We start from the raw sequence: 368,394 nt of genomic DNA, 5'->3' as shown, positions 1-368,394 counted from the left end.
AACTCATCATCAAACCACTGTTTGACGAGGTGTTGCATGAGATACTTCATGCACTGGCTTTTAACACACTGTTGAGTTCTCAAGAAACGGACGCGTTTTCCGGCGTTCGTTCGTTTTTCGTTGTGCCGTAATTCTTTCAGCCGTTCCCCACCGTGTCAAATTGACACTTGCGGGCTGACCTGCGGGAATTTCGACCGCCCCGTTTCCGGGGCAACCCCTCTAACTTACTCCGACTTCCGGAGCTTGTCGAATCGGGCCGCCTCGCCGGGCGTGCCGATCTTGGCCGTTCCCGTGGGACTGGTGAACTCTATGTACGTCTCTCGGAACCGTCAAATCGGCGAATCCGCCTGTGATGTAAGGATGATCCGGGTACGTACGCAGATGTGAGCGAGCGGTCGACACCCCGTGCGGTAATCGTGTTGCTCGGCATCGCGTGCGCGCTGATCGTGTTGTTCGGTGTGCGCGAGGTCGCCTCGATCGCCGGGCCGGTATCCCTCGCGCTGGTCCTGGTCATCGCGGTCGCCCCGGTCCGCTCCCGCCTGGCCGCGCGCGGCGCCCCGCACTGGCTGCAGGTGGCGGTGCCGTTCACCATCGTCGTCGTGGTCGTGCTGGCCATGGTCGCGGTGCTGACCGTCTCGGTCACGCAGCTGGCCGGGCTGCTGCCCGCCTACACCACCCAGTTCCAGGACCTGCTCAGCCAGGCCCAGCGCATCGCCGCCGAGTACGGCTTCGGCAACGAGCAGCTCGCCAAGGCACTCCAGAGCATCGACCCCGGCAGCCTCCTCGGCGTTGCCCAAGCCCTGCTGTCGGGCCTGATGAGCGTGATGTCGAGCTTGTTCCTGATCGTGGTGCTGCTGCTGTCGATGTCCCTCGACGCCCCGATCACCGCGAAGATCCTCGGCTCGATCCGCGCCGATCACCCGGACCTCGTGACGGCGCTCGGCACCTTCTCGCACAAGACGCGGCGCTATCTGATCGTCTCCACCGTCTTCGGCATCATCTGCTCGACCTTTGATGTGATCGCCCTCTACTTCCTGGGCGTCCCGCTTCCTCTGCTCTGGGGAGTGCTCGCGCTCATCACCACGTACATCCCGAACGTCGGCTTCGTGCTCGGCCTCATCCCACCGGCCACGCTCGCCCTCCTGAACGGCGGGCCGCGGCAGATGCTCCTGGTCATCGCCGCCTACTGCGTGATCAACGTGATCTTCCAGGGACTGGTGCTGCCGAAGTACCTGGGCGACGCGGTGGGCCTGTCCACCACGATGACGTTCCTGTCGCTCATCGGGTGGACGTTCGTCCTGGGCCCGCTCGGAGCGCTCCTGGCCATCCCGCTCAGCCTGCTCACCAAGGCTCTCATGATCGACAGCGACCCGCGTGCCAAATGGGTGGGCGACCTCATATCCGGCCGACAACGAAAAGCCTGAAGAGGTCCATCAGTCAGGGGTACGGCCCCGCCGTACAAAAAAAGCCAATCCTGCCATGCGGAGAAGCCGTACACCTGCCGGCCTGCGCTGCCCACGACGTCTTCGACGTCCCCGCACACGGACAGCACCGCGCCCGGGCGGGGCTATTTACGGGAGACCGAGCCGTCCCGCTTGAGCAGCGCGGCCCGCCATCCCTGTTTGAAGCCCAGGCCGTGAGCGGCCTCGACGGGGCCGGTGTCCTCGACCCGCCGCGCGACCCGTTCGAAGCGGGCCACAAGGGTGAGGACGATGGCCGCCGCGACCAGCAGCAAGAACAGCCTGTCGAGTAACGGCTGCGCGTCGGCCAGGGCGCCCATCAAGGTCAGCAGCACGATCCCGCCCGCGAGCGACCAACTGGTCACCGCCGCGGCGGTGAGGGCGCTGCGCCGAACCTTCTCCACGGTTCTCCTCCCAAGAAGGAATACACCACCCCCAACGGGTGATCGGGAAGATCAAAGTATGTTATTTCCTGACTTTTCGGGGCCAATGGGAGAACCGCTTACAAATACCCAACGAGTTAATCGTGGCGGGCGATCTCGATGGCGGTCTTGATGTGCTCCATCTGGCCGTGGAACACCGACATCACCGACCGGATCAGCGACCGTTCGAGGGCCTTCTTCTGCTCCTCGCTCAGCGCGGGCGCCCGGCGGATCTCGTCCAGGCCCTGGAGGATCATCTGAAGCAGCGCCTCGGAGGTCGCCCCCGAGTCCAGGTCGGCCATGGCGGGCTCGTCGGCCGCCCGCTGCCGCACATCGCCTCTCAGCAGCCGCGCCGCGTCCCCACGGCCGAGCGCGTCGAGCTCGCCGGGCGTCACCCCCACCTCGCGAGCCATCAGCGCGATCTTGTCGGCCGGCCCGACGTACCGCCCGTTCTCGATGTGCCGCCACGCGGCCTCGCTCATGGCGGCACGAGCGGCCGCCTTCCTGATCGACATCCTGGGCAGCATCTGCTCACGTCGCTCACGGATCAGGGCCGCCTCCGGCGGGAGGCCCGGGTGCTCCGTCATGGAAGCCCTCCAGCTACAAGTCGCGTGCGTATATACGCGGACTGTAGCGGACTCTCGCGTATCAGGGCCTCCATTTCCCGGCCACACCACTGAAACTGCAGCTCAAGCCCAAGCCAAGAAATACGCGTAAGACTTGCGCAAGACGCGTAGAAGTGCGTATCGTCTGCGACATGCCTCAGCGAACCGCACCAGATGAGGGGCCTCTGATTCACACGATTCCGGAGGTCATGCATCTGCTCCGGCTGAGCCGACGGACGGTGGAGGAGATGATCCGCACCGGCGAACTGGAGTCCGTCAAGATCCGCGGTCTGCGACGGGTGCACCGCCAGTCGGTGCTGGCCCTTCTGGATCCGGGCAGCAGCCGTTCCGCATGAAGGAATCACCACCGTGAAGGGATAACCATGAACAGCTGGAGGGCCGTGTGAACTCCGTCTACGTCGACCAGGCCAGGCTCACCGCCGACCGGATCTACCACCGGGTGAGCGGCACCGAGGCCGTCCTCACCATCGGCAACCAGCGGCTGCCGGTCTCCAGGAACGACGTCACCGCGGTTCGCGAGGCCATCATCGTCGCCGAGCGGCTCGCCACCGCGGCCGTCTTCTGGAAGTCCGACCTCGAAGCCATCCACGGACAGCTCGAGCACCAGGCCCGCGAGCGCCAGAACGCCCACGGCCACGACCTCTTACGAACCGAGGCCGGCGAGACCACGATCTGGCAGGCCGGCTCGGTCCACCTGATCAACCCGCCGAAGGCCGGTTCCCGATGACCCGATGCAAGCGGGCGTTGCTCGACGACTGCGAGCGCACCCTCTCCGGCGTCGACGACACCTTCCCGGCCAGGATGCTCAGCCTGCTCATCACCTTGATCGTCACCACGTTCGCCGTCGCCTTCCTCGACGGTTCGATGCGACTTCTCTGAATCCCGAACGTCCGCTCCCATCCCTGGGCACTTCCGATACCGCGCCGGTCGGAAGGCGGATGTGGAGGCGGACCGCGTGTCCCCGGTCGATGCTGGGGGGCCATCCGAGGGACACGCGCTTGCCGTCCCGCCCGCTGAGAAGCTCTCACTCGCGGGCGGGACGGTCTTCCCTGGTGCCGCCCGCGATGCGATCTACCTCCGTGACGCGGGACGGCACCGACGGTTGCGCCACCCCGCCCGGGACCAGGTCACTCCCGGGCGGGGTGGTCGCGCACCTAGAAAGCGCACCTGGAAAGCGCACCTAGAAGGCGCACCTAGAAGGCGCACCTAGAAGGCGCACGTAGAAGGCGCACCTAGAAAGGGGAAGACAGCATGCGAGAGGAATGTTGAGAAAAAGACCATGTACCAAGAAACAGCCCCGCGTCCCGAGCTGGCCGGTCGCGTCTCCTGGCTGTGGGAGCAGGTGGCGGAGAAGGACGGCACCCAGCTCGTGGTCCCTGACGCCGCCGTCGACCTGATCTGGGGCCCGGACGGCCTGCACGTGGCCGGCCCCGACACCGGCCCGATGCCCACGGCGATGCGCGCCGGCGACGTCTACGTGGGCGTCCGCTTCCACCCGGGCGCCGCGGGCCTGACGTTCGGCGTGTCCCTGGAGGCATTGCGCGACCAGCGGGTCCCGGTCGCCCAGCTCGACGGCCCCCTGCGCGAGCTGCAGGACGGCCTGGAAAGGCGCCCGGGGATCGCCGAGCTGACCCCGGAAGCGGCCGCACGCCGCGACGCCGTACGGCAGGCCATGCTGAAGGCGGTGGTGCGGAGGTGGCGTGAGACGCCCGAGCCCGACACCGCGGCCCCGGCGATCGCCACCGCGCTGCGAGCGGGCAGGTCTGTCGGCGAGGTCGCCTGGGACCTGGGGTTCAGCGAGCGGCAGCTACACCGGCGCAGTATGGCCAGCTTCGGCTACTCCCCCAAGATCCTCCAGCGCATCGTCCGCTTCCAGCGTGCCCTGAGGCTGGCCCGCGCGGGCCGCCCGCTGGCGGAGGTGGCCGCCGAGAGCGGGTACGCGGACCAGGCGCACCTGGCCAACGACGTCAAGCGGCTGAGCGGCGTGACGATGAGCGTCCTCATCCGCTAGCTCAGAGACGGCCGTATGCCCGCAACGTCAGGAGGCGGGCGACGGTGAGGTAGCCGCCCCATTCGTGCTCGACCACCGGCGTCCAGGTCGTCCAGTTGATGCCCCAGCCGCCGTCGGGAAGCCGCCGGCCGGCAAGCGCGTCCAGGTGCCGCTCGATGACCGGGGTCTCGAACCACGGCAGCCGCGACGGCGACGGCGCGAAGTCCAGCGGGAAGTGGGCGTCCCCCGCCGCGTCCGGATCGAGCGAGACGTTGGCCAGAATGACGTCCTTCAGCCGGTCGTACTCCGCCTCCGCGCGCTCCTGATCCGGCACCAGTTCGAGGAAGGCCACCACGGCCCGCGCCGTGTAGGGGGCGGTCTCGTCCTTGATGCGGGCGATGGCCTCCCAGGTGAAGGCGGTGGCCGGGCCCAGCCAAGGATGCTCGACGCCGTGCTTGTGCAGCAGCCCGGCGATCGAGGCGGTGGGCACCAGGTTGCCGGGCGGGTTGTCGGGCGTCTCCCACCACGGCGCCCTGGGCGTCTCCCGCACGGAGGGCAGCACGAACGGCACGCCGCCGTCCTCGGTGGTCACGGTGACGAGGTAGTCGCAGGCGGCCGTGACCATCGGGTCGGAGAAGGCGTCGAGTTCGTCCAGGATGTGGAAGGCGACCTCGACGGGCTCCGGCTGGCTCCCCGCGCCTCGCAGGTCGGGCTCGAGGGCGTTGCCGAAGCCGCCGTCGGCGTTCTGGTAGGTGCGCAACACGTCCAGCACCCGCTGCCGGTCGCCGCCTCGGAAGAGCGCCTCGAACCGGTACCGGTCGAGAAGGCGGGCGTGGAGCCGCAGATACGTCTCGGCATCGCGGAGAATGTCCATGTCAAGCACACTATCGGGGCGCTTCGCCGTACCTCTTGAAGGAATCGGACGCCCTACGGCGCGGCCAGTGCTTCCGTCGGCGACATGCGGGCGGCCCGCACGGCGGGATAGAACCCGGCGATGCCGCCGATGACCAGCGTGGCCACGAAGCCGCCGAGCATCGCCCACAGGGGCACGATCGACGGCCAGCCCTGGAACGTGGCGTAGAGGGACGTGACGCCGATGCCGAGCACGACGCCGCCGACGCCCCCGATGGCCGACAGCAGCAGCGACTCGGCGAGGAACTGCAGCCGGATCTGCCCGCGCGTGGCCCCCAGGGAACGGCGCAGGCCGATCTCCGCCCGGCGTTCCAGCACCGAGATGACCATGGTGTTGGCCACGCCGACGCCGCCGACGATCAGGGCGACGCCGCCGAGGCCCAGCAGCAGGGCGTTGAGCGTGGCGTCCGTGGCCTGCTTGGCGGCCAGCGCGTCCGAGGGCCGGGAGACCTCGACCTCGTCGGGGTGCGCGGGGTTGGCGGTGGCGGCCAGCACGTCGCGGACGGCGGTGACGGACTCCTCGCGGGCCCGCGCGAACACGGTCGTGGGATAGCCGTCGAAGCCCAGGCGCTGCTCGGCGACCGGCCAGCCGACGAGGGCGGCGGTGTCCACCTCAGGGGCCAGCGGCGCGGGGCCGAGCACGCCGACGACGGTGAACCACTGCCCGCCGAGCCACACCCGCTGGTCGGGCCCGGCCGCGACGACGCCGAGCCGGTCGGCGGCCTTGGCGCCGAGGACGACGGCCGGGTACCGCTCGGTGGCGGCGTTGAGCCAGGAGCCACTGACGAGCGCGGCGCCGACGTCCTGGATGAGGTCGAGGCGGGTGGCGGTGACCGCGATGCTGCCGGTCTGGCCTTCGGGGATGCGCTCGTTGCGGTAGACGTGCGCGGAGGTGGTGCCGATGGCCGTCACGGCGGTGACGGGGCTGATCTGCCCGATCATGCCTTCGGCCTCGGCCGGCAGGTGGGAGCTCTCGCCGAACATCGTCTGGCCCGGCGAGACCTTGAGCAGGTTGGTGCCGAGCGCGGCGAGCTGCCGGTTGAGGTCTTCCCGGCTGGAGGCGGAGATGCCGACGACGCCGAGCATGGCGGCGATGCCGATCGCGATGCCGAGGGCCGACAGGAACACGCGCAGCGGCCTGGACCGCAGGCCGGCGCCGCCGACCCGGACGACGTCGCGCGAGCGCATGCGCGTGGGGGCCGGGATGCTCATGCGATCACCTTGCCGTCGAGCATCTCGACCTGCCGGGGCAGGGAGGCGGCGATGTCGCGGTCGTGGGTGATGACGATCACGGTGGTGCCGCCGGCGTTGAGCTCGCGCAGCAGGTCCATGACGCCGGCGCCGGAGCGGGAGTCGAGGTTGCCGGTGGGCTCGTCGGCCAGCAGCAGCGCCGGGTCGCCGACGACGGCGCGGGCGATGGCCACCCGCTGGCGTTCGCCGCCGGACAACTGGTGGGGGCGGTGGTCGAGCCGGTGGCCGAGGCCGACGCGCTCCAGTGCGCTCCGTGCCCTCGAGCGCCGTTCGCGCAGGGCGGGGCCGGAGTAGAGCAGGCCGTCGGCGACGTTGTCCAGCGCGGGCACCCCGGCGGCCAGGTGGAACTGCTGGAAGACGAAGCCGATGGTCTGGGCCCGCAGCGCCGACAGCGCGCGGTCGCCGAGCTGGGAGACGTCGTGCCCGGCGATGCGGACGGTGCCGCCCGAGGGCCGGTCCAGGGTGCCGATCATGTTGAGCATGGTCGACTTGCCGGAGCCGGACGGGCCGACGATGCCGAGCAGTTCTCCGTGCCGGATGCCGAGGGTGACGCCGCGCAGCGCCTGCACCTCGCCGTAGTCCTTGCTGACCTCGTGCAGTTCCGCGATCACTTGGGCACCGCCACGGTGGTGCCCTCGTCCACGCCGGTGATCTCGACCTTGCCGTCGGCGAACATGCCGGCCTCGACGGCCGCGTAACGGGTCGAGGAGCCTTCCACGACCTGCACGCCGTACCCGCCCTCCGCGAGGGCGAACAGCGCGCCGACCGGTACGGCCAGCACGTCGGCGCGTTCGCCGGCCACGATCGTGACCTTCACCGGACCGGTGTCGAAGCCCTTCACCCCGGTGACCGCGACCGTGACCTCGACGGTCGTACTGGCGTCCTGGCCCTCGCCGGTCGTGGCCGCGGTCTTGCCGACGCTGGAGATCTTGCCCTTGGCTTCGGAGCCGTCGGGCAGCTCGACCGTGGTCTTCATGCCCTTCTTGACCAGATGCCGGTCGGCCACGTCCAGATCGACGAGGACCTCGCGGGTGGTGCCCGTCGTGGTGAGCACCGGGCCGCCCGCGGCGGCGCCCAGCGTGGCCTTGAGCTCGTTGACGCGCAGAGGGCCGTCGGCGACGACCACGTCCGCGGGCTCGACCGTGCCGGTGACGGGGACGCCGATGTCGTCCTGCCAGTCCTCGACCGCCTCACGGGTGGCCCAGGTGTACTCGCCGTCCACGTCGAAGCCCTTGTAGCCGAGCTTGGCCAGGTTGCGCTCCAGCAGTTCGACGTCCATGCCCTCGACGCCGTCCTGGAGCGTGCGGTAGAGCGGCATCGAGCCGTACAGCAGCGGCACCCGGTCGGCGTCCACGCTGTAGACGGCCCTGCCGCGGGTGATGGTGTCGCCCTCCTTGGGCAGCCAGGTGATGGTGCCCTGGCCGCGGGAGGTGACGGCCTCGGTCGCCCCGTAGCCGAGCGAACCGTCGACGGTCTTGGTCTCGGTCAGCGTGGCGCGGGTGACCTTCGCGGTGGCCGGCGGGGTCCGGGCGGCCACCGCCGTACCGGATCCGCCGCCGCCGAAGCCGACCGCGGCCGCGGCGACCGCGGCGGCCAGCAGAGCGGCGCCGCCCGTCCAGGCGACCGCGCGCAGCGCCTTCACTTGCGGACCCCGAGCTGCGGGAACTTGGCGCGACAGGCTTCGACCGCCTTCTTGAAGGCGGGGTCGTCGGGCTTGACGTCCGGGCGCTTGCCGCCGAAGCCGCCGCCGGGGTCGGGGTCGGGCATGTCGACGCCGTTCTCGCGCATGCAGGCGGCGTAGTCGCGCAACCGCTCCAGGTCCTCCGGCTTCATGTCGGCGCGGTCGCGGAAGGGCCGGTACTGCTTGCACGCTTCGGCGGCCTTCTTGAACTGCGCCTTGTTGACGTCCTTCGGGTTGAGCACCATCATCCCCTTGCCCTCTCCCGGCTCGGGGTCGGGCAGGTCGATGCCGTTGTCGCGCATGCACTGCGCGAACTTCCTGCCCTGCTCCTGCGGGTCGACGGAGCCGGTGGGCGAAGGCGAGGCGCTCGAGCTGGGTTTGGCCGAGGCCACGGAGGCCACCCCGGCCACCGTCGCCTGCGTCCCGCACCCGGCCAGCGCGACCAGCGCGCCGGCGGCGAGGAGGATTCGTGTCATGCCACCGACCCTGGCCAGGCTTGCTCAGAGCCGGCTGGGAGCCGCCTCGGAGGCCGGTAGGAATACGCGGAAGCGCGAGCCCTCGCCGGGCGCGGTGTCGAGCGTCACCTTGCCGTCGTGCGCGTGCACGATCGCCGCCACGATCGCCAGGCCCAGCCCCGCGCCGCCGTCGGCCCGCGAGCGCCCCTGCCCGACCCGGTAGAGCCGGTCGAAGAGGTACGGCACATGCCGCGCGTCGATGCCCGGCCCGGTGTCGGCCACCTCCAGCACGGCCTGACCGGCGGCGCGGCCCACCCGGACGGTCACCGCGGCCTCGGCCGGGGTGTGGGCCAGCGCGTTGGCGACCAGGTTGGCGGCGACCTGCCGGAGCCTGGCCTCGTCGCCGACGAGCGAGACCGGCGCCAGCGTCTCATCGAGCCCGGCCAGCCTGACCTGCCGTCCCGGCACCCGGGCCCGCGCGTCGCGGATGGTGTCGGCCGCCACCTCCAGCAGGTCCACCTTGCCGCGGTCGAGCTGGCGTTCCTCGTCGAGCTGGGCCAGCGTGAGCAGGTCGTTGACGAGCACGCCCATGCGGGTGGCGGCGTCCTCGATGCGGCGCATGGTCTCGTCGGTGTCGCCGCCGCCGCGCCGGTGCAGCTCGGCGAAGCCGCGGACCGAGGTCAGCGGGGTGCGCAGCTCGTGGGAGGCGTCGGCCAGGAAGCGGCGCATCCTGGTCTCGGAGGCGGTCCTGGCGGCGATCTCGTGGGTGACGCGGTCGAGCATGACGTTCATGGCCAGGCCGAGGCGGCCGGACTCGGTGTGCGGGTCGGGGTCGGGGACCCGGCGGGCGAAGTCGCCGTCGGCGATGTGGGCGGCGGTCCTCTCCATGCGGGTCAGGGGGCGCAGGCCGAGCCGTACCAGCCAGTCGGCGGCCATGCCGAGCAGGACCAGCACCGCGATGCTGACGGTGGCGGCGATGGCGATCAGGGCGGTGCTGGTCTGCTCCACCTCGTCCAGGGAGGTGCCGACGACCACGGTCTCGCCGCCGGGCAGCGGGGCGGCGTGCACGCGCCAGCCCGCGCCCTCGGTGCCGGGCACGGTGTAGGGGCCGTCGTAGCGCAGCGCGGTGATGTCGGGGCTCGGGCCCTGGGTCGGCGGGATCATGGCTCTGAGGCGGCCGGACGGCGAGAAGACCATGATGCGGGAGACCTCGGCCATGCGTTTGACGAGCACCTTGTCCAGGCCGGTGGGGGCGGTGAACAGCTGCGGGTCGCCCGGCGGCGGCTGCGCGATCCGGGTCTGGATCGCGGTGCTGCCGGCGCTGAGCTGCTCGTCCACGCGGCGCATGAGCATGCCCTGCAGGAGCGCGACGCCGATGACGTTGGCCAGGACCAGCGCGATCGTGGTCAGGGCCAGGATCGAGACGACGAGCCGGGTGCGCAGCGTCCAGCGGTCGGGCCTCACCGCGGGCTCCTGAGCGTGTAGCCGACGCCGCGGACGGTCTGGATCAGGCCGGGGATCTTCTTGCGCAGGTAGTAGACGTAGGACTCGACGATGCTGGAGTCTCCGTCGAAGTCGTAGCGCCAGACGCTGTCGAGGATCTGCGCCTTGCTGACCACCCGGCCGGCGTTGGTCAGCAGGTACTCCAGCAGGTTGAACTCCGTGGGCGACAGGTCGATCAGCGTGCCGTCCCGGCGCACCTCGTGGGCGGCGCTGTCCAGCTCCAGGTCGGCGTAGGCCAGCACCTCCTTGGCCGGCCCGCCGCTCCGGCTGCGGCGCAGGATGGCGCGGATGCGCAGCACGACCTCCTCCAGGCTGAACGGCTTGGCCACGTAGTCGTCGGCGCCCAGCGTGAGACCCTGCACCCGGTCCTCCACGGTGTCGCGGGCCGTCAGGAACAACACCGGGATGCGCTCGCCCAGCCGCCTGGCCACCTCGAAGCCGTCGAAGTCCTCGAGCATGACGTCGAGCACCACGATGTCGGGGGCGAAGTCGCGCGCGGCGGTGATCGCCTCCGCGCCGGTCTCGGCGGTCCGCACCTCGAAGGAGACCAGCCGGAGCGTCTGCGACAACAGCGCGCGGATGTTCGGCTCGTCGTCCACCACGAGCACTTTGGCGGGTCTCTCCATGGGCCAAGCATTACCTGGACAACCTCAAAGCAGCATCAAAGCCCGGCGGATTTAATCCGTTGCGACCAGCTACGACGCCCTCGTAGGGTCGTCGGCATGTGTTGCACGTGCTTCTACTCCATCCGCATCCGCAGCGGCCGGGCTCTGGCTCGCTAGCGGACACGGAGAACATCTCAGCGCGTCCGTGAAGCGCGCCCAGGGCCCTTCGAGATCCCATTTCGTCTCGAGGACCCGAAAGGGCTGCAGCTGTGGCGCAGAACTTCGCACACGGTAACTATTCCCACACTCAGCAGAAGGCCAGGAACAGCGGCGGCGGCTCGCGCACGCCCAGAGACAGGGCGCGGCGCACGCTGTCGCAGAACTTCCTGGTCGACAGCCATGCCGTCGATCTGATGATCAAGGCCGCGCGGCCGCACGGCCTGATTCTCGAACCCGGCGCCGGTGAAGGAGCGCTGACGACCGTCCTGGCCGCCGTGGAGGGCGTCGAGGTCGTCGGCTACGAAATCGACCCGCTGCTGGCCGCCAAGCTCAGGGCCAGGACCGGGTTGAAGATCATCAAGGGCGACTTCACCCTCGTCAAGCCGCCGCGGGAGCCGTTCGCGGTGGTCGGCAACATCCCGTACTCGATCACGTCGAAGATCGTCGACTGGTGTCTGCGGGCCCCGTCGATGACCTCGGCGACCCTGCTCACGCAGCTGGAGTACGCCCGCAAGCGCTCGGGCGACTTCGGCCGGTGGAGCCTGGTCACGGTCGAGAGCTGGCCGTGGTTCCACTGGGAGTTGCTCGGCCGGGTCGGCCGGGAGAGTTTCCGGCCGGTGCCCGCGGTCGACTCGGGCATCCTGCGCATCGAGCGGCGGCCGGAGCCGCTGCTCGCGGACGGCAGGGCCTGGCGGGAACTGGTGGAGCTGGGCTTCACCGGGGTGGGGGGCTCCTTGCGCGCCTCGCTCAGGACCCGCTACCAGGGCGTGGACGGCGCCCTGGCACGGGCGGGCGTGGCCCGCGACACGGTGGTCGGCTACGTCCATCCGGACCAGTGGATCACCGTCTACCGGGAGCTACACCGCTGATTTCACCCGCTGCTCCGCGGGGGCGGGCACGGGGGTGGCGAGTTCTGGGGCCGTCGGATGGCGGCGGCCCCAGGGCATGGCCATGACGAGGATCGGCAGCAGCACGATCGAGGCCAGCGCCCACTGCGAGTGCAGCGCCCACCAGGTGTTGGTGTCGAACTGCGTCATGTACAGGTAGCCGTAGCCCGCCCAGACGGAGACGCCGATGATCGCGGGCCAGGCGAAGCGGGTGGGCCTGGCGACCAGGAACGGCATGAACCACATGAGGTACTGGGCGCCCAGGCGCGGCGTGACGACCATGAAGGCGATGAGCATGGCGATGGTCATGTCGATCGGGTCGGCCCGACGCCACCAGAACACGCAGAAGACCATGGTCGCGTAGATCAGGTAGGTGCCGGGGACGACCAGGTCGGGCCGCAGCTGCCACTCGCCGCCGCTGAACTGCGCCGCCCAGCCCCAGTCGCCGACGATCGGCCGGATGTCTCCCATGACGGACATCGCCTCGAGGATCTGGGCGAACGAGCTGCCCACCACCAGCGGCAACGAGGCCAGGAACAACACCGGCACCAACCCGGTGAAGAACAGCGAGACGATCCGGGAGCGCAGGTTGGGCAGCAGCAGCAACATGCCGGGGATCAGCCAGATGGGCCAGCTCTTGGCGCACAGCGCGAGGCCCATGAGCGCTCCGGCCAGCATGCCCCGCCGCAGGTCGCGCCGGTCGTCGCCGGTCGGCATGAACGCGCGGTGCAGCAGGCCGCCGGGGCGGATCACCCGGGCCAGCGCGGTGCGCCAGCCGTAGGCGGCCACGCCGCGGCGCAGCCGTACGCCGACGTGGGTCGTGATGCCCGCGCGGTACGGCGAGCCGGGGCCGCGGGCCACCACGAACGCGGCGACGCCGAAGGCCAGCGCGACCGGCTCGACCTGGCCGTGAATGGCCGCCACCAGCATGGCGAGGGGGTTGAGCGCGTACTGCAGGGCGCGCAGGTTGGCCTTGGGACCGCCGGCCAGCTTGGCCACGAGCGGGATCAGCGCGATGTCGGCCAGCACCGTGACCAGGCGGCCCGCGAACTCCCACGGAATGCCCAGCCAGAGCAGGAAGCCGTACATGTAGGGGATCGTCGGCAGGAAGTGCCAGCCGCCTTCGCTGGCCAGGACCGGATCCTTGCCATGGAGCACCGCCTCGCCGGCGGGTTTGAAGCTTTCCATGTAGTCGACCGGCTGCCACTGGGTGTCGATCGCCGATGTGTACCAGAGCAACGCTCGTACGGCGACGCCCACGAGGATCACGATCAGGAGATGTGGTCTCCAGTCGCGCCATTGGGCGACAAGGGCAAGCAGGACACCGGCGACGAGGACTATCCCCGTGAGGACTGCGTATTCCATGGCGGCCTCTAGCCTGCCGTACCCGGGAGGGTGCTGCCACCTGGGCAGCGCAAGAGCTGATCAGACATGAGCTCTGGAAAGCGTGCTTATCAACGCCATTTGCGCACTCCTTTTACCGTCGAGAACGGGCCCATCTGAGCCGGAAATTCACAGGAAACTCACAGATGCCCCGAAGGAGTGCGGTCATGCGGGAGGAGCGGGATGAGGCGCCTTGGGGGAGGCAACCCGGAAACCTCTCCCAAGGAGCCTCAGCCCCGCTCCTCCCGGGTCTCAGCCGAGCGCGTTCAGGTACGCCCGGTGGTTGCGGGAGAACTCGAAGGAGTTGTACTTGTCCCAGTTGATGGACCAGGTCATCAGGCCGCGCAGGTTCGGGTAGACGCCGCGTGGCCTATATGGGCCGCAATTGGCGCCCTTGGCCAGGCAGTCGAAAGCCTTCTGGACCTCGGCCACCGTGGTGAAGCCGTTGCCCGCCCAGGGCGCCGCGGGCAGGCCGATCGCGACCTGGTCCTGGCGCAGCGGTGGGAAGACGTTGGCGGTGTTGCCCATGATGGGGAAGCCCGCGAGCAGCATGTCGGTCATGGCGACGTGGAAGTCGTGGGTGCCCATCGTGTGGTACTGGTCGTCCAGGCCCTTGATCGGGCCGGAGTTGTAGTCCTGGACGTGCAGCAGGGTCAGGTCGTTGCGCATGGCGTGGATGACCGGCAGGTAGGAGGCGCTGCGCCGGTCGGCCGCCCCGCTCGGGCCCGGTCCGTAGAACTGGTAGCCGAGCTGGACGAAGAAGGTCTCGGGCGCCATGGTCAGCACGAAGCGGGAGCCGTACTTGGCCTTGAGGGTCTTCAGCGCCGAGATCAGGTTGACGATGACCGGGGTGGTCGGGTTGGCGAGGTTGGTGTCGCCGGCGTTCAGGTAGAGCGAGTGGCCCTCGAAGTCGATGTCGAGGCCGTCGAGGCCGTAGCGGTCGATGATGGCGCTCACCGAGGAGACAAACGTGTCGCGGGCCGCCGTGGTGGTGAGCTGGACCTGGCCGTTCTGGCCGCCGATGGAGATCAGGACCTTCTTGCCCGCCGCCTGCTTGGCGCGGATGGCGGCGATGAAATCGGCCTCGGGCTCGACGTTCGGGCACTCGGCCGCCGGGCAGAGCCGGAAGCGGATGTCGCCCGAGGTCACCGAGGTGGGTTCGCCGAAGGCGAGGTTGATGACGTCCCACTCGTTCGGGACGTCGGCCATCCGGATGTAGCCGGAGCCGTTGGCGAAGGAGGCGTGCAGGTAACCGACCAGGACCCGTTTGGGCAGTTGCCCGCCGCCTCCGCCGCCCTCGGTGGTGGTACCGGGGACTTCGGGGGTGTAGGCGGAGCAGTTGCCGGAGCCGTCGCAGGCGCGCACCTTGAAGCGGTAGGTGGTCTGCGGGGTCAGGCCGCCCACAGTGACGGAGGTGCCGGTGACCGGGGTGGGCGTGCCGCCGTCGCGCGCGAGCTCGTAGCGGGCGACCGTACCGGAGTCGTCGGTGGAGGCCGACCAGCTCACCGCGAGGGTGCTGGAGGTGGCTCCGCTCACGCTCAGGTTGCCGGGGACGGTCGGCGGGGTGGTGTCACCGGGCTGCGGGTTTCCCGGCGGCCCGTCGAGCACCAGGTCGTCGGCCTGGTAGGCGCCCTGGCCGTACCAGCCGTTGACGTAGACGGTGACGCTGGTCGTGTTCGCCCCGGTGGTGAACGACGTGCTCACCTGGCGGTAGGCCGAGGCCGAGGACGTCCAGGTGCTGACGTCGGTGGTGCCGGTGCCGGAGGCGCCGAGGAAGACGTAGCCGCCGCGCAGCCAGCCGGACAGCGTGTAGGCGGAGGACGGCTTGACGCTGATCACCTGCTGGCACCGGGCGGTGTCACTGCCGGCCGGGGTGGCCTGCAGCGCCTTGGCTCCGGAGTGGACCGGCGTGGTGACCGCCTGGCCTGCGGACGAGGCGGTGCACGTCCAGTTCGCCAGGTCGGTCTCGAAGCCGGGGTTGCTCAGGATGTTGGCCGCGAGGGCGGGCGTGGCGGAGACCGCCGTGAGGCCGAGGGCCAGCACGGCGGCCGCCGCAATATGACGAAGGCGCATCGCCTAGAACCCCGCGGTGATCCGGGTGAACTCCCAGTCGGCCTGGGAGATGCCACTGCAGTCGGAGCGCACGCCGCCGCCGGGGCACGGCCGGTCGCGGTTGACCGCCCAGTACGCCAGCCTGGTCAGGCCCTTGGACTTGGCCCAGTCGCGGATCTGGGTCCAGGTGGCGGGCGAGGTGAGCTCCTGCTGGTCGGACAGACCGTTCATGCCCGAGATGCCCATGCGGGCGTACGCCTGCGCGTCGGTGTAGCCGTAGGCGTTCTTGAGCGCGGTCTTCAGGCCCTCGGAGGCGTTGACGTTGTCCTGGTACATGTTCGAGCCGCCGAAGTCGAACGGCATGATCGTGAAGTTGTCGATCGGCACGTTGAGCGCCTTGGCCTGGTTGATCAGCCGGATGCCGTGCGAGTTCGGGCCGGTCCTGGTGGTGCCGAAGGTGACGACGATCTTCACGTTCGGGTTGTTCTGCCTGACGATCTTGAGGCCGTTGAGGATGCGGTCCTGGACCGTGTAGTTCTCGAACTCGTCGGTGTTCTCGATGTCGAAGTCCACGACGGCCGGGCCGACGGCGTTGATAACCTGCTGCACGGCGCCGGCGAAGGCCGCCGGGGTCGAGCAGGCGGGACCGAGCTTGTTGCCCGACCAGCCGCCGAAGGAGATCTGCACGCTGCCGCCCGCCGCCTTGATGGCCGAGATCGCCTGGGCGTCCGCGCCGCCGGTCAGCGGGCGCTGCCCGTCCCAGGCCGGGTTGCAGCCGCCGCTGGCCAGGATGAAGGCCATGGTGAAGGACTTCACGCCGGTCGCGTTCATGACGGTCGCGGGCGCGGGCGGGTTGCCCCAGCCCATGTAGAGGTACGGCGCGCCGGCCATCTTGCCCGGCGGGTCCGGGTTCTGGCAGCCGGAGGTCGTGGCCGCGGCGTCACGTCCGGTCGACTCGCCGACGTTGTTGTACGCCTTGACGGTGTAGGAGTGCGACTCACACGTGCCGAGGCCGGAGATGGTCGCGCTGGTGGCGGTCACCGTGGTCTTGAGCGTGGTGCCCTCGTAGACGCGGTAGCCGGTCACGGTCCCCGACGAGGCGCCCCAGCTCAACGAGATCGAGTTGTTGGTGACCGTGGTGGTGACGTTGCCCGGCTGGCCGGGCACGCCGGGCTGCGGGTTGCTGCCGCCGGCCCGCCACAGCGCGGGCACGCGCGGGGGCTCCCACCCGGGCAGCGAGGTGTGGGCCTGGATCGCGGTGTAGGTGGCTCCTTCGTAGGTCACGACGGCGCCCACGGCGTACGGGGTGTAGGGGGCCCAGTCGGCCATGACGACGACCGACCTGGCGGCGGTGGCCGGCGCCGAGGTGGCCAGGCCGGTGACGAGCAGGGCCAGCGCGGAGATCAGCGCGACGAGGAGGCGTCTCATGGCATTCCCTGAAGGTGCGGCTTGACGGTCTTGGAGAAGTTCCAGTTGTGGCTGGCGTCCCAGTTGATGGACCAGGTCATGGCGCCCCGGATGTCCGGCCACGCCTGCGGGGGCACGAAGCTGCCGCAACTGGTGCGCTTGGCCAGGCAGTCGAGCGCCTGGTTGACCAGCGACGGGTTGACGACCCCGCCGCCGGCGGCGCCGGGTCCCGCGGGCAGGCCGAGCGCGACCTGGTCGGGGCGCAGCCCGTTCTGGATCTGGATGCAGGCCAGGGCGGTCATGAAGTTGACCGTCCCCTGCGAGTACGCCTGCGCCTGGTCGCAGCCGAGCATGCTGCCGGAGTTGTAGTACTGCATGTGGACGACCGTGAGGATGTCCTTGATGTTCAGGGCGAGCTTGAAGTACTCCATCCCGGTCGACTGCATGTCGATGGTCTGGGGGGCCATGGTGATGACGAGGCTGGAGCCCACCCGGGAGCGCAGGTCCCTGAGCGCCTGGCCCATGTAGGTGGCGTTGAGCCCGTTCTCCAGGTCGATGTCGACGCCGTCGAAGCCGTAGCTCTGCATGATGCCGTACATGCTGCTGGCGAACTGGGTGGCCGCGGCCGAGCTGTTCACCTGGACGCGGCCGGCCTCGCCGCCGACGCTCAGGATGACCTTCTTGCCGCGCTGGTGCAGGGCCTGCACGTCGGCCCGGAACTGGGCGTCGGTGTAGCCGCCGACCGCGGTGGCCAGGGCCGGGTCGAGAGCGAAGGTGACCTGGCCGGGGGTGCTGGTGGCCTCGGCGAAGGCGATCGCGACCACGTCGTACTCGTTGGGCACCTGCGACAGCTTCAGTTCCGTGGCCGGGTTGACGAAGTTGTGCCAGTAGCCGGTGAGGAAGTGCTTGGGCAGGTCGCCGCCGCCGGTGCAGCCGGTCGTGCTGCCGGAGGCGTCACGTCCGGGCGATTCGCCGGTGCTGTTGTACGCCTTGATCGTGTAGGTGTGCGGCTCGCACGTGCCCAGACCCGAGATCGTCGCGCTGGTGCCGGTCACCGTCGTCTTCAGCGTGGCGCCCTCGTAGACGCGGTACCCCGTCACGGTCCCTGACGACGCGCCCCACGACAGCGAGATCGAGGTGTTGGTCGCGGTCACCGTGGCCGTGCCCGGCTGGCCTGGCACGCCCTGGCAGCCGGTCGTGGTGCCGGAGGCGTCGCGGCCGGTCGACTCGCCGACGGTGTTGTACGCCTTGATCGTGTAGGTGTGCGGCTCGCACGTGCCCAGACCCGAGATCGTCGCGCTGGTGCCGGTCACGGTCGTCTTCAGCGTGGCGCCCTCGTAGACGCGGTACCCCGTCACGGTCCCTGACGACGCGCCCCAGCTCAACGAGATCGAGGTGCTCGTCGAGGTCACCGTGGCGGCGCCTGGCTGGCCGGGCACGGTGGGCTGCGGGTCGCCGGTGACGGTCTTCCAGAGGGCGGGCACGTTGGGCGGCTCCCACCCGGGCTGGGAGGTGTGCGACTGCCGGGCTTCGAAGTCGACCGCGTTGTGGGTGACGCGGGTTCCGGTGGTGTAGGAGGTCCAGGGCGCCCACGCGGGGTAGGCGGCAGCCTGAACGGGGGGTGCGACCAGGCCGAACATGAGCACAACGACCAGGACGACTAACGCACGGACATTCATATGGTCTCCGGTGTGAGGGACGTACGGCTTGCGCCCCTGGGGGGCTAGGGCGCAAGCCGTACGGGCCCGTGTGGGGGGTGGTTCGGTTATCAGCGCAGGCCGTTGCTGAGTGCGGTGGTGAGGGAACCGTCGTCACCCGACATCTCCCAGACCATCGCGCCCAGCAGGTTCTTGGCCTTGATGTACTCGGTCTTCTTCTGGATCGACCACGGGTCGTCGAACGTCCACCACTGGCCACCCGGGCCGGTGTAGCAGTAGGCGGAGATCGACTGCTCGTCGTGCCGGACCGTGCAGCCCGGCACCCGTGCGGCGATGTTCTTGTATCCGCGGGTCCCGGCTTCCTCGGGGAAGTCGCCGGGCGCGGCGCCGTTGGCCGACTGCCATTCGCCGTTCTTGCCGCCGTCGGCCACCTGCTGCCAGCCGCGGCCGTAGTAGGCCAGGCCGAAGGTCAGCTTGCGCGGGTTCACGCCCGCGTCCAGGTACACCTGGATGGCCTTGTCGACGCTGAAGTCCGGGTTGTACGGCGAGTCGGTGTCGAGGTTGAGGTTGCCCTGGTGGCCCGTGCGGAACGGCTCCCAGGAGTTGTCGCTGCCGGCGCCGTGGAAGTCGTAGCCCTGGACGTTGGCGAAGTCGAGGTAGTCGAAGATCTTCGACAGGTCCCATCCGGCGTTGATCTTCACGGGGTCGGCGGGGGTGAAGGCGGTCAGGAGGTAGCGCTTGCCGGTGGTGGCCGTCAGCGCGTCGAGCTGGGTGCGGAACTCCTGGAGCAGGAGCGTGAGGTTGTTCTTGTCGTTCGGGCTGACGTGGTTGCCGGCGTGTCCTTCGGCGCCGGGCCACTCCCAGTCGACGTCGATGCCGTCGAAGACGCCCGCGGCCACGCCGGCGCCGCCGCGGCCCTGGTAGACCGGCAGGTCGCCCTTGATGTACATGTCGATGCAGGACTTCACGAACGCCTGGCGCTTGGCGGGGGTGGAGGCGGCGTCGGAGAAGTACTTGGAGTAGGTCCAGCCGCCCAGCGAGATCAGCGCTTTCAGGTGCGGGTGCTTGGCCTTCAGCTTCTTGAGCTGGTTGTAGTTGCCGGCCAGCTTCTGGTCCCAGGTGTCGCCCACGCCGTCCACCGACTCGCCGGCGCCGAAGCCCTTGACGTAGTCGGCCCACGCGTCGCCCGCGCCGTCGCCCTGGTTGGGGTCCTGCGGGCCGGGGGTGGTGGCCTTGTCCACGCCGTTCATGCAGGTGTGCCGGGTCGGGTGGATGTTGGAGAAGGCGTAGTTGACGTGGGTGAGTTTGGCGGCCTGCGCGTCCAGGCTCTTCATGGTGTACGCGCGGCCGTAGATGCCCCACTGCACGAAGTAGGCGACCTTGTTGTAGCTGCCGCCCGGGGTCTCCGGCTGGGTTCTCGCGGTGACCGGGGCGCTCTTGTCCGACTCGTTGTTCGAGGGGTCCACGGCGCTGACGGTGAAGGAGTAGTTCGTGTCGGGGGCCAGACCGGTGACGGTGGCGCCGGTGGTCGTGGAGGTGGTCTTGAGGGTGGTGCCCTGGTAGACGCGGTACTCCTTGATCGACCCCGAGTTGTCCGTGGCCGCGTCCCAGGCCAGGGTGATCGTGGAGTTGGTCTGGGACGGCGAGCGCGGGTTGCCGGGCGGGCTGGGTTCGACCGTGTCCGGGGTGCCCGTGGTGGTGGCGGTGACCGGGGTGCTCTTGTCCGACTCGTTGTTCGACGGATCCACGGCGGTGACCGTGTAGGTGTGGGCGGATCCGGGCGGCAGGCCGGTGATCTGCGTGCTCGTGGCCGTGGCGGTCTTGACGACGGTGGTTCCCTCGTAGACCCGGTACTCCTTGATCGTGCCCGAGTTGTCCGTGGAGGCGTTCCACGCCAGGTCGATCGTGGTGTCGGCCTGGGCGGGTGAACGCAGGCCCCCGGGCACGGCCGGTTTGACCGTGTCGGTGGGGACGCCGTCACAGGGGTTGGCGTTGAGCTTGCAGTTCTGGGGTACGGCCTGCGCGCCTCCGGGGTTGCCCATGAAGCCGAAGCTCGTGGTGGCGTTCGGGGCCAGGGTGCCGTTCCATGCGAGGTTGCTGAACGTGTAGTGCTGGCCGCTGCGGGTCATGGTGGCGTCCCAGAAGGAGCCGACCGTGTGGCCCGCGGGCATATCGAACTCGACCTTCCAGCCCGTGATGGTGCTGGAGGTGCCGTTGGTGATGGTGTAGCGGCCCTGCCAGCCGCTTCCCCAGTCCGAGGTCTTGGTGAATACCGCGGTGGCGGTGGCGGCCTGGGCCGGGCCAGGCACGAGTAGGGCAAGGACGAGGCTTGCCAGCGCGGTCAGGGACAGTAAGGGAAGGCTGCGCCGCATGGTCGCTCCCGTGGGTGGGGAACTGTGGGGGGTGACGTGGCCAGCGGGGTGTCAGGCCACAGCTGTGAGCGGCAATCTGTAGATGTTCTGGCTGGTCGTGGGGGGTGGGGGGCGAGCCATGATGCCTCTGGGTTCAGATCTTCTCTTAGGAAAGTTTCCTAAGAGTTACGCCGATCGTAGGCTTGACACCCATGCCTTACAAGACCTAATTCCATCTTCAATCGCCGGGCGGCTCCGCCGTACCCGGAAAAGCGAGCGCGCCCCCGCTGGAGGCGAGGGCGCGCGATGCCGGGAACTCAGGGCTGCTGGGTGATCTTGACGTCGTCGACGCCCGCCTCGACCAGCGAGGCGCCTCCGGCGTCCGCGGCCTCGATGAGGATGCGGACCGTCTGCCCCGCGAACGGGGTCAGGTTGGCGTTGGCCACCGCCCACGAGCCGTTGCGGTTGCTGGCCGCGCCGAGTTGCTCGAACACCTGCGTCGTGGTGTTCCCGACCACCTTCACCCGGAAGTAGTCGGTGTTGGCCGCGTTCGAGCCGTGCGCCAGGTACCACGACAGCGAGAGCGACAGCGTGCCCGTGGCGGGCAGCGTGATCTGCGGCGACTGGATCGAGGTCAGGCCGCCGTCGATGTCGTGGTCACCCGCCGCGGCGCCCGCCAGCCTGCCGGTCACCAGGTCGTTCGCGCCGCTGACCGTGGTGCCGAGCTGCTTGGCGCCGCTGGAGTCGGTGTCCTCCGGGTTGCCCCGCTCCCACAGGCCCGTGGTCGCCGTGCCGGGGATCGCGCTCCAGCCCTTGTCGGTCTCGAAGTCGTCCGACCACACGGTCGTGCCCGGTGTGCCGGTGCCGCAGTACTGCTGCTCCTTGCCGATGATCCGGTAGACGCAGTCGGAGTACTCGAGGAAGCGCAGAGTCGCCTCCCGGTTGCGGGTGGTCTGCGGCACGATCTGCTCGTCGGGCGGGTAGAAGCCGGGGCTGGCCGTCCGCGGGTACATCTCGAAGGTGTAGCTGAAGATCTTGTGGACGCCCCACATCCAGTCGCCGATGGTGCCGTCGGTGATGTAGAGGTCGCTGGACTGCTCGGGGATGTAGTTGTTGGTCGCGGCCATGTTCTGGCCGAGCACGGCGTGGGCGTCGCGGTCGTCCTGGGTCAGGCCGGGCGCCGTGTCGTTGAAGGTGAAGCCGTAGGGCCACAACACCAGCTCGCTGTAGGTGTGCCAGTCCAGGTGCGCCCGGATCTGCTGCCGGCCGCCGACCACGCGGCCGCGCACCCAGTCGGCCGTCGCCTTGACCTCGACCGCCGACTCGGCGGCCGAGCCGCGGTAGGTCTCGCTGGAGGTCGAGCCGGAGGAGCCGCCGCAGCAGCCCCAGTTGTAGTTCCAGTTGCGGTTCATGTCGGTGCCGACCGCGGTGGAACCCGAGTTCGGCTGGCGGTTCTTGCGCCAGGAGCGGTAGCTGCCGGTCGCGATGTCGTACTCGCCGCCGTCGGGGTTGAGGTCGGGCAGGATCCAGATCTCGCGGGTGTTCACCAGGTTCGTGATCCGGGTGTCGGTGCCGTAGTTGTCGGCCAGCAGGTGCATGATGTACAGCGCCATCTCGACCGTGAGGTGCTCACGCGCGTGCTGGTGCGCGGTGAACAGCACCTCGGTCTCGTTCTCGTCGGTGGCGACGTTGTCGCTGATCTTCACGCCGACGAGCTGCCTGCCCTGGTACGACGTGCCGTAGACGAACTTGCTGGCGATGTTCGGCTTGGCCGCGACGAGCGCGTTGATGTTCGCGTTCATCTCGGCGTAGTTGTGGAAGCCCGAGTCGGCCGGCGGGAAGTCAAACGCTCCTGCGCCGGACGGGGATAACGGGCGCGGCACCTCCGTGACCCGGTAGCCGAGCTTCCTGATCGCCGCCACCTCGGCCGGCGTCGCGGTCACCAGGACCGAGTCGCCCGTGACCTCTTCGATGGCGGCGCCGGTGCCGGAGACCGCGCTGCGTTGCCGGGAGTCGGCCGGGCCCTGTACGCGATACTGCTTGTTCGCGGGTGGTTCCGCACCCGCGGTCACCTCGGTGATGCCGGTCAGGCTCAAAAGACCGAGGATGGCCAGCAGGATCGTTAATCGGCGTCTCACCTTCAACCCTCCTCGGCGCGCGAATGGGGGGTGTTTTGACGCGCGCCTGCACTGAGAGTGGAGACTTCCGGCCAGCCCGAGAAGGCCCAATTCAGCGGTAGTGCACCATGGCTTGCTCTAGTGGCTTCCTGGTTAGGTCGGGTACCTCCGCGTCGTCGCCGGCATAGCCCACGGGGAACAGGATGTAGGGGCGCTCGTTGGCGGGGCGCTCGCAGATCTCGGTCAGGAAGGCCATCGGGTTCGGCGTGTGGGTCAGCGTGGACAGGCCCATCCGGTGCAGGGCGGCGATGAACAGGCCGCAGGCGATGCCGACGCTCTCGTTGACGTAGTAGTGCTTGACCTTCCTGCCGTCGGGCCGCACGCCGTACTTCTCCGCGAAGCACACCACCAGCCAGGGGGCCGCTTCCAGGTAGCGCTTGTCGGAGGTGGTCTCCAGCGGGGCCAGCGCCTCGCGCCACTCGGCCGGCAGCCGTCCGCCCTCGTAGTTCTGCCGCTCCTCGACCTCGGCGGCCTCCCTGATGCGCTTCTTGGTGTCCAGGTCGCCGACCACGACGAACTTCCACGGCTGCTGGTGGGCGCCGGACGGCGCGGTGTTGGCCGCCAGCACGGCCAGTTCGACGCAGCGGAGCGGGACCGGCTCGTCGCTGAAGAAGCGGACGCTGCGGCGCTGGTCGAGGAAGTCGTAGAACTCGGTGCCGCGGGCGATCATCTCGTCCGGCTCGAACCGCTCCGGCTTGTAGGGACGGAACGGGAAGGTGTGCTCCATGAAGACGAAGTCTGCGGACATATGGCTGAGGTGACAACCGACGGCCTACCATACTGACGATTCGACACGAAATATCGCGCTATTGGAGTCAATATGGCAGCGAAGCGCGCCGGCCTGGACGAGCTGGACCTCAAGATCCTGCGGCTGGTGTCCGAGCACCCCCGCAGCGGCCTGCTCGAGTTCGCCCGGCTGCTGGGCGTGGCCCGCGGCACCGTCCAGGCCCGCCTGGACCGCATGGTCGCCGACGGCGTGATCACCGACTTCGGCCCCGGCCTGTCCCCCGCCGCGCTCGGCCACCCCGTCCAGGCGTTCACCACGCTCGAAGTGCAGCAGGCATCCCGCGAGCACATCGCCCGCGCCCTGTCGGCCGTCCCCGAACTCATCGAGGCGTACATCGTCACCGGACCCGGCGACGTGTGGTGCCGCATCGCCGGCCGCGACCACGAGCACATCCAGGAGATCATCGACCACATGCTGACGATCGACGGAGTACGGCGCAGCACCACGGTCATCACATTGTCCACCGTCGTCCCCCACCGGGTGCTGCCCCTGGCCGCACGGGCCACCAGGTAGCTGCCAGCCCTCTGCCAGCCCGCTACCAGCGGCGTCCGGCACGGTCGAGGGCATGGACTACGCGATCGAAGCCGAAGGGCTGGTCAAGACATACGGCGACAAGGCTGCCCTGGACGGAGTCGATCTCCGGGCACGGGCCGGGACCGTGCTGGGCGTGCTCGGCCCCAACGGCGCGGGGAAGACCACGGCAGTGCGCATCCTGGCGACGCTGCTGCGGCCGGACTCCGGTCACGCCCGCGTCCACGGGCACGACGTGGCCGCACAGCCCGCCGAGGTGCGCAAACTGATCGGGCTGACCGGCCAGTACGCCTCCGTGGACGAGAAGCTGACCGGCACCCAGAACCTCGTCATGATGGGCCGCCTGCTCGGCGCGAACCGGGCGGCGGCCAGGGCGCGCGCCGCCGAGCTGCTGGAGCGCTTCGGGCTCACCGACGCCGCCGGCCGGGCCGCGTCGGGGTACTCGGGAGGCATGCGGCGCCGCCTCGACCTGGCCGTCAGCCTCGTCAGCAGGCCCCGCGTGCTCTTCCTCGACGAGCCGACCACCGGCCTCGACCCGCACGCCCGCGGCGAGCTGTGGGAGGTGGTCAGGGATCTGGTCGCCGACGGCGTCACCGTGCTGCTGACCACGCAGTACCTGGAGGAGGCCGACCAGCTCGCCGACGACATCCTGCTCATCGACGCCGGCCGGGCCGCCGCCCAGGGCACTCCCGACGAGCTCAAGGCCATGGCCGGCGGGCACCGGCTGGACGTCAGGCCGCTGCGTCCGGAGGACGTCGAGAAGACCAAGGCCATCCTGGGCTCCGACGAGCTCAGCATCCCGATCCACGACCTGGCGGCGGCGCCGGCCGTACTCAGGAAGCTGGACGACGCCGGGGTCGTGCTGTCCGAGCACGCGCTGCGGCTGCCCTCCCTCGACGACGTCTTCCTCACCCTCACCGGAGCCCGCAAATGATCTCTCAGAGCCTCACCCTCACCTGGCGCAGCCTGATCCCCCTGAAGAACAGCCCCGGCCAGCTGCTGGCGATGCTGCTCCAGCCGGTCTTCATGATCGTCGTCTTCGTGTACCTGTTCGGGGGCGCTGCCGGAGGCGACCGGAGCCAGGCCGTGCTCTACATGCTGCCGGGCGTGCTGGTGCAGGTGGCGCTCATGGCCACCATCGCCACCGGCATGAACCTGGCCACCGACATCGGCAACGGCGTCTTCGACAGGTTCCGGACCATGCCGATCGCCCGCCTCGCGCCGCTGGCCGGGCGGATCCTGGCCGACCTGGTCACGATGCTGATCACGGTGACGATCTCGGTGCTGATCGGGTACGTCGTGGGGTTCCGGGTGCAGACCTCGCCGCTGGAGGCGCTGGCGGGGCTGGGGCTGGTGCTGCTGTTCACGATGGCGCTGAGCTGGGGGTCGGCCTGGATCGGGCTGGCGGCCAAGTCGGTGACCTCGATGCAGGGCATGGCCACGGCGGTGCTGCTCCCGCTCACCTTCGGCAGCAGCGCGTTCATCCCCGCCACGGACCTGCCCGGCTGGCTGACCGCCTGGATGTCGATCAACCCGGTCTCGCATCTGGCCGCCGCGCTGCGCGGCTTCATGGTCGGGGGACTGCGGGCCGCGGACGTGTGGATCACGTTCGGCTGGACGGCCGCGCTGCTGGCGTTGTTCGTCCCGCTCGCGCTGCGCGCCTACAACCGGCGGGTGCGCTGAGTCCCCGGCTACGTGATGTCCGCCACCAGGGCGTAGACCTCCTCGCGGGTCAGGGCGGCGCCCTCCGCGCGCAGGGCCGCGTACCGGTCCTCGCCCAGGGCGCGGCGGGCGGCGGCGGTCCCGGCCGCGACATCGGGGCCGGACTCGTCCGCCGCGGCGCCGAACAGCACCGCCGCCCGCTCCGGGTCGCCGCCCGCCAGCGCGGCCAGGGCGAAGCCACAGAAGACGGACGCCAGCACCGGCAGATCGGGGGCGGTCCTGACGACCTCCAGGGCCTGCCGGTGCTGGGCCAGCCCCTCCCGCCGGTCGCCCGAGGCCACCAGCGCCCTGCCGTACTGGGTGCGGACCGAGGCCGTGAGCTGCGGGATCGGCATGACCTCCCGCACCCCCTCGATCGCCTTCTCGAACGCCGCCAGCGCGGCAGGGTGGTCGCCGCGCTGGTAGGCGACCAGGGCCTCGCCGAACTGGAGCTGGAGCAGCACGTCCGGGTTGATCTCGGCGCTCACCCCAAGCCTGGCCCGCACCAGGTCGGCCGCCGCGCCCTCCAGGTCGCCGCCGCGCGCCCGGATCAGCGCCAGCCTGGTCAGCGTCGAGACCGACTCGTTCGCGCTGATCCAGGCGCTGGTCAGCGAGCGCACCTCGGTGAACAGCTCCCCCGCGGGCCGGCCCGCGATGGCGCGCATCGCCCCCAGGGACAGCAGCGCCTCGCTCAGCCCCCACCGGTCGCCGATCTTCCTGAACCCGGCCACCGCCCGCTCCAGCGACTCCTCCGTCGCCCTCGGGCCGCGGATCATGAGCGCCGAGCTGGCCAGCCACAGGTCCTCGCCCTTGGCGTAGGAGTCCAGCAGTGCATAGGCGTCCTCCTCGCGCCCGGCCAGCAGCGCCATGACCGCCCGCGCGATCCGCAGCATCGGATGGAGCGGCCCCTCGGCCGCGGCCAGGTCCACGAGCCTGTCCATGTCGGCCGACAGCTTCTCCATGAGCGGCCGGTCCACCATGACCCGGCCGAACATCGTCACGCCCACCGCGAACCTGCACGCCGCATACGCCCCCGCCAGCCCCGGCGGCGGGGTCGGGCCCGCGAGCGCCAGCGCCTGCTCGGCCCACTGCGCCGACTCCGTCCGGTAACCGCACATCCACCAGTACCAGTTGAGCGCCCCGCACAGCCGCAGCGCCAGGTCGGCGTCCCCGGCCTCCAGCGACCACCGCAACGCCGCCGCGCAGTTGTCCCGCTCGGCACCGAGCCGCTCGATCCACTCGATCTGCGCCGAGGTCCGCAGCCACGGCACCGCCGCCTCCGCCAGGTCACGCAGATGTACGGCCAGCCGCCGGCGATATTCCTCGACCTCTCCCGCCTCGGCCAGCCGCTCCAGCGCGTAGGCGCGGATGGTTTCCAGCATCCGGTAGCGCCCGTCGTCCCCGAGCTGCACCAGCGACTTGTCGGCCAGCGCCCCCAGCACCCCGGCGTCACCGCCGCAGACCGCCTCGACCGCCTCCAGCGTCGCGCCCCCGGCGAACACCGCCAGCCGCCCGGCCAGCGCGCGCTCCTCGCCGGTCAGCAGGTCCCAGCTCCACTCGACGAGCGCCCGCAGCGTCTGCTGGCGTGGCAGGGCCGTACGGCTGCCGCCCGTCAGCAGCCGGAACCGGTCGTCCAGCCGTTCGGCCAGCTGGCGGACGGTCATCGTGCGCAGCCGGGCCGCGGCCAGCTCGATCGCCAGCGGCATGCCGTCGAGCCTGCGGCACACGGCCGCGACGTCGGCGGCGTTGCCCTCGTCCAGCCGGAACGACGGCCGCGCCGCGACCGCTCTCTCCACCAGCAGCCGGACCGCCGCGTACCCGGCCGCACCGGCGGCGTCCACGCCCTCCGGGGGCAGTGCCAGGGGCGGAAGGGGCAGCACGTGCTCGCCCGGCAGGTTGAGCGGCTCCCGGCTGGTGGCCAGCACCCGCAGCCCCGGGCAGGCCGCGAGCAACCGCTCGGCCAGCCACGCGGCCGCTTCGACCAGGTGCTCGCAGTTGTCCAGCACGATCAGCGCCGGACCCCGGCCCAGCCGCTCCGCCACCCGCTGCACCGGCCCCTCAGCCGCACTGCCGCCCTTCTCACCGGGCAGCGCGATTCCGGGCAGGTCGTCACGCAGGCCCAGCGCGTCGAGCAGGGCGCCGGGCACGTCGGCGGGGTCGGTGACCGGGGCCAGCTCGACCATCCAGGTCTCGCCGCCCAGCAGCTCGCCGGAGCGCAGGGCGGCCTCGGTGGCCAGGCGGGTCTTGCCCGCGCCGCCCGGGCCGGCGATCGTGGCCAGCCTGACCTCGCCGAGCAGGGTCAGCAGCCGGGCCAGCTCGGCGTCCCTGCCCACGAACCCGGTCAGCGGCGGGCGCACGTTGCCTCTGGCGCGGGCGGCCGGCCGTACCGGAGTCTCGCCCTTGAGGACGGCCAGGTGCGCGGCGCGCAGGCCGGGGCCGGGGTCCACGCCGAGTTCGCCGGCCAGGGCGGACCGCACCCGCTCGAACAGCGTGAGCGCGTCGGCCTGCCGGCCGGCGGCGGCCAGGGAGCGCATCGCCAGCGCGGCCAGCCGCTCGCGCAGCGGGTGCGCGGCCGCCTCCGCCGACAACGAAGCGGCCAACTCGGCGAGGTCACCCCCGCCAGCGTCCAGGACGGCTTCGGCGTGGGCCTCGACGGCGAGCAGGCGCTCTTCCTCCAGGCCGGTGGCGACGGCGGCCAGGTGCGGCACCGCCAGCAGGTCGGCCAGGGCAGGGCCGCGCCACATCGCCAGCCCCTCGGCGGGATTCCCGTCGCGGACGGCGGCGGTGAAGGCGTGGGCGTCCACCGACTCCCGGGGAAGGGGCAGCAGGTAGCCGCCGGGCCGGCCGGTCACGTCCAGGTGCGGGCGCAGTGCGGTGCGCAGGCGCTTGACCAGCGTCTGCAGGGCGTTGGCCGCGTTGGCCGGAGGCTGCTCCGGCCACAGGGCGTCGATGAGGCGTTCGGCGGTCACCACCTGGCCCGCCTCCAGCGCGAGCAGGGCCAGCAACGCGCGCACCCGGGCGCCGCCCACCGGCACCGGCGCGCCCTCGTTCTCGACCTCCAGGGGTCCCAGGATGGAAATCCGCACGGCCTCCATCCTGCCCCCTGCCGCGACAGCGGTGCCGCCGGTGCCCGTCTGGCGGGACGCCGCCCCGGCCCCCTTCCCGCCTGGGACCTCATGGGGGAAGGGCGGCTCCTTCTGCGCACCGGCCTGATCGGCTCTACCGCATGCAGCTCTGGCCCGTCACGGAGTCTTGAGCGCGACCGCCACCTCCATGCCGACCGGCTGTCCCTCCTCCAGGACGCCGATCTGGCGGAGCTGGGCCAGGGACACCTCGGCTCCCTTCTCCTCGGCCGCGGCGAGCAGGGCCAGCACGGCGGGGTGGGTGGCGCCCTCGACCATGGGCACGTCCTGGTCCCAGCGCCAGCGCACCACCATCTCCTGTCCCGGCTCGATCGTGCCGCGCTCGACGCCCGCCCAGTCCTCCGGCGGCAGGGCGGCGACCGGCCAGCAGCACACCACCTGAACCTCGGTCTCACTGCCGGGCTTGGCCCTGATCGTGGTCCAGAAGGCGCCGGTCGGGCGGTTGCCCGCCGCGTCGAGGCGGCGCCACAACCCGGCGAACAACTCGTTGGCCTGCTCGTCGCTGGTGATGTCCGGGGGCAGGACGACGCCGGCCCAGGGCTGCGCCTCGGCCTGCCGTACCTCGGTCTGCCAGGTGACGGGGCCGGCGAGCAGGCGCTCCAGGGCGTCGAGGGCGGCGTCCTGGCGCTCGCGGTCGGCGGCCAGCCGGGCGCGGTGCTCGGCCAGCGTGGCGGCCGCGGCGCCGGCGTCCCCGAGGAGCTTGGGCGCGTCGGCCAGGGGCAGGTCGGCGGAGCGGGCGGCCTTGAGCCTGAGCGCGGCGCCGAACTGCGCGGCGGTGTAGCGCCGGTGCCGCGACCACGGGTCCACCGAGGCGGGCGGCAGCAGGTCCTGCTCGTCGTACAGGCGCAGGGCCTTCAGGCTCAGGCCGGTGAGCTCCGCGAATTCGCCGATGTTCATCATGGGAACCAGTGTGGAACCTGCCCCAGGGGCAGGTTCCACTCGGTGGGTGTGGGCGCCGCGCGCGGGCTCCCCCTCACGCACGGCGCCCACGCCGGTCAGAAGTCGTCAGGCAGCCGGACCCGATCGCGGATCCACTTGCCCGCCTCCTTCAAGCGGGTGGTGCCGGTGAACGGGCCGTTCGGGCAGGTGCCGGTGGTGAATACGGCGCCGGAGCGATGGTCGTCGGAGTAGTTCCAGTTGACCCAGCTGATCTTCTTCTGCGCCATCAGATCGAGGTAGCGCTGCGACATCGCGAAGTCGTTGGCGCCCTCGCCCAGATAGTTCTGGGTGCCGAACTCGGTGACGAACACCGGGATGCGGTCGGCCGCGCGCGACAGGGTGTCGAGGTACTCGGTGCCGTGCGAGGCGGCGTAGAAGTGGAAGGTGTACATGATGTTGGTCGCGTTGACCGGGTTGTTGATGATCTCGGTCTCGTTGGAGCTCTCGGAGACCCCCAGGGAGGACCAGCCGCGGGTGCCGACCAGGATCGGGGTGTCGGGGTCGTTGGCCCTGATCGTCGGGATGATCTGGTGGGCGTAGTCCCGGATGCGCGACCAGGGGACGCCACTGGGCTCGTTCATGATCTCGTAGAGCAGGTTCTTCTTGTTGTTGTGCCGCTGGGCGATCTCCGTGAAGAACGTCTTGGCCTTGGTGAGCATGTCACGGGCGAACGGGTCGCCGGGGTCGAGCATGTGCCAGTCGACGATGGCGTACATGCCGCGTGAGGTGGCCTGCTCGATCAGGTTGTGCACCCGGTCGGTGAACTGCCGCGGGTTGGACTCGTAGCCGCCGTCCTGGATGTACATGGAGATCCGCAGGACGTCGGCCTTCCAGTCGGTGGCCAGGGCGTTCAGCGAGGCGGTGTTGAGGCACTGGTTGTACCACTGGATGCCGTGCGAGCTCATGCCGCGCAGCTGGATCTGCTTGCCGTTCTCGTTGCAGAGTTTCAGCCCGCAGACCCGGAGCTGGCCGTTGGCCTCGACCGGGGTGCCGCCGCCGGTCGGCGGCAGCGTGGTGGCGGTGACGGCGGCGCTGCGGTCGGACTCGTTGTCCGAGGGGTCGCGCGCGGTCACGGTGTAGGTGTGGGTGGAGGATGCGGCCAGGCCGGTGACGGTGGCCGTGGTGCCGGTGACGGTGGCGACGACGGTGTCGCCCTCGCGGACCCGGTAGTCCTTGATGGAGCCGCTGTTGTCGGTCGAGGCGTCCCAGGCCAGCGTGATCGAGTTCGACGTGGTGGCGGTCGAGCGCGGGCTGCCGGGGACGGTGGGCTTCACGGTGTCGGGCGGGCCCGCGACGCCGACGGTGAGGCGGTCGAGGTTCGGGCCGCCGTTGGCGGTGGTGGCAGCGGCCCTGACGGTGTTGGCGCCGGCGTTGAGCGCGGCGGTCACGGAGGCTTCCTGCCAGGTCGTCCAGGCGCCGGTGCCGGGGAAGTCCTTGGCCTGGGCGGCGCTGCCGTTCACGCTGATGGACAGCGGGCGGTTGACGGTGGTGCCGTTTGCGTAGCGGAAGGTCAGCGTCGCGTTCCCGGCGGTGGCCGCGTTGACGGTGAACTCCACGGCGGAGCCGGTGACGTTGTCGTAGTTGACGAAGCCGCGGCCGGTGAACCCGGCGTGGTTCGACTCGACCACGCCCTGGGTGATCGTGGCGTCCTCGGCCTGGTAGTCGTTGCCGCCCGGCGTGGTGGCGACCTCGGCGTCGAGGTAGTCCCAGTTGGGGTTGCCGCCGGAGCCGGCGGAGGTGGCGCGGATCGTGTTGGGCCCGGCCACGACGGGCGCGGTCAGTGTGCTGGTGGCCCAGGTGCTCCAGGCGCCGGTGGGATTGAAGGCGCGGTCGTCGGCGACCAGGACGCCGTTGACGGAGATGTCGCTGGGGCGGTTGGCGGTGGTGCCGTTGGCGTAGCCCAGGGTGAGGGTCGCGCTTCCGGCGGCGGGGGCGTTGAAGGTCCATTCCACGTAGGAGCCGGCGAGGTTGTCGCCGTTGACGAAGCCGGCGCCGGAGTATCCGGCGTGGTTCGACTCGACCACACCCTGGGAGATCGTGGCGTTCTCCGCCTCGAGGCGGGAGGGCGCGGCGGCGGCGGGCAGTGCTGTTACCGCTGGTAAGAGGGCGAGACAGGCGGCGGCCAAGGTGATCAGCCGCGTCGAACGATGCATGGGGTCCGCTCCTACTCGTTCATTAGGAAACTTAACTAACGAGCAATCGGAGGATAGGTCCGACCTCTGATCGGAACAAGACCCAAATTGACAGCGATCTCTACAGCCGTGACAGCAGCGGAGCCAGTTGTTCCTCCTCGTAGTCCAGGTGGGCGAGCAGTTCCGCGGCCAGCCGGTCGAGTTCCGGGCGGAAATCGGCGGCCTGTTCGATGGCCGAAAGGATCTCGGCGACCTTGGCGTGCTCGCGCTCCAGGCGGTCGATGACCTCAGCGGACTCGGGGAACCTGGCACGCAGCGTGGTGAACAGGTAGTGGCTCTCGACCGTGTGGTGCATCTCCACGTGGTGGCAGTAGTACGCGCAGCGCACCCGAAGATCACGGGTGAGCTCCGGGGCGCCGCGCAACTCCTTCAGCTCGCGGCGCAGCCCGTCGTGGACGGCGATCAGCTCACGCACCATGGCGTGCTCACGGGACATCGGGGGACCCCTTCACGGTTCCTTCTGGTAACTAACCCCATCGTGGATTACCGTCATGCTCGAGGGCCAGATCGCACTTTTCCCTGCCTTAGTTACCTGGAGAGAACCGTGGACTACCTGACGGAGACCGAGGCCAACTGCCGCGCCCGCGAGGTCCTCGACCGGGTCGGCGACAAATGGTCCGTGGTCGTGCTCTACAACCTCGGCACCGGCACCCACCGCTTCACCGAGCTGCGGCGGGCCATCCCCGGCATCAGCCAGCGCATGCTCACCGTCACCCTGCGCACCCTGGAGCGCGACGGCCTGATCCGGCGCACGGTGCACCCCGTGATCCCCCCGCACGTGGACTACGACCTCACCCCGCTGGGCTGCACGCTGCGGGAGATCGTGGGCGCCCTGGTGAACTGGGCCCACGACCACCTGGAGGAGATCGACGAGGCCAGGACCGCCTACGACAAGGTGTAGACGGGTGCCCGCATTGATGGTCAAGTCAGGGGATGACGGTACAAGGCACCTCCGACCCCCGGTTCTCCCTGGTACGGGAGGAGTTCGAGCGCAACCTCGCCGAGCGCGGTGAGGTGGGCGCGTCGGTCTGCGTGATCGTCGACGGCGAGGTCGTGGCCGACCTCTGGGGCGGCGAGGCCGCGCCGGGCGCCCCGTGGCGCGAGGACACCATCGGCCACGTCTGGTCCTGCACGAAGGGCGCCACCGCCCTCTGCGCCCACCTGCTCGCCGACCGCGGCGAACTCGACCTCGACGCGCCGGTCGTGCGCTACTGGCCCGAGTACGGCGCGGCCGGCAAGGGCGGGACGCTCATCCGGCACCTGCTGGCCCACCAGGCCGGCCTGCCGGTGCTGCGTGAGCCGCTGCCGCCGGGCGCCTTCCTCGACTGGAAACTCATGGCCGAGCGGCTGGCCGTGGCCGAGCCGTTCTGGGAGCCGGGCACCCGGCACGGCTACCACGCGCTGACCTTCGGCTTCCTGGTCGGCGAGGTGGTCAGGCGGGTCGGCGGGCGCTCGCTGGGCACGTTCTTCCGCGAGGAGGTGGCCGAGCCGCTCGGGCTGGAGTTCTGGCTGGGCCTGCCGGAGGAGCACGAGAGCCGGGTGGCGCCGACGATCCCGGCGGACCTGCCGCCGGAGCCGCCCTCGTTCTACGTCAAGGCGTTCTCCGACCCGGAGTCGCTGCCGGCGCTGCTGCTCGGCAACAACGGCGGCTTCATGCTCGCCTCCGACAGCCGGGAGGCGCACGCCGGCGAGTTCGGCTCGGTCGGGGCGATCACCAACGCCCGCGGGCTGGCCAGGATGTACCGGCCGCTGTCGCTGGGCGGGCTGGTCTCGGCCGGTCAGCGCTCGATCATGGGGCGGGTGGAGTCGGCCGGGACGGACGCGGTGCTCGGGGTGCCGACCCGCTGGTCGGCGGGGTTCATGGTGTCCACCGACAACCGGCATCTGCCGCCGGCCGACAGCGAGGGCGCGCTGATGTCGGAGACGGCCTTCGGCCACGCGGGCATGGGCGGCTCGGTCGGCTTCTGCGACCCGGAGGCACGCCTGGCCTTCGGCTACACGATGAACAAGCAGGGCAGCGGCCTGGGCATCAACCCTCGCGGACAGGCGCTGACAGACGCCGCCTATCGGGCACTCGGTTACGATCAAGCGAATGGAGGGATCTGGTATCGGCCTTGAGTGAGCGCTTCATCGTCCTGACCGGCGGGCCGGGATCGGGCAAGAGCACCCTGATCGACCGGCTGGAGGCGGCGGGCTACGCCGGGAGCGAGGAAGCCGGCCGGGCGATCATCCGGGACCAGAGCGCGATCGGCGGCCGGGCGCTGCCGTGGGCGGACAAGGACCTGTTCGCCGAGCTGATGCTGGCCTGGGAACTCCGCTCCCACCGGGCCGCGCCGGCGGGCGACGGCCCGGTCTTCTTCGACCGGGGCGTGGTGGACGTCATCGGGTACCTGCGGCTGGAGGGCCGTCCGGTGCCCCCGCACGTCCACGAGGCGGCGCTGCGGTTCCGCTATCACCGGCGGGTCTTCGCGGCGCCGCCCTGGCCGGAGATCTACCGCAACGACGCCGAGCGCAAGCAGTCTCCCGAGGAGGCCGAGCGCACCTACGCGGCGGTGACGGGCGCCTACGCCGACTACGGGTATGAGCTGGTGACGCTGCCGAAGGCTTCCCTTGAGGACAGATTGGCCTTCCTTCTGGGCAACATCCCCCTATCCTGAAATATCCCGAATTTCAGGAGCTTGTGGCCATGCTTTTTGGCATCACCGATATCTGGACCTTTGCGCTCGGTGCACTGTTCATCATCCTGCTGCCCGGCCCCAATTCGCTGTACGTGCTCAGCCTCGCCGCCCAGCGCGGCGTCAGGCAGGGCTACCGCGCCGCCGCGGGCGTCTTCGCCGGCGACTCCATCCTCATGCTGCTGGCCGCCATCGGCGCCGCCTCCCTGCTGAAGTCCAACCCGGTCCTGTTCGCCGTCGTCAAGTACGCGGGGGCCGGGTACCTGGCGTGGATCGGCTTCCAGATGCTGCGCGGCGCCTGGCGAGCCTGGCGGGCCCCCGCCGAGATGGTGACCCGGCCGCAGGAGGTCGATCGGGTCAGCCCTTTCCGCAAGGCGCTCGTCGTCAGCCTGCTGAACCCGAAGGCGATCCTGTTCTTCGTCTCGTTCTTCATCCAGTTCGTCGACCCCGGCTACACCGCCCCGGCGTTCTCGTTCCTCATCCTCGGCGCCATCGTCCAGCTCTTCAGCGTCCTCTACCTGACCATGCTGATCTTCGGCGGGACGTTCCTGGCCAACCAGTTCCGTGCCCGGCGCAAGCTGTCGGCCGGTCTCACCAGCGGCGTCGGGGCGTTGTTCCTGGGCTTCGGGGCCAAACTCGCCACCACGTCGCTGGGGTAAGGCCGGCCTGCCCGGCAGGTGAGGCGTATGTAACCCGCGCGTGGAACGTGCAAAAAGTGGCAGTCGCACCGGCCCGGGTCAGGTACGGTTGGCCACCGGCGCGCGGTCCAGCGCGCCGAGGTGTCCGTGCCGTTACACCGACCCATCCGTACGGCCAGCCCGGTTCGCCGCCGCCCGGGTAGTCGTATGGACTCGGCCTACCTGCGGAGCAGCCTTGAACCACCCTCCCATCACCCTGCCACGCCTGACCATCCTCGCCCGCGACGCGGCCCCCAAGCTGCTGGAGGCAGTGGTGGCGCCGCTGGTCATCGTGTACACGAGCGTGGCGGTCCTGGGCACGCAGGGGGCGCTGTTCGCCGGCCTGGCGTGGTTGTTCGGCGGGCTGGCCTGGCGGGTGGCGCGGCGGGCCAAGATCCCGGCCACGATGTGGATGGCGGCGCTGGCCCTGACCTTCCGCACCGCGGTCTCGTTCTGGACCGGCGACTGGCACTACTGGGCGATCCAGCCGGAGCTCGGCACCATCTGCATCAGCGTGGTCTTCCTGGCCTCGGTCCGGCTGAACAAGCCGCTCGTGCAGAAGCTCACCCTCGACTACGTCCATCTGCCCTCCGTGGTGCTCAAGCACGAGCGGATGCGCAGGTTCTTCGCCCGGATCACGCTGCTGTGGGGCTTCGTGCTGCTGGCCAACTCGACCGTGAGCATCTGGCTGGCGCTCAACGAGTCACAGCTCCAGGGCTACATGCTGGTGCGCACCGGCGTGGTCGCGCTGATCAGCGGCTCGGCGATCGCCTTCTCGATCGTCGCCTTCAAGCGGGTCCTGCGCCGCATGCACGTGGCCCACGCCTGAGCGTCCCGCCCGCTCCACCAGGACCATCGCCCCGCACACCGCCATCACCAGGCCGGTCAGCATGACGAACAGCTCCACCAGGTCCGGCACCGGGGTGGGCACACCGGCGCCCAGCGGGCCCGCGCTCAGCGTGACGACCATGCCGTAGAGGCCCCAGCCGAACATCGAGCCGGTGCCGACCCAGGCCGTGGCCAGCAAGAGGGCCGGACGCCTGCCGTACCCCTTGACCATGGCCAGGAGCGCGACCCCGGCGGCCACGATGAGCGCGCCCTTCACGCCGTGCTGCAGCAGCGCGACGTTCGTCGAGGCCGCGACGATCTCGGGGGGCAGGCCGAGCGTGCCGCCGAAGCCCCAGAAGAGCCTGATGCCGCCGAGCGCCACCGCCATGACCAGCGCGCCGCGGGCCATGACGAGCTGAAGGGGCAGGGTGCGGCCGACGCGCGGCGCCGAGGTGAAGGCGTGCGGCCAGCGGGCGCGGGCGTAGAGGGTGAAGGCGACGATGAGCCCGATCGCCTGGCCGATGAAACCGCCGTACACCGCCGTGTACACCCACGACGCGATCGGCCCGCCCACCTGGAAGATCGACGCCCCCTGGAGCGCGAACCCCGCCGGCGCGGTCACCAGGATGATCGACAGCAGGCCGATGCCCACCCACATGGGCAGCAGCACGAGCCAGGCGGGCAGCCGCATCCCCCACCGCATGGTGAACGACAGCGCCAGCACCAGCCCGACGAGGTCCATGCCGAAGGTCACCGCGTTCATGGCGACCATGACGGTGTTGTCGAGGAAGCCGGGGTCGGAGACGCCGATCGGGTTGCCCGACAGCCAGATGATCTTGATGGTGAGGTAGGGCAGCATGGCCGCCATCGCGACCGCCGCCGCGGTGATGCGGCCTATTCCGGCTCGTTCACTGGTCATGCTCCGATCGTGGCGTGGCGGCCGGCGCGGGCCCTCCCACCGGGCGGGGATCCGCCTCCCCCGCACGGGGGAGCTCGACGGCCAGCTCGTACCCATAACCGTGCGGACCGGCGGTCAGGGTGCCCCCGGCCAGCCGTACCCGCTCGCGCAGCGCGGCCAGGCCGGTGCCGCCGCCGATCGCGGTGGCGCGCCCGCGCGCCGCGCCGTTCGCCACGCTCACCCGCCACGGACCGGCCGTCACCGTGACCGGTGCCCCCGGCGCGTGCTTGGCGGCGTTGGTCAGCCCCTCCTGGACCACGCGATGGGCCAGCGGGGACGGCTCACCCGTCTGGTTCAAGGTGATGTCCATGCCGGAGGCGCGGGCCCGTTCGACCAGCTCGGCCACGCCTTCTCCCACGGGTTCCAGCGGCGCGCCCTGCCCCTGGTCGCGCAGGAACCCGACGATCTGGCGCAGCCGCTCGGTGGCCTCGGCCGCCGCCTCGCGCAGCTCGCCGGCCGCCGTGACCTGCGCGGGCGTGAGCCCCGGCGACACCTCCAGCCCGGCCGCGCGCACCGCGATGAGCGCCAGGTCGTGGCCGAGCGAGTCGTGCATGTCGTGCGCGATCCTGGTGCGCTCGCGCAGGCGCGCCTGGGCCTCGGCCGCGGCCTGCGCACGTGCCCGCTGGAAGCCCAGCCGCCGCCTGAGCACCCCCAGCAGGTACGGCGCCGCGTACGTGGCCACCAGCGCGGTGCTCACCCCGATCCAGTCCTCGGGCCGCCCGCCGGAGACGAGCACGAGCCCGGACCCCGCCCCGGCCACGCCCAGGAAGACGGCCAGCGGCAGGCGGAGTTCCTCGATCCGGCGCCCGGCCAGGTAGGCGTACCAGACGATCGCGGGCGTCAGCGAGGTGATCGGCACGACCTTCGTGACGCCGAGTCCCGGCCACCAGCTCAGGTCCATGGTGGCGAAGCCGACGCCGAGATCCCAGGGCGCGACCAGGGTGATCAGCGCCACGGCGGCCCACGGCCAGGGGCGGCCCAGGAGCACGGCGGCCGTCAGGATGAGCACGCGCCCGCCGGTGACGAGGAGGAAGGCGCCGGGCTCGGCCATCGGGTCGGGCCCCGTCGCGGCGGCGAGAATCGTCAGGACCGCCCAAAGGAGCACGTCAGAGGTGGTCTGGCGGCGGGTGGCGCGCCGGAGGTGGTTCACGCCTCGACGGTAGCGGGCGCCGGGGACCGCCCGGACCTGCCGAAGGTGGTGTGAGATCCCCTGCCGGAAGTAGGGCTAGCCCCACCCCCAACTCGGATACCTGCACTCCTGTTTCTCTGGTTTACCCAGGCTTGGATAGGAGGTGTCAGCCGGAGGTCGTACCGCGACCCTGACGAAAGTCGGGGGTGGTACGTACCGAACGTCCGATGTGCCGTGAACTGCGGACTTCTTACCTTCGAGGTGGCCTGACCCCGAGAACGACTCAGGGGTCAGCCGGTGACCTTAGGGGGTAATCCCCCGATGCCTCGCCGACCCCTCCGCCGAGATGGTGGTGGGGCCAATGAAGATTCGGAGTGCACGACATGTCTCACGCGATTCTCGACCTGCTCCAGCAGGTCATGTCCTCGCCGTGGCTGTACGTCGCGCTGTTCGCACTCGCGGTGCTCGACGGGTTCTTCCCCATCGTGCCCGCGGAGACCTCGGTGATCACCGCGGCGGTGTTCGCGGCCAGCGGGCAGACCAACCTGGTGCTGATCATCGTGGTGGCCGCGCTCGGCGCCTTCGCCGGCGACCACATCTCGTACCTCATCGGCCGCAAGTTCGGCGGGCGGCTCCGCGAGCGCAAAGCCTTCGTGTGGGCGCGCAACGCGCTGGCCGAGCGGGGCGGTCTGGTGCTGGTGGTGGCGAGGTACATTCCCGGCGGACGCACGGCCACGACCTTGACGATGGGCGCGGTGCGCTACCCGCTGCGCTCGTTCACGTTCTTCGACGCGATCGCGGCCGCCTCGTGGGCCATTTATTCCGCCGTCATCGGGTATTTCGGCGGTATGGCTTTCGAGAACGACCCCATCATGGGCCTTCTTCTCGGTCTCGGGATCGCGGTGACGATCACCGGCGTTGTAGAGGTAGTGCGCTTTATCAGAAAGAAGCGACGCGCTACTCAGGATTCGGCGGAACGTCTTCCTGTGGACACGTCGGTTTGACCCTATCTGGCGACGATTCATATGAAAGGAGCGTTTCATGACTGTGCTGGCCGCGGCGATCGCCCTGATCGGCTCGCTGTTCTTCGCGCTCGGCGCGGCACTCCAGCAGTACGAAGCAGTCGGCTCCAGCAAGCCCCGCCTTCTGACCCTGCTCAGGAAGCCCCGATGGGCGATCGGCGGAGTCTCCATCCTGATCGGCGGCGGCCTGCACATCTTCGCGCTGAGCGCCGGACCGCTGACGATCGTGCAGCCGATGGGGGTGGCCAGCCTGCTGTTCGCCCTGCCCATCGCGGCGGCGCTGCACAAGCGCAAGCCCACCCGCATGGAGCTGATGTCGGCGGGTGTCGTCGCCATCGGCCTGATCGGCCTGGTGCTCCTGGTTCCCCCACATGACGGCCCGACCTACCTCAGCCCCCAGGGGTTGGCGACCCTGTTCGCCGTCTCCGGGGTCGCCGCGGTGGCGCTCTGGGCCGGCTCCAGGATCGCCTCCCCCGCCGGTCGCGCCGCCCTGCTCGCCACCAGCTCCGGAGTGCTCTACGGCGCCACGGCCACCCTCGTGAGGGTGCTCGTGGACGGCGGCTGGAACTGGTGGTACCTGCTCGCCCTGCCCGTCCCCGCGCTGGCCGCCCTGGCGGTGCTGCAGCGCGCCTACGCCGTAGGCCACTTCGGCGTGTCCTTCGCCTCGCTGCAGATCGCCGACCCGCTCACCGCGGTCGCCTTCGGCGCCCTGCTGCTCGGCGAACCTCTGCCCACCGGCGTTGCCCCCATCGCCGCCGCCGCGCTCGCCGCGGCCGGAACCGTGGCACTAGCCCGCACGACCCCCTTGGAAAGGAACGCCTGACATGGCCATGCCCCTGCCGACCGGCGCCAACGAGCTCCAGCCCGCGACTGACCGGCCCAGGCGCATCCTGATCTCCACCGACACCTATCCGCCGGACGTCAACGGCACCGCCGTGTTCACCTACCGGCTGGCCACCGGCCTGGCCGAACGCGGCAACGAGGTCCACGTGATCTGCCAGTCCGACGAAGGCCCGGCCAAGGCGGAGGTCGTCGACGGCGTGATCATGCACAGGCTGCGCTCGGCCCCCCTGTTCGTCCACCCCACGATGCGGGTGGCCGTGCCCACCAGGCTCGACCGGCTCGTCGAGGCCATCGACCCCGACGTGCTGCACTGCCAGGGCCACTTCGTGGTCGGCCGGTCCGCCATCGCCGCCTGCCGGCGCCGCGGCGTGCCCATCGTGGCCACCAACCACTTCATGCCCGACAACCTCTTCCAGTTCGGGCACATCCCTGAGCGGCTGCGCGCCAAGGCCGCCCAGCTCGCCTGGCGCGACTTCCGCCGCATCTTCAACCGCACCCAGCGGGTGACCACTCCCACCCCGCTGGCCGCCAAGCTCCTGGCCGACCAGGGCTTCACCCGCGAGGTCGAGCCCGTCTCCTGCGGCATCGACCTGACCCGCTTCCACCCGCACACCGAGCCCAAGCAGTGGGCGCGCAAGATGTTCGACCTGCCCGACCGCCCGACCATCCTGTTCGTCGGCCGCCTGGACGAGGAGAAGCGCCTGGACGACCTCGTCCGCGCGCTGCCGTACGTCCTCAACGACACCGACGCCCAGATCGCGTTCGTCGGCCGGGGCAACCAGCGCGAGATCCTGGAGAAGCTGGCCAGGCGGATCGGCGTGGCCGAGCGGGTGTTCTTCCTCGGCTTCGTGCCCGACGAGCAGATGCCGCAGGCATTCGCCGCCGCCGACATCTTCGCCATGCCGAGCATCGCCGAGCTCCAGAGCATCGCCACGCTCGAGGCCATGGCCTCAGGACTGCCCGTCGTCGTGGCCGACGCCATGGCGCTGCCCCACCTCGTGGACGACAACGGCTTCCTGTTCCCGCCCGGTGACGTCATGGCGCTGGCCAAGAACCTCACCGCGCTGCTGTCCGACGAGGGACTGCGCATGGTCATGGGCAAGGCCAGCCGCGAGCTCGCCCTCACCCACGACCACCAGAACTCCCTGGCCCGTTTCGAGGCGATCTACGATGAGGTGATGAGATGATCTGGGGCGCCGTGGGCGGCGCGCTGGTCGCGATAGCCGCGCTGGGCTACGCCCAGGTCGCGCTGCCCGAACAGCCGCTGCTCAGCGACTACGTACTGGTCTCCGGTGGTCTGGTGCCAGTCGTGGTCGGCATGCTCGGGATGGCCGCCACCTGCGTCTTCCTCGCGTACGGCCTGGCCGTGCGCGAGGCCGGCCGCAGCGCGGCCACCCGGGTGCTGCTGCTGGCAGGGGCCGCGGGGCTGATGCTCAGCGCCGTGTTCCCCACCGACCCGCACGGTGTCGCCATCAAGTCACTGGCCGGCGAGATCCACCGCTGGTCGGCGGCCGTGGTCTTCACCACGTTGCCCGTCGCCGGCTGGATGCTGGCCCGCGCCCGCAGCGCCCTTCCCCGGTGGAACGCCGTCCGCGCGCTCGCCGTGACCTCCACCTTCGCCCTGGTCATCTACCTGGCCTCGCACCCGGCCTCCTTCATCTCGCCGCTGATCGGCGGCGTCGCCTACTACGGCCTGCTGGAGCGCGCCCTGGTGCTGGCCGAGATCGCCCTGCTGGTGCAGATGAGCTTCGCCATCCTGCGTGAGCACCGCCGCCCGGTCACCATCCCCACGGCGCCCACCTGCTCCTCCCCCGCGCCGCCGCCGACCACGGCCGCCGGGCCACAGGAGCACCTGGCCGCCTGACGTGAGCCCGGGCGGCCACCCTTCGACCGGCGTCGAAGGGAAACCGCCCTAGGCTCGTGGCATGGTCATCACCCGATACGCGCAGGCCACGGCGGCGCTGGAGGACAGCCGCCTGGTGCCGCCCCCGGTCCCCCAGGACGCCGAACCCGGCACCCTGGCCTGGCTGCGGGCGCAGGTGTCGCGCTTCGCCTCCGGTCCCGTCCACGCCCGGCGCCGCGAAGAGGTCGTCGCGCTCCTGGCCGCGTTCGACCCGGCCGAGCTCAGGGCCAGGGCCAGAGGGATGGCGGGCCTGCCGTACGACGAGGTGTCCACCAGGGCGTTCGGGGTGGAGCAGGTCGAGGCGGTGGCGCGGGCGGCCGCCGGATATTTGTCCGGCGAGGAGAGCCCCGAAGCCGACGCGGCGGTCAAGGAACTGCTGCCCCTGGGCATCCCCATGATCACGATCCTTCTCCAGGCGCACGCCTCCACCGCCGGGCTCATCCGGAACGCGCTGGCCCACGACGACGGCCGCATCCCGGTCAAGGACCTGCTGCACGAGACCCTGCGCCACGATCCGCCGCTGACGGTCACCCGCCGCGTGGGCGTGGAGATCGACCTGGTCGCCGCCAACCGCGACCCCGAGGTCTTCCCGGATCCCGATCGGTTCGACCCCGCGCGCGGCCGTACGCCGCATCTGACGTTCGGCCACGGCGTGCGGCCGTGCCCGGCCTCCGCGCACGCCCTGGCCATCGCGGCCGGCTACCTCGAAGGGAAGCGTTCATGAACTTCCGCGACCTGCACGTCCCCGGCGACCCGCTGCTGCTGCCGAACGCCTGGGACTACGGCTCGGCCGCCATGCTGGCCGACGCCGGGTACCAGGCGATCGGGACGACCAGCCTCGGCGTGGCCGCCGTGCACGGCAGGCCGGACGCCGCCGGCGCCACCAAGAACGAGACGATCGCCCTGGCCAAGGCGATGACCGGGCTCGGCGTCCTGGTCACCGTGGACATCGAGGGCGGCTTCAGCGACGACCCGGCCGAGGTCGCCGCGCTGGTCGCCGAGCTGGGCCGGGCGGGCGTGGCGGGCGTGAACCTCGAGGACGGGCGCCCCGACGGCACCCTGCGGGAGATCGCCCACCACCAGGAGATCATCGAGGCCGCGCTCGGCCACGGCGTCTTCGTCAACGCCCGCACCGACGTCCACTGGCTGAAGACGGGCGACGACGCCGCCGAGCGGATCCACGCCTACGAGAAGGCCGACGGCATCTTCGTCCCCGGCCTGACCGACGTGGCCGCGATCGCCGAGGTGGTCAGGAGCACGCCCCTGCCGGTCAACGTGCTCTACGGGCCCCCGATGGCGGAGCTGGCCGCGGCGGGCGTGGCCCGCGTGAGCACCGGCTCGCTGCTGTATCGCGCCTCGCTCAGAGGGATGCTCGCGGTGCTCCAGGACGAGCAGCCGCCGCTGCCCGCCTACGATGAAATCACCGCGATCCTCCCGCAACCCCGATAATCGAGGCATGCGCTTCGAGATCCTCGGCCCCGCGCGCGTGCGGGACGACGACGGGCGGGAGGTCCCGCTCGGCGGTCCGCGGGTGCGGGCGCTGCTGGTGCTGCTCGCCCTGCAGGCCGGGCGCATCGTCCCCACCGAGCAACTCGTCGACGAGTTGTACGGCACGCAGCCGCCCGAGGGCGTGGCCAACGCGCTGCAGTCCCAGGTGTCCAGGCTGCGCCGGTCGCTGGGCAGGGACCTCGTCGAGTTCCACCCCGCCGGATACCGGCTGGCGGCCGACCCGCTGCACGTGGACGCGCACCGCTTCGAACGCCTGGCCGCCGACGGCAGGAAGGCGCTCGGCGCCGGCGACCCCCGCGGCGCCGCGGCCCTGCTGCGCCAGGCGCTCGAGCTCTGGCGCGGCCTGCCGCTGAGCGACGCCCCGCTGGCCGAGGCCGCCGTCACCCGCCTGGAAGAGCTGCGCCTGGCCGCCGTGGAGGACCGCGTCCAGGCCGACCTGGACCTCGGCCGCCACCGCGACCTGGTCGCCGAACTGCGCGAGCTCATCGCCGCCCACCCGCTGCGCGAACGGCTGCGCGCCCAGCTCATGCGCGCCCTGTACGGCAGCGGCCGCCAGGCCGAGGCGCTGACCGCCTACGAAGAGGGCCGCCGCATCCTCGACGAGGAACTGGGCGTGGAACCCGGCGCCGAGATGGCCGCCGCCCACCTCGCGGTCCTGCGTGCCGACCCCAGCCTGGGCACCGCCGGCGAAGGCGTGCTCAGGCAGGGCCTGCGGGCCCAGCTGACCAGCTTCGTCGGCCGGGCCGGCGACCTGTCCCGGCTCGGCGAGCTGCTGGAGTCCGCCCGGCTGGTGACGCTGATCGGCCCCGGCGGCGCCGGCAAGACCCGGCTGGCGATCGAGGCGGTCGAGCGCACGCCGGGCGACGTCTGCTTCGTCGAGCTGGCCCCGGTGACCGGCGGCGCCGACCTGCCGGGGGCGGTCCTGGCCGCGCTCGGCATCCGCGACGCCCCGCTGACCGGCCCCGAGCGCAACCAGCCGCAGCCGCGGCCACGCGAACGGCTGGTTGCCGCGCTGGCCGACCGCAAACTGCTGATCGTCCTGGACAACTGCGAGCATCTGGTGGCCGCCGCCGCCGAACTGGCCGACGAGTTGCTGGCCGCCTGCCCGGCGCTGCGGGTGCTGGCCACGAGCCGGGAGGCGCTCGGGATCATCGGCGAGTCGATCGTGCCGGTCTCGCCGCTGCGCCTGCCGCCGCCGGACGCCGGGAACCCGCTGGAGTACCCGTCGGTCCGGCTGTTCGCCGAGCGGGCGGCAGCCGTACGCCAGGACTTCACCATGGAGGGCCGGGCCCTGGAGCGGGTGGCCGGGATCTGCCGGGCGCTGGACGGGCTGCCGCTGGCCATCGAGCTGGCGGCGGCCCGGCTGCGCACGCTGACGCTGGACGAGGTGGCCGACCGGCTCGACGACCGCTTCCGGCTGCTGACCCGCGGCAGCCGTACCGCGTTGCCCCGGCACCAGACCCTGCGCGCGGTCGTCGACTGGAGCTGGGAGCTGCTGGACGCCGACGAGCAGCGGCTGGCGCGGCGGCTGACCGTGTTCGTCGGCGGCGGGCGGGCCGAGGCGGCCGAGCGGATGTACGGCGGCGCCGGCGGCGAGGACGTGCTGACCTCGCTGGCGGAGAAGTCGCTGGTCGAGCTGGCCGGCGGGCGGTTTCGCATGCTGGAGACGATCCGGGCCTACGGCGCCGAGCGGCTGGCCGAGGCGGGCGAGCTGGACGAGACGCTGGCCGCGCACGCCGCCTACTGCCTGGACCTGGCGAGCCGGGCCGACGCCCATCTGCGCACCCGCGAGCAGCTTTCGTGGCTGGCCAGGATGGACGAGGAGAGCGACGACCTGCACGCGGCGATCCGCTGGGCCACCGACACCGGCCGGGTGGAGGAGGGACTGCTGCTGGTCTCGCGGATGGCCTGCTACTGGTGGATGCGCGGGCACCGGGTGATCAGCGCGAAGCTGTCCGGGGCGCTGCTGGACACGATGGGCGAGGACGCTCCGGAGGGGATGGCGGACGAGTACGCGATGTGCGTGCTGTCCGCCATGGCCGACGGGCGGGCGGGCGCCGCGCTGCTGCGCCGGCACGAGCGGCTGATCGCGGAGATGGCCGACATGAGGCTGCCGTTCCGCGTGGAGTTCCTGACCATGCTGCTGCCGCTGTTCAGCGGGCCGCCGCGGGGATACCGGCCGAGCGACGTCGAGCCCCCGCCGGACGTGCCGCTGACGCCGTGGACGCGGGCGCTGATTCTCCTGGGCACCGGCTTCGTGCACCACAGCCAGAACGAGCTGGCGGAGGCCGCGGAGCGGTTCACGAACGCGCTGAGGGCCTTCCAGAAGATCGGCGAGCGGTGGGGGTGCATGCTGGCCCTCGGCGGGCTGCAGGATCTCGCCTTCGAACAGGGCGACTACGAGCTGGCGATGACGCTGGCCGGCCAGACGGCTTCGCTGGCCGAGGAGCTGGGCGCCAGCGCCGACGCCGCCGAGAACCTGTGCCGGCGCTCCGACAGCGTCCTGCGGCTGGGTGACCTGGACGAGGCCGAGGCGGGCTACCGGCGCGCGGCCGAGCAGACCCGGCGGATCAGCGCGGTGGACACCATGGCCTGGGCGCACCTCGGCCTGGGCGAGGTGGCCGTGCTGCGCGGCAAGGGCGACGAGGCCCGCGGCTACCTGGAGCTGGCGCTGGCGGAGGTTCCCGAGGGCTGGTACTCGGTCGTGGACACCAGGACGCGCATCCTGCTCGCGCTCGGCCACCTCGACCTGGCCGACGGCCTGGAGCAGTCGGCATGGGAACGGTTCCGCGCCGCCCTCGACGCGGCGCAGGGCACGTTCAAGCAGCTGTCGGGGCTGGCCATCGAGGGGCTGGCCGAGACGGCCCGGCGCCGCGGCGAGAACGGCACCGCCACGCTGCTGGGCACGCTCGCGCCGCGAGAGGCGCTGGAGCTGGCCGCCCGGCGGTCAGCCGCCGGTCAGTAGGCCGTCAGCACCTGCTCTCACAGTGTGCCGCATGCGTACGAAGTGGGCCTGCCTGGCGATCGCGTGCCTGGCCACGCTGTTGCTCTCCCTCGATCTGACCGTCCTCCATCTCGCCCTGCCGCGCCTGGTCGCCGACCTGGGCGCCACCTCGACCCAGCTGCTCTGGATCGGCGACATCTACGGCTTCGCCCTGGCCGGCCTGCTGGTCACCATGGGCAACGTCGGCGACCGGATCGGCCGCAAGCGGCTGCTGCTCATCGGCGCGGTGGCCTTCAGCGCCGCCTCCGTCATCACCGCCTACGCCCCCAGCGCCGAGCTGCTGATCGCGGCGCGGGCGCTGCTGGGCGTCGCGGGCGCCACCATCATGCCGTCCACCCTGTCGATCATCCGCAACGTGTTCACCGAACCCGGCGAGCGCACGATGGCGATCGGCATCTGGAGCTCCATGAGCGCGGCGGGGTTCGCGGTCGGCCCGGTCGTCGGCGGCCTGCTCCTGGACCACTTCTGGTGGGGGTCGGTCTTCCTCATCAACCTGCCGATCATGGCGGTGGTGCTCGCCGGCGGCGCCATCGCCCTGCCGGAGTCCCGCAACCCGGACGCGGGCGGCATCGACCCGCTCAGCGTGGCGCTCTCCTTCGCCGGGGTCGTGGCCGTCATCTACGCGATCAAGGAGCTGGCCCACGACGGGCTCGCCACCGGCCCCGCCGCCGCCGGAGCGCTCGGCCTGGCCGCGCTGGCCTGGTTCGGCGTACGGCAGAGCCGGCTGGCCGAACCGCTCATCGACGTGCGGCTGTTCGCCAAGCGGGCCTTCAGCGCCTCCATCGGCACGAACCTCCTGGCCATCTTCACCATGATGGCGATGTCGCTGATGTTCGCCTGGTACCTGCAGCTGGTCATCGGCTGGTCGCCGCTGCAGGCGGGCCTGGCCGGGCTGCCCGGCGGCCTGTCCGGCGCGATCGGCGGCATCCTGGCCGCGCCGCTCATCCGGGTCCTGGGCAGGAACGGCGTGGTCGCGCTCGGGCTGGCCATGAACGCGGTCGCCTTCGGGTGGTACGCCACGCTCGGCACCGAGCTCACCTACCTCTACCTGCTGGTGCCCATGGTGATCGGCGGCATCGGGATCGGGCTGACGTTCACCGTGAACAACGACAACGTGCTGGCCACGGCGCCCAAGCAGCGGGCCGGGGCGGCGGCGGCCATCTCCGAGACCGCCTTCGAACTCGGCGGCGCGCTCGGCATCGCCGTCCTCGGCACGGTGCTGACCAGCACCTACCGGGCCAACATGACCCATCCGGACCCGGTCGCCCGCGAGTCGATCACCGACGCGCTCAACCTGGCCGCCACGCTCCCTTCCGACCAGGCGGGCGAGCTGGTCGCCGCCGCCCAGCGGGCGTTCGTCGCCGGCATGCAGACGACCTCGCTGGTCACCGCGGGCATCCTGGTCGTCGTCGCCGTGCTGGCGCTGGCCGGGCTGCGCGGGGTGCCCAAGGTCATCGCCGAGGAGCCTGGAGCGCCGGTTCACCCGTGAGCGCGTCCTGCGGCAGCGGGCGCAGGCTGCGCAGCCGTACCAGGACCAGCAGGGCGGCCAGGCCCGTGGTCAGCGGGGGCACCACGAAGGCCAGCGACGGGCCCAGGTGGTCCACGAGCTGCCCGGCCACCGAAGCGCCGGTCGCGATGCCGAGGCCGATGGCGCCGTTGAGCCAGGTGAACGACTCGGTGCGCACGTCCGCCGGGACCAGGCTCTCGATGAGGGTGTAGCCGGTGATCACCACGGGGGCGATCACCAGGCCCGCCAGGGCGGCGGCGCCGTACATCAGGGGGATGGAACCGGCGGCCGTCAGCGCGGTGGTCGCGGCGGCCAGCAGCGCCAGGCCGATGACCAGCCGGGTGCGGGCGGCGAGGTTCCAGCGGACCGCACCGTAGAGCACGCCGCCCGCCACGCTGGCCGCCGAGAACGTGCCGTAGATCGGACCGGCGAGCGCGGGCGAGCCGAGAGCGGCGGTCAGCGACGTGATGCCGACCTGAAGCGAACCGAAGACCGTGCCCATCGCGAGGAAGGCGGCGGCCAGCGGCACCACGCCGCGCAGCCGCAGCACGCCGCCGGTGGCACGCACCCGGACCGGCATCGGCTCGGGCAGCGCGGTCCGCACGCCGGCGAAGACCACGGTCCCGGCCACGATGAGCACCAGCGCGCCCAGCAGCGCCACGACCGGCGAGAACCCCGTGGACAGCCCCACCAGCAGCACCGGGGCCAGCGTGAACGTCAGCTCGTCGGTGATCGACTCGACCGCGAAGGCGGTGTTGAGCTTGGCCGAACTGCCCAGCCGGTGCGCCCAGCGCGCCCGCACCATGGCGCCGACCTGCGGCACCGAGGCACCGGCCAGCGCCGCGGTGACCACCAGGTACGGCACGGCCGCCTGCGTGGCCGCCAGCGCCAGCAGCGCCGCCAGGGACACGCCGTGGATGGCGATCTGGGGCAGCAGCACCTTGCGCTGGCCGTAACGATCGGCCAGGCGGCCGGTCTGCGGGCCCGCCAGCGCCTGCGCGACCGCGGCCGCCGCGGCGGCGATCCCGGCCGCGCCGTAGGAGCCGGTGGACCACTGCACGAGCAGCAGCACGCCCATCTGCACCATCGCGTACGGCAGGCGGGCCACCAGCGCGGGCAGCAGGAACCGCCAGGCGCCCGGCGTGGCCAGCACGTTCAGGTAGGACCTCATCTGGTCTCCGTCCAGGTCAAGACGGAGCCGCCCCGGGAGCGCCACCGTCGTGGTGGGCTTCGACCGGGGTGATACCGACACTTTGGGGGCCGGCCGCCGAGCGGTCTAACAAAGGCGGATAACGCAGGGTGTTCCGGATTTATTGCGTGACGTGATGAAGGTCATGCTCGGATGGGCTGAGGCCCCATGGCGGGCGCGGCTGGCGGGAACAGGCTGATCAGGTGATGGCGGTGGCCGGGCAGGGGCGGGTGAAGGTGGGGGTGAGGGTGTCCAGGCGGTGGCCGATGAGCTTGGCCAGGCCCTCGATGGCCTGGATGCCCGTGCCTTCCCCCGGCTGCTGGTCGGTCTGGACGGCCAGCAGCAGGTCCCTCCCCGGTCCGGAAATACGGCCATAACTGGTGACCGCCCAGGTGTTGCGGACGAACGGCCGGGGTGTCCAGCCGTTCTTCAAGGCCACCCGGTCACCGGGGCGGGCCGCGGCGGAGACGCCCCACGCCTGGTCGCGCTGGACCCGGCTCATCAGCCCGAGGATGTGACGCCGGTGGGCCGGCGCCAGCCCGGATCCGCCCTGCACGAGCAGGCGCAGGAGGCGGATGCGGTCGGCGGGGCTGGTGCTGGTGCCGCCCCAGTACCTGCTCGGGCCGGGGGTGGTCTCGCTCAGGCCCGCCCGGCGGTAGAAGCGGCCCATGCCGTAACCGGCGCCGACCCGCCACCACAGGGCGTCGGCCGCGTGGTTGTCGCTCTCGCGGATCATGCGGGAGGCCAGGTCGTGCTCGCTCTCGCTGAGGCGGCTGCGGCTGAGCATGAGGGCGGTGAGGATGTCGACCTTGCTGCCGCTGGCGGTGATCATGCCGTTCTCGTGCTCGCCGTGGCCCAGGCGGATGCCGGTGACCAGGTCGTGGGCGGCGTAGACGATGCGGCCCGGCCGCCGGGCCAGGTAGCGGGCGACGTCGCGCTGAAGCCGGGCGTGGGCGGCCTTCCCGGCGACCGGGTCCGGAAATTTCAGGGTGCAGGTGGGATTGGCCACGTGGGTGTGCGGCACCATCGGCACCACGGCGGGCCGGGACCCGCAACCGGCCACCGTCACCAGCCCGCCCAGCAGCCCGCTCAGAAGCATCGCCCAGGCTCGCATGCCCGCACCCCCGAACACGACCTCGCCTCGGGGGTGGCGATCTTCTCATGACTGGATAATCCCTGCCCGCGTCCTCAACGGGTCACACCCGAAGATGTCCGGATTTCGGGCGCGATGGGGGTCAGGGCACCAGCACGAGCTTGCCGACCGTGCGCCGTTCGGCCAGGTCCTTCAGCGCGGTCGCCGCGTCCGACAACGCGTACTCCCCGCCGACCTGCGGCTTCAGCTTCCCGGCCGCCGTCAGCTCGAACAGCTCGCCCAGCGGACGCTCGACGCCCGTCCCCATGATCTGCCGCAGCCAGAAGCCGCCCACACTGACGTTGCGCTCGGCCAGCGCCCATGCGTCGATCGGCGGCGTCTCCTCGCCCGACGAGCCGCCGTACATGATCAGCCGCCCGAAGGGTGCCAGGACATCCTGTGCCGCCGTGAACACCCGCCCGCCGACGGCGTCGAGGACGATGTCCACCGCCCGGCCCCGGTTGGCCTCAAGGATCCGCTCCCCATACCCGTCGGCCGCGCCGTCGACGGCGACGTCGGCCCCCAGCGAGAGCGCGAGCTCCCGCTTCTCCTGCGACGAGGCCGTCCCGATCACCCGCCCCGCGCCGAACTCCTTGGCCAGCTGAACGGTGAGAATCCCGACGCCCCCGGCCGCCGAGTGGACCACCACGCTCTCCCCGGGCTGGAGCCGGGCCGACGAACGCAGCAGATGCCAGGCGGTCAGTCCTGCACGAGCAGGGCGAGCGCCTGCCCCGCCCCGAGCGTCTCCGGCACCGGGATGGCCGCCTTCTCGGGCAGCAGCGCCTTGGAGACGTACCCCCGCGGGGCGAACCCCATGACCCGGCGCCCGTCGGCCGTCCTGCCGATCACCTCGGAGCCGGGCACGTGCGGCAGGCTGCCCGGCGGCGCGTACACCCCGGCCACCTGCCGGACGTCGGCGAAGTTGACCCCGGCCGCCTCGACGTCGATCAGCAGTTCCCCCGGGCCGGGCTCGGGATCGGGCAGCTCGACTTCTTCCAGCACCTCTGGCCCGCCGAACCGGGCGAACTCCATCGCACGCATGTCCACCAGCGTAAACAACCTGCTTCACCACGCTCCCGGAGAAACGCCGCGAGCTGTGATCAATTCTGTCGGTGCGCTCTGCCACGATCTGCCCTGTTCATCCCAGAGACCTGTTCATCGCAGAGAAAGGAATCCCGTGAGCCCATTAGCTCCGGCGGGACGCCGGGCAGCAGGCATCGTGGCCATCGCCGCCCTGCTCATCGGCGTTCTCGCCACGGGCGCCCAGGCGGCGCCCACCATCACGGTCGGACTCGAGGCGCCCGTCCCCGGCCAGGGGCAGGCCGAGCCCGGGCAGGACCTGGTCAAGAAGGCCACCATCGCCTTCGAGCGGACGGACGCGGCGAAGTGCCCGCTGACCTTCAAGGTCCACGGGTTCTTCGAGGGGCTCCCGCAAGGAGCGCAGACCTTCCAATACCGCGTGGTCGGCACCGCTGAGTGGAAGACCGTCACCGTCCCCGCCGACCACGGCCCGGTCCACTCGGCCGTGCTGGAGACCCTGAGCTGGGACTGGGAGACGGAGGAGCGGTCCGTCCGCATCGAGATCAACCAGCCGGACGGCCTGCGGTCCAACATCTTCTACTACTTCAAGTGCGGCCCGGCCAAGGGCAGCGACGTGGCGGGCAGCGCCGCCGAGGAGATCCCGGTCACCACTATGGGTGGACCGCTGGCCGAGCTCATCGCCGACGCCCAGTTGGAGGCCGTCCAGACGCTGTCCGGCGCCGAAGTGGCCCTCGTCAGCAAGCGCAACATCCGCAAGGGCATGAACGCCGGGCCGGTCACGTTCGAGAACCTGATGTCCTGGCAGCCCAACGGCCACGTCGTGGACGTCCATTCCATGACCGGTGCGCAGCTCAAGTCGATCCTGGCCCATGCGAATCCGACCATCGGCGCCCTGACCCCCTCGGCCTCGATGCGTTACACGCTGGACCAGGGCAGGGTCACCGAGATCACGCTGAACGGCGCCCCGGTGACCGACACCCAGCGCATAAAGATCGCCGCGAACTGGATCCTCATGAGCGGCTGGGAGGGCTTCCCCCAGTGGACGGGCAGCCAGAGCGTCTTCAAACGCGGCCCTGACGACACCGCCGCGCTGGCGAGCTACCTGACCAACCACTCTCCGGTCCGCGCGCCGGCCGGTGACCGCGTCACGATCAAGTGACGCCGGGTGCGGCCGTGGGGGCAGGACCACGGCCGCACGCCGGGTGGATCAGGAGTCGAACCCGAGGCCCATCTTGTCGAGCGTGCGCAGCCACAGGTTGCGCTTGCCCTGGTGCAGGTCGGCCTGGGCGATCGACCAGCGGGTGAACTGGATCACCCCCGACCGCACCGGCTCGGGCGGGAACGGCACCGGCTTCTCCTTGACCATGCGCAGCTCGGTCCGTTCGGTCCGTTCGCCCGACAGCAGGTCGAGCATGACGTTCGCGCCGAACCTGGTGGCGCCCACGCCCATGCCCGTGTAGCCGACCGCGTACGCGAGCCGGCCGCCGTGGGCCTGGCCGAAGAAGGCCGAGAAGCGGCTGCAGGTGTCGATGACCCCGCCCCACCGGTGGGTGAAGCGCAGCTCGGACAACTGCGGGAACGTGTCGTAGAAGTGCCCGGCGAGCTTGACGAAGGTCTCGTCGCGCTGGTCGTACTCGGGCTTGAGCTGGCCGCCGTTGTAGTAGACGGCGTCGTAGCCGCCCCACAGGATGCGGTTGTCGTCGGTCAGCCGGTAGTAGTGGAACTGGTTGGCCGAGTCGCCCACGCCCTGCCGGTTCTTCCAGCCGACGGAGGCGAGCTGCGCGGCCGACATCGGCTCGGTCATGAGCGCGTAGTCGTAGACCGGCACCACGAAGTGCCTGAGCCGGCGCAGCAGCGGCGGGAAGACGCCGGTGCCGAGCGCGACCTTGGGCGCGGCGGCGCTGCCGTGCGGGGTGCGCAGGGTCATGAGGGCGCCGTCGTCGTCGAGCGAGCGCACCGGCGAGCGCTCGTAGATGCGCACGCCGAGCTTGAGGCAGGCTTCCCGCAGCCCGAACGCGAGCCGGGCCGGGTCGAGCATGGCGCAGCCGCTGCGTTCCCAGAGCCCGCCCAGGTAGGTGGGCGAGTCGACCTCGGTCCGCACCTGCTCCTGGTCCAGGGGCACGTAGTCGAGCCCCAGGTCGCGGATGAGGCCGAGGTGCTCGTTGAGGTCGTCGAGCTGCCACGGCTCGGTGGCCACGTGCAGTTCGCCGGTGCGTTCGAACGAGCAGTCGATGTCGTAGCGGCGCAGGGTCCGCTCGATCTCGTCGAGGTTCTCCACGCCCATGTGCTCGAGCCGGTCGATGTCCTCGGGCCAGCGTTCCAGCCCGTTGGCCAGCCCGTGGGTGAGGGTCGCCATGCAGAATCCGCCGTTGCGGCCGGTGGCCGCCCAGCCGATCCTGCGGCCTTCCAGCAGGACGACGTCCTGGGAGGGGTCGCGTTCCTTGGCCATCAGGGCGGTCCACAGCCCCGAGAAGCCGCCGCCGACGACGACCAGGTCGGCGGTGGTGTGTCCGAAGAGCCGCGCCTGCGGCTCCGGTCTGGCCGGGGTGTCCAGCCAGTACGGCTTGCGCTCCGCATCAGCAAGCGCCTTCAGCGGATCCACAAATCCCACTTCCTTACGAAGAGTTAGAGAGAATTCGAGAAATTGCGGGATCTCATAAAGTGATCGCGCGCGGGTTCCCCCCGCCGAAATCCGATCTCGCCTCCCTGTTCTTGGTCGTCGTATGCCAAAACCCCCCGCCGGTCGGCGGGGGGAAGCCTTGGTGTTCTCAGGTACGGCGGCGCCGCGCCGAGACCGCGTTGGCCACGGCGATCAGCACCCCGATCCCGAAGATCAGCGTACCCATGACGTTAACCTGCGGCGGAATGCCGGTCTTCACCGACCCGACGATCCACAGCGGGAACGTGATGGTGGAGCCGTTGACGAAGCTGGTGACCACGTAGTCGTCGACGGACAGCGCGAAGGCCAGCATCGCCCCGGCGGCCACGCCCGGCATGATCGCGGGCAGCGTCACCTGCCTGAAGGTGCCCCACGGGGTCGCCCCGAGGTCGCGTGCCGCCTCCTCCAGCGACGGGTCCAGCGTGACCACTCTGGCCCGCACGGTCACCGTGACGAAGGACAGGGAGAACAGCACGTGCGCGATGATGATCGTCAGGGAGTCGCGCGGCATGTTCGCCGAGACGAACAACGACAGCAGCGACGAGCCCATGACCAGTTCTGGCGTGGAGATGGCGGCGAAGACCAGGAAGTTGGTCACGCCCTTGCCGCGGAAGCGGAAGCGCCCGAGCGCCAGGCCCAGCATGGTGCCGATGACCGCGGTCAACGCCGTGCTGACGACCGCGATGACCAGCGAGTTGATCAGTGCAGTGGACAGGTCCGAGATCGAGAAGAGCTCTTGGTACCAGCGGAACGTGAAGCCCTGCCAGCTGGTGTTGGACTTGCTCTTCTTGTTGTTGAACCCGAACAGGATCATGACGGCGATCGGCGCGGACAGCCAGACGATGATCACCCAGGTGTAGACGTGGAGCAGGCGGTCGCCGAGTCGGTTCCTGGTCATCGGTTGGCCGCCGCTTCCAGGACGTTCTCGGTGCCGAGCGCCTTGGCGTAGATGAAGATGCCCACGAGCAGCACCGCCATGAGCGTGAACGACAGCGCCGAGGCCGACGGGTAGTTCAGGTTCGTGAGGTACTCGGTCTGGATCACGTTGCCGATCATCGTGTTGGCCGTGCCGCCGAGGATCTGCGCGTTGACCGGGTCGGCCGTCGCCGGGACGAAGGTCATGAGCACCCCGGCGAAGACGCCGGGCAGCGACAGCGGCAGCACGACCCGGCGGAAGGCGGCCACGCGGGTGGCGTACAGGTCCTGGGCGGCCTCGATCACCCGCGGATCCACGCGCTCCAGCGCGACGTAGATCGGCAGGATCATGAACGGCAGCCAGTTGTAGGTCAGCCCGGCGACCACCGCGAACGTGGTCGCCAGCACGTGGAACCCGGCGGGCAGCAGCCCCCAGCCCTTCAGCGTGCCGAACAGGATCCCGTCGTCGGCCAGCAGGAAGCCCCACGAGATCGTGCGCAGCACGAACGAGACGAAGAACGGCAGCAGCAGCAGGAACAGGTACATCGACTTGCGGTTGCCGCCCTTGAAGGCGATGAAGTAGGCGACCGGGTAGCCGATGACCAGCATGGCCACGGTCGCCAGCGCGCCGTACAGGAACGAGCGGCCCAGCTGGGCGCTGTAGCGCCCGATCGCGTCGGTGTAGTTGGAGAAGGCGAAGGACTGCACGAAGCCGTCGATGTTGTTGCCGGTCGTGGTCGAGACCGACAACATCGCCGCCAACGGCACCACCAGGAAGATTCCCAGCCACAGCCAGCTCGGCAGGGCGAGCAGGTAGGGGGTAAGCCGGCCTTTCATGGGCTATGCCTGGGTGACGGTCTGGAAGATGCGGTTGAACACCTGCTCGGTCTTGGTGGTGAGCGGGGTGTAGCCGCGCAGCTTGGCGTAGTCGCCCTCGGAGGGGAAGATGAGCGGGCTGTTGACCAGCGTCTCCAGCGTCGTCTTCGCCTCGCCCGTCAGCGTGGCCGCCTTCTGCTTGAGGATGTCGTGCGCGGCCGGGACCGGGGTGACGTACTGGATGAACTCCTCCAGTTCGGCGGCGATCTGGGGCTGGTAGAGGAAGTCCATCAGCGTGATCGCGTCCACCGGGTTGGCGGCGCCCTTCGGGATGAGCATGTTGTCGGTCCAGATCGTGCCGCCCTCCTCCGGGACCACGAACTTGACCGGCTCGCCCGCGAGCTGGCGCTGGAACACATCGCCCGACCAGGCCATCGTCAGCCACACGTCACCCTTGGAGACGGCGTCGATGTAGTCCTGGTCGTAGTACTTGCGCACCAGCCCGGCGTCGCGCTGCTCCTTGAGCTTGGCGCCGGCCTTCTCCCAGTCGGCCTGCGTCGACTTCTCCGGGTCGATGCCCAGCGCGAACATGCCGAAGTTGCCGATCTCCTGGGCGTCGCGCATCATGCCGACGCGGCCCTTGTACTTGGCGTCGAACAACGCGCTGATGCTGGTGATGTCATCCTTGACGTACTTGGTGTTGTACGCGATCCCCGTGATGCCCGAGGTGTAGGGCACGGTGTAGACGTTGCCCGGGTCGTAGGAGCGCTCCTTGTACTTGGCGCCCGCGTTGGCGTTGAAGTTCGGCAGCTTCGACTGGTCGAGCGGCACCACGTAACCCAGCTCGATCATGTGCTGGAGCTGGATGCCGTTGGTCATGACCACGATGTCGTAGCCGAGCGACTGGCCGGCGCGCAGCACCGGGTCGGCCTTGCCGAAGAAGGAGGCGTTCTCCTCGATGACCTCCTTGTACTCGTAGGAGATCCCGGTCGCCTTCTTGAACTCCTCCAGCGGCTTCTTGTCCTCGGGCATGTACTCGGGCCAGTTGGCGAAGACGACCTTGCCGTGCTTCGTCTGCTTGGCCCAGTAGTCCTTGACCGCGTCCGGCTTGGCCGGCGCCTTCTTCTGGCCCTGCACGCCGCAGGCGGCCAGGGTCAGGCCGGCGGCCGACAGCCCAGCGATCTTGAATGCCTCACGCCGGGTGCGGGACTGCGTCATGCCCCGCAGCAGGGCGAGCTTGTTCACGGGGTCCATGGCCGATCAACTTCCAATCGCATATGAGTGCTGCGGCTGCCACGACAGCCACACCGAGTCACCCCGCTCGGCCGTTGTCGAGGAGTCGAGTGCGTTCTGCTGAAACACCGTGATGATCGTTTCGCCGCGGGCGGCGAGGCACACGGAGTAACTGTTGTACGTGCCCAGGTAGACGACCTCGACAACCGTGCCCGGCAGGGCGCTGACCTCGCCGTTCGGCTCCACGGTGCCGATGGTGATCTTTTCCGGCCGGACGGTCACCGTAACCTCGCCGTCCTTGCCGGGGACGAGCACGCGGCCCCCGCCGATGGGCAGGATGCCGGCGGAAGCCGTACCGGCCAGGAGGTTGGAGGTGCCGATGAAGCCGGCCACGAACTCCGTGGCGGGCCGTTCGTAGATCTCGCGCGGGCCGGCGAGCTGCTCGACCAGGCCGTCGTTCATGACGGCGATGCGGTCGCTCATCGTCAGCGCCTCGCTCTGGTCGTGCGTCACGTAGACGAACGTGATGCCGACCTCCCGCTGGATGCGCTTGAGCTCGATCTGCATGGCCTGGCGCAGCTTCAGGTCGAGCGCGCCGAGCGGCTCGTCGAGCAGGAGCGCGCGCGGGCGGTTGACCAGGGCCCTGGCCAGCGCCACCCGCTGTTGCTGGCCGCCCGACATCTCCCGGGGGCGGCGCTTCTCGCGGCCGGTCAGGTCGACGATCTCCAGCATCTCGCTCACCCGCTGCCGGATCTCGGCCTGGGCGACGCCCTTCTGCTTGAGTCCGAAGGCCACGTTGTCCCACACGTTCATGTGCGGGAACAGCGCGTAGGACTGGAAGACCATGTTCACATCGCGCTTGTTGGGCGGGACGTTGGTGACGTCCTGCCCGTGCAGCTTGACCACGCCTCGCGACGGCTCCTCGAAGCCGGCGATCATGCGCATGGTGGTGGTCTTGCCGCAACCGGAGGGGCCGAGGAGGGAGAAGAACTCCCCCTCGGCGATCTCCAGCGTGACGCCCTTCACAGCCTGGACGACCTCGCCGTGCGACAGGTACTCCTTGACGACGTCGTCAAGCTGGATCGCGTGCATCTAGTCTCCGATGTAGTGCATGACGTGCTTGACGCGCGTGTAGTCGTGAAGACCGAAGACCGAAAGGTCCTTGCCGTAGCCGGAGTGCTTGAAGCCGCCGTGCGGCATCTCGCTGACGAACGGGATGTGGGTGTTGACCCAGACCACGCCGAAGTCGAGCCTGTTCGACATCCGCATGGCGCGGCCGTGGTCGCTGGTCCACACCGAGCCGGACAGGCCGTACTGCACGTCGTTGGCCTTGGTCAGCGCGTCCGCCTCGTCGGTGAACGTCTGGACGGTGATGACCGGGCCGAAGACCTCGTTCTGCACCATCTCGTCGTCCTGCTTGAGACCGTCGACGATGGTAGGAGCGAAGAAGTAGCCCTTGTCGCCGACCCGGTGCCCACCGGTCAGGACCTTGGCGTGCGCCGGGGCGCGGTCGATGAAGCCCTGCACCCTGGTCAGCTGGTTCTCGTTGTTGAGCGGGCCGTACAACGCGTCCTCGTTGGACAGGTCGCCGGTGACGGTGCCCGCCGCGGCGGCGGCGAGGGCGGCCACGAACTCGTCGTGCACGTTCTCGTGCACCAGCACGCGGCAGGCGGCGGTGCAGTCCTGGCCGGCGTTGTAGAGGCCGGCGGTGGCGATCGACTCGGCGGCGGCCTTGAGGTCCTTGACGTCGTCGAAGACCACGACCGGCGCCTTGCCGCCGAGCTCCAGGTGGACGCGCTTGAGGTCGTCGGCGGCGGTCTTGGCGACGGCCATGCCGGCGCCGACCGAGCCGGTGATCGCGACCATCGAGGCGGTCTTGTGGCCGACGACCAGCGCGCCGGTCTCGCGGTCGCCGGTGACGACGTTGAAGACGCCGGGCGGCAGGACGCTGCCGAGGATCTCGGCGAGCTTGATCGTGGAGACGGGCGTGGTGTCCGACGGCTTGAGCACGATCGTGTTGCCGGCGGCCAGCGCCGGGGCGATCTTCCAGACGGCCATCATCATCGGGTAGTTCCAGGGCGTGACCTGGCCGATGACGCCGATCGGCTCGTGCCTGATGACACTGGTGTGCTCGGCCAGGAACTCCCCGGCCGTGGGGCCTTCGAGCGTGCGCGCGGCGCCGGCGAAGAATCGGAAGTGATCGGCGGCGACCGGCGTCTCATCCTCGGCCATGCGGGCCCGCGGCTTGCCGGTGTTCAGGCACTCCGCCTCGTTGATCTCGTCGGCCCGCGCCTCGATCGCATCGGCGACCTTCAGCAGCAGGTTGGCCCGCTCCCCCGGCGTGGTCTGTCCCCACGACTCGAACGCGGCAGCCGCGGCGGCGTAGGCGGCATCGACATCCTCTGGACCGGAGATCGGAGCCTGAAGATAGGCTTCACCGGTGCAGGGATCGATGACATCGGAGAATCGGCCGCTCTTGGCGTCCACGAACTCACCGTTGATGAAGTTCTGCAGACGGCTGGTCACATGACCTCCTGGTGAGGTGGCTGAGATGCCGCGACTCTGACAGAGGAAGGGCATCCGGACAAGGGATTCCGCAGCAAAGGATACCGAATTGCTACGAATTCGCTTGACAGAGGCGGGGAAACTGACAACATGTCGCACCAGGACGGCAACGCAGCAGGAATGCGCCCGTAACGCTGGACCGGTAAGGGAGGATTCCCTGGGATGACGACGCCGCCCCGCGTGCGCCGAAGCAACGACGCCGCTTCCGGACCGGTCGTACTCGACGAACTGTCCAAGCAGATCATCGAGCAACTGCAGAATGACGGCCGCATGCCGTACGCCGCGATCGGAAAAGCCGTGGGCCTGTCCGAAGCAGCCGTCCGTCAGCGGGTGCAACGCCTGCAGGATGCCGGCGTGATGCAGATCGTCGCCGTAACCGACCCCCTCACTCTTGGCTTCCCGCGCCAAGCCATGATCGGCGTCAACTGCGAGGGCGACCTGGAAATGGTCGCCGACGAGCTGGCCGCGATCGACGAGATCGACTACGTGGTGCTGACGGCCGGATCCTTCGACGTGATCGTCGAGGTGGTCTGCGAGGGCGACTCGCACCTCCTGGAGATTCTCAGCAAGATCCGGGCGATCCCGGCCGTCCGGGCCACCGAGTCCTTCGTCTATTTGAAGCTACGCAAACAGACCTACTCCTGGGGAACCCGCTAGGTCCACCACCTTTACCGACAAAGAGCCTGTGCTTGGCCGTCAGCGGAACTGGATCGTGGCGATCTCCCAGGGAGCGAGGGGCAGGTCGAGGCGGCCATCGGTGACGGCCAGCGGGTCGCCGGGGCGTCCGCGCAGGTCCGCGCGGCGGGCTTCGGCGAAGGAACCCTCGATCGCGGCCGTGGCGGGCTCGTTCGCGTAGGAGACCACGCGCAGTTCCTTCCAGTCGTCGCGGCGGCGCAGCGAGGTCATCACCACGCCCGGCCCGCTCACCGACAGGCCGGTGCCCGGTTCCGGCAGCTCGCCGTCCCCGGTGCCGGGCACGGCGAGCAGGTCGTGGCGGAAGGTCTCGGCCGCGGGCGGCACGGCGCTCCAGTCTCCTGTGTACGGCATGAGCGCCAGGCTCACCGAGCGCAGCCCCCTGGACTGCGCGGCCGGCGTCGGGATCTGGGGCCCGGCCGGTTCCGGGCGCAGGCCGTTGCGGTTGCGCGACAGGAAGCCGACCGAGCGCAGCAGCGTGAGCGCGAGCTCCTCGGCGGCGACCTCGTATTCGGTCACGTGCTCCAGCAGCGCGGCCACGCCTCCGGCCGCCACCCAGCCCGAGGCCGGGAAGGTGGGCAGCGGGTACTCGCCGCAGCCGCCCTCCGCGCTCAGGCCGCGCTCGACCACCGCGAACTGCCCTTCCGCGTACGACGTGGTCGCCTCCGCCGGCAGGGGCACGTGCAGGCGCACCCGGTGATCGCCGGCGCGGTTGTCGAACTCCACCCGCAACCGTACGAACGGCTCCCCGGCCCGCAACTCGACCCGGGTCTCCACCACGGTCTCGGCCTCGGCCTGGCCTCGGCCCGGGTCGGGGGCGGCGATCTGGGGGACGCGGGCGTGGTCGGGCCCGGTCATGACCTCGCTCTCCGTGGCGGGCCAGAGGTAGGTGCGGCGGATGTCGAGGGCGGCGACGAGCGGTCCCGACCAGACCGGCGAGACCTCCACGACGAGGGGCTCGCAGACGAGCCGGTCCGGGGCGGGCGGGGCGTGGTTGTAGGTGTCGCCCACGTCGCCGCCGTCCACGATGCGCCCGGCGCCGGTGACGGTCACGCCGCCGGGGCCGGTCAGCGTCAGGGTGCCGTCGTCGGCCACCTCGACGCGGAGCAGGCCGTTGTCCAGGACCTGGCCGTCGGCGCGGGCGGGCGCCACCCCGGCGGCCGGCGACCTGCCCGGCCGCCAGGGGACGGGACGCAGGCTGGTGTGGCCCAGCGCGGGCACCTCGACCAGGGCGGCGACCGTGCGCCGGGGTTCGGCCAGGATGCGGACCCGGTGCGCGCCCCGGGCGGCGGCGGCGATCTCGTCCGGGTCGAAGACCTCGGTGGCGGTCCTGGCGACGGTGAAGGTGAGCACGCCGCCCTCGACCGACCAGCCGGTGATGTGCTGGCCGTACAGCTCGGGGCCGTGGATGAAGGAGAGGGCCAGCTCGGGTTCCATCTCCTCGTCGAGCAGCAGCGTGGGGGCGTACTCCAGCGTCTGGACCGGCACGAGCCCGGACGGCCCGGTGAGCGGGTCCTGCCCGGCGACCTCGGTGAGCACGACGCCGCGCCGTACCGAGGGGGTGGGGTTGACGACGAGCACTCCGTCGGAGGGGACGCTCGCGGCCAGGCGGGCGGTGACCATGTCGCGGACGGCCTGGCCGAGGTGTTCGGCCTCGGCGATGCGGGCGGCGACCTGCTGGGCGGTCTCGTCGACGCCGCAGCCGGTGACGGAGTCGTGGCCGCTGGCGTCGATCAGCCGCCACCAGGCCATGTCGAGGAAGCGGCCGGGCCATTCCGCGCCCCAGAGGGCGGCCAGCGGTTCGGCGTAGCGCTCGACCATGCGCTCGGCGCGGGCCATGGCCTGCTTGACGTGGACGCGGACGGAGATGACGCCGGGCAGGATGTTGGCGCGAGCGTGCGAGCGCAGCTCGCCTTCGATGCGGGGCAGGGTGTCGAGGGCCGGATCAAGGGTCGCGATATATCCGGACAAGGTGTCCATGCGGGAGCCCATCGCGGCCACCAGGTCCGGCAGTCCGGCCACCGGGGCCGAGTGGTCCGTGCCGTACATCGCCAGCAGCGGCCCCTCGGACCACGGCCGCATCCGGGCCGTGAACGCCGCCGCCCGCTCCTCCAGCGTCCCGGCGCCGTGGATGAGGTCCACGCCGTTGCCGTAGCCGCCTTCGGGCAGGTACTGCGTGCGGATGGCGGTGCCGTCGGGCGCCACCCAGGCGAAGGCGGCGCTCGTCACCTCGGCGGGCACGCCCCGGTAGACGCAGGCGTGCTGCAGCCCGGCCCGTCGCAGGATCTGCGGCATCTGAGCCGTGTGCCCGAACATGTCCGGGAGATAGCCGACGCCCATGGCCCCGCCGAGCTTGTCGGCCCGCGAGAGTCCGAGCTCCAGGTTGCGCACGATGTTCTCGCCCGAGCACAGGAACTCGTCGAGGAGGATCTGCCACGGCCCCACGGCCAGCCGCCCGGAGCGCACCAGCGCCGCGATCCGCTCGCGGTTCTCCGGCCGCACCTCCAGGTAGTCGTCCACGCAGGCGAGCTGGCCGTCCAGGGTGAAGTGGTAGCCGGGCTCGCGTTCCATGGTCTGGATCACTTCGTCCAGCAGCGCCACCAGCCGCAGCCGGAAGCGCTGGAACGGCTCGTACCACTCCCGGTCCCAGTGCGTATGCGGAACCAGGACAATCTCAGCGGTCACCGGCTTCTCCCCCAAGGGCAAGATCATGCTGTACGGCGTAGCGGGCGGCGATGCGCTGGGCGGTCACGATGTCCTCCAGGGCTCCGGCGGCGTCGGTGAGCGGCGGCTTGCCGGAGGTGACGAAGGCGTGGAAGGCCAGCAGCTGGGTCTCGAACGCCTCGGTGACCTCGCGGTACTCGGCCCGGGTCTCGGCGCCGGAGACGGCGGTGAGCACGGTGGGCGCGTTCATCAGGTAAGGCGCCGGGAAGACCAGCTCCAGCGAGCCCGAGGCGTGGTGAACGACGACGGTCTCCCGGTAGGCCGGATAGTCCTCGAGGTAATGCCATCGAATGGAATATCGCCCGGCAACCGGCAAAGGCCCAGAAATCTCGATCGATCCCGGCAGACCGCCCCATGTCTCGACGTGGTCAACCTTGACCGGCGAGCCGGTGAAACGCCGCAGCAGCGAGAGGTCATGGCAGATCGAGCCCAGCGCCACGCTGTACACCGACCGCACCTCCGGCCCGGCCTCCGCGCCCAGCGCCCGATCCAGGACGGCGTTCTCCGCCGCCCGCAGCGGCGCCACGTCCACGTCCCGCGCCTGGGACAGGTTGGCGAAGCCCAGTTGCGCCTCGGCGCTCGGGTGCAGCACGGTCACCTCGACCGACCGGATCACTGCGGCCCCGCCCAGCTCGGCCAGCATCTCCTCGGCCCGCCGCACCGCCGGGTCGTACTGCTTCATGTACCCGACCATCAGCCGCCCCTCGGGCAGCGCCGCCACCTCGGCCTCGGTCAACGCCAGCGGCTTCTCGCACAACACCGCGTACCCGGCCGCCAGCGCCTGCCGTACCGGCTCGCCGTGGGAGCCGGAGGCGAGCATGAGCACGGCGTCGAACCCGCCCTCGGCCAGCATCTCACCCAGATCGGTGTGGCGGCGGGCCACCCCGAGCCGGTCGCCCACGGCGCCGGCGAGCGTGGCCGACAGATCACAGACGGCGGCGACCTCGAACAACTCCCGCCGCCGCGACAACAACGGCACGTAAACGGCCTGCGTGACCGCCCCGCACCCCACCAGAGCGACCTTCACAGCCCCAGCTCCTTCAGCTTGGCGAGGTTGGCCGCCTGGTCGGCGATGACGTCGGCCAGCGGGCGGCGGCCGGGCAGCGTGTCCTGCTCGACCACGATCCAGCCCTGGTAGTCGATCTCGTCCAGGGCGGCCACCACGCCGGGCAGGTCGAGCACGCCGCGGCCCAGCGCGCTGAAACCGCCCCTGCCCATGATCTCCCGCAGGTCGGCGCCGTCCTCCAGCGCCGCGGCGAGGATGTCCGGATCGCCGTCCTTGATATGCACATGCCCGATCCGCTCACGCCAGTCGCGCAGCGCCCGGACCGGGTCGCCGCCGGCCAGCAGCAGGTGCCCGGTGTCCAGGCAGAGGTCGACGTCGGTCAGCTCCAGCAGGCGTTCGACCTCGGCCGGCGTCTCCACGAAGGTGCCGAGGTGGTGATGGAAGACCGGCTCGTACCCGTGGGCCCGGCACCGCTGCGCGGCCTCCTGCACCCGCTTGGCGTATCCGGACCATTCGTCGCCCGCCAGGCCGGGAGCGTTCCCGCCGGGCCTGGCGAACCGCGCGGGCGACCCGGAACACCCCAGCGTGGGCCGCGGCGCGAACGTCCCCTCCGCCGCCACGAACAACCGCGCCTCGGCGTACGGCGGCGCCGCGTCGAAGACCTCCAGCGTGGCCTCCAGCGCGGGCAGCCCGGCGGCGAACGCGGCCGCGTCGGAGTAGGCCAGATCGGCCCACCCGCCGGCCAGCAGGAAACCCGCGCCGGAAAGGCGCCGGGTGAGCTCCTCCCCCACCCCCAGGAACCCGATCGGCCCCAGGTCGATGCCCGTGTAGCCGGCGTCGGCCAGCGCCCGGACCATCTCGTCGGCGGTCAGCGGCGCCGGCCCGTCGCTCAGCTCGAACACGCCGAAGCTCACAGGGGCGTTGGCGATCCGTGTCACGCGCATGCGCGCCTCTCCCTCTCTCACTCCGTCACGAACATAGGGCCATCACTTCGTTCTCGTGGGTCTCCAGCCGATGCGGCCCGGCCATGCCGGCCACGAGCATCCGCTCCCCCCGCACCACCTGGCGCCTTCCGTCCGGGCGGACCAGCACCAGCCCGCCGGCGTCCAGCGCCAGCAGTTCGTCACCCAGCCTGAGCAGCAGCGGCGCGTCCGGTCCCGCCGAGATCGCGGTACGGCCGGCCGCGACGGCGTCCAGGGCGAGGCTGGGATCCTCGGCCAGCACCCACGTGGTGGGCTCGCCGGGCAGGCCGTCGCTGCCGGGTTTGTGGAAGTCGCTGCCGCCGATGGCGATCACGTCGTCCCGCCAGGCGTCGGCCCAGGCCAGCGGGGCGCCCCAGCGGCGGTCCCACCAGCCGGAGCTCCACACCTCGGCCACCCGGGGCCGGCGCTCGATGGGCAGCAGCCAGGCGCAGTCGCCGCCGAGCGGGTGGTTGATCGAGATCAGGCCGCCCCGGGCCTCGGCGTGCCGGACCCACGCGTCGGCGGGCTGCCGGAAGTCGACCCAGCCGACGTCGCCGAAGACGTTGGCGTGGCCGCGGTCGGTGGTGACCTCCTGGCCGGGGATGAGCGTGATCCCCCTGGCCGCCTTGGCCAGCCAGGGGTGGTGGCTGACGGTGTTGTGGTCGGTGACGGCCAGGAAGTCCAGGCCGCGGGCGGCGGCCAGCTCGGCCAGCTCGGGGATGGTCAGGGTGCCGTCGCTGTGGACGGTGTGGGCATGGAAGTCACCGGCGTACCACCGCATACCGGATATTTCCGGTATCTCCCGGCGGGGTGGCCGCTCCCCGACCGGCGGCTCGGCCACGACCGGCGGGGTGCGCGGGCCATGGTCGACCTCCAGCACGAAGTCGAGCCCCTGAGGCGGGATCCGGTGCAGCCGCAGCCACACGTGCCACGTACCGGACTCCAGCACACCACCGGCGCCCCCGGCGCCGGAGCCGGAGACGATCCCGCCGAGCTCGCCGCCGGGGCCGGAGGCGAGCCGGCCGGGCTCGCCGCTGGGGCCGGAGGCGAGCCCGCCGGGCTCGCCGGAGAGCCCGGGGACCGTCTCGCCCGGGAGGTAGCCGGGGGTGGCCCAGTCCGCGGTGATCGTGTACTCGTCGCGGGCCCCGCCCGACCAGCCGCGGAACCCGGACGGCGAGGCGCACCCCAGGTCGATCACCCCCAGCGACCGGTCGTAGGACAGCCGCACCGTCACCGAACGCGCCCCCACGGGCACCTCGAACGGCACCTCCCGCAGCATGCGCTCCAGCCGGTCGTCCAGCGACCAGTGCCCCCGGATCACCGGCTCACCAGGTCGCCGTCGCGGTAGACCAGCGCCCGGTCGGCCCTGGGCAGCGCGTACCCGTCGTCGCCCATGGCGGGCTCGTGCCCTTCCGCCACCACCGTCTGCACCACAGAATCCCCCACCTCCAGCGTCACCAGATGGGACGCCCCCAGGTTCTCCACGATCGACACCTTCCCGCCCAGCGCCCCGTCGGCGGGCTCGGCGGAGTACGCCATGTACTCGGGACGCACGCCGTACACGATCTCCTCCCCGTCGGTGAGCAGTCCGGCGGCCGAGGACGGGACGGCCACCTTGCACCCCGATACCTCAAGACTGTCGCCCCGGACGATCGCGTCAAGCAGGTTCATGGGCGTGGAGCCGATGAAGGAGGCCACGAAGGTGCTGGCGGGCCGCTGGAAGACCTCGGCGGGCGTGCCGATCTGCCGGATGTGGCCCGCCTCCATGACAGCCATCCGGTCGGCCATGGCCAGGGCCTCGGCCTGGTCGTGGGTGACGAAGACGGTGGTGACGCCGAGTTCGCGCTGCAGTTTCTTGAGGAAGGTGCGGGCCTCCAGGCGCAGGCGGGCGTCGAGGTTGGACAGCGGCTCGTCGAACAGGAACGCCTGCGCCTGCGTGGCCATCACGCGGGCGAGCGCCACCCGCTGCTGCTGGCCGCCGGAGAGCTGGCCGGGGCGGCGGTCCATGAGCTGGGCGAGGCCGAGGCGCTCGCCGACCTCGCGGGCCTTGGCGGCGCGGGCCCCTTTGGCGACCTTCTTGATGCGCAGCGGGTAGGCGATGTTGTCGGTGACGTCCATGTGCGGGAAGAGCGCGTAGTCCTGGAAGACCATCGCCAGGTCGCGGGCGCCGGGCTGCAGGGAGGTGACGTCGCGCCCGCCGACGGCGACGGAGCCGGAGGTGGCGGTCTCCAGCCCGGCGATCGTGCGCAGGAGCGTGGTCTTGCCGCAGCCGGAGGGCCCGAGCAGGGCGAAGAACTCGCCGTCGGCGATGGCGAGGTCCACGGCGTCCAGGGCGCGGACACCACCGGGGTAGACCTTGGTCAGGCCGGTAAGCGAGATCATGCCTTGATCCCTCCGTGGAAGCGGAAGCCGTACTTCTTGCTGACGAACAGGTACATGAGCACGACCGGCACCGAGTAAAGCAACCCGAACGTGGACAGGAGCTGAAGGTTGGCCTGGCCGCCCTCGGTGTAGAGCGTGTAGATGATCACCGAGGCGGGCTGGTTCTCCGGATCGCTGCTGAACAGCAGGTACGGCATGAGGAAGTTGCCCCACACGTTGGCGATCGCCCACACGGCGATGGTCGCCAGCCCGGGCCGTACCAGCGGGATCACCACGTGCCGCACGATCTGCAGCGGCGAGGCGCCGAAGACGCGGGCCGATTCCTCATAGGACTTGGGCGTGGTGTCCATGAAGTCCTTGAGCATGAAGATGGCCGCGGGCAGCAGGCCGCCGGTGAGGATGAGGATCACGCCGAGGTGGGTGTCGATGAGGTTCAGCTCGACCGCGAGCTGGTAGATCGGCACCATCGCGGCGGTCCCGGTGATGATCGACGACAGCAGCAGGAGCGTGTACAGCAGCGCGTCGCGCCCGGGGATGCGCACCCGGCTGAGCGCGTAGGCGGCCAGCGCCGCGCACGCCACCACGAGTACGGCGGTGCCGACCGACAGGATCAGCGAGTTGTAGAGCGAGCCCAGCGCGTAGGGGTGCTCCAGGATGGCCTGGAAGTTGGCGAGCGTGAAGTCGGGCAGCGACACCTGGTAGGTGGGGTCGGTGGAGAACGGCGCGGTGGCCAGCCACAGCAGCGGCACGCTGAAGAAGGCGAGCAGGACGGCGATCAGGACGGAGAAGCCGATGCGGCCGAGCACCTGCCTGGGACTCATGACTTCCTCCTGAGCAGCCGCAGGTAGAACACGGCGACGACCAGGTTGATCAGCAGGATCACCGCCGAGATGGCGGCGCCGACGCCGAGATTGCCGCCGATCAGCGCCTCTTTGTAGACGTAGACGGCCAGGACCTCGGTCTTGCCGTCGGGGCCGCCCGCGGTGAGCATGAACGGGGTGAAGTCGTTGAACGTCCACAGGCTGATCAGCAGCAGGTTGGTCAGGATGTGGCCGCGGATGTGCGGGAAGACGACGTCGCGCAGTTGCTGCCAGCCGGAGGCTCCGGCCAGGCGGGCGCTCTCCAGGTGCGAGGGCGGCACGTTGCCGAGGGCCGCGCCGTACAACATCATCGAGAAGGCGGTGCCGCGCCAGATGTTGAAGACGATGATGGAGAGCATCGGGTAGTCGAGCAGCCAGGCGAAGCCGGGGATGCCGAGCAGCATGTTGAGCGTGCCGCCGTCGCGGTCGAGCAGCGCCACCCACAGGAACGACACCACGGCGCCCGGCAGGATCCAGGCCAGGATGACCAGCCCTTCGACCAGGCGTTTGAGCGGGCCGATGCGGTCGCGCAGGAGCCAGGCGATGGTGAAGCCGAGCACGACCTGGCCGATGACCGCCGAGCCGAGCACGAACTCGACGGTCAGCCAGGTGGAGGTCCAGAACTTGCCGCTGGTGAGCGCGTTGATGAAGTTGTCCAGGCCGACGACCTGCGGGTCGCGGGCCTCGACGCCGCTGAGGCGGTAGTTGGTGATGCTGAGGTAGAGCACCCAGAGCGCGGGGAAGACCAGGAAGATCGCGATGAGCAGGAGCGCCGGGGCGGCGAAGAGCGAGGCCCTGACGCGGCCGAGTCCCGCCGCGTCAGAGCTGTAGCCGCGCTCCGCCCGGGTTCCGGGAGGCGTTTCAGGAGGCGAGGTTGCCAGCGCCACCGGCGATTCCCTCGACCTTCTTCTGGTACTCCGCGGCCGCCTCGTCGGGCGAGGTGCCGCTCACGACCGCTGCGGTGGCCTCCTGCAGGGCCGTGGAGACCTGCGGGTAGGCGGCGACCGGCGGGCGGTAGGCGGTCAGCGGGAGGACCTTCTCCGAGATGTAGGTGAGCAGCGGGTCCCCGGCCAGGATCTCCTTGTTGACGTCGGCGCGCGGGGTGATGCGCACGTTGTCCTTGCCGGTCTCCGCCCTCAGGCCGTCGGCCGAGAGGGTGAAGGCGAGCAGTTCGAAGGCTTCCTTGGGGTGCTTGGCGGCGGGGTTGAGCGTGCGCAGCGAGCCGCCGGACATGCTGACGAAGTCCTGGCCGCGCAGGCCCTTGCCGGGCTCCATCGCCGGGATCATGGCGTAGCCGACGGTCTGGTCGCGGTCGGCCATCTTGGCGACGCCGTCCTTGGGGTTGATGACGCCGCGCCAGAAGTAGTCGCCCTCCATGAGGATGCCGATCTTGCCTTCGGCGAACTGGGCGAAGGACTTGTCGCGGCCCTTGGCCTCCTGCTGGAGCTTGGGGTCGCCCAGGCCCTGGGAGTAGATCTTCTGGTAGAGGCCGAGCGCGTCCTTGAGCGGCTGGCCGGCGCCGGTCCACTTGCCGTCCTTCTGCACCTCGCCGCCCGCGCCGGCCATCAGCGGCAGGACGCCCTGCATGGAGGTGGCCTCGCCCATGGCGGTGCCGGCGTTGATCTGGATCGGCACGGGTACCCCGGCGGCCTTCAGCTTCGCGCCGGCGTCGAGGATCTCCTGCCAGCTCTTCGGCTGCCAGTCGGCGGGCAGGCCGGCCTTGGTCATGAGGGTCTTGTTGAAGTAGAGCACGCGGCCGTCGGTGCCGACGGGCAGCGCGTACTTCTTGCCGTTGTAGGTGGCCAGGCCCTGGACCGCCTCGGGGATCTGGCTCCAGCCCTCCCACGCGTCGCTGTCGGCGGGCAGGGGCTTCAGGTAGCCGGCCTCGACGAACTCGCCCATCCAGATGCCGTCGATGTCGAGGACGTCCGCACCCTTGCCGGACTTCAGGTCCAGGGAGAGCTTGGTCTTGTACTGCTCGTCGTCGACGCCGCTCGGGATGAACTTGACCTTGACGTTCTTCCCCTTGGCCTTCTGAGCCTCTTCGAACTTAGGGATGACCCATTTGGTGATGTATTCGGCACTCTTGGCGTTCTTGCCGCCGGCGATCGCGTTCTGGGTGATCGTCAGCTCGATGGTGTCACCGCCACCGCTGCTCGACTGGCCACATGCGGCGACGGACAGCGCCAGGACGGCGACGACCGAAACTTTTCGCAATCCCATGCGAACCCTCCAGAACGTCCTAAATGGGGGCAAGAGTGGGTTTCGGGCAGGACGTAATCTGCAACATAGCGGACATCAGAATGTCATGACAATATGCCATGCAGGTATTAGCCTTGGGAGGTGTGTTGTTCGATCTGATCACGATCGGCCGCTGCGGTGTCGACGTCTATCCTCTGCAGACGGGCGTGGGATTGGCCCAGGTCGAAAGCTTCGGCAAGTTCCTCGGCGGCAGCCCGACCAACGTCGCGGTCGCGGCGGCGCGGCACGGGCTGCGCTCGGCGGTGATCACCGGAGTCGGCGCCGACCCCTTCGGTGACTACGTGCGTGCCGCGATCGCGGGCTTCGGCGTGGACAACCGCTACGTCGCCACCTTCCCCGAGGCGCCCACGCCGGTGACCTTCTGCGAGATCTTCCCGCCCGACCACTTCCCGATCTACTTCTACCGTGGCGACCATCCGCCGGATCTGCGCGTCACGCCCGAGTCCCTCGACCTCGACGCCGTCCGCGCGGCCAAGGTCTTCTGGTTCAGCGCCACGGGCCTGAGCATGGAGCCCAGCCGCGCCGCGCACGCCGCCGCCCTGGCCGCGCGCACCGAGGGCTGGACCGTCTTCGACCTCGACTACCGGCCCACCCTCTGGAAGGGCCCGGCCGAAGAGAGCGTGCGGCAGGCGCTCCCCCACGCCAACGTGGCCGTCGGCAACCTGGACGAGGTCGAGGTGGCCGTCGGCGTCCGCGACCCGGAGGCCGCCGCCCAGGCGCTGCTGGACGCGGGCGTGGAGGTGGCGATCGTGAAGATGGGCCCCAAGGGCGTCTACGCGCGCAGCCGTACCGAGACCGCCCATGCGGCGCCGGTCCCGATCGAGGTCGTCAACGGCATCGGCGCCGGCGACGCCTTCGGCGGCGCGATCTGCCTGGGGCTGCTGCGCGGCTGGCCGCTGGAGCGCACGATCCGCTTCGCCAACGCCGCGGGCGCGTTCGTCGCCGCCCGCCTGGCCTGCGCCGACGCCATGCCCACGACCGACGAGGTGACCCAGCTGATGGATGGCCACGCATGAGAGAAGGGCACGCATGACCGACACCGCGCTGACCGGGGCCGACCGCTACGAGATGCTCACCAGGATCCGGGCGACCCGGCCCGAGGAGATAGCGCACGCCGCTGCCAGGCGAAGGCGGCGCGAGCTGGTGGCCGACGGCGAACGGCTCCTGATCATCGCCGCCGACCACGCGGCCCGCGCCACGATCGGCGTGCGCGACCGGCCGTTCGCCATGGCCGACCGCCGCGACCTGCTCGACCGCATCCAGGTCGCGCTGGCGCGTCCCGGCGTGGACGGCATCCTGGCCTCCCCCGACGTGCTGGAGGACCTGCTGCTGCTCGGCGCGCTGGAGGGCAAGCTGGCCTTCGGCTCCATGAACCGCGGCGGCATCCCGGGCGCCGTCTTCGAGGTGGACGACCGCTTCACCGCCTACGACGCCGCCACCATCGAGGCCATGCGCCTGGACGGCGGCAAGATGCTCTGCCGCATCGACCCGTCCGACCCCGCCACCGTGACGACGCTGGAGTCGTGCGCGCACGCCGTCTCCGACCTGGCGCGCAGAAGGCTGGTGGCGATGGTCGAGCCGTTCTGGTCCGGCCGTCCCGTGGCCGGCGGCCCGCTCCGCAACGACCTGTCGCCCGAGGCGATCATCCGCTCCATCAGCGTCGGCCAGGCGCTCGGCACCACCTCCGCCTACACCTGGCTGAAGATCCCCGCGATCCCCGACATGGAGCGCGTCATGGCCGCCACCACGCTGCCCGCGCTGCTCCTGGGCGGCGACCCGCCCGACCTCGACGCCGCCTACGCCGACTGGGCCCGCGCCATGGACCTGCCCGGCGTGCGCGGCCTGGTCGTCGGCCGCGCGCTGCTCTACCCGCAGGGCGACGACGTCGCCACCGCCGTGGACAACGCCGCCACGCTGGTCGGGAAGTCCGCGCGATGACCCACATCCCGTACGGCAAGGCCGCCTCGGGACCCTGGGCCGTCGAGATCACCCCCGGCCTGGCCGGCTGGACCTACTCCGGCCTGCGCGTCGCCGACCTGGCCGCCGACCCGATCGCCTTCACCACCGGCGAGGAGGAGGCGCTGGTCCTGCCGCTGTCCGGATCCTGCTCGGTCACCTTCGGCGACATGGTCGAGGGCGGCACGACCACCTTCCACCTGGCCGGCCGCGCGTCGGTCTTCTCCGGCCCCACCGACTTCGCCTACCTGCCGATCGGCACCGACGTGATCCTGCGCGGCACCGGCCGGGTGGCGCTGCCGTCTGCCCGCGCCACCCGGCGGCTGCCGGCCCGCCACGTCCCGGCCGAGCAGGTCCCGATCGAGATCAGGGGCGCGGGCCAGGCCAGCCGGCAGGTGAACAACTTCTGCGCGCCCGGCGTCTTCGACTGCGACAAGCTCGTCGCCGTCGAAGTGCTCACGCCGGGCGGCAACTGGTCGTCCTATCCCCCGCACAAGCACGACACCCCGAACCCGGGCGAGGCCGTGCTGGAGGAGATCTACTACTTCGAGGGCGGCCCCGGCTACCAGCGCGTCTACACCTCCGAACGCGGCCACATCGACACCCTGGCCGAGGTCGCCCCCGGTGACGTCGTCCTGGTCCCCTACGGCTACCACGGCCCGTCGATGGCCGCCCCCGGTTACGACCTGTACTACCTGAACGTGCTGGCCGGTCCCGCCGGGCAACGCTCCATGGCCTTCTGCGACGACCCCCGTCACGCGTGGATCCGCGGCACGTGGGACGGTCAGGAGGTCGATCCACGCCTGCCGTTCGGGAGGACCTCATGACCCGGCTGACCGTCGCCCAGGCCACCCTGCGCTTCCTGGCCCGGCAGTACACCGAGCGCGACGGCGCCGAGCATCAGCTGTTCGGCGGCGTCTTCGGCATCTTCGGGCACGGCAACGTGGCCGGTCTGGGGCAGGCGCTGGCCACCGAGGCGGCGCTGCCGTACCTCTTGAGCCGCAACGAGCAGGCCATGGTGCACGCGGCGGCCGGGTACGCGCGGGCGAGCAACCGGTTGCGCACGCTGGCCTGCACGTCGTCGGTCGGTCCCGGCGCGACCAACATGATCACGGCGGCGGCGGGGGCGACCATCAACCGGCTGCCGGTGCTGCTGCTGCCCGGTGACGTCTTCGCCACCCGGGTGGCCAATCCGGTGCTGCAGGAGCTGGAGGACCCCCGGTCGTACGACATGTCGGTCAACGATGCGTTCAAGCCGGTCTCCCGGTACTGGGATCGCGTCAACCGGCCCGAGCAGTTGCCGTCGGCGCTGCTGGCGGCCATGCGGGTGCTCACCGATCCGGCCGAGACCGGGGCGGTGACGCTGGCGCTGCCGCAGGACGTGCAGGCCGAGGCGTGGGAGTGGCCGGAAGAGCTGTTCGAGCGGCGGGTGTGGCACGTGCCGCGGCCCCGTCCCGAGCCCGCCGCGCTCGCCCGCGCCGCGGCCCTGATCAAGGAGTCGGCCCGGCCTCTCATCGTGGCGGGCGGCGGGGTGGTCTACAGCGAGGCCACCGCCGAGCTGTGCGCCTTCGCCGAGCGGTACGGCGTGCCGGTCGCCGAGACGCAGGCCGGCAAGGGCGCCCTGCCCTACGGTCACCCGCTGGCCGCGGGCGCGATCGGCGCGACCGGCACGACGGCGGCCAACGCGCTGGCCCGCGAGGCCGACCTGATCATCGGCGTCGGGACCCGCTACAGCGACTTCACCACCGCGTCCCGGTCGCTGTTCGACCCGGACGCCCGCGTGGTGAACCTCAACATCACCGGCTTCGACGCGGCCAAGCTGTCGGGGCTGCAACTGGTGGCCGACGCCCGTGCCGGTCTGGCCGACCTCGCCGAGGCGTGCGAGGGCTGGGGTACGGCCGGCGTCTACCGTGCCATGGTCGCCGAGCTGTCGCGCTCCTGGGACGCCCGGGTGGACGCGGCCCGCGCGCTGTCCGGCTCGCCGCTGCCGCAGCCCGCGATCATCGGGGCGGTCAACGACGCCGCCGGGCAGGACGGCGTCGTGGTGTGCGCGGCCGGGTCGATGCCCGGTGACCTGCACAAGATGTGGCGCCCGTCGGGGCCGGGGTCGTATCACGTGGAGTACGGGTACTCGTGCATGGGGTACGAGATCGCGGGCGGGCTGGGGGTGAAGCTGGCTGCGCCGGAGCGCGAGGTGTTCGTGCTGGTCGGGGATGGTTCGTACCTGATGATGGCGCAGGAGCTCGTCACCGCGGTGGCCGAGGGCGTGAAGCTGGTCGTGGTGCTGGTGGACAATTCCGGCTTCGCCTCCATCGGGCGGCTGTCGGAGAGCGTCGGCGCCCAGCGGCTCGGCACGGCCTACCGGTATCGCGGGGCCGGGCCGTACGACGGGGGGCCGTTGCCCGTGGATCTGGCCGCCAACGCCGCCAGCCTGGGCGCTTCGGTGACCCGCGCCGATTCGGTGACCGACCTGCGCAAGGCCCTGGACGCGGCCCGGGCGGCCGACGTCGCCACCGTCGTCTACGTGAAGGCCGATCCGCAGGTGGAGGCGCCGGACTCGGCGGCCTGGTGGGACGTGCCGGTGGCCGAGGTCGGGAGCCCGGCGCGGGCCGCGTACGAGGAGGCGAAACGGGCCCAGCACTGATTACCCGGTGACGTTGACGGGAACGCCCTGATCATGAATCCTTGGCGGCTGCTCGGGTGGATCGCCCTGATCGCGGTGATCCTCTACGGCGTCTGGTTCGTCCGGACGGTCACGATCTCCGTGATCATCGGCGTGTTCATCACCGCCCTGCTGCTGCCGCCGTTCACCTGGCTGCGCGGCAGGGGGCTGAACCGGGGCCTGGCCACGACCGTGGTGTGCCTGGCCGCGCTGCTGGTCGGCGGGGTGTTCTTCTGGCTGCTCGTCCCGGCCACCGTGGACGGGCTCGGCCAGTTGCGCGACAGCCTCGGCAAGGCGGTGACCGACCTGCACAACCTGGCCCGTTCGCTGGGGCTGGACGACCAGCGGCTGTCGCAGCTGTCCCAGCAGGTCCAGGCGTACCTGTCCGAGCAGGCGCGCTCCATCGCCACCGGCGCGCTCGCCGGGGTGCGCACCGCCGGTGAGATCGTGATCGGCGCGATCCTCGCGCTCATCCTGGCCATCTACTTCGTCCACGGCGGCGACCGACTGTTCGCCTGGCTGATCGACCTGACGCCGGTCCGCGTGCGGCCCCACCTGCGCCAGGCCGGGGACGTCGCGTTCGGCGTGGTCGGCCGCTACATCCGCGGCATCGCCATGGTCGGCCTGGTGGACGGCTTCTTCATCGGGCTGGCGCTGTGGATCCTCGGGGTGCCGATCGCGCTGCCGCTGGCCGTACTGACCTTCGTGGGGGCGTTCCTGCCGGTCGTGGGCGCGTTCCTGGCCGGGTTGTTCGCCGCGGTGGTGGCGTTCGTGGCCAAGGGCTGGCTGGTGGCGCTGATCGTGATCGGGGTGACGATCCTGGTGCAGCAACTGGAGGGGCACGTGCTGGCGCCGCAGATCTACGGCAGGGCGCTCGACCTGCCCGGCGCGGTGATCCTGCTGGCGATCGCGGTGGGCAGCGTGGTGGCCGGGATCACCGGCGCGTTCCTGGCCGCGCCGGTGGCCTCGGTGATCGTGGCGTTGATCAGGAATCGAGAGGAAGCTCCAGCTCCAGTTCATGCCTGATCGGGATGCCGTCCTCCGACAGCAGCGGGATGCCCGGTTTGAGGTCCCGCGCCCGGGTGACGGCGTCGCGGTGAAGGGCGACCAGGTCGAAGCCGTAGCGCTGGTAGAAGCGCAGCGCCCTGGTGTTGTCGTTGGTGGTGATCAGCGTGAGCCTGGGCATGCCGCGTTCCCTGGCCACCTCGCGCACCGCGTCCAGCAGCGCCCGCCCGATCCCCGCGCCCTGGACCAGGGCGTCGATCGTGACGATCTCCACGGCGCCCGCGCGCTCGGCGTACGTGATGAGCCCGGCGATCTCGCCGTCGGCGACCGCCACGAACCCGGGCAGCGCGCTCGCGTCGACCACCTCCCCCCACGCCAGCATGACGACCTGGGTTCCGCCCCAGGAGCCGGTCAGAATCTCGACGACCCGGTCGACGTCGCCGGGCGTTACAGGTCGCACGGTAAGGGACATAAGATCATTATGGGTCTTATGCGATGGGTGACCTTCGACTGTTTCGGCACACTGATCGACTGGCGCCATGGCATCGCCACCAGCGCCGAACTGCTCTTCCCCGGGTACGGCGGGCGCCTCCTGGACGGGTACAACCGGCACGAACCCCAGGTGCAGGCGGCCTCGCCCATTCCGCGCTACCGCACCGTCCTCACCGAGGCGTTCCGCCGCGCCTGCGCCGACGAAGGACTGGAGCTCGGCCCCGACGACGCCGACGTGCTCGCCACCACCTTCCCCTACTGGCCCGTCTTCCCCGAGGTGGGCGCGGAACTGTCCGCGCTGCGCTCGGCCGGGTGGCGGCTGGCCCTGCTCACCAACTGCGACCGCGACCTCGTCTCCCACACCCGCCGCCGCCTGCCGGTCGTCTTCGACGCGGTGGTCACCGCCGAGGATTCCCTGGGCTACAAGCCGTCCCATGCGCACTTCGACCACTTCCGGGCCGTTCACGAGCCGGCGACGTGGGTGCACGTGGCGCAGAGCTACGTGCATGACATGGTGCCCGCGCACGCGCTCGGGCTGCCGCGCGTATGGATCAACCGGCTGTCGCAGCAGCCCGCCGACCCGTCGATCCTGCAGGCGGTCCTGCCCGACCTGCGGGGCCTCCTGGCCGCCGTGGAGTCGGCCGCCTAGCGTCGCTGGTCCAGAACGTCGGCTATGCCCGCCAGGAAGGAGTCCACGTCCGCGATGAGGTAGCCGGGGCGGAGCAGGACGGTGGAGAACTTCGCCTCCCGCACGTCCTGGCCGGCCAGCGGATTGTCCGTGGTGCCGCGCAGAGTGGCCACGACGCGGTCGAGGAAGGCGTCGACCTCGTCCTCGTTGTAGCCGGTGCCCATGCGGCCAGGGCGGAAGGCCACCCGCTCCACGCGCGCGGCCTGGGTCTCGAACCACTCCTCGCGCAGCATCTCCCCGGTCGGCTCGGTCAGGGCCAGCGGCACCGGCGTCTTGGTCCGCGTCTCCAGCGCCACCACGAACGCCTCCAGCGCGAAGTCCACGGCCGTCTCGTTGTAGCCGCCGCGCCGCGCGCGGAAGGTGGCCCGGCGGACCTCATCGGCGGTCACCGGATCCAGGTCGCGCCCACCCCGGCCGAGGGTGGACTCGATACGACTGATCAGCGCGTCGACGTCAACGGGGTCGTAGCCTGAACGCATACCCATGACGCGTGGAAAGCGGTTCAAGCGCTGTCCTCCTGAGAAGTGCCGAGGGGTGCCTCTATTGTGGTCCCCTTTATGCCGGCTATGCGACCAAGTCCATTACCGTTGGATCACTATGCACCTGTCGAACGTCTCGTTCCGCTACCGGCGGCGCGCCCCCGACGTGATCAGGGCCGCCGACGCCACCCTGACCCCCGGCGACGTGGTCGAACTGACCGGCGGCAACGGCGCCGGCAAGTCCACTCTCCTGCGCCTGCTGGCCGGCCTCACCCGCCCCACCCGGGGCTCCGTGACCGGCCGCCCGGCCTCGGTGGGCTTCGCGCCCGACCGCTTTCCCGCCGCCCAGCCGTTCACGGTGGCCGCCTACCTCACCCACATGGCCAGGGTCCGCGGCCACTCCTGGCACGCGTGGTCCGACCGCGTCGGCCTCACCCCGCTGGTACGGCTACCGCTGCGCGAACTGTCCAAGGGCAGCGCCCACAAGGTCGGCCTGGTGCAGGCGCTCATGGGTGAGCCCGGCCTCCTGATCCTCGACGAGCCGTTCGCCGGCCTGGACGCCGACACGCGTGAGGCGCTGCCCGCGATCGTGGGGGAACTGGCGGGCAAGGGGAGCATCGTGGTGGTGGCCGACCATCAGGCGGGGCTGCGCGACGTACCCGGGGTGCGGCAGTGGCAGTTGCTGGACGGGGTGCTGAAGGAGGCCGAAGGCGGCTCGCCTGGTGGTGACCGGGTCGTGGTGGAGGTGGACGTGCTGCCCGGTGAGGTGGCGGAGTTTCTGGCCCGGATGCGCCGGGACGGATACGAGGCCAGGGAGGTGGAGCGGTGATCGCGCTCGGTGGAGCGGTGATTGCGCTCACCTATTTCCGGATATCTGCCTATATCCTCTCCCACCGGATCTACCAGGCGATCGTGCCGATTCTCATCCTCCAGGCGATCCTCTACGCCAGCCGGGCGCCGCAGGGCTCCGAGGCGGCCGTGCTGACCGATTCGGCGGCGCTGATCATCCCGATGCTCGCCTGGTCCACCCGCTCCCTGCTCGACACCGAGCCCGACGAGCAGCGGATCGTCTCGGCCACGACCGTCGGCGGACGCGGGCGCGAACTGGCCGCCGGACTCCTCGCCGCCCTGACCGTGAATCTGATCTTCGCCGCCCTAGCCCTGGCCTGCGGCCTGACCATGGGCATCTCGGCCGCCCCCGCCCCGGACGTGCTGGCCGCCGCGATCGCCCTGCACATCCTGGCCACGCTGGCCGGACTCGCCCTGGGCGCCCTGACCAGCCGGGCGATCCTGCCCTCCCCCGCCCTGTCGATCATGGCCCTGCTGTTCGGGTACCTGGCCATGCTGCTGATCAGCGTCACCCCGGCCTTCTGGCTGACCGTGCCGGTGACGGCGTGGATGAAGGCGGCGGGAGCGGGGGCCCTGGTGAGTGACCTGCCGGTGCTGGCGGGGGCGTCGGCGCTCTGGTGCGCGCTCGGCCTGGCCGGGTACGCGTGGCTGCGCCGTACCCGGCCTTAGAGCTTTGGGGCTGCGCCCGCCGTACCCGGCCCTTAGAGCCTTGGGGCTGCGCCCGCCGTACCCGGCCTTGAGGCTTTTGAGGCTGCGCCGTACGTGAGGCTATTCGGCGGCGGCGAGTTGGCCGCAGGCGCCGTCGATCTCGCGGCCGCGGGTGTCGCGGACCGTCACCGGCACCCCGTGGAACTGCAGGCGGCGCACGAACGCCCGCTCGTCCTCCGGACGGGAGGCCGTCCACTTGGACCCGGGCGTTGGGTTGAGCGGGATCAGGTTGACGTGCACGAGTTTGTTCTTGACCAGTTTCCCCAGCAGGTCGGCCCGCCACTCCTGGTCGTTGATGTCCTTGATCAGCGCGTACTCGATCGAGATCCGGCGCTTGGTCTTGGCCGCGTAGGCCCAGGCGGCGTCCAGGACCTCGGCCACCTTCCAGCGCGTGTTGATCGGCACGAGCGTGTCGCGCAGTTCGTCGTCGGGCGCGTGCAGCGACAGGGCCAGCGTCACGGGCAGGCCCTCGTCGGCCAGCTTGCCGATCGCCGGGACCAGCCCGACGGTCGAGACCGTGACGCCCCGCGCCGAGATGCCCAGCCCGTCCGGGGCGGGCTCGACGAAGCGGCGGACCGCGCCGATCACCTGCTTGTAGTTGGCCAGCGGCTCGCCCATGCCCATGAACACGATGTTGCTGACCCGCCCGGGACCGCCGGGGACCGCGCCCGCGGCCAGCGCGCGCGCCCCCGAGACCACCTGCTCGACGATCTCGGCGGTCGACATGTTGCGCGTCAGCCCGGCCTGACCGGTGGCGCAGAAGGGACAGTTCATGCCGCAACCCGCCTGCGACGACACGCACATCGTCACCCGGTCGGGATAGCGCATCAGCACCGACTCGACGAGGGCCCCGTCGAACAGCCGCCACAGCGTCTTGCGGGTGGTGCCCTGGTCGGTGCTGAGCTCGCGGACGGAGGTCAGCAGCGGCGGCAGCAGCGCGGACAGCTTCTCGCGGGCGGCGGCGGGCAGATCCGACATCGCCGCGACGTCGGCGGTCAGGTGCGAGAAGTAGTGACGCGAGAGCTGGTCGGCACGGAACGGCTTCTCACCGAGTTCGGCGACGGCGGCGCGGCGCTCGGCCATCGTGAGATCCGCCAGATGCCGCGCAGGCTTCGCCCGGCGGGGCGCGACGAAGGTGAGCTGGCCTGGCTGCTGGGACACGTTCCTGCCTCATCTCGAAGGGTTACCGAACCAGGGTAATGAACGTCTGGTCGCGCATTGTCATTCCGGCGGAGTCTCGCCTGGGAGAGATGGTCAATCTAAAGTCATCTCATATGGCGATTGTTCGGGGCGACTAATCAGACAGCTGGATGAGACCTCTTGATGAGACAGAGCTCGATGAGACAGGACGCGATCCAGCACGGCCAGGCCGAGGTCGTTCTCACGGCAGGCAACCCCTACGGCAGCCGCACGCTGGTGGTGGAACGCGACGACGACTCCTCGGTCGCCTACCTGTGTTCGCCGGACGGCACCGTCCACGGCGCCGTCTGGCTGGCCAACCACCGGCAGGCCCCCGCCGCCATCGACCTGGGGCGGCTCAACACCGGCCTGCCGCCGATCATGCCGTACGCCAACACCCTCCACCCGGCCGGCCGCCGCCCGCTCGGGCAGCTGAGCGCGCTGTGGTTCGAGGAGGGGGACGGCGTCGCCCTCTACGAGAACGAGGAGCTGCTGGCCGTCATCCCCGGCTGGGCCGACATGTCCAGGGGCATGCCCGGCTACGCCCGTGACGCCGTCGGCGAGACGCCGTTCGCCTGGGCGCTGTCCGAAGCGCTCGAAGGGCTCATGCCCCGCATCGCCAACGCCCGCTCCTACTGGCGCTGGCGGCACCGCGAGGGGTCCTGGCCGTCGTTCCAGCAGTTCGTCATGGGCCACCTCGACCGCACGCTCGGCCCGGCCGGCCGCTATTGGGACGCCAGCGGCGAACGGTTACCGACCATCGGGATCACCGAGCGGCCGCCGTTCGGGGAGCGCGAGTTCACCGTGTTGTCCACCGTGGGGATGAGCTGCCAGCGCATGCCCACCGTCGAGCAGTGGATCGACCGGCCGCACGCCTACTCGCGGATCGAGCTGGCCGTCGCCACCCGCGACGATCCCCGGGAGGTGGCGCTGGTGCTGGTGTGGCTGGCTCAGTACCCGTGGCACTCGGTCACCTGGCTCGGCCACGGGCACACGGCGCAGTGGTACCACGAGCCGGCGACGTTCCCGATGGGGCCGGACTACTCGGGGGTGCTCATGCTCGCCGACACCCCAAACTTCCCGGATATGTCGGGATTTGCGTTTGGTGGTGAGGCGGTGCGCTGGCTCTGGCTCGTCCCCGTCACCAACGCCGCGCTCGACGAGCAGCGCGGCTAGAACCAGAGCCCCAGCAGCACCCAGACCGGCACCAGCGTGGCCACCAGCGAGTCGAGACGGTCCATGATCCCGCCGTGGCCCGGCATGATCGAGCCGAGGTCCTTGATGCCCAGGTCGCGCTTGATCATCGACTCGACCAGGTCGCCGATCGTGGCCAGCGCCGCGGTCAGCACGCCGATGACCGCCCCCTGCCAGATCTCGCCGTCCATCCGCCAGACGACCAGCCACGCGCCGACCGCCACACACGCCAGCACCGACCCGGCGAAACCCTCCCAGGTCTTCTTCGGGCTGATGGACGACATCTTGTGCCTGCCGAACAGCACACCGGCGAAGTAGCCGCCGATGTCACTGGCCACGGTCACCGCGACGAAGATCAGCACGCGGTCGGCGCCGTCGTCCTGGGCCAGCATGAGCGCCACGAACCCGGCCAGCAGCGACGGATACACCAGGGTGAAGACCGAAGCCGTGGCATCGCGCACGTAACCGTCGGTGCCGCCGTCGAACATGCGCCAGATCAGCATCACGAACACGAACACCGCGAACACGCCGAGCAGCCAGCCGTCGCCGCCCCAATAGGCCCCGGCCTGCATCGCCACCGTGGCCGCGACCGCGGGGACCAGCGGTACGGCGATGGCCCGCGTACCGAACGCCTTGACCAGCTCGACCACGCCGATGCCGACCGCCGCCACCACGACCAGGAGGAAGATCTCCTTGATCGTGTAGAGCGAGACGATGACCGCGCCGCCCAGCGCCACGCCGGACACGATCGCCGCAGGCAGGTTCCTTCCGGTACGGCTGCCGCCGCTCGGGCTGGTGCCAGCCGTACGTTCTTCCACAGACTCTCCCAAACCTGGAATGCCCCCAGCCCCGGAGCGGGGATGGGGGCATCACGGCCGGCCTAGACCTCGAGCAGCTCGGCTTCCTTGTGCTTGAGCAACTCGTCGATCTTGGCCACGTGCTTCTGCGTGAGGTCGTCGAGCTCCTTTTCGGCGCGGCGCACCTCGTCCTCGCCGGCGTCGCCGTCCTTGATCATCTTGTCAAGGGTCTCCTTGGCGGAGCGGCGGATGTTGCGCACCGCGACCTTGGCGTGCTCGCCCTTGTTCCGCGCCACCTTGATGTACTCCTTGCGGCGCTCCTCCGACAGCTCGGGGAAGTTCACGCGGATCACCTGGCCGTCGTTACTCGGGTTCACGCCCAGGTCGGAGTCGCGGATCGCCTTCTCGATCGCGGCCATCGAACCCTTGTCGAAGGGCTGGATGATGACCATGCGGGCCTCGGGCACGTGGAACGAGGCCAGCTGCTGGATCGGAGTCGGCGTACCGTAGTACTCGGCGTTGATCTTGTTGAACATCGACGGCGTGACTCGGCCCGTGCGGATGCCCGCGAAGTCCTCCTTCGCGACCGAGACAGCCTTGTCCATCTTTTCCTCGGCTTCGAGGAGGGTTTCGTCGATCACAGCGGCTCCCTGCTGTTTGGGTCGCCCACCCTTTCACCGGGCGGGCTCCCGTTCTACTTGCCTGCCGGACTCACCAGCGTGCCGATCTTCTCACCGCGGACCGCCCGCAGGATGTTGCCCTCACCCATGAGGTCGAAGACCACGATGGGCAGGTCGTTCTCCTTGCACAGGCTGATCGCGGTCTGATCCATGACCGTGAGGTCACGCACCAGGACCTCGGCGTAGTCCAGGTGGTCGAACCGGACGGCGTCCGGGTTCTTGCGCGGGTCGGAGTCGTAGACCCCGTCCACCTGAGTGCCCTTGAGCAGCGCCTCGGCGCCGATCTCCAGCGCGCGCTGCGCCGCGCACGTGTCGGTGGAGAAGTACGGCGTGCCGAGCCCGGCGCCGAAGATGACCACCCGGCCCTTCTCCAGGTGCCGGATCGCACGGCGCGGCAGGAACGGCTCGGCCACCTGCTGCATCGTGATCGCGGTCTGCACACGGGTCTCGACCCCGCGCTTCTCCAGGAAGTCCTGCAAGGCCAGGCAGTTGATGACCGTGCCGAGCATGCCCATGTAGTCGGCCCTGGCGCGATCCATCCCGCCCTGCGACAAGGTGGCGCCGCGGAACATGTTGCCGCCGCCCACCACGACCGCGACCTGAACGCCCTCGCGCACCGCCTCGGCGATCGAGTCGGCCAGGTGACCGACCACGACCGGATCGATGCCGAGCGGCTCACCCCCGGCGAACGCCTCGCCGGACAGCTTCAGCATGACCCGTCTATACGAAGAAGCCGCCGACGTAGCTGGCTCCTGGTTCTCCTGCACGCGGCGGCCTCCTCGGTAGGTGGTTCTGAATGGGCTTGAGGGCTCGACTAAGCCTAAGCCTGGCCCACCTTGAAGCGTACGAAGCCGAGCACCTCGACGCCGTTCTCCTCGGCGTACTTGGCGATCGACTTCTTGTTGTCCTTCACGAACGCCTGCTGCAGCAGGGTGAAGTCCTTGTACCAGCCGTTGACGCGGCCATCGACGATCTTCGCGATCGCGGCCTCGGGCTTGCCCTCGTCGCGGGTCATCTCCTCGAAGAGCGCGCGCTCCTTCTCGATGACGTCGGCGGGGACGTCCGCGGCCTTGAGGTACTTCGGCGCCATCGCCGCAGCGTGCTGCGCGATGTCCTTGGCGACCTCGGCGTTGGGCTTGTCGAGCTGGACGAGCACGCCGACCGCCGGCGGGAGCTGCGGGTCGGTCTTGTGCATGTACGCGCCGACGTAGCCACCCTCGAGGACGGCGAAGCGGCGGATCTCGATCTTCTCACCGAGCGCGGCGTTGGCCTCGTCCAGGTGGTTCTGGACGCTCTTGCCCGCGTACTCGGAGGCCAGCAGCGCCGGCACGTCGCCCGGCTTGGTGGCCAGGATGTGCGCGACGACCTCGGCGGCCAGCTCCTGGAAGCGCTCGCCCTTGGCCACGAAGTCGGTCTCGCAGTTGAGCTCGAGCAGCGCGGCGGCGTTGTCACCGTCCTGCTTGAGCGCGACCAGGCCGTTGGAGGCGGTGCGCGACTCGCGCTTGCCGACGTCCTTGGCGCCCTTCAGGCGCAGGAGCTCGACGGCGCGGTCGAAGTCGCCGTCGGACTCCTCCAGCGCCTTCTTGCAGTCCATCATGCCCGCGGCGGTCAGCTCGCGAAGCCGCTTGACGTCGGCCATGTTCACGGAAGCCATGTGCTTTTCCTCGTGAGATCTTCGTCGTGGATCGGGTGGGCGCCGGGATCCGGCACCCACCCTGTGAAGCCTTCTTGGTCGGTACGGCCAGGCCGTACCGGGAGCCTGCGGGCCCTTGCACGGACCCGCGGCGACCCTTCGCTCGGGCGCCGCGGTCCATTGGCGCGGACCCGCGGCGGCCTTTCGCTCCTGCCCCGCGGTCCCGGCGCGAAGACCGGTTCCGCGGGTGCCGCCCGACTGCCCTTGTGCCGGGCCGTCAGGCGGCGCTCGGCCAGGTCATGCCTGCTCGGTCTCGCCCTCGACGCCGGCCTGCTCCTCGGCGGGAGCGGCCTCGGCCTCGGCGGCCACCTCGGCGTTGTCCTCGGCCACGGCCTCGGCGGCGACGTCGGCGTCCTCGACGGCGCGCTCGCTGACGACCTCGGCGGCCTCAGCGGCCGGAGCGGCCTCAGCGGCCGGAGCGGCCTCGGCAGCCGGAGCGGCCTCGGCGGCGGCGCCCTGCTCGATGAGCTCGCGCTCCCACTCGGCCAGCGGCTCGGCGGCGGCCGGCTTCTCGTCGCCGCGGGCGGCGCCGGAGCGGGCCATGAGGCCGGCGGCGACACCGTCGGCGACGACGCGGGTCAGCAGACCGACCGCGCGGATGGCGTCGTCGTTGCCCGGGATCGGGTAGTCGACCTCGTCCGGGTCGCAGTTGGTGTCGAGGATCGCGACGACCGGGATGCCGAGCTTCTTGGCCTCGGAGATCGCGATGTGCTCCTTCTTGGTGTCGACGATCCACACCGCGGAGGGCACGCGGCCCATGTCACGGATACCGCCGAGCGTGCGCTCCAGCTTCTCCTTCTCGCGGCGGCGCATGAGGAGCTCCTTCTTGGTGAGCCCCGACGCGGCGACGTTGTCGAAGTCGAGCTCCTCGAGCTCCTTCAGCCGCTGCAGACGCTTGTGCACGGTGGAGAAGTTGGTCAGCATGCCACCCAGCCAGCGCTGGTTGACGTACGGCATGCCGACGCGGGCGGCCTGCTCGGCGATGGCCTCCTGGGCCTGCTTCTTGGTGCCGATGAACAGGATGGTGCCGCCGTGGGCCACGGTCTCCTTGACGAAGTCGTAGGCGCGGTCGATGAACGACAGCGACTTCTGCAGGTCGATGATGTAGATGCCGTTGCGCTCGGTGAAGATGAAGCGCTTCATCTTCGGGTTCCAGCGGCGGGTCTGGTGACCGAAGTGAACGCCGCTCTCGAGCAGCTGTCGCATAGTGACGACGGGGGCCATGTGCTGGTCCTCCAGGTTGGCGCGCTTGTGGGCGCGATTCTCGGTTGTGCCGCGGCAGCCGGGTACTGCCGCCCTGATGCCCCTGAGCAGTTCCTGCCGGGCCTTGCGGACCGGACCGAGGGATCGGCTCGCGGTGGGGCATGCGAAGTCGGCCTGTCACTGACAGGCCACCGGAAAGTGTACCTCCCGCGCTGACCTCACGGGTCAGACAGCGTCGTGGTCCTCGGTGGGCAGCCCGGGCACGCGCCGCTCAGGATGCAGGTAGAGGGTGAACAGCCCGACCGCCGAACGGGCCCCCTCCGGCGCCTCCTCCCGCTTCGCGGCCCGGTAGGGCTCCAGGAGGCTCACCATCTGCCTGCCGATCTCCCTCATCTCCTCGGCGGTGAGCCTGAGGTAGATCCGCTGCCAGGTCGAGGCGTCCCGCCACTCCGCCGACTCGCGCTCGACCTGGGCCATCGCCCGTCTCAGCTCTTTGTGCGCGTCGTCGTAGACGGCGTCGATCAGCAGTTCCTTGGCCGCGCGCAGCTCCGGCGGGTCCTCGGGGGCCGCCGCGTTCACGCGCAGTCCCCGGTCGATCCAGCGCCAGACGCGCTCCCTGCCGTCCCCGCGGGGCGGGGCGTCCTCGACGAAGCCGTATTTCGCCAGCATGCGCAGGTGGTAGCTGGCCGCGCTCGGGGTGACGCCAGCGACCTCCGCGATCTCGGTCGCGGTCGCCGGCCCCTCGATCTGGAGCCGGTTCAGCATCTCGAGGCGAGCGGGGTGGGCCAGTGCGCGCATCGCCTTGGGATCGCTGAGCAGAGGCTTCGGCTCGGTCATGCGCAAACGGTACCCGGATCAGATGTGAAGTATTGCCTTCACAGTTCTGAAGGATTACCTTCATAACTGTGAAGCGTTCCCTTCACAGTTTTGGAGACTCCCTCATGACCACGCCCCTGCGCAGGCAACCCGGCTATCGGCTCCTGTGGGCCTCCCGGACGATCTCCCTCACCGGGTCCGAGGTGTCCAAACTGGCCGTCCCTCTGGCCGGGGTCACTCTGCTGGCGGCCACGCCGTACCAGATGGGCCTGCTCACGGCCGCGGCCTTCATCCCCGCCCTCTTGTTCGGCCTGCAGGCCGGCGCCATCGCCGACCGCCTGCGCCGCCACCGGCCCCTGATGATCGCCTGCGAACTGGCCGCAGGGGCGGCCGCGCTCCTGGTCCCCGTCGCGTGGCTGCTGGGCGTCCTGTCCGTGCCCCTCCTCATCGCCGCCGCCTTCGCCATCGGCACCGCCGGCGTCGTCTTCCGCGCCGCCAGCTTCCCCCACCTGGCCGCCGTCGTCCCCCCGGCGCAACGCACCGAGGCCATGGCCGGGCTCCAGGCGTCCTACTCCGTGGCCTCGGTGGCCGGTCCCGGGCTCGGCGGGCTCCTGGTCCAGGTACTGACGGCGCCGCTGGCCGTACTCGTGGAAGGGTTGTCCTTCCTCCTGTCAGCCGTGCTGATGAGCCGCATCAGGACCCCGGAGCACAACGCCCCCGCCCCCTCCAGGGGCATGCTCCGCGACGTGGCCGACGGCCTGCGCGCCTGCCTGGCCCACCCGTCCCTGCGCGCCCTGCTGGGCGCCGGCGTGACCATCAACTTCTTCGCCATGGCCTACATCGCCGTGCACATGCTCTACATGGTCAACGTGCTGGAGATCCCCAAGGGCCTGATCGGCTACCTGGCGGCCCTGTCCGGCCTCGGCGGCCTGGCCGGCGCCTGGCTGACCGCCCGCCTGAGCCGATCGGCCGGGACGGACCGGCTGCTGCAGTGGTCCGTGGTGCTGTTCCCCGTCGACATCCTGACCGTGGGACTCATCGGGGGGCCGCTCTGGTGGAAGATCACCGCGATGTCACTCACCGCACTCGCCGTCGGGACGCTGGTGGTCATGTTCGCCACCTGCATGGGGGCGGTCCAACTCCGCGAGGCGCCACCAGGGCTGCGGGGCAGGGTGAACAGCACGTTCACCTTCGCCGTCCAGGGCGTCCTGGCGCTGGGCGGCGTGACCGGCGGCGCACTGGCCGAACTGGTGGGCCTCCGCCCCGTGGTCCTGCTGTGCGCCGCGGGGATGGCGCTGAGCGGAATCTGGATCTGGACCTCCCCCCTGCGCACCCGCACCCCTCCCCGCCACATCCCGCCCCCCGTCCCCGGCGAGTCCCTGTCCCTCCACCACCGCCGAACACCACACGCGAACATGACCCTTCCCAGCGCCATGTACGAACTCACCCTGGTAAAGATGCGCTCCCTCCTGTAGCCGATAAGGCCCCTCACCCAGACCACAGACCGCACCCGTGACCTGGACGGACCCACCCCCTCCAACCACCACAGACCGCACCCCGTGCCGACGGCCCGCACTCCCCGACAACGGAGCCCCATCCACAGCACGCGACCACGACAGCCCGTCATCCACAGAACCCGGTTCGCCCCCTCCAAAGCCCCGCCCAGTCCCGCATCCTTTCCGCCATGCCCCACCCCGCCCTCGCCCTCCTCCTGGCCCTGACCACGGTCCTGGCGCCACCCGTCCCACCCGCCACACCAACCTGGACCTGGCCAACCCCCGACAGCTCGCACATCCTGCGCCGCTTCACCCCACCCCCGGCCCCCTGGCTGTCCGGCCATCGCGGCGTAGACCTGGCCGCCAGCCCGGGCACAACCATCCACGCGGCAGGCGAAGGCACCATCGGCTACGCGGCCCCGCTGGCCGGCAGAGGCGTGGTCACCATCCACCACCCCAACGGCCTCCGCACCACCTACCTCCCCGTCCACCCATCGGTACGGCGCGGCCAGCAGGTCACTACCGGCACCCCCATAGGCACCCTCCAGTCCCTGCCCACCCCGCACTGCCAGAGCCACTGCCTGCACTGGGGCCTACTCCGCGACCGCCGCTACCTGGACCCCCTCCTCCTGACCGGCACCGGCCTGATCCGCCTACTCCCACACTGGCCCGCAAACCCCCCAGAACCCCGCCCAGAGAACCACCCGCCGCCACCAGCCCCGACGATGAGCAAGAAGTGGCAGATCGGGGCAGAGTAAGACCATGCCGACTGGTACCCGTTCACCCGAACCCAGCCACCTCACCCCGGAGGTGGCGGAGATCGTCACCGCCTTCGAACGGCACCTCCGGCTTGAACGCGACCTCTCCCCCCACACGATCCGCGCCTACGTCTCCGACATAACCGCCCTCCTAGACCACCTGAAAACCCTCACCCACAAGCAACCCCACCCTCACACCGACACCGCCGACACCGACACCGACACCGACACCGACACCGACACCGACACCGACACCGACACATCAAGCACCATCCCCACCCCCACCCGCCCAGGAAGCAAGGCCAACCACCACCCCACATACACCACCCCGGCCCCAAGCACCGTGGGCCGGAACACCCCTGGCCAAAGCACACACGACCAGAACACCCTGGGCCGGAACACACGCGACCAGAACACCCCAGGCCGGAACACCCCGGGCCGGAGCAACCTGGACCGAAGCACGCTGGAGCAGAACGCGCTCGAGCGGAACGCGCCGAACCAGCACGGAGCCCCGACCCCCAACGCCCAGGACCAGAACGCAACCCCGGTGCGAAGCGCCGCCGGGAATGACCCCATGCCCGAGGTCGTCGCTTGGCTGGATGCCCTCGACATCGCCGTGCTCCGCCACTGGTTGGCCGCCCAGCACGCGGAGGGGTTGTCCCGTGCGACCCTCGCCCGCCGTACCGCCTGCGCGAGGACCTTCACCACGTTCTGCCACCGGCAGGGCTGGCTCCCCACCGACCCCGGACTTCTGCTGGCCAGCGCCAAGGCCCAGAAGACCCTCCCCGCAGTCCTGGACCAGCCCCAAGCCCAGACGGCCCTGACCCCACCCGAGGACCCCACCCCAAGATCCCTGAGAGACCACGCGATCCTCGAACTCCTCTACGCGACCGGCATCCGCGTGAGCGAACTCTGCGCCCTGGACGTGGACGACGTCGACCGGGACCGTCACGTCATCCGTGTCCTGGGCAAGGGCCGTAAGGAACGCACCGTCCCCTTCGGCCTCCCGTCCCTGCGTGCCTTGGACGCGTGGTGCATCAACGCCCGCCCCCTCTGGACCACCCCGCACTCCGGGGCGGCGCTTTTCCTGGGCGTACGAGGTGGCCGGATAGACGCCGGCACCGTCCGCCGCATCGTCCACGCCCGCCTGCGCCAGGTGGACGGCGCCCCCGACCTCAGCCCCCACGGCCTGCGCCACACCGCCGCCACCCACCTCCTGGAGGGCGGCGCCGACCTCCGCAGCGTCCAGGAACTCCTCGGCCACGCCTCCCTGAACACCACCCAGATCTACACCCACGTCTCCATAGACCGCCTCCGCGCCGCCTACCGCCAAGCCCACCCCCGCGCCTGACCCAACCCCTCCACCGCCGCAGGAGCCGAGAGCGGCGTTCGGCTGGCAGTTCACTTCGCTGGTGTGGTTACACATAAGACGCCCCTCGCATGACCGCGAACACGTCGGCGTGCCAGTGAGCGTGGAAGGAAGGCCGGCTTCCGCGCGGTAGCAGGCGGTAGCAGGCGGGCAGGCGGGCAGGCGGGCAGGCGGGCAGGCGGGCAGGCGGGCAGGCGGGCAGGCGGAGCGTAGAGGGGAGTCCGTCCCCGCGTCGAGGCGAGCATGAACACAACCCGCCGAATGGGGCCACCCCGCACCCGCGACAGCCATGAACACGAACCGCAGAAGAAGGCCACCCCAAGCCGTAATAACCATGAACACGAACCGCGGGAGGGGAGCCGGCCCGTCCGGTGGCAAGCGTGAGCGCGGAACGTTGGAGCGCCAAAGGGAACCCGTTCGCCGCCGTGGTGAGCCTGAACGCGGAGCGCAAGGCGAACCCCTCCCGCGCCGTGACGAACCCCTCCCGCGCCGTGACGAACCCCTCCCGCGCCGTGACGAACCCCTCCCGCGCCGTGACGAACCCCTCCCGCGCCGTGACGAACCCTTCGCGCAGGCCCCCTGGCGAGCAGGGGCCAGTGAGCTAGCACGGGGTCACGGTTCGTGGTTTGAGGCGCCAGCCACGAGGCGTCCGGAGTACGTACCCGGCCGCCGCGAGGCTGCCCAGAGCGCTCAGGGTCGCGGAAAGGTCTGTGCCCGCGGCTACCGCGATACTGGCGGGCCCCGCACCACCGGTGCCCGGTACCGCGTCCAGAACCCTCCTAGCCGTCTCTGAGAGCGCGTCACGGGCCACCACAGGACCCCTCTGGGCCGGGGCCAGGTCGTCGCCGATCCTGCCGACCAGATCGATGAGTTCCTCGGGACTGGTCACGCAGACCGCGTCGCGCTCGCGCAGCAGGCGGTGGCAGCCGGCCGACAGCTCGGAGGTGATGGGGCCCGGGACGGCGGCCAGGTGGCGGGACAGGGATTGGGCGTGGACGGCGGTGTTGGCGGCACCGCTGCGCAGGGCGGCCTCGACGACGAGCGTGCCCGGGGAGAGGGCGGCGATCAGGCGGTTTCTGATCAGGAAGCGGGATCGGGTGGGATGGACGCCCGGCGGGCACTCGCTGACCACCGCCCCCTCCTCGCGGATCTGAGCCAGCAGGTCGTGGTGGGCGGCGGGGTAGGAGACGTCGGTCCCGCAGGCGAGGACGGCGATCGTGGGACCGCCGGCGGCCAGGGCTCCGCGGTGCGCGGCGGCGTCGATGCCCAGGGCGGCGCCGGAGATGACGCTCCAGCCGGAGTCGGCCAGCGTGGCGGCGAAGTGCGCGGCCACATGCAGACCGTACGGCGTGGCCGCCCGGGCGCCGACGATCGCCACCGAACGCAGGCAGGAGTAGCGAAGGTCGGCGGTGCCGTGCACCCACAGGCCCAGCGGGCGGCGGTCACCCAGGTGGTCGAGCTGGGTGGGCCATTGCGGGGTGCCCGGCACGACCAGGTGGGCACCGGTCCGCTCGCCGGCCGCCAGATCGGCCTCGGGGTCGGCGGCGGCCAGGCGGGCTCGCCAGGTTCGCAGCCTGCCGGTCAGCTGGGCCCGCGCGTCCTCCTCGACGTCCAGGAGGCGGCCGGTGCGGATCAGGTCCAGGGTCTTCAGGGGGCCGTGGCGGGCCACGACGCCGCCCATCAGCGGGTCGCCCGCGTCCGCCGCCCGCATCAGAGCGGCCCGGGCCACGATGTCGGACCCACGGCACCCCGTCAACGCCCCAGCACCGCCACGAGAGGTCACCTCCCCACCGCCACGGGAGGTCGTCTCCCCACCGCCGAGGGAGGTCGTCTCCCCACCGCCGAGGGAGGTCGTCTCCCCACCGCCGAGGGAGGTCACCGCCCCGCCGGCGCGAGGCGCCGGCTCCCCTCCACCTTGCGGCCTCCCGGCCTCACCCTCCCCGGTCATCAGACCCCCATCCACAGGGCATAGGCGGTGGCGACCTCTTCCGCCTCGGGGCGGTCCTTCCCCGTCAGGTCGGCCAGCGTCCAGGAGACGCGCATGATGCGATCCAGCCCCCGATTGCTCAGCGAACCCGTCTCCAGCCCGCTGGAAAGCGGCTTCATGGCATCCTCCGACGGCCGGAAGTCCGCGTGCAGGGTGGTGGACGGGATCTCGGCGTTGGTCCGCCACGGTGTTCCGGCCAGCCGTTTGGCGGCGCGTTCGCGGGCCATGCGCACCCGGTCGGCCACCACGGCGCTGGACTCCACGAACTGGCGGTCGGCCAGGAGCTCCCTCTTGGACGAGCGGGCCACCATGACCTTCATGTCGACGCGATCCAGCAACGGGCCGGACAGTTTGCCGAGGTAGCGGCGCTTGATCGTCGGAGTGCAGCGGCAGCTTTCCGACGGGTCCTGCGGCTGGGCGCACGGGCAGGGGTTGGCGGCGAGGACCAGCATGAAGCGGGCCGGGAAGGTGACCGAGCCGGCGGCCCGTGACACCGTGACGTATCCGGCCTCCAGGGGCTGGCGGAGCGAGTCCAGGACCGGCCGGGGGAACTCCGGGGCCTCGTCCAGGAACAGCACGCCCCTGTGGGCCAGCGAGGCCGCGCCCGGGCGGACGACGGTGCTGCCGCCGCCCACTATCGCGGCCGCCGTGGCCGTGTGGTGGGGGCTGACGAACGGCGGGCGGCTCATCATCGGGCTGTCCGGAGGCAGCACCCCGGCCACCGAGTGGATGGCCGTCACCTCCAGGGCGTGGTCCGGCTCCAGGTCGGGCAGGAGCGTCGGCAGCCGCTCGGCCAGCAGGGTCTTGCCGGTGCCCGGCGGCCCGAGCATCCACAGGTTGTGGCCGCCTGCCGCGCACACCTCCAGGGCCCGCCGGCCCAGCGGCTGACCGACCACGTCGGCCAGGTCGACGCCGGGGTGCGTCGTGGTCGTGGCCGCGGCGGGCGGTTCGGCGGCGGGGGCCTGCGGCGGCGGGGCGCCTTTGCGCAGCCACTCCGCCAGCTGGCGCAGGTCGTGGACGGGCACGACCTTCACCCCCGGGACCAGGGCCGCCTCGGCCGCGTTGGCCGCCGGCACCACCACGGTCGCGCCGTCTTCACCGGCCGTGCTCAGGACGGCGGGCAGGATGCCGCGCACCGCCCGCAGCCGCCCGTCGAGGCCGAGCTCGCCCAGGAAGAAGTACGACACCAGGCGCTCACCCGGAACCACCCCGGCCGCCCCCAGGATGGCCACCGCGATCGCCAGGTCGAACTGGCTGCCCCGCTTGGGCAGGCCGGCCGGGAACAGGCTGACCGTGATGCGCGCGTCGGGCCACGGGTAGCTGCTGTTGACCAGCGCCGAGCGAACGCGTTCCCTGGCCTCGCTGAGCGTGGTGTCGGGCAGGCCGATCAGCGAGATGCCCGCCAGGCCGTTGCCGACGTCGGCCTCGACCTCGACGGCATGGCCGGTGACGCCGATCAGGGTGACGCTGCGCGTGCGGGCCACGGCCATTCAGATCGCCCCCCGCACGTGCCGGATGGCGAAGTCGCCGGCGAAGCGCTCCAGGGCGATGACGTCCACGCGGACGGTGCGGAAGGAGTGCGGCTGCTCGGCCAGCCAGAGCGCGGCCAGCCTGCGCAGGCGGCGCAGCTTGGCCGGCCGTACCGACTCCAGGGCGCTGCCGTGGGAGCGGCTGGAGCGGGTCTTGACCTCCACCACCACCAGGCGGGAGCCGTCGCGAGCGAGGATGTCGATCTCGCCGTGGCGGCAGCGCCAGTTGCGCTCGATGATCTCCATGCCCTCGGACTCGAGGTACTCGACGGCAAGCTGCTCGCCTCGCCTGCCGAGGTCTTGTTTCGCGGCCATGGCGAAGACTGTCGCGCAGGCGGCGCTCCGGGAAATCGCCGAGCGTGATTCTGGGGACAGCCGGGCGTCAAGGCGCCGGGCTGTGGACAACTCCTACTTGGAGAAACCCTCCTTGGGCATCTCGAGGTCGGATTTGGCCAGTTCCTCCACGTTCACATCCTTGAACGTGACCACACGGACGTTCTTCACAAACCGCGCAGGGCGATACATATCCCACACCCAGGCGTCCTGCATCTTCACGTCGAAGAACACATCGCCGTTGCCGGCCGTCTTCACGTCCAGGTCGACCGAGTTCGTGAGGTAAAAGCGCCGCTCGGTCTCCACGACGTAGGTGAACAGGCCCACGACATCCCGGTACTCGCGGTAAAGCTGCAGCTCCATCTCGGTTTCGTACTTTTCGAGATCTTCTGCGCTCATCGCGTCCCTCCTGTCGTTCCGAGGTCAGGCAACCCCGGCCCCCATTTCATTGTCGCCCATCTCCCTGGCCACCGTGACGAACGAGAACCTGTGGTGCGAGCACGGACCTTGGGCCTCGAGCGCCAGCCGGTGCCGAGCGGTGGTGTACCCCTTGTGCTCGGCGAAGCCGTACGCCGGAAAGTCCACGTCCAGCGAGACCATCATGCGGTCCCTCGTCACCTTCGCCACGATGGACGCCGCCGCCACGCACGCGGCGACCTGATCTCCCTTCCACACCGCCAGCGACGGCGCCGGGAGCCCCGGCACGGGAAAGCCGTCGGTCAGGATGTACTCCGGGTCTGTGGTCAACCGCGCGACCGCCCGCCGCATTCCCTCGACATTGCAGCGGTGCAGGCCACGGGCGTCGATCTCCCCCGGTGGGATGACCACCACGCCGACGTCGGCGTGCTTGGTCACCTGTGTGTAGAGGCGTTCGCGGGTGGCGGCCGTGAGCAGCTTGGAGTCCCCCAGCCCGGGAATCTCCTTGCGCAGGATGACCGCCGCCACCACCAGCGGGCCGGCGCAGGCGCCCCTGCCGGCCTCGTCGACCCCCGCGATCGGAGTGAGCCCCCGGCGCGCGAGCGCTCTCTCGTAGGCGTACAGTCCGGAGTCGCGCCGGACAACGCTCGGGCGGGGGCGGAACGCAACTGTCATGACTAACGCAGCGTACGCCCCAAGAGCCGCAAACCGCGACCGGAAAGGGCTTACTTCACCTTGTCGAAGATCTCCGGCCGCTGGAAGATCTCCCCGCGGCCGAGCGGCCAGTAGCGCACGACGGCCTTGCCGATCACGTCCTCTTCCGAGATCCAGCCGGCGTCGCCGCCGTTCTTGATCTGGGAACGGGAGTCCTGCGAGGCCGAGCGGTGATCGCCCATCAGGAACAACTTGCCCGGCGGCACGGTGTACTTGAACTCGTCGCCGGACGGCTCGTCGTCGGGGTGGAGGTAGGACTTCTCCTCCAGCGGGACGCCGTTGACCGTGACCCTGCCCTTGTTGCAGCACTGCACCTTGTCGCCGCCGACGCCGATGACGCGCTTGATGGTGTCCTCGCCGTTCCAGCCCTTGAAGACCACGATGTCACCGCGCTCCGGCTTGCCCGCGAGCTTGTTGACGAACACCCGGTCGTTGATCTGCAGGGTGTTCTCCATCGACTCCGACGGGATGTAGAAGGAGCCGACCACGAACGCCTGCAGCAGCAACGCCACGCCGACGCCCAGCACCAGGAGGAGGATGGTCTCGCGGAAGCCGCCGCCCTTTTTCTTCTTCGCGGGCTCCGCCTTCTTGGTGACGGCCATCAACGCTTCCTCCTCAGCACCCACCGCCGGCGGATCAGCACCAGCGGCACCGCGAACGCGAACCCGGCCAGCAGAGGCGTGGCCCCGGCCATCGCCTGCAGGGCAGGCTGGGCGAAGGTGTCGGGAATGGGCAGCACCCCCGCCCGCGAGAACGGCCAGACGATCACGAACGCCCGCCCGATGACCTGGCTCTCCGGGATGGAACCGCCTCCGGGATCGCCCTGATGCGCCCGCGAGTCGAGGGAGACCATGCGATGGTCGCCCATCACCCACAGCCGCCCCTCGGGAACCGTGATCTCGAACGGCTCGCGCGAGGGCACGTTGCCCGGGTAGAGGTAGCTCTCCTCGTCCAGGGCGACGCCGTTGACGGTGATGCGTCCCTTGGCGTCGCAGCACTTGACGTGGTCGCCGCCGACGCCGATGACCCGCTTGATGTAGTCCTTCTCGCCCGGCACCACGCCGAAGGCGGTGCCGACCCAGCGGAAGAAGGCCGCGATCGGGTTGGACGGCTCCTCCAGGACGAACTCGCCGTCCCAGGAGTCGACGCCCGAGAAGACCACGACGTCACCGCGCTCGATGTCACGCGTGTGGTAGACCAGCTTGTTCACGAGCACCCTGTCGTTCTTGAGCAGGGTGTTCTCCATCGACTCAGACGGAATGTAGAACGCCTGGATCACGAACGTCTTGATGATCAAGGCCAAAACGAGGGCCACGACGACCAGGACGGGGAGTTCCTTCCAGAACGACCCCTTTTTGTCCTTCTTCTTGCCGTCCTTAGCCTTCTGAGTCTCTTCGGCGACCACGTCCACCTCGTCCTTGACAGGGCGGCGCACAGCGCCGTGCTCCTGGCTGTCGCTAGTCATCGCTGACGAGCCTAGATGATGGATCGGCTCGACAAGCCTCGACCGACGGTACACCGGCCTGCGAGTCGCTCCATATAAAGAAATGCCCGGTACGGCAAAGCAGTACCGGGCTCTTTTGACTCGCCTTACTTGGCGGGCACGCTCTCGCGCTTCTCGCGGATGCGCGCGGCCTTGCCGCGCAGGTCGCGCATGTAGTAGAGCTTGGCGCGGCGGACGTCACCGCGGGTGACCAGCACGATCTTCTCGATGACCGGGCTGTGGACCGGGAAGGTGCGCTCGACGCCGACGCCGTAGCTCACCTTGCGGACGGTGAAGGTCTCGCGGGCGCCGGCGCCCTGGCGGCGCAGCACGAAGCCCTTGAACACCTGGATACGCGAGCGGTTGCCTTCGACGACGCGCACGTGCACCTCGAGCGTGTCACCGGGACGGAAGCCCGGTACGTCGCTGCGCAGGGTCGCCTTCTCGAGCTCCTGGATCTTCGTGTGCATGAGAGCTGTTACCTCAAAGTCTTCGCGAGCACGCGGAGGTCCACCCGGCCGCGGCTCGCGGCGGACACGCCTGCTTCATGGGTGAACCCGGGGCGTTCCCCGGGCACGACGAACCAACCACATGACGGGTTGGCAGCGCTTCAGTTTGCCACATCTTCCGGCCCGACGCGAAACGACAGCTCGCCGAGCAGCGCCCGGTCGTGCTTGTCGAGCGTCGCGGGGTCCAGCCCGGCCGCGAGTTCCGGCCGGTTGGCGATGGTACGGCGCAGCGCCTGGTCACGCCGCCACCGGGCCACCTTCCCGTGATGCCCGCTGAGCAGGACGGCAGGCACCTCGTGCCCCCGCCACACCGGCGGCTTGGTGTAAACCGGGCCCTCCAGCAGATTCCGCATCGCCCCGGGCGCGAACGAGTCGTCCACGGCCGAGCACGCGTTGCCCAGCACGCCGGGCAGCAGCCTGCCGATGGCCTCCACCATGACCAGCACCGCGACCTCGCCGCCGGCCAGCACGTAGTCGCCGATGCTGACCTCGTCCACGCGCAGGCGGGAGCCGTACTCGGTCATGACGCGCGAGTCGATGCCCTCGTAGCGCCCGCAGCAGAACAGCAGCCACGGCTCGCGGGCGAGTTCCTGGGCGAGTTCCTGCGTGAACGGACGGCCGCTGGGCGTGGGGACGATCATGCGCGGCGTCCCGTCGCCGATCACGTCGTCGATGGCCTCGCCCCAGACCTCGGGCTTCATGACCATGCCGGGGCCGCCGCCGTAGGGGGTGTCGTCCACGGTCTTGTGCACGTCGCGCGTCCAGTCGCGCAGCTGGTGGAGGCGGACGTCGAGGGTGCCGCGCTCGCGCGCCTTGCCGATCAGCGAGACGTCCAGCGGGGTGAAGTACTCGGGGAAGATCGAGACGATGTCGAGGCGCATCATGGTTCGAGCAGCCCCTCGGGCGGATCCACGACCAGCTTGCCCGCCTCCAGGTCGACCTCGGGCACCAGTGCCTTCACGAACGGGATCAGCGCGTCGTCCCTGCCCTTGCCCCGCCGTACCACCAGCAGGTCCTGCCCGTGGTGGAGCACGTCGGACACCTCGCCCACGGGCGCGCCGTCGGCGGTGACGACGGCCAGCCCGATGAGCTGGTGGTCGTGGAACTCGTCGGGATCGTCGGAAGGCACCACGTCGGCCGAGTCGATGACGAGCATGGTGCCGCGCAGTTCCTCGGCCGCGTCACGGCCGGCGACCCCGGCGAAGCGCACCAGCAGGGCGCCCTTGTGCCAGCGCAGGGTCTCCACCTGCAGCGGCCCGCGCGCGGCGGGCTCGGTCGCGATCGCGACGCCGGGCGCGAACCGCAGCTCGGGCTCGTCGGTGCGCACCTCGACGGTGACCTCGCCCCGCACGCCGTGTGGCCGTCCCACCCGCCCCACCACTAGCTGCACGATCTCTTCCCCTTCGTTCCTGTTACGGCGGAGCCGCAGCCACCGCCACCCGCCGCCGCGCGCGGGCGCCGATCGTAGGGTCGCTTCTCACGTCGGACGTGGTCCCCGCCGCAACGGTCCTCGTGACCCACCCGGCGCTGAACCCCGGCCAAACGCGAGCGCCCCCACCGGGTGAACCGATGAGGGCGCGTGACTCCTGCGGGCTAACGGACCGCTTCGTGCAGGTCGAGCAGGTCGACCCGGACGTACTTGCCGTCAGCCAGAGCGTTTACGACGGTGCGCAGCGCCTTGGCGGTGCGCCCACCGCGGCCGATGACCTTGCCGAGGTCGTCGGGGTGCACCCGGACCTCGAGAACGCGCCCGCTGCGGATGCGGCGTGCGCGGACCCGGACGTCGTCGGGATGTTCGACGATGCCCTTAACGAGGTGCTCGAGGGCCTCCTCGAGCACGTCAGCCCTCGCCCTCGGCCGGGGTCTCGGCCGGGGTCTCGGCGGCGGCCTCGGCCGGAGCCTCGTCCTTCTTGGGCTTCGCCTTCTTCGGCGTGGTGGCGGAGGTGCCGGTGTCGCCACCGGAGAGGGCCTCCTTGGCGGCGGCCTCGTAGGCGGCGTGCCGGTCGGAGGGGGCCTCGGCGACCTTCAGCGGGGCCGGGGCCGGCTCGCCCTTGAACTTCTGCCAGTCACCGGTGAGCTTGAGCAGCTTGAGCACGGGCTCGGTCGGCTGCGCGCCCACACCCAGCCAGTACGCGGCGCGCTCGGCGTCGATCTGGATGAGCGAAGGGTTCTGCTTCGGGTGGTACAGGCCGATCTCCTCGATCGCCCGGCCGTCACGCTTGGTGCGGCTGTCGGCGACGACGATGCGGTACTGCGGGTTGCGGATCATGCCGAGCCGCTTGAGCTTGATCTTGACTGCCACGGGTGTGGTCTCTCCTGCAATCGAGCGTGGGTGAACGGTTTGCCGTCGAGTGGGGCACGATGGCGGGCCGCTCGAGGGACAGACGCGGCCTGCGGGAGGTGAGAGGGCACCCGCCTGGTCACGGTGTTCCAACATGCCATTGTGCCAGACCGCGGACACTGCCAGCGACAGGCACACGGGTACGGCGGCGCCCCGCCGTACCCGTGAAGCCGGAAAGCGGCGCTACTTCTTGTCGTCGCCCGGGAACTGGAACTTCGACGGGTCGAATCCGGGCGGGAGCTGCATGCCGGGCGGCAGCTTGGGCCCGCCGCCGAGGTTGCCGAGCAGGCCGCCCTTCTTGGGGGGCTGGGGCGCGTCCTCGTCGGCGGACTGCGCCTTGCCCAGCGCCTGCTTGCGCGGGTCGCCGCTGACCCGGCGGCCCTTCTTGTTCTTCTTCTGCTGCTTGGCCACCTTGCCCCGGCCGCCGGGCATGCCGGGGATGCCCATGCCGCCGGCCATCCGCTTCATCATCTTCTGGGCCTCGAAGAAGCGGGTGACGAGGTTGCTGACCGCGGTGACCGTGACGCCGGAGCCGGCGGCGATGCGGGCCCGGCGGGAGCCGTTGATGATCTTCGGGTCGGAGCGCTCGCCCGGGGTCATCGAGCGGATGATCGCGGCGATGCGGTCGAGGTCGCGGTCGTCGATGGAGTTGAGCTGGTCGCGCATCTGCCCCATGCCGGGCATCATGCCGAGCAGGTTCTTGATGGGGCCCATCTTCTGGACCATCATCATCTGCTCGAGGAAGTCCTCCAGCGTGAAGTTCTCGCCCGAGGTGAGCTTGCCCGCCATCTTGGCGGCCTGCTCCTCGTCGAAGGTCTTCTGGGCCTGCTCGATCAGGGTGAGGATGTCACCCATGTCGAGGATGCGGGAGGCCATCCGGTCGGGGTGGAAGGCGTCGAAGTCTTCCAGCTTCTCGCCCGTGGAGGCGAACATGATGGGCCGGCCGGTGATGTGCCGCACCGACAGCGCGGCGCCGCCGCGGGCGTCGCCGTCGAGCTTGGTGAGCACCACGCCGTCGAAGCCGACGCCGTCCATGAACGCCTGCGCCGTCGTGACCGCGTCCTGGCCGATCATGGCGTCGACCACGAACAGGACCTCGTCCGGCGTGACCGCGTCGCGGATGTCGGCGGCCTGCTTCATCATCTCCTGGTCGATGCCCAGGCGGCCGGCGGTGTCGATGATGACGACGTCGTGCTGCTTCTGGCGAGCGACGTCGATCGACTCGCGGGCGACCGCCACGGGGTCGCCGACGCCGTTGCCGGGCTGGGGCGCGTAGGTGACGACCCCGGCGCGCTCGCCCACGACCTGGAGCTGGTTGACCGCGTTGGGGCGCTGCAGGTCGGCGGCGACCAGCAGCGGCGCGTGACCCTGCTCGCGCAGCCAGCGGGCCAGCTTGCCGGCGAGCGTGGTCTTGCCGGCGCCCTGGAGGCCGGCGAGCATGATGACCGTCGGCGGGGTCTTGGCGTAGCGCAGCCTGCGGGTCTCGCCGCCGAGGATGGCGATCAGCTCGTCGTTGACGATCTTGACGACCTGCTGCGCAGGGTTGAGCGCCCCGGAGACCTCCGTGCCCCGGGCACGCTCCTTGACCTGGGCGACGAACGCCTTGACCACGGGCAGCGCGACATCGGCCTCGAGCAGCGCGATGCGGATCTCGCGGGTGGTGGCGTCGATGTCGGCGTCGGACAGCCGACCCTTGGATCGGAGGGAGGAGAAGACCGATGTCAGCCGGTCGGAAAGCGTCTCGAACACGTGGTTGGCCAGTCCTCGATGCGGTTATGCGTGGTCTGGACCCAGCCTAGTCGCTCATTCAGCCGTTCCAGCCGGGCACGGCCATCCGCACCGTCAGCGCGTGCTCGACCAGATGGATGAGCGCGCTCTTGACCGAGTCCTTGGACCTGGCGTCCAGCCGTACCAGCGGGATGTGCGGCGCCAGGGTGAGCGCGTCGCGCACCTCGGCGTCGCTGTGCGGGTACTGCCCGTCCCAGCCGTTGACGCCCACGATGAAGGGCAGCTGCGCCTCTTCGAAGTAGTCGATGGCCGGGAAGCTGTCGGCCAGGCGGCGCGTGTCCACCAGGACCACGGCCCCGATGGCGCCGCGGACCAGGTCGTCCCACATGAACCAGAACCGGTGCTGTCCGGGCGTGCCGAACAGGTACAGGATCAGGTCGCGATCCAGCGACACGCGGCCGAAGTCCATCGCCACGGTGGTGGTGGACTTCAGGGGCGTCATCCCGAGGTCGTCGATGCCCGCGGAGGCGTCGGTCATGACCGCCTCCGTGGTCAGCGGCATGATCTCCGACACCGCGCCGACGAACGTCGTCTTACCGACACCGAAACCTCCGGCCACCACGATCTTCGTCGAGGTGAGGCCGGGGCTAGAGCCTGCGAAGTCCACTGAGCACCCTTTCGAGCAAAGACACGTCCGGCCTTCCGGCTTCCAGCGCTGGCTGGTGCACTCGGACCAGACCTTCGGCCGCCATGTCGGCGATCAGGACCCGCACCACGCCCAGCGGTATCCGCAGCAGCGCGGAGACCTCGGCGACCGACCGCACCTGACGGCACAGCTGGGAGATCGCCTGGTACTCGGGGGTGATGTGCGAGAACTCCCGGTGCTCGGCCGTGGCCGAGGACACCAGGGCCTCCATCGCCAGCTTGACCCTGGGCGCGGTGCGCCCTCCCGTCACCGCGTAGGGGCGCACGGGTGACGCGGGATCGTTGTGGGGCGGTGGCGGGGGTTCCCAGCCGCCGCCGCTGTTCCAGCTAGTATGGCCGTTCACGAGCCGGACACCTCGCAGCGATGGTCACTCACGGGGATCACCTGGTCTGGCTGGCGCGCAGCTCTGCACGCACCGCAGGGGTCAGCACCTGCCCGGCACGGTCCACCATCAGGGTCATCTGGTAGGCGACCAGCCCCATGTCGCAGTCAGGGGCGGCCAGGACCGCCAGGCATGATCCATCGCTGATCGACATGATCAGCATGAGGCCTCGTTCCATTTCCACGATCGTCTGGTTGACGATCCCGCCCTCGAACACCCGGGCGGCGCCCTGGGTCAGGCTGATCAGTCCAGATGCGATCGCGGCGAGCTGATCGGCCCGGTCCGTCGGAAAGCCGGCGGAGGCCGCGAGCGGTAACCCGTCGGAAGAGACCACTACAGCATGGGCGACCCCGGGAACGGTGCTGACGAAATCAGTGATCAGCCAGTCGACCCCGCGCGCCGCGTGGCTCAGGTCGTTCATTCGCCCTCCTCCCTGCTTTCAACGTTTCTGGAGCCAGGGGGATACGCCCTGCCTTCGCTGATGTCATCACGCGCTGCTCGGAAGCCCTGCTGGAAGCTGGACAACCTGCTGCGCACCCGATCCGGTGAGACGTTGCGCACCGGCGCCACGCCCTTCGGGGCACTGGCCGTGTCGGCCGAGCCCGGGACGAGGTTGGCCTTGGGCACCCGCTTGGGCAGTCCCGCCGCCGTGGGCGCGTCCCGCACCGGCTCTCGTACGGCTTCCGCCGCGCTCCAGCCGGCGTCGGCCTTGGCCGAGCCCCAGTTCTGGTTGCCGTTCTCGTGGTTGTGCTCGAACCAGGCCGACTCCACCGAGGCGAAGATCGGCAGGAACTCGTCGCCCTGGTTCACGGCGGGGATGGGGCCGGTGGCGGCCGACTCGGTCTCCGGGAAGTCGTAGCGGTTGGGTGGCCGTTGTTGTTGATCGCGGTTGTACGACCAGCTGGTCACCTCTTCGGAGGGCGGGGCGGACGGCGGCTGCCGCTTGGGCAGCGGAGGCTCGTTGCCGAAGCCGCCGGCGCCGCGGGAGGGGACCCACACGTCCGAGGTGTCGGGCCCGCTGCGCGGGTCGGACGGCCAGCCGCCGTTGTCGGAGGAGGGCCACTGGGGCATGGACGGCCAGGATCCGGTCCCGGCCGGGTTGGACGGGAAGGACGGGTGGCCGCCGGGCATCTGCTGGCCCCACTGCATGGGGGTGCCGTTGAACGGCTCGATGACGGGCTGCTGCGGCGGCGGAGGGGGCGGCGCGCTGACGGGCTGGCCGCCGGCTCCGGCCATGGAGGGCGCCTGGGCGCCGAGCAGCGCCTCGGGCAGCAGCACCATGGCGGTCAGGCCGCCGGAGCCGTGGGGGCGCAGCTGCACGCGGATGCCGTGGCGGTGTGCCAGGCGGGCGACCACGAACAGGCCCATGCGGCGGGAGACGGAGACGTCCACGGTGGGGGCGTCGGTGAGGCGGTCGTTGGCCTGGGCGAGTTCTTCCGCGGTCATGCCGATGCCGGAGTCGGTGATCGAGAGCATGACGCCGCCGCCGTCGATGCGGCTGCCGGACAGGGTGACGCGGGTCTCGCGCGGGGAGAACGACAGCGCGTTCTCGACGAGCTCGGCCAGCAGGTGGATGACGTCGTTGACGGCCTGTCCCGCGACGGCGACGCCGTCGGGAACCTGGAGGACGACGCGCTCGTAGTTCTCGACCTCCGACAGGGAGGCGCGGGCGACGTCGACCAGCTTGACCGGCTGGCTCCAGCGCCGCGGCGGGTCCTGGCCGGCGAGGACCAGGAGGTTCTCGCTGTTGCGGCGCATGCGGGTGGCGAGGTGGTCGAGCTTGAACAGGTTGGCCAGCCGGCTCTCGTCCTGCTCGCCCTGCTCCAGGCCGTCGATGAGGGTGATCTGGCGTTCGACCAGGGTCTGGGAGCGGCGCGAGAGGTTGACGAACATGGCGTTGACGTTGCTGCGCAGCCGGGATTCCTCGCCCGCCAGCCGTACCGCCTCGCGGTGGACCTCGTCGAAGGCGCGGGCCACTTCACCGATCTCGTCGTCGGAGGAGACGCCGATGGGCGGCACGGCGGGTGTGGCGGCGTCGGTGGTCTCGCGCATGGTGCGCACGGTGTCGGGCAGGCGCTGGCCGGCGATCTGGAGGGCCTCGCTGCGCAGCCGGCGCAGGGGGCTGACCAGCGAGCGCGCCATCAAGGTGGTGACGATCAGGACCAGGATGAGCAGCAGGCCGGAGCCGACGGCGGCAAAGAGCGCGGAGGTCTGGGCGGAGTCCTTGAGGCCCCGGCTCTGCACGTTGATCGACTGGGAGAGGCGCTTCTCCACGGTGCGCATGCTGTCGATGGAGCCGGTGATGGACTCGAACCAGCGGTCGGCGTCCTCGTTGCCGCCGGGGACGAGGTCGATGGGCGAGCCTTCCACGGCCTGCGAGAGCGCGCGCATCCGGTACATCGCGGCGCGGTCCACGTCGGCGCCGGTGACGGTGTCCTCGTAGAACTGCAGTTCGTCGATGGAGGCGATCGAGCGGAAGGCGGCGATCTCGCTCTCCTGCTGGGCGCGGGCGTCGACGAAGGCGCCCTGCTCGCCGGTCTGGAAGGCGCCGGTCGTGGCGGCGCCCGTCAGGAGGCCGCGCTGCTGGGAGGCGGCGTCCTTGGCGCGGGTCAGCGCGCTGAAGGCACGGACGCTGTTGCTGAGGGTTTCGTCGACGTCGCCCTGGCCGATCTCGTCGTGGAATTTCTGCAGGACGTCGATGATCTGGGAGTACTTGCGCTGGGTCGGCAGCGCGGGAAGTTGCGTCGTCATCACGGTGTCGCGGGCGAAGGAGATCTCCGCCAGGCGGCCCTGCATCTGCTGGACCATGAGGCGCACGCTCTCGCCATGCGCTTCGTTGATGACGACGGCCGCCTTCTGCTTGAACTTGCCGGCGGCGACGTCGACGGGGCCGAAGGCGGCTTGTAATTCCGCTTCCGCGGCCTTGCGCCGACCTGCGGCGACGTAGCCGACGGCGCGGTCACGTTCCAGGGCGAGCTCGTGAACGAGCTCCGTGATGGAATCCCCCAATTCCGCCTTTTCCAGGACACGCTGGTACGCATTAGCCCGGTTGATGGAGTCGACGATCTGCAGGCCGCCGATCCAGACGCCGACGGCCGTCGGAACCGCGATGAGCGCGATGAGCCGCCATCGCACGCGCCAGTTGCGGAGTCGGAACCTACCGCCACCGGCCTTGGAGTGTGCCTGCGTGGGCACCGGACTGTGCGTGCCACGCTGGTTCGCGCCGGATCGTTTCCTCACGTGACTCGCACTTTCTCGCGGGGTCCACGGGGTGGGTTGAGGGATAGACGGGACAACCCTCGGAACAAGGAGCTATTTGAGCACATCCTCCTAACTCAGGCCAACACTCCGCTATCACCGGACTCATCAAGCATGTCAAATCACCCACTCCATGCCATATCACATCTTCATTATCACCTCAAAGATCATTATTTCGGACATAGTGGTCAGCATGCGGTATTTCGGACAACACAAATCGGTAGATTTCATGGCAATTGTGATCGATGGTCCGGTACGATCTCCGCCTGTTCCCGGGGCTCCCACCTTTCACTTTGGGCGCGTGCGGAACCCTTGCACCACCCCGTCGAGGAGACTCATGACATTCGGGCCTACCCTCCGCGCGTCCGTAATCGGGCTCGTCGTGGCCGTTTCCCTAGCCGCCTGCAGCGGCGGTTCCAGCTCATCGTCCGGCGGCTCCGCAGGTGGGGGCCTTGAGAAGACGACGCTCACGATCGGCGTCTCCCCCGTGCCGTCGTCCGCGCCGGTCTTCATCGCCCAGAAACGGGGCTTCTTCAAGGAGGAGGGCCTCACCGTCAAGACGGAGATGATCCAGGCGCCGCAGACGGTCATGCCCAAGATCGCCAACGGCAGCATGGATGTCTTCAAAGGCAGTTACGTGTCCTTCCTAAACCTTCAGGACAGTGGCCAGAAGATCAAGATCCTGTCCGATACCCTCCAGGGGGCTCCGGGGATCGCCGCGGTTGTGGTACCGAAGGACTCCAGGCTGCAGAGCCCCAAGGACCTGAAGGGCAAGACCATCGCCGTGAACTCGCTCAAGAACCTCGGCGAGCTCTCCGTCAGCGCCCACCTGCAGATCAACGAGCTCACGCCGAAGGACGTGAAGTTCGTCGTGATCGACTTCCAGGCGCAGATCGCCGCGCTGAAGACCGGCACCGTGGACGCGGCCTGGCTGGTCGAGCCCTTCCTGTCGGCCGCCCAGCAGAGCGGCGCCCGCATCCTGCTCGACACCAACACCGGCCCCACCGAGTCGCTGCCCATCGACGGCTGGGGCAGCACCGACGCCTGGGTGGCCAAGCATCCCAAGACCGCCGCCGCCTTCCAGCGCGCGGTCTCCAAGGCCCAGCGCCTGGCCGCCACCGACCGCGCGGCGCTGGCCGAGGTCGTGCCGACCTACACCCAGATCCCCAAGGAAGCGGTCATGACCATGGCCATGGGGACCTTCCCGACCTCGCTCAACGCGACGCGCATCCAGCGCGTGGCCGACCTCATGCACGAGTTCGGCTACCTCAAGAACAAAATCGACGTCCCGACCATGGTCTTCAACGGACCCGAGCAGTAGCAGGAGCGCAGACATGAGATTAACGCGGGTCATCACCGTCACCTGCGCGACCGTTCTCGCCCTCGCTGCGTGCGGCAGCGGCGGCGGGACCACCACCACGAAGACGACCGGCTCCGCCGCCCCGTCCTCCGGAGGCGGGCTGGAGAAGTCCACGATCACCGTCGGCGTGGTGCCCGTGCCTTCGTCCTCGCCGCTGTACATCGCCGAGAAGCGGGGCTTCTTCAAGGAGGAGGGCCTCACGGTCAAGACGGAGATCATCCAGGCGCCGCAGGCGGTCATGCCGAAGATCCTCAACGGCAGCATGGACGCCTTCCTCACCAGCTACGTCTCGCTGATGGCGATCCAGGACTCCGGCGCGGCCAAGCTCAAGCTCTTCCAGCACGTGCAGACCGGCGCCCCCGGCATCGCCGGCGTGGTGGTCCCCAAGGGCTCGCCGGTCAAGGCCGCCGCCGACCTCAAGGGCAAGACCGTCGCGGTCAACGTGCTCAAGGCCCTCGGCCAGACCACGACCAACGCCCACCTGCAGGAGGCCGGGCTCAAGCCGGAGGACGTCAAGTTCGTCGCGATCCAGTTCGCCGAGCAGCTCGGCGCGCTGGCCACCAAGAAGGTCGACGCCGCCTGGCTGGTCGAGCCCTTCCTGTCGGCCGCGGTCAAGGAGGGCGCCACCCAGATCATCGACACCACCAGCGGCCCGACCGCGGGCATCCCGATCGACGGCTGGGGCGTGTCGGAGAAGTGGCTGGCCGACAACCCGAAGACCGCCGCGGCCTTCCACCGGGCGCTGGCCAAGGCGCAGAAGATCGCCGGTGAGGACCGCAACGCCATCAACGAGGTGGTCCCGACCTACACGCAGATCCCCGCGCCGGCGGTGGCCGCGATGAAGCTCGGCACCTTCGGCATGGAGCCGGACATGGCCGCCTTCCAGAAGCTGGCCGACCTGCTCCACGGCTACGGCTACCTCAAGGCGAAGATGGACGTCTCAACACTCATCGCCTCCAAGGTCGAATGAACACCCTCCGCAACCGACGAGGAATCCTGGGAGCCGCCGGCGTCCTGGGGTTCCTCGTTCTCGTAGAGGCCCTGGGACGCCTCGGGGTCATCGACCCCGGGGTGCTCCCGCTGGTCTCGGCCGTGCTGGTCACCACGGTCCAGATCGCCTTCGAGCCCGCGTTCCTGGCCGAGGTCGCCAACACGCTGCTGGCCTGCCTGGCCGGGCTGGCGATCGCCGTCGCGACCGCGGTGCCCGTGGGACTGCTGCTGGGCACCGTCCCCGTGGTGGAGCGCTCGGTCCGGCCGCTGGTGGAGTTCCTGCGGCCGATCCCCTCGGTCTCGCTGATCCCGCTGGCGATGTTCCTGTTCACCGAGAGCCAGGACGCCAAGATCGCGCTGATCGTCTATACCTGCTCCTGGCCGCTGCTCATCAACACGATGTACGGCTTGAGCGACGTCGACCCGCTGGCCAAGCAGACCCTGCGCAGCTTCGGATTCCGCGGCCTGTCGGTCGTCCTGCGGGTGAGCCTACCCAGCGCGGCGCCCTTCATCTTCACCGGCATCCGCATCGCGTTGTCGGTCACGCTGATCGTCGCGGTGAGCGTCGAGCTCATCGCCGGCGGCGGGGGCGGCATCGGCAACTTCCTCTCCCTCGCCAGCGGCGCCAACCGCATCGACAGGATGCTGGCCGGAACCATTTGGGCCGGGCTGATCGGCCTGGCGGCCAACGCGTTGTTCATGGCCGGCGAGCGCCGCTTGTTCCACTGGCACCAGGGGTCGACGTCATGATCATTCGCAGGCTGGCGTGGTACTGGCTGTTGCCGGTGGCCGTCCTCGCATGGGAGCTGGTGACCCAGAGCGCCCAGGCGACCTACTTCCCTCCCCCGAGCCGGATCGTGGTCCGGCTGCACGAGATGTGGTTCTCCGGGCCGCTGTCCCGGGTCTTCCTCACCGAGGAGGCTGTGGCGGACCTGGTCCCGAGCCTGGCCCGGCTGCTGGCCGGCTGGTCGATGGCCGCGGCGGCCGGCGTGGCGATAGGACTCCTGCTGGGCCGCTCGCGCTGGCTGTCGGCGCTGGCCGACCCGCTGATCCACTTCGGCCGGTCGGTGCCGCCCTCGACGTTGCTGCCGGTCTTCCTCCTCCTGTTCAAGATCGGCACGCCGATGCAGCTGGCCTCGATCGTCTACGGCGTCGTGTGGCCCGTGCTGATCAACTCCGCCGACGGCGCCCGGTTCGTCGACAAGCAGTACGTCGAGACCGGCACGGTCTTCCGGCTGAGCCGGGTGCAGCGGGTCTTCCGCATCATCCTGCCCGCCGCCGCCCCGAAGATCTTCGCCGGGCTGCGGCTGAGCGTCTCGCTGGCGCTGATCATGATGGTCGTCTCCGAGCTGGTCGGCAGCAGCGAGGGCATCGGCCACCGCATGCTGGAGGCGCAGAGCGAGTTCGACATCCCGGCCATGTGGGCGGGCATCGTGCTCCTCGGCGTTCTGGGCATCCTGCTCAACGCCCTCTTCATCGGCGTGGAGCGGGCGCTGCTGGGCTGGCACCGCGCCAGCCGTACCGGCGCACGCTGAAGGGCCCCCTTTTCGGGGGCCCTTTTGCCGGGCCGTACGGCTCAGCCGTAAAGACGGAAGATGCCGTACGGCTCAGCCGTAAAGACGGGAGATGACATCCTTCTGGCGGGCCACGAACCAGGCGCGGCCGGGTTCGGCGCCGGCCAGGCCGTCGGGGCGCTCCACGTCGTGGCGGGCGTACTCCTCGGCCCACAGCGCGGGCTTGACGCGGGAGAGCAGGTTGCCCATCCCCGGCCGGGTGCGGAAGCGGCGCAGCCCGTCCAGGTCCAGCTCGGCGGAGGCGATCACCGACTCGCCCGGGCCCGCGGCGGCCAGGACCCTGCCCTCGAAGTCGAGCACCTCCGAACCGCCGTTGGTGGAGTCGCCGGGGATGGCGATGCCGGTCAGGCGGCCGCTGTTGGCGGAGACCACGTAGGCCATGTTCTCGATCGCGCGGGCGCGGCGGCCGATCGCCTTCGGGGTCAGGGCGGGCGCGCTGGCCTCCGAGGTGGGGTGGCAGAAGACCTCGGCGCCGCGCAGCGCCAGCGACCTGGCCAGCTCCGGGTAGAGGATCTCCTCCGAGGCCATGGCGGCCAGGTTGCCGATCGCGGTCCTGGCCACCGGCAGCACCGCGTCGATGCCGTAGACGTCGAGGTAGCGTTCCCACACGTCGTAGGGACTGGGCGAGTACATCGAGTGCAGCCGGCGGTAGCGCAGCACGGCCTCGCCGTCCGGCGAGAGGATCACGCACGCCTGGAAGAACAGCTCGGGGAAGTGCTCGTCGCTCTCGTAGGCGTTGACGCACAGGTAGACGCCGTGGCGGCCGGCCATCTCGGCCAGCTCCTTGTACTCCTCGCCGTCGGGGGCGATCGCGGCTTTGTCCCGCCATTCGGCGACGCCCTCGCGCATGGGGAAGCCGGTCAGCACGTACTCGGGCAGCACGACGAGCCGCAGGTCGGGACCGATCCAGGACTTGGAGCCGCCGAGGCCGACGTCGACGCGGGCGATGGCGGCCCTGATCTCGGCGCGGGGGTCGGCCAGCCCGGTGACCGCCCGGGTCTCCAGCTGCAGGGCCAGCGCCCGGTAGGCGGTCACCGGTGCCACCACGGGTCGGCGCCTGCGGAGCGGTTGACCAGGTGGGCGCGCTTGCGCACGAACCGGCTGATCGACGCCTTGCCCATGCGCGAGCCGCCGAGGCCGGAGAGTTTGAAGGAGTTCTTCTCGCCCTCGTGCACGAGGGCGGTCAGGGAGGCGTCGTTGACGCTGACCGCGCCCACCTGCATGCGCCGGGCCACCGCGCGGGCGGCCTCCTCGGTGGGGGCGAACACCGCGCCGGACAGCCCGTACGCGGAGTCGTTGGCCAGGCGGACCGCCTCGTCGGCGTCGTCCACGGCCATGACCGGCAGGATCGGGCCGAACGTCTCCTCGGTCATGAGCGCCATGGTGTGGTCCACGCCGGACACGACCGTCGGGCGGCACCACAGGCCGCCGCCGTGGCGCTCGATCTGGCCGCCGGTGTGGACGAACGCCCCGCGCTCGACCGCGTCGGCGAGCTGCCGGGTGATCACCTCGGCCTGGCGGGCCGCGATGAGCGGGCCGATCGGGCCGCCTTCGCAGGTCAGCGTGACCTTGGCCGCCTTGTCGGCCAGCAGCGCCAGGAACTCCTCGTGTACGGCACGCTCCACGTAGACCCGCTCGATGGACTGGCAGGACTGCCCGGCGTTGGCGGTGCCGCCCCACAGGATGGCGGCGGCGGCCCGGTCGAGGTCGCTGCCGGCCAGCACGATGGCCGGGTCCTTGCCCCCGAGCTCCAGGAAGGCGGGGATGAACGCGCGGGCCGCGGCCTCGCCCACCTTGCGGCCGGTGGGCACACTCCCGGTGAAGACGACCGTGTCCACGAGGCCGACGAGCTCGGTCCCGGTCTCCGCGCCGCCCTCGACGACCCGCAGCGGCAGGTCGCCGGGGACCAGGCGCATGAGCGGCTCGATGAAGCGCGGCGTCACCTCGCTCGGCTTGACCAGCACCGCGCATCCGGCGGCCAGCGCGGGGATGGCGTCGATGAGGCCGAGCAGCAGCGGGAAGTTCCACGGGCTGATCACCCCGACCAGCTCGTACGGCACCGCCTCACCGCCCACGACGATGCCGGGCAGGCCGGCGGGCTGCTCCTCGGGCGGGGCCAGGAGGTCCGGCGCCTGCCGTACCCATCGCTCGATCATGCCCGCCACGATCTGCCGCTCGAGGACGGACTCGCCGGTGCGGCCGGTGTCGGCCACGAGGGCGGCGAGCAGGTCGTCGTCGGCGGCCAGCGCGGCGCCGAAGCGGGAGAGCACGGCCGCGCGGTCCGCCTCGCGCCAGGCGGGCGCCGCCGCGCGCAGTCCGGCGGCCGTGGCCGACAGCTGCGCGGGCGACGGTGGTGCGAGCAGGCGGTCGGTTTCCCCGGTGAGCGGGTTCCTGACCTGCGTCATGATGACCTTCCGTTGGTGGTGCACCACTGGGCCCAGGTGGTGGCACCCCGGCCCAGCTGCTTGTTGTAGAACGACGTCCAGGAGTTCTCGCTGGGGCCGGGGTCGGTCGGGGCGGCCTGGTAGAGCGGGTACTGAAGGTCGACGACGGCCCGGATCCACGGTTCGACCTCAGCGTAGGAGTTGAGCGCCCAGCTTCGGGCGTGGTAGGTCAGCTGGCCTTGGACGCTCTCCTCGGGCAGGCACATGAAGGGCGCCCACGGGCTGGTGCGGCTCCAGCTGATCTTGGTCTTCATGGCGCCGGTGGGCAGGGTGCCGTCGACGGTGCGGACCGAGCGCTCGTAGCTGTCGACGTAGAAGTCGAACATCTCCATGGCGCTGTAGACGCCGTTCTTGAGGCCGAAGCGCTCGCCGAGGGTGGTGCCGAAGTTGGCGTTGACCGGGATGTCGCTGGTCCAGGCGGTCTCCTCGTGCCGCTGCTGCAGAGGCGGGCCGACGAAGGAGGGCGTGACGTTGAACGGGCCGAAGGCCACCCTGTCGTTGTTGATCGGGACGACCGGGTAGGTCTTGCCGTCGACGGGGTTGGCCCACTGGGTGAGGATCTGCTGCGGGTTGGCAGGGCTGGTGTAGAAGACGATCTCGCGGGAGAGCTGGTGGAGCTGGGTGGTGCCGGGCACGCGGTAGAGCCGGCGGATGTTGAAGCCCTCGATGTTGAACAGCTTCTGGCCGTGGCGGATCTGGGGGTCGAGGGCGTTGCCCTCGACGTTGGCGTAGACCGAGCCGGAGATGCGGAAGACCATGTCCTGGCCGTCGGGGCGGCCCATCGACTGCAGCTGGAGCTGGCCGGCGTCGTCGGTGACCGTGCGGTAGACGGGTCCGGGCGCGTAGGGGTCGTCGATGTCCGCGTTGGCGGTTGCGGCGCCGGGCGCGAGGCCGGTCAGCAGGAGAGCGGATAAGGCGATAGCGAAGGAGGGACCGCGGCGCTTCAACATCGTGTCTCCGGAGGTGGGGCGGCGATAGCGGGGGCTATATGATCATCAACGGAGAGACGCTGTCAACGCGCCACTCTACTCCGCGTCAGAGCCGGGTGACCGTCCGCGACGGCGGACGGCCGGAGGCGGCTCAGGCGACGCGGCGCTCGTCGATCAGCGTGCGCTTGACGCAGACACCGCCCTTGATCCACTGCCACACCCGGCTCTTGCTCTTGCCGTCCTCGCTCAGCACGATCAGCTCGAACAACCTGAGGTCCGCGCCGGCGGCCTTGTAGACCCAGCTCAGGTAGATCGTGGACTCGTCCAGCTCCCAGAACTCGCCTTTGATGCGCTCGGTGTCGAAGCCGCAGCGCCCGCCGCCCAGGTAGGCGCCGGGGAACTGGATCTCCTCGGTCCGGCCGTCGTCCCAGGTGTAGCGGTTGACCTGGTGGTAGGTCGTGTCGTCCACGATCGTGCAGGTCAGGTGCGAACGGTGGCGGTCGAGCAGGTTGCCGTCCGCGTCCAGATGCGTATATGTGCCTTCCCACTCGCCCTCGTGGCGGGCGAGCAGCGGCATGTCTTCACGAAGCCCCATGGGGAAACACCTCTTGCGGATGGGTTCAGGGTTTGCGGCCGACACCGGCGACCGCGAGTCGCAGGACGGGGTGGTCGTCCTGGAAGTGCTGCTCGGGATCCGGGCGCCAGTCGGGCACCCCTACCAGTCCTGGCTCGACCATTTCCAGCCCCACGAAGAAGCGGGCGATCTCGTCCTTGGTCCGGTAGCGGGTGGTCCGTGCCTCCAGCAGGTTGCGGCTCTGCTCGTCGCCCAGATTGAGGAGGTGGTGGATGAAGACGTAGCTGCCCGAGGGAAGGGCGGCCACCAGTTGCTTCGTGATGTGCCAGGGATCGTCCTCGTCCTGAATGTGGTGGAGGATCCCGCAGAGGATCAGGCCGACCGGTCGCTTGAGGTCGACGTGCGCGCTCAGCTCCCGATCGGCCAGCAGGACCGCGGGCTCGCGCAGGTCGGCGCGGACGGCGAGCGTGTTGACGTTTCTGGCCAGAAGCGCTCGCGCGTGCACCAGGACATGCGGGTCGTTGTCCACATAGGCCACACGCACCTCTGGGTCAACAGAGTGGGCGACCTGGTGGACGTTTTCGGCTGTCGGTAACCCCGTGCCGATATCGATGAGTTGCCGGAGCCCGACTTCTCCGACCAAGAACCTGACAACCCTGCCCAGCACCGCGCGCTGCGCGCGGACTCCGATCTCGACTCCTGGCATGAGGGCGCGGATGCGCTCTCCCTCTGCCCGGTCGACAGCGAAGTTGTCCTTGCCCCCGAGCAGGTAGTCGTACACACGAGCAGGGCTGGCCTCCGACAGATTCAATCCGTAGGGAGCCTCACCATCGACGTCTGCCACGACACCCCTTACACCGTCACGTAGTGATAGCACCCCGACCTTATCCGGAAAGCCACCTCGCTATCCACACGACATACACCCACAAATCGCCATATATCCGGACAAACCACGCGGGCCAATTTAAATCCGGCAGACAAAAGGCTAAAACTGACATATCCACTATATCTCCTTTAAATCGCTCCTCGTGCGTTACAGTGCGTGTCATCGTCGCTCACACCCCCCGGTACAAAAGGAGACACGGGATGCAGTTACGTGCTCTAGGGCGTATAGCCTTGATCGGCCTGGCGACAACCCTGGTCATTACAGGGTGTTCGAACGCCGGGTCGAGCCAGAAACCGGGGGGTTCCACCAACGCCTCGGGCCTTGAGAAGACCAGCCTCCTGATCGGGCAGTACCCGGGTGCGGACTCGGCGCCGCTGTTCATCGCCATGGAGCGCGGCTTCTTCAAGGAGGAGGGCCTGGACGTCAAGCAGGAGCCCATCCAGGCACCCCAGATGGTGTTGCCCAAGCTCAGCAACGGGCAGATGGACGTCGTGCTCGGCAGCTACGCCACGATCCTGACCATTCAGGAAGGCGGCCAGGAGAAGTTCAAGTACATCGCCGACTCCTATCAAGGCGCCACCGGGGCGTTCGGCGTGATGGTCGCCAAGAATTCACCGGTCAAGAAAATCATCGATCTCAAGGGCAAGAAGATCGGCGTCAACTCCCTCAAGGGACTCGGCGTCCTCACCATGAACCCCCACTTGAAGATCAACGGTGTGGACCCCGCCAAGGACGTCACCTACGTCGAAATCCCGACCACCAACTGGCTGTCGTCGCTGGACAAGGGCGACGTCGACGCCGTGTGGATGACCGACCCGTACGTCAGCCAGGCCGAGAGCGAACTCGGCGCCACCATGCTGATCGACACGATGTCCGGGCCCACCGAGAGCCTGCCCATCACGGGCTGGGCGGCCACCGAGAAGTGGATCGCCGCCAACCCGAAGACCCTCGCCGCCTTCCAGCGCGCGATGGCCAAGGCGCAGAACATCGCCGCCACCGACCGTGACGCGGTCACCAAGATCCTGCCCACGTTCACCAAGATCCCCGCGGAGACCGCCGCGACAATCAACCTCGGCAACTACCCGACCACGCTGAACGCCCAGCGCATCCAGCGCGTCGCCGACCTGATGGCCGAATACGGCTTCCTGAAGGCGAAGATGGACGTGAGCTCGATGATCGTCAACCCTCAAGGATGACGACAGCGGACAACGGAACGCGGCGCGAGCGCGACCCGCTCGCCCGCGTCCCCCTGGCAAAGCTCGTCCGCCACGTCGTCGGCGTGGCGGCTTTTCTGCTTCTGTGGGAAGCCGTCGGCCGCGCCGGGCTGGTCGACTGGATGCCGAACGCCTCCGACTCCTTGATCAGGTTCGCCACCATGGCCATCGATCCGATCTTCCTGGGCGATCTGGCCGCCACGCTGGTCGCCGCGATCATCGGGCTCCTGCTCGCGGTGCTGCTGGCCGTACCGATCGGGCTGCTGCTCGGGACGGTGCCCGCGGTGGAGGAGAGCACGCGCGCCATCGTGGAGTTCCTGCGGCCCATCCCGTCCGTCGCGCTGATCCCGCTGGCCTTGTTCTTCTTCACCCCGGAGATCAACGCCAAGATCGCGCTGATCGTCTACGCGGCCTCGTGGCCGATCCTCATCAACACGCTGTACGGCGTGCGGGACGTCGACCCGGTCGCCACCGAGACCCTGCGCTCGTTCGGCTTCGGCGCGAGCGCCGTGGTGTGGCGGGTGGCGCTGCCGAGCGCGGCGCCGTTCATCTTCACCGGGGTACGGCTGGCCGCCTCCATCACGCTCATCCTCGCGATCAGCGTCGAGTACTTCGTCGGGGGCGCCTCCGGCATCGGCAGGTTCCTCATCGAGGCCAGCACCGGCATCGGCGCGTCGGCCATGCTCGACGTGATCGCCACGCTGATCTGGGCCGGCCTGGTCGGGCTCGTGGTCAACGCGGTGCTGCTGCGCGCCGAGCGGCGGCTGTTCAGGTGGCGAGCCACATGATCAAGATCCTGGTCAAGCGGCTCTGGCTGATCCCCGTCGTCTTGGTCGGCTGGGAGCTGGCCACGCTGGCGATCGCCAGCCCCTACGTCCCCTCCCCCTCACGCATCCTGACGCGCCTGTACGAGATGTTCATCGCCGAGGAGGCGATCGGGCACGTCTGGCCGAGCCTGGCCAGAGTGGTCGGCTCCTGGGCCGTGGCCGTGCTGGTCGGTGTCCTGCTGGGCGTGGCGATCGGGCGCACGCTGTGGCTGGCCGACTACATCGACCCGTTGGTGGAGTTCGGCCGGGCGGTGCCGCCGCCGGTCATGCTGCCCGTCTTCCTCGTCCTGTTCAGCATGGGCACCGAGGTCCAGGTCGCCACCATCGTCTTCGGCATCATCTGGCCGATCCTGCTCAACTCCATCGACGGCGCCCGGCACGTCGAACCCCTGCAACTGGAGACCGCGGCCGTGTTCGGCCTCCCCGTCCACCTGCGGCTCCTGCGCGTGATCCTGCCCGCGGCCGCCCCGAAGATCTTCGCCGGGCTGCGGCTGAGCGTCTCGCTGGCGCTCATCCTCATGGTCGTCTCCGAGCTCAAGGGCAGCACGGAGGGCATCGGCTATCTGCTCAGCCTCGCCACCAGCAACGCCGACATGGCCGCCCTGTGGGCCGGCGTCGTGCTCCTGGGCGTCCTGGGCTTCCTTCTCAACTCCCTGTTCCTCATGGGCGAGCGCCGCATCCTCGCCTGGCACCACCATCGGAGGCGTCCATGACAGACCTTCTGATCAAGAACGTGCGGGTCGTCACCCCCGAGCGTGACGAGCCCGTCGCCGCGGACATCGCCGTCCGGCACGGCCAGATCACCGAGGTGGCCCCCGGCCTGCCACCCGGCGCCGACGTCATCGACGGCCAGGGCAAGCTGGCCTTCCCCGGTGTCGTCGACGCCCACCAGCACTGGGGCATCTACAACCCGCTGCCCGACGACGCCGCGACCGAGAGCCGGGCCGCCGCCCAGGGCGGCGTCACCACCGCCCTCACCTACATGCGGACCGGGCAGTACTACCTCAACAAGGGCGGGCCCTACTCCGACTTCTACCCCGAGGTGCTGGCCCAGGCCGACGGCCGGGCCTACGTGGACTACGGCTTCCACCTGGCGCCCATGTCGAGCGCGCACATCGCGGAACTGCCCGAGCTGATCGAGAAGTACGGCGTGGCCAGCTTCAAGATCTTCATGTTCTACGGCGGGCACGGCCTGCACGGGCGCTCCAACGACCAGAGCCGTTTCCTCATGCTCCCCGACGGCGAACGCTACGACTACGCCCACTTCGAGTTCGTCATGCGCGGCGTCCAGGCGGCCCGCGAGCGCTTCCCCGACCTGGCCGACGAGATCTCGCTGTCGCTGCACTGCGAGACCGCGGAGATCATGACCGCCTACACCAAGCTGGTCGAGGACTCCGGCGAGCTCAGCGGCCTGGCCGCCTACAGCGCCTCCCGGCCGCCGCACTCCGAGGGCCTGGCCGTCTTCATCGCCTCCTACCTGGCCCACGAGACCGGCCTGGCCAACATCAACCTGCTCCACCTGTCCTCTCGCAAGGCGCTGGACGCCGCCGTGCGCATGGCCGCCGCCTTCCCGCACATCGACTTCCGCCGCGAGGTCACCATCGGGCACCTGCTGGCCTCGGTGGAGACCGCCAGCGGCCTGGGCGCCAAGGTCAACCCGCCCATCCGGCCGCAGGAGGACGTCGAGGCGCTGTGGGAGTACGTGCTCGACGGCACCGTGGACTGGGTGGTCAGCGACCACGCCTGCTGCCGCGAGGAGCTGAAGTTCGGCGAGCCCCGGGACGACGTGTTCGTGGCCAAGGCGGGCTTCGGCGGCGCCGAATACCTGCTGCCCGGGCTCGTCTCCGAAGGGCGCCGGCGCGGCCTGCCGTACGGGAGGATCGCCGCGCTCACCGCGTGGAACCCCGCGCGCAGGTACGGCCTGCGGTCCAAGGGCATGATCGCGCCCGGGTACGACGCCGACATCGCGCTCGTGGACCCGGACCGGACCTGGACGGTGCGCGCGGCCGAGTCGGAGTCCGCACAGGAGTACACCCCGTTCGAGGGGTTCGAGCTGACCGCCCGGGTCACCGACACCTTCGTGCGCGGCCACCACGTCCTGGACGCCGGCAAGCTCGCCGGCCGTCCGATCGGCTCCTACATCGCGAGGCCCGGTGTTCACTGACCGCGAGCTCGCCTACCTGCGCGACCACACGCTCGGCCGGCTGGCCAGCGCCGGCGCCGACGGGCTTCCGCACGTGGTGCCGGTGCGGTTCCGGCTGTCGGAGAAGGCGACGTCCCTGGAGATCGGCGCCCGCGACCTGCCCGGGCGCGGGCAGCGGCGCGTCTACAAGGACAACGCCACGGAGAATCCGCACCTGGCGATCGTGGTCGACGACTACACCGAGGAGGGCACCCCGCGCGGGCTGCTCATCCGCGGCACCGCGCAGTTCCACGACACCGGCGGCGAGCACGTGGTGCGCGGCGGCGGGCCGAAATGGCTGGAGCTGACGCCGTCCTCGGTCTCCTCGTGGGGCATCGAATCCGCGGGCTACGCGCCCGCGATCCGGCGCCCCTTCTAGTCGTCTCCTCAGGCGCGCTGCCAGCCCAGCAGGCGCCGCTCGACCAGCACGAACAGGGAGTTCACCAGGTAACCGAGCAGACCGAGCAACGCGATGGCCGCCCACACCGCCGGGGTGTCGAAGCTCCGCTGCGCCTGGAGCAGCTGGTACCCGATGCCGTCGGTGCCGGCGAACAGCTCCGAGATGACCATCATGATCAGCGCCAGCGACAGGCTCAGCCGGAGCCCGGCCAGGACCTTGGGCGCGGCGGCCGGCAGGATCACGCGCACGATCTGCTCGGCCCGGGAGAGCCCGAACACCCTGGCCGTCTCGATCTGCAGCACCTCGACCGAGCGGGCGCCGTCGATGGAGTTGAGCAGCACCGGCCAGACGACGCCGAAGACGATCCCGGCCAGTTGCGTGGCCAGGCTGCCCTGGAGCAGGACGAAGAAGAACGGCAGCAGCAGGGGCGGCGGCACCGAGCGGCCGAACTGGATCAGCGGCGCGACGTACTCCAGGGCGGTCCTGGAGCGGCCGATCAGGATCCCGGCCAGCACGCCCGCCGCCGCGGCCAGCGTCCAGCCGGTGAACATGCGGGTCAGGCTCGGCAGCAGGTTCGCCATCGCGGCGTCCGTCAGGAACAGCCGGGCGGCCGGGCCGGAGAACCACAGCTCGTGCATGCGGGCGACGATCGTGCTGGGCGGCGGGAAGTCGAGGTCGTCCTGGAGCCTGGTGAGCGCCTCCCACACCGCCACCACCAGCGGGACGAACCAGAACCGGTTCACGTCCTGGCCTCGTGCCAGTGGAAGAGCCTGCGCTCCGCGGCCTGCAGCAGCGTGTTGGCCAGCAGCCCGGCGGCGCCCGCCCAGAGCGTGGCGGCCAGCATGAGGTCGGTCCGGTTTCCGCTGCCGGCCTTGATGACGTAGACGCCGATGCCCGCGCTGCCGCCCGCCAGCAGCTCGGCGCTGACCGCGAGGATGAGGGCCACGCCGGCGGCGATCCGCACCCCGGTGGCCACGAACGGGGCGGCGCTGGGCAGGCTGACCCGCCACAGCACCGCCAGGCGGCCGAAGCCGAAGCTGCGCAGGGAGTCCTTGGCCAGCGGGTCCACCTCGCGCATGCCGTACACCGTGTTGATGAGGACCGGCCAGACGGAGGCGTAGACGATGACCGCGGCCTTCATCACGGTGTCCACGGGGATGAGCAGGATCGCCAGCGGGATGATCGCGACGGACGGGATCGGCCGCATGAACTCCAGCAGCGGGCGGGTGGCCCGCTCGGCGGCGGGCAGCGTGCCGAGCGCCACGCCCGCGGGCACCGCCACGGCCACGGCGACCAGCAGGCCCAGTGCCCAGTTGAGCAGCGTGGCGGCCACCCCGGCCAGGAACTCGGGGTCGGCCAGCAGGAACGCCGCCTCGCGCAGCACCGTCGAAGGCGGCGGGAAGACCACGCCCTCGGCCAGCGCGAACCGGACGGCCAGCTCGACCGCCGCCAGGAACGCCGCGACACCGGCGGCGCCCCGGATGAGAGGCGTGGTGGTCATCCGGTGAGCAGCGTCTTCACGTCCAGCGGCTGCTTGAGGTAGCCGAACTCCAGCATCAGGTCGGCCACCCGCTGCACCCTGGCCGCGTCGAGGCTGGTCGGGAACGTCCCCAGCGTGATCTTCGACACCGCGGCCTTGTCGATCTTCGAGTACGTCGGGACGACCGCCTCGACCTCCTTGCGGTCACCGGCGGCCATCTGCTGCGCCTTGCCGATGGCCCGCTGGAAGGCGGCGAGCGTCCTGGGGTTCTCCTTGACCCACTCGTCGGTGGTCATCCAGGCGGCGATCGGCAGGCTGGCGGTCGGCCCGGTCATGGTGTCGGCCAGCACCCGCAGGCCGGGCTGGGTGGTGGTGATGAACGGCTCGGTCAGCCACCCGGCGTCGGCCTGCCCGGCGGCCAGCGCGTTGGCCATGTCGGGGAAGGGCTTCTCCACGAACTTCACCTCGGTGGCGTTCACGCCCACGCCCTTGAGCGTGGCCGCGATGGCCAGGGCGCCGACGCTGTTGAGGCCGTTGACCAGGATGGTCTTGCCCCGGAGGTCGGCGGCGGACTTGAGCGGGGAGTCCTTGGTGACCATGAGGTTGAAGGTGCCGGGGGCCGCGCCGTACAGGTCGCCGACGACCTTGATCTTCTCTCCCCTGCTGGCGGCCAGGAACGTGGAGACGTAGTTGGTGTGGGAGATGTCGAGGGCGCCGCTCTTGACCTGGGGTAAGGCGGCGGCGCCGCCCTGGATGGTGACGGGCTCGACGGTCAGGCCCTCCGCCTTGAACAGGCCCTTGGCCTGGGCGATGTAGAGGGCCGCGGCGTCGGGGATGGGCAGCGCGCCGACCTTGATGACGGGTTTCTCCAGCCCGCCGGGGCTCACCGGTTCGCTGCTGGGGCCACAGCCGCCGAGGGCCAGCGTGGCTACCACGGCGAGGACGGAGATCGTACGTCTCATGGTGCGCTCCGGTGGGTGGGGAGGCTCTACCGCAAGTGACCATATTTCATGACTCGTGGTTTTTTCCGCCCGCACTTTCGCTGAGTGAAATCTCCAATTCGGACTTAACGGCACAAAGTCACGGTGATCACTCCCAAATCCGCTATGGCCTCACAATTCGGGCCTCCGATAGAGTCGGAGTGTCACTCGCGCCCCCCAAGGAATACAGCCTTGCTCGAGATAGCCAACCTCAGCCACACCTACGGCAGCGGGCCCACCGCCCACCACGCCATCGAAGGTCTCTCCCTGACGGTCGCCGACGGCGAACTGCTGTGCGTCGTCGGCCCCTCCGGCGCCGGCAAGTCCACGCTGCTGCGCAGCATCGCCGGCCTCATCACCCCCACCGGCGGGGAGATCAAGGTCGACGGCCAGGTGGTCACGCACACCCCCGACAACCTCGCCGTGGTCTTCCAGGACTACAGCCGCTCGTTGTTCCCGTGGATGTCCGTGGCCGAGAACGTCGCCCTGCCGCTCCGGCGCAAGGGCATGAACAAGACCGAGCGCAAGGCCGCCGCCGGCGAAGCCCTGGAATCCGTGGGCCTGGCCGACGCCGGCAAGAAGTACCCCTTCCAGCTCTCCGGCGGCATGCAGCAACGCGTGGCCATCGCCCGCGCGCTGGCCTACAGGCCCACCCTCATGCTCATGGACGAGCCCTTCGGCTCCGTCGACGCCCAGACCCGCGAGGACCTCGAAGACCTGGTCCTGCAGGTGCGGGGGCATCACCAGATGACGATCGTGCTGATCACGCATGACATCGACGAGAGCGTGTACGTGGGCGACCGCGTCGTGGTCCTGTCCAAGGCCCCGGCCAACGTGGTCGGCGACCTGACCGTGGACCTGCCGTCCCCTCGCGACCAGATCACGACCCGCGAGCACCCGGACTTCGTCCATCTCCGCGCGGAGGTGGGCCGCCTGGTCCGTGGCCTGGATTCCAAGGCTCCCGCCTGAGGGATCCGGGTTCTACTGCTGCCCGCCCGTGGCACGGTCGATCGCCTTGGTCAGCCGTGCCCGCTCCCGGCCGATCCACGAACCGTCCGCGTAGTTGCGCAGAAAGGTCTCGGCGAACTCCAGCGGATCCTGTCCGACGACGTCGCGGATGGGAGTCCCGTCCGCCGCGCTCTGCTCGAACAGATCGGCCAGGTCCTCCAGCATTTTCAGCAGGCTTTCCGCGTCGCCCGGCGCGAAGTGCTGCATGTAGCGATCCAGCGCCTCAACCGCGGCGCGATAGTCGGCCGGAAGCCCCGCCACCCGCGCGCGGTAGCGCCGGTAGCGCTTCTTGTCCCCGAGCGGCCCGGTGACCACCCCCAGGAACCGCCAGCCCTTCTTCACCTCTGCGGCCATGGCTACTTCCCTCCCTCACGGAGTTGTTCGAGCCGTCCGGCCAGGAAGCTCCAGGTTCTCCAGAACTCCTCCAGTTGCTCGCGCCCCTGAGCGTTCAGCGAGAACACCTTGCGCGGCGGCCCCTTCTCCGACGGCACCTTCTCCACGTCGACCAGGCCACGCTGCTCGATCCGCACCAGTAGCGCATAGATGGTGCCCTCGGCGATGTCGGAGAAGCCCTGATCGCGCAGCCACGCGGTGATCTCGTAACCGTAGGCGGGCCGACCGGCCAAGATCGCCAGCACGATGCCCTCCAGCGTGCCTTTGAGCATCTCCGTGATCTGCTTGCGCATCGCACACCCCCTTCCAGTACCCAACATTACTAGCTACCAGAGGGAGAAGGGCCCCCGCCGCGAGAGGTGCGCGGCGGGGGCTCAGGCGGGGGCGATCTGCCGGGTGAGGGCGTGCTCCACCAAGGTGATCAGCGTGCTCTTGACCGACTCGCGGTTGCGGGCGTCAAGGCGGACGAGCGGAGTGCTGTCGCCCACGGTGAGGGCTTCGCGCAGTTCCTGCTCGTTGTGGAGGAAGTGGCCGTCCCAGCCGTTGACGCCGACGACGAAGGGCAGCTTGGCCTCTTCGAAGTAGTCGATGGCGGGGAAGCTGTCGGCCAGGCGGCGCGTGTCCACCAGGACGACCGCGCCGATGGCGCCGCGGACCAGGTCGTCCCACATGAACCAGAACCGGTGCTGCCCGGGCGTGCCGAACAGGTACAGGATCAGGTCGCGGTCGAGGGAGACGCGGCCGAAGTCCATGGCCACCGTCGTGGTGGTCTTGGTCGGCGTGAGCGACACGTCGTCGACGCCGGCCGACGCGTCGGTCATGACGGCTTCCGTGGTGAGCGGCAGGATCTCCGAGACCGCTCCCACGAACGTCGTCTTGCCCACGCCGAAGCCCCCCGCAACGACGATCTTCGTCGAGGTGAGGCCGGGGCTAGAGCCTGCGAAGTCCACTGAGAACCCTTTCGAGCAAGTTGAGGTCCGGCTTCCCCGCGTCCAGCGCAGGCTGGTGCACGCGGATCAGGCCCTCCGACGCCATGTCGGCGATCAGCACCCGGACCACCCCGAGAGGCTGCCGTAAAAGAGCGGAGATCTCCGCAACCGACCGCACATTTCTCGTCAGCTGGATGATCGCCTGATACTCCGGACTCAAGAGTGAAATGTCTTGGTATTCCGACGTCACGGAGGAAACCAAAGCCTCCATGGCAAACTTCATCCGCGGAGCCGTCCGCCCTCCGGTCACGGCATAGGGCCGCACCAGAGAGCTCGGTTTCTGCGGACGGGACGCCGACGGATGCGGCGGAGTGCTATCACCAGCCCAACCCTGACCTGACACCATGATCTCCTGTCACCGCCCGGCTAGCGGGGGCGGGCCGCCTGCAGCTCCGCTCGTACGGCGGGCGTCAGCACCTGGCCGGCCCGCTCGACGAGCAGCGTCATCTGATAGGCCACCAGGCCCATGTCGCAGTCGGGCGACGCCAGCACCGCCAGACACGAGCCGTCACTGATCGACATGATCATCAAAAGGCCGCGCTGCATCTCGATGACGGTCTGGGTGACCATACCGCCCTCGAACACGCGCGCCGCGCCCTGGGTCAAACTGATCACACCGGAGGCGACCGCGGCGAGCTGGTCGGCCCGGTCCTTGGGGAACCCCTCGGAGAAGGCCAGCGGCAGGCCGTCGGACGACACCACGACAGTGTGGGCGACACCGGGCACGTTGTTGACGAAATCGGTGATCAGCCAGCTGATGCCACGCGCTCCCTGGCTCAGTTCTCTCATTCCTTCTCCTTCAGATCCTCACGGCCCTGCCGTACACCCTGCTGGAAGCTGGAGAGCCTGCTGCGCAGGCGCTCGGGCGAGATCGGCGGGGCCGGTGACGTCGCGGGGGGCTGCTCGGTGGCGCCCGCAGTACCCGGCACGAGGTTGGCCTTGGGCACACGCCGCGGCAGGCCGGAGGCGGTGGTACCGCCCCTGACCGGCTCGGCGGCGGCCTGCGCGGCCTTGAAACCGCTGTCGGCGGGCGAGGACCACGAGGCGCCGGCGCCCGACTGACCCGGGGTGCGCTGCGGCAGCGCGGAACGGCCTCCGGCGAGGCCCTGGCCCTGAGGACCGGGACCCTGAGCGCCGGGAGTGCCCGGACCCTGTGCAGAGCCGCCGATCCCGGGGGGCGGCGGGCCGTCGGCGGGGATGACCGGGTGCGGCATGGTCGCCGGGGCGTCGGCCTCGAGGGCGTCCTCGAAGCCGCGGGCGGGACCGAGCCCGCTGAAGGCGCCCGTGCCCGGGCCGCTGAAGGAGTCCTCGGCGAAACCACCCGCGCCGAAGGCGCCGGAACCGGCGGGCGCGCCCGCACCGGCGCCGCCGAACGCCCCGCTGCCCGGACCGTCGAACGCCCCGCTGCCCGCACCGTCGAAGGTGCCGGCGCCGCCGAACGTCCCGGCGCCCTCCCCGGCGCCGCCGAACGTCCCGGTGCCCTCCCCGGCGCCGCCGAACGCCGCGCGGCCGAAGCCGTCCTGGCCGACCGCGCCGAACGAGCCGGTGGACGGGCCGGGCAGCTCGGGCTCGGACGGCGGCTGCTTGGCCTTGAGCGGGTCGGGGTCGGGCCGGCGGAACCAGTCCGAGCCCACCGACGAGAAGATCGGCAGGAAGTCGTCGCCCTCGGAGTCCATCGGCGAGCTGCCGACGACCGGCAGCGGCCCGGTCAGGTCCTGCGAGGCGTAGTCGCTGTTGTAGGAGGGCGTGAACAGCCCGCCGGCGGAGCCGTTGCCGTTGCTGGAGGGCTCCACCGACGGCCAGTTCGAGTCCTCGCCGAACGAGGGCCAGTGGCGCTGCCCCGGCTCGTCGTCCATCCGGCGCGGCGGCTCGGCGAAGGAGGGCCAGCGCTGCTCGATCTCCAGCGGCGGCGGCTGCTCGGCGAACGACGGCCAGCTCGGCATGTCGCTCGAGGGCGCGGCGGCCGAGGGGGCGGCGGGCTGCTCCCCGAACGACGGCTGCTCGCCGTACACAGGCTGCTCGCCGTATGCGGGCTGGTCACCGAACGCGGGCTGATCGCCGAAGGACGGCTGGTCGGTGAACGGCGCCCGCTCCCCGAAGGACGGCTGGTCCGTGAAAGACGCCCGCTCGCCGAAGGACGGCTCCCCGAACGAGGGCTCGCCGAACGACGGCTCCTTGTACGGCGGCTGCTCGCCGAACGCGGGCTGCCCGCCGAAGACAGGCTGCTCGCCGGAGGGCGGCGCCTCGCCGTAGGGATTCCAGCCGCCGTTGTCCGGCACCGGCATCGAGCCCGGCCACTGGGTGTCGGCCAGCGACTCGTTCGTGCGCACCTCGGGGGTGTCGGCGTACGGCGGCGCCCCCAGCATGGCCGGGTCGAAGTTGGTGAAGCTCTCGTACTGACCACGCGGCGACGGGACCATCCCCGCGGCGGCGGCGATGAGCATGTCGGGCAGGATGACCAGCGCGCTGAGCCCGCCGGGCTCCCGCATGCGGAGCTGGACCCGGATGCCGTGGCGCAGGGCCAGGCGGCCGACCACGAACAGGCCCATGCGCCGGGAGACGGAGACGTCGACGACGGGCGGGTTGGCCAGGCGCCAGTTGGCCTCGGCGAGCTCGTCGGCGGTCATGCCGATGCCGAGGTCGCTGATGGTGACCATGATGCCGCCCTCGGCGGGCGAGCTGGTGACGCTGACGCGGCTCTCGCGGGGCGAGAAGGAGATGGCGTTCTCGATCAGCTCGGCGAGCAGGTGCACGGCGTCGGTGACGGCGGGGCCGACGATCTGGATGTCGGACGGGATCTGGATCTGGACCCGCTCGTAGTTCTCGACCTCGGACAGCGACGCGCGGGCGATGTCCACGAGGGGGACGGGCTCGCTCCACTTGCGGGCGGCTTCCTGGCCGGCGAGGACCAAGAGGTTTTCCGAGTTGCGCCGCATGCGGGTGGCGAGGTGGTCGAGGCGGAAGAGGTTGGCGAGCCGGTTCTCGTCCTCCTCGCCCTGCTCCAATCCTTCGATGAGCTGGAGCTGGCGTTCGACCAGCGTCTGCGAGCGGCGCGAGAGGTTGACGAACATGGAGTTGACGTTGGCGCGCAGCTTGGCCTCGTCACCGGCCAGCCGGATCGCCTCGCGGTGGACCTCGTCGAAGGCCCGGGCCACTTCCCCGATCTCGTCGCGGGTGTTGACGCCGACCGAGGGCACCTCCGGCGCGGCCGCGGCGTCACCGGACTCGCGCAGCACGCGGACGGTCTCGGGCAGCCGGGTGGTGGCGACCTGCAGGGCTTCGGCGCGCAGGCGGCGCAGCGGGCGGACCAGTGAACCGGCCACGCGGGTGGTGATGACCAGGACGAGAAGCAGCAGGACGAGGATGAGCGCGCCGGAGATGATGGCGTTGCGCTGCTCGGTGTCGCTGAGCTCGCGGGTCTTGGTCACGACGGCGGTGGCGAGGTTGTCCTCCACCTTGCGCATGGCGTTGGCGGCCAGCGTGGTGCTGTCGTACCAGTACTGCAGCTCGCGCCGCGGGCTGACGGTGACGTCGAGGTCCCTGATCTCCTTGTACTCGCGCAGCTGGGCCAGTGCGCGCTGGCGCATGGCGTCGGCGCGGTCGATCTCCGGGCCCTTCACGGTGTCGGCGTAGAGTTTGGCGTACTTGGGGTCGGCTTCCTGCTCGAAGACGGCCAGCTCGGCCTGCTGGGCGTTCCAGGAGCCCAGGAAGTCCGAGAGGTCGTCGTAGTCGAGCTTCCGCTCGAGCAGGGCGACGTAGAGGATGGCCTGCTGCCGGGAGACCTCTTCCTTGCCGCGCTGGAGGGCGCCGAGGGAGGTCACGTCCTTGATCAGGTTGTCGTCGTCGCCGACCTTGTCGAGCTCGTCCTGGAGGTTCTCCAGCACGTCGATCAGGGTCGAGTACGTGCGGATGGCGGCTCGGGAGGGGACGCTGTCGCCGAGGATCGACTCGCGCAGCCCGTCGAGGCCGATGAGCCAGCGGCGCATGGTCTCGACCTCGGCGCGCACGCGGGGCGAGTGCGCGTCGTCGATGGCGGCGGTGCTGTCGAGCACCTTGGTCTTGGCCGTGTCGACGACGGCGCGCTGCGTGCGCAGCAGGGCCATCCGGCTGGGGCGTCGCTGGTCGGCGATGTACGACGAGGTGAGGGCACGTTCCTTGCCCAGCTCGTGGGAGAGCGCGCCGATGCGCTGCACCAGCTCGGCCACCTGGGTGAGCCGCCGGTACTCGGTGCTGGTGGCGATGGCGTCGGCCAACTGGATACCGGCGAGGAGCACACCGACGACGGTGGGGATGAGGATCAGGGCCACCAACCGCGAGCGCACACGCCAGTTAGCCAGCCGGAACCTTCCGCCTGTGTACTCCCCTGGCGTCGCGTGCCTGGGGTTTTCGGTCCTCACTGACTCTCGCAACCTCTCGCGCTACGTGCTCGAAAATCTGACACGCGTGCGGCGCATGGGATTCCGCGGGCGTGGGTAATTGGAACACAACCCTGACCAGATCGGCCAACCGTGCATTTCCCATCAAACACGACCAAACGTGTCATTTCGGTCGGTTTCGCCACTAGCTTTCAGGCCGGCCGGAACGAATCACGCTCGGCCGGGGCGGCATGTTTGATCATCAGATGGCGGGTCACCGAGTACTCCTGAACCGCCTCCTGGCTCATGTCCTTGCCGAAGCCGCTGCCCTTGACGCCGCCGTGCGGCGCCTCACTGGCGATGGGCAGGTGGTCGTTTACCCAGGTCACGCCCACATCCAGGCGATGAGACACCCGCATGGCCCGCGCCACGTCCCTCGACCAGACCGAGGAGGCCAGGCCGTACCTGGTGTCGTTGGCCAGCCGTACCGCCTCCTCTTCGTCCTCAAACGGAAGGACAACTAGGACCGGACCGAAAAGTTCACCCTGCACGATTTCGCTGTCCTGCGCCACACCCGTCACGAGCGTCGGCGGGTAGTAGAAGCCCGGGCCGTCGATCGGGGCGCCGCCGTGCACGACCGTGCCGCCCGCCCTGGTGACGAAGCCGTGCACCCGCTCGCGATGGGCGGCCGAGACCAGCGGCCCGATGTCCGTGCCCGCGTCCCAGGGGTCGCCTACGGTGATCTTGGCGAGGGTCGCCCGCAGGGCCTCCACCGCGTCGTCGAAGGCCGTCCTGGCGACGTACACGCGCGTGGCGGCGGTGCAGTCCTGGCCGGTGTTGTACGTGGCGCCCATGGCCACCCCGTGCGCCGCCGCCTCCAGGTCGGCGTCCTCGAACACCAGCGCCGGCGCCTTGCCGCCCAGCTCCAGGTGCACGCGCTTCAGCGTCCTGGCCGCGCCGGTCATCACCGCTCTGCCGGTCTCGGTGGAGCCGGTCACGCTGACCATGTCCACGCCCGGGTCGGTGACCAGCGCCTCGCCCACGGCCGCGTCGCCCAGCACGACCTGCACCAGCCCCTCCGGCGCGCCCGCCGCGGCGAACAACTCTGCCAGGCGCAGCGTGGAGCGGGGGGTGTGCGGCGCGGGCTTGATGACGACCGCGTTGCCCGCCGCCACCGCGGGCCCGACCTTCCAGACGGCCATGATGAACGGGAAGTTCCACGGCGCGATCGACCCGACCACCCCGACCGGGCGGCGCAGCATCACCGAGGTGTAGCCGGCGCTGAAGACGCCCGCCCCCGAGCCGTCCAGCGAGCGCGCGGCGCCGGCGAAGAAGCGCAGGTTGTCGACGGCGAAGGGCAGCTCACCGTCGCGGAAGACCGCGGCCGGCTTGCCCGTCTCCTCGACCTCCAGCCGCGTCAGCTCCTCGGCGTCGGCCTCCACCAGGTCGGCCAGGCGCAGCAGCAGCCGCGCCCGCTCGGCCGGCGTGGTCTGCGACCACTCCGCGAAGGCCGCCCTGGCCCTGCGTACGGCTGCCGCCACCGCCTCCACCGGAGTGTCGGGGAGGTCGGCGAAGGGTTGCCCGGTGGCCGGGTTGATCAGTTGGCGCATGGGGTTCTTTCCTCGAACGATCCGGTACGGCAGGCCGTACCGGGACTTACTTCAGGCCGAGCTGCTCGATCAGGTCGGCGGCCTTGCGCAGGCCGTCGCGCTGGCGGATCTCCTCACCGGTGGCGGCGAGCTCGGCCCGCAGCTCCGTGTCGCCGAGCAGGCGCTCGACGGCGCCCTTCAGCTCCTCGTCGGTGAAGGTGTAGGTGGACAGGCGCACGCCGTAGCCGAGCTCGTCCACGCGCTGGGCGTTGTCGTACTGGTCCCAGAACAGCGGCAGCACGATCATCGGCTTGCCGAAGTGCATCGACTCGACCGTGGTGTTGTTGCCGCCGTGGGTGATGACCAGGTCGCAGAGCGGAATGATCTGCGTCTGGGGCAGGAACTCCGCGCCGTACATGTTGCCGGCCAGCTTGATCTCCTCGTGCAGCGGGCCCTTGGAGACGATGTACTGGTGCGGGGTGGTGCCCAGCACGTCGATGACGCGCTGCATGAGCGCGACGTCGGAGGAGCCGAGCGAGCCCAGCGAGAAGTAGATCAGCGAACCCTCGCCGCGCTCGAAGGGCAGTTCGAAGGCGTCCTCGGTCTCACGCACCGAGGAGTCCAGGCGGTGCCAGGTGGGGCCGAGCGGGCGGGCGTTGGTGTAGTCCAGCACCTCGGGGTAGACGTAGAGGTTCAGGTCGCCCTCGTGGATGAAGTCGAGGTCGGGCAGCGGACGGGTGCCCTGCTCGACGCTCCACTCGTTGAAGGCGGCCCAGATCTCCCGGTGGGTGCGGTCGTACTCGGCGCGGAAGGCGTCCCACTCGGCGCGGTCGTCGGCGGGCAGGCCGGAGAAGACCGGGGCGATGTCCGCGCCGCGCGCCTCCAGCGGGTTGCACGAGACGATGCGGACGAACTTCTTGCCGCTGGTCAGCAGAGCCGGGAAGGTGATCACGTTGTCCTCGACGATGACGTCGGGATTCACGCGCTCGATGATGGCCTTGAGCTGCGGCTCGCAGTACTTGACGCCGTCGATCAGGGAGTCCCAGATCGGCTTGATGACGGTCTCGAGCTGCGCGAGAGTGGTCTTGCGGTACTCCGGCGCGGTGTCGCGGATGAAGTCCTTCCAGAACTGGCCTGGATCCTGCTCCTCGGCGTCGTCGGCCGGAGGCGCGAGGTCCACCAGGTCCTCCTCGAAGCCGAGCGCCTCGAGCTTGCCCTTCCAGGACGCCTCGGCGGCGAAGACGACCCGGTGGCCGCGGCGGCGGAGAATGTCGCCGATGCCGATGCTGTTGTTCGTCGGCCCGTACGCGCTCTCGGGCATGAACAGGATGGTGAGAGCCATGTGGTCACTCCGGGGACATCAAAACTGAATGGGAATTCAAAACTTATCTAGCGCGAAGGTCAACTTCACGGCAATATGGTGACGAATTTCCTGAACTGTCGCGTAACGGGGGTGGGCGTGGCCCAGCGAAAGAGCCGCACGGACCGAAGACTCGATCTGATCGAGGCGGCGCGCAGAGCCATCATCCGGCATGGCGTCGACGGAGTGCAGCTCTCGCACGTGGCGGAGGAGGCCGGTCTGACCTCCGGAGCCGTGCTCTACCACTACCCCGACCTGGCCGAACTGCTCGTCGAGGCCCAGCACGCGGGCATGGAGCGCTTCTACGAACAGCGCCTGCGGCAGATCGCCACCGTCACCGACCCGGTCGAGAAACTGGTCATGACGATCCGCTCCGGGCTGCCGACCGGGCCGCTCGACCCGGACGTGCGCCTGCTCAACGAGCTCGGCGGGGCCGCCGGGCGCAACCGCATGTACGGCGTCCTGCTGACCTCGCTGTACGACCGCCAGGTGTCGATGTACCAGTCGATCCTGGACACCGGGGCCGCGCTCGGCGTGTTCAGGCTGACCGCGGACGCGCTGACGATCTCCCGCAACCTGGTGGCGCTGGAGGACGCCTACGGCTACCGCATCACCGCCCGCCATCCGGTGATCGGACCGGCGGAGGCGGTGGAGCTGATCCTGTCCTACGCCCGCTCGGCGACGGGCAACGACCTCACTCATTGACCTATGGGGAGCAGGACGGCGTCCCGCTCCCCCCACTGGAGGCCGACCTTGGCGCCCGCGCTCACCGTGCCGGCGCCCTGGACGGCCACGAGCACCGGCTTGGCCAGACCGGGCACCTCGACCGAGATGTGGGAGACGCCGCCGTAGAAGCTGACGTCCAGCACGCTCCCGGTCAGAGTGCCCTCCTCGGTCAGGCCGACCTTCTCGGGCCGTACCGCCAGCAGCGCCCTGGTCCCCTCCGGCAGCTCCGCCACGGCGGTGCCGCGCAGGGTGCCGAAGTTCTCGGTGCGCAGGTCTCCGGAGGCGCCGGCCGTACCCTCGAACAGGTTGTTGGCGCCGACGAAGTCGGCCACGAAGCGGGACCGGGGCCGCTCGTAGAGCTCGACCGGGCGGTCCACCTGGCGGACCTGGCCGCTGTCGAAGACCGCGATGCGGTCGGCCAGCGACATGGCCTCCTCCTGGTCGTGGGTGACGACCACGAAGGTGATGCCGACCTCGTGCTGGAGCCTCTTGAGCTCCAGCTGCATGTCCGCGCGGACCTTCTTGTCCAGGGCCGACAGCGGCTCGTCGAGCAGCAGCAGGCGGGGCCGCTTGACGATCGCCCTGGCCAGGGCGACGCGCTGGCGCTGGCCGCCGGACAGCTGCTGCGGCCTCCTGCCGGCCTGCGCCGAAAGCCCGACCGTCTCCAGCACCTCGCCGACGCGCTCCTTGACCTCGGCGCGCGGCAGCTTCTCCCGCTCCAGGCCGTAGGCGACGTTCTTGGCGACGGTCATGTGCGGGAACAGCGCGTACGACTGGAACATCAGGTTGATGGGCCGCTTGTTCGGCGCCAGCGAGAGCAGGTCCTTGCCGTCCAGCGTGACCGAGCCCGCGTCCGGCGCCTCGAACCCGGCCAGGATGCGCAACAGCGTCGTCTTGCCGCAGCCGGACGGGCCGAGCAGCGCGAAGAACTCGCCCTGGCCGATCTCCAGTGAGACCTTGTCCAGCGCGGTCACCTCGCCGAACCTGCGGGTGACGCCGTCAATCTTGAGCACGGGCTTCCCCGATCTTGGTCAGACGCTGCCCGGCGATCACCGCGGTGAAGCTCACCAGCAGCAGGATCGAGGCCAGCGCGTTGATCTCCGGGGTCACCCCGAATCGGATCATTGAGTAGATGACGATCGGCAGCGTCGGGTCGGCGTTGCCGATCGTGAAGAAGGCGATGACGAACTCGTCCAGCGAGAGCGTGAACGCCAGCAGGGCGCCGGCGATGATGCCCGGCGTGAGCTGCGGCAGCGTGACCTTCATGAACGTGGTCAGAGGGCCCGCGCCGAGATCCCGGCTGGCCTCCTCCAGCGAGGTGTCGGCGCCGGTCAGGCGGGTGCGCACGACCGCGGCCACGAACGCCATCGAGAAGACCGCGTGCGACAGGATCACCGAGTGGATGCCGAGCGTCTGCCTGAGCGTGAGGAAGAGCATCAGCAGGCCGATCGCGAGCACCAGGTCCGGCAGTACGGCGGGCATCAGGGCCACCGCGTCCAGGATCCTGGAGCGCGTGTGGCGGGCCAGGCCGACGGCCAGCAGGGTGCCGAGCACGGTGGCGATCGCGGTCGAGCCCAGGGCCACGATCAACGTGTTGACCAGGCCGTTCAGGACCCGCTCGTCGCCAGCGAGCGCGCCGTACCACTTGAGGCTGAAGCCCTCGAAGGTGTAGGCGGACTCGCCGGAGTTGAACGACATCGCGACCAGCACGGCGATGGGCAGGTACAGGAAGACGATCGTCGCCCAGAACGGGATGTGCAGCAGCTTCGACCTACGCACGGCGGGCCGCCCAGGACTGGATCATCAGCAGCACGATGAGCACCGCGATCAGGGCCAGCGCCAGCGTCGAGCCGAAGGGCCAGTCGCGCGCCTTGAGGAACTCGGTGCGGATCAGGTTGCCGACCATGATGGACTTGCCGCCGCCGAGCATCTCCGGGATGACGAAGTTGCCGAAGCTGGGCACGAACACGAACATGCAGCCGGTCAGCACGCCGGGGACGGTCAGCGGGAGCGTCACCTTGCGGAAGGTGGTGAAGGCGGAGGCGCCCAGGTTGGCCGACGCCTCGCGCAGCTGCGGGTCCAGCCTCTCGATCGTCGCGTACAGCGGCAGCACCATCAGCGGCAGGTAGGAGTAGAGCAGCCCGGTCACCACCGTGCCGTCCTTGTAGAGCAGTTCCAGCTCGGTGCCGAGGACGGAGTTCACGATGCCGGGGCCGCTGAGCAGCATGATCCAGGCGTAGACGCGGATGATGAAGTTCGTCCAGAACGGCAGCACGATCGCCACCAGCGCGATCGTCTTCCAGGTGCGGGGCAGCTGGGCGATGAAGTACGCCGTGGGGTAGCCGATCAGCAGCGCGATCAGCGTGGTGATACCGGCGATCTTGAGGGAGTTGAGCACGACGCCCAGGTAGAGCGGGTCGATCAGCCGGACGAAGTTCTCGGTGGTGAACTCGTAGACGATGCCGCCGAACCGCCCACGCTGGAAGACCGTGAAGCTGAGCACCAGCGCGAGCGGGACCAGCAGCAGGACGATCAGGTACGCCAGCCCCGGGGACAAAAAGGCGAAAGCGAGTCCAATGGAGCGCCCGCTTCGGCCTCCGTTGACTCGTTCCTCGCTCTCTCCGGCCGAGCTCCTGCGCGCGAAGAACCGGCGCCCTTTCACGGGCGCCGGCCGGGCTTTGGTCTGGCTCTTCACGTGCCTACTTCGCCGTGACCTCGGTCGACAGGCGGGTGAACTTGGTGGACGCCTCACCAAGGTCGCGGATCGACTCGCCGTTGAGCAGCTCGGCGGGCTTGATGCCGAGGAGGGAGCCCTCCGGCACCTTCACCTTGTCCATGGCGGCCTTGTTCGGAACCTTGTAGTTGATGTTCTCGGCGGCCCAGCTGTGGATCTCGGGGTCGAGGATGTAGTTGATCAGGGCGTGCGCGGCCTCCTTGTTCTTGGAGGACTTCATGATCACCATGGTGTCCACCCAGAGGTCGCTGCCCTCCTTCGGCACGACGAACTTGATGTTCTTCTTCTCGCTGGTGGTGGGGCACCAGCCGTCCCACGCCTCGACCATGAGGGCCTCGCCCGAGGTGAGCTTGTCGCCGAACGTGGTGTCGTCGTAGCCGAGCAGCTGCGGCTTGGCGGCCATCAGCAGCTCCTTGACCTTGGTGATCTCCTCGTCCTTGTCGGTGTTGACCGAGAACCCGAGGGCCTTGAGCGCGGGCAGGGCCAGCCAGCGCTCGGTGGTCATCATGGTGACCTTCTTCTGCGCCCAGTCGGCCGGCTTGAGGATGTCGTACCAGCTCGTCGGCGGCGTCTTCACCAGGTCGGTGCGGTAGCAGATGCCCGTGGTGCCCCAGGTGTAGGGCACGGAGTACTTGTTGCCCTTGTCGTAGGAGAGCTGGGTGGCCTCGGGGTAGAGGTTGCTCAGGTTCGGGATCAGCTCGGGGTGGATGGGCTCCAGCAGCCCCTGCTCCCACAGCGCCTGGGCGTACTGTCCCGACACGAACGCCACGTCGATGCCGCTGTCGCCACCGCCGGGGGGCGCGAGCTTGCCCATCGCCGTCTCGTTGGTGTCGTGCAGGTTGATCTTGATGTTGGAGATCTTGAGCTTTTCCTTGGCCTTCTCCGGCAGCTCCTTGGGCGTGTAACCGTCCCAGACCGTCACCTGCAGCGACTGCTTGGACAGGTCGGCGTTGGCGTTGAGCTGAGCCGCGCTGGCAGTGGGCGCAGCCTGGGCGCTGGTGCTGGTCGACCCACCACCGCCGCACGCCGCTGCGGCGAGCGCGAGGCCGGCAACCGCGACGGTGGCCGGAAGACGACGGGTGAACCGGGTACGGAACACGGTCGCAACTCCTTCAGGAATTCGGGGGACAGGTCGCGCGACCATCCAGGCACGGCAGACCAGGAGAGGAGTGTTGCAGTAGAAATCAACATGAGCAAGACTTTTCCGGACATTGTCACCTGGAAGTTTGGTCTGGCTGTTGAACTCGGATTCAATATGGGAGCGCTTGCTCTCTGTGGGTGAGAATCCCCTTACCGAACGGGACCGCGGTCTCACCGCCGCGCTCGTGCCCGCACTGGCCTCCGAGCCGCCCGCACCCTTCCGCGTGCGCCGCTTCCAACCGCTGCCCACTCTCTCGTACGGCGAGGCCGATCAGCACATCGGGGGGCCGGTAGAGCGCGGGTTCGGCGACCACGTGGACCAGACGAACCACTCCGTCGTGGTGGCCGAGAAGGTGGTCGTGAAGTGGATGACACCACCCGTGCCCCTGCCGCATCCGACGCCCACGATCTTCGCTCACCTCGTTGATGCCGGATTCAACGACACCGCTCCTCCTTACGCCGCCCTGACACGCTCCGACGGCGAGTCGGAGCTCCTACTTGCGCTGGTCACGGGGTATTTGCCCGATGCCACGGACGGGTGGGAGTGGTGTGTGGACGCGTGTTCGAATGGCGACATCACCTTCGCCGCCGCCCTCGGCCGCCTGGCGGCCAACCTCCACAAGGCCCTCGCCACCCTCCCCCCCGAACCACCCCAGACCACCCCGCCCCCCAGCCAGGCGCCCCTCCCGCCCGGCCACACCTCTGGCCAGGGCGGCTCTTCATCCGGGCCGGCGGCAGGTTCGGGCGGGCTGCTGGAGCGGGCGCGGGCCGCGCTGGAGGAGGCACTGGACCTGACCGGCGGCGCCGACGGGGCCTGGCTGGCCTCCCGGGCCGGCCGGATGCGGGACGAGCTGGCGCCGCTGGCCGGGGCTGCCGCGGGGCCGCGCATCCGGATCCACGGCGACCTCCACGTGGGCCAGATCCTGCGGTGGCGCGACGGTTACGCGGTCATCGACTTCGACGGCAACCCCACGGTCGCCGACGCCACGCCGTACCAGCCGCCCGCCCGCGACGTCGCCCAGCTCACCACGAGCCTGGAGCACGTCGCCCAGGTGGCGATCAGGCGCCGTGGCACCCCGCCCGCCGACGCCGCCGCCTGGGCCGCCAGAGCGCGAGCCGAGATGCTCGACGCCTACACCGGCGCCTGCGACCTGCTCGACGCGAGCCTGATCCGCCCCTTCGAGGTGGAGCAGGAGTGCCGCGAGCTCATCTACGCCGCCCGCCACCTGCCGCGCTGGCGCTACGCCCCCATGGGCGTCCTGCACACCTGGTACGAGAAAGACGAGGACCCGACGTGAACCCCGAGCTGTTCCTGGCCGACCTGGAGGCCAAGCCGCAGGCGCTGGCCGAGCTGGCGGAGTCGCTGGCCGACGACCCGTTCGCGGCCGTGCCCGACGACGTGCGGCGGGTGGTGTTCCTGGGCATGGGCAGTTCCCGGTACGCCGCGGGTGTGGCGGCGCTGCGGCTGCGGGCGGCCGGGGTGGACGCGGTGGCCGAGTACGCCTCGGCCCGGGCGTCGTACCCGGCGGCGCCGGGGACGCTGGTGGTGCCCATCTCGGCCACCGGCGGCAGCCGCGAGACCCTGGACGCCGTCGAGCGGTACCGGGGCAGGTCCGGGTTCGTGGCGGCGCTGACGAACGTGCCGGGGTCCAAGGTGACCGAGGGCGCGGACCTGGTCGTCGACATGCTCGCGGGCGAGGAGCGGGGCGGCGTGGCCTGCCGTACCTTCCAGCACACGCTCGCGCTCCTGCTGGCGCTGGAGGCGCGGCTGAGCGGCGGGCACCGCGGCGTGGCCCAGCTGGTCTGGCAGGCGGCCGAGGCCACCGCCGACCTGCTGGACCGCCGCGAGCAGTGGCTGCCCCGCGCCATCGAGCTCCTGGACGGGCCGCACGGCGTCTACACGATCGCCCCGGCCGAGCATCTGTCGTCGGCCGAGCAGTCGGCGCTGATGTTCCGCGAAGGCCCGCGGCGGCCCGCCGACGCCTGTGAGACCGGCGACTGGTCGCACGTGGACGTGTACCTGACCAAGACGCTCGACTACCGCGCCATCCTGTTCCCGGGCTCGGCCTACGACGCCCAGGCGATGGACTGGGCCGGGCAGCGCGGCTCCACGATCCTCGCGGTCGGCGCGGACCTTCCGGGGGCGGCGGGGACGATCCGGTACGCCCACGACGACCGGCCCGACGTCGCCCTCCTCACGGAGACGCTGGTCGCCGAGCTGGTCGCCGCCCACTGGTGGTCGGCTACCGCTGCCTGAACCGGCGGCGGTGCAGCTCCCTGACCTCCTCGGTGAGCTCGGGCGCGGGGCCGTCCACCACGGCCCCCGGCACCACCGCCCGGATGGACAGCGGGGCCACGGCCGAGGCGGGCACCCCCAGCTCGGTCAACCACGCGCTCAGCTGCTCGGACGAGGCGGCGTACACGATCCGCCCCAGCCCCACCCAGCCGTGCGCGGCGGCGCACATCGGGCAGTGCTCGCCCGAGGTGTACACGGTGGCCGCCGCCCGCTCCCCCGGCGTCAGGTTGGCCGCCGCCCAGCGGGCGATCTCGAACTCCGGATGCCGCGTCCCGTCACCGCCGGCCACGTGGTTGTGATCCTCGAACACCACCTCCCCCGCGGCCGACACCAGCACGGACCCGAAGGGTTCATCCCCCTTCTCCAGCGCCTCGGCCGCCAACTCCACACATCGCCGCAGGTAGGTCAGATCCTTGTCATCCATCCCCCCACCCTGCCACCCTTCCGAGCCCGCCTCGGGGAACCCGGTCCCCTCGGGACGGACGCCTGAGGTGCCCCGGGGGCTCCGGGCAGCCCCTGACCACCCCTCCCGAGGCGGGTCAGGGGGTGTGCCGGTAGAACGGGGTGGGGATCGGGTCCAGGGGGGTGTTGCCGAGGATCAGGTCGGCCGACTTCTCGGCCAGCATCATGACCGGCGCGTAGATGTTGCCGTTCGTCACGTACGGCATGGCCGAGGCGTCCACCACGCGCAGCCCGTCGAGCCCGTGCACGCGCATGGTCTCCGGATCCAGGACCGACAGGTCGTCCGTCCCCATCCGGGCGGTGCACGAGGGATGGAGGGCGGTCTCGCCGTCCTTGCGGACCCAGTCGAGGATCTGCTCGTCGGTCTCCACCGACGGCCCGGGTGAGATCTCGCCGCCGTCGAGCCCGTCCCAGGCGGGCTGGGCCAGGATGGCGCGGGCGTGGCGGATGGCCTCGACCCATTCGCGGCGGTCCTGCTCGGTGGAGAGGTAGTTGAAGCGCAGCTCCGGCTTGATCCGGGCGTCGGGCGAGGAGATGCGCACCGAGCCGCGGGCGTCGGAGTACATGGGCCCGATGTGCACCTGGTAGCCGTGCCCGCCCGCCGGCGCGGAGCCGTCGTAGCGGACGGCGATCGGCAGGAAGTGGAACATCAGGTTGGGGTAGGCCACGTCGTCGTTGGAGCGGATGAAGCCGCCGGCCTCGAAGTGGTTGGTGGCGCCGGGTCCGCCGCGCAGGAACAGCCAATTGGCGCCGATGAACGGGCGGCGCCACATGGCCAGCGACGGCTGCTGGGAGACCGGTCGCAGGCAGGCGTGCTGCACGTAGACCTCCAGGTGGTCCTGGAGGTTGGCGCCGACGCCGGGCAGGTCGTGCACGACGGGTACGCCGACGCGCTCCAGCAGGTCCTTCGGGCCGACGCCGGAGACCTGGAGCAGCTGCGGGGTGTTGATCGCGCCGCCGCACAGGATGACCTCCTTGGCGTCCACGCGCCTGCCGTCGCAGATCACCCCGACGGCCCTGGTGCCCTCGAAGACGACCTTCTCGACGAAGGCCCGGGTGCGCACGGTCAGGTTGGGGCGGTGCCGTACCGGATGGAGGTAGGCGCGGGCGGCGCTGAGGCGGCGGCCGCGGTGGAGGTTGCGGTCGAAGGCGGCGAAGCCTTCCTGCCGGTAGCCGTTGACGTCGTCGGTGAGCGGGTGGCCGGCCTGCTGGACCGCGGCGAAGAACGCCTCGAACAGCGGCCCCCGGGCCGGGCCGCGTTCGAGCGTGAGGGGGCCGTGGCCGCCGCGCCACTCGTCCTCGGGGGCGGCCAGGCAGGTCTCCATCTTCTTGAAGTACGGCAGGCAGTGGGCGTAGTCCCAGGACTTCATGCCGGGGTCGGCGGCCCAGCGCTCGTAGTCCAGCGGGTTGCCACGCTGGAAGATCATGCCGTTGATGCTGCTGGAGCCGCCGAGCACCTTGCCGCGGGCGTGGTAGACGCGCCGGTCGTTCATGTGGGGCTCGGGCTCGGACTCGTACTTCCAGTCGTAGAAGCGGCTGCCGATGGGGAACATGAGCGCCGCCGGCATGTGGATGAACACGTCCCACGGATAGTCGGGGCGCCCGGCCTCGAGCACCAGCACCCGGGTCGACGGGTCCGCGCTCAGCCGGTTGGCCAGCGCGCACCCCGCCGATCCGCCACCCACGATGACGTAGTCGTAGCTCACCTGGGGATCCAGTCCTTCCACACGATCTTGTTCTCGTCCACCCACTTCTTGGCGGCCTGCTCGGCGGTCATCCCCTCGTTGACCATGTCGCTGGCGACCTTGTTCTGGTGGTCGTTGGTCCAGTTGAAGTTGCGGACCAGCTCGTAGGCCCGGCCGCCGGTCTTGGCGAACTGGGCGCCGACGATCTTGTCGAGCAGGTACGGCGGGTAGTCGCAGGCCACCGCCTTGGTGTCGGTGTCACATCCGATGGCGTACGCGGGGAGGTTGATCTTGACGAGCTTGATCTTGGTGAACAGCCACTGGGGTTCGTAGAAATACATCAGCAGCGGCTTCTTCTTGACGGTCGCCTCCTGGGCGGCCTTGATGAGCGCGTCCTCACTGCCGGAGTAGACGACCTTGAAATTCAGGCCGAGGTTGCTGATGATCGCCTCGTCGTTGGTGACGAACGTGGGATCACCCGCCAGGAACTGTCCGACATTTCCAGACTTGGCGGTCTTGAAGAGCGCGGCATACTTGTTCAGATTTCGATAGTTCGTGATGTCTGGATATTTCCTGACCATCCACTCAGGGACATACCATCCGATCACCCCTTTGTTCCCCGTCAAACCCGCGGGAAGCGCCGCCTTCTTCTCCTCGATCCACTCCTTCTTCTCCGCCGGATGGCCCCAATTCTCGACGATCACGTCCACCTTGCCGGCGGCGAAATCGGGCCACGACTTGTCTTCGGTGATCTTGCGCGTCTGCACCTTGTAACCGAGCTCGTTCTCCAGCAGGTACGCCATCACGGCCGCGGTCGCCTCGTAGCCGACCCAGCCGTGAACGTCGATCTTGACGGTGCCCTGCGAGCCCGGCGCGGCCTTGGGCTCCTCGGCGGTGCAGGCGGACAGCAGCAGGACCGCGACCAGCAGCCCCGCGATCGGTTTGACAGTCATCACAGGTCCTCGTGGCCGCGACCCCGGAAGGGCCGCGGCCTGACGGGGGTCACTTGGGAATCCAGGCCTGCCACTTGGCGCTGTTGGCCACGATCCACTTCTTGGCCGCCTCCTCACCCGACATGCCGTTGTTGGTCATGTCGTCGGCGACGGCGTTCTGGTCCTCGTTCGTCCAGGTGAAGTTCTTGACCAGCTCGTATGCCTTGCCGCCGCTCGTCGCGAACTTCGTGCTGACGATCTTGTCGAGGTCCATCTCGGCGTAGTCGCAGGCCACCTTCTTGGCGTCGGCGTCGCAGCCCTCGGTGTACGCGGGCAGGTTCACCCGGGCCAGCTCGGTCTTGCTGAAGAGCCAGTGCGGGTCCCAGAAGTAGAACAGCAGCGGCTTCTTCTGCTCCTGCGCCTGCTGCGCGCCCTTGATCAGCGCCGCCTCGGAGCCGCCGGTGACGACCTTGAGGTTGAGCTTGAGGTTCTTGATCAGGGCGTCCTCGTTGGAGACGTACGACGGGTCGCCGAACAGCAGCTGGCCCTTGTCACCCGACTCGGAGGTCTTGAACAGGCCGGCGTACTTGTTCAGGTTCTTGTAGTCGGTGATGCCCGGGTACTTGTCCACCATCCACTTGGGGATGTACCAGCCGATGACGCCCTTGTTGCCGGTCGAGCCGGCGGCCTGGGCCACCTTCTTCTCGTCGATGTACTGCTTCTTGAGGTCCGGGTGGCCCCAGTTCTCGATGATGACGTCGACGTCGCCGGTCTCGAAGCCCTCCCAGGCGAGCTGCTCCTTGATCTCGGGCATCTCCACGGTGTAGCCGAGCTCGTTCTTCAGCAGGTAGGCCACCACGTTGGCGCTGGCCTCGTAGCCCACCCACGGATTGATCGCGATCTTCACGGTGCCGCCGCCGGACGCGGGCGCGGCGGCGCTCTCCGAGCCTTTCGGCGCAGCGACCTTGCCGGTCGTGTCTTCCACCTTGGCGCCCCCGCAGCCCGCGGCGGCCATGCCAAGCACGAGAAGGCCTGCGAGCAGGCGAATCTTCATGTCAGCTTCCTCTGTTGGGGGGACGGGCGCCTGTCCGCGCCCTGCGTGATCCGGTCGAGCATGATGCCGAGCAGCACGATGGCCACGCCCGCGGCGAAGCCCATGCCGAAGTCCGTGCGCTGGGAGAATCCGGAGACGACGTCGTAGCCGAGCGCGCCACCCCCGACCATGGCGCCGAGCACCACCATGGCCAGCGTCATCACGATGCCCTGGTTGGCGGCGAGAAGGATGGACCTGCGCGCCATCGGCAGCTGGACCTTGCGCAGGAGCTGCCCGGGCGTGGAGCCGGCCGACAGCGCCGCCTCCACCGCGGTCGGTGCCACCCCGCGCAGCCCCTCCTCCACCAGCCGCACCACCGGCGGCACCGCGTAGATCACCGAGGCGAAGATCGCGGTGAAGCGGGTGGCGCCGAACAGCGCCAGCGCCGGGAGCAGGTAGACGAAGGAGGGCATCGTCTGGGCGGCGTCGAGCAGCGGGCGCTGGACGGCGGAGTACCGGTCGGAGCGGGCGGCGGCGATGCCCAGCAGCAGGCCGAGGGCCAGGGTGACGGCCACCGCGACGACGACCATGGTCAGCGTCTGCATGCTGTGCTCCCACAGGCCCAGAAGGGCGACCGCCAGCAGGCAGCCGAGGGCCGTCAGCGCCGGCCGTACGCCGCTCGACCACCAGGCGAGGGCGAGCACGGCGGCGGCGACCAGCCACCAGGGGGCGGTGGTGAGCAGGCCGTCGAGCGGGTTCAGCAGCAGGACGGTGGTGAGCTCCTTGAGGGCGTCGGTCACCGGGTACCAGGTGCGCTCGGCCCAGCGGACCGCCGCGTTCACCGGGCCGCCGATCTGCAGTACCAGCCCGGCGGGGAAGGCGGGCGGCAGCACGAACGTCAGCACGAGGCCCGCGGCGGCCAGGACGGCGGCGGCGGCCAGCCGGAGCCGGTCGAACCCGGCGTGCAGGCGGCGCCGGGCGGCGGCCATCGTGGTGCGGTCGAGCACGACGGCCATGACCACGATGGCCAGGCCCGCCGGGAGCATGATGCCGACGTTCTCCCTGGACAGGCCCTTGATGATGGCGGAGCCGAGTCCGGGGGCGGCGATCAGGTTGGCGATGACGACCATCGACAGGGCCATCATGATCGTCTGGTTGACCGCGAGGGTCATGGTCGAGCGCGCCAGCGGCAGCCGTACCTTGAGCAGGGTCTGCCAGCGGGTGGCGCCGAGGGAGTCCGACGCCTCGACGGCGGTGGGCGAGACCTGCTCGATCGCCAGCGCGGTGATGCGGATCGCGGGCGGGATGGCGTAGATGATCGTGGCCGCGGCGCCCGCCGGGGCGCCGATCTGGAAGAACAGCACCATCGGCGCCAGGTAGGCGAACGTCGGCATGATCTGCATGTAGTCCAGCACCGGCGTGATCGCCTTGCGCACCCGCGGGGAGCGGCCCGCCCAGATGCCCAGCGGGAGCCCGATCAGCAGCGACAGCAGCACGGCCGTGGCGACCAGCGCGAGGGTGGAGACGCTGAGGTCCCACACGCCGAGCACGCCGAAGGAGGCGAAGCCCAGCACGCCGAGCAGCCCGATCCGCCAGCCGCCCGCCAGCCAGCCGAGCGCGCCCGTGACGCCGATCAGCCCGGGCCAGCCGAGCGCGCGCAGCACGGTGTCGAAGCTCTGGAAGACGCCGTCGATGAACAGCCGGATGTAGTTGACGAAGTAGAGGAAGACCGGGCTGGCGTTCTTGTTGTCGTCCACCCACTCGCGCGCCTCGGTGAGCGCGGTGAACGGCGCGGCCTCGTCGTCGTGCGGGAGCGTTCCCACTCCGCGGAAGACCATATAGCCGGCGGCGAACGCGACCACCGCCGCGGCGGGAACGGCCCACCTGGGCACCTTCAGGCGGGGCGGGGTCCTGACCGCGGTCGCGCTCATGTCCCGGCCCGTACGGCAGGCGCGTCGTGCCCGGCCAGGAACGTGAGCAGGTCCACCCGGTCCACGACGCCGGCCAGTTCCTCGCCGTCCACGACCCGGATCGGGCGGGCCGAGCTGGAGGCGACCTCGATCGCGTCCTTGACCAGGGTCGTGGCGGGCAGGGCCGGGCCGTCCAGGGCCTCGCCCGGCTCGGGCGGTCTGCAGATCCAGCGCAGGGTGAGCACGTGGCTGCGCGGCACGTCGCGCACGAAGTCGGCCACGTAGTCGTCGGCCGGGGCGCCCACGAGCTCCTCCGGCGTGCCGAGCTGCACGATCGAGCCGGAGCGCATGATGGCGATGCGCTCGCCCAGCTTGAGCGCCTCGGACAGGTCGTGGGTGATGAAGACCATGGTCTTGCCGACCTCGCGGTGGAGCCTGATCACCTCGGCCTGCATGTCGCGGCGGATGAGCGGGTCCAGGGCGCTGAAGGGCTCGTCGAAGAGCATGACCTCGGGGTCGACGGCGAGGGCGCGGGCCAGGCCGACGCGCTGCTGCATGCCGCCGGAGAGCTGGTCGGGGTAGGCGTCGGCGTAGCCGTCGAGGCCGACGAGGGAGAGGATCTCGCGGGCCCGCGCGTGCCTGGCGGCCTTGGCGGCGCCCTGGATCTCCAGGCCGTAGGCGACGTTGTCGATGACGCGGCGGTGGGGCAGGAGGCCGAAGTGCTGGAAGACCATGCTGACGCGGTGGCGGCGGATCTCCCGCAGGCGGACGGGGCCGGCGGAGCCGATGTCCTCGCCGCCGATGGAGATCTCGCCCTGGCTGGGTTCGATGAGCCGGGTCAGGCAGCGCACGAGCGTGGATTTGCCGCTTCCCGAAAGGCCCATCACCACGAAGACCTCGCCTGGCCGCACCTCGAAGCTCACGTCCCGCACGGCGGCGGTGCAGCCGGTCTTCTCCCGGAGGGCGGGCGCTTCCAGATGCTTGTCTTCACTGTTCAGCACCTTTTTCGCGGCCGATCCGAAGATCTTCCAGAGTCCGTTGACCCGGATGGCCGCGCTCTCGGGAGCAAGCCCCATTTTGCCTCCCGTAGGTAGCTAGGACGGGGGCCAACATATGGGGTTAATAGCGCAAATCACAACGCCGTGACCGTCCAGATACCGGGGCGCTTCCCCGGCGTTACTACCTTGGAACGCGACAAACGCCCTTATCCGGACAAGCTCCCCCTTAAGTTGATATTCCAGGCCGAAAGATGGAGCCCCAGCTTCTCGCCGCGCAAGCCCCAAGACTCGAAACTTCGCGCGTAATGTTCGATTGGCCGCAGTAGTCGGGGTGTGTTCCAATTACCCCCACTTGCTGGATTTCCCCAAGGGCCACACGGTCTTCCAAAATACGCCGATATGGGCGGCGAGAGGTTGAGCTCGGTGAGCACACAGTTGGCTGAAAGGCAGGCAAGAGCCGCCGACGAGGGAGGATGGCGGCTTCGCAACTGGCGGGTCCGGGCGCGGCTGATCTCTTTGATCCTGATCCCGACCGCCGCCGCCGTGCTGCTCGGCGGCATCCAGATGTTCACCTCCACGGGCGCCGCGGCCGACTACGAGCGCACCAACCAGCTCGCCCGGCTGTCCGAGCAACTCGGTGAGCTCACCCATCAGATCGCCCGCGAACGCGCCGTCGCCGCCTGGTTCATCGCCCGCGGCCGCCCGGAGAACGGCGTGGCCGCGCTCAAGAAGCAGATCACCGAGGTCGACAGCGCCGCCGCCACCGTCAGGAACAGCGCCACGGAACTGTCCGGCGAGCTCACCGGGCGCACCGCCGACGCGCTCGGGGCCACCCTCGCCCGGCTCGACGACCTGACCGGCCTGCGCGAACAGACCACCGGGGGCGACCTGCTGGCCGGCCCCGCCATCGACCTCTACACCACGGTCATCGGCGACCTGATCTCCGTCCACGGCGAACTCAGCAAGGGCACCAACGACGACGAGCTGTTCCGCCAGTCCCAGCTGCTGGTCTCCCTCGCCCGCGCCAAGGAAGCCGTCTCACGGCAGCAGGCGCTGATCACCATTGCCCTGCAGGCCGGCCGCTTCGAACAGGAACAGCTCAAGGCCGTCTTCGGCGAGCAGGCCCGCGAGACCAACGAACGCCGGGCCTTCTCCGCCGAGGCCACCGCCGGCGAACGCCGCCTCTTCGACGAGAACGTCAACGGCGCCGGCACCGAGCGCATGTTGTTCCTGCGCGAGCTCGTGCTCAGCCGCGCCGCCAACAACCAGCCGCTCAAGGGCCTCGACCTGGCCAAGAACGACGACGCCCGCGAATGGTTCGAGGCCGGCGGCACGATGGTCGACGCCATGCGCGCCGTCGAACGCCGCCTGGCCGCCGACATCGTCACCCGCTCCGACCAGCTCACCGCCGCCGAGCAGCAACGCGCCTACATCATCGCCGGCGCCGTGCTCGCCCTGCTCATCGCCGTCCTGCTCATCACCACCGGCGTCGCCCGCTCGCTGGTCCGCCCGCTGCGCAGGCTGCGCGGCGAGGCCCTGGAGATCGCCGGGCGCCGCCTGCCCGAGTTCGTCCAGCGGCTGCGCGAGTCCCGCGACGGCGGCGCCGCCGTCGAAGTACCGCCCATCGGCATCTTCTCCAAGGACGAGGTGGGCGAGGTCGCGCGGGCCTTCGACGAGGTACACCGCGAGGCCGTACGGCTGGCCGGCGACGAGGCCCGGCTGCGCTCCAACGTCAACGCCATGTTCGTCAACCTCTCGCGCAGGTCCCAGACGCTCGTCGAACGGCAGCTCACCCTCATCGAACGCCTGGAGCGCGGCGAGCGCGACGACACCCGGCTCGGGGACCTGTTCAAACTCGACCACCTCGCCACCCGCATGCGGCGCAACTCCGAGAACCTCCTGGTCCTGGCCGGACAGGAGGCCGCCCGCAAGTGGAGCGAGCCGGTCGAACTGCTCGACATCGTCCGGGCCGCGCTGGGCGAGGTCGAAAGCTACGACCGCGTCAGCCTCCAGGTGGAGTCGGCCGCGGCCGTCGCCGGGCAGGCGGTCAGCGACGTCGTGCACCTGCTGGCCGAGCTGGTGGAGAACGCCGTCTCGTTCTCCTCGCGGGACACCCAGGTGATCATCAGCAGCAGCCGGATCGACGGCGGCGGGCTCATGGTCTCGGTCACCGACCAGGGCATCGGCATGAGTCAGGAAGAGCTGTCGCAGGCCAACTGGCGCCTGGCCAACCCGCCCGTGGTCGACGTGTCGGTCTCACGGCGCATGGGACTGTTCGTGGTCGGGCGGCTGGCGTTGCGGCACAACATCCGGGTGCAGCTCCGGCGTCAGGACGTCGGCGGGCTGACGGCCATGGTGCTGATCCCCGAAGGGCTGTTGTCGGCCGTGTCCGAGCAGGTGCTGGAGCCGACCGCCGGGCAGTCGTTCGACTCCTTCGACGCCGTGCCGCACGCCTTCGGCTCCGCGGCGCCGTCCTACGGGTCGTCCTTCGACACCGGGGGGAGCACGCCGAACTTCGACGGCGCCGGCCTGCCCGGCTTCGACGGCGGGGCGGGCAGCATGCCGAGCTTCGACGCGGTCCCGGCCGCGTACGACCAGCCGCCGTACAACTCCTCACCGCTCAACCAGCCGCCGTACAACTCCTCACCGCTCGACCAGCCGCCCTTCAACCCGACGCCGCTCGACCAGCCGCCGTCGCCGTACGCCCCGTCATCGCTCGACCAGCCGCCGTCGCCGTACGCCCCGTCATCGCTCGACCAGCCGCCCTTCAACCAGCCGCCGTTCAGCCCGCCGGCCTACGACCCGCCCGCTGAGCAGCCCTCCCCCGCGGCCGGGCCGCCCGCCGTACCAGCTCAGCAGGCGCCGCTCGACGCGCCCGAGGCCGCGCCGCGCTCCTGGTTCGCCGCGGCCACCCCCTCGGCCGAGTTGACCAGCCCCATTCCCAAGGTCGGCGGCGACGAATATCTGCCCATCTTCGCCGCCGTCGAGAGCGAGTCGAGCTGGTTCACCAAGACCGCGCCCACCCCCGACCACCGGGCCGAATGGCAGTCGCCCGCCGACCCCGCGTGGCAGGCGGCCCGCGCGACCGGCGAACCCGAGCACAGCGGCACCACGTCCTCGGGATTGCCGAAACGCACCCCACGCGCGAACCTGGTTCCGGGCTCCGCTGCCCCGGCGGCACCCCCGCCGCCGGCGCCGCCGATCGACTCCGACCGGTTGCGCAGCAGGCTCTCCAGCTACCAGCAGGGCGTCCAAAAGGGACGCAGCGAGCTTGAGGAGAACCCATGAAAAATCTCAGCCAGGCCGCCAGGGATGTGAACTGGCTGGTCAGCGGCTTCGTCGAACAAGTGCCCGGCGTCGCGCACGCGGTGGTCGTCTCCGCCGACGGGCTGCCGATGGCGTTCTCGCGAGGCTTCCCGCAAGACCGCGCCGACCAGCTCGCCGCCATCGCGGCCGGGCTGATCAGCCTCACCGCGGGCGCGGCCCGCGTCTTCGAAGGCGGCGCGGTGAACCAGACGCTGATCGAGATGGACCGCGGGGTCCTGCTCGTCATGGCGATCAGCGACGGGTCGAGCCTGGCCGTGCTGGCCGCGCCCGACTGTGACATGGGCCTTGTCGCCTATCAAATGACCATCTTGGTGGAGCGCGCGGGGCAGGTTCTGACGCCTGCCGTACGAGCGGAGCTCTCCTCTGCGCGCCCCTGGTGATCGGAGTCGACTGTGGCATCGTGGCATGACGGCCCGCCGGAGGCGGAGCGGAGTTCGCTGGTGCGGATGTACGCCGTCACCGGCGGGCGGACCGCCCCGCGCACCGGCCTGGCGATGGAGGCGCTGGTCTCCTCGGCGACCTCCGCGACGCTGGGCACGGCGTACACACGGGAGTACCGTGCCATCAGCGAACTGTGCCGCCAGGTCAGGTCGGTGGCGGAGGTCTCTGCTTTGTTGAACATCCCCCTCGGCGTGGCCCGCGTACTGATCGCGGACATGGAGGCGGAAGGGCTGGTGCGGATCTACCAGCCGCAGTTGGACGCGGGCTTGCCGGACAGGAGCCTGCTGGAAAGGGTGCTCAGTGGACTACGCAGGCTCTAGCTCGGGCCTCACCTCGACCAAGATCGTGGTCGCCGGCGGTTTCGGCGTCGGGAAGACCACGTTCGTCGGTTCGGTATCGGAAATCATGCCTTTGACGACGGAAGCGGTGATGACGGATGCCTCCGAGGGCATCGACGACCTGGGGCTGATCCCGGGCAAGTCGACCACCACGGTGGCCATGGACTTCGGCCGGCTCTCGTTAGACCGGGAGCTGATCCTTTACCTGTTCGGCACGCCGGGCCAGCACCGGTTCTGGTTCATGTGGGACGACCTGGTGAAGGGGGCGATCGGCGCGGTCGTGCTGGTGGACAGCCGCCGCCTGGCCGACAGCTTCCCGGCGGTCGACTACTTCGAGAACGCCGAAATACCCTTCGTGATCGGGCTGAACGGCTGGAACGGGCAGTTCCCGCACGTCGAGCACGAGGTGCGGGAGGCGCTGACGCTGTCGCCGCACGTGCCGATCGTGCGCACCGACGCGCGCGTCCGCGACGCGGTCAAGGCGACGCTCATCGCCCTCGTCGAACACGCCCTCCGCACCACGACCGCCGCGTAGTCTCCCCCGTCGGTGGGGATCTCCCCAGCTCATACGGCAGGCCACCCCCACGCCACCCGCCGACGCCCGCGGGCGCAGGTCGTGGGGGTCGCTTCTCACGTCGGACACACGACCCGCCGTCACGGCGATGCGCCGGCCGATCACCGGGACCCCGATGACCCGTACGGTGTACCGTACGAGTTGTGACCATCGAGTACACCGGCAAGGGAGACCCCGCCCGCAGCCTCGCCCTGCTCTGGCGGACCAGCGAGCGGGTCAGCCGCAAGGGCAAACCCGACCTCAGCGTGACCCGGATCGTGTGGGCGGCGATCGAGGTGGCCGACTCCGAAGGGCTTCCGGCGTTGTCGATGCGCCGGGTGGCCGAGAAGCTGGGCGTCGGGACCATGTCGCTGTACACGTACGTGCCGGGCAAGCCGGAGCTGCTCGACGTCATGCTCGACACGGTCTACGGCGAGACCGAGCGCCCCGAGGACCCGCCCGGCGGCTGGCGGGAGCGGCTGGCCCAGATCGCCCGGGAGAACTGGCGGCTCTACCTCCGCCACCCCTGGCTGCTCCAGGTGGCCACCTCCCGCCCGGTGCTCGGCCCCAACCTGACCGCCAAGTACGACTACGAGCTGCGCGCCATGGACGGCATCGGGCTGACGGACGTCGAGATGGACGCCGTGCTCACGCTCGTCACCGGCTTCGTCCACGGGACGGCCAGGGGCGCCGTGGAGGCCGCCCAGGCCGAGTCGCGGACCGGGCTGACGGATGAGGAATGGTGGGCGGCGCACGCGCCCTTCCTGGCCCGCATCGCCGACCCGGCCCGCTTCCCGGTGGCCGCCCGGGTGGGCCAGGCCACCGGCGAGGCCCACGGCTCCGCCTACAGCCCGGAGCACGCCTTCGAGTTCGGCCTGGAACGCGTGCTCGACGGCATCGAGGCCCTGATCACCCACCGCACCGGCTAGGCGTCGCGCTTCACCCGCCGCCGCTTCACCCGGCGCGGCTTCACCCGGCGCGGCTTCACCCGCCGCCGCCACATCCGCCGCCCCCGCATCCGCCGCCCCCGCCACTTCCCCCGCCACTGCCCCCGTCGCCGCCTCCCCCATGGCTGCTTCCCCCATGGCTGCTTCCCCCGCCGCCGCCTCCCCCGCAGCCACCCGCCGAGCCGCCTGTGTTGGCCGGGTACAAGTGCCCGTCGGGCCGCGAGCGCCGGGTCAGTTCCCGCACGAGGGCGGGATCCCCCAGGTGGCTCAGCCCGTAGAGGGCGATCGACATGGCCACGTCCGCCCCGATCTCCCCATGCGGATGGGTGAGCCGCAGCCGGTCGAGCAGGCCCCTTCCCGCCCTGCTCAGCGTGAGCGGCCGGTCCTCGGCGTAGAACGACTCCGTCTGCCTGGCCATCAGGTAGCACGCGCCGAACCCGGCCGGCGAGGCCAGCGCCAGCGGCGGTGAGCCCATGACGATCAGCACGACCACGTTGGCCGCCACGCCGCCGAGCGTGAGCTTGACCAGGTGGCGCAACAACTGCCGGCACATGCCGAAGCCCGGCCCTGAGAAGGGGTTGACCAGCAGGCCCAGCCGGCCAGCCGTACCTTGATCTCGGCGGTCGCGGGAGCGGCGGCCACGTGGGCCCTGACGTCACGGACCGCATGGCCGGATTTCGGAGTCTCGGCCAGGAGCGCGAGCACCTTGTCCTCGGCCGGGAAGCCGGAGGAGACGGCCGTGCGCACGTGGCGGAGTAGGCCGCCCCGGCTGACGCGGACCTCGCCGGCCCCCGCCAGCAGTCCGATCGCGGTGTCGGCCACCCGGGCGGGGCCGCCGGCGAGGTAGGCGACCTCGTAGTGGTGGAGCTCGGCCTCCCGGATACCGCTGGTCCCGAGGCGGGCTCGGGCGCGGGCCGGCTCGGCGGTCCCGGCGCCCTGGTTCCGCCTCCGGGTTACGACACGCTCCTGCCCCGCCTTAGGGCAGGCCCCAATCCCATATGTCCGCTTGATGTATTTATCCTGACTTTATAGGGAAGCCTGATCTTTGCTATTCCGCAGGCAGGATCGTCCTGTTTACGATCACGCGGCATCGATGATCGCCTCCGCCAGAGAGGCTCGTGATCGGAGACAAGAGTGGCATTAGGCCGTTCCCGCGTCGGCCGGTTCCAGCCGGTCGCACGCAGGGTCGCCGCGGCGTTAGCCGTCGTCATGGCAGTCACTGCCATCGAGGACCTGCCCGCCCACGCGACACCCACCCCACCTCCTTCCTCCCCCGCCGCCCAGGAAGCGGCTCCGGCGGACCCCTCGGCCGCCGCCCTGAGCACCGCCCCCACCGCACCGGACGAGCCGTCGGCCAAGCTGACCGCCCGCCTCAAGCGCGTCCGCGTCGAGATCGAGCAGGCCCGCACGGAGACCACCTCGACCTACGCCAACCCTGACGGCTCGCTCACGGTGGAAACGTTTTCCGGGCCGATCAGGTACCGCGAGAACGGCGCCTGGGTCCCGGTGGACACCACGCTCACCGCGCTCACCGACGGCAGCGTGAGCGCCCGCTCCCACCAGAAGGACCTGCGCATCGGCGGCCGGTCCCGTGCCGCCGCGACCGACCTGATCACCCTCGGCCCGGTGACCCTGCAGTGGCTGGGCGCGCTCCCGGCGCCGCAGGTCCAGGACGACACCGTCACCTACCCCGAGGCGCTGCCCAAGGCCGACCTCGTGGTGACCGCCACCCGGACGGGCGCCGAGCAGTTCCTCCTGCTCAAGGAGCGCCCCGCCGCCCCGGTCTCCTACCGCCTGCGGCTCAGCGCGCCCGGCTACAAGGCCCGCCAGAGCGCCGGCGGCATCGAGCTGGTCGACAAGAAGGGCAAGGTCGCGGTCACCGTGCCCGCGCCGGTCATGTGGGACGCCAAGGTGGACCAGGGCTCCGGCGAGCACCTGAACCGCGGCGCCGTCACCATGCGCCTGCGCGGCCAGGACCTGATCGTCACCCCCGACCCGGCCTTCCTCGCCGACCCGGCGACCGCCTACCCGGTCACCGTGGACCCGTCGGTCAACATCGGCCAGATCTTCGACACGTTCGTGCAGCAGGGCTACGGCACCGACCAGTCCGGCGCCACCGAGCTCAAGCTGGGCAACAACGGCAGCGGCCAGATCGCCCGCTCGTTCATCACGTGGAAGACGCCCGGCATCGCCGGCAAGAAGATCCTCGGCGCCACGCTGAACCTGTGGAACTTCCACTCCTGGTCGTGCTCGGCCCGCAACTGGGAGGTCTGGACCGCCAACCAGGCCACGACCGCCAGCAGGTGGCCCGGCCCGGCGCTGGCGGCCAAGTACGCCACCTCCGGCCAGACCAAGGGGTTCGGCACCGGCTGCGCCGACGGCTGGGTGAGCGCCAACGTCACCGGCCTCCTGCAGCACTGGGCCGACAAGGGCTGGTCGGAGTCCGGGATGGGGCTGCGCGCCACGGACGAGGGCGACTCCTACGGCTGGAAGCGGTTCAACTCCGGCAACGCCACCAGCCACGTGCCCTACATCTCGGTCACCTACAACAGCTACCCGACGGCGCCGCAGTCCACGTGGCCGTCGCCGCTCAGCGAGCACGGCTCGGCGGTGTGGAGCAACAGCGCCACCCCGCAGTTGCGGGCACACGTCGGTGACGCCGACGGCGGCAACGTGCGCGGCCTGTTCGACGTCTACGACGGCAGCACGCTGGTGCTCGACGACGTCGCCGGCGGCTACGTCGGCAGCGGCGGCTTCTCGGCCACCGGCAACCTGCCCGCGGGCAAGCTCGTCAACGGCCGGACCTACCAGATCAGGGCCTGGTCGAACGACGGCTCGCTGTCGTCGAAGACGTATACGACGCGCACCTTCACCGTGGACACCGCGGCGCCCGCCGCACCCTCGGTGAGCAGCAGCAGCCACCCCGACGCCGGCTGGCAGGGTGACGCGGGCAAGCCCGCCACCTTCACCGTGACCCCCGCCTCCGGCGACGCAGGCTGGATCTCCTACCGGCTCGACGACGGCGTCACCGCCAAGGTGGAGAGCGGCGGCGAGGCCAAGACGTTCAGCGTCACGCCCGCCCAGCCGGGCCCGCACACGCTGACCGTGACCACGATCGACAAGGCCGGCAACGCCTCGCCCGAGGTGGCCAGGACGTTCAACGTGGGCGCCGGCACCGTCTCCGCCCCCGAGGACGCCCACCGTACGGCCCGCCGTACCGAACTCGGGGCGACCGGACGCGGCGAGTACGACCGCGTGACCTTCCAGTGGCGGCGCGCCGAGACCGACGCGTGGGCCGACATCCCGCTCGCCCACGTGCTCGGCGCCGACGGCAGGCAGCTGCCCGCCTGGCCGGTCCAGGCCAGTGTGAACGGCGGCACCGCGACCGTGTCCGGCCTGACCTGGAACCTCGTGGACCAGCTCGGCGGCGACGGCGCCGTGCAGGTGCGGGCGGTCTTCGGCAACGCCTCGGGCGCGACCTCCGCGACCTCGGCCACCGACGTGGTCGCCGACCGGGCGGCCAGCGGCGCGGCCACCGAGGAGCTCGGCTCCGGCACGCTCAACCTGCTGACCGGCGACTTCCGGCTGAACGGCAGCGAAGCCGAGCTGTTCGGCCTGTCGCTGTCCCGCACCGCCTCCTCGCGCGACACCAAACTCGGCGCCAAGATCGCCGGGCAGGTCTCGCCGTTCGGCCCCGAGTGGTCGGCGGGCGGCGTGTCCGAGGTGGCCGCGTCGGAGTACGCCACGCTGCGCGAGACCTCGGCCAGCTCCATCGAGCTGACCATGGTCGACGGCACGCCGATCCAGTTCACCAAGACCTCCTCCGGCTGGAAGGCCGAGGAGGGCGCCGAGGAGCTGACGCTCACCGGGACCTACACGCTCAAGGACGCCGACGGCGTGGTGACCACGTTCGTCAAGAGCGGCACCACGTTCCTGCCGGCGACCACCAGCCCGCCGGGTGAGAACAACGTCACCCGCTACGTCTACGAGACCAACCGGCTGAAGGCGATCATCGCGCCGACCGGCGCCGTGGCCGACCCGGCCGCCGACTGCGCGCTGCCCGCGCCCAAGGCCGGCTGCCGGGTGCTGGAGCTGGTCTACTCGGGCGACCGGGTCGGCCAGGTGCGCTTCCACGACTCGGGCACGCCCGTGGCCGTGGCGCAGTACTCCTACGACGCCAACGGCCGCCTGTCCGCGGCGTGGGACCCCCGCGTCTCGCCACCGCTGAAGACCGTCTACGGCTACGACGCCGCCGGCCGCATCACCTCGCTCACCCCGCCCGGCGAGCTGCCCTGGACCTACGCCTACGACGCCGAGGGCCGCCTGCTGAGCGCCTCGCGTCCCGGGCTGAAGCCGGGCACCGCCGACCAGGTGGAAGGCGAGGCCAAGACCTCGATCGTCTACGACGTGCCGCTGGACAGGGCCGGAGGCGGCCCCGCCGACCTCAAGCCCCAGCACACCAGGGCGTGGGGGCAGAGCGACAACCCGACCGACGCCACCGCCGTCTTCCCCGCCGACCAGCTGCCGGGCAGCGGCTGGGCACGGGCCACGGTGACCTACCTCGACGCCTCCGGGCGCGAGGTCAACACCCTGACCCCTGGCGGCCACGTCACCACGACCGAGCACGACAAGTTCGGCAACGCCGTACGCGAGCTGACCGCGGACAACCGCGAGCTGGCGCTCGGGACCTCCGCCCGCCTGGCCGAGCTCGGCGTCTCCGGCCTCGGTACGGCAGAGCGCGCCGAACTGCTGTCCACCAGGTCGCTCTACAGCGAGGACGGCCAGCGGGAGACCGAGGAGTTCGGCCCCCTGCACGTCGCCGACGAGGGCGTGGTCAGGAAGCACACCGTCAACGCCTACGACGAGGGCCGGCCGGCCGACGCGCCGACCAAGAACCTCGTCACCAAGGTGAGCGTCGGCGCCCGCCCGCTCAACGCCGGCGCCGACACCGGCGTCAGGACCACGACCACCGAGTACGACTGGAAGCTGGGCCTGGCCACGAAGACGGTCAAGGACCCCGGCGGCCTGAACCTGGTCACCACCACCGCCTACGACGCCGAAGGAAGGGCGACCAGGTCGACGCTGCCGAAGGGCAACGACGCGGCCACCGTGGTGACCGCCTACTACACCGCGACGGGCGCCGCGCCCTGTGGCGGCAAGCCGGCCTGGTCCGGCCTGGTCTGCCGGGTGGCGCCGGCCGGCAAGGTCGTCGGCGGGGGCGCGAACCCCGACGAGATGCCGGCCAAGCTCACCACGTACACCCGTTTCGGCAACCCGGCCACGGTGGCCGAGACGGCCAACGGCGTGACCAAGACCACCCACACCGCCTACGACGCGGCCGACCGGCCGCTCACCTCGTGGTTCACCGGCGGGCTCGGCAAGCCGCTGCAGACGAGCAACCTGTACTACGCGCCGGACAGCGGCGACGTGCAGGAGAAGCAGCGTCTCGACGCCGCGGGCGCCGTCACCGAGCGCGTCGTGGAGGTGCACGACAAGCTGGGCCGGACGATCTCCTACACCGACGCCGACGGCGGCGTGACCAGGACGGAGTACGACCTGCTCGGCCGTACCGTCAAGGTCTCCGACTCGGCGCCGTCCAGCCGCGTCTACGCCTACGACCACGCCGCGGAGCCCCGGGGCCTGGCCGTCTCGGTGACCGACTCGGCGGCCGGCACGTTCACCGCCGCCTACGACGCCGACGGCCAGTTCGCCGCCGGCGGCCTGCCCGGCGGGCTGCGCGTGACCGCGATCGACGACGAGACCGGTGCGGACGTCTCCCGCGTCTACACCAAGGACGGCGTCGCCGAGCCGATCATGAGCGAGCAGGTCGTGGAGTCGGTGCACGGGGCGTGGATCACGCACACGCGCAGCGACGCCGGCTACGAGCGCGTCTACGGCTACGACCAGGCCGGCCGGTTGACCTCGGCCAAGGAGACGCTGGGCGAGCGGTGCGAGCTGCGCGCCTACGGCTTCGACGCCAACACCAACCGGACCAGGAAGTCGGTGCGCGAGTGCGCGGCCGACGAGTCCTCGGCCACGGTCACCACCTGGGGCTATGACTCCGGCGACCGGCTGACCGGCCCGTCGTACGACCAGCTCGGCCGCACGACGTCGCTGCCCGGCGGCGCCGCGTTCGAGTACCACGTCAACGACCTGGTCGCCAAGCAGAGCCTCGGCGGCAAGGAGATGACCTGGACGCTCGACCCCGCCGACCGCTTCCGCGCGGCCACCGGCGAGGCGGGCACGTCCGTCAACCACTACGACGCCGAAGGGGACACCCCGTCCTGGATCAGCGGGCCGAACGGGCAGCTCTCCAGGAACGTCAACGGCGTCGACGGCGACCTGGCCGCCGTCACCGCCGGCCCCGGGCAGGTGCGCCTCCAGCTCACCACCCTGCACGGGGACGTGGCCGCCGAGCTCGCGCTCGACACCGGCGCGGCGACCGTGCTGGACGCCGACGAGTTCGGCGTCTCGCGCTCGCAGGCCCGCCGCTACAACTGGCTCGGCGGCAAGCAGCGCTCGGCCGAGACGCTGGACGGCGTGATCCTCATGGGCGTCCGGCTCTACTCGCCGGAGCTGGGCCGGTTCCTGCAGATCGACCCGGTCGCCGGCGGCAGCGCCAACGCCTACGAGTACTGCCTCGGGGACCCGGTCAACTGCACCGACCTCGACGGCCAGTGGGCCTTCCTGGTGCGCATCGGCATCCAGGCGTGCATCCGCTGGTGCGCCAGGGGCGGGCGCGCGGCCTGGGGCGCGGCCAGGAAGTGGGGCCCGCGCGCCTGGAGCTGGGGCAAGCGGTGGGGCCGCCGGGGCTACCGGGCCGGCTACCGCGTCAGCCACTACGGCCGCGTGGCGGCCAGCCGGGGCAGCTACTTCGGCGCCATGGCCGGCGCCGGGTACGGCGGCTACTGCGGCTGGCGGACCCGGTCGTGGAGGTGCGCGTACGGCGCGGCGGCCTGGGGCGGCGGAGCGGTGCTCGGCGCCGTGGGCGGCACCGGGTACGGCGTCTACCGTGGCTGGAAGTACGGCCGCAAGATCTGGAAGCGCTGGCGGGGCATCTTCCGCTGATCCGGATTGACGAAGGAGCGGCCCTCTCCCCGATCGGGAGAGGGCCGCTCCGCCGTACCGGCAGGTGTCAGACGTGCGCGGCCCGGATGCGGACCACGTGCTCGACCAGGGCGATCAGCGTGGCCTTGACCGACTCGCGGTGACGCGCGTCGGTCTGCACGATCGGGACGTGCGCGGGCAGCGCCAGCGCCTCGCGCACCTCCTCCTCCCCGTGCGGGAACTGGCCGTCCCAGCCGTTGACGCCCACGACGAAGGGCAGCTTGGCCTCCTCGAAGTAGTCGATCGCGGGGAAGCTGTCGGCCAGGCGGCGCGTGTCCAGCAGCACGACGGCGCCGATCGCGCCGCGGACCAGGTCATCCCACATGAACCAGAAGCGGTGCTGACCGGGCGTGCCGAACAGGTACAGGATGAGGTCCCGGTCGAGCGAGAGCCGGCCGAAGTCCATCGCCACCGTGGTGGTCTGCTTGTTCGGAGTCATGCCGAGGTCGTCGATGCCCGCGGACGCGTCTGTCATGACCGCTTCCGTGGTGAGCGGGAGGATCTCGGACACCGCCCCCACGAACGTCGTCTTGCCCACGCCGAAGCCCCCGGCCACGACGATCTTCGTCGAGGTGAGGCCGGCGCTAGAGCCTGCGAAGTCCACTGAGCACCCTTTCGAGCATGTTGAGGTCTGGCTGTCCCTGGGCGAGACGCGGCTGGTGGAGGCGGACGAGTCCTTCGTCGGACATGTCCGCCACCAGCACACGCGCCACGCCGAGCGGCACCCGGAGCAGCGCCGAGATCTCGGCGACCGACCGGAAGGTGCGGCAGAGCTGCATGATGGCATCCTGCTCGGGGGTGAGCAGGGACAGCTCGTCATCAGGGACCGACATGGACGACACCAGCGTCTCCATGGCCAGGTGATAGCGCGGTTCTGACCGACCGCCGGTTACCGCGTATGGGCGGAACAGGGGCTCGTCGTCCCCGTCACTGCCATACACGGGCCTGTCCCATCAGTCTCATGGCATCACCGCGTCCTGGCGGCCTGGAGCTCCGCACGCAGGGCGGGCGTGAGGGCCTGGCCGGCACGGTCGACGAGCAGCGTCATCTGGTAGGCCACCAGCCCCATGTCGCAGTCGGGGGCGGCCAGCACGGTGAGCACGGAGCCGTCGCTGATCGCCATGACCAGCAGCAGGCCGCGCTGCATCTCCACGACCGTCTGGGTGACGGCGCCGCCCTCGAAGACCCGGGAGGCGCCGACCGTCAGGCTGAGCAGCCCGGCGGAGACGGCGGCGAGCTGGTCGGCGCGGTCCGGGGGGAAACCCTCGGAACTGGCCAGGCACAACCCATCGGCGGAGACGACGACGGCGTGGGCGACCCCGGGAGTGTTCCTCACGAAGTCGGTGATCAGCCAGTCGAACCGGTGCGCCTCGTGGCTAAGGGTAGTCACGCTACCTCCCTAGCGGCAGGACGCTCGCTCACTCTTGTTCCTCCTGTTCACGTACCACTTCCGCGCGACCACGGCGCACGCCTTGCTGGAAGCTGGCCATCCGGCTGCGGACCCGGTCCGCGGAGACCGGCGGCATCGGGGAGAGCGACTGGGCCGGTTGGCCCGCCGTACCCGGCACCAGGTTGGCCTTGGGCGTGCGTTTGGGCAGCCCGGCGGAGGTGAGGCCGCCGAGGCTGGGGTCGCTGGCGGCAGCCGCCGCGCGCCAACCGGCGTCGGCGGGAGTTCGCCACGTTTCCTCCCCAGAGGGTACGTCCTGCGGGGGCGCGCCCTCATCCCGCCTGGGCAACTCCGCGGCTTCGGGCTGCTCGTCGGCCGCGGGCTTGCGGAACCAGGCGGACTCGACGGCGGCGAAGATCGGCAGGAACTCCTCCTGCTCCGGCTCCATCGGGGAGACGTCCACCGACGGCACGTCGTTGCGCCACTGCTCGCGGCCGCGCGACTCGCCCGTGGTGTACGGCTGGCCGACGGGCGGCCGGGTGGCCGGGGGCGTCGGGTAGCCGCCGTTGGGCCGCGGCTGGGCGGCTTGGAAGGATCCAGTGGAGGCCGCGGGGAAGGCCCCGGTGCCGTTGCGCGTGGGGAAGGCGCCGGTGCCGGGGGCGGGCGGCTGCTCGGTGGGGGGGCGCGCGTCCAGGCTCGGGTAGGCGGACTGCTCCGCACCCGGGTAGGCGGACTGCTCCACACTCGGGTAGGCGGGCTGGTCCGCACCCGGGTAGCCGGACTGCTCCACGCCCGGGAACGCCGGCTGCTCCGCACCCGGGAACGCGCCGTGGGCGGGCTGCTGGTCCACGCCGGGATAGGCGGACTGCTCCACGCCGGGATAGGCGGGCTGCTCGAGGCTCGGGAACGACGGGTGCTGCTGGGCCGGCTGACGGCGCGGCAGCGGGTCGGCCGGCGCCGGGGCGCTGGGGAAGGACGGGTTGCTCGGGAACGAAGGGAACGTGCCGCTGTCCTGCCGGAAGGCGCCGCCGTCGGTGTCGGCGGTGAAGCCGGTCAACCGGCCGCGTTGGGCGGTCAGTTCCTGGGATTCGTAGCTGCTGCTGCCGAAGGAGTTGAAGGTCTGCGCGGCGGCCCCGAAGGCGGGCTGCGCGGGGACGGTGCCGCCGCCGAAGGCGGGCCGCTGCGCGGCGGGCTGCGGCTGCGAGCCGTCCGGGATGAGCGTGGGCGGCAGCAGCACCATGGCGATCAGCCCGGCGCCCTCGCCCTTGCGGAGCTGGACCCGGATGCCGTGGCGCAGCGCCAGGCGGCCGACCACGAACAGGCCCATACGCCGGGAGACCGACACGTCCACGACCGGCGGCTCGGCCAGGCGGCGGTTGGCCTCGCCCAGTTCGTCCTCGGTCATGCTGATGCCGGCGTCGCTCACCGACAGCAGGGCGCCGCCGCCTTCGATGATGCTGCTGGAGACGCCGACCTGGCTGTTCTTCGGGGAGAACTGGATGGCGTTCTCGACCAGCTCGGCGACGAGGTGCACGAGGTCGTTGGCGGCGCTGCCGAGCACGGAGGTGGACCGGTGCACCTTGACCTGGACGCGCTCGTAGTCCTCGACCTCCGACAGCGCGGCGCGCACGACGTCGACGAGCTTGGCCGGCTGGCTGCGCCGCCGGGTGGGTTCGTGGCCGGCGAGGACCAGGAGGTTCTCGGAGTTGCGCCGCATGCGGGTGGCCAGGTGGTCGAGCTTGAACAGGTCGGCCAGCCGGGTGCCGTCCTGCTCGCCCTTCTCCAGGCCGTCGATCAGCGAGATCTGCCGCTCGACCAGCGTCTGGGTGCGGCGCGAGAGGTTGACGAACATCGCGCTGATGTTGCTGCGGAGCTCGGCCTCCTCGCCGGCCAGCCGTACGGCCTGGCGGTGGACCTCGTCGAACGCCTTGGCGACCTCGCCGATCTCGTCCTGGCCCTCGATGTCGATGGGCCGCACCTCACCGGCGGAGGTGTCGCCGGTGATGCGCAGCTTGCGCACCACGTCGGGCAGCCGGAAGCCGGCGATGTCGAGCGCCTCGGTGCGCAGGCGGCGCAGCGGGCTGACCATCGAGCGGGCGATCAGGACGGTGAGCAGCAGGACCAGCACCAGCAGCACGAGGATGGCGACACCGGCGATGACCGCGCTGCCGATCTCGCCATTGCGCAGGTCGGCCACGCGCTTGGCGAGGCGCTCCGCGGCCAGGACCTCGATGCCGCCGAGGGCGTCGATGACCTTGCTGTTCTGCTCGAACCAGACGTTGGGGTCCTCGATGAGGTGGTTGCTGAAGACCGCCCCGGCTTCCTTGTTGCCGGCCAGCACGATCGCGCGGGCCTTGGTCAGCTCGCTGTTGTAGTAGTCGCTGCTGCTGAGCGCGTTGCGCAGCTTCATGCCCAGGTCGACGCCGGCTTCGGCGCCGAACAGGGCCTGGGCGTCGAGCTGGCGGGAGTGAGAGGCGATGAAGCGCTGCGCCTCCTGGGCGTCCACCGAGCGGTAGCGGTAGTAGCCGACGAGGAGCTGGTAGCGCTGCTGGGAGATCTCCTCCTTGGCCCGCGCGAGCGCGCTCAGGCCGCGCTGGTAGCCGATGGTGGCGGCGTCCTGGGTGAGCAGGCTCAGCTCGTCGTGCAGGCCCAGAAGGGCGTCGGTGAGCCCGCGGTAGGCGGTCGGGGTCTTGTCGGCGCGGATCTTGGCCACGTTGGACGAGGTGCGCACCATCATGACCGCGTGCTCGACGCGGGGCCCGTAGCCGGCCATGGTGGCCAGGTCGTCCTGGACGCTCTTGAGCAGGTCGTTGACCTCGCGCTGGCGGGCGGTGAGGTTGCCCTTGAGCTCCTTGCCCGCGGCGCCGGCGATGTACATCCACGTGGCCGTGTCACGCTCCAGGCCGATCATCTGGAGGAGGTCGCGGATGCGTCCGCTCTGCTCGGCGGCGGTCTGGGCGCGCTCGTAGACGGTGACGCTCTCGACGGAGGTGACCACGCGGGCGCCGCCGAGGACGACGCCGGCCACGGTGGGCACGAGGATGAGCGCCGTCAGGCGCCAGCGCACGCGCCAGTTGCGCAGGCTGAACTTGGGCAGCGACCGCTTCCCCCGGTCCCGCCTGGCGGCATGGCCGCTGTCGTGGTTCCCCGTAGTCACCGCTGTGCAACCCCTCAATCATCCCGTTCACCAACGGGTATTAAAGCCGTCCACAAGCTATCCGCAGCAACTCACGTACCAGGTCAAAACGGACACAATCGTTACAAACGTGACCGCAGAATGTGTGTTGTTGGTTACCGCAGTGCTGCAAGCACTAGGTCGCGGACTTGCGTCCTCTGCGCGCCGTCGCTGAGGGGGCGCCCGGCACGGTCAACCACGTAGAAGACATCCACCGCCTCCGCGCCGAGAGTCTCCACTCGGGCGGCGCGTACGTCAAGCCCACACTCTCCGAAAGCGCGGCCAATTCGCCACAGAAGCCCCGGCCTGTCATGGGCTCTGACTTCCACCACCGTGGCGGTCGCGGAAGCATCGTCCACCAACGTCACACGGGGTGGCGCCACCGGCACCCGGACCGGTCGCAGCGATCGCGTACGGCGGGCCAAACGCTGCTCGATGTCAAGACGGCCAGCAAGGACCAGACGAAGATCGGCTTCCAGCGTGGCCGGGTCCGGCGGCGTGCCGTACTCGGGGACGACCACGAACTCGATCACCGCCGTGGACCCGGCGGCGGCCGAGGACGCCGAGCGCACCACGAGCCGATGCGCGGCCAGCACCCCCGCCGCGCTCCACAGCAGCCCCGGCCGGTCCGGCGCGACCACCGTGACCGCGCCCCCGTTCACCCGTACGGCCCCGCCACCGTGCCGGGCCAGCGCCACCTGCGCCTCCGACAGGGTCGGCGCCCTGGGCGGCGGCGAGCCGGACAGCGCCGACCGCACCCGCCGGACCAGTTCGGTGACCAGCCCCGCCTTCCAGGCGTTCCACGCCGCCGGGCCGGTGGCATGGCCGTCGGCCGACGCCAGCGCGGCCAGCAGTTCCAGCACCTCGCGCGAGCCGACCGTGCCGGCCACCTTCTCGATCGTCACCGGGTCGTCCAGGTCCCGGCGGGTGGCCGTCTCCGGCAGCAGCAGGTGATGCCGCACGACCGTCGCCAGGATCTCCACGTCCGGCGGCGTCAGCCCGATCCGCGCGCCGATGTCGCGGACCACGACCTCGCCCGTCGCCGAATGGTCGCCCGGCCAGCCCTTGCCGATGTCGTGCAGCAGCGCCGAGATCAGCAACAGGTCCGGGCGGGACACCTCGCGCGTGTGCGCGGCGGCGTTCGCCGCGGCCTCGATCAGGTGCCGGTCCACGGTGAAACGGTGGATCGGATTGCGCTGCGGCCGGTGCCGTACCCGCTCCCAGTCAGGGAGCAGCTTGACAATGATCCCCGCCTGGTCGAGCTCCTCCCAGACCGGCACCGCGGCCCGCCCCGCGCCCAGCACCGCCACCAGCGCGTCACGCGCCTCCTCCGGCCACGGCACCGGCAGCGGAGCCGACTGAGCAGCCAGGACGGAGACCGTCGCGGGCGCCAGCGGCAGCCCGGACCCGGCCGCGGCCGCCGCCGCGCGCAACACCAGCACCGGGTCCTTGCGCGGATCGGCGCCCCGCGCCAGCACCACCTCACCCGCCTGCTCGACCACCCCGTCGGCCAGGGGCCGCCGCCCCCGCGGGCTCGGCCCTGACACCAGCCTGTCAACCGCCCGCCAGGTCACGTCGAACGCGTGTGCGATCGTCCGGCCCGCCTCGGCCAGCCGCCGCATCAGCGCCTCCGCGTCCAGCAGGCCCAGCGCCCCGGCGACCGCGTCCTGCTCCTGCAGCACCAGCCGGTCCGCGCCCCGGCCGGTCACCATGTGCAGCGCGTGCCGCACGTCCAGGACGAGCTCGTACGCCTCGCGGGCCCGCGGGCCCGGCGCCGAGGCCACCCATGCCGCCGCGACCGCCTGCATCGCCTGCAGGTCCCGCAGCCCGCCGCGGCCGTCACGCAGGTCCGGCTCCAGCAGGAAGGCCACCTCGCCGCTGCCCTCCGCCCGCCGGTCGGACATCTCCCGCAACTCCGCCAGCCGGCGGCGCGAATCGGCCCGCCACCCGGCCAGCACCGCCTCCCTCGCCTTGCGGGTCAGCTCCGGGTCCCCGGCCACGTGGCGGGCCTGGATGAGGCCCAGCACCGCCTTCAGGTCCTCCCGCGCCACCTCGACGGCCTCGTCCACGGTGCGCACCGAATGGTCCAGGCCCACGGCCGAGTCCCAGATCGGATACCAGATCCGGTCGGCGACCGCCCCGATGTCCGCCCGGCCCTCGTGCAGCAGGACGAGGTCCAGGTCGCTGCCCGGGGCCAGCTCGCGCCGGCCCAGGCTGCCCACCGCCACCAACGCCGCGCCCGTGCCGTCGCCGGCCGTGCGGAAGAGGTCCTTGAGCCAGCGGTCGGTGTCGGCGGCCCGCGAGGCGCGGGCCGCGGCGAAGGATCTCATCGACTCCTCCCGCAGGCTCACAGCGCCTCGGGGCCACGCTCTCCGGTACGCACGCGGATGACCGTGTCCACCGGGACCGACCAGACCTTGCCGTCACCGATCTTGCCGGTCTGCGCGGCCTTGACGATGACGTCGATCACGTCCTCGGCGTCGTCCTCCTCGGCCAGCACCTCCACGCGGACCTTGGGGACCAGGTCCACTTGGTACTCGGCGCCCCGGTAGACCTCCGTGTGGCCGCGCTGCCGGCCGTACCCGCTGGCCTCGCTGACCGTCATGCCCTTGATGCCGAACTGCTCCAGCGCCGCCTTCACGTCATCGAGCTTGAACGGCTTGATGACCGCGGTGATGAGCCTCATGCGTCCACCTTCTTCGCAACTGTGACGGGGCCCTTGGCCGAGACCACACCGGAGGCGTGGACGCTGCCCAGGTCGTAGCCGGTCTCGGCGTGGGTCGTGACGTCGACGCCGGCCACCTCGGCCTCCTCGGAGATCCGGAAGCCCATGGTCTTGTCGATGACCTTGCCGATGATCCACGACAGGACGAAAGAGTAGAGGCCGACGACGACCGGGCCCAGCACCTGCAGGCCGAGCTGGCTGAGCTGCCCGCCCTCGATGAGGATGCCCTTGTTCTGGCCCGGCAGGAACGGGTAGGCGGCCACGAAGCCCAGCGCCACCGCGCCGATCACGCCGCCGACCAGGTGCACGCCCACGACGTCGAGCGAGTCGTCGAAGCCGAGCTTGTACTTGAGGCCCACGGCGTAGCAGCAGCCGACGCCCGCGAGAAGGCCGATCACCACGGCCGCCCAGGGGTCCACGAACCCGCAGGCCGGGGTGATCGCCACCAGGCCCGCGACCGCGCCGGACGCCGCGCCCAGCGTGGTGGCGTGCCCGTCGCGCAGCTTCTCCACCAGCAGCCAGGCGCCCGCGGCCACGGCGGTGGCCACCTGCGTGTTCATGAACGCCAGCCCGGCGGTCTGGTCGGGCGCCAGCTCGGAGCCGGCGTTGAACCCGAACCATCCGAACCACAGCAGACCGGTGCCGAGCAGGACCAGGGTGAGGTTGTGCGGCCGCATCGGCTCCTTGCGCCAGCCCGCCCGCTTGCCCAGCACCAACGCCAGTGCCAGCGCCGCGGCGCCCGCGTTGATGTGCACCACGGTGCCGCCCGCGAAGTCCTCGATGCCCAGCTGCCCGAGCCAGCCGCCGCCCCATACCCAGTGCGCGACGGGGAAGTACACCACGGTCGCCCAGACCAGCGAGAACAGCACCCACGCCCCGAACTTCGCCCGGTCGGCGATGGCGCCGCTGATCAGCGCGACCGTGATGATCGCGAAGGTGAGCTGGAAGGCGGAGAACACCATCAACGGGAAGTTGTCCACGGCCGCCGCCTCGGCGCTCACCTTGTCGCCGGCCACGATCAGGTTCTCGTAGACCGCGTTGTAGACGCCGGTCAGCCCGACGTAGTCGAGCCCGCCGATGATCTTGTTGAGGAAACCGGTGCCGTCACCGGCGGTGTCGAAGGCCAGCGAGTAGCCGTACAGCACCCAGGCGACGGTCACCACCACGATGCTGACGAACGACATCATCATCATGTTCAGGACGCTCTTGGCCCTGGTCATGCCCCCGTAGAAGAACGCGAGGCCCGGAGTCATGAGCAGCACCAGAGCGGTGCACACCAGCATCCAGGCGGTAGTGCCGCTATCGATCATCGACGCGACCCTCCTTACAGATTGGCGAGTGCCGTGGTTCACGTGTCGCACTGACGTATGACCGGAACTGTCGCCCTGCGTGGTTTCGCGGCTCGACCGGGGGTGTTTCACATGCGTGAATCTCAGGGTGGTGGTGTTTCGTCCTTGTTTCGGATACTGCACAACCCGAATTTCGCGCTTCAGGCCCGGCGGAGGATGCGGTGGAGGAAGTCCTCCACGGCCCGCTCGGCCGCCGCGTGGTCGCCGCCCCTGGCCACCAGCAGGATGCTCTCGTTGATGGCCGCCAGCAGCATGTGCGCGTGGATGTCCAGCGACTCCTCCGGCACCGCTCCGGTGGCGCCCAGGGCGGCCTTCAGCATGCCGAACGCGTAGCGCTCCTCCATGGCCCGCCACCGCTCCCAGCCCAGGACGGCGGGCGCGTCGATGACCACGATGCGCTGCACGGCCGGGTCGCGGGCCAGCCGCAGCCACTCCAGGGATCCCGTGATCAGCGCCTCGGCCGGGTCGGACAGGCCGCGGACGCTCTTGCGGATCTGGTGGGCCACCGTGGCCTCCACCTGCTCCAGGACCGCCTCGAAGAGGGCGTCCTTGCCCGAGTAGTGGTGGTACAGGGCGCCCCGGCTGAGGCCGGTCTCCTGGAGGACGAGCTCGATGGAGGTGCCCTCGTAGCCGTGGCCGGCGAACAACCGGCGGGCCACGGCGAGCACCCGGTCGCGTGTGGCGGCCCCGCGCTCGGCCTTGAGGTTCATCCTCCAACTCTAGACATACCGACCACCAGTCGGTTATTTTCCAGACCGACAGTCGGTTTGTAATCCAGGAGGTTCCATGCTCGCCCATGTAGACCAGGGAAGCGGCCCGGCCACGCTGTTCGTGCACGGCGTCGGGACCAGCTCCTACCTGTGGCGCAACGTCATCGCCGAGCTCCAGGCCGAGCGCCGGTGCATCGCGCCCGACCTGCCCGGGCACGGCGGCAGCCCGGTCCAGGACGACGTCTCGCTCCCCGCGCTGGCCGAGACGCTGGCCGGGTTCTGCGACGAACTCGGCCTCGGCCAGGTGGACATGGTGGCCAACGACACCGGCGGCGCCATCGCCCAGCTCTTCGCGGTGCGGCACCCGGACAAGCTGCGCTCGCTCACGCTGACCAACTGCGACGTGCACGAGAACACGCCGCCCCCGGGGTTCCTGCCCACGGTCGAACTGGCCGCCAAGGGCGAGCTGCTCCCGCTCTTCGAGGTGCTGGCCCAGCGGCCCGACCTGATCAGAAGCAGCGTGTACGGCGACGGCTACGAGCGCATCGACGACCCCCAGGCCCTTGTGGACGCCTACGTGAAGCCGATCCTGGCCAAGCCGGGCGGCGGGCGCGCGTTCGAGCGGTTCCTGGCCGGGATCGAGTCCAAGGTCATGGTCGCCATCGAGTCGCAGCTGACCGTGCTTGCCGTGCCCACGCTCGTGGTGTGGGGTACGGGTGACGCCTTCTTCGGCGTGGAATGGGCGCGATGGTTGCGCGACACCATTCCGGGCGTGCGGGAGGTCGTCGAGATCGACGGCGGCCGGCTGTTCTTCCCCGACGAGCGGGCCGGCGAGCTCGTGCCCCATCTGCGGCGATTCTGGGGGTGACCCGATGCGGACCTCGGCGGCGGCGGCCGGGACCTCGCTGTTCTTCGTGCTCGCGCCGGGCGTGGTGGCCGGGCTGGTGCCCTGGTGGCTCACCGGGTGGCAGTTCGAGCCCTTCTGGCCCGCGCTACGGGTTCTCGGGGTGATGCTGGTGCTCGCCGGGGCGACGGTGATCGTCCCGGCGTTCGTCCGGTTCGTCCGGGAAGGGCGGGGCACGCCGGCGCCGGCTGCCCCGCCTGTCCGCCTCGTGGTGGGCGGCTTCTACAAGTACGTCCGCAATCCCATGTACGTGGCCGTCGTCCTGGCGATCGCCGGGCAGGCACTGCTGTTCGGCCAGCTCGGCCTGCTCGGGTACGCGGCGCTGGTGGCCCTCGTGACCTGGCTGTTCGCCCGGTTCTACGAGGAGCCGGCGCTGCGGCGGACCTTCGGGAAGGAGTACGACGACTACCGGCGGGCGGTGCCCGGCTGGATCCCGCGCCTCAGGCGGGGGTGATCTGGAAGACCTTGGCCTTCCACGCGCCGTCCCGGCGGACCATGGTGGTCGTCGCGTGGTAGCGCACGGTCTGCTTGTCGGTGCCGCCCACGAGGACGTCGATCTCGACCACGCTGGTGTGGACGAGGCTGTCGTCCGTCAGCCGGACGATCCGGTGGCCGGACTGGTCGGTGCGGGTGTAGGGGTTCTGGTTCTCGGCGAAGCCCTTGAGGATCGCCGCCCGGTCGGTCACCGCACCCCACGGCGAGACGCTGAGGACCTCCTCGTCGAGGTAGTCGTCGTAGAAGGCGGCATCGCCGTTCCTGTTGGCCTCCCACGCGCGCTCGGTCAGCTCGATGATCTCTTCCATCACGTCTCCTCAGTGACACCGGTTTAACTGGTGTCAAGTGTTACACTGCTCGTGTGGAGATCGCAAGCACGATGGTGCTGACCGGCGGCGACGGGCAGCGGTTCAGATTCGACGCGGGCACGCTGTGCCTGGAGTTCCTGCTCACGGGCGCCGTGGAGCCGTGGGAACTGCTTCACGAGCCGGGCGATCTGACCGCGTGGATCCCGCGGTCGCGGCTCGGCGTGCAAGGTCCGGTCGAGGTGGGCGAGGCGGAGTTCCTGGGCGCCAAACGCCTGCGCGGGGCCGTCCTGAGGCTCGCCCTGGATGCGGCGCGCTCCCCCGGCAACGAGGAGAAGGTCGTGGCCGCCCGCGCCGCCGGGATCGACGAGAGTACGGCGGCGCCGTACGCGACACTGAACGAGTTCGCGGCGGCGCCGCCCCCGATCCCGGTCATCGGCGACGACCGGTCACGGGGCTGGGCGGCTCCGGTGACCGGGTCGCAGTTCCTGTCGGCGGTGGCCAGAGACGCGATCGAGTTGTTCGCCGGCGATCGGCTCGATCGGGTGCGCATGTGCGGCGGGGAGCGCTGCTGGCTGCTGTTTCTCGACGTTTCGCGGCCCGGGGCGCGCCGGTGGTGCTCGATGGATCGGTGCGGAAACCGGCAGAAGCTCCGCGCACGCCGTAAGATCATGAAATGAGTGATCTTGTCGGTGTTGTGGGGGCATTGCGACGCTACGAGTGATGCTCGGGGAAGACCTCGACACCGGCGAGATCACCGAGAGCTCATGCCAGCGGCGTGAGGTACTTGTCCAGGTCGTCCAGGATGCCGTTGGCCGCCTTGACGCCGATGCCGAGCATCCAGACCTCGTCGTCCACCGCGTGCGCCCTGCCGGAGGTCACCGCCCCGAGCTTCTTCCACAGCGGGCCCGCGGTGACCTGGGCCTGCGACGTGGCTGCGACCTCGCCGTACGCGCTGTAGAAGAGGGCGTCACCGTCGGCCTGGGCGATGTTCTCCTGGCTCAGCTTGCCGAACCGCTTGTCTTCCTGGGCGGCGAGCAACTGGGCCGCGGGCCGCTGGATGCCGGCGTCGCCGACCACGATCCCGCTGAAGGACTCGGGCCCGTACATCCGGATCTCGGTGGGCATGAAACGGACGATGCTCACCTTGAGCGCGCTGAAACGCCCGCCCACGGTCTTGGCCCGGGTCTCGTAGTCGGACATGAGCTTGGCCGCCTCGGCCGGCTTGCCGAGCGCCTCGGCGTCGAGTTGGAAGTTCTCCTTCCAGGTGACGCCGACCTTCTCGGTGAAGACCGTGGGCGCGATCTTGCTGAGCTTGTCGTAGAAGGCGGCCTGGCGAAACTTCGTGCCCAGGATGAGGTCGGGCTTGAGCGCCATGATGGCCTCGAGGTTGGGCTGCTGAAGGGTGCCGACGGGCTTGGTGTCCTTGAGCGCGTCCCCCAGGTAGGCGGGCCACTTCTGGCTCTCGGTGGCCTGCGCGGCGCCGATCGGGGCCAGGCCGAGGGAGACCATGGTGTCCAGCTTGTCGGTGTCGAGGACGACCACGCGCTTGGGCGTCTCCGGGACCTTCGTCTCGCCCATCGCATGCTTGACGGTCCGCGTGGGGCCGCCACCCTGGGCGGAGGTGGAGGCGCCGCAGGCGGCGACGGCGAGCACGGGCAACACGGCCAGAGTGGCCAGGCGGAGACGCATGAGGCTTGCTTCCTTGATCAATTAGGTTAGGCAAGCCTAAGTCTATGGGCCGCCCCGCCCTCCAGGTGATTCCCCCCCACCTGCGGGACGAGGCGACCCATCCCCCACTCCTCGAAGAAAGCCTCAGGCGGCCGCCATCTTCCGCAGCCTGGCCAGCGCGTCGCGCTCGATGCGCCGGGCGCGGTCGCGGCCGATACCGTAGCGCTCGCCCACCTCGGTCAGCGTGTGCTCGCGGCCGTCCACCAGCCCGTAGCGCCAGCGAAGCATCTCGGAGGTGTCGCCCTCGAGCCCGGTGAGCCACTGGTCGAGCCGCTCACGCTCCAGGATCTCGATCGCCTGCTGCTCCGGGTCGGCCCAGGTCTCGTCCGCGATCATGTCGCCGAGCTCGGTCTCGTCCTCGTCGCCCACGCCGAGCTGCAGCGAGACCGGGTCGGAGGCCCAGCGGCGCAGCTCGCGCACCCGCTCGATGGGCAGCTCCAGGATCTCGGCGAGATCGTCGTCGGTGGGCTCGGCGTCGAACTCGGCCAGCATGTCCCGCCGCACCCGCATCAGCCGGGTCATCTGCTCACCCGCGTGCGTGGGCAGGCGCACCGGGCGCGCCTGCTCGTGGATGGCCCGGCCGACCGACTGCCGGATCCACCACGTGGCGTAGGTGGAGAATTTGTACCCCCGCTGGTAGTCGAACTTCTCCACCGCCCGCACCAGGCCCAGGTTCCCCTCCTGGACCAGGTCGATCAGCGGCATCCCCCGCCCGGAGTACTTCCGGGCCACCGCGACGACCAGCCTCAGGTTGGCCTGGATGAACTCGTCCTTGGCCCGCTGGCCGGAGATCGCCAGGCGCTCCAGCTCCTCGTCCGCCACATCCCCGATGCGCGGCTCGGAGCCGCCGCTGTCGAGCAGTTGCTCGGCGAAAAGTCCCGCCTCGATACGCTTGGCGAGCTCAACCTCCTCCTCGGCGGTGAGCAGCGGGACCCGGCCTATCTCCGCCAGATAGGTACCGAGCAGGTCGCGCTCGGCGACCTCCTGCGTGCGACTCCCCGTAGGCCTTGCCATCCCCAGGCACCTCGTTCCCGCAGCTGCGTTCTATACCCGGCCAACGTGTGGTCCGAAGCAAAGATTCCCTCAACAGATACGCCGCTGGGATGGTTCTGGATGTCCTCCTTCAGGAGGAGACGCGTGTAACCAAAGGTACGCCCGGGCGGTATGCGAGGTGCACGTACGACGGCGCGTCGAGCACCACGTAGTCGGCCCGTGACCCAGGGCGAAGAACGCCGACGTCGTCGCGCCGCAACGCCCTGGCGCCGCCGTACGTCGCGGCCCTGACGGCCTCCAGCGGGGTCATCCGCATCTCGCGCACGGCCAGCGCGATGCAGAACGGCATCGAGGAGGTGAACGAGGAGCCCGGATTGCAGTCGGTCGCGATGGCCACGGTCGCGCCGGCGTCGATGAGGCGGCGCGCGTCCGGGTAGGGCGAGCGCGTGGAGAACTCCGCCCCAGGGAGGAGAGTGGCCACGGTGCCGGATGAGGCCAGCGCGTCCACGTCGGCGTCCGACAGGTGCGTGCAGTGGTCGGCGGAGGCGGCGCCGAGTTCCACGGCGATCCGCACGCCGGGGCCCTCGGTCAGCTGGTTGGCGTGCACGCGCGGCTGCAGCCCCGCCTTGATGCCGGCCTGAAGGATCTCGCGCGTCTGGTCGCCGTCGAAGGCGCCGCGCTCGCAGAAGACGTCCACCCATTTGGCGTACGGCGCGCAGGCCGCGAGCATCTCGCCGGTCACGAGGCGCACGTAGTCGTCGGCGTCGGTCCCGGCGGGGACCACGTGGGCGCCCAGATAGGTGGTGTCGTCCACGAGGCCGGAGGCGATCTCCAGGGAGCGTCGCTCGTCCTCCACGGTCAGGCCGTAGCCGCTCTTGATCTCCACGGTGGTCGTGCCCTGGCGGCGCATCTCCGCGATCAGCGCGGCGGCGCGGGTGGCCAGCTCGGCGTCCCCCGCGGCCCGGGTGGCCGCGACGGTGGTGCGGATGCCGCCCGCGGTGTACGGCTGGCCGGACATGCGGGCGTCGAACTCGGGGGTGCGGTCACCGGCGAAGACGAGGTGGGCGTGGCTGTCCACGAACCCGGGGATGACGCAGCGCCCGCCGGCGTCCTCGCGCTCGTCGGCGTCCGGGGCCTCGGCCGCGGGGCCGGTCCAGACGACCCGGCCGTCCTCGACGACCATGGCGGCGTGCTCGATCTCCTCCGCGCCCGCAGGGTCGCCGGTGTACAGGAGGCCGATCCCGTCAATCAGCTTGGCCGTCACCGCAGGGCTCCAATCGCCTGAGTCAGCATTTCACCGACATTTCCCGAAATATGGTGACCGTCGGTCACCACCCGGCGGCCCGAGGAGACCACCGTGTGCACATCCGCCGCCGTCGCCGCGTAGACCACCGCCTCGGCTCCCGTGGCGCCGGCCGTACGGACCGAATCCAGGCGGACCGCGACGAGGTCGGCCCACGCGCCGGGGGCGATCACCCCCGCGTCCGGGAAGCCCAGCGAGGCGTGACCGGCGTCCGTCGCGGCCGACAGCAGCTCGGCGGCGCGCCAGTGGCCGCGCTTCTCGCTGGCCAGGCGCTCGTTCAGCTCGACCGCCCGCGCCTCCTCGAACAGGTCGATCACCGCGTGGCTGTCGGAGCCGAGCGTGATCGGCGCGCCGTGCTCGAAGAGCGTCCTGGCCGGGCCGATGCCGTCGGCCAGGTCGCGCTCGGTGGTCGGGCACATGCACACGTGCGTGGCCGAGCGCCCGAGCACCTCGACGTCCACGTCGGTCAGGTGGGTGGCGTGCACCGCGGTCGAACGCGGGCCCAGCGCGCCGTGCTCGTGCAGCACCTGCACCGGCGTGGCGGCGTACCGCTCGACGCAGGCGGCGTTCTCCTTCTGCTGCTCGGAGACGTGCATGTGCAGCGGCGCGGTGTGCTTGTGCGCGAACTCCGCGATGACCGGCATCTGCTCCGGCGGCACCGCGCGCACCGAGTGAATGGCCGCGCCGGTCACCACGTCGGCCTGCCCGGCGTAGGAGGCCGCCAGTTCCTCCGCCCGAAGCGCCCACCGCACGGCGTCGCCGTCCCCGAACCTGACCTGCGCGCCCTCGAGCGGCGTGCCGATGCCACCGGTCAGATAGCAGGTGTCCAGCAGCGCGATGCGCACCCCCGCCTCGCGCGCCGCCTGCACCAGGGCGTGCCCCATCGCGTTGGGATCGGTGTACGGCCGGCCTCCCGGCGCGTGGTGCAGGTAGTGGAACTCGCCCACACCCGTGATCCCGGCCATCGCCATCTCGGCGTAGACCGCGCGCGCCAGGGTCAGATAGGAGTCGGGGTCCAGCCGGGCGGCCGTCTCGTACATCTGCTCGCGCCAGGTCCAGAAGTCACCCCTGCCGGCCTGGGTGGCCCCCCGCAACGCCCGGTGAAAGGCGTGGGAGTGCGCGTTGGCCAGCCCCGGCACGGTGATGCCCGGCAGCCGCTCCGCACCGGGCGGCGGCGGTCCCTGGGTGACCGCGGCGATCCGCTCGCCGTCCACCTCGACGATCACGTTCTCGGCCGGCCCGCCCGGCAGCCACGCCTGCTCACACCAGTAGGTCAGCAGCACAGGTCCTCCAGAACGCGAGCCAGCGCCTCGACACCCGCGGCGCAGTCGTCCTCTTCGGCGTGCTCGGCCGGCGAGTGGGAAACGCCGGTCGGATTCCGCACGAACACCATCGCGGAAGGCACTCCCGCCGACGCCAGGATCCCCGCGTCGTGCCCGGCCCCGGTCGCCAGCACCGGCACTCCCCCGGCCGCACCGGCCACCCGGTCCCTGAGCCCGGCCTCGAAGTCGACCACCGGAGTCCACGACTCCTCGCCGACCTCCTCACCCGCGCCCAGCTCGGCCACCAGCGCACGCACCGCGTCCTCACCGGGCCCGCGCGCATCCAGCCAGCCGGACACCAGCCCCGGGATCGCATTGGCGTTGTTCGGCGACACCCGGACCTTCCCGAAGGTCGCCACCACCCCGTGCCGGACGGCCGCCTCCCGCGCCGCCAGCACCTTGTCGGCGAACGCCAGCATCGGATCGACGCGATCCTCCAGCCGCGTGGTCCCCGCGTGGTTGGCCTGCCCGCGGAAATCGAACCGCCACCGCCCGTGCGGCCAGATGGCGCTCGCCACACCGACCGCCGACCCGAGCTCCACCAGCCCCCGCCCCTGCTCGACGTGCAGCTCGACGAACGTCCCGACGTGCGCCAGCGTCTCGTCGTCCCGCCCCAGCAGGTACGGCTTGCGCCCGGCCGAGGCCAGCACCTCCTCCAGGGTGCGCCCGTCGTCGTCGGTCAGCCCTCGGGCACGCTCGGGATCGAGCACGCCGGTCAGCAGGCGCGACCCCATGCACGGCACCCCGAACCGCGCGCCTTCCTCGTCGGTGAAGCACGCCACCCCGAGCGGCCTGCCGGGCTCGAACCCCTGCTCACGAAGCCGGTCCAGCGCCAGGAAGGCCGACACCACACCCAGCGGCCCGTCGAACGCGCCGCCCTGCCGTACCGAGTCGAGATGGCTGCCCGTGACCACCCCGGGCGTGCGGGACGGGTCACCCCACCAGGCCCAGAGGTTCCCGTTGCGATCCTCACGCAGCCCGAGCCCCCGTCGCTCCGCCTCCCCGGCGAACCATTCCCGCAACTCCAGGTCAGCAGCCGACCAGGCGTCACGGACGTAGCCGTTGGTCGCGGGGTCACGCCCGATGTGCGCAAGTTCTCCAAGCATGAGGGCCACTCTAGTGAATGAACCCATTCACCGGACAGGCGATGGGCCCGAGGAGATGCTGGCATACATTAGCTCCGATCGTCGTCGACGCTGGACCTTTGTACGCGTATGTGGACGCCGACGACAAGCATCACGCCGCATGCGCCACCCTCCTCGAGTCGCATCCAGGACCGTTCATCGTCCCTGCCCTGGTCGTCGCCGAGGCCGCCTACCTCATCGCCGTCCGGCTCGGACCCGACGCGGAGGTGAGGTTCCTGGGCGACTTCGCCAACGGCGCATTTGCCGTCCAGCCGATTCACCCATCGGATTGGTTGCGCATGGCCGACCTCGTCTCAACTTACCGGGACCTGCCGCTCGGCACAGCCGACGCATCGGTCCTGGCCTGCGCCGAGCGCCTCAGGATTACCGACATCGCGACCACAGACCGTCGGCACTTCACCGTCGTCCGCCCCCGTCACACCCGGGCGCTCAACCTGCTGCCCTGATCAGGTGACCGGGCCGCCCCGAGGGCGGAGGGTGAGGTCGGTGAGGTGGGCGTCGGGGCCGGCGTGGATGGCGGCGGTGATGGCGCGGGCCACCGACTCGGCGGCCAGGTATTTGTCCGGCTCGAAGGGGCCGCCTTCGCTCGCGCGGACCCCGCGTTGCATGTCGGTGGCGATGCGGCCCGGGTAGACCGTGGTGACGCGGAGGGCGGGCTCCTCCTGGCGCAGGGCGTCGGCGAAGGCGCGCAGGGCGAACTTGCTGGCCGCGTAGGACGCCCAGCCGGGGTTGGCGCGCAGGCCGGAGCCGGAGTTCACGCAGATCACGTGGCCTGAGGCGGCGCGCAGGGCGGGCAGGAGCCGGCGGGTGAGTTCGGCCACGGCCACGACGTTGATCTCGTAGGTGCGGCGCCAGACGTCGGCCGGGGTGCCGGCGATGGTGCCGAGTTCCGCGATGCCCGCGCTGTGCACGAGGACGTCGAGGCGGTCCAGGGCGGGGGGCTCCGTCGGCTCGGTCAGGTCCGCCGGCCAGGTTTCGGCTTCCGGCAGGCCGGCCGCGACCCCGGCCAGCGCCGCCGCGTCGCGGCCGCCCAGGATCAGGCGGTGGGTCGGCGCCAGGGCCCGCGCCAGGGCCGCACCGACGCCGCGGGAGGCGCCTGTGACCAGCGCGATCGGTCGTTCACTCATGCGGTCACAGTAGTCCCGCTTGACACATACTCAAATTTGAACTCAAACTTGAGCATGTCTTCGACCCGCGTCCTCATCCTCGGCACCCTGCTCGACGGCCCGCTGAACGGTTACCAAGTTCGGCGGCAACTGGAGATGATGGGCGCGGACACGTGGGCCAATGTGGCCTATGGGTCGATCTACCACGGTCTGTCGAAAATGGCCGACGAGGGCCTGCTGGACGTGGTGGAGAGCGGCAAGGGCGGCAAGGTCGTCTACGCGCTCAACGACGACGGCCGCTTCGAGTTCCACCGGCTGCTCATGACGTTCTGGTTCGACATCAAGCCCATCGTGGACCCGTTCCAGGTGGCGATGACGTTCATGGACCGGCTCGCCAAGGCCGACCTGCTCAGCGCGCTCCGTGCCCGCCAGGAGCAGCTCAAGAACTCCATATCGATGATGGAGCGGGCCATCGGCTCCAAGCAGAGGTACGGCGTGCCCCGGCACATCGACGAGAACCTCAAGCTCAGCACGGGCATGCTCCAGGCCCAGCTCGCCTGGTGCCAGGAGGCCCTGAAGAAGGTGGAAGACGACGATCTTCCCTGAGGAGAAAAGTGATCATCGAAGCCACTGACTTAAGAAAGACCTTCACCACACGAAGCCGCAAGGGCCCGCAGACCGTCGAAGCGGTCAGAGGCGTGGACCTCGCGGTGAAGAAGGGCGAGATCTTCGGGGTGCTCGGCCCCAACGGGGCAGGCAAGACGACGACGATCAGGATGCTGGCCACGCTGATCGTGCCCGACTCCGGTCACGCGGTCGTCGCCGGCCACGACCTGCTCAAGGACCCCGCCGGCGTCCGGCGCAACCTGGGGTACGTCTCCCAGGCCGGCGGGGTGGAGGAATGGCGGACACCCCGGGCCCAGGTCGTCTTCGCGGCCAAGATCTACGGCGTCGACGCCCCCGGCCAGGCGGCCGAGGAGGTTCTGCGCCGGTTCGACCTGCTGGAGCTGGCCGATCGGCCGGGCCGTACCCTGTCGGGCGGGCAGAAGCGGCGGGTGGCCATCGCGCTCGGCCTGGTGCACGCGCCCCCGCTGATCTTCCTGGACGAGCCCACCACCGGCCTCGACCCCCAGAACCGGGCCAACCTGTGGGACCGCATCAGGGAACTGCGCGAGCAGGGCACCAGCGTGCTGCTCAGCACCCACTACCTCGACGAGGCCGACGCCCTGTGCGACCGGCTGGCGATCGTGGACCACGGCGTGGTCGTGGCCGAGGGGACGCCGTCCGACCTCAAGCGCGAGGTCTCCGGCGACGTCGTCACCCTGCGCCTGGACGAGCCGGGCCGGGCGGCCGAGACCCTGGGCTCGCTGGCCCGCGGCGTCCGCGTCGACGACGATGTGCTCCGCGTCTATCTGGACGACGGCGAGCACATGCTGCCCTCCCTGCTCAGAAGGCTCGAGGAGGAACGCCTGGACCTGCGCTCGATCGCGCTGGACCGCTCGACGCTGGACGACGTCTTCCTGGCCAAGACCGGGCGCTCGCTCAGGGACACGGGGGCCGCCGCATGATCCGCGACGTCTCGCTGTTCTTCTCCTACGAGGTCAGGAACACCCTGCGCAACCCGATCTGGCCGTTGTTCGGCATCGCGCAGCCGGTGATGTATCTGCTGTTGTTCGGCCCGCTGTTCGCCGGCACCCGCTTCGACGGCCGCCTGGGCGAGGCCCTGACCAGTTTCGCCCCCGGCATGCTGGTGATCACCGCCCTGTTCGGCACCATGAGCGTCGCCTACGGCACGATCTACGAACTGCGCAGCGGCGTGCTGGAGCGGATCGCGGTCAGCCCGGTCAGGCGCCCGGCGATCGTCCTCGGCCGGATGCTGCGCGACGTGCTCGTGCTGATCATCCAGTCGAGCATCGTCATGCTCATGGCGGTGGTCATGGGGATGCGGGTGAGCCCCGCCGGCCTGCTGCTCACGCTGGCCCTGCTGGCCGTCACCGGCCTGTTCTCCGCCGGCGTGGCCTACGGCCTGGCGCTGAGCCTGCGCGACGAGAACGCCATGGGGCAGATCATGCAGTTCTTCGCGCTGCCGCTGATGTTGCTGTCGGGCGCGCTGCTGCCGATGGCCTTCGGCCCTTCCTGGCTGGAGAGGGTCGCCTGGTTCACGCCCTTCTACCACCCGGTGGAGGCGGGCCGCGCCCTGTTCGCGGGCCACTTCACCGACCTGTCGGTGCCGCTGGCCTTCGCCATTATGGCGGCGCTGGCCGCCCTCACCGTCACCTGGTCGGTGCGGTCGCTACGGCGTCTGGCCGGCTGAGAACGTGCCCGTCTCCTCGGTCATCTTCTCGTACTCCTCCAGCCGCGCCTGCGTGCGCAGCGGCGCCGCGTCGGCCATGGCCTCGACCAGGGCCATGGCCAGCGCGAGCGGCGCGGCGTGGGAGTCGAAGACCAGCCGCTCCCCGACCGGGGCGTCGAGCACGACCTCGGCGGGGAACCCGGGCCGGTCGGTGATGACCGCCGTGCGCAGCCCGGCCTTCTCCGCATATTCCAGGGCCTGTACGGCTTCCGCCGGATACCTGGGCAGCACCACGCCCAGCACCCACCCGGCACCCGCCCGGCGCGCGGCGTGCAGCCCGTCGATCAGCTCGGAGCCGCCGTGCACCAGCAGCCGCACGTCGGGATGGATGCGCCGGGCGTAGTAGGCGAAGGTCGTGGCCAGCCCGGAGGAGACCCGCAACCCCAGCACCGGCAGCGGCTCGGTGGCGGCCAGCGCCTCGCCCAGCTCCTTGATCGGCAGGCTGCCGAGGCGCTCGCGGACCATGGTGAGGTTGCGGATCTCGTCGTCGATCGCGGTACGCAGCAGGGTGTCCTCCTGCGACCTCCCGCCGCCCAGCACCAGGGGCCGCAACGCCTGCCTGAGCTCCGGATACCCGGCGAACCCGAGCACCATCGCGAACCGGGTCACCGACGGCTGGCTGACCCCGGCCCGCTCGGCCAGTTCGACGCTGGACAGGAAGATCGCATCGTCGAGGTGCTCGGACAGGTAGAGGGCGATCCGCCGTTGCACAGGCGACAGGCGCCGCCCGTCGAGCAGCGCCTCCAGCCCGGAATGCCTCACTCCACCTCCAACCCCATCCGTCCCGGATCTCATCCCGCGTATCCCAGCATGTGGACCGGAGTTCAGGACTCCCGCATCGGGATGCGCACGCCCCGCTCCTGGGCCACGGCCGCCGCCTCGTCGTATCCGGCGTCCACGTGCCGCATCACGCCGGTGCCCGGGTCGTTGGTGAGCACGCGGCTGACCTTCTCGCGGGCCAGCGCGGTGCCGTCGGCGACGGTGACCTGCCCGGCGTGGATGGAGCGGCCGATCCCGACGCCGCCGCCGTGGTGGATCGAGACCCAGGCCGCGCCGGAGGCGGTGTTGAGCATGGCGTTGAGCAGCGGCCAGTCGGCGATGGCGTCCGAGCCGTCCGCCATGGCCTCGGTCTCGCGGTACGGCGAGGCCACCGAGCCGCTGTCGAGATGGTCACGCCCGATGACGATGGGCGCCTCCAGCTCCCCGCTGGCCACCATGTCGTTGAACCGTTCGCCGGCCAGGTTCCGCTCGCCGTACCCGAGCCAGCAGATGCGCGCGGGCAGGCCCTGGAAGTGGACCTTCTCCCCGGCCGTGCGGATCCAGCGGGCCAGCGCCTCGTTCTCGGGGAACAGCTCCAGGATGGCCTTGTCGGTCTTGTGGATGTCGGCGGGCGAGCCGGACAGCGCCGCCCAGCGGAAGGGGCCCTTGCCCTCGCAGAACAGCGGCCGGATGTAGGCGGGCACGAAGCCGGGGAAGTCGAAGGCCCTGCCGTACCCGGCGAGCTGGGCCTCGCCGCGGATGGAGTTGCCGTAGTCGAAGACCTCGGCGCCGGCGTCCTTGAAGCCGACCATGGCCTCGACGTGCGTGGCCATGGACTGGCGGGCGCGGTCGGTGAAGCCGGCGGGGTCCTTGTCGCGGGCGGCGGCCATGTCCTCGAAGGCGATGCCGACCGGCAGGTACATCAGGGGGTCGTGGGCGGAGGTCTGGTCGGTGACGATGTCGATCTCGGCGCCGCGGGCCAGCAGGTCGGGTACGGCTTCCGCGGCGTTGGCGACGACGCCGATGGACAGCGGGCGGCGCTCGTCGCGGGCCTGGTAGGCCAGGCGCAGGGCCTCGTCCAGGGAGTCGGCCTTGACGTCGAGGTAGCGGTGCTCGATTCTGCGGTCGACGGAGCGGGGGTCGCAGTCGATGCAGATGGCGACGCCGCCGTTCATGGTGACGGCCAGCGGCTGGGCGCCGCCCATGCCGCCGAGCCCGGCCGTCAGCGTGATCGTCCCGGCGAGCGTGCCGCCGAAGCGCTTGGCGGCGACGGCGGCGAACGTCTCGTAGGTGCCCTGGAGGATGCCCTGGGTGCCGATGTAGATCCAGGAACCGGCGGTCATCTGGCCGTACATCGTCAGCCCCGCGGCCTCCAGGCGGCGGAACTCCTCCCAGTTGGCCCAGTCGGGCACCAGGTTGGAGTTGGCGATGAGCACCCGGGGCGCCCACTCGTGCGTGCGGAACACGCCGACCGGACGCCCGGACTGCACCAGCAGCGTCTCGTCGCCGTCGAGCGTGGTGAGCGTGCGGACCATGGCGTCGAACGAGGGCCAGTCGCGGGCGGCCCGGCCGGAGCCGCCGTAGACGACGAGCTGCTCGGGGTGTTCGGCGACCTCCGGGTCCAGATTGTTCTGGAGCATCCGGAGCGCCGCCTCCTGCGGCCACCCCTTGGCGGTGAGCGTGCTACCCCTCGGCGCGCGGACAACCCGGCTCATGAAGACTCCTCTGAATGAACATATTCACCTATGTCACTCGAAGAGTACAGCTCGGACCGGCTAGCTCACCAGGAACTGGGTGGCGGCCAGTTCGCGGTAGAGCTCGTCGGCGCCGACGAGCTCGTCATGTGTGCCGACCGCGCGCACCTCGCCCGCCTCCATCACCACGATCCTGTCGGCGTTGGTGACGGTGGAGAGGCGGTGCGCGATGACCAGCACGGTCGTCTCCGTGGCCACCTCGGCGATGACCTCGCGCAGGCGCAGCTCGTTGACCGCGTCCAGCTGCGAGGTGGCCTCGTCGAGCAGCAGCAGCCGGGGCTTGCGCAGCAGCGCGCGGGCGATCGCCACCCGCTGCCGCTCGCCGCCGGACAGCAGCACGCCGCGGTGCCCGACCGCGGTCTCCAGGCCCTCGGGGAGCCGGGAGACGAGGTCGTCGAGGCGGGTACGGCGGATGGCCCGCCACAGTTCCTCCTCGGAGGCGTCCTGGGCGGCGAACAGCAGGTTCTCCCGCAGGGTGCCGGCCAGCACCGGGGCGTCCTGCTCGACGTAGCCGAGCGCGGCGCGCAGGTCGCCGAGCGGCCAGTCGCGGATCTCCCGGCCACCGACCGTGATCGTCCCGCCCTGGTGGTCGTAGAAGCGCTCCAGCAGCGCGAAGACCGTGGACTTGCCGGCGCCCGAGGGTCCCACGAGCGCGGTCAGGCCGCCCGGCGGGACCTCGAAGGTGACGTCCTTGTGCACCGTCTCGCGGTCCTCGCCGTACTGGAAGACCACGCTCTCGAAGCTCACCCCGACCGGCTCGCCCCGCTGTTCGGTCAACGGGGTGTCGGGCTCGCCGGGCAGGTCCTCGATCTCCCGGATGCGCTTGAGCGCGGCCAGGCCGTTCTGCAGTTGCACGGCGCCCTCGACCAGTTGCCCGATCGGCGCGACCAGGTAGAACAGGTAGAGCAGGAAGGCGATCAGCGAGGAGACCTCCAACGCGCCCGAGGCCACGCGGGCGCCGCCGACGGCGAGCACGCACAGGAAGGCGATCTGCACCGTCATCCACGTCGCCACGCCCGCCAGCGAGGTCCACCCGGCCACCTGCAGGCCGCGATCGCGCGCCCGCCGCGCGGCCTCGCCGACGACCTCCACCTCACGGCCCTCCGCGCCGCTGGCCTTGACCGTGCGGTACGCCTGCAGCGCCCGGTCAAGCACGGCGCCCATCTCGCCGACTGCCTCCTGCGCCTGGTGCTGGGCCCGCTGGATCTTCGGCATGATCAGTGCGACCAGGCCGCCGATGACCACCACGACCAGCAGCGTGACCAGCAGCAGGATGCCGTCCATGGCGGCCATCATCACGATGGCGCCGACGAGCATGAAGACCGAGCCGATGGAGTCGACGATGCCGTTGGTGAGCACCGAGCGCAGCAGCGTCGTGTCACCGGTCACCCGCGACAGCAGGTCGCCGGGCTTGAGCCGGTCCACGTCGGCCACGCGCAGCCGCAGCAGGCGGTCGACGAGCCTGCGCCGCGCGCCGAGGACGATGCCCTCGCCGGTGCGCTCCATGAGGTAGCTGCCGCCGGCGGAGACGACCGCGCCGACGACGACGGCCACGGTCAGCCCGATCAGCGGCGCGGCCATGGACTGCTTGGCGCCGAAGGCGTCCACCACGTATTTGGCCAGCAGCGGCATGGCCAGGCCCGCCGCCGAGCCGACCAGGCTGAGCACGCCGCCCAGCACCAGGATCCACCGATGCGGGCGGAGGTACCCGATCAGCACCCGCATCGGTGCCTTTCCCCCAGCGTCGTCGTCCATCTTTCCCCTTCCAGATATTTCCGATTCGTCCAACGATCCAGCGGCGACAATCCGCACCCGTCAACCTAAATTGACGACCTAAGTATGTCAACTTTCATTGACTTCTCATCCCCGGGGAGTAGTCGCGCGAATAGGCCGTCGAGGAACCCGGCCGGAACCTCGACCAGGACCGACTCTGAAAGGACCGAACATGGAGCTCCGGATCAACCGGCGCGCCCTTGTCGGGCTAGGCGTAGCGGCGGCGTTGACCGCTTCCTCGTTCGCCGTGCTCCGTACCGAACCCGGCATGACGTCCTCGCACCGCGAGGCCCCGGCCATCTCGGGCGACCCGCGTAACGACAACACCGACGTCTACGCGTTCGTCAGCCCGGACAAGCCCGACACCGTGACCCTGCTGTCCAACTGGATCCCCTTCGAGGAGCCCCAGGGCGGCCCGAACTTCTACACGTTCGACACCAGGTCGCGATACAACATCAAGATCGACAACGACGGTGACGCCAAGCCGGACATCGTCTACCAGTGGACCTTCCGCGACGACGACAAGCGCGGCAACACCACCTTCCTCTACAACAACGGGCCCGTCACCTCCCTCGACGACCCGAACCTCCTCTACCGCCAGCGCTACACGCTCAAGCGGATCACCCCCGGCGGCAGCCGTACCCTCGTCGCCAACGGCATCGCCGCGCCGAGCAACGTCGGCCCCGCCTCGATGCCCGACTACGGCACGCTGCGCTCGCAGGCCATCACCGGCCTGCCCGGCGGCGGCAAGACCTTCGCCGGCCAGTCCGACGAGGCGTTCTTCCTCGCGCTGGAGGTCTTCGACCTGCTCTACGGCCGCGACCTGTCCAAGGTCGGCAACGACACCCTCAGGGGCTACAACGTCCACACGCTGGGTCTCCAGATCCCGGCCGCGGACCTGGCGCTCAAGGGTGACGCCAAGCGCAACCCGGTCGTCGGCGTCTGGTCCACCACGGACAAGCAGACGCCGGGCGGCGGCTGGGCCCAGGTGTCGCGGCTCGGCAACCCGCTGGTCAACGAGCTCGTTCCGGGCGCCGGGATGAAGGACGCCTTCAACGCCCTGCCCCCGGAGAAGGACGCCGACGTGGCCGGCCTCGTCAAGCGGGTCACCGACCCCGAGCTCGCCAGGCTCCTGGAGTCCTTCTACGGGATCAAGGCGCCGGCCACGCCCCGCAACGACCTGGTCCAGATCTTCCTCACCGGCATCGCCAAGGGCAACGGCCCGATCATGGCCGACCTGAACTCGCAGACCCTCAACAAGGACGCCGGCAAGCTGCGTCCCGCCGAGATGCTGCGGCTCAACATGTCCATCCCGCCCACCAAGGACCCGAACCGGCTCGGCGTGCTCGCCGGCGACCTCCAGGGCTTCCCGAACGGGCGCCGCCTGTCCGACGACGTCGTGGACATCGAACTGCAGGCCATTGCCGGAGCCGCCGTCTCCGGCAAGCTCATCCCGGCCCTGACCGACAAGGTCGACAAGAACGACAAGACGTTCGGCGCCACGTTCCCGTACATCCCGTTGCCCAGCAACGTCGCGGTGAACACGCGCTGACCTTCCCGGCCGGTCGCTCTCCGCTCTCCGGGGGCGGCCGGTCCTTCCCGGCGGGCGCGGCCTCCCGAGCGCTCGCCGTACGACCGGCTGGCCGCCCACCCCGTCGCGGCCAGCCGGTCCCAGCTTGGACCTCCTCGAACGGAGCCGCTCGTCATGCGTTGGATCGTCGCGCTCGCCCTGGCCGGAGCCCTGGCCCTGACCGGCTACGCGGTGTTCGCCCCGCCCGCCCCCGCCCCCGAGCCGGCCGCCGCGCCCGTCAGGGAGACGCTGCAGGCCCGCCTGGCCAGGGTGCCCGGCGACTACCACGCGTGGGCCCAGCTCGGCATGACCTACATCGACCAGGCCCGCGTCACCGGCGACCCCGCCTACTACCCGAAGGCCGAGGGCGCCCTGGCCACGGCCACCCGGCTCGCGCCCGCCGACGACGCCGTCCTCACCGGCCGCGCCGCCCTGGCCGCCGGCCGCCACGAGTTCAAGCAGGCGGTACGGCTGGCCGAGCAGGCCATCACCGCCAACCCGTACGGCGCCACCGCCTACGGCATCCTGGCCGACGCCCGCACCCAACTGGGCGAGCTGGCAGCGGCGGGCAAGGCCGTGGACAAGATGCTCAGCCTGCGCCCGGGCGTCCCTTCCCTGACCCGCGCCTCCTACGCCGCCGAACTGACCGGTGACCACGCGGGGGCGGTTCGCCTCATGACCACCGCCCACGCCGAGGCGTTCCTGCCCGCCGACCTCGCCTACACCCGCTACTACCTGGGCGAACTGGCCCTGCGCTCCGGCGACCTGACCGGGGCGGAGTCGTGGTACCGGAGGTCCCGCGAGGCGATGCCCGCCTACGTGCCCGCGATGGCGGGCAGCGCCCGGGTCGCCGCCCTGTCCGGCCGCCTCCAGGAGGCGCTGGACCTGTACCAGAGCGTGGTGAACCGGCTGCCGCTCCCCCAATACCTCCTGGAACAGGGCGAGACCCGCATCAAGGCCGGGATGCCCGCCGACTGGACGCTCCTGCGGGCCCAGCGGCACCTCTACGCCGAGGCCGGGGTCCGCGACGACCTCACCTGGGCCGAGTTCGAAGCCGATCACGGCTCACCCGAGGCCGCCGTCCGCTTCGCCCGGGCCGAGTACGGCCGCAACCCCAACCCGGTCGCCGCCGACGCCCTCGCCTGGGCCCTGCACCGGGCCGGGCGGTCGCGCGAGGCACTGCCGTACGCGAAGGAGGCGACCGCCACCGGCTGGCGCAACGCCATCTTGTTCCACCACCGCGCCGAGGTCGAACGCGCTCTCGGCCGGCGTCCGACCTCGACGGCCGGGCGGCTCAACCCGGCCTTCGACCCCGAGCTTCCCGCCCTTGCGAGGTTCTCATGACACTGCGCCGGATCCTGGCGGTGCTGGCCGTCGCGCTCTGCTCCCTTCCGGGCCTCCTTCTGATCGCCCGGCCCGCCGCGGCCGCCGCGGCCCACCCGCTGGGGAACTTCACCGTGAACCACTACAACGGGCTGCGGGTCCACCCCGACCGGGTGGAGAACACGGCCGTGGTCGACCTGGCCGAGCTGCCCACCCTCCAGGCCGGTGCGCCGGTGGACGCCGCCGCGCGGTGCGCGGCGCTGGCCGCCGCCCAGCGGCTGGCCGTCAGGGGTACGGCGGCGCCGTGGTCGGTGACGTCCGCGTCGTTCGCCTTCCAACCGGGGCAGGGCGGGCTGCGGACCAGCCGGTTGACGTGTGAGCTGCGCTTCAGCGGCGACATTTCCGGAAAAATCGCTTTTGAGGATGGTTTTGAGCAGGAGCGGATCGGCTGGCGGGAGATCACCGCCATCGGGCAGGGGGTCGCCCTGACCGGCTCGACCGCGCCGGCGGCCAGCATCAGCGACGAACTGCGCGCCTACCCGGAGGACCTGCTCAGCAACCCCCTCAACCAGCGCACCGCCGCCTTCACCGCCACCCCGGGATCCGCCGGCCCGATCGCCGCCTCGCCCGCGCTGGGCGGCGCCCCGGCCGGCGGCCCGATCGGCGAGGCCCTGGCCTTCCTGGACCGGACCTTCACCGACCTGATCGGCACCGACGACCTCACGCTTCCGGTGGGCCTGCTGGCGCTCGCCCTGGCCGTGGTCCTCGGCGCCGGGCACGCGCTCATCCCGGGCCACGGCAAGACCATCATGGCCGCCTACCTGGCCGGCCGCCGCGGCCGCCCGCGCGACGCCCTCACCGTCGGCGCCACGGTGACGGCCACGCACACGGCCGCCGTCCTCGTGGTGGGGCTGGTGCTGAGCGGATTCACCGCGCTGGCCGGCGAATCCCTGCTCGCGTGGCTGGGCGTGGCCAGCGGCCTGCTGATCGCGGCCATCGGCGTCCGCCTGCTCACCACCGCCCGAACCTCGGCCCGCACCCAGAGCCACGGACATGGCCACGGGCATGGCCACGGCCACGGGCATGGGCACGGGCACGAGCGTGAGGAGGGTTCCCACCGAGGGGGTCTGGTGGGATTGGGGGTGGCCGGAGGGCTGGTGCCGAGCCCGTCGGCGTTGATCGTGCTCCTGGGCGCGATCGGGCTGGGCCGTACCTGGTTCGGGGTCGCGCTCGTGGCCGCCTACGGCCTGGGCATGGCCGCCACCCTCACCGCCACCGGCCTGCTCCTGGTCAAGCTGGCCGACCGCCTGGAACGCCGGGCGGCGGCGGGACGCAGGCTCGCGGCCCGGCTGTCCGGCCTGGCGCCGCTGGGCACCGCCGCGATGGTGGTCCTCCTGGGCGCCGGCCTGGCCCTGCGGTCGGCGGCGGGCGTGCTTTAGTCCACCGGCGGCAGATCGGGGACGTCGAGATCGATGTCCCCTTCGTCGGCCCGGCGCAGCTTGATGTCCTCCACCCACGCGTAGGCGAACCGCCGGATCTCTCGCACGCGCTCCTCGGTGATGCCATAGGCGATGAAATCCTGATCATCCATGGCGTCGACGAACTCGAGGCGCATGAGCAGCTCGGTGACCGAGAACTCGTCGTTGTGCAGGCGGGCCAGCCGCTCAAGCTGCCTGAATCCGTAGAGGTGGGATACCGCGGCCACGTCGATGACGTCTCGGGGCAGGCTTCTCTCGTGCAGGGCGCGCAGTTTGAGGCCGATGGCGTCGTCCAGCCCCACGACCCGGATCTGGCCACAGGTGACCGCCGGAACCTGGAGCGCCTCCCGAAGCAGGTCGAATGCGCAGGAGTCCCCTGTCAGCGGCTCGGTCACCAGCAGGCGCCCCATCCGTGGGGTCAGCTCGACGACACGCGTCTCCAGGCCGGCGGACTGGAAGGCGTCGGCGACCGCGTAGGCCACGTCCTGCAGGGGGATTTCGGCGGCGGTCGCGAAGTCGAGATCCATGCTCGGCCGGTCGGTGAACCCGTGGGCCCGCATCGCGTAACCGCCCGCGAGCACCAGCCCGTACCGCTCGCACACGGGTTGAACGGCGTCCACGAGCCTCTCCTGGAACGCGGGAAACCGGATCAACCGTGCTCCCCGAGCAGCATGTGTTTGTTCTCCCAGGCCCGCCGATAATGCGGCCCCAGCCCCCTGCGCAGCGTGGGCCAGTCGGCTGCGAGCGTGGCGGCGTTGAGGTAGGCCACGGCGTCGGCCCAGCCGCCACTCGTGATCACCGTGCGGTACAGCGACATCCGCAGCCGCGGGTTCGCCAGGTCGAACTCCCGCAGCCCCGACCACGCCAGATGCAGCGGCAGCGCCACCGTGCCCTCGGCCGGGCCGCGCAGGTCGTCGAGGGAGTCGGGAACCCGGTCCTCGATCCCCTCCCAGCGGGACGGCAGCGTGCTCATGGGTCAAGTATGCCCGCGCCGCTTGCGCGTGGAAGGCAGGTCGTGGCGGCCGGAGACGAACTCCTGGAAGGCGATCTTGGCCCGGATCACCGGGCGCCGCCAGCGTTCCTCGCGGTGGATGGCCCTGGCCAGCTTGCGCGGGTTGCGCCCGGCGAAGAACCAGTGCGCCCACGGGGAGCCCGGCCTGGCCAGCCGTACCGCGCTCACCACTAGCAGGAACGGCACGAACAGCCCCACGAGCCCGGTCCAGATCTTGCCCTTGAGCAGGGTGACGACGGCCAGCACCAGGTTGAGGACGATGACCAGCGAGCTGTCCACCAGGCCGCCGAAGTCCACGACCAGGGGTTTCAGGCCGATCAGCAGCAGCCCGGTCACGGCGACCGCGACGAAGACGGCGTCGACCGAGGTGCGGCCCTCCTCCTCCCAGTACACGTCGTGCAGGTGGAGGATGAGCGCGAACTCGTCCAGGACCAGCGCGGACCCCACGCCGAACACGGAGGCCGCGACCGCGAACCACGCCTGCGACGCCGCCCCCACGATCAGCCCGGTCACCCCGCCGATCAGCATGAGGACGACGCCGAACACCACGTGGTGGATGTGCATCTCGCCCACGCTGACGTTGCGGAACCAGCCGATCTTGGCCCGGATGAGGCGCACGTTGATGCGCGTGCAGACGAAGGCGCCGATGAGCGCGACGAAGAAACAGAACAGCGGCAGCCGCCCCGCCCCCACAATGCTGTGCTCGAACCAGTAGCTCATGACCTGAAACCGATGGTACGAGCAGTTCACCCCTTGTGTGGCCGCGGCCGGTCACGATCGTGCGGTTTACGGCGGCGCCTGGCCGACCTCGGCGGCCCTGACCCGCCGGTCCAGTTCCAGGGTGATCTCGCGCTCGGCCAGCGACAGCCGTACCCGCTGCTCGGCCGCGGCGAAGGACGGCGTCTCACCCGAGGCCCGCTCCACCAGCTCCGCATAGTGCGCGCGGACCCGCTCGGCGGGCAGGTCGAGCCGGTCGGCCAGCGCCTTCCTGAGCTCCGCCGCCCGCAGCCCGGCGAAGGTGTGGACGTCGTAGGACGGAACCCCGGGCAGCGGACGGCCTGAGGCGCGGGCCTGCTCGCGGCGGCGGTTCTCGGCGGCCAGGTCCGCGGCGAACGCCGCCTCACCCACGTCCTCGATCAGCCCCTCCTCACGCGCCCACAACCGCAGCACCTTCTCGCGTACGGCCAGCGCCAGCCCTTCGGCTCTCAGCCGGTCGGCCGGGATGGCGCCGCCGTTGGCCGCGGCCACCCCGGCGCGGGCGGTGTTCATGGCCCGCTCCAGCTCGGCCCGCACGATCGGCGCCCCGTTCACGGTCGCCACCACCTCCCGGCCGGTCCCGGGGTCGGCGGCGCAGGCGGTGAGGAAGGCGGCCAGGCCCAGCGCCGCGATCCCGCACACCATGCGCATCCTCACCGCCCGCGTCCTCACTGCCCGTCGCTCGCGATCTTCATGTCGAACACGTGCAACCCGGCGTCGGCGAGGGGACTCCCCTGGGGCAGGGTGACCGACTCCAGCGTTCTGGCCGGGTCGAGGGGGACCGCGTACCCGAACACCGCCACGCCCGATTCCCTGGTCTGCCCGGAGGCCGGGTTCTTGTAGCTGGTCTGGGTGATGTTGTGGTAGTCGGTGCGGGCCACCACGACGCCTCCGGCAGGCGCGGCAGCGTCCCAGAAGTCACCGAATCGCACCGTCCTGTCCTCGGTGCTCCCGTCCGTGTAGGTGAGCCGGACCACGCCCTCCCTGACCTTGAAGACGCCGGTGCCCAGCAGGACGAGCTTCGTGCCCCGCCCCTGGACGCGGATGGTCTGCCCGGCGGCCTTCACGTTGTCGACCCACCCGTACGGCCGCGGGTGCCAGGTGAAGGCGGCGCCGAGCACGGTCACGGCCCGGCCCGGAGCCAGCCCGGCCTTCTCCAGGCCCTGGCCCGGGTAGCTGCGTCCGCTGGTGGACAGGCCGCCGGTGTTCGGGTTGAGGTCGGAGCTGACGCCGACGTTGTTGTAGGCGTCCTCGATCGTGGCGTACGGCTGCGCCGCGACGGCCGGGCCCGAGTAGGCGCCCCGGTTCAGGGTGGTGAGCGGGTTGCCGAAGTAGTCGCGCTCGCCCAGGTCCGCCACCTGCGTGCCGGTGCCCAGGGCGGGTGAGCCGGCCAGGAGCCGGTAGCCCGCGGTGTCGCCGGCGCCGGTCGCGGTGCCGGGTGCGGCGAGCAGCGGGTCGGCGGTGACGGCCTTGGCGTCGCCGGCGGGCGGGGTGATGCCGCCGTGGTAGACGTTGGCGTCGTAGGTGACGCCGGCGCCGGTCGGGAAGGTGCCCTGGGCGGCCAGGAAGATGTTGTTGACGAGGCGGGTGTCCTGGTTGAGCCGCATGTCGATCTTCTGGCTGGCGCAGAAGAACGTGTTGTTGTACACGCGGAAGGGCGCGTTGTCGGTGTTGGCGATGCGGCAGTCGTCCTGGGCGATGTTGAAGCGCAGGATCGCGGTGGCCTTGTAGTTGGGGAACTCGGTGCAGCCCTGGCAGCCGAGGAAGAAGCCGCCGGCGTTGTCGTGCGAGTAGTTGTACTGGTAGAGGCAGGTGCCCTTGATGCCGCCGTCGCAGTCCCAGGCGGTGGAGTCGTAGATGGTGGGCCGCTGGCGGGCGACCTCGTTGTACTGAAAGACCGGGTCAACGGAGTTGATGGGCCACATGCCCGCGAAATTTCCGTCGATGTACGGATATTTCCCGGCACCGCCCTCGTCGAACAGGTTGTACTCCACCAGCGGCCGGTCCGAGGCGTGGACCACGATCCCGTCACCGCCGACCGCCCGGATCGTGTTGCGGGCGATGTGGACGTTGCGGTGGTAGTCGTTGCCCTTCCGGCTGATCTTGATCCCGCCGCCGCCGGTGTCGTGGATGTAGGTGCCGGTGATCGTGATGCCGTCGATCGGCCCCGGCACGCCGTCGGGCAGCGCCTGGATGCTGATTCCGGCCGAGTAGGCGAACCACGAGGAGTTCGCCCCGGTCTTGTTGCCCCAGCCCGCCACGTCGGAGATCTCCAGGTCGCGCAGGACCAGCCCGGCCTTGGCCGCGGGCGTCGTGGAGTTGTACTGGATGCCGGTCCGCTTGCCGGTGGCCGGCGCGGGGTTGGTGATGTGCAGCTTCTCGATGGTGACGTGGCTGTTGTCGACCAGGTGCACGGCCCATTCGCCGCCGTCGCCCTGGATGATCGGCTTGGGGCCGTCGCCGTAGGAGGTGAAGGTGACGGGCCGGCCCGCCGTACCGGAGCCGACCGGTTCGAGGCGGCCGGTGCAGACGGTGCCCGCGCGGAACTTGACCGTGTCCTTCGCGCGGAAGGCGATCGCGTTCACCTGGGCCAGCGAGGTCAGCGGCCCGGCCGCGTTCCGGCCGGAGCCGCCGGGGGCGGCCTGGCAGTCGACGAAGAAGTTGCGTGCGGCGGCGGCCTGGGCGGGGACGGCGGCCAGGCTCGCCACGACCGTGACGAGGGCGGTCAGCGAGGCCAGGCGGGGAGTTAAGCGCATGAGGGTTCCTCTCTCCAGAGCGGGGTCAGGCGGAGCGGGACAGGGTCGCGGGTTCCACCCCGTGCGCGAAGGGCAGGCCGCGGGCGTAGCGGGCCAGTTCGTCCACCGCGAGGTCGGCCATCCTGGCCAGCTCCCCGCCGAGCGATCCGGCGATGTGCGGGGTGACGAGCGCGTTCGGCAGGTCGTAGAGCGGCGACCCGGCGGGAAGGATCTCCGGCTCGGTGTGGTCGAGCACCGCGTACAGGCGTCCCGTGACCAGTTCGGCGACGAGCGCGTCCTGGTCGACCAGCGCGGCGCGGGCGGTGTTGATCAGCGTCGCCCCGTCCCGCATCGCGGCCAGCCGCCCGGCGTCGATCATGTGCCGGGTCTCCGGCAGATCGGGCGCGTGCAGGCTGACCACGTCGCTGCGCGCCACCAGCTCGTCCAGCCCGACCCGCTCCGCGCCCAGGTCCTCGTGCAGGTAGGGGTCGCTGACCAGCACGTCCAGGTCGAACGGCCGCAGCAGTTCGATGACCCGCCGGCCGATCCTGGAGGCGCCGACGATCCCGGCCGTGCGGCGGTAGTTGCCGAAGCCCGGGTAGCGGGCGTCCCAGTCCCGGTCGGTACGGCCGGCGCGGTAGTCACGGGCGATGTCGACCACCCGCTTGTTCGCGAACAGGATCGCGGCCAGCGTGAACTCGGCGACCGGCTCGGCGTTGGCGGCGGCGGCCGTGGAGACCAGGATGCCGCGCTGCCAGCAGGCGTCGCTGACGTGATGCTTGACCGATCCGGCCGCGTGCACGATCGCGCGCAGCCTGGGCGCCCTGGCCAGCACGTCGGCGCTGACCATCGGGCAGCCCCACGAGGTGTAGAGCACCTCGACGTCGGCCAGGTCCACTCCGGTGAAGTCGTGCACCACCTGGCCGGGATCGCAGTCGGCGACCATCGCCAGCCGGCTCTTGACCGGTTCGCGCAGCAGCCGCCGGGCGACCTGTTCGCCCATGGCGACCAGCGTCCTTGGCCTTCTCATGACATCCCCCGATATTTCGCTCACTTGACGCTGCCCGCCGTCATCCCGGCCTTCCAGAACCGCTGCAGCGACATGAACACCACCAGCAGCGGCACCACCGACAGCAGCGAGCCGGTGATCACCAGGGTGTGGAACTCGGGGAAGGCGTGGCCCTGCTTCTCCCACGTGAACAGCCCGAGGCTGAGCGGGTAGAGGTGCTGGTCGTTGAGCATGACCAGCGGCAGGAAGAAGTTGTTCCAGATCGCGGTGAACTGGAACAGGAAGATCGTCACGAAGGCGGGCAGCAGCATGGGCAGCGCGACCTTCACGAACATCCGCACCTCGCCCGCGCCGTCCGACCTGGCCGCCTCCAGCACCTCGTCCGGGACGTACCCTGCCGAAAGCACCCGCGACAGGTACACCCCGAACGGATGCACCAGCGCCGGGACGAACACCGCCCAGAACGTGTTGACCACGCCCAACTGGGAGGCCAGCAGGTACAGCGGCAGCGCCGTGGCCGTGGTCGGCACCAGGACGCCGAGCAGCACCAGGCCGAACATCTTCTCCTTGCCGAGCCAGGTGTACTTGTCGAAGGCGAAGCCGCACATCACCGAGATCAGGGCGCTCACGGCCGCCCCGGCCCCGGCGTACAGCACGCTGTTGAGGTACCAGCGGAAGAAGATCCCGCCGTTCTCGGCGCCGACCGCCCGGATGTTCTCGACCAGCCGGAAGTCGGCGAAGGCGAAGCCCGCCGTGCCGTACAGGTCGTCGAGCGTCTTCGTCGAGGCGAACAGCAGCCATGTCAGCGGCAGCAGCGTGTAGACGGCGGCGATCACCAGGAAGAGGTTGACCGTCGCCCGGGACATCCACTTCATCGGCGGTTGCTCCACTTGGTGACGACGAACGAGAGCACGGCCGCCAGCAGCGCCAGCAGGATCGAGGCGGCTCCGGCCTGGCCGTAGTCGTTGTTGCCGAAAGCCTCGTTGTAGGCGTACATGTTCGGGGTCCAGGTGCTGACCACGCCGTCGCTGGAGTTGTCGAACACCATGGGCTCGGTGAACAGTTGCAGCGAGCCGATGATCGTGAACAGCAGGGTGGTGACGACGGCGCCGCGGATCAGCGGCAGCTTGACGCTGAACGCGGTCCTGAGCCGCCCGGCGCCGTCCATCCGCGCCGCTTCGAGCACTTCGCCGGGGATGGCCTGGAGCGCCGCGAAGTAGATGATCATGTTGTACCCGATCCACTCCCAGACGGCGACGTTGACGATCGAGCCGAGGACCGTCCCGCCGCCGAGGAAGTCGATACCGCCGAGCAGATCCACGATCGGCGAGATGCCCGGCAGATACAGATAAAGCCAGATAAGCCCGGCGATGACCCCCGGCACGATGTGCGGCATGAACAAGGCCAGCTGGAAGAACCGCCGCAGCCGCGCCAGCCCGGAATCCAGCAGCAACGCCAGCCCCAGCGCGCCGCCGATCATCAGCGGGATGTAGATCAGGCAGTACCCGGCGATCACCAGGAACCCGTCCGTGAACGCCGCGTCCTTGAGCGTGTCCACATAGTTGCCGACCCCGACGAAGACACTCTCCGCCCCGCCGAACCCGAGCCCCGAGGACTTCTCGCTGAACAGGCTCAGATAGACCGCATAGGCCAGCGGCGCCACGATCACCGCGGCGAAGAGCACGAAGAACGGCCCCGCGAAGAGCACGATCGCCCCCCGCCGCCGCGCCGCCTCACTGCGCATGCTGCTCCTTGTCGATGGTCCTTTCCGGTACGGCAGGCCGCGCCGTACCGGAAGGAAGGGCCGTCACTGCTGACCGGCGACGTTCAGGCCGCGCGCCTTGATCTCGCCGACCGTCGCGGTCTGCACGGTGTCCAGGACGGCGGGGATGGTCGTCTCACCGGTGCCGACCTTGCCCAGGGCGTCCTTGAAGGAGGTGAACGTCTGCACCATGCTCGGCCCCCACGTCCAGCCCGGCTGGATCGTCTTGTAGGACTCGGAGAACAGCGCGTAGATGTCCTGCCCGCCGTAGAAGGAGGCGTCGAAGCTCTTGGCCGCGACCGGCACCAGATCGGCGATGGCCGGGAAGCCGCTGGAAGTGCCGGAGGCCAGGCGGGCCGTCCACGCCTCCGGCGAACCGGTCAGCCACTTGATGACCTCGACCGCGGACTTGGCGTTCTTGCTGTTCTTGGAGACGCCGAACGTGGTGCCGCCCAGCATGCCGCTGGCCGGGGTGCCCCAGTTGGGCACCGGGGCGATGGCCCACTTCCCGGACTGGCCCGCGTGCCCGCTCTTCATGACGCCCGCGCCCCAGTTGGCGCCAACGTACCCCCAGAGGGTGTCGTCCTCGAAGGCGGCGTTCCAGGGCTGCGAGAAGGACGCCTGCACGTGCACGAGATCGTCCTTGACCAGACCCTGCCAGTACTCGGCGACCTTCTTGCCCGCCGCGTCGTTGACGGCGACCTTCCACGCCTCGCCCTCGGTCCCGAACCACTTCCCGCCCGCCTGCCAGGCCAGCGCCGCCAGCACGCTGGGGTCGTCGGGGAAGAAGGTGGCGATCCGCGCCTTGCCGTCGGCCTTCTTCACCTTCTCGGCGGCTTCGCGGAAGTCGTCCCAGGTCTTGGGCACCTCGATCTTGTTCTTCTCGAACAGGTCCTTGCGGTAGAAGAACACCTGCGGCGCCGCGTCCATCGGCACGCCCCACGTCTTGCCGCCCAGCTCGACCAGACTGAAGACCGAGGCCGGGTACTTGCCCTTGACATCGGCGGTGTCGGCGGAGATGTCCTGGAGCGCGCCCTGGTTGACGAAGTCCGGCAGCTGGGGGTACTCGACGGACATGACGTCCGGCGCGTTGCCCGCCTTCACCGCGTTGGCGAACTTGGCGTAGCCGCCCGCGTTGCCCGAGGGGATCTCCTCGAACTTGATCTGGATGTCCTTGTGCGACTTGTTGAAGGCGTCCACGACCTGCTGCGTGCCCTTCGCCCAGCCCCAGAACGTCACCGTGGCCGGCGCCCCGGCCTGCGCCCCGGCGTCCCCGCCGCTGCCACAGGCCGCAAGCATGGTGATCCCGGCCAGCACTCCGGCGATGCCGGCGGCGGTGCGCTTACGCTCCATCAGATGCTCCTCATCCGCGTTCGATCGAAATCCGATCGTTGGGGAGCATCATTCGCTCATAACCGAACAGATGTCTAGAGTTCGATCAGTTACGAAATCATCTCGACACAAACCACAACCCAACGATCAGGCCGCGGTACGGCAGGCGGAGGGGTTGCCCGGCCGGGGCGGGAGACACCAGAGCGGTACGGCAGGCGGCGGGGTTGCCCGGGCGGGCCGGGAGACACCCTGAGCGGCACAGCAGGCGGCAGGCCGACCGGGCGAGGACGCCAGGAAGGGCAGACCACGGCGTTGGCGGGGCGGGAGGCACCGGGTGCGGCGGGTGACCGTGGCGGCCGGACGGGGCGGGGCCGGCGGGGGTGGGGCGGGGCCGGCGGGATGGGGCGCTGGGGTGGGGCGGGAGGGCGGGGGTCAGGGGGTCGGGTGGGTGCGGGTGGAGGCGCGGGGGCGGAGTTCGGGGAGCAGGGCGAGGTGCTGGCGGGGCAGGCTGGGGCCGTCGAGGCGGCGGGTCAGCAGGTCTACCGCGTGGCTGCCCACCGCGGCCTTCGGGGGTGCCACCGCGGTCAGCGGCGGGTCGCTCAGGGCGGCCACCTCGTCGTCGTAGGCGACGATCGAGACCTCGGCGGGGATGTCCACCCCGGCCATGCGCAGGTGCTGGATGAGCAGCAGCGCGTCCTCGTCGTTGTGCACCAGCAGCGCGGTCACCCCCTCCTCGCGGATGGCGCGCACCACGTCGGCGGCCTGGGCGTGCGACGGCCCCTCCTGGTCGATGGCCAGAAGGGGGTGTGCGGCCAGGCCCAGGTCACGGACGGCGGCCTCGAAGCCGCGCAGGACGCGGGGCGCGGTGGGGCTGTTGCGGCTGACCATGGCGACGCGGCGGTGGCCGAGGCCGGCCAGGTGGCGGGTGCCCAGGTAGGCGCCGTGGGCGTGGTGGGAGGCGACGGCGTCCAGGAGGGAGCCCAGGCCGGCGCGGCGTTCGACCAGCACGGCCGGGACCCGCAGGTCGGCCAGCCAGCCGGCGTGGGTGTCGTCGGGCTGGCGGCTGGTGGTCAGGAGGAGGCCGTCGGCGCCGGCGGCCACCAGTTGCTCGACCTGGAGGCGCTCTTCGGCGTCGTCGTAGCGGGAGACGCCCAGGACGAGGCGGGCTCCCAGCTGGGCGGCGCGTTCGCGGGCGCCTCTGATGACGGCCGGGTAGTAGTACGTGGCCGAGGGGACGAGCATGCCGATCGTCAGCAGGCTCGGGGCGTCGGCGAGGGGCGGGGTGCGGTCGTCGGGGGCGGCGGCCGGCGGGTCGGCCTGGACTCGGGTCACGCCGCCGTGGACACGGTTGAGCAGGCCCCGGGCGGCCAGGTGTTCCACGTCTCTGCGCAGGGTCACCATCGAGACGCCGACGCGCTCGACCAGGTCGGCCAGCCGTACGGAACCGCGCTCGCGCACTTCGCGCAGGATGAGTTCATGGCGTTGCTCGGCGAACACTGACGCTCCTTGTGGTCGGTCCCTGCACATCCTAGCGGGGCGGACTTTCGTTTGTGAACGGATGCTTTCGTTCGATCACCCTGCTAAGGTTTCGCCTGGAAAGCGGTTTCCCACCGAGGAGTGGCGCATGTTCCCCCTTCCGCCCGAGGATCGTTCGCTCAGCCCCCTCACCGGCTTCACCCGCGCGCACTGGGAGGCGGTGGCCGACGGTTTGCTGGCCGCCGTGGAACCGTACCGCTCACCGGACGGCGCCGTGATCACCTTTCCCGGCAGGGAGAGCATCTCGCGCTGCGACGGCCTGGAGGGGTACGCCAGGACCTTCCTGCTGGCCGCCTTCCGCGTCGCCGGCGGCGGCCCGCCCGGACTCCTGGAGCCCTACGCCCGCGGCCTGCGCACCGGGCCCGGCGTCTGGCCGCCCATCCGGGACCGCACGCAGCCCATGGTCGAGGCCGCCTCGATCGCGACCGCCCTCTGGCTCACCCGCGAACACCTCTGGGACCGCCTGCCCGCCGCCACCCGCGACCGCACGGCCGCCTACCTGGCCGACGCCCTCCACCACGAGCCGGTGGACAACAACTGGTGGCTGTTCCCCGTCATGGTCGGCGGCTTCCTGTCGGCCGCCGGACTGCACACCGCCGCGGCCGACGCCGCCGTCGAGCGCGGACTGGCCCGCATCGAGCGCTGGTACGCCGGCGACGGCTGGTACTCCGACGGCGACCGGCCCTCCTTCGACCACTACAACGGCTGGGCGATGCACCTGTACCCCATCCTGCTCGGCCACCTGTCAGGAAACCTCGACCTCCGGTACGGCCGGCGGCTGCGTGAGTTCCTGGCCGGGTACGCGCTGATGTTCGACGCCGAGGGTGGCATGCTGTACCACGGCCGGTCGCTGACGTACCGCTTCGCCTCGGCCGCCTCGTTGTTCGCCGGCGCGCTGGCCGGCGCCACCCCACTGTCCCCCGGCCAGACCCGCGGGCTCGCCTCGGCGGTGCTGCGCCGCTTCCTCGACCATGACGCCCTGTCCCCCGAGGGCATCCTGACCCTGGGCTGGCACGGCCCGCACGAGCCCACGTTGCAGCCGTACTCCGGCTTCGCCTCGCCGTACTGGGCGGCCAAGGCGTTCACCGGCCTGCTGCTCCCGCCGGAGCACCCCGTGTGGACCGCGCGCGAGGAGCCCGGGCCCCGGGGCGTGGTGGCGCTGCCCGGCCCCGGATTCGTCGTCCAGAACACCGGCGGCCTGGCCAGAGTCGTCAACCACGGCAGCCAGCACCACCCCGGCGACCCGCTCTACGACCGCTACGCCTACTCCACCCGCACCGCCCCGGCCACCGGCCCGGCCGACAACCACGTGGGCAGCGTGCCCAGGGGCCGCATCGTGGCCCGGGGCGCCGGGATGCTGGGCGACACCGCCTGGGCCGCCTCCTTCGCCGAGGGCAGCGGGGTGTCCAGTGTGAGCGTGGTCCGCGGGGAGGTGGAGGTACGCCTGCACCACGGGGACGCGGGCCGGGAAACCGGCTGGGCGCTCCCCGGCGCCCAAGTACTGCCCAGCGTCCACGTACTGCCCGGCCCCGCCGGGGTGTACGGCGCCGCCGTACGCGCGCCCGACGGCCTGACCTCCTGGCTGATCCCGTTGACCGGGTCCCCGGAGCCGTCGATCCTCAAGGCCCCGGCCGGGACCGCGTTCGGCACGCCCGCCCTGATCCCCGCCCTGACCGGCCCGGAGGGAAACGGCTGGCGCGTCACCGCGGTCGTCCTGTCTCACGACCTGCCGGGCCTCCCGTCGGCCAGGGTGACCGACCTGACGGTCACCCTCACCTGGCCGGACGGGGTGGAGCAGAGCTTCGGCCCCGAAGGACCCCGCTAGCCGGACACCGCCTTCTCGGCCGCCGTGATCGCGTTGCGGAACAACATCGCCACCGTGGTCGGCCCCACGCCGCCCACCCGAGGCGTGATCGCCCCGGCGACGGCCTCCACCGACTCGTCCACGTCCGGCAGCAGCCGCCGCCCTTCGTAGCGCACCCCGCCCCCGACCACCACGGCCCCGGGCTTGACGTGCTCGGGCTGAATGATCCCCGGCACCCCCGCGGCCGCGATGAGAATGTCGGCCCGCTGGGTGTACCGGGCCCAGTCGGGGACACCGGTGTGGACCACGGTCACGGCCGCGTTCGCGGTCGGCCGCTTCTGGCTGAGCAGCATGGCCAGCGGCCGTCCGAGCGTGGCCCCGCGCCCGAGGATCACGACGTCACGCCCGGCGACCGGAATCTCGTAGAAGGCCAGCAACGCCTCGATCCCGGCAGGCGTGCAGGGCAACGGCCCCGGCATGCCCAGCGCGAGCCGCCCCATGTTGAGCGGGTGCATCCCGTCGACGTCCTTGTCCGGATCCATGGACTGCAGAGCGGCGTCGTAGTCGAGATGCCGGGGCACCGGGTACTGCACCAGCAGCCCGTGCACGGCCGGGTCGTCGTTGTAGGCGGCGATGGCGGCGTGCAGATCGTCCTGCGTGGCGTCGCCGGGCAGATGCGTGTGCGGCGAGTCGAAACCCAGCTCAGCCGCCTGCTTCTGCTTAATCCTGATATATCCGGCGCTGGCGTCGTCGTCCCCCACCAGAATCGTGGCCAGCGACGGCGTGACACCCTTGGCGGTGAGGACGGCGGCGCGGGCGGCGACGTCCTCCAGGACGCTCTGCGCCACCGGCCCGCCCGGAAGCATGCGGGACATTAACTCTCCCCGGGAGTGGTCGCCCAGGCGGTCGGCTTCCACGACGAGCTCCCCGATGGTCGATTCCATCCTCTGTGCCGCCAGTCGCACTGCCCTCTAGCATGCCAGCCCTGTAACGCGCCCGCACACAGGGCCATCTCACAGATGTGGACACCACCCGTGACGACGAGCTGATCACCGAGCTGCGCGCGGAGCTACCGGCCCTGTTCGCCAGCGCATGGGACAAACTCGCCCAGGCCGAACCCGGCATGAAGCCGTGGCTGAAGCAGCCCGTCCAAGAGGAACTGGACACCCTGGTCAACGACTGGCCGCTGGCGGCTTCAGAACAGCTGAGTGGGCTGCGGGCGGCCAAGTCACTGCAGGCACAGGGGTCGAGCCCGCCCGAGCTGGGCTTCATGCCGTGGAGAGTCACCGCCTCGGCCGCGGCCATGGGCCTGACCGGCATGCTCGCCGCCCTGCTCCCCTTCGCCGGCATGCTCTTGTGGTCAGAGCTGGACACGTGGCTGCTGGCAGGGAAGGTCGCCGCCTGCGTGGCGGCCGTCCTCGCCGGCCTGTCCGCCATGGTCGCGGTGAACATCTACCGCCCCGGCGCCACCCGCGTCACCATCCGGCCGCTCCTGGGGCTGGCCATCGGTCTCGCGCTGGGAGCGCTGGTCTGGGAGCTCTGGCGGCGCCTGGACGCACCTGCCACGGCGACGGAGCGGTGGGGCCTGGCCTTCTGGGTCCTCATGGCCCTCGGCGTGACAGCCCTGAGCGTCTTCGCACTGATCCGCGAGAAGGCCCGGCGGGAAGCGATCCTGGTGATCGTGGCCGCGACGTTGTCGGCCGTGATCGTGGTAGATACGACGACTAGCGGGCTTGACGTGCCGGATTCGCTGCTCGTGGCCTTGATCGTCGGGGCGACGATCCACGTTGTCGTCCTGCCGGGAATTCTCGCGCTGGCCGGCTTTCTTTCAGCGGCCGGCGGTCTCACGCCGGCCAACGTGTGGGCGTTCGTCAGGCTGCTGAGGAAGACCGCCCTGACCCCGGATCCCGCGAAGCGGCAACAGGCCGACGCGGCCGTCGAGGCCGCGCTGGCCGCCTGGCGGGAGGCCACCGAGAAGGTCGTCGTCCTGCCCTATATCCAGCGGCGCGTCAGCGAGATCCTCGCCCCGCCGTTCAGGCAACCGCTGCGCATCTCCGTCTCCCCCGGCCTCCACCAGCTGAGCGCGGGAGACTTCCTCATCCCGACCGAGCAGTTCACGGCCGTCAGGAACGCCGTGCGCATGGTGACCGGAGGCGCGCTCGGCGTCGCCGGGCCGCGGGGCGCCGGCAAGTCCACCCTCCTGGAGGCATACCGGTTCGGCGCGCTGGCCACCCGCTCACACGAGCAGATCGTGGTGCTGGAGAGCGTCCCCGTGCGCTACGAGGCCCGCGAGTTCGCCCTTCACCTGTACGCGCGGCTGTGCGAGGAGGTGGCCGCCTTCTGCGAGCGCCGCATCCGGCGTCCGGTCCCGCGCCGCGTTCCGTGGCCGGTGCTGCTGCGCGCGGGGGCGGCGGTCGCGGGCGCCGCGCTGGCCTATTGCGCCTGGGTCCTGGCCGTCATCGCGCTGGACAAGCAGGACCTGCCCGCGTGGCTGCCACCCGCGAGCTGGCCGGCCGCGTTGCTCGTGGGTGGTACGGCACTGGCCGCCCTGGCCTTGTCCCGCATCCGCGTCCCGCGAGGGCCCGCGGCCGAGGCGGCGATCGACGCGGGCCAGGTGACCGATCTCAAGACCCTGGCCGCCTTCGCCCGGCAGCGGCTGCGCCGGATCCGCTTCCAGCAGCACTTCACCCATGGCTGGTCCGGCAAGGTCGCGATCCCGGGCGGCCCGGAGCTCACCCGGACGAACACCGCGCAGCTCGCCGAGCTGGCGATGACCTACCCGGATGTGATCCACGACTTCCGCGGGTTCCTGGCCACGACCGTGCGGGTGGCCGGGGACGTCGTGGGCCTGCCGTACCCGAACGTGGCCGTCCTCATCGACGAGCTCGACAAGATCTCCAGCGCGGAGAAGGCCGGCGAGTTCGTCAACGAGGTCAAGGCGCTCTTCTCGCCTCCGGTGGAGGGCTGCCTGTTCGTCGTGGCGGTCTCCGAGGACGCGCTGGCCGCCTTCCACCGGCGCGGGCTGCCGGTGCGGGACGAGTTCGACAGCGCCTTCGACACGATCGCCCGGGTGGGGTACCTGTCGATGGCCGACTCCTTCAACGTGGTGCGCAGCCGGGTGATGGGTCTCGGCCTGGAGCACCTCACGCTCATCCACGTGCTGGCCGGCGGCCTGCCGCGCGATCTCATCAGGGTGACGCGCGCGATCGTCCGGCACCAGGGCGCCGAGCTGGCGGAGCTGGCCCGTGCCGTGATCGCCGAGGATGTCCGCGACAAGATGGACGCCCTGCGCACGGTCATCGTCCGCCATGACCAGCCCGAGCCGCATGCGGGCGTGTTGATCCACCAGATGGACAGCGTGTCGGCCGCCACGCCGACGGAGCTGGAGGGCGAGTTGCGCAGGGCGCTCAGCGCCGGATCGGACAGGCGCCCCGACGACGCGTCCTTCGCCGGCCTCGTCCTGGAGACGCTCGGGCACTTCTACCTGTCGCTGACCCTGCTGGAGGTCTTCGCCGGGCCGCTCACGGAGCTCGACCTGACCAGGGCCGACTTCGAGAGCCTGGCCAGGGCGCGGCAGTTGTTCGCGGTCAACACGCTGGCGAGCTGGCGCACGGTCGACGCCTTCCGCGTCGCGCGTGGGCTGGCGCAGTACCTACCTGGCCAGGAAGCCGCGGAGTAGCGCCGCCGTACCCTCGAGGTGTTCCGACACGGCGCGCCGGGCGGCCTCCGGGTCTCCGGACAGGATCGCGGCCACGATGGCCTGGTGCTGGATCGCCGCGTGGTCGATGTTGACCTGGAGCATCGGAATGGCGTTGAGCAGGTCGCTGACCCGCAGGCGGGCGTCGGCGCAGGTGGCGGCCAGCAGCGGGGAGCCGGTCAGCTCGGCGATCGACAGGTGGAAGGCGGTGTCGAGGCGGCGGTAGTCCTCGGGGGAGGCGGCGTTGAGGTCGGCCAGGCGCTCGTTGAGGGTGCTCCTCTGGGCCTCCGACAGCGTGGTGGTCGCCAGGACCTGGGCCGCGCCGCACTCCACCGCCATCCGGAAGGTGAGGGCGTCGGCCAGGTCGTCGTCGCCCATGTCCGTGACGACCTTGCGCAGGGCGCCGCTGTCGGGCCTGGGCGGGACGTAGGTGACGAAGGCGCCGCCGTAGCGGCCGCGCCGTACGTCGAGGAAGCCCGCGTCCTGGAGGGCGCGGATGGCTTCGCGGAGGGTCACGCGGCTGATGCCGAGCTGGACGGCGAGCTCGCGTTCCGGCGGGAGTTTCTCGCCGGGGGCCACGACGCCGAGCTTGATGGCCTGGAGCAACCGCTCCACGGTCTCCTCGAAGGCGTTGCCCGCGCGCACCGGGCGCAGCACAGTCAACGGGTTCACGCTTCGCTCCCACCACCCCGACAGAGGGCCTTGACAATCGATCCCGCCATACACCTCAATGGTCTAACACTAGCCCAATCAACGGGCAACCGCCGTGGCCAGATCGGAGCATCCTCACGTGAGCACCGGATTGTTGTCCGTATCCGACCTGCGGGACGAAGTTGCTGCCGGGCGCATCGACACGGTATTGCTGGCGATCGTTGACATGCAGGGTCGTCTGCAGGGGAAGCGGCTGTCGGCCAGATACTTCGTGGAAGAGGTCCTCCAGCACGGCTCCGAGGGCTGCAACTACCTGCTGGCCGTGGACGTCGACATGAACACGGTCGGCGGATACGCGATGTCGTCCTGGGATCGTGGGTACGGGGACTTCGTCATGAAGCCCGACTTGTCCACGCTCAGGCGCATTCCCTGGCAGGAGGGCACCTGCCTGCTCATGGCCGACCTCGTCTGGGAGGACGGCTCGGACGTGGCGCCCTCGCCGCGCCAGATCCTGCGCAAGCAGCTGGCCCGCCTGGAGGAACGCGGGCTGCGCGCCTTCGTCGGCACCGAGCTGGAGTTCTGCGTCTACAACGACAGCTACGAGGACGCCTGGCAGCGCGGCTACCGCGACCTCAACCCCGCCAACCTCTACAACGTGGACTACTCGCTGCTCGGCACCTCCCGCATCGAGCCGCTGCTGCGCCGCATCCGGCTCGGCATGGAGGGCGCGGGCCTGTACGTGGAGTCGGCCAAGGGCGAGTGCAACCTGGGCCAGCACGAGATCGCCTTCCGGTACGACGAGGCGCTGCGCACCTGCGACAACCACTCCATCTACAAGACCGGCGCCAAGGAGATCGCCGCGCAGGAGGGCCGGTCGATCACGTTCATGGCCAAGCCCAACCAGCGTGAGGGCAACTCCTGCCACATCCACATCAGCCTGCGCGGCACGGACGGCAGCGCGGTCATGGCCGGCGACGGCCCGCACGGCCTGTCGGAGCTGGGCGCCCGGTTCATCGCCGGGCAACTGGAGAGCATGCGCGAGCTCACGCTGTTCTACGCGCCGAACATCAACTCCTACAAGCGGTACGTGCCGGGCAGCTTCGCGCCGACCGCGGTCAAGTGGGGCGTGGACAACCGCACCTGCTCGCTGCGCCTGGTCGGCCACGGCCACTCGCTGCGGGTGGAGAACCGGGTGCCCGGCGGCGACGTCAACCCGTATCTCGCGGTCGCCGCGCTGATCGCCGCCGGCCTGCGCGGCATCGACCGCGAGCTGGAGCTCGAGGACGCCTACACGGGCAACGCCTACACCTCGGGCGCCGAGACCGTGCCGCACACGCTGCGTGACGCGCTGAGCTTGTTCGAGGGCTCGAAGCTGGCCGCCGAGGTCTTCGGCGAGGACGTGGTGGCCCACTACGCCAACAACGCCCGGGTCGAGCTGGCCGCCTTCGACGCGGCGGTGACGGACTGGGAAATGTTCAGGGGGTTCGAGAGACTGTGAAGATCATCAATCCGGCGACCGAGGCCGTGGTCGCCGACGTCGAGTTCGCCGACGCGGCCGAGATCGACCGGGCCGTGGCGCGGGCCAGGCAGGCGTACGCGAGCTGGCGTCAGGTGGCGCCCGGTGACCGCGCCCGGCTGCTGCGCCGCTTCGCCGACCTGGTGGACGCGCACGGCGAGGAACTGGCCCGGCTGGAGGTCACCAACTCCGGTCACACGATCGGCAACGCCCGCTGGGAGGCCGGCAACGTCCGTGACGTGCTGCACTTCTACGCCGGGGCCCCCGAACGCAACCACGGCAAGCAGATCCCGGTGCCCGGCGGCGTGGACGTCACCTTCCAGGAGCCCCTGGGCGTCGTGGGCGTGATCGTGCCGTGGAACTTCCCCATGGTCGTCATGATGTGGGGCGTGGCGCCGGCGCTGGCCGCCGGGAACACGGTCGTCGTGAAGCCCGCCGAGTGGACACCCCTCACCGCTGTACGGCTGGCGGAGCTGGCCCTGGCCGCGGGGCTGCCCGAGGGGGTGTTCCAGGTGCTGCCCGGGGAGGGTGAGGTGGCCGGCGCCCGGCTGGTCGAGCACCCGGACGTGGCCAAGATCGTGTTCACCGGGTCGACCGAGGTGGGCAAGCTGATCGCCGCCCAGGCGGCGGGCCAGGTGAAGCGGGTGACGCTGGAGCTGGGCGGCAAATCGGCAAATATCATCTTTGCGGACTCCGATCTGGATAAAGCGGCAAAAACGGCGCCTTATGCGGTTTTTGATAACTCTGGGCAGGACTGCTGCGCCCGCTCCCGCATCCTGGTCGAGCAGAGCGTGTACGAGGAGTTCCTGGAGAAGCTGGGCGCCGCCGTACTCAACGTGAAAGTGGGCGACCCGCTCGACGAGAGCACCGAGATGGGCCCGCTGATCAGCGCCGAGCACCTGGAGCGGGTGCGCGGCTTCGTCGAGACGCCGCACCTGCAGGGTGCCTGCCCCGACGGGCCCGGGTACTGGTTCCCGCCGACCGTCCTCACCTCGCGGGTCACCGACCGGGCCTTCACCGAGGAGATCTTCGGGCCGGTCGTGTCGGTGGTGCCGTTCGCCGATGAGGCCGAGGCCGTCAGGATCGCCAACGACACGCCCTATGGGCTCAGCGGCTCCATCTGGACCCGCGACGTCGGCCGCGCCCTCCGGATGGCCCGTGCGGTCGAGGCGGGCAACCTGTCGGTGAACTCGCACTCGTCGGTGCGCTACTGGACCCCGTTCGGCGGCTTCAAGCAGTCAGGACTCGGCCGCGAGCTGGGCCCCGACGCGCTGGACGCCTTCACCGAGACCAAGAACGTCTTCATCTCCACGGAGTGAACCCGACGCAGTGAGCGGAGTGAAGGGCCGACGAAGGAGGCACTTCGCGAAGCGAATGAGGAGGGTGAACGACCAATGAGCAGGAGTAGATCGATATGCAGCGTTTGCAGGACCGCGTCGCCGTCATCACCGGCGCGGGCAGCGGGATCGGCCTGGCCACCGCGCGCAGGTTCGCCGAGGAGGGCGCCCGCGTGGTGTGCGTGGACGTGGACGAGGATGCGGGCAAGAAGGCCGCGGAGGAGGTCGGCGGGATCTTCGTCCAGGCCGACGTGACCAGCGACGACGACGTCGCCCGCATGTACCGGACGGCGTTCGAGACCTACGGCGGTGTGGACATCGCCTTCAACAACGCCGGCATCTCCCCGCCCGACGACGATTCCATCCTGGAGACCGGCATCGACGCCTGGCGGCGCGTGCAGGAGGTCAACCTCACCAGCGTCTACCTGTGCTGCAAGCACGTCATCCCCTACATGCAGCGGCAGGGCAAGGGCTCGATCATCAACACCGCCTCCTTCGTGGCGGTGATGGGCTCGGCCACCTCGCAGATCTCCTATACCGCCTCCAAGGGCGGCGTGCTGGCGATGTCCCGCGAGCTCGGCGTGCAGTTCGCCCGCGAGGGCATCCGGGTCAACGCCCTGTGCCCGGGCCCGGTCAACACGCCTCTGCTGCAGGAGCTGTTCGCCAAGGACCCCGAGCGCGCCCAGCGGCGCCTGGTGCACATCCCGGTCGGCCGCTTCGCCGAGGCCACCGAGATCGCCGCCGCGGTCGCGTTCCTGGCCAGCGACGACGCCAGTTTCATCACCGGGTCCGAGTTCCTCGTGGACGGCGGCATCTCGGGCGCCTACGTGACGCCGTTCTAGCGAGCACGAGCATGCGACCCGTCATCGGCATCACGTGCTACGTGGAACCCGCGCGATTCACCGTCTGGGAGATGGAGGCGGCGCTGCTGCCGTACACGTACGTCGAAAAGGTGACGGCGGCCGGCGGCCAGCCGGTCATCCTGCCGCCCGGCGGCGAGCCCGCCTCGCTGCTCGGGCGGCTGGACGGCCTCATCCTGGCCGGCGGCGGGGACATCGACCCCGGACGGTACGGCCGGCCGCCTCATGCCCGCGTCGGCTACGTCCGGAAATTTCGTGATGAGGCGGAGTTCGATGTGATGGCTGCCGCCCTGGAGGCCCGGCTGCCCTTCCTGGGCATCTGCCGGGGCCTCCAGGTGCTCAACATCACCCTGGGCGGCACCCTGCACCAGCACCTGCCCGACGTGACCGGGCACGAGGGCCACTCCCCCGCGCCCGCCACCTTCGGCCACCTGCCCGTACGCGCCGAGCCCGGCACCCGGCTGGCCAAGGTGCTCGGGACCGGCGGCGTAACCGTCCCGCATTACCACCACCAGGCCATCGACCGCCTGGGCGACGGCCTCACCGTGAGCGCCAGGGCCGAGGACGGGACCATCGAGGCGGTCGAGCTGGAGGGCCATCCGTTCGCGCTGGCCGTCCAGTGGCATCCTGAGGCGGGCTCGGATACCGCGCTTTTCGAAGCCCTTGTCACCGCGACTTGACGGAAAGTCGTCAAGCTGGGGCTCCGAGACGCTCGTAAAGTCCCTGGTCAGAAGCTAATTCTGAATTGGGTCTTACTGGAAAGCTTCTTTACTTTTACTCTCGAGGTGTGGAGCTCGAGGTCCGGCATCTCAGAGTCGTATGCGCGATCGCGGACACCGGAAGCATCTCCAAGGCGGCGACGTCGCTGGGGATGTCCCAGCCCGCGCTCGCGGCGCAGCTGCGCCGCATCGAGCGGCAGTTCGGTGGCCCCTTGTTCGAGCGCGGCAGGGAGGGGACGACACCGACCCCGCTGGGCCGCTGGTTGCTGCTGAGGTCACGTTCCGTCCTGCCCGCCTTCGACGACCTCGCCCGCGATGCCCGCCGGCACGCGCGCGACGACCGTGACACGATCCGGGTCGGCTGCGCGCTGACCCGGCTGGCCATCTTCGCGGCCAAAGCCCTGCGCAGGTTGTTACCGGAGGCCGAGATCAGCCTGCGCACCGAGGAGACGACCGAGGTGCTGCCCGGCCTGCTGGAGTCGGAGCGGATCGAGCTCGCGACCCTGGACGACTACCCGGGCCACGAGCTGCAGCCGCCCCAGGGCGCCATCTACGCCGAGATCGCCGTCGAGCCGGTCTTCGTGGGGCTGACCGCCAGTCACCCCCTGGCCGCCCACGACGAGATCAATCTGGCGGATCTCGCCAAGGAGCAGTGGGCCCAGCACGCCCTTTTGGAGACCGGTCCCCGCGAGCATTTCTGGACCGCCTGCGCCGACCATGGGTTCGCCCCGATGGTCGGGTTCAAGGTGGACCTGAGCGTGGCGCTGGACCTGATCGCGGAAGGCCGCTGTGTGGGATTGTTCCAGGCCACGAGCCCGGCTCGGGACGGCATCGTGATCCGGCCGATCGCCGGTTCGCCTCTGCGGATGCGGCACCTGATCGGCTGGACCGAGCACGGGCCGCTGGCTCCGCACTCCAAGGACCTGGTCCAAGCGGTGACCAAAACCTATTGGTCCGAGGCGATGCGCAACCCCACCTACAACGCCTGGCTGCGCCGCCATGGCGCCCATAGTGTGACGTTATGACAAAAAATGGGGTTACGTTCCGTTAACCCCCGATGTCAGCTTGGGTGTGACTCCAGCCAGTTCACCCCCCAAGGAGCCACGAGAGTGAACCCCAAGCTCAAACTGTCGGCTGCCGCGTTAGCCGCGCTGGCGCTGGCCCTGGCACCCCAGGCGGCCCAGGCGCAAGCCGTACAAGATCCCCCCACTCCAAGCGAGGCCACGAGCGCCGTCACCTCGGCGCAGAGCGCGCTTGCCTCTTTCGCACCTTCACTGCGCACCGCGCAGGATGACGAATACCACCTTCAGGCCAGCATCCCGGGTGCAAACGGCCTGCAGTTCGTCACCTACACGCGCACGCACAAGGGCCTGCCCGTCTACGGCGGCGAGGTCACCGTCAGCACGGACGCCTCCGGCCAGGTCGTCAACGACATCACCACCGGCCAGCAGTCCGTCATCAACGTCAGCACCACGCCCAAGGTGAGCGCCGCCGCGGCGGCCGCCACCTCGCAGGCGCGGATCAAGAAGGTGGACAGCGTCAGCGCGCCGTCGCTCGTCGTCCACGCCGCCGGCAAGACCCCGCGCCTGGCGTACGCGACCACCGTGACCGGCCCGGCCAACAACCGGACCGTCTACGTGGACGCGCTCAACGGCAAGGTCATCGACGAGGTCGAGCTGGTCAGGGACGCCGAGGGCCGGGCCCACTACGTCGGCACCGTCCAGATCGACACCCAGGCCGGCTCCATGGTCGACCCCAACCGCCGCGGCCTCCAGTGCGGCGGCCAGAACGGCTCGGCCTTCACCGGTTCCGCCCCCTGGGGCAACGGCGGGGCGACCGACCTCACCACCGCCTGCGTCGACGTCCTGTACGGAGCCCAGAAGGAATGGGACATGCTCCGTGACTGGGTCGGCCGCAACGGCATCAACGGCTCCGGCGGCGGCTTCCCGGCGCGCGTCGGCCTTGCCCAGGCCAACGCCTTCTGGAACGGGTCCTACACCAACTTCGGCCACAACGGCGCGAGCGGTGCGGCCCGCAAGAACCTGGTCTCGATGGACGTCGTCGGCCACGAGTACGGCCACGCCATCTTCCAGACCACGCCCGGCGGCGCCGGCTCCGGCAACGAGGCCGGCGGCATGAACGAGTCCACCGGTGACATCTTCGGCGCCCTGACCGAGCACTTCGCCAACAACCCGAACGACCCGCCGGACTACCTCGTCGGTGAGGAGCCCGCGCTCGGCGGCGGCCCGATCCGCAACATGTACAACCCGTCGGCGCTCGGCGACCCGAACTGCTACACCGGCACCTTCCCCGAGGTGCACGCCGGCGCGGGCCCGCAGAACCACTGGTTCTACCTGCTGGCCGAGGGCAACAACCCGGGCGGCGGCAAGCCCAGCAGCCCGATCTGCTCCGGCGGCCCCAGCTCGGTGACCGGCATCGGCATCCTGAAGGCCGGCAAGATCTTCATGACCACGCTGAACAAGAAGAGCGCCCCCTGGACGCACACCAAGGCGCGCGTCGCCTCGCTGCAGGCGGCCAAGGAGCTCTTCCCGGGCAGCTGCGTCGAGTTCAACACGGTCAAGGCGGCCTGGGACGCCATCAGCCTGCGCGCCCAGCCCAATGAGCCGACCTGCGAGGGCCAGCAGAACCAGTTCTCGCTCACGCTCGACCCGGCCTCCGGCCAGGTCGACCCCGGCGGCACCACGACCAGCACGGTCCGCACCCAGGTGACCCAGGGCTCCGCCCAGCAGATCACCCTGCGCGCCGGCACCCTGCCCAGCGGCGTGACCGCGCAGTTCAACCCGGCCACGATCACCGCCGGCCAGACCTCGACGCTGACGCTGACCACCACGGCCGGCAGCCCGCAGGGCGGCCACACCATCGCGGTGACGGCCGACGGCGCCGAGTTCGACCAGACCGCCAACTACAGGCTGACGATCGGGCAGGTCCAGAACGACTTCTCGTTCTCGATCAACCCGACCTCCGGCTCGACCCAGCCGACCGGCTCGACCCAGACCACCATCAGCACCCAGGTGACCTCCGGCTCGGCCCAGCAGATCACCCTGTCGGCCACCGGAGCGCCGAACGGCGTCACGGTGACCTTCAACCCGGCCACGATCACCGCGGGCCAGACCAGCCAGGTAACCGTCTCCGCCTCCGGAGCCGCACCGGGCACCTATCCGATCGTGCTCAACGGCGCCGGCGCCAACGCCAGCCACTCGGCCACGTACAACCTGACCGTGGGCACCACCCAGAACGAATGGGCACCGTTCACGGCCTACACGGCGGGCCAGATCGTCACCTACCAGGGCTCGCGCTACCAGTGCCGGCAGAGCCACACCAGCCAGCCGGGCTGGGAGCCGCCCAACGTCCTCGCCCTCTGGCTCCCGGTGAGCTAAGGGAGCAGGAGGAGTGAAGAAGCTCATCGCGTCAGGGCTGGCCGCCATCGTGGTGGCCGCCCTGGCCCCCCTCGCAGGCGCTACAAGCGCCCAAGCGGCCGCCCTCGCGCCGCCGGACATCCCGGTGGCGGGCGTGCAGGCCCACCTGAGCCAGTTGCAGTCGATCGCCTCGGCGAACGGCGGCAACCGGGCCTCCGGCCGACCGGGCTTCAACGCCTCGGTCACCTACATCAAGGGCAAGCTGGACGCGGCCGGATTCACCACCCGGGTCCAGACCTTCAGCGGCGGCAGCAACCTGATCGCCGACTGGCCGCAGGGTCCGGCCAGCCCGACCCTCATGCTCGGCGCCCACCTGGACAGCGTGGCCGCGGGCCCGGGGATCAACGACAACGGCTCGGGCTCCGCGTCCCTGCTGGAGATCGCCCTGACCCTGGCCGCGCAGCGTCCGACGCTGACCAAGCACGTCCGCTTCGGCTGGTGGGGTGCCGAGGAGCAGGGCCTGATCGGCTCCCGCTTCTACGTGCAGAACGGCGGCGCCCAGGGAGTCGAGGCTTACCTCAACTTCGACATGACCGGCTCCCCCAACCCCGGCTACTTCGTCTACGACGACGACACGCAGCTGCAGGGGCTGTTCAACGCCTACTACAGCTCGATCGGCGTCCAGACCGAGCGTGAGACCATCGGCGACGGCCGCAGCGACCACGCCTCGTTCAAGAACGCCGGGGTCCGGGTCGGCGGCGTCTTCACCGGCGCCAGCGAGCGCAAGTCCGCCGCGCAGGCGCAGAAGTGGGGCGGTCAGGCCAACGCGTCCTTCGACCGCTGCTACCACTCGGCCTGCGACACCTATCCGTCCAACATCAACACGACCGCGCTCGACCGCAACGCGGACGCGGCCGCCTACGTGCTGTGGAACCTGGCCGTCGGCCAGCAGCAGCAGAACGACTACTCCATCGCGGTGAGCCCGTCCTCGGCGACCCTCCAGCCGGGACAGTCGGCAACGGCAACGCTCACCACCCAGGTCACCTCCGGCCAGGCGCAGCCGGTCAGCCTCTCCGCCGGCAACGTCCCGGCCGGGGTGACCGTTTCCTTCAGCCCGCAGACGATCCAGTCGGGTCAGTCCTCGACCGTCACGATCAGCGCGTCCGCGTCCGCGGCCAACGGCACGGCGCAGATCTCGCTGAACGGCGACGGCGCCAACTCCGACCGCTCGACCACCTTCAACCTGACGATCGGGCAGGTCCAGAACGACTACTCGTTCACGGTCAACCCGACCACGGGTTCGGTCCAGCCGGGCGGCACCGCGAACACCACCGTCAACACGCAGGTCACCTCCGGCCAGGCGCAGCAGATCGCGCTGTCGGCCACCGGGGCGCCCAGCGGCGTGACGGTCTCGTTCAGCCCGGCGAGCATCACCGCGGGACAGACCTCGGCGGTGTCGATCGCGACCACCTCGGGTGTCGCATCCGGGAGCTACCCGATCACCATCTCCGGCGACGGGACCAACGTCGACCGCTCGGCCACGTTCACCTTGACCGTGGGCAGCACCGGCACCGAATGGGCTCCGTACACCTCCTACACGGCCGGCACGACCGTGAGCTACCAGGGCACCAACTACCGGTGCCTGCAGAGCCACACGAGCCTGCCCGGGTGGGAACCGCCCAACGTGCCCGCGCTCTGGCAGCGCGTGTAGAGAAGCATGTACGGCCGGCGTCCCGCCAGGCGCTGGCCGTGCAGACGTGGCCGGGGACCGCTGGGGTGTGCCAGGTTCCCGGCCACACGTCTGTGGCCGGCCGTCCTTCCGGGGGGACGGCCGGCCGCTTTTGTCATGTATGAGACACAAGAGATAGATGCATGACACAAGAGGCGGAAAAGTCCCCTTAAATGCGGGGCAAGGGACACGCGGAAGCCCTGAACCTCTCGGCAAACAGTGACCGCCTCACACCCCAAACCCCGACTTTTCCGGACATATGCCTCGTAGGCTCGCCAGGGTTGTCGTTCTGACCGTCCCCCCAGGAGGGAGCCCGAGCGCTTGTCCAGCAACCTGGTGATCATCGCCGCGCTCGTAGCCGTCTGCATCGTGATCGCCCGCTACCTCAGCACACGGTGGCGCCTGCCGCCGCTGCCCATCCTGGTGCTGCTCGGCCTGGTCGCCGGGGTCATGCCCTGGGTGCCCACCGTCGCGCTCAACCCGTACGTCGTGCTGACCGTGCTCATCCCGCCCCTGCTCTACCACCACGCCGCCTCCCGCGCCGCGCCCCGCGAATCCCGCGCCGCCTGGCGGCCGATCATGCTTCTCGGCGCCGGCCTCACCCTCGCCACCGCGGGCGCCGTCGCGCTGGTGGCCCACTTCATGCTGCCCGGCCTCCCCTGGGGCGCCGCCCTGACCGCCGGCGCCGCCTTCGCGCCCACCCAGGCACTCGTGCTCGACCGGCTGGGCGCACCCGAGCGCGTGCTCACGGTCCTGCGCGGCGAAAGCCTGATCAACGAAGGCATCGCCGTGGTCCTGCTGGCCATCGGACTCGAACAACTCCGCCGCCCCGAGACCGTCTCCGTCGCCGCCCTCCAACTGGCCGGCGCGATCGCCGGCGGCACGCTCGCCGGCCTCGCGATCGGCTGGATCGTGGTACGGCTGCGCCGCCTGTTCACCGACACCGGCACGCTCCTGATCCTCTCGCTGGCCACGCCGTTCATCGCCGAGATCACCGCCGGGCAGCTCGGGCTGTCCGGTCCGCTGACCGTCACCGCCGCGGGCTTCTACGTGGGCGCCAAGGGGCGGCTCGTGCACGCCCACGGCCGGGCCGTCGAGCGCATCACCTGGCAGGTCCTGGCGTTCCTGCTCGGCGGGACGCTGGCCGTACTCCTGGGGCTCTCGCTGCGCGACCTGGCGGGGGCGCACGCCGAACTGCCGGTCGGCACGGTCCTGCTGGTCACCGGCGCGCTGCTCGGCGTCACGGTCCTGGTCAGAGTGGCGTTCGTGCTGGTCGTGGACCGGCGCAACGCGCGTGCCCTCACGCTGGGCGGCACCCGCGGGGCCTCGACCCTGGCCATCGCCCTGGCCATCCCCGCCATCCCTGCCCAGGACGCCCTGGTGTTCGCCGCCGCCGCACTCGTCCTCGTCAGCGGATTCGCCCTGCTCAGCGGCCGGGCCGTACCCGAACCCTGCCCGGAGGAAGAGGAGGCGCGGGCGCGGCGGGCGGCGGCCGGCGCGGCGCTGCGCAGACTCGACCAGATGGCGCCCGGGATCGACACCGCCACGTTGTGGGCGCAACGCCAGATCCTCGCGGTCGAGGCGCACGCCAGCGCCCCGCACGACCTGCGCCTGGAACTGGCCAGAGCGCAACGTGAGACGCTCGGACAGATGTACACCGAAGGCCGGATCGGCGCCGAAACCCTGCACACGCTCACGGAAGAGATCGATCTGCGCGATCCACACGCGACAACACCCCTGTGACGGCACTAGGCTGGTTCGAGACACCAGTGAGCCCGTGCGGGAGAGCGTTCTGACAATCCGGTCAGAGCCCCTGAAGGAGCAAGCCCTCCCCGCGAACCTCTCAAGGCAAAGGACCGCATGGGCAAGGTGACCTCTGGAAAGCAGGCCCCAGGGCCTCGCCGAAGGTGAAAGTCCGGCAAAACCCGGGCGAAGCTCTCAGGCATCGATGACAGAGGGGGAGGATCCTGGCATCCGACCCTGCCCTGAGGTGCGAAGATCATGTCCCGACCGACACCGCTGCGAGACATCCACGAGAGTCTCGGCGCGACGCTGACCGACTTCGCCGGCTGGCTGATGCCGCTGCGCTACGGCAGCGAGTCCGCCGAGCACACCGCCGTGCGCACCGCCGCCGGCCTGTTCGACCTCTCACACATGGGCGAGATCTTCCTGACCGGGCCGCAGGCCGGCCAGGCGCTCGACTACGCGCTGGTCGGCCACCTGTCGGCGCTCGCCCCGGGCCGGGCCCGCTACACCATGATCGTGAACGCCGAGGGCGGGGTGCTGGACGACCTCATCGTCTACCGGCTGGCCGACGAGGAGTTCATGGTCGTGGCCAACGCCTCCAACTACGAACTCGTCGCCCGCGAGCTGACCGCCCGCGCCGCCGGGTTCGACACCGTCGTCGAAGACCGGTCCGACCAGTACGCGCTCATCGCCGTCCAGGGCCCCCGCGCCCAGGAGATCCTCTCCGCCCTCACCGACGCCGACCTCGGCGGCCTCAAGTACTACGCCGGACTGCCCGGCGTCGTCGCCGGCGCGCAGGCCCTCATCGCCCGCACCGGCTACACCGGCGAAGACGGCTTCGAGCTGTTCGTGGCCAACGCCGACGCGGCGCCGCTCTGGCACGCCCTCACCAAAGCCGGCCAGCCGTACGGACTGCTGCCCGCCGGACTCTCCTCCCGCGACACGCTGCGCCTCGAAGCGGGCATGCCGCTCTACGGCAACGAACTGTCCACCGCGCTCACCCCGTTCGACGCGGGCCTGGGCCGAGTGGTGAAATTCGACAAGCCCGGCGACTTCGTCGGCAGGGCGGCACTGGAGGCGGTCAAGGACACCCCGCCCCGGCGGCGCCTGGTCGGCCTCGTCGCCCACGGACGCCGGGTGCCCCGCCACGGGTACCCGGTGACCAAGGACGGAACAGTGGTCGGCGAGGTCACGAGTGGGGCCCCTTCCCAGACCCTGGGTAAGCCCATCGCCATGGCCTACGTGGACACTGGTATCAGTGAAGGTCTGGCCGTGGACATCCGGGGCAGTCAAGAGGGCATGGACCTCGTCGCCCTGCCCTTCTACAAGCGCGCTAACTAGCAGGAGGACGTAAGTGAGCAGCATCCCTGACGAGCTGAGCTACACCAAGGAGCACGAGTGGGTGGCCGGCCTGGACGACGGCCTGACCGTGACCGTGGGCATCACCGCATTCGCGGCCGAGTCCCTCGGTGACGTCGTCTTCGTGCAGCTTCCCGAGGTCGGTGCGAACGTCGAGGCCGGCGACTCCATCGGCGAGGTCGAGTCGACCAAGTCGGTGAGCGAGATCTACGCCCCCGTCGGCGGCGAGATCACCGAGGTGAACCAGGCCGTCGTGGACGACCCGTCGCTGGTCAACGGCGACCCCTACGGCGATGGCTGGATGTTCCGCGTGCGCCTCGAAGGCGACCCGGAAGACCTGCTCTCGGCCGAGGAGTACGGGGCCCTCACCTCCGGAGACTCCTGACCCGACACGGCCGGGGCTCCGCCGAGCCCCGGCTCATACCCCTCCCTTGTTGCGGAAGGACGCATCAATGGCGATCAGCGTCTTCGACCTATTCAAGATCGGAATCGGCCCGTCGAGCTCACATACCGGCGGCCCGATGGCAGCGGCGCACAGATTCGCCCGCGGCCTCCACGAAGACGGCCTCCTGGAGCGCGTTGCCCGCGTCGAGGCCATCCTGTACGGCTCGCTCGGCCTGACCGGCAAAGGCCACGGCAGCGACAAAGCCGTGCTCCTCGGCCTGTCCGGCGAAAAGCCAGAACTGGTGGACGTCGACACCGTCGACGAACGCCTGGCCGCCATGCGTCACGCCGGCGCCGTCCACCTGTACGGCAGTCACGAGATCCCCTTCGTCATCGGCGAAGACCTGATCTTCGAACGCAAGATCAGCCTGCCCGAGCACCCGAACGGCATGCGCTTCACCGCCTACGCCGCCGACGGCTCACCCCTGCGCGAGAAGGTGTACTTCTCCGTGGGCGGCGGCTTCGTCGTGGACGAGAACGCCACCGGCGCCGACCGCATCAAGCCGGACGACACCGTCCTGCCGTACCCCTTCACCACCGCAGAAGAGCTGCTGAAGCACTGCTACAACACCGGCCTGTCGATCTCCGGCCTCATGCTGGAAAACGAGAAGGCATTCGGCCGCACCGAACAGGAGATCCGCGACGGCATCCTGAACCTGTGGCGCGTCATGACCGAATGCGTGCGCCGGGGAATCACCAAGGAAGGCGTGCTGCCCGGCGGCCTGAAGGTCCGCCGCCGCGCCCACCAGCTCCACCGCCGCCTGTGCAGCGAGTCCCCCGAGAAGGACCCGTTGCAGACGATGGACTGGGTGTCGTTGTACGCGCTGGCGGTGAATGAGGAAAACGCCGCCGGGGGCCGCATCGTCACCGCCCCGACCAACGGCGCCGCCGGCATCGTCCCCGCCGTCCTGACGTACTACAGCCGCTTCGTCCCCCAGGCGGACGACGAGGGCGTGGTCCGCTTCCTGCTGACCGCGGCCGCGATAGGCGTCCTGTTCAAAGAGAACGCCTCCATCTCCGGCGCCGAAGTAGGCTGCCAGGGCGAAGTGGGCTCAGCCTGCTCCATGGCCGCCGCGGGCCTGACCGAGGTCCTGGGCGGCACCCCCGAACAGGTGGAAAACGCCGCCGAAATCGGCATCGAACACAACCTGGGCCTGACCTGCGACCCGATCGGCGGCCTGGTCCAGATCCCGTGCATCGAACGCAACGCGGTAGCCAGCATCAAGGCCATCACGGCCGCCCGCATAGCCTTGCGAGGCGACGGCCGCCACTTCGTCAGCCTGGACAAGGCCATCAAAACGATGCGCGACACCGGCCGGGACATGCTCGACAAGTACAAGGAAACCTCCCGAGGCGGCCTGGCCGTCAACGTCATCGAGTGCTGAAAGGCAAGGTCCTCACGGGGAGCGCTTCGCGCCAAGAGGTTCAGGCAGTTCCAAGTGGGGGCACAGCCCCCACACCCCAGTTAAGGGCAAGGTCCTCCCTTTGGGCGCTTCGCGCCCGGGGGTTCGGGCTGTGACAGTGGGCTCTGCCCCACACCCCGGGCGAGGGAGAACCCTCGCGCTCCCCACGTGGCTGACGTCCCGCGATTTCGCCAGGGATGTGCGTCACCTAAGCCAGAGTCTTCGGCACCCAGCTCTTCCTGATCTATCCGGCACCCGCGCCCCAACCAACGCGTGCCGAGCGAACGCGTCCTGGTACGTGGGGACAAGAGCGAGGCGAACCATCAAAGCCAGTGAACACGGACTACGTCCACCTCATGCTACGGCTCCAACACGAGGTATGTGATCAACGTCGGTACTGACTCCACGCTCTGCGAGTAGCTCTCGCCAAGATCGTGTTCCACGGGGAAGAGGCTCGCCACGGGCTGCCAAATCCTGTGCCGCCTTTGCCCGTTCGTGCAGTTCTCGGCGACCCTGAGGGTCCTTCATCGAGTCGCACGCGACCAACCACCACGTGTGGATGAACTCGTTCAGCCTGCCCAGATCCAGACTGACCCGCACCTCGGCCAGCGCCAAGCGCAGACCTTCATCGAAGCCCTCGCGATCCTGCACCACGGAGAGGGCGCTCCGAGTGGCGCGCAAGGTCTTGTCCGGCATGGTCGCAGTTGCAGGAGGGGGCTCGTGTGGCTGTGCCGTCATTGAGCTGTCTCCCTGTCTGGTCTACTCGGAGCCTACGGGGCCGACCGACAGCGACAGCCCGTTATCCAGCTTGTCAGCGACCAGCACGGATCAGCAGCTCGATGCATTTCGGACCGTATGGCTGGACAAGGCCATCAAACGATGCGCGACACCGGCCGGGACATGCTCGACAAGTACCAGGAAACCTCCCGAGGCGGCCTGGCCGTCAACGTCATCGAGTGCTGAAAGGCAAGGTCCTCACGGGGAGCGCGTCGCGCCAAGAGGTTCAGGCAGTTCCAAGTGGGGGCGCAGCCCCCACACCCCGGCTAAGACAAGGTCCTCCCATTGGGGCGCTTCGCGCCTGGGTTGAGGGTCGTCAAAGCCGAAGTCTTCGAAGGCGGTAGCGCATGTCCTGCTTCCCCGGGGAGTGGCAGGCAGAACAGGTAGCGTGAGGGTATGACGGCGCACCACCACGACGAGGTCATCACCATTCCTCGTGACGAGTACGAGGCACTCAGAGCCGAAGTCCGCCGACTGCGTCGGGAACTAGGCCGCCAGCAAGCCATGCGAGCCACCATGGATAACGCTGCCCATCCAGGTGAGATGCGAACGTTCACGCGCGACGAGTTGGCCGCGGAGTGGGGAATCGGTGGCTGACAGGCGCATCGCCTTTCCTGAGCGAGCCTGGGAACAGATCGAGTCTCTTCCTGACGGGCTGCGCAGACCTGTACAGCTTGCTGTTTTCACCCTCCTGGGGCAGAACGGGTGGCGTGAGGGCATGACGACGCGTCACGACGAGGTCCTCACCACTCCTCGTGACAACTGTGCGGCGCTCGAAGCCGAGGTCCGCCGACTGCGCCGGCAAGGTGCTCTCCCCGAAGGACGGGACCCGTTCAGGCTCCCGCGAGGGTGAAACCTTCCCCGTCGCACGGACGTATAACGGGCAAGTGCCGTCCCATGAAGGGAATCGGAGATGACCCAGGGCCTGTACAGAATCGCCGCAATCCTCGCTGTGGTGGCAGTGACCGCGGTGATGTTATCCCCTCCGGGCGCGGCGGCCGTCGCCCTGTCCGCGCCGGAGCCGCTGCGGGTCGACGGCGTCACCGCAACGCAGATCTCCTTCCACTGGTCCCAGAACGCCAGTGGAAGCGTGGGTGTCCTTCGTGCCCGGGTCTACCAGGACGGGGCACTGGCCACGACCACGCGGTTGCAGCGCTACACCGCTTCCGGGCTCGTTCCGGGGGCCACGTACTCCTTCCACGTCGTCGCCGCCGATGACGCCGGGAACACCTCGCCGCCGAGCCGTACCATCACGATCACCACTCGCGGACCTGGAGTGGTGCCGCCCGGACCGGCGAACCTGCGCGCCACCGAGGTGGCCTCCGCCCGGGTCGGCCTCGCCTTCGACCAGCCTGACGACAGCTGGGACGTCGGTCGCTACGAGGTCCTCGACGGGGGGACGGTCGTCGCCTCCATCCCCGCCGGTTCCTTCAACGGGGTTCCGACGATCAATCTGGCGTTGCGGGGTCTGTCCGCGCAGTCGTCGCACGCCTATACGGCGAGGGCCGTTCGCGGAGCCATCGGCGTCTCGCCCTCGTCCAACACCCTGACGCTCAGCACGCCTGCGCGGACAGACCTGGTCGCGCCGTCGGCTCCCACGGGGCTCGTGGCGGCGATGGATAGATATGCGTGTTTCTCCGTCGTCCTGACCTGGACGCCATCGGGTGACGACGCCGATCCTCCATCCGCGATCGACTACGAGATCCTCGTCAACGGCGCGCACGAGAGCTGGGTGCGCGGTGCCGGGACACACACCATCGGCATGGTGCCCGTGGGCAACAACACGATCGAGGTCCGGGCCGTGGACAGTTCCGGCAACGCCTCGGCCGCCGCCACGGCCACGTTCCCGCGTCCGCCCGACTGCACCGACGACGCCTGACGTTCGCGCGGCCGGCCGTCCGTGCGACAGGCGCCCGCCCGCCGTGAACCGTTGTGGCGGGCGGGCATCCTCCTCAGGCGGCGTCGAGGGCCGCGGTGATCTTGCGGATCATGTCGGCGAGCGTGGGGCTGGGCCGGCCCTCGTGGGTGCGGGCGGCCGCTTCGACGGCGACGATCACGGTGGTGCGGAAGTTGCCAGCCTCGGCCGGGTCCTGCTGCCCGAGCAAGCCCATGGCCGCGGTCAGGGCCGGCAGCACGTGGTCGGCGATTTCGGCCACGGACTTGCCGTCCAGGTTCACAGCTGTGGACTTGTCGGCGAGCACGTGCCCGACCAGGCCGGTGGCGGAGTACAAGGCGATGGAGCCGTTGGTGGCGGCCTTGTGCGGCTTGCCGGCGGCATCGGCGGCGGCGATCAGGGTGACGGCGCCGTAGGCGGCGGTGCGCAGGGTGAGCTTGTCCTGGTCGGACAGGGTGATGGGCATGACGGAGTTCTCCTTAGAGGTCGATCGCCTGGTAGAGCGTGGTCCAGAAGTCGTGGATCAGTCGCGCCGGAGCCGGGACCGACAGCCCGACCTGGGTGAGCAGGACCCCGACGAGCTGGTTGTGCGGGTCGGCGTAGACGGTGGTGCCGGTGCCGCCGTCCCAGCCGAACTGGCCGATCGGCGCGTAGTCGCCGCGGTAGGTGCGCACCGCCATCCCCATGCCCCAGCCGCCCTGCTGCCCCTGGCCGAAGGAGACCTGGACGCTGTTCCTGGCCAGATCGTCGCGGACCGCCGCCTGCTCGGGGGTGAGATGGTCGGTGGTCATCAGCTCCACCGCGGGCCGCGACAGGATGCGCTCGCCGCCGTGCGTGCCGCCGTTGAGCAGCATCTGGAAGTAGGCGTGGTAGTCGTCCACGGTGGACACCAGCCCGCCACCGCCGCTCTGGAAGACGGGTGGCCGGCTGACCCTGCCGCCCGCGGCCTCGTCCCATACGACGAACTCGCCGCTCTGCGGGTCGGGGGCGTAGCTGGGTGGGAGCCGGTCGATCTGGTCGGCGGGCACGTGGAAGCCGGTGTCCTTCATGCCCAGCGGGCCGAAGACGCGCTCGCGCAGGACCGTCTCCAGTGACTGGCCGGTGACCCTGGCCACCAGCACGCCGAGCACGTCGTGGCTGACGTGGTACTGCCAGTGCTGCCCGGGCTGGTACATCAGCGGAAGCGTGCCCAGGCGGCGCATCCACTCATCCGGCTCCGGCGTCGCCCCGTGCCCGGTGAGCTCCAGCTCGAACAGCTTGCCCATGATCGGGGAGCTCATCGCCGTCAGGTCCATGCCGAGCCCGAAGGTGGAGGTCGTCAGATCCCGCACGGTGATCGGCCGCCGCGCCGGCACCGTCTCGTCCAGCGGGCCGTCGACCCGCTTCAGCACCTGCCGACCGGCGAGCTCCGGCAGCCACTCGTCGACCGGGTCGTCCAGCCGCACCTGGCACTCGTCCAGCAGCACCATGGCCGCCGCCATCGCCACGGGCTTGGACGTGGAGGCCATCCGGAAGATCGTGTCCCGGCGCATCGGCGCGCCGCCCTCGGCACGCATCGTCCCCATCGCCTCGACGTGCGTCCGGCCGCCCCGGCTCACCAGGGCCACCAGCCCGGGGATCCTCCCCGACTCGACATACCGCGCCAGCACCCCTCGCACCTTGCGCAGCCCGGCCTCGGAAAAGCCGCTCATCGTGAATCTCCTTGCCTAAATGTTCGGGAACCTCTGAACGCCAGCGACAGTACATTGCGTTCACTATTCCGTCAACATAAGAGAAAGAGGCATCTGGCCTGCTAAATTCCATCGACTACCATTATCATTGCAATGATCGTGGCAATAAACGCAAAGAACGATCAGGCAGAGTATTGCAATGGGCTATCGGGTGAATCCATACTGTGCCGTGGCGCACGTCGAGCGACGGGAGACAGGCAGCGATGCCCGGAGGCAGACTGACCGGCCAGGATCGGCAGCACATCGCCGCGTGGCTGGCCGAGGGACTCGGATACGCGGAGATCGGCCGGCGTCTGGGGCGGCCCGCCTCGACCATCATGCGCGAGGTCACCCGGAACGGCGGGCCCGACGATTACCGGGCGGATCGGGCAAACGAGGCCACCCGGGATCGTGCGCGCCGGCGCAAGCAGGCGCAGCCGCCCTCACCGCCGGCCCCCGACAACGACCATGGGCGCGACCCCCAGGCGATCCGGGACGCCACGGAGTCCTACATCGCCCTCCTCGAGCAGCAGGGGCTGCCCCGGATGATGGCCAGGGTGATGACCTGCCTGTACATCACCGACGCCGGCGCCCTGACCGCCGCCGACCTGGTCCAGCGGCTGCGCATCAGCCCCGCGTCCGTCTCGCACGCCGTGGCCTTCCTCGAGCAGCAGGGACTGCTCAAGCGCGAACGCGTCCCCGGCGCCCGCCGCGAACGTTACGTCATCGACGACGAGGTCTGGCTCCGCTCGACCCTCGCGAGTGTGCGGATGAACGACGCCCTGGCGGCCGCCGCACAGCGCGCGGCCGAGGTGCTCGGCGTCGCGACCCCGGCCGGGGCCCGCTTCGAGCACTCGGCCGAATTCCTCCTCCTCGTGAGCGAGGCGCTCCGCGACGCCATGGACCGATGGCAGCAGGCCCTGGCCGAGCGGCGGTGAAATCCGCTTGGCTCCGGCGGCCGGGGTCGTCTAGGTTGGCCTCTCACCCAACGTGAGGACCACGTCCGCATGACGCCGCCTGCTCTTTAGACCTGACACCTTCCCGCGCATAGGTCGCCGACGTCGCCGTCGGCTCTGTTTCCCATGCTTTTCGTCAGGTCTTCAGAGAGATCATGTCTTCACGTCCTCATATCGTGCTGCCCTGGGCCGTGCGGCGTACCCGCCTGCCCCTGCTCGCCCTCCGCTGCGTGGACTGCCGTTCCGAGCGCGCCACCACGGCGGACGGCAAGTTCCGCGTCAACGCCAACGGCAAGCTGCTCGACGTCTGGCTCCTGGTCAACTGCGTTTCCTGCGACCACACCAGCAAGCTCACCGTCCACGACCGGGTTCCGGTACGCTCCCTGCCGCCCGCCCTCCTGGACGGCTACTTCGCCAATGCGCCTTCCCTCGTCGCCGCCACCCTGCTCGACCCGTTGATCGCCCGGCGCAACCGGTTCGGGCTGGAGTGGGACGGCTGCTGGGAACTCCACGCGCCACCCCCTCCCGAGACCCCGTGGCCCCTGCGGTTCACAGTCACGTTCGAGGATCCCGTCCCCCTTCGCCCGGAACGGCTCATCGCCCAAGGGCTGGGCATCAGCCGCAGCGAGCTCGCCGGCCGGGTCAAGATCGATATCCCGCTGAACCGCAGGACGACCCGGAACTTCTCGTTCCTCCTGCTGTGACCTGAACAGGGTTCCTCACGGCGTCTCCGGCGTCTCCTCCTGGTAGGCCCGGTGCAGGACCTCGGCGAAGGAGACGCCGTCCGGGAAGTCCACCGTGCCGATCCTGCGTACGGCGATGCCGGGCGTCCAGGAGTTCATGACCACGGCTCCGGCCAGCTGCGGCAGGTCTTCGGGGGTGACTTCGCGGGTGTGCTGGGGGACCCCGAGGCGGTCGAGCCGGCGGCGCAGGATGCCCATGGTGATGCCGCCGAGCACGTCGGCCTCGGGCCAGATGACGGCGGTGCCGTCCCAGAAGGCGAGGTTCCAGATGGTGGCCTCGCTGAGCCGCCCCTTGCGGTCGACGAAGGCGGCGTCGTCGTATCCCTGGGACACGGCCTGGCGCAGGTAGTAGGTCTTGGCCACCTCGCCGTGGTGCTTGAGGCCGGGCAGGAAGCGCTCGTGCTCGACGACGGCGAGCGCGAGGGGGCCCTGCGGGCCGGTGGCGGGCGGGCCGGTGCGGATCAGGATCTGCGGTTCGCCGTCGATGGCGGTGAACTCACCGGAGGACGGGTAGACGGTGGCCACCAGGGAGACGTCGGCCGGTCCCGCCTCGATGGCGGCCCTCAGGTAGGCGCGCACCTGCTCGTCGGCCGGCGCCCGGCCGTACAACTCCTTCGAGGCGTTCCGCAACCGCTCCAGGTGGAGGTCGAGGCCGCGGATCCGGCCGTCGCGCACCTGCATGGCGGTGAAGTGCGCGTATCCGGCGAAAGCGAGCGGAGCCAGGTCCTCGGCGGTGGCGGGTTGGCCGTTACGGTGGACGACAGACATGAGAAGCCTCCTAGATGCTTGCATGCGCCATATATTGCAATTCTAACAATACTGGCGCATGCAAGCATCTGCGCGGACTACTCGGCCTGCACGAGCTGCCAACGCGGCGGGGTGCCGGTGGACAGCACGTCCGAGCAGCTGCAGTCGCCGCAGCCTGGGGTCATCGTGATCTCCTCGCATTGCTAGGGGATCGAGGACTTACCCCTCGTCCACCTGCGCAAACTGCGCAGCGTACTCCTCCGACGGCGGAATGTTGGTGATCACGTCGAGGAGGACCCCGTTGGGATCGGCGACGATGAAGTGCCGCTGGCCGAAGCCCTCAGTCCTGATCTCGAGCTCCGGCTTGAGCCCCTCCCCGAGCACGAGCCGCTCCCACTCGGCGTCCACGTCGTCCACCTCGAAGTTGAGCAGGACGCCCTGGGCCGGCTTGCGGTAGGCGGCGGGCACGGTCGGATGCGCATAGTCGAGCAGGGCCAGCTCAAACGACCCGCGGCGCAGGCTGACGTACCAATCCGCCTCGAAGGTGATCTCGAAGCCGAACAACCGCACATAGAAGTCGCGGGACTCGGCCAGCCGCGAACTGCCAATGACCGGATAGAAGCTGCTGAGGTTCATGGGAAGATTCCTTTCACATACCGCTGGTATGCGAGTAAGCTAGCTCGCATACCAGCGGTATGTCAAATGGAGGGCCGAACGTGAGCACCCGCGCCGAGCAACGCGAGCACACCCGCCTGACCCTGCTGCGCGAGAGCAGGCGGCTGTTCGCCACCGAAGGGTACGGGGCGGTCGGCCTGTCGGAGATCGTCGCGGCGGCCGGTGTGACCAAGGGCGCCCTGTACCACCACTTCACCAGCAAGGCCGAGCTGTTCCGCGCGGTACTCGAACAGGTGCAGCAGGAGGTCGGCGAACGGGTCGCGGCCGCGGGCGACGCCGCCGCCGACCCCTGGGACCAGCTCGTCGCCGGCTGCCGGGCCTTCCTGACCGTCAGCACCGACCCGGCCTACCAGCGCATCATGCTCGTGGACGGCCCCGCCGTACTCGGATGGGCCGAATGGCGGCGCCTGGACGCCGACAACTCCGCGCGGCACCTGGCCGAGGCGCTGACCGAACTGATCGACGGGGGCGTCATCGCGGCCCAGCCGGTCGAGCCGCTGACCCGCCTGCTGTCCGGCGCGATGAACGAGGCCGCGCAGTGGCTGGCCGCGGCCGGCGGCCCGCGCGAACTGGCCGACACCCAGGCCGCACTCTCCGGCCTGCTGGAAGGGCTCCGCGCAAGGACCTGACCGAGAAGGAAACCTAACGGCGCACGTGCAGGCGGACCACCGCGCCGAGGTCCTCGCCGACGACCTCGCGCCGGATCCGGCCGACGATCTCGCGATCCAGCTTGCCCACGACCGCGCCCACGTCGGCCGAGGCCGGGCAGGCGAGGCTGACACGCAGCCGGTCGGCCTCGCCCACGATCCGCACGCCCGCCCGGCTCAGCCCCTCGACGTCCTTGAGACCCACGCACAACATCGCGGTCCCCATCCCGGTCCGCGCCCCGCGGCGCCCCCAGCCGAGGCACATCAGCAGCCACCGCAGCGACACCAGCGCCAGCGCCAGCAGTGTCAGCGCGATCCCCCAGAGCAGCCAGGGGTTCGCCGCGACCACCTCGGCGCCGGTGTCCGGCAGCACCTTGGCCCGCGGCGCCAGCCCCGGCAGCCTGTCCTGCCCGCGCAGATACGCGTAAACCCCGGTCACCAGCAGAAACACGCCGACGACCGCCAGCCCGATCCGGTTGCCCGTGTACTGCCGCATCACAGCCCCCTGCTGCGCAGCCGTACCACGACCTCGCCCGCGCAGATCGCGCCGAGCGCGGCCAGCCGATCCCCCACGGCGGTCCCGACCTGCCGCAGCATCGCCCCCGAACTCTCCGCCCCCGTGGTCACGGTCACCTCGATCGCGTGCTTGCGCAGCCGTACGCGCGCGTGCGCGACCCCCTCGACGCCCTGCGCGACCGCCCGCAGCGTACGGCGCAGCCCCGACCGCGTGATCCCGATGACGATCAGCGGATCGCTCGTCTCGACCGGCACCAGCCGCGAGCGTCCGGGCACGATCGCCAGGGCCAGCAGCCCGAGCCCGCCGATCGCCACCACCAGCGCCACGAACGAGATCTCCCACCACGTGGTACGGCCGGCCACCGCGAGGATCCGATCCAGCGGAAGCCAGCCCAGCGGCCTGCCCATCAACGCCGAGACCACCTCCGCGGCCGACAGCCCGAGCCCGGCGGTGAGCGTCAGCGCGAGCACCGCGCCGGCCGGGGTGCGGGCGGGCTTGAGCACGCGGGCGGACCGTCTGAGCGGGGTTTCCGGCTGGGCGAGGGCGGCCGTGCCGGGCAGCAGCGTGGTTATCACGTCCACCATGGGTACACGGCCCCCATAGCCGCCCGTCGCCCTCCCCGCCGCCGGTTTGCCGGATCATTACGGGACGGCCGAAGAATGCGAATCATGCTCATGTCCGGTTACGCTGCTCGCATGGACGACCGTCAGCGCTACGACCGGGCCACCGCCGAGCTGGAACCGCCGTTCGCCATCCTCGACCTGACCGCCATGCGCGCCAACGCGGCCGACCTGGTCCGGCGGGCCGCAGGCAAACCGATCCGCGTGGCCAGTAAGTCGGTGCGCTCCCGGCCGGTGCTCGAACGCATCCTGGCCATGGACGGCTTCCACGGGATCATGGCGTTCACGCTGCCGGAAGCGCTGTGGCTGGCCGGGCACGGGTTCACCGACATCCTGGTCGCCTACCCCACGGCCGACCGCGCCGCGCTGGCCCGGCTGGCCGCCGACCCGGCCGCCGCCCGCGAGATCGCCCTCACCGTGGACTCCCCCGCCCACCTCGACACCATCGAGGACGCGGTCGCCGGCACCCCCGGCCGCCACGAGATCCGCCTCAGCATGGACATCGACGCCGGGTTCCGTGCCTTCGGCGGCAGGCTCCGGGCGGGCGCCTGGCGCTCACCGGTGCGCGAACCCGCCCAGGCGGCCGAGCTCGCCGCCGCCATCGCCAAACGTCCCGGATTCCGGCTGTCCGGCCTGATGGCCTACGAGGCGCAGATCGCCGGCGTGGGCGACGACCCGCCGGGCAACGCCGCCTTTGCCCGGGCCGTCCGCCTCATGCAGGCTCGTTCCGCCCGCGAGCTGATCATCCGCAGGGGCCGCATCGTCAACGCCGTCCGCCAGATCACCGACCTGGACTTCGTCAACGGCGGCGGCACCGGCAGCATCGAGAAGACGGTCCGGGAGAAGGCCGTGACCGAGGTCGCCGCCGGGTCCGGGTTCTTCCACCCGCGCCTGTTCGACTTCTACCGGGGCTTCACCGGCCATCCGGCCGCGTTGTTCGCCCTTCCCGTGGTCCGCCGGCCGGCGCCGGGGATCGTCACCGTGCTGGGCGGCGGCTACCCCGCCTCCGGCGCCGCGGGACCCAGTCGCCTGCCGCAGCCCTATCTGCCCGCCGGCCTGCGCTACGCGCCCGACGAAGGGGCCGGCGAGGTCCAGACGCCCCTCCTCGGGCCCGGCGCCGACGACCTGCGCATCGGCGACCGCGTCTGGTTCCGCCACGCCAAGGCCGGGGAGATGTGCGAACGATTCGCCACCCTCCACCTCATCGACGGCGAGTCCGTCGTGGACAGCGTGCCCACCTACCGCGGCGAGGGCCAGACCTTCCTCTAGGAGCGCCGCCTGCGCCGCCGCCACATGACGATGGCCGCCCCCACGACCAGCACCGCGCCCACCCCGATCAGCACCGGCGCCAGGCTCGGCGGCTCGTCGTCCCACAGGCGATCCGGGTCGTCCTCGACGCTCACCGGCCGGGCCGCGAACCCCAGCGCGTCCCCCACGGACGTGGCCAGGAAGCCGGCCCGGGCCTTCACGTCGGCCACGGTACGCTCAGCCACCCGCTTGGGGCTCACCCGGTCGGCGATGGCGTCGACCGTACGCGCGAGCTCCGCACGCGTTCGCGCGATCCGCCGCTCCATCTCGTCCGGGTCGGTGTCAGGCATGGCTCTCCTCTCGCAGGCGATCAGTCTGTCAGGTCAGGCCACCGGACGGCACGCCGGGCAGGCCGGTAGGTTCGGGGTCATGACCGAATCCAAGCTGGCCGCTGGTGACGCCGCGCCCGAGTTCACCCTGCCCACCGCCGACGGCGGCACCGTCGCGCTCGACTCGCTCCGCGGCAAGCGGGTGATCCTCTACTTCTACCCCGCGGCGATGACGCCCGGGTGCACCAAGCAGGCGTGCGATTTCCGCGACAACCTGGGACAGCTGACCGCGGAGGGCTTCGTGGTGCTCGGCGTCTCCAAGGACAAGACCGACAAACTACTCAAGTTCGTGGAGCGTGACAGCCTGACGTTCCCCCTGCTGTCGGACCCGGAGCTGGCGGTCCACAAGGCTTACGGCGCTTATGGCACCAAGAAGCTGTACGGCAAGGAGGTGGTGGGCGTGATCCGCTCCACCTTCGTCATCGACGCCGACGGCAAGATCGAGCACGCCCTCTACAACGTGAAGGCCACGGGCCACGTGGCCGGCCTGAAGAAGAAACTCGGCCTCGCCTGACCCGCCCAGCGGGCCCGCCACGGGCCCGCAAATCGGTACGTCAGCAGGGCCGCGGACGGCTAGACTACCCATGGTCCCAGCACGATTGGGGCAATCTACGCGGGCGTGGCGAAATAGGCATACGCGGCAGGTTTAGGTCCTGTTGGTGGTGACACTGTGGGGGTTCGAGTCCCCCCGCCCGCACCTCGCCATCCGGGTCCAAAGGATCGGGCCGGGTGGCGCTTCCTCTTCGCCACCCGGCCCGACGTCGTGATCATGATCGACCATCACGATCTCCCTTTACCCGCCTCTGAAAGGCGCTCCCAAGGACAACCATGCCGCATGCGCGGTAAGGCCCGCGTTAAGAGTCGTTCATGTCAGACCTGGGTCGTACGCCGTGTTCCACCTCCAGTCGGACTGAGCGCGGGCGGGCGGTACGTATCGTGAGGATGTGTTCGGCAGGCTACGCACGTGGACTCAGCGCCACGACAAGGTCGTCGACGCCCTCTGGGTGTCGCCTCTGGTTCTTCTGTGCCTGCTGACGGCGGTGCCGTACAGCCAGATCAGTCCCGACTATCCGGACGGCTACCTCACGCTCAGCGGGTATCTGGTGTTGTCCGCGGTGCTGCTGGCGCCGTTGTTGTGGCGGAGTTCGCGGCCCGTGCCGATGTTCGCGGTGATCGCGCTGACCAGCTTCGTGCAGTGGCTGCTGGACGTCCCGGCGCTGCCGGCGAACCTGGCGGTGCTGATGGCGCTGTACTCCGTGGCCTATCGCGCGCGGTTCCCGTGGGCGCTGGCGGCGGGGCTGGTGGCGGAGCTGGGGATCTTCCTGGCCCTGGTGCACTGGTCCGATCCGTCGCTGGGGATGTTCACCACGGGCACCATTTTCGTGGCGACGATCTGGCTGACCGGCCTGTACGCCAACACGCGCCGCCGCTACCTCGAAGGGCTGGAGGAGCGGGCCGAACGGGCCGAACGGGAACGGGACCAGCAGGCCCGGATCGCGGCGGCGGCCGAGCGGGCGCGGATCGCGCGGGAGCTGCACGACGTCGTGGCGCACAACGTGAGCGTGATCGTGGTCCAGGCGGACGGCGCCGGGTACGCGATCGACAGCGATCCGGAGCAGGCGCGGCTGGCCGTACAGAACATCTCCAAGACGGGCCGCGAGGCGCTGGCGGAGATGCGCAGGCTGGTCGGCGTCCTGCGGCAGGACGACACCCCGGGCACCGACTACGGCCCGCAACCCGGGCTGAACCAGCTCGAGGACCTGGTCAAGGGCGCCGGGGTGCCGGCCGAGCTGACGATCTCGGGGGCGCCGGGCGAGCTGCCCGAGGGCCAGCAGCTGGCCGTCTACCGCATCGTGCAGGAGGCGCTGACCAACGCGCTCAAGCACGGCGGGCCCGCGGTCAGGGCGCTGGTCGAGCTGACGTACGGCGGCGCCGAACTGGTCGTCAAGGTCACCGACGACGGCCGCGGCGCGGCGGCGCCCGCCGGGGCGGGCGGTCACGGGCTGGTCGGGATGCGCGAGCGGGTCAGCATGTACGGCGGAGCCGTCACGGCCGCCCCGAGGCCGGGCGGCGGGTTCGAGGTGCTGGCCCGGCTGCCCATCCACACTCCGAAGGCGGCGTAGACGATGATCCGGGTGATGCTGGTGGACGACCAGCAGTTGCTGCGCACCGGTTTCAAGATGGTGTTGTCGGCCCAGCCGGACATCGAGGTGGTGGCGGAGGCGGGTGACGGCGCGCAGGCGCTGGAGGTGCTGAAGCACACCGAGGTGGACGTGGTGCTCATGGACGTGCGGATGCCGACCATGGACGGGGTGGAGGCGACGGCCCGGATCGAGGGGCCGAAGGTGCTGATCCTGACGACGTTCGACCTGGACGAGTACGCGTTCGCGGCGGTGAAGGCGGGGGCGGCGGGGTTCCTGCTGAAGGACGTGCCGCCGATGGATCTGGTGGCGGCGATCCGGCAGGTGCACGCCGGTGACGCGGCGATGGCGCCGAGCACGCTGAAGCGGATGCTGGAGCGGTTCGCCGCGCATCTGCCGTCGGGCGAGGTGGCGGCGGTGAAGGAGCTGACGCCGCGTGAGCACGAGGTGATGCTCATGGTGGCGCGGGGGTTGTCGAACCTGGAGATCGCGGCCCGGCTGGATGTGGCGGAGGCGACGGTCAAGACGCATCTGGGGCGGATTCTGGCCAAGCTGGGGCTGCGGGATCGGGCGCAGGTGGTCGTCTACGCGTACGAGGGAGGGATGATCGTCCCGTCCAACCATCGGCCGAATGGCTGATCCCGGTCATCTCCAGGGGCAGATGAAGTCCCTCCTCAAGGCTCATGGATCGCGAAATTTCCGCCCATAGCGTGGTGGACGTTCGCAGCAAGACGGCGAGATCCACGACCCAGGAGTGAACGTGACCATCACGGAGACACGGCGCCAGGCACCCCAATCGGTGGTGGCCAGAGCCCTGACCAAGGTGTACGGCCAGGGCGACGCCCAGGTGCACGCCCTGCGCGGCGTGGACGTGTCCTTCGCCACCGGGGCGTTCACCGCGATCATGGGGCCGTCCGGCTCGGGCAAGTCCACGCTGATGCACTGCCTGGCCGGTCTGGACAGCGCCACGAGCGGCAGCGTGCACATCGGCGACGTCGAGCTGACCGGCCTGAACGACAAGCAGCTCACGCTGCTGCGCCGGGAGCGGATCGGGTTCATCTTCCAGGCGTTCAACCTGCTGCCGACGCTGACCGCCGAGCAGAACATCCGGCTGCCGCTGGAGATCGCCGGGCGCCAGGCCGACCAGCCGCTGTTCGACCGGGTGATCGAGACCGTCGGGCTGCGGGACCGGCTCGGCCACAAGCCGACCGAGCTCTCCGGCGGCCAGCAGCAGCGGGTGGCGGTGGCCCGCGCGCTCATCAGCAAGCCGCAGGTGATCTTCGCCGACGAGCCGACCGGCAACCTCGACTCGCGCAGCGGCGCGGAGGTGCTGTCGTTCCTGCGCTCGAGCGTGCGCGAGCTGGGCCAGACGATCGTGATGGTCACCCACGACCCGGTGGCCGCCGCCTACGCCGACCGAGTGATCTTCCTGCGCGACGGCATGCTGGTCTCGGAGCTGGCCCAGCCGAGCCCGCAGTCGGTGCTCGACACCCTGATGAAGCTGGAAGGGTGAGGCGGGGTGGTGAAGACGGCCCTGGCCGGGCTGCGCGCGCACAAGCTGAGACTGCTGCTCACCTCGCTGGCGATCACGCTGGGCGTGGGGTTCATCGCGGGCACGTTCGTGCTGACCGACACCGTGGACGCGGGTTTCTCCCAGAAGGTCACCGCCGAGGCGGGCAAGGTCGCCGTGGCCGTGCTGCCGAAGGAACGCGACGGGCTGCTGCCGGCGAAGCTGCTGAGCCGGATCAAGGACGTGCCGGGCGTCAGGGACGCGCAGGGCCAGGTCCGCGCGCCCGCGCCGCTGCTCGGCAAGGACGGCAAGGCGGTGGGCAATCTGCCGACCACCGCCATCTCGATTCCGACCGGTGAGCTGGCCCGCACCACGATCGTGAGCGGCACCGGCCCCGGCAACGACGACCACGCGGCCGTGCTGGACAAGAACACCGCCAAGGCCCAGGGGCTCAAGGCCGGTGACACGATCACCGTGCTCGACCACCGGCAGGAGCGGCACGAGTTCAAGCTGGTCGGCATCACCGACCCCGGCCTGGACCAGGAGCTGTCCTACACCGGCACCGTCGGCTTCACGGCCGCGACGGCCACGCGGATGACCGCGGCCAAGGGCTTCACGGAGATCGACGTGGCCGGCGCCGACCCCGCCGCGCTGAAGAAGGCGGTGACCGCGGTCGCCGGTGGCGCGCTCGTCATGACCGGCCAGGAGCTGGCCGACGACCTGGCCAAGGCGGCGGGCGTCTCCACCGACATGATCACCGCGGGGCTGCTGTTGTTCGGCCTGATCGCGATGATGGTCGCGGCGCTGGTCATCTACAACACGTTCAACATCCTCATCGCCCAGCGCACCCGCGAGATGGCGTTGCTGCGCTGCATCGGCGCCACCCGCAAGCAGGTGTTCGGCTCGGTGCTGCTGGAGTCGGCGGTGGTCGGCGTGCTCTCGTCCGTGCTCGGCCTGGTGGCCGGCTACGGCCTGGGCGCGCTGGCGATGGCCGTGCTGAGGGCGGTGGACGCGCCGCTGCCGACGAACGCGGGCGTCACGCTGGCGCCGAAGACGATCGCCATCGGGTTCGCGGTCGGCATCCTGGTCACCGTCGGCGCCGCCCTGCTGCCGGCGCGCGGCGCCACCCGGGTCGCCCCGATCGCCGCGCTGCGCAGCCAGGTGGAGGAGCAGACGTTCCGCGCCGGTGTGCTGCACATGGTCGTCGCCGGGCTGTTCCTGCTGGCCGGCGCGGGCGTGACCGCGGCCGGGGTGATGATGACACCGGGCGAGATGATCTCGCTGGTCGTCGTCATGGCCGGGGGCGCGCTGACCTTCCTCGCGGTGCTGATCCTCGGCCCGGTCCTGGTCAAGCCGCTGAGCGCGCTGGTCGGGTGGATCCCGCGCAAGCTGTTCGGGGTGCCGGGCAGGCTGGCCGTGGACAACTCCGGCCGCAACCCGCGGCGCGCGGCCACCACCACGGTCGCGCTGACGATCGGGGTCACGCTGATGACGCTCATCTCGATCATCACCGCTTCCACGCGGGTGACGCTCGGTGCCAAGCTCGACGACCAGTTCCCCATCGACTACATGATCATGACGCAGACCCGGGAGCCCGCCATCCCGCGCGAGGTGGGCGAGAAGCTGCGCGCCCAGCCGGAGCTCGGCTCGGTCGTGAGCATCCGCGAGGGCCTCACCAAGGTCGGCGGCAAGGAAACCGACGTCGGCACCTGGACCGGCCCGCTCAAGCCGGTCGCCAAGACCGGCACGATGACCGGCTTCGGCCCGGGCATGGCGGCCGTGACCGACTACGCGGCCGAACGGCTCGGCGTGAAGGTCGGCGACTCGCTCACGGTCAAGGGCGAGCGGCAGAAGGTCGTGGCGATCCTCGACGGCGAGTCCACCCCGCTGCCGTCGGTGACGCTCCCGGAGGCCGCCTTCAACGCGGCGTTCGCCAGGGCCATGGACTCCCGCGTGATGATCAACATCAAGGACGGCGTCAGCCCCGACCAGGCCCGCAAGGTCGTCGAGGCGGCCACCGCGGCCTACCCGACGGTCCAGGTGCAGAGCTCGACCGAGGTACGCGGCCAGTTCGACGACGCGCTCGACATGGTCCTGATGATCATCACGGCGCTGCTGGGCCTGGCCATCCTCATCTCCCTGCTGGGCATCGCCAACACGTTGTCGCTGTCGGTCCACGAACGCACCAGGGAGTCGGCCCTGCTGCGCGCCCTGGGCCTGACCAGGCCGCAGCTGCGCAGGATGCTCTCGGTGGAGGCGCTGGTGCTCGGCCTCATCGGCGCCCTGGTCGGCGTGGTGCTCGGCCTCGTGTTCGGCTGGGCCGCGGTGATGGCCATGATCGACGACGCGGTCTACCAGGTGCCGATCGGGCAGGTCGCGCTGTTCGTGGCGCTGTCGGGCGTGGCGGGCGTGCTCGCCGCCGTCCTGCCCGCCCGCCGCGCCGCCCGCACCTCGATCGTCGGCTCGCTGGCCACCGGCTAGCTCATCGGGGCGTACGGCCCGGCCACTGCTCGGCGACCGTCTCGGGGTCGAGCAGTGGCCGGATCACCACCTCGCCGGTCGCCCGGTCCAGGACGATGCAGCCGCCGCCCGCCACCTCGGGCAACTCCGCCGGGTCGGCGGGCTCGGCCTCCTTGACCCAGGCCACGTACCCCTCATGGAAGGCGTGGATGCCGACCGGGACGGCGTCGGCGGCCGGCCGTACGCCGTTGAAGTACTCCTCGGCCACCGCGCGGGCCTGGTCCAGGTTCACCGGGGCAGCCCCCGCCGGTCGGCCATCACGCAGAAGACCCCGGTGACGGTGGTGTAGGGCGGTTCGACCGCCATGTGCCCGCGCTGGGCGTCCACCCAGATCACCTCGCCCGTCATGTTGACCGCGTTCCACGCGTGGGAGCCGCCGCCCGGCCAGCGCACGACGAGCACCGCCGCCGCCCCGTGACCGGCCTCGGCCAGCCGCCGGGCGATGAGCGGATAGGCCCGCCTGCCCTGCCCGGCGCATTCGAAGCGCTGCCCGACCCAGCGCTCCATCCGGGCCACGCCGCCCGCCTCCCCCGTGAGCAGGGGCCGTCCGATCCGGTCGTACTCCGGCAGCCTGGGCGCCGCGGCCGCGGGCTCGCCGTGCCAGGTGGACAGCACCGCCAGCGCGCAGTCGGCGGCGTTGCCGGCCCGGAACGGGTCGTCGGCCGCGCCCCCGCCGTTGATCAACCTGATCCACGTCCCGCGCGGATCGGGAAAACGGGTGCCGGGCGGCACGGCCCGGGCGAGGTCCTGCTCGATTTGCGGGTCCGGATGCGCCAGCCCGCCGGGCAGCCCGTACGGCCGGCACTCGGCCAGCGGCGGCGGCCGGTCGGGCCCGTCGAACCAGTCCTGCCCGTCGTCCGCCGGCCCCGGCGGGTCCGATTCGGCGGCGAGCTCGTAGTCACGCCAGCGCACACCGTCGGCGACCAGCGGGTTGTACGGCCCGTCGGGAAGGCTCCACCGGACGCCGGACTTTCGGTCGCGGAACACGTCCTGCCTCCTGTCATGCTCGACGACCGATGGTAGAGGCCCCGTCGCGCCGAGTCAGGAGGTTGGGCGATTCTCAGGCGGGCAGGACGGCGCTGACCGGACGTCCGATGACCAGATCGCCTCCCGCCACGAAGCCCTCCGGCCTGCCGCGCAGCCGCTCGGCCAGCTCGGCCCGCCACGGCTGGACGCCGGGCAGCTCGTGCCGCTCACCGGGATCCGCGGCCAGGTCGAACAGCTGCTCGCGGCCGTCGGAGCTGCGCCAGTGGTACTTCCAGCGCCCGTCCGTCAGCCAGTGCACGCTGCTGTCGCGCGTCAGCACGTGCTCGCCGTGCAGCACCGATCGCGCCGCTCCCGAGAGCACGTCACGGCCCTCCACGGAGGCGGGCACGGGCAGCCCGGCGGCGCCGAGCAGCGTCGGCATGACATCGCGCAGCTCCACGACCCGCTCGTCCACGCCGGGCGTGATCCCCGGCCCGCCCACGACGAACGGGATGTGCGCCGCGCCCTCGTAGCCGAGCGACTTGCGGAAGAGGTTGTGGTCGCCCATCAGCTCGCCGTGGTCGGAGGTGAACACCACGATCGTGTCGTCGGCCCCCGCCTCGGCCAGCACCTCGAGGATCCGGTTGACCTGCTGGTCGATGTGCGACATGTGCCCGTAGTAGCCGGCCCGTGCCCGCCGCAGCCGCTCCGGCGGCAGCTCCAGGTACGGCGAGGCCGGGTCGTACGGGGTGCCGGTGGCGCCCCACATCTCCCTGGCCCACTCCCCCACCGGAGGTGGCGGCATCTCGCGGCCGAGGTATTGCTCGAAGGCCCAGGCGGGCGGGTCGTACGGCGGATGCGGCCGGTGAAAGCTGGTGAACAGGAAGAACGGCCGGTTCCTGTCCCGGGTGCGCAGGAAGTCGACGGTGCGCTGGGTCACCCAGTTGGTCGGGTGCTGCCATTCGGGTTTGTCCCACGGCCTGGCCACGACGCTGTTGCAGTCGATCCCGTGCTCGGCGTAGTCGGCCTCGGCCCGCCCGCTGACCCGGCGCAGCCAGGGCACGTAGTCGTCCACCTCGCCCAGGTCGGCCGCGTGCCGGCGGGCGAAGTGGAGGTAGCCGTCGTGCAGTTCCACGCTGTCGAAGCCCAGGGGGTGGCGTTCGGGGTAGACGTGCATCTTGCCGATGGCGTGGGTGCGGTAGCCGTACCGGCTGAACTCGCCCGCGAGGGTGGTGCCGTACTCCCACGGGACGCCGTCGGCGTAGCCGACCCTGCGGTGGGTGGTGGCGCGCTGGCCGGTCATGAGTGAGGCGCGGGCGGGCACGCAGGTGGGGGTGGCGGAGTAGGCGCGGGTGAAGCGGCGTGCGCCGGAGGCCCAGCGGTCGATGAAGGGGGTCTCCACGACGGGGTGGCCGGCGATCGACAGGCAGTCGCCGCGCCACTGGTCGGTGAAGATCACCAGGATGTCAGGCTGTGCCACGGTGTACCAGGCTCCAGTTCTGGAACAGGACCCGGCCGGGTCCTGGGTGGGCGAGACGGTCGAAGAGCAGGCCGGCGGCGGGGGCGAGGTCCAGGTGGTCGGGTTCGACGAAGGTCACCTGCGTGGTGCGCTCGTGGACGCCGCCGACGGCCACGATGGCCACGTCGTCGGGGACGCGCAGGCCCAGGGAGCGCGCCGCCCAGTACGCGGCGACCCCGGCCGAGTCGCTCAGCGCGAAGATCGCGGTGGGCCGGTCGGGGCGGTCGAGGAGCGCGAGCGCGGCGTCGTGGCCGCGCTCCCACGAGTTGTGGGCGCAGGGCATGAGCCACGGCGCGGGCAGTTCCCCGAGAACGTTCTCGAACGCCTCGAACCGCACCGCCCGGTAGTCGCCCTCGCCCTCGTCCGGCCGGCGGCGCAGGCAGGCGATGCGCTCGTGCCCCGCGGCCACCAGGAACCGCACGGCCTCCTCGCAGGCTTCCCGCTCGTTGCTGCGCACGACGTCGAAGCCGTCGGGTTCGATGCCGTTGCCGAACACCAGCAGCGCCAGCCCCATCTCGACCAGCGGGGCGAGCCGCTCGGCGGCGAAGCCGCGATGGTGCCACAGGTCGATGGCGGCTCCGTCGGCCACGTGCCGGCGCAGGTAGCCCAGCCAGTCCCCCTGGACGAACATCGCCGTGGCGTACCCGTGCCGTTCCGCCACGGCGGCCACGTCCCGGGCCAGCGCGGCGGCGAAGGGCGAACCCGGCCAGCGCGGCACCACGTACACCTGCTCGGTCCGCCCCCGGCGCAGGCCACGGGCGGCGAAGCTGGGCGTGTAGCCGAGCTCGGCGACGGCCGCGAGCACGCGGTCGCGGGTCTCGGGCCGGGCCCGGCCGTCGTCGCGGCCGTTGAGCACGTAGGAGACGGTCGCCACCGAGACCCCGGCCCGGCGCGCGACGTCACGGACGGTCGGCTTGGCTGACACGCGACCCATTGTTAAACGTTTAACTCGGGCGCGTCAACGCCTCACGTGACGCGCACGGTCACCGTGTGCCACCCCGTCGCCCCGTCCGGCGCGGGCGGCGCCTTCCGCTCCGTCTGCGTACGGCCGGCCGCATCCGTGGCCCGCACCTCGATCGTGTGCTCGCCCGGCGCGGCCTCCCAGTCCAGCGCCCACTGCCGCCACGTGTCCGCGGTCGGCGCCTCGGCCAGCCGCGCCAGTTGCCAGGCGCCGCCGTCCACCCGCACCTCCACCGCGTCCACGCCCGTGTGCTGGGCCCACGCCACCCCCGCGATCGTGGTACGGCCGGCCGCCACCGAACCCCGCGGCAGGTCGATGCGCGACTGGGTCTTGATGGGCCCCTTGGCCGACCAGCCACGCGGCGTCCAGTACGCCTCGTCCCGGTCGAAGCGGGTCACCTTGATGTCCACCACCCACTTGGTCGCCGAGACGTAGCCATACAACCCCGGCACCACCTGCCGGACCGGGAAGCCGTGGGACAGCGGCAGCGGCTCGTCGTTCATGCCCACGGCCAGCAGGGCGTTCCTTCCGTCCATGACCACGTCCACCGGGGTGCCGCAGGTCCAGCCGTCGTCGGAGGTGGACAGCAGCATGTCGGCGTCCTTCTGGACACCGGCCTCGCGCAGCACGTCGGCCAGCGGCACGCCCAGCCAGCGGGCGGTGCCCGCCAAGGTGCCGCCGACCTCGTTGGAGACGCAGGTGAGGGTGATGTCGGCCTCGGTGAGGGGGCGGTTGAGCAGGTCGGCGTAGGTCAGCTCGACGGGCCGGTCGACCATGCCGTGGATGCGCAGGGTCCAGTCCTTGGGGTCGATCCTGGGCAGGATGAGGGCGGTGTGCACCTGGTAGAAGTCCCGGTTGTTCGTGACGAACGGGGTCAGGCCGTTGAGCCGCAGGTCCACGCCCCGCGGCAGCGGCGCCGCCGGGCGCGTGGCCAGGGGCAGGCTGAGCTCGCTCCTGGCCGCGTCCACCGCCTGCGACCCCGACCACGCCCGGCCCAGCGCCGCCGACGCCCCCGCGACCACCACCCCGCCGGCCGCGCCGATCAGCAGCCGCCGCCGGTCGAAGACCGGCTCCAGGGGATGCACGGTGGGCCACTCAGAAGGCCCGGGGGCCACGGAAGGCTCGGGGGCCTCGGAGGGTTCGGAAGCCCGAGGAGACCCGGAACCCCTGGGAGGCTCGGACGCCTGGGGAAGGTCAGACGCCTGGGGAGGCTCGGGAGACCCGGATGGCTCGGGCAGTCTGGCGGGCCCGGAAGCCGTGGCCGGTGTGCCGTAGGCCCGCCGTACCAGCCGGCCGAGCGCCCACGCGCCCACGGCGGCTCCCAGGACGGTCGGCAGGACGTCGGCCGGGCCCGCGTCGGGCCGGGTCATGACGGCCCACACCCCGATCGCGGCGAAGGCGGCCAGCCCCGCCTGGCCGTACCCGATCCTGCGGACGGCCAGCCGGCCGATGCCCGCGGCCGCCAGCGCGAGCAGCACCAGCACGCCCGCGATGAGGACGTTCTTGTCGTTCTCCCCGAACGTCGCGATGGCCCAGTCCTTGACCGGGGCGGGGCTCAGGTCCACCACCGCGTCGCCCACGGCGATCACCGGGGCGGCCTCCGGATGGATGACGGCGGCGACGAGCTGGGCGAGGCCGAGGGAGAGCGCCGCGGCCACGAGGCCCGCCAGCGCCCCGGCCCAGGCCGGAATCACACTTCTGCGCACCCCTCGACGCTACGCCGTCGAGGGGGTGGGAGATCTTACGCCCCGGTTACGAGGAGTTCGCGGACGATCGGGGCGAGGGCGCGGAAGGCGCGGCCCCGGTGGCTGATGGCGTCCTTCTCCTCGGGGGAGAGCTCGGCGGTGGTGCGGACGTCGCCGTCGGGCACGAAGATCGGGTCGTAGCCGAACCCCTGGGAGCCGCGGCGCACGCGGATGAGGCTGCCGGGCAGCGTGCCCCCGGCCACGCGCGTCTCTCCCGTGGGCAGCGCGAGGGCGGCGCAGCAGGCGAAGTACGCGGTCAGCAGGTGGTCGGGCACGTCGCCGACCTGGGCGAGCAGCAGGTCGATGTTGGCCTCGTCGGCGCCGTGCCGGCCGGACCAGCGGGCGGAGAAGACGCCGGGCATGCCGTTGAGGACGTCCACGCAGAGCCCGGAGTCGTCGGCGACCGCGGGCAGGCCGGAGGCCCTGGCCACGGCGACGGCCTTGAGCAGGGCGTTCTCCTCGAAGGTGACGCCGGTCTCGACGACGTCCTCGATCTCGGGGAACTCCTCCAGGCCGACGATGTCGAAGCCGTCGAGGATGCGGCGCAATTCGGCGATCTTGCCCGCGTTGCGGGTAGCCAAGATGATCTTCATGCGCCGAGCGCCTCCTGCTGGTGGAGCGTGAGCTCCTCGCACCCGGCGACGGCCAGGTCGAGGAGCTGGTTGAGCGCGCCGCGGTCGAACGGGGCGCCCTCGGCGGTGCCCTGCACCTCGACGAAGCTGCCGTCGCCGGTCATGACCACGTTCATGTCGGTCTCGGCGGCGACGTCCTCGGAGTAGCACAGGTCGAGCATCGGCACGGCGCCCACGACGCCCACCGACACGGCGGCGACCGAGCCCACCAGCGGGTCGCCCGAGCACATCCGGCGCTCGCGCATCCACGCCACGGCATCGGCCAGCGCGACGTAGGCGCCGGTGATCGCGGCGGTGCGGGTGCCACCGTCGGCCTGCAGCACGTCGCAGTCGATGAGGACGGAGTTCTCGCCCAGCGCCTTGTAGTCGACGCAGGCGCGCAGTGAGCGGCCGATCAGCCGGGAGATCTCGTGGGTGCGCCCGCCGATCTTGCCGCGGACCGACTCGCGGTCGTTGCGGGTGTTGGTGGCGCGCGGGAGCATGGCGTACTCGGCGGTGACCCAGCCCTGGCCGCTGCCGCGCCGCCAGCGGGGCACGCTGTCCTGGACGGAGGCGGCGCACAGGACCCTCGTGCCGCCGAACTCCACCAGCACGGAGCCTTCCGCGTGGGTGAGCCAGTTGCGGGTGATGGTGACCGGCCGGAGCTGGTCGGGAGTGCGGCCATCCTGTCGAGACATGCAGATCACCCTATCTCCGCGGGGGTGCACCCTTGACCGCTGGCGTCCTGGACATAGATCCTTACCCAATGACAACGGGGGTGTTACGAAATCCCGACTTCCTCCGATTCATGGGCTCGCATCTGGCCAACGAGTTCGGAGCCAACATCGCACGGGTGGCCCTCCCCCTGGTCGCCGTGCTGTCGCTGCACGCGTCGCCGCTCGAGGTCGGCGCGCTAGCCGCCCTGCAGTCAGCCGCCTTCCTGATCATCAGCCTGCCCGCCGGCGCATGGGTGGACCGCATGCGCAAACGCCGGGTGATGCTCGTGTCCGATGTGGCAAGGTTCCTCCTGTTAGGCAGCATCCCGCTAACGGCGGCGCTGGGCCTGCTCTCCATGCCGATTCTGTATGGCGTGGCCCTTCTCGTGGGGCTGGCCCAGGTGTTCAACGACGTCGCCGACGTCACCTACCTGCCGTCGCTGGTGGGCAAGGACCAGCTGTCCGACGGCAACGCCAAGCTGGAGGTCATCCGCAACACCGGCGCGCTGGCCGGTCCGAGCCTGAGCGGCGCGCTGGTGCAGCTGCTCGGGGCGCCGCGGACCATGCTGGCCACCGCGCTGGGCGCGCTGACCTCGGCCATCCTGCTCGGCTCCATCAAGAAGCCGGACTCCAGACCCCCGGTTTCGGAACGTTCCCGTCTCCTCCCCGACATCGCCCTGGGCCTGCGGACGGTCTGGGCCGACCCCGTGCAACGCGTCTTCCTCGCCGCCACCGCCGCCACCAACATCTGCATCAGCGCCGTCGTGAGCCTGTCGGTGTTGTTCCTGGCGACGGTGGTCCAGTTGCCGCCCGGCATCATCGGCGTGCTGCTCATGTCGGGCGCCTTCGGCGGTCTTCTCGGCGGCCTGCTCGGCACCTGGCTGTTCAAGACGTACGGCACCGCCCGCGTCACCTGGCTGGCGCTGACCCTGACCTCGCCCTTCGGGCTGCTGCTGCCGATGACGCAGTCCGACTGGCGGGTCTCGTGCTTCGCCGTGACCTCCATCGTCCTGTCCTTCGGCGCGATCCTCTTCAACATCGGCATGATCACCTACCGGCAGACGGTCACCCCGGAGAGCATGCTCGGCCGGGTCAACGCCACCGTCAGGTTCATCGTCCTGGGCACGATGCCGGTCGGCGCGATGCTCGGCGGCATCGTGGCCCATGAGATCGGCGTGCGCGAGGCGCTCTGGGTGTTCCTGACAGGGCGGCTGATCTCCTTCCTGCCCCTCCTGTTCTCCCGCCTGCCCTACATGCGGGACTTCGCGGAGGTTCAGGCCAAGTCGTAAACCGCCCCGCTGCGGGCCAGCTCGATCGGGCCGTCGTAGCCGCCGCTCGCGGCCTCGTCGAGCACCCGCAGCCGGTCGTGCCAGGGCACCAGGTGGGTCAGCACCAGCCGGCCGGTGCCCGCCTTGGCCGCGTGCTCGGCCGCCTGGCGACCGGTCAGGTGCAAGCCCTGGGGCAGCTCGGGGCGCTCCAGGAAGGATGCCTCGCACAGGAACAGGTCGGTGCCGTCGGCCAGCCGTACCAGCTCGCCGGACTCGCCCGTGTCGCCGGAGTAGGCGACGCTGCGCCCGCCGGACTCGGCGCGGAAGCCGTACGTCTCGACCGGATGGTTGACCAGGCCGGCCGTCACCGAGAACGGGCCGATCTCGAAGACGCCCGGCGCCAGCGCGACGAAGTCGAAGGCCGTCTCCAGGCCGGGCTCCTCGGGCATGCCGTAGGCGGCGGCCAGGCGCCGCCCGGCGTCCCTGGGCGCGTAGACGGGCACCTTCGGGTACGGCGCGGCCGGGCCGTACGTGCGGGCCACGTGGTAGCCGCAGATGTCGAGGCAGTGGTCGGCGTGCAGGTGGGTGAGGCAGATCGCGTTCACCTCGTAGAGGTCGATGTGGCGTTGGAGCGCTCCCAGCGATCCGCTCCCGAAGTCGAGCAGCAACCTGAACCCCTCGGCCTCCAGCAGATAGCAGGACGCGGGGCTGTCCGGGCCCGGGAAGCTACCCGAGCACCCGATGATGGTCACTTTCATCTTGCCTCCCATAAGAGGTACTACCCCCCACGGGTGCGAGGGCGACCGCGTCGATCTCCGGCCCCAGGAACCGCCGCCCGAGCTGGGCGAAGAGGTCGGAGTCGCCAGTGGCGAGGAACCGGTGCCGGGGGGTGGCTCCGTTCCGTGCCGCCAGGCCGCGGTCGTGCAGGATCCGGTAGACGTCCTTCGCCGTCTCGTCGGCGCTGGAGACGAGCGTGACGCCGTCGCCGACGACGTAGGAGATCGCACCGGTCAGCAATGGATAGTGCGTGCAGCCCAGGATGAGCGTGTCGCACCCGGCTCCCTGGACGGGCGCCAGGTAGCCGCGGAGCACCTCGATGAGCTCGTCGCTCATCGTCTCACCGCGTTCGACGTACTCCACCAGGCGTGGGGCGGCCACGCCGGTGAGGCGGATGTCGGGTGCCGCGGCGAAGGCGTCGTCGTAGGCCATCGACTCGACGGTGGCGCGGGTGGCGATCACGCCGACCCGGCCGTTGCGGGTGGCCCGCACGGCCCGGCGGGTGGCCGGCTGGATCACCTCGACGACCGGGACGTCGTACCGCTCGCGCGCGTCGCGCAGCACGGCGGAGCTGGCGCTGTTGCAGGCGATCACGAGCATCTTGACGTCCAGCTCGACGAGGTGGTCCATCACCTCCAGGGCATACTTGCGCAGCTCGGCGATGCGTTTGGGACCATACGGCTGGTTGGCGGTGTCGGCGACGTAGGTGACGGACTCGTGAGGCAACTGGTCGATGATCGCCCTGGCGACCGTCAGGCCGCCCACTCCGCTGTCGAAGATCCCGATGCTCGCGTCTGGCACGACTTCGAGGGTAGGCGACCTCCAGTGCCTTCACCGCGTAAGAATGCTCACATTACTAACCCCGTCCCACACGAGCGAGCTGCCGTGACTGTGCCACAAGGCGTCCCGCGGAGTCCCAGACCTCGACCTCCTCGTCGAACCAGCCGCCGGAGATGAGCCGGCCGCTGCCGGCGAGGGTGAGCCAGCCGGGCGCGGGAAGCGCGCGCAGGTGCCAGGTGAGGTCCACGGTGGGCGCCCAGCCGCGCCGCCCGGCGGAGAAGACCACGGGCGGCAGCGCGTCCACGGCCAGCGCCAGCACGTACGCGTCGGGGTCCTGCTCCTCGCTCATCCGGAAGTAGGCCCGCGACTCGGGGCGCCCGGTGGGCCGGCCCTTGAGCCAGCCGATCGTGGGCGGGTCGAAGCGCAGGTCCATCTGGGCGTTGAGCGTCATGTTGGACTCGGGTTTGGGGTCGGGCAGCTTCGCGCACTGCTCGATCGGGGGCAGCTCCGGGGCCTTGTCGCTGTAGTCGGGTTCCGCCTCCGCCAGCGTCGCCGTGGTGACCAGCGCCTCGATCACGGCCGCCCCGTCCTGGACGAGCGTCGCGCGGGAGAAGGCCGCGGTACGGCCGGCCTTCAGCGGTTCGACCCGCACCCGGGCGGGACCGGGCACCGGAGTCTTGAGGAACTGCGCGCTGGTGCTGACCGGGTGCGCGAACGGCGCGGCGTCCACGGCGGCGCGCAGGAGCACGGCCACGAGATAGCCGCCGTTGAGCGGCCCGCCGATCGAGTAGCCGGGGTCGAGGCAGACGTCGTAGGTCTGGTCGTCGATCTTGATCGCCTGGGTCGCCTCGTCGAACTTGGTCATCCCGTGCCACCTCAAGTCCGGAACTAAATTCTAGTAAACCCATACTCTAGGGCATCCCGCCTATCAGCGCGCCTACCTGCGTAAACGTGATCCGGATGCGAACGTCGCGCACATGGCACTCACCGAACTCATGGGGCAATCCGTCTGGGATTCCCAGGGCATCTGGGTCGGGCACGTCGTGGACGTGCGCGTGATCAAGAACAAGGGCGGGCTCCAGGAGAGCCACACGGTTTACGGCCTGGTGGTCTCGGCCATCCGGGGGCCGGTCTTCTTCGGCCTCACCCGCGACCGGCAGGGGCGCTTCGGCTGGGTCTCCGACGCCATCGCCAAGGTCGTCTACACAGGCTGCACGTTCGTGCCGTGGGACACCGTCGGTGAGTACGGCGACGGTGAGGTGATCCTTAAGACGGTCAAGAAGGAGCTGTCGCGCGTGTAACGGAGTTTCAGCCTATTGCAAGCGATCGTCTAGAGACATCCGATAACTTCCTAGTGGTCAAATATCCACATTGTGAGTTGAGTGATGTCTGCGAATAATCCCCCGAGTGGCCAGGATCCGAACCGGACCACGGCATACCGCTGGAACCAGGAGCAGCAGCCAGCCGAGAACCCGCCGACCATGCCGACGCCCGGCCAGCCGTACCCGCCGCAGCAGCCTTACCAGCAGCAGCCCCAGTACGGCCAGCAGCAGCACTACGGTCAGGACGCCTACGGCCAGCAGCAGCCCTACGGTCAGCAGGCCGCTTACGGGCAGCAGCCGCCGTCTCACGGTCAGCCCGCCTACGGCCAGTCCCAGCAGCCGTACGGCCAGCCCGGCCAGGCCGGTCAGTACGGCCAGCCCGGTCAGCCCTACGGCCAGCAGCCCCAGTACGGCGGCCCGCCCCAGCAGGGCAGCGGCGGCTGGCAGCAGGAGGGCCCGGAGAACTTCGGCCCCGCCGATCCCCCGGCCAGGCAGGGCGGCAGCAAGAAGGGCTGGATCATCGCCGGCGTCGCGGCCCTGGCGGTGTTGTTGTTCGGCGGTGGCACGGTCTTCGCGCTGAGCGCCCTGGGCGGTGGCGGCACCCAGCCGCACGAGGTGCTGCCGGCCAACTCCATCGCCTACATCCGCCTCGACCTGGACCCCGCCGCCAACCAGAAGGTGGCGTTGTTCCAGCTCGCGCGGAAGTTCACCCTGACCAAGGACTCCTTCCAGGGCGAGGACCCACGCCAGGCGCTGTTCGAGTCCATCAAGAAGGACGACAAGGACCTCGCCAAGCTGGACTTCGCCAAGGACGTAGACCCGTGGCTGGGCAGCCGGATCGGCGTCGGCGTCCTGCCGCCGGCCGGCGAGTCCAAGGAGCCGGGCTTCGCCGTCGCCGTCCAGGTCAAGGACCAGGAGCAGGCCAGGGCGGGCATCCCCAAGCTGCTGGGCGACTCGAAGTACGGCCTGGCCTTCCGCGACGACTACGCCATCATCGCCCAGGACCAGGGCCTGGCCGACGGCTACGCCAAGGGCGAGGGCAGCCTCGCCGACAACGGCGACTTCGGCGGTGACCTCGACGCGGTCGGCGAGCAGGGCGTCCTGTCGTTCTGGACCCACTTCGGCAAGATCGCCGAGCTGGCCGAGAACGAGCTCGGCCCCGAGCAGGCGAAGGCGCTGGAGCAGGTCAAGAACGCCCGCTTCGCCGGCGCGCTGCGCTTCGACGCCGCCTACGCCGAACTGGCCGGCATCGTCCGGGGCGCCGAGGGCATCGTCACCACCGACCCGCAGGCGGCCAGCATCTCCACGCTGCCCGCCGGCACCGCCGGCGCCCTGTCGTTCTCCGGCCTCGGCGAGATCGTCACCAAGAAGTGGGCCGAGATCGAGCAGTCCATGGCCAGCACGCCCGGCGGCGCCGAGATGAAGCAGTTCGTCGAGCAGGCCAAGACCCAGTTCGGCCTCACGCTGCCCGACGACCTGGCCACGCTGCTGGGCAAGAACCTCACCGTCGCCGTGGACAGCGAGGGTCTGGACAACCAGCAGTTCAAGGCCGGTGTGCGCATCGTCACCGACCCGGCCAAGGCGCAGGAGGTCATCGGCAAGATCGAGAAGGCCATGACCAGCCAGGGCCAGCAGGCTCCGCAGATCGCCAAGCTCGCCGGTGACGGCACCTACACCCTCGCCACCACGGACGAGTACGCCAAGAAGCTCGCCGAGGAGGGCACGCTGGGCGACAGCGAGACCTTCAAGACCGCCATCCCCGACGCGGGCGCCACCAGCTTCGCGCTCTTCGTGGACCTGGACAAGGTCGAGAAGCTCTACCTGGAGAACATGCAGGGGGACGACAAGGTCAACCTCCAGCAGCTGCGGGCCGTCGGCTTCAGCGGCAAGCAGACCACCAGCGAGGCGACGTTCTCGCTGCGCCTGCTGTTCAACTGATCACCCGAAAAAGGCGGCCAACCCCGAGGTTGGCCGCCTTTTTCGGTTTCCAGGCTCATTCGGTTCTCAGCCCGTTCGGTTCTCAGGCCGTTCGAGTCCTCAGGCCCAGAGTTGCCCTTCGAGGCGGTCCTCCGCCTCGTCCAGGGTGCCTTCGTAGGCGCCGGTCGACAGGTACTTCCATCCGCCGTCGGCCACCACGAACACCACGTCGGCGCGTTCGCCCGCCTTGACGGCCTTCCCGGCCACCCCGAGCGCCGCGTGCAGGGCGGCGCCGGTGGAGACCCCGGCGAAGATGCCCTCGGCGGCCAGCAGCTCGCGGGTCCGCTTGAGCGCGTCCCCGGAGCCCACGGAGAAGCGGGTGGTCAGCACGGATTCGTCGTAGAGCTCGGGGATGAACCCTTCATCCACGTTGCGCAAGCCGTACACCAGCTCGCCGTACCGCGGCTCGGCGGCGACGATCTGCACGCCCGGGACGCGCTCACGCAGGAAGCGGCCCACGCCCATGAGGGTCCCGGTGGTGCCGAGACCGGCCACGAAGTGGGTGACCGTGGGCAGGTCCGCCAGGATCTCGGGGCCGGTGCTCTCGTAGTGGGAACGCCAGTTGGCCGGGTTGCCGTACTGGTACAACATCACCCAGTCGGGGTGCTCGGCAGCGAGCTCCTTGGCCACGCGGACGGCTTCGTTCGAGCCTCCGGCGGCCGGTGAGGAGATGATCTCCGCGCCCCACATGCGCAGGAGCTGGCGGCGTTCCTCCGAGGTGTTCTCCGGCATCACGCAGATCAGCCGGTACCCCTTGAGCTTGGCCGACATCGCCAGCGAGATGCCGGTGTTGCCGCTGGTCGGTTCGAGGATGGTGCAGCCGGGGGTGAGCAGGCCGTCCTTCTCCGCCTGCTCGACCATCCACAGCGCGGGCCGGTCCTTGATGGAGCCGGTCGGGTTGCGGTCCTCGAGCTTGGCCCAGATCCGCACCTCGGCAGAGGGCGAGAGCCGGGGCAGCCCGACGAGGGGTGTGCGACCGACGGAGTCGATCAACGATTCAAAACGCATGGTGTACGGCTTCCGCCTCGGGCGATGCGCTGGGTCAGGAGGCCCCGCCCGCCACGGCGGGCAGGACGGTCACCGTGTCGCCGTCGGACACGGGGGTGCCGAGACCGCCGAGGAAGCGTACGTCCTCGTCGTTCAGGTACACGTTGACGAAGCGGCGCAGGGCGCCCTGGTCGACCAGGCGATCCTTGATGCCGGGGTGCCGGGACTCCAGGTTGGCGATCAGCTCGTCAAGCGTGGCGCCTTCGGCGTCGACGGCTTTGGCGCCGTCGGTGTAGTTGCGCAGGATGGTAGGAATGCGGACCTCAATGGCCATCGCTGATCAAGTCTCCTCATGTCGGGATATGTCGGTCTGGGCGGGGAGTTCCGATCAGCGACAGTCGTAGACGACGACAGAGGGGGTATGCGCGAAAAGGAAGCTTTGGACATGACGCACCCGCGCGGCGGCGGGGGCATTCGTCCTCATGGCGTAAACCTTACCTCTTCTTCGCTGACCACCCCATCGATGATCCGATAGGAGCGGAATTCCGTCTCGTCCGGTTCACGGGTTGAGACGAGCACGTAATGAGCGTCCGGTTCGGAGGCGTAGGTCACGTCGGTGCGTGAGGGGTGGGCCTCGGTGGCGGTGTGGGAGTGATAGATCACGACGGGTTCCTCGTCGTTGTCGTCCATCTCCCGCCAGACGCGCAGCTGCTCCATCGAGTCGAAGCGGTAGAACGTCGGCGACCGCTCGGCGTTCTCCATCGGGATGAACCGCTCGGGTACCCCGTTTCGCCCCGCGATGACCCCACACGCCTCGTCGGGGTGGTCGGCCCGCGCATGGGCAACGATCTTGTCTGCGAGTTCCTGCGAGATCGTCAGCATGGGGCGGAAACTACCAGAGCGCCCGCACCAGGCTGTCCTGCAGGTAGGTCAGCCAGTCGTAGGTGACATAGGCCGGATAGCGCGGGTCGTCCTCGGACATCATCGCGATCTCGTCGTGGACCTCTTCGGTGACCTCCAGCCGGGTTCCCAACGCCAGCCGTACGTCGTTGAGCGAGCGCAACCACGCCTGCGCCTGCTCGGCCGTGAGCTCGCTGCGGCCCGGCTTGGCGGTGTCCAGCATCGTCTGCGCATCGGCGCGCTTGCCCTCGCGCAGCGTCGCCTCGGTGTAGCGGCGGAAGTCGGCCGCGTCGTCGGCGTCCTCGTAGGCGCTCGGGAACAGCCGCGCCAGCACCGGGTCCGAGGGCGCCTGCGCCGAGCCGATGCCCAGCGCGCGCTCCAGCGGGTCGTCGCTGGTGTGACCCGGCTCGACCAGCCCGAGGACCTGCTCGACCAGAGACCGGAGGATCGAGACCTCGGCAGGCTCGAACTCGGCGATGACCCCGCCCTTGGACGACTTGAAACCGGAGCTCACGGGCGCCGCCTCACTCTCACTGGACCGAGTCCGACTGGAGCGTTGCCCACAGGCCGTAGGAGTGAAGAATCTGCACATCGCGTTCCATCTCTTCACGTGTACCGCTGGAGACGACGGCCTTGCCCTTGTGGTGGACGTCCATCATGAGCTTCTCGGCCTTCTCTTTCGAGTAGCCGAAGACGGTTTGGAAGACATAGGTCACATACGACATGAGGTTGACCGGGTCATTCCAGACGATCGTCACCCATGGCAGATCGGGCCGGACGTCCGATGACGGACGCTCGACGGCGATTGGAGCGGTGCTACCCACATCCCCGAGTCTGCCCTATCTGGGCCGTAGTCTTCGAGTCGTGACAATGACCATGAGCACTGCGTTGCTCACAGATCACTATGAGCTGACAATGTTGCAGGCGGCACTGCGCAGCGGCGCCGCCCAGCGACGCGCGGTATTCGAAGTGTTCGCCCGGCACCTGCCCGGAGGCCGTCGCTACGGCGTGGTGGCCGGCATCGGACGTGTCCTGGACGAGCTGGAGCGCTTCCGTTTCGGTGACGAAGAACTGACCTACCTGCGCGAGAAGAAGATCGTCGACGCCGAGACCCTGGCGTTTCTCGCCGATTACCGATTTTCCGGAAGCGTGTACGGCTACCGCGAAGGCGACCTGTACTTCCCCGCCTCCCCCATCCTGGTCGTCGAGGGCACGTTCGCGGAAGCCGTACTCCTCGAGACCATGACCCTCTCGATCCTCAACCACGACTGCGCGATCGCCTCGGCCGCCTCCCGCATGTCCAACGCGGCCGGCGGCCGCCCCCTCATCGAAATGGGCTCGCGCCGCACCCACGAGCGCGCCGCCGTCGCCGCCGCCCGCGCCGCCTACATCGCCGGCTTCACCGCCACCTCCAACCTCATGGCCGGCCACGCCTACGGCGTCCCCACAGCCGGTACGGCCGCGCACGCCTTCATCCTGCTGCACGACTCGGAGAAGGCCGCCTTCGAAGCCCAGATCGCCTCCATGGGCGCCGGCACCACCCTCCTCGTGGACACCTACGACGTGCCGGCGGCCGTCCGCACCGCCGTCGAGTTGGCCGGCGGCGACCTCGGCGCGGTCCGCATCGACTCCGGCGACCTGGCCGCCGCCGCCCAGGAGGTCCGCGAGCAGCTCGACGCCCTGGGCGCCTTCAAGACCCGCATCCTCGTCACCTCCGACCTCGACGAGTACGCCATCGCCGCCCTGGCCGCCGCCCCCGTGGACGCCTACGGCATCGGCACCTCCCTGGTGACCGGCTCCGGCGTGCCGACCGCCGCGCTGGTGTACAAACTGGTGGCCAGGGAGACGGCCACGGGCAAACTGGAGCCGGTGGCCAAGCGCTCCGTGGGCAAACCCTCCCGCGGCGGACGCAAGAACGCCTACCGCCTGCTCGACCCCACGGGCCACTTCGACACGGAACTCGTGACCACCTCCGCCATGGTCCCGGAAGACGGCATCCCGCTGCTGCACGAACTCGTGCGCGAAGGCACGGTCATCGGCCGCGAACCCCTGGAGAACGCCCGCACCCGCCACCGCGAAGCCGTCAACCGGCTCCCCCAGGAAGCCCTCCACCTCGGACGGGGCTACGCGGCGATCCCCACCGAATTCGCCTGAGCTATCGTGCTGGTATGAGCGCGACCATGACATCGGCGCTGATCATCGTCGATGTGCAGAACGACTTCTGCGAAGGCGGCAGCCTTCCCGTCGCAGGCGGCTCCGAGGTCGCAGCGGCCATCACCCGCCACGTCGCCGACCACGGCTACGACCACGTGGTGGCCACCCGCGACTACCACGTCGACCCGGGCGCGCACTTCTCCGCCGACCCGGACTACGTCAACAGCTGGCCCCCGCACTGCGTCGCCGGCACACCCGGCGCCGACTTCCACCCCGCCTTCGACGTGGCGGCAGTGGAGGAGGTCTTCAGCAAGGGCGCGCACGAAGCGGCCTACAGCGGCTTCGAAGGCGCCTCGGGAGACGGCGTCTCCCTCGCGGACTGGCTCAACGCCCACCACGTGACCCAGGTGGACGTGGTCGGCATCGCCACCGACCACTGCGTCCGCGCGACCGCGCTGGACGCGGTGAAGCACGGGCTCGCGGTCACCGTGCTCCTCGGCCTCACCGCCGGCGTGGCCCGCGCCACCACCGACAAGGCCCTGGCCGACCTCACCGACGCCGGCGCGACCCTACGCGGGGCGCCGGTCGTGCGGACCGCCTAGTTGCAGTCCGCGGGCAGAACGGTGAAGGCCGCTCCCCACAGCGGCTTCACCGTCCTGAAATGGCGCTGATCAAGCGTCAGCACCTTCGTGGTCCGGTTGCGTGCCGCCGCGACGACGATCGAGGCGTCGGCCAGGCCGATGTCGAGCCGGTCGTACTTCTCGACCAGTTCGACCGCTTCCCGCACCGCCGCCTGCTCGAACGGCATCAGCAGATAGACGCCGTCACTGACGTCCCTCAGCGCAGCCTTCTCCGCGCCCGTCCCCAGCCGGGTGGCCAGGAGATAGTCGAGCTCCGCCAGCACGAACGGCGAGAGCATGAGCGGCTCCTGAGTGTCACGCAGAACCCGCATCACCTCCTGGTGTTCGGCCGAACGACGGTCGTAGGCGGCCAGAAGGCCACTCGTGTCGACGACGATCATCGCTCACCGAACCCTTCGGCGAGGATCTCGTCCGTCCGGCTGGCCAGAGTCGGATCGCCGCTGTCGAACAGCCCCCAGCGCGGCGCTTGCCCCGTCGCCTCGTCGTCCAGAGTCCGGCGGATGGCGTCGCGCATGTACTCGTCTTCCGACATCCCGTGCACGCGAGCCGCTTGCGCGACCCGCTGCTTGAGATCTTCCGGCAGATACAGGCTCACCTCAGGCACCCTTCTACGGTACTCCGGCGTCCCTGCGACACCGGAGATCACGAAGAGTACACAATGCGCAACGCTCAGATCATGTGATAGTCAAGACGGCGACAACTCCGCGCCCGCGAACTAATACGGAGAGTTACATCTCTCCTTCACCGTATGAGGATCTTCATGCTCGCCATCTCCCTAGGTCTGGCCTGGCTGGTGCTCGCGCCGTTCAGCCTCTGGGTGCTCGTCCGCGGTCGCAGCCCGGCCAAGGTGGGGGCCGTCGTCACGCTGGCCCTGCTGGAGACGGGCACGATCGTCCTGGCCGACACCCTGGATCCGCCGCCGGTCGTCGTCTCCCACGTCGTTCCCCAGCCGGTGGCGTGCGTGGAGCGCATCCCGGTCCCGGCGACGGCCCGGATCGTTGCCCGGCGCAGCCTGGAACTGACCTGGCCCGCGTCGGCGGCCGAGTGCGACACGGCGAAGGTGCTGGTCAGGGCGAAGGGGCACAGGCTCCGGGTGTGGATCCACGAAGGGGCCCTGGCCGTTCGGCACAAAGGCGTCCGGACGCTGCCCGTCCGGGTGGCCAACGGCGCGGCACTGATCCGGGTACCCCTGGACAAGCCAGGCGCCTACCGCGCCCTGGACGGCCGCACCAACCACCGCATCCCGGCCCCCTGACCCCTCGGCCCCACACTTCTCCCGGTCCCTGCTGGTCCTCCTCCACGCTTCTCGCGGCCTTTCGGGTACGGCGAAGCCGCACTCCGGCCCGGCGGGGCGGTTACGCCCCACCCCAGGAGGGCCCGAAGGCCGTGGCCCCGACAGGCCACGCCACGAGCGCCCTCATGCCCGGCCGCTCTGTTCCCTCGCGCTCGGCCGCTCTGAGGGTGCCTCGTGCCCGGCCACTGTTCTTGTGCCCTGCGGCTCCACAAGCGCCCTCGTAGCCGGCCACACCCAGGGGAGGCCGTACTCCAGGGTGAAGGCGGCTGGGCCGTACCCCTGGGAGGGTTAGCGGCGCTGGGTGGCCCAGGAGCGGATCTTGTCGATGCGTTCCTGGATCTGTTCCGTCGTGGCCTGGGCGATGGGTGGGCCGCCGCAGGCGCGGCGGAGTTCGTTGTGGATGACGCCGTGGGGCTGGCCGGTGCGGTGGTTCCAGGCGCCGACGAGGCCGTTGAGTTCTCGGCGGAGTTCGGCGATCTGCTCGTGGGGGGCCAGGGCGGGGCGGGTGGTCTCGGCTTTCTTGTTTCTGGCGGCCTGCTGCTCGGACTGGCGTTTGCGGAGCAGGGTCGCGACCTGGTCGGGTTCGAGCAGGCCGGGCAGTCCGAGGAAGTCCTCTTCCTCCGCGGAGCCGACTTCGGCGCCGGTGCCGAACTCGCCGCCGTCGAACAGCACGCGGTCGAAGGTGGCCGACGTCTCCATGGTCTCGAAGGGCAGTTCGTCGCCGAGGACGTCGGGGTTGTCCTTTTTGCGGTTGGCCTGTTCCAGCAGGGAGTCGTCGAGGCCGTCCTCCGGCGGGCGCTTGTTGAGGACGTGGTCGCGCTCGACCTCCATCTCGTTGGCCAGCCCCATGAGGGTCGGCACCGAGGGCAGGAAGACCGAGGCCATCTCGCCGCGCTTGCGGGCGCGCACGAAACGGCCGACGGCCTGGGCGAAGAAGAGCGGGGTCGAGGTCGAGGTGGCGTAGACGCCCACGCACAGGCGGGGGATGTCGACGCCTTCCGAGACCATGCGGACCGCGACCAGCCAGCGGTCCTCGGAGGCGGCGAACTGCTTGATCTTCTTGGAGGCGCCCGGGTCGTCCGACAGGACCACCGTGGCGCCCTCGCCGGTGATGGCGCGCAGGTGGCGGGCGTAGGCGCGGGCGGCCTCGTGGTCGGTGGCGATGACCAGGCCGCCGGCGTCGGGGACGCCCCGCCGTACCTCGGTCAGGCGGCGGTCGGCGGCCTGCATGACCTGGCGGATCCAGTCGCCCTTGGGGTCGAGGGCGGCTCGCCATGCCTGTGAGAGCTGGTCCTTGGTGAGCGGGGTGCCGAGGGTGGCGGCGATCTCGTCGCCGGCCCGGGTGCGCCACTTCATCTCGCCCGAGTAGGCCAGGAAGATGACCGGGCGCACGACGCCGTCGTTGAGGGCGGGGCCGTAGCCGTAGGAGTAGTCGGAGACGCTGCGCTTGAAGCCCTCTTCGTCTTCTGCGTACTCGACGAAGGGGATGGGGCTGTCGTCGGAGCGGAACGGGGTGCCGGTGAGCTGCAGGCGCCGGGTGGCGGGCTCGAAAGCCTCGCGGATGCCGTCGCCCCAGGACTTGGCGTCGCCCGCGTGGTGCACCTCGTCGAAGATGATCAGCGTCTTGCGCGCTTCGGTGCGGGCGCGGTGGAGCGCCGGGTGCATGGCGACCTGGGCGTAGGTGACCGCGACGCCGATGTAGTCGCGGGAGGTGGCGCCCTGGCTGTTCTTGAACTCGGGGTCGATGTTGATGCCGACCCGGCCGGCGGCGTCGGCCCACTGGCGCTTGAGGTGCTCGGTGGGCGTGACGATGGTGATGGCCCGGATCACACCGGCGGCGATCAGCTCGCTGGCGATGCGCAGGGCGTAGGTCGTCTTGCCCGCGCCCGGCGTCGCCACCGTGAGGAAGTCACGCGGCTCACGCCGGAAGTAGAGGTCGAAAGCCTCCTGCTGCCAGGCCCTCAGCTTGGGCGCGGTGCCCCATGCTGCCCTGTCGGGGTAGGAGGGTGACAGATGGGATGCGGCGAACGTGCTCATCGCCCGGCCTCGCTGCCCTCGGCGAACGACGAGCACCGCGCGCTGTGTTCACTGGTGCCCTCGCTGCGCTCGAGCACGGGCATCACCCCTGGGGTTCGTGTGCTTCGCTCTCTCACAGTGACCCAAGAGTAATCGGGGCCACCGACAAGACGTGCCGTAGAACCTGGATCCTGGCCAAGCTCATCCTTGCGTGCTATTGGGTGTCACGCGGCTTATCGCACGCTCGCCATCACCGCGTCAAGCGCCTGGATCGAGGCGGTATCCGCAGGTTGGAGCAGTCCGACCAGCAGAACCGGGCGTCCCGGGCGAGTGAGAAGAGTCACCCGCAGATAGGCCGGGCGATTGACCACATCACGATATTCCGCCATGAGCGCTCGCGTATGCCCGTTGGGCATCACCCGATCGTCGACGACATCCACGGTGTCGCCTTTGAGCAGCAGCCGCGAGTACAGATGTGCCGCCTCGGTCGCCGCCACCCGCGCGCCCTTTCCCGGCTCGGGTACGGCTCGCGCCATGACCAGCCCGTTCCCGGACCGCGCCACCGAGGTGAACCCGGTCACCGGCGCCAGGCTGCCCTCGCGCCACCCGGTGGGCAACACGATCGTCACCCGCGCGGCCGCGTCCACCAGCCGCCCCTCGACCGGCCGGGAGGCCGTGAACCTGAACACCACGGTCGCCAGCCCCAGCACCAGCCCGCCGGCCACCACGAGCGCCAGCAACGGCCCCGCCCACCGCCGTACCCGCCTGACCGTCCTCGGCCGGGCCGGCGTCCCGTAGTGGCGCGCGGAGGGCGGCAGCGACTCCCACGGCACCCGCTCGGCGCCCCGGGCCGCGGTCCGCCTGAGCTCCGGGTTCCACGGCTGGTCGTCATCCACGCCGGGCTCGTCCCGCGGGCTCGTCCCGAAGGACGCGTACCGGTCATCCCGACCCAGCGCATAGGACTCCTGGCCCGGCGCATTGGGGCCCTGGCCCGGCGCATAGGGCTCCTGGCTCGGCGCATTGGAGTCCTGAACCGGCGCCTTGGGGCCCTGGCCCGTTCTGAGCGTCTCCTGCGGCGGCGCCCCGAAGGGCATGCCTCGTGCCCCGGACGGCTGCTCGTAGGGGTGCGTCCGGAACGACTCGTAGGGCGCGGTGCGGCGCTTCGCGAAGGGCTCGTAGGGCTTTCCCTGCGCCTCACCGGATTCGCCGCCGTCTCCGGAGCGAGGAGTACGGCGTGGCGCCTCGGGCGGCCAGACACGGTGATCGTCGTCCATGGCACCTCCTCGTCCCGCTGCCCTGTCACTCCTCCGTCCGCCGATCCGCGTGCACAGGGACGCGAGGGGAGAGTTAGCCGTTTGAGGGGTACGGCGGGGCACGCCTGGCCTTCGTGGGCACGATGGCTCCTTACCCGGCAACAGAGGCGCTCATTCCGCCAGCGGCCGCACATACCCTTTCGCCCAGGCTCTCTTGACAGGACCCCAGGCGTATGTGGGCACGCCACCGCTGGTCAGTCCCAGGAGCTTGGGTCAATCCCGGGGAGCCTGGGGTGGTCAAGGGGGGCTTGTGGCGGCGAGAGCCACGTCCGACGTGAGAAGCGCCCGACGATCGGGCGCGACCCACGTCGGCGGGAGGTGCTCAGGGGGCTACGCCGTACAAAAGCCTGTCCGTACGAAAGCCTCGCCGTACGAAAGCCTCGCCGTACAAAAGCCTGAACGATGGCGAGGATTAACGCGCGGTGCGGAAGGCGAGGAGGGTGGCGGCGAGGGAGATGGCCGCCATAAGGGCAGAAATCACGATAAATCCTGTAGCGATCTCCCCCGGCGCGTGGCCGATCATGTTCACCAGCGCGCCCCCGATGCCGATCGTCAGCGCCGAGCCCAGCATGTCCGTGACCGACAGGGCGGCCGAGTTCGCCCCCTGCTCGTTCACCGGCGACTGCTTCAGCGCCGTCACGCTCACCGTCGTCATCCCGATGCCCATCCCGAATCCGGCCACGATCCAGGCGGGCACCGCGACCCACCCGGACACCCCGGGCAGCACCGACGGAATCGTCAGCAGGACCCCCGCCATCACGCACGCCGCCCCGAGCCGGATCCGCTTGTGGGCGGGGGCTTCACGCCTGCTCTGCAGGTAGGAGCCGAAGGACCAGCCGAGCGCGCCGGTGGTGAGGGCGATGCCGGCGGCGGTGGTGTCGAAGTCCTTCACCCGCTGCAACGCCAGCGGGATGAAGGCGTTGACCCCGAAGAAGGCGGCGGAGAACAGCCCGCGCATCATGACCGTCGTGGGCAGCCCGCGGACGAACCTCAGGGCGCCGGGCGGGAGCAGCCGGTACAGACCGTAGACCAGCGCCACCAGGCCCGCCCCGCCGACCAGCAGCGGGAGGACCTTACCGGACTGGATGCCGGCCAGCAGCAGGCCCGCCCCCACCGCGGCGCAGGTGGCGGCCACGGCCATCGCGCCCGGCCGGGACCGCGGCCCGGTCGAGGGGGCGGCTTCCTCGGTGGGCTTCCTGTTCAGGGCGGGGATGAGCATGACCAGGGCCGGTACGACGAGGGGGATGATGCCGTAGAAGACCCACTGCCAGCCGAACCGGTCGCCGACGAAACCGGCGATCGCGGGGCCGACCATGGCGGGCACCACCCAGGCGGCCGACAGCCCGGCGAAGACCTTGGGGCGCACCTCGGCCGGATAGACCCGGGCGATCATCACGAACAGCGCCACGATCGTGGTCCCGGCCCCGAGTCCCTGGACGGCGCGGGCCACGATGAACATCTCCTTGTTGACCGCCGCCCCCGCCAGCGCCATCCCGGCCACGAACAACACCACACCGGTCAGGAACGGTGTCGTGTAGCCGCGCCGGTCCGACCAGAGACCGGAGACCACATTGGCGAACAGGCTGGCGATGAGGAAGGCGGAGAAGCTGATGCCGTAGAGCGTCTCCGCCTTCAGGTCGATCGAGACCTTCGGCATGACGACACCGACGGACATGCCCTCGAAAGCGATGAGTGTGGCGACGAGCAGGATGCCAAGGGTGGCCGTGCGATAGGCGGGGCCAAAGATGCGTGGTTGGTTGTATGGGGCGTCGAGGGTCTTCGGTGCTGTCACCCCCACATCCTAGAAGTCGCCATTTTTCACTTCAAAGTAACCCCGGCTTAGCAGCCTCCACCCGGCGACCAGCGAAGATGGAGTGCATGCGATCTTCCACTGAACCTGAGCAGGCCGAGCCGGGGCTCCTGCTGAGCGGCGGTTCGCTGCTCGCCGGGCTGACCGGCCTGGCCGCGGGCCCCGTCTGGACCCTCGCCCCGGGCGGCTGGACGGCCGCCGGCTACGTGCCCGGCCCCTTCAGCCTCATCGCCGGGCTCGTCGGGCTGCTGTTCGGCCTCGGCGGATTCCTCACCGGCCTGGCCACCTGGCGGGCCGGCGGCAGCCGCGCGGCCGCCCTCCTGGCCGTCGCCGGCCTGACCCTCTCGCTCCTCGCCTTCGCGTAAGCCCAGCCCTACTGCGGAGCCCGGTAAGCGGCCCACATCTCGTGCATCCTGGCCGCCTGACCGGGAGTGAACTCCCGCATGCACCGATCGTGGCCGTAGTCCATGAAGTTGTGGATCGGATCGGCCGCCCCCAGCGGGCACGTGTCCTTGCTCGCCGGGCACCCCTCGGTCGGCAGCCCCTCCGGCGGCGTGTCGTCCACTCCGTCCCCGGGCGCCTCGCAGCCGTTCTCGAAGGTGTGGAACAACCCGAGCCAGTGCCCGATCTCGTGCACGCCGGTGAACCCGCGGTCGAAGTTCCGCAACGCGCCCCCGGGCAGGCTGCGCCAGTCGATGACGACGCCGTCCAGCTGCGGGCTGCCCGCATACCAGAACGGATAGGTGGAAAACCCCAGCACCAGTTCGCTGAGCTGGCCGACGTACAGGTTGAGCGTCTGCACGCCGCCCTTGCGCAACCGGTTCTTCATGGCCTGCTCGTGCCCCAGCGGGTCGCCGAACCAGTCGGCGTGCCGCGTCAGCGTGATGCCGTCGAGGTGGAAGCGCACGCCGGTGTCCACGCCGCCGAACCGCCCGCCGTACGCGGCGTTGAGGGTGTCGATCTGGGCGCGCACGGCCTCGTCGGGCGCCCTCCTGCGCCCGTCGGTGAGCACGTGCACCCAGGTCGAGACCGTGATCGCGGCGGTGTCCCCGGCGGCGCCTGCCCGCTCGCCGATCTCGGCGAGCACCTTCCGCACCTGCCCCGGCTCGGGCTCGCGCAGCTCGGGCCCGCGGGCTCCGTCCTGCAGAGGTACGGCGGCGCGCAGGCAGGACGCGGCGCCTGGGCGGCTGTCGAGCGGTGGCACGGCCATGAGCAGGCACACCAAAAGGACGGCGGACGGGCGCCGGGCCATGCACTCCCCCGATACGGCATGAGCTGGTCGAACATCCCGACCGTAGCCTTACCGGGGGTGATCACCCGTGATCAACACTCACTGCTTGTCGTCGCCTTCTCCGCCACCCTGGGGCAGCCCTTCGTAGATCTCCTTGCACTCCGGGCAGACCGGGTACTTCTTGGGATCGCGGCTGGGCACCCACACCTTGCCGCACAGCGCGCGGATCGGCGTGCCGGTCACCATGCTCTCAGTGATCTTGTGCTTGTCGGCATAATGCGCGAACCGCTCGTGGTCGCCCTCCCCGTGGGAGGTCTGCGGCGTGGTTTTCTGCTCAGGGAGGATCTTCGTGCTCACCCCATCGAGTTTATGCCCGTGGGCAAGCGCCTCTCATCCTGGACGGCGCGTACGGCCCTGCGGCGCGGCACCGCGGCCAGCCCGGCGGCCCAGCCCAGGGCGATCCCCCAGAGCAGCCCGGCCACGAGCCCACCGGCCAGAAAGCCCCAGTACGCGCCCGTCCCGGCCGCGGCCACGGTCGCGGAAACGGCCACCCGCAGCAGCCCGGCCAGCACGGATCCAAGGACGAAGGACCCCCAGGTGGCCCAGAACCCGCGCCGCGTCGCGACCACCACGGCGATGAGCACGAGCGCCGCGCCGACGTCGGCGAGCAGGAGGAGCCAGGACGTCTCACCCACCGGGCTCACCCGCAGACCGGGCAGCCCGTACGGCAGGCCGACGGCGGACGGGACGGCCAGATAGCCCACCCGGGTCACCAGTGTGCCCCCGAACAGCCCGAAGGCCAGGGTCAGCAGGGCGGTGACGATCACCGGCAGGCTATTGCGACCAAAGCTCATGTTCGGCAGGCTAGCGGGCACCAAGATTCTGGCGGAAGACCCTCGAAGCGGGGAATCCCCTCCCAAGCCCGGAGCTGGACGAGAATGAAGCGATTGCGGTGGGTCGCAGGTGCCGTGGTGCTGGCCGTACTGGCGGGAGGAGGCGTGGCCGCGGCGAGCAGGGGCGCGCCGCAGCCCGCGGGGCGATACGTCACCGACGACGACGGGCGGGCGCTGATCCTGCACGGGTTCAACACCGCCAGCAGCGCCAAGAGCACGCCCGACGGCCTGCCGGAGCTGAGCGAGGCCGATGTCGAACGCGAGTACCAGGACATGGGCACGAACTTCGTCCGCTTCCTCCTGCAGTGGCGGGCCGTCGAGCCGTCCCCCGGCGCATATGACACGAAATATCTGGACAAGGTGGCTGAGCGCATCGCCTGGTACCGCAGCCGCGGCTACCACGTCATGCTCGACATGCACCAGGACCTGTGGGGCAACGGCATCACCCCCTCCAAGGTCGCCGGCAACGGCGCCCCCCAATGGGCGACCTTCATGGACGGCCTGCCCGTCGCCACCGACCAGCCCATGTGGGAGCTGTACTACCTGGAGCCCGGCGTCATCCGCGCCTTCGACAACTTCTGGAACACCACCGGCGACCACCCCGGCCTCATGGACCGGTACGCCAGGGCGTGGAAGGCCGTCGCCGACCGGTTCAAGGACGACCCAGCGGTCATCGGCTACGACCTCATGAACGAACCCTGGGGCGGATCGGTGCAGGGCGCCGCGTTCGAGACCGGCCCCCTGGCGACCCTGTACCGCAAGACCATCGCCGAGATCCGCAGCGTCGACCCCGACAGCTGGATCTTCCTGGAGCCGCAGGCGGTCGGGGTGAACTGGGGGCTGCCCTCGGCGCTGCCGTACTTCGACGACCCGCGCGGCGGCCCGGCGCGCATCGCGTTCGCCCCGCACCTCTACCCGCTCCCCCTGGACCTGGGCGACGACTACACCGCCGGCTCCAGGGAGTGGACCGACCGGACGCTCGGCTGGTGGCGCGAGAACGTCCTGCGCACCGCCGAGCGGATGAAGGCGCCGATCCTGCTGGGCGAGTTCGGCCTGGACATGACCCGGCCGGGCGCCACCGACCTGGTCGAGCGCATCCTGGACCTGACCGACGAGAACGCCATGGGCCGGGCCTACTGGTCACGCGACCCCGGCTCCTGGGGCCCCTACGACAAGGGCAAACCCGGCCCGCTGGTCGGCGTCTACGCCCGGCCGTACCCGAGGGCGGTGGGCGGCGTGCCGGTGCGGGTCGCCTGGGACGAGAAGGCGGTCAAGCTGACGATCACCTTCGACGCCAACGAGACCGGCCCGACCGAGATCTACCTGCCCGCCGCCACGTTCCCCAAGGGCGGCAAGGCGTCCCTCGGCACCGCCTCCTGGGACGCCGGCAAACGCATCCTGACGGTCACCACCAAGACCTCCGGCCGCCTGGACCTGGTCATCACCCCCGCATAGCAGTACGGCTCCCGCCTGGTGAGGCGGGAGCCGTACCGGAAACGAGGGGATCAGCCGATGTGGACCGGCTCGCCCTCGACCTTGCGGCCGGAGCGGACGAACAGCGCGAGGCCCGCGGTGATGACCGCGACGATCGTGCTGACCGTGAACGCGGTGTGCATGCCGTCCATGAAGGCGCGGTGCACGGCGTCGGTGATCACCTGAAGGACGCTCGGGTCCGGGATCTTCTGCGCCACCTCGGGCGGCACGGTGCCGAACGCCGCCGCCTTCTCCAGCCCCGCGACCGCGCCGGGAGCCTGCTGCTCCATCCCGGCCGCCACGGGGCCGAGGTAGCCGGTCAGCTTGTCGGAGATGGTGCCGGCCATGACCGCGCCGAGGATCGCGGTGCCCAGCGCGCCGCCGACCTGCATGGCCGACTGCTGGATGCCGCCGGCGGCGCCGGCCAGCTCCATCGGCGCGTTGCCGACGATGATCTCGGTGGCGCCGACGAAGACCGGCGACAGGCCGAAGGCCAGGATCAGGAACGGCAGGCCGCTCTCGATGAACGAGGCGTCCATGCTGAGCTGCGACATCAGGAACATCGCGACCGCGGTGATCAGCAGGCCGACGGCCATGGTGATCTTCGGGCCGAGCTTGCCGATGGCCATGGCCGCCAGCGGCGAGGCCACGATCATGCCGGCGCTCATGGGCAGCATGCGCAGACCGGCCTCGAGCGGGGTCAGGCCGTGCACGCCCTGGAAGAAGAAGCCCAGGAAGAACATGGCGCCGAACATCGCGAAGGCCACCATCATCATCAGCACGGTGCCGATGGAGATGGACGGGTTCTTGAACAGCGACAGCGGCACCAGCGGCTGCTTGGCCTTGCTCTGCCACCAGATGAAGGTGGCGGCCAGGACCACGAAGGCCGCACCGAAGAGCAGGGTCTTGGCGTCGGTCCAGCCCCACTCGGGCGCCTTGATGATCGTCCAGACCAGCGAGAACATCATGCCGGACAGCACGACCACGCCCGGCCAGTCGATCCTGGACAGCGTGCTGGAGCGACGGTCCTTGATGATCATGATGCCCATGATCAGGGCGATGATGCCGACCGGGATGTTGATGTAGAAGACCGACTGCCAGCTCACGTTCTCCACGAGCAGACCGCCGAGAATGGGCCCGGCGGCACTGGACAGGCCGATGATCGCACCCCAGGCGCCCATGGCCTGGTTCAGCTTGTCCTTGGGGAAGGCGGAGCGCAGCAGCGCGAGCGCGGCCGGCTGCAGCAGGGCGCCGAACAGACCCTGGAGCACCCGGAAAATGATCAACATGAGGACCGAGCCGCTGAGCGCGATGGCCGCCGACGAGATCGCGAAACCGGCCACACCGACCAGGAACACCCGCTTGTGCCCGTAAATGTCACCCAGCTTGCCCGCGGTGATCAAGAAGACCGCCAGCGCGAGCAGGTAACCGTTGGTCACCCACTGCATGTCGGAGAGCGTCGCCTTGAGCTCAGCGCCCATCACCGGTGCCGCGATGCCCATGACGGTGCCGTCGAGCATCACCATGATGACGCCCAGACAGACCGCGAGCAGCGTCAGCCACGGATTCCCCCCGCTTACGTCGTTCGCCTCCGCAGACGGCGGTGGTTCCACCGTCGTCTTCGCGTGAGCCGCCATACGAGTCCCCCTAGCGCTAGCCACCCCTAACCGGGGCATAAGTAACCTAAGACTCAGGTAACTTATGTCATACGATGACAGATGACAAACCGCTTTTAATCGGCACACTATGACTTGTGTCATAGTGTGACAGCAACGTGTCGAGGGAGTGGACGGCAGTGGGACTGCGCGAACGCAAGAAGGAGAAGACGCGCCTCGCGCTTCTCGACGCGGCGCTCGACCTGTTCCTCGAACAAGGGTACGACGCCACGACGGTCGAGCAGATAGCGGGGGCCGTCGACATCTCCCCCCGCACCTTCTTCCGCTACTTCCCCACCAAGGACCACGTCCCCCTGTGGTTCCACGAGCAGGGCGAAGAGACGATGCAGGAGGCGCTCGACAGCCGTCCGGCGGACGAACCGGCGTTCACCGCGATGGTGCACGCGTTGCGTGCGGTCATTCAGGACATGCAGGGAACAACGCCGGAAGATACCGAACGGTTCCTGAAACTGCGAAAGGTTTTCGACGCCAACCCCGCCCTGGTCGGCAAGTCCGTCGCCCGCGGCACCGCGACCGAGCGCCGCCTCACCGAGGTCATCGCCGGCCGCCGCGGCGTCGACCCGGCCGACCCCCTCTCCGCACTGATCGTGGCCTGGGCCATGGCCACCATGCGGGTCGGCTTCGAGTGCCCCGTGGAGCCCGTCGACCTGCCCAGCATGGTCAGCCGCATGGAACAGGTGCTGGAACTGGCCGAACGCTCACTGCGCCCCGGCTGGGACGCCTAGTTCATCGTGGGGTCGTCCGGGCAGGTCGCCACGAACGCCAACTCCCCCGGCTGCCGCCGGAGCACCCGCCGCCACAACGACCCGGGATCGTCGTGGAAGGTGTCGCCCACCTCGGAGTCCACGACGTACCAATGCCCCTCGGAGATCTCCGTCTCCAGTTGCCCGACACTCCACCCCGCATAGCCGGCGAAGATCCGCATCTGCGCGATCTCCCCCTGAAGGATCTCGGGCGGCGCGTCCAGATCCACCGTCCCGAGCCGCGAGACCGACGGCGTCCCCGCATGCAGCCGCCGCCACCCCAGAGGCTCCTGCCCGCTCGGCACCGCCGCCAGCGCCAGCGCGCTGTCCGTCTGCACCGGACCGCCCTCGAACAACACCGACGGACCGGTCACGAGCGGGTCCCAGACGGGTAGCACCTGCGTCACCGAGACGTCGCTCGGCCGGTTCAGCACCACACCCAGCGTGCCGCCGTCGAGGTCATGTTCCAGGATCAGCACGACGCTACGCCGGAAGTTCGGGTCGTCAAGGCGCGGAGTCGCCACCAACAACCCGCCCACGTAGATCGCGTCCGCCATACCTCCATCATGAGGGAGGAGTACCCCATCCCGCTGCCCCGGGTTACTGATGTTACTCAGAGCTACTAAATGGGCACTGTAGGTAGCAAAGATCATCATGCTGGGGGAAGCTATGACCATTGGCACCCGCCTCACACTGGCAGCACTGGCGGCCCCATTGGGCGCATTGCTCCTCGCCAGTGCCGCCCACGCCAACGAGACGCACGAGCGGCCATCGCCGGACGCACCGTTCTCCGTCCACGTCTACAAGCCGAGCTGCGGCAGCCGTTCGGTGGAGGTACGGCTACGCAGCGTCAGCGACTACCAGACGGACTTCATCATCAAGCGCGACGACGAGACCGTGGACACCGGCACCCTGGAAGCCCGCCGGAACTACACCAAGCGCATCAAACTCGGCCCCTATCGCAACGTCGAGATCGAGACCTACTACACGACCCAGGACTCGCGCGACAAGCTCGTCTCCCGCGACGAGGTGCAGAACGACTGCCGAGGCGGCGGCGGCTGGGACCGCGACCGCCCCTGGGACCGCGACCGATGGGACCGCGACCGCCCGTGGGACCGCGACCGGTGGGACGATGACGACGAGGACTGCGACGACCGCCCCTGGGACGACGACTGCGACGACGACCTCCCCTTCACCGGCCCGCCCGCCGACTTCATGGGCAAACTCGCCACGGCCGGCGGCCTGGTCCTGACCGGCGGCATCGTCTGGTGGTACGGCTCCATCTGGCCCCGCCAGACCTACCGCCGCCCCGGCGAGTGACCTGAGGTACGGCCCAGCCATCCCAACGGCCCTCCGGAGTCCACCCGGAGGGCGTGTTGCCCGAAGGGCGTGTTGCCCGAAGGGCGTGTTGCCCGAAGGGCGTGTTGCCCGAAGGGCGTGTTGCCCGAAGGGCGTGTTGCCCGAAGGGCGTGTTGCCCGAAGGGCGTGTTGCCCGAAGGGCCTTGCCTAAGGGATGAACGCGCCTGCCTGGGCGGCCTTCAGGGCTGCGATGGCGGCCCGGTCCGCGGTCTGCTCGTCCAGTGGCTCCTTGGTGACCAGCAGCCGGTAGTACAGCGGTGCCGACACCGCTCGGATCACCTCCAGGGCGTCGGTGCCCTCGGGCAGCTCCCCTCTGCCCACCGCCGCCTCCACGACCGGGGCCCAGTCCCGGAGCCTGCGCCCGTAGAAGGCGTTCAGGGCCGCGGCGGCCTCCTCGTCGCCGGTGGCGGCGGCGATGACGGCCTGGAAGGTGGCGCCCAGGCGCGGGTCGGTGACGGCGCCCAGGACGTTGTGCGCGTTGGCGAGCAGGTCGCCTTCGATGCTGCCGGTGTCGGCGTGCGGGGCCGAGACGTCGGCCAGTTCGTTCATGAGGTCGGCGACCAGGCCGGCCGGGTTGGTCCAGCGGCGGTAGAGGGTCGTCTTGCCGACCCCGGCCCTGGCGGCCACGCGGTCCATGTTCAGGCCGTGGAAACCGCACTCCACCAGCTCGTCCTGGGTTGCCTCCAGGACGGCTGCGCGGACCTTTGCGGTCCGTCCGCCGGGGCGGACCGTTCCGGCCAAACGGGACTGCTGTTCCATTAGTGCTCCTCAGTGTGTTACCGTCATCACTATCTTAACGGAACGGAATACCCATTAAGGGGTTGTGATGACTGTACTCGCGGAACGGGCCGCCCACGCGCCCGCCCGGATGACCGCCCGGCAGAAGCTGATCCTCGTGCTGCTGCTCGGCTCCCAGTTCATGCTGGCCGTCGACTTCTCCATCCTGAACGTGGCCCTGCCCGTCATCGGCTCCGGACTCGGCTTCGCCCTGGCCGACCTGCAGTGGGTGGCCACCACGTTCGCCCTGGCGGCGGCCGGGTTCACGCTGCTGGCCGGCCGCATCGCCGACCTGTTCGGCCGGCGCCGGCTCTTCCTGGCCGGGATGGCGCTGCTCGGGGTCTCCTCGCTGGCCGGCGGCCTGGCCACCTCCCCCGGCATGCTGCTGATCGCCCGCGTCGCCCAGGGCCTGGCCACGGCCATCGTCACCCCGGCCGGGCTGTCCCTGTTGACCACCTCCTTCCGCGAAGGACCGCTGCGCGAGCGGGCGCTCGGGCTCAACGGGGCGCTGATGTCGGCCGGGTTCACCTCCGGCGCGATCCTGGGCGGGCTGCTGACCGAGTTGCTGAGCTGGCGCTGGGCCTTCTTCATCAACGTGCCCGTCGCGCTCGCCGTACTCGTGGCCGCGCCCGCCGTCCTGGCCGAGAGCCGCAACGACGCGCGCCCCAAGATGGACGTCCCCGGCGCGATCACCGTCACCCTCGGGCTGCTGGCGCTGGTGTTCGGCCTGACCAGGGCGGGTGAGCACGGCTTCGCCGACCTGCTCGGGCTCGGCGCTCTGGCGGCCGGCCTGGCGCTGCTGGTGGCGTTCTGGTTCGTCGAGCGCCGGGCGGCGCATCCGCTCGTGCCGGTCGGCGTCCTGGCGCGGCCCAGCGTCAAGTGGGGCAACCTCGCCGGCCTGCTCGCCTTCGCCACCGAGACCTCGCTGGTCTTCCTGCTCACCCTCTACCTGCAGAAGGTGCTCGGCTACTCGGCGCTCGCCACCGGCCTGGCCTTCGGCGTGCTCGGCATCGGCACCGTGCTCGGCGGCGTGATCGCGCCCAAGGTCCTGTCCCGCCTCGGCAACCGGGGCGCCCTGCTGGCGGGCTTCGCCGTACAGGCTGGGGCGACCGCGTCTCTCGGGCTGCTGGGCGCCTCCCAGGGCTGGATCTGGTTGCTGCTGGCCGCCACGTTCATCGGCGGCGTCGGCAACATGGTGGCGATCGTCGGCTTCATGGTGACGGCCACCTCCGGCCTGCCCGACTCCGAGCAGGGCCTGGCCACCGGCCTGGCGACGATGACCCAGCAGGTCGGCATCACGATGGGCATCCCGGTCATGAGCGCCATCGCCACCGCCGCCATGGGCACGGTCCTGCAGGGCGTGATCGTCGCCGTCCTCGTCAACGCCGCCCTCGCGCTGGCCGCCGCGTTCATCCGTCCCACCCGCTGACGTCCCACCCGCTGACGTCCCACCCGCTGACGTCCCACCCGCTGACGTCCCACCCGCTGAGGTCCCACGCCTGAGTGGAACGGGTGGGAACGGCGCGGAACGCCTCAAGGGCAACAGGACCGCGAAAGAGGAGAGATCATGCGCCCGAGTACCTCGCTGGCCGCCCTCGTGGCAGGCGCCACCCTGGCCTCCACCGCCTTCACCGCCCCGGCGAGCGCCGATCCGAACCTCGCCTTCCTCGTGATCGGCAATGTCACCGACGTCACGTGCTTCGTCCGCGTCAAGGGCCACGCCCACGTGGGCGCGACGGAGCCGAAGAACATCACGGACGTGCGCCTGTTCAGCTCCGACGTCAAGGAACTGCTCCGCGAAGGACCCTTCTCGACGGTGGCGACCGGGGACTACACCACGCTCTTCAGGCCCGCCTGCGCCAGGCTGAACCCCCAGGACGGCCCGGACGACATCCACGCGATCGTCACGGTCTTCGACCCGTCGACCGGCCGGCCGTTCAAGATCATCTCAAATACGGTCACCGTCGACTTCTGACCATCTCCCCGCGCGAGGCCGGACCCGCGCGACGTAGGGCCCGCACGCATGACCGGGAACATGCGTGCGGGCCCCTTTCACCTCTGGCTTTACGCCTCCGTGAAGCCTCTGGCCCGGCCCCCGGCCGACTCGCGCACGGCGGCGGCGACGGCGGTGGCCACGTCGGGGTGGAACACGCTCGGGACGATGTAGTTCGGGCCGAGCTCCTCCGGCGTCACCACGGCGGCCAGGGCCCCGGCGGCGGCCAGCAGCATCTCCTGGGTGACCCCGCCGGCCTGCGCGTCGAGCAGGCCGCGGAAGACGCCGGGGAAGGCCAGGACGTTGTTGATCTGGTTGGGGTAGTCGGAGCGGCCGGTGGCCACGACGGCGGCGTGCTCGCGGGCGTCGTCAGGCTGGACCTCGGGCTCCGGGTTGGCCAGGGCGAAGACGACCGCGTCGTCGGCCATGGTGGCGATGTCGTCGCCGGTCAGGATGCCCGGGGCGGAGACGCCCACGAAGACGTCGGCGCCCTTGACCGCGCCGCGCAGGTCGCCGGAGTAGCCCTCGGTGTTGGTGTGCTCGGCGATCCAGCGCAGCGACTCGTCGAGGTCGTCGCGGCCACGGTGCACGGCGCCGAGGTAGTCGCACACGATGACGCTGCGCGCCCCGGCGGCCAGCAGCAGGCGCAGGACGGCGTTGCCCGCGGCGCCGGCCCCGGCCATGGTGATCCTGACGTCGGCGATGTCCTTGCCGACCACCCGCAGGGCGTTGGTCAGCGCGGCGAGCACGCAGATGGCGGTGCCGTGCTGGTCGTCGTGGAAGACGGGGATGTCGAGCAGCTCGCGCAGGCGGCGCTCGACCTCGAAGCAGCGCGGCGCGGAGATGTCCTCCAGGTTGATGCCGCCGAACCCGGGGGCGATCACCTGGACGGTCCTGACGATCTCGTCGACGTCCTGGGTGTCGAGGCAGATGGGCCAGGCGTCGATGCCGGCGAAGCGTTTGAACAGCGCGGCCTTGCCCTCCATGACCGGCAGCGCGGCCTCGGGGCCGATGTTGCCGAGGCCGAGCACGGCCGAGCCGTCGGTGACCACGGCGACGGTGTTGCGCTTGATGGTCAGGCGGCGGGCGTCTTCCTTGTTGCGCGCGATGGCCATCGAGACGCGGGCGACGCCGGGCGTGTAGGCCATGGAGAGCTCGTCGCGGTTGCGCAGCGGCACCTTCGACTTCATCTCGATCTTGCCGCCGAGGTGCATGAGGAAGGTGCGGTCGGAGACCTTGTGGATGACGACGCCTTCGACGGCCTCGAGCTGGTCGACGATGGCCTGGGCGTGGTCGGTGTCACGGGCGGCGCAGGTGACGTCGATGCGGAGCTTGTCGTGGCCCGCGGTGTTGACGTCGAGGGCGGTGACCACACCGCCGGCGGACTCTACGGCGTGGGTGAGCAGGCTGACGGCCTTGCCGCCTGCGGGCACCTCCAGCCGCACAGTGATGGAGTACGACACACTCGGGACGGTCGCCACGTCATCCGCTCCTTCAGGGCCTGACCAAGAGTGCCTTCAATGGTGCCACTTCTTGCGAGTGGACGATCCCACCACCGGAGTTTTCGGATATTTCGCCGTAGATCAGGAAATGTTGCTACGGAACGTTCATCTAGTCACTTAAGGGTCGTCCCGTATCCCCAGCACGAGGAGCACCACTTGCGCACCCCCGCCCTTCTCGCCGCCACCACGCTGGCGCTGCTGACCCCAGCGGCCCCCGCCGGCGCCGACGGCAACACCCTCCGCATCAACCACGTCCAGACGATGGCGACGCACAACAGCTACCACCTGGAGCTGACCGACGAGGAGAAGGACGTCCAGCGCAGGACCGACCGCAACTGGTGGAACCTGCAGTACTCCCACACCGCCATCCCCAACCAGTTCGCCCGCCAGAACGTGCGCGGCATCGAACTCGACGTCTTCCCCGACCCGCAGGGCGGCCTCTACACCAGCCCGCTGGTCCGCCGCGACGCGGGCCTGCCCCCGCTGACCGACCCCGACCTGGCCAAACCCGGCTTCAAGGTGCTCCACTGGGGCGACCACGACTACGCCAGCAACTGCTCGACCCTGGTCAAGTGCCTGCGCCAGGTCAAGCAGTGGTCCGACGCCAACCCCGGCCACGTGCCGATCACGATCCTCACCGAGCTCAAGCGCACCGACCCTGCCAAGGAGGCCATGGGCGGCGCCAAGAGCCCGCCGTGGGACACGGCGCTGCTGGACGCCCTGGACGCGGAGATCCGCTCGGTCTTCCCCGGCGAGCGGCTCATCACGCCCGACACCGTCCGCAGGCGCGGCAGCACGCTCGAGGAGTCGGTCCTCAGGTACGGCTGGCCGCACCTCAACCGCTCCCGTGGCAAGGTCATGTTCTTCATGGACAACCAGGACCCCGCCCTCCAGGCCCACTACCTGAAGGACCGGCCGAACCTGGAGGGCCGGGTGCTGTTCACCAACTCCCGCCCGGGCCGCCCCGACGCCGCCTTCATCGGCTGGAACGACCCGCTGGGCGCCAACACCGCCCAGATCCAGGAGTTCGTCCGCAAGGGCTACTACGTGCGCACCCGCTCCGACGTGCCCTTCACCGAGGCCCGCTCGGGCGACACCACCCGGCTGAACGCCGCCCTGGCCAGCGGCGCCCAGATGATCAGCACCGACTTCCCGGTCATCGGCCTGTCGGCGCGCAACGGCTCGGAGTACGTGGGCGAACTGCCGGGCGGCGCCGTCGCCCGCTGCAACCCGGTCCTCGCGCCCCGGAACTGCCGCGACGACCGGCTGGACGTCAGCTCAGGGCACCGGCCGCGGTGACGACCAGTTCCACGCAGGCCGGCACCGGGATCGTGGTGCTGTCCACGAACAGGTGATAGTGGGCCGGATCGGCCGGGTCCGCACGGTAGAAGTGCCGCACGTAGGCGGTGCGGGCCCGGTCGTTGTCCTCGATCACGCGGCGCGCCTCCTTCTCGGGGATCCCCGAGAGGGTGGCCGTCTGCGTGATCCGGCGTTTCATCGGCGCGTCCAGGCGCACGTGCAGCGCGCCCGGATACTCGGCCAGCACCACCGCGCCCGCGCGGCCCAGGAAGACCCCGCCCCGGTCGCGGGCGATCTCCTTCATCATGCGCTCGGTCCGGCGCACGAACTCCTCGGGCGCCAGCGGCAGCGCCCCGGGTACGTACATGTCCACGCCGCCGAACGTGACCGTCGGCAGCCGCATCGCCCCGGACAGCAGCCTGCCCAGGCCGCGCTCCGCGCGGTCGTCGTGGGCCAGCGCCTCCTCGAGCGAGCACCCCAGCTCCTGCGCCACGGCGCTGGGGATCGCCCGATCGACGAAGGGCACGCCGAGCCGTTCGGCCACGGCCAGACCTATCAGGTGGCCGGCCGTGCCGTACGTCGCCGAAATCGTGACGACTCGCACACCTCCAGGGTAAGCCTCAGAACAGTGCGTTCGCCAGCGCCCTGCGTGCCTTGACCAGGGACGGGTCGTCGGCGGGAAGCGCGTCGAAGAGACCGAGCAGGTGCTTGCGGACGGCGTCGCGCTCGTCGCCGGAGGTCCGCTTGACCACGCCCACCAGCCGCGCGAACGCCTCGTCCACCGCGCCGTTCAGCATCTCCAGGTCGGCGGCCAGCAGCTGGGCCTCCAGGTCGGCCGGGTCCTGCGTCCTGCGCTGGATCTCGGCCGGGTCGGCCGCCATCGTGCGCTGGATCAGCCCCACCCCGGCCAGGCCCATCTTGGCGTCCTCGTTGCCCGGCACCCGGGCCAGCAGCCGCTCGTAGGCGGCCACGGCCGCGTCGAGGTCACCCTTGTCGATCGCCTCCTCGGCCGCGACCAGATCGGGGTCGAGGACCGGCCCCGGCGCCGGCTCGGCGGCGTCGTCCTGCAGCTGCGGCCGGACGTCGGGGTTGGCCTCGTAGAACTGCTCGACCGCACCCATCAGCTCATCCAGCCAGCGCTGGATCTCCGCCTCGGGCAGCACCTGCTGGAAGCCGGTCACCGCCTGGCCCTGGAAGATCGCCAGCACCGTCGGCACCGCCTGCACGCGCAGCGCCTGCGCGATCTGCGGGCTGGCGTCCACGTTCACCTTCGCGAGTACGGCCCGGCCGCCCATGCCGGCGACCACCTTTTCCAGCACCGGGCTGAGCTGGGCGCTGCCCGGCGCCCGGGGCGACCACAGGTCGAGGATGACCGGGACGGTCATCGACCGTTCGATGACATCGCCGGTGAACGTCGCCTCGGTGACGTCGACCACCGACGCCGACGCGGCCTGGGGACCCGCGGCCTCCCGCTTGGCCTGCGCCTCCAGTGCTTGCTTACGCGCACCCAGGTCGATAGCTCCGTGAAGCGACCCGGGCCTAGAGAAGTCCGCCATGCTCCTCATCTTGCCGTATGGCAGGGGTGCGAAGTGCAGGAGCCCGGCCGGAGAGAGCGACGAAGGAGCCAACGGGGGCCGAGGCGGGCGCGACCGTCAGGCACGGAAGTCACCGGCCGCCACCCTCAGTGTGCGCAGCTGGTCGAACATGGTCGTGAGCTCGGCTTCGCCGTACATCTCCAGCCCGAACTCGGCGGCCATGAGGTCGGCGGTGGCCAGGCGGACGGCCTCGCGGCCGGCCTCGGTGATCTCGGCCAGCACGCCGCGGCCGTCGCGCGGGTTCGGCATGCGGGTGACCAGGCCGGACTTCTCCAGCCTGTCGACGGTGTTGGTGACGCTCGTGGGGTGGACCATGAGCCGCTCGCCGATCTTCGACAGCGGGAGGGCGCCGGTTCTGCTGAAGGTCAACAACACCAATGCCTCGTACCTGGCGAAGGTCAAGTCGTAGGGCTTCAGGAGCGAGTCAAGTTGCGACAGGAGGATCTGGTGCGCTCTCATGATCGACGTAACGGCGGCCATGGCGGAAGAGGGCCCGAAGTGAACACGCCAGGTCTCGGCGGCGCGTTCGATGGGATCGAACGGCAGGTTGAGCGACTTCGGCTGTGGCACAGCGCTACGTTAGCGCTGGTTCGTCTGATTACGTAGCGGAGCCGGGCTCACAAAGCTTGACCAAGAACGCCGCCGTCAATCATCACGCTCAGTTATGGTTCTCGCACGGAAGGTGACGGGGAGCGCAAAATCCGGAAGCAGCCGTGGGGACGGCCCGGAGACGATCGCTCCGCTGCGCCACAGGGGCACGGGGGGTGCTTGATGTACGTCAACGGGGATTTCCGTGCGTGAGCACGCGGGCGTCACGCGCGAGGAGCTGAAGCACAGCGCCGCGATCACCGTCGCGGTCCTGCTCGCTCTGGGGCTCATGGCTGCCTGGAGCGTGCTCATCCCGGGCGTCGACGCCTGGGAGAACATCGTGGTCGCGATGATCGGCTCGCTCCGGCTGACCGGCCCGGTGGCCGCGGCCTTCGCCGCGTGGGTGGCGCTGCGCAAGCGGCGTGCGCTGCGCGGGCGTTCGCTGTCCACCTGGCGGCTGCTCAAGGCGCCGCTGGCCATCGTCATGGTCGTGCTCGGCTCGTTCGCCGCGACCGTGCTGGTGCTGGCGATCAAGACGGTCCTGACCGAGCAGTCCGGCCGGCTCAGCCTCGCCGGGCTGGGCATGGGCATGGCCGGGCTGGCGCTCTACTCCGTGATCGGCTGGGTGGCCGGATGGGTGCTGCCCCACCCCGTCATGCCGCCCATCGCCGGGATCGCCTGCTACGGGCTGTTCACCTGGCTGGCCGAGGGGCGGAGCTGGGCCGACAAGCTGGCTCCCGGCACCGGCAAGCCGTACGACCTGTTCCAGGGGCTCAGCGGAGCCGCCTTCCTCGACCAGACGCTCTGGCTGCTCGGCATCACCGCGGCGCTGCTGCTCGGCTGGGCGGCGCTGGTGACCAGGCAGGCGCTCGTGCTGGCCTGCGCGCTGCTGGCCGTACTCGCCGCGGGGACGGGGGTGGCGCGGCTGCTCACCGACCCCCAGCCGGCGGCGGCGCAGGCGATCGCCTACAGCTGCCAGGAGTGGCCGATCACGGTCTGCGTCCATCCGGGGATGCGCAGCGGGCTGACCGAGCTGGGCGCCACGTTCACCAAGATCGCCTCCCGGCTGTCGGGCACGCCCGCCGCCTTCACCCGGGTCGAGCAGCGGCCGATCGGCGACCCGGTCAAGCCCGCCTCGGGGCTGGCCGCCATCCACGTGCCCGACCTGTCCGCGGGCTTCGCCGACGAGGCCGCCTACGAGTACGTCGAGTCGCTGGCGGCCCGGTGCACCGGCACGCCGGCCGACGGCTACCGCGACATCGTCATGGCATGGCTGCGCGGCGAGCCGCTGCCGGGCGGGCCGCTGCCCGAGCACCAGTACGCGGCCGCGTGGTTCTCCGGGCTGAGCGAGCCGCAGCGGCGCGAGTGGCTGCGCATGTTCTTCAACGAGTTCCAGTCGTGCAAGCTGTCGGGCACCCACTTCGGCGGCGGCCAGGCCGCCGGCGCCACGCCCACCTCGCCGACACCGATCTATCCGGTTTATCCGACAGGAATGTCACCGCAAAGCTGGCACTGATGATCGTCGTGCGGGTAGTAGTGCCCGCATGACGACAACTCCCCTGACGCGGCGGCGCGGGTGGCGATATCTCGCCGGGTTCCTCGTCCTGGCGGCCCTGCTCATCGTCGGCGGGCGCCTGGCCTGGACGTGGTGGAACCCCCTGGGCGAGCAGACCATCGACCGCAGCCAGCCGGTGCTCCTGCAGTCCATCCACGACCTGAGCCGCTTCGAGGCGGCCTCCGGCAGCTTCCAGGTCGTGGTGGACCTGCAGAAGGACGCCGCCTTCCTGCCCGACGCGATCAAGGGCACCCGGACGCTCTTCGTCGGCGCGGGCAGCGTCGACGCCTACGTGGACTTCACCGGGCTGGCCAAGGAGGCGGTCACGGTCTCCGAGGACCGCACCCAGGTCACCCTGAGGCTCCCCCGCGCCCAGTTGGAGAAACCCAACCTGGACAACAACCGTTCCTACGTCTTCGCCCAGCAACGCGGGTTGTTCGACCGGGTCCAGGACTTCCTCTCGGCCAGCCCCGCTGACCAGCGCGAACTCTACGTCCTGGCGGAGAAGAAGATCGCCGAGGCGGCCACGGCCAGCGATCTGCGCGCCCGCGCCGACACCAACACCAAGCTCATGCTGGAGGGCCTGCTCAAGTCCCTGGGCTTCTCTAAGGTGACCGTACGGTTCTCGGACGAGCCTTAGGCGCTCGCCTAGGTACTCCCTGAGTCCTCAGATAGGACATCCGCCCGATGTGGGGGGACGGGCCTTAGGAGGAGTCTTAAGAGTGCAAGGAAACACCAGCACCCACAGGGAGACACCCCAGATGAACGCCGAACTCGAGTACGCAGTGATGAAGAGCCACGCCGAGGAACTCCGCCGCGCCGCCGCCGAGCACCGCCGGGCGCTGGAGGCGAGCAAGGGCCACAAGCGCCGCTCGCTGTTCGCCAAGTTCCTCTCCGCATGACCACCGCACGATGGCCCGGCCGCTACCTCCCTCGCGGCCGGGCCAAACTGCCTCCCTAGTCCGCGAAGCCGCAGCGGGCGCCGGTGAGCCGCGCCCACACGCCGCGGTCCACGCAGGTCCGGTCCACGACCTCGAGGATGCCGGGCAGGGCATCGGCCGCCTTCATGACGGCCACCCGGTCCGCGCCCGGCGCCAGCCTCACCAGCAGGCCGTCGGCTTGAAGGTCCCGGCCAGGTCCGTGCGTCCCGGCACCGCTGATCGAGCCGACCCCGGCCGTCTTCTCCATCGCCTCCCACGCGGCATCGCGGTGGGCGTCGCTGGTGGTACTGCAACCCTCCTGGCCCTCGCGGCAGAAGACGACCCCGATCTCCGGATCCCCCGGCCGCCAGCCGGACATGAGAAGCTCGCCCGGCGTCTTGGCGAGCCGATCCGCGGTCAGCGCCACGACCAGCGCGAGAGTGGCGGCCGCGCCAGCGAGCGCGGCCAACCACGGTAAGACCCGCATCCCCTAGGGAACGCGGATGATCAGCGCGTCGCCCTGGCCACCGCCGCCGCACAGGCCGGCGGCGCCCAGGCCGCCGCCGCGGCGCTTGAGCTCGTGGGCCAGCGCCAGGACGATCCGTGCGCCCGAGGCGCCGATCGGGTGCCCGACGGCGATGCCGCCGCCGTTGACGTTCACCTTGTCCATCGGGATGCCGAGTTCCTTCACCGACTGCAGCACCACGCTGGCGAACGCCTCGTTGATCTCCACCAGGTCCAGGTCGCCGGCGCTCAGCCCCTGCTTGGCCAGGGCGTGCTTGATGGCGTTGGCCGGCTGCGACTGCAGTGAGGCGTCCGGGCCGGCCACGTTGCCGTGCCGGCCGATCTCGGCCAGCCACTCCAGGCCCAGTTCCTCGGCCTTGGCCTTGGACATCACCACGACCGCGCAGGCGCCGTCGGAGATCTGGGAGGCCGAGCCCGCGGTGATCGTGCCGTCCGCGGCGAAGGCGGGACGCAGCTTGGCCAGCGTCTCCACGGTCGTGTCGCCGCGCACGCCCTCGTCGTCCTTGAAGACGATCGGCTCGCCGCGCCGCTGCGGGATCTCCACCGGGACGATCTCGTCGTCGAAGGTGCCGTTCTTGATGCCGGCCGCGGCCAGCTGGTGGGAGCGGGCGGAGAAGGCGTCCTGCTCCTCCCTGCCGATGCCCAGGCGGGCGTTGTGCCGCTCGGTGGACTCGCCCATGGCCACCTGGTCGAACGCGCAGAACAGGCCGTCGTGGGCCATCGAGTCCACGATCTTGGCGCCGCCGTACTTGACGCCCTTGCGCAGGTCGGGCAGCAGGTGCGGCGCGTTCGTCATCGACTCCATGCCGCCGGCCACCACGATGTCGAACTCGCCGGCCCGGATGAGCTGGTCGGCCAGCGCGATGGCGTCCAGGCCCGACAGGCACACCTTGTTGACGGTCAGCGAGGGAACGGTCATCGGGATGCCGGCCTTGGCCGCGGCCTGGCGGGAGGGGATCTGGCCGGCGCCGGCCTGGAGCACCTGGCCCATGATCACGTATTCCACCTGGTCGGGGCGGACCCCGGAGCGCTCCAGCGCCGCCTTGATGACGAGGCCGCCCAGGTCAACGGCGGACAATCCGGATAGCGAGCCGAGCAATTTGCCGATCGGCGTGCGAGCTCCGGCAACGATGACGGAACCAGACATGGCAGGGTCCTCCTGTGCACACGAGGGGTCGTTTGACACCATACCCACGGGCACTCGGATGACCGCTATGGAGGTGGGCCACATATGTTCCTGCGAATCGACCACATCGGGATCGCCTGCAACGACCTGGAGGAGAAGATCGCGCTCTTCTCCGGCCTGTTCGACCTCACGGTCGTGGCCCGGGAGGTCAACGAGGAGCAAGGCGTCAAGGAGGCGATGCTGCACGTCGCGGACGGCGAGGGCGGCGGGTCGTACATCCAGCTCCTGGAGCCGTTGAGCGCGGACTCTCCGGTGGGCAAGTTCCTCGCCAAACGGGGCGAGGGAGTGCACCACGTGGCCTTCGGTGTTCCCGACGTCGCCGGAGCAATGGAGCAAATCGGGGCGAAAGGCGTCAGACTGCTCGACGAACGTCCCCGACATGGCTCGATGGGTTCCTCGATCGCGTTTCTGCACCCCAAGGACGTGGGAGGAATGCTCACGGAGCTTGTCCAAACGGCCAGGCCCGAGGAAATGTAAAAACCGTTCATATGTAACTAGTCACGCAGATAGTTGGACGGGGCCTCCAAGGCGGCACCAGCGGAGTACGCTGGCCTTCCACCGGACATGGAGCCTGCCGTGAGGCACGGGCTCCTGGCTCGGATGTCCCGAACCCCCCGTCCGGCACGATGTAGCCGTCTCGACAACCCAGGATCGAGCCTCCATGCAGTCCGACATCGACGCCCAGCTCAACAACTTCTTCGAGGACGCCCCGGCCCGCGAGTTCGACGTGGTGCTCCGCGGTTACGATCGCCATCAGGTCCACGACCACCTGAAGCAGCTCGACGGCGAGCTGCGGCAGACCCGCGAGCAGCTGGCCGGGCTGCAGCGCGACCTCGCCGACTCCCAGCGTCAGCTCCAGGAGCAGGAGCGCCCGACCTACTCCGGTCTCGGCGCCCGCATCGAGCAGCTCCTGCGCCTGGCCGAGGAGCAGGCCACGGAGCTCGTCCAGGCCGCCAGGTCCGAGGCCAACGAGGTCAAGGCCGCCGCCAAGGTGGAGGCCGCCGACCTTCGCGCCGCCGCCGAGGCAGAGGCCGCCGACAAGCGCGCCCAGGCCACGCGTGAGTCCGACGACATGCGCACCAGCGCCGAGCGGGAGGCCGACGAGATCCGCTCGACCGCCCGCCGCGAGTCCGACGAGCTGACCGCCACCACCGAGCGTGAGGCGGCCAAGTTGCGCGCCACGGCCGACCACGAGGTGGCCGAGAAGCGCGCCGACGCCGAGCGGGAGATCGCCAAGCTCCGCACGACCACCGAGCGCGAGGTGGCCCAGCTCCGCGCATCGACCAAGCGTGAGCGTGACGAGGTCCTGACCACCGCCAAGCGCCAGGCCGACGAGATGCGCGCCCAGGCCCAGCGGGTCCTGGAGGAGTCGGAGGCCAAGCGGGCCCAGGACGAGGCCGAGTTCGAGATCCAGCTCGCCTCCCGCCGCGAGGAGGCCGAGCGCCAGGAGGCCGAGCGCCACGCCACCGCGCAGGCCAACACCCAGAAGCTGGTCGCCGAGGCCGAGCAGCGCGCGGCCACGGCCGAATCGCGCGCCACCAAGGCCACCCAGCAGGCCGAGCAGACCCGCCGCGAGGCCGATCTGCACGCCAAGCAGCTGGTCGCCAACGCCCGCAAGAGCTCGGAGACGATCGTCTCCGACGCCAAGTCCAGCGCCGAGACGATCGTCTCGGAGGCCAAGTCTGAGGCCGAGCGCATCCGCACCTCGATGCAGCGCCAGGTCGACGAGCTGACCCGCCAGCGCGACAGCATCACCAGCCACCTGGCCCAGCTGCGCCAGCTGCTCGGTGGCGCGGCGCTGCCCGGCATGGAGCCGGAGCCCGCGGTGGCCGCCGCCCCGGCCAAGCCCGCCATCGCGGCGTCGGCCAACGACAACAAGCCGGCCCCGGCGCCCGCCGCCGCTGCCGCGCCCGCCAAGACGGAGGCCAAGGCGGACGACGACAGCGAGTGGTGGCAGGAGTAGGGGCTCGCCTCTTCGGGGGGCTTGACTGACGGCTGAAAGAGAGCCTGGCGACCACTCGGTCGCTAGGCTCTCTTTTGTTCTTGCGCCACCTTTGTCACATGGAGCCCCCCATTGTCAGCCGAAGTCGAGACCTCTCCCGATAAAGGCCACTCTCCCGATAAGGGCCATCAGTACGGCCTGCCGGGTAAACCGCTGGCCCGCGGGCCGTTCCTCTTCGGGCTGATCGGCGGCCTCGGAGTGCTGACGGCGATCGCCATCGGCCAGATGGTCGTGCGCTCCCTGAGCGTCATCATCCTCATCACCGTCGCCATGTTCCTGGCCGTCGGCCTCAATCCGGCCGTCGAGGCGCTCCAGCGGCGGCGCGTGTCCAGGCGGACGTCGATCGCCATCGTCTTCGCCGGGGTCATCGCCGCCTTCGTGTTGTTCGGCCTGGCCATCGTGCCCCCGGTCAGCCAGCAGCTGGCCGACTTCGTGCGGGCCGTACCCGGATATCTCACCGAGCTCGGCAACAACCCGACCGTGCAGATGCTGGAGCAGGACTACCAGATCCTCTCCCAGCTGCGCTCCTTCCTCACCGGAGCGGCGGCGACCACGCTGGCCAGCGGCATCATGGGCGCCGGGCTCGTCGTGGTGGACAGCCTCTTCACCACCGTGACGCTGCTGGTGCTCATGTTGTACTTCCTGGGCTCGCTGCACACCATCAAGGCGTACCTGCTCAAGCTCGTGCCGGCGTCGCGCCGCGAGCGCACCGGCGCCCTGACCGAGGAGATCCTCGGCGGCATCGGCGGCTACGTCGCCGGCAACGTGCTCATCTCGGTGATCGCGGGCGTGCTGAGCTGGATCTTCCTCACCATCGCCGGCGTGCCGTACGCGCTGGCCCTCGCCCTCATCGTGGCGATCACCGACCTCATCCCGCTCGTGGGCGCGACGATCGGGGCCGTGCTGGTGACCGGCGTGGCCTTCCTGGGCTCGGTGCCCGCGGGCATCGCCTGCGCGATCTTCTTCGTGGTCTACCAGCAGGTCGAGAACTACTTCATCTACCCCCGCGTCATGAAGCGCTCGGTGGATGTGACCCCCGCGGTGACGGTCATCGCGGCGTTGTTCGGCGGCGCGCTGCTGGGCATCGTCGGCGCGCTGCTCGCGATCCCGGTCGCCGCCGCGATCGCGCTCATCATCCGGGAGACCGTGCTTCCCCGCCAAGACCAGAGCTGAGGAAGTCGGCCACCGCGGCGTTGAACGCCTCCGGCTGCTCGACCGCGCTCAAGTGACCGGCCTTCTTGATGATCTCCAACCGCCCGTCGGGTACGGCACGCGCCATCGCCTCGGCGTCGGCCACCGGCGCGAGCTCGTCCTCCTCGCCCACGATCGCCAGCAGCGGAACCTTGAGCTCGCTGAGCGTGTCGAAGGAGTCGGGCCGGGCGGCCATCGCGCGCTGGGCCCAGGCGACCGCGGCGGGAGGCGCCGCCTGCACCAGCCCGCGCACGCGCCCGAAGACCATGGCCCGCCGCTCGCGGGTGGTACGCCCGATCAGTGCGGGCAGCACCTCCTCGATGAGCACGCCCGCGCCCTCGTCGAGCACGCGGCCGGCGATGCGTTCGCGGTTCTCCCTGACCGGCTCGGGGTCGGCCGCGGCCTTGGTGTCGGCGAGGATGACGCCGAGCAGCCGTTCGGGGTGGCGCCGGCAGAAGGCCATCGTCACGTATCCGCCCATGGACAACCCGCCGACGACCGCGCGTTGGATGCCCTCCACGTCAAGGAGGGCCGCGACGTCGTCGGCCATGGCATCGACCGAGGGCTCGTCGTCTCCGAGCCTCGATCCACCGAACCCCCGTAGATCAGGTGTGATGACTCTGCAGGTGGGGGCCAGTCCCTCGCGCTGGGCCAGCCACATGGCAGATGAGAGGGGGAAAGCGTGGAGCAGTACCACCGGGACACCGTTCCCGGCTGATCTCGTGTAGAGCTGCACGGACTCACCGTAGTCCGCTTCTCTCAGGTTGTCGTCAAACCGCCATCGATGAAGAGGACTTGGCCCGTCATATAGGCCGAGGCCGGACTGGCCAGAAATACCGCGGGATGCGCCATCTCCTCCGCGCTCCCCCAGCGGCCCATGGGAACCGAGGCGACCGTGGCCGCCCCTCCCGTCCCGTCCTCCCAGAGGTTCCTGTTGAGGTCGGTGGCGGTCCAGCCGGGGCACAGGGCGTTGACCCGGACCCCTGCGCGGGCCCATTCGAGCGCCAGCGACTTGGTGAGCGCGACCAGCCCCGCCTTGGCCGCGGCGTAGGGGGCCAGGAACGGCGCGCCGAGCGCGGCCACGGAGGCCACATTGACGACCGACCCGGTGCCCCGGTCCAGCAGGTGGGGGGCGACGGCGTGGCACACGGCCATGGCGGAGTCGAGGTTGAGCTTCATGAGCTTGTCCCAGCCGGACAGCCTCAGGTCCTTGAACTCGACCAGGAAGTTGGAGCCACCGGCGTTGTTGACCACGATGTCGAGGTGGCCCAGCTCCCGGAGGGCGGTCCGCACCGCCGTACCGGCTGCCTCGCGGTCGGTGAGGTCGGCGGGGACGACGACGGCGGCGCGGCCGAGCTCGGTGATCTCCTTGGCCACCTCGGTCAGCGTGTCGGCCGAGCGGGAGACCAGTGCCACGTCGGCGCCGGCTCGCGCGTAGGCCAGCGCGATGGCCCGCCCGATCCCTCTGGAGGCCCCGGTGACCAGTGCCTTCTTGCCGGAAAGATCGAACGCGCCCACAGCGGCCTCCTCCATCACGCGGAACAGAACAAGATTCTATCGGAACCGGCGCGGGGCCACGAGAGCCCCGCGCCGGCGGGAGAAGGCGTCACATGCCGCCGAGGAAGATGTCCAAGGCGTCGCCCAGACCGCCCTTGTCGATCCACCTGACGAACCTGCCGCCCGATTCGGCGATCGTGCCCGTCCTGGTGTTCTCCGGTTCGATCTTCTCCGGCCTGAAGACCTGCCGCTGTCCCTGTCCGGAACCGGTGGGCCTGATCAGGTTGGGCGGCGGCGGGCCGTCCGGATACATCTCCCCGTTGCGGTAGACGCTGACGGACCGCGTCGGCTGCGTGGTTCCGTCATTCCGGTAGACCTGCCCCTGACGCACCGGCGCCCGGCCCGACTTGGGCGGCGACGACCGCTGCACCGCCCTGTGGCTGGTCGGCCGCCAGGCCGGACGCTGCCCCTGCCGGAGCCCGGCGGGACGGTGGCCGGCCTGCCTGTTCCGCCTGGAGGCCGCCTGCGCCAGGCGGCGTCTCGCCGCCGCCTCACGGGCCTCCCGCTTCGCCTGCCTCCTGGCCGCGGCCGCGGCCCGGCGCTGGGCCCTCGCCGAGGCGGCCTTCCTCGCCCGCTCGGCCGCCCTCTTCTTGGCCTCCGCCTGGAGCTTGCGCCGTGCCGCCGCCGCGGCGGCCTTCTTCTTGGCCTCCTCTATGGCCTTCTTCCTGGCCAGCTCGATCGCCCTGCGCCGGGCCGCCTCGATGGCCGCGCGCCTGGCCGCCTCCCGCCTGGCCGCGGCGAGCGCCGCCCTCCTGGCGGCCGCCAGGGCGAGCCTCCTGGCGATGGCCTGTGCCGCGATCCTGGCCACGACCGCGGCCGCGAACCAGAACAGCTGCCCGTCGGGGTCGCTCGCGGAGACCGGGCTGTTGTTGGCGTAGGCGTAGGCGTTGAGCTGCTGCGGATCGGCCTCGTCGATGACCGGGTCGACCGAGATGAACCGGCCGTTCCTGGGGTCGTACTCACGGGCGCCGAGGTGAACGAGCCCGGTCGTCGGGTCGTTCGTGCCCCCGACGAATCCGCGCTGCCCCGGCCACCACGCCGGTGGTGTGCCCCGCTCCTCGCCGAACGGGCTCAACCTCCGTACGGCCAGCTCCCCGGTCCCCGCGTTCACCGCCGCCTGGGCGGTGCCCTGGTGGTCGGAGGCCAGGAAGGACACCTTGTTGTCCGGCGTGCGCACCGCGATGGGCTGGTCGTTGATGGTGTAGTAGCGGGTCTGCTCGACCGCGTCCTTGGCGTGGTCGAAACGCAACTCCATGTCGTCGACGTAGAGGGTGGCGTCGGTGGGCGTCTTGCGCATCAGCCGGTCACCGTCGGCGTCGTAGACGAACGACGTGACCTTGCCCGCCTCCGTCACCGACTCCAGGTTGCCCTCGGCGTCCCAGGCCAGGCTCTGGTCGGAGTTGCCGACCTTGCGCCTGGTGGTGTTGCCCGCCGCGTCGTACTCGAAGAGGTCCGTCCCGACGCTCTGCAGGGCGTGCGGCTGCTTGCCGCCCGCCGCCGGGTAGGTGAAGCCGCGCACGGACTCGGCCTTGCCGCCCCAGGCGTGCTTGGTCTCCTTGATCCGGTTGCCGGTGGAGTCGTAGCCGTAGCTGGTCGCGTACGGAGCCACGCCGCCGATCGTGCCGGACTGCGGGGTGCCGCCGGCGCAGTCGTCGGTGGCCGTCCAGGCCGAGGTCATGCGGCGCAGGTGATCATAGGTGAAGCACTGCGTGTCCTGCCCGCTCGCCCGGTCGGCGATCTTGGTGATGTTGCCGATGGAGTCGTAGGAGTAGGCGAGGTCCAGATCGGCGGAGGAAGCGGACTCCCGGTCCAGCCGCATCCGGCTCATCCTGCGGGTGCTCTCCTCGTGGGTGAAGGTGAGCCAGCTCTTCTGCCCTCCCGTGCTCAGCTCGTGCTGCAGGGTCTCGCCCAGCTTGGAGTAGCGGGTCGCCGTGACGTACGAGGACAGGCCGGTCACCTTGGTGGGCTGGCCGAGCTCGTCGTAGGTGTAGACGACCGATTCTTCCGGCAGGCCGCCGGCAGCCGGGAAGCTGACCGACTGGACCTGGCCGTCGAGGGTGTAGCGGGTGTTGAGGAGGTACGACCCGGCCAGCTTGCCCTCCCGCGGGGGGATGGTGACCGTCTGGCGGAGGGTGCGGTACGCCGAGTCGATCGCGTTGATCTCCGCCTTGTACGCCTCACCGCCCGCGTACCGGATGCTGGCGTACTGGTGCCCCTTGGCCAGCAGGTCGTACTTCCACTCCGCCAGCAGCGGGCCGGTGACCGAGCCCTCGTGCAGCTCCTTCTTGCGGCCCAGCTGGTCGTAGACGTAGGCCAGGGTCCTGCCCCGGGCGTCGGTGGAGGTGAGCAGCTCGTCGTCGTCGTTGTAGGTGAACGTCGTGACGCCCTTGTCCGGATCCTCCGTCTTGATCTCCCGGCCGCGCACGTCGTAGTGGTGCCGCCACACGTTGCCCGCGTGGTCGGTGACGGAGGCCAGGCGGCCCGCGTCGTCATAGGCGTACTTGGTCGACTCGTACGCGCCCGTCGGCGTGGTGCCCTTGTACTGCCGCAGCTCGATCAGCCGGTCCTCGGCGTCACCGATGCGGGTGGTGGCGGCGCCGCCCGGAGGCGGCGTGATGTGCACCCGGTCGCCTTCCTTCGTGGCGGTGGCCCGCCACTTCTCGACGCCCTTGGACTTGAAGACCTGGGCGCCGAGCTCGCCGCTGCCGTCGTAGACGGCGACGATCTGGGTGGGCACGTCCGTGTCGGACACCCCGAGCAGCTGCGTCGACGGGTCGCCGGTGCTGAAGTAGCCGTTGTTGGACTTGGCCTTCTCGCCGAGCGAGTTGTAGAAGGTGTCGGTGATCGTGCGGCCGTTGCGCAGCGCCGGATCCTGCGTCTGCTCGTCCACGGGCGCGGGCTCCTGGGTCTGGCGCTCGCGCAGCAGGCCGTCGTACAGCTCGTGGCTGGTGGTGTAGCCGCCGTCCTCGCGCAGCGTCTTGGTGGTGACAACGCTGGGGGCGTCGGTGCGCACCAGGTAGCTGTACTCCGTGTTGGGCGACTGGCCCGCCGCCTTGCTGCGGTCGTGCTGCCAGACCTTGACCACGCGGCCGAGCGCGTCGTGTTCCATGTCGACGCGCCTGTTGTTGGCGTCCACCTCGGCCACGGATTCGCCCCAGGCCGGCTCGATGACGCTGCGTTCGACGTGGCCGAGCGCGTTGGTCTGCACGACCTCGGTCGCCTGGGCGCCGGTGGCGGGGGTGTAGACGGTGGTGGCCTTGACGTTGAGCGCGTCGGTCTCGCTCGTCTCACGCCCGTACACGTCGTAGGTGTGGGTGGTGTCGGTGATCGTGCTGCCGTCGGCGGCCGCGAGCTGCTGCACGGTGGTGACGTCGCCCTTGACGGGCGCCTGGCCGTACGGCTTGCCGTCGAACTGCACCCTCTCGTCGGAGATCACGTCACCGGCGGCCAGCGTGGACAGAGCGGCGCCGCAGCCCGCGGCGACCTTCTGGACCCTGTTGGCGTAGTCGAGCATCCAGGCCGTGTCGTTGCGCGCGTAGGTGTAGCGGGTGCACTGGTCGTCGTCGGCCGTGGCCAGGTCGCCCTTCTCGTCGACCTGGGTGAGCAGGCCCTGCGCGTTGTACGCGCGCTCCTCCCCGGTACGGCGCCACGCGCCGCCCGCCAGCGCCGTTCGCGTGACCATGGACTTCGGCTGGACGACGTACGCCTGCTTGGTGACGCCGCTCCGGGTGGACTCGGCGGTCTTGAACGACCACGGCGTCTCGGCGCTCGCGGTGAGGATCGCGCCGCCGTCGCCGTCGTGCAGGATCTCCTCGCGCTCGAAACCGGCGAACTGGTCGAGGTCGTCCACCTTGCCGCCCTCGGTGTCCACGACCTGCACGCTGCGCTTCGAGCCGTCGGCCAGCCGGTCGCCGTGCATGCCGCGGAAGAACCTGAACTCCTTGAGCGTGCGCCTGCCGTCCTGCCCGTCGCCCTCGTGGACGCGCACCCTGCCGAACCCGCGCCAGTCCGACCAGGTGCGGTGCTCGGGCTTGATCAGGATGTTCTCGGCGTAACGCCAGGCCGCGCCGTCGAGGTACTCGTAGTCGGTGACCACGTTGGGAGATCCGGCGACCCGGTCGACCTCCACGGTCTGGGCCACGACGTACTTGTGGAACCAGTCCGTCACTTCGGTCTCGTTCGCCGGAGCCCAGCGCTGGGGGAAGCAGCGCAGGGTGTTGCGGTCGGCGGCGGGCAACGCGCCCGGCGCGCAGTTGGCCGGGGCGTAGTTGACCCGCAGCTCGCCGCCGTTCTCGTTGTTCACCGCCTGGACCCGCCATTTGACGAGCGGCGCCCGGCCCTCGTTCGCGTCCACCCGGTTGGGCAGCTGTACGCCGGTGAAGGTGATCGGGGGCAGCGTGAGCGTGCCGCCGACGTGCCCGCTCTGCTGGATCCTGGCCAGCCACAGCGAGGGGCTGAGCCCGTCGCCGGTGGCGGGGAAGGAGTGCGTGAGCGTCCAGGAGTCGACCGCGCAGTACTGCTGGCCGCCGCACTTGGTCGTGGCCGGGTCCAGGATCTGCGTGGTGACCTTGGCCAGCCTCTTACGCGTCCAGAACGTCGGCGCCAGCCGGTTCGTGCAGCTCTCACCCGCGTTGCAGACCTGGTCGAAGGGGACGTCGGGCCAGTGGGCGGCGTTCTCCTTCTTGAACTGCTCGGGCGCGCAGGTCACCGCCCCGCCGGGCACGCAGCGCTCGGCCACGTCGAAGATCACCCGGGCGGCCGGTGACCTGGTGAACAGCTCGTTCTGCAGATAGCCGTAGTCGATCCTGGTGAGGTAGGCGGCGCGCGTGTACTCCGTGCCCAGCGCGGCGCTCATGCTGCGGCCGTAGTGGTTCTTCTCCACCTCGTACCAGTACGTGGTGGCGTTGCCGTGCGTGTCGGCCGCGAGGTCGAGGTTCCACCGGTATGCCTGGCGGCACCAGGCGTTGGCCGGCGTGCTCGAATAGCACGGCTCGCCGCTGTTGTTGCCGAACACCGGCACGGTCTGGACCGACTTCGTCTCCGGCTTGCCGGTGGCCCAGCCGGGCAGGCGGTTGAGGCCGAAGGTGTACTGGGTGCCGTCCTGGGTGGTGACCCGCCAGTACTCGCCGTCGTTGTCGCCGTTGACCGCGCCCTTGAGCAGCTCGATCCGCGTCCCGTCGTCGCGCTTGGGCCGCCACTGCTGGGTGGTGGCGTCCTTGACCAGCTCGACGGAGGAGTTGCCGAGGGAGAGCGTCGCGTTGTCGTGGTCCCAGCACAGGTCGCCGGTCTTCTTGCCGTCGAGCATGCAGGACTTGTAGCGGCGCTCGACGTAGCCGCTGGGGTTCAGCTCGAAACCCTCACCGGCCCAGGACGGCTGGTTGTTGGTCGAGGCGGTGCGCCCGTCCACGCTCTGCGAGGAGTAGCCGAGCGACAGGTCGGGTTCGTCGCCGCCCAGCGCGGGCGGCGTGCGCAGGTCGTAGCTCCAGGAGAAGTCGCCGGACTGGGTGCCGACGCTCCAGTCGGCCGAAGGCGACAGGGAGGTGGCGGCGTGGTCGCCCGACGGGCCGGACGCGGCGGCCGTCACCGCGTAGAGCGCGGGCGCCTCCACGGTCGCGCTGAGCTTGCCGTTCTTGGCGTCGTTGTCGCTCGGCACCGCCTCGGGCGCCGCGCAGTTCGCCGGTACGGCCTGCAGCGCGCACTCGGGCAGCTTGACCAAGCGCAGCCGGGCGCCGTAGTCGCCGCCGTAGGCGTAGCGGAAACCGGAGTAGTCGATCTCCAGGCGGGTCTTGGCGCCCTTGGCCGCGGCCACGCCCTGGCCGGGGCTGACGCGCAGGGCCAGGCCGTACGATCCGGTCTGCTCCAGGACCTCGACCTTCACGGGCGTCGAGGTGCTTGCCGCCAGCCGTACGGGAAGGGTGCCCGCGCCGGCCGCGCTGACCTCGGCGGCGCCGGCCTTCGGCCAGGTGACGGCCGGTGGCGCTGTCCAGCGCTGTTTCTCGGCCGGATCGGGGGTCTTCGGCCTGACGGGGACCTTGCGGCCCGGGACCGCCGTCTCCCTCTGCACGTCCGGCGCCGACCGCGAGACGGCATGGGCGGGCAGGGCGTTCACCAGGGGGGCGACCACCGCGACGGCCAGGACGGCCGCCAGCCGGCGGGGCCACCGGGACTCCGGCTTCGGTGACTGAAAACGATTCCAGTGGGATTCTGGCGGATCTAACTCACTCGATAAACCCATGGACCTTCTCCCGAATCGATGGGGACTACTGCGCTGCCAGTTGCGAGATGTGCTCGGCGCTCAGGACGCCGTCGTACACGCGGACGTCATCGACGATCCCCGGCCAGTAACCGGTGAAGACCCCCGCCTTCTTGGCACGGCCCAGGTGCAGCGGGCCCAGGGCGTTCCACGCGCTCACGTGATCGGTGACCGTGGCGGCCGACAGGCGGCCGTTGACGTAAACGCGCATCTGTCCATCCAGGGGGTCGTAGACCCCGGCCACATGGGTCCACTCCAACGGCACGGGAACGGCGTCGGAGCGCGTGATCGCCAGCGCGGCGGTGTCGGTGTCGGCGGTGGCCATGCCGAAGGCCCACCGCCCCTGTGCCTTGTCGAATCCGAGCTGGAAACCGCTGGCCCGGTTGCCGCTCTGTGAGACTGCGGTGGTGTCGTGGGCGGGAAGGTAGTCGAGCTGGGTCCAGAAGGCGACGGTGAACCCGCCCCTGGTGCTGACCGCGGGCGCGGTGGTCTCGGCGTGGCCGCCGGAGCCGTCGAAGGCGAGCGCGTCGTCCAGCCAGCCGGTGGTCCAGGACGCGCCGCCGCCCAGCGTGGCGGGCGTGGCGCGGCCGGAGGAGTCGGCGGCGGTCGCGCCGGTGCCGTCGTCCAGCTTCCAGTGGCCGACCAGCGTCGCGGCGCTGTGCACCAGCTCGGCCACCTCCTCGGCGAACATGGCGCGGCCGTGGACGCGCACGTCGTCGAGATCGCCGGGGAAGTACTCCGCGCTTCCGGCACGGCCGATCGTCAGCGGGCCGGTCGAGTCCGCGGGCGTGCCCGCGACGGTGGACTCCAGGCGGCCGTTGACGTAGAGGGACAGCCTGCCCGACTCGTAGACGCCGGTCAGGTGGGTCCATTCGTTGAGCCTGGGCGCCTGAGCGGACAGCGCCTTCGCCAAGCCGCCGGTCAGCGCCCAGCGGTCATTGGCCTTGGAGTACTGCAGGGAGAAGCCGCCCTGCTGCGCGAGCGCGGTGGAGGTGGCGTTCGCGCTGGTCAGCTTGACCCAGGCGGCCACAGTGAAGTTCCGGGCCGTGGAGATGACGGGCGCGGCGGTCTCGGCGTAGGCGCTGACGCCGTCCAGGCGCAGGCCCGCGCCGGTCTTGCCGGTCGTCCACGCGGCGGAGCCGTACAGGGTGGCGGGGTGCGGGGTGGCGGCGGCGTCGGCGGCCGTCGTGCCCTGGCCCTCGTCCAGCTTCCAGTGCCCGTCGGGGGGCGTGCCCGCCTTGACGTTGAAGACGTAGCTGCGGATCGGGCCCAGCTGGCCCGCACGGTCCTTGCTGCGGACCGACAGGACGTTGGGGCCGTCGTGGCGCGGTGTGAGGACGACCGTCGCCGCCGGGCCGGGCACCTCGACGTTCGGCGAGGTGTCCAGGCCGTACACGTAGGCGACCACGTCGGGGACGCCGTTGGGGGCGAAGGTGAACGTGCCCGCACGGCCGACGCCGTCGCTCCAGCCGCCCTCGGCGTAGTCGGACGAGGTCACGACCGGTTCCTTGCCGGGCGCGGTGGAATCGACGGTCGCCTCGCACCACGGGCTCCAGGCGCTGGTGGCCCTGCCGTCCTCGGCCCTTGCCCGCCAGCGGATCACCGAGCCGTCGGTGTAGGCGCCCTGCGGGATCACCGCGTAGTAGGCGCCGTTGTTGCCGCCTAGGCCGGTGACGTACTCGCCGATCTTGGTGACGCCGTCGGCGGTCCACCACTCGAAGCGGCCCTTGACCGAGTTGTCGGCGTCCTTCAGCCGGGCCCACAGCTTGGGCGTGACCGTGCTGATCGTCGGGCGCGCGGTGCCCGTGGCGCAGGCGCCGCCCGGATCGGACCAGACGTCGGCGGCGACCGGGTTGCCGGGGATGGAGTTGTACTCCACCACCAGGGCCGGGTTGTTCTTGAACTTCTTCCAGGCGTAGACGTCGCTCTCGCTGGCCGCCCGGAGGCCGACCGTGATGTTGGGCCACTTCTTGGCCGCGGCGTCGGCGACCTGGGAGGTGACGTCGAACTCGACGCCGCCGGGCGCGCAGGACGCGCTCCAGCCCTTGGCAACGTTTACAGAAGACAGCTTCCTGACCCAGGCGGGCTGGTTGTCCCAGGTGGTGGCCCTGCCGATGGGGTTGGTGGCCCACGCCTCGACCACGCGCGCGCTGCAGGAGTACGCCCACGTCTCGTACGTCCGGAGCGTGGCCTTGATGATCTGCTTGCCGTGGATGGTGGCGCCGGTGTTCATCTGGAAGAACGACCGGTTGGTCTGCGTCGAGGAGATCTTGCCCACTCTGGCGACGTCGCTGGAGTTCAGGTAGTTGGAGTCGGGCCAGTTCTTCCACACCGCCGTCCAGGCGCCGCGGGCCGCGGAGAAGAACGGGTCCAGGTAGACGGGGTAGCGGGTCTTGGGGTCGGCCAGCATCGCGCGGTCCGGCTTGAGCCGCAGGGTCCGGCCGGCCAGTTCGGCGGCCATGATGGACTGGCGGCCGTCGTGGGCGGAGGAGTCCCACATGGTGGGCGTGGCGGCGGTGAAGACGGTGCCGCCGTCGCGGTCGACGGCTTCGAGATTGCCCGCCTTGTCGGACTTCATCGACAGGCCGGTGGTCGCGAGCGGGAAGCTCACGTCGGGCAGCTTGGCCGCCGCGGCCCTGGACTTGACGACGAGCACGTGGGAGAAGCCGTCCACGTCCGCGGTGACCTGGAGGTCCACGCCCGGCATGACCTCGGGGTAGGTCGCGGTGCCGCCGTTCAGCGTGGGCGTGGGCAACGCGCCGGGCCAGCCCAGCTCGAGGGTTTTGGCGCCGCGCGACATGCGAGCCAGCGGTCCGGAACCGCCGCCGGAGAACGTCAGGCCCACCGCGGTCGCGACCGGGGCGATGGTGCCGTCGGCCGCCTGCTTGAGCGTCGTGTCCACGGGGGCCCACTGGCCGGCCTGCCGTACACGCACCGGCCGCACGTTCAGCTCCATGACGTGCGTGCCGTCGGGCTGGGCGAAAACCTGGCGGGTCTCGCTGCGCATCGCCTCGATCTCGACCCGCTGTCCGGTACGGCGGGCCTCCGCCACCTCGGCGACCGGCGCCTCTTCCGCTGCCGGGGGCTGGGTGAGCGGCCCCGCCGAAACCCCAGTGACCAGAACCGCCGCAACCAACCCACGAACTAAGTGCATCCGTTCACGCCCTTGCCGAACCGAGAGGCCGCGCGGGCTATGCCCGGCTTGTCCACGATCTTCACTTGACGAACGGATTGTCACCCTGTGACCGGGCGACGTCTAGATCTTGTGAAAAATTCCGCCACGACCTAGGATCCCTGGCAAAAATCCGTCATTGCGGGATGTCCGTGGGCAGCGGGTGCTTCGCGGGGTTCACCCGCTTGACGATCTCATTCAGCGCGATCCGCACGTACGGCTCGCCCACCCACAGATGCTTGGCCCCTTCGACCGCGATCACCTCGGCCTGCGGCACCCGGGCGAAGCGCCTCCTGGCCTCCTCCGGCCGCAGGTAGTCGTCGAACTCCGGCACCAGCACGGTCATCGGCCGCCCGAACCGCGCCCAGGCGTCCAGGTCGGCGTCCACGGCCCGGTGCAGCGGCGGCGACATGAGGATCGCGCCCTCCACCAGCGGATCGCGCGCCCACTTGAGCGTCAGCTCGGTGCCGAAGGACCAGCCGAGCACCCACACCCGCGGCAGGTCGTGGTACTCGGCGTACTCCAGCGCCGCCGCCACGTCGAACCGTTCGCCCTCGCCACCGTCGAAGGCGCCGTCGGACGTGCCGCGCTCGGAGGAGGTGCCCCGTGTGTTAAAGCGCAACACCGCCAGATCGGCCAGCGCGGGCAGGCGGTTGGATGCCTTCTTGTAGACGTGACTGTCCATGAACCCGCCGTGCGTGGGCAGCGGATGGAGGGTGACGAGCGTGGCCACCGGGTCGCGCTCGGCCGGCAGCGCGAGCTCGCCGACCAGGGTCAGGCCGTCACCGGTGTGCAGTTCGATCGGCTCACGCCGGGCGGGCAGCACGGTCGCCGCGCGGATCTCCACTTCGTTCCTTTCCTCAGTACCGGCTGCGCCCGGGCCCGCGGTCCAGCCGCTTGCGCCAGCAGGTCGTGTGCCAGTGGCGCCGCTCCTCGTCGCCGCCGCTCCAGTTGGGCCAGCTCACCAGGTGCGGCTGCCCCGCCTTGATCTCCTGATCACAGCCGGGACAGCGGTAGTCCTTGCCGGAACCGGCCCCGCTGAGCATGCGCACCTTCCATTCCCCGTCCGGCCACTCCTCCACCCGGTCGGTCGAGGAGGGGAAGGCGTTGGGCCGGGAGGACTCCTTGCGGCGGGCGCGGCGGGGGCTCATGCGCGCGGGAAGGCCGGCAGGCCCGCGGCCACGAGCTGGTCGAGCAGGGCCGCCGGGGCGAACGACGGCTCACGGTACTCGGCGTACAGGGCACGCAGCCCGTCACGCACCTTCCGCAGCCCGATGCGCTCCAGCATCTCGAACGGCCCCGCCGGATACCCGCAGCCGAGCCGCATGGCGGTGTCGATGTCGTCGATCGAGGCGTACCCGGAGGCGTGCATCCGGACCGCGTCGTTGAGATGGGCGAAGAGCAGGGCGTCGGCCACGAACCCGGCCCGGTCCTTGCACGGCACCGCGGTCAGCCCGAGCACCGTCATGAGCCCCGCCGCCGCGCCGGCCGCCTCCGGGGAGGTGAGCACGGTGGAGACGACCTCGGCGACGCCCTGGCCGACGAGATGGATCCCGACCACCCGGGACGGGTCCGCGTGCCGTACCGCGTGCTCGATCACCGGACGCTCGCCCAGCCGCAGCACGAGGTCGGGAGTGTCGGAGGCGCGGAACCCGGCGGCGTCCAGCCGCGCGGCGAACTCCTCCGCACCCTCGCCGTGGACGGTCACGCCGGTCACGTGCGCCTTCCACGCCTCGGCCGGCGCCGGCCCGTCCTGGTCGTAGAAGCCGCGCCCGGTCTTGCGCCCGAGCAGCCCCGCGCCGACCAGCTCCCGCAGGAGGGGCGCCGGGGCGTGCCGCGTGGAACGGGTCTCACCGAAGAGCACGCCCATGATCTCGTAGGCGGTGTCCAGCCCGATGAGGTCGAGCAGCGCGAACGGCCCCATGGGCAGGCCGACGCCCTTCCTCATCGCCGCGTCGATGTCGTCGCGGCGGGCCACCCCGTGCTCCAGCAGCACCGCCGCATGGTTCAGGTACGGCAGAAGCAGCCTGTTGACCACGAACCCGGCCAGGTCGCCCACCACGACCGCGGTCTTGCCGAGCTGCCAGGCGAGATGGGAGACCTCCTCGAGCAGGCCGTCCTCCGTCAGGATGGTGCCGACGACCTCGACCAGCTTCATGACCGGCGCCGGGTTGAAGAAGTGCATCCCGATGACGCGTTTCGGCCGCCCGGTGGCGGCGGCGATGGCGGTGACCGGCAGGGAGGAGGTGTTGGTGGCCAGCACCGTCTCCGGCTTGCAGATCCGGTCGAGGTCGGCGAACAGGGCGACCTTGTACTCCAGCACCTCGGGGATGGCCTCGATGACGAGGTCGGCGTCGGCCAGGTCCTCCCGGGCCGTGGTCAGCGTGACCCGCCCGAGAATCGCCTCCCGCTCCTCGGCGGTGAGCCGTCCCTTGTCCAGCGCCCGTCCGGTGGACCTCTCGAGGTGCCCGCGACCGCGCGCCAGCGCCTCCGCGTCGGCTTCCACCCCGATCACCCGGATTCCGGCACGTGCGAACACCTCGGCGATCCCCGCACCCATCGTGCCGAGACCGACCACTCCCACCTTTTCAAACGCCATGCCCCCCAGTTTTCCAGAGCCGGTAGGGTGGGCCGTCATGCGGCTGGTCATCGCGCGATGCAGCGTGGATTACATAGGACGGCTCACGGCTCACCTGCCGATGGCGCCGAGGCTGATCATGATCAAGGCGGACAACAGCGTGAGCATCCACGCCGACGACCGTGCCTTCAAGCCGCTCAACTGGATGAACCCGCCGTGCAAGCTCAAGGAGGACGGCGGCACCTGGACGGTCACCCACGGCAAGACCGGCGAGAAGCTGGTGCTGACGATGGAGGAGATCCTCCACGACTTCAGCCACGAGCTGGGGGTGGACCCGGGCCTGATCAAGGACGGCGTGGAGGCCCACCTGCAGGAGCTGCTGGCCGAGCACATCACGACGCTGGGCGAGGGCTACTCGCTGATCCGCCGGGAGTACATGACCGCGATCGGCCCGGTGGACATCCTGTGCCGGGACTCGGGCGGCGCCACGGTGGCGGTGGAGATCAAGCGCAGGGGCGAGATCGACGGCGTGGAGCAGCTGACCCGCTACCTCGAACTCCTGAACCGCGACCCCCTGCTGGCCCCGGTCCGCGGCGTCTTCGCCGCCCAGGAGATCAAACCCCAGGCCCGCGTGCTGGCCACGGACCGCGGCATCGACTGCGTCACCCTGGACTACGACGCGCTGCGCGGCATCGAACCCGAGAACCCCACCCTCTTCTGATCCACCAAGTCCTTCCGCATTTGTGCACGAAAGGCAAGGTCCTCCCGAGCCCTTGCGCGAAAAGGCAAGGTCCTCCCGAAAGGCGCGCTTGCGCGCGTGAAGCGCTCGGGCAGTCCTGAGCGGGGGGCCCAGCCCCCGCACCCCCTGCCATGGGCCTCCCGGTCCCCCGAGCGTTCGCGCAGGCGGCGCGCGACGTACTGAACGAGTGCGCGGGAAACGCCGAGCGCGATGAGCGATCCCGTGAAGCGGCCCACACATTCCATCATTGACATGTCATGGAAGGAGCTTCTATGTTCGACCTATCACGATTGGAGTATTGCGATGCAGAAGGCATACCTGAGCGGCAACCTGGCTCCCGTCCCCGACGAGATCGACGCCCTGAACCTCCCGGTAGAAGGCACCCTCCCGCCCGAGCTGACCGGACGGTACTTCCGCAACGGCCCCAACCCCCGCCCCGGCGAGGACCCCGGCCACTGGTTCGGCGGGCACGGCATGATCCACGGCATCCGGCTGCGTGAAGGCCGGGCCGAGTGGTACCGCAACCGGTGGGTGCGGACGACGAAGTTCACCGACGGCGCCGACTTCATCGGGCCGGACGGCGTGAACCTGACCGCCACCCAGGCCAACACCCATGTCATCCGGCACGACGGCCGCATCTACGCGCTGATCGAGGTCGGCCTGCCGTACGAGATGACGCCCGAGCTCGACACCGTCGGGCCGGTCGACTTCGGCGGCAAGCTGACCACGGCCATGACCGCGCATCCCAAGGCGGATCCGATCACCGGCGAGCTGCACTTCTTCGGGTACGGCTTCGTGCCGCCGTTCGCCACCTACCATCGCCTCTCGGCCGGTGGGGAGCTCGTCGAGAGCCGGGAGATCGAGGTCCCCGGCGCGACGATGATGCACGACTTCGCGATCACCGAGAACTATCTGGTCTGGCTGGACCTCCCGGTCACCTTCGACCTGAACCGCGGTGGCGGCATGCCGTACGCCTTCGACGAGAAGTACGGCGCGCGGATCGGGCTCACGCCGCGGGCGGGCGGGGTGACGCAGTGGTTCGAGGTCGATCCCTGCTATGCCTTCCATGTCGGCAACGCCTGGGAGGACGACCAGGGGCGCGTGGTGCTGAGCGCGGCCCGGTACTCCCCCGAGGTCTTCACCAGCCTCTGGGAGGAGATCAGCGGGCGAACCGACGTGGCCACGCACGCCACCGTGCGCATCAGCGCGGCGCTGCACCGCTGGGTCCTCGACCCGGCCACCGGCAAGACCGCCGAGGAGCCGCTGGACGATCGCGGCATCGAGTTCCCCACCTTCAACGAGGACCGGCTGGGACTGGGCAGCCGGTACCTGTACACCGTGGGCGGACAGCAGATCGTCAAGTACGACCACCGCAGCGGCGACGCGGCCACGCTCGACACGGGCGGGCACACGGGTGAGGCCGTGTTCGTCCCGGCCGAGGGGGCGAGCGCGGAGGACGACGGGTGGCTGCTGTCCGTGGTCACCACCAGCGGGGACTCGCGGCTCCTGGTCGCCGACGCGCGCGATCTGTCCACGGTGGCGTCGGTACGGCTGCCGCGGCGGGTTCCCGCCGGATTCCACGGCTCCTGGCTGCAGGATTGACGGCATGGAGATCGTCATCGCGGACAAGGCGTCCGACATGGAAGAGGCGGGGACGGTGCTCGGCCGGGCCTTCGCGGAGGATCCGGTCATCTCATGGCTGCTGCCCGGCGGCGTGGGGCGGGAGCGGATGTTCGCCGCCCTCGGGCGGTACATGCACGACGTGGTCGAGGTCGCGCGCGAGGGCGCGGCGATCGTCGGAGTGGCCATCTGGGATCCGCCGGGCTTCGTGCCCGACCTGGAGGCGGGCGGACCGGAGCTGCTGGCGGCGATGGGTGATCAGGTCGCCAAGGGGATGCAGCTGGACGAGACCTTCGGTGCGCACCGGCCCGCGGAGCCGCACTGGTATCTCGCGCAGATCGGCACCCATCCCAGGGGCGCCGGCGTGGGCGGGACGCTGCTGCGCTCGGGGCTGGCGCGGACCGCGGGGCTGCCGGTCTACCTGGAGGCCAGTGCCGCGGGGAACGTCCCGATCTACGAGCGGTTCGGGTTCCGGGTGACGAGCGAGATCCGGCTGCCGGACGGGCCGTCGGTGTGGGGGATGCTGCGACCGGCGTTGTAAGTGCCGGGTTACCGGCCTATCGTGGCGGCCATGACGACGCTGACGTTCGACTCCCTGAACCCGGCGACCGGCGCGGTCGTGGGCAGCCACCCCAAGCAGGGTCCCGAGGCGGTCAGCGCCGCCGTGGGCCGGGCGGAGGTGGCGGCCGGGTGGTGGGCGGAGCTGGGCGCGGCCGAGCGGCGGCGCCGGCTGCTCGACTACAAGGCCGTCATCACGCAGAACCTCAGGCCGCTGGCCGCGCTCGTACACGAGGAGACCGGCAAGCCGGTCGGCGACGCCACCCTGGAGATCGTGCTGGCGATCACCCACCTCGACTGGGCGGCCCGCAACGCGGCCAAGGTGCTGGGCCGCCGCCGGGTCTCCCCCGGCATGCTCGGCGTCAACATCGCGGCCACGCTGGAGTACCTGCCCCTCGGCGTGGTCGGCGTGATCGGCCCCTGGAACTACCCGGTCTTCACCCCGATGGGCTCGATCGCCTACGCGCTGGCCGCCGGCAACGCGGTCGTCTTCAAGCCCAGCGAGCTCACCCCGGGCGTCGGGGTACGGCTGGCCGAACTGTTCACCGCATCGGTGCCCGAGCACCCGGTGTTCCAGACGGTGACCGGGCTGGGCGAGACGGGCGCGGCGCTGGCGGGCGACCCGAGGGTCAAGAAGATCGCGTTCACCGGCTCGACGGCGACGGCCAAGCGGGTCATGGCGGCGTGCGCGGGCAACCTCACCCCGATGGTGGCCGAGTGCGGGGGCAAGGACGCGTTCATCGTGGACGCCGACGCCGATCTGAAGGCGGCGGCCGACGCCTGTCTGTGGGGCGCGATGTCGAACGCGGGCCAGACCTGTGTGGGCGTGGAGCGGGTGTATGTGGTGGAGGCGGTTTACGAGCCGTTCATGCGGGAGTTGGCCGACCGGGTCTCGGCGGTGAAGGCGGGCGAGTCGTATGGCCCGATCACGATGCCCGGGCAAATGGCTATCATCCGCCGCCACATCGACGAAGCCATCAAATCCGGAAAAATCGTGACTGGTGGGCCAGAGGCGGTTCGTGCCCCATTTGTTGACCCGGTCATCGTGGAAGGCGTGCCCGAGGACTCGCCCGCGGTGCGCGAGGAGACGTTCGGCCCGACCCTCACCGTGCGCCGTACCCGGGACGCGCAGGAGGCCCTCGAACTGGCCAACGCCTCCGCCTACGGGCTGGCCGGCACCGTCTTCTCCCGCAACACCCGCCGGGCCATGGAACTGGCCAGGCTCATGCGCACGGGGATGACCGCCATCAACTCGGTCATCTCCTTCGCCGGCGTGCCCGCGCTGCCCTTCGGCGGAGTGGGGGATTCGGGCTTCGGCCGCATCCACGGCGCCGACGGTCTTCGCGAGTTCGCCCGGCCCAAGGCCATCTCCCGGCAGCGCTTCGCCGTACCCGGGATGAATCTCACGTCCTTCTCCCGCGGCCAGGAAGAGCTTGAGCGGCTGATCAGGGTTGTCACGTTCATGCACGGGCGACGTAAGAGATGAACTAGGCACTCTTTCCGAATACAGATCATCCGTCCATAATTATGTGCTCTGGGGGCCACGATCATGTTGGACGGGTGGAATGTGAACCGGTCTTACCGGGGAATGTCGGCTGAGCAAAGGCTGGCAGACAGACGAGAGCGGCTCATGACAGCCGCCTACACGCTCTACGCGAAGCCGGGGTTCTCGGCTACCACGATCGAAAGGCTGTGTTCGGAGGCGCGGATCTCCAACCGCGCCTTCTACGAATGTTTCGGCGGCCGGGAAGAACTCCTTCAGGCACTGCACGAGCGCTGCGTGGAGGAATCTCTCGTCGTCGTGGCCAAAGCGTTACAGGACGCTCCGAACACTCTCGAAGGGAGAATCAGCGCTGGAGTCCGGTCCTATATGGAATTCGCCACTGCCGACTGGCGCCGCGCCCGCATCATGCACCTGGAGGTGCGCAGGTCGGGCGATGTGCTGGCGACGTCCAGGCAACGCGCGGTGGCGTCCTTCGCCCGGCTCGTCGAAGAGGCGTCCGCCGATTTCCCGCCGACGCCCGGCATCGATCGCCATCTGCTCGCACTCGGCGTGATTGGAGCGCTACAAGAACTGCTCATCGAATGGATCCTCGCCGAGAACCCGGTGGAACTCGACGAACTCATCGGGGTCGCCGTGCACATCTGTGTCCGCGCGCTCGGAACGTCGTGAGCATTTGATGACAGAACGTGATTCCATGGCGGCGGGCGATCGCGGATATTCATCCCGCTAAAAAACAAGCTGCGACCGCGGATAACCGGTCCGCGGTCGCGGTCGAGTCAGGCGACGGCCGCGGCGGGCACTTCGACGAGAAGAACCCGGTTCAGCCGCGTCACCGCGAGCACCCGCATGATCCGCGGCGGCACTCCGCGCAGCACCAGCCGCCGGTCCGCTGCGAGCGCGCGCCGATGCGTGCCCACGAGCACCCCGAGGCCGGTGGCGTCGATCATCTCCAGCTCGGAGAGGTCGACGATGAGCTCGCCCGTGCCCGTGTCGACGGCCTCGTGCAGCCGCGGACGCACGCCTGCGGAGGTACCGGCGTCCAGCCGGGCACCCACTCGTACCACCTGTGCCGCAGATCTCCCTTGGACGCGCATGTCACCTCCGCTGGTCAGGCCCCTTATGGGTAGCCCCTACCCGTTCAACGCGGCACTATCGCCTTCACGGTGAATTCCCCATCACCATTCGGCAACGCCGTCAGCTTCCCGCCGACGCCGGCCAGCCGTTCGCCCAGGCCGGTGAGGCCGCTGCCGAGGTCCACGGCGCGCTTGCGGGCCACGCCGTCGTTGCGCACCTCCAGCGTCGACTCCTCGTCGGTGAAGCGCAGCGTGATGTCGCAGGAGGTGGCCGTGCTGTGCTTGAGCACGTTCGTCACCGCCTCGCGCACCACGTAGGCGAAGACCTTGGCCGCCTCCTCGGGCACCTCCCGGTAGGGCAGCTGCAGCCGGCAGCGCACCCCGGCCGCCTCCAGCACGCTCCTGACGCTTTCCAGCTCCGCCGGGAGGTCCAGCTCGCGGTAGCCGCGGACCGCCTCCCTGAGTTCGCGCAGGGCCTTCCTCGACAGGTCACGCACCTCGGCCATCTCGGCCTTGGCCGCCGCGGTGTCGCCGTCGGCCAGCCGTACCGCCAGCTCGGACTTGACCGCGAGGGCGGACAGCTGATGCCCGACGAGGTCGTGCAGGTCGCGGGCGAAGCGCAGGCGCTCCTCGGCGACGGCGAGCCGCGCCTGGGTCTCCTTGGCCTGGTGGGCCTTGGCGGCCAGGTGCCAGATGTAGACCCACAGCCGGTTCGACAGCGGGGTGAACGCGCAGATGATCAAATACGTGACGCCGGACATGACGATGTCGACCACCGCGGGCGCGTCGGCGGGCAGGAAGGCGAGCCGTCCCGACAGGGCCCAGGCGGCCGACAACGCGGTCAGCACCAGCCAGGTGCCGGCGAGCTGGGCGAACATCACCCGCCGCGACACGCCGACGACCGCCACGGAGACCCACGTGATGGCGACGAAGCCCCAGCCGACGATCGCGGGCCCGGCGACCGCGCAGGTGGCCAGCGCCAGCGCTCCGGCGGCCGTCACCTCCCGCGCCAGGAACGTCCGCTCGAAGACGGCGTCGCTGATGCGCAGGTAGAGCCAGGTGAACGCAGCCGTCATGACCGTGGCGGCCGCGATCTGCCAACGAGCCGCCAAACCGGCCCCGAGCGCCCCCACCGAATACATCGCCACCACCAGCCACATGGCCACCAGCGTGGAGTTCAGTATCAGGCGGGTCAGGCGCCGGGCCCGGGTCAGCTCGTCCATCTACTTGGCGCGCAGGACATCGCCGAGCTTGACCTTGGCGCCGGTCCGCAGCACCGCCCGCTCGTACACCTTGGCGCCGATGGCCAGCATGCCCACCACCGCGGCCACCATGAGCACCGCCGAGAGGCCGACCTGCCAGAAGGGGACGTCGGCGGCGGCCAGGCGCACCGGCATGACGATCGAGGAGAACGGCGGGACCATCGAGACGATCTGCGCCAGCGTGCCGGTCGGCTCCTGCACCGCGAAGAATCCGACGAGGTAGGTCACCATGATCAGCATGGTCATCGGGGTCAGCGTGTTGCCGACCTCCTCCTGCCGGGAGACCAGCGAGGCCAGCGAGGCGGCCATGGTCGCATAGAAGGCATATCCCAGGACGAACCACACCATGACCCAGGCCACGATCACCGGCATGCCGGGCGGGAAGTCCATGGCCAGGCCGGAGACGAACGCGGCGGCGATGCCCGCGGCCAGCGTCACGACCAGGTTGATGATGCCGATCACACCCAGCCCGATGATCTTGCCGCCGAGCAGCTGCCACGGCCGCAGGGAGGAGAAGAGGATCTCCACGATCCGGCTGCCCTTCTCCTCGACCACGCCCATCGCGACCATCATGGCCTGCCCGATGACGAGCATGAAGAGCAGGACGACCAGGACCGTGGCGATGCCCGCGCGGGCCGCCTCGTAGCGGGTGTCGGCACCCACCGACTCCATCTCCAGCGGCGGGATGTTGACCCCGGCCGCGCCCAGGCGGACCTCCCGGTTGACGCTCTGCAGCAGGACGCCGAGCTGGCTGTCGATCTGGCCGTCCGTCAGCACCTTCGTGCCGTCCACGAGCACCGCGTCCACGTCGCCGTCGAGCAGCGCGGTCTTGGCCGCTTCGCGGTCGGGGAAGGCGCGCCAGGCGAACTCGGTGTCCGGCGCCGCCGCCTTGAGCGGGAGCTGCTGGGAGTTGACCGTGCCCAGCTTGAAGGAGTCGGGCCCGCCGAGAAGCCTGGGGGCGAACGACAGGCCCGCCATGATCACGACGGTGACCACGAGGCTGATGACGAACGCCTTGGTGCGCAGCTGCGTCGTGATCTCGCGGCGCGCCACCAGCATCATGGGGCTGCTCATGCCACGGCCTCCTTGAAGATCTCGGTGAGGGAGGGGTGCTCGACCCCGAAGTGCTCGACGTGCCCGGCCTTGACGGCGCGGTGAAGGATTTCCTGGTCGTCGCCGGCCTGGGCGATCAGCACGTGGCGGTCACCGGTGACGGTGACGCGGCCGGGCAGGCCGTCGGCCCAGCCGGGCTGGGCGTCGCGGACCACGACCTTCAGCGTGCTGCTCTCGGCCGCGCGCAACTCCTCGACGGTGCCGCTGGCGACCATACGGCCGGCGGAGACGATGCCGACCGCGTCGCACAGCCGCTCGACGAGTTCGAGCTGGTGGCTGGAGAAGATGACCGGCACGCCGCCCCGGCACCGCTCCTGCAGCACGCCGGCCAGCGCGTCCACGGCGAGCGGGTCGAGGCCGGAGAAGGGCTCGTCCAGGATGAGCACCTCGGGATCGTGCACGAGGGCCACGGCGAGCTGCACGCGCTGCTGGTTGCCCAGCGACAGCGACTCGACGGTGTCGCCGCGCCGCTCGGTGAGCGTGAGCCGCTCCAGCAGCGCCTCGGTGGCCGTGCGCGCCTTTGCCGGGGTGAGGCCGTGGAGCTGGCCGAAGTACTCGATCTGCTCGGCCACGCGCATCTTCTGGTACAGCCCGCGTTCCTCGGGCATGTACCCGAACCGCCGCCGCTCGGGGGCGCCGATCGGGCGCCCCTGCCAGGTGGTCTCACCCGAGTCCGCCCTGAGGACGCCCATGGCGATGCGCATGGTCGTGGTCTTGCCCGCGCCGTTGGCGCCCACGAAGCCGAACATCTCGCCAGGCCGTACGGCGAAGCCCACCCCGTCCAGGGCGACCTTCTCTGCGAATCGCTTACGCAGGTCCCTTATCTCCAGCATGTGACCCATGGTGCCGGTTGCGCGGTTCGACCAGGTAGTCGCCTAAATCACCAGCCCGGAATGCAGAGTGCGTGCGGATGAGATGACATTTGTCATCATGCTTGGGCGGAAGGGTGCTTTGGCGGATGACCGTCCCCTGTGGCAGTCTCCGCACTTGGCGTACCACACCGATCAACCCCTGCCGAGGCCAGCCACATGACCGCCAGCTTCCACGAGGACGGCTCCCCGCTCCGCTTCACCCACCCCGACCTGCCCGGCCACCCCTTCCTGCTGCAGGAGGGCGCCGACCGCTGGCACACCCCCGCCCACCGGTGGGGCAGCGGCTTCGCGATCACCTCGCGCGGCTCCGGCCGCTGGAGCGCCGCCTCCGGCCGCCACGAGCCGGTCCCCGGCCTGACGCTCACGATCACCCGCTCCCCCGGCGACACCCTCACCGAGACCTACACCTGGACCAACACCGGCGACCGACAGATCACCCTCGGCTCCCTGGCGATCTCCCTCCCCCTGCGCGACGTCTACGACAGCGCCGAGGACTCCCTGACCCGCGCCTGCCACGCCCACGTCTGGACCGGCGGCGCCTGGTCCTGGGTACTGGCCCAGCCGATGAGCGGCGAAGGCCCGGTGCTCGGCACGATCGTGCGCGAGGGCGCGCTGTGGGCCTACTCCATCGAGTCCAGGAACATCGGCTCCGGCTCCAACGTCCGCGGCCACATCCTGCTGCACGTCACCGACCACGCCAGAAACCCCGGCGCCTTCGGCGGCCAGCCCGAAATCACCCTGGACCCCGGCCAGTCCTCCACCCTGCGGCTGGAGACCGGCTTCCACCCGACGGCCGAGGCGTTCCTCGCCGCGACCCGGCCGCCTGTCACCATCGAGCACCTCGTCGCGGAGACCGGCGCGAGCCTGCGCATCGGCGACCGGGACATCACCTCCGCCGAGCACGGCATCGTGCACGTGGACCTGCCCGGCGGCAGCCGTACCGCGGTGTTGTTCCACACCCCGCAACGCGAACTGGTCGAACGGCGCGTCGCCCGCGTCCTCGCCGACCACCGTCCCCTACACCTGGACGCGCCCGAGCGGCACGCCTTCGTCCCCTACGACAACGCCACCGGCCTCACCCAGCCCGCCAACGGCTGGGGCGACTGGACCGACGGCGCCGAGCGCCTGGCCATGCCCACGCTCCTGCAGCAGGCCCGGCTGCGCGGCTGGGGCGAGGCGGGCGCCATCGACCGCGCGCTGCACGGCTGGTCCGCGTTCGCCAGGAAATGGCTGGTCACGGACGACGGCACCGTCCGGCGCGGCAGCCACTTCACCGAGCGCACCCCGCGCCTGTACAACTTCCCCTGGCTGGCCCACTTCTTCGCCGACCAGTTCAGGCTGTACGGCGAGGCCGCCGACCTCGACCTGGCCGCCCGCATCATCGAACGCGCCTACGACCTGGGCGCCATCGACCACCTGCTCCTGGGCTTCCCCGAGGCGATCCGGCAGGTGGCCGCGCAGCTCGACGAGAACGACCAGGCGGCCCGCGCGGACGCGCTGCGCGAACGGCTGGCCAAGCACGCCGCCCATTTCGCCCACCTCGGCACCGCCCTGCCCAGCCACGAGGTCAACTACGAGCAGTCGATGGTGGCGCCCCTGGTCTCCCTGCTGGCGCTGGACGGCGGCCATCCCGAGGCGCTGGCGCGGGCTCTGCGCTGGCTGCGCGCCTTCGGCGGCCCGCAACCCCACGTGCGGCTGCGCGACATCGGCATCAGGCACTGGGACGGCTTCTGGTTCGGCCGCGAGCGCCTGTACGGGGACGTCTTCCCGCACTACTGGAGCGTGCTGACGGCCGTGGCCCTCACCCAGGCCGGCGAAACGGAGAGCGCCGCGGCCATCTTCCGCGCGAACCTGGCCGCCTACACCGCCGACGCCGCCGCCACCTGCGCCTTCGTCATGCCGAGTTGCGTGGAGGGCATCCCCGCGCACCGGCCCGACCCCTTGGCCAACGATCAGGACTGGGCGCTCACCCTGTGGCTGCGCAGCACATGAGACCCTTGGCCTCATGACCCGAGCAGACAAGGACAAACCCGTCGTCCTCTCCAAGATCTACACCCGCACCGGGGACGACGGGACGACCGCGCTCGCCGACATGAGCCGCACCCCCAAGACCGACCCGCGCCTGGCCGCCTACGCCGACACCGAGGAGGCCAACGCCGCCATCGGCCTGGCCCTGTCGTTCGGCACACTGGGGCCGGAGATCACCGAGGTGCTGGGCCGCGTCCAGAACGAGCTGTTCGACCTGGGCGCCGACCTGGCCACGCCGGTGGTGGCCGAGCCCGAGTTCCCGCCACTGCGCGTGGAGGCGTCCTACGTCGAGTGGCTGGAAGCCCAGTGCGACGCCTTCAACGCCAAGCTGAAGCCGTTGCGCAGCTTCATCCTTCCCGGGGGTGACCCGGCCACCGCGCAGCTCCACGTGGCCAGAGTGACCGTCCGCCGGGCCGAGCGCAGCACCTGGGCCGCCCTGCAGGCCCACGAGGACGTGAACCCGCTCACGGCCACCTACCTCAACCGGCTCTCGGACCTGCTGTTCATCCTGTGCCGCATCGCCCACGACGGCTCCGAGATCCTCTGGAAACCCGGCGGCACCCGCTGACCCCGGCCCGGAAGGTGTTCCGATGAACACGACCTTCGACACGCTGATGGCCCGGGTGATGGCGGGCGCCGTCCGCTTCGGCCACCGCGAGCACATCCACGTGACCTGGCTGGCCGTACGGCAGTGCGGGGTGAGCTCGGCGATCGACCTGATCGGCGAGGGCATCAGGAGCACCGCCCGGTACGCCGGCAACCCCCAGAAGTACCACGCGACCGTCAGCCGGGCCTGGGTGGAGCTCGTCGGCCACCACGTGGCGGAACACGACGACGCCGACTTCCACGCCTTCGCCACGCGCAACCCGGCGCTGCTCGACAAGCGCCTGCTCACCCGCTTCTACCGGTCCGCCACCCTGGCCACGCCCGCGGCGAGGGCCGGCTGGGTCGAACCCGACCTCACCCCGTTCCCCTGGCAGCGCCCGGAAGAAAACTAGCCGGTACGGCAGGCCGCGCCGTACCCCGGCAGTGCGTGCGTCGTGTCAGGCCGCGCCGTACAGCAGGACCTCAGGCGACGTCCAGGTAGGCGCTCGGCGGCGCGGACTCCAGCCAGGCGAGGAAGCCGGTCAGCGCGTCCGCGCTCATGGCCAGCGACACCGGCCCGCAGTCGATCGCGTACAGGTCGTCGTCCAGCGCGCGCCGGTCGGAAACGACGAGGCCGCGCCTCGCGATCGCGTGGCGCGGCCTCAGTCGCACACCAATGAGCGGGATCCAGTGGAGCTCGCCGTCGGCATAGCGGGCTACTCCGCTGCGCCAGGCGCCGGAGCCCTGGCGCAGCCGACAGGGCACGCTCCCGCGCGTGCGGGCGAGCACGAGCCCGCGCAGCACGATCAGGGCGGCGAACAGCAGCACACATGTCGAAACCGTCAGTGCCGCCGTCATCGCCGCCCCCGATTGATCAGACGTCTTCGCCGGCCGCCTTCAGCCGGGCCCGCGCACGCTTGGCCTCGACTGCCGCGTCGGCATCCTCCTGGTTGGCCTCGATCGAGGCCTGAGCGCGGTCGAGAGCGTCACGGGCCGCCGCGACGTCGACCTCGGAACCGAGCTCGGCCACCTCGGCGAGCACGGAGACCTCGTTGTCGGCCACGGAGATGAACCCGCCGTGGACCGCGGCAACCAGGTCGCCCTCACCCTCCCGCTTCACGCGCAGCACGCCGCCCTCGACGAGGACGCCGAGAACAGGTGCGTGTTGCGGCATAATACCGATCTCGCCGTCCACGGTCTTGGCAATCACCATGTCGGCTTCGCCCGACCAGATCTCCCGCTCGGGCGAGACAACCCCTACGCGTAGCTTCGCCACGTTAGGTTCCTTTCCGGTCAGATGCAGCTATCCGGAAAAATCCGGATAGCTGCATCGTTGGGCGAATCAGCGCTTGAGCTCCGCGGCCTTCGCCTCGGCCTGCTCGATGCCGCCGACCATGAAGAACGCCTGCTCGGGCAGGTGGTCGTACTTGCCCTCGCACAGACCCTTGAAGGAGGCGATCGTCTCGTCCAGCGGCACGAACTCACCCGGCTGACCGGTGAACGCCTCGGCGGCGTACATCGGGTGCGACAGGAAGCGCTCGATACGGCGGGCGCGGTTGACGGTGACCTTGTCCTCTTCGGACAGCTCGTCGATACCGAGGATCGCGATGATGTCCTGCAGCTCACGGTACTTCTGCAGGATCCGCTTGGTCTCCTGCGCCACCGCGTAGTGCTCCTCGCCGACGATCTGCGGGTCGAGGATGCGGGAGCTGGAGTCGAGCGGGTCCACCGCGGGGTAGATGCCCTTCTCCGAGATCGGCCGCGACAGAACGGTCTGCGCGTCCAGGTGCGCGAACGCGTTGTGCGGAGCCGGGTCGGTGATGTCGTCGGCGGGCACGTAGATCGCCTGCATCGAGGTGATCGAGTGACCACGCGTCGAGGTGATGCGCTCCTGGAGCACACCCATCTCGTCGGCCAGCGTCGGCTGGTAACCCACGGCCGACGGCATACGGCCGAGCAGCGTGGAGACCTCGGAACCGGCCTGCGTGAAGCGGAAGATGTTGTCGATGAACAGAAGCACGTCCTGCTTCTGCACGTCGCGGAAGTACTCCGCCATCGTCAGCGCCGACAGCGCCACGCGCAGACGGGTGCCCGGCGGCTCGTCCATCTGGCCGAAGACGAGGGCGGTGTCCTTGAGAACGCCGGCCTCCTCCATCTCCAGCCAGAGGTCGTTGCCCTCACGGGTACGCTCGCCGACGCCCGCGAAGCACGAGGTTCCGGAGAACTTCAGCGCGACTCGGCGGATCATCTCCTGGATCAGAACGGTCTTGCCGACGCCCGCGCCGCCGAACAGGCCGATCTTTCCGCCCTTCACGTACGGCGTCAGCAGGTCGATGACCTTGATGCCGGTGGGCAGCATCTCGGTGCGCGACTCGAGCTGGTCGAAGGCCGGGCTGGGACGGTGGATGCCCCACTTCTCGGTGACCTTGAGCGAAGCGGTCGGCACGTCGAGCGACTCGCCGAGCGCGTTCCACACGTGACCCTTGACGATGTCACCCACGGGCACCGAGATCGGCGCGCCGGAGTCGGTCACGGCGGCGCCGCGGACCAGGCCGTCGGTGGGCTGCATGGAGATGGCGCGGACCAGGTTGTCACCCAGGTGCTGGGCGACCTCCAGGGTCAGCTTCTTGGTCTCCTCGCCGAGGGTGACCTCGACGTTCAGCGCGTTGTAGATGTCGGGCATCGCCTCGACGGGGAACTCCACGTCGACGACGGGACCCGTGACGCGAGCCACACGGCCCGTGCCCGTGGTGGTCTCAACAGTCTCTGCAGTCATTTCACTCTTTCCCCGCTGCGGCGTCAGCCAGCGCGTTGGCGCCACCGACGATCTCGCTGATTTCCTGGGTGATCTCGGCCTGGCGAGCCTGGTTCATCTGCTGGGTCAGCACGCGCATCAGCTCGTTGGCGTTGTCGGTCGCGGACTTCATCGCGCGCCGGCGGGCGGCCTCCTCGGAGGCGGCCGACTGCAGCAACGCGGTGAAGATGCGCGATTCGACGTAACGCGGCAGCAGTGACTCAAGCACGTCGCCCGCGGTCGGCTCGAACTCGAAGTACGGCGGGATCGCGTCCGTCGCCGAAGCCTCGGTCTCCTCGATCTCCAGCGGGAGCACGCGCTTGACCACCACGTTCTGCGTGAGCATCGAGACGAACTCGGTCGAGACGATGTGGATCTCGTCGATGCCGTTCTCGTCCTTGAACGAGGTGATCAGCTCGTCGGCGATGGTCTTGGCGTCGTTGTAGGACGGCTTCCTGGAGAAGCCGACCCACTGCCCGCCCATGGCCCGGCCGCGGAAGGAGTGCCAGGTGACACCCTTGCGTCCGGTCACGAACGGGATGACCTCAAGGCCGCGGCCGGCCAGCAGCCCGCGCAGGGCCTCGGCCTCACGCAGGACGTTGGCGTTGAAGCCGCCGCAGAACCCGCTGTCGCTGGTGACGATGAGCACGCCCGCCTTGGCGGGGTTCTCCTTCGCCACGGTCAGCGGATGGTCGACGCTGGCCGCGTTGCTGACGACGCCCGTCACGGCGCGAGTGATCTCACGCTCGTACGGCAGCGCCGCCTGCATCCGCTGCTGCGCCCTCACGATCCGCGAGGAAGCGATGAGCTCCTGGGCGCGCGTGATCTTGGCGGTCGACCTGACCGACTTGATCCGCCGCCGCAGCAGCCTTAGCTGGGCACCCATGGACTACTTCTTCTCCGCCGGGCGGACGACCTTCTTGATGGTCTCCTGCCCGACCTCGTCCGCACCCAGCGGCGCGACCGGCTCGTCCTGGATCAGGAGTTCGCCGGAGGAGGTGGTGAAGCCCTTCTTGAACTCCGTGATGGCGTCCTTGAGCGCGGTGACCGTGTCGTCGGACAGGTCACGGGTCTCGCGGATGCTGTCGAAGATGCCCTTCTGGGCGCTCTGCACGTAGTCGAGGAACTCGCCCTCGAAGCGGCGGATGTCCTCGACCGGAACCTCGTCGAGCTCACCGGTGGTGCCGGCCCACACCGACACGACCTCGCGCTCGAGCGAGAACGGGCTGTACTGCGGCTGCTTGAGCAGCTCGACCAGGCGCAGACCACGCTCGAGCTGAGCCTTGGAGGCGGCGTCGAGGTCGGAGGCGAACGCGGCGAACGCCTCCAGGTCGCGGTACTGCGACAGCGCCAGGCGCAGCGTGCCGGCGACCTTGCGCATCGCCTTGGCCTGCGCCGAGCCACCGACTCGGGAAACGGAGATACCGACGTTGATCGCCGGGCGGACACCGGCGTTGAACAGGTCGGTCTCGAGGAAGACCTGGCCGTCGGTGATGGAGATGACGTTGGTCGGGATGAACGCCGACACGTCGTTGCCCTTGGTCTCGATGATCGGCAGGCCGGTCATCGAGCCGCCGCCCATGTCCTCGGAGAGCTTGGCGCAGCGCTCCAGCAGGCGGGAGTGGAGGTAGAAGACGTCACCCGGGAATGCCTCACGGCCCGGCGGGCGGCGCAGCAGCAGGGAGACGGCGCGGTAGGCGTCGGCCTGCTTGGTCAGGTCGTCGAAAACGATCAGGACGTGCTTGCCCTGGTACATCCAGTGCTGCCCGATGGCGGAACCGGTGTAGGGGGCGAGGTACTTGAAGCCGGCGGCGTCGGAGGCCGGGGCGGCGACGATGGTGGTGTACTCCAGCGCGCCCGCCTCCTCGAGGCGACCGCGCACCTGCGCGATGGTCGAGCCCTTCTGGCCGATCGCGACGTAGACGCAGCGAACCTGCTTCGCCGGGTCGCCGGACAGCCAGTTGTCGCGCTGGTTGAGGATGGTGTCCACGGCGATCGCGGTCTTGCCGGTGCCACGGTCGCCGATGATCAGCTGGCGCTGACCACGGCCGATCGCGGTCATGGCGTCGATCGCCTTGATGCCGGTGGCCAGGGACTCCTTCACCGGCTGGCGCTGGACGACCGAGGGAGCCTGCAGTTCGAGGGCGCGAAGACCCTCGGACTCGATGGCGCCCTTGCCGTCGAGCGGGTTGCCCAGCGGGTCGACCACGCGGCCGAGGAAGTTGTCGCCGACGGGCACGGACAGGACCTCGCCCGTCCGGCGGACCGTCTGGCCCTCCTCGATCTTGCTGAAGTCGCCCAGGATAACGACACCGATCTCACGGGTGTCGAGGTTCAGTGCCAGACCGCGCGTGCCGTCCTCGAACTCGAGCAGTTCGTTCGCCATCGCCGAGGGAAGGCCGGAGACGTGGGCGATGCCGTCGCCACAGTCGACGACGGTCCCGATCTCCTCGCGCGCGGCGCCTTCCGGTTCGTACGCCTGGACGAAGCGCTCAAGCGCGTCCCGGATCTCATCCGGCCGGATCGTAAGCTCCGCCATCTCTTCTCTGTCTCCCTATTCGCCTTAGCCGGCCAGCCGGCGGCGGACTTCTTCGATTCGTCCCACAATGGTGGTGTCGATGATCTCGTCGCCGATGCGGACCGAGAATCCACCGAGCACACGCGGATCCACCTCGACGTTCAGGTGCACGTCGCGGCCGTAGGAGCCACGCAGCCACGCCGACAGGCGCTGCTTCTGCTCCTCGGTGAGCGCGACGGCGCTCCGCACCACCGCGACGAGACGCTGGCGCTGCTGCGCGACCAGATGCCCGAACTCCTCGAGGCCACCCTCCAGGTTACGTCCTCGCGGGTGTACCGCCAGCTGCGTGATGAGACGCAGCGTGGACGCGGCCACCTTGCCGCCGAGCAGGTTCTGCAGCAGCTGCTGCTTGCCCTCGGCGGGCGCGGACGCGTCGGCGAGCGCGCGACGCAGTTCGGGGTTGGCGGCGACGATGCGGCCGAAGCGGAAGAGCTCGTCCTCCACGTCGTCCAGCTTGCGCTGGCCCTCGGCCTCGGCGGCCGCGGCGGTCACGCCGAGCCGCTCCAGCACGTCCGACAGGTCGCCCGCGCGTGACCACCTGGCCGAGACCGCGGCCTCGGCGGTGGCCAGCGCGGCGTCGCTGACCTTGCCCTCGAGCAGGACGCGCAGTGTCTGCGCCTTCTGCTCGGCGGGCCGGGACGGGTCGGACAGGGCACGGCGCAGGCCGTGCTCACGGTCGAGCAGATCGGTGATCGCGAACAGCTCGTCGGAGAGCGTGCCGAGGTCGGCACTGCCCGCCGCCGCGTTGAAGCGCTCCTCGACCTCTGCCAGCGAGGTCCTGCTCAAACCGCGCATCAGCGCACCGCCGCGGAGTTCTCGAGCTCGTCGAGGAACCGGTCGACGGTACGGCGCTGCCGGGCCTCGTCCTCGAGGGACTCGCCGACGATGCGACCGGCCAGGTCGGTGGACAGGCGGCCGATCTCGTTGCGCAGCGAGGCGAACGCCGCCTGGCGGTCGGCCTCGATCTGGGCGTGCGCGGCCTCGATGAGACGGCGGGCCTCGGCCTGCGCCTCCTCGCGGAGCTCCGCCTTGATCTGCGCGGCCTGCTCACGAGCTTCCTCGCGCAGACGGGCCGCCTCGTGCCGAGCCTCGGCCAGCTGGTCGCGGTACTGCTTCTGCAGCGCCTGTGCCTCGGCCTGCGCCTCCTCAGCCCTCTTGATGCCACCTTCGATGGCATCGGTCCGCTCAGCCAGGGTCTTCTGGATGCGCGGGGTGAGGACCTTGATGAGGAAGAAGGCGACGACGGCGAACGCGAAGATACCGACGACGAGCTCGTACGTGTGCGGGAGGAGGGGGTTGTAGCCCTCCTCCGCCGCGAGGAGCGTAGCTGCCTTAGTCATGGATGCAGCCTTTCGTCAGACGGGGTGATCAGGAAGCGCCGATGCCCTGGAAGATGAAGGGCGCGACCAGACCGATCAGGGCGAGGGCCTCGGTGAGAACGAAGCCGAGGAGCATGTTCTGGCGGATCAGGCCGTACGCCTCCGGCTGGCGCGCAATGGCCTGCACGCCCTGACCGAAGATGATGCCGACGCCGATGCCGGGGCCGATGGCGGCGAGACCGTAACCGATGGCGGTGACGTTGCCGGAGACCTCAGCGAGAACGCTCATTGCTGTTTTCCTTTACTGGACGGCCGGTGAAGCGGAGTCTCACCGGTCACGGACTATTCCGGTATGTGGTTCTCAGTGCTCCGCGTGCAGGGAGCCACCGATGTACATCGCGGCCAGCATCGCGAAGAGGAAAGCCTGCAGGAACTGGATGAACAGCTCGAAGCCGGTGAACACGATGGTCATCACCACGCCGAGCACACCGATGGGGGCGCCCAGCGGGCTGAGCTTTTCGAACAGGAACCAGAAGCCCACCATGCTGAAGAAGGCGAGCAGCATGTGACCGGCGAACATGTTGGCGAACAGTCGCACGGCGTGCGTGAAGGGGGCGATGATCAGGTTGGAGAGGAACTCGATCGGGGCCAGCAGGAAGTAGATCGCCTTGGGCAGCCCCGGCGGGAACATCATGTTCTTGAAGTAGCCGATGGGGCCCTGGTGCTTGATACCGAGGTAGACCTTGATGACGTAGATCGTGATCGCGAGCACCGCCGGGAAGGCGATGTGCGAGGCCACCGGGAACTGCACGAGGGGCACGACGCCCATCAGGTTCCAGATCCAGACCAGGAAGAACAGGGAAAGGAGCAGGCCCATCCAGCGGTCGGCGTCCTTGCCCAGGAAGGGCCGGGCGACCTGGTCGCGGACGAACATGTAGCCCATCTCGCCCACGTTCTGCACGCCGCGGGGAACAAGCTTGGGCTTCGCGAACGCTGACCAGCAGAAGGCGATCACGATGATCGAGCTGAGGATCGCGAGCAGAACCGGCTTGGTGAACCAGGTGACCCCGGGGATGATGGGTTGCCAGACGAACAGTGACTCGGGCGTCGGCGCCTGGAACTGGTCAGGGCTGTCCGCGGCTAGGACCGTCAGCGCAATCACGCGGCGTTCCCTTCAACGTCGTAGTGGATCACAGGGGTTTTCTCGGCGAAGCTGGTGCTCAGCGGGGTTAGCGACCGTACTTCCGGTAGACCAGATAGCCGGCGAGCACGACCCCCACGACAACGCCTATGGGGAAGAGCGCGGACAGGCCGAGCCAGCGGTCCAGCAACCAGCCAGCACCGCCGTAGATCGCCATCCCGGCGAGGAGATAGCTGGGAATCGACCACGCGGCGTTGGCGAAGTCCTGGCCGTCGTCTTCCGGCCGGCGCTTCTTCTCTTCGCTCATCGCGCGCCCGACGATAGCAGGCAAGCAGAGGACTAGTCATATCGGACCCCGTCCCTTTACCTGGCTCATGAGTCGCCGTGCCCGGGCACTTTGGCATCGGGGTCCACGTAGAGCATCTTTGTCTTGATGAACGCCCTGGCTTCAGCCGCCGTCCACACGATCGTGCACGCCACCACGCTCCAGGCGAAAGCCTGGGAGTTCCAGGCGGTGGTGTCGCCGAACGTGCTGAGCATGACCATGATGACGACGACTTTGACGAGATAGCTGACCATCGCGGCAGCGGCCATCATGTGCGGGGAGATTCTCGCGGCGTAGGAGACCGCCACCACGCTGATGCTGAAGAAGACGGCGACCAGCGCGAGCCCGACGAGAGCGCCGATGGCTCCCTTACCCCCCGCGACGAAGAAGGCCACGATGGCGGCAACGGCTCCCACGACCAGCGTGGGCAGCGCGGCGCTTTTGAGTACGCGCACGTCGTTGGCCTGCATCGGTGCTCCCGTTTGCGAGTTATCAAGCGAGCGTTTGCTACCCCCAGAGCCGGTGCGTCCAGGGGGCCTTGCTCGTGAAAGATATCACAAGCTCATGGAAGACCGCTTTTACCTGCCGTTTCTAGTTCGCGATCATGATCAGCGCTGCCCCGTGGTCACGACCCGCCGGGGAACACCTGGACCGCGCTGCGATCCTGTGCCGTGGGCGTCCGCCGTACCTGCTGTGTGACCTCGTCGGATGGCGCGATGACGGGCATCGGACCGGTCGGCGGGCCGTCGTCGTCATCGCTCGGGGACTTGCCCCGAGCGGCGGCGTGGGCGCCGCCGCGACCCCGCAGCCGCGGCAGGGCCATCATGACCAGGACGCCGAGTGCGAGCAGAATCACAATCGGGAAGAGCAGCAGCGGCACCCCGAAAACGGACATCGTCACCAGGCCGAAGGCGAACAGGACGGTCCACGCGTACATGATCAGCACGGTCAGGCGCTGCGAGTGGCCGATGTCGAGCAGCCGGTGGTGCAGGTGGCCGCGGTCGGGGGCGAAGGGCGACATGCCGTGGGACGTGCGTCTGACCACGGCCGTTATCAGGTCGGTCAGCGGCAGGACCAGCACCGCGACCGGCAGCAGCAGCGGCACCAGCGTGCCGAACTTGTTGATGCCGTCGAAGGAGAACGGGTCCAGCGGGGTCACCGTGATGAGCGAGCCGGCCAGCACCAGGCCCAGCAGCATCGCGCCGGTGTCGCCCATGAAGATCTTGGCCGGGTGGAAGTTGTGCGGCAGGAAGCCGAGACACATGCCGAGAAGGATCGCGGTGATCGCCGCGGTGGTGTTGATGCGGTTCTGCTCGATGGCCTGGTCGAGGAAGATCGAGTACATCCAGGTGGCCGCGGCGGCGATGCCGACGATGCCGGCCGCCAGCCCGTCGAGGCCGTCGACGAAGTTCACCGCGTTGATCGCGACGACCACGATCAGGATCGTCAGGACGGTGCTCAGGTTGTAGTCGAGGACGTAGGCGCCGCCCCAGCTGTCGGGCAGCGGGATCGAGGTCAGGCGCATGTCGAAGAAGACCATGACCCCGGCGGCCGCGATCTGGCCGCCCAGCTTGATGAAGGGGTCCATGCCCCACCAGTCGTCCAGGAACCCGGTCAGCGTGATCAGGCCACCGGCCACGATGAGCGCCAGCGTGGTCTGTTCCTGCGCCAGGACGTAGCCGGTGCGGTTGAGATTGCCCGCCACCAGCAGGCCCGCCACCAGGCCGAAATACATCGCCAGCCCGCCGAGCCGCGGGGTGGGCGTGGTGTGCACGTCGCGCTCGCGGACCTCGGGCATCGCGCCGATGCGAATGGCGAAACGCCGGACCAGCGGCACGAGCAGGAACGTCACCGCCGCTGCGACCAACGCCATGAAGAGGTATTCGCGCACGGGCACCAGTTTCCCGGATCCTCCGGCCTCCTGTGACCGGAAAACAACACAGAACAGCTTATTATTCGCTGAGATAAGGCTGGTGTATGGCCAGCAGTTCCGAAACTCGTCGTCGCACGTCAGTGACCGTGTCCGGATATCTCACCGCCTGCGCTACAAGCGTTCCCACCTCCTTCAGCTCCTCGGGACCCATCCCCTGGGTGGTGACACACGGGGTGCCCACCCTGATTCCTGACGTGACGGCAGGTGGTTCGGGATCATACGGGATCGCGTTGCGGTTGAGGGTGATCTTCGCGGCGGCGCATCGACGTTCGGCCTCCGCGCCCGTCACCCCCAGCGCACGCAGATCGATCAGCGCCAGGTGGCTGTCGGTGCCGCCCGAGACCGGCCGCATGCCCTCGGCCGCGAGCGTGTCGCACAACGCCTGCGCGTTCGCCACCACCTTGCGCGCGTAGTCGCGGAACTCCGGCAGCAGCGCCTCGGCGAACGCCACCGCCTTCGCCGCGACCGCGTGCATCAGCGGCCCGCCCTGCACGAACGGGAAGACCGCCCGGTCCACCCGCGCGGCCAGCTCCCCCGTGCAGAGGATGCCGCCGCCGCGCGGTCCGCGCAGCGCCTTGTGCGTGGTGAAGGTGACGACGTCGGCGTACGGCACGGCGCTCGGTATCGCGCCCCCGGCCATCAGCCCGATCGTGTGCGCCACGTCGGCCAGCAACCATGCCCCGGCCTCGTCGGCGATGCCGCGGAAGATCGCGAAGTCCACCAGCCTCGGGTAGGCCGTGGCGCCGCAGACGATCACCTTGGGCCGGTGCCGCAGGGCCAGCGCCCGGACCTCGTCGTAGTCGATCAGTTCGCTGTCGCGACGCACGCCGTACGCCACCACGTCGAACCATCGTCCGGAGAAGTTCACCTTCGAGCCATGCGTGAGGTGCCCGCCGTGCGGCAGCGCCATGGCCAGCATCGTGTCGCCCGGCTGCAGCAGCGCCGCATAGGCCGCCAGGTTCGCCGAGGCGCCCGAGTGCGGCTGGACGTTGGCGTGCTCGGCCCCGAACAACTCCTTGGCCCGCTCGACCGCCAGCGTCTCCGCCCGGTCCACCACCTCGCAGCCGCCGTAGTAGCGGCGGCCCGGGTAGCCCTCGGCGTACTTGTTGGTCAGCGTCGAACCGAGCGCGGCCAGCACCGCGGGCGAGGTGAAGTTCTCGCTCGCGATCAGCTGGATCCCGCCGCGCACCCGGTCGAGCTCGTCGAGGAGCACCTGGGCGATCTCGGGATCCCGCTGCTGCAGCAGGCCGAAGTCCGGCCCGTAGTAGGCCATTTTCTCAATGTACGCCCGATTCCTCTGCTCCCCCACCTCTGCCAGGAGGTTCAGGAGAAGGCGTGCGGCGCTCCCGCGTTGCTCGGCACCCATCGCGGGGTGTCGGCGGCCTCGTCGCTGATCGAGGTCAGCACCGCCTGCCGGTACAGGGCCAGCCGGGTCCGCCACTCCGCCAGGTCCTCGACGTACCGTGAGCCGACCGGCGCGTCCCACGTCTGCGGGCTCCGGGCGAGCTGGTATGCCTTGTCCAGAGAGGCCGTCAGCGACTCCAGCAGGGGCATGACGGACTGCCAGGCGGTCACCAGGCGCTGATACTCCGGATTGAACTCCCAGGCGCGTGGCTGGCCGTCCAGGGCGCCCGTGGAGGTGGCGGGCGGGCGCTCGCCGGGCTGGAGCGGCTGGGGCGCGGGCGGGTCCACGTACATCAGCTGCTCCTGTCACCCGACTCGACCGAACCCGGCCCTGCCACACCCGGCTCTATCGAACCCGGCGGACCGTCCGGCCCGATGTCCTCCGGCACCCACTCCCCCTTGCCCCACTCGCCCTTGGGCACCTCGACGCCGGGCATCTCCATCGGCTGGACGTCCCTGACGTTCTCGACCAGCGTCTTCAGCACCGCGGGGTCGAGCGGCTCGGCGTCGTGGGAGACCACGTCACTGCCGTCATCGGCCCACTGCTGCGGGCCCGCGTTCCCGGCCGCCGCAGGGGTGCTGTTCTCGATGCCGGTACGGTCACCCGCCCGCTGATCCGGCTGCCCGGTGGGCTCGGCGGCGGGCGCCTGACCAGTCGGGGCCGTCTGGGCGCCCGCGGGCTCGCCATAGGCGGCGGCCGTCTGGGTGCCGGCCGTCTGGCCGGTGGGCTCGCCGTACGTGCCGGCCGTCTGGCCGGTGGGCTCGCCGTACGTGCCGGCCGTCTGGCCGGTGGGCTCGCCGTCCGTGCCGGCTGTCTGGGTGCCGGGTTGGACGGTGCCCGGCGGGCCGTCGGGTTTGATGTTCTGCGGGGCCCATTCGCCCGTGCCGTACTCGCCCTTGGGCACCTCGACGCCGGGCATCTCCATCGGCTGGACGTTCCTGGCGTTCTCGACCAGTGTCTGCACGGCGGCCGGGTCCGGTGGCTTGGCCGCGCAGCCGGTCACGTCGCCGTCCGAGGTGGCCAGGCCGCCCGCGTCGACCACCTTCCCGCCGGGCTGGAGCTGGCCCGGGGTGGTGTCGGCGGGTGTGGCCGGGGTGTCCTGGGGGCGGACGTCGTCGATGTTCCTGATCAGCTCCTCCAGTTCCTCGGCCGTGGGCGGGTCGAGGGGCACCTGGAGCACCTTCACGCCGTCCACCTCGACGACCTGGGGCTTGGTGGGGTCGAGGGGGGCTTCGGCGCCCCGGTCGCGGCGGCTGTCCCGCTCTTCGTCCTTGGGCTCGTCACCCTTGACCGGGTCATCCTTCTTGTCGTTCTTGTTCTCGTCGGAGGCGGTGACCTCGTCGCCGACCTTGGTGTCCGGGACATCCGGCTTGTCGTCACCGGTCTTCACATCGGGCTTGTCCGGTTTAGGCTCATCGACCTTCGCATCGGGCTTGTCCGGCTTGGGGTCGTCCGTCTTCGCATCAGGTTTGTCCGGCTTGGGCTCGTCGACCTTCGCGTCGGGTTTGTCCGGCTTCGGTTCGTCGACCTTCGCATCGGGCTTGTCCGGCTTCGGATCGTCCGTCTTCGCGTCGGGCTTGTCGTCGGACTTGGGATCGCCGGCCCGCGGGTTGTCGTAGCGCGAGCGGTCGTCCTCGCGCTTGTCCTTGGGATCGTCGAGCGTCTCCCCGCCGTCCTTCGGCTCCGTCTTCACCACCGGCTTGTCATCAGCCGGTGTCCCGTCGACCTTGCCGTCCTTGGCGTCTTTGGCGTCCTTGCCGTCGGTCTTGGACTCGGTCTTGCCGTCGCCGTCGGCGCCCGTGCCGGGCACCGGCTCCTTGCCCGCGTCCGCCCCCTTGGGCGCGTCCTCGCGCTTCTCCAGCAGCGCCAGCCGCGTGGTGACGTCCTTGGACATGCCCTCCGCGGCCTCGGCCACCTGCCCCGGCCGGTGCGTGGCGCGGGTGGCCAGGCCGGCCGCGCTCATCACCAGGGTGACCCGCCCCTCGATGGTGCGCATCTCCCCCGCCGCCCGCTTCACCTCGGTCAGCAGGTCACGCACCAGTTTGGGGTCCATGCCGTCGAACTTGCCCATGGGCGAGCCACCTCCGCGCACCACGGTAGGCCGCCCACGCCCCTCGTGCCCCGCGTGATAATCAGCGGGTATCGCTGAGATCAGGCGTCGGTGGCGACGTATCCGACGATCCCGCGCAGCTTCTCCACCGGGATCGCCCCCGCCCGCAGCAGCCGCGGCACGGCGGTGGTCAGGTCGAGAATGGTCGAGGGGGTGTTGTCGCTGGTCGGCCCGGCGTCGAGGTAGACGGAGACCGACTCGCCCAGCTGGTCCTCCGCCTCGGTCGCGGTGGTGGCGGCCGGTGCGCCGGAGCGGTTGGCGCTGGAGACGGCCATTGGGCCGGTCTCCTTGAGCAGGTCGAGGGCGACGGGGTGCAGCGGCATGCGCAGCGCCACCGTGCCCTTGGTGTCGCCGAGGTCCCACGACAGCGCCCGGTTGGCCTTGCAGACGATGGTCAGCGGGCCGGGCCAGAAGGCGTCGATGAGGTCCTGGCCGAAGGGGCCGAGGTCCTCCACCAGCGCGTTGGCCGCGCGTACGGTGCCCACCAGCACGGGCGGCGGCATGTCACGGCCACGGCCCTTGGCCTCCAGCAGCGCGTTCACGGCGCTCTGGGTGAAGGCGTCGGCGCCGATTCCGTAAACGGTGTCGGTGGGCAGCACCACCAGCTCGCCCGTGCGAACCGCGGCCGCGGCCTCGGTCAGGCCCTCGGCGCGCTGGTCGGCGTCCGCGCAGTCAAATCGTCGTCCCACGACTCTGTCGGCCTCTCTGCGATCGGGGTGGTCGCCCGCATCCTAGTCCTGGCCCAGGCGGGCCGTGACGAACCTGTCCCGCCGGGTGAGATCCTGGCGCAGCCGTACGTCACGCCAGCCGTTGTCCTCCGGGAAGGTCAGGTAGACCGCCCGGCCCTGCTCGTCGGCGTGCTCGACCGCCACCCAGCCGCCCGGCCTGAGCAGGCGGCGGGCCGTACGCTCGACCGCGCGCACCTCCCCGAGGCCGTCGTCGCCGGTGCCGTAGAGCGCCCGCGAGGGGTCGTAGTCGCGCACCTCGGGATCGCGCGGCACGGCGCCGGGCGGGATGTAGGGCGGGTTGGAGATGACCAGGTCGACGGTGCCGTCGAGCTCGGGCAGGGCGCCGGCGAGGTCGTCGGGGTGCAGGTGGACCCGGCCCTGGCCGTGCTCGGCGATGTTGCGCTTGGCCCAGGTGTAGGCGCCGGGGTCGAGCTCGACGGCGTGCACCTCGGCCAGCGAGACCTCCTGGGCGATCGACAGCGCGATCGCGCCGGAGCCGGTGCCGAGGTCGACGACCAGCGGCTGGGTGACGTCCATGGCGCGCAGGAGTTCGATGGCCCAGCCGGCCATGACCTCGGTCTCCGGGCGCGGGACGAAGACGCCGGGACCGACCTCCAGCTCCAGGTAGCGGAAGTAGGCGTGGCCGGTGATGTGCTGCAGCGGCTCACGCGCCTCGCGCCGGGCGATGCCCTCCCAGAAGAGGGCGTCGAAGTCGGCGTCCTTGATCGTGTGCAACTCGCTTCTGCGCACGCCGTGGACGAACGCCGCGATCTCCTCCGCGTCGGTACGCGGGGACGGCACACCGGCCTCGGCCAGCCGGGCCGTTGCGTGAGCGATCTCGTCCAGCAGAAATGTCATGAGTGTTGTGCGAGCTTCTCCGCCATTTCGGCGTCGATCAGGGCCTGGGTCACGGCGTTGAGTTCACCGTCGAGAACCTGGTCGAGGTTATACGCCTTGAAGCCGACGCGGTGGTCGGAGATGCGGTTCTCGGGGAAGTTGTAGGTGCGGATGCGCTCGGAGCGGTCGACGGTGCGGACCTGCGACTTGCGCTCGGCCTGGGCCGCGGCCTCGGCCTCCTCCTGGGCGATGGCCAGCAGGCGGGCGCGCAGGATGCGCAGCGCCGACTCCTTGTTCTGCAGCTGGCTCTTCTCGTTCTGGCAGGAGACGACCACGCCCGTGGGCAGGTGGGTGATGCGCACCGCCGAGTCGGTGGTGTTGACGCTCTGGCCGCCGGGGCCGCTGGAGCGGTAGACGTCGATGCGCAGGTCGTTGGGGTCGATCTGGACATCGACCTCTTCCGCCTCGGGGTAGACCAGGACGCCGGCGGCGCTGGTGTGGATGCGGCCCTGCGACTCGGTGGCGGGCACCCGCTGAACGCGGTGGACGCCGCCTTCGAACTTCAGGCGCGACCACACGCCTTCGTCGCCCTTGGCCTTGATGCCGACGGTGACGTCTTTGTAGCCGCCGAGGTCGGAGTGCTGGGACTCGATGATCTCGGTCTTCCAGCCCAGGCGCTCGGCGTAGCGCAGGTACATGCGCAGCAGGTCGCCGGCGAACAACGCCGACTCCTCACCGCCCTCACCGGCCTTGATCTCCATGATGATGTCCTTGTCATCATTGGGATCGCGCGGGATGAGCAGGTGGCGGAGCTTCTCCTCCAGCTGCGGGATCCGGGCTTCGAGCTCGGCCGCCTCCTCGGCGAACGCCTCGTCCTCACCGGCCAGCTCCTTGGCGGCGGTGAGGTCCTCGCGCACGCTGTCGAGCTCGCGGTAGGTGCCGACGATCGGCGTCAGGTGGCGGTAGCGCTTGCCGAGCGTGCGCGCCTTGCCCTGGTCAGCGTGCACGGCGGGATCGGCGAGCTGCGTCTCCAGCTCGGCATACTCCTTGAGCAACTCGTCGAGATTCACCGTGCGTCCTTCGTGTCGTCCCTGCCGGCCGTATCACCAAGAACGCCGACCCGCCGCACAACGGGGTGCGTCGGGCCGGCGTCGGTGGAGCTACTTGGCCTTCTTGCCGAAGCGCTGCTCGAAGCGCGCCACCCGGCCACCGGTGTCGAGGATCTTCTGCTTGCCCGTGTAGAACGGGTGGCAGGCCGAGCACACGTCGGCGTGGATGACGCCGTTCTTGGCGGTGCTGCGGGTGGTGAAGGAGTTACCGCAGGTGCAGGTCACCTGGGTGACGTGGTACTCCGGGTGGATGTCGCTCTTCATCTGAAGTCCTTTCGGGGTGCGGTCGCCGGGTCGCCTCACGATGGCTGCGCGCGTTCGCACACTGGCTTGGGTGCGCGCGGCGGGAACCGGTACCGCTTCGGTTCAGCTACCAGTGTGCCAGACGTTGCAACCATCCCAGGCCACCAGGCATTCCCTCGATCTTGATGGCGATTTCACCTGGGTCACACTAGGCTCCCGCGCATCAAACCTAGCTTTCTTCCCAAAAAGGACACCCATCGATGATGAGAAAGGTGCGGTTGCTGCTCGCGACCGCCACGGGGGCCGCCGTTCTCCTCGGAGGCGCGGGACTCACAGCCTCGGCTGCCACGGCTTCCACCTCGCAGAGCGCCGCCGCCGGGGACATCAGCGGCGTTTCCGCCAGCAACACCTACGTGCCGGGTAGCGGCAGCGTCACCGCCGCCATCGGCTTCGTTCTGCAGAACCCGCTGGGCACCAACAAGGACCAGCCCGTCCAGGCCGACGTGTCGGCCGAGATCACGCCCCCCGGCAAGAGCTCGCGGAGTGTCGGCATCAGCTACACGCCGCCGCAGAAGAACAGCGACGGCACGCTGCCCGGCACGGCCTCCGGGACCGGCTCGTTCACCATCTCCAGCGACGACCCGTCCGGCGCCTGGACCCTGGTCTTCAAGGTCAACCGGGGCGGCTCGACGGGCACCGACACGGTCACGGTCAACGTCACCGGCAAGACGGCCGGCATCAGCGCCTCGGTCTCGCCCGACCCCGTCAACCTGCGCAAGGGCCGCGAGGTCCAGGTGGACGTCCGGGCCTCGGTCAAGGACGCCGGCTCGGTCAGCGCCAAGCTCGTCAGCGACGAGACCAACGAGTACTACGACCTCGGCACGCTGAGCCAGGACTCCTACGCCGGCTCCTACAGCGGCAGCACCTACTTCAGCGACGACACCGACCCCGGCCAGTGGACCCTCGTCGTCACCGCCACCCGCGGCAACGAGTCGTTCAAGGCCGAGGTCGGCTTCAGCGTCGTCGCCCCCGAGGACGGCGTCTCCAAGAAGGCCAAGACCAGGGTCACGCTGACCGTGCCCAAGAAGAAGCTGGCCAAGACCTTCAAGATCTCCGGCAAGGCGTACAAGTCCGGCAAGGGCTACTCGAAGAAGACCCTGCAGATCTACTACAAGGCCAAGGGGACCAAGTCGTACAAGCTGATCGACGTGGTCAAGACCACCTCCACCGGCTCGTACGCCAAGAAGATCACCGTCAAGAAGGACGGTTACGTCAAGGTGAAGGTCCCGGGCACCAGCAAGACCAGGACCGCCTGGTCGCCGCAGAAGTTCGCCGACCTCAAGTAAGCCCTCTGCGCACACGGCCCGCGTCCGGCTGCGGACGCGGGCCGTTCTAGCGTCCGAGGTAGGCCAGCACGGCCAGCACCCTGCGGTGGTCCTCGGGGGCCGGGCCCAGGGCGAGCTTGGCGAAGATGCCGGAGATGTGCTTCTCGACGGCGCCTTCCTTGACCGTCAGCCGGGTGGCGATGGCGGTGTTGGAGCGTCCTTCGGCCATGAGCGCCAGCACCTCGCGCTCGCGCGGCGAGAGCGTCTCCATCGGCGAGCCGCGACGCTGCCTGCCCAGCAGTTGCAGGACCACCTCGGGATCGATCACCGTGCCGCCCGCGGCCACCTGCCGGACCGCCGCCAGGAACTCCGCGACGTCGGAGATGCGCTCTTTCAGCAGGTAGCCGACCGCCGGGCCCATCAGGTCGGCGGCGTAACGCTCCTCCACGTACTGCGACAACACCAGGATCGGGAAGCCCGGCCGCGCCCTGCGCACCTCGAGCGCGGCGCGCAGTCCTTCGTCGGTGTTGCTGGGCGGCATGCGCACGTCCACGACGGCCAGGTCGGGCCGGTGCTCGCGCACCGCCGTCACCAGGGACGGGCCGTCGCCCACCGTGGCCACCGTCTCGATGCCGCCGTCCGCCAGCAGCCGGGCCAGGCCCTCACGCAGCAGCACCGAGTCCTCCGCGATCACCACGCGCATGGGCCCAGGACTACCACGCGCACGGCAGGTCCGCGCGGACCAGCGTCGGTCCGCCCACGGGGCTGCTCACCACCAGCACGCCGTCGATGGTCGCCGCCCGGTCCGCCAGGCCCGCCAGCCCGCCGCCCTGCTCCAGGCTCGCGCCGCCGATCCCGTTGTCCCACACCTCGACCACGACCTGCTGCCCCTGGCGCGCGACCCGCACCGACGCCTCGGTCGCGACGGCGTGCTTGGCCATGTTCGCCAGCGACTCGGCCACGATGTAGTAGGCGATGCTCTCCACGGCCGCGGGCGGCCGGTCGCCCAGCTCCACCACGGTGTCCACGCCGATGGGCGCCCGCGCGGCCAGCGCCGACAGGGCGGCGTCCAGCCCTCTGTCGGTGAGGATGGCCGGGTGGATGCCCCGCGCGAGGTCGCGCAGCTCGGCGATGGCCGCTCTGGTGCCGGTGTGGGCCTGTTCCAGGAGTTCCTTGACCTGCTCCGGGTCGTCGTCCAGCTTGGTGCGGGCCCGTCCCAGGTCCATGGCGACCGACAGCAACAGCAGTTGCGCGCCGTCGTGCAGGTCCCGTTCGATCCTGCGCCGCTCCGCCTCCGCCGCGTCGATGCCCCTGGCCCGGCTGGCGCGCAGCCGCTCCTCCTCGCCGCCGCCGAGCAGGGCCGCCGCGAGCGTGCCGTGCAACAAGCTCAGGCCGCGTACGGCATAGGCCAGCAGCACGACCATCGCCAGGCCCGCCAGCATGGCCAGCATCCGCACCGGCAGCGTGTCCGCCGCCATCTCGGTCCCGAACCTGAACTCCGCCGTGAACGACGCGCTGATCAACCCGAGGGCGACCGCCCCCAGCACCCACACCACGACGAACTCCAGCAGGCTCACCGGCGCCATCAGCGCCAGATAGCCCAGATCCCGCCAGGTCGCCGGATCCTTCAGCAGCCACCGCAAATGGTTGAACAACCCGCGCTCGGGACGCCGCCGGTAGGGATCGGCGATCTTCACCCCGAACGCCAGCCGTACCATCCTGCGCTCCAGCATGGCTGCCCCACGCCAGGCCACCATGATCGCCAGGGCCAGCGGAAAGCCGATCCAGACCGCCATCATCGCCAGCGAGATCGTGCCCCCGAAGACCACGAGCAGCGACCAGGCCAGCCCGAAGGCGGCACTCACCATCAGGTACGGCAACGCCCGCCAGGTACGCGGATCGACCAGCACGCCGATGGGCCCGTTCGCCCCGAACGGCACCCGCTCACGCAACGCCTCGTCCACGCTCTCAGCCTGCCTGGCAGGAGGGAGTTCGTGAATGCAGCCAGCGCCACGTTCGAGGTGGGGTTAACCCCACCAACGCGAAGGGCGGCGGGGATGACCCCCGCCGCCCTGCAGCTCGCGACTAGTCGCGGTCGTTGCTCACGGTCGTCTTCTGGACCTGCAGGAGGAACTCCGCGTTGGACTTCGTCTCCTTCATCTTCTCCAGAAGCAGCTCCAGCGCCTGCTGCATGTCGAGCGCGTGCAGCACCCGGCGCAGCTTCCAGACGATCTGCAGCTCCTCCTTGGCCATGAGGATCTCTTCCTTACGGGTACCGGACGCGTCGACGTCCACCGCCGGGAAGATGCGCTTGTCGGCCAGGGAGCGGTTGAGCTTGAGCTCCATGTTGCCGGTGCCCTTGAACTCCTCGAAGATGACCTCGTCCATCTTGGACCCGGTCTCCACCAGCGCGGTGGCGAGGATGGTCAGCGAGCCGCCGTTCTCGATGTTGCGCGCGGCGCCGAAGAAGCGCTTCGGCGGGTAGAGCGCGGTCGAGTCGACACCACCGGACAGGATGCGGCCCGACGCCGGCGCGGCCAGGTTGTAGGCGCGGCCGAGACGGGTGATCGAGTCGAGCAGCACGACCACGTCGTGGCCCAGCTCCACCAGGCGCTTGGCGCGCTCGATGGCGAGCTCGGCGACGGTGGTGTGGTCCTCGGCGGGGCGGTCGAAGGTCGAGTGGATGACCTCGCCCTTGACCGAGCGCTGCATGTCGGTGACTTCCTCGGGCCGCTCGTCGACGAGGACGACCATGAGGTGGCACTCGGGGTTGTTGCGGGTGATCGCGTTGGCGATCGACTGCAGCACCATCGTCTTACCGGCCTTGGGCGGCGAGACGATCAGACCGCGCTGGCCCTTGCCGATGGGCGAGACGAGGTCGATGATCCTGGTGGTCAGGATGTTCGGCTCGGTCTCCAGGCGCAGGCGCTCCTGCGGGTAGAGCGGCGTCAGCTTGTTGAAGTCCGGGCGGCTGCGCGCCTGCTCCGGGTCCATGCCGTTGACGGTGTCGAGGCGGACCAGGGCGTTGAACTTCTCACGGCGCTCGCCCTCGCGCGGCTGCCGGACGGCGCCGGTGACGACGTCGCCCTTGCGCAGGCCGTTGCGGCGGATCTGGGCCAGCGACACGTAGACGTCGTTGGAGCCCGGCAGGTAGCCGCTGGTGCGCACGAAGGCGTAGTTGTCGAGGATGTCGAGGATGCCGGCGATCGGGATGAGCACGTCGTCGTCGCCGATGACCGGCTCGTTGCCGTCGAAGCGGTCGCGGCCGCGGCCGCGGTTGCGCTCCCTGAAGCGGCCCCGGCGCCCGCCGCGGCGGTCGTCGTCGTCGCCCGCGCCACCGCGGTCGTCACGGCGCTGGTCATCGCGGCGCTGGTCATCGCGGCGCTGGTCGCCGCCACGCTGGTCGCCGCGGCTGCCCGCGTCCACCGTGCGCTGGTCGGCACGGCCGCCCTCGCCACGGTCGTTCCCCGTGCGCTCGCCGCGCTCGCCACGGTCGCCGCCCCGCTCACCGCGGTCGCCGCGGTCGTTGCGGTCGCCGCGGTCGTTGCGGTCGTTGCGGTCGCCGCGGTCGTTGCGCTCACCGCGCTCGCGCCGCTCGCCACGGCTGCGGCGCTCCCTGCGGCTCTCGCGCTCCCCACGGTCGCGGGACTCGCCCTGCGTCTGGTCGGCCGGCTGCTCGACGACGGCGGGCGCCGCCGCCACGACCGGCTCGTCCGGCACGGTCACGGCCACCGGCTCGGGGGCCGCGACCACCGGCTCGGCCGCCGCCGGGGCGCTCGTCTCCTCCACGGGCTTGCGGGAACGTTCCCTCCTCGTGCGGGTGGGCCGCTCCGCGGCGGGCGCCGGCTCGGCCGCGGCTACCGGGGCCTCCGCGGCGGCCGGAGCCGCCGGGGCACTGTCACCGGAACCGCCGCCCTGCTTCTCCTGGATGGCCGCGATCAGCTGGCTCTTCCGCATGCGTCCGGTCCCGCTGATGCCGAGCTCGGCGGCGATCTTCTGCAGCTCGGGCAGCACCTTGGCGGACAGGCCGGTGCCGGAGCGACGCGCACGAGGCTTGGCCGCGGCACGAGTGGGGGTGTCGCCGGACGCGGGCTGCGCAGATGAGCCCGATGCGTCGGAGAGGAGTTCGGTGGTGTCGCTCAACTAAAAGGTCCTTCCCAGGGGTCGGGCGCCGGCTTTGCTGAACCGGGCGTCCCGGAGGTGCTGTCGATCCGGCGGGACAGACCGGGTCGGGGTGCACGCTGCGATCTTCGGCCGCCGCGCAGGTCGGCCGCCACTATTGGGGAGGGGCTCGTCCAGGCCGCCACAGGTCGGTGGCGCGTGGAGGACACCCCTCAGATTGCTGTCGCCAGCCAGATGTCGAGATGATTCGAACGCGCAGATCCCCATAGTCGTCGCCTCGCGTTGGACCAACCGGGTGTAGGCCAACGGGAGACGCCGGGTTCCGGGGAGACAGCCGCGCTGCTCACGCCTCGCGACGTGAAGCATGATGCAGCGATGTGTGGCTGACAAGCACGCACCCAACAAGGGGGCATCTGGTGCGGCTATCAGCCTAACATCACCAGCGCACACGGCTATTCCCTGAAGGTCTAAAGAGGCATCAGCGTGTCTCGGGGAACTGAACGTTCGCACCATCCGGGTCGACGTCCATTTGCTGGATGTGCCAGTCATTACCCACTTCTGGCGCGATCAAATCCTGCGTATCCGGTGTGGAAAACACAAGAACCGTGGGCCCCGCACCCGAAACGACCGCGGGCACGCCCACCGCACGCAGACGTTCTACCAGATCCGCGCTACCAGGCAGGGCAGGCGCGCGGTAATTCTGGTGGAGACGATCTTCCGTTGCGGCCATGAGCAGGCTGTTCTCCGGTCGGAGCGTCAGCGCGGCGATCAGCAGCGCGGATCGGCCGGCGTTGAAGGCGGCGTCCTTGTGGGGCACTTCCTTCGGCAGCAGGCCACGTGCGGCCTCCGTGGACAGCCGCGCCGACGGAATCAGCACGACCGGACGGATTCTCGCATGGGGGGTGAGTTTCACCATATGTGGTGATCCCCCATGGTCGGTCCATGAAATCGTCAGACATCCGGCCAGACAGGGCGCGACGTTGTCGGGGTGACCCTCCATCTCCGTGGCCAGGGCGAACACCTCGTCGTCGGAGAATGTTCGCGCAGAGCCGAGCGCGCGGGCCGCCAGGATGCCGGCGACGATCGCGGCCGAGGACGAGCCCATGCCGCGGGCGTGCGGGATGCGGTTGCGGCAGTGCAGGCGGATGCCCGGCGGCTGCGCCATGCCCATCCGGTCGAACGCCTTGCGCATCGCCCGGACGACCAGGTGACCTTCACCGAGGTCGAGCTCGCCTTCGCCCTCCCCCTCGACGCTCACCTGGACACGATCCCCCGTGAGTTCCGCCTCGACCTCGTCGTACAGGCCGAGCGCGAGACCGAGCGCGTCGAAACCGGGCCCGAGATTCGCCGACGTCGCGGGCACCCGAACAGTGATCAATGTGGTTCTTATCCCTCGTTCGTTAGGCGAGATTGAGCGCGCCCGCCGCCGCGTGGACGTCGATCGGGATCGTCACCGGGGCCGGAGCGCCGGAGATGGCCCAGTCCGGGTCCTTCAGGCCGTTGCCCGTGACCGTGCAGACGATGCGCTGACCGGGATCCACCAGGCCGTTGGCGTGCGCCTGCAGCAGACCGGCCACGCTGGCCGCCGAGGCGAGCTCGACGAAGACGCCCTCCTCCTGGGCCAGCAGCTTGTAGGCGGCGGCGATCTGCCGGTCGGTGACCGACTGGATGACGCCGCCGGAGTCGTCCCTGGCCGCCTCCGCGAGCTTCCAGGACGCCGGGTTGCCGATGCGGATCGCCGTGGCGATCGTGTGCGGACGGCTCACCGGGGCACCGTTGACGATCGGCGCCGCGCCGCTGGCCTGGAAGCCGAACATGCGCGGCCGCTTGGTGGATACTCCGTCGCCGGCGTACTCCTGGTACCCCATCCAGTACGCCGAGATGTTGCCCGCGTTGCCCACCGGGATGCAGTGGATGTCCGGGGCGTCGCCGAGCGTGTCGACGATCTCGAAGGCCGCCGTCTTCTGGCCCTGCAGGCGGTACGGGTTCACGGAGTTGACCAGCGCGATCGGGTACTCCGACGACAGCTTGCGCGTCATCTCCAGGCAGTCGTCGAAGGAGCCCTCGACCTGCAGCAGCGTCGCCCCGTGCACCAGCGCCTGGGCCAGCTTGCCCATCGCGATCTTGCCGCGGGGCACCAGCACCGCGCAGGTGAGCCCCGCGCGCACCGCGTAGGCGGCGGCCGAGGCCGAGGTGTTGCCGGTGGACGCGCAGATGACCGCCTTCGCGCCCTCCTCGACGGCCTTGCTGATGGCCATCGTCATGCCGCGGTCCTTGAAGCTGCCGGTCGGGTTGGCGCCCTCGACCTTCAGGTAGACGTCACAGCCGGTCAGCGCGGAGACCCGATGGGCCGGGACCAGCGGCGTGCCGCCTTCCAGCAGCGTGACGACCGGCGTCTTCGTGGTGACCGGAAGCCGCTCTCGGTACTCCTCGATGAGGCCACGCCACGACCTAGCCATGATGACTCCCTACCTGCGGTGTTGGGCACCGAGTGTACGGGCTCGCGCCCGGGCGCGCGGAGCGGCGTCCACGGGATGGACATCGGCTCGTCTTTTCATGAAATATTCAGCATCCCCGGCTAGGGTTCTCCGCCAGGGGGTCCTCACTATGAACGCGCGTCCTGCTCTGCGGCAGAACGACTATTCACCGCTCACGCCACCGGAGCTCGGCGCGTGGTCGCCGTCCCTGTCGGTGAGCGTCGTGATTCCGGCCCACGCTGGGCCGTACCTGCAGTTCACGCTCGCCGCGCTGGCCGCGCAGAGCTACCCGGACCATCTCATGGAGGTCCTGGTCGTCGACGACGGCAGCTGCCCGCCGATCGAACTGCCCGAGATCCGCCCCTTCAACACCCGCGTCGTCCGGGTCGACGCGGGCTGGGGCATCTCCAACGCCGTCAACACCGGGGTGCTGGCCGCCGACGGCGAGATCATCCAGCGGCTCGACGCCGACATGGTGCCTGACCGCCGGCACATCGAGGCGCTCGCGCGCTGGCACCACGTGACCGACTATCTGGTCACGATCGGGATGAAGCGCTTCGTCGAACCGCCGCCGCTCAGGGCGGAGCAGGTCTACCGGGCGGGACACCTGGCCGACCTGTTCGACCTGGACAACGCGGTGGCGAGCTCCACCGAGGCGACGATCGCCAAGACCGACGGGCTGCGCAAGAGCCGCAACCCCTACCACGTCTGCACAGGACCGACCTTTGCCCTTCCCAGGGAGGTCTTCCACGCCGTGGGCGGTCTCGACCCGAACGTCCTGCGCGGCGAGGACACCGAGTTCGCCTACCGCCTGGCCATGCACGGCGTCGTCTTCATCCCCGACGAGGCGGCGCAAGCCGTCCACCTGGGCCTGCCCGCCCAGCGCGTGGACAAGGACCGCGCCGTCCGCGCCGTGGAGCCGCACCTGGCCCACCGCATCCCGCTCCGCCGCGACCTGCGCAAGGACCGCGGCCGCCGCTGGCTGGTGCCGTACGTGGAGGTGGTCCTGGGCGTCCGGGACTCCACCCCCGATGCCGTACGGCAGGCCGTCTCGGCCGCCCTGGACGGCAAACTCCAGGACGTCGTCGTCACCCTGGTCGCCCCTTGGTCCCAGCTGCCGCCCGGCCGCCGCTCCGTCCTGGACGACCCGGACTTCGACCTGCGCTTCCTGCGCGACCTGTACGCCTGCGACGACCGCATCCGCCTGGCCGACGAGCCCTCCGGCTCCCCCGCCCCCATCCCGTTCCGCTACCGCGGACCCGTGGACGTGCCCCTCCACCGCTCGACGCTGGAGCGGATGGTGGAAACGATCCAGAAGGACCTGGAGGGCATCCTGGTCGTCGATCTGGAGGACGGCCGCACCGCCCGCCTGGAGCGCACCTCCGCCCTGGCCCGCGCCCGGCTGCTGGCCGGCCCGCTGGACGACGTGGACGCGGTCATCGCCCAAACCCACGGCGTACGGCACGCCACGCCGGCCCGCTACTGGCCCGCGCCTCAGCCCGCTGCCCCCGCGCCCATCCAGATCACGCCCCAGGTGGAGGAGCGCACCCTCCTGAACCGCCTCCGGTCGGCGCTGCGCCCCAACTGATCCGGGGCGGGTTACCCGGTAAGGGGCACCCGGTGGCCGGGCCCGTGCCGCCGGCCCCAGGCGTTGGCTCAAGCCGGTCAGCCAGGCTTTCGGGTCCAGGCGCGTTTGAGGGAGGCGGCCAGGAGGGCGCGGAGGCCGCGTTGGGTGCGGTTGGCGGCGGTGAGCTGGCGGCGGAGGGTGCCGACTTCGCGGCGGAGTTCCACGGCGCTCTTGCGCCACCGGCCGGCTTCGTCGCGCCATTTGGCCACCTGGCCACGCAGGCGTTCGGTCTCCTTGGCCAGGCGGACCGTCTCGGCCTGGGCGTCCAGGCGGGTGCGGAGGGCGCTGCGGCGGCCCAGGGGGATGTCGGGGGTGGTGGTGAAGCCGTAACTGTCGCCTTCCACCCAGGTCACTCCGGAGACGTCGTCCACCGCGTCGTCCAGGTCTTCGCCCGGGCGGGTGACCAGGGCGGCTCTGGCGAAGGAGGCGGTGCGCTCCAGGCGGGCGCGGACCAGGCCCTCGGGGGATTCGGACAGGAGGATGTTGATCAGGCCGAGCCCTTCGTCGCGGGCCAGTTCCAGCAGCTTGGCCAGGCCGTCTTCCGCCGGGGCCCAGCCGGCGGGCAGGCGGAGGATCCAGGGGATGGCGGGCGAGACGTCCTCCGTTTCGGCCAGCCGTACCCGGGGGTCGTGCCGGTAGTGGCCGTGGACCAGGGCCAGGTCGAGGTTGGGGTCGGTCAGGGGGTGGCGGCGGTCGGGGGTGAGGTCCTGCCAGGGTCCGGTCAGGGTGACGCTCACGTCGGGGATGGTGCCGGCCAGGACCGTGTCCACGGTGGCGCGGACGGTTTCGTAGCCGGTGGTGCCGTCCACGAGCACGGCCACGTACGGCACCTTCCAGGTGCGGCCGGGGTGGGAGCGGAGCCAGCGGTAGGCCGGGATGCGGTCGGCGACGTAGGCGTGGCTGATGCGGTCGATGGGCGCCTTGTCGCGCATGCGCATCGTGGGGCCGAGGTGGTAGGCGCGGGCCAGGGGTTCGGGGACGAAGACGGCGCCGGCCTGGGCCAGGCGGTAGCCCATTTCGGTGTCCTGGCCGAGGATGAGGTCTTCGTCCATGGGGCCGGCGGCGGCGATGAGGCGGGCGTTGACCGAGGTGGCGCCGCCGACGTGGATGCTGAAGGGGCGTTGCGGGTTGTCCGTGAGGCCGCGGGTGCGCTCGACGAGGTCGACGATCCAGGCGTGCGGCTGGGCGGGTTCGAGGGCCTTTTCCAGGTCGTCGGGGAGTTCGGCGGGGATGGGGGCGTCGGTGAAGCGGATGTATCCGGTCACGGCCAGGTAGGCGGCGCGGTGGTGCCAGCGCATGTGGGCTTCCACGGCGCCGGGGGTGAGGAGGACGTCGGAGTCCAGCCAGTGGATGACGTCGCCGGTGGCGTGGGCCAGGCCGGTGTTCCTGGCGGCGGCGCGGCCGGGGGCCGGGCAGGTCAGGAGCGTCGTGCCGGCCGGGGCGTCGGCGGGGAGGCGCAGAGGCGGGCTGCTGCCGTTGTCGACGACGATGATCTCGGTCAGGCGCTCGGGGTAGGTCTGCCGGGCCAGTGCTTGAAGGACCAGGTCGAGGCGGTGCTGCCCGCCGTACGCGGGGATGATCACGCTGACCGTGAGCGCCGGCGTCCAGACGGCGGGCGGCTCGAGCGCCCGGTAGTCGTTGCCTTTGACCCTCATGCGGCTTCCAGGATCGCGCTCGGCCGGAAGCCGCGCCACTGGTTGGCGGCGACCTTCAGGAAGTGGGCGAGGGGCAGTTGCCAGGTGTGCTCGTCGCCGAGGGTACGGCGGAGCATGTAGCCGAGCCCGTGGGTGCGGTAGATGCGGGCTCCCTGGGCCTGGGCGGCTGTGAGGAAGCCCTTGTCCACCGCCCGAGGTAACGCAGGAAATCCCCCTATAGACCGAAATTTCGCCAATGAAAGGAAAATGGTGCCGCCTGCCACGTGATCCGCCCACACCTCACTCGGGTACGCGGCGCCACTGGCGAAGGTCACCCGGCGGATCGTGGTGTGCAGCGGCTCGAGGTAGAAGAACTCACCGGTGGCGCCCACGATGTCCGCGCCGGTGGCCCGCAGGGTCAGCACCAGGTCGGACAGGTGTTCGGGGCCGTACCAGTCGTCGTCATCCCATTTGGCGAGATAGTCACCGCCGGCCCGGGCTGCGGCGAGGTTCAGCACGTCGCCGAACGACGCCTGCGACACCACGCACGACACCGGCAGCGGCGCCGCCTCGATCACCTCCCGCACCTCGTCGTACGGCACGCCGTGCAACCCGATCACCGCCTCGACCTCGACCTGCCGTTGCCGTGCCATCTGCGCCAGCGCCCCGGCCAGCAGGTGCGGCCGCCTGGTGGCCATGACCACGCTCACCGACGGGGGCGGCCCGAGCCCCGCCACCTCGCCGGCCGGCGTGCGCCCGGCCAGCCGGGCGGCCAGGCGGCGCAGCCGTACGCTGTGCTCCTCGCGGCGCAGGTCGGCCAGGCAGCGCAGGCCGCCGGTGGGCGCGCAGGCGAGCCAGTCGCGGTCGGTGAGCAGCGCGGCCAGTTCCGCCGGGACCCACGCGGGCGCCCGTGACGCGGTCAGCGGCACTCCGGCGGCGGCCAGCCGGACCAGTTCCGCCAGGGGGACGGGCTCGGCAGGCCACTCGATGTCGAGGCCGCGCAGGGGGCGCAGCGCGGGGATGTCCATGCGGGCGTCCGGCGCTCCCTCGGTCCGCCAGGCACGGCCGCGCCAGGTCAGGCGGGCCAGTCCCTTCTCCGGCGTGCGCCGGAATCCGCAGGGGGTGACGGTCATGAACGTCGGGCTCCTCCGCCGCAGGGGGACTGAAGTCGGCGCCTACCTTACGCCGCTTTTACTGCCGAGTAGGGGGCCGAATCCCATTCGTTACGGCACCTGCCGCAGGTCACGAGGTGGCGGCTCCCAGATTCCGTTCAGGAACTTATGGCACGTTAACTTGTGCCTGTTTATTAGGGTGTCAATATCCCCATCTGCCACCCAAGTCGCGACAAGGATAGTTATGCGGATGCTCTCGACTCGCCGGGCAGCGGCGACGGCCGCGGCTGTCGGGGTGCTCGCCCTCGTGGTGCTCCTGCTCACCGGCGTGTTCACGCTCGCGGCGGCGGCCGTCGCCGCCGCGCTGCTCGTCTCCCTGGCCGCCCTCGCCTTCCTCGTGCTGACCATGCGCCGCCTGGACGGCAAGGCCCAGCGCATCGACCTGCGCGTGAAGAAGAACGAAACGTCCCACGCGGCCAACGCCGCCACCCTCAAGCGCATCGAGACCCGGCTGGAGGAGCTGTCGCGGGCCGTCGAGGAGAGCGCCGCCCGCCGTACCGAAGACCTGAGCGCCATCCTGGTCTCGCTCGGCGAGGACCGCGTCAACGCCATGGCCCACGCCCGTGAGGTCGAACGGCTACGCGAAGAGGTGCGGGCACTGGGCTCGGCATGAGGCGCGTCAGGCACAACGACTACGGTCCCCTGGAGCCACCGGCCATCGGGGACTGGCGGCCCGACCTGCGCGTCTCCGTGGTCATCCCGGCCTACAACGACCAGGAGGGGCTCGACCGCACGCTCACCGCGCTGGCCAAGCAGACCTACCCCGCCGAGCTGACCGAGATCGTCGTCGCCGACGACGGGAGCACGCCGCCGCTGTCCGCCCCGGGCGCCCGCGTGGTGCGGGTGGCGGACGGCTGGGGCCGGGGCGCGGCCCGCCAGGCGGGGGCCGAGGCCGCCACGGGCGCGGTCGTCCACTGGCTGGACGCCGACATGATCCTCGACGAGGAACACCTGGAAGCGCACATGCGCTGGCACCACCTGCTCGACCACGCGGTGGTGATCGGCGACACCAGGTTCGTCGGCGAACTCGGCGAAGAGGGCGCGCCCAGCGACTACGTCGCCAAGACGCTCGCGTCCACCCGGATGCTGCGTGACGCCGGCGCGAGCGCCTACCTGCTGCACACCGGCGCCTCCACCTCCGTGCGCGCCGACCTGCTGCGCGCCGCCGGAGGCGTGGACGTCACGCTCAACATGGCCGAGGACACCGACCTCGGCTACCGCCTCGCCCAGGCCGGCGCCGTCTTCATCCCCGACCCCGCGGCCAGAGGGTGGCACGTCGGGCCGTCCACGGTGATGCTCCGCGAGAAGGAAGTACACCGGCACAACTGGTCATACCTCGGCGATCTCCTCCCCGATCTCCGCTGGCTGCGCACCCATCCCCGCCGCCAGTGGCGCGTGCCGTACGTGCGGATCGTCACCGAGGCCATCACCTACGAAGACACCCGCGCCACCGTCGACGCCGCGCTGGCCGGGACCGTCGCCGACACCGCCGTCACCATCACCGGCCCCTGGGACCTGCTCACCGGCGAGCGCCGCGCCAGCCTCGACGACCCCCACCTCGACCTGCGCCTCCTGCACAACCTCTACGCCCACGAGCCGCGCGTCACCCTCGCCGGGAACGCGCCCGCCTCCGTGGCGCCCACCCCGTTCCTGCTGCGCCTCCCCGCCGGATGGGCGCCGGGCGCCGACACCCTCGCCCAGCTGGTACGGCTGGCCGACCAGGACACCCTCGGCCTCGTCTCCATCGCGCTGGCCGAGAACCAGGACGGCGTGCTGGCCGCCCGGCTGGAGCGCACCGCGGCCTTCGCCCGGGCGGCCCGGTTCACCGGCCCCGCCGACGACCTGGTGGACGAGATGTTCGGCGCGGTGTGGGTGAGCGGGTCCGAGTACGGCTTCGCCACCGGCACCGGCATCGAGCCCCCGGCCGGGGACCCGGCCAAGTGGCGGGCCCTGGCCGCCAAGCGCGCCGCCGAGGTGAAAGAGCTGGAGGCCACGGTCGAACGGCTGACGGCCGAGGTGGAACGCCTGTCCCAACCGGCCGAGCAGGAACAGCCGCCGCCACCCGACGGCCCCCTGGCCGCGCTGCTCCGGCGCATGAGGAAGAGCGGATGACCATGATTGCCACCCTCCTCGCCGACCTGCCCGGCGCACAGGTCTTCGTGGCCGGCATCGACGAGGTCGTCGACGGCGTGGACCTCGACCGCGACCTCCTGGAACCGCCCACCGGCAAGGAACGCGCCCCCGCCGTCCTGGTCATCGCCCGCACCCCGGCCGACCTGCGCCGCGCCGCCACCCTGCACAAGCTGCTGCCCGACACCACCAGAGTCGTCGTCGCCGTCCTCGACACCCCGCCCGCCCATCCGGCCCCGGTGCCCACGCCGACCCCGGCACACCGGTGGCGCTCCCTCAGCGAGCTGCGGGTCTACCAGCCCAAGGACCGGGTCTGGGTGGTGGACGCCAAGTTCTCGGCGCCCACCCCGGCCGGCCGTACCGTGACCGCGACCGCCCGCGCCTTCGCCGGCCACCGCCTCGACGTGATCGCCGCGCCCGCGGCGGCCATCGCCGGGGTGGGCGCGGCCGACTGGCGGCCCGGCGACCCCAACGCCACGCCCGCCGAGGTGAGCGGCCCCGTCCCCGAGCGGGTCGGCGCCCCGGGCAGCGACCTGGTGCTGCGGACCCTCGACGACCCGGCCGTGGGCCCTGGGGAAACGCCCCTGGCCAGGGCCGCCGAAGCCGCCTGGGAGGGCGACGAGACGCCCGTCGAACGGCCCACCACCCGCGCGGCCAGCTGGGAACAACTCGGCCGCCCCGGCGGCGCCGAACTCCCGCTGGCCGACCCGGACGTGCTCGCCGAGCCGTCCATGATCCCGCCGGTGGACGAGCGGCTGGTCAACCCCAGCGGCTTCGTCACCACGCCCTCGCGCGGCATCGCCGCCCTCACCGAGCGTGAGGGCCGCTGGTCGGTCGTGCTCGACGGCAAGGTCGTGACCGCGTTCGCCGAGTCCGGCGGGGTCACCGACGCCGACGTGGCCCGGCTGCGGCAGATCCGCGGCGTCGAGGTCACCTGGCAGCACGCCCACAGCGGGCCGCTGGCGGCCGTCCGCGTACTGGCCGGGCTGGCGGCGGCCGGAGTGCCGCTGGTCTCGCCCACACCCGTGCCCCGGTGGGCGGGGGCGCTCGGCGAGCCGCTGGCCGGGCTGCTCGAGTCCGCGCCCGACCTGGCCGACGACCTGCGGCGCGAGGAACACAGCATCCGGCTGCGCCGTACCGCGCTGCGCACGCACGGGGTCGCCGCGCGCTGGGAGCAACTCGGCGCGCCCGCGCCCGTGCCGCCGCTCACCTCCGTCCTGCTGGCCACCCGGCGCGCCGACATGGTCGGATTCGCGCTCGACCAGATCGCCAGGCAGCGGGATGCCCAGTTCGAGGTCATTCTCGCCCTCCACGGCGTGCCCGCCGGGCATCCCGACGTGACCGCCGCGACCGCCGCCTTCGACGGCCAGCTCACGATCTACGAGGCTCCGGCGTCGCAGATCTTCGGCGAGGTGCTCAACGAGGCGGCCGCCCGTGCCTCCGGGTCATTTCTGCTGAAAATGGATGACGACGACTGGTACGGGCCCGATTTCCTGTCCGACCTGCTTCTGGCCCATGGGTACTCCGGGGCGCAGGTCGTCGGGACCGTCCCCGAGTTCGTCTATCTGTCGTCGATCGACGTCACCGTGCACCGCAAGCAGATCACCGAGCAGATCACCAGCTTCGTCGCCGGCGGCACCATCCTCGTCGAACGCTCCGCCTTCCAGGCCGTCGGCGGCTTCCGCCCGCTGCGCCGATCCGTCGACACCCAGTTCCAGGAGGCGCTGCAGGCGGCCGGCGGCCAGATCTACCGCACCCACGGCCTCGGCTACATCCTGCGCCGCGGCCCCGCGGCCAACCACACCTGGCAGGAGCCGATCGGGACATTCCTGCAACGCAACCGCCGGCAGTGGCGCGGCTTCCGCCCCTGCGCGCTCATGGAGCTGGAAGGGAGCACACGGGTATGACGGGGGACCAGGCGTCGGGGGACCGGATACCGGAAGCCCCGGTACCGGGGAACCGGATATCGGCGGACCAGATGTCGGGACACCCGGTACCGGGGAACCGGGTATCGGCAGACCAGATGTCGGGACAGCCGGTACCGGGGAACCAGGCCAGGATCCGGCACAACGACTTCGGCGCCCTGAAACCGCCCGCCCTGGGCGACTGGACGCCCCGGCTGAGCGTCACCGTCGTCATCCCCGCCCACGACCGCCAGGAGACGCTCGACCTGACCCTGGCCGCGCTGGCCACCCAGAGCTACCCGGCGGCGCTCCTGGACGTCATCGTCGTCGACGACGGCAGCACCACGCCCCTGCGCCTGCCCGGCCTGCGCCCAGACCGCACGCGCCTCATGACCAGCGCCCCCGGCGGCTGGGGCCGCGCCTGGGCCCTGCAGACCGGCATCGACGCGGCCGCCGGCGAGATCATCCTGGTCCTGGACGCCGACATGGTCCCCCACCGCCGCCACGTGGAAGCCCAGCTCCGCTGGCACCACCTGGCGCCCTACCTGGTCGTCCTGGGCTGGATCGACTTCACCGCCGACCCCGGACTCCCCGCGCCCGCCGAGATCCGCGAAGCCCTGGAGGCGGGCCACGAGGACAAGCTCTTCCGCCCGTCCGCGCTGCGCCACGACTGGGCAGAGGACATCATCACCGCCTACGACGGCCTGCGCAGCGCACCCAGCGCCGTCGCCTTCCACGTACACGTCGGCGCCACCGCCTCCTACCCCGCCGCCTTCCTGCGCCGCATGGGCGGCCTCGACACCTCCCTCGTCCTGGCCGAGGACACCGAACTCGGCTACCGCCTGGCCCAGGCGGGCGCCGTCTTCGTCCCCGACCCCGAATCCCGCGCCTGGCACCTCGGCCTGCCCACCGCCATGCGCGACTGGGCCGAGCTGAAGAGGTACAACGACCCGTTCGTGGCAGATCGGGTCCCCTCCCGCCGGTACCTGCGCGTGGCGCCCGGCCGGCAGTGGCTCGTGCCGTACGTGGACTGCGTGGTGCACACCCCCGGCCGTCACGAGGACACGCACGCGACGATGGGCTGCGCGTCGCGCGAGGACGTGAACGACCTGCCCCCCGAGGAGGCGCGCCCAAGCACGAACGACCTGCCCTCCGAGCACACGGGCCCAAGCACGAACAACCTGCCCTCCGAGCACACGCGCCCAAGCACGAACGACCTGCCCCCCGAGGACGTGCGCGCGACCGTGGACGGCCTGTCCTACGAGGACGCGCGCCCAAGCATGAACGGCCTGTCCTACGAGGACGTGCGGGCGACCGTGGACGGTCTGCTGGCCGGGTCGCTGCCCGACATCCGTGTCACGATCGCCGGCCCCTGGTCCACGCTCACCCCCGAACGCCGCCACCCCCTGCGCGACCCCGACCTCGACCTGCGCCTGATCCACGCCGCCTTCGACCACGACCCTCGGGTACGGCTGGCCGCACCCGGGGCTTCGTTGCCCGGCTCCCCGGCGCCCTTCCTGCTCACGCTCCCGCCGGGCTGGATGCCCGGCCACGACACCCTCCTGCGGCTGACCGAGTACCTCGACGAGCACGACCTGGGCGTCCTGTACATCGCGCTGGCCGAAACCCCGGACGGCGTCGTGAGCGCCCGGCTGGCGCGCACCGCCGCGCTGGCCAGGGCCGAGCTGGTCGCGGGGCCAGGGGAGCATCCGGATGACGTGATCCACGAGGTGTTCGGGGTGGAGTGGGTGGACGGGGAGGCGTTCGGGTACACCCGCCGCCCCAAGGTCTACCCGCCTCGGCGCCGGCCACCCTCGGAGCAGGAACAACAGGCGCTACAGCAGGAGAAGGAGATCAACCGGCTGCGCCGCAGGGCCGCCGCGCTGCAGGCGGAGATGTCGCAGTTGCGCAGGGAGACGGGAAAGGCCCGGCGGGACGCGGCCCGGTGGCGCGACAAGGCCGAAACCTGGCGGCGCGAGGCCGTCCGCCTCACCCGGGCCAAGGACCACACGGTCCTCAAGCGGGCGGTCCGCCGAGTCCGCGACCTGACCTTCCCCGAAGACCAGACCACCTAGTCGGAGCCCTGATTCCAAGCCATCTCCCCACACACCCCAACCCCCCACACCTCAACCCCACACCTCAACCCCACACCCCACACCCCAACCCCACACCCCACACACCCAACCGCCCACACCCAACCGCCCACACGGTTACCCCTGACACCCCCACCCCCACCCCCACAGGGTCAGGTTCCGCTACCCCGGGCCCCGCAAGGGCTGGGTCTCACCCCGCCTCCGCATGGCCGTTTTCCCAGGCCCAGGCCGCAATGCCCACCCGGTTGCGCACCCCGAGTTTGCGCTGGACGTTGGCCACATGGGTCTTGGCCGTCCCGGCCGAGATGAACAGCTCGGCCCCGATCTCGGGATTGGACCTCCCCTGCGCCACCAGCCGGACGATCTCCAGCTCGCGGTCGCTCAACGGCTGCTCCCCCGGGACCCCGGCGCGGTTCTGGGCGGGGGTCAGGTGGCGCAGCAGGCGTACGGTCACCGATGGGCTGATCAGCGCGTCGCCCGCCGCGGCTGCCCGGATCCCCTCGACCAGGAGCACCGGGCCGGCGTGCTTGAGCAGGAAGCCGCAGGCTCCTGACCGGAGCGCCGTGTGGACGTACTCGTCCAGGTCGTAGGTGGTCACCACGATCACCCTGGTCGAGCCGGACAGGCGGCGGGTCAGCTCCAGCCCGTCCATGCGGGGCATGCGGATGTCGGCCACGACCACGTCCGGCTTGACCTGCCTGGCCAGCTCCAGCGCGGCCACGCCGTCGGGCGCCTCTGCCACGACCTCCAGGTCGGGCTGGGCTTCGATGATCGTCCGGAAGGCGGCCCGCACGGCCGGCTGGTCGTCGGCCACCAGCACCCGGATCATGGGAAGACCGCCTTGACCAGCCACCCGTCGTCTCCCTGCCGCCCCGCGCTGAACGTCCCGCCCAGCGCCTGCACGCGCTCGGCCAGCCCCGCCAGGCCCACCCCGGGTCGCGACCTGCCGGGCAGCCGCGGCTGCTCCGGTGCCCGAGCCCGGTCGGCCACGGTGAGCTGGATCGCCCCGCCTCGGTCGGTCACCCGGATCGACACGCTCGACCCGGCGGGGGCGTGTTTGCGGACGTTGGTCAGGGCCTCGACCACGACCCGGTAGATGGTCGTGGCCACCTCCCTGGGCACCGGCTCCGGCGGGGCGAGCTCGAGTTCGGTGTCGGGGAAGCCGACCTCGGCGAAACGGTGGACCAGCGCGGGCAGGTCGTCCAGCCCGGGCAGGGGTTCCGCGGGCACGTCGTCGCCTTCCATTTCCCGCAACATGCGGACGGTGCGGTCCATCGCGGCCAGGGCACGGGTTCCGTCGGCCTCGATGGCGCGCAGCGTCGCCGCCGCCTGCTCCGGCGCCCGGTCGAGGAGGATCTGCGCCGCCTGCGCCTGGATCACCATGGCGCTCACGTCGTGGGCGACGAAGTCGTGCAGGTCGCGGGCGAGCTCGACCCGCTGGGCCCGCCGGGCCTCGCGGACCGCCCGGATCCTGGTGGTGTCCAGGGAGCGCAGGTAGACGCCCAGGCCGACGGCGCCCGCCGTACCCAAGGACCAGAACACGCCGAACGCGACCCCCTCCACCACGGTGCTGACCGGCTGGACGACCTGCAGTGGCAACAGGGCCTCGCCGAGGGCGGCCGCGCCGGCGGCGGGGACCGCCTGGCGGGCCGGCGACCAGCGCACGGTCATCGTGATGAGCGTGAGGATGCCCAGCGTGTGGAAGTACGTCAGCGGCCCGCCGTTGCCTCCCCGGTCGGCCAGCCACAGGACGACGCACACCGCGCTGAGCACCCCCACGGCCCCCGTGAGGAGCGGGAGGGCAGGCCGGGACCCGGGCAGCCAGGCCGTCACCCCGATCGCGGCGACCACCGCGGCCAGCGCCGGAACGGTCACCAGCGGGCCGGGGAACGGCTCCCGCAACACTGCCACCACCACGGCGCAGGCGATCAGCACCAGGCCGGCCAGGACCTTTTTCATGGCAGAACTCTAGGTGAGGTGGTGTGGGGGGTGAATCCGCCGATCGGCAGATGTCGGCGGGCGGCCCGCGGCTCAGGCTGATGGCCATGAAACGACAGCAGCTGATCGTGTACGGCGCGCTGACCTGGAGCGCGATCTACGGCGGGCTCGGCTACCACTGGTGGGCCGGCGGCGGCGGGTTCCCGTTCGGCGACCCGCGGGCGGGCGTCGGGATGAGCCTGTTCGAGGGGGTGACGGCGGGCACGATGGCGCCGGTCATCGCCCTGGCGGGTACGGCGGGCGTCCTCGTGGCGGCGCTGGCCAGGCGGCTGCCGTCCCCGCTGGTCGCCGCCTTCGCCTGGACGGCCGGGGCGGTGCTCCTCTTCCTCCTGCCCGACATCCGCCTCATGCAGAACATGGCCTACGCCCTGGGCGGCTACTTCGGCCTGGTCGACTGGCCGGTGCTCAACCAGCTCGTCTGCATCCTGGGCGGCGCCCTGTGGGTCGGCGTGGCCCTGAGCACGCGCCGCGGCGACTCCCGGCCCTGGCCGTGGCGGCGGATCGGCCGATGGGCGACGGCCGTGGCGGTGCTGGGGCCGCTGCCGTACGGGCTGCAGCGGGCGGCGTGGACGGCGGGCATCCCGCTGGGCGTGGACCAGGCGTACGTGGACACGCTGCGCGCCGACTTCGCCGCCAAGGGCCTCGTGTGGGGGCAGCAGTACTTGCTGCCGCTGCTCTGCCTGGGCGGCGCCCTGCTGACGCTCGGCCTGGCGCAGCGCTGGGGCAGGGAGTTCCCCCGGTGGGTGCCCGTGCTGGGTGGCCGGGCGGTGCCGGAGGCCATGGCCGTGGTGCCCGCGTCGATCGTCTCGGTGGCCGTCACGGTGGCGGGCCTGACCATGGCGCGCGCGCTCGTGGCCGCCGACGCCGGTGACTGGGCCACGGGCGGCGCGGGCCTGTTCTTCCTGCCCTGGGGCCTGGCGCTGGGCGTGGCGACGGTGGCCTACCACTACACCAGAGGTCACGTCCCGGTATCGCCGATCGCCTGGCCACGCCCTCAGCCCGATATGCGGCCATAATTGCGGCACGAGCGGGGTATCGGGGTTGGGGAGAGATGACGGCGTTACTGGTCCGGGGCCCATCCGGTTTCGTGCGGCTCGTACCTGGTCAGCGGCTGCTGGTGGGCCGCGAGGGCGACATCGCCATCGCCGACGCCCGGGTCTCCCGCCATCACGCCGAGGTCCTGTTCGAGTCGGGCCGCTGGATCCTGCGGGACCTGGGCAGCCGCAACGGCACCTACCTGGGCGCCGACCGCGTCTCCACGATCCACCTGACCACTCCTTGCACGGTACGGCTGGGCGGCGCCGACCACGGCCCCCGCCTCGACCTCGAGCCGGAGCACCTCGGACCACAGCGCCCGGAGCCGGGGTACGGGGCAACCAAGATCCTGCCGGAGCCCGCCGCCCAGCACGGCACCGGTCACCCGAGCGCGGCACAGCCCGCCGCCCGGCAAGGCACCCGCCACCCCGGCTCCGGCCGGCAGGAGCCCGCGACCCAGCTGGGCCGCCCGACCGGCCCTCAACGTCCCAGCGCCGTCCCCGACCGCGTCCTCCAGCTCACCCCCCACTCCCCGGTCATCCGCATAGGCCGGTCGGCCGACAACGACCTGGCCCTGCCCGACGACCTCCTGGTCTCAAGGCACCACGCGGAGATCCACCAGTCCCCCCACGGCCCCTACGTCCGCGACCTGCGCAGCCGCAACGGCACCCACGTCAACGGCCACCGCGTCACCGACGCCTACATCCAGCCCGGCGACCTGGTCTCCGTCGGCCACTACCAGCTGGTGGTCCACCGCGACCACGTGGCCGTGCACGCCGACACCGGCGCGGTCTCCCTGCGCGCGGAGGAGCTGACGGTGAAGGCGGGCGGGACGGTCCTGCTGGACCGGGTGAGCCTGGAGCTGGACGCCTGCAGCCTCCTGGCGGTCGTGGGGCCGTCGGGCGCGGGCAAGTCGACCCTGCTGGGCGCGCTCACCGGCGCCCGGCCGGCCACGTACGGCCGCATGTGGTACGAGCGCCGCGACCTCTACGCCCACTACGACGACCTGCGTCACCGCATCGGCCTGGTTCCCCAGGACGACATCCTGCACAAGGAGCTGACGGTCGAACGCGCCCTGGGCTACGCGGCGGCCCTGCGCTTCCCCCAGGACGTGACCAGGGCGGAGCGCCGGGCCCGCATCGACGAGGTCATCACCCAGCTGGAGCTGGACGAGCGCCGCAAACTCCGTATCGACCGCCTCTCCGGCGGCCAGCGCAAACGCACCAGCGTGGCCCTGGAGCTGCTGACCAAGCCGTCCCTGCTGTTCCTGGACGAACCCACCTCCGGCCTGGACCCCAGCCTGGACAAGGAGGTCATGAACACCCTGCGGTCGCTGGCCGACGACGGCCGGACGGTGGTCGTGGTCACGCACAGCGTGCTGCATCTGGACGTGTGCGACCGGGTGCTCGTGCTGTGCCGGGGCGGCAAGGTGGGCTACTTCGGCCCGCCGCACCAGCTTCTGGGCTTCTTCGAGGCGAAGGAGTACTCGGAGGTCTTCAAGAAGGTCAGCGACGAGCCCGATCTCTGGGCCGAGCGTTTCCGCCTGTCGCCCTATTACGCCCGCTACTGCGGCGCGACCCCTGGCCAGAGCGGTCTCGACTCCCAGACGGTCACCCCTCCCCCGGTCCCGCCCAAGCAGAGTATGGCCCGCCAGTTCGCGATCCTGGCCCGCCGCATGGTCTCGGTGATCCGCTCCGACAAGCTGGCCGCCCTGTCGATGGTCGGCCTGCCGATCGTGCTGGCGCTGATGACGCGGGTGGTCGAGGGCTCCACGGGCCTGGCGCCGCCCGGCGGCAAGCTGGGCCGCAGCGAGGAGGCCGGGACGCTCCTGATCATCCTGGTCTTCGGCGCCGCGCTGATGGGCCTGATCGGGGCGATCCGCGAGATCGTGAAGGAGGGCCCCATCTACCGCAGGGAACGCGCGGTCGGCCTCTCCCCGGTCGCCTACCTGCTGTCCAAGGCCGCGGTCCTGGGCGCGATCAACGTCGTCCAGGCCGTCATCTTCGTCACCCTGGCCATGATCGGCCGCAAGCCGCCGTCCGATCCCCTCGTCCTGGGCTCCGGCCACGCCGAGATCGTCGTGGTCGTGGCCATGGTCGCGTTCACCTGCAGTCTCCTGGCCCTGCTGGTCAGCGCCCTGGTCAGCACGAACGAGCAAGCCATGATGATCATGGTCGTGCTGGTGATGGCCCAGTTCGTCTTCATCGGCAAGCTCATCGAGGTCGTCGGCCGCACCGGCCTGGAGCAGCTCACCTGGCTGATCCCCACCCGCTGGGGCTACGCGGCCGCGGCCGCGACCGTGGACCTCCAGAAGATCGACATCGCGAAGCCGAAGGACGCGCTCTGGAATCACGACCCGGCCGCCTGGCTGCGCGCGATGGCCGTGCTGCTGGTGATGTCCGTCGTCCTCGCCCTGGCAACCCGGATCGCCCTGCGGCGTTACGAGGCCAAACAGATCAAATAGGATGAAGCGGAACAATAACAATGAAGGGGCGCGCGATGGAGGTCGAGCAGACGGCCCTGCCGGGGATCGGACTGCGGCACGAGTTCACCACACAGTCCGGAAGGCGGATCGGCGTCGTGTCACACCGCACCGGCCGCCGGGATCTGGTGATCTACGACAAGGGCGACCCCGATCGAGCCTGCGAAGCCGTCCAGCTCAACGACGACGAGGCGGACGCGCTGTCGGAGCTGCTCGGCGCCCCTCGCATCGTCCAGCGGCTCAACGAGCTGCACCGGCAGGTCGAGGGCCTGGTCAGCGTACAGTTGGCCATCACCTCCGGCGCGCCGTACGCCGGGCGTCCCATGGGCGAGACCCGGATGCGCACCCGCACCGGCTCCTCCATCGTGGCCGTCGTCCGCGACGGCCAGGTGGTCGCCAGCCCCGGACCCGACTTCGTGTTCGCGGCCGGTGACACCGTCGTGGTCGTGGGAACCCTCGAGGGCACCGCCGCCGCCGCCGACATCCTGGCCGCCGGGTAGGGCGCGCGGGTGCACGCGGGAATTCTTCTCCTCGAACTCGGTGCTGTCCTCCTCGGCCTCGGCGTGCTCGGCGCGCTGGCCCTGCGCGGCGGCATCTCGCCCATTCCCCTCTACCTCATCGCCGGTCTGGCCTTCGGCACCGGCGGCATCCTCCCGCTGGCCACCAGCGAGGAGTTCATCGAGGTCGGCGCCGAACTCGGCGTCATCATGCTGCTGCTCACGCTCGGCCTGGAGTACAACGCCGACGAACTGGTCACCAGCCTGCGCGGCAACCTGCGCGGCGGGCTGGTCGACCTCGTCCTCAACGCCGCCCCGGGCGCCATCGCCGCGCTCCTGCTCGGCTGGGGACCCGTCGCGGCCGTCGCCATGGCCGGCGTCACCTACGCCACGTCCTCGGGCATCACCGCGAAGGTCCTGTCCGATCTGGGGTGGATCGGCAACCGGGAAACACCCGTCGTGCTGTCGCTGCTGGTCTTCGAGGACTTGACGATGGCGCTCTACCTGCCCATCCTCACCGCGGTGCTGGCGGGCGCGAGCCTGCTGAGCGGCGCCGTGACCGTGGGCATCGCGCTGGCGACCGTCAGCGTGGTGCTCGTCTTCGCCCTCAGGTACGGCCGGCTCATCGAACGTTTCGTGGCCAGCCCCAACTCGGAAGTCCTGCTCCTGAAGGTCGTCGGCCTCGCGCTCCTGGTGGCCGGGATCGCCCAGCAGCTCCAGGTCTCCGCCGCCGTGGGCGCCTTCCTGGTGGGCATCGCCCTGTCGGGAGAGCTGGCCGAAGGCGCCAGGGCGCTGCTGGAGCCGCTGCGCGACCTGTTCGCCGCGGTCTTCTTCGTCTTCTTCGGCCTGCAGACCGACCCGAAGGCGATCCTGCCCGTGGCCGGGCTGGCCGCGCTGCTGGCCCTGGTCAGCATGATCACCAAGCTGGTGACCGGCGCCTACGCCGCCCGCCGCGCCGGCATCGCCAAGGCCGGGCAGGCGCGGGCCGGCATCGCGCTGATTCCGCGCGGGGAGTTCAACATCGTCATCGCCGGTCTGGCCGTGGCCGCCGGCGTCCATCCCGACCTCGGCCCGCTGGCCGCCGCGTACGTGCTCATCCTGGCCGCCTTCGGCCCGCTGGCCGCGCGGCTCGTGCAGCCACTGATCACCGCGATCGCCCGCCGTACCTGACCGCGGTCCAGGTACGGCGGGCGGCCGGGCAGGTCAGGCCTGGCCGTCGCCTTCGACGCGCATGACGCCGGCCACCGCGCGGACGATGTCCAGCTTGCGCAGGGCGTCCATGGTCGCGGTCAGGGCGGCGTCCGACGCGCGGTGGGTGACCAGCACGAGCTGGGCGTCGTCGCCGTGGCCCTCCTGACGCACGGTCTGGATCGAGACGTCGTGGCGGGCGAACTCCTCCGCCACCCGGGCCAGCACGCCCGGTTTGTCGGCCACGTCCAGGGCGACGTGGCAGCGGGTCACGGTCTCGCCCATCGGGTGGACGCTCAGCGAGGCGTAGGTGGACTCCTCCGGCCCACGGGCTCCGGTCAGCCGGTTCCTGGCCACGGCCACCATGTCGCCCAGGACGGCGGAGGCCGTGGGCGCGCCGCCGGCGCCGGCGCCGTAGAACATGAGCTGCCCGGCCGACTCCGCCTCGACGAACACCGCGTTGTACGCCTCGCGCACCCCAGCCAGCGGGTGCGTGCGCGGGATCATGGCCGGGTGCACGCGCACGCCGACGCTCTGGCCGTCGTCGGAGCGGGCGCAGATGGCCAGCAGCTTGATGACGTAGCCCATGGCCTTGGCCGAGGCCACGTCGGTGGCGGTGATCTCGGTGATGCCCTCGCGGTGCACCTGCTCGGCGGTGACCCGGCTGTGGAAGGCCAGCCCGGCGAGGATGGCCGCCTTGGCGGCGGCGTCGAAGCCCTCGACGTCGGCGGTGGGGTCGGCCTCGGCGTAGCCGAGCGCCTGCGCCTCCTCCAGCGCGTCGTTGAACGAGGCGCCGCTGGAGTCCATCTTGTCGAGGATGTAGTTGGTGGTGCCGTTGACGATGCCGAGCACCCGGTTGACGTGGTCGCCGGCCAGCGACTCGCGCAGGGGGCGCAGCAGCGGGATGGCCCCGGCGACGCTGGCCTCGAAGTACAGGTCGCCGCCACCGGTGCGGGCGGCCTCGTGGAGGGTGGCGCCGTCCTCGGCCAGCAGCGCCTTGTTGGCGGTGACGACGGACTTGCCCTTGCTCAGGGCGGCCACGATCAGCGATCTGGCCGGCTCGATGCCGCCGATGACCTCGACGACGATGTCCACGTCGTCGCGGGTGACGAGCGCCTCGGCGTCGGTGGTGAGCAGCTCGGGGTCGACGTCGACCTCGCGTTTACGGCCCAGCCTGCGTACGGCCACGCCCGCCAGCTCCAGGGGCGCCCCGATGCGGGCGGTGAGGTCGTCTGCCTGCTCGCGCATGAGCCGGATGACCTGCGAGCCGACGACGCCGCAACCCAGCAGCGCGACTTTCATAGTTGCCCCCTCAGCAGGTCGTCCTCGGTCTCGCCCCGCACGATCACCCGGGAGGCGCCGTCGGCGACGGCGACCACGGCGGGCCTGGGCAGATAGTTGTAGTTGCTGGCCAGCGAGCGGCAGTAGGCGCCGGTGGCGGCGACCGCGATGAGGTCGCCGGGCGCGAGGTCGGCGGGGAGGTAGAAGTCGCGGATGACGATGTCGCCGCTCTCGCAGTGCTTGCCGACCAGGCGGCTGAGCATGGGCGGCGCGTCGCTCGCGCGGCTGGCCAGCACGGCGGTGTACTCGGCGCCGTACAGCGCGGTGCGCACGTTGTCACTCATGCCGCCGTCGATGCTGACGTAGGTGCGGATGCCCTCGACGTCCTTGACGGTGCCGACCTCGTACAGCGTGATGCCGCCGGGGCCGACGATCGTGCGGCCGGGTTCGACGGTGAGCTTGGGCACCGGCAGCCCGGCGTCGGTGCAGACCTTGGCGACGATCTCGCGCAGGCCGTCGGCCAGCTCCTTGATGTCGGGGGCCTCGTCGCCTTCGACGTAGGCGATGCCGTACCCGCCGCCGAGGTCGAGCTCGGGCAGGACGACGCCGTGCTCGTCCTTGATCTTCACGAGCAGGCCGGCCAGGCGGCGGGCGGCGACCTCGAAGCCGGCGGTGTCGACGATCTGCGAGCCGATGTGGGAGTGCAGGCCGACGAGTTCGAGCTGCGGCAGCGCGAGGATGCGGCGCACGGCCTCGGCGGCGGCGCCGGTGTTGAGCGACAGGCCGAACTTCTGGTCGTCGTGGGCGGTCGCGATGAACTCGTGGGTGTGCGCCTCGACGCCGGTGGTGACCCGGATCATGATCTTGGGTCGCCGGCCGAGCTGCTCGGCGAGGTAGCCGAGGCGGGCGATCTCCTCGTAGGAGTCGACGACGATGTGGCCGACACCGGCCTCGACGGCCCTGGTCAGCTCGGCGGTCGACTTGTTGTTGCCGTGCAGCGTGATGCGCTCGGGCGGGAAGCCGACGCTGAGGGCGACGGCGAGTTCGCCGCCGCTGGCCACGTCGAGGCCGAGCCCCTCGTCCTGGAGCCAGCGCACGATCTCCTTGCACAGGAACGCCTTGCCGGCGTAGTGCACCTCGGAGCCGGAGAAGGCGGTGGCGTAGTCGCGCATGCGCGAGCGCACGTCGGCCTCGTCGAGGACGTAGAGCGGCGTGCCGTGCTCGGCGGCGAGGTCGCGCACGTCGATGCCCCCGACCGTGAGCGCGCCCTCGGTCCTGCTCGACGTTCGCGGCCAGATCGCGGGATTGATCCGGTTGAGGTCGGCGGGCGCCAGCGGCGGGCGCTCGTGGGGCAGCATCTCGGCGTGCCGGTCCCCTGCGGGATGGGCGAATCGACTCACCCAAAGCAGGCTATCGGAACGCGGGATCGAGGCTGACACCATGCCCACCTGTCGAGACACGATCGACAGGAAATTGCATAGCTTTTACACGATTTCACGCCATATGGCGTGAAATTTCAGATTCTGTCCGGCCCTGGGAGCACTTTCTGTACGGCTCCCGCCAGCCTGACCCGGGCGGTGTGCACCGGCGCCACGGCCTCGTCCCCCTGCGGCAGCGGCGCCGCCTGCTCGAAGGCGTCATGGTAGGCCGACGCCAGCCGGACCAGATAGGCCGCCCACCCCGGATCCCGGCTGACCCGCCGCCCGGGAAGCTCGGCCAGCACCCGCAGCACGGCCCGGTCACGGGCGTGACTCAGCAGTCGCGGCTCGAAAGGCTCTGGGGGCACGCCCAGAGCCCGCGCCCACCGCCCCACAGCCACCGCCCGAAAGCGCGCATATTTCACAACAAATCCGGGGTTGTCCCACGTCCGCGGGACGTCCGCCCACCCCTGATCGGCCACCGGAAAGACCTCGCCCGCCACCTCCCACGGCTCGGCCAGCACGATCCTGATCACCCCGTTGGGCAGCGCGGTCGCGCCGGGGACAGCGGCGGCCAGGCCGGCGGGGTCCACCCGCCGCCGCAAGGCCGCCGACGACAGGAAGACCGCCTCCTCGGCCCAGTCCCCGGAGGGCGCGGGCGGCTCGCCCAGGAGATCGGCGAGCTGGCGGAGGTTCACACCTCGAGCCTAAAGCCGGCCCACGACGCGCTTCGTCACGGCGCGCACCCCGTGAGCCCACACGACCGGCCAGGACAGAGGCGAGCCGACGTCGGCGCGTGCGCGTCAACCCGGCCCCGCCGTACGAGAAGATCCTCAGATGAGCGCATGCGGCTCGGCGGAGCCGTACTCGACCAGCTGCGCGGCGCCCAGCAGCCAGCGGTCCTCGTCGCGCACGTGCACGTACCCGAAACGGTCGGCCGAGAAGACCTTGACCCCGTCCGTACGGCACTGCCGCATGAGCACCTCGGCCCAGCCCTCCGTGAGGTCCGGGAAACCCAGCTCCCGCAGCGGGTTGCGCCGGGCCAGCAGCGTCGCTCCGGCGATCTCCGGCGTGTAGGTGTACTCGGCGTCCGGCTGCTTGAGCAGCGTGGTCTGGGCGTTGCGCAGATGGGCGTAGAAGGCGGCCTTGCCGGTGATGTCCGCGGTGCTGAACAGGAAGGCCCTGGTCAGGTCGGACAGATAGTGCGTGCCGTACACATCGCGCGGGTCCATGACCGCGACCAGGTCGGCCTCGCACAGGTCGAGGCCGCGGTTGAGCATGCCGCCCGTCGTCAGGGCCGGGTCGAGGTCGCGGAAGACCACCTCGGCGCCCTTGACCACGTCGCGGGCCCGCTCCCCCGCGCCCGGGTGGCCGAAGAGGATGAGCTGCGTGACCCCGCTCTGCCGGGCGACCTGGGCCAGGGCGTGCTCCAGCGTGGCCGGGTCGGTGACGGGCAGGATCACCGAGACGTCCAGGGTGGCGCGGGCACTGGGCAGGCCGATGCGCTCCAGCAGTTCGTCCACGCGCTCGGTCATGGTCCCGGCGGCGTAGGCGCGGCGCAGGGCGGCGTGCGCGCGGCGGGAGTCGGCCTCGGGGCCGATCGAGGTGCCGCAGGCGGCGATCTCGGCCGTGCGCCACGGCTCGGTGCCGGGCGGCACGTCCACGGCCGCCGGCCAGCGGTAGGAGGTGAGCACGTCGGGGTAGCTCAGGTGCGGCGGCAGGAGCTGCTCCAGCGTGAGCACGCGATCCACCCGCCCGCCCGACAGCGGCAGCGGGTTGTGCACCCTCGGCTGCACCCCGAAGCGCAGCTGCGGCCAGCCGGTGCCGGCGTCCACGCTGAAGCGGTACTCGAACAGCGCGGCAGCGGCGGCGTAGGCGGCCGGATCGCCCTGGGTGTGCCAGAACACCGTCCGGATGCCGCGCTCCGCGCACCAGGCCAGCAGGGCGCGCAGTCCTTCGCCGGGCTCGCCGGTGATCTCCTCGGCCCACGGGCCCTGGGTGACCGACTCGACGACCAGCAGGTGGGGCACCTCCAGCGGAAGAATCCTGGCGAAGTCGCGCGGGGTGAACCCGGTCGTCTGCCGCCACTCGTAGCGCAGCAGCGCCTCGGCGTGCGGGTCGGCGACGACGGCGGCGGTCAGGTGCGGCCGGGTGTTCGGCCCGGTCGGAATCCGGAACGGCTTGAGCCGGAACGAGGCGCCCTCGATCGTCCTGGTCGCCGCGGTGGCCTGGAAGGCGGCGCCCGGCCGCTCGTCGCGCTGCTGCTCGGCCGGGACCGGCCTGCGCTTGGGAGCCACGGGGCGCGGGGCGGCCTTGGCGGCGCCCTTGATGCCTTTGGCCAGGCGGACCGGGTTGGACTTGCCCGACTTGAGGGCGTCACCCAGGCGGTTCCAGCGGGCGACCTTGATGGAGGAGAGCTTCCACTGCGCCACCTCGGCCTGGTAGCGCTGCTCGGCGAGGTCCTTGCGCAGCTTGTCGGCGTCGGCCCGCGCGTCGTCGAGCCGGTCCTCGAGCTCGGTGACCCGGGCGGCCAGCACCCTGGCCTCCTCGGCGCTCTGCTCGGCGGCGGCGAGCTTGGCCTGGGCGGCGTCGAGCAGCCTGGCCAGGTGCGCCGCATGCTCAGCTTGCGCCACCGCTTCTCTGAGCGCTTTACGCGTGCTCTCCAACTCCGTCATCGGCCTTCCTCCGTCAGGCCAATGACAATGTGGCTGTGTTCATTGGCTCGCTCGCTACGCTCGCTCACGGAGCCAAACGATACCCTTCAACCGGTAAGCGGCAGGAAGGGATGGATCCGGTGCAGTTCAATGTGCGGCCCTACGTCTGCGGAGCGCTCGGCCGGATCGACCCAGCCGTCGTGGCGAAGCTGGCCGCCGCCGGACCCCGCTGCCGCCCGGCCCTTCAGACCGCCGGCGCCGCGTTGTTCAGCTCGGCCCCCCTGCCGCCCTACCAGCGCACCGTCGACGGCTTCGCCTTCGCCTGGGGCGAGCGCAGGCCGGCGACCGGCGGCGACTGGATGACGGTCGCCGAGACCTACGAGACCCCGGGCCTGGTCGGCGCGGGCGATCGGGTCACGCTGCACGCGGGCGCGCTCGGGCTGGTCGACGTCTATTACGTACGGCTGGGCGAGGCCGTCTACTTCTCGTCCCTGATCGCGCCCCTGCTGTCGCTGGTCCCGGTAGAGATCGACTGGTCGGCATGGGCCTCGATCCTCCAGGTGACCTTTCCGTTGGGCGAGGCCACGCCGTACCTGCAGGTGAAGAGGCTGCCGGGGTCGAGCGCGCTGGTGTTCACCGGCGACCGGCTGGCCACGGAGCGGCGGCTGCCCCGGTGGCTGCGGCGGGAGCCGTACGAGGCGTGGACCAGCGCGGGCGAGATCCTGGAGATCCTGCACGAGGTCTACGGGGAGTACGAGGGGCGGCGCCTGCTGGTGCCGGTCAGCGGCGGTTACGACTCGCGGCTGCTGGCCAGTGTGGCGGTGGCGCGCGGCTTCGACGTGGAGTCCTGGACCACGAGCCCGGACGACGGCACCGACACCGACATCGCCTTCGCCCGGGCGATCACCCGCGAGCTGGGCATCCCGCACCGCGTGGTATCGCAGGACCCGGCGACGTATCCGGCCGACGCGCTGGAGGTGGCGCGCAGGCTGGAGTTCCTGACGCCGCATCACGCCTGGTACGCGCCGTTCGCCAAGGAGGTGCACGGGGCCGGGCGCATCCTGGTGGACGGCCTGGCCGGCGGGCCGCTGCTGAAGAACTTCATGGTCAGCGGGGCGGCGCTGGAGGCGACCTCGCAGGCCGAGCGGTCCGCGGCGGTGCTGAGCTCGCTGTCGCTGGGGGCGCCGTCTCGGCCGTTCCTGTCGGAGGCGGCGCTCGGGTGGATGGCGCAGACGGTCGGCGAGCAGTTCGCGGCGGCCACCTCGATGCTGCACGGGCACCGGGCGGAGCTGCCGCTGTCGGTGCTGCACACGCGGACCGTCCGGGGCATCGCCCGCTCGGCGGTGAACCTGGTGGGCCCGGAGGCGTCGTTCGCCGCGCCGTTCATCCATCCGGAGTTCTTCGACGCGGCGCTGTCGGTGGGCGTGGCCAGGAAGGACAAGGGGCGCTTCTACCGCGAGCTGCTGCACGCGGCGAGTCCCCGGGTGGCGGCGCTGCCGTCCACGAACGTGGTCAAGCAGCCGCTGCGGCGGGTGCCGCTGCGCTCGACGGCGGCGCCGGCGCGGGAGTACTCCCACGCGATGCTGGCCAAGGTGGCCGAGCGGGTGCCTGGTCTGCTGTCGGAGGACCTGCACGAGGTGATCGCCGGCGGACCGGACGCGCTGACGCGCTTCAGCGGCTGGAACGACCGGTTCTGGGTGCGTGGCCTGGTGTTGTTCGGCGCGTGGCTGCACGACGTGGAACCTGATCTCGGTGAACTGGAAGCACCCTTCTAACTAACGCTGCGTAACATCACGATTACACTCCGATCTCACGGGTATTAAATGCGGCACAGCACAAGCGGGTTCCGGAAGGCCGACGGGCTGGTAGTGTTCGGCCCGTAAGCGCCGCGAACAAGCGGGCACCGGGTCACAAATCCGGTCTCGCTCAGGGCATGGGGTTCGCAGGGATGACGACTCCAGGCGGCGCGGTCACCACAACACGCCGGGGAAACCGGTGACTTCGTCCTGCCCACATCTCCTTCTGTGAGCGACACATGATCAACGCATCCCCATCGCCGGAGCCGGTGTCCGAGACGTTCGTCTCGGAGGATCCGCAATGGTACAAGCGGGCTGTCTTCTACGAGGTCCTCGTCCGGGGGTTCAAGGACTCCAACGGGGACGGCACGGGCGACTTGCGCGGCCTGGTCGAGAAGCTCGACTACCTCGAGTGGCTGGGCATCGACTGCCTGTGGCTGCTGCCGTTGTACGAGTCTCCGCTGCGTGACGGCGGGTATGACATTTCCGACTATATGAAGATTCTTCCGGATTTCGGAGATCTTGGGGACTTTGTCCAGCTCATCGAGTCGGCGCACGCCCGCGGTCTGCGCATCATCACCGACCTGGTGATGAACCACACCAGCGACAAGCATCCATGGTTCCAGGCATCCCGGCACGATCCGGACGGCCCCTTCGGCGACTTCTACGTCTGGTCGGACGATCCGCACCGCTTCCCGGACGCGCCGATCATCTTCATCGGGGCCGAGGAGTCCAACTGGACCTACGACCCGGTGCGCAAGCAGTACTACTGGCACCGCTTCTTCCACCACCAGCCGGACCTCAACTATGACAACCCGGCCGTGCAGGACGCCATGCTGGAGGTGCTGCGCTTCTGGCTGGACCTCGGCATCGACGGCTTCCGCCTGGACGCCGTGCCGTACCTCTTCGAACGCGAGGGGACGGCCTGCTCGGGACTGCCGGAGACGCACGCCTACCTGAAGAAGGTGCGCGCCGAGGTCGACCGCCTCTACCCCGACCGGGTGCTGCTGGCCGAGGCGAACGGCTGGCCGGAGGACGTGGTCGAGTACTTCGGCGACCCCACCACCGGGGGTGACGAATGCCACATGGCCTTCCACTTCCCGCTGATGCCGCGCATCTACATGGCGGTCAAGAAGGAGACGCGCGAGCCGATCTCCGAGATCATGTCGCGCACTCCCAAGCTTCCCGAGACCGCCCAGTGGGGCATCTTCCTCCGCAACCACGACGAGCTCACGCTCGAGACGGTGACCGAGGAAGAGCGCGACTACATGCACAACGAGTACGCCAAGGACCCGCGCATGCGCGCCTACCTCGGCATCCGGCGCCGCCTGGCGCCCCTGCTCGACAACGACCGGGACATGATCGAGCTGTTCCACGCGCTGCTGCTGTCGCTGCCCGGCTCGCCGGTCATGTACTACGGCGACGAGATCGGCATGGGTGACAACATCTGGCTGGAGGACCGCGACTCGGTCCGCACCCCGATGCAGTGGAGCCCCGACCGCAACGCCGGGTTCTCCAGCGCCGACCCCGGCCGGCTCTACCTGCCGGCGGTCATGGACCCGATCTACGGCTTCCAGGCGGTCAACGTGGAGGCCCAGCAGAAGCACGAGGGCTCACTGCTGCACTTCACCCGCCGCATGCTGCAGATCCGGCGCAACCACGCGGTCTTCGGCACCGGCGCCTACATCGAATTGTGGTCGTCGAACCCGTCCGTGCTGTCCTTCCTGCGGGAGGAGGGCGACGACCTCATGCTGTGCGTGAACAACCTGTCGAAGTTCCCGCAGCCGGTCGAGCTGGACCTGCGCCGCTTCAAGGGCATGACGCCGGTGGAGGCGCGGGGCGGGGTGTTGTTCCCGCAGATCGGCGAACTGCCGTACCTGCTCACGCTTCCCGGTCATGGTTTCTACTGGTTCGCACTGAAACACGTCTAGCGGGAGCTCCAGGAAGGACGGGCTTCGCCCTGAAGTGCCCGTCCGGACTGGGTATCCTCCCATGTCATGGCGATAGACATGGCCTTGACCAAACGACTCAAGGCGATCGAGTCGCGTCTCAGCGCTCTCGAAGAGGAGCGTGATGCCAACAATGAGACGCTTTACCAGCTCCGGCGTTCAACTGTGCGGACTGAACTCGGAGTGAACCGCATCCTCGAGCACCTCGGCCTAGAGAAGGTCACCGATGCCGAGGTGGACGAGGAGCTCGACGCGAGGTGACGGCTCAGCGGGCGGTGACGGGCACCTGGGCCCGGGCCGCCCGCCTGGCCGGGATCAGCGCCACCGCGAGCGCCGCGCCCACCGCCGCCAGCATGGCCAGCACGAGTGTGGCCATCGACGGCGGCCGGCCGATCCCGGCGCCCACGCCGCTGGTGTAGCCCTGCAGGTCGATCAGTCCCTTCACCACCGAGGCGCCCGCCGCGGTGCCCGCCAGCACGCCCAGGACCACCAGCAGGCCGGTCCCGGTCACCAGCGTCGCCATGAGCTGGCGCGGGGTCAGCCCCATCGCCTTCAGCACCGCCAGGTCCAGCGCGTGGTCGCGCAGCCCCAGCGCGCTCGCCGTCAGCAGGTTCGCCAGGCCGATCAGCGACAGCACCAGGATCAGCGCGACGATCACCACCCGGATCACGGCCAGCCGCTCGGCCGGGTTCACCACCCGCTGGATCTCCAGCCCCTCTCCGGAGACCGCCAGCAGCCGCGTGCGCACCTCGCCGGGGTCCACGCCGGGCTTCATCACCAGCGCGTAGAACTCCGGCGGAGTCGAGTCCTTGGCCGCCAGACTGTCCAGCCCGACCGAGAGCACCTCGCCGTCCAGATCGGGCTCGACCGCCCGGCCGACGATCCGCACGATCAGCGGCGACTCGCCGACGGTCAGCCGCACCCGGTCGCCGATCTTGACCCGCAGCAGGTCGAGCAGCCCCTGCCCGGCCACGGCCTCGCCGGGCTGGGCGTACATGCGCCCCTCGACCACTGGGAAGGGGTACGGCTCGGCCGAGGCGCCGATCGCCCGCACCCGGACCGATCGGGCCTGTCCGGGCGCCAGGGCGTTGACGTCGGCCCCCTGGTAGACCGCGGCCACGCCCCTGTCGGCCTTCACCAGCGCCTCGGCCGTGGACGACTCCAGCTTGCCCGGCCGCACGTGCAGGGCGGCGTGCTGGCCCACCCGGGCCGGATCGCGCTGGAAGTCGTCCAGCGTGGCCCAGACGCCCAGGCCGATCGTGATCATCATCATGGGTACGGCGAGGCCGAACACCGTCATGAACGCCGGCACGCGGCGGGTGAAGGCGTCACGCGTGCCCAGGACGAGCGCGGGCGGCAGCCGTACCAGGAGAGCGAGGCGAGCCAGCCGGGACAGGTGGCCGCGCGGCGGCGCCGAGGGGGCGGCGGGGATGGGCGGGGTGCGGCCGCCGCGCCAGGCGGGCAGGCCGACCGCGGCGAGCACGACCAGGGCGGTCCCGGCGGCGATGAGCAGGATGGGGGCGGGCGCGACGGCCGCGGGGCCCAGCACGACCGCGATCACCACCCCGCCCGCGACGGTGCCGAGGAGGAGTCCGAGCAGGCCGAGCGCCCCGTGCTCGACGAGCAGGACGGCGGCGATCTGGCCGCGGGTGAAGCCCATGGACTTCAGCGTGGCCAGGTCGCGCAACTGGCCGAGGACCCGGCCGCCGGCGGCGTTGGCCAGCGCGAGCGCGGCGGCGACCAGCCCGACCACGCCGAACAGCGCCAGCAGCGTGCCCAGGAGCCGGTTGTCCAGTTCCATGGCGGCGCGCACCTGCCGCCAGGTGTAGACGCGCTGGAGCTCGTCCTCCAGCATGACCACGACCCGCTGGGAGACCACCTGGGTGGCCTCGGGGTCGGCCAGGCGCAGGCCGGTGACGTACTCGCTGCGCCCGATGGCGGGTTCGATGCGGTCGAGCAGGTCGGGCAGCACCCAGGCCAGGCCGGGCGTCCATTCGGGGAAGAAGCCCTGCTCGGCGGTGTCGGCGATGCCGCGCACGTAGAGCGTGTGCCGGGCGCCGCTGAGCGCGGTCACGGTGACCGGGGCGCCGAGGCGCAGCCCGAGGTCCTCGGCGAAGGAGCGCTCGACGACCACGCCGTCGAGTTGCCGCGGGTCCAGCCATCTGCCCTCGGCCAGCGCCTGGCGCGCCACCTCCGGCACCTCGGCGGGCATCGCGCGCAGCGCCGCGGGCTCCTTCTTGCCGTCCTGCACCACGCTCACGGGCGCCGACCGGTACGGCCCGGCCACGTGGGTGACCCCGTCGATCTCACGCAGCTTGACCGCCTCGGGCTCGCTGCGCGTGTGGATCCACACGTGGGCGCCGTCGGTCAGGGTGAAGAGGCTGCGCCACGGGTTGGTGCCCTCTTCGAGCAGGGTCGCGGCGGTGATCAGCGCGGCGACGATCCCGGCGACGGCCAGCACGGTCAGCACGGCCTGGCCGCGCCTGGCCCGCAGGTCGGCCCGGATCCAGCGCCCTCCGGCCCGGTAGATGCTCACCGCAGCTCGATGACCTCGCCGGCGGCACTGCCACCACGGCGGCGGGCGATGCGGCCGTCGTCGACGACCTCGCCGTCGAGCAGGGAGACGACGCGGTCGGCGAGGCTGGCGACGCGGGCGTCGTGCGTGACCATGACGATGCTCTGGCCGTCCTTGTGCACCCGGCCGATCAGGCGCAGCACGTCGCGGGTGTTGCGGCTGTCGAGGTTGCCGGTGGGCTCGTCGGCCAGCAGGAGCGTCGGCTGGTTGGCCAGGGCGCGGGCCAGGGCGACGCGCTGCTGCTCGCCGCCGGACAGCTGGGCGGGGGCGGCGTCGGCGCGTTCGGTGAGGTTGAGGGCGCCGAGCAGATGTTCCCTGCGCTCGCGGGCCTCGCCGGGGGTGGCGCCGGCCAGCAGGGCGGGCAGTTCGACGTTGTCGGCGACGGTCATGCTGGCGACCAGGTTGAAGAACTGGAAGACGAAGCCGATCTGCCGGCGGCGCAGCACCGCCCAGGCCGACTCCGACAGCGTGTCCACGCGCTTGCCGCCGAGCCAGATCTCGCCGCTGGTGCGGGTGTCGAGGCCGCCGAGCATGTGCACGAGCGTGGACTTGCCGGACCCGGACGGGCCCATGACGACGACGAACTCGCCCGCGTCGACGTGCAGGTCAACGCCGCGGACGGCGGGTACGGGCACCCCGCCGTCCGAGTAGATCTTGACCAGGTTCACGGTTTTGAGAAGGGTCATATCAAGTCCTCCTGGCAGCGCTGCAGCCAGTCGAGGTCGGCCTGCAGGTGCAGCATGGCGCCCTCGATCAGCAGCGTAGCGACCCTGTTGCGCGGGTCTGTACGCTCCAGGAGGTCATTGAGGTCGCGCATGAGCGCGAGATAGTGGCGGCGCTGCCGGTTGATCAGCGCCATCCGGTCGGAGATGCCGGTCAGCGGCGCGAGGACGAGCTTCATGAAGAACTCGTCGCGCACCCGCGGGCCCTCTGTGGGCTCCTCGACCCACTCGGTGAGCACGTCCCGGCCCTCGGCGGTCAGGTAGTAGACCTTCTTGTTGGGCCGGTTGGACTGTTCGACGTCTACGGCCCGGACGAGCCCGTCCTTCTCCAGCCGGCCCAGGGTCACGTAGATCTGGCCGATGTTGGGCGAGGGGTAGGCGCTGCCGAACGTCTGCTCGAGCGCCTGTTTGAGCTCGTAGCCATGGGCAGGTTCCTTGGCAAGGAGCGCCAGCAGGTGCAACCGCACCGCGCCCCACCTCCCGTACGTTACGCATGCGTTACGGAGATAACCGTTGACCTTCAGATTACAGGTGTGCATAACATGAATGCATCTACCTAACACGTATGTAACCCTAGAAACGTGGAGGTAACCAGTGCGTCGTTCGATTGCTGCGCTTCTCGCCGTACTCGTGGCGGCCGGATGCGCGACGTCGAACGACGAGCGCGGCGGCGAGCCGGAGACGGGCGGGATCGGCCCGATCACCATCGCCGTCGGGCGTGAGGGGGCGGCGTACCTGCCGCCGCTGCTCGACCGCTGGAACCAGACACACCCCGCCGAGAAGGTCACGCTGATCGAGCTGCCGGAAGCGGCCGACGAGCAGCGTGCCCAGATGGTCTCCAACCTTCAGGCGCGCAGCGGCAGGTACGACGTGCTCGTCCTGGACGTCGTGTGGACCGCCGAGTTCGCGGACAACGGCTGGATCATCCCCTTGGAGCGCGGGGCCTTCCCGCTCGACAAGTTCCTGCCGCCGGTCGTGGGCACGGCGGTGTACAACGGCAAGCTCTGGGCCGTGCCGTACACCAGCAATGCCGGACTGCTGTTCTACCGCTCCGACCTGGTGAAGAAGCCGCCCAAGACCTGGGCGGAGCTCCGCCGGCAGGCCATGGAGACCAAGGGGAAGCATCAGATAGGTGGATACGGCGGGCAGTTCCTCGCCTACGAGGGGCTGACCGTGAACTTCTCCGAAGCCGTGGGCGGGCAGATCCTCAGCACCGACGGCCAGGAGGTGACGCTCGACCACGCCAAGGCCAAGGCCGCTCTCGCCTTCTTCGCCCAAGGACTGCGCGAGGAGTGGATCCCGGCCGAGGCGCTGTCGTACAAGGAGGAGGAGACCCGCCTGGCCTTCCAGGAGGGCCGCCTGGCCTTCGCGCGCAACTGGCCGCACGCCTACGGCTCGGCCAAGGCCAAGCTCGGCGACCGGTTCTCGGTCACCAGGCTGCCCGGCCCCGACGGGCCCGGCATCAGCGCGCTGGGCGGGCAGAACCTGGCCGTCAGCGCCTTCTCTTCCCACCCCAAGACCGCACGCGACTTCATCCACTACTTGACCAGCCAGGAAACCCAGCGCCGCGTCCTGTCCGAGGGATCGTTCCCGCCGGTGTGGACCGAGCTCTACGACGACCCCGGGCTGATCAAGCAGTTCCCGTACCTGCCGGTACTGAAGGAAAGCATCCTGGCCGCCAAGCCGCGGCCGGTCAGCGCCAACTACAACCAGCTGAGCCTGGTGATCGCCAGCGCGGTCGCCAAGGCGCTCACCCCGCCGTTCCCCGAGCCGGACGACAGCGTCGTGGACTCGTTGAAGGCGGATCTGACGGAGTCATTGTCGACTCAGTGAGGCAAGTCCATGCGAAAGACAGCCATCGTTCTCGCCGGGCTCGCGGTAGCGGCCGCAGCCTGTGGCAACGCGCCCACGACCACCCCCACGCAGCCTGCCGGCACGGGCGCCGCCACGACCTCCGGCGGCGGCGCCAAGCCCCTCCAGGGCCAGAAGATCGAGGTCGCCGCCAAGTGGACGGGCGACGAGGAGAAGTACTTCCGCGAGGTGCTGAAGGCTTTCACCGACAAGACCGGCGCCGAGGTCACCTACGCCGCCACCGGTGAGGACACCGGCGCCTACCTCGGCCCGCGCATCAAGGCCGGCAGCCCGCCGGACATCGCCATCCTGCCGCAGCCGGGCCTGGTGCAGCAGTACGCCGGCGACAAGGCGCTCAAGGCGCTGCCCCCCGCGGTCATCTCCCAGATCGACTCCAACTACACCCCGTACTGGAAGGAGCTCGGCTCCGCGGGCGGCCAGGTGTACGGCGTCATGGTCAAGGCCGCGCACAAGTCGCTGGTCTGGTACCGCACGGCCGCCTTCGAGGAGGCCGGCGTGCAGCCGCCCACCAACTGGGACGAACTGCTCAAGATCGCGCAGACCCTCGCCGACTCCGGCACCGCGCCCTTCTCCCTGTGCGGCGCCCACGGCTGGACCTTGACCGACCTGTTCGAGAACGTCTACCTCAGCACCGCCGGCCCCGAGAACTACGACAAGCTCTCCAAGCACGAGATCCCGTGGACCGACGCCTCGGTCGCCACGGCGCTGGAGAAGATGGCGCAGATCATGGGCAAGAAGGAGTTCGTCCTCGACGGCACCGCCGGCGCCCTGCAGACCGGGTTCCCCGACTGCGTCACCAAGGTCTACGACCAGAAGAAGGCCGCCATGGTCATCGAGGCGGACTTCGTGGCCACCCCGGTCGCCCAGTCCGGCGAGAAGGTCGGCGAGGGCGCGAAGACCTTCCCCTTCCCCAAGGTCGGCGACACCGCCCCGGTGGTGCTCGGCGGCGACATCGCGGTCGCGCTGAAGGACTCCCCCGGCGGCATGGCGCTGCTGGAGTTCCTGGCCTCCAAGGAGGGCGGCGAGATCTGGGCCAAGCTGCCCGGCTACCTGTCGCCCAACAAGAACGTCTCCCCGGACAACTACCCGGACGAGCTGACCAAGCAGCTCGGCCAGACGATCGTCTCGGCCGGCGACGCCGTCCGCTATGACATGTCCGACCTCACGCCCGCCGCCTTCGGCGCCACCGACGGCAAGGGCGAGTGGAAGGTGCTGCAGGACTTCCTGCGCGACCCCGCTGACGTCAAGGGCGCCCAGACCAAGCTCGAAGAAGAAGCCAAGAAGGCCTGGAAGTAGAGAGGTTAGGCCGTGACCGAACGGTTGAACGGCCCGCAGGTCCCGCCGGAGGGCGGGACCGCCTCCCCACGGGCCGACACCCCCCAGAAGACGAAGAAGTACCGCCTCGGCCCTTCTCCGATCATCGCCTACTTCTTCGTGCTGCCGGCGGCGCTCCTGCTGGGCATCTGGGCCGTATACCCCATCCTCTATTCGATCTTCCGCAGCCTCTTCGACGCCGCGGGAACCACGTTCGTGGGCGTGGACAACTTCACCGCGATCTTCACCGACCGCGGCACGCTGGTGACCGTCAGGAACAACCTGATCTGGGTGGTCGTCGCGCCGCTGCTGGTCACCGTGCTCGGCCTGCTGTTCGCGGTGCTCACCGAGCGCATCAGGTGGTCGACGGCGTTCAAGCTGATCGTCTTCATGCCGATGGCCGTCTCGCTGATGGCCGCCGGCGTCATCTTCCGCCTGGTCTACGAGCAGGACCCCGACAAGGGCCTGGCCAACGCCGTGCTCACGACCGTGCACGACACGTTCTCCGCCAGCCAGGGCTACCCGGACGCCCGCCCCCGCGAGGGCGACGCCTCCCCGGTCCAGGCCAAGGACGGCGGCGTGGCCACCAAGCAGCCCGCCCAGGCGGGCCGGCCGGTGCTCATCCCGCTGGTCGGCATCAAGGCCGGCACCCTGCCGACCGCCGCCGCCCCGGCTGCGGCCACCCCTCAGCCCGGCGGGCTGAGCGGAGTCATCTGGTTCGACTTCACCCCGGGCGGCAAGGGCACGAGCGGCGTGGTCGACCCCCAGGAGAAGGGCCTGCCGGGCATGACCGTCGAGGCGGTCAGCAACGGCAAGGTCGCCGCGACGGCCACCACGGAGGCCGACGGGTCCTTCCGCTTCGACGGACTGGCCGCGGGCTCCTATGAGGTACGGCTGCCGCAGTCGAACTTCACCGCGCCCTATCGGGGGCTGAACTGGCTGGGCGAGGCGCTCATCACACCCGCGATCATCTTCGCCTTCGTCTGGGTGTGGGCCGGGTTCGCGATGGTGCTGATCTCGGCCGGGCTGGCGGCCATTCCACGGGACGCGCTGGAGGCCGCCCGCATCGACGGGGCCACCGAGTGGCAGGTGTTCCGCCGGATCACCATCCCGCTGCTCTCACCGGTGTTGCTGGTCGTCTTCGTGACGATGATCATCAACACGCTGAAGGTGTTCGACCTGGTCTTCATCATCGCCCCGGCGTCGGTGCAGCCACAGGCGAACGTGATCGCGCTGGAGATGTGGCGCGTGGCGTTCGGCGCGAACAACCAGGGGATGGGCAGCGCGCTGGCCATCTTCCTGCTCGTGCTGGTCCTCCCCTTCATGATCATGAATGTCCGCCGATTCAGAAGGGGAGAGAACTGATGGCGACGGCAACAGCTCCCGCGGTCGAGCGCGGGCTGGAGGCGGGCGCCCCGAAGCGTGGTGTGCTCAGCAAGATCGTGGACAGGCTCGGCGGGGGCGTTGTCCAGGTTCTGATGGTGCTGATCGGCATCTTCTGGCTGGTGCCCACGCTCGGGCTGCTCGTCGCCTCGCTGCGTTCCGTGGCGGTCAACAACGCCGAGGGCTGGTGGACGGTCTTCACCAAGCCCGCCGAGCTCACGCTGTCCAACTACGCGAACCTGCTGTCCTCCGGGTTCACCGCCTCGTTCTGGAACACCATCGCCATCACGGTGCCGACCACGGTGCTGGTCATCGGCATCGCGGCGATGGCCGCCTACGCCTTCGCGTGGATGGAGTTCCCGGGCCGCGACCTGCTGTTCCTGATCGTGGTCGGACTGCTCATCGTGCCGGTTCAGATCGCGCTGATCCCGATCGCCGCCCTTTACGGCAACATCCCCGGGATGTTCGGCTCGATCCCCAGCGTGGTGCTGTTCCACGTGGCGTTCGGCCTGCCGTTCGCGATCTTCCTGCTGCGCAACTTCTTCGTCGGGATCCCGGCCTCGCTGCTGGAGGCCGCCCGCATGGACGGGGCGCCGGAGTGGAAGATCTTCGTCAGCGTCGTCTTCCCGCTGGGCAAGCCGGCCATCGCCTCGCTGGGCATCTTCCAGTTCCTGTGGGTCTGGAACGACCTGCTCATCGCCCTGGTCTTCGCCGACACGGAGTCACAGCCGATGACGAAGGCGCTTCAGTCGCAGACCCGGCAGTTCGGGAACAACATCGACATCCTCTCGTCGGGCGCGTTCCTGTCGCTGATCATCCCGCTGATCCTGTTCTTCGCCTTCCAGCGCTACTTCGTGCAGGGCATGATGGCCGGATCCGTTAAATAGTGATCTTTTCGGTACGGCTTGCGCTCGCGTTTGCGGCGCAAGCCGTACCGAAGCTGGCTAGGCTCAACGGCCATGACAGGTCGCCCCCTGAACGAAGTCGTCGAAGCCGGATGGGCCCAGGCTCTGGAGCCCGTGTCCGAGCGGATCTCCGCCATGGGCGAGTTCCTCCGCAAGGAGATCGCCGAAGGCCGGCAGTACCTCCCCGCGGGCGCGCACGTGCTGCGCGCGTTCAACCAGCCCTTCGACGGCGTCAAGGTGCTGATCGTGGGCCAGGACCCCTACCCCACCCCGGGGCACCCCATCGGCCTGTCCTTCTCGGTCGCCGCCGACGTGCGGCCGCTGCCGGGCAGCCTGCTCAACATCTACAAGGAGATGGAGAGCGACCTCGGCCTGCCGCGGCCGGCCAACGGCGACCTCACGCCGTGGGCGGAGCAGGGTGTGCTCCTGCTCAACAGGGTCCTGACCGTCATGCCGGGCAAGCCCGCCTCCCACCGCGGCAAGGGCTGGGAGGAGGTCACCGAGCAGGCCATCCGCGCGCTGGTGGCGCGGAACAAGCCCATGGTGGCCATTCTGTGGGGTCGTGACGCCCGCAACCTGGCCCCGATGCTGGGGAGCGTGCCGCGCATCGAATCCGCGCATCCCTCGCCTTTGTCGGCGCGCAGCGGCTTCTTCGGCTCTCGGCCGTTCAGCCGGGCCAACGAGCTGCTCACCCAGCAGGGCGCCACACCCGTGGAGTGGAAGCTCCCCTAACGCACCGGCGACAGGGCGCGCTTGCGCCGCCAGACGCTGTCCACGGCCAGCGCGCCCCCGTCGCTGAACCCGATCACCAGGCTGAACGCGGCCAGCGTGACGACGAACTCGTAGCCGCCGTCGGAGACGAGGAAACCGTTCGGCAGGTGGACCAGGAGCAGCGCCCCGATCATGTCCACGGCGAGCAGCACACCCACGATGGGCAGCGCCGCGCCGAGGATGAGGGCGATGCCGCCCCCGACCTCCAGGACCGCGACCACCGGCGCGGCCACCCCCGGCAGCGGGACGCCGATCTTCTCGAAGAAGGCGGTCGTGCCCGCGATTCCACCCGTGAACTTCTGCAGCCCGTGCACGAGGAAGACGGCCCCGAGGACGACGCGGCCGATCAGCAGCGTGTACGGCCGGATCTGGTCGATCATGTGAAGTCTCCTTTCTGGTCGAGTCAAGCCTGTCCGACCTGCTAGACGGCCG

General features: G+C 70.4%; 345 protein-coding genes, 1 tRNA gene and 3 riboswitches. Of the genes, 136 read left to right on the top strand and 210 right to left on the bottom strand.

The features are described from left to right. Positions 1 to 416 precede the first annotated feature (416 nt). Entirely contained in the window at positions 417 to 1,424 is a 1,008-nt protein-coding gene (locus FVE25_RS28715) for an AI-2E family transporter (RefSeq protein ID WP_246267570.1), read from the top strand. 143 nt (positions 1,425 to 1,567) lie between these two features. Here FVE25_RS28715 and FVE25_RS28710 read toward each other — a convergent pair whose 3' ends face one another. Both FVE25_RS28710 and FVE25_RS28705 read right to left on the bottom strand, forming a co-directional pair. Further along, entirely contained in the window at positions 1,568 to 1,864 is a 297-nt protein-coding gene (locus FVE25_RS28710; RefSeq protein ID WP_157250166.1) for a hypothetical protein, read from the bottom strand. Between the two features lie 116 nt (positions 1,865 to 1,980). Then, positions 1,981 to 2,469, bottom strand: a complete 489-nt coding sequence (locus tag FVE25_RS28705; protein WP_157250165.1) for a helix-turn-helix domain-containing protein — start codon at positions 2,467 to 2,469, stop codon at positions 1,981 to 1,983. 170 nt (positions 2,470 to 2,639) lie between these two features. On the opposite strand from FVE25_RS28705, the gene FVE25_RS28700 reads away from it, so the two are divergent. From FVE25_RS28700 to FVE25_RS28685, 4 genes are all read left to right on the top strand, one after another. Continuing rightward, positions 2,640 to 2,843 (top strand): helix-turn-helix domain-containing protein, encoded by a 204-nt coding sequence (locus tag FVE25_RS28700; RefSeq protein WP_281367902.1) that lies wholly within the window; start codon positions 2,640 to 2,642, stop codon positions 2,841 to 2,843. A gap of 47 nt (positions 2,844 to 2,890) precedes the next feature. Further along, positions 2,891 to 3,235, top strand: coding sequence for a hypothetical protein (locus FVE25_RS28695; RefSeq protein ID WP_157250163.1), 345 nt, complete (start codon positions 2,891 to 2,893; stop codon positions 3,233 to 3,235). After that, positions 3,232 to 3,387, top strand: a complete 156-nt coding sequence (locus FVE25_RS28690; protein WP_157250162.1) for a hypothetical protein — start codon at positions 3,232 to 3,234, stop codon at positions 3,385 to 3,387. The genes FVE25_RS28695 and FVE25_RS28690 overlap by 4 nt, the downstream gene beginning before the upstream one ends. A 400-nt stretch (positions 3,388 to 3,787) precedes the next feature. After that, the gene (locus FVE25_RS28685) at positions 3,788 to 4,519 is read left to right on the top strand and encodes a helix-turn-helix transcriptional regulator (protein ID WP_157250161.1); all 732 of its coding nucleotides are present in this window, start codon (positions 3,788 to 3,790) and stop codon (positions 4,517 to 4,519) included. A gap of 1 nt (position 4,520) precedes the next feature. On the opposite strand, the gene FVE25_RS28680 is transcribed toward FVE25_RS28685, so the two are convergent. Genes FVE25_RS28680 through FVE25_RS28650 form a run of 7 tightly spaced genes read right to left on the bottom strand, consistent with a single transcriptional unit; the run spans position 4,521 to position 10,926 of the window. Further along, entirely contained in the window at positions 4,521 to 5,372 is an 852-nt protein-coding gene (locus FVE25_RS28680) for a hypothetical protein (RefSeq protein WP_157250160.1), read from the bottom strand. A 53-nt stretch (positions 5,373 to 5,425) separates the two neighbouring features. After that, a complete protein-coding gene (locus FVE25_RS28675; RefSeq protein ID WP_157250159.1) occupies positions 5,426 to 6,622 on the bottom strand; it encodes an ABC transporter permease in 1,197 nt (398 codons plus the stop codon). After that, complete coding sequence (locus tag FVE25_RS28670; protein WP_425489509.1) at positions 6,619 to 7,272, bottom strand: ABC transporter ATP-binding protein; 654 nt, start codon at positions 7,270 to 7,272, stop codon at positions 6,619 to 6,621. The genes FVE25_RS28675 and FVE25_RS28670 overlap by 4 nt, the downstream gene beginning before the upstream one ends. After that, positions 7,269 to 8,303: a peptidoglycan-binding protein gene (locus FVE25_RS28665; RefSeq protein ID WP_157250158.1), complete on the bottom strand. Its 1,035-nt coding sequence runs from the start codon at positions 8,301 to 8,303 to the stop codon at positions 7,269 to 7,271. The genes FVE25_RS28670 and FVE25_RS28665 overlap by 4 nt, the downstream gene beginning before the upstream one ends. Beyond that, on the bottom strand, positions 8,300 to 8,818 hold the full coding sequence (locus tag FVE25_RS28660; protein WP_157250157.1) for a hypothetical protein: 519 nt from the start codon (positions 8,816 to 8,818) through the stop codon (positions 8,300 to 8,302). The genes FVE25_RS28665 and FVE25_RS28660 overlap by 4 nt, the downstream gene beginning before the upstream one ends. Positions 8,819 to 8,842: 24 nt before the next feature. Continuing rightward, positions 8,843 to 10,261, bottom strand: a complete 1,419-nt coding sequence (locus tag FVE25_RS28655; protein WP_219825670.1) for a sensor histidine kinase — start codon at positions 10,259 to 10,261, stop codon at positions 8,843 to 8,845. Continuing rightward, positions 10,258 to 10,926 carry a response regulator transcription factor gene (locus FVE25_RS28650; protein WP_157250156.1) on the bottom strand — a complete coding sequence of 223 codons (669 nt, stop codon included), beginning with the start codon at positions 10,924 to 10,926 and terminating at the stop codon, positions 10,258 to 10,260. Before FVE25_RS28650 ends, FVE25_RS28655 begins: the two co-directional genes overlap by 4 nt. A 248-nt stretch (positions 10,927 to 11,174) precedes the next feature. On the opposite strand from FVE25_RS28650, the gene erm reads away from it, so the two are divergent. Then, on the top strand, positions 11,175 to 11,993 hold the full coding sequence (gene erm / locus FVE25_RS28645; RefSeq protein WP_157250155.1) for a 23S ribosomal RNA methyltransferase Erm: 819 nt from the start codon (positions 11,175 to 11,177) through the stop codon (positions 11,991 to 11,993). On the opposite strand, the gene FVE25_RS28640 is transcribed toward erm, so the two are convergent. The 7 genes from FVE25_RS28640 to FVE25_RS28610 all read right to left on the bottom strand — a co-directional run bounded on the left by FVE25_RS28640 (position 11,982) and on the right by FVE25_RS28610 (position 23,787). Next, positions 11,982 to 13,376 carry a hypothetical protein gene (locus FVE25_RS28640; protein ID WP_157250154.1) on the bottom strand — a complete coding sequence of 465 codons (1,395 nt, stop codon included), beginning with the start codon at positions 13,374 to 13,376 and terminating at the stop codon, positions 11,982 to 11,984. The two genes, erm and FVE25_RS28640, sit on opposite strands and share 12 nt — an antisense overlap. Before the next feature lie 270 nt (positions 13,377 to 13,646). After that, entirely contained in the window at positions 13,647 to 15,467 is a 1,821-nt protein-coding gene (locus FVE25_RS28635; RefSeq protein WP_157250153.1) for a chitinase, read from the bottom strand. 3 nt (positions 15,468 to 15,470) lie between these two features. Beyond that, positions 15,471 to 16,874: a carbohydrate-binding protein gene (locus tag FVE25_RS28630; RefSeq protein WP_157250152.1), complete on the bottom strand. Its 1,404-nt coding sequence runs from the start codon at positions 16,872 to 16,874 to the stop codon at positions 15,471 to 15,473. Beyond that, positions 16,871 to 18,532, bottom strand: a complete 1,662-nt coding sequence (locus FVE25_RS55460; protein WP_157250151.1) for a glycosyl hydrolase family 18 protein — start codon at positions 18,530 to 18,532, stop codon at positions 16,871 to 16,873. Before FVE25_RS55460 ends, FVE25_RS28630 begins: the two co-directional genes overlap by 4 nt. A gap of 89 nt (positions 18,533 to 18,621) precedes the next feature. After that, positions 18,622 to 20,883: a glycoside hydrolase family 18 chitinase gene (locus FVE25_RS28620; RefSeq protein WP_157250150.1), complete on the bottom strand. Its 2,262-nt coding sequence runs from the start codon at positions 20,881 to 20,883 to the stop codon at positions 18,622 to 18,624. Positions 20,884 to 21,179: 296 nt separating this feature from the next. After that, on the bottom strand, positions 21,180 to 23,000 hold the full coding sequence (locus FVE25_RS28615; RefSeq protein WP_157250149.1) for a M14 family metallopeptidase: 1,821 nt from the start codon (positions 22,998 to 23,000) through the stop codon (positions 21,180 to 21,182). Positions 23,001 to 23,091: 91 nt separating this feature from the next. Then, complete coding sequence (locus FVE25_RS28610; RefSeq protein ID WP_219825669.1) at positions 23,092 to 23,787, bottom strand: nitroreductase family protein; 696 nt, start codon at positions 23,785 to 23,787, stop codon at positions 23,092 to 23,094. Between the two features lie 72 nt (positions 23,788 to 23,859). Here FVE25_RS28610 and FVE25_RS28605 point away from each other — a divergent pair, with 72 nt between their 5' ends. The 3 genes from FVE25_RS28605 to FVE25_RS28595 are packed head-to-tail and all read left to right on the top strand — an operon-like array spanning position 23,860 to position 26,040. Next, on the top strand, positions 23,860 to 24,339 hold the full coding sequence (locus FVE25_RS28605; RefSeq protein ID WP_157250148.1) for an Lrp/AsnC family transcriptional regulator: 480 nt from the start codon (positions 23,860 to 23,862) through the stop codon (positions 24,337 to 24,339). Positions 24,340 to 24,391: 52 nt separating this feature from the next. Next, complete coding sequence (locus FVE25_RS28600) at positions 24,392 to 25,291, top strand: ATP-binding cassette domain-containing protein (protein ID WP_157250147.1); 900 nt, start codon at positions 24,392 to 24,394, stop codon at positions 25,289 to 25,291. Beyond that, complete coding sequence (locus FVE25_RS28595; protein ID WP_157250146.1) at positions 25,288 to 26,040, top strand: ABC transporter permease; 753 nt, start codon at positions 25,288 to 25,290, stop codon at positions 26,038 to 26,040. Before FVE25_RS28600 ends, FVE25_RS28595 begins: the two co-directional genes overlap by 4 nt. Before the next feature lie 8 nt (positions 26,041 to 26,048). Here the strand turns inward: FVE25_RS28595 and FVE25_RS28590 are convergent, their stop codons facing one another. The 4 genes from FVE25_RS28590 to FVE25_RS28575 all read right to left on the bottom strand — a co-directional run bounded on the left by FVE25_RS28590 (position 26,049) and on the right by FVE25_RS28575 (position 32,768). Further along, positions 26,049 to 29,144 (bottom strand): AfsR/SARP family transcriptional regulator, encoded by a 3,096-nt coding sequence (locus tag FVE25_RS28590; protein WP_181019740.1) that lies wholly within the window; start codon positions 29,142 to 29,144, stop codon positions 26,049 to 26,051. 156 nt (positions 29,145 to 29,300) lie between these two features. Then, positions 29,301 to 30,101, bottom strand: coding sequence for a MerR family DNA-binding transcriptional regulator (locus FVE25_RS28585; protein WP_181019739.1), 801 nt, complete (start codon positions 30,099 to 30,101; stop codon positions 29,301 to 29,303). Between the two features lie 95 nt (positions 30,102 to 30,196). Further along, positions 30,197 to 32,293 (bottom strand): cellulase family glycosylhydrolase, encoded by a 2,097-nt coding sequence (locus FVE25_RS56870; protein WP_219825668.1) that lies wholly within the window; start codon positions 32,291 to 32,293, stop codon positions 30,197 to 30,199. 100 nt (positions 32,294 to 32,393) lie between these two features. Further along, positions 32,394 to 32,768 carry a hemerythrin domain-containing protein gene (locus tag FVE25_RS28575; protein ID WP_157250144.1) on the bottom strand — a complete coding sequence of 125 codons (375 nt, stop codon included), beginning with the start codon at positions 32,766 to 32,768 and terminating at the stop codon, positions 32,394 to 32,396. Between the two features lie 108 nt (positions 32,769 to 32,876). On the opposite strand from FVE25_RS28575, the gene FVE25_RS28570 reads away from it, so the two are divergent. The 5 genes from FVE25_RS28570 (at position 32,877) to FVE25_RS28550 (ending at position 36,513) form a co-directional block, all read left to right on the top strand. Then, positions 32,877 to 33,233, top strand: coding sequence for a winged helix-turn-helix transcriptional regulator (locus FVE25_RS28570; protein WP_246267568.1), 357 nt, complete (start codon positions 32,877 to 32,879; stop codon positions 33,231 to 33,233). 32 nt (positions 33,234 to 33,265) lie between these two features. Continuing rightward, entirely contained in the window at positions 33,266 to 34,450 is a 1,185-nt protein-coding gene (locus tag FVE25_RS28565; RefSeq protein ID WP_157250143.1) for a serine hydrolase domain-containing protein, read from the top strand. After that, positions 34,447 to 34,989, top strand: coding sequence for an AAA family ATPase (locus tag FVE25_RS28560; RefSeq protein WP_246267566.1), 543 nt, complete (start codon positions 34,447 to 34,449; stop codon positions 34,987 to 34,989). The genes FVE25_RS28565 and FVE25_RS28560 overlap by 4 nt, the downstream gene beginning before the upstream one ends. 29 nt (positions 34,990 to 35,018) lie before the next feature. Next, positions 35,019 to 35,666 carry a leucine efflux protein LeuE gene (gene leuE / locus FVE25_RS28555; protein ID WP_157250142.1) on the top strand — a complete coding sequence of 216 codons (648 nt, stop codon included), beginning with the start codon at positions 35,019 to 35,021 and terminating at the stop codon, positions 35,664 to 35,666. Between the two features lie 214 nt (positions 35,667 to 35,880). Further along, on the top strand, positions 35,881 to 36,513 hold the full coding sequence (locus FVE25_RS28550) for a VC0807 family protein (RefSeq protein ID WP_246267558.1): 633 nt from the start codon (positions 35,881 to 35,883) through the stop codon (positions 36,511 to 36,513). Positions 36,514 to 37,420: 907 nt separating this feature from the next. Here the strand turns inward: FVE25_RS28550 and FVE25_RS28545 are convergent. Continuing rightward, positions 37,421 to 38,620, bottom strand: a complete 1,200-nt coding sequence (locus FVE25_RS28545; protein WP_157250141.1) for a sensor histidine kinase — start codon at positions 38,618 to 38,620, stop codon at positions 37,421 to 37,423. Positions 38,621 to 38,982: 362 nt separating this feature from the next. Between FVE25_RS28545 and FVE25_RS28540 the strand changes: the two genes are divergently transcribed. The 8 genes from FVE25_RS28540 to FVE25_RS28505 all read left to right on the top strand — a co-directional run bounded on the left by FVE25_RS28540 (position 38,983) and on the right by FVE25_RS28505 (position 48,369). Continuing rightward, positions 38,983 to 39,603, top strand: coding sequence for a DedA family protein (locus FVE25_RS28540; RefSeq protein WP_157250140.1), 621 nt, complete (start codon positions 38,983 to 38,985; stop codon positions 39,601 to 39,603). Positions 39,604 to 39,640: 37 nt separating this feature from the next. Then, positions 39,641 to 40,444 (top strand): DMT family transporter, encoded by an 804-nt coding sequence (locus FVE25_RS28535; protein WP_181019738.1) that lies wholly within the window; start codon positions 39,641 to 39,643, stop codon positions 40,442 to 40,444. Position 40,445: 1 nt separating this feature from the next. After that, a complete protein-coding gene (locus FVE25_RS28530) occupies positions 40,446 to 41,651 on the top strand; it encodes a glycosyltransferase (RefSeq protein WP_157250139.1) in 1,206 nt (401 codons plus the stop codon). Next, positions 41,648 to 42,328 carry a DUF998 domain-containing protein gene (locus FVE25_RS28525; RefSeq protein WP_157250138.1) on the top strand — a complete coding sequence of 227 codons (681 nt, stop codon included), beginning with the start codon at positions 41,648 to 41,650 and terminating at the stop codon, positions 42,326 to 42,328. Before FVE25_RS28530 ends, FVE25_RS28525 begins: the two co-directional genes overlap by 4 nt. 61 nt (positions 42,329 to 42,389) lie before the next feature. Further along, positions 42,390 to 43,091 carry a cytochrome P450 family protein gene (locus FVE25_RS28520; protein WP_157250137.1) on the top strand — a complete coding sequence of 234 codons (702 nt, stop codon included), beginning with the start codon at positions 42,390 to 42,392 and terminating at the stop codon, positions 43,089 to 43,091. Next, the gene (locus tag FVE25_RS28515) at positions 43,088 to 43,816 is read left to right on the top strand and encodes an isocitrate lyase/PEP mutase family protein (protein ID WP_157250136.1); all 729 of its coding nucleotides are present in this window, start codon (positions 43,088 to 43,090) and stop codon (positions 43,814 to 43,816) included. The genes FVE25_RS28520 and FVE25_RS28515 overlap by 4 nt, the downstream gene beginning before the upstream one ends. Positions 43,817 to 43,823: 7 nt before the next feature. Then, the gene (locus FVE25_RS28510; RefSeq protein ID WP_157250135.1) at positions 43,824 to 46,841 is read left to right on the top strand and encodes an AfsR/SARP family transcriptional regulator; all 3,018 of its coding nucleotides are present in this window, start codon (positions 43,824 to 43,826) and stop codon (positions 46,839 to 46,841) included. Positions 46,842 to 46,872: 31 nt separating this feature from the next. Beyond that, the gene (locus FVE25_RS28505) at positions 46,873 to 48,369 is read left to right on the top strand and encodes an MFS transporter (RefSeq protein ID WP_157250134.1); all 1,497 of its coding nucleotides are present in this window, start codon (positions 46,873 to 46,875) and stop codon (positions 48,367 to 48,369) included. On the opposite strand, the gene FVE25_RS28500 is transcribed toward FVE25_RS28505, so the two are convergent. The 4 genes from FVE25_RS28500 to FVE25_RS56860 form a co-directional block, all read right to left on the bottom strand. Further along, positions 48,332 to 49,558: an MFS transporter gene (locus FVE25_RS28500; RefSeq protein WP_157250133.1), complete on the bottom strand. Its 1,227-nt coding sequence runs from the start codon at positions 49,556 to 49,558 to the stop codon at positions 48,332 to 48,334. The two genes, FVE25_RS28505 and FVE25_RS28500, sit on opposite strands and share 38 nt — an antisense overlap. A gap of 217 nt (positions 49,559 to 49,775) precedes the next feature. Continuing rightward, on the bottom strand, positions 49,776 to 50,690 hold the full coding sequence (locus FVE25_RS28495; protein ID WP_157250132.1) for a serine hydrolase: 915 nt from the start codon (positions 50,688 to 50,690) through the stop codon (positions 49,776 to 49,778). Positions 50,691 to 50,811: 121 nt separating this feature from the next. Next, positions 50,812 to 51,354 (bottom strand): quinone oxidoreductase family protein, encoded by a 543-nt coding sequence (locus FVE25_RS56865; RefSeq protein ID WP_343046165.1) that lies wholly within the window; start codon positions 51,352 to 51,354, stop codon positions 50,812 to 50,814. 53 nt (positions 51,355 to 51,407) lie between these two features. After that, positions 51,408 to 51,749 (bottom strand): alcohol dehydrogenase catalytic domain-containing protein, encoded by a 342-nt coding sequence (locus tag FVE25_RS56860; RefSeq protein ID WP_343046164.1) that lies wholly within the window; start codon positions 51,747 to 51,749, stop codon positions 51,408 to 51,410. 136 nt (positions 51,750 to 51,885) lie between these two features. Between FVE25_RS56860 and FVE25_RS28485 the strand changes: the two genes are divergently transcribed. Then, positions 51,886 to 52,908, top strand: a complete 1,023-nt coding sequence (locus FVE25_RS28485) for a 5'-nucleotidase C-terminal domain-containing protein (protein WP_157250131.1) — start codon at positions 51,886 to 51,888, stop codon at positions 52,906 to 52,908. A gap of 48 nt (positions 52,909 to 52,956) precedes the next feature. On the opposite strand, the gene FVE25_RS28480 is transcribed toward FVE25_RS28485, so the two are convergent. From FVE25_RS28480 to FVE25_RS28455, 6 genes are all read right to left on the bottom strand, one after another. Further along, the gene (locus tag FVE25_RS28480) at positions 52,957 to 54,351 is read right to left on the bottom strand and encodes an NAD(P)/FAD-dependent oxidoreductase (protein WP_157250130.1); all 1,395 of its coding nucleotides are present in this window, start codon (positions 54,349 to 54,351) and stop codon (positions 52,957 to 52,959) included. A gap of 166 nt (positions 54,352 to 54,517) precedes the next feature. Then, the gene (locus FVE25_RS28475; protein WP_157250129.1) at positions 54,518 to 55,306 is read right to left on the bottom strand and encodes an ABC transporter permease; all 789 of its coding nucleotides are present in this window, start codon (positions 55,304 to 55,306) and stop codon (positions 54,518 to 54,520) included. Next, positions 55,303 to 56,160, bottom strand: coding sequence for an ABC transporter permease (locus FVE25_RS28470; RefSeq protein WP_157250128.1), 858 nt, complete (start codon positions 56,158 to 56,160; stop codon positions 55,303 to 55,305). Before FVE25_RS28470 ends, FVE25_RS28475 begins: the two co-directional genes overlap by 4 nt. A gap of 3 nt (positions 56,161 to 56,163) precedes the next feature. Further along, positions 56,164 to 57,393: a polyamine ABC transporter substrate-binding protein gene (locus tag FVE25_RS28465; protein ID WP_157250127.1), complete on the bottom strand. Its 1,230-nt coding sequence runs from the start codon at positions 57,391 to 57,393 to the stop codon at positions 56,164 to 56,166. 6 nt (positions 57,394 to 57,399) lie between these two features. After that, positions 57,400 to 58,464 carry an ABC transporter ATP-binding protein gene (locus FVE25_RS28460; RefSeq protein ID WP_157250126.1) on the bottom strand — a complete coding sequence of 355 codons (1,065 nt, stop codon included), beginning with the start codon at positions 58,462 to 58,464 and terminating at the stop codon, positions 57,400 to 57,402. Beyond that, positions 58,465 to 59,898, bottom strand: a complete 1,434-nt coding sequence (locus tag FVE25_RS28455) for a gamma-aminobutyraldehyde dehydrogenase (protein ID WP_157250125.1) — start codon at positions 59,896 to 59,898, stop codon at positions 58,465 to 58,467. Positions 59,899 to 60,099: 201 nt separating this feature from the next. Here FVE25_RS28455 and FVE25_RS28450 point away from each other — a divergent pair, with 201 nt between their 5' ends. Then, positions 60,100 to 60,594: an Lrp/AsnC family transcriptional regulator gene (locus tag FVE25_RS28450; protein WP_157250124.1), complete on the top strand. Its 495-nt coding sequence runs from the start codon at positions 60,100 to 60,102 to the stop codon at positions 60,592 to 60,594. 39 nt (positions 60,595 to 60,633) lie between these two features. Here the strand turns inward: FVE25_RS28450 and FVE25_RS28445 are convergent, their stop codons facing one another. From FVE25_RS28445 to FVE25_RS28405, 8 genes are read right to left on the bottom strand one after another with little or no spacing between them, the layout of a single operon-like run. Further along, entirely contained in the window at positions 60,634 to 63,315 is a 2,682-nt protein-coding gene (locus FVE25_RS28445; RefSeq protein WP_157250123.1) for a glycoside hydrolase family 38 N-terminal domain-containing protein, read from the bottom strand. Next, positions 63,305 to 64,381, bottom strand: coding sequence for a Gfo/Idh/MocA family protein (locus FVE25_RS28440; RefSeq protein WP_157250122.1), 1,077 nt, complete (start codon positions 64,379 to 64,381; stop codon positions 63,305 to 63,307). Before FVE25_RS28440 ends, FVE25_RS28445 begins: the two co-directional genes overlap by 11 nt. Then, the gene (locus tag FVE25_RS28435; RefSeq protein WP_157250121.1) at positions 64,378 to 65,304 is read right to left on the bottom strand and encodes a TIM barrel protein; all 927 of its coding nucleotides are present in this window, start codon (positions 65,302 to 65,304) and stop codon (positions 64,378 to 64,380) included. The genes FVE25_RS28440 and FVE25_RS28435 overlap by 4 nt, the downstream gene beginning before the upstream one ends. Before the next feature lie 25 nt (positions 65,305 to 65,329). Then, complete coding sequence (locus tag FVE25_RS28430; protein ID WP_246267556.1) at positions 65,330 to 66,643, bottom strand: CehA/McbA family metallohydrolase; 1,314 nt, start codon at positions 66,641 to 66,643, stop codon at positions 65,330 to 65,332. Then, a complete protein-coding gene (locus FVE25_RS28420; protein ID WP_157250120.1) occupies positions 66,640 to 67,704 on the bottom strand; it encodes an ABC transporter ATP-binding protein in 1,065 nt (354 codons plus the stop codon). Before FVE25_RS28420 ends, FVE25_RS28430 begins: the two co-directional genes overlap by 4 nt. Beyond that, positions 67,701 to 68,525 (bottom strand): carbohydrate ABC transporter permease, encoded by an 825-nt coding sequence (locus FVE25_RS28415; RefSeq protein WP_157250119.1) that lies wholly within the window; start codon positions 68,523 to 68,525, stop codon positions 67,701 to 67,703. The genes FVE25_RS28420 and FVE25_RS28415 overlap by 4 nt, the downstream gene beginning before the upstream one ends. Then, a complete protein-coding gene (locus tag FVE25_RS28410) occupies positions 68,522 to 69,451 on the bottom strand; it encodes a carbohydrate ABC transporter permease (RefSeq protein ID WP_157250118.1) in 930 nt (309 codons plus the stop codon). The genes FVE25_RS28415 and FVE25_RS28410 overlap by 4 nt, the downstream gene beginning before the upstream one ends. Continuing rightward, on the bottom strand, positions 69,426 to 70,787 hold the full coding sequence (locus tag FVE25_RS28405; RefSeq protein ID WP_181019736.1) for an extracellular solute-binding protein: 1,362 nt from the start codon (positions 70,785 to 70,787) through the stop codon (positions 69,426 to 69,428). Before FVE25_RS28405 ends, FVE25_RS28410 begins: the two co-directional genes overlap by 26 nt. Positions 70,788 to 70,912: 125 nt before the next feature. On the opposite strand from FVE25_RS28405, the gene iolC reads away from it, so the two are divergent. Genes iolC through FVE25_RS28380 form a run of 5 tightly spaced genes read left to right on the top strand, consistent with a single transcriptional unit; the run spans position 70,913 to position 76,470 of the window. Next, positions 70,913 to 71,842: a 5-dehydro-2-deoxygluconokinase gene (gene iolC, locus FVE25_RS28400; protein WP_246267578.1), complete on the top strand. Its 930-nt coding sequence runs from the start codon at positions 70,913 to 70,915 to the stop codon at positions 71,840 to 71,842. 13 nt (positions 71,843 to 71,855) lie between these two features. Then, positions 71,856 to 72,764 carry a Cgl0159 family (beta/alpha)8-fold protein gene (locus FVE25_RS28395; RefSeq protein ID WP_246267555.1) on the top strand — a complete coding sequence of 303 codons (909 nt, stop codon included), beginning with the start codon at positions 71,856 to 71,858 and terminating at the stop codon, positions 72,762 to 72,764. Next, the gene (iolB, locus tag FVE25_RS28390; RefSeq protein ID WP_157250116.1) at positions 72,761 to 73,609 is read left to right on the top strand and encodes a 5-deoxy-glucuronate isomerase; all 849 of its coding nucleotides are present in this window, start codon (positions 72,761 to 72,763) and stop codon (positions 73,607 to 73,609) included. The genes FVE25_RS28395 and iolB overlap by 4 nt, the downstream gene beginning before the upstream one ends. Further along, positions 73,606 to 75,426, top strand: a complete 1,821-nt coding sequence (gene iolD / locus FVE25_RS28385) for a 3D-(3,5/4)-trihydroxycyclohexane-1,2-dione acylhydrolase (decyclizing) (protein ID WP_157250115.1) — start codon at positions 73,606 to 73,608, stop codon at positions 75,424 to 75,426. Before iolB ends, iolD begins: the two co-directional genes overlap by 4 nt. A 33-nt stretch (positions 75,427 to 75,459) precedes the next feature. After that, positions 75,460 to 76,470 (top strand): AI-2E family transporter, encoded by a 1,011-nt coding sequence (locus tag FVE25_RS28380; RefSeq protein ID WP_246267554.1) that lies wholly within the window; start codon positions 75,460 to 75,462, stop codon positions 76,468 to 76,470. Here FVE25_RS28380 and FVE25_RS28375 read toward each other — a convergent pair. After that, the gene (locus FVE25_RS28375; RefSeq protein ID WP_157250114.1) at positions 76,430 to 76,909 is read right to left on the bottom strand and encodes a GNAT family N-acetyltransferase; all 480 of its coding nucleotides are present in this window, start codon (positions 76,907 to 76,909) and stop codon (positions 76,430 to 76,432) included. The two genes, FVE25_RS28380 and FVE25_RS28375, sit on opposite strands and share 41 nt — an antisense overlap. Before the next feature lie 30 nt (positions 76,910 to 76,939). Between FVE25_RS28375 and FVE25_RS28370 the strand changes: the two genes are divergently transcribed. Continuing rightward, positions 76,940 to 77,590: an HAD family hydrolase gene (locus tag FVE25_RS28370; RefSeq protein ID WP_246267552.1), complete on the top strand. Its 651-nt coding sequence runs from the start codon at positions 76,940 to 76,942 to the stop codon at positions 77,588 to 77,590. On the opposite strand, the gene FVE25_RS28365 is transcribed toward FVE25_RS28370, so the two are convergent. Then, complete coding sequence (locus FVE25_RS28365; protein ID WP_157250112.1) at positions 77,587 to 78,114, bottom strand: DivIVA domain-containing protein; 528 nt, start codon at positions 78,112 to 78,114, stop codon at positions 77,587 to 77,589. The two genes, FVE25_RS28370 and FVE25_RS28365, sit on opposite strands and share 4 nt — an antisense overlap. 112 nt (positions 78,115 to 78,226) lie before the next feature. Here FVE25_RS28365 and FVE25_RS28360 point away from each other — a divergent pair, with 112 nt between their 5' ends. Both FVE25_RS28360 and FVE25_RS28355 read left to right on the top strand, forming a co-directional pair. Continuing rightward, positions 78,227 to 78,937, top strand: a complete 711-nt coding sequence (locus FVE25_RS28360) for an ABC transporter ATP-binding protein (protein ID WP_157250111.1) — start codon at positions 78,227 to 78,229, stop codon at positions 78,935 to 78,937. A gap of 83 nt (positions 78,938 to 79,020) precedes the next feature. Then, positions 79,021 to 79,626: a hypothetical protein gene (locus FVE25_RS28355; RefSeq protein ID WP_157250110.1), complete on the top strand. Its 606-nt coding sequence runs from the start codon at positions 79,021 to 79,023 to the stop codon at positions 79,624 to 79,626. Between the two features lie 99 nt (positions 79,627 to 79,725). Here FVE25_RS28355 and rlmN read toward each other — a convergent pair whose 3' ends face one another. Then, positions 79,726 to 80,826 carry a dual-specificity RNA methyltransferase RlmN gene (gene rlmN, locus FVE25_RS28350; protein ID WP_157250109.1) on the bottom strand — a complete coding sequence of 367 codons (1,101 nt, stop codon included), beginning with the start codon at positions 80,824 to 80,826 and terminating at the stop codon, positions 79,726 to 79,728. A 177-nt stretch (positions 80,827 to 81,003) separates the two neighbouring features. Between rlmN and FVE25_RS28345 the strand changes: the two genes are divergently transcribed. Further along, on the top strand, positions 81,004 to 82,020 hold the full coding sequence (locus FVE25_RS28345; RefSeq protein WP_157250108.1) for a suppressor of fused domain protein: 1,017 nt from the start codon (positions 81,004 to 81,006) through the stop codon (positions 82,018 to 82,020). On the opposite strand, the gene FVE25_RS28340 is transcribed toward FVE25_RS28345, so the two are convergent. The 6 genes from FVE25_RS28340 to FVE25_RS28315 all read right to left on the bottom strand — a co-directional run bounded on the left by FVE25_RS28340 (position 82,017) and on the right by FVE25_RS28315 (position 87,248). Then, positions 82,017 to 82,856 (bottom strand): phosphatidate cytidylyltransferase, encoded by an 840-nt coding sequence (locus tag FVE25_RS28340; RefSeq protein ID WP_246267550.1) that lies wholly within the window; start codon positions 82,854 to 82,856, stop codon positions 82,017 to 82,019. The genes FVE25_RS28345 and FVE25_RS28340 overlap by 4 nt on opposite strands. 62 nt (positions 82,857 to 82,918) lie before the next feature. Further along, on the bottom strand, positions 82,919 to 83,476 hold the full coding sequence (gene frr / locus FVE25_RS28335) for a ribosome recycling factor (RefSeq protein WP_157250107.1): 558 nt from the start codon (positions 83,474 to 83,476) through the stop codon (positions 82,919 to 82,921). A gap of 53 nt (positions 83,477 to 83,529) precedes the next feature. Further along, positions 83,530 to 84,228 (bottom strand): UMP kinase, encoded by a 699-nt coding sequence (gene pyrH / locus FVE25_RS28330; RefSeq protein WP_219825667.1) that lies wholly within the window; start codon positions 84,226 to 84,228, stop codon positions 83,530 to 83,532. 107 nt (positions 84,229 to 84,335) lie between these two features. Beyond that, positions 84,336 to 85,169, bottom strand: a complete 834-nt coding sequence (tsf, locus tag FVE25_RS28325; protein WP_157250105.1) for a translation elongation factor Ts — start codon at positions 85,167 to 85,169, stop codon at positions 84,336 to 84,338. Positions 85,170 to 85,445: 276 nt separating this feature from the next. Further along, complete coding sequence (gene rpsB / locus FVE25_RS28320) at positions 85,446 to 86,432, bottom strand: 30S ribosomal protein S2 (protein ID WP_157250104.1); 987 nt, start codon at positions 86,430 to 86,432, stop codon at positions 85,446 to 85,448. Between the two features lie 204 nt (positions 86,433 to 86,636). Beyond that, complete coding sequence (locus FVE25_RS28315; RefSeq protein ID WP_157250103.1) at positions 86,637 to 87,248, bottom strand: helix-turn-helix domain-containing protein; 612 nt, start codon at positions 87,246 to 87,248, stop codon at positions 86,637 to 86,639. A 104-nt stretch (positions 87,249 to 87,352) separates the two neighbouring features. On the opposite strand from FVE25_RS28315, the gene FVE25_RS28310 reads away from it, so the two are divergent. The 4 genes from FVE25_RS28310 to FVE25_RS28285 all read left to right on the top strand — a co-directional run bounded on the left by FVE25_RS28310 (position 87,353) and on the right by FVE25_RS28285 (position 91,455). Further along, positions 87,353 to 88,702, top strand: coding sequence for an MFS transporter (locus FVE25_RS28310; protein ID WP_219825666.1), 1,350 nt, complete (start codon positions 87,353 to 87,355; stop codon positions 88,700 to 88,702). A 209-nt stretch (positions 88,703 to 88,911) separates the two neighbouring features. Then, positions 88,912 to 89,481, top strand: a complete 570-nt coding sequence (locus FVE25_RS28305; RefSeq protein ID WP_157250102.1) for a M23 family metallopeptidase — start codon at positions 88,912 to 88,914, stop codon at positions 89,479 to 89,481. A 4-nt stretch (positions 89,482 to 89,485) separates the two neighbouring features. Beyond that, the gene (locus tag FVE25_RS56855; protein ID WP_343046163.1) at positions 89,486 to 90,832 is read left to right on the top strand and encodes a tyrosine-type recombinase/integrase; all 1,347 of its coding nucleotides are present in this window, start codon (positions 89,486 to 89,488) and stop codon (positions 90,830 to 90,832) included. A 398-nt stretch (positions 90,833 to 91,230) separates the two neighbouring features. Then, entirely contained in the window at positions 91,231 to 91,455 is a 225-nt protein-coding gene (locus FVE25_RS28285; protein WP_157250101.1) for a hypothetical protein, read from the top strand. Here FVE25_RS28285 and dprA read toward each other — a convergent pair. The 17 genes from dprA to FVE25_RS28200 form a co-directional block, all read right to left on the bottom strand. Next, positions 91,452 to 92,579: a DNA-processing protein DprA gene (gene dprA / locus FVE25_RS28280; RefSeq protein WP_246267549.1), complete on the bottom strand. Its 1,128-nt coding sequence runs from the start codon at positions 92,577 to 92,579 to the stop codon at positions 91,452 to 91,454. The genes FVE25_RS28285 and dprA overlap by 4 nt on opposite strands. 218 nt (positions 92,580 to 92,797) lie before the next feature. Continuing rightward, positions 92,798 to 94,327, bottom strand: coding sequence for a YifB family Mg chelatase-like AAA ATPase (locus FVE25_RS28275; RefSeq protein WP_157250099.1), 1,530 nt, complete (start codon positions 94,325 to 94,327; stop codon positions 92,798 to 92,800). Then, positions 94,328 to 94,681 (bottom strand): YraN family protein, encoded by a 354-nt coding sequence (locus FVE25_RS28270; RefSeq protein WP_157250098.1) that lies wholly within the window; start codon positions 94,679 to 94,681, stop codon positions 94,328 to 94,330. Between the two features lie 93 nt (positions 94,682 to 94,774). Next, positions 94,775 to 95,098: a DUF2469 domain-containing protein gene (locus FVE25_RS28265; protein ID WP_157250097.1), complete on the bottom strand. Its 324-nt coding sequence runs from the start codon at positions 95,096 to 95,098 to the stop codon at positions 94,775 to 94,777. 24 nt (positions 95,099 to 95,122) lie between these two features. Next, a complete protein-coding gene (locus FVE25_RS28260) occupies positions 95,123 to 95,791 on the bottom strand; it encodes a ribonuclease HII (RefSeq protein WP_157250096.1) in 669 nt (222 codons plus the stop codon). Positions 95,792 to 95,841: 50 nt separating this feature from the next. Next, on the bottom strand, positions 95,842 to 96,432 hold the full coding sequence (gene lepB / locus FVE25_RS28255) for a signal peptidase I (RefSeq protein WP_157250095.1): 591 nt from the start codon (positions 96,430 to 96,432) through the stop codon (positions 95,842 to 95,844). Then, a complete protein-coding gene (gene lepB / locus FVE25_RS28250) occupies positions 96,432 to 97,295 on the bottom strand; it encodes a signal peptidase I (protein WP_157250094.1) in 864 nt (287 codons plus the stop codon). The genes lepB (FVE25_RS28255) and lepB (FVE25_RS28250) overlap by 1 nt, the downstream gene beginning before the upstream one ends. A 125-nt stretch (positions 97,296 to 97,420) precedes the next feature. After that, positions 97,421 to 97,783 carry a 50S ribosomal protein L19 gene (gene rplS, locus FVE25_RS28245; protein ID WP_157250093.1) on the bottom strand — a complete coding sequence of 121 codons (363 nt, stop codon included), beginning with the start codon at positions 97,781 to 97,783 and terminating at the stop codon, positions 97,421 to 97,423. Positions 97,784 to 97,923: 140 nt separating this feature from the next. Continuing rightward, positions 97,924 to 98,703, bottom strand: a complete 780-nt coding sequence (gene trmD / locus FVE25_RS28240) for a tRNA (guanosine(37)-N1)-methyltransferase TrmD (protein WP_157250210.1) — start codon at positions 98,701 to 98,703, stop codon at positions 97,924 to 97,926. Next, positions 98,703 to 99,212: a ribosome maturation factor RimM gene (gene rimM, locus FVE25_RS28235; protein ID WP_157250092.1), complete on the bottom strand. Its 510-nt coding sequence runs from the start codon at positions 99,210 to 99,212 to the stop codon at positions 98,703 to 98,705. The genes trmD and rimM overlap by 1 nt, the downstream gene beginning before the upstream one ends. A gap of 203 nt (positions 99,213 to 99,415) precedes the next feature. Then, complete coding sequence (locus FVE25_RS28230; protein WP_148033779.1) at positions 99,416 to 99,661, bottom strand: RNA-binding protein; 246 nt, start codon at positions 99,659 to 99,661, stop codon at positions 99,416 to 99,418. Position 99,662: 1 nt separating this feature from the next. Continuing rightward, positions 99,663 to 100,124, bottom strand: coding sequence for a 30S ribosomal protein S16 (gene rpsP / locus FVE25_RS28225; RefSeq protein ID WP_157250091.1), 462 nt, complete (start codon positions 100,122 to 100,124; stop codon positions 99,663 to 99,665). A gap of 222 nt (positions 100,125 to 100,346) precedes the next feature. Next, the gene (ffh, locus tag FVE25_RS28220; RefSeq protein WP_157250090.1) at positions 100,347 to 101,912 is read right to left on the bottom strand and encodes a signal recognition particle protein; all 1,566 of its coding nucleotides are present in this window, start codon (positions 101,910 to 101,912) and stop codon (positions 100,347 to 100,349) included. A gap of 58 nt (positions 101,913 to 101,970) precedes the next feature. Then, complete coding sequence (locus FVE25_RS28215; protein WP_157250089.1) at positions 101,971 to 102,558, bottom strand: GTP-binding protein; 588 nt, start codon at positions 102,556 to 102,558, stop codon at positions 101,971 to 101,973. Then, positions 102,539 to 102,940: a DUF742 domain-containing protein gene (locus FVE25_RS28210; protein WP_425489508.1), complete on the bottom strand. Its 402-nt coding sequence runs from the start codon at positions 102,938 to 102,940 to the stop codon at positions 102,539 to 102,541. The genes FVE25_RS28215 and FVE25_RS28210 overlap by 20 nt, the downstream gene beginning before the upstream one ends. A 37-nt stretch (positions 102,941 to 102,977) precedes the next feature. Further along, entirely contained in the window at positions 102,978 to 103,400 is a 423-nt protein-coding gene (locus FVE25_RS28205; protein ID WP_157250088.1) for a roadblock/LC7 domain-containing protein, read from the bottom strand. Further along, positions 103,397 to 106,114, bottom strand: coding sequence for a sensor histidine kinase (locus FVE25_RS28200; RefSeq protein WP_157250087.1), 2,718 nt, complete (start codon positions 106,112 to 106,114; stop codon positions 103,397 to 103,399). Before FVE25_RS28200 ends, FVE25_RS28205 begins: the two co-directional genes overlap by 4 nt. 460 nt (positions 106,115 to 106,574) lie before the next feature. Between FVE25_RS28200 and FVE25_RS28195 the strand changes: the two genes are divergently transcribed. Genes FVE25_RS28195 through FVE25_RS28180 form a run of 4 tightly spaced genes read left to right on the top strand, consistent with a single transcriptional unit; the run spans position 106,575 to position 110,122 of the window. Beyond that, the gene (locus FVE25_RS28195) at positions 106,575 to 107,558 is read left to right on the top strand and encodes an ABC transporter substrate-binding protein (RefSeq protein WP_157250086.1); all 984 of its coding nucleotides are present in this window, start codon (positions 106,575 to 106,577) and stop codon (positions 107,556 to 107,558) included. Positions 107,559 to 107,571: 13 nt separating this feature from the next. Beyond that, on the top strand, positions 107,572 to 108,567 hold the full coding sequence (locus tag FVE25_RS28190; RefSeq protein WP_157250085.1) for an ABC transporter substrate-binding protein: 996 nt from the start codon (positions 107,572 to 107,574) through the stop codon (positions 108,565 to 108,567). Then, positions 108,564 to 109,337 (top strand): ABC transporter permease, encoded by a 774-nt coding sequence (locus FVE25_RS28185; protein WP_157250084.1) that lies wholly within the window; start codon positions 108,564 to 108,566, stop codon positions 109,335 to 109,337. The genes FVE25_RS28190 and FVE25_RS28185 overlap by 4 nt, the downstream gene beginning before the upstream one ends. Continuing rightward, a complete protein-coding gene (locus FVE25_RS28180) occupies positions 109,334 to 110,122 on the top strand; it encodes an ABC transporter permease (protein ID WP_157250083.1) in 789 nt (262 codons plus the stop codon). Before FVE25_RS28185 ends, FVE25_RS28180 begins: the two co-directional genes overlap by 4 nt. A 72-nt stretch (positions 110,123 to 110,194) precedes the next feature. Here the strand turns inward: FVE25_RS28180 and FVE25_RS28175 are convergent, their stop codons facing one another. The 5 genes from FVE25_RS28175 to FVE25_RS28155 all read right to left on the bottom strand — a co-directional run bounded on the left by FVE25_RS28175 (position 110,195) and on the right by FVE25_RS28155 (position 114,952). Continuing rightward, entirely contained in the window at positions 110,195 to 111,196 is a 1,002-nt protein-coding gene (locus FVE25_RS28175) for a nitrilase-related carbon-nitrogen hydrolase (RefSeq protein WP_157250082.1), read from the bottom strand. Then, complete coding sequence (locus FVE25_RS28170; RefSeq protein WP_157250081.1) at positions 111,193 to 112,566, bottom strand: aldehyde dehydrogenase family protein; 1,374 nt, start codon at positions 112,564 to 112,566, stop codon at positions 111,193 to 111,195. The genes FVE25_RS28175 and FVE25_RS28170 overlap by 4 nt, the downstream gene beginning before the upstream one ends. Further along, the gene (locus tag FVE25_RS28165; RefSeq protein ID WP_157250080.1) at positions 112,563 to 113,555 is read right to left on the bottom strand and encodes a DUF1838 family protein; all 993 of its coding nucleotides are present in this window, start codon (positions 113,553 to 113,555) and stop codon (positions 112,563 to 112,565) included. Before FVE25_RS28165 ends, FVE25_RS28170 begins: the two co-directional genes overlap by 4 nt. Before the next feature lie 130 nt (positions 113,556 to 113,685). Then, positions 113,686 to 114,129 carry a DUF3598 family protein gene (locus FVE25_RS28160; protein WP_157250079.1) on the bottom strand — a complete coding sequence of 148 codons (444 nt, stop codon included), beginning with the start codon at positions 114,127 to 114,129 and terminating at the stop codon, positions 113,686 to 113,688. A 25-nt stretch (positions 114,130 to 114,154) separates the two neighbouring features. Further along, complete coding sequence (locus FVE25_RS28155) at positions 114,155 to 114,952, bottom strand: SAM-dependent methyltransferase (protein WP_157250078.1); 798 nt, start codon at positions 114,950 to 114,952, stop codon at positions 114,155 to 114,157. Between the two features lie 272 nt (positions 114,953 to 115,224). Here FVE25_RS28155 and FVE25_RS28150 point away from each other — a divergent pair, with 272 nt between their 5' ends. Genes FVE25_RS28150 through FVE25_RS28130 form a run of 5 tightly spaced genes read left to right on the top strand, consistent with a single transcriptional unit; the run spans position 115,225 to position 119,596 of the window. Next, a complete protein-coding gene (locus tag FVE25_RS28150; protein WP_157250077.1) occupies positions 115,225 to 116,190 on the top strand; it encodes an ABC transporter substrate-binding protein in 966 nt (321 codons plus the stop codon). Further along, positions 116,187 to 116,996: an ABC transporter permease gene (locus tag FVE25_RS28145; RefSeq protein ID WP_157250076.1), complete on the top strand. Its 810-nt coding sequence runs from the start codon at positions 116,187 to 116,189 to the stop codon at positions 116,994 to 116,996. Before FVE25_RS28150 ends, FVE25_RS28145 begins: the two co-directional genes overlap by 4 nt. Further along, positions 116,993 to 117,748, top strand: coding sequence for an ABC transporter permease (locus FVE25_RS28140; protein WP_157250075.1), 756 nt, complete (start codon positions 116,993 to 116,995; stop codon positions 117,746 to 117,748). Before FVE25_RS28145 ends, FVE25_RS28140 begins: the two co-directional genes overlap by 4 nt. Beyond that, complete coding sequence (locus FVE25_RS28135) at positions 117,745 to 119,199, top strand: dihydroorotase (protein ID WP_157250074.1); 1,455 nt, start codon at positions 117,745 to 117,747, stop codon at positions 119,197 to 119,199. The genes FVE25_RS28140 and FVE25_RS28135 overlap by 4 nt, the downstream gene beginning before the upstream one ends. Then, the gene (locus tag FVE25_RS28130; protein WP_157250073.1) at positions 119,189 to 119,596 is read left to right on the top strand and encodes a pyridoxamine 5'-phosphate oxidase family protein; all 408 of its coding nucleotides are present in this window, start codon (positions 119,189 to 119,191) and stop codon (positions 119,594 to 119,596) included. Before FVE25_RS28135 ends, FVE25_RS28130 begins: the two co-directional genes overlap by 11 nt. 8 nt (positions 119,597 to 119,604) lie before the next feature. On the opposite strand, the gene FVE25_RS28125 is transcribed toward FVE25_RS28130, so the two are convergent. Genes FVE25_RS28125 through FVE25_RS28115 form a run of 3 tightly spaced genes read right to left on the bottom strand, consistent with a single transcriptional unit; the run spans position 119,605 to position 122,059 of the window. Continuing rightward, the gene (locus FVE25_RS28125) at positions 119,605 to 120,360 is read right to left on the bottom strand and encodes an ABC transporter permease (RefSeq protein WP_246267547.1); all 756 of its coding nucleotides are present in this window, start codon (positions 120,358 to 120,360) and stop codon (positions 119,605 to 119,607) included. Then, the gene (locus FVE25_RS28120) at positions 120,357 to 121,118 is read right to left on the bottom strand and encodes an ABC transporter permease (protein WP_157250072.1); all 762 of its coding nucleotides are present in this window, start codon (positions 121,116 to 121,118) and stop codon (positions 120,357 to 120,359) included. The genes FVE25_RS28125 and FVE25_RS28120 overlap by 4 nt, the downstream gene beginning before the upstream one ends. After that, a complete protein-coding gene (locus FVE25_RS28115) occupies positions 121,115 to 122,059 on the bottom strand; it encodes an ABC transporter substrate-binding protein (RefSeq protein WP_181019735.1) in 945 nt (314 codons plus the stop codon). Before FVE25_RS28115 ends, FVE25_RS28120 begins: the two co-directional genes overlap by 4 nt. A 210-nt stretch (positions 122,060 to 122,269) precedes the next feature. Between FVE25_RS28115 and FVE25_RS28110 the strand changes: the two genes are divergently transcribed. Then, positions 122,270 to 123,046 carry an ABC transporter ATP-binding protein gene (locus FVE25_RS28110; protein WP_246267545.1) on the top strand — a complete coding sequence of 259 codons (777 nt, stop codon included), beginning with the start codon at positions 122,270 to 122,272 and terminating at the stop codon, positions 123,044 to 123,046. A 12-nt stretch (positions 123,047 to 123,058) separates the two neighbouring features. On the opposite strand, the gene FVE25_RS28105 is transcribed toward FVE25_RS28110, so the two are convergent. From FVE25_RS28105 to FVE25_RS28070, 8 genes are all read right to left on the bottom strand, one after another. Then, positions 123,059 to 123,439, bottom strand: coding sequence for a DUF1048 domain-containing protein (locus FVE25_RS28105; RefSeq protein ID WP_157250070.1), 381 nt, complete (start codon positions 123,437 to 123,439; stop codon positions 123,059 to 123,061). Positions 123,440 to 123,441: 2 nt separating this feature from the next. After that, complete coding sequence (locus FVE25_RS28100; protein ID WP_157250069.1) at positions 123,442 to 123,771, bottom strand: PadR family transcriptional regulator; 330 nt, start codon at positions 123,769 to 123,771, stop codon at positions 123,442 to 123,444. 81 nt (positions 123,772 to 123,852) lie between these two features. Continuing rightward, on the bottom strand, positions 123,853 to 124,428 hold the full coding sequence (locus FVE25_RS28095) for a GTP-binding protein (protein WP_157250068.1): 576 nt from the start codon (positions 124,426 to 124,428) through the stop codon (positions 123,853 to 123,855). Next, complete coding sequence (locus tag FVE25_RS28090; RefSeq protein WP_425489511.1) at positions 124,409 to 124,810, bottom strand: DUF742 domain-containing protein; 402 nt, start codon at positions 124,808 to 124,810, stop codon at positions 124,409 to 124,411. The genes FVE25_RS28095 and FVE25_RS28090 overlap by 20 nt, the downstream gene beginning before the upstream one ends. A 23-nt stretch (positions 124,811 to 124,833) precedes the next feature. Beyond that, positions 124,834 to 125,256 (bottom strand): roadblock/LC7 domain-containing protein, encoded by a 423-nt coding sequence (locus FVE25_RS28085; RefSeq protein ID WP_157250067.1) that lies wholly within the window; start codon positions 125,254 to 125,256, stop codon positions 124,834 to 124,836. Continuing rightward, entirely contained in the window at positions 125,253 to 128,774 is a 3,522-nt protein-coding gene (locus tag FVE25_RS56420) for a sensor histidine kinase (protein WP_181019734.1), read from the bottom strand. The genes FVE25_RS28085 and FVE25_RS56420 overlap by 4 nt, the downstream gene beginning before the upstream one ends. Before the next feature lie 260 nt (positions 128,775 to 129,034). Next, positions 129,035 to 130,453 (bottom strand): aminobutyraldehyde dehydrogenase, encoded by a 1,419-nt coding sequence (locus tag FVE25_RS28075; RefSeq protein WP_281367905.1) that lies wholly within the window; start codon positions 130,451 to 130,453, stop codon positions 129,035 to 129,037. A gap of 25 nt (positions 130,454 to 130,478) precedes the next feature. Further along, complete coding sequence (locus FVE25_RS28070) at positions 130,479 to 131,753, bottom strand: glycosyltransferase (protein ID WP_157250064.1); 1,275 nt, start codon at positions 131,751 to 131,753, stop codon at positions 130,479 to 130,481. A gap of 117 nt (positions 131,754 to 131,870) precedes the next feature. Between FVE25_RS28070 and FVE25_RS28065 the strand changes: the two genes are divergently transcribed. Next, on the top strand, positions 131,871 to 132,476 hold the full coding sequence (locus tag FVE25_RS28065) for a TetR/AcrR family transcriptional regulator (protein WP_246267542.1): 606 nt from the start codon (positions 131,871 to 131,873) through the stop codon (positions 132,474 to 132,476). Here FVE25_RS28065 and FVE25_RS28060 read toward each other — a convergent pair. The 4 genes from FVE25_RS28060 to FVE25_RS28045 form a co-directional block, all read right to left on the bottom strand. Continuing rightward, positions 132,470 to 133,510 (bottom strand): ABC transporter ATP-binding protein, encoded by a 1,041-nt coding sequence (locus FVE25_RS28060; RefSeq protein ID WP_157250062.1) that lies wholly within the window; start codon positions 133,508 to 133,510, stop codon positions 132,470 to 132,472. The two genes, FVE25_RS28065 and FVE25_RS28060, sit on opposite strands and share 7 nt — an antisense overlap. Beyond that, a complete protein-coding gene (locus tag FVE25_RS28055; protein ID WP_157250061.1) occupies positions 133,497 to 134,276 on the bottom strand; it encodes an ABC transporter permease in 780 nt (259 codons plus the stop codon). Before FVE25_RS28055 ends, FVE25_RS28060 begins: the two co-directional genes overlap by 14 nt. Further along, the gene (locus tag FVE25_RS28050) at positions 134,269 to 135,054 is read right to left on the bottom strand and encodes an ABC transporter permease (RefSeq protein WP_246267541.1); all 786 of its coding nucleotides are present in this window, start codon (positions 135,052 to 135,054) and stop codon (positions 134,269 to 134,271) included. Before FVE25_RS28050 ends, FVE25_RS28055 begins: the two co-directional genes overlap by 8 nt. A gap of 142 nt (positions 135,055 to 135,196) precedes the next feature. Further along, positions 135,197 to 136,330: a polyamine ABC transporter substrate-binding protein gene (locus FVE25_RS28045; RefSeq protein ID WP_181019733.1), complete on the bottom strand. Its 1,134-nt coding sequence runs from the start codon at positions 136,328 to 136,330 to the stop codon at positions 135,197 to 135,199. Between the two features lie 175 nt (positions 136,331 to 136,505). On the opposite strand from FVE25_RS28045, the gene FVE25_RS28040 reads away from it, so the two are divergent. Continuing rightward, positions 136,506 to 137,669 (top strand): phosphotransferase, encoded by a 1,164-nt coding sequence (locus FVE25_RS28040; RefSeq protein ID WP_219825665.1) that lies wholly within the window; start codon positions 136,506 to 136,508, stop codon positions 137,667 to 137,669. Then, positions 137,666 to 138,628, top strand: coding sequence for an SIS domain-containing protein (locus FVE25_RS28035; RefSeq protein ID WP_157250058.1), 963 nt, complete (start codon positions 137,666 to 137,668; stop codon positions 138,626 to 138,628). Before FVE25_RS28040 ends, FVE25_RS28035 begins: the two co-directional genes overlap by 4 nt. Here the strand turns inward: FVE25_RS28035 and FVE25_RS28030 are convergent. From FVE25_RS28030 to FVE25_RS28005, 6 genes are all read right to left on the bottom strand, one after another. Then, on the bottom strand, positions 138,615 to 139,091 hold the full coding sequence (locus tag FVE25_RS28030) for a nucleoside deaminase (protein ID WP_157250057.1): 477 nt from the start codon (positions 139,089 to 139,091) through the stop codon (positions 138,615 to 138,617). The two genes, FVE25_RS28035 and FVE25_RS28030, sit on opposite strands and share 14 nt — an antisense overlap. A 115-nt stretch (positions 139,092 to 139,206) precedes the next feature. Further along, on the bottom strand, positions 139,207 to 140,835 hold the full coding sequence (betA, locus tag FVE25_RS28025) for a choline dehydrogenase (protein ID WP_157250056.1): 1,629 nt from the start codon (positions 140,833 to 140,835) through the stop codon (positions 139,207 to 139,209). Next, positions 140,832 to 141,767, bottom strand: a complete 936-nt coding sequence (locus FVE25_RS28020) for an ABC transporter substrate-binding protein (RefSeq protein WP_157250055.1) — start codon at positions 141,765 to 141,767, stop codon at positions 140,832 to 140,834. The genes betA and FVE25_RS28020 overlap by 4 nt, the downstream gene beginning before the upstream one ends. A 49-nt stretch (positions 141,768 to 141,816) precedes the next feature. After that, complete coding sequence (locus FVE25_RS28015; RefSeq protein WP_157250054.1) at positions 141,817 to 142,800, bottom strand: ABC transporter substrate-binding protein; 984 nt, start codon at positions 142,798 to 142,800, stop codon at positions 141,817 to 141,819. Further along, positions 142,797 to 144,710, bottom strand: a complete 1,914-nt coding sequence (locus tag FVE25_RS28010; protein ID WP_157250053.1) for an ABC transporter permease — start codon at positions 144,708 to 144,710, stop codon at positions 142,797 to 142,799. Before FVE25_RS28010 ends, FVE25_RS28015 begins: the two co-directional genes overlap by 4 nt. After that, positions 144,707 to 145,765: a quaternary amine ABC transporter ATP-binding protein gene (locus FVE25_RS28005; protein WP_157250052.1), complete on the bottom strand. Its 1,059-nt coding sequence runs from the start codon at positions 145,763 to 145,765 to the stop codon at positions 144,707 to 144,709. The genes FVE25_RS28010 and FVE25_RS28005 overlap by 4 nt, the downstream gene beginning before the upstream one ends. A 345-nt stretch (positions 145,766 to 146,110) precedes the next feature. Here FVE25_RS28005 and FVE25_RS28000 point away from each other — a divergent pair, with 345 nt between their 5' ends. The 5 genes from FVE25_RS28000 to FVE25_RS27980 all read left to right on the top strand — a co-directional run bounded on the left by FVE25_RS28000 (position 146,111) and on the right by FVE25_RS27980 (position 151,275). Continuing rightward, positions 146,111 to 148,975, top strand: a complete 2,865-nt coding sequence (locus tag FVE25_RS28000) for a sensor histidine kinase (protein WP_157250051.1) — start codon at positions 146,111 to 146,113, stop codon at positions 148,973 to 148,975. Continuing rightward, positions 148,972 to 149,394 (top strand): roadblock/LC7 domain-containing protein, encoded by a 423-nt coding sequence (locus FVE25_RS27995; protein WP_157250050.1) that lies wholly within the window; start codon positions 148,972 to 148,974, stop codon positions 149,392 to 149,394. Before FVE25_RS28000 ends, FVE25_RS27995 begins: the two co-directional genes overlap by 4 nt. 66 nt (positions 149,395 to 149,460) lie before the next feature. Further along, positions 149,461 to 149,775, top strand: a complete 315-nt coding sequence (locus FVE25_RS27990; RefSeq protein WP_246267577.1) for a DUF742 domain-containing protein — start codon at positions 149,461 to 149,463, stop codon at positions 149,773 to 149,775. Next, positions 149,756 to 150,328, top strand: a complete 573-nt coding sequence (locus FVE25_RS27985; RefSeq protein WP_157250048.1) for a GTP-binding protein — start codon at positions 149,756 to 149,758, stop codon at positions 150,326 to 150,328. The genes FVE25_RS27990 and FVE25_RS27985 overlap by 20 nt, the downstream gene beginning before the upstream one ends. Before the next feature lie 182 nt (positions 150,329 to 150,510). Further along, positions 150,511 to 151,275: a TetR/AcrR family transcriptional regulator C-terminal domain-containing protein gene (locus FVE25_RS27980; protein WP_157250047.1), complete on the top strand. Its 765-nt coding sequence runs from the start codon at positions 150,511 to 150,513 to the stop codon at positions 151,273 to 151,275. 55 nt (positions 151,276 to 151,330) lie between these two features. Here FVE25_RS27980 and FVE25_RS27975 read toward each other — a convergent pair whose 3' ends face one another. Together FVE25_RS27975 and FVE25_RS57085 are read right to left on the bottom strand one after the other, a co-directional pair. After that, a complete protein-coding gene (locus FVE25_RS27975) occupies positions 151,331 to 151,846 on the bottom strand; it encodes a hypothetical protein (RefSeq protein ID WP_219825664.1) in 516 nt (171 codons plus the stop codon). Next, complete coding sequence (locus FVE25_RS57085; protein ID WP_425489510.1) at positions 151,774 to 152,175, bottom strand: TIGR04222 domain-containing membrane protein; 402 nt, start codon at positions 152,173 to 152,175, stop codon at positions 151,774 to 151,776. The genes FVE25_RS27975 and FVE25_RS57085 overlap by 73 nt, the downstream gene beginning before the upstream one ends. Positions 152,176 to 152,502: 327 nt before the next feature. On the opposite strand from FVE25_RS57085, the gene FVE25_RS27965 reads away from it, so the two are divergent. After that, on the top strand, positions 152,503 to 158,361 hold the full coding sequence (locus FVE25_RS27965; protein WP_157250045.1) for a DNRLRE domain-containing protein: 5,859 nt from the start codon (positions 152,503 to 152,505) through the stop codon (positions 158,359 to 158,361). 67 nt (positions 158,362 to 158,428) lie between these two features. Here the strand turns inward: FVE25_RS27965 and FVE25_RS27960 are convergent, their stop codons facing one another. The 8 genes from FVE25_RS27960 to FVE25_RS27925 form a co-directional block, all read right to left on the bottom strand. Beyond that, complete coding sequence (locus FVE25_RS27960) at positions 158,429 to 159,004, bottom strand: GTP-binding protein (RefSeq protein WP_157250044.1); 576 nt, start codon at positions 159,002 to 159,004, stop codon at positions 158,429 to 158,431. Next, entirely contained in the window at positions 158,985 to 159,341 is a 357-nt protein-coding gene (locus FVE25_RS27955) for a DUF742 domain-containing protein (protein ID WP_157250043.1), read from the bottom strand. The genes FVE25_RS27960 and FVE25_RS27955 overlap by 20 nt, the downstream gene beginning before the upstream one ends. A 26-nt stretch (positions 159,342 to 159,367) precedes the next feature. Then, positions 159,368 to 159,790 carry a roadblock/LC7 domain-containing protein gene (locus FVE25_RS27950; RefSeq protein WP_084961465.1) on the bottom strand — a complete coding sequence of 141 codons (423 nt, stop codon included), beginning with the start codon at positions 159,788 to 159,790 and terminating at the stop codon, positions 159,368 to 159,370. A 28-nt stretch (positions 159,791 to 159,818) separates the two neighbouring features. Then, complete coding sequence (locus FVE25_RS27945; RefSeq protein ID WP_157250042.1) at positions 159,819 to 162,944, bottom strand: sensor histidine kinase; 3,126 nt, start codon at positions 162,942 to 162,944, stop codon at positions 159,819 to 159,821. A 134-nt stretch (positions 162,945 to 163,078) separates the two neighbouring features. Next, positions 163,079 to 165,313, bottom strand: a complete 2,235-nt coding sequence (locus FVE25_RS27940; RefSeq protein WP_281367901.1) for a [protein-PII] uridylyltransferase — start codon at positions 165,311 to 165,313, stop codon at positions 163,079 to 163,081. Next, on the bottom strand, positions 165,310 to 165,648 hold the full coding sequence (locus FVE25_RS27935) for a P-II family nitrogen regulator (RefSeq protein ID WP_157250041.1): 339 nt from the start codon (positions 165,646 to 165,648) through the stop codon (positions 165,310 to 165,312). The genes FVE25_RS27940 and FVE25_RS27935 overlap by 4 nt, the downstream gene beginning before the upstream one ends. Then, entirely contained in the window at positions 165,645 to 166,997 is a 1,353-nt protein-coding gene (locus tag FVE25_RS27930) for an ammonium transporter (protein ID WP_157250040.1), read from the bottom strand. The genes FVE25_RS27935 and FVE25_RS27930 overlap by 4 nt, the downstream gene beginning before the upstream one ends. Before the next feature lie 179 nt (positions 166,998 to 167,176). Further along, entirely contained in the window at positions 167,177 to 167,746 is a 570-nt protein-coding gene (locus tag FVE25_RS27925; RefSeq protein WP_157250039.1) for a TetR/AcrR family transcriptional regulator, read from the bottom strand. 76 nt (positions 167,747 to 167,822) lie between these two features. Between FVE25_RS27925 and FVE25_RS27920 the strand changes: the two genes are divergently transcribed. Together FVE25_RS27920 and FVE25_RS27915 are read left to right on the top strand one after the other, a co-directional pair. Continuing rightward, a complete protein-coding gene (locus FVE25_RS27920) occupies positions 167,823 to 168,614 on the top strand; it encodes an alpha/beta fold hydrolase (RefSeq protein WP_157250038.1) in 792 nt (263 codons plus the stop codon). 4 nt (positions 168,615 to 168,618) lie between these two features. Continuing rightward, complete coding sequence (locus FVE25_RS27915; RefSeq protein WP_157250037.1) at positions 168,619 to 169,104, top strand: methyltransferase family protein; 486 nt, start codon at positions 168,619 to 168,621, stop codon at positions 169,102 to 169,104. Here the strand turns inward: FVE25_RS27915 and FVE25_RS27910 are convergent. Further along, entirely contained in the window at positions 169,091 to 169,453 is a 363-nt protein-coding gene (locus FVE25_RS27910; protein WP_157250036.1) for a nuclear transport factor 2 family protein, read from the bottom strand. The two genes, FVE25_RS27915 and FVE25_RS27910, sit on opposite strands and share 14 nt — an antisense overlap. A 53-nt stretch (positions 169,454 to 169,506) precedes the next feature. On the opposite strand from FVE25_RS27910, the gene FVE25_RS27905 reads away from it, so the two are divergent. Beyond that, on the top strand, positions 169,507 to 170,130 hold the full coding sequence (locus FVE25_RS27905) for a CGNR zinc finger domain-containing protein (RefSeq protein WP_246267537.1): 624 nt from the start codon (positions 169,507 to 169,509) through the stop codon (positions 170,128 to 170,130). An 85-nt stretch (positions 170,131 to 170,215) separates the two neighbouring features. On the opposite strand, the gene FVE25_RS27900 is transcribed toward FVE25_RS27905, so the two are convergent. The 5 genes from FVE25_RS27900 to FVE25_RS27880 form a co-directional block, all read right to left on the bottom strand. Continuing rightward, positions 170,216 to 171,142 carry an ABC transporter substrate-binding protein gene (locus tag FVE25_RS27900; RefSeq protein WP_157250035.1) on the bottom strand — a complete coding sequence of 309 codons (927 nt, stop codon included), beginning with the start codon at positions 171,140 to 171,142 and terminating at the stop codon, positions 170,216 to 170,218. A gap of 123 nt (positions 171,143 to 171,265) precedes the next feature. Beyond that, a complete protein-coding gene (locus FVE25_RS27895) occupies positions 171,266 to 172,195 on the bottom strand; it encodes a sigma-70 family RNA polymerase sigma factor (protein WP_157250034.1) in 930 nt (309 codons plus the stop codon). Between the two features lie 109 nt (positions 172,196 to 172,304). Further along, positions 172,305 to 173,438 (bottom strand): imidazolonepropionase, encoded by a 1,134-nt coding sequence (hutI, locus tag FVE25_RS27890; protein WP_157250033.1) that lies wholly within the window; start codon positions 173,436 to 173,438, stop codon positions 172,305 to 172,307. Beyond that, positions 173,435 to 174,760, bottom strand: a complete 1,326-nt coding sequence (locus FVE25_RS27885) for a formimidoylglutamate deiminase (RefSeq protein ID WP_157250032.1) — start codon at positions 174,758 to 174,760, stop codon at positions 173,435 to 173,437. Before FVE25_RS27885 ends, hutI begins: the two co-directional genes overlap by 4 nt. After that, positions 174,751 to 175,905: an allantoate amidohydrolase gene (locus FVE25_RS27880; RefSeq protein WP_157250031.1), complete on the bottom strand. Its 1,155-nt coding sequence runs from the start codon at positions 175,903 to 175,905 to the stop codon at positions 174,751 to 174,753. Before FVE25_RS27880 ends, FVE25_RS27885 begins: the two co-directional genes overlap by 10 nt. A 17-nt stretch (positions 175,906 to 175,922) precedes the next feature. Here FVE25_RS27880 and FVE25_RS27875 point away from each other — a divergent pair, with 17 nt between their 5' ends. Further along, entirely contained in the window at positions 175,923 to 176,390 is a 468-nt protein-coding gene (locus FVE25_RS27875; RefSeq protein ID WP_343046162.1) for a type II toxin-antitoxin system VapC family toxin, read from the top strand. Here FVE25_RS27875 and FVE25_RS27870 read toward each other — a convergent pair whose 3' ends face one another. Further along, on the bottom strand, positions 176,391 to 177,071 hold the full coding sequence (locus FVE25_RS27870; protein WP_157250030.1) for an SDR family oxidoreductase: 681 nt from the start codon (positions 177,069 to 177,071) through the stop codon (positions 176,391 to 176,393). It lies immediately after the preceding gene. Between the two features lie 54 nt (positions 177,072 to 177,125). On the opposite strand from FVE25_RS27870, the gene FVE25_RS27865 reads away from it, so the two are divergent. From FVE25_RS27865 to FVE25_RS27855, 3 genes are read left to right on the top strand one after another with little or no spacing between them, the layout of a single operon-like run. Continuing rightward, entirely contained in the window at positions 177,126 to 177,656 is a 531-nt protein-coding gene (locus FVE25_RS27865) for a PadR family transcriptional regulator (protein ID WP_157250029.1), read from the top strand. A gap of 8 nt (positions 177,657 to 177,664) precedes the next feature. Continuing rightward, positions 177,665 to 178,618, top strand: a complete 954-nt coding sequence (locus tag FVE25_RS27860) for an ABC transporter ATP-binding protein (RefSeq protein WP_219825663.1) — start codon at positions 177,665 to 177,667, stop codon at positions 178,616 to 178,618. Further along, positions 178,615 to 179,364 (top strand): ABC transporter permease, encoded by a 750-nt coding sequence (locus tag FVE25_RS27855; protein WP_157250028.1) that lies wholly within the window; start codon positions 178,615 to 178,617, stop codon positions 179,362 to 179,364. The genes FVE25_RS27860 and FVE25_RS27855 overlap by 4 nt, the downstream gene beginning before the upstream one ends. Here the strand turns inward: FVE25_RS27855 and FVE25_RS27850 are convergent. The 3 genes from FVE25_RS27850 to FVE25_RS27840 all read right to left on the bottom strand — a co-directional run bounded on the left by FVE25_RS27850 (position 179,344) and on the right by FVE25_RS27840 (position 183,671). Further along, the gene (locus tag FVE25_RS27850) at positions 179,344 to 180,165 is read right to left on the bottom strand and encodes a MurR/RpiR family transcriptional regulator (protein ID WP_246267533.1); all 822 of its coding nucleotides are present in this window, start codon (positions 180,163 to 180,165) and stop codon (positions 179,344 to 179,346) included. The two genes, FVE25_RS27855 and FVE25_RS27850, sit on opposite strands and share 21 nt — an antisense overlap. Before the next feature lie 62 nt (positions 180,166 to 180,227). Further along, the gene (gene hutU, locus FVE25_RS27845) at positions 180,228 to 181,877 is read right to left on the bottom strand and encodes a urocanate hydratase (protein WP_157250026.1); all 1,650 of its coding nucleotides are present in this window, start codon (positions 181,875 to 181,877) and stop codon (positions 180,228 to 180,230) included. Between the two features lie 60 nt (positions 181,878 to 181,937). Further along, positions 181,938 to 183,671 carry an ABC transporter ATP-binding protein gene (locus FVE25_RS27840; protein ID WP_157250025.1) on the bottom strand — a complete coding sequence of 578 codons (1,734 nt, stop codon included), beginning with the start codon at positions 183,669 to 183,671 and terminating at the stop codon, positions 181,938 to 181,940. 190 nt (positions 183,672 to 183,861) lie between these two features. Between FVE25_RS27840 and FVE25_RS27835 the strand changes: the two genes are divergently transcribed. The 3 genes from FVE25_RS27835 (at position 183,862) to FVE25_RS27825 (ending at position 188,021) form a co-directional block, all read left to right on the top strand. After that, positions 183,862 to 185,241, top strand: a complete 1,380-nt coding sequence (locus FVE25_RS27835; RefSeq protein ID WP_157250024.1) for a DUF4331 domain-containing protein — start codon at positions 183,862 to 183,864, stop codon at positions 185,239 to 185,241. 153 nt (positions 185,242 to 185,394) lie between these two features. Next, positions 185,395 to 186,603, top strand: coding sequence for a tetratricopeptide repeat protein (locus FVE25_RS27830; RefSeq protein ID WP_157250023.1), 1,209 nt, complete (start codon positions 185,395 to 185,397; stop codon positions 186,601 to 186,603). Further along, on the top strand, positions 186,600 to 188,021 hold the full coding sequence (locus tag FVE25_RS27825; protein ID WP_157250022.1) for an urease accessory protein UreH domain-containing protein: 1,422 nt from the start codon (positions 186,600 to 186,602) through the stop codon (positions 188,019 to 188,021). The genes FVE25_RS27830 and FVE25_RS27825 overlap by 4 nt, the downstream gene beginning before the upstream one ends. Here the strand turns inward: FVE25_RS27825 and FVE25_RS27820 are convergent. The 10 genes from FVE25_RS27820 to FVE25_RS27775 form a co-directional block, all read right to left on the bottom strand. Further along, complete coding sequence (locus FVE25_RS27820; protein WP_246267531.1) at positions 188,018 to 188,680, bottom strand: nucleotidyl transferase AbiEii/AbiGii toxin family protein; 663 nt, start codon at positions 188,678 to 188,680, stop codon at positions 188,018 to 188,020. The genes FVE25_RS27825 and FVE25_RS27820 overlap by 4 nt on opposite strands. A gap of 29 nt (positions 188,681 to 188,709) precedes the next feature. Beyond that, positions 188,710 to 189,033: a hypothetical protein gene (locus tag FVE25_RS27815; RefSeq protein WP_157250021.1), complete on the bottom strand. Its 324-nt coding sequence runs from the start codon at positions 189,031 to 189,033 to the stop codon at positions 188,710 to 188,712. A 3-nt stretch (positions 189,034 to 189,036) separates the two neighbouring features. Continuing rightward, entirely contained in the window at positions 189,037 to 189,792 is a 756-nt protein-coding gene (locus FVE25_RS27810; RefSeq protein WP_157250020.1) for a hypothetical protein, read from the bottom strand. Positions 189,793 to 189,858: 66 nt separating this feature from the next. After that, complete coding sequence (locus tag FVE25_RS27805) at positions 189,859 to 190,485, bottom strand: SurA N-terminal domain-containing protein (RefSeq protein ID WP_157250019.1); 627 nt, start codon at positions 190,483 to 190,485, stop codon at positions 189,859 to 189,861. An 11-nt stretch (positions 190,486 to 190,496) separates the two neighbouring features. Next, a complete protein-coding gene (locus FVE25_RS27800) occupies positions 190,497 to 192,584 on the bottom strand; it encodes a right-handed parallel beta-helix repeat-containing protein (protein ID WP_157250018.1) in 2,088 nt (695 codons plus the stop codon). Between the two features lie 25 nt (positions 192,585 to 192,609). Further along, the gene (locus FVE25_RS27795) at positions 192,610 to 193,593 is read right to left on the bottom strand and encodes a hydroxyacid dehydrogenase (protein ID WP_157250017.1); all 984 of its coding nucleotides are present in this window, start codon (positions 193,591 to 193,593) and stop codon (positions 192,610 to 192,612) included. 20 nt (positions 193,594 to 193,613) lie between these two features. Then, positions 193,614 to 194,447 carry a carbohydrate ABC transporter permease gene (locus FVE25_RS27790; RefSeq protein ID WP_157250016.1) on the bottom strand — a complete coding sequence of 278 codons (834 nt, stop codon included), beginning with the start codon at positions 194,445 to 194,447 and terminating at the stop codon, positions 193,614 to 193,616. Then, positions 194,444 to 195,316, bottom strand: a complete 873-nt coding sequence (locus tag FVE25_RS27785; RefSeq protein ID WP_157250015.1) for a carbohydrate ABC transporter permease — start codon at positions 195,314 to 195,316, stop codon at positions 194,444 to 194,446. The genes FVE25_RS27790 and FVE25_RS27785 overlap by 4 nt, the downstream gene beginning before the upstream one ends. 63 nt (positions 195,317 to 195,379) lie before the next feature. Then, a complete protein-coding gene (locus tag FVE25_RS27780; RefSeq protein ID WP_157250014.1) occupies positions 195,380 to 196,687 on the bottom strand; it encodes an ABC transporter substrate-binding protein in 1,308 nt (435 codons plus the stop codon). Between the two features lie 411 nt (positions 196,688 to 197,098). Then, positions 197,099 to 198,163 carry a substrate-binding domain-containing protein gene (locus FVE25_RS27775; protein ID WP_219825662.1) on the bottom strand — a complete coding sequence of 355 codons (1,065 nt, stop codon included), beginning with the start codon at positions 198,161 to 198,163 and terminating at the stop codon, positions 197,099 to 197,101. Between the two features lie 127 nt (positions 198,164 to 198,290). Between FVE25_RS27775 and FVE25_RS27770 the strand changes: the two genes are divergently transcribed. Beyond that, on the top strand, positions 198,291 to 200,027 hold the full coding sequence (locus FVE25_RS27770; protein WP_157250012.1) for a DUF2264 domain-containing protein: 1,737 nt from the start codon (positions 198,291 to 198,293) through the stop codon (positions 200,025 to 200,027). On the opposite strand, the gene FVE25_RS27765 is transcribed toward FVE25_RS27770, so the two are convergent. Then, a complete protein-coding gene (locus FVE25_RS27765; protein ID WP_157250011.1) occupies positions 200,024 to 200,881 on the bottom strand; it encodes a bifunctional 5,10-methylenetetrahydrofolate dehydrogenase/5,10-methenyltetrahydrofolate cyclohydrolase in 858 nt (285 codons plus the stop codon). The two genes, FVE25_RS27770 and FVE25_RS27765, sit on opposite strands and share 4 nt — an antisense overlap. Before the next feature lie 14 nt (positions 200,882 to 200,895). Further along, positions 200,896 to 200,979, bottom strand: a riboswitch (ZMP/ZTP riboswitch). 48 nt (positions 200,980 to 201,027) lie between these two features. On the opposite strand from FVE25_RS27765, the gene FVE25_RS27760 reads away from it, so the two are divergent. Beyond that, entirely contained in the window at positions 201,028 to 203,685 is a 2,658-nt protein-coding gene (locus FVE25_RS27760) for a hypothetical protein (protein ID WP_157250010.1), read from the top strand. Here FVE25_RS27760 and FVE25_RS27755 read toward each other — a convergent pair. Beyond that, the gene (locus FVE25_RS27755; RefSeq protein WP_157250199.1) at positions 203,659 to 204,366 is read right to left on the bottom strand and encodes a FadR/GntR family transcriptional regulator; all 708 of its coding nucleotides are present in this window, start codon (positions 204,364 to 204,366) and stop codon (positions 203,659 to 203,661) included. The genes FVE25_RS27760 and FVE25_RS27755 overlap by 27 nt on opposite strands. 127 nt (positions 204,367 to 204,493) lie before the next feature. Here FVE25_RS27755 and FVE25_RS27750 point away from each other — a divergent pair, with 127 nt between their 5' ends. The 11 genes from FVE25_RS27750 (at position 204,494) to FVE25_RS27700 (ending at position 218,826) form a co-directional block, all read left to right on the top strand. Continuing rightward, positions 204,494 to 205,852: a glutamine synthetase family protein gene (locus FVE25_RS27750; RefSeq protein WP_157250009.1), complete on the top strand. Its 1,359-nt coding sequence runs from the start codon at positions 204,494 to 204,496 to the stop codon at positions 205,850 to 205,852. Next, complete coding sequence (locus FVE25_RS27745) at positions 205,849 to 207,189, top strand: aldehyde dehydrogenase family protein (RefSeq protein ID WP_157250008.1); 1,341 nt, start codon at positions 205,849 to 205,851, stop codon at positions 207,187 to 207,189. The genes FVE25_RS27750 and FVE25_RS27745 overlap by 4 nt, the downstream gene beginning before the upstream one ends. Before the next feature lie 95 nt (positions 207,190 to 207,284). Continuing rightward, a complete protein-coding gene (locus FVE25_RS27740; RefSeq protein ID WP_157250007.1) occupies positions 207,285 to 208,049 on the top strand; it encodes a 3-oxoacyl-ACP reductase in 765 nt (254 codons plus the stop codon). Positions 208,050 to 208,060: 11 nt separating this feature from the next. Further along, entirely contained in the window at positions 208,061 to 208,747 is a 687-nt protein-coding gene (locus tag FVE25_RS27735) for a gamma-glutamyl-gamma-aminobutyrate hydrolase family protein (protein ID WP_157250006.1), read from the top strand. A gap of 107 nt (positions 208,748 to 208,854) precedes the next feature. After that, a complete protein-coding gene (locus FVE25_RS27730; RefSeq protein WP_157250005.1) occupies positions 208,855 to 209,811 on the top strand; it encodes a LysR family transcriptional regulator in 957 nt (318 codons plus the stop codon). Positions 209,812 to 209,895: 84 nt separating this feature from the next. Continuing rightward, positions 209,896 to 212,184: a M4 family metallopeptidase gene (locus FVE25_RS27725; protein ID WP_157250004.1), complete on the top strand. Its 2,289-nt coding sequence runs from the start codon at positions 209,896 to 209,898 to the stop codon at positions 212,182 to 212,184. 13 nt (positions 212,185 to 212,197) lie between these two features. Continuing rightward, positions 212,198 to 213,874, top strand: a complete 1,677-nt coding sequence (locus tag FVE25_RS27720; protein ID WP_157250003.1) for a M28 family peptidase — start codon at positions 212,198 to 212,200, stop codon at positions 213,872 to 213,874. Between the two features lie 339 nt (positions 213,875 to 214,213). Next, positions 214,214 to 215,635, top strand: coding sequence for a cation:proton antiporter domain-containing protein (locus FVE25_RS27715; protein WP_157250002.1), 1,422 nt, complete (start codon positions 214,214 to 214,216; stop codon positions 215,633 to 215,635). 27 nt (positions 215,636 to 215,662) lie between these two features. After that, a riboswitch (glycine riboswitch) is annotated at positions 215,663 to 215,761 on the top strand. Beyond that, positions 215,762 to 215,857, top strand: a riboswitch (glycine riboswitch). It abuts the riboswitch before it with no gap. Positions 215,858 to 215,893: 36 nt separating this feature from the next. Beyond that, positions 215,894 to 216,979, top strand: coding sequence for a glycine cleavage system aminomethyltransferase GcvT (gcvT, locus tag FVE25_RS27710; protein WP_157250001.1), 1,086 nt, complete (start codon positions 215,894 to 215,896; stop codon positions 216,977 to 216,979). A gap of 13 nt (positions 216,980 to 216,992) precedes the next feature. Further along, entirely contained in the window at positions 216,993 to 217,382 is a 390-nt protein-coding gene (gene gcvH / locus FVE25_RS27705; protein WP_157250000.1) for a glycine cleavage system protein GcvH, read from the top strand. Positions 217,383 to 217,449: 67 nt separating this feature from the next. Continuing rightward, complete coding sequence (locus tag FVE25_RS27700; RefSeq protein WP_157249999.1) at positions 217,450 to 218,826, top strand: L-serine ammonia-lyase; 1,377 nt, start codon at positions 217,450 to 217,452, stop codon at positions 218,824 to 218,826. 372 nt (positions 218,827 to 219,198) lie between these two features. On the opposite strand, the gene FVE25_RS54440 is transcribed toward FVE25_RS27700, so the two are convergent. Further along, a complete protein-coding gene (locus FVE25_RS54440; protein ID WP_246267529.1) occupies positions 219,199 to 219,540 on the bottom strand; it encodes a DUF6247 family protein in 342 nt (113 codons plus the stop codon). Between the two features lie 477 nt (positions 219,541 to 220,017). Here FVE25_RS54440 and FVE25_RS27695 point away from each other — a divergent pair, with 477 nt between their 5' ends. Continuing rightward, entirely contained in the window at positions 220,018 to 220,218 is a 201-nt protein-coding gene (locus FVE25_RS27695) for a hypothetical protein (protein WP_157249998.1), read from the top strand. A 358-nt stretch (positions 220,219 to 220,576) separates the two neighbouring features. After that, positions 220,577 to 221,500 carry a fibronectin type III domain-containing protein gene (locus FVE25_RS27690; RefSeq protein WP_157249997.1) on the top strand — a complete coding sequence of 308 codons (924 nt, stop codon included), beginning with the start codon at positions 220,577 to 220,579 and terminating at the stop codon, positions 221,498 to 221,500. A 73-nt stretch (positions 221,501 to 221,573) separates the two neighbouring features. Here FVE25_RS27690 and FVE25_RS27685 read toward each other — a convergent pair whose 3' ends face one another. Both FVE25_RS27685 and FVE25_RS27680 read right to left on the bottom strand, forming a co-directional pair. Then, positions 221,574 to 221,981 (bottom strand): hypothetical protein, encoded by a 408-nt coding sequence (locus FVE25_RS27685; protein ID WP_157249996.1) that lies wholly within the window; start codon positions 221,979 to 221,981, stop codon positions 221,574 to 221,576. A gap of 13 nt (positions 221,982 to 221,994) precedes the next feature. Next, positions 221,995 to 223,206, bottom strand: a complete 1,212-nt coding sequence (locus FVE25_RS27680) for a serine hydrolase domain-containing protein (protein ID WP_157249995.1) — start codon at positions 223,204 to 223,206, stop codon at positions 221,995 to 221,997. Positions 223,207 to 223,448: 242 nt separating this feature from the next. On the opposite strand from FVE25_RS27680, the gene FVE25_RS27675 reads away from it, so the two are divergent. Further along, positions 223,449 to 224,162 carry a GbsR/MarR family transcriptional regulator gene (locus FVE25_RS27675; RefSeq protein ID WP_157249994.1) on the top strand — a complete coding sequence of 238 codons (714 nt, stop codon included), beginning with the start codon at positions 223,449 to 223,451 and terminating at the stop codon, positions 224,160 to 224,162. A gap of 194 nt (positions 224,163 to 224,356) precedes the next feature. After that, complete coding sequence (locus FVE25_RS27670; protein WP_246267527.1) at positions 224,357 to 224,884, top strand: DUF1062 domain-containing protein; 528 nt, start codon at positions 224,357 to 224,359, stop codon at positions 224,882 to 224,884. 15 nt (positions 224,885 to 224,899) lie between these two features. On the opposite strand, the gene FVE25_RS27665 is transcribed toward FVE25_RS27670, so the two are convergent. Next, positions 224,900 to 225,691, bottom strand: coding sequence for an aminotransferase class IV family protein (locus FVE25_RS27665; protein ID WP_219825660.1), 792 nt, complete (start codon positions 225,689 to 225,691; stop codon positions 224,900 to 224,902). Positions 225,692 to 225,889: 198 nt separating this feature from the next. After that, positions 225,890 to 226,306 (bottom strand): VOC family protein, encoded by a 417-nt coding sequence (locus FVE25_RS27660; protein WP_157249991.1) that lies wholly within the window; start codon positions 226,304 to 226,306, stop codon positions 225,890 to 225,892. A 59-nt stretch (positions 226,307 to 226,365) separates the two neighbouring features. On the opposite strand from FVE25_RS27660, the gene FVE25_RS27655 reads away from it, so the two are divergent. Continuing rightward, positions 226,366 to 226,974 carry a TetR/AcrR family transcriptional regulator gene (locus FVE25_RS27655; RefSeq protein WP_157249990.1) on the top strand — a complete coding sequence of 203 codons (609 nt, stop codon included), beginning with the start codon at positions 226,366 to 226,368 and terminating at the stop codon, positions 226,972 to 226,974. A 13-nt stretch (positions 226,975 to 226,987) separates the two neighbouring features. Here FVE25_RS27655 and FVE25_RS27650 read toward each other — a convergent pair whose 3' ends face one another. Together FVE25_RS27650 and FVE25_RS27645 are read right to left on the bottom strand one after the other, a co-directional pair. Continuing rightward, entirely contained in the window at positions 226,988 to 227,488 is a 501-nt protein-coding gene (locus tag FVE25_RS27650; RefSeq protein WP_157249989.1) for a hypothetical protein, read from the bottom strand. Next, a complete protein-coding gene (locus FVE25_RS27645; RefSeq protein ID WP_157249988.1) occupies positions 227,488 to 228,093 on the bottom strand; it encodes a DUF6286 domain-containing protein in 606 nt (201 codons plus the stop codon). The genes FVE25_RS27650 and FVE25_RS27645 overlap by 1 nt, the downstream gene beginning before the upstream one ends. A gap of 111 nt (positions 228,094 to 228,204) precedes the next feature. Here FVE25_RS27645 and FVE25_RS27640 point away from each other — a divergent pair, with 111 nt between their 5' ends. Further along, positions 228,205 to 229,398 (top strand): amino acid deaminase/aldolase, encoded by a 1,194-nt coding sequence (locus tag FVE25_RS27640; RefSeq protein WP_157249987.1) that lies wholly within the window; start codon positions 228,205 to 228,207, stop codon positions 229,396 to 229,398. Here the strand turns inward: FVE25_RS27640 and FVE25_RS27635 are convergent. Further along, positions 229,395 to 229,727: a DUF3618 domain-containing protein gene (locus tag FVE25_RS27635; protein ID WP_157249986.1), complete on the bottom strand. Its 333-nt coding sequence runs from the start codon at positions 229,725 to 229,727 to the stop codon at positions 229,395 to 229,397. The genes FVE25_RS27640 and FVE25_RS27635 overlap by 4 nt on opposite strands. Before the next feature lie 79 nt (positions 229,728 to 229,806). On the opposite strand from FVE25_RS27635, the gene bcp reads away from it, so the two are divergent. The 6 genes from bcp to FVE25_RS27605 all read left to right on the top strand — a co-directional run bounded on the left by bcp (position 229,807) and on the right by FVE25_RS27605 (position 235,898). Next, positions 229,807 to 230,280: a thioredoxin-dependent thiol peroxidase gene (bcp, locus tag FVE25_RS27630; protein WP_157249985.1), complete on the top strand. Its 474-nt coding sequence runs from the start codon at positions 229,807 to 229,809 to the stop codon at positions 230,278 to 230,280. A 99-nt stretch (positions 230,281 to 230,379) separates the two neighbouring features. Beyond that, positions 230,380 to 230,463: transfer RNA gene (locus tag FVE25_RS27625), tRNA-Leu, on the top strand. A 247-nt stretch (positions 230,464 to 230,710) separates the two neighbouring features. Beyond that, positions 230,711 to 231,889, top strand: coding sequence for a sensor histidine kinase (locus tag FVE25_RS27620; protein ID WP_157249984.1), 1,179 nt, complete (start codon positions 230,711 to 230,713; stop codon positions 231,887 to 231,889). Between the two features lie 3 nt (positions 231,890 to 231,892). Beyond that, positions 231,893 to 232,546 (top strand): response regulator transcription factor, encoded by a 654-nt coding sequence (locus FVE25_RS27615; protein WP_157249983.1) that lies wholly within the window; start codon positions 231,893 to 231,895, stop codon positions 232,544 to 232,546. Positions 232,547 to 232,667: 121 nt separating this feature from the next. Further along, the gene (locus FVE25_RS27610) at positions 232,668 to 233,420 is read left to right on the top strand and encodes an ABC transporter ATP-binding protein (protein WP_246267524.1); all 753 of its coding nucleotides are present in this window, start codon (positions 232,668 to 232,670) and stop codon (positions 233,418 to 233,420) included. A gap of 6 nt (positions 233,421 to 233,426) precedes the next feature. Further along, the gene (locus FVE25_RS27605) at positions 233,427 to 235,898 is read left to right on the top strand and encodes an ABC transporter permease (RefSeq protein WP_157249982.1); all 2,472 of its coding nucleotides are present in this window, start codon (positions 233,427 to 233,429) and stop codon (positions 235,896 to 235,898) included. A 1-nt stretch (position 235,899) separates the two neighbouring features. Here FVE25_RS27605 and FVE25_RS27600 read toward each other — a convergent pair whose 3' ends face one another. The 7 genes from FVE25_RS27600 to rph all read right to left on the bottom strand — a co-directional run bounded on the left by FVE25_RS27600 (position 235,900) and on the right by rph (position 242,437). Then, a complete protein-coding gene (locus FVE25_RS27600) occupies positions 235,900 to 236,169 on the bottom strand; it encodes a hypothetical protein (RefSeq protein ID WP_157249981.1) in 270 nt (89 codons plus the stop codon). Continuing rightward, complete coding sequence (locus tag FVE25_RS27595) at positions 236,166 to 236,924, bottom strand: toxin glutamine deamidase domain-containing protein (protein WP_157249980.1); 759 nt, start codon at positions 236,922 to 236,924, stop codon at positions 236,166 to 236,168. Before FVE25_RS27595 ends, FVE25_RS27600 begins: the two co-directional genes overlap by 4 nt. A 73-nt stretch (positions 236,925 to 236,997) precedes the next feature. Then, the gene (locus FVE25_RS27590; RefSeq protein ID WP_157249979.1) at positions 236,998 to 238,383 is read right to left on the bottom strand and encodes an arylsulfatase; all 1,386 of its coding nucleotides are present in this window, start codon (positions 238,381 to 238,383) and stop codon (positions 236,998 to 237,000) included. Then, the gene (locus FVE25_RS27585) at positions 238,370 to 239,347 is read right to left on the bottom strand and encodes a LacI family DNA-binding transcriptional regulator (protein ID WP_181019732.1); all 978 of its coding nucleotides are present in this window, start codon (positions 239,345 to 239,347) and stop codon (positions 238,370 to 238,372) included. The genes FVE25_RS27590 and FVE25_RS27585 overlap by 14 nt, the downstream gene beginning before the upstream one ends. Positions 239,348 to 239,388: 41 nt before the next feature. Next, positions 239,389 to 241,089 carry a molybdopterin-dependent oxidoreductase gene (locus FVE25_RS27580; RefSeq protein ID WP_246267522.1) on the bottom strand — a complete coding sequence of 567 codons (1,701 nt, stop codon included), beginning with the start codon at positions 241,087 to 241,089 and terminating at the stop codon, positions 239,389 to 239,391. Between the two features lie 35 nt (positions 241,090 to 241,124). Next, a complete protein-coding gene (gene rdgB, locus FVE25_RS27575) occupies positions 241,125 to 241,721 on the bottom strand; it encodes an RdgB/HAM1 family non-canonical purine NTP pyrophosphatase (protein WP_157249977.1) in 597 nt (198 codons plus the stop codon). Further along, the gene (rph, locus tag FVE25_RS27570; protein WP_157249976.1) at positions 241,718 to 242,437 is read right to left on the bottom strand and encodes a ribonuclease PH; all 720 of its coding nucleotides are present in this window, start codon (positions 242,435 to 242,437) and stop codon (positions 241,718 to 241,720) included. The genes rdgB and rph overlap by 4 nt, the downstream gene beginning before the upstream one ends. Before the next feature lie 110 nt (positions 242,438 to 242,547). Here rph and FVE25_RS27565 point away from each other — a divergent pair, with 110 nt between their 5' ends. After that, positions 242,548 to 243,744, top strand: coding sequence for an MFS transporter (locus FVE25_RS27565; RefSeq protein ID WP_157249975.1), 1,197 nt, complete (start codon positions 242,548 to 242,550; stop codon positions 243,742 to 243,744). Here FVE25_RS27565 and FVE25_RS27560 read toward each other — a convergent pair. From FVE25_RS27560 to FVE25_RS27550, 3 genes are read right to left on the bottom strand one after another with little or no spacing between them, the layout of a single operon-like run. After that, complete coding sequence (locus FVE25_RS27560) at positions 243,729 to 244,481, bottom strand: MBL fold metallo-hydrolase (protein ID WP_157249974.1); 753 nt, start codon at positions 244,479 to 244,481, stop codon at positions 243,729 to 243,731. The genes FVE25_RS27565 and FVE25_RS27560 overlap by 16 nt on opposite strands. Continuing rightward, positions 244,450 to 245,301: a glutamate racemase gene (gene murI, locus FVE25_RS27555; protein ID WP_157249973.1), complete on the bottom strand. Its 852-nt coding sequence runs from the start codon at positions 245,299 to 245,301 to the stop codon at positions 244,450 to 244,452. The genes FVE25_RS27560 and murI overlap by 32 nt, the downstream gene beginning before the upstream one ends. A gap of 55 nt (positions 245,302 to 245,356) precedes the next feature. Next, the gene (locus tag FVE25_RS27550) at positions 245,357 to 246,145 is read right to left on the bottom strand and encodes a thioesterase family protein (RefSeq protein WP_157249972.1); all 789 of its coding nucleotides are present in this window, start codon (positions 246,143 to 246,145) and stop codon (positions 245,357 to 245,359) included. Positions 246,146 to 246,257: 112 nt separating this feature from the next. Here FVE25_RS27550 and FVE25_RS27545 point away from each other — a divergent pair, with 112 nt between their 5' ends. Beyond that, the gene (locus FVE25_RS27545) at positions 246,258 to 246,581 is read left to right on the top strand and encodes a hypothetical protein (protein ID WP_157249971.1); all 324 of its coding nucleotides are present in this window, start codon (positions 246,258 to 246,260) and stop codon (positions 246,579 to 246,581) included. 84 nt (positions 246,582 to 246,665) lie between these two features. Then, on the top strand, positions 246,666 to 248,540 hold the full coding sequence (locus FVE25_RS27540; protein ID WP_157250196.1) for a DUF3352 domain-containing protein: 1,875 nt from the start codon (positions 246,666 to 246,668) through the stop codon (positions 248,538 to 248,540). 99 nt (positions 248,541 to 248,639) lie between these two features. Here the strand turns inward: FVE25_RS27540 and FVE25_RS27535 are convergent, their stop codons facing one another. From FVE25_RS27535 to clpS, 5 genes are all read right to left on the bottom strand, one after another. Then, positions 248,640 to 249,587 (bottom strand): PLP-dependent cysteine synthase family protein, encoded by a 948-nt coding sequence (locus FVE25_RS27535; protein WP_157249970.1) that lies wholly within the window; start codon positions 249,585 to 249,587, stop codon positions 248,640 to 248,642. A gap of 34 nt (positions 249,588 to 249,621) precedes the next feature. Continuing rightward, positions 249,622 to 249,900, bottom strand: a complete 279-nt coding sequence (locus FVE25_RS27530) for a MoaD/ThiS family protein (protein WP_157249969.1) — start codon at positions 249,898 to 249,900, stop codon at positions 249,622 to 249,624. 146 nt (positions 249,901 to 250,046) lie between these two features. Then, complete coding sequence (locus tag FVE25_RS27525) at positions 250,047 to 250,448, bottom strand: M67 family metallopeptidase (protein WP_157249968.1); 402 nt, start codon at positions 250,446 to 250,448, stop codon at positions 250,047 to 250,049. A gap of 10 nt (positions 250,449 to 250,458) precedes the next feature. Further along, positions 250,459 to 250,980: a DUF2017 domain-containing protein gene (locus tag FVE25_RS27520; protein WP_157249967.1), complete on the bottom strand. Its 522-nt coding sequence runs from the start codon at positions 250,978 to 250,980 to the stop codon at positions 250,459 to 250,461. Between the two features lie 16 nt (positions 250,981 to 250,996). Next, positions 250,997 to 251,290: an ATP-dependent Clp protease adapter ClpS gene (gene clpS, locus FVE25_RS27515; protein WP_157249966.1), complete on the bottom strand. Its 294-nt coding sequence runs from the start codon at positions 251,288 to 251,290 to the stop codon at positions 250,997 to 250,999. A gap of 46 nt (positions 251,291 to 251,336) precedes the next feature. On the opposite strand from clpS, the gene FVE25_RS27510 reads away from it, so the two are divergent. Then, a complete protein-coding gene (locus FVE25_RS27510) occupies positions 251,337 to 252,620 on the top strand; it encodes a nicotinate phosphoribosyltransferase (RefSeq protein ID WP_425489506.1) in 1,284 nt (427 codons plus the stop codon). A 26-nt stretch (positions 252,621 to 252,646) separates the two neighbouring features. Further along, the gene (locus FVE25_RS27505) at positions 252,647 to 253,222 is read left to right on the top strand and encodes an isochorismatase family protein (RefSeq protein WP_157250195.1); all 576 of its coding nucleotides are present in this window, start codon (positions 252,647 to 252,649) and stop codon (positions 253,220 to 253,222) included. Here FVE25_RS27505 and FVE25_RS27500 read toward each other — a convergent pair. Together FVE25_RS27500 and FVE25_RS27495 are read right to left on the bottom strand one after the other, a co-directional pair. Continuing rightward, entirely contained in the window at positions 253,219 to 253,641 is a 423-nt protein-coding gene (locus FVE25_RS27500) for a type II toxin-antitoxin system VapC family toxin (RefSeq protein WP_157249964.1), read from the bottom strand. The genes FVE25_RS27505 and FVE25_RS27500 overlap by 4 nt on opposite strands. After that, a complete protein-coding gene (locus FVE25_RS27495; protein ID WP_157249963.1) occupies positions 253,638 to 253,856 on the bottom strand; it encodes a ribbon-helix-helix domain-containing protein in 219 nt (72 codons plus the stop codon). Before FVE25_RS27495 ends, FVE25_RS27500 begins: the two co-directional genes overlap by 4 nt. Positions 253,857 to 254,009: 153 nt before the next feature. Here FVE25_RS27495 and FVE25_RS27490 point away from each other — a divergent pair, with 153 nt between their 5' ends. Then, the gene (locus FVE25_RS27490) at positions 254,010 to 254,516 is read left to right on the top strand and encodes a hypothetical protein (RefSeq protein WP_157249962.1); all 507 of its coding nucleotides are present in this window, start codon (positions 254,010 to 254,012) and stop codon (positions 254,514 to 254,516) included. Between the two features lie 327 nt (positions 254,517 to 254,843). On the opposite strand, the gene FVE25_RS27485 is transcribed toward FVE25_RS27490, so the two are convergent. The 3 genes from FVE25_RS27485 to FVE25_RS27475 form a co-directional block, all read right to left on the bottom strand. Beyond that, entirely contained in the window at positions 254,844 to 256,592 is a 1,749-nt protein-coding gene (locus tag FVE25_RS27485; RefSeq protein WP_157249961.1) for a DEAD/DEAH box helicase, read from the bottom strand. Between the two features lie 212 nt (positions 256,593 to 256,804). Then, the gene (locus FVE25_RS27480) at positions 256,805 to 257,845 is read right to left on the bottom strand and encodes a hypothetical protein (RefSeq protein ID WP_157249960.1); all 1,041 of its coding nucleotides are present in this window, start codon (positions 257,843 to 257,845) and stop codon (positions 256,805 to 256,807) included. A 451-nt stretch (positions 257,846 to 258,296) separates the two neighbouring features. After that, positions 258,297 to 259,676 carry an MFS transporter gene (locus FVE25_RS27475; RefSeq protein ID WP_246267520.1) on the bottom strand — a complete coding sequence of 460 codons (1,380 nt, stop codon included), beginning with the start codon at positions 259,674 to 259,676 and terminating at the stop codon, positions 258,297 to 258,299. 86 nt (positions 259,677 to 259,762) lie between these two features. On the opposite strand from FVE25_RS27475, the gene FVE25_RS27470 reads away from it, so the two are divergent. Beyond that, the gene (locus FVE25_RS27470; protein WP_157249958.1) at positions 259,763 to 260,059 is read left to right on the top strand and encodes a hypothetical protein; all 297 of its coding nucleotides are present in this window, start codon (positions 259,763 to 259,765) and stop codon (positions 260,057 to 260,059) included. Between the two features lie 8 nt (positions 260,060 to 260,067). Here the strand turns inward: FVE25_RS27470 and FVE25_RS27465 are convergent, their stop codons facing one another. From FVE25_RS27465 to FVE25_RS27455, 3 genes are all read right to left on the bottom strand, one after another. Further along, the gene (locus FVE25_RS27465; protein WP_157249957.1) at positions 260,068 to 260,946 is read right to left on the bottom strand and encodes a zinc metalloprotease; all 879 of its coding nucleotides are present in this window, start codon (positions 260,944 to 260,946) and stop codon (positions 260,068 to 260,070) included. A 78-nt stretch (positions 260,947 to 261,024) separates the two neighbouring features. After that, positions 261,025 to 261,282 carry a DUF3039 domain-containing protein gene (locus tag FVE25_RS27460; RefSeq protein WP_157249956.1) on the bottom strand — a complete coding sequence of 86 codons (258 nt, stop codon included), beginning with the start codon at positions 261,280 to 261,282 and terminating at the stop codon, positions 261,025 to 261,027. Continuing rightward, on the bottom strand, positions 261,279 to 261,779 hold the full coding sequence (locus FVE25_RS27455; protein WP_157249955.1) for a hypothetical protein: 501 nt from the start codon (positions 261,777 to 261,779) through the stop codon (positions 261,279 to 261,281). Before FVE25_RS27455 ends, FVE25_RS27460 begins: the two co-directional genes overlap by 4 nt. Before the next feature lie 84 nt (positions 261,780 to 261,863). On the opposite strand from FVE25_RS27455, the gene FVE25_RS27450 reads away from it, so the two are divergent. Beyond that, entirely contained in the window at positions 261,864 to 263,273 is a 1,410-nt protein-coding gene (locus FVE25_RS27450; protein WP_157249954.1) for a cellulase family glycosylhydrolase, read from the top strand. A gap of 50 nt (positions 263,274 to 263,323) precedes the next feature. On the opposite strand, the gene FVE25_RS27445 is transcribed toward FVE25_RS27450, so the two are convergent. After that, positions 263,324 to 264,928 (bottom strand): MFS transporter, encoded by a 1,605-nt coding sequence (locus FVE25_RS27445; protein ID WP_157249953.1) that lies wholly within the window; start codon positions 264,926 to 264,928, stop codon positions 263,324 to 263,326. 158 nt (positions 264,929 to 265,086) lie between these two features. Between FVE25_RS27445 and FVE25_RS27440 the strand changes: the two genes are divergently transcribed. Beyond that, entirely contained in the window at positions 265,087 to 265,692 is a 606-nt protein-coding gene (locus FVE25_RS27440; protein WP_181019731.1) for a TetR family transcriptional regulator, read from the top strand. Here the strand turns inward: FVE25_RS27440 and FVE25_RS27435 are convergent. Further along, on the bottom strand, positions 265,689 to 266,267 hold the full coding sequence (locus FVE25_RS27435) for a YqgE/AlgH family protein (RefSeq protein ID WP_157249951.1): 579 nt from the start codon (positions 266,265 to 266,267) through the stop codon (positions 265,689 to 265,691). The two genes, FVE25_RS27440 and FVE25_RS27435, sit on opposite strands and share 4 nt — an antisense overlap. A gap of 112 nt (positions 266,268 to 266,379) precedes the next feature. Between FVE25_RS27435 and FVE25_RS27430 the strand changes: the two genes are divergently transcribed. After that, positions 266,380 to 267,030, top strand: coding sequence for a hypothetical protein (locus tag FVE25_RS27430; RefSeq protein WP_157249950.1), 651 nt, complete (start codon positions 266,380 to 266,382; stop codon positions 267,028 to 267,030). Between the two features lie 186 nt (positions 267,031 to 267,216). Here the strand turns inward: FVE25_RS27430 and FVE25_RS27425 are convergent, their stop codons facing one another. Next, a complete protein-coding gene (locus FVE25_RS27425) occupies positions 267,217 to 267,828 on the bottom strand; it encodes a TetR/AcrR family transcriptional regulator (RefSeq protein WP_157249949.1) in 612 nt (203 codons plus the stop codon). 67 nt (positions 267,829 to 267,895) lie between these two features. On the opposite strand from FVE25_RS27425, the gene FVE25_RS27420 reads away from it, so the two are divergent. Together FVE25_RS27420 and FVE25_RS27415 are read left to right on the top strand one after the other, a co-directional pair. Beyond that, positions 267,896 to 269,275 carry an MFS transporter gene (locus FVE25_RS27420; protein ID WP_157249948.1) on the top strand — a complete coding sequence of 460 codons (1,380 nt, stop codon included), beginning with the start codon at positions 267,896 to 267,898 and terminating at the stop codon, positions 269,273 to 269,275. A gap of 138 nt (positions 269,276 to 269,413) precedes the next feature. Next, entirely contained in the window at positions 269,414 to 269,821 is a 408-nt protein-coding gene (locus FVE25_RS27415) for a hypothetical protein (RefSeq protein ID WP_157249947.1), read from the top strand. Positions 269,822 to 269,910: 89 nt separating this feature from the next. Here the strand turns inward: FVE25_RS27415 and FVE25_RS27410 are convergent, their stop codons facing one another. Continuing rightward, positions 269,911 to 271,320 carry an NAD-dependent malic enzyme gene (locus FVE25_RS27410; protein WP_157249946.1) on the bottom strand — a complete coding sequence of 470 codons (1,410 nt, stop codon included), beginning with the start codon at positions 271,318 to 271,320 and terminating at the stop codon, positions 269,911 to 269,913. Between the two features lie 177 nt (positions 271,321 to 271,497). On the opposite strand from FVE25_RS27410, the gene FVE25_RS27405 reads away from it, so the two are divergent. Continuing rightward, positions 271,498 to 272,640, top strand: coding sequence for a phosphatidylinositol-specific phospholipase C1-like protein (locus tag FVE25_RS27405; RefSeq protein WP_246267518.1), 1,143 nt, complete (start codon positions 271,498 to 271,500; stop codon positions 272,638 to 272,640). Here FVE25_RS27405 and FVE25_RS27400 read toward each other — a convergent pair. The 3 genes from FVE25_RS27400 to FVE25_RS27390 all read right to left on the bottom strand — a co-directional run bounded on the left by FVE25_RS27400 (position 272,615) and on the right by FVE25_RS27390 (position 274,805). Beyond that, positions 272,615 to 273,244, bottom strand: a complete 630-nt coding sequence (locus FVE25_RS27400; RefSeq protein ID WP_157249944.1) for a cytidylate kinase-like family protein — start codon at positions 273,242 to 273,244, stop codon at positions 272,615 to 272,617. The genes FVE25_RS27405 and FVE25_RS27400 overlap by 26 nt on opposite strands. A gap of 16 nt (positions 273,245 to 273,260) precedes the next feature. Beyond that, positions 273,261 to 274,196: a tetratricopeptide repeat protein gene (locus FVE25_RS27395; protein WP_157249943.1), complete on the bottom strand. Its 936-nt coding sequence runs from the start codon at positions 274,194 to 274,196 to the stop codon at positions 273,261 to 273,263. 96 nt (positions 274,197 to 274,292) lie between these two features. Next, the gene (locus FVE25_RS27390; RefSeq protein ID WP_157249942.1) at positions 274,293 to 274,805 is read right to left on the bottom strand and encodes a MarR family winged helix-turn-helix transcriptional regulator; all 513 of its coding nucleotides are present in this window, start codon (positions 274,803 to 274,805) and stop codon (positions 274,293 to 274,295) included. A gap of 223 nt (positions 274,806 to 275,028) precedes the next feature. Between FVE25_RS27390 and FVE25_RS27385 the strand changes: the two genes are divergently transcribed. From FVE25_RS27385 to FVE25_RS53965, 3 genes are all read left to right on the top strand, one after another. Beyond that, the gene (locus tag FVE25_RS27385) at positions 275,029 to 276,339 is read left to right on the top strand and encodes a hypothetical protein (protein ID WP_157249941.1); all 1,311 of its coding nucleotides are present in this window, start codon (positions 275,029 to 275,031) and stop codon (positions 276,337 to 276,339) included. A gap of 28 nt (positions 276,340 to 276,367) precedes the next feature. Further along, on the top strand, positions 276,368 to 277,018 hold the full coding sequence (locus FVE25_RS27380) for a DUF4230 domain-containing protein (RefSeq protein WP_157249940.1): 651 nt from the start codon (positions 276,368 to 276,370) through the stop codon (positions 277,016 to 277,018). Between the two features lie 121 nt (positions 277,019 to 277,139). Next, positions 277,140 to 277,280 carry a hypothetical protein gene (locus tag FVE25_RS53965; RefSeq protein WP_181019730.1) on the top strand — a complete coding sequence of 47 codons (141 nt, stop codon included), beginning with the start codon at positions 277,140 to 277,142 and terminating at the stop codon, positions 277,278 to 277,280. A gap of 55 nt (positions 277,281 to 277,335) precedes the next feature. Here FVE25_RS53965 and FVE25_RS27375 read toward each other — a convergent pair whose 3' ends face one another. Both FVE25_RS27375 and FVE25_RS27370 read right to left on the bottom strand, forming a co-directional pair. Continuing rightward, entirely contained in the window at positions 277,336 to 277,767 is a 432-nt protein-coding gene (locus FVE25_RS27375) for a hypothetical protein (protein WP_157249939.1), read from the bottom strand. A 21-nt stretch (positions 277,768 to 277,788) separates the two neighbouring features. Beyond that, a complete protein-coding gene (locus tag FVE25_RS27370) occupies positions 277,789 to 278,970 on the bottom strand; it encodes an acetyl-CoA C-acetyltransferase (RefSeq protein WP_157249938.1) in 1,182 nt (393 codons plus the stop codon). Positions 278,971 to 279,054: 84 nt separating this feature from the next. Between FVE25_RS27370 and mce the strand changes: the two genes are divergently transcribed. The 3 genes from mce to FVE25_RS27355 all read left to right on the top strand — a co-directional run bounded on the left by mce (position 279,055) and on the right by FVE25_RS27355 (position 282,184). Further along, complete coding sequence (gene mce, locus FVE25_RS27365; protein ID WP_157249937.1) at positions 279,055 to 279,486, top strand: methylmalonyl-CoA epimerase; 432 nt, start codon at positions 279,055 to 279,057, stop codon at positions 279,484 to 279,486. A gap of 184 nt (positions 279,487 to 279,670) precedes the next feature. Next, on the top strand, positions 279,671 to 280,972 hold the full coding sequence (locus FVE25_RS27360) for a DivIVA domain-containing protein (RefSeq protein WP_157249936.1): 1,302 nt from the start codon (positions 279,671 to 279,673) through the stop codon (positions 280,970 to 280,972). 111 nt (positions 280,973 to 281,083) lie between these two features. After that, entirely contained in the window at positions 281,084 to 282,184 is a 1,101-nt protein-coding gene (locus FVE25_RS27355; RefSeq protein WP_157249935.1) for an AI-2E family transporter, read from the top strand. Here the strand turns inward: FVE25_RS27355 and FVE25_RS27350 are convergent. The 7 genes from FVE25_RS27350 to FVE25_RS27320 all read right to left on the bottom strand — a co-directional run bounded on the left by FVE25_RS27350 (position 282,144) and on the right by FVE25_RS27320 (position 295,783). Further along, a complete protein-coding gene (locus FVE25_RS27350) occupies positions 282,144 to 282,899 on the bottom strand; it encodes an alpha/beta fold hydrolase (protein WP_281367899.1) in 756 nt (251 codons plus the stop codon). The genes FVE25_RS27355 and FVE25_RS27350 overlap by 41 nt on opposite strands. 62 nt (positions 282,900 to 282,961) lie before the next feature. Further along, positions 282,962 to 283,720, bottom strand: coding sequence for an SDR family NAD(P)-dependent oxidoreductase (locus FVE25_RS27345; protein WP_157249933.1), 759 nt, complete (start codon positions 283,718 to 283,720; stop codon positions 282,962 to 282,964). Between the two features lie 88 nt (positions 283,721 to 283,808). Further along, complete coding sequence (locus FVE25_RS56415; RefSeq protein WP_181019729.1) at positions 283,809 to 289,883, bottom strand: RHS repeat domain-containing protein; 6,075 nt, start codon at positions 289,881 to 289,883, stop codon at positions 283,809 to 283,811. Between the two features lie 136 nt (positions 289,884 to 290,019). After that, complete coding sequence (locus FVE25_RS27335; RefSeq protein ID WP_157249931.1) at positions 290,020 to 293,166, bottom strand: LamG-like jellyroll fold domain-containing protein; 3,147 nt, start codon at positions 293,164 to 293,166, stop codon at positions 290,020 to 290,022. A gap of 154 nt (positions 293,167 to 293,320) precedes the next feature. Continuing rightward, complete coding sequence (locus FVE25_RS27330) at positions 293,321 to 294,031, bottom strand: alpha/beta hydrolase (protein ID WP_157249930.1); 711 nt, start codon at positions 294,029 to 294,031, stop codon at positions 293,321 to 293,323. A gap of 13 nt (positions 294,032 to 294,044) precedes the next feature. Further along, entirely contained in the window at positions 294,045 to 294,335 is a 291-nt protein-coding gene (locus FVE25_RS27325; RefSeq protein WP_157249929.1) for an ATP/GTP-binding protein, read from the bottom strand. Continuing rightward, entirely contained in the window at positions 294,332 to 295,783 is a 1,452-nt protein-coding gene (locus tag FVE25_RS27320) for a 3-hydroxyacyl-CoA dehydrogenase family protein (protein WP_157249928.1), read from the bottom strand. The genes FVE25_RS27325 and FVE25_RS27320 overlap by 4 nt, the downstream gene beginning before the upstream one ends. Before the next feature lie 37 nt (positions 295,784 to 295,820). On the opposite strand from FVE25_RS27320, the gene nucS reads away from it, so the two are divergent. The 5 genes from nucS to FVE25_RS27295 all read left to right on the top strand — a co-directional run bounded on the left by nucS (position 295,821) and on the right by FVE25_RS27295 (position 300,852). Continuing rightward, positions 295,821 to 296,483 carry an endonuclease NucS gene (gene nucS / locus FVE25_RS27315; RefSeq protein ID WP_157249927.1) on the top strand — a complete coding sequence of 221 codons (663 nt, stop codon included), beginning with the start codon at positions 295,821 to 295,823 and terminating at the stop codon, positions 296,481 to 296,483. A gap of 321 nt (positions 296,484 to 296,804) precedes the next feature. Continuing rightward, on the top strand, positions 296,805 to 298,103 hold the full coding sequence (locus FVE25_RS27310; protein ID WP_157249926.1) for a carotenoid oxygenase family protein: 1,299 nt from the start codon (positions 296,805 to 296,807) through the stop codon (positions 298,101 to 298,103). Between the two features lie 4 nt (positions 298,104 to 298,107). Further along, the gene (locus FVE25_RS27305) at positions 298,108 to 298,662 is read left to right on the top strand and encodes a GNAT family N-acetyltransferase (protein WP_157249925.1); all 555 of its coding nucleotides are present in this window, start codon (positions 298,108 to 298,110) and stop codon (positions 298,660 to 298,662) included. Between the two features lie 30 nt (positions 298,663 to 298,692). Next, positions 298,693 to 300,165, top strand: coding sequence for an aldehyde dehydrogenase family protein (locus FVE25_RS27300; protein WP_157249924.1), 1,473 nt, complete (start codon positions 298,693 to 298,695; stop codon positions 300,163 to 300,165). A 144-nt stretch (positions 300,166 to 300,309) separates the two neighbouring features. Further along, on the top strand, positions 300,310 to 300,852 hold the full coding sequence (locus FVE25_RS27295; RefSeq protein ID WP_246267514.1) for a TetR/AcrR family transcriptional regulator: 543 nt from the start codon (positions 300,310 to 300,312) through the stop codon (positions 300,850 to 300,852). Positions 300,853 to 300,959: 107 nt separating this feature from the next. On the opposite strand, the gene FVE25_RS27290 is transcribed toward FVE25_RS27295, so the two are convergent. The 4 genes from FVE25_RS27290 to FVE25_RS27275 are packed head-to-tail and all read right to left on the bottom strand — an operon-like array spanning position 300,960 to position 304,464. Further along, positions 300,960 to 301,277, bottom strand: coding sequence for an STAS domain-containing protein (locus FVE25_RS27290; RefSeq protein ID WP_157249923.1), 318 nt, complete (start codon positions 301,275 to 301,277; stop codon positions 300,960 to 300,962). A 44-nt stretch (positions 301,278 to 301,321) separates the two neighbouring features. Beyond that, positions 301,322 to 302,479, bottom strand: a complete 1,158-nt coding sequence (locus tag FVE25_RS27285; protein WP_157249922.1) for a sensor histidine kinase — start codon at positions 302,477 to 302,479, stop codon at positions 301,322 to 301,324. Continuing rightward, complete coding sequence (locus FVE25_RS27280; protein ID WP_157249921.1) at positions 302,480 to 303,592, bottom strand: ABC transporter permease; 1,113 nt, start codon at positions 303,590 to 303,592, stop codon at positions 302,480 to 302,482. Continuing rightward, positions 303,589 to 304,464 carry an ABC transporter ATP-binding protein gene (locus FVE25_RS27275; protein WP_157249920.1) on the bottom strand — a complete coding sequence of 292 codons (876 nt, stop codon included), beginning with the start codon at positions 304,462 to 304,464 and terminating at the stop codon, positions 303,589 to 303,591. The genes FVE25_RS27280 and FVE25_RS27275 overlap by 4 nt, the downstream gene beginning before the upstream one ends. 195 nt (positions 304,465 to 304,659) lie before the next feature. Between FVE25_RS27275 and FVE25_RS27270 the strand changes: the two genes are divergently transcribed. From FVE25_RS27270 to FVE25_RS27260, 3 genes are read left to right on the top strand one after another with little or no spacing between them, the layout of a single operon-like run. Further along, on the top strand, positions 304,660 to 306,495 hold the full coding sequence (locus FVE25_RS27270) for a hypothetical protein (protein ID WP_157249919.1): 1,836 nt from the start codon (positions 304,660 to 304,662) through the stop codon (positions 306,493 to 306,495). 13 nt (positions 306,496 to 306,508) lie between these two features. Further along, positions 306,509 to 307,099, top strand: a complete 591-nt coding sequence (locus FVE25_RS27265) for a cob(I)yrinic acid a,c-diamide adenosyltransferase (protein ID WP_157249918.1) — start codon at positions 306,509 to 306,511, stop codon at positions 307,097 to 307,099. Positions 307,100 to 307,121: 22 nt separating this feature from the next. Continuing rightward, positions 307,122 to 307,529: a hypothetical protein gene (locus tag FVE25_RS27260; protein WP_219825658.1), complete on the top strand. Its 408-nt coding sequence runs from the start codon at positions 307,122 to 307,124 to the stop codon at positions 307,527 to 307,529. Between the two features lie 70 nt (positions 307,530 to 307,599). On the opposite strand, the gene FVE25_RS27255 is transcribed toward FVE25_RS27260, so the two are convergent. From FVE25_RS27255 to rpmE, 19 genes are all read right to left on the bottom strand, one after another. After that, entirely contained in the window at positions 307,600 to 307,974 is a 375-nt protein-coding gene (locus FVE25_RS27255) for a DUF2550 domain-containing protein (protein WP_157249917.1), read from the bottom strand. A gap of 16 nt (positions 307,975 to 307,990) precedes the next feature. Beyond that, positions 307,991 to 308,392, bottom strand: coding sequence for a F0F1 ATP synthase subunit epsilon (locus FVE25_RS27250; RefSeq protein ID WP_157249916.1), 402 nt, complete (start codon positions 308,390 to 308,392; stop codon positions 307,991 to 307,993). 66 nt (positions 308,393 to 308,458) lie between these two features. Continuing rightward, entirely contained in the window at positions 308,459 to 309,892 is a 1,434-nt protein-coding gene (atpD, locus tag FVE25_RS27245) for a F0F1 ATP synthase subunit beta (protein WP_157249915.1), read from the bottom strand. Between the two features lies 1 nt (position 309,893). Beyond that, positions 309,894 to 310,796 carry a F0F1 ATP synthase subunit gamma gene (locus FVE25_RS27240; RefSeq protein ID WP_157249914.1) on the bottom strand — a complete coding sequence of 301 codons (903 nt, stop codon included), beginning with the start codon at positions 310,794 to 310,796 and terminating at the stop codon, positions 309,894 to 309,896. A 3-nt stretch (positions 310,797 to 310,799) separates the two neighbouring features. Then, positions 310,800 to 312,449: a F0F1 ATP synthase subunit alpha gene (gene atpA, locus FVE25_RS27235; protein WP_157249913.1), complete on the bottom strand. Its 1,650-nt coding sequence runs from the start codon at positions 312,447 to 312,449 to the stop codon at positions 310,800 to 310,802. A gap of 24 nt (positions 312,450 to 312,473) precedes the next feature. Then, positions 312,474 to 313,283, bottom strand: coding sequence for a F0F1 ATP synthase subunit delta (locus FVE25_RS27230; protein WP_157249912.1), 810 nt, complete (start codon positions 313,281 to 313,283; stop codon positions 312,474 to 312,476). Then, positions 313,283 to 313,828: a F0F1 ATP synthase subunit B gene (locus FVE25_RS27225; RefSeq protein ID WP_157249911.1), complete on the bottom strand. Its 546-nt coding sequence runs from the start codon at positions 313,826 to 313,828 to the stop codon at positions 313,283 to 313,285. Before FVE25_RS27225 ends, FVE25_RS27230 begins: the two co-directional genes overlap by 1 nt. A gap of 28 nt (positions 313,829 to 313,856) precedes the next feature. After that, positions 313,857 to 314,096, bottom strand: a complete 240-nt coding sequence (gene atpE, locus FVE25_RS27220) for an ATP synthase F0 subunit C (RefSeq protein ID WP_157249910.1) — start codon at positions 314,094 to 314,096, stop codon at positions 313,857 to 313,859. A gap of 72 nt (positions 314,097 to 314,168) precedes the next feature. Beyond that, on the bottom strand, positions 314,169 to 314,969 hold the full coding sequence (gene atpB / locus FVE25_RS27215) for a F0F1 ATP synthase subunit A (RefSeq protein ID WP_157249909.1): 801 nt from the start codon (positions 314,967 to 314,969) through the stop codon (positions 314,169 to 314,171). Between the two features lie 67 nt (positions 314,970 to 315,036). Continuing rightward, on the bottom strand, positions 315,037 to 315,255 hold the full coding sequence (locus FVE25_RS27210; RefSeq protein WP_157249908.1) for an AtpZ/AtpI family protein: 219 nt from the start codon (positions 315,253 to 315,255) through the stop codon (positions 315,037 to 315,039). 65 nt (positions 315,256 to 315,320) lie between these two features. Next, a complete protein-coding gene (locus tag FVE25_RS27205) occupies positions 315,321 to 315,743 on the bottom strand; it encodes a Cg1360 family ATP-synthase-associated protein (protein WP_157249907.1) in 423 nt (140 codons plus the stop codon). Positions 315,744 to 315,898: 155 nt separating this feature from the next. Next, on the bottom strand, positions 315,899 to 317,164 hold the full coding sequence (locus FVE25_RS27200; protein ID WP_157249906.1) for a glycosyltransferase family 4 protein: 1,266 nt from the start codon (positions 317,162 to 317,164) through the stop codon (positions 315,899 to 315,901). A 61-nt stretch (positions 317,165 to 317,225) separates the two neighbouring features. After that, positions 317,226 to 318,479, bottom strand: coding sequence for a serine hydroxymethyltransferase (locus FVE25_RS27195; protein ID WP_157249905.1), 1,254 nt, complete (start codon positions 318,477 to 318,479; stop codon positions 317,226 to 317,228). Positions 318,480 to 318,529: 50 nt separating this feature from the next. Further along, entirely contained in the window at positions 318,530 to 318,904 is a 375-nt protein-coding gene (locus FVE25_RS27190; RefSeq protein ID WP_157249904.1) for a hypothetical protein, read from the bottom strand. Then, positions 318,904 to 320,682, bottom strand: coding sequence for a hypothetical protein (locus tag FVE25_RS27185; protein WP_157249903.1), 1,779 nt, complete (start codon positions 320,680 to 320,682; stop codon positions 318,904 to 318,906). Before FVE25_RS27185 ends, FVE25_RS27190 begins: the two co-directional genes overlap by 1 nt. 80 nt (positions 320,683 to 320,762) lie before the next feature. Further along, on the bottom strand, positions 320,763 to 321,410 hold the full coding sequence (locus FVE25_RS27180; protein ID WP_157249902.1) for an L-threonylcarbamoyladenylate synthase: 648 nt from the start codon (positions 321,408 to 321,410) through the stop codon (positions 320,763 to 320,765). A gap of 42 nt (positions 321,411 to 321,452) precedes the next feature. Continuing rightward, positions 321,453 to 322,307 (bottom strand): peptide chain release factor N(5)-glutamine methyltransferase, encoded by an 855-nt coding sequence (gene prmC, locus FVE25_RS27175; RefSeq protein WP_157249901.1) that lies wholly within the window; start codon positions 322,305 to 322,307, stop codon positions 321,453 to 321,455. Beyond that, a complete protein-coding gene (gene prfA, locus FVE25_RS27170) occupies positions 322,304 to 323,356 on the bottom strand; it encodes a peptide chain release factor 1 (RefSeq protein WP_157249900.1) in 1,053 nt (350 codons plus the stop codon). The genes prmC and prfA overlap by 4 nt, the downstream gene beginning before the upstream one ends. A 90-nt stretch (positions 323,357 to 323,446) precedes the next feature. Continuing rightward, positions 323,447 to 323,659, bottom strand: coding sequence for a 50S ribosomal protein L31 (gene rpmE / locus FVE25_RS27165; protein WP_157249899.1), 213 nt, complete (start codon positions 323,657 to 323,659; stop codon positions 323,447 to 323,449). Between the two features lie 239 nt (positions 323,660 to 323,898). Between rpmE and FVE25_RS27160 the strand changes: the two genes are divergently transcribed. Then, positions 323,899 to 324,984 (top strand): hypothetical protein, encoded by a 1,086-nt coding sequence (locus FVE25_RS27160; protein WP_157249898.1) that lies wholly within the window; start codon positions 323,899 to 323,901, stop codon positions 324,982 to 324,984. 46 nt (positions 324,985 to 325,030) lie between these two features. Here the strand turns inward: FVE25_RS27160 and FVE25_RS27155 are convergent, their stop codons facing one another. The 5 genes from FVE25_RS27155 to thrC form a co-directional block, all read right to left on the bottom strand. After that, positions 325,031 to 325,666 (bottom strand): response regulator transcription factor, encoded by a 636-nt coding sequence (locus FVE25_RS27155; RefSeq protein ID WP_157249897.1) that lies wholly within the window; start codon positions 325,664 to 325,666, stop codon positions 325,031 to 325,033. Positions 325,667 to 325,676: 10 nt separating this feature from the next. Beyond that, positions 325,677 to 326,927 (bottom strand): sensor histidine kinase, encoded by a 1,251-nt coding sequence (locus tag FVE25_RS27150; RefSeq protein WP_246267506.1) that lies wholly within the window; start codon positions 326,925 to 326,927, stop codon positions 325,677 to 325,679. 121 nt (positions 326,928 to 327,048) lie between these two features. Beyond that, complete coding sequence (rho, locus tag FVE25_RS27145; protein ID WP_157249896.1) at positions 327,049 to 329,106, bottom strand: transcription termination factor Rho; 2,058 nt, start codon at positions 329,104 to 329,106, stop codon at positions 327,049 to 327,051. Between the two features lie 457 nt (positions 329,107 to 329,563). After that, the gene (thrB, locus tag FVE25_RS27140; protein WP_246267505.1) at positions 329,564 to 330,463 is read right to left on the bottom strand and encodes a homoserine kinase; all 900 of its coding nucleotides are present in this window, start codon (positions 330,461 to 330,463) and stop codon (positions 329,564 to 329,566) included. A gap of 22 nt (positions 330,464 to 330,485) precedes the next feature. After that, positions 330,486 to 331,544 carry a threonine synthase gene (gene thrC, locus FVE25_RS27135; protein WP_157249895.1) on the bottom strand — a complete coding sequence of 353 codons (1,059 nt, stop codon included), beginning with the start codon at positions 331,542 to 331,544 and terminating at the stop codon, positions 330,486 to 330,488. Positions 331,545 to 331,692: 148 nt separating this feature from the next. Here thrC and FVE25_RS27130 point away from each other — a divergent pair, with 148 nt between their 5' ends. Then, entirely contained in the window at positions 331,693 to 333,150 is a 1,458-nt protein-coding gene (locus FVE25_RS27130) for a glycosyltransferase family 2 protein (RefSeq protein ID WP_157249894.1), read from the top strand. Between the two features lie 77 nt (positions 333,151 to 333,227). Here the strand turns inward: FVE25_RS27130 and FVE25_RS27125 are convergent, their stop codons facing one another. Continuing rightward, positions 333,228 to 334,844, bottom strand: a complete 1,617-nt coding sequence (locus tag FVE25_RS27125) for a glycosyltransferase (RefSeq protein WP_157249893.1) — start codon at positions 334,842 to 334,844, stop codon at positions 333,228 to 333,230. Beyond that, positions 334,841 to 335,956: a glycosyltransferase family 2 protein gene (locus FVE25_RS27120; RefSeq protein ID WP_157249892.1), complete on the bottom strand. Its 1,116-nt coding sequence runs from the start codon at positions 335,954 to 335,956 to the stop codon at positions 334,841 to 334,843. Before FVE25_RS27120 ends, FVE25_RS27125 begins: the two co-directional genes overlap by 4 nt. A 229-nt stretch (positions 335,957 to 336,185) precedes the next feature. Here FVE25_RS27120 and FVE25_RS27115 point away from each other — a divergent pair, with 229 nt between their 5' ends. The 4 genes from FVE25_RS27115 to FVE25_RS27095 all read left to right on the top strand — a co-directional run bounded on the left by FVE25_RS27115 (position 336,186) and on the right by FVE25_RS27095 (position 342,104). Beyond that, positions 336,186 to 336,608, top strand: a complete 423-nt coding sequence (locus FVE25_RS27115) for a hypothetical protein (RefSeq protein WP_157249891.1) — start codon at positions 336,186 to 336,188, stop codon at positions 336,606 to 336,608. Further along, positions 336,605 to 338,107, top strand: a complete 1,503-nt coding sequence (locus FVE25_RS53960) for a glycosyltransferase family 2 protein (RefSeq protein ID WP_181019728.1) — start codon at positions 336,605 to 336,607, stop codon at positions 338,105 to 338,107. Before FVE25_RS27115 ends, FVE25_RS53960 begins: the two co-directional genes overlap by 4 nt. Continuing rightward, entirely contained in the window at positions 338,104 to 340,032 is a 1,929-nt protein-coding gene (locus FVE25_RS56410; RefSeq protein WP_157249889.1) for a glycosyltransferase, read from the top strand. The genes FVE25_RS53960 and FVE25_RS56410 overlap by 4 nt, the downstream gene beginning before the upstream one ends. A 116-nt stretch (positions 340,033 to 340,148) precedes the next feature. Continuing rightward, a complete protein-coding gene (locus tag FVE25_RS27095) occupies positions 340,149 to 342,104 on the top strand; it encodes a glycosyltransferase family 2 protein (RefSeq protein ID WP_181019727.1) in 1,956 nt (651 codons plus the stop codon). Positions 342,105 to 342,312: 208 nt separating this feature from the next. Here the strand turns inward: FVE25_RS27095 and FVE25_RS27090 are convergent, their stop codons facing one another. After that, positions 342,313 to 342,951, bottom strand: a complete 639-nt coding sequence (locus FVE25_RS27090; RefSeq protein WP_157249887.1) for a response regulator — start codon at positions 342,949 to 342,951, stop codon at positions 342,313 to 342,315. Then, positions 342,948 to 344,081 carry a sensor histidine kinase gene (locus FVE25_RS27085; protein WP_157249886.1) on the bottom strand — a complete coding sequence of 378 codons (1,134 nt, stop codon included), beginning with the start codon at positions 344,079 to 344,081 and terminating at the stop codon, positions 342,948 to 342,950. Before FVE25_RS27085 ends, FVE25_RS27090 begins: the two co-directional genes overlap by 4 nt. Positions 344,082 to 344,167: 86 nt before the next feature. On the opposite strand from FVE25_RS27085, the gene FVE25_RS27080 reads away from it, so the two are divergent. The 4 genes from FVE25_RS27080 to FVE25_RS27065 are packed head-to-tail and all read left to right on the top strand — an operon-like array spanning position 344,168 to position 349,304. Beyond that, positions 344,168 to 345,136 (top strand): hypothetical protein, encoded by a 969-nt coding sequence (locus FVE25_RS27080; protein WP_157249885.1) that lies wholly within the window; start codon positions 344,168 to 344,170, stop codon positions 345,134 to 345,136. 35 nt (positions 345,137 to 345,171) lie between these two features. Further along, positions 345,172 to 347,619 carry an FHA domain-containing protein gene (locus FVE25_RS27075; RefSeq protein WP_157249884.1) on the top strand — a complete coding sequence of 816 codons (2,448 nt, stop codon included), beginning with the start codon at positions 345,172 to 345,174 and terminating at the stop codon, positions 347,617 to 347,619. A 35-nt stretch (positions 347,620 to 347,654) separates the two neighbouring features. Next, on the top strand, positions 347,655 to 348,137 hold the full coding sequence (locus tag FVE25_RS27070) for a cation:proton antiporter regulatory subunit (RefSeq protein WP_157249883.1): 483 nt from the start codon (positions 347,655 to 347,657) through the stop codon (positions 348,135 to 348,137). A gap of 9 nt (positions 348,138 to 348,146) precedes the next feature. Next, positions 348,147 to 349,304: a cation:proton antiporter gene (locus FVE25_RS27065; protein ID WP_157249882.1), complete on the top strand. Its 1,158-nt coding sequence runs from the start codon at positions 348,147 to 348,149 to the stop codon at positions 349,302 to 349,304. Positions 349,305 to 349,337: 33 nt separating this feature from the next. Here FVE25_RS27065 and FVE25_RS27060 read toward each other — a convergent pair whose 3' ends face one another. The 4 genes from FVE25_RS27060 to FVE25_RS27045 all read right to left on the bottom strand — a co-directional run bounded on the left by FVE25_RS27060 (position 349,338) and on the right by FVE25_RS27045 (position 354,696). Further along, positions 349,338 to 350,624: a homoserine dehydrogenase gene (locus FVE25_RS27060; RefSeq protein WP_157249881.1), complete on the bottom strand. Its 1,287-nt coding sequence runs from the start codon at positions 350,622 to 350,624 to the stop codon at positions 349,338 to 349,340. Next, positions 350,621 to 352,003 (bottom strand): diaminopimelate decarboxylase, encoded by a 1,383-nt coding sequence (lysA, locus tag FVE25_RS27055; RefSeq protein WP_157249880.1) that lies wholly within the window; start codon positions 352,001 to 352,003, stop codon positions 350,621 to 350,623. The genes FVE25_RS27060 and lysA overlap by 4 nt, the downstream gene beginning before the upstream one ends. Before the next feature lie 116 nt (positions 352,004 to 352,119). Beyond that, on the bottom strand, positions 352,120 to 352,719 hold the full coding sequence (locus FVE25_RS27050; RefSeq protein ID WP_157249879.1) for a DALR anticodon-binding domain-containing protein: 600 nt from the start codon (positions 352,717 to 352,719) through the stop codon (positions 352,120 to 352,122). Positions 352,720 to 352,854: 135 nt separating this feature from the next. Then, entirely contained in the window at positions 352,855 to 354,696 is a 1,842-nt protein-coding gene (locus FVE25_RS27045; protein ID WP_246267504.1) for a hypothetical protein, read from the bottom strand. A 110-nt stretch (positions 354,697 to 354,806) separates the two neighbouring features. Here FVE25_RS27045 and FVE25_RS27040 point away from each other — a divergent pair, with 110 nt between their 5' ends. The 3 genes from FVE25_RS27040 to FVE25_RS27030 all read left to right on the top strand — a co-directional run bounded on the left by FVE25_RS27040 (position 354,807) and on the right by FVE25_RS27030 (position 358,681). Then, entirely contained in the window at positions 354,807 to 356,450 is a 1,644-nt protein-coding gene (locus FVE25_RS27040) for an asparagine synthetase B family protein (protein ID WP_246267502.1), read from the top strand. A gap of 260 nt (positions 356,451 to 356,710) precedes the next feature. Next, on the top strand, positions 356,711 to 358,402 hold the full coding sequence (treS, locus tag FVE25_RS27035; protein ID WP_157249877.1) for a maltose alpha-D-glucosyltransferase: 1,692 nt from the start codon (positions 356,711 to 356,713) through the stop codon (positions 358,400 to 358,402). Between the two features lie 66 nt (positions 358,403 to 358,468). After that, positions 358,469 to 358,681, top strand: coding sequence for a hypothetical protein (locus FVE25_RS27030; RefSeq protein ID WP_157249876.1), 213 nt, complete (start codon positions 358,469 to 358,471; stop codon positions 358,679 to 358,681). Positions 358,682 to 358,685: 4 nt separating this feature from the next. Here the strand turns inward: FVE25_RS27030 and FVE25_RS27025 are convergent, their stop codons facing one another. From FVE25_RS27025 to FVE25_RS27015, 3 genes are read right to left on the bottom strand one after another with little or no spacing between them, the layout of a single operon-like run. Next, complete coding sequence (locus tag FVE25_RS27025; protein ID WP_157249875.1) at positions 358,686 to 360,956, bottom strand: ABC transporter permease; 2,271 nt, start codon at positions 360,954 to 360,956, stop codon at positions 358,686 to 358,688. Further along, positions 360,953 to 361,681 (bottom strand): ABC transporter ATP-binding protein, encoded by a 729-nt coding sequence (locus FVE25_RS27020; protein WP_157249874.1) that lies wholly within the window; start codon positions 361,679 to 361,681, stop codon positions 360,953 to 360,955. Before FVE25_RS27020 ends, FVE25_RS27025 begins: the two co-directional genes overlap by 4 nt. Then, complete coding sequence (locus FVE25_RS27015; RefSeq protein ID WP_157249873.1) at positions 361,678 to 362,184, bottom strand: PadR family transcriptional regulator; 507 nt, start codon at positions 362,182 to 362,184, stop codon at positions 361,678 to 361,680. The genes FVE25_RS27020 and FVE25_RS27015 overlap by 4 nt, the downstream gene beginning before the upstream one ends. Positions 362,185 to 362,311: 127 nt before the next feature. On the opposite strand from FVE25_RS27015, the gene FVE25_RS27010 reads away from it, so the two are divergent. The 5 genes from FVE25_RS27010 (at position 362,312) to FVE25_RS26990 (ending at position 367,923) form a co-directional block, all read left to right on the top strand. Then, positions 362,312 to 363,550, top strand: a complete 1,239-nt coding sequence (locus tag FVE25_RS27010; RefSeq protein ID WP_157249872.1) for an ABC transporter substrate-binding protein — start codon at positions 362,312 to 362,314, stop codon at positions 363,548 to 363,550. A gap of 9 nt (positions 363,551 to 363,559) precedes the next feature. Further along, positions 363,560 to 364,885 (top strand): ABC transporter substrate-binding protein, encoded by a 1,326-nt coding sequence (locus FVE25_RS27005; protein WP_157249871.1) that lies wholly within the window; start codon positions 363,560 to 363,562, stop codon positions 364,883 to 364,885. 12 nt (positions 364,886 to 364,897) lie between these two features. After that, positions 364,898 to 366,268 (top strand): ABC transporter permease, encoded by a 1,371-nt coding sequence (locus FVE25_RS27000; RefSeq protein ID WP_157249870.1) that lies wholly within the window; start codon positions 364,898 to 364,900, stop codon positions 366,266 to 366,268. Next, entirely contained in the window at positions 366,268 to 367,173 is a 906-nt protein-coding gene (locus FVE25_RS26995) for a carbohydrate ABC transporter permease (protein ID WP_157249869.1), read from the top strand. The genes FVE25_RS27000 and FVE25_RS26995 overlap by 1 nt, the downstream gene beginning before the upstream one ends. A 72-nt stretch (positions 367,174 to 367,245) precedes the next feature. After that, entirely contained in the window at positions 367,246 to 367,923 is a 678-nt protein-coding gene (locus FVE25_RS26990) for a uracil-DNA glycosylase (RefSeq protein ID WP_157249868.1), read from the top strand. Here the strand turns inward: FVE25_RS26990 and FVE25_RS26985 are convergent. Beyond that, positions 367,920 to 368,342 carry a DoxX family protein gene (locus FVE25_RS26985; protein WP_157249867.1) on the bottom strand — a complete coding sequence of 141 codons (423 nt, stop codon included), beginning with the start codon at positions 368,340 to 368,342 and terminating at the stop codon, positions 367,920 to 367,922. The two genes, FVE25_RS26990 and FVE25_RS26985, sit on opposite strands and share 4 nt — an antisense overlap. Positions 368,343 to 368,394 lie beyond the last annotated feature (52 nt).

This window comes from Nonomuraea typhae, from assembly GCF_009760925.1.
Taxonomy (GTDB): domain Bacteria; phylum Actinomycetota; class Actinomycetes; order Streptosporangiales; family Streptosporangiaceae; genus Nonomuraea; species Nonomuraea typhae.
Note: the sequence above shows the minus strand (reverse complement) of the source record. Positions and strands in the feature narration are given on the sequence as shown.

Coding starts and splice junctions, on each gene's coding strand:
- FVE25_RS28705 (WP_157250165.1), bottom strand. CDS start 2,469: ATGACGGAGCACCCGGGCCTCCCGCCGGAGGCGGCCCTGATCCGTGAG.
- FVE25_RS28700 (WP_281367902.1), top strand. CDS start 2,640: ATGCCTCAGCGAACCGCACCAGATGAGGGGCCTCTGATTCACACGATT.
- FVE25_RS28690 (WP_157250162.1), top strand. CDS start 3,232: ATGACCCGATGCAAGCGGGCGTTGCTCGACGACTGCGAGCGCACCCTC.
- FVE25_RS28685 (WP_157250161.1), top strand. CDS start 3,788: ATGTACCAAGAAACAGCCCCGCGTCCCGAGCTGGCCGGTCGCGTCTCC.
- FVE25_RS28680 (WP_157250160.1), bottom strand. CDS start 5,372: ATGGACATTCTCCGCGATGCCGAGACGTATCTGCGGCTCCACGCCCGC.
- FVE25_RS28675 (WP_157250159.1), bottom strand. CDS start 6,622: ATGAGCATCCCGGCCCCCACGCGCATGCGCTCGCGCGACGTCGTCCGG.
- FVE25_RS28660 (WP_157250157.1), bottom strand. CDS start 8,818: ATGACACGAATCCTCCTCGCCGCCGGCGCGCTGGTCGCGCTGGCCGGG.
- FVE25_RS28650 (WP_157250156.1), bottom strand. CDS start 10,926: ATGGAGAGACCCGCCAAAGTGCTCGTGGTGGACGACGAGCCGAACATC.
- FVE25_RS28640 (WP_157250154.1), bottom strand. CDS start 13,376: ATGGAATACGCAGTCCTCACGGGGATAGTCCTCGTCGCCGGTGTCCTG.
- FVE25_RS28635 (WP_157250153.1), bottom strand. CDS start 15,467: ATGCGCCTTCGTCATATTGCGGCGGCCGCCGTGCTGGCCCTCGGCCTC.
- FVE25_RS28630 (WP_157250152.1), bottom strand. CDS start 16,874: ATGAGACGCCTCCTCGTCGCGCTGATCTCCGCGCTGGCCCTGCTCGTC.
- FVE25_RS55460 (WP_157250151.1), bottom strand. CDS start 18,532: ATGAATGTCCGTGCGTTAGTCGTCCTGGTCGTTGTGCTCATGTTCGGC.
- FVE25_RS28620 (WP_157250150.1), bottom strand. CDS start 20,883: ATGCGGCGCAGCCTTCCCTTACTGTCCCTGACCGCGCTGGCAAGCCTC.
- FVE25_RS28610 (WP_219825669.1), bottom strand. CDS start 23,787: ATGTCCGCAGACTTCGTCTTCATGGAGCACACCTTCCCGTTCCGTCCC.
- FVE25_RS28605 (WP_157250148.1), top strand. CDS start 23,860: ATGGCAGCGAAGCGCGCCGGCCTGGACGAGCTGGACCTCAAGATCCTG.
- FVE25_RS28600 (WP_157250147.1), top strand. CDS start 24,392: ATGGACTACGCGATCGAAGCCGAAGGGCTGGTCAAGACATACGGCGAC.
- FVE25_RS28595 (WP_157250146.1), top strand. CDS start 25,288: ATGATCTCTCAGAGCCTCACCCTCACCTGGCGCAGCCTGATCCCCCTG.
- FVE25_RS28585 (WP_181019739.1), bottom strand. CDS start 30,101: ATGATGAACATCGGCGAATTCGCGGAGCTCACCGGCCTGAGCCTGAAG.
- FVE25_RS56870 (WP_219825668.1), bottom strand. CDS start 32,293: ATGCATCGTTCGACGCGGCTGATCACCTTGGCCGCCGCCTGTCTCGCC.
- FVE25_RS28575 (WP_157250144.1), bottom strand. CDS start 32,768: ATGTCCCGTGAGCACGCCATGGTGCGTGAGCTGATCGCCGTCCACGAC.
- FVE25_RS28565 (WP_157250143.1), top strand. CDS start 33,266: ATGACGGTACAAGGCACCTCCGACCCCCGGTTCTCCCTGGTACGGGAG.
- leuE (WP_157250142.1), top strand. CDS start 35,019: ATGCTTTTTGGCATCACCGATATCTGGACCTTTGCGCTCGGTGCACTG.
- FVE25_RS28540 (WP_157250140.1), top strand. CDS start 38,983: ATGTCTCACGCGATTCTCGACCTGCTCCAGCAGGTCATGTCCTCGCCG.
- FVE25_RS28535 (WP_181019738.1), top strand. CDS start 39,641: ATGACTGTGCTGGCCGCGGCGATCGCCCTGATCGGCTCGCTGTTCTTC.
- FVE25_RS28530 (WP_157250139.1), top strand. CDS start 40,446: ATGGCCATGCCCCTGCCGACCGGCGCCAACGAGCTCCAGCCCGCGACT.
- FVE25_RS28525 (WP_157250138.1), top strand. CDS start 41,648: ATGATCTGGGGCGCCGTGGGCGGCGCGCTGGTCGCGATAGCCGCGCTG.
- FVE25_RS28520 (WP_157250137.1), top strand. CDS start 42,390: ATGGTCATCACCCGATACGCGCAGGCCACGGCGGCGCTGGAGGACAGC.
- FVE25_RS28515 (WP_157250136.1), top strand. CDS start 43,088: ATGAACTTCCGCGACCTGCACGTCCCCGGCGACCCGCTGCTGCTGCCG.
- FVE25_RS28510 (WP_157250135.1), top strand. CDS start 43,824: ATGCGCTTCGAGATCCTCGGCCCCGCGCGCGTGCGGGACGACGACGGG.
- FVE25_RS28505 (WP_157250134.1), top strand. CDS start 46,873: ATGCGTACGAAGTGGGCCTGCCTGGCGATCGCGTGCCTGGCCACGCTG.
- FVE25_RS28500 (WP_157250133.1), bottom strand. CDS start 49,558: ATGAGGTCCTACCTGAACGTGCTGGCCACGCCGGGCGCCTGGCGGTTC.
- FVE25_RS28495 (WP_157250132.1), bottom strand. CDS start 50,690: ATGCGAGCCTGGGCGATGCTTCTGAGCGGGCTGCTGGGCGGGCTGGTG.
- FVE25_RS56860 (WP_343046164.1), bottom strand. CDS start 51,749: ATGCGTGCGATGGAGTTCGCCCGGTTCGGCGGGCCAGAGGTGCTGGAA.
- FVE25_RS28475 (WP_157250129.1), bottom strand. CDS start 55,306: ATGACCAGGAACCGACTCGGCGACCGCCTGCTCCACGTCTACACCTGG.
- FVE25_RS28470 (WP_157250128.1), bottom strand. CDS start 56,160: ATGAAAGGCCGGCTTACCCCCTACCTGCTCGCCCTGCCGAGCTGGCTG.
- FVE25_RS28465 (WP_157250127.1), bottom strand. CDS start 57,393: ATGGACCCCGTGAACAAGCTCGCCCTGCTGCGGGGCATGACGCAGTCC.
- FVE25_RS28460 (WP_157250126.1), bottom strand. CDS start 58,464: ATGCACGCGATCCAGCTTGACGACGTCGTCAAGGAGTACCTGTCGCAC.
- FVE25_RS28450 (WP_157250124.1), top strand. CDS start 60,100: ATGACGACGCCGCCCCGCGTGCGCCGAAGCAACGACGCCGCTTCCGGA.
- FVE25_RS28435 (WP_157250121.1), bottom strand. CDS start 65,304: ATGCGCGTGACACGGATCGCCAACGCCCCTGTGAGCTTCGGCGTGTTC.
- FVE25_RS28420 (WP_157250120.1), bottom strand. CDS start 67,704: ATGATCTCGCTTACCGGCCTGACCAAGGTCTACCCCGGTGGTGTCCGC.
- FVE25_RS28415 (WP_157250119.1), bottom strand. CDS start 68,525: ATGAGTCCCAGGCAGGTGCTCGGCCGCATCGGCTTCTCCGTCCTGATC.
- FVE25_RS28405 (WP_181019736.1), bottom strand. CDS start 70,787: ATGGGATTGCGAAAAGTTTCGGTCGTCGCCGTCCTGGCGCTGTCCGTC.
- FVE25_RS28395 (WP_246267555.1), top strand. CDS start 71,856: ATGACCGACACCGCGCTGACCGGGGCCGACCGCTACGAGATGCTCACC.
- iolB (WP_157250116.1), top strand. CDS start 72,761: ATGACCCACATCCCGTACGGCAAGGCCGCCTCGGGACCCTGGGCCGTC.
- iolD (WP_157250115.1), top strand. CDS start 73,606: ATGACCCGGCTGACCGTCGCCCAGGCCACCCTGCGCTTCCTGGCCCGG.
- FVE25_RS28380 (WP_246267554.1), top strand. CDS start 75,460: ATGAATCCTTGGCGGCTGCTCGGGTGGATCGCCCTGATCGCGGTGATC.
- FVE25_RS28370 (WP_246267552.1), top strand. CDS start 76,940: ATGCGATGGGTGACCTTCGACTGTTTCGGCACACTGATCGACTGGCGC.
- FVE25_RS28365 (WP_157250112.1), bottom strand. CDS start 78,114: ATGGGTATGCGTTCAGGCTACGACCCCGTTGACGTCGACGCGCTGATC.
- FVE25_RS28360 (WP_157250111.1), top strand. CDS start 78,227: ATGCACCTGTCGAACGTCTCGTTCCGCTACCGGCGGCGCGCCCCCGAC.
- FVE25_RS28345 (WP_157250108.1), top strand. CDS start 81,004: ATGAGACAGGACGCGATCCAGCACGGCCAGGCCGAGGTCGTTCTCACG.
- pyrH (WP_219825667.1), bottom strand. CDS start 84,228: ATGCTGAAGCTGTCCGGCGAGGCGTTCGCCGGGGGTGAGCCGCTCGGC.
- tsf (WP_157250105.1), bottom strand. CDS start 85,169: ATGGCTTCCGTGAACATGGCCGACGTCAAGCGGCTTCGCGAGCTGACC.
- rpsB (WP_157250104.1), bottom strand. CDS start 86,432: ATGGCCCCCGTCGTCACTATGCGACAGCTGCTCGAGAGCGGCGTTCAC.
- FVE25_RS28315 (WP_157250103.1), bottom strand. CDS start 87,248: ATGACCGAGCCGAAGCCTCTGCTCAGCGATCCCAAGGCGATGCGCGCA.
- FVE25_RS28310 (WP_219825666.1), top strand. CDS start 87,353: ATGACCACGCCCCTGCGCAGGCAACCCGGCTATCGGCTCCTGTGGGCC.
- FVE25_RS28305 (WP_157250102.1), top strand. CDS start 88,912: ATGCCCCACCCCGCCCTCGCCCTCCTCCTGGCCCTGACCACGGTCCTG.
- FVE25_RS56855 (WP_343046163.1), top strand. CDS start 89,486: ATGCCGACTGGTACCCGTTCACCCGAACCCAGCCACCTCACCCCGGAG.
- FVE25_RS28275 (WP_157250099.1), bottom strand. CDS start 94,327: ATGGCCGTGGCCCGCACGCGCAGCGTCACCCTGATCGGCGTCACCGGC.
- FVE25_RS28270 (WP_157250098.1), bottom strand. CDS start 94,681: ATGGCCGCGAAACAAGACCTCGGCAGGCGAGGCGAGCAGCTTGCCGTC.
- FVE25_RS28265 (WP_157250097.1), bottom strand. CDS start 95,098: ATGAGCGCAGAAGATCTCGAAAAGTACGAAACCGAGATGGAGCTGCAG.
- FVE25_RS28260 (WP_157250096.1), bottom strand. CDS start 95,791: ATGACAGTTGCGTTCCGCCCCCGCCCGAGCGTTGTCCGGCGCGACTCC.
- lepB (WP_157250095.1), bottom strand. CDS start 96,432: ATGGCCGTCACCAAGAAGGCGGAGCCCGCGAAGAAGAAAAAGGGCGGC.
- lepB (WP_157250094.1), bottom strand. CDS start 97,295: ATGACTAGCGACAGCCAGGAGCACGGCGCTGTGCGCCGCCCTGTCAAG.
- rplS (WP_157250093.1), bottom strand. CDS start 97,783: ATGCACACGAAGATCCAGGAGCTCGAGAAGGCGACCCTGCGCAGCGAC.
- trmD (WP_157250210.1), bottom strand. CDS start 98,703: ATGCGCCTCGACATCGTCTCGATCTTCCCCGAGTACTTCACCCCGCTG.
- FVE25_RS28205 (WP_157250088.1), bottom strand. CDS start 103,400: ATGAACGACCTGAGCCACGCGGCGCGCGGGGTCGACTGGCTGATCACT.
- FVE25_RS28195 (WP_157250086.1), top strand. CDS start 106,575: ATGACATTCGGGCCTACCCTCCGCGCGTCCGTAATCGGGCTCGTCGTG.
- FVE25_RS28190 (WP_157250085.1), top strand. CDS start 107,572: ATGAGATTAACGCGGGTCATCACCGTCACCTGCGCGACCGTTCTCGCC.
- FVE25_RS28185 (WP_157250084.1), top strand. CDS start 108,564: ATGAACACCCTCCGCAACCGACGAGGAATCCTGGGAGCCGCCGGCGTC.
- FVE25_RS28180 (WP_157250083.1), top strand. CDS start 109,334: ATGATCATTCGCAGGCTGGCGTGGTACTGGCTGTTGCCGGTGGCCGTC.
- FVE25_RS28170 (WP_157250081.1), bottom strand. CDS start 112,566: ATGACGCAGGTCAGGAACCCGCTCACCGGGGAAACCGACCGCCTGCTC.
- FVE25_RS28165 (WP_157250080.1), bottom strand. CDS start 113,555: ATGTTGAAGCGCCGCGGTCCCTCCTTCGCTATCGCCTTATCCGCTCTC.
- FVE25_RS28160 (WP_157250079.1), bottom strand. CDS start 114,129: ATGGGGCTTCGTGAAGACATGCCGCTGCTCGCCCGCCACGAGGGCGAG.
- FVE25_RS28145 (WP_157250076.1), top strand. CDS start 116,187: ATGACGACAGCGGACAACGGAACGCGGCGCGAGCGCGACCCGCTCGCC.
- FVE25_RS28140 (WP_157250075.1), top strand. CDS start 116,993: ATGATCAAGATCCTGGTCAAGCGGCTCTGGCTGATCCCCGTCGTCTTG.
- FVE25_RS28135 (WP_157250074.1), top strand. CDS start 117,745: ATGACAGACCTTCTGATCAAGAACGTGCGGGTCGTCACCCCCGAGCGT.
- FVE25_RS28120 (WP_157250072.1), bottom strand. CDS start 121,118: ATGACCACCACGCCTCTCATCCGGGGCGCCGCCGGTGTCGCGGCGTTC.
- FVE25_RS28115 (WP_181019735.1), bottom strand. CDS start 122,059: ATGAGACGTACGATCTCCGTCCTCGCCGTGGTAGCCACGCTGGCCCTC.
- FVE25_RS28105 (WP_157250070.1), bottom strand. CDS start 123,439: ATGGCCGCAGAGGTGAAGAAGGGCTGGCGGTTCCTGGGGGTGGTCACC.
- FVE25_RS28100 (WP_157250069.1), bottom strand. CDS start 123,771: ATGCGCAAGCAGATCACGGAGATGCTCAAAGGCACGCTGGAGGGCATC.
- FVE25_RS28085 (WP_157250067.1), bottom strand. CDS start 125,256: ATGAGAGAACTGAGCCAGGGAGCGCGTGGCATCAGCTGGCTGATCACC.
- FVE25_RS28070 (WP_157250064.1), bottom strand. CDS start 131,753: ATGGCTCTCACCATCCTGTTCATGCCCGAGAGCGCGTACGGGCCGACG.
- FVE25_RS28030 (WP_157250057.1), bottom strand. CDS start 139,091: ATGGATGACAAGGATCTGACCTACCTGCGGCGATGTGTGGAGTTGGCG.
- FVE25_RS28020 (WP_157250055.1), bottom strand. CDS start 141,767: ATGACTGTCAAACCGATCGCGGGGCTGCTGGTCGCGGTCCTGCTGCTG.
- FVE25_RS28015 (WP_157250054.1), bottom strand. CDS start 142,800: ATGAAGATTCGCCTGCTCGCAGGCCTTCTCGTGCTTGGCATGGCCGCC.
- FVE25_RS28010 (WP_157250053.1), bottom strand. CDS start 144,710: ATGAGCGCGACCGCGGTCAGGACCCCGCCCCGCCTGAAGGTGCCCAGG.
- FVE25_RS28005 (WP_157250052.1), bottom strand. CDS start 145,765: ATGGGGCTTGCTCCCGAGAGCGCGGCCATCCGGGTCAACGGACTCTGG.
- FVE25_RS27995 (WP_157250050.1), top strand. CDS start 148,972: ATGAAAAATCTCAGCCAGGCCGCCAGGGATGTGAACTGGCTGGTCAGC.
- FVE25_RS27990 (WP_246267577.1), top strand. CDS start 149,461: ATGTACGCCGTCACCGGCGGGCGGACCGCCCCGCGCACCGGCCTGGCG.
- FVE25_RS27975 (WP_219825664.1), bottom strand. CDS start 151,846: ATGTGCCGGCAGTTGTTGCGCCACCTGGTCAAGCTCACGCTCGGCGGC.
- FVE25_RS27965 (WP_157250045.1), top strand. CDS start 152,503: ATGGCAGTCACTGCCATCGAGGACCTGCCCGCCCACGCGACACCCACC.
- FVE25_RS27935 (WP_157250041.1), bottom strand. CDS start 165,648: ATGAGGCTCATCACCGCGGTCATCAAGCCGTTCAAGCTCGATGACGTG.
- FVE25_RS27930 (WP_157250040.1), bottom strand. CDS start 166,997: ATGATCGATAGCGGCACTACCGCCTGGATGCTGGTGTGCACCGCTCTG.
- FVE25_RS27925 (WP_157250039.1), bottom strand. CDS start 167,746: ATGAACCTCAAGGCCGAGCGCGGGGCCGCCACACGCGACCGGGTGCTC.
- FVE25_RS27920 (WP_157250038.1), top strand. CDS start 167,823: ATGCTCGCCCATGTAGACCAGGGAAGCGGCCCGGCCACGCTGTTCGTG.
- FVE25_RS27915 (WP_157250037.1), top strand. CDS start 168,619: ATGCGGACCTCGGCGGCGGCGGCCGGGACCTCGCTGTTCTTCGTGCTC.
- FVE25_RS27910 (WP_157250036.1), bottom strand. CDS start 169,453: ATGGAAGAGATCATCGAGCTGACCGAGCGCGCGTGGGAGGCCAACAGG.
- FVE25_RS27900 (WP_157250035.1), bottom strand. CDS start 171,142: ATGCGTCTCCGCCTGGCCACTCTGGCCGTGTTGCCCGTGCTCGCCGTC.
- FVE25_RS27895 (WP_157250034.1), bottom strand. CDS start 172,195: ATGGCAAGGCCTACGGGGAGTCGCACGCAGGAGGTCGCCGAGCGCGAC.
- FVE25_RS27880 (WP_157250031.1), bottom strand. CDS start 175,905: ATGCTTGGAGAACTTGCGCACATCGGGCGTGACCCCGCGACCAACGGC.
- FVE25_RS27875 (WP_343046162.1), top strand. CDS start 175,923: ATGAACCCATTCACCGGACAGGCGATGGGCCCGAGGAGATGCTGGCAT.
- FVE25_RS27870 (WP_157250030.1), bottom strand. CDS start 177,071: ATGAGTGAACGACCGATCGCGCTGGTCACAGGCGCCTCCCGCGGCGTC.
- FVE25_RS27865 (WP_157250029.1), top strand. CDS start 177,126: ATGTCTTCGACCCGCGTCCTCATCCTCGGCACCCTGCTCGACGGCCCG.
- FVE25_RS27855 (WP_157250028.1), top strand. CDS start 178,615: ATGATCCGCGACGTCTCGCTGTTCTTCTCCTACGAGGTCAGGAACACC.
- hutU (WP_157250026.1), bottom strand. CDS start 181,877: ATGAGCCGGGTTGTCCGCGCGCCGAGGGGTAGCACGCTCACCGCCAAG.
- FVE25_RS27840 (WP_157250025.1), bottom strand. CDS start 183,671: ATGGACGACGACGCTGGGGGAAAGGCACCGATGCGGGTGCTGATCGGG.
- FVE25_RS27835 (WP_157250024.1), top strand. CDS start 183,862: ATGGAGCTCCGGATCAACCGGCGCGCCCTTGTCGGGCTAGGCGTAGCG.
- FVE25_RS27830 (WP_157250023.1), top strand. CDS start 185,395: ATGCGTTGGATCGTCGCGCTCGCCCTGGCCGGAGCCCTGGCCCTGACC.
- FVE25_RS27825 (WP_157250022.1), top strand. CDS start 186,600: ATGACACTGCGCCGGATCCTGGCGGTGCTGGCCGTCGCGCTCTGCTCC.
- FVE25_RS27815 (WP_157250021.1), bottom strand. CDS start 189,033: ATGAGCACGCTGCCGTCCCGCTGGGAGGGGATCGAGGACCGGGTTCCC.
- FVE25_RS27810 (WP_157250020.1), bottom strand. CDS start 189,792: ATGAGCTACTGGTTCGAGCACAGCATTGTGGGGGCGGGGCGGCTGCCG.
- FVE25_RS27800 (WP_157250018.1), bottom strand. CDS start 192,584: ATGCGCTTAACTCCCCGCCTGGCCTCGCTGACCGCCCTCGTCACGGTC.
- FVE25_RS27795 (WP_157250017.1), bottom strand. CDS start 193,593: ATGAGAAGGCCAAGGACGCTGGTCGCCATGGGCGAACAGGTCGCCCGG.
- FVE25_RS27790 (WP_157250016.1), bottom strand. CDS start 194,447: ATGAAGTGGATGTCCCGGGCGACGGTCAACCTCTTCCTGGTGATCGCC.
- FVE25_RS27785 (WP_157250015.1), bottom strand. CDS start 195,316: ATGCGCAGTGAGGCGGCGCGGCGGCGGGGGGCGATCGTGCTCTTCGCG.
- FVE25_RS27780 (WP_157250014.1), bottom strand. CDS start 196,687: ATGGAGCGTAAGCGCACCGCCGCCGGCATCGCCGGAGTGCTGGCCGGG.
- FVE25_RS27770 (WP_157250012.1), top strand. CDS start 198,291: ATGTTCCCCCTTCCGCCCGAGGATCGTTCGCTCAGCCCCCTCACCGGC.
- FVE25_RS27765 (WP_157250011.1), bottom strand. CDS start 200,881: ATGTCCCGCATGCTTCCGGGCGGGCCGGTGGCGCAGAGCGTCCTGGAG.
- FVE25_RS27740 (WP_157250007.1), top strand. CDS start 207,285: ATGCAGCGTTTGCAGGACCGCGTCGCCGTCATCACCGGCGCGGGCAGC.
- FVE25_RS27735 (WP_157250006.1), top strand. CDS start 208,061: ATGCGACCCGTCATCGGCATCACGTGCTACGTGGAACCCGCGCGATTC.
- gcvT (WP_157250001.1), top strand. CDS start 215,894: ATGTCCCGACCGACACCGCTGCGAGACATCCACGAGAGTCTCGGCGCG.
- FVE25_RS27700 (WP_157249999.1), top strand. CDS start 217,450: ATGGCGATCAGCGTCTTCGACCTATTCAAGATCGGAATCGGCCCGTCG.
- FVE25_RS54440 (WP_246267529.1), bottom strand. CDS start 219,540: ATGCCGGACAAGACCTTGCGCGCCACTCGGAGCGCCCTCTCCGTGGTG.
- FVE25_RS27695 (WP_157249998.1), top strand. CDS start 220,018: ATGACGGCGCACCACCACGACGAGGTCATCACCATTCCTCGTGACGAG.
- FVE25_RS27685 (WP_157249996.1), bottom strand. CDS start 221,981: ATGCCCATCACCCTGTCCGACCAGGACAAGCTCACCCTGCGCACCGCC.
- FVE25_RS27680 (WP_157249995.1), bottom strand. CDS start 223,206: ATGAGCGGCTTTTCCGAGGCCGGGCTGCGCAAGGTGCGAGGGGTGCTG.
- FVE25_RS27675 (WP_157249994.1), top strand. CDS start 223,449: ATGCCCGGAGGCAGACTGACCGGCCAGGATCGGCAGCACATCGCCGCG.
- FVE25_RS27665 (WP_219825660.1), bottom strand. CDS start 225,691: ATGTCTGTCGTCCACCGTAACGGCCAACCCGCCACCGCCGAGGACCTG.
- FVE25_RS27660 (WP_157249991.1), bottom strand. CDS start 226,306: ATGAACCTCAGCAGCTTCTATCCGGTCATTGGCAGTTCGCGGCTGGCC.
- FVE25_RS27655 (WP_157249990.1), top strand. CDS start 226,366: ATGTCAAATGGAGGGCCGAACGTGAGCACCCGCGCCGAGCAACGCGAG.
- FVE25_RS27650 (WP_157249989.1), bottom strand. CDS start 227,488: ATGCGGCAGTACACGGGCAACCGGATCGGGCTGGCGGTCGTCGGCGTG.
- FVE25_RS27645 (WP_157249988.1), bottom strand. CDS start 228,093: ATGGTGGACGTGATAACCACGCTGCTGCCCGGCACGGCCGCCCTCGCC.
- FVE25_RS27640 (WP_157249987.1), top strand. CDS start 228,205: ATGGACGACCGTCAGCGCTACGACCGGGCCACCGCCGAGCTGGAACCG.
- FVE25_RS27635 (WP_157249986.1), bottom strand. CDS start 229,727: ATGCCTGACACCGACCCGGACGAGATGGAGCGGCGGATCGCGCGAACG.
- bcp (WP_157249985.1), top strand. CDS start 229,807: ATGACCGAATCCAAGCTGGCCGCTGGTGACGCCGCGCCCGAGTTCACC.
- FVE25_RS27615 (WP_157249983.1), top strand. CDS start 231,893: ATGATCCGGGTGATGCTGGTGGACGACCAGCAGTTGCTGCGCACCGGT.
- rdgB (WP_157249977.1), bottom strand. CDS start 241,721: ATGAAGATCATCTTGGCTACCCGCAACGCGGGCAAGATCGCCGAATTG.
- rph (WP_157249976.1), bottom strand. CDS start 242,437: ATGTCTCGACAGGATGGCCGCACTCCCGACCAGCTCCGGCCGGTCACC.
- FVE25_RS27565 (WP_157249975.1), top strand. CDS start 242,548: ATGGGCTCGCATCTGGCCAACGAGTTCGGAGCCAACATCGCACGGGTG.
- FVE25_RS27560 (WP_157249974.1), bottom strand. CDS start 244,481: ATGAAAGTGACCATCATCGGGTGCTCGGGTAGCTTCCCGGGCCCGGAC.
- FVE25_RS27550 (WP_157249972.1), bottom strand. CDS start 246,145: ATGACCAAGTTCGACGAGGCGACCCAGGCGATCAAGATCGACGACCAG.
- FVE25_RS27545 (WP_157249971.1), top strand. CDS start 246,258: ATGGCACTCACCGAACTCATGGGGCAATCCGTCTGGGATTCCCAGGGC.
- FVE25_RS27540 (WP_157250196.1), top strand. CDS start 246,666: ATGTCTGCGAATAATCCCCCGAGTGGCCAGGATCCGAACCGGACCACG.
- FVE25_RS27535 (WP_157249970.1), bottom strand. CDS start 249,587: ATGCGTTTTGAATCGTTGATCGACTCCGTCGGTCGCACACCCCTCGTC.
- FVE25_RS27530 (WP_157249969.1), bottom strand. CDS start 249,900: ATGGCCATTGAGGTCCGCATTCCTACCATCCTGCGCAACTACACCGAC.
- FVE25_RS27525 (WP_157249968.1), bottom strand. CDS start 250,448: ATGCTGACGATCTCGCAGGAACTCGCAGACAAGATCGTTGCCCATGCG.
- FVE25_RS27510 (WP_425489506.1), top strand. CDS start 251,337: ATGACCATGAGCACTGCGTTGCTCACAGATCACTATGAGCTGACAATG.
- FVE25_RS27505 (WP_157250195.1), top strand. CDS start 252,647: ATGACATCGGCGCTGATCATCGTCGATGTGCAGAACGACTTCTGCGAA.
- FVE25_RS27500 (WP_157249964.1), bottom strand. CDS start 253,641: ATGATCGTCGTCGACACGAGTGGCCTTCTGGCCGCCTACGACCGTCGT.
- FVE25_RS27490 (WP_157249962.1), top strand. CDS start 254,010: ATGAGGATCTTCATGCTCGCCATCTCCCTAGGTCTGGCCTGGCTGGTG.
- FVE25_RS27485 (WP_157249961.1), bottom strand. CDS start 256,592: ATGAGCACGTTCGCCGCATCCCATCTGTCACCCTCCTACCCCGACAGG.
- FVE25_RS27480 (WP_157249960.1), bottom strand. CDS start 257,845: ATGGACGACGATCACCGTGTCTGGCCGCCCGAGGCGCCACGCCGTACT.
- FVE25_RS27470 (WP_157249958.1), top strand. CDS start 259,763: ATGCGATCTTCCACTGAACCTGAGCAGGCCGAGCCGGGGCTCCTGCTG.
- FVE25_RS27465 (WP_157249957.1), bottom strand. CDS start 260,946: ATGGCCCGGCGCCCGTCCGCCGTCCTTTTGGTGTGCCTGCTCATGGCC.
- FVE25_RS27455 (WP_157249955.1), bottom strand. CDS start 261,779: ATGAGCTTTGGTCGCAATAGCCTGCCGGTGATCGTCACCGCCCTGCTG.
- FVE25_RS27450 (WP_157249954.1), top strand. CDS start 261,864: ATGAAGCGATTGCGGTGGGTCGCAGGTGCCGTGGTGCTGGCCGTACTG.
- FVE25_RS27445 (WP_157249953.1), bottom strand. CDS start 264,928: ATGGCGGCTCACGCGAAGACGACGGTGGAACCACCGCCGTCTGCGGAG.
- FVE25_RS27435 (WP_157249951.1), bottom strand. CDS start 266,267: ATGGCGGACGCGATCTACGTGGGCGGGTTGTTGGTGGCGACTCCGCGC.
- FVE25_RS27430 (WP_157249950.1), top strand. CDS start 266,380: ATGACCATTGGCACCCGCCTCACACTGGCAGCACTGGCGGCCCCATTG.
- FVE25_RS27425 (WP_157249949.1), bottom strand. CDS start 267,828: ATGGAACAGCAGTCCCGTTTGGCCGGAACGGTCCGCCCCGGCGGACGG.
- FVE25_RS27420 (WP_157249948.1), top strand. CDS start 267,896: ATGACTGTACTCGCGGAACGGGCCGCCCACGCGCCCGCCCGGATGACC.
- FVE25_RS27415 (WP_157249947.1), top strand. CDS start 269,414: ATGCGCCCGAGTACCTCGCTGGCCGCCCTCGTGGCAGGCGCCACCCTG.
- FVE25_RS27395 (WP_157249943.1), bottom strand. CDS start 274,196: ATGGCGGACTTCTCTAGGCCCGGGTCGCTTCACGGAGCTATCGACCTG.
- FVE25_RS27380 (WP_157249940.1), top strand. CDS start 276,368: ATGACGACAACTCCCCTGACGCGGCGGCGCGGGTGGCGATATCTCGCC.
- FVE25_RS53965 (WP_181019730.1), top strand. CDS start 277,140: ATGAACGCCGAACTCGAGTACGCAGTGATGAAGAGCCACGCCGAGGAA.
- FVE25_RS27370 (WP_157249938.1), bottom strand. CDS start 278,970: ATGTCTGGTTCCGTCATCGTTGCCGGAGCTCGCACGCCGATCGGCAAA.
- mce (WP_157249937.1), top strand. CDS start 279,055: ATGTTCCTGCGAATCGACCACATCGGGATCGCCTGCAACGACCTGGAG.
- FVE25_RS27360 (WP_157249936.1), top strand. CDS start 279,671: ATGCAGTCCGACATCGACGCCCAGCTCAACAACTTCTTCGAGGACGCC.
- FVE25_RS27335 (WP_157249931.1), bottom strand. CDS start 293,166: ATGCACTTAGTTCGTGGGTTGGTTGCGGCGGTTCTGGTCACTGGGGTT.
- FVE25_RS27325 (WP_157249929.1), bottom strand. CDS start 294,335: ATGAGCCCCCGCCGCGCCCGCCGCAAGGAGTCCTCCCGGCCCAACGCC.
- FVE25_RS27320 (WP_157249928.1), bottom strand. CDS start 295,783: ATGGCGTTTGAAAAGGTGGGAGTGGTCGGTCTCGGCACGATGGGTGCG.
- nucS (WP_157249927.1), top strand. CDS start 295,821: ATGCGGCTGGTCATCGCGCGATGCAGCGTGGATTACATAGGACGGCTC.
- FVE25_RS27310 (WP_157249926.1), top strand. CDS start 296,805: ATGCAGAAGGCATACCTGAGCGGCAACCTGGCTCCCGTCCCCGACGAG.
- FVE25_RS27305 (WP_157249925.1), top strand. CDS start 298,108: ATGGAGATCGTCATCGCGGACAAGGCGTCCGACATGGAAGAGGCGGGG.
- FVE25_RS27300 (WP_157249924.1), top strand. CDS start 298,693: ATGACGACGCTGACGTTCGACTCCCTGAACCCGGCGACCGGCGCGGTC.
- FVE25_RS27295 (WP_246267514.1), top strand. CDS start 300,310: ATGACAGCCGCCTACACGCTCTACGCGAAGCCGGGGTTCTCGGCTACC.
- FVE25_RS27290 (WP_157249923.1), bottom strand. CDS start 301,277: ATGCGCGTCCAAGGGAGATCTGCGGCACAGGTGGTACGAGTGGGTGCC.
- FVE25_RS27285 (WP_157249922.1), bottom strand. CDS start 302,479: ATGGACGAGCTGACCCGGGCCCGGCGCCTGACCCGCCTGATACTGAAC.
- FVE25_RS27280 (WP_157249921.1), bottom strand. CDS start 303,592: ATGAGCAGCCCCATGATGCTGGTGGCGCGCCGCGAGATCACGACGCAG.
- FVE25_RS27275 (WP_157249920.1), bottom strand. CDS start 304,464: ATGCTGGAGATAAGGGACCTGCGTAAGCGATTCGCAGAGAAGGTCGCC.
- FVE25_RS27270 (WP_157249919.1), top strand. CDS start 304,660: ATGACCGCCAGCTTCCACGAGGACGGCTCCCCGCTCCGCTTCACCCAC.
- FVE25_RS27265 (WP_157249918.1), top strand. CDS start 306,509: ATGACCCGAGCAGACAAGGACAAACCCGTCGTCCTCTCCAAGATCTAC.
- FVE25_RS27260 (WP_219825658.1), top strand. CDS start 307,122: ATGAACACGACCTTCGACACGCTGATGGCCCGGGTGATGGCGGGCGCC.
- FVE25_RS27255 (WP_157249917.1), bottom strand. CDS start 307,974: ATGACGGCGGCACTGACGGTTTCGACATGTGTGCTGCTGTTCGCCGCC.
- atpD (WP_157249915.1), bottom strand. CDS start 309,892: ATGACTGCAGAGACTGTTGAGACCACCACGGGCACGGGCCGTGTGGCT.
- FVE25_RS27240 (WP_157249914.1), bottom strand. CDS start 310,796: ATGGGTGCCCAGCTAAGGCTGCTGCGGCGGCGGATCAAGTCGGTCAGG.
- atpA (WP_157249913.1), bottom strand. CDS start 312,449: ATGGCGGAGCTTACGATCCGGCCGGATGAGATCCGGGACGCGCTTGAG.
- FVE25_RS27230 (WP_157249912.1), bottom strand. CDS start 313,283: ATGCGCGGTTTGAGCAGGACCTCGCTGGCAGAGGTCGAGGAGCGCTTC.
- FVE25_RS27225 (WP_157249911.1), bottom strand. CDS start 313,828: ATGACTAAGGCAGCTACGCTCCTCGCGGCGGAGGAGGGCTACAACCCC.
- atpE (WP_157249910.1), bottom strand. CDS start 314,096: ATGAGCGTTCTCGCTGAGGTCTCCGGCAACGTCACCGCCATCGGTTAC.
- FVE25_RS27210 (WP_157249908.1), bottom strand. CDS start 315,255: ATGAGCGAAGAGAAGAAGCGCCGGCCGGAAGACGACGGCCAGGACTTC.
- FVE25_RS27205 (WP_157249907.1), bottom strand. CDS start 315,743: ATGCAGGCCAACGACGTGCGCGTACTCAAAAGCGCCGCGCTGCCCACG.
- FVE25_RS27195 (WP_157249905.1), bottom strand. CDS start 318,479: ATGGCCTACTACGGGCCGGACTTCGGCCTGCTGCAGCAGCGGGATCCC.
- FVE25_RS27190 (WP_157249904.1), bottom strand. CDS start 318,904: ATGTACGTGGACCCGCCCGCGCCCCAGCCGCTCCAGCCCGGCGAGCGC.
- FVE25_RS27185 (WP_157249903.1), bottom strand. CDS start 320,682: ATGGGCAAGTTCGACGGCATGGACCCCAAACTGGTGCGTGACCTGCTG.
- prmC (WP_157249901.1), bottom strand. CDS start 322,307: ATGACATTTCTGCTGGACGAGATCGCTCACGCAACGGCCCGGCTGGCC.
- rpmE (WP_157249899.1), bottom strand. CDS start 323,659: ATGAAGAGCGACATCCACCCGGAGTACCACGTCACCCAGGTGACCTGC.
- FVE25_RS27160 (WP_157249898.1), top strand. CDS start 323,899: ATGATGAGAAAGGTGCGGTTGCTGCTCGCGACCGCCACGGGGGCCGCC.
- FVE25_RS27155 (WP_157249897.1), bottom strand. CDS start 325,666: ATGCGCGTGGTGATCGCGGAGGACTCGGTGCTGCTGCGTGAGGGCCTG.
- thrC (WP_157249895.1), bottom strand. CDS start 331,544: ATGGCTAGGTCGTGGCGTGGCCTCATCGAGGAGTACCGAGAGCGGCTT.
- FVE25_RS27130 (WP_157249894.1), top strand. CDS start 331,693: ATGAACGCGCGTCCTGCTCTGCGGCAGAACGACTATTCACCGCTCACG.
- FVE25_RS27125 (WP_157249893.1), bottom strand. CDS start 334,844: ATGAGGGTCAAAGGCAACGACTACCGGGCGCTCGAGCCGCCCGCCGTC.
- FVE25_RS27120 (WP_157249892.1), bottom strand. CDS start 335,956: ATGACCGTCACCCCCTGCGGATTCCGGCGCACGCCGGAGAAGGGACTG.
- FVE25_RS27115 (WP_157249891.1), top strand. CDS start 336,186: ATGCTCTCGACTCGCCGGGCAGCGGCGACGGCCGCGGCTGTCGGGGTG.
- FVE25_RS53960 (WP_181019728.1), top strand. CDS start 336,605: ATGAGGCGCGTCAGGCACAACGACTACGGTCCCCTGGAGCCACCGGCC.
- FVE25_RS56410 (WP_157249889.1), top strand. CDS start 338,104: ATGACCATGATTGCCACCCTCCTCGCCGACCTGCCCGGCGCACAGGTC.
- FVE25_RS27095 (WP_181019727.1), top strand. CDS start 340,149: ATGTCGGGACAGCCGGTACCGGGGAACCAGGCCAGGATCCGGCACAAC.
- FVE25_RS27090 (WP_157249887.1), bottom strand. CDS start 342,951: ATGATCCGGGTGCTGGTGGCCGACGACCAGCCGGCCGTGCGGGCCGCC.
- FVE25_RS27085 (WP_157249886.1), bottom strand. CDS start 344,081: ATGAAAAAGGTCCTGGCCGGCCTGGTGCTGATCGCCTGCGCCGTGGTG.
- FVE25_RS27080 (WP_157249885.1), top strand. CDS start 344,168: ATGAAACGACAGCAGCTGATCGTGTACGGCGCGCTGACCTGGAGCGCG.
- FVE25_RS27075 (WP_157249884.1), top strand. CDS start 345,172: ATGACGGCGTTACTGGTCCGGGGCCCATCCGGTTTCGTGCGGCTCGTA.
- FVE25_RS27070 (WP_157249883.1), top strand. CDS start 347,655: ATGGAGGTCGAGCAGACGGCCCTGCCGGGGATCGGACTGCGGCACGAG.
- FVE25_RS27060 (WP_157249881.1), bottom strand. CDS start 350,624: ATGAAAGTCGCGCTGCTGGGTTGCGGCGTCGTCGGCTCGCAGGTCATC.
- FVE25_RS27045 (WP_246267504.1), bottom strand. CDS start 354,696: ATGACGGAGTTGGAGAGCACGCGTAAAGCGCTCAGAGAAGCGGTGGCG.
- FVE25_RS27040 (WP_246267502.1), top strand. CDS start 354,807: ATGGATCCGGTGCAGTTCAATGTGCGGCCCTACGTCTGCGGAGCGCTC.
- treS (WP_157249877.1), top strand. CDS start 356,711: ATGATCAACGCATCCCCATCGCCGGAGCCGGTGTCCGAGACGTTCGTC.
- FVE25_RS27030 (WP_157249876.1), top strand. CDS start 358,469: ATGGCGATAGACATGGCCTTGACCAAACGACTCAAGGCGATCGAGTCG.
- FVE25_RS27020 (WP_157249874.1), bottom strand. CDS start 361,681: ATGACCCTTCTCAAAACCGTGAACCTGGTCAAGATCTACTCGGACGGC.
- FVE25_RS27005 (WP_157249871.1), top strand. CDS start 363,560: ATGCGAAAGACAGCCATCGTTCTCGCCGGGCTCGCGGTAGCGGCCGCA.
- FVE25_RS26995 (WP_157249869.1), top strand. CDS start 366,268: ATGGCGACGGCAACAGCTCCCGCGGTCGAGCGCGGGCTGGAGGCGGGC.
- FVE25_RS26990 (WP_157249868.1), top strand. CDS start 367,246: ATGACAGGTCGCCCCCTGAACGAAGTCGTCGAAGCCGGATGGGCCCAG.
- FVE25_RS26985 (WP_157249867.1), bottom strand. CDS start 368,342: ATGATCGACCAGATCCGGCCGTACACGCTGCTGATCGGCCGCGTCGTC.